We start from the raw sequence: 461,373 nt of genomic DNA on the forward strand, positions 1-461,373 counted from the left end.
TACCTAAATACATAACTCCTACTCTATCACTTATATGTCTAACAACACTTAAGTCATGTGAGATAAAAATATACGTTAGGCCAAATTCTTCTTGTAGATCTTCCATTAAGTTTATTACTTGTGCTTGAATCGACACGTCAAGTGCTGAAACGGGTTCATCAGCGATAATCAATTCAGGATTTAATGCGAGTGCTCTTGCTATCCCAATCCTTTGACGCTGCCCTCCCGAGAATTCATGTGGATATCTATTGATATATGACGCGTTCAGTCCAACAGTCTCCATTAATTCTTTTACTTTTTCTTCTCGTTCTTTTGCCGTGTATAATTTATGAGTAATTAGTGGTTCTTTAATAATAGAACGTAATGTTTTTCTAGGATTAAGGGTAGCGAAAGGATCCTGGAATACCATTTGAATGTCTCTTCTAACGGATTTTCTTAGCTCACTTTCAGACATATGTGTGATGTCTTTTCCCTTAAAAATAATTTTTCCATCAGTTGGTTCGTACAATCTGATAATGGTTCTTCCAGTTGTAGATTTCCCACAGCCAGACTCCCCAACTAGTCCAATTGTTTCCCCTTTTTTAATTTGTAAGCTAATGCCGTCAACCGCTTTAACATTACCTACATTTCGCTGTAGAAGACCAGCCTTGATTGGAAAATATTTTTTTACATCTTGAAGCTCAAGAATGATATTACTATTTTCCTGTGATGAATCAACTTTCTTATCTATATTTGTTGTAGTCATGCTTTAGCCCCCTCGTCTTCATATAGGAAACAGCGAACTGCTCGTTCTTTACCCATTTGTTTTAGCTGAGGAGCTTCTGCAAAACAGCGATCAAAAGCTTTGGAACAGCGCGGAGCAAACCTGCATCCTTTAGGCATATTTTCAGGTGATGGTACGTTACCTTCGATAGATTGAAGGCGTTCAATTTCACCTTCTATTGCAGGTATTGAGTTCATCAGTCCAACTGTGTATGGATGTAATGGTTCATCAAATAATTCATCTACTGGTGATTGCTCAACAACTTGGCCCCCGTACATAACTACGATATTATCAGCTACTTCCGACACAACGCCCAAATCGTGTGTTATTAAAAGAATTGAAGTATCAAATTTACGACTAAGATCCTTCATTAAGTCAAGAATTTGAGCTTGGATGGTAACATCAAGGGCTGTTGTAGGCTCATCCGCAATTAGAAGCTTTGGATTACAACTCATCGCAATAGCTATCATAACCCTTTGGCGCATACCACCCGAAAGGCGATGCGGGTAATCATTAATTAATTCAGCTGCCCTTGAGAATCCAACCAATTCTAACATTTCAATTGCTTTTTTAGTTGCTTCTACTTTGGACAATTTTTGGTGATACATCAGTACCTCAATTATTTGCTCACCAACAGTAAGAACTGGATTAAGAGACGTCATTGGCTCTTGGAAAATCATTGATATTTCATTTCCACGAACCTTACACATTTCAGCTTCAGATAAATCAACAAGGTCTCTACCATCAAGGACGATTTCACCTTCAACGATTTTTCCAGCTGGACTAGGTACGAGCTTCATAATTGAAAGTGAGGTAATACTCTTCCCTGATCCAGACTCACCTACTATAGCCAAGGTTTCACCTTTATTTATTTTCAAATCAACGCCATCTACGGCAGGTATTACTGTTTTCTTTTTGTAGAAATATGTTTTAAGATTTTTTACCTCTAGTAATGTAGACATAAATTAGGTTCACCTTCCTTATCGGAACTCAAAACAAGTTCACTCATTATTCAAAATATAATATATTTATTGAAATATCAACCAAAAGTTTCTAGCATTCTCTTATTTTACCAGAGTAAAGCTTTAAAGTAAAAAACGTACTAAATTATCTGACAAAAGAATCACCTAAATTTTATTACAGAAAGATTACAAATACAAGTCAATTTTTAAAATTGAATTAATTTGCTTTAAAGAGTGAAAACTCTATTTTCTCTTAATCTATTTAAAATTCTATTAAAACTATGTCGAAATTGCAAGATAATTTTTATTATTGTCATTATTATTTCTTGAATCAATTGATATAATCGGGTTTACAAAAGAAATATTCGTAATATATCTTGGTTAAAAAGTGGTTTTTTTGTTTTTTCGATATAATACTTTATCGCAAAAAAGCGTTGAATCGATAAAATTTACAACCAAAAAAAAGATCCATCACACATTGTGATAGATCTGCTAACGGTTTGATTTTGGATTTAGTGCATCCTTTAACCCTTCACCTATGAAATTAATAGATAATATTGTTAATGTAATCGCTATTGCAGGAGGAGCCCACATCCAAGTAATATTACGTAAAACATCAGCATCCCTAGCTTCCGCTAACATATTTCCCCAGCTTGGTGTATTCGTTGGTACCCCAAAGCCTAGAAAACTTAGACCTGATTCAGCAACAATCATAACAGCCAAAATTAATGTCGATTGTACAATGATCGTGGAAGAAACATTAGGTAATAGATGCTTAATAATAATCTTTGATGGTCTTGTCCCAATCGATTTCGCAGCAAGAATATATTCATTTTCTTTTTCTGCTAAAACTTTACTTCGAACAATACGAGCAACTCCACCCCAGCTTAATAAGCTCATCACAATAATTAGAGTCCATGTTCCAGTTACCTTGCCAGTAAGAATACTGTTTAAAACAATTACAAAGATCATAAATGGGAAAACTAAAACAAAATCTGTAAAACGCATTAACATTTGGTCTATTTTCCCACCATTATAGCCTGCAACAGAACCAACAATTGTTCCGATTAACGTAATAAAGATTGTACACGAAAATCCAATCATCAATGATGTTCTCGCACCGTGCAACATTCTTGCAAATACGTCCCGACCATTTGTATCTGTACCGAGCCAATTTACTGATGAAGGCTCTTTCCTCATGTTCATGAAATCAACACGAACAATATCTTGCTTATTAAAAATAGGTCCAAAAATAGCTATTAAAACAATACAGATTAGAAAAACTAAACTGACCATAGCTAGTTTGTTTTTCATAAATTTCCTTCTGGCTATCGCCCAAGGAGAAAGGCTTTTTGTTTCTTTTTTTGATGAATCTACATTTGTATTAGTAACTACTTCCATTTATTCTCCTCCTTAATCCAATCGAATGCGCGGATCCACAATTCCATACAGTAAATCTGCGATAAGATTTCCGAAAAGTGTTAAAAATGAAAGTAACATTGTGATCGTCATCATAACAGCATAATCCCTTGTATTAACGGATTCTAAGAAAAGTTGTCCGATTCCTGGGTATGTGAATATCGTTTCAGTTATAACCGCACCACCTATTAAGGTAGCAATATCGAATCCTAAAAATGTTACTAACGGAATAATAGAATTTCGTAAAATGTGCTTATTATAGATAGTTGATTCTTTCGTACCTTTTGCTCTTGCTGTTCTTACAAAGTCTTTACGACTGTTTTCAATAATATCATTTCGTAAAAATTGAGTGTATGATGCAGTACCCATTAATCCTAAAACGAGTGCTGGTAACATAACATGGTGAAATTTACTTACATAATATTGAAAAGTTCCTTCATCAAGTCCAACTTCAACCGACCCACTGAATGGGAACCAATTAAGCTGAAACGCAAAGAAATAGATTGCCACAATACCCGCAACAAACGATGGAACTGCTAATCCTATATAGTTATAACTTGCAATAAGATTATCACCAAGTTTATACGGTCTTCGGCCTGAATACATTCCCATTAAGAATGAAAAAATGTACGTAAAAAATAAGGATACAATTGCTAAAAATAAGGTATTGGGAATTTTTTGAGCAATTAACTTTGAAACATCCATTTTATGTGTAGTAGATTTACCAAAATCACCCTGAACGAAATCAGTTACCCATCTCCAATACTGTACATATATCGGGTCATTGTAGCCCAATTTTTCTCGCATTTCTTCAATGTATTTAGGGTCAGTATTGGATGGATCAATTTCTCCTCCAAATGGGTCACCCGGCATCACTTTCGCCAAGGAAAAAACCACAATTGAGGCAAGGAGTAATAATGGAATCATGCCTAGTATTCTTCGAATTGAGTATTGGAGCATGTTAATTTCTCCTTATTCTAAAAAATTCATACTTAAAATTGAAGTTCAAAAGCCACAAATCGTGACTTTTGAACTCTACCAACCTACGATCAGTCAGTTACATACCACTTATGAACATTGTCTTGGAATCCAACAGCATTTACATGTACGCCTTGTAGACGGTCATTAATTCCATAAAGGTCCATGTTCTCCCATAATGGAAGTGCTGGTAATTCTTCATTGAATAGCTTTTGCCAATCAACATAAACTTGTCCACGGTATTCTTTATCAAATGCTTTTTCACTTAAGCCTTCATCAAGAAGTCTTTGGCTATCTTCATTTACCCAACGGCCATAGTTCCACTCAGCATCATTAGCCCATAGACCAGATGGATCTGGGTCAGAACCTGTTCCCCAAGAACCGAAGAATGCTTCTAAGTCTTTATCGTCGTTGTCTTTCATTTCGTTGTAAAGGTTGAACTCAATTAGACTTCCAGTTGCTAATTCAGTTTTCACACCGATATCATTCCAGCTTTGGATGATTGCTTGTGAACGACCTTCAAATGTTGCATTACCTGCATAGTGACCAAATTTGATAGAGAATGGCTTACCTTCTGGATCTTCTACAAATCCGTCACCATCTACATCTTTATAACCAGCTGAAGCTAATAGTTCTTTTGCTTTATCTTGATTGAATTCATATTGGTTTAGTTCAGAATCATCAGCAGCCATCCAGAAAGCAGAAGGAATAACTGTGTTGAATACTTTACCTTTACCAGATAAGAAACCATTAATCATTGCTTGACGATCGATTGCATGTAGTAACGCTTGACGTAATTCTTTAGACTTAAACTTATCAAAATCTGCTACGTTCGTACGTGTAGCTTGGTCACGATGACCAAAACGTAGACCGATATAAGAATAAACAGTACCAGTAGCTTCCTCTACGCGAACATGATCCATTTTTTCTAATTCTTTAACAGAAGCAGGAGCAATGTTCATAATATCAATTTCGCCATTTTGGAACGCACCGTTTGCTAATGAAGGATCAATAACTTTGATAACTACTCCATCTAGAAGTGGTTTTCCTTCCCAATAATCATCAAAACGTTCTAATTCAACATATTCACCAGGTACAACTTTTTTCACTTTGAATGGTCCAAGACCTACTGGGTTTAGACGAACTTGATCAGATTCTCCTAGTTCAGCAACAGGAACACCTTCATAATGTTTCTTAGGCATTGGATCTGACCATAGATTTTCTAAGTTGTTGATTTTTACTTCTTTAAAAGTGACTGCAACTGTGTATTTATCAATTACATTAACACCTTCAATATGGTCTGCTTTACCTTCTTTTTTCTCAACAGCACCTTTGATTCCTTCAACATAGTTGAAACGAGAACCATCATAATCAGGGTCTGCGATTGTTTCTAGAGCAAACGCATAGTCATCAGCTGTTAACTCTTCACCATTGTGCCATTTAACGCCTTCTTTAAATTTAAAAGTATACGTTAATTTGTCATCGCTGATTGTCCATTCAGCAAGATTTGGTACATATTCTAGATCGTCATTTACTTTGTAAATACTTCCGCCAGTAAAACCTAGAATTTGTGCATCAATAACACTTCTATAATATGCAGATTCAAAAACACCTTCAGGAGCTTGGTCAACTGCTAAAGTGATTTTTCCGCCTTCTTTTGGTTCAGATGTTTCTGAGCCAGTCTTTTCATTGTCTTTTCCAGCTTTTTCTTCGTTACCACCGCAAGCTGCTAGGAATAATGACATAACTAGCAAAAGTACGATTGTCCACAATGCTGACTTTTTCATGTAGGTTTTCCCCCTTTAAGTATGTGTTAAAAATTTTCTGCCATTTATTTGTGTAAATGACAAGCCACCTTATGTCCTGGCTTCACCTCCTTCAATTGTGGTTTAACTTTCGAACATTCCTCCATTGCCATTGGACATCTTGGATGGAATGGGCAACCACTTGGTGGATTTGCTGGACTTGGTACATCACCTTGAAGAACAATTCTTTCCTTTTTCTTTCTTGGATCGGGCTCCGGAATTGCAGAAATCAATGCCTGTGTATATGGATGAAGTGGTTCAGCATATAAGTCATCCTTCTCTGAAATTTCTACAATACCGCCCAGATACATAACTCCAATTCTGTCACTCATATGTTTTACAACACTTAAGTCATGAGCGATGAATAAAAAAGTCAATCCGAACTCTTCTTGTAATTCTTTTAATAAGTTTAATACTTGAGATTGAACCGAAACATCGAGCGCCGAAACTGGTTCATCCGCGATAATCAATTTTGGCTTAAGCGCTAAAGCACGCGCGATTCCGATTCTTTGACGTTGTCCTCCTGAGAATTCATGAGCATATTTATAAAAAGCATCCTCAGGAAGGCCAACTCTTTTTAATAAATCTATTACTTCATCTTTCAACGCATTTAATGATTTTCCAGTGTAATTCATGATTGGTTCCGCTACGATATCCCCAACCATCTGCATTGGATTTAGTGAAGCATATGGGTCCTGGAACACCATTTGGAAATCCTTTCTGATATCCCTCAAGCGTTTCCCCTTTAAGTTCGTAATATCTTCACCATCTAAAAGAATTTGACCATCTGTTGGTTCAAGTAAACGAAGAATGGTTCTTCCCGTTGTAGATTTACCACATCCTGATTCACCAACAAGCCCTAATGTTTCACCTTGTTTAATTTCAAATGAAACACCATCAACCGCTTTTACATTTCCAATGGTCTTTCTCATAAACCCACCCTTGATCGGATAGTAGGTTTTTAGATTTTTAACTTCTAATATAAGATTGTCTTTTTTCTCTAGTGTTGGATTAGCCATTCTTATTTCACCTCTTCTACAGGTCGACTACTCTTATACAATAGACAGGAAACATCATGTCCATCTTCAACTTCCGCCAATACAGGTGTCATTGTTTTACATTCTGGCATTGCTGCTGGACAGCGGTCAGCAAAACGACAACCCACTTTCGGCATATTTTTTAAGGATGGTACAATTCCTTCAATCGAACCTAATGTTTCAACTTCCTCATGAAGCTTTGGTATAGATTCCATTAAGAGTTTTGTATATGGATGTTTTGGATTGTAGAAAAGTGTATCAACATCCGTTCTTTCAACAATTTTACCTGCATACATTACAATTACTTCATCACACATCTCGGCTACAACACCTAGGTCATGCGTGATCAAAATGACTGACATGTCATTTTTTTCTTGAATCGTTTTTAAGAGTTCTAGTATTTGCGCCTGAACTGTAACATCAAGAGCGGTTGTAGGTTCGTCAGCGATTAATAGTTTTGGTTGACATGCAATAGCCATTGCAATCATTACACGCTGTCTCATCCCACCTGAAAGTTGGTGAGGATATTCATCTACAATGCTATCAGGACGAGATATACCCACTTGAGTTAAAAGTTCAATACTAATTTCTCTCGCTCTTTGCTTTGAGATATTTTGATGGTTTAATAGAACCTCATCTAATTGAAATCCAATTGTGAAAACAGGATTAAGAGCTGTCATTGGTTCCTGGAATATCATTGAAATGTCTTTTCCACGAATTTTATTCATTTCAGTTTCTGATAGTTTTTCAATATTATTTCCTTGGAAAACCACTTCTCCGTCCGTAATCTCTCCGATCCCTACCGGTAGTAGTTTCATAACAGACATTGACATTACACTTTTTCCACACCCGGATTCACCAACAATTCCGACAATTTGACGTGGATTAACTGTAAATGAAACATCATCCACTGCATGATAGATTTCTCCATCTATGTTAAAACCTGTTTTTAAACCCTTTACCTCTAGCAAAGGTGCTCCATTATTTGGCTGTAGCATAAAAACACCCCAAATTCTTCTAGATTAGCCACATTTATTTCGTAAATAAAATAATATTACTATAATGTTAAAATTGCAAGACAATTTTATATATTTAAAGCAAAAGATGGGAGAAATGTTGTAATATCAAGGTTTCAAACAAGTTTTCTATTTACTCTAATTATTTTAATATATTATAAATATATAATATATTGGAATTTTCCAATAAGTTGTCTATACATCTTTCAAAGAATACGAATTGTAAGTTTGGGAGTTAGGATTTACAATATTCTTGAATCTATGGAAGGATGTGTTGTTTTGATTATTAAAAATCGTACCGTTCCGGATGAATTGATCCTTTTACGATTTATCCGAACGCGAATCAAAGTTTCCGAGAAAACGGAGAATCAAATCATTTCACTTAAAAAGGGTTATGATGGAGAAAAGAGGTTTGACAAACGCATGATCAATCTCTCCCTCGATTGCCTCATGATCAATGACTTGCTTCTAGAAACAAACCATACCCATTATCAAATTGATTCGCTCCTTATTACTCAACCCAAAATTCATATTTTTGAAGTGAAAAATTATGAAGGGGATTACTTGCTTGATGACGATTGTTTGCGGCTCCTATCTGGAAAGGAGATAAAAAACCCGCTTATTCAACTATCTCGGAGTGTATCTCTCTTTCGGCAATTACTTCAACAGCACCGTATGAACTTTTCAGTCGAGGGCCACCTCGTATTCATTAACCCTGAATGTTACCTCTACCAAGCTTCACCCGACCTACCGATTATTTTTCCTACTCAACTTGAGCGCTTTATTAAACAACTAAATACACAGTCTTCAAAATTGAACGGAAAACATCAAGGACTTGCAAATAAGCTTTTGGCTTCGCATATTAAAGACTCGCCTTATTCATTGTTGCCAGAGTATAGCTACGATGAGATGGAAAAGGGGATTGTGTGTGTAAGGTGTGGAAACTTAGATATGTCCGATTCAGGGCAAACTAAGACAATAATATGTAAAACTTGTGGTTTTGTAGAGGATAAGGAAGTAGCAATTTTAAGGAGTGTACAAGAGTTTTCGCTATTGTTTCCAGACCAAAAAATTACTACCAATACACTTTATGACTGGTGTAAGATTATAAAATCAAAGAAAACAATCAGAAAAATACTTCAAAAAAATTATAAACATGTGCGTTTGGGAAATTCGTCTTATTTTGAGTGATATTAATAGTTATTGTATATTATCGATTTGTAATTAACGAATATAGCTAGCGATTTGATTTGTGGTGTAGTGAGTTTTCCCATTTTTAGTTTGTTGGGGATACCAGGTCCTCTTGAAGGACATCAGTTCCCTGTTTCTAGGAGGTTGAAGGTAATCCAGGACTTCCGGAGTGACGTCAGTTTCCTGTTTCTAGGAGGTTGGGGGCGCTCTAGGTCTATTCGAGTGACGCCACTTTCCTGTTTCTAGGAGGTTGGGGGCGCTCCAGGTCTTCTCGAGTGACGCCACTTTCCTGTTTCTAGGAGGTTAGGGGCGCTCTAGGTCTATTCGAGTGACGCCACTTTCCTGTTTCTAGGAGGTTAGGAGCGCTCCAGGTCTTCTCGAGTGACGCCAGTTCCCTGTTTCTAGGAGGTTGAGTCTACTCCAACCTTTTTGGATAAACAATGCTTTGCTGTTTTTAACAGGTTGATAGTAATCAAACCTAAAACCGCTGTAAATCCAAAAAAACCCCAGGTCCCCCTTCCCTGCGGTTAAAAGATCACAGATATTCCTTCACAAACTCCATTGAATCCATCGCAAAGATGTCCTTAATCCGTAGTTTGTTAGATTCCAAATGGTTTCGGACGAGATAATAGCCCGCGCAATACCCGGCCATTTTTGGGTAAAATCCCTTTCCGTACAAGAGGTCGTTATGTTTTCTTTCATTTCTTTTCATATTTCGATTCGGGATGATGAGTTGCTTGACTATTTTTCGGAGTTCCTCATCTGAGTGATACTTCGTCCAGCCCACTAGATTTGCGCTTCCACATTGTTCACGGACCGCATTCTCTGCAATCCCCTCTAATATCACTGTATCCAAAAGCGTAAAGTCAGCTTCATTTTTTTTGAGTTTTTTCAAACGACATACATGATTGTATTCATGGGTTAAAACGGCTTTTATTTCTGATTGGGTATTATGTGGTGAGAAAAATAGAAATAATTTGTCCTTAAAGGCAAGACCAGATTTCCCATTAAACTCGCGTTTGATTTTAGAGTTTCCTGCGTCAGCTGGGAAAATGAAAATCGGAACGTCTGGACCGTTCCATTGTTTTTGTAAGTCAGCATATTCCTTTTCCACCAAACCCCATACGTTTTTCGGAAGTCTTCCAAGTATATTAGCAGAAGATGACCTATACATACCGTGCATCATAAGATATTCGTAAATATCACGTGCAGTAGCCCCTCTTGGAAAAAAACTTGTTAGTTTTTTACAAACTTCAACTGGATTTGCTTTTGATTCCTTTAGCCATTGATCGGTACGTATTACTCCCACATCATCACATCCTTTCACAGACACTTTATTGTATTCAAATTCATGAAAAAAGAGCCAGACCATTTGAGTCTGACTCTTATCTATACATTATTGATATTTTTTAAATAGAATGGTTGCGTTGTGTCCACCGAAGCCTAGAGAATTACTTAGTGCAACATTTACTTCTTGCTCTCTTGCTTTATTTGGAACATAATCTAAGTCACATTCTGGATCTGGTGTTTCATAGTTAATCGTTGGTGGGATGATTCCTTCTTTAATTGCTAGAACCGAGAAGATTGCTTCCACACCGCCCGCAGCTCCAAGTAAATGTCCTGTCATTGATTTTGTTGAACTGATTGCTACTTTATGGGCATGTTCAGCAAATACTTCTTTGATAGCTGCTGTTTCGAACTTATCATTGTAATCTGTGCTTGTTCCGTGAGCATTGATATAATCAACATCACTTGGATTAAGTCCTGCATCTGCAATAGCTTGACGCATTGCGCGAGCTCCACCTTCTCCACCTGGTGCTGGAGCCGTAATATGGTGTGCATCACCAGTAGCTCCATAGCCAATGATTTCTGCGTAAATATGGGCACCACGTGCTAATGCATGTTCTAGATCTTCAAGAACAAGAATTCCAGCGCCCTCACCCATTACAAACCCATCCCGGTTTTTATCAAATGGACGGCTTGCTGTTTTTGGATCTGGGTTTAACGATAAGGCTCTTGCCGAAACGAAACCTGCAAATGACATATTCGTTAATGGTGCTTCTGTTCCACCTGTGATCATAACGTCCGCGTCTCCGCGCTGGATGACTTTAAACGCATCTCCAATTGAGTTTGTACCTGTCGCACATGCTGTAACGGTACATGTGTTAATACCTTTTGCCCCAATTGCAATTGATACCTGGCCTGCTGCCATATCTGGAATCATCATTGGTACATAAAATGGGCTTACACGACGATAGCCTTTTTCCAAGAAAATCTTGTGCTGTTCTTCATGTGTTTCCATTCCACCAATTCCTGAACCGATCCATACTCCAACGCGTGGAGCGATTTCATCAGTGATGGTTAATTTAGCATCCTCAACAGCCATTAAAGAAGCGGCCATTGCATATTGAGTAAAGCGGTCCATACGACGTGCTTCTCTTTTGTCCATATAATTTTCAGGATTAAAATCCTTTAATTCCGCTGCTACCTTTGCGGGTAAGCCTTCGATTTGTACTCTTGTTAATGGACCAATCCCTGAGACTCCGTTTTTTGCGTTTTCCCACGTTGTTTTCACATCATTACCTAAAGGTGATACTGTGCCTAATCCAGTAACTACTACACGTTTCTTTTGCATACCTTTTCTCCTTCCAACCTATTTCAAAGTTTCTATCATTTATTACAATAATTGGTGTTTTCCTAGTAAAGGTACTTGCTTAGCGACCCCATTTAATGCAGATGGCACCCCAAGTTAAACCTCCACCAAATCCTACCATTACTATTACGTCATCGTCTTTAATTTTTCCTGCTTGGATGTCCTCCACAATTGAAATTGGGATTGAGGCTGCGGATGTATTTCCAAACTGATCCACAGTTTTTGACATTTTTTCAACTGGTAGTTCAAGTCTTTCCCTTGAAGCTTCCATGATTCGAATATTGGCTTGGTGTGGGATTAAGTAATCTACATCTTCTCGTCTTAATCCAGCTTTTTCAAGTACATTTACACTTGATTCACCCATTTGTCTTACGGCAAATTTGAAAACCTCGCGACCATTCATAATGATGTGTTCGTCTTGGTAAAGATGTTTTCCACCTGTACCGTCCGCACCTAATTCAAATGAAAGGATTCCTCTACCTTCTGAAACTTCACCAAGGACAGCTGCACCTGCTCCATCTCCGAATAATACGGCTGTATTACGGTCGCTCCAGTCAACGATTTTTGATAGTTTTTCAACACCTACTACTAACACGTGCTTATAGGTACCTGTTTCAATGAATTGTTTACCTGTAATGATTCCGTACATAAAACCAGCACATGCTGCACTAATATCCATTGCAGCTGCGTTTTTTGCACCCAAACGTTCTTGAATCATACATGCTACAGATGGGAATGGATGGTCAGGCGTAACTGTAGCTACGATGATCAAGTCCAAATCCAGTGCGGTAATTCCTGCATCATCAATTGCTTTCCGTGCTGCCTCATAGGCCATATCAGATGTATTTGTATCATCATCTGCAATTCGACGTTCTTCTATTCCTGTTCTTGTTCGAATCCATTCATCTGAAGTGTCAAGTATTTTTTCAAGATCCTTATTTGTTACCACTCTTTCTGGTACGAATCGATTGATTCCGATTATTCCTACACCCATACAAACATCTCCCTTTTTTTATGAGAAAACTTAAGTTTATAGCATTAGCATGTTAAATTCTGTTTTTATTATCAAATCTTATGACTTGGTACTAATTTTAATTCATTTTTTTCTTGATATCAACTATTTGGTTTTATTTTTTGTAAGATTCCACGTTTGCCTAGTGTTATGCAAGATACAGGCCTATTTCTTTTTTAATCGTTCAACATATGAATAAAGTAATAAAATTTAAAATGTAAGTTGGTGATAAAAAATGGATAAAGAGAATGAGGATTTGGATGTAAAGCAAGAGGAAACCCAGGTGAAGCAAGAAAGTGAACGTGAGGTTCCCAAGAGGGAGCGGTTTGATCGTCTAATGTTTGGCCCTCGTACAAGGAGAGATGAAAACAGAGCACCATTAAAAAATTCAAAAGCAAACGATTCAGATGAAGTTGATTTTAATCAACTAATGGGGCAACTAGATGATATTATGACATCTATTGGTAAAATTAAACCTGTAATCAAAGACCTTTCCCCACTTTTAGATTTTTTTCGAAAAAAATAAGAAGAAGCTATCACCTGATGTGATAGCTTCTTCTATTTTGAAGGAAGATCCCCTGTTTTTTTATATTCTTCAATATACCCTGTTAATTCCTCTATAAACTTTTTATCAACCTTTGGACTAAAGGTACCCATGGAGATCACATCATCCTGAAAATCAAAATAAAGAGTTCCGGATGCGAGCTCGCCTTCATTAAATTTATTTGCGACTAATAGATAGAGTTGATCTATATGCTGAACCGTACTAGTGTATACCGTCTCTTTACCTAAGTCAGATTGGTCTGACACATAGCCAATTGCATATAGGCCTTCTTCTTTAATCCTTTCTATTACAGGAACATTGTACCCATCTCCGGCAGGATAAATAATATCTACACCATCAGCTATCATTCTTTCTGCTATCGCAATTGCCTTCTCATCGTCATCCCAATTTTGAACATAGCCAATATCTACATTAACTTCATCATTTTGGAATAAAACACCTTCATAAAATCCATTGATCTCTGGTTGCCATTCATAAGCGGCAATTATACCAACATTGTTGTTGTTCGTCATTTTCCCAGCGACCATTCCACCGAAAAAGCCCATTGCGTGTCCCTCAAAATTTAAGCTCGTGACATTTTCTTTTCTTGTATCGCCATTAAAAAAAATGAAATGGACGTTAGGGTAATTACCTGCAATCTCATTAAAAATTTCAGCATATTCACTTCCATGACCAAATATTAAATTGACGCCGTTATCGACAAATTCATTCACTGCTGTTCGAGTCGCAGTTTCCGTCGTAATTCCTTCTTTGTAAAAGACATCAACCTGAAATTTTGATTTTATTTGCAATAATCCCTTATATCCTTCCGTACCCCATACTTGATCATCAATTGTATCCGGTACAAGTAAGCCTACTTTTTTTACCCCTGTAGTAGCATCTGTTTGTCCACAAGAGACAAGGATGGTTAATAGGAACAAGAGTGTTATCCACCTGAACGGCTTTTTCATTATTACAACTCCTTCAAAAACCCCAACAACAAAATCATTCAATTATATTTTATTGTACTTATGAGGAATTGGAAAGGAAAAAAAGGGCTAGACATAAAAGTTTTGGAAAATCCACTCTTCGTGATCATTCTTTTTCATGATTGCTTCCCCTAAATCTTTATTCGAAAAATCAATGAACGTAAACAAAAACTCAATATGTTTTGTTCGAACCTTTTGATGATCACACAAACTATTATCAATATGAATTTTGGCATACCAGCTATCATCAAGTTCGTCTTCTAAATCAGCTATTGTATTCCTGCCTAACGTATGTGCCGAAATTAGGATTAGCTTTGTGTTTGTTTCTTTACAGTATTCAAGCACCGATTGAAGGCTTTTCTTTTTTTCTTCATTACGTTCCGATGAGTTTATGTTATACCATGGGTAAATCACGGCATCAGATTGGATGAACATCCTTTCGTTAATTGCTTTTGGAAACTCAATAAATTCAAAAAAAGCATTACGCCCAATTCGAAGCATTTTTTCCTCTTCTGGGCTATTTTCCTTTGGGTTCGCATCTACTCCAATCACATGGATTTCCTTGTCTATCATTCTGCAGCAGAGTCCGTACCCTACAAACGAGAAAGCGTCGAATAAGATGACCTTCTTCACTTGTAACATCTCCTATTCATTTTGTTACAGTATCGTATGCTTGCTGATAAATAAAAAGTCCCCATCCTAACAAAAAGAAACAGGGACTTTTTTATAATTCCTTTTCATTTTCTTTGAAGAAGCTACCAATTGAGCGGCTAAATGCATAGGTATTTTCACTAATATGATAGCTTAATGTAACCATCTCATTTACGCCTTGGTATTTTTTACTGTGTATTTCCGGAGTGTATGTTCTTTCATTTGTACTACGCCAAATTTTGATCGGGATATTTGTGTGAAGTAATTTATTATTTGGTGCTAATTTTTCAATATTCGATTCGACTTCCTTTTCGTCAAGTTGATAAGCTTGAGCAATTTCTTTTATTAATTTTTTATAAAAAAATTTATTTTTTCTTTCATTATCGATATGTGCCACTAGGTCAATGCAGGGATTAAGGAATGCCATAGAGCGAATTTCTTCATTTAGCTTTTGGCTTAATTGCATGGCTGTTAATGCACCCATACCTTCCGCCAGAATATGAATACGGGTGTTAAGAATTTCTCGTTTCATAATGATGTGATAGAGCTGTGTGGCTAATTTAACGGAAGCTGGATTTCCCCAGTTTGCACCGTATAAGTTTGAATAAAATACTGTATATCCTTCATCCTTGAGATATTCGAGAATTTGAGACCTTGCATAGTTTTGAATCCAATAGCTTGAGTTCTCTTCTACAAAATTTGTTTTATCCCCGATGATTAAAACAGCGAAGCCATTTGGACGTTTTGGCAAATGAAGAGCAGACCACTCCGTGTCGAGTTTGAAAAAAAGTTTGTTTGGTACCATTGTTTCCTTCTCCTACTCCTGATTTTCGTCCTTCATTATTAGTGTATGTTGTGGTTATAAAGATGAAAGGGGGAAATGCCTACAAATATCTTTTCTATCAGATGTCAATTGTGGTAAACTAATTACAGATATATCTTAATGAGGTGAAAATCTTGCGTTATTTTTGGACATTTTTTTGGACATTCCTTTTAATCCAAATGGCTTCATATGTAATTGGCTCAATGCAGGCAGCTACATATTCATTTTCAACAGCTTCAATCGTAGCTGTTATTGTGACAGCCTTAATCATTATTTTAGGTTCTGTTATTCCAAATGAGCCTGTCGAGGAACCACATCATTAATTTAGGCGACAAGCATAAGACAAACGCTGACGGAAGGTGCTTTTTTACCTTCCGAAGCGATTGGCTAGACCAGAGAACCGATGGCGCCTGAACTAGACAATGCAAAAAAGACCCAACAGGGGTCTTTTTTTGGTTATCACGGCTTTCTTTTATATGTCCATTTGCGATTGTGGTTAGAGTTTTCTGGAAATGGGTCACCAGCATTTAATTTTACGCTTTTTGGATTTTTAACCATATCTCCTTGCTCGCCGATTTCTACATATATCCCATTATTCGGTGCTTTATGCCCTGCACGAAATTCATGACTTTGCCCCATCTTAATCCTCCTTTGAATAGTATTACAAGATTACTATTCCCACTCATACTTAAATTCATGTTAAAAAGCACAAGTGTAGGATGAAAGGCCAGTTACCGAGCTTATCGTATCATTAAATGTGGGTCAAGCGACCTGTCCCCTTGACCCACATAAGGTATTTATTCCATAATTGCTTTTAAAACTGCTTTTTGAGCGTGTAGACGATTCCCAGCTTGTTCAAATATGACAGAGTTTGGGCCATCAATCACTTCAGCGGTTACTTCTTCTCCGCGATGAGCCGGCAGACAGTGCAAGAAAAGATAATCTTCATTTGCTGCACTTACGAGTTCAGAATTAACTTGATAAGGCATGAACACTTGCATTCTTTCTTCCTGTTCCTGTTCCTGGCCCATACTTGCCCAAACATCCGTATAGATGTAATCCGCACCCTTTACACCCTCGACTGGATCATGACTAACTTCAATGATGGCATTTGTCTCTTTTGCAATTTCTTTTGCTTTCTCTACAATAAATGCTTTCGGCTCATATTGAGGCGGACAAACAACCGTACAGTCTAATCCAACCTTTGCTGCAGCAATCATTAAAGAATGCGCTACATTGTTTCCGTCTCCAACATAGACGAGTTTGCTTCCTTTAAAGGATTTATTTCGTTCATATATCGTCAGTAAATCAGCTAACGCTTGGCATGGATGAAAATCTTCTGTTAAGCCATTAATGACCGGAATACTTGCGAACTCAGCAAGTTCTTCAATTTTTTCATGCTCAAATGTACGAATCATGATTGCATCCACATACTCAGATAAAACCATTGCGGTATCCGCAATTGATTCCCCTCTACCTAGCTGCATATCATTACTATTGAGGTAGATTGCATTTCCACCTAACTGAAGCATTCCGGCTTCAAAAGAAACTCTTGTCCGGGTTGAATGCTTTTCAAATATCATTGCCAAGGTTTTCCCTTTTAAATAAGCTGTTTCTTCCCCATTTTTATGCTTTTGCTTGATTTCAATGGCTGAATCTAATAATGCGATGATATCTTCCTGCGTTAGATCAAGGAGAGTGAGCAAATCCTTTCCTTTTAACGACTTACTTAGATTATGTTTTAAAGTAGTAGTCATTTGATAATCACTTCTTTCTCATTTTTGAATATTCCTCTTCGTTCTTGAATCGACATAACTGTAAAGCGGGAATCTTGAAATCCTTTTAAAAATGCCTGTAATGTCTCTATTTCAGTAAATACATGAATTCGCTGTTGACTTGCCTTTATTTTATTCTTTTTTGAATTTTCATCTTTATTTAGACTTACAAATGCTAAAGCTTTTTCGCTCTTGACCCACTCTGAAATGTCATTTGCAGCATAAACGTTTAAACCTATTTTTTCAGCAATTTGCACGATTTCTGCTGGAATAAGGTCTGTATCGAAGACAATTTCGTCTGCATCTTTTTTCGATAAAATATAGCTATGGAACACTTTTGTTAAGGCCTCATCAATCGTATCTGCAATACTGATTCCTTCCCCTGTTGATTTCATTTCCGGGCCAACCGTTGGATCTCCGAGCAGTTTATAAGTTGAGAAGACTGGATACTTCACAGTGTAGTAAGGTAATTCAGGTAATAAGCCAACTTGCGAAGAAACCTCTTGTAGTGACTTTCCAAGTACAAGTTTTGAAGCTAGCTGAGCCATTGGTATTCCTGTTATTTTACTTATAACCGGAACTGTACGACTAGCGCGTGGGTTCACTTCAAGGACGTATATTTGATTGTCATTCACAACAAATTGGATATTCATAATCCCTTTAAACTGTAGTTCACGAACAATTTTTCCTGCATAGTCTGCAACAATTTTCTTGTTTTCTTCAGATAATGAAACGGCTGGTATAATCGCATGACTATCGCCTGAGTGAACACCCGCTTTTTCAATATGCTCAACAATGGTAGGGATTAGAATCTCGTTCCCATCAGCAAGTAAGTCAACTTCGATCTCTAAACCAGGGACATATGCATCAATAAGGAGTGGAAATGATTCATTTGAGGTTTCTATTACAAAGGATTCAAGCTCATCCTCGTCATTGATGACAACCATTCCTTGCCCACCAATTACATATGATGGTCGAATTAACACAGGATAACCGATTTCAGACGATTTTTCTAGTAATTCTTGTGAATCGTCAGCGATCTCCCCAGGGATATGTTTGATATTTACCTTTTCTAACAGCTTATAAAAACGGTCGCGGTCTTCAAGCTGGTCAATGACGTCGTGGGTAATTCCCACAATTGATACACCTGCTGCCTCTAATCTTTGTGCAAGATTAATGGCTGTTTGACCACCAAATTGTACAATCACTTGATCCACTTTTTCAGCTTCAATGACATTTAACACATGTTCATATGTTAATGGTTCAAAGAATAATTTGTCGGCAATTTCATAATCAGTACTGACTGTTTCAGGATTATTATTCAGTAAAATGGTCTCATACCCTTCGTCTTGTAAGGCGAAAATTCCATGAACAGAACTGTAGTCAAATTCAATTCCCTGACCAATTCGAATCGGTCCTGAGCCGAGAATTAATACCTTTTGTTTCGAAGAACCTTGAGTTTCATTTTCTCCAAAATAGCTTGAATAATAATAAGAAGACTTAGATGCGAATTTACCCGCACATGTATCGACACTTTTATAGCTAGGGAGAATGCCAAATTCCTTACGTTTAGCCCGAATCGTATTTTCATCCTCACCACTGAGGTAGGCAATATATTGGTCAGTAAACCCTTTTTCCTTTATTTCTTGCATGAATTCACTTGAAAATTCATGGACTGATGTTCGGCTAATTTGATCCTCATACTCCACTAAATTTTTGAAAATGTATAGGAAGAATGCATCGATTTTTGAGATTTTATGAATTTCCTCTACAGTAGTTCCTCTTCTAAATAGTTCTAGTACTGCAAAAAAGCGATTTTCACTCCCCGTTTCAACGAGATGATTGAGCTCTGCAGCTGAAAGGCCTCCTAGTTTAGGTAAACGTAAGCTTTCGTTTTCCCCCTCTAAGGAATGAACCGCCTTTTGGATGGCACCTTCTAGGTTCACGTCAAGTGACATGACCTCTCCTGTTGCTTTCATTTGTGTTCCGAGTACATTTGGAACATCCATGAACTTATCAAATGGGAAGCGCGGGAATTTTACGACCACATAATCTAATGCAGGTTCGACGCTTGCAAATGAATTACCTGTAATAGGGTTGATTAATTCATCTAATGTATAACCAACTGCAAGCTTTGCTGTTATTTTTGCAATCGGATAGCCGGTTGCTTTTGATGCGAGTGCTGATGAACGACTTACGCGAGGATTTACCTCGATCAGATAATAGTTTTTGCTATACGGGTCCAATGCAAATTGAATATTACATCCACCAACAATGCCTAAAGCAGTGATAATTTTTGCCGATGATGTTTGAAGCATTTTGAATTCATCATCTGTTAAGGTTTGTGAGGGTGCTACAACAATCGAATCCCCCGTATGAATGCCAACCGGGTCAATGTTCTCCATATTACAAATCGTAATACAAGTTCCATTTTGGTCACGCATAACCTCATATTCAATTTCTTTATATCCAGCAATGCTTTTTTCAATCAAACATTGAGTAATTGGGCTTTCGGACAAGCCATTTTTAGAAAGCTGAATCAATTGTTGCTGATCGTGCGCAATGCCTCCTCCTGTTCCCCCCAATGTGTATGCTGGACGAATAATGACCGGAAAACCTACCTTTTCAACAAAAGAAATAGCTTCCTCAACTGTTGTGACAATTTCACTGTCAGGGACTGGCTCATTTAATTCATTCATTAAGCTTCGGAAAGCCTCTCGGTCCTCACCCTTTTTAATGGAATCAATCGATGTCCCTAGAACTTTTACATTATATTTATCTAAAATTCCATGTTCATTTAAGCTAAAAGCTAAATTTAAGCCTGTTTGACCACCCAGGGTTGCAAGTAATCCATCTGGACGTTCTTTTGCAATGATTTTCTCGATGCTTTCAACTGTAAGTGGCTCAAAATACACAACATCCGCATTGACTTCATCGGTCATAATGGTTGCAGGATTGTTATTCACCAAAATAACTTTGTAACCTTCTTCCCGCAATGCCCTACAGCCTTGTGTACCAGAATAATCAAATTCTGCAGCCTGCCCGATAACAATAGGACCTGAGCCAATTACCAAAATTGATTGAATTGAATGATCTTTAGGCATAAACTTTTCTCCCCTAACCTTCTGTTTATATAAAATTCTGTACCTTTCACCTTTAATAACTTAATTCAATACTCCCGCTAAAACGGATTGCTTACTAATGACTGCCTTTTCTGCCTTATTGTCTCGTATCCTTTTCACAACTGCTCGTGTATCGACATGTGAGAGCAATGGAATATTCCACTTCTGTAAATACTGAGTAAGCGAGTATTTCCCATTATAATGGGAATGGGTATCCTTCGTTTCATAAACTATGACCCCTGCTACTTCGGGCTTCGTGTTAAATTCAAGCTCATTAATTCCGCAATTACCGATGAGGGGGTATGTGAAAACAATGATTTGATCTTTATTGGAAGGATCGGTGATAACGTCCTGATAGCCGGTCATTCCTGTATAGAATCCGATACCACTTTCAGCCGCTGTATTTGAGCAATTCTCGAAAATATTACCTTCAAAGCTTTCACCATTCGCTAAGTGCAGATATCCCTTCATCTGTTTCACCTCGTATTTTTATTTGAGTAGTCGTATTTTTATACAATTTTATTCAAAAAAATGCATAGTATGACCAGGTTAATAGAACAATCTTAACTTCCAAGGGAAGATTAAGAAATATACTCCGCAACTAGACTATCTTTTATCAACTTAACTGCATTATCAATTTCTTCGTAAGTTACTGTTAATGGTGGCAATAACCGAATCACGTTTGGTCCCGCTTGAAGAACTAACAATCCATTTTCGCGAAGTTTTGTAATGTAAGTTGCGACTTCAACTTGACAAGCAATTCCTAGCATTAATCCACTTCCGCGAATCTCAGTTACTACATCTTGATCGGGCAGAGCTTTTGTAAGTTCATCTTTTAAATAAGTTCCTTTTTTCTCGACCTCTGCTAAAAATTCATCTTGAAAAATAATGGATAATGTTGCTTTGGCTGCTGCTAATGAAAGTGGATTACCGCCAAAGGTAGAACCGTGTGAGCCTGGTCCAAATGCTTCCTTCAGCATTTCCTTTCCTAGCATTGCACCAACAGGAAGACCGCTTCCTAAACCTTTTGCTAATGTGATAATATCAGGGGATAGATTGAAATGCTGATGAGCAAAGGCTCTTCCTGTTCGACCAATCCCAGTTTGAACTTCATCAATTATGAAAAGGGAACCACACTTCTCGCAAAGTTCTTCAATCTTTTTCAAAAACGTTTCTGTGCCAGGAACGACTCCACCTTCTCCTTGAATAACTTCAACCATAACAGCCGCGACCGAATCATCCATTGCTTCTTCTAATGCTTCACAATCATTGAAAGGAAGATAGTTAAATTCCTGTAAAAGTGGTCCAAATCCTGAATGAATTTTATCTTGCCCAGTTGCTGCCATCGTTCCGAATGTTCTACCATGGAAAGATTGGAGAAACGTAATGACCTTTGACTTTTGTGTATATTTTCGTGCAAGCTTTAATGCTGCTTCATTTGCCTCGGCACCACTGTTACAGAAGAAAACGGCATCCAGTTCTGAATTCTCTACAAGCTTCCCTGCTACTTCTTGTTGAATATCGGATTTAAATAAATTTGAAACATGCCAATATTTTTTTAATTGTTCTTCCACGGCTTCGATTACAGCTGGGTGGCGATGTCCGAGATTACAAACTGCGATTCCAGAGACAAAATCTAAATATTTTTTTCCAGTATTATCTACAATGATTGCACCCTCTGCTGATTCAACTGTCAAATCCCATCTCGCATAGGTTGGAAATAGTGCATCCATTAAACCACCTCTAGTTCTTTTACAATTTTTGTTCCTTTTAGAGTTCCGTCAATTGTTAACAATGAACCTTTTCCATTGATGATAATGATTTCGTTTATTCCCCCATCATGAAGAGCGGAGAGAGCGGCCTTAACCTTTGGAATCATTCCACCATAGATGGTTCCCTCTTCGATCAGTGAACGTACGGAATCGGTTGAGAGTGAAGGTAGAACTTCACCATCCTTTTTAATTCCATCTACGTCTGTAACAAATAATAAATGCTCTGCTTTTAATGCTGTAGCAACACTTGCTGCTGCAGTATCTGCATTGATATTGTATTTCGTAAACTTCTCATCAATCCCGATTGGTGAGATGACGGGAACATAACTTTGAGATAAAAGAAATTCCAGGAATGACACATTGACTTGTTCAACCTCACCGACATACCCTAATTGCTCAAGGTCTACAGGTTTGGCTTTTATTAGTTGTGCATCACAACCAGATAAACCTACTGCAGGGATCCCTGCTTTCTCTAGTTCAATGACTACTTTTTTATTTACTGTCCCTGATAATACCATTTCAACAACATCAAGGACTTCTTTAGTGGTCTTCCTCAACCCATTCACAAATTCACTTTCTATTTTCAAAGAGTTGAGTGTCTGACCAATCTCCGGTCCGCCCCCATGAACAACTACGACTCTATAACCACTTGCCTTTAATTCTTTAAAGCTATTAAAAAAGGAGTCTGATAGCTGTGCTAAAATGCTACCTCCACATTTGATAACAATTGTCTCCATTTTTAGTCTCCTCACGTGCGATAGCTTGCATTGATTTTGACATAATCATAGGTTAAGTCACAGCCCCAAGCCGTTCCATTACCGTTTCCTAGATGGAGGTCAACATGAATGACAATATCGGTCCCTTCAAGATACTGTTTTGCAAGTTCTTCTGAGAAAGCCACTGGTTGGCTTCCTTTTAGCATTTGAATGGAGCCAATTGAGATATCTACAACATCTGGATTCACAGTTGCTACACTATGACCAATCGCTCCGATAATTCTTCCCCAATTCGCATCTGCTCCGTAGACTGCTGTTTTAACAAGGTTTGAACCTACAATCTTTTTTGCCACAATACGGGCATCGACATCAGATAAAGCACCTGATACATTGACCTCTACAAGTTTTGTAGCGCCTTCTCCATCCTTTGCTATTTGCTTTGCAAGGTCTTCGAAAGTAGACTGAAGGGCCGACACAAACGAGTCCCATTCAGGGTGTTCTGGTGAAAGTTGATTATTTTCTGCTAACCCACTTGCCATTACCAATACCATGTCATTTGTTGAAGTTTCACCATCTACTGTGATTTGATTAAATGTCACATCAGTCACAGCTTTCATCGCTGCTTGGAGGGAATGTGAATCAATGCTTGCATCTGTTGTTACAAAGCCGAGCATCGTAGCCATGTTTGGATGGATCATCCCTGACCCCTTTGCTGCTCCACCAATTGTAATCGTCTTTCCATCAATAGTTGTTTGATAACATGCTTTTTTCATCACTAAATCTGTTGTTAAAATCGCTGTTTGAAAGTCACTAGCAGCTTCTGCTGTATTTGTCGGCTCAAGTTGTTTGATACCTGCTTTAATTTTATCCATCTGTAGGAGCTCACCAATTACACCCGTTGAAGCAACCGCGACTAAGTGATCTTTGATTCCAAAATGAGCAGCAGTTTCGGCTCTCATTTCGTATGCATCTAGTAAACCCTGTTCACCTGTACATGCATTTGCACAAGCGCTATTAATGACAACTGCTTGTAGTTTATTTTCTACAGCGATACTTTCTTTTGTAACCTTTAATGGAGGAGCTTGAAAATGACTTTGCGTATATACGGCTGCACAGTTCGCCGGAACTTCACAAACAATTGCCCCTAAATCCTTCTTTGAATAACGTAATCCGGCATGAACACCTGCTGATTTAAATCCTTTAGGAGTTACAACAGACCCCTCTTCTACTTTTAAAACTTGAATTTCCTTTATTTCTATCATGCAAAGTCACTCCTTTTCTATGGAAATAATGGGACGTAGTTTAAACCTGTTTTTTCATCTAAACCAAACATGATATTCGCGTTTTGGATTGCCTGACCAGCAGCTCCCTTAACTAAGTTATCGATTACTGAAACCACGGTAATCCGGTTTGTTCTTTTATCAAATGCAAGGCCTATATCACAATAATTTGTGCCATACACTTCCTTTGTAGCAGGGAAGGTACCCTTTTCTCTGATTCTTACAAATGGTGAATCCTGATAACTTTCCTTATATAATTCATATAGCTGCTCCAATGAAAGTGAATCTACTGTACTATTTATGTACATCGTTGACATGATTCCTCTTGTCATTGGGACCAAATGAGTACTAAATGTTATATATGGAATTGAATCGTCCAAGCCTTGAATCACTTGTTCAATTTCAGGAATATGTTGATGCTGATTCACTTTATAGATTGAAAAATTATCATTGCTTTCAGCAAAATGAGTGGTTCTTGAAGGACTTTTTCCAGCTCCAGAAATACCAGATTTTGCGTCGATTATAATTGATTTTTCATCAATTAATTCATGTTTAACGATCGGTGCTAACCCTAGTACAGTTGCCGTTGGATAGCAGCCTGGATTTGAAATAAACCTACTATTCTGAATCTCTTTCTTATACCATTCTGGTAAACCATATGTAGCTTTGTTTAAATCCTCTTGTGAAGCAGCTGGCTTTTTATACCACTGTTCATATACACTTGGATTTTTTAAACGATAATCCCCCGAAAGATCAATAATTTTTACATTTTCATTCAGCAACTCAGGCACAATGGTTGTAGAAACTCCTGATGGTGTTGAAAGAAAAACAACGTCCACTTCATTTGCTATCTTCGGAATATCAATTTCTTCTAATGAATGATTTACAAGATTCGTAACATGTGGGTAGACCTCTGAAAGCCTCATCCCTGTCTGTGACGAAGTATGAATGGAGTGCACGTCTATAGATGGGTGGTTAGCCAATAATCGTAGTAATTCGATTCCGCCATAACCAGTAACCCCTATAATTGCCGCTTTCAAAATATCCACCTCATTGTTTTTATTAATATTTGAATAAGTATCATTATAAAGCTGTATAAAAATTAAATCAATTGTATTTTTATAAAATATCTGATTTTTTTGCACAAAAAAAAACAGTAAGTGAAGTTGATTTAAAATCAACCTCCACTTACTGGTGGTATCAAAGCTACAGTATCTCCTGCTTTTACAATATCTTCATCTATTGCATACTCTTCATTTATGGCAAACATGATTTGATCAAGATTTTTTATACCATTTTCATTAGCAAGCTTCTCTTTAAGAGATGAAATGGTTAGCTGATCTGCATGAATCGAGAGCCTTTCAGTTCCCGCCATTTCCTGTAAATGGGCAAAAAATAATATCGTAATCATTTTAAATCCTCCTCTTCAGGTCGGCCAGTTGCATATTGTTTCGTTTCTAACTGATCTCCAATCCACATTTCCCCGTCTTCCCAATGTTCTTTTTTCCAGATAGGGACGATTTGTTTTATACGTTCGATTGCATATTCATTTGCTGCATAGGCATCCTTACGATGTGGTGTGGAAACTGCAATGACGACTGCTGCTTCAGAAATATCCAAGCGCCCAATTCGGTGGGTAATCGCCGTTTTCGCTTCAGGCCATCTTACCGAAATTTCTTCACCAATTTGAGCCAGCTTTTTTTCTGCCATTGGAATATACGCATCATATTCTAAATAAAGGGTTCTTCTCCCCCTCGTAAATTCGCGAACTGTTCCAATAAAGGTCGTAACTGCGCCAGCTTCACGTCGAATGACCTTATTTGTCACCTCTTCAACCTGAATCGGCTCATTCGTTATTTTAAATAAATCATTATTATTCATTGATGTACCTCACTAAAAATCCAGTTTAAATAATTCTCTTCTTCGTTGATAAGAAAAAGAGGAAACTTAATTTGAATCGGTATCCAGCTTATAACCGCAACAATATTTGTTAACGAATTTAAGAGTTCGATATCCTCTTCTCTTTTAATTAAGACGATTTTGGGATATTCTGCGTGTTTATATCCTTCAATTACTATCATATCATTTTCAAAAAAAGCGTAAAGTTGAATTAGCTTCTCGAGCGGCCATTTGGAAGTCTTCGCTTCAAGCTGCAGGCTCCCTCCACCCTCTACAATGGTTGCAGACGCTCCTGCTCTAAAGTGGCGGGAAGAATCTTTTTCTTGATGAAGACTTTGTAAGCTACTTTGATGCCCATGATGCTTAATGGTAGCAATTTGATAACCTAAATCAGTACCTTTTTTTACGATTTTTTCAACAAGTGTCGTTTTCCCACTATTTTGATAACCGACGACTTGGAGAAGTGGAAATCTTATTTCCAAGGCCATATACTTCCTTCCTGGTCCTCTAGGTACAATACGTCTACTTCATCACCTTTTCCAAATCCTCGCGTTCCACCTGGTAAAACCATAAATGCATTTGCTCCAGCTAGTGAGGAAACGACATTTGATTTATCTAGACCACTTGGTGTCACTACAAGTTTTCCATCCGAAAAACTGATTTTACTCCTTACAAATCTCGTAAATGGATTTGGTTTTGGAAAGTCGGCATCGAGCTCAGCTTTTAGTTTTAAAAGATGCGGGTTGGTAGAAAATAATCTTGTTCGGACTACCGGTCTAACGTATAATTCGAAGCCAACATAACAAGCAGAAGGATTTCCAGATAATCCAAACAATAACTTACCATGTAGTTGAGCAACTGTAGTGACACTTCCCGGTCTCATTGCAATTTTATTAAATAAGACTTCCGCACCTAATTTTTCATAAATCGCAGGAAGGTAATCATAATCCCCGACAGAAACTCCGCCAGTCGTAATTAAGATATCCACTTCATCGATTGCATTTTTGATTGCCTCAAAGCAAAGCTCAAAATCATCGGGGAGTTTTCCGAAATACTTTGGCTCCGCACCCGCTCTTTCAATTTGTGCACTTATCATATAAGCATTGCTATTTCGAATTTTTCCAGGTACAAGTTCCTCATGGACATCAAGCAGTTCTGTTCCAGTCGCATAAATACCGATGACTGGTTTCTTAGCAACTTCAACTTCATGGTAGCCAAAGGTGGCTAAAAGTGCTTTAACGCCAGGATTAATAAAGACGCCTTTTTCGACTAAGACGGAGCCTTTTTTGGTATCTTCACCTTGAAACGATACATTATCGCCAGATTTAAATGGTCGCTTTATCGACATGAACTTCCTACCATCACGTTCATATTCAGTTGTTAATTCAAGCATGACAACTGCATCACATTCTGTAGGCATTGCTGCACCCGTCATGATTCGAACAGCTTGAAAAGCCTCTACCTTTTTCGTTGCAACAGACCCAGCTCCAATTTCTTCAATTACTTCAAATTCTATCGGATTTTCTAGTCCCGCATTTGTTGTATCCATTGCCCGAACAGCAAAGCCATCATATGGTGACCGATCAAAATGTGGAACATCATGATCAGCGATTACGTCCTCCGCTAAAAATCGTCCATAACTAGCTTCTATTGATACTTTTTCCTTTGTCCCTGTACCTGCAAATTCCATTACTCGCGACACTGCTTCTGGAACGGGTATGGGTGTTCTTCTTTCGACCATCATTTTCACTCACTTTTTATCTACTTTTTTCCTATTGTAGTATATATTAGAAAAAACCACTACTTTCTTGCTGTCATTTCATTAAGATGAACGATTCCTTCTTCAAGTTTATCATCGACAACTTTGGCGTCCGTAATATGTTGGGTAATTAAATCATTGGCATTATCAAACAACTCTTTTGTTGTTGAAATTTCTTGCATAACATCCTGTGAATATACCTTTTGTTCCTCAATCGTATCTAAAACAGAATGTACCTCTTTTTGGACAGACTGAATGACAGACATAATATAATTAAATTTTTCAGTTGTATAAATACTTGCATCAACCCCTGAATGTACAAGGATTGTACTATTCGTTGTTGATAGTAAGGTTTCGTCAATCTCTTTTTGGATTGCTTTTGTAAGGGCACTAATATGCTCAGTACTTGAAGCGGTACTCTCTGCAAGCTTTCTTACCTCAGCCGCAACGACTGAAAATCCTTTTCCTTGCTCTCCCGCTCTTGCCGCTTCAATTGATGCATTCAATGCTAATAAATTCGTTTGGTCAGCTATCTCCTTAATGACTTGTACGATATTTTCAATTTCCTTTGATCGATTATTTAAATGGTTCATTTTTTCAGATGTATCTTTTAATTGGGAACCAAGTTCTTTCATAATAGATTCCACTTCTAATACTTGGTTTTTTCCTTCACTTGATTTTGCAACCATGTCTTCAGCAGCTAAAAGTAATGTTTGTCCATTTTCATATAATTTAGCAGAGTTATGATAGGATAATAGACTAAGCTCATCAACTCGGTCGAATTTAGACTTGATTTTACCAACCAACTCTCCGAGAACATGATGCTGACCATTTACATGCTCGTGCTGTTCAATTGTTGCTACAAGCTCTTCGTAAAAATTTTTAAAAAACAAAGATGTATTTTCTTTCTGTTGTTCTGTTTCCTCTTTTAATACTTTCATATCCTGTTTAAGTTGTTTATTTTCTTTCTCAAGCCCTACAATATATTGTTTACGAAAAAACATCGTTATGACATCTCCTAAGTTGCAATCTCTATTTGGCTTTATCGTACCAAACTTACTCCCTTTTAACCTATGATGCTCATCACATTTATCATCATTTATGACGTTTTTCTACATATGTGTGATACGTATCACCTCATTCTTCCTTTTTAACAGCTATTCTAAAAGTAGTTTACTAAATAGGAGGTAAGATCATGGAACAAACTTTTACAGAACAACATATCATTGGAGAAATTGTAACTGAGTTTCCGAAGGCTGGAGACCTATTCAAAAAACTTCGAATTGATTTTTGCTGTGGTGGTAACAGACCACTTATAGATGCCATAGAAGAAAGAAACCTTTCAAAAGATGAGGTTTTGTCAAAATTAAATACTCTTTATCAAGAAATGAAAGAATTAAATGAAAAAACAGTGGATTGGAAGGCTGCAAGCTTTTCAGAATTGATTGACCATATCGTAAATAAACATCACCGGTATTTAAATGAAGAGCTTCCGCAACTTAGCCCATATGTAACAAAGGTTTTGAGAGTACATGGCGGAAATCATCCACATCTTGCTAAAGTACATTCACTGTTTAATCAATTAAAGGTCGAGCTTGAACAACATACCATTAAGGAGGAAGCAGAGTCATTCCCTCTTATTCTTAAATTTGAAAACGAACCAACACCTGAAAATCATGAATTAGTGAAAAAACATGTAGCTGATCTAGAAGGTGATCATGACGAGGCTGGAACTATTATTAAAGAAATCCGTGACATTACAAATGACTTTCAACCACCAATTGGTGCATGTGGAACATATCGCCTAGTCTACCAGCGTCTTGAAGCACTTGAAGCAGACCTATTTCAGCACATACATCTAGAAAATAATATCTTATTTCCAAGAGCAGAAGCTGGGAATTAATTCTTACAAAAAAATTAAAAAAACCGCGATATTTCATACTTTGAAAATCGTGGTTTTTTTATGTTTATTTAAAGCTTGGAACAGAAGATGACTTTGATCTATTTGACTTTAATTGAATGAGTGGCTGATTTCTCTTTTTTACTTTTAGGGCGACAGGCTTCCCGATAAATACGCGTACCATAAATAATAGACAAATAACCATTCCTAGAACAAACATTGATTTTCCAAGCTGTTGTTGGGCTGTAAGTAAGTAATTATTACATAGTCTTGCTGGCGATACTGTATAAAGCCAACTCATCACAAAAATCATCGAAATGAGATTAGCCCAAATAAAGCCTTTACTAATGGGTCCAAGCAGTTTCCAGCTATAATTCAATAAAACCCCTGCAACAAATGATAAACTAATATATTTTGTAATCTCCATTACTGGTTCGTTCAGTGAAGCATCGATTGACCTTGGCAAAATCCAAAATCCGATAACACATATTGTAAGTAACATCCCTGCAATCCCATTTTCATTGAAGTAAAGGAAAAACTTTCGCCATTTCCTAGGAAACCCTTTTGCAAGGAAATAACCACCCCCTATTAATAATGGATATTGAATGAGCATCGTTCCCACCATGCTCTTTTCTAGCAATACCCTTACGTAAGGGAAAGAAACGAATAGAAGTAAAAGTAGTCCAATCAATAAATAACGTAAACGGTACATATTTTCACCTCTAAAATAAAAAAGTATCTAAGTATTCCACAACAGTTTGCGGTGTTTGGTAATCAAAGATATTAGTTAATTTTCCATCTGGGTTGATAACATAAAATGCTGAATTATGCTCATACCCTCCGTATTCATTCGGAATAACAATTACTTCAAGTGTTTTTAACACATCCTGTAATTCCTGCTCGTCCTGAATCGTTGCCATTTTCCACTGTTCCCCATCTGCTCCAAAATGGTTTGAATAGGATTTTAAAACCGATGGAGAATCATTCTCAGGGTCAAAACTTATACTTACCAGAACAACTTCTTTGCCAAGAACCTCTTTAGGAATGTTTTCGTAAATTTCAGCAAAATTCTGTTCCAAAACTGGACAAACATCCCCACAACTTGTATACATGAAGGTCATAAGTATGTATTTTCCCTCTAATTCCCGTAAGTGGAAAGTCTCTGAATCAGAATCGATTAATGTTGCAGAAGGGAGCTTTGGCTGCTCCCTTTCTAATTCAATAATTCTTGCTTTCTCAGCTGTAAAAGCCTGCAATCCATCTGTACTAACCCATAGCAAAGTGAGTCCCGCTACTAGTGCAAATAGAATTCCAACGCTTTTACGCAACATGGCGATCTGGTCCTACCTTTTCTTGAAACTTATAATCTATTGATCTTGAAAAATGCCAAAAACGAATTACAAATGTCAAGACAGCAAGAACAATAAAGATACCAAATATTACTCCCATACGGTCATATGGAATCCATTCTGGGAAGTGCTCAGCCCATCTTCTCGGCGCTCCTACTTTTCCTGAGAAAAGGAACGATCCACATAATCCAATGAAGAACATTGTGTATACCCAAAAACTAATCGTATCTAGCGAAGTTTCTTTCTCTTTTCCATTCACTTTCGCTAAGTAATACATAAATCCAAAAACAATAGCTGTTGCACCTAATCCCATATACATATGGAAATGCCCTGGTACCCATTTTGTGTTATGCATCACATGGTTTACAACAATCGTTGCATCGACAATTGCAGGTACGACACCAATAACCCAACCAAACATGGATAAAAACATAAACGATGAAGCAATGTCCCACTTAATACCTGAACGATATACAATCATTAACGCACCATAAGCTGTGACGACTAATACTGGTAATCCATTTGCATATGAAAGCACTTGACCGATAATGATCATCCACTTTGGCATTGCAAAATCCATTAACAAGTGGTGAGAATAAATCGTAATTGTAAATAATGTTGAAAAGTTCCACGCAATTAGAAATGGACGATTTGCTTTCCAAGGACGATTTGTATAGGCTGCTAAAATCTCATAAACCGCAATAACACCCATGTAGATAATCGAGTTTGCAAAGATGTGTCCAAACGCATATGTTAGATTTTTCGCAAGCATTGGATCAATTGTGATACTTGGAATAAATAGATTTATAAGGTTCATAATTAGAACAGTTGCTCCCGCAATTAATGCAGTGGTGTTTACAATTGAAACCATTGTACTAGCTACGACAGCCGCTGGCGGACCATAGCCTTTTTCCTTTCCAAATACAATTGACCAGCCTAACCCTCCGCCTAAGCTTCCATATTGTTTAATAATTGCTCTAGCTACATCTAAGTTTAGTAATAAAAATCCTACACCGAGAATAAGCATACCGCCCAAATAAAGTGCTGCTCCCGTAACTGCCCATCCACCAGCAGAGATAGATGGTAGCGGATATAAGAATGTCCAAGCACCTGCAAAGTCAAACACGAATATTCCTACTAACACCATGACGACTCCGATGATAAAGGTTATGAAATTCGTGATTAGAATACTTTTGCTTAATTGTACATATTTACTAAGGAAGTACCACATAACAGCAGCTGCAGCTAATGCAGCTGCACCAATCATACCTGTTCCATGGACAGTCATGATTTCATAAAAAAATCCTGGGTCTACATCAATCATTTTTCCTTGTGCAAGAAGCATCAAAACTCCAAATACCATCATTGATAAAATGATTAACCCACCTGCAAATAGATACAGAGCAATCGTTTTGTTTCGGTAGTTATTTGTCGCTCCCATTGCAATATTAGTAGACATTGTTAACCCCCTCCTTAATTTGTTACGACAATTTCACCAATCATGAGATGGTGACCAAGTCCACAGTATTCCATACATAAAATTTGATACGTACCAGGCTCCGTGAATGTGTAGAAAACAGTGTTTGTATAATCTGGCATTGCCTGGGTTTGTGCTAATAAATTCATGTCTTTGTCGTAGATTCCAAAGCCGTGGTTAACATCTGTGCTGGTGATATCAAATTCGATTGGTTCCCCCACTTCGAATTCAGTTTGGCTCATTTTCCAGCCGAATTGAACAGCTTCCACATCAACAATAACTGGATTTTCTTCTTGTCCATATACTGGTCTTTCAAACGGAAGATCTTGCAGTGTAAAATAAGTTGCAGTTCCAAATACAACAAGTAAAGCAATGAAATAAATCGTTCTAAAGCGGTACCATTTTTTCTGGATTGAATCATACTCTCTTCGTCTATTTGTTTTTAAGACAACGGTAATAAAAATAACGGTAATTAAGGTCATTAAAATAATAGAAAGATACCAAGCAGCTGTTTGGTACAAAAGAACCCCCTCCTAAATTCTCTGTTCAGCATGATTCTCACATAATGTTCAACCTTAAATCTGTTAAGTTTGTCACAAAATGGGTGGAAAACGGAAAAAGACACATTCTTGTCAAGAATGCATCTTTTTTTTGGCTCTTTTCTATAAGATTGTTGTAATTAACTTAAAGTTTATTGGTGGAACTAGAGGGATTTCCGCTTCTGACACTTGCTTTCCGCGGGCGATCCGCAAGCCTCCTCGCTCGTGCCTCGCTGTGGGGTCTCGCTTGGCTCGCTATTCCCGCAGGACGTTGAGTTTGCTTCCTTGAAACTGCACCGCACGAAGAAAATGCCTGCATTTCCGAGGATTCGTGCCATCCGCTCCAATCCCTAGAGGGTGCACCTATGTGTCAATAACACTTGTTAACGCCCATATCAAAATCAACATAGCTGCAAGAACAGCCTTTTTTATTTTTATTTAATTAAATAGGTTGACGCGAGCATTAGAAAGGAAATAAAGATAGTCGTTAGGACCCACAACCAAGCTAGTTCCATATTCCCACTATCAATTGCAACATAGATTGCTGTTGGCAATGTTTGTGTTTTACCTGGTATATTTCCAGCAAACATGAGGGTTGCACCAAATTCACCAAGTGCACGAGTAAAGCTTAAGATCCCACCTGTGACAATTGCTTTTATTGATAATGGTATGGAAACGAAAAGGAATATCCGAAATTCATCTGCACCATCTGTCCTAGCAGCATCCTCAATATCTGGGTTTACGGATTGAAAGCCTGTTTTCACAGATTGATACATAAGCGGGAACGCCACGACAGTAGAAGCAATAACTGCTGCCCACCAAGTGAACATAATTGGTTGACCCGTTACTTTTTCAATAAATGTTCCAACAAAACTATTTCTTCCAAATATCACAATTAATAAAAAGCCTACTACTGACGGGGGAAGAACAAGCGGCAGCATGAATAATGTTTCAATAATGAGTTTTCCTTTAAATTTCCTACGGGACATCCATTTCCCTGTGACCAAACCAAGCAGTAAGACAATACAGCCCGCGGTAATAGCAATGGATATTGAAAGTTTAATAGGTGACCAAAATAGCTGTTCCATGACTTTGACCTCAATTGTTAAAAATTGTTCATAATTGATATATTCCTTATTTTACAAGCATTTTGAAGCAATTTTACACTAAGTGTGATTTATTATACATCGCAGTAATAACTAACATTATATTATTTTATTAAAAGTAATTGTTCAAAAGGAGGATGAAAAGGACCAAGAATTTCAAGGCGGTGCAGCTTTGAGTACCGGAGCGTATGCAGTTAATACGTGAGGAACGGAAAAGCAAGCCAACGCAGAAATTCGATGTGTCATTTTCACCGGACTTTTTGAACATCCTCTTAACCAAGTATAGCATTCCTGCTTAGGAAGGTGGTACCTATGAGTCAATTGACATTACAAAAAGCAAAAATATCAGATGAATTAACAGAGCTTATGAAATCAGCTAATCACGTCATCCAAATAGAAAAAGGAACGTATTTATTTCGGGAAGGTATGAAGGCTTCCGAACTTTACCTCATTCTTTCTGGGCGTGTAAGGGTTAGCAAAGGAACGTCTGATGGAAGTGAATTATCCCTTCGAGTTTGTAGCCAAAATGAAATCGTTGGAGAGTTGACATTATTCACCGATCAGCCGAAATATTTATTTGATTGTCTAGTTTTAGAAGATAGCGATATTGCTGTTATTCAAAAGGATGACTTAGAACGAAAACTTTTTGAAAATACGAATCTTGCATTTGAATTTATGAAATGGATGAGTGATCATTTCCGAAAAACACAAACGAAGTTTAGAGATCTTGTTTTATTAGGTAAAAAAGGAGCTTTATATTCCACCTTAGTTCGCATGACCAATAGTTATGGTGTTCACAAACAGAATGGAATCTTAATAGACTTACACTTAACGAATCAGGAGCTTGCCAATTTTTGCGCTACCACAAGAGAAAGTGTAAACCGCATGCTGCATGAATTGCGTGTACTAGGGGTCATTTCTGTCACCAAAGGCTATATTACGATTCACGATCTGGCATTTATTAAAAAGGAAATCCAATGTGAGGATTGTCCAGCAAAGTATTGTAGCATTGAATAAAGGCGCTACAAAGACCCATGGGGATCCCATGGGTCTTTTGGGTTCTAGGACAGGTGCTAACCGTCCTCAAATACAAAAGCCAATCACTTTTGAAGGATTGACTTTTTTCTGCATGTTCCTATTTACCAAACCTTTATTGAAGTGTTTTTTCTTTTTTACGAAGTGCTTCTGGGATATATACACAGAATGGTTCGCTCTCCATGTAATCTCCAGTCATCGCATATGCACGAGAACGTGATCCACCACAGACATGTCTGAATTCACATACCCCACACTTCCCTTTATACTTATCTGGATTACGCAGATCTTTAAATATTGGAGATTCACGATAAATTTCAGCTAGTGGTGTCACACGCACATTTCCGGCTTTTACAGGAAGTAATCCACTCGGATATACATCTCCTATGTGAGAAATAAAGACAAATCCATTACCATCGTTTACACCTTGAGGCGCTCTTCCTAGTCCATCAATTTGGCCAGTTTTCCCCTTCATAAGTGCATCTTCATAGCGAATTTGTTTATCCGTATCCTTCGTCTCACGCAGTTTTGATTGAATCACAACCCGACGATAATGCTGCGCTGCTGTTGTCTTTATATCGAATTTAACACGTTTACTTAAATCATACAACCAACGGAAAACCTTTTCGTGTTCAACTGGAGAGATCATATCGGTTTCTTTACCACGACCTGTAGGTACAAGGAAAAAGACGCTCCATAACACACAATCAAGGTCCTCAACCAATTTTGCCATTTCATCTAAGGCATGGACATTATATCTTGAGATGACCGTGTTGATTTGTATTGGTATTTCAAGTTCGTGTAAATATTTGATGGCTCTCATTGTTAAATCAAAAGAACCTTTTGTTCCGCGAAAATGGTCATGAATTTCGTCAGTTGGTCCATCTAAGCTAAAAGCCCAACGTGCTAAGCCTACTTCTTTTGCCTTTTGAATGGCCTCCTTTGTAACATTTGGTGTTGCACTTGGTGTCATTGAAACACGGACACCTTTTTTAACCGCATAATCAGCAATATCATATACATCGGGGCGCATTAATGGGTCCCCACCTGTGAACACTAGCATTGGATTATTCATCTCATATATTTGGTCGATTAACTTTTTACCCTCTTCAAAGGAAAGTTCTCGAGGGTCTCTCGTATATTGTGCTTCTGCACGGCAATGTAAACATTTTAATTGGCAAGCTCTTGTAAGTTCCCAAATCACAATAAATGGGTCTTTATTATAGTCTCTTTCAAACATGAGGCAAACCTCCTTTGTTAATGTCCACATTTTAACACTATAAAAAAGTGAATAATGTGAGGTACATCACAGGTTAAGGAGGTGTTTGAAAATGTTCACAAATTAGGAAAAGCGCAAGCGCCTTGGTCAGCCCCGACAAGCATAAGAAAAGCCGGCGAGAAGGATGCCTTTTATCCTTCTTGACGGATTGGCTTATGACCTCGAGGGGCTAGGCGCTGGAGCTAGACATCAAAACTATATGAATAGTAAATTGAAGAAATATTATGTGAAGAAATGTTACATGTAATTGAGGGTTAAAACAATGGCTACAAGTAAATTTGGAGCCCCCAAGAGGAAAAATAGATAGGAATATCGAATTCTTTTTTTGCGGTCTCGTTTGGTTTCGGTGTAGTAATTTGCTCTTGCCCGATCTCCACTGATAAAAGAATCAGAAACGATTCCCGCAAGCAGGAAACAAATAATCCCTAGTGTCCCAGAAATAACTGAATATGTTTCAAATTGTTGAGTAGACAAACCAATGATTAGTAGAAGTCCAGAGGTTAAAATACCTAAAATTAAGCCTACTCTCAAACATGATCCCTCCTTTTCAAAATATCTAGTTTTATTCCTATTTTATCGTACTTTTCCGATAATTATGATTGTGTAAAGTAAAATTAATAATGAAAGCCAATTTACTGTGGATGTTAAATTGGCTTTTGCTGTACTTTTTTATATTCATTTTGGTCATTGATATTTTCAAATTCCATTCCTTTCAGTTGAAGGTCATGGTTGGTTACGAATTTAACATGGGAAACGTCTAATAAATCGCTCATTTTAAAATGTTGAATTTTTAGCAACTTCTCTATTCTCTTTGCAACCCTACTATGGTAAACAGCGATTAAGGGCTGTTGGCGATCATTGATAACCGGAACGACAGCATCAATCCTTGGGTCATTTGTATAAGTGATTAGTTGCTTTACAAGTTCATCAGTCACAAAAGGGGTGTCACAAGGTAAAACTACAAACCAATCTGATGGTACTTTTTGCATGGCGGTGAGCATACCAGCAAGCGGTCCATTCCCTTTATATTCAGGTAAATCCTGAATTACTTCTACTGAGGTTTGATGTTGAAATTGCTCTACTAATGTGGGATGACTTACAATGATAAGCTTTCTCACATTCTCCTCCAACGCCTCGATAGCATATTCATAAAAGAATTTACGATGAAATTTGGCAAACGCTTTATGGCTCCCAAATCTTCTTGACTCTCCACCGGCTAAAAGAATACCTGTGATTTTTGATTTATCCATCATGAAACTTCCTTTTACTTTTTTCATCATAGTAGCACGAAAGGAACAGTCTTCCAAATAAAACTTTTCCAATTATAAAAAAAGATGTAGACTACGTCGAAAATTGACATTGCCTACACCTTTCTCGATATTAGAATCTTGATTAATTTTTATTTTTTACCGATTGCAACGCGCCATACATCCGGGCCTTGTTCAAGGTATTCCCAAGTGAATTCATTACCGCGTTCCATCATGAATTGATATTGGAGTGGTCGTGGATCATGGTCATTTGTTAGCTCCATGATTTCACCTGGTTGTAAACTATCAAATGTTCTAAAAATTGTAGGGTGCTTATCCTTCGGTGCGTAATCTGGTGCATTTACTTTTGCTGCAAATACCATATTTACATTCCTCCTTTTGTTTTATGGGTCCATTGTATCTAGTCTCTTCAGTAATTGTAGTGAAACTTATCACTATGTACGTATGTTTTTAATCATATGTCTAAAAAAATATGCGATAATGATAGGATAGAGAATCTTTAAACGCCACGTAAACATCTTGCTATACCTCATGAATTGTGGAGTCAAAAAGAATAAACGAGGTGAAAGATGAAAGAATTTGTTGGTACATGTAAGGAATGTGAGAAAGAAATTTATTGTTTAGATGGATTTATTAATGGTGTTGTTTTAGATGATAAAAATGGCATACTTTGCTTTGATTGTGCCGAAGAAAAACAAGTTGACTAAGTTAGGAGAATTTCTCCTAGCTTTTTTTGTGTCGATTTTTTGAACATTGATTTTGTTTTTCACTACCTATGATGTATATCACAGTTTTAAAAACGAGGATTGCTACACTAAATACAGAGTTGCCTTAGGTAATGTAAATCAAAAAAGGAGTGAGCAAGATGGGGACAACATCCATTCGTGAACAATTGAAAGGAGTTCCCTTGTTTCGGGAATTAACCTCTGAAGAACTTAATCCAATTGTTGAAATTTCACAGTCACGTTTATATAAACAAAAAATGTTTATTTTTATGCAAGACGATCCACTTGATCGTGTGTTTTTCATTAAATCCGGAAAGGTAAAAATTTATAAATCTGATATGCACGGGAAGGAACAGATTGTATCCGTACTTGAAGCAGGAGAAATGTTTCCACATGCTGGATTTTTTCGAAAAGGCCGATATCCAGCACATGCCGAAGTAATCGAGGAATCGAACATTATCTTCACCCCCATTGATCGATTTGAAGAAATATTATTAAAAAATCCTGAGCTTTGCATCAAAATTTTTAAAGTGTTAGGTGAAAAAATCATCGACCTTCAAAAGCGACTGGAGGAACAAATCCTACTAAATACACAAGAACAAATTATCATGCTTTTACTTCGTTTATGTAGAAGCAATGGAGAAAAGATCGACAATCGCTTTAAGCTAACTACTCAATTTACAAATCGTGAACTTGCTAACATGATTGGTACAACACGTGAATCAGTAAGCAGGACAATTTCAGTATTGAAGAAGAAACATATCGTAGACATGACTCCTGATGGATATTACCTATTAGATCATATGAAGCTACATGATGAGATTTTTTAGCCCTAAAGGAAATGGTTCCTAGTCTTTGATTTCACTTCATTTTTTCTGACACTTGTGATTCAGGTCACATCGTTTCTCATTGAAAATGATTATCATTAAGTTATAACCGTTATATAAGGGGGATTTCAATCATGGATTCAAAAGTTGTAGAGGTAGATGTTAGGGAAGATCTTAAAAATAAAATTGAGCCTTTCCAAAAGATTATGGAGGCGGTTAAACCTTTACAGGATGGAGATATTTTCATTTTGCACGCACCTTTTAAACCGACTCCTTTATTTCCAATTTTAAAAGCAAAAGGATTTTCAAATGAGGCAGAGCAAATTGATAAAAAACATTGGAAGGTTACCTTTACAAAAAGAGGTGACAAGTAATGCATTTAGATAATCGAGGTCTTGAGCCTCCCACTCCAATGATGAGGACATTGAAAGCTCTCGAAAAATTAAATAAAGGCGACACCTTGACGATTATCAATGATCGCCGACCTATGTTCTTGTATGAACAGCTGGATGAATTAGGCTACAAACATACGACAGAACCATATCCTGATGGCGGCTTTCAAATTGAGATTACGAAGTAAGGAGCTGGTTGCCAATGATGCCTCAATTATCAAATGAAACCGATATAAGGCTGCCACTCTCCTTTATTATCTTTAGTGTTGTAGCCTTAATCACATCCCAGGTAATCCTCTTGTTTAATGGACATGTGGTCATTGATGGGAATTTTCGCACCTTTCCCCTTCTATCGTCTGCCCATTTATTGATACTAGGCTGGGCCTTAATGGTTGCGATGGGAGCCATGTATCAACTTGTGCCAGTAGCCTTTTTAACGCCGATTTGGAGTGTAAAATTTGGGTTTATTCAATTTTGGGTAACAGCAATTGGATTTGGTGGTTTTGGAATCACCCTTTCCTTCTCACCTACTTTGTCTATTTTTACAGGGTCACTTGCTGTTACTGGTATATTGCTATTTCTCGTACAAATGTTTATGACGATGAAAAAGCAAGCCAAGAAGAATATTTTAACTTTATTTGTTGGTAGTGCTCTCATTTGCTTACTACTCACAATCACACTGGGAATTCTGTTAATCGTCAATCTTGGAGCTGGAATCACAAATCTAAATCATCTTGCTGTATTAAAAAGTCATATTTTACTTGGAATTGCAGGTTGGTTTACCTTCTTAATTTTTGGTTTTTCTTATAAAATGGTCCCCATGTTTTCGTTAGCACATGGCTTTTCAATGAAATCCGCAAGATGGGTCTATATCGTGTATGGCATTGGCCTTATTGTTACTATTAGCAGCTTTATTACTGAGAAAAACATGTTATTACAGGCAGGGATGAGCATACTGTTTGCAGGATTCGCTCTTTTTTCTTACCACATTTCAACGATTATTAAGGCAAGATTGAAGAAAAAGCTGGATAAACCATTTACATTTTCATTAATTGCAATTGGATTTGGCTTAGTGATTCACTTGTTCGGAGCGATCCTCTCATTCCTACCAGGTTATTATGAGATGTATGGTGTACTTATTTTTCTTTACCTCTTCTTGTGGATTGCAAACAGCATTCTTGGCTATTTATATAAAATTATTCCTTTTCTTTGGTGGACACACAGGTACAGTAAGCTAATTGGAAAAAGAGATGTACCGACTTTAAAACAAATGATAGATGAAAAATTGGCAATTCCGATTTTTTCTGGCTTTGTTTCAGGTTGTCTCATCTTCGTTTTATCGATTGCAACCGGACAATTGCTTATTTTCTCGATCGGCCAAAGCCTTGTACTCGCTTCAACTTTATTTTTCAGTTATAGCATTTTGAAGGTACTTTTTAAATAAAGGGGAGAAAAATGATGGAATTAAGAGAGCAAATAATCGAACAGTTAAAACAAGTAATTGATCCTGAATTAAATATTAATGTTGTCGATTTAGGACTTATATATAAAATTGATATTAAAGAAAATAACAATGTCTATATTGAAATGACACTAACTACACCTGGCTGTCCCCTTCATGACAGCATTACAAGCGGTGTAAAGCATGCAGTTGCTTATCTTGAAGAGGTAAATGATGTTGAGGTATTAATGGTTTGGCATCCAGCTTGGTCACCTGAACGCATGTCAGAAGCTGCTATGAAGCAATTACGTCGTTAGGAAGTCGTTCAATTTCACATTCTGCGTTTGTTTCGTTATACTTTAAATAAGCTATTTCTCGAAAGGAGAGTTAACAAATGGATGAAGCTTTAAAAGAAAATATAATGGGGGCACTTGAACAAGTCGTGGACCCTGAACTAGGGATTGACATAGTAAACTTAGGACTTGTTTATGATGTAGATATGAATGACGCAGAAGTAGCGCAAGTTACAATGACTTTAACATCAATGGGTTGCCCACTTGCTGGAACAATTGCAATGGACGTTAAACGTGTCCTCACAGAATTACCAGAAGTAAAAGACGTTGATGTGAACATCGTTTGGAATCCGCCTTGGAACAAAGATATGATGAGCCGTTACGCAAAAATTGCATTAGGAATTAGGTAAGTTGATAAAAAAAGAACGTGTCGATCAGCCTCGACACGTTTTTCTCTTTTCATAAATGTTTTTTAAACCAGTCTACTGATGCGAGAAGACCTTCTCTTGTGACTTTGTGATCAGCACGTGTATCGGCAATAAAGGATAGGTCTTCATCTTTCCCTTTATATAGCGGTTGAATTTCTTGGTAAAATTCATACGTATATTTGAATGGAACCATCTTGTCTTTTTCACCATGCCAGAAAAACAATGGTCTTCCATTTAATTTTTCCGGTTGCAAGCTTAAATCATATTTCTTTAATTCAGCATATTTTTCTTCTAATTCTGTATCTGTGAAAGGAAGTTCAATGTCATGTCGCTTCAATTCCTCAATTTGCCCACGACAAAATTCCTCGTAATATGGGCTCCCCATGAGGCTTACCGCAGTCTTAATCCATGGATATTGGGTCAATGCTCCAAGGGTTACGATTCCTCCCATTGAAGTTCCCGCAACACCAATTCTCGTCTCATCAACTAAACCTTTTCCGACTAGTTCATCCTTGATCCTTTGAAGTTCTTTGATCTCATTGATGACTATATCCCAGAATTTAAAATTCATTTCAAGTTCTTCAAGACCCTTGTATCTTTCTCCATGATAGTCTGCTTCAGGCAAAACCACACGAAATCCTTCTTCTGCATAAAGATATGCATAGTGTAAATTATGTTCCTTTGCACTACCAAATCCGTGAACGAACAGAATGAGCGGAGCTTTTTCGTCTTTTATCTGATTTTTTGCAATATGTAATGCCGGAATATCTGCTATTTTAGTCTTTTCAACAATAACCATTCTTTATGTACTCCTTTAATAAAAACTTTGAGACATCTTCTAGTGTACCACTAATTGGTAGTTAACTTAAAAAGTTTAGCTTTTTCAATTGACGATTTTTTTAATATCTGTTTAAGTAGAAGAAAGAGAGCAGAGGAGATATTTATGACAAAACAACATTTAATTGCACTAGACTTAGATGGTACTTTACTAAAAGATGATAAAACGATATCAAAAAGAACAAAAGAGGCTATCATAAAAGCAAAAAAGGCCGGTCATCAGGTTATGATTGCGACAGGAAGACCTTTCCGTTCGAGTTCCATGTACTATCAAGAACTAGGTCTTACAACACCCATCGTTAATTTCAACGGAGCTTTTGTCCATCACCCTCTTGATCAAAGTTGGGGTGTCTATCACGACACACTTGAATTAAAAACCGTAAAAGAAATTGTTGAGGTTGCCGATACCTTTCGCATCAAGAATATCCTAGCAGAAGTGATTGATGACGTGTATTTTCATTATCACGATGATACGATGTTAGATATTTTTGGTATGGGTAAACCGAATATCGAAACAGGCGATTTACGGAAAATTTTAAAACGTGACCCTACTTCACTTTTGATACATCCTGACGAAGAAATTGCAGATAAGATTCGAGAGTATCTTTCTGAAATGCATGCAGAAGTGGTCGATCACCGCAAATGGGCTGCACCTTGGCATGTCATTGAGATTGTTAAATCAGGTTTAAATAAAGCGGTTGGTATTCAAAAGGTAGCAAATTATTTTCAAATTCCAAAAGACCGAATTATTGCCTTTGGTGATGAAGATAATGATTTAGAAATGATTGAATATGCTGGACATGGAATTGCAATGGGTAACGGGATTGATGAATTAAAAAATATTGCAAACCATGTGACAATGACTAATGAAGAGGACGGAATTGCTCTTTATTTAGAGGAAGTATTAAAATTAGAAAAATAAGAAGGAACCGGTATGAAGATCCGGTTTCTTTTTTGATTAATTCTAACCAAAACATCCAGAAATAATTACCTTATATATTCCACTTCAAAACTTCAAACAATATGATTAGCGCCTTTTAAAAGCGCACTTCTTTTAAAGCTGTTAAAGGGGGAATTTACGGATGGGTAGTAATAAATCAAAACGATTTGTTCATCAAGGTGCAGAAGCTGTTCAACAACATGCTCAGCGCTTTCCTTACCGTTCAACTCTAGCTGAGGCAGAAGCAAAGAAAAAGCAAAATGTCGAAAATTCATCACTTGGAGGAATCTAAAATGGGGAACCGTTTATTCCAGAAGGCTCGTGAAACTGTAGAAGTTGCAAAATTAGCAAGCGCGGGTCAAAGTGATACTTCCTTACAGGATGCGATTTCAGTCGCAAAAAATGCACTTTCTTCTGCTTATGCTAACTCTACAACAGCCGAAAAAGAACAACTCCGCGAATTACAAAATGAATTAGACCAACTTCAATAAGTGCTAATTCAAAAAATGGGTCAGACATATCGTCTGACCCTTCCCCTTTTTATTGGAACTGTTGAAGTTTTGCATGATATAGGTTTGTGATCGAGCCATCTTTTGCACTTCTTTCATATAAGTGAAGGATCAATGCTCCATTTGTAGGGATTTTATCCTTTGGAATGGAAATTTTGATTTCAAATGGTGCCCACGCTGGTGCACCTTCAGATGCCATTTGAACCGTTTCAGGAACCACATAATCATGCCCATCCTCGACAGCATAGAAGAATGTTGCTTCAAACACTCGTACTTCTCCAGTTACTGTGTATTCCCCATTTTCTCCAAGTACTTGAACATTGCGGAATGCCGTATTCCCTTCTTCAGGTATTGTCAAACTTTGTTCTGACTGTAATGCATTTGCTTCGATTTTTTGTCCATTTACTTGTGAAACAGTAAGGAAAGTAGTTGCTTTATATTCACCAGGAGCAAGTCTAGTTCCATCGTTTGATGTGTAATCCCATGGTTCTTCCCAGACTTTTTCTTCACCTGGTTTTAACTCCATCTCTTCAATCATTTGAATAAACATTTTATCAATCGAATAGCGGTAAACTTCCTTTCCATTTGGATCCGTCACAACAATTTCATATTTTTGACCACTTGGAATGGTCACTTTCACGGAATTGTCGCTCGTATTTTTCAATGAAATTTTAAAAGTTGCTTGGTTTTCCTCAGTTTGAATAGATAGGTTTGTTTGAAGTTTTTCAACCACGTTCGCATCACCTCCAGGTTCTTCACCCTCTTGTTCTGGTGGTGTTTCTGATTCTACTTTTTCATCGCCCCCTGCATTTACAGGAAGAGCATCTTCTTTTGATGTTGTACCACATCCTGATATGATAAATAAACTCATTACAAATAGTAAGACTACTAGAAGGCATTTTCTCATGTTTGTCACCCCTTTACCTTATATGTCGATAGATTCCTTAAAAAAGTTACTACTCTTTACGAAATAATCCATAGACTCCTACCGTTTGTACAATATTAGTAAAGGCATGAGGGTCAACTTCCTTTATAATACGCTCCAAGTCATATAATTCATACCTTGTTAAAACAATCATTAGCATATCCTTTGGTTCGCTCGAAAATGCTCCTTTTGCTGGAATCACCGTAATTCCTCTCACTAACTTAGAATGAATCGCTTTTTTCAATTCATCTGCTTTTTTCGTTACTATCATCGCCGATACCTTTACATGACTCGTATGGACTGTATCAATCACCCTTGTTAGCACATATAAGGCAACAAGGGTATATAAGGCTTTTTCCCAACCAAATAAGAAGCCTGCTGTAATGATAATTAGTCCGTTTAATGTAAAAATATAAGTACCAATCGGCTTATCTTTTGACTTTGATAACACAAGCGCGATGATATCAAGACCACCAGTTGAGGCCCCCCACTTCAAGGTTAAGCCGATTCCTATTGCTTGAATGACAGCACCAAATACAGCATTAAGTAAAATATCATCTGAAATTCGTTCAAGTGGTATTATCGATAAAAATAAAGTCGTTAAAGCAACAGATACAAAGCTATATAGGGTAAAGGCCTTTCCTACCTTTTTCCAACCTAAAATCGCGACTGGAATGTTTAATAGCAGTAAAATGACCCCTGTTGAAACATGTAAAGGGGTATAATCTCCCAGAATTCTAAACAATAGCTGGGATATACCGGTAAATCCTGAAGAGTATACGTCAGCTGGAATTAAAAATAGATTTAAGGCAGCTGCATTTAGCAATGCACCGATTATCACAATAATTACTTTTTTCATTTCTCTATAAACCATGCTAATAGTCCTCCTGGAACAACATTCTTCAATCGAATTGGCAATTTAGTTGTCATACAAAATTTTCCCACACTTGTTGTATTTTTATCCAATTCTCGCTACACTTACAATAGGCAAGTTTGTCTTTCAAACTTGACCACGAAAAAAGAAGGTGAGACTTTTGACCGTTAGAATTCTTACTGATAGCGGTAGTGACCTACCTCTTCAATTTTTTGAAGAAAACAATGTAACCTTATTCTCCTTAGGAGTTCATCTAGATGGGCAAGATTACGAAGATATTGCGACAATTAATCCTGTAAAAGTATTTGAAGCGATGCGAAATGGGAGTGCTCCAAAAACATCTCAAGTTCCGCCACACCGTTTTAAAGAGGTTTTTACTGAAATTGCAAAAGAAAAGCAATCTGCTGTGTACATCGCCTTTTCATCACAATTGTCAGGAACCTATCAAACAGCCGTCATGATGAGTGAAGAAGTAAAAGAAGAATACCCAGACCTTGATTTAACGATTATTGACACGAAATGTGCATCACTTGGACAAGGTCTTGTTGTGAGAGCAGCCGCGGAGTTAGCGACCAAGGGGGCTTCAAAGGAAGAAGTCGTAAACCTTGCTAATTTTTACAGCACCCATATGGAGCATCTTTTCACGGTTGATGATCTTGAATATTTGGCACGCGGAGGACGAATTAGTAAAGCATCTGCCTTTGTCGGAGGACTTTTAAATATTAAGCCTCTATTAAATGTCGAAGATGGAAAGCTTATCCCGCTTGAAAAAATCCGTGGAAAAAAGAAAGTGTATAAACGAATTGTTGAGCTTATGGAAGAACGCGGAGTGGATTTTTCAAACCAGACAATTGGGATTAGCCACGGCGATGTGGAAAATGAAGCACTTGAATTACAAAAACTTTTTGAAGAAAAATTAGGGTGTAAATCTTTTTATATGAATGTGATTGGTGCTGCAATTGGTTCACATGCAGGACCAGGAACAATCGCGATTTTCTTTTTAAATGAGCTGCCAAATCGCTAATTTTACATAGTTTGAAAAACGACTGGATATCCTAATTTCGAAGTAAAGTTCAAAAGGAGGATAAAAAGGACCAAGAAGTTCGAGGCGGCGCAGTTTTGAGTAGCGGAACGTATGCTGTTAATACGTGAGCAACGGATAAGCAAGCCAACGAAGAAATTCGATGTGTCATTTTTACCGGACTTTTTGAACATCCTCTTGAAAGGATTGAAGGGAGTGTACATGTATGCCAAAAACTAGTGATAATGATAAAAAGGCACAAGATAATAATGCGTTACGCCATGAAAAAAATATGATGAGAGAAAAAAATCGTCAGGCAGGCAAACATCAATATTCAAAGAAGACAGATCATCTCTAAAAAGCAAAAACTGTTGCGCCTTGGTCAGAAACTAGAAAACTGGAGACACCTACAAAGAGGCGTCTTTTGCCGCTGAAGGAGGAGTTGAAGTTTCTCGAGTTTCTAGGCGCTTAAGCTGGACGTAAAAAACGCATCGGTCATTACAATGAACTGCCCCCTGTCAAGTAGACAGTGGAAATAATAAAAAATGACCTAAGCGGCTTTAGCTCTATATTCCATAGGGCTAAGGCCGTTTAGCCGTTTTTGATATCTATTGTGATTATAGAAATATATATACTCGTCTATCGCTTTAGATAGTTCTTCAAATGTAGCGTACTTATGCAAATAAAACTTCTCGCATTTGAGTGTTCCCCAAAAGGATTCCATTGGTCCATTATCTATACATCGTCCTACTCTAGACATGCTTTGAACCATCTTCGCCTTGTTTATTCTCCGTTTGAAGCCATGAGATGTGTATTGAAAACCACGGTCACTATGAATAAGAGGATGGGCTCCATCCAACAACTTGGTAGCTTGGTCAAGAGTATTGAACACAAGTTTATTGTTATTTGAATGTCCTAATACATAACTTACAATCGATCCATCATATAGATCACGAATAGCGCTTAAATAGGCCTTCTTTGATGTTCCATATTTAAATTCCGTGACATCAGTTACCCATTTTTCATTTGGTTTTTCAGCCGCGAACTCCCGATTTAACACATTCTCCGCAATATGTTGAGGGGTAGAGTGCTTATAACGTTTCTTCTTTTGACGGATGACAGACTGTATATCAGCAACTTTCATCAGTCTATAAAAACGTTTGTGGTTGAAGTTTTGCCCAAGTTTTCGATTAATGGTCATCATCATTCTACGATATCCATAGATGCCTTCTACTTCTTCATGAAGAGCTTTCATCTCTTTAATAATTTCTTCATTCTGAAGTTCCCGATCAGAAGGAGTACGCTTTAGCCACTTATAGTAAGCAGCCCGTGTAATACCAGCGACATCACAAAGTAACAAGATGCTTAGATTTTCTTTCTTATGAAGTTCCTGAATCGCGATATACTTGTCCTCAAATCGAACTTGGCTTACTTTCGCCTCCTTTCGATCTCCTCTAACTTTTTTAAAAATAAATTCTCTGCACGTAAACGTTCATTTTCTCTTTCTAACTTTTTCATCTGAAGCTTTATTTTCTCTTCTGAAGTTAATTCAGCTTCTTCTTTTTTCCTCCCACGCTTATCTTTAAGCGCTTCATCTCCACCCTCTTCATACTTCCTAACCCACTGGTACACTTGTTGATAAGAGACCCCATGAGTCTCAGCTGTACTTTGATAATCTTTTCCGTTCTCTAAGCAATCAAATACAATTTGAATCCGTTCATCCCAAGTAGTTTTTCTACCTTTGGTCATAGAGCTCGTCCTTCCCTTCGACGTATCGTTTAAATCTCTATGACTATTATACTTGTTAATCCACTGCCTGAGGACGGAATCATTTGATATTTCATACTTTCTAACAACTTCACGTAATGAAAAATTACCTGATAGATAATCATTTATTGCTGAAAGTTTTAATTCCTTTGTATATGGTTTCCAAGTTGCTGATTCTTCGAGACCTTCGGTACCGTATTTATCGAATTTATATTTCCATTCATAAATAGAAACCACATTCACTTTATACTTCTTAGCAAGTTCACTTATTGAATATGTCCCGGCCTCCCACGCTTTTAAGATCTCAAACTTATACTCCATAGTTAAAGCTCTTTTGGACATAAAAATACTCCCCTTTAGTAGCCAGATTTTTATTTTTTAACCTGTCTACCTAAAGGGGAGCATATCACAACCGATGCGTTTTTTCGTTCCTATTCTTTTTTGAAATAGGTCCAGCCGTCTTCTTGGTATACTTTTCCTTCTTTCATTAGCTTACCAAGTGCACGTTTAAAAGCTGCTTTACTCATATCAAATCTGGCTGAAATATCATCAGGACTGCTTTTATCCCAAAATGGCATCGCTCCTCCACGACTTTCCATATACTGATAAATCTTATCCGCATCGTCTCCCATGATTTCATGACCTCTACCAAGCAAGGATACATTTACAGTACCGTCTTCCTTTACATCAATAATTCGACCTTGTACCTTTTCTCCCATTCTCGGCTCTCTTGTCCGTTGACTTTCATGAATAAAGCCTAGAAACCCTTCCTCTGAAATCATAAATGAACCAACCATTAATAATCGATACACTGTCCCTGTTATGTTTTTATTAAAATCCTTTCTTGTTGCCGGCTTTGATATCGAACGAATAACATCTTCAGTTGCGGGCTTTCCAAAGAGTCTACCATTTTTATCTGTTCGCAGGGTTACATACAGTTTGTCTCCTGGCGTTGGCCAAAGGTCCCATACTTCATGTAAATCGTCCTTCGAGACAAGAATATCCTTATTAATCCCGATATTAACAAAAGCCCCAAGTTCATGTTTGATTTCAACTACTTCAACCCAATCATATGAACCGATTTGAACAGTCGGTATTTTCATGGAAGCAGCTAGTCTCCCCTGATGATCTTGAAATAGAAAGACCGTTACATCTTCATCTGGGTCAAACTCGTCTATTATTTCATTAGTATGTAGTAAAACATCTTCTTCACCGTTTGTTAAAAAATAGCCAAATGGGGCATCTCTATCAACACGTAATGTAACTACCGTACCTGGTTCTAATGTATTCATTTATTAAACCTCTTTCTTCTGTACTTTCTTTGTCATTACATAGTATAGACGTTTGGGACCACAATTTACTAGTATAGTTTTGGAAAAAGTTGTTCAAATTGCTAAGATTGTCTATAATCAAGGCAAATATACTTTTTTTGGAGGTTGGCAATGGCAAAGGATAGCTCATTCGATATTGTGTCAAAGGTGGATTTGCCTGAAGTAACAAATGCAATTAGTATTGCAAAAAAAGAGATTCAAACCCGGTATGATTTCAAAGGTAGTAAAAGTGACATAACACTTGATAAGGAAGAACTTGTCTTGGTATCTGACGATGAGTACAAACTTGAGCAATTGAAGGATGTCCTTATCAGTAAGATGATTAAGCGCGGAGTTGCAACTCGTAATATCGATTACGGGAAAATTGAAAATGCATCTGGCGGAACTGTTCGTCAACGCGCGAAACTCATTCAAGGCATCGACAAGGAGAACGCGAAAAAAATTAATACAATTATTAAAAACAGCGGTCTTAAGGTGAAGAGTCAGGTTCAGGATGATCAAGTTCGTGTGACAGGTAAAAGTAGAGATGATCTTCAACAAATTATCAATTTAATTCGTGAAGCAGATTTGCCGATTGATGTACAATTTATCAATTATCGGTAAGAAGAATGCAGCGGACTATTTGGCCCGCTGCATTTTTCTATTCAAAAATATAGCTTAGCACGTCTAATGCTTGATCAACCGTTTCGACGGTTACGTTTGCTTTATTCGATAACTCTTTTAATGGATGAATGAGTGAGGTTGGTCTCACGATTATTGTGGGCTTATTCATTGTAATCGCAGCACTTGCGTCCATTGCTGTATTCCATTGTTTGTATTTTTCCCCGAATAACGCAATAACAACATCTGATTTTTGCATCAAAACCTGTGTTCTGAAATTATTAATATCTGAAGCCGCATCATCTTTATACAAGTTTCCAGGTTGTTCACCTAAAATTTGTTCTCCGATGTTATCCGATTTATCATGGTTCGGTTGTGGTCCTACAAATGTTAAAGGTAGTTTTTTAGATTTTGCCTTGTCCTTAATTTCTTCCCGCCAATTGTCATGAATTTGTCCAGCTAAATAAACAGTTAACTGCATTTTCCACCCTCCTATTGCCTCTTTCTATTATCGTAACATACAAGGATTATTTTACAAATTTATACATGATGATTTCATCTTCATAATGTCTATCACTGAATTTAACATATTTAACTTTTCTACCTTCTTCTTTAAAGCCAAATTTTTTATATAAGTGGATTGCCCTTTTATTATGAGAGAATACTTCAAGACATACTTTTTCAAGTTTAGGCTCTTTCAGTGCCCACTCAAGTAAATATTCCAATAGTTTACTTCCAATCCCATGATTGCAGTATGCTTCTTGAATACTTATCCCAAAGTATCCTAAATGTGAGAGTCGCTTCCTTTTCGAGGTTTGAAAATTTAAATTCCCAATAATTTTACCTTCGATGTCTGCTACTATGATTAAATTCCCAGGCTTTGTATGGCCCTCTATCCATTTTTCCTCTTCCTCAACGGTGAGTGTAAATTCCTCTGGTGTGGTAAGCATGAAGGTAGACTCGGTAAGAACAATTTTGGTATGTTCAATAAGTTGAGAAGCATCCTCTTTTCTCACAGGTCTAATATTTATCTCCATAGTTTCCTCCAAATATAATTTATTTTCTATGAAACGGAAAATTTCCTTTTTAGTGGCGGCAGCTTTTGATCAATGTGTTCGAATATACGTTAACGTTCCAAGAACGATCTGACCTTTTGAAAAATATGAAAAAAATATACCAGATCCCTTTTATCGCAAGGCTTTTGGAATATAATAGAAATTCTCATAGCATAAACATCTTTTATATCAAGTCTTTTGGGACAATATGGAAAAACTCACATCATAAACATATTTTATATCAAGACTTATGGGATAGTATGGAAAACGCCATATTATAAACATATTTTATTTCAATGCTTCTGGATTAATGTGGAAAAACTCTTTAGATAATCGAATAACATCACTCATTAAATAAACCTAGATAAACGAAAGAAGACTCTCCCTCTCAAGGACAGTCTCCTGCATATAAACTCAGTAAAACTCAACAACCTTCAATATAATCACACCGACGATCGATACGATACTACCGGTAATAAGCACAATAAGAAGTGTTTAAATTTTCCTTGTATCCAACCAAACGACCACCCCAACCACAATCGTAAACAACAATCCAAAAAAGAGCGATGCATACGGATTAGTCGGTGTGATCCAATCATTCACACTCAAGAAGTCCATTTCCTCCAACTCCTTTATCTATGATTGTATAGCAGGAGTACTTAAGAAAACTGTTAGTCCGCCCAGAATTGCTAATACCACACCAACTGGGCTGTATGACGATAGATAGATACCTAACGGAAAAACAACTGCTCCAAGAACAAATAATACCTTCGCGATTTTCACAATTTCACTCCTTTTTAACCCAATACTGATTCCTTTACTCTGTCAATCATCCAACGATTTCGAATCTTACTCCCCCAGCCTTCTTCATTTTCTTTTAAGGTTTGGACTCTCCAATACATCGGAGGATGAGGCATGAACTGAAATTCAATGAACCTCCATATGAGGGAATCCCGCTCAATCGACGACTTTGTTTTCTCTTCCTCGTCTTTTAGAACTGTACTATATGAAAGTGATTTATTTATCGCTTCATCCTGTTTTTCTGACAACGCTATTAAACTATTTGACATTTGGTTGCTTCCGCCATTAAGAAGGGATGCGCCAAGATGATCCGCACGAACCTCCATCCATTGTGAACAAAAAGACTGAAAAACAGAATAAAAGAACGTTAAGAAAAATACGACTAAAAAGATTGATATCTTATGATCTTCTATATTTGTTATATTTTCTTGAAGCAATAAGACGATTACAATCAAAATCAATAGATAGCCTAGCCTACAAAGTTGGCCCCACAGCACATCTCGCTTTTTCACATGGATTGCCTCGTGAGCAAGGATTCCTTCTATCGCTTCAGTCGGTAACTTTAAAGTAGCAGTAGTTAGGGTCACCATTGACTTACCGATATTCATACCTGTCGCTAGACCGTTATATTCGGAACTTTCCGTCTCATATACACGTACATTCCGAACGCCAGCCTTTTCAAAAATCCGTTGAGATAATTGAATCAATTGTGGATTTTGCGTTTCCTTTGCATCCATTGCTACTTTTAAAACTCTGTCAGAAATATATAGATTGAAAGCCCAGTAGGCCAATCCTACAGCAACCATAATCCAAGGCGCTACGTCTAAATAAAAGAGAATTAAAAGCAAACCCGTATAGGCAGAAACTCCTTTTACCGTTGATGCGAAATAGAGTTTTCCGAATAATCTCTTGATATTTTTCCGATGCCAAAACGGTAGAACCTGCTGTAGTTCCATCACTTTTGTTTCGTCCTTCATCATTTCCTCAAATGTTTTTTTCCATTTTTCTGGTTCACAAATAGTTATATAGAGCGTCTCACCTGGTACAGATAACCGCAGTACCTTCTGAAAGCTTGTTGTAAAATCTGCATTTGACGAAAACATCGTTAATAGTGGATGAAGTTTTAACAGGTCAACATTTGTTTCAATCTTCACTTCCTCTAGATCTTCAATTGGAATTTTCCGAGATTCAAAACGTGATGTGAGATATAAATACCTTTCATCATTGTCATAAAATGCTTTTACAGTCGTATAAGTACCGATTCTCTTTATAACTTCTGTTGCTGTGCTTACAAGTCCAAAGACAATCATATATTTTAATAGGCTATACTCTGGGCCAAAAATATAAAACAGAATGGCACCAATCACAACAAAACCTGTTATGAATAAATCAGATGCAATCCGTTTCAAATCACGTTCTAAAGGGATTTTTTCTACTTTAATTTGATGAATTTCCTTTTCAATCTCCATTCGTTTTTCGTTACCGGTAGTTAAGGAGATTGCAAGGAAATATCCACTTGAGATAAACGCAATATAGATAAAACCATCCATAAACGGAAGTTGATAAAACACAAATCCTACTGCAAGTAAGGCAAGGATGATTTCAATTGTGGTTCCTACTTTTTTATTGATCTTCTCAACGATCAAACCTATTAATTGGATCCCCGCACCTACAAAAATATACCAGACGATTTCATACCAGTTTGGTAGCAAAACTTCCACCTACATTTCATTATTCAGTATCATATTCTCCGTCATTTCGAGAACTACTTTCATTTCAAGATCTGGATTTTGAATAATGATCGTATAGCGCAGACCATTCTCATCCCAACTTAAAGCATCAATAAAGTCATCATATTCTGCATTTTGACCTCGAACTTGCCATTCTCCAGGTTTAATTTCCGTTCCAGCATCTTCTGGAGTTGGAAAAACTGAAACTAATACGGAGGGAATCCCTTCATGAACATAATAAACAGTAATTTCTGGACGATTGACTATCCCTTGAAGATTTACAATTTCAACATTCTCGACAGTCATGTCATCTCCTGAGAAAACAAGGAATGGTTGTTCTAATTCGGTTTGGGCATCTTCAAGTGTCCCAAAGTCTGGCTCAAGATTTGTTTCAATTGGGGTAATCGTCACATTTTCTGGTATATCTAAAATGAAGGTATCTTCCTTAAAATCTGGTGAAAAATCGAGCAACTTGTATTCGAACTCAGATTTCGTTTCTTCAACAACAGAGATTGATTTCACGACAAACCATGTTTTTTGATCGATCCAAAGTTCAACTTCACCAAATAAATTGGAATCTGTATTTGGCGTTGCCTTTATATGATAAACATTTAAATCCAATATTTTTTCTTCACCAACAATTTCATAGTTATGTGTTTTTTTTATAGCTTCTAGCATTGTCATGAGTTGTTCTTTAGGTGAGGAATCTAATAACGGCATACTATCCTTTGTTAGATCGATACTAAATGCCGTTTCACTTCCCGCTTCATAAGAAATCACTTGTTTTCCGTCGTTTAACACATATGATTCAAGACCATTTGTATCTCCTGTTGTAATGATTTTTCGTTTACCGTCTTCTGCCGCGTATTCTTTGAAACTCGCATTTTCAGTGACATCTCCATCTGTCGTAAACTTTATGACACCCTCACCATAATAAGATAGCTTACTTTCTTTTGCTGATAAAACCTTTGTTACAATTTCTTCAGACGACACAGCGATATCCCCCTTACAGGCCGATAACATGCCAGTTAGTAAAATCGCAATTAGTAAGACTAATTTTTTCCTCATTTTATTTCCTTCCTTCCTTAATCCAGCAAGCAAGTAATGTTCCTTCTTTCTCGGTTGACCAGATTCCAATTTTGCCATTTTGTTGTTCCATTAACATCTTTGAAATACTTAATCCTAGCCCAGAACTACCCCCATTATTTCTAGCACCTTCTGCCTGATAAAAGGGTTGAAAGACTTTCTCCAGTTGTTCTTTTGGGATTCCTTTTCCTTCATTTTGTATCAATATAACTGTACCGTTCTTTCTCCAAACTTCGACGTCATCATAGAATTCTTTAAACACCCAGTCTGGCAATTTGACATCACTTGAAATCGCAGCAAGCCAAATCTGATTCCCTTTTTTCGTATGGCGAATGGCATTCCCCATAATGTTATCTACAACTCTCACCAATTGCTTTGGATCCAACTCATAGGTTTCTTTTACAGATTGTGTAACAACAAGTGAAATGTCTCTTTGATTACAAGGTTCGTCATATCCAGATAACAGCATGTCAAAATACTCTTCCCCATCAACCTCTACAAGCGCAGCCCGTTGTTTCGAGGATTGTAATGCGGTGTACATGGTCAAGTCATCAAGCATTCGTTTCATGTACTCGAGCTTCTCAAATAATATTTCCTTATATTCGAGCCTTTCTTGTTCGGCAAGAGTTTCATCGTTCTGTAATGCCTCGGTATAAGCACGAATGACCGTTAATGGTGTTTTTAAATCATGCGATAAGGAGGCTACAATAAATTCTTTTTCCTTTTGTTGAACAGCTAAAGCCTCTTGTGTTTGTTCAATCTGAGATTTCATTTTCCAAAAATGTTTGATTAAATCTCCTATTTCATTATTTGATTCCCGTGTTTGATTTGACAGCTTCTCTCCATTTGCAAAAGCCGTCATTTGCGCCTGCAAATAGCTTAATGGTCGATTCAATTTTCGATTTAATAGAATCACTACAATGATATAGAGTAGGATAATGAAAATACTGAAGGACACACCAAAAAGTATGTAGCGATTCGTTACCCCTTCTATCCAATCTTCTCTCGCAATCGAAATTTCAAAAACCCCAACAACATCACCGTCACCAACGACTGGCTTTTTTAATGTATAGGTACGAGAATTCTTTTGAAGGTCATTTAGATTTCTGTATACTTGTTCAATATTTATCGTTGAAAACCCATATGAACCAACACTAGGCAAACTGGAAAATACAACAACACCATCCGATCGATATAATGTTATTTTAATAGATTCGTTAGTTAGTGCTTGAACAGACTCAAACTTTTCTTTTGGTTGAAGTTGATATAAATCTGGATTTAAAAGATGTGTTTCAATCTCCTCCATTTTATGGGTCATCTCAACGTATTCAACAAATGCCTGCTTTTCATCGAGATTACTTAAACTGACATAAAGGATGTAAAGTGCCACAACTGGAAGCAGCATCACGATAAAAAAACTGACCATTAACCATTGTTTAATTTTCATACGCTTTGCTCTCCAATAAAGCGATAACCAACACCCCAAACGGTTTGAATAAACTTTGCAGAGCGCGTTTCATCACCTAGCTTGGACCTCAGACTTTTAATATGAACCGTGACCGTATTATTGCCATCCACATCCTCCTGCTGCCAAATATGCTCATAGATCTCTTTTTTCGAAAAAGTTTGTAATGGATTTTTTGCTAACAAAAACAATAATTCTCTTTCCTTGGAGCTCATTTGGACAGCGCTGCTGTTTAAATAAACAAGGTTATTCGTAAAATCAATTGTCAATCCATTCATATAGTTGACTCTATTTTCATTTGATGTCTTTTTGTTATATCTTCTGAATCTTCTTAAATGAGAGCTGATTCTTGCACTCAATTCCTCAAGACTAAATGGCTTAGTGACATAGTCATCTGCTCCAAGATTTAATCCTTTGACCTTGCTTTCATCCTCATTTCGTGCACTTAAAATGAGGAGTGGAATTTCACTTTCTAATCGGATGGTTTTACATAATGTATATCCATCCATTTCTGGGAGCATTAAATCAATTAAGGCAAGGTCGTATTGCTCCTCCTTAAAATCCTCCCAGCCTTCTTTTCCTGTAGAAGCCCATGTCACGGTATATCCTTCTTTCCGTAAATGATCACAAACAATACGGGCAATTTCCTTATCATCTTCAACAAGTAGAATTTTTTCAGGTTTTTCCATGGATAACCCCTCTTTCTATCTAGTTTCATTATAAAGGAAGTTTTGGTGTGTTCATGGAATTTTTATTTTTACTTAATAATTAGCGAAAAAGGTATATTCAAAGCTCTTTTATAAAACAGTAAGTAAGGTACATGAATACATAAAAGAGGTGTTTAGTTTTGTCTAATACTCAAGGGAAAAACATTTTGCCACCGCAGCATCAAACACATCAGCCTGGAACCGAGACGGAAATGGTGCCTAGACCCGTTTCCGAGGATCAATCCTATCAGGGCAGTAATAAGTTAAAAAATAAGGTTGCGATTATCACTGGTGGGGATAGTGGTATTGGAAAGGCCGTTTCGATTCATTACGCGAAAGAAGGAGCAAATGTTGTCATCGTTTATTTGGAAGAGCATGAGGATGCTAAGGAAACAAAGAGGCAGATTGAAGAAGAAGGTCAAAAATGCTTACTTTTATCTGGAGATATCGGAAATGAGGATTTCTGTAAAGAAATAGTGAAAAAAACTATTGATACGTTTGGACAGCTAGATATTTTAGTCAATAATGCAGCCGAACAGCATCCACAAAAAAGCATCTCCAACATTACAGCTGAGCAGCTTGAAAAGACATTCCGAACCAATATTTTTTCATATTTTTATTTAACGAAGGCCGCTCTTCCGCATTTAAAACAAGGGAGTAGCATCATCAATACAGCTTCTGTTACAGCATACAAAGGTAATGAGCAACTCGTTGATTATTCATCAACAAAAGGGGCTGTCGTTTCTTTTACCAGGTCACTTTCCTTGCAATTAGTTGGCAAAGGAATTCGTGTAAATGGAGTGGCTCCAGGTCCGATTTGGACACCACTTATTCCATCAACCTTTACAAGCGACCAAGTTGCAAAATTTGGCTCGACAACACCCATGAAACGTCCTGGACAACCTGAAGAGGTCGCACCAAGCTATGTATTCCTTGCAAGTGATGACTCTTCATATATGTCTGGCCAAATCCTCCACATTAACGGTGGAGAAATCGTAAATGGGTAAAGAAAAAGCATCATCCAAGCAGGATGATGCTTTTTCTATTCAGGCTTCTTATTACCACTTCTTTTTTTATTCAGATAAATGAATCCAATCATTAATACGGGTACAATAAATACGGCAACGAATAAAGCATAATTAATGTTTGTTGTGTCTCGAACCACAAACACTTCCGAGATATCACGATTTACAACAAGATGAAATTCATCGTCTGTTGAACGAACAAGGTCCTCGGTAATAAGTCCAGTTAATTCCTTATCTTCTCCAACCTGGTCAGTAGTTAGGGTAAAGCTCTGTGTTTTCGTTGTATTATTAATTGCCACAAAAGCTATTTCCCCTTCATATTCTCGCTTAAACACAAGCAGGCCTTCATCATTTTTGACTAGTTCAATTGAGCCTTTTGTTAAAGCTGGTACACCTGACCTAATTTTAGAGAGCAAGGTAATATAATCAACTAGCTCTTTGTCTGTTCGGAAGTCCATTAAACCGAGGTTGTCCGGTGCCTCACTTCCATTTAACGCAATTTCTGTTCCATAGAAAACGACTGGAATACCTGGTGTTGTATACAAATACGTCAATGCTGACTTAAGGCGTGGTGCTGGATGTTCATTAGCCTCGGTAGCCATATAGGTGAATCGAACCGTATTTGTGTTATCGAAGAAATTAAGTAACGAATGCGGATTTTCAAATCCTTGCCATGTTTTTTCAACATCGTTAAAGGTTTGGTCTGGAACACTAAAACTAGTGATCCCTTCATAAGGGAACATATTAAAAACGGAATCTAGTCCCTTCGTTTCAAGCTCACTTGGGTAATCTACGCCTACAGGTTGTCCAATCAAACGAAAATCTGCTTTTACCGCTTTCAGTTCTGTTGATAATGTAGCGACAAAATTAGCAGAAACACCATCAATAAGGTCCAGTTTATACCCATCAATATTTGCCTCTTGAACCCATAGCTTTGCCACTTCAATAAATTCATCACTTAAACTTTCATTTGAACTGATTCCAAGGTCAAGAATAATTTTTAATCCCTTGTCATGCGCCGCTTTAACTAGCTGTTTTAAATCATCAGATGTGCCATAATGTTTATTGATTACAGTTCTGTCTTTAACCACATACGGATAAAAAGTATCGGTTTCATTTTCAAATATAGGTGATAATAAGATCGTCGTAAAACCCATATCCTTCACGTAATCAAGCCGACTCATTACTCCTTGGATGTCTCCCCCATGATACGATGTAGGATTCGATAGGTCCACTGCGAAATCATTTGCACTTTCCGCATTATTAAAACGATCAACCACTATGTAATAAATGCTTTCTTCCTCTATTGTTTGATTATCAGCAGCAAAAGCAGGCACGGCTGACAACAGTAGCAACGGAATCAGTATAGCCACCATATATATCTTTTTCTTCATCACGTAACTCCAATCCTCTTAGTAATCTCACACTTTAAAGTAACCTTATCCCTTCTTAAAAGTCAAATAGTACAAGAGTTTGTTCATATTTTGTACATATTTATACCGTTTTCTTTTTCGTGAAAAATGACTATTCTTTCTTTCCACATTCTGTGATAAACTAATATAGTTTTTCATTACGGAATTAGAGGGGTTGACAGCTTGGATACTTCTATAAATACAAAAAAATTAACATTGTTTGCGCTCACATGGCCCATTTTTATTGAATTGCTGTTACATATGCTAATGGGGAATGCAGATACCTTAATGCTGAGTATGTATTCCGATAATTCAGTTGCAGCTGTCGGTGTCTCAAACCAAATCTTGTCATTAATCATTGTCATGTTTGGTTTTATCGCAACCGGTACCGCCGTTCTTGTTGCCCAGCATTTTGGTGCTAATAATGAAAAAAGTGCCGCTGAAGTTGCGGTCGTTTCTATATTTGCCAACCTTGTGTTTGGTCTTGTTTTAAGCCTTGTTGTTTTTGTTTGGAGCAAGGATCTCCTACTGTTAATGGATTTGCCAGCTGAATTATTAGACGAAGCGGATAGTTACCTTAGAATCGTAGGTTTATTCTCGTTTCTCCAAGCTTTGATCATGACAATTGGGGCGGTCATCAGAAGCTACGGTTTTACCCGTGACACGATGTACGTCACTATCGGTATGAACATCCTGAATGTCATAGGGAATTACATTTTTATCTTTGGACCATTTGGTTTGCCAGTTCTCGGTGTTGAAGGAGTTGCGATATCTACCTCTTTTAGTAGATTAGTAGGCTTACTGGTCATCGCCTATCTATTAATAAAACGAGTAAAACATGGTCTCCATTTCAAAAAGATTTTTCGTTTACCGAGAGTTCATCTACAAAATCTGCTTAAAATTGGAATACCTTCTGCTGGGGAACAGCTTTCCTACAATTCCTCCCAGATGATTATTACGTATTTTGTTACAATCATGGGAACACAAGCCCTTACGACAAAGGTATACGCACAAAATTTAATGATGTTCATCTTCCTTTTTAGTATTGCCATAAGTCAAGGAACACAAATTTTAATAGGGCAAATGATTGGAGCCCGTCAAATAAATGATGCTTATAAAAGAGCGTTAAAAAGCTTAAAGCTCGCCATTTTTATTTCAGCGGCAATGGCGATTGTTTTTTCATTCTTTAAGGAACCACTTTTATCGATCTTTACGGATAATCAAGATATCATAAAAACAGGTGGTGTCCTTATCCTTTTAACCATCATTCTTGAACCTGGGCGAGCATTTAACCTTGTCCTTATAAATGCATTAAGAGCGGCTGGAGATGTAAAATTGCCGGTATACATGGGAATCCTCTCAATGTGGGGAATTTGTGTACCCATTGCATATGTACTTGGTATTCACTTTGAACTCGGATTAGTTGGAGTTTGGATTTCTTTTATTGTCGATGAATGGGTTCGTGGCATCGTCATGCTGTGGCGCTGGCGTTCTCGGGCATGGGAGAAAAAATCATTCGTTGCACCAGTTGATCATGTAAACGTAACAGCCTGAAATCGTTCAGGCTGTTTTTTCGTTTCAATATTTTTCCTAAACTCAGGGTAAAATCTCACTAAAAAGTCTTTGTTATAAATTTCCCTACTTTTGTCTAAAAAAGAGGATACAAACTACTTTCAAATTTACAGCTATGGATGGAGGATTTACTTTGGATTTACAACAACGTCTCGGCAGCATAACTGAACAAAAACGCTCTTTTATTACAGGTACGACAGAATGCATCAATGACCAATGGATCTTTTTTGATGCCCAAACAGACGAAGCATCAATGCTTGAAGAAATGATTGGGAAGGAAGTAGAAGTTTTCACTCTAAATAAATGGGAAAAAGGCATTTTTGTGGAGGACGGTTTAATCCAGATGAATGGATATTTTTATAAACTTGATAATGGAGATTGCCTCCGTTTTCGGAAAAAATTAACCTTTGCGTATAGAGAATGGCTAGAAGGGTTTACCGAGGACCAATTTATCCGTTTTACGGCTACTTTAAATAAACTATCGTTCTCATTATATGATTGTATCCATTGTCATAATCAACTCATGTATCAGGAAGAGAATGGAGAACATGAAGGTGTCAATTTTATCATGTTTGATAATACGGAACTGCTTTTATCTGTTCACCATCATTTTTCCCGTGGAAAACTAAAGAAGGATCGATTTGAATTTACACTAGCAAATGGAAAAAGGGCAATCCTTTCAACATTATGCAAATAAAATAGGGGGCGTTCACACGTGAACAGCCCCCTAACTTTTACAATGCTTTAAGCTTTGCTAATCCTTTTTCAAATTCTTCACTTTTCATCGGCCGGTCAATGTAGAAACCTTGAGCATAATGGCATTGAAGTTCCTTAAGTAACTCGATTTGCTCATCTGTTTCAACTCCTTCGGCAACCACCTTCACAGCCAGTCCGTGCCCCATCGTAATGATTGCCTTCACAATCGCGATATCAGTGGTATTCACCTTGAGATTATTAATAAATGACCGGTCAATTTTTAAGGTATTGATTGGCAAATCCTTTAGATAACTTAATGATGAATAGCCTGTACCAAAGTCATCAATGGATACCTTAACACCAAGCTTTTGCAGTTCCTTCATAACAATGACACTATGGGAAATGTTTCTTAGCATTACGCCTTCGGTAAGCTCGAGTGTTAAAAATTGCGGCGGAAGTCCTGTTGCCTCTAAAACCTCCTTGACCACATCAATAAAACTAATTTGCTGGAACTGGTCTGCTGATACATTAACAGAAATTGTCAAATAATCATAGCCCATATCATGCCATTTCTTATTCTCTTGGCAAGCCTCTTTCAAGACCCATTTGCCAATCTCATGGATGAGCCCCGTTTCCTCTGCAAGAGGTATAAATTCACCTGGTGATACAAGTCCAAGCTTTGGATGCTCCCATCTAATTAATGCTTCACTGCCATATACTTCTCCAGACGATAAATCAATCAACGGTTGGAAGCATATATGAAATTCATTTTTTTCAAGCGCTTTTCGTAAATAGCCTTCAAGCTCCAACCTATATAATACTTGCTGATTCATTTCTGTTGAGTAAAATTTCATTTTGTTGCCCCCCTGCTGTTTTGCAAGGTTCATAGCTGTATCGGCATGCTTAAATAATAACTCAGTGGTAATCCCATCATTCGGATAGAAACTAACTCCAATACTTCCGGTTAAAAAGAATTCACGTGCTTCATACATAATGGGTCTAGCAATATCATGTAATAATGTCTGTCCAAGATCAGCAATCTTTTCAACTTCAACATCCTCGGTTATCAGGATTGTAAATTTATCCCCACTAAATCTTGCAAGAAAACTCTTTTTTGGGAGCAGCCCTTGGATTCGTTTAGCAAGTTGCTTTAGAATAATATCTCCCGCATAATGGCCAACTGTATCATTAATCATTTTAAAACGGTCAAGATCGATAAACAACACAGCTAATTTATGATACTTCTTTTTCTTTGAAAAACGCTGAACAAAATCCTCTACTTGATTTGTAAAATGCAATCGATTCGGCAAACCAGTTTCTGCATCAAAATAAGCTAAGCATGCAATTTTTTCCTCAGCTTTTTTTTCATAAAAAGCCTCAATATCTTGTAAGGATTTGTAGATTGAATTAGATAATGTCAAAAATGGATTCATCTCATCCTTTTCAGATAATGATAAAATCGTAGAAATCTGGCTTACATCAGAAAATACAGTACAGGTGATCATAACATTGTTTGCTATCACAGCTTCATTTTTTTGCACCTTATCAATTGGTGTGTTCATAATAATTGCTTGTGGTATCTGTTCTATTATTATATTCCTTATATTTTGAATGAATTGTTCATCTGCAAAACATGTAAACAATTGAATGAGTACATGTTTTTCAGCTGTAAGATGGTGTTGCTCCACAAATTCATTTATTTCATTCAAATTCCCACAAATTAGGCTATAGGTTCTCAATACGAGATTCACCACTCTTTTTTTCTCTCATGAAGTATGTATATATTCATAAAGATAGCATAATTTCTTGTCGAAAAACACAGAAAAAAGAGAAAAAGCCACCTTAAATGGTAGCTTTTTCACAAAACGTTTAGAATCTCCATATTCCTAATGGAAGTTTCATTCCTAATGCAATTGTTAAGATCAAGACAACAATAAACAATCCCCAGAATAATCCAGTTGGTTTTTGTTTACTAGAACGTACTAAAATCATTTCCATAAATCCGATTGTTAGTACCCCTAGTATTGCTTTACCTATGTATTCACCGTTGATTTCTACTCCACCAAATAAAAGTAGTAAACCTGTCGCTAAGATGAATAAATAAAATAAACGTAAGATCATTTTAACAATTTTTTGGGATTTTTCTTTGCCGGCCTTGTTCAGGAATGTTGCTGCTATAACAAATAGAATAATAGCAACTGCCCAAGAAGTAATATGTGCATGAGTATTAACTGTCATGTACTACTTCCTCCTTTTTCTTTTTCATTCATGGATAATCATAGCATGTTTATAATGAAAATAAAAAGATTCAATCAGCCTTTTTTCACTATTTACATAGTAAATATGTCGTTTTTGTGACGTGTTAACCTTTTTATTCTTCAATCTTATTTCTCAACGTCCCTAGCCCATCAATGGTAATTTCAATCACGTCTCCAGCCTTTAGAAAGCGAGGTGGATTAAAGCCTTTCCCTACTCCCGCTGGAGTACCTGTCGCGATAATATCACCGGGCTCTAAAGTCATTCCTTGTGAAATCACTGAAATAATGTTTTCAATCGGGAAAATAAACTGGCTTGTGTTACCTGATTGACGTGTTTCCCCATTAACTTTGGTTGTTACGGATAAATGACTAGGATTTGGAATCAACGATTTATGCACCAACATTGGACCCATTGGACAACTGGTGTCTAAGCTTTTGCCAAGGAAAAATTGTTTATGTCTTGATTGGATGTCGCGAGCAGTAATATCGTTAACGATCGTATACCCAAACACATACTCCAATGCTTCACTTTCTTTAATACCACGACCTTCTTTACCGATTACAACTGCTAATTCCCCTTCGTAATCCAGCTGCTCTGTGATATTTTTATGATTCATGACGAGCTCATCTGTTCCGACAACTGTCGTGGGTGCCTTTGTGAACAACATGACATGCTCAGGGATATCCTTTGCGCTTCCCATTTCTATTACATGATCCGCATAATTTTTACCAACACAAAAAATATTCTTACTAGGTTTGGGAATTGGTGCCTTTAATGTAATATCCTCAATGGGCAATATGCCGTCTGCATCAGGATGTTGAAGTGCCCACTCCCTAATATGAGACACTCTCTCGAGAAACAGCTCACCTTGTGAAATAGCCTCAATCATTGTTTCAGGAACAATTGATGAACTGTTCATTTGAGCTTCCACAGCTTGTAGATTGAGTACTTGATTAAGGTTTTCGATTACCATACCAATAAATTGTTTTCCATTCTTTTCAGCAGTTACAAACCTCATTAACATCACCTCTTATTTAATCTTTTACTTAATTCTACTTAAGCTGTCCTTTTTCCTCTTTTAACAATTTGTCAAACTTTGTATTATTTTGTAACATTTTAAGATGTTTTAGCGAACTTGTTTTATTCTTTGTAAAGGCAGGTATAATAATAGTACAAGCCTGTATATACTACTTTAGTCTAATGAATGGTAAAGAAAATGTACTAAAAAAATGGAGAAATGAAAATGTTCATGTTGAAAATTGCTATTGAATTAAAGCGCCGTAAAATGACAGTTTTAGCTGATCGGCACGGCTTTACTGCTTGGGAGACAGTAAAGTGTAGTCAAGAGTTAGACCAATTATTGAATATTTATCAAAAAACCAAAGAGAAAAAATTAAAAATGGTGAACTAATAGTAAGTGTTTAAAAAGGCGGATGAAAAGGACCACGCCGCCTAAAATGCCAGTCCTCATGTCTTGCCGGCACTAGCATTCCTGTGCGTCGAAAATTTCGAGGTGGCGTAGTTTTGAGTAGCGGAACGTATGTAGTGGATACGTGGAAATGGGCGCTTCTTTGAATCCGCTTCGCACGCAGGAAAGGTGTTTTTCCTTTCCAAGGAACGGAAAAACAGCCAACGAGCTTCCACAGGATGTGGTGACTTCGACGTTCAACACAGGACCTGTCGGCGTTTAGTCGAAGTTCCTCCTGTGATGTGTCATTTTCACCGGACTTTTTGAACAACCTCTAAAAAGGCTATTCGCTTTATTCGCGAATAGCCTTTTTCCTTATATCCACTTTTTGTGCATAAGTTAATGTTCTCCAAATCCATTCGATTGGACCAAATCTGAATTTTTTTAACCATAGATAGCTTAACACGATTTGGATAATGAAAATAGCAATCGTGAGAAGGAATCCCGTATACAGTTCCATTTTTCCATACAATCCAAAACCATAACCATAAAACAAGAGCGTACACACAATTGATTGGAATAAATAATTACTCAGAGAAAGCCGTCCAACAAATGCGAGCGGTGAGAGTATTCTCTTCCAAACTGGTAACCTCATCAACAGGACAATCGATGTTGCATAGAATACAGCTGTGCCCGGTCCACCTATCGTATCCTGTAAATATTCGGTTGCAGCATTTTTAGACGTATAGTATGGAAGCAATTTCATCGGAACCCCAATTGTTAGTGATATCAGCCATAAAATCTTTACTTTCTTTATATCCTCATCACGGCCTTCCAGCCACTTTTTCTTTGCAATAAAAGCTCCTAAAAGGAACATCGGTAGCAATGTAATGACCAGTACAAAAATGCTCCCTACATTATTCACATAGTACCAATCTTGGAATCTTTGAATCGTAATTTCCCAGAATCCTCCTGTAGTATAAATTTCTGCAGATTTTTGAGCAAGTTGTTCATTAAACATAATGGCACTTAGTCCTGGTTCGAACATGACAGCTAGAAACATCATACCGCCAAGTAATAGATTTGGTACGAAAATAAGTACTAAAGCCCAAATCAGTAACGTAATTGGTTTTGCCTTATGAAACAATAGAAAAATGGCCCCAACAATGGCATATGTAATTAAAATATCTCCATGCCATACAAAAAACGCGTGTAAACATCCAAACAGCAAAAGCACAATTAATCTTCTTGTAATCAATGGATAAAAAGAATAACCTTTTGCTAGTGCTCTTTCCTTAAAAAGAATCATGCCAAACCCGAAAAGAAACGAAAACAGGGTATAAAAGCTTGCTTGTGCGAAAATGTCAACAAAACTATTTGTCCATTGATTCCATTCCCCACTCCACCAGTCTTTAGGGTTTAAATACAAAACCGGTGAAAAAAACGAAGGCATATTCACGAAAAAAATACCGAATATTGCTAGCCCCCTTATCACATCGAGCGACTGAATTCGCTCCGCTCCCATTACAGGTGTTAATCGTTCATTGTTCATTCGTGTAGCTCCTTTAATTTTCCTCTATTTGATTATAAAAGAAGCCTCTAGAAATCTCTAGAATAATATTCCAAAAGTCGAATTAACACGTTATTCCCTCATCCTCGAAATCACACCTTCTGGGTGTTTATCATAGAATATCGTAATCGCATCTACATGTAGCAACTTACAATTTCGTATATTTTTTAATTTGATTTTTAAAAGGGTGTTCAATATGCCAGCAATTGTTGGAGCAATAAAAATAAATAGCATTGGGAATAGCAGTGTAATGAATGTAGGGGATGTTTTTCAAATTGCACCTATTACTACTGCCAAAACATTCGCTGGAGCTGGCTCATTTAATACCGGGAATGGAACTCGTATCTTTAATAATCAGAGTGTAACCAACTCATATGATGTAGATACAATTGATAGTGTCAATATCGGAAACGCCTAAGGGGGGGTATACGCAAATGAATTTTTATATAAATCAAAGTATTTGTATACAAACGCTAAGAGTCGGAAGTGTTGCAAATTCATCTGTCTTACAAATTGGCAGTGCGGGAATTATTCGGCCATCTGCACATTTGTATAATACAGGTGGTTTTACTGAACCAGCTCCACAAATTACAGGAAAGCCACAAAGTATGTTAGAGGCACCAGCTGTACCTTTAGCAGGCTCTTCAGGAACAGCAGGAGTAGCACCTATAACCGGTGCAACAGGTGTAAGATAATGGGCATTCACCCAATCGTTCTTCTCTGCATAGAGTAATCTATAACAGAGTTTTAGAAAGGGTGAATGCTATGTATCCTTATTATCATTGTGTGTCCTCCTCAGATATTCAGAATCTTTACCAGTATATCCAACAACAAAACCTTCGGATAAACCAATTAGAGCAAACACTTCAGCAACTTCAAACGGAAATAGGGGAATTAAAGAAGCAACCATCCACCCATATAGAAAGAGTTGAATATAAATTTGATCAACTGAAGGTTGAAACTCTTGAAGGAACTTTAAACATTGGTTTAAATCCATTAAATGGGGAACCAATTGAAGACTTCTCCGTAGCTCAAGGAAAAATGAACATTCCAGATATTCGGCATGTTCATAAAGAACTACTTAATGAGATACAAGACAATATAGACGAGTATTTATCAAATGAAGGACCGGTACTTATTGAAGGAATTGCTAATCAGGAAAGAACGGCTTTAGAAGAAGGACACTCAGGCTTTATCATTGAGGATATTCAGAAACAAATTCCTGACCGAATTGTCCATTATTTAGGCCAATATCATGGAGAGTTACAAAATCCCTCAAGAGAAACGCAAGTCTACCAGAACATTATCAGCCATATTAAAAACGACATCAAAAATTCGGTTACAGGATATATTCAAAATTTGCCCAAAAACACGAAAAGGGAGAATGAGACGTGAACTTTACCGTTGTAAATAAGGAATTACAAGTTGGATATATTGATATTGTCGGTGTTTCAACATCTGCTGTTTTTATTATTGGAGATGCACAAACCATTTCTATGGCTTCAGCATTTGACACTCCCCCTGAATCTTTAATCATTGGACCATTTGTTCCGCTTGCTCCAGAGAGTTGACGTACATTGAAAAGACTATCGGTAGTAGACTATGTTCGGATAAATGCCGTTCTGTTTAGTAGTATAGTGGAAGTTGGTGACACCCGAAGAATCGCTCCTTTTACGCAAGCACTTGCTTTTCAAAAAGAAGTCCCATTATTTTTTTCAAATGAAGGAAGTCTTGATGCATTTCCTTTTTTTAAAAGGGAGCTGCCAAAAGTAACAATCGAAGATGAAATAACCATCAATACCTTCCATCAAAATCCTGTTATTAAAGTAAATACTGTTAGAATACTTGCTATCTCCTCTTCGTCTGTACTACAGATTGGATCAACTGTTGAGATAGAGTCAAAATCTAAAGTAAAACATATTCGAAAATTATTAGAGAAACAGCCCACTGAAAGATAGTTCCGAATTATGTATTTTCACATAAAGTAATAGCATGAAAATGTTTTTTAAAGGATGACGCTATATGCCCTCTATTGTTGGACCAATAAAAATTGTTAATGTCGGTGGCGGAGTCGTTAATTTTGGTGACTCCTTCTATGTTTCACCTAAGGATACAGCGAAGACTTACTCAGGGTCAGGATCATTTAATACTGGAGATTTTATTAATACGAATAATGGATTAAATTCCACAAATACAAATGATGAAGATTTTGCAGATCAACTCTTAAAAAATAATGCGTAAAAATAAAAAGGCCGAAGCACGGCCTTTTTACGTATTATAATGTTTCTAATCTAACAATCGTACCTCTGCCAGATGGTTCAGCTGGTTCAACAATTAAACGTTTAGGCAATCTAGCCCTTAGTTCCTGGACGTGACTAATAACACCTACTGCCAATTGTTTTGAATGTAATTTTTCGAGAGCTGATACAACCGTATCCAAAAGGTCTGCATCCAATGTACCAAATCCCTCGTCTAAGAAGAAGAATTGTAACGGGTATTCACCCCTTAACTGGATTTGAGCGGACAGAGAAAGTGCCAACGCCAATGATGTTAAGAAAGTTTCACCACCAGAAAGCGTTGTAACAGGACGTCTAACCCCTCCATTTGCATCATCTCTCATAATAAATCCACCCTGTGAATCTACCTCAACAGCGTAGCGCTGTCTAGTAAGAATTCCAAGTCGCTCTGTTGCGTCAAGACTAACTTGAACAAGCTGTTCCTCTGCAATAAACTCTACGAAACTATTCCCTTTAAAAACGGATTGCAGCTTGTTATATTGCTCTACCATCTGTTCAAGCTCGTTACGTCGTTCTTCAAGTTCGTTGAAACGTTCATGTTTTTCTAAAAGTACTTGAAGGGCCTTTACAGCTGCTCCCTTTGCTTCAACCGCTTGATTAAGCATCTCTATCATTTCCGTACGAACCCTTTGGATTTCGTCCCATTTTTCTTGAGTTAGTTCTTCACCTTTTAGGAGATCATTTAATTTTTGCAACTCAGTTTGTACTTGCTTGTGGCGATCCCAATAACGCTCAATTTGTGAACCAAGCTCTTCTTGCTCATGTTTTGAAAGTACCGATTCCTTTACATCGGAACTTTGTAAAAAGCTTGTTGTTTCAAGTACCTCAGCCCATTTACTTGTTGCTTTTTCACTTCTACTTTTCCCGTCCTGAAATGCTTGCAAGGCAGCATGGGTTTCATTTTCGAGTTTCTGACATTCCGCTTGAACCTTTTGCCACGCTTCGTAAGCTGTTGATTCGTTGTCTTCAAGCTGTTTTATCATCTGTTCCGTTTCAACTAATAACTGAGGGATGTTATTCTCTCCGATTTCTCTTGAGAGTTTTTCACGTGCCTCAGATAAAGCTTCGAGTTTACCTTTTAATGTAGAATTGACTTCAACAATTTGACGTTCAAGCTCATTGCTTTCATGTTGATACTTTTGCTTTTCTTGCTCTTTTTGTTCAAGTAAAGTGGTGCTATTTTCAATTTCAACAGATAGACTTTGCGCCAATTTGTCATTCTTTGAGATGTCCTCGAGCTTCAATTCGATTGTTTCAAATTCAAGCTGTGGATATGATTGCTTCCAGTTCAAGTACTGTTCTTTCGTTTTTTCCTGTAAGTTTAAAACTCGAGCCTGAAGTTCATTAAAGGATTTTGTATTAATTTCCTTTGTCTGCTCAAGCTGGTTCACTTGTTTTAAAGATGCACGAAGGTCTTGAATGGCTTTTCTACCCATTTCTTGAAGCTTTAAATAATCCTGTTGCAATGATCTTTGTTCAACAACAAGCGCTTGAAGTTTTCCATCCACATCTTCAAACTCATCATCACTAACCGTCTTCTTTGCTTGGATAGGGGCATTCATTTCCCCAGGGTACTCCCCGATTAGTCCGCCGGAGATTTGTTCGAGCTTGAGTTTAAGCGTGGAAAATTCTTGTTTTAGCTCCCTTACATTTGATAAATCATTGTTGAGTTTTTCAATTTGTGCTGCGATTTCATCTCCATGATCTTCAGGACTAGATACAGGATTCGGATGATGGGTAGAACCACAAACTGGACATGGCTCCCCAGATTGAAGCTGGTCCGCGATTTGAATAGCAAGATTCTTTTTCCGATTATCCTCCAGTGCTTGCTTAAGTGTAGCAAGCTTAGCCTCAGCAAAACCAATAAGCTTTTCACTATCTCTTTCACGATCACAAACCGCTTCATATGTGGATGCATTCTCTAAAAAGATAACTTCCATTCTATGTTTAGCCTGATTGAACACCTCATTTTGTGAGTTCAGCATTTTCTCCAATTGTTCAAGCTGCCTTTGACTATTTTCAAGATCTTTTTTTTGCTCGTTTACACTTGTCTTAGAAAACAGGATCGTCTGCTTCTGTTGATTGGCTTTCTGGAGCTCGTCCCGAACTTCTGCTGTAACAGTTAATTTCGAAAGCTTTTCTCTTCGCTCCTTTTGTTTCTCTGTATCTTCCGTAATGGATGTAGTAATGGCTTCAATTTGCTTTTGTTTTTCACGTACTAGTGATTGTAAGCTATTCAGCTTGGCTTGGAGATCATTAGCTTCTCCTTCTAGAACAATTGCTTTTTCCTGTACGATCTTAGCATCCGTCAGCTGCTGTTTTTTTGTTAAATAAAACGGTAATTTCTCCGTCTTTTCCTGACGGGCATGATGATAATCATTTGCCTTTGCTTCATTGTCTTGTTTTTTGGTCTTTAATTGATTTTGTAAAGTTTGATAGCGAATAGTTGCTTTGTCTAATGCTTCTTTTGCAGATTCATACTCCTCAATATATGGAAGGATAAGAGCAGCTGTTTCCGCATTCTTCACTTTTTGCTCAAGCTGAAGGATATGTGGTTTCTTATGTTCGATTTCAACCATTTTTTTGGATAGTAAGCTCTTATCCAACTGCCATTGCCAAATACTCTTACTTTTTTCAAAATCAGCTTCAATCTTATTGACCTCGTTTTTCCGCTTTTCCAAAAGTATCTCTGTATCTTTTAGTTCTTGCTCCGCATTTTTGATTGCTTCTGTTGAAGCATCCCCTAGCCCAGCTTGTTCAGCTGCTACTTCGTTTAACTCACTTTTCGCTGTGGTTAGCTTATTCTTTAATTTTTTATTTAGCTTGTCTCCATATTGTTCGAGATTAAATAAGCGTTGCAGCATTTGTCTGCGGTCTGCACCCTTTAGTGACAAGAACTCAGCGAACTTTCCTTGTGGCAATACGACTGCTCTCGTAAAGTCATCAATGGTTAACCCTAAGAGATCCTGAACACATTGATTGACTTCACCAATTTTATCAGCAAGAACTACCGATTCCTCACCAACTTCAATAATTCGACTTACTGATGATTTAAGCTTTAATTCATCCTGGCGTTTGAAGCTACGCTCAATGGTGTAACGCTTTGCTCCTTTGGCGTTTTCAAGCTCAAATGTAAAAGAAACGTGAAGCAGATTTTCTGCATGATTCAATATTCCGTGCGTATTATTGGATGCGCGCTCGACTTTTCCATATAAAGCAAGTGTCATCGCATCAAGAATGGACGATTTCCCACTTCCTGTCGGTCCAAAAATCCCAAAGACTCCACCTTCACAAAGGGATCCAAAATCAACTGTTTGTTTTTCGCGGAAGCTATGAAGTCCCGCTACTGTTAATGTAATTGGTTTCATGCTTCGTCACCATCCTCGTCTACATCATCAGAAATCAGCTCTAAAAATAATTTCGTAAGTTCAGGTTCTGGTTTCGCACCGCCTGTTTGTTTTTCATAAAAGCGCACAAATAGTTCATCAATAGGGGTATTTGTATTCACTATCCCCTCTGCTCTTTCTTTTTCAAGCTCTTCAAAAACAGGTCGAATATGAATGAGACCACTATGATGCTTTCGTAATCGATGAATTTCTTCGATTGAAAGGGCATTTGCAACGTGAATTTCAAGGTCAATCCATGCATTCGCATCCTTACCTTCATCCAGCCAAGTATAAACTTGAGCTAACCCCTCTTTCGCTTTCCATCTTACAAGCGGTTTTCCACTTGATAATAACACCTCGGACATTTCAATTGGCTGGTTAGGTTTCGCGTCTAAAATCGTTACAGACTTCGCGTACCCTGCCTCAGAAAAACTGTAGGCTAATGGAGAACCAGAATATCTCGCCATCGTTTTTGCTCTTGACACCATTTGTGGACGGTGTAAATGACCTAACGCTACGTATTGTGCTGCTTCCGGAAGACTAGTAGCAGCAACCGTGTATGCTCCCCCAACTTCAATTGGTCGCTCAGAATCAGAGCTACTTCCACCTGTTACATAAATATGGCTCATTGCAATATTAATAGTTTCAGGCGTAAAAGCTTTACTCATTTCTTCAAAGATTCCTTGAATGCGTTGATCATATTTATCGCGGAGCATTAATTCTTCATGAGAATCTGATAACACTTCGGCTAAACGTGACTCAGATGGATATGGTAAAGCTGCTAGTTTAAGAGTTTCATTTGTTGTAGGAACATAGATGGTTTGGACATCAATTGTCGGCAAGCCAAGTAGTTGAATTCCTTGTTTTTGAGCGAGTGGTGAGGCTGCAGACAGGCGGTCTGGATTATCATGGTTTCCTGCGATAATCGATACAGGTCGTTTGCCACCATTAGCTAAACGGGCTATACTTTCATAAAATAAGCTTTCAGCTGCTGCCGGTGGATTCACTGTATCAAATGCATCACCTGCCATTAAGATAACATCGATTTTTTCTTCTTCGACAATTTTTACAAGCTCGTCTAAAAATTGTGCTTGTTCTTCTAATCTACTTCTTCCCTCTAGGGAACGACCTAAATGCCAATCCGCAGTATGAAGAATTCTCATTTGAAATTCCACTTCCTTTACCGAAATCTAGTACTATTATTTTAACATAGGAAGTTGTTTGAGATTTATAGTGTTAACTGGAAATTAATAAGAAAAGCGCAAGGCGCCTGTCTATCGGCGACAAGCATATGACGAGCGCTGGCAGAAGGCTCTTTTTGCCTTCCGAAGCGATTGGCTTAGACCAGAGAGCCGATGGCGCCTGGAGCTAGACATCGAAAACTAGGTAAAAAAATTTATACTTTCTATTCATTCGAAAAAAGTACTGCCCTATTATAAGAGCAGTACTTCCTTATTTACACCTCTAACAAATGTCCACCATCGAAAAAGTATAAATATCTTTCATTTAGTGGTTTTCTCCAAATATGTTCGATTGCCTTACTGTATAATTCAAGCTGGACGCGGTAGCGGTCTTCCAGTTCGGACTTTGCATCTTCAAAGCTTCTAAATTTACCAGTAATGGTGTCCGTTTTATAATCTATCAGAACAATTCCTTTTTCATCCTCAAAGATACAGTCAATAACCCCTTGGATGAGGACATGTTCCTGTTGTTCATCAGACCAGTCCGCATAGGCTTCATCCGCAGGAATTGCAACACTAAAAGGAACCTCTCGTCTGACACTTTTAGCAGCTAACATACGCTGTGCAATACCTGATTCAAAAAACCCGAGAATACTTGCTATATCGATAACATCTGCTTGTTCTTCCGTTAATAATTCATGATAAACCATTTTTTGAATTTGCTCGCGAAGAGAGTCTTCGTTTATGGGTTCACTGAAATTAACATGCTGCATCACCATATGCATCGCGGTACCACGTTCTGCAGGTGTTAATGATTTTTGCTGCATAAATCGTGGACGATCTGCACTTGCAGCTCTGAACCGAGGTAGAAAAGCCACATCGCTATGTTCATCCATACTCTCTCGCTGTCTTTTTATCTCTGAGACAGACTGTTTTGAACGCTTATTTGCCGCAGATTTATAAGGATATTGCCATGTTAATTGGTTTTCAATTTGCTCAGATGCATCACTACTTACTGGAATTGGTTTCCCTTCCTTTAGCGCCGCCTCCATTTGTTTATGTTTGCTTTCTTCTCCAACCTCAATTTTTTGTAATTCTACAGCTGGGATTGTCCAAATCTCCCATTTTGCTGGGTGGTTCACAATGTCGGCAGGGAGTTGTTCCACGGATTCATCTCCACGTAGTAATTCGGCATCCTTATGTCTAATTAAGCCAGGTCCAATCCAGTCCAAATATGATTTCGCGCCAGCTCTTGTATGGTCTGCAATTAACCATTCTTTATTTTGAAGAGTAGCTTGCCATTTGCCCAGCTGCTTTTCTAAATCCTTTATAGTACCTACTAAATAAAGCTTTTCTTTTGCTCTCGTCAGTGCAACATATAGTACACGCATTTCTTCAGAAATCAGTTCAAGGTGCATTTTTTTCTTAATGGCAAGCATTGGAAGAGTTGGATACGTTACCCGAAGTCTTGGATTTACATATTTCGTTCCAAATCCAAGCTCTTTGTCTAACAAATACTTTTTATTTAAATCCATCATATTAAATTGCTTTGAAAGCCCCGCAACAAACACAACTGGGAATTCAAGTCCTTTACTTTTATGAATGGTCATGAGGCGGACAACATCCTCTTGTTCCCCAAGTGCCCTTGCCGTACCTAAATCATCACCACGATCCTGCATTCTTTCGATGAAACGCAAGAAACGGAATAAACCTCTAAAGGAAGTCGCTTCATACTGTCTGGCACGGTCATAGAGTGCACGAAGGTTTGCTTGTCGTTGCTTTCCACCTGGCATGCCCCCAACAAAATCATAAAAATAGGTCTCTCGGTATAGTTGCCAAATCAAATCAGATAGAGAACCTGTTCTCGCTCGAGTACGCCAGCTTTCTAACTTATGATAAAATTCAGCTACCTTATCGTGTGTAGCATCATCTGAAGATGCTTCCTCCAAAAATACCTTCAATGCCTCATAGTAAGGGCTATTTTTTTCATAGGTTCGTATTTTAGCCAACTCATCCGCTTCAAGTCCAACAATCGGTGAACGTAAAACAGATGCGAGCGGAATATCCTGGAATGGATTATCAATCACCTTCAACAAGGACATCATAATTGCGACTTCAGTTGCATCAAAATAGCCTGTTGAAAGATCCGCATAAATTGGAATTCCTTGCTGTTTAAACTCCTCCATAAGTTGCGGAGCCCATGGCATCGAGCGCATCAGAATGACAATATCACGATACGTGATGCTTCTCATTCGATTTTCTTTACGGTCAAACACTTGGAATCCTGAAGAAATCATGTCCTTGATTTGCTTTGCCATCGCTCGAGCTTCAAGCTGGGCTGTTTCTAGTTCCGCCTCATCAAAAAGGACGATGCTCTCCTCATCTTCTGAATCTTCATCTGCTTTATAGCTTTCGGTCTCCTGGCCATTTTTATCAATTAACACTAATTCTGCAGCCATTTGATTACTTTCGGGATAATCCGCTCCTAGCTTTAATTCCGCATCATCGTCATATTCAATCTCGCCAACTGCTTCTCCCATTATTTGTTTAAACAAATAATTCGTTCCATCCAAGACCTCAGCACGACTCCGGAAGTTCTTCGATAAATCAATTCTTAAACCTGTATGATCCCTCTCTGGGGTAAACCGTTTGTATTTACTTAAAAATAACATCGGTTCAGCAAGACGGAAGCGATAAATCGACTGCTTCACATCTCCAACCATGAACATATTTCCGGTCGCTTCTCCGTCTTTTGTTACTAACTTTAAGATCGATTCCTGTACCATATTCGTATCCTGATACTCATCTACAAAAGCTTCTTCAAACTGAAGTCGATATTGAAGAGCTGCTTCGGATGGCACAAGCTCGTCAGAAGAGTTTTCTTTACGAAGAATTTCTAGACAATAATGCTCTAAATCTGAAAAGTCAACAAGTCCTTTTTCTTCTTTCACCGTCTGGAATCTCTCGCCAAATTCAATCACAAGCTGAACCAGCATTTCGATTGAAGGCTGCATTTCTTTAATATTGTCTAAATAGCTTTCTGGAGTTCGACTGAACAAATCTTCCTTTATTTTTTCAACCAGCTTTTTCGCGTCATCCCTTAACTTTGACACCTGGTCCTTTAGATTTTCATCATACTCATCACCCTTAACAGGCTTCGCCCTACCAAAAACAAGAGTTTGCATTTCATGGTAGAGGGCTGTCCATGAGTGATTTTTCGCATGTAAAAGTCGGTTAATTTGTTCCAAATCTGCTTCAATATTTTCTGCTCGCGGTGCTGGTCCTCCTGGCAGTCGAATTAAATCCATCGCCTGCTCTAAATTAGCTTTTGCGCCTTCAAGCTGAAGTGAAATATCGGCTAATAAATATGGAATATAGGGTGTTTGATCCAATGTTTGATCATCCACTCGATAATCTTCTACAATTTGTTTCAACCATTCACTAGGTGTTGGATGAGCTCGTGAAAACTCATATAGTTTCCGAATCATATTTTGTAATTCAACATCGGTTCGATCGTTGGTAAAACGGTCAACTAAATCAAAAAACTTTGTGTTTTCAAGATTGCTGTAATGCTCTTCAAATAACTCTTCCATTACTTCATCACGTAAAAGTTCAGCCTCTGTAGAATCAGCAATTCGAAAGCCCGGGTCAATATCGATTAAATAATAAAATTTTCGAATGACTTCTAAACAGAAAGAGTGAATGGTAGAAATAGAAGCTCGGTTAAGCAAGCTAAGTTGACGTCTAATATGAAGTGAAGCTGGATCTTCCTTTAACGCTTTTTCCAATGCTTCTCCAATTCGATTGCGCATTTCTGCTGCAGACGCATTTGTAAACGTCACAACTAGCAAACGGTCAACATCGACAGGATGTTGATCCGATAAAATTTTACGGATAATCCGTTCAACAAGTACCGCTGTTTTACCTGACCCAGCCGCTGCTGCAACTAAAATATCTTGTCCGCTTGAGACAATGGCTTTCCACTGATCATCTGTCCATTGACTTCCTTCTGGCTTTGGTATGAGATTAGTCATGAATTTTCACACCTCCATTCCGAATTTTCTCGAGGATTGCATCTTTACTTTCATTTGCTAGAACACGATAGTTATTTTCTTCTAAACTTTGGTCAAACTGACAAACAGATTTGAACGGACAGAACGTACATGGTGTTTTATCCTTAAGTTTATATGGAGCAATATCAATTTCACCATTTGTAATCCGATTTCCAGTGTTTTTAAAGACGCCACGTACATGATTTCGAAGGTAACCAAGTTCTTCTTCGCTTGCCACCTGTGAATTTGAATAAAAGCTTCCGTCTTTCTTGATTGCGGCTGAGACAATTTGAGAGTACCCTGTTCCAAGCGATTGGTCCATTAGACGAACGGATTCCTCGTCTTCTAACAAGAGTCCCTTCATTTTAAATTTCTTAAAGATTTCCTCTTCAATTTTATCTTCAGGAAGTACTTTATTTGAATGAATTAATGGGTCATGGATATGGAAATAAAGAACACCTGCTGGCTTTGCGGTCGTTCCAATCCAATCCTTGGAATGTGTAATAATGACATCTAAATACGTCAACATTTGCAAAGCGAGCCCATAGTATACTTCTGAAAGATTGAGTGCCTTTTGACTTGATTTATAGTCGATAACACGTAACAGTACACCCTTCGAGCTTTCTGCTTTATCAACCCGGTCAATTCGACCTACAAGCTCCATTGTGCTTCCATTATCTAAATCAAATCGAATAGGTGGAAGTGGCCCCTTCTTACCAAAGCCTAGCTCAATCCCTACTGGAGCAAAGCCACTTGCTTTCGCATGGTCACTTAAGATCTTCGATGCACGACTAATAATTTTTTGAAGCTTATGCATGATATAGTGATAGCGATTTGAGCTCAATAAGATTTCTTTCTGCAGTCGTGGTGCTAATTCCTCGACCGCTTGTGCAGCAAGCTTATCACATTGCTCTTTTGTTAGATCACGCCAGTCGATCCCATTGATTCGTAAAGAATCAGCAATTTTCTTAAGGGCTGCATGGAATAAATCGCCGATGTCTGGTGATTCCAAGCGAAATACTTTACGCTCTTTTAGCTGCAGTCCATAACTAGCAAAGTGAGAGAAAGGACAGCCTTGGAACACTTCCATCCGTGATACACTACCCTGAATATGGTCGCCATATAGCGCCTCTGTTATTTCTTTTGATAGTTTTTTCGGTTTGTTTTTATAAAATAAACTGCTTAATACTAGCTGACTCTTGTATTTCATTTCATCGTGAATGGCGAAATAGTTATAAACATCCCACCATAAATCCTGAATGGGATACTGTTTTTTCCACGCCTGTAATTGTGTAGCCAACGAAGATAAGGCGACATCAGGATTAACGATATATTCTAACTGCTCGTTCGCTGAGAGCTCTGATGGCTCATTCATGTAGAATTTTTCATCTATATTTGGGAAAAGGTCCTTTAGGCGCTTAATAATTGGTGATGGAAGAAGTGATTTTCCTTCTTCATTTGCCAATGGATAGCTAATATATAAAGCTTCTTCGGAGCTTGTTAGCGCACAATAAATAAGGAAATTTTCATCTAATAATGTTTCCCTACTTCCGGGTGCTAATTGTAATCCAACATCACCTAGGGCTTCACGGTCTGATTCCGAAAATACACCTTCTTCATTCGGGCGGGAAGGTAGGACACCATCATTCGCTCCGATAATAAAGGTACATTTGATATTTGAGAATCGAGAACGTTCCAAGCTTGCCACAAGCACCTGATCAATCGCAGGTGGTACAAGCGCAAATCGCATGCTTTCTAGTCCTGTTTCAATCATATTGCTGAACATGGTTAGCGATACTTTTTCGTCACCGATGATTTCAACATATTGATCGAGCAGTTCTAAAACTGCTTTCCACACTTGGTCGTTTTCCCTTGCTTCTGAAAGCCTTCCGGCAAGTTCAGCATTCAGTTTCATCTCTTCCATTTTCGCTGGGATTTCAAGCTCCTCTAAATATAAGAAGAGTGCCTCACACATTGTTCTACCATCCTTCGCCTTTTGAAGTCGTTTCCCGAGAACAAATAATGGCTCCACTATCATCGTACGAAGCTCGTTTAGCATGTCCTCGTATTCACGTTCTTTATCTGTTTGTGGTAGGTCTGAATCTTCTAATCCCCTTATGCGCTTATACTTCCAACGCTCGCCATTTGTCCATTTATAGCCCTGAATCCCGTATTCAAGCACATAGTTTTCAAGCTTGTCCATGTCTTCTCGGAGTGCGGAAATCTTTTCACCAAACGGATATAAAAGATCTGTTTTGACACAACGAAATACAGATTCATAGCGCCAATTGCTGTTAACAACCTCAAGACTTGAACGAATCAGTTCAATTAACGGATGATTTAACATCGAACGCTTTTGGTCAATGAAAAATGGAATATGATAATCTTGAAAAATAGTTTCAATGATTTCATGATAATCGCTAGCATTACGTATCATGATCGCGATATCACGATATCGATAATTTTTATCTCTTGCTAATTTTTGAATCTCACGCGCTATTCCTTCAATTTCAGCACGTCGATTCACCGCTTGACTTAATGTAATCGCAGTTGAATCATGGTATGGAACAGTTGGCCTTTCATCAAAATAACGTTCTAAATGGGCTAACGAAGGTTCTGAGCCATACCGATACTGCTTAGTTAACAAAATCGGCTCTTCGACCTTAATACCATTTTCATTCGCATAATGACTAATAGATTGATAGGTTTTACCAGTCATTCGGAATAAACTTAAATCATGCGGTGGAACATCGTAAGCTTGATCAACCGTTAAAGCAATTGTTACTTTTTTTGAGACCTTCATAAGTTGACCTAATACTTCAAGCTCCTGTGGAGTAAAGCTATGGAACCCATCAATGAAAATTTCCGCCTCTTTTATATAGGTAGATTGAGGAATTTTTTCTGCTAAAAGTCGTAAATAATCCTCGGAATCGACATATTTCTCAAATAGATGTTTTTCTAATTCATCATATAAAAGCTGTAAGTCATGTAATTTATCGGATAGAGCTTTGTTTTCAGGTGCAATGGTTTGTTTTTGTTCTTCTAGGATTTCAGGAGTGACGCAATATCGTTTAAACTCTGCAACCATTTCTTCCATTTGGGTAATAAATCCATTTTTATCAGCAGCACGTGAGAAAATCTTTAAATCCTGCTTTTTAGAATCAATGATTTTGCGAAGAAGCATATTCACCCCAACATTATTGACATGATAACGGCTCATTCCCCCTGTTTCCTGCAGAACCCGCCATGCCAAACGAGTAAAACTGAATACTTGAGCTCTCATCATTCCGCCTATTCCAGGGGTACTGATTAAATCGTATTCAGATTGAAATGTCATTTGGTCCGGAACTAAATACACAATCGGAGATCCTGTTGGATCGTCAAGAAGCTTTGACCGAATATCTTCAAGACATGTGTATGATTTCCCAGTACCAGCACGTCCCAGTATAAATTGTAGAGACATATTTTAACCTCCTAAAGAGAGCATAAATTCGTTTCATTCTTATCCTCTAATTGTATCAAAAAATTTGTCGAACAGGTGAATCGTATCCTATCCATATTTTAGGAATGTCGAAGAACGCTCACAATCTTTTATTTTTTTGGATGATATAATTTTTGTAAGGACTTACCATCAATGATTGGCTCTTCATTCCCGGGCTATCCATTATACCGATTATAGGAAATGAATTTGCAAAGGCTTGGAAACGTATCTTTTGAGAATGCGACATTCTTATTATTTCGACATTTTAGTTAACTTTATAACAAACTCTTAATATAGACTTATGATTAAAGTAGGGATTGATGTCATATTGTACAATGATTGTTTATCTCAATCCCGTCAATTTGAAGGGGGTAATTATTATGCCTAGATTACTAGTGCCTGTTGATGGTTCTGAGCATTCTATTAAAGCATTGCATTTCGCATTAAATCAAGCTGTTGAAACCGATTCAGAAATCATTCTCCTCAATGTTCAACCAAGTTATAACACTCCAAATGTAAAGCGCTTTGTTCGGCAAGATCAAATTCAGGCTTATCAAAATGAAGAAAGCAAAGTTGCGTTTGATAAAGCTTTAGCTGAAAAGAAGAACTTTTCAGTTCCAGTGAAAACCAAATTTAGAATTGGAGAACCTGGCGTCGAAATCTGTGCGGAGGCAAGAGAAAGTCAGGTAACTCAAATTATAATGGGCTATAGGGGATTAGGTGCAATTAAACGAACAGTTCTCGGAAGTGTTAGTTATAAGGTTTTACACGAACCTCCCTGCCCAGTAACAATTGTTCCATAAAACAAAGATTTTTCAGATGAAGGTCTGGCTAAAGTAGAAAAAAGCGAAAAGATAACCAAGTTATTTTCTCGCTTTTTTGTTATTAAAGTTCTTTCTTATAATCGCTTTCGATATCCGGTTTAAATTTCCTAATTTCAGTAGGAATATTCTCATAAAATAGCAGCATACATATGATTTGTATGGTACTAAAGTATTATTTTACAAGCTATAAGTAGGAGGTGAGTTTGTGAAATTTTTAATCCTTGTTCATGTTTTGTCAGCCATAATCGGTGTGGGTCCAACCTTTTTTGCCCATGTCCTTCTTCGCAAAAATCAAAATGCGGTTCAATTGAGACAATCGATGGCATTAAGTCAAACGCTTAACTTCTTTCCTAAAATCGGAGGCTCAATTGCCGTATTAACAGGAATACTTCTTGTAATCATTGGAAATTATGGCTCTTTCTTAAATCTTTGGCTTATCGGCTCTCTTATTATTTATATCCTTATTCAGATCGTTGTTATTGGAATCATTGATCCAAACGCAAAAAAATTAGCAGGCTGGGTTTTTGATGAAAATAACAAAGAAGCTGTTGATTTGCCTAAGGAGCAAAGCCAGCTTCTCTCGAAAATCAGTAATCAATTTTATTTCGCTACCGCATTCGGTGTTCTTCTGTTCATTTTAATGATATGGAAACCTTTGTAAGAGTAAAAAGGGTAACACTACACAGTGATACCCTTTTTACTCTTTACCCTCTCCATGACAACCTCAACAAAGCGCTCAAAGCGATGTTCATCAATATGCTGAGGCATTAATTCAATTTTTAAAGTTGCTGCTAAGTTTGAATGCACATAAAGCATATCGCGAAACTCATCAACTGCCCCACAAAAATGGGGATAGCATTGGTCACCGGTGCCAAATACACCTGTTACCATATCCTTGCTTGTACTGTTCTCAAATGAACGATAAAGAGGAATCATTTCGTGCGGAACATCCCCATTTCCCCAAGTATAGGTACCTATGATAATCGCATCATATGTTTCCAATTCATAAAAAGGGAAATGTTCTACCTCATAGACATAGCATTTGCTAGTGTAACTACTCATATACTTCCAAATGATATTCATCGCTTCCTCTGTATTCCCAGTAATCGATGTATACACAATCGCAACCTTCATATTTATAGCTCATCAAACCCATTGGATTGGGAAACCTTGGTATAGGTTCGTGATTTTTGTTCGAAGAAATCCGATTTGGTATCATTCATCATCTCATCACTAAACACCTGAATCCACGGCATCGGGTTCTCCCTCTCTTCATATAAATTCGGGAACCCAAGCTGGCGAAGCCTTTTATTAGCAAGATATTCAACATATCCTTCAAATTCTTTTAAATCAATTCCATCAATATCTTTCAAAATATAGCGTGCCCATTCTTTTTCTAGCTCCACTGCCTGTCCAATTGCCTTAAACACATAATCCTTGTTTTCCTCGGTGTTTAGTTCCGGGTTTTCTGATAAAAGAATTCGTACAAATTGTGCAATGAAATAAGCATGCTGCATTTCATCCCTCTGAATATAGCTAATCATTGTACTCGTTTTTAGCATCTTTTGTTGTCTCGCAAGATTATAGAAAAAGGCAAAGCCCGCATAAAAATAGATTCCTTCTAGGTTAATTGAATTGATCGCCAGTTTAAACAAATTTTCTGGGGTCGAATGCTCCCTGAATCCTTCGTAAGCCTCAAGAATTACTTGATTTCTTTTTCGAACAATCGGATCTTCCTTCGCCTGATTAAAGCGTTCCTTTTGTTCTTGTAATGGCACCAGTGAACTCAGAATATACGAATAGGATTCATTATGAACAGCTTCCTGCTGTGATATCACCGCGAAAATAGCTTTAAAACTGGAATCCGTTACATAGTCCATGACCTGGTTCATTGTAGGTGTTTGCAAACTATCTAGTGAAGCGAGCTGAGTGTTTATTCGTAAAAATACATCCTTTTCAGTAAGGCTTAATTGGTCCCATTGCTTGATATCATCCTGCATATTAATTTCTTGCGCTTTCCAAAAATTCGAAAGCAAGGTTTGATACAGAGTATACATTTGTGGATAGGCAATATCATTCCAATTCAATAAACCCGAGGTTTCTCCGTTAATGATTCCTGTTGATTTATTCGGAAAATCCGGATTAAATAATTTTATTTTTGTTAATGGCTGATTGATTGTCATTAGTTTGTCCCCCTTAACTGTGGCATAGTTCACATTCTTCAATTTCTGCTTGCGACGTACTTCTGACATAATAAGTCGTTTTTAACCCTTGTCTCCATGCCTCTAAATGGAGCTGTAAGAGGTCCTTTGCTTTAATATCATGTCTGACATACAGATTAAAGCTAATCCCCTGGTCAATATGACGCTGACGTGCTGCGTTTTGTTTGATGCTCCAAATTTGATCCACTTCATGACGTGCTTTTCGGTAAAATTCATAGGTTCTATGGTTAATATCTGGTGCAGTGACTTTAAACTTAAAATTCTTTTTCTCCTCTGCATACTCGACTGCATAAATTGGATCAATCCCATCAGTAGAGCCACCAATTTTAGCTGTCGATGAATTGGGAGCAACCGCCATCAGCCAGCCATTCCTTAACCCAATCTGAGAAACATTTTCTTTAAGCTTGTTCCATCGTTCAGATGTGTACTTTCTGCGGGTAAAATAGGCTCCCGTTTCCCACTCGGATCCTTTAAATTTCGGGTAGGCACCTTTTTCCTTTGCAAGCTCCATCGAAGATTGAATGGCATTATAGGCTATGTCCTCATATAACTTATCCGCGAGTTGCACAGCTTCTTCCGATTCCCAGTAAATCCCCTTTTGTGCTAAAAGGTGATGCCAGCCAAATGTCCCTAATCCAACCGCGCGAAACTTTTTATTAGTGATATATGCTTGTTTGACTGAAATGGTATTTAAATCTACTACATTATCAAGCATTCTGACTTGAATGCGAATTAATCGTTCAAGTACATTTTCCTGAACAGCCCTTGGTAGATTAATAGATGAAAGATTACAAACCACAAAATCACCCGGTTTTCGAATGATCACAATATTCCCTTCTTCATCTACATACTCTTTAGTAATTGCTGTTGCTGACATATTTTGAGCAATCTCTGTACATAAATTACTGCAGAAAATCGCTGTTCGACCTTTTCCTAACAGATGTTTGTTCGGATTTTGACGATTGACTTCATCACGGTAGAACATATACGGTGTTCCTGTTTCTAGCTGCGCAATCATGATTCGAGCCATGATATCCATCGCTCGATAGGATTTACGTGGTAAAAGTGGATGGTTAACAGCTTCCATATATTTTAATGAGAAGTATTTATCATCTTCTTCATCATAAAAATCTTCAAGTCCTAATGGGTTTCCGTTTTCATCCTTCCAGCCCATGATTTGCTTTACTTCATGTGGACAAAAGGTGTGCCACTCTCCTATGCTTCTTCCATTTTCATCATTCTCTTGTAGCTTTTTCATAAATAGATCTGGGACGGAGACTCCCGTAAAAATATCATGAGCCTTACGGCGCTCGTCCCCATTATTCGTTTTTAAATCTAGGAAACCATTCATAATGTCCTTATGGAATAAATCAAGATAGATAGCAATTGCTCCTTGGCGTTGTCCTAATTGGTCAACACTTACTGCTGTATCATTTATTAGACGAATCCACGGCACAATCCCAGAAGAATTCCCTTTGAATTTTTTTATATCGGAACCTAGCGCACGAACCTTCCCGTAATAGACACCGATTCCACCTCCATCTTTTGATAATCTAGCAATATCCCAGTTATTTAAATAAATGCCATCAAGTGAGTCCTCAACTGTATCAATAAAACAAGAGGACAACTGACCAAAGCTTTTTCCTGCATTTGATAATGTTGGGGTCGCAACAGTCATATACAAATTACTTAATGCCCAGTAGGCTTCCTTGACGTACTCGATCCGAACATCCCTTTTTTCATGTTGCATTAATGTCATCGCAATGATCATGAATCGCTCCTGTGGAAGTTCGTAAATATTCCGTTCATAGTCTCTGGCAAGGTATCGGTCCGCCAATAAAAATAACCCGATGTATGTAAATAGATGATCTTTAGTAGGATCTATTACCTTTTCTAGTTCACAAATCTCATCTTTTGAATAAGAATTTACTATTTCATGAGAATAGATCCCTTTGTTCGTCAATTCTTCAATCAATTCATGAAAGCTCCCGTATTTTAGGGCACTTTTGTACTTTCGACTCGTTGCAGCTTTTTCATAGAGCTCATTTAAATATAGATTGGCCGCTAAATAAGTCCAGTTTGGTTGATCCATGGCGATGCGATTTAGGGAATAAAAAAGTGCATGTTGATTTGCTTCATAATTTATTTCTTGCAGTTTATTTCTTAGCTCGGTTGTATCAAGCTGATAGGTCCTTTCAGCATAATCAAGCGAGTGTAGAACTGTATCCAATTCTCCTAGTGTTGTGATTTTCAATTTATTTCTCTCCCTTATCTATTTTCTCGTTAAACAGAAAAAATCCGCTCAGGTCAAATTGAGCGGATGAAACGATAACATCAAGAGAGCATAAATATAAAGCCCACCTGTCGCCACCGTTTCATCTTCCCAATCCCCGAAGAAGGTGAAACATCTTAAGAAAAGACAGGTCTCCTGACTTATGCATCCCTCTACTTTGAACCCTTCCCATATAAGTACCTCCTTTGAAGCTATCTTATACAGTGGCCTGTCCATTTCGTCAGCATTTACAGTTGCGGGGGCAGTTCTGGATTTTCACCATATTCCCTATTAAGCCTACACGGCATCTTTCTCTCAAGGCAAAACACAATATGTAGTTATTAAAGCTGAAATTCTATCAATATATGCTATAAAATTAATAATAAGTGAATACTACACTTTTAGCAAGACAAATTTTGACAAATTATTTCTCGAGAAATAATACCATATGTTCTTCGCCACGATATTGTCCATTGTATTTCATTGCTTTTTTATCAACAGCAAAAGTTTCAAATCCTAATTTTTTGTACAGTTCCTTTGCTGGTTTATTTTCAGCATCCACAGTTAAATAAAGTTGCTCAATTTCAGAGATATTTTCAGCCACCTTAATCGCTTCAGTTAGCAAAGCTTTTGCAATTCCCTTCCCTCTTTTTTCATCATCAACAAACATTGCTACAATATTAGCCCTGTGCCTGATTTTTTGACGTGTTTCCCTTACTAGCGTTACCATACCGACTATTTGGGCTTCTTCAAATGCACCAATCGTTATGATATCTTCAGATAGAAAGCTTTTCTTGTATTCTCCTATTGGATCTTCCTTTTTTATTGCCTCATCATATGTGACTAAAAAGGCATCCGGATTAGTTGTTAATGCTTTTAATCGTAGTTTCCAATAGTCCTCTGCATCCTCTGGTATAAGTTTTCTAATATTCACATTACCCCTCCTAAGAACATTTGTTCTTGTGTTTTTTATTTTACTTAATTATAATGATACTTAAGGAAAAAATATACAAAAACGTATGACTTCTTTAGGAAATAGAAAACATAGTGTAGCGCATACGAAATTTTAAAAGGAGTGTTTTGTGTATGAAAGGACAAGCAACACCTTATTTAATGTTTAACGGAAATGCAAGAGAAGCTTTGGACTACTACAAGGAAATATTTGAAGGGGAAATTTTGGATGTTCAAACATATGCTAAAGCAGGTTATGAAAACCAAGATTGGGCGAACGATCGACTCATCCATGGTAAATTTAAAAAGAATGACTTCTTATTAATGGTTTCGGACGATTCTCCAGACCAAACAGTTCATTTCGGAAACAACATCTCGCTTGTAATCGAATTCGAAAGTGAAGAAGAAATTTCGAAAACGTTTAATGATTTGAAGGAAAAAGGAACAGTATTTATGGAGTTGCAGGATACCTTCTGGGGAGCCAAATATGCAAAAGTAAAAGATCCATTCGGGATTATTTGGGATTTAAACTTTGAAAAACAGTAAATGTGAAAGTCCCCCCAAACTTCAGGGGGATTTCCATTTATTTTTTCCATTCGTGTTTTAACAGACCATAAAAGTACATATCAAAACGTTTGCCGTCTCGCTCTAGGAACTCCCTAGATGTTCCTTCCCTGACAAAGCCCAGTTTTTCATATAAGGCGATGGCTCTTTCATTGTATTGAAATACGGTTAATTGGACTCTGTGCAGATTTAATTCCTGAAATGCAAAATCTAACACAAGCTGCATTGCTTCATGTCCTAGCCCTCGATTCCGGTTACCATCTCCACCAATTGCAATGGCGAGCCATGCATTTCGATGTGGCCAAATAATACTATCAATGTCGACAAAGCCCACTAATTTTTCTGTATCTAGCTCTTTAATTCCAAACACGAATGCTTTTTCATTTTTCTGCTCGACCCACTCCTTGAAATCAGAAGGATGTTTTGGAAAAGATGGTAATGTATCTAAATTTCTAAGAAACTCCTGATCTTCATACCAACTCACAATTGTTGGAACATCATCATCCTTAAATCTTACAAGTTCAACCTTTTTTCCTTTTAGTAGATTATATGTAATCATATGAAATACCCCTTAATTATCGACTACTTTAGTAATTCAACATTTCTCATCGATTTCCTTTTTCAAACATTCTTTCGGATATATATGTTTCCGAGTAGTTCCCATTATAAAAGCCATAGAAACAAGTTCTATGGCTTCATCAATAGTTTTTATTTGATCGTTTGAAATCCTTTACCTTTGGATTTCAATGCGAAATCATAAGCATCTAATGCACCCTTACGATTGTTTTTTTGCACTTTAATTTCTATTTCACCATCAGGCAATTCAGCTGCAGGAACTTGAAGTTCAACAGCAGTATTAGAAATTACTAATGTTGCATTTGCTTCTTTAAGCTTTGTAACAGCTTCAGAACTCAATGATACAAAAATGGTATTTTTCTTTTCAGGTACTTCTACTCTAACAGTAGCTCCATCTGTTAAATCACCTAAATCATTTGCTGTTACAACATACTTGTTCCCTCGCTCAACCTCTGGAGTAACAACAACAACTTGAGGTTCTTCTGGTTCTTCACCTGGTGTTGTAAGAATATCAACAATTCTACCTTCAATTTCAGTTGGAATTCCTTGACTACCAATGTTTATTAAATGGTCACGGAAGTTTTCCCAATCGGAAAGTCCAAGATCCGTTACACGACCTTCTTCATAAGCCTTTGCAAATACATCATAGCCATCTCCACCTTTAGCTGTGAATGCATTTGTTGCAATGATGTACGTTGTACCATCATTAACTGCAACAAGCTTATTATTGGAATCTTTAATGTAAACTTCAACTACACGTTCCCCAGCTGGTTTGGAAGAATCGAATTCTACCTTACCTCCTGCCACATGTAAGAAGCCACCATTCTCTCCTGGATATTTACCCAAAGAAATTTCAAACGCTTCTTTTAGCTCAGCTCCTGTTAATTCCATCGTTGCCAATGTATTCCCAAAAGGAAGAACTGAGATAACCTCACCAACAGTGATTGGGCCGGCATTAATAGCTGAACGGATACCACCACCGTTTTGTAGCGCCATTACGACATTTTCACCAGTGAATTCTCTTGCTTTTGTCAGCATACCATCTGTAATCAAGTTACCAAGAATTGTTTCGTTTTTACGTACGCTTGGTTTTGTATTATCACCATTTGTACGAGGGTTTTCTAATTCAATCGGAGCTTCTACACCAATTTCCTCTTGAGCTACCTCATCAACGCGCGCTTTAAATGGTGCTAATATCTCGGCAGCTTCAGGATCATCCACTTGATTGCCAATAGCAACTAAACCACCATCATGGGCTACTACTACACCATTTTCATCAAATTCAACATTTAGAACCCCCAGGTTACTGTTCGCATTACCTGTTTGAACGATTACTGTTGGTGTTTCGTCTTTTGCAACAACCACAGGCTTAGATAATGTTGTATGGCTGTGCCCACCAACAATTACGTCAATACCTTCTACTTCTTCAGCAAGGATTAAATCGTTGTCTACCGCTGCATTATCGTCATATCCAATGTGGGTTAATGCAATAATCTTGTTAACACCTTGTGCTTCAAAAGCTGCTACAGCATTTTCAGCTTCCTCAAGATAGTTTTCAAATTCAATCGAACCTGGACTTGAGATATCGGCTGTTTCCTCTGTTGTTAAACCAAAGATACCCACTTTTTCACCGTTTATCTCTTTGATAATACCATTGTAAATTTGGCCATTATTAAATTCTGCTTCGATAGAATCATTGAAAATTCCAGCGAATTTAGCATCCTTCGAGAAGTCAGCATTGGCACTCACAAATGGGAATGTGGCACCTTGGATAAATTCGACTAATTTTTGATGACCTTCAGCTGAAGATCCTAAATCAAATTCATGGTTACCAAAGGTCATCGCATCAAAGCCCATCAAGTTCATCATGGCTAAGTCTGCTGCACCTTGGAATTCGTTGAAATACAAAGTTCCTGTAAATGCATCTCCTGCATGTAAAAGAAGTGCATTTGGATCTTTGGCTCTTTCTTCTTTCACCGCAGTGACTGTTTTAGGCATATTATCTAGGGCTGCGTGTGTATCATTTGTATGCATAACAGTTAGGTCGTAATTGTCTTTCTTGTCTTTTAAATCTACTTGTACCATTACTGGGTCATGGTCACTTGCACGTCCGGCCATATCGGTAAAGTCCGCATTGATGTGTAAAATATCAATCTTAGTTCTTGGTACTAAGTTATTTGATACCACAATATGATCTAAAACTTGTGAGTTACCCTGGAACAAGTATGTGTAACGGTCACTTTGTTCAACATGGTTAATCATGTTGGTCATCAATTCGCCCTCAAATATTTTCATAGAATCAGAGAATTGAAAATCATTATAGTCACCAACAGATACGATATTTGCATCCGGATTTTCAGCTTTTATTTCTTCAACAAAGTTATAAACTACATTTGCGATTTGTTTACGCTGATCCTCACTACCATATACAGGTGGTTGTGTTGAACCGAATAAAGGAGTGTCTCCGGATTTAGAGTTCCAATGGTTTGCGATCACAACAACATCTTCACCTTGGAAGGTAAATTGTGCTGCTAATGGTTTTCGGCTGTTATCAAATGCAGGATTTGTAGGATCAATACGTCCAGGGTTATGTGTTAATTTACCATTTTCATATCCAACTGCAGTTGTAGCATCACCGGCTGGAATTCCTTCTGGTAAAGAAACTCGTTCTGGATTATATAAGAATCCAACACGGATATTGGCATTTGGTGCTCCACCATCTGCATTATAAATAGGATCAATGTTTAAATATTCATAAACAGGACCGCCTGCATCAACAATTGCTTGAATTAGACGTTCATAACTTTCATTTGCAGCTGAATTACCTGCATCTTGACCATTATTATCTTGAACTTCAGTTACCCCGATTATATCGGGACTTTCCATATCTTGAACAAATGCTCTTGCTAGTTTCTGTGCTTTATCATTTGATGTTTCTTTTATATTATTTGAAAAGTTTTCCAGATTATAAGACGCAATCGTTAGCTTATCTTCTTCTTTAACAATTGTTGTTGTCTCAGGTTTTGTATTCCCTTCAACATGTTTTGATTGCATATCTGCTAAATCAACATAAATCTTATAATTTTGGAAACCGTAGTTTACGACACCTGTAATAGGGCCAGTAAATTTGTCTCCTGTTGCTACTTTGAAATCTCGTGCAGCATTGTTATCGTACATTTTAAATTGAATACGATCCGCATTAGCATTGTCTTTAGTAAATAAAACGCCACCATGGATTGTATCAGTTTGTCTATTTTCAAGAACAGTAATTAAATCTCCATGTTCCTGAGGGGCAACAGCCTTCACGGTTCCTACTTCAACAAGCATACCTTCAATGCTTTCCCAGAAATCAATTGCATCTTCTTCTGGATCAAACTCAGCAAAGCTATCATTATCGATTACTTCGTTTGGTAAGTTTTCGCTTGTAATTTCAATTGGTTGAGGTAATTCAACTGTTTCCTCAATGAGTGTTACTACACCGCCACGATCATCTCTTGCATTAATTTGAGTGACTGGTAGGTCAGTATCACTTTTTGTATTACTGTAGCCGTCGATATGGTACTCATCAACTGTACCTGTTACACTTACTAGATTACCAACTTTTACATTTGCTTTGTTCCCTGTATAAACGACAATCCCTTCAGACGTCTTTGGATTATCATCCTTTTGGTCATCTGGAGTTTGCATATGAAAGTAGTTTCCGCTTCCGATTTTGTAGGTATACGTAACGATACCTTTAACATTTTCAACAGTTTGACCTTTAAGTGGAGATTCGTGAGCTTCTCCTTGGATATCATGGATATTGATATTTTCAAGTTCGTATACTTTATAAGTAAATTCTTTAACTTCACTAGCTGTTAGGCCTTCTTTAACAGCAATAGCTTTGATTGTTAAATCTTGGTCAATAGTAATCGGTTCGCTGTACTTTCGACCATTCTCAACTGTTGGTTCAGTTCCATCGGTTGTATAGTAAATGTCTGCACCTTCAGTTGTAGTAAATAATGTTATTTGCGTTCCTGTAGGAATGGTACCTGAAGGATGAGATGCATTTACTGATTGAACTTTTGATGCATCCTCAATTATATCTGCTTGTCCACGAGGAATGATCTGATAATCTTGGTCGAATTGTTGAACGATACCAGTTATCGAATCGTATGTGGTTCCAACAGAAAGTAACAATGTACCTTTTTCATCACGTACTAAGAACTCTGTACCATCTTCAGCTTTAGCAGTGTAATTTGCCCAACCACTGCCTTCATTAACTTTTACAAGTTCAACATTTTTGACAACTGCTAATTTAGATTCGTTTTCTTCATTAACATTTGCCCCTGCCAATTCAATCGGTGCAGGTTCGCCTTTACCTTCCGTTTTTTCAATTAGTGTTGCTGAATCTAGTTGTAATAGCCCTCGATAATCTTGTAATGAACCACTTACAGTGATTTCATCGCCAAGTTGAGCATCTAAGGACGTTGGACGAACAGCAATTGCCGCCGTGTCATCTTGAATGTGAATCGTATTTTTTAATGTTGCTGTTACAATTCCTTTAACTGTTGCTGAACCCGTACCTTGAGCACGTGCTTCAGCAATGCTGATTACGGTTGGTTGTTCTGGGTCTGGATCTACATTTCCTCCAGCTTTGTGAGAACCTAAAAATGAAAATGTATCCTTAGGATGTATGTCCCATTCAATAGAAGGATCAAAAGCATCATCATGTACCTTATCCCCAGTGAGGATTGAATCTTTTCTTACGAGAGTGTTATCTGAAGTCACACCGCCCCAATTAGTACCCGGGTCATGTCCTACTTGTCCAAATGAATCAATAATTTCACCATTTTTCTTTAAAACAAGAGCGTCATCTCCATTGAAATTTGCGACACCATGTTTTATATCCGTAACTGCAATTATTTCCGGAGCTGCACTTGGATTTGCAATTACATAGACATCTCCACTTACTAGAGTTCCTGAAAGTTTCAAAGTTGTACCAGCTACACTGGCTCCATTTGAATATAGTTCTAGTGTGTATGCTGATAAAGCAACATCAGAGCCTGTCCCATTATAAAGCTCAATCGCTTTATTAAAACTACTCCCCTCAATATACTCTGAAATAAATAGATCTTCGGCTGTTGCTTCTGCCGCACTTACAGCAGGTGCAAAGTTTAATAGTGTAGTAGGTACTATTAAACTAAACACAAATAAGATCGATAGTAATTTTTTCACTATGACTTTTTTCACAGCGTTCTCCCCTCACTTATTAATTAGTAGAAATTGGTTCGCCTACAGGATAATAGCAAAGTAAATATAGGTCAATATAATTTACGAAAAATAAACAAAACTTTAACCTATTTTACCTATAAAACACGAACAATAGGTAAAAAGTCACTATTTAATGTTAGTATTTTTTTACTATTTATTTTATATTAGTATATAAATTGATTAACACAAAAAAACGACTACTAATTTAACTAGTAGTCGTTTTTTGCATTTCATTTTTTCATCCAACTAAATTTTCATATGTTTTTTGTAAATGGTTCTTATCTATCTTTCCAACATGTGTTTTTGGTATTTCTTCTACAAAGATAAACTCTTTCGGAACTTTGTATTTACCTATTTTTGCTTGACAAAACTCCTTTAATTCCAGATTAGACACATGTTGGTCTGGCATTAACGAAACTACAGCAATTACCATTTCTCCCCATTTATGATGCGGAACACCAATCACAGCAACTTCGTTGATGGCTGGATGCTTACTAATGCATTGTTCTACCTCTAAAGGATAGACATTTTCCCCACCAGTAATGATCATTTCTTTCTTTCGACCAACAATATAGTGATAGCCTTCCTCATCACATTTTGCTAAATCACCAGTAAGGAGCCATCCATCATGATACGCTTCTTTAGTAGCGTCTTGATTATTCCAGTATTGATGGAATACATGCTTTCCACGAATTAAAAGCTCTCCTACTTCTCCAGCCTTAGCTTCTCTTCCATCTGAAGTCATGATTTTCACATCATTATAAAACATCGCCTTCCCAACAGATCCCCTTCGAAATCTTGAAATTTTAGGGTCAATAAAGAAATTGTTAGGACCAGCCTCTGTAAGGCCATATCCTTCTTTAAAGGATAATCCCTTTTCTTCAAAAGCCTGATAAATTTCTAGCGGGCACGGAGCTCCACCCGATAAGAAAGTATGCATGGTTGGGAATTTTACATCCTTGAAGGATGGTGTGTTAACCATCATATGATACATCGTTGGAACAAGTAACACGACCGTGCAGCCCTCTTGATTGATTATCTGAATCGCTCGGTTAGGCTCAAAATTATTCGCTAGTACAACCTTGCCACCCATCATTAAAATCGGAATGGATAAGGCATTGAGTCCACCCGTATGGAACATCGGCATATACGTTAATGTCACATCTTCTGCTGATAAATTCCAGCTCACGATTGTATTTAATCCATTCCACATGATCGATCGATGGGATAGAACCACTCCCTTTGGTTTACCTGTTGTTCCACCAGTATAAATAATCGCTAAGGCATCATCTTCTTGAACCATTTCCTCTTGCACATATGAAATACTTGTTTCACTCGCAATTTGATGATACTTCTCTGAATTAATGTTTATGATTTCTTTAGATGATTTGTCCCGTAATAAGCCCTCCAAATTACTAGAAAATGCTATTAATTCTGGTGATGAATTTGAAAGGATATAATCTATTTCTTCACTTGATAAACGCCAATTTAGCGGTACAAAAATTGCCCCGATTTTTCCACATGCAAACAACAAATCGAAATAACAAATATCATTCGGGGATAGGAGTGCAATCCGATCTCCCTTTTTAATTCCAATTGTTTTGAAATAATAGGCGATGTTTTCCGCTCGTTTATTTAATTCTTGAAATGTAAAGCGGCTCCCCGTCTCTCCATCTACAACAGCAATCGAATCAGGTGATAGTCGAGCCCGATTTGCGATCCAATCCAGTTCCCACCTCACAACTATCTCTCCTTACGTCTACTTAATTCTATTCTTACTATAGAAGTTAGTAGTTACATAGAAGTTACATTAGGTTATGGGTGTGGGAATAGTATTTACGGTTTTCTTTGAAGTGGGCCATTCAGAGACAATTCATTCATTTTTTTACTTCGGTTTGTCTCTGAGATAGCCTATCAAAGACAGTTCATTCCATTTTTCATGTCAGATTGTCTTCGAGATAGGCTATCAGAGACAGTTCATTCATTTTTTTACTTCGATTTGTCTTCGAGATGGGCTATCAGAGACAGTTCATTCCATTTTTCACTTTGGTTTGTCTTCGAGATGGACTATCAGAGACAGTTCATTCATTTTTTTACGTCGGTTTGTCTTCGAGATGGGCTGTCAGAGACAGTTCATTCATTTTTTACGTCGATTTGTCTTCGAGATGGGCTATCAGAGACAATTCATTCATTTTTTTACGTCGGTTTGTCTTCGAGATTAGCAATCAGGGACAGTTCGTTTAAAAAGTCCTTACACTTGGTCTTTGAGATAGATTATCAAAGATGTTTCACCACAGAGACTCGCTTGTTTTTGTCTCTCATCTAATCCCTCAAAGACATTTCCCCTATGCATCTTTCTAATTATGTCCTTGAACAAAAAACTTCTTTAGGCAAAAAAATAGGAGCCTTAATCAGCTCCTAGTTGAATCACATCATTATTCCACCATCAACATGTAGGGTTGTTCCGTTTACGTAATCTGATTCATCGGAAGATAAAAATAAATATGCATTGGCAATATCTGAAGGCTTTCCGAGCCTTTGCAGAGGAATCATCATTTTCATTTGATTGATGACCTTTTCAGGAACGGATGCAACCATCCCTGTTTCGATAAATCCTGGCACAACTGCATTGACATTAATCCCTTTTCTTCCAAGTTCTTTCGCCCATGTTTTCGTCATTCCGACTACTGCCGCCTTTGATGCCGCATAATTGGTTTGACCAACATTCCCGTACACACCCGTTACAGAAGAGGTACTGACAATTTTCCCTTTTCCGTTTGCAATCATATGGGGAACGACAGCTTGAGTGCAATTAAAAACACCTGTTAAATTTACGTCAATAACCTTTTGAAAATCCTCCTGAGAAAGCTTTGTCAGCATTGCATCCCGAGTAATCCCTGCATTATTTATTAAAATATCAATCTTGCCAAATCGCTCCATTACAGCGGAAACCATTTCATCAACGCTTTCTCTGTTTGCTACATCGACCTGAAAAAATTCAACATCTGCACCTTGTTCTTTCAGTTCTTTTGCTCTCTCTGCTCCCGTTGTGTCATAGTCTGTTAAAGCAACCTTCGCACCTTCACGTACAAATGTGATAGCGGCTTCTAGTCCTAACCCATTTGCTGCTCCAGTAATGATTGCCACCTTATCCTTTAATCTCATTTTGCTGGCTCCTTTTTTCCGATAAATTCATGCATATGTTTTAACAATAGCTCTAAGTTATCAATTAATGGAGAATGTCCACAATCTTCAAGTTCAATAAATGTAGCGTTATCTCCTAAATCCTCCATAATTTCCTTTGCCATACTTTCAACTACCACATAATCTCGATCCCCACGTAATACTAAGACTGGGATTGTGATATCATCAACCTGTCCTGTTCCTTCTGTTAACCCATTGTGGTGATGGCTGATGTTGAACGTATTTAGTGAATAATAGACATCAGCAAGATTCCGTTGAGTCATCATATCCTCTAAGTACTCATCGTAATGAGCCTCTTCAGGCTGAATTTTAGTGTATATAGCAGCATTCCAGATTGCTTTCAGGACTTCTTTATCTCGATTGTCGTAGGCTGTTTGAATTGGGATTGTTCGTGCTAGATCACAATGAATATCTTCCATTGTCTTCAAACGGTTTGAAAAGTCCAATTGTCCGTCGGCACCTAAGCCAAAGATTGGAAAACCTCTTGTTGATGCGGATGCAAGTAACACTAATTTTGAACAAAGTCCTGGATGGTCAGCTACAAACTGCATTCCTACGGCTCCACCTGTTGACCAACCAGCAATAACAAAATCTGATAATCCTAATTCATCAACAAATAGTTTAATATCATCTGAGAAATCCTTAATCGATTGTACCGGTTTATGGTAGGTTGAAATACCAAAGCCTCTCATATCCACCGCATAAACCTTGTAATCGCTATCAAGATTTTCGATGACAACATCCCAATGTTTAGATGACGACATGTTCCCATGAATAAGTAGAACTTTTTTTTCTCCTCCTTCACGTTCCCTGTAGCCCAATGTTTCCCCATTTGCGAGATTAACAGTTTTCAGTTCAATTACAGACATTCACAGTCCCCCCATTTAATTGTCGTGGCACCCCATGCATATCCAATACCGGCACTTACTAGAACAACAAGATCTCCTTCTTTTATTTTACCTTTTTTTTCCGCCAATTCCATAGAAAGTATCTGATCAATCTGACCTATATGTCCGAATTCATTCAGATAAATGGATTGGTCCTGGGTAAGACCTAACTCATTTAACACATAATCATGAGCTGACTTTTTCATGTGAAGAATGCCTAAGTAGTCAATATCTGCTTCGGTATACCCGCTTTTTTGTACAGCTGTTCGAATTACCTGAAGAAAGTTTTGCATCGACTTTTCTTCAAGTCGCTGTTTCATCCCTTCTGGATCAAGAACATCAAGCATATTTAATTTTTGTTCTAGCGCTTCCTTTGTCATCGGGTTCTTTGTACCACCTGCAACTACTACGACATCCTCAGAAAATGCACCATCTGTTATAACATGACTTTCAAGTACATTGTTCGTGGCTATACCTTTTCGTAGCAGGATGGCACCGCCACCCGCTCCCAAATTATACATAAAGCGAGTTCTAGGATTCTCGTAATCAATAAAATCGACATTTCGGTAGCCACCCGCTAGTAATACCGTTTTTATGGAGTCATCTGCTTTCATCAAATCCTTTGCTACCTTTATCGCCATTATTGTCGTTCCACATCTCATTGCCACATCAAAGCCCCACGCATTCGAGGCGCCGAGCTCCTGTTGCATCTTAATGGCTGCTGTCCACAAAGGATATTCCTTGTGCTCTTCCCCGATATAGATGATTAAATCAATTTCCATTGGGTCGATGTTTGCCTTCTTGATGGCTTTTCTTGCTGCTTTTATCCCCATTTCACATGTATGGTCATCTGGTCCAGGAATCGGTTTCTTCAAAATACCTAGCTTGGTTTCTACGATTTCCTTGGGTATCCCACTTTTTTTTGAAATGTCTTCCGATGTTAAAAAGTCTTTCGGAATGTATATTCCTGTACTTAATATTCCAACTGTTTGCAAAGTAGGTCACTCCTCTATTACACGTTTCATAAACTCTACGGCATCATCTAAATCTGTCACAACTACCTCATCTTCCCCCTGGACATGACTAACCTTTATACGCCATTGCTTTTTCATTGTCTTGTAATCCACATCAATTAGCGCACAACGGACAACGAATGAAGTAATGGTTTGATGATCATTCATGGACCTCTCTCCTTAGCCGGCTATTTTTTCCTTTTCATAGTCTTTCGTTTTATTCGTCCCTTTTCTTCTATAAAACCATGACTTAACAGTTCCCACGATTCCCATTGGGAAGAACATAACAGCTAATATATATAAAATGCCAAAGAAGATCATCCATCTTTCAAAAATCCAGTGTACCTTTGCGAGTCCAGTTAGCCAATGGTGGGCAAATTCGATAAGTCCCGCTCCTATGATGGCCCCAACTAGTGTTCCAACCCCTCCAATAATCGTCATTAGAAGAGCATCGAGGGTTACATCGAGTGCAAATACCGATGTATTGACAAACCTTAGTGTGACAACGTACATGGAGCCGGAAACACTTGCGATTACCCCCGCGACAATACTTGCAATAATTTTATAATGAATCACATTGTAGCCTAGTGACTCTGTGCGGGGTTCATTTTCACGAATGGCTTGGAGAACCCTGCCAAGAGGAGATTCTGTGAATCTCTTTAACATTAAAAATACGAGAATCATTAGAAGCAGTGTGACAAAATAGAGGGTCATACGGTCTTTTAATACATCTGGAATCCGAAACGTAAATCCATCATTCCCTCGCGTTAATGATCGCCATTTTTCAGCGGCTACTAAAAACAAGCCCGAAAACGCCAACGTCAGCATGGCATAAAAGTGACTCTTTAACCGAAGTGAGAGCAAACCCACAATATAACTTAAAATGGCTGACAGAATCATTCCAACTATGATTGATAGTAGAAAAATGGGAACTGTTGGCTCAAATCGATGTAAAAGAACACCTGTTGCATAAGCACCAATTCCGAAAAACATCGCATGGCCGAATGAAACAATCCCTGTAAAACCTAGTAAAATATCATAACTCATAGCAAAGACAGCAAAGATAAATATTTGTGTAAACAAAATCAATATGCTTCTAGTGTCGTTAATAAGTGGATAACATAGAAGAAATACCGCTGCCGCAATGTAAATGATGTTCGCTTTTGAAGAATTAGTTAGAAGCCTCATTTCCTCACCCCTTTGCCCCGAATAATCCTTGTGGTCTAAAAATTAATACAATGGCCATCAGCAGCATATTGACTGCTAATGATAATTCTGGGACATAGTATGCCATGTAAGCACCTGATAATCCTACTAAAATCGCTGCAAATAGAGACCCCGTAATACTTCCCATTCCTCCTATGACAACAACGATAAATGCGAGAATCGCAAATTCCATACCCATTTCTGCATATATTTGTCCGGAATAAGGTCCAAGTAACACACCCCCAAGTGCTGCCATTGCTGCACCTACCATAAAAACGAGCATAAAAATCTTTTTAATATTAATTCCAAGCGATTGGACCATTTCCTTGTTGATAACACCTGCACGAACGATTAAACCAATCTTTGTATTTTTTAAAATGTAATAAATAAGGAAGAAAATTAAGAACCCCACTAAAATAATAAATAATCGATATTTTATGAGGATAACTCCACCAAGCTCCCAGCTTCCACTCAACAATGCAGGAGTTTTCGCACTTAATTGATTGGGTCCCCAAACGACCTTTAACATTTCGGAAAGGACAATCATGACCCCAAGTGTTATCAAAATTTGTTGGACATGATTTCCGTAAACAGGTGTAACAATATATTTTTCAATCAACAAGCCCAAAATTAATCCGGCAATCAAAGCCGTAACGATTCCAACTATGAAACTCCCGGTTTGCCCATAAGACCAAACACCAGCATATGCTCCCCATGCAAATAAACCACCATGGGCAAAATTTAAGACATCCATAAGTCCAAAAATTAGGGTTAACCCTGCCGCAAGCAGGAAAATCAACATACCTGTAGCAAGTCCATTGATAGTTAAATTAATGATTGCATCCACAAATTCTCCTCCTCCCATAAGAAAAGCGCAAGGCGCCTGCCTATCGGTGACAAGCATAAGACGAGCGCTGACAGAAGGTGCACTTTACCTTCCGAAGCGATTGGCTTATGACCTCGAGCCGATGGCGCCTGGAGCTAGACACTGAAACTAAGTACAGAATGACGATGAACTTCCTTTAGGCAATTCCTAAATATTGTTTGCGGAGTTGTTCATTTTCCTTTAACTCCTTCATTTCGCCACGATGAACGGTTCTTCCATCGTCAATGATGAAAAATCGGTCTCCAATTGTACTTGCCATAATAAAATTTTGTTCAACAAGTACAATTGAAGTCTTTGACTTTATCTCTTGGATCGATTCCATCACTTTTTCTACCACAATAGGGGCTAAACCCTTACTTGGTTCATCTATTAGCAGTAAATCATTATTATTGACATAAGCCCTTGCGATCGAGAGCATCTGTTTTTGCCCACCGCTTAGGTTTCCCCCTTTTCTTTTCCAAAACTTCTTCAGGTCGGGGAATAAGTTCAACATATAATCGAGACGTTCCTTTGTTATGTCGTTTTCCTTTTTGATAGCGACTTTCATATTTTCTTCTACTGTTAACTCACCAAATATTCCTTGATCCTCTGGTACATAGCCGATCCCTTTTGCGGCAATATGATAGGTTGCAAGACCTGTAATGTTTTCTCCATTAAATTCAATTGTTCCTTTAGCAGGAGGATTGAGTCCCATAATTGACCTAAGGGTAGTTGTTTTGCCTGCACCATTTCTACCTAAAAGAACAGTTACTTCTCCTTTTTTTGCTTCAAATGAAACACCTTGTAAAATATGAAATTGGTCTATATATGTTTGAATTCCTTCTACCTTAAGATGCAGTGTCATCGTACAAACCTCCCAAATAGGCAGATTGGACTGTTTCATTGTTCATGATTTCTTCCGGTGTTCCATCCGCTAGTAATCTCCCATTAAATAAAACCATTACACTATCAGAAAGGTCGAGGATCATATCCATTTTATGTTCAATTAAAATGATCGTACGATTCCCTTCCGCTTTTATCTTTTTTATGACCTCAAGGATTGCCGGAACTTCCTCCAGTGACATTCCAGCCGTTGGTTCATCTAGTAATAGAACCTCCGTCTCCAATGCCAAAAGCATGGCAATTTCTAACTTTCGTTTTTCGCCATGTGCCAAATTTTTTGCAATTGCATTTGCTTTATTATCAAGAAGAACAAGCGATAGAATGTGTAAAGCTTTTTCTTCGAATTGTCGATATTTACGGAAGTGCTTAATCATTTGATACCTTACACCTGCCACGGATTGAACAGCTAATCGAACATTTTCTAATACTGTCAGATTTGGAAAAACATTTGTAATTTGAAAGGAACGGCCGATTCCTTTCCTTGTACGTGCGGTTTGAGATAGCTTTGTAATATCTTCACCTTTTAAGAAAACCTGGCCATTTGTTGGTGAAAGCTGGCCACTTAGTAAATTGAAAAAAGTTGTTTTACCTGCACCATTTGGTCCGATGATGGATTTGAAGTGGTTAGGAGGAACGGTAAAATTAACCTTATCAACTGCAACATGTCCTCCAAATGCAATTGTCAGATCCTTCGTTTCAATAATATTTTTCACGTCATCTCACCTCTTTTTTCTTGGGTCATTTCTACAAGATTGTTGTTTTTAAAACATAGGGTGATTTACGCTCCTGGTACTCGCTTTCCGCGGGCGATCCGCAAGCCTCCTCAGGCCTACACGATGTAGGTCACGAAGCCGTTGCCACAGGACGTGGCGCTCTTAGGCTTCGAACATTAATTGGTCTCGCTTGGCTCGCTATTCCCGCTGGACGTTGAGTTTGCTTCCTTGAGACTACACCGCACGAAGAAAATGCTAGCATTTTCGAGGATCTCGTACCATCCGCGGAAATCACAGGAAGGTCAATAATTACCATTACCTTCGCACAATCATATCCAAAAACAACAAAGTTTTCGAAAACAGCCTTTTTCTAAAAGGAAACTTCGGTAGAAAAATACTACCGAAGCCTATAAATTTCATTAGTTGCGAACTGGTGGAGCTGTTTCCTCAGGGCTTAGCTCTCTTATTAAGACTGGTACTGGATAATCCACACCATCAACCTTTTCTAAGCGAATCGCATAAAGAGTTTGAAGGGCTTGGTGGTCATCTTCACGGAATGTCATTTTTCCTTTAGGCGTATCAAAACTCATGCCTTCCATCGCTTCGATGAGCTTATCTGCATTTGTATCTCCATCCGTCTTTTTAATTGCTTCCACAATTGCTAATGCCGCTGTCATACCACCTGGAGTAAATAGGTCAGGTACCTCTCCATTGAACTTTTCTTTATGTTTTTCAACTAACCAATCGTTAATATCATTTTTTGGAAGTTGATGATAGTAAACTGTGAATCCTTCCATACCAATTAAAGCATCCATGGTCGCAAGTGCCGGAATATCTGGAGCACCTGTCGAGATTTTAATACCATTTTCTTGGACCTTCATATCTGCGATTTGGTTCCAAGGTGTGTTTGCACCAGCCCATACAACATATAAATAATCAGGCTTTGCTTCAATAATCTTTTGAACATTTGAAGTAAAGTCAGTTGCTGCAGGGTCTGCATATTCCTCATGAATAATCTCAGCACCAAGTTTTTCTGCCGCTTCCTTAAAGGCTGCTATTCCATCACGACCGAAGGCATAATCCGGAGCAAGCGTTGCAATTTTAACTCCTTTTTTTGCTATTGCTGCTGCACCTGCAACGGCATCCTGTGAAGAGTTACGAGCTGTTCTAAAAATGTACTCGTTCCAGTCCGCACCTGTAATACTGTCAGCTGCAGCAGGTTCAACAATCATGATTTTTTCGTATTCCTCTGCTAGTGGAAGAACGGCTAATGTATCCGCTGAGCTTGAAGAACCGACTAGGAAATCGACTCCGTCTTCCTCAATTAATTTAGTAGCTTTTTGAATCGCAACTTCAGGTTTTGTTTCAGTATCCTCTACAATAAATTGAATTTTTTGTCCATTGACTTCCATTGTTCCGTCTGTTGCGTATTCAAGGCCAAGTTCGAATCCTTGTGTTGTTTGTTTTCCATATGATTCAAGTCCACCACTTAATGAAGCAAGCACACCGATTTTAATCGGATCCTTCGCTTTTGTTTCTTCTGCTGATTTGCCTGAATCACCTGAGCTTGGTTTTTCTTCTTCTGTAGTTGAAGATCCAGAACTACAAGCTGCTGCAACTACCATAAGCATGGCAAGCAAACTTAAGAAAAGCATTTTACGAAATGAGAATTTCTTCATTTTTCCTTCCCCCTTTTTCATCATAAAAACTGTAAAACCTCCTGCGACAATCGTACTTGGTAATAGTTACATTTTAGTTACAGTATCATTTGTATAGATTCAGCTAGTTTTCCATTTTAAAGCAGTGGCAGCCCATGTGTAACCTGTTCCAGCACTTACCGCTACAGCAATATCCCCATTTTTTAATTTTCCTAGTTCCTGCGCAAAGTGGAGACCAATACAAGGGTCAAGTGCTGACATATGGCCATGATGATCTAAATAGACTGTGTTTTCTTCTGGTATTTGTAATGTTTGAAGTAGTTCTCTAAACATGGAGCGTTTCGTATGAAGTGGGAGAAGAACTTTTATGTCTTGAGGTGAATATCCGCTATTTTGTACTGCTTGTCGAATAACTCTTTCGAAATTTGGAATCGATACAGGGTCAAGCCGTTCTTTCATGCTAGACGGATCAAGAACGTCGATATAATGCTGTCTATTTTTTACTGTTTCCAAGCTTGGAAACAATTTGGAACCACCAGCTGGTACACGAACATCTTCATAGAATGAACCATCCGTGATGATTGAGCTTTCCAGAATTTCACTTGTAGTAGAATTTTTCGTGATTAATGCCGCCGCCCCGCCATCTCCAAAATTAAACATAAACCTAGAGCGAGGATTATCATAATCGATAATTTGAGATTCTTTACAGCCTCCAACGAGTAAAATATTTTTGATTTTTTCATCAGATCGAAGCATATCCTTTGCTACTTTTAAAGCAATTGGAAAACAGGAACTCACATTCATTAATTCAAAAGCATATGCATTTTTTGTCCCCAGCTCATATTGAAGTTTAGGTGCACATGACCAAACTAAGTAATCCTTATGAGGACTTCCAAAATAGATTACGACATCAATCGATAAAGGATCTATCTTTGATAGGATTGGTCTGGCGGCCTCGATTCCGAGGTCTGTTGCTTGCATCGAATCATCCGACACATGCTTTTGATGCAAGCCGAACTTCTCAATAATAACCTGTTCAGGAATTCCAGTTTTTTTAGACAAGTCCGCAGCTGTTTCAATTCCTTTTGGAAAATATACACTTGTCGCTTCAATTCCAATATTTATCATACAAATACTCCTTCTGATGGAACCATCATAACTGCTGTCCCAGTTAGTACAAGTTCGCCTTTTTGATTGTGACATTCCGTTAGTAATTTAACCCTATTCTTTTCTCTGTTATATTCTTGAATAGTAACCATAGCTGTGATTGTGTCCCCAATAAAAACAGGTGCCGTAAACCGGATTGTTTGTTCCATGTAGACCGACCCTTTTCCAGGTAAATGTACTCCTAACAGCTGAGATAATAAACTAGATGTCAATAGTCCATGTGCAATTCTTTTATTAAACCTCGTTTTCTTGGCATATTCATCATCGATATGAATGGGATTAAAATCCCCACTTAATTCTGCAAATAAATGAATATCCGTTTCTGTTATTGTTTTACTGCATGATGCAGTTTGACCTACAAAATAGCCCTGCATTTTTATTTCTCCTCCTTTTTATGTATTCACTAGAAGGTTCTTTTGGATTTTCCCAGTCGCATTCCTAGGGAGTTGATCAATAAATTCTATTTTTTTCGGAATCTTGTATTTTGCTAAAAACTGATTACAATATTGAATGATTTCTTCTTCTGTTACTAAACTCTCTTTCGTTTTTACAACAAAAGCTACCGGGACTTCTCCCCATTTCTGATCGACAACTCCAACAACAGCTACTTCCTCAACATCTGCTAGCTTCCCTATGATTTGTTCGACTTCTAATGGATATATATTTTCTCCGCCAGAAATAATCATTTCTTTTTTTCTTCCAACAATATACAAAAATCCCTCTTCATCAACCCTTGCTAAATCTCCTGTATATAACCATCCATCGCGAAGAGCCTCAGCTGTTGCTTCCGGTCTATTCCAATATTCCTTCATTACATTTGGTCCACGAACTATAAGCTCTCCAACTTCGCCGTCTTTTACAACATCTCCCTCAGAATCTATTAATTTGTACTCACAAAACATAGCAGGCTTTCCAATCGAACCCATTTTTCGTTCGGCATCCTCTTTCAAAAGCATAAAGAGGGTAGGTGATGTTTCGGTCATCCCAAAACCTTGGCCAAATAATAACCCCTTATCAAAAAACGCCTTGATAATTTCAAGTGGGCATGGGGCACCGCCATTGTAAAACCAGCGAACCGATTTCAAATTTGTTTTATCAAATGAAGGATTATGTAAAATCGCCTGATGAATTGTAGGAACCCCCATTACAATTGATGCTTGGTGCTGTTCAATCATCATTAAAGCTCTCTCGGAATCAAACTTCCCCTCAGGTAGAATAATGGTCCCACCAGCATACAAAGTTGGAAATGCAAATAATCCTATACCACCTATATGAAAGAGCGGAAGTAATAAAAGGGAACGATCACTAGATGTGATATCAATTGCGAGCGAATTATTAATCGCATTCCAAAACATATTATTCTGTGTCAAAACTGCTCCCTTCGGTTTTCCAGTTGTTCCGGAAGTATAACAAATTAAATAGGGAGCGCTTTCATTTGTTTCAACTGAAACATTCTCATTTCCTCCTTTTAGATATCTAACTGTGTCAATGGATATGATTTCTTTCAGGCAAGTTTCCTCTTTCAACGCATTGGATGTTTGTTGATAGATGTCTTCTATAAAAAGCGTCTCTGTCTCACTATCATTTATCTGATAAACAAGTTCATTTACTGTTAAACGAATATTAAGTGGGACTGCAATACATTCCAGCTTTGCGATCGCAAATAGTAATACAATGTATTCATATCTATTTTGTGACAAGATTGCGATACGGTCTCCTCTTTTTATACCCAACTTAAGTTTTAAGTATGAAGCTAAATTGTTTACATCTTGACTTAGCGTTTTATAGGTGATTTGTTCCTTATCTGTGATAATGGCAATACGCTTCGGATGTAATTCAGCTCTTTTTTCAATCCAATAAGTAATGCCCTGCATAATGTACTCTCCCTTCTATCCTTTTTTTAGCCCTTCAAAAACAAGTGTCATTGCAGCCTCAAAAGCCTCTTCTGGAACGTCCTGCTGTTCCCAATACACCCATCTCATACCAAGAAACTGACCAATTGACATTAAGCAATAGGCAACCGTCTCCTGATCAATCTCTTTAAATTCTCCTACGCCAATTCCAGCGGACAAACTTTTTAAGAATCCATTAGCAAGTTTATCGTAATACCAGCGATAAAGATTTCTATCCACAACTACGGCTTGTTGAACGATACTATATAAATTTCTACGGTTTTTGACCCAGGTAAAGAAGGCTTTAAATCCTTGCCGTTGTGCTTCCTCGAAGGTTTTAGCTTTCCCCATTTCTTCTTTAATGGCCAAACGAAGCTCCCGGCTATATTGACGAATGAGTTCATCAAAAATATCTTTTTTTGATGGGAAATAATTATAGAAGGTCCCCTGTGCTACATTTGCTTCTTGTGAAATATTTACAATGGAAGTTTCATAATATCCCTTTTGTCCAAATACCTCCTCTGCTGCTCGTAGTAGTTTCTCTCTTGTCTCTAAACCTTTAGGGGTCAATACTTTTTGATCTGAGTTTGTTATTTCTGACACCTGAATCACCTCTCAACTTTTATTATATACATAATAACTGACTTTTCAATATGTTTTTAAAAATAAAAAAATAAACCGTCCCCTGAGGGAAATGGTTTATCAAACAAATCATATTAAACTAGGTTTGATGCTGGAGAATCATGTCGTACATTTGTTTTGTTGGTTGCATTGGCTCGACTCCTAGTTCGTCCTCCAATGCTGATACACATTTTTTATACCACTTGATGGCTTGAGGTCGGTTATTTTTATGATAGTAGCAGAACATCAGTAAGCGGTATGCTTCCTCCCATGTTCGATCCTTGGAGATAATTTGTTCACACCAATAAATGGCTTCGTCAAACTCTTTTGTTTGAACAAAGCTTTGTGCAATCCGTTCAGCTCCACGTAAAAATAATACTTGAAGCCGTTCTCTTTCACTTATACACCAATCTTCATATCTACGATTCGGTAAATAATCTCCCTCGTATAACTCCAATGCCCGTCTTAAGCATTTAATGACCTGTTCGGTATCCTTTTCATGAAGACCTGCATGTATCCATTCTTCAAACTCAATAATATCAAGCTGATAGCCTGCTTGTTGATTTAATCCATAGGATGAGCCAACCCGCCCTATAAAAAATGGTGTTGATCTTGCCACTCGATTTGGTTCTAATGCATTATTTAATGCATTTAAAGCCACCTTAAAGTCTCTTGCTGCAGCTGCCTCGTCATGATCCGGCCAAAGGGTTGCAAATATTTCTTCCCTCGCAATCATTGTATTTCGCATTGTCACAAATAACTCAAGCAATTCTTTTGCTTTTCCACGCTGCCAATCAGATTCCTCCACTTCTTGGCTCCCAAGCCATACTCGGAATCTACCTAATGTTTGAATACGTAAGGTATAGCCAGGATGGGACGTTATATTTGAATAGCCTAAATTATTTAAGAGTTGATTTACGTATGGAAGATGAATGCCTTCCTTCTGTGCAACGAGTAACAATGGTACAACATTATATAAATCTTGAGGTCCGAAAGTTGTGCGTTTCGTTAAGATAAAATCGTATCCACCAACCTGCACTTTATTAAGAAAACTAGTAATAACTCCGTTAAATGCATCTTTATCTTTCTGGTGATAATAAAGAAATGCAAACCAAAGCTGTGTTAGAGCAAGCCCATATTGATCACCACAATTTCCATACAAGGCTTCACATCTTGTTAAATATTTGTTTGCATCCTCCCATTTTTCATTGTGGACAGAAGAAATGCCCATACAAAGTAAAATAAGTGCGGAAAGCCATGCATCCTTTACCTTTTCTGTTTCCTCCAAAGCCTTATTCCCAAATTCAATGGCACGATCATAGATGCCTCGATTTCCAAATAAAATACATAACCCCATTAACGGTTCTGCTTTACCCCTAGCAATATTTAATTCATCCATGATTTCAAGCGCCGTTTCATAACATTGGATTGCAAGTGAAGTGTCATATTGATCAAGCAATTGGACCGCATGTCCCATGCGCATCCAGCCACATGCTTCAACAAATGGTGCTTGGAATTGCACTCCCTGTTTAATACCTGATTCCGCCAGTTCCTTGGCGTCTTGCCCATTACCCATAAAGGACTCAATTAAGGATAATAACAAATCAGTTTCACGGTGCGACTGCTGTAAATGCACCGTTTTCTGGTCCTGTTCCACTACTTTCTTTTGGGACAGAATTTTTTTCGCTTCAACGAGTTTTCCAGTCCGTAAGAATAATCTAGATTCTAAGTTTCCGTCTAATAATGGAATATTGAGTTCTCGTCCTTTTTCATACCACTTTTTCGCTTTTTTAGCATGACCAGCATTTGCCAGATTTTCAGCCATTAATTGATAGACCCTACTTTTATCTTCACTTGAGGAAGCTTCATTTTCTTCAAGTGCTTCAATTGCCTGTAATAAATACCGCTCAGCTTTCCCAGGTTGAATTGTATCTAGATAAATTTTCGCTTGTCCTTCATACGCTTTACTTAACCCCTCTAGGTCATTAGCAGAATGAGCAAAGTGAATGGCTTTTAAGTAACAATCCTCAGCCTCCTTATAGGAACAGCGATATCTTAACGCTTCTCCCTTATAGAGCCATAATAGATAATAATGGTTCATAAGTAATTCCGGAATCTTTTTCATCCGATCAAGAAGACCTTCAAGTTGTCCATTTTGAATCATCTTTTCTCCATAATGGTGGAGGATTTCTGCAATTCTTTCAAAATCCCCGTTTGCCTCAAGATGATAGATTGCTTGATTAAAATCTCCTATTCTTTGAAAATAGCGAGCGGTTTGAATATGAAGATTATGAAAATGCCGTTCATTCGTCGTATAAAGGCGCTGTTCCAGAAACTCCTTAAACAATGCATGGTAGCGATATTGCCCTTCTCCAATGGAAAGTAAAAAAAGATTATGGTCGGAAAGTTCCTTTAACATCTCACCTGAGCTTCTGATTCCTAAAACTTCATCACATACTTTTCCGTTTAATTCATCAAAAATACAGGTATTCTCAAGAAACTGTTGAACCATCGGTGGCTGTTTCATGAACACTTCCATTGCAAGAAAGCGAAACAATTCATCAAGTGTTTTCGATTTATTATTGAGAATTGCCTCCAATCCTCCATCAGAAGCAAGCTGTCCTCGAATCATTCCAATCGCTATGATCCACCCTTCTGTTAAAGAAAAAATTTTCTTTATATCCTGATCATTCAAATCTCCCTCATATAAATCACTTAATAGAACCTCAACTTCATCAAACGAAAACACGAGGTCGCTCTGTTTAAGCTCAAGGAGTTCTCCCTTTACTGTCATCGAGGTTAGGAAATCCCAGCTTGGTTTTATCCGACTTGAGATGACAAGATTTAAATTCATTGGAAGATGTTGTATCAACCATGTCATCCAATGGTCTATTGATGAAGAGTGTTGTATCAAATGATAATCATCAATGATAAGCATGACGTTCTTATCTAGTACAATTATCTCATTGATAAACAGCGAACAAAGTGTTCTTATTTCTTCATCCCGTACATATCTTTCAATATTCTCAACATAAAGAAGAAGTTCCGTCCCAAATCCTTGGTGATTTTTTCGAATGGCATAGACCACATATGTTAGAAAAGGAATAATATCGTCATCATTCGTCCCCACACTATACCAGCATGGCGTATTTTTTTGATCATGAATAAAGGATGCAAGTGCAGTTGTTTTTCCGTAACCTGCTCCCGAGTGTAGAATGGTAAGCGGATACCTTAGAATCGTTTTCATTTTCTTCATTAAAGAAGGCCTTTGTAAAATGATGTCCTTTAAATTGGGTGGAGTAATTTTTGTTTGCAAAACCTGTATCTTAATCCCCATTGTATAACCTCCCTTCGTATCAAATGCACCCCGGTATATTTACGCCAAAATCAATTCATAATTTTGGTACTATTTTAACATATCCAAGCCAAAAAAGAACTCGAAATTCGGTTGAGTTCTTTGACATGGTTTATTATGTTGATCAATTTTTCCTTAATTCAATAATTCCATCTTGTCGAATGGCCAGTATTTTATGTTTACCTTGCCAACAACTTGTTCCATTTTAACGAATCCAAAATGGCGGCTATCCCAACTGTCTAAGCGATTATCGCCAATAACGAAAATATGATTTTCTGGTACAATTGATTCCCCTGTCACTTCTTCAAGGGTGAAGTCGCCTGTTAATTGACCTGCGACTATGTCTTCTTTAAATTTGTCTAAGAATGGTTCGGAAACACTTTCCCCATTTATATAAAGCACATCATCCCGGTATTCAAGTGTGTCGCCCGGCAAACCGATCACCCGTTTTACAAAATCCTCTTCTTTATTTTTATGAAATACAACGATATCAAAGTGGTCAAGCTCCCCTATTTTCATGCCGATCTTGTTAACCATTAAAAGGTTACCATCTTCAAGAGTTGGCATCATTGATTCGCCGTCGACTATGTAGTTCGTAAAAAAAAAGGTTCGTAAAAATACAACGATGATAAGACTGATTCCTAAAGATTTCACAAAAGAAAAATGATGTTTCTTCTTCGCTGGGGTTTCCTCCATTGCAACTCCACCCTTCGTTTTATCGTGTCAAGCCTCATCCTCCTTAAGAAGATTTGGATTTGGCTTTACCTTTAACCATGCTTCCACTCTTTTTCCGACAATCCAAAGCACAAATATTATGATGACCACAATAATTGTTCGGACGGGTTGTTGAAAAAGAGCTCGTATATCATAGCCTATGAAGCTAATGGTAAATATCATGACTAATTTTCCACATAAAACGGCTAAAACAAATTGAGGGATACTTACCCTTGATAGCCCTGCTACTAAATTTATTGCTGCAGATGGGGTGAAAGGAAAGCATAATAGGAGAAATAAAGGTCCAAATCCGTGCTTTTCTACCCAAGTTATAAGTCTCTTTATTTTTTTATGGCGACTGACAAATGAAAAGAATCGTTTTTGACCATATTTACGAACTAGGAAAAAGACAAGCAAAGAACCACCTATAGCTCCTATCCATGAATATAAAAATCCAAGCCAAAGTCCAAATGCATTTGCATTGGCGACAACAAATGCGACCAGAGGCAGAAACGGAAGAAACGCTTCTAGCATCGGAAGAACAATTCCAGGCAATGGACCAAACGACCGGTATTCACTTAACAAGTCTTCAATATTTTTCAATGTAATAAGTTCTTTAAGTGTTTCAATATCCATAGGTCTCTCCTTGCAAAAATCAATTCCAACTTAGCGGATACAAAAATATTTTCTTACTTCATATTGTACACCCATTTGGGCATTCCTACCAAAAAAAATTCACTTTAATTACAAGAACAAAAGCGCAAGCGCCTTGAAATAGAACATCGACTAACTACTGCCACGTCCTGTGGCAAACGTCGATGTCAGCACTTCCTCAAAAAATGCTATGTATTTTCTTCGTGCGATGATTATGCTCTCGAAGTTTTCCTTGTCCTGTGCAAGTCCGACAAGCATAAGACGAGCGCTGACAGAAGGCGCTTCTTGCCTTCCGAAGCGATTAATTAGACCAGAGAGGGGCTAGGTGCTGGAGCTGGACTTGGATACACCCACTAAAAGTTTTCCACAATGATAAATTTTATAATTTCCTAGATCCCAAAAAAAGACACTAGCAAGCACTAGTGCCTTTCATTCCTATCCTAAATAATCAACAAACCAGTCTTTAATATGGTTGAGTCGTGATAATCGTAATTTTGGGTTTCCGCTTCGTGACAATTCATGGTTGGCACCAGGGAAACGAACAAATTTCGTTGGTTTCTTTTGGTGCTTTAATGCCACGTAAAACTGCTCTGCTTGTTCGATTGGACAACGAAAATCACGCTCACCATGGATAATTAATAGTGGAGTCTCCACATTTCCCACATATTTTAATGGTGAATGATCCCATAATTTTTCAGCATCTTCAAGGAGATTACCTTTGAGTTCCCATTCAGTAAAGAAGTATCCAATATCACTTACCCCATAAAAGCTAAGCCAATTTGAGATGGAGCGTTGTGTAACCGCTGCTTTAAATCGATTTGTATGTCCAACAATCCAATTTGTCATGAAACCACCATAGCTTCCACCTGTTACTCCAAGCTTTGTTTCATCAACAAAATCAAAATGGTCGACAGCATAATCAGTTGCTGCCATGACATCTAAGTAGTCTTTTCCTCCATAGTCGCCTCGGACAGCATCCACAAACTGCTGACCATATCCATGACTACCACGAGGATTCGTGAAGACAACCACAAAACCCTTCCCTGTTAAAACCTGAAACTCATGGAAATATGTATTTGCATACATCGCATGAGGACCACCATGCACTTCGACAATAGTCGGATATTTTTTGCCTACTTCATAACCAAATGGCTTCATGACCCATCCATTAATTTCCCAACCGTCTGGAGCATTGAATGTAAAAGGCTCTGCATTGGACAATTCAACCTCTTGTAAAAACGCTTCATTCACATGTGTAAGTCGATTCAATTCACCTGTACTCAAATCTAAGTAATAAAGATCGCCAGGCTCTGTTGGTTTACTGATTCCTACCACTGCCTTATGATTATTTACGGTTAAGGCAAACACGTGTTGATTTTCAAATAATGACGGATACACTTCTCCTTCAATGGAACCGTAATAGACTCCCGTATTGCCATGGTTAGTTAAGAGAAAATAAAAACTTCTGCTATCGTCGTTCCATATTACACCAGGGTTTGAACCGCCTAATTGGAAGTCGGCAGCAACACAATCGCCAACATATGCATCGAGTTCACTTGTTAAACAAGTGAATTCTGAGCTATCAACTGTGTAAAGCCAGATTTTCGGCAATGTTGCACCTGCAAACTCTTGTTCATGTCCAATGATTGCAATATATTTGCCATCTGGTGACCAAGACGGCAAGCCAAAGTTACCAGTACTACCCGTAATTTTATGGTAGCTTTTATCTTCTACTGACATTACATATACATCAGAGATTAAATTATAATCTGAATCCTCACTTATATCGCCAACGAATGTGATTTTCGTTCCATCTGGAGACCAACCACCTGCAGCATAATCATATTCTCCTGCTGTCAATTGCTCTATTTCACCAGAAGCGATATCAACTAATGCAAGATGTTGATTTTTATTATCTAAAAAGCCTGCAGCATCAGATTTGTAACGAATACGTTCGACAACCATTGGTTCAAGCTTCTTCTCATCTTCATCATTTTTCTGCTTTTCCTTATCTGTGATGCTTTCATCCGGAGCTAAAGAAGTTGTAAATAAGATTTTTGAACCATCTGGAGACCAGATCGGATTTCTGGCACCATTCACGCAATATGTAAGTTGTTTCGGTTCACCACCGTTCACACTCATAACAAAGATTTGCTGTTTGCCTGGACGATTGGATACGAACGCGACTGTTTCTCCATCAGGAGACCAACGTGGCGACCCATCTCGAACATCCCCAAACGTCCACTGTGTAACATTCCCGTCTACAGTTCCAACATATAAATGTGAGTTATATTCATGCTTTTCCTTATTAATCTCTGTTTCCACAAACGCATAGCGCTTCCCATCTGGAGAAAACTGTGGATCATTCACTGATTTTAATTCATATAAATCTTCCGCAACGATTCCTCTGCGTTTTTTCTCTGTCATCCTTCTCCCGTCCTTTATTACAGAATTGTCAAAGTAGTTAAGTACTTTCTCTTCCATTATGCACTACAAATTAAATTATTTCGACACTAGAAATAATTTTTCCTTCATGTTTATTGATTCTTTTAAAAAAATGTTCTATTATAAATACAAACATACGTTCTAGAAAGAGGGATAATCATGACAAGAATTCCTGAGGATGACCGTGATATTTTTGAAAAAGCCATCTTCTTACCAATGGTTCTCACCATCCTTAATCGTGATCTTTCAGCAATAGAAACAGCTGGCTTTAAATTAAAAAAGCCTTATCTCCATTTACTTGAACATACCATGAAGAAAGTTCAAAAAGACCTCTATACAATTAAACTGCAAATGAAAAAGAAAAATATGAAGGTATGGGAAAAACAAAGAGATGAGGCATTTACCCTATTTTCATTCATGTATCGAGGCTATGAAGAGGAACATAACTACTTTAACCCACGGATTCGAAATGAGGTTCAACAGCTGCTCGAATCTTATTTGGTCGAAAATAATACCAGTGAGTAGCAAATGGCAATATAGGCAGAAAGTTTTTTAGATCAGATATCAGATTTATTGGGTAAGCAATCGTTGATTTGAGGATTTATGACGAAATTAATGCGTTTATTCGATTTATCCATTCGATTTGTGACGATAGTCCGCAGTTGTGCAGTTCTATGGAGTTGGTTTTGGAAGGAGCCCTTCGAGATTTGTAGTTGAATGGCTTGCTTATTTGTAAAAATAACAGTCGTTTCCTCATGTAAACTAAACTTGCAATCTGAGACATAATGATGAGACAGCCATGCACATTCCTGCTTTGTTGGAGAAGCGGTTGGAAATAGAAAAATCTTATTGGAAGCTTCTACAATGATTGGAGCCTTATGAGTCACCCCCATAATTTCACGCGTTCCTTCTTGCCGACCTTTAAGTGAGCTTCCAAAATAACGGCAGCTTCGGTCGACAATCTCAGTAGGCTTCATGGCTACTACATATTCACCTTCTACTTCAAGCACTCTTGAACAGGTATGATTTCCCATTTCAATTGGAAGTACTGCCATTGTGTCAGGGTTGATCTCATATTCCACTAAATAATTGCTATTCTTAACTTCCATTCATTCATCCCCTTTCAAATTGTTTTAATTTTTAAACTAATGTAAGCATTTCCATAATATCACTTCTAGGTATTTATAACTATACCGTTCACAAAAAGTTCACAAAAAAAAGTGGACTTCTTTTTAAAATGCTCTTTTCACAACGAAAGAATATTTTTAAAAGAATTCCACAAAGCCTTTTAATTGTCTAGCTCAAGGCGTCATCAACTCTGGTCTAACCAATCGCTTCTAAATGTAAAAACACCTTCTGCCAGTGCTTGTCTTATGCTTGTCATCGATGGGCGGACGCGTATGCGCTTTTCTCATGAATTCTCATTTATTTGACCAAGTTCCTTTTCAGCAAGATATGCATTTGCTTGTTCTAATGTCGTATGCTCATCAACCGAATTACCCGCATAGACTGATTCCGAAAGAAAAGGATTATTTGTATCAAGTGAGTTTGACATCCCGAAAACTGGATTTAAGGGGGTATTCATTGGGATATCGTGATTTGTATGCTCATTTGGATTTTTCATTTTTTTCCACCTCCATTATTATGATGCATGAAAATTTAACAAATCATACTCCCATTTTGAGTATTCCAAATAAATTTTTAAAAAGTCCAAAAATTCAGTTGATTTTACATCACTACCTAAATATACTATTAAAAAGGATTTAGGGGTGAGATTTCATGAAGAATAGAAAAACATACTCTGAGATCATGAGGTCACGAGATACTAAAAAGTTTAAAACACCTAGGGAATCGATATTAGACATATATATTCAAATGATTATTGATGAGAGCCTATTCAAACGAAAAAAAGAGCTTTTGGAAACGAAGGTTAACGAAGCGATTGACACCAGAAATGAAGGTTTGTTTATGAAAGCATCGGCTGAATACCGAAAACTATTTAGTAAAACATTGTAGAATTTTTCTTAAAATCACATAAAAACTGACTAACAAAGATGTTAGCCAGTTTTTTCATGAATCTTACTTCGTGAATTGCGCTTCTTCTGTAGATCCCTTTAAAGCAGTTGTTGAAGATGTTCCACCTGTGATAACCTGGGCAACTTCATCAAAGTACCCTGTGCCTACTTCACGTTGATGCCTTGTTGCTGTGTAACCATACTTTTCACTTGCAAATTCAGCTTGCTGAAGCTCTGAATATGCCCCCATTCCTCTTTCTTTATAGCCTCTTGCCAATTCAAACATGCTATGGTTTAAAGCATGGAATCCTGCTAACGTGACAAATTGGAATTTGTACCCCATTTTTCCGATTTCCTTTTGGAAATTCTCAATTGTATCTTCATCAAGTTTTTTCTTCCAGTTAAATGATGGAGAACAATTATATGCTAACATCTTGCCAGGGAACCTCTCATGAATGGCATCTGCAAAGCGCTTGGCCTGTTCTAAGTCTGGCTCAGATGTTTCACACCAAATCAAATCAGCATATGGTGCATACGCTAAACCGCGTGCAATGGCTTGATCAAGTCCCGCTTTTGTCCGGAAGAAGCCTTCTGGTGTTCGTTCACCTGTAATAAATGCCTGATCAACAGGGTCAACATCGCTTGTAATAAGGTCTGCTGCGTCAGCATCTGTTCTTGCCACTAAAATCGTTGGAACCCCCATAACGTCCGCTGCAAGTCGTGCAGAAATTAAATTTCGAACGGCAGTTTGCGTTGGCAATAATACCTTTCCACCTAAATGACCACATTTCTTTTCTGATGAGAGCTGGTCTTCAAAATGTACGCCAGCAGCTCCTGCTTCAATCATGCCTTTCATAAGTTCAAATACATTCAACTGACCCCCAAAGCCGGCCTCAGCATCGGCCACAATTGGAGCAAGCCAATCAATATCCCCTTCATCCTCTAAATACTGAATTTGATCAGCACGCTGTAAAGCTTGGTTAATCCGCTTTACAACACTTGGCACACTGTTAGCTGGGTATAAGCTTTGGTCAGGATACATGTGGCCAGATAAATTCGCATCTGCCGCAACCTGCCAGCCACTTAAATAGATGGCCTTAAGACCCGCTTTAACTTGCTGAACAGCTTGATTCCCGGTTAATGCACCTAGAGCATGAATATAATCCTCTGTATGAAGAAGATTCCATAATTTTTCTGCCCCTCTACGCGCTAACGTATGCTCAATATCGATTGAACCGCGTAAGCGAATAACATCCTCAGCATGATAGGGTCTTTCAATTCCTTTCCATCTTGAATCCATTTCCCAGCTTTCCTGCAATTTTTGAATTCTTTCGTTTGTCATTTTAAATTCCTCCTTTTATTTATAAAATTTCATATCCAGGAATAGTCAAAAATTCTACGAACTCATCATTTGTAATTAATTCCTCAAAAAGATTTATTGCTTCCGCGAAACGCCCTGCTTCAAATGCTTCACTACCAATTTCTTGTTTTATTTTTTCAAGTTCTTCTTCTTGTAGCTGTTGAACAAGCTCAAATGTGACCTTTCTTCCATCCTCTAAAATCCCCTTTGGATGGCGTATCCACTGCCATAATTGTGCTCTAGAAATTTCTGCCGTAGCCGCATCCTCCATGAGATTATGAATTGGCGCTGCACCATATCCGCGAAGCCATGATTCGATATATTGAATCCCAACATTGATATTCGTACGTACACCTTGCTCTGTTATGCTGCCTTTGGGAACAGCAATAAGATTCTCGGCGGTCACTTGAACATCCTCACGTTTTTTATCAATTTGGTTAGGTCCTAGCATAATCGTATTAAAAACCTGCCTAGCAACAGGTACTAGCCCTGGGTGAGCAACCCATGTACCGTCATGGCCATTATTTGCTTCACGTTCTTTATCCGCACGTACTTTATTAAAGGCTTCCTCGTTTGCTTGTGGATTGTTTTTTACTGGTATCTGGGCTGCCATTCCACCAATCGCATGGCACTCTCGCTTATGACAAGTCTTAATGACATGCTGTGAATACGCACTCATAAATGGAACTGTCATCGTGACTTCTGATCGGTTTGGTAAAATCACATTCTCTATATTTCGAAATCTCTTTAAATAGCTAAAAATATAATCCCATCTCCCACAATTGAGACCTGCGGAGTGTTCTTTTAGTTCATATAAAATTTCATCCACTTCAAATGTTGCAAGAATTGTTTCAATTAGAACAGTAGCTTTAATTGTTCCTTGGGGAATTCCTAGCTCCTTTTGCGAAAAGGTAAATACATCATTCCACAGTCTTGCTTCTAGGTGGCTTTCCATCTTCGGTAGATAGAAATAAGGCCCGCTTCCATTCTCGATTAACACACTCGCATTATGATAAAAATAAAGTCCAAAATCTAGTAAACTCGCAGAGATTCTCTTCCCTTCAAGTTCAATATGCTTCTCTTCTAAATGCCAGCCTCGTGGTCGAACAACTAGTGTTGCAATGTCATCGTTTAATTGATACGTTTTTCCGTTTGGATTTTCAAATGTAATCGTCTTTCTTACAGCATCCCGTAAATGAATCTGCCCCTCAATCACGTTATTCCAAGTAGGTGCATTAGCATCCTCAAAATCTGCCATGAATACTTTAGCTCCTGAGTTCAATGCATTAATGATCATTTTTCGGTCGACAGGTCCAGTAATCTCAACGCGGCGATCTTGTAGGTCTTTCGGAACCGGAGCAACTGTCCAATCCCCATTCCGAATATGTTCTGTTTCGGATAAAAATGTGGGCATGATTCCTTTGTCGATTTCGCACTGTCTTTGCTGTCTCTTTTCTAACAATTGTTTTCTTCTTTCTCCGAAGTTCCGTTCTAGTTTTTCAATGAAGTTTAATGCCTGAGGTGTCAAAATTTCTTCATACTGCTCATTCATTTTTCCTGTAATCTGAAGCCCTGAGGTTTGTATCGTCATTTTGTCCCAAACACACCTTCCTCGTATTGTTATAATACAGTTTTTTAATACTAAAAGTATTATATAACAGACTTTCCAGAAATGGAACATTTTTCTGTATATTTTATATAACAATTTTCAAAATAGTAATTCTGTACTATAACAACACAGCAGTAAAAAAACCTTGTTTACAGAAATAGATCCGTAAGCAAGGCTCTTTCGTTTATTTTTCACCCTTTTCAAATTCGTTTGTATACGTAATTCTTTCAAGCATCGTCGGGTGTCCATATCGGAAAATTTTAACTAGGAATGGTGGGTTCACTTGACTTAGACCCGCTTTTGATAATTCCTGGAATGACGAGACTGCTGCCTTATTATCCTCGGTCATTTCAAGTGCATATAAATCAGCTGACTTTTCCTGGTGTCTTGAAACTGCGTTCGAAACTGGATCGGATAAAAAGCTTAATACCGAAATTAATAATAAAAACACAGGCAAAACCGCAATATCTTTGACACTTGAAATTTTAAATATATGACCCCATTTACGAATCATAAAGGTCATGAGTTTACTGATAATAAAGAGTCCCACTAAGGTTAACAGCAAATAACCCGCAATTCCGACGTAAATATGTTTCATCACGTAATGTCCCATCTCATGGGCCATAATGAATAAAATTTCATCTTCATTTAGTCGCTGAAGAGTCGTATCCCAAAGCACAATTCGAGAATTAGAGCCAATTCCTGTTACATATGCATTCAACGCATTTGTCTTTTCAGACATATTCACTTCAAATACGTGGTCTGCCGGGATATCTGCACGATCAGCCATCTCAAGAATTTTCGTTTCCAATTCTTTATTTGTTAATGGGAAAAAGTCGTTATACAATGGGTCGATAATAACTGGCTGTACAAACATGAGAAACATTGAAAATGGAATCGACAGCAGCCATGCATGAAACCACCATCTTTTTTCATTTCTGCGAATTAGCCAGAATAAGACGCCCACAATTACAATCATTAATGCATAATTCACCCAAAAATCAATCAGGAGATCCTTCATCCAGCTTTGTGTGGATTGAACGGTAATATTATACGTTTTTGAAACATTGTAGCTAATCCAAGAAAGTGGAAAGGATAATACTTCGACAAGCAAGGATAACCAAAATAGATAAATCGCCGTTTGTAGAATCGAAAATTTAGCTGACACTTTTGACCAATCACGAAACTTTGCAGAAATACCGATCACAAGTACCAGTATATAAATCAACCATTCGAATGGTATGTTCAGGAAAAACAACAGGTTCCTGATTTGTGAATACTCTTCACTTAACAATAGTTCACGTTCATTCATAAATGTCTGTGGATCTGCCGGACTTCCTTTCAGCTGAGCAGGTATGTCCGTATTTGCCCCGAAAAATAAATACCATGCTATAAATAAGCCAAAAACAAGATAAACTCCAAGTGACCAACCGATTACTTTTTTCACTAAGCTGTCCCCCTTTATGTACAACCCTCTTACTGTATTTTAGTTTAATTTAGTGCTAGTTAGAACATTGACTTTTACTATCATCCATTTTTGCCAAAGATAAGTTTTGAAAAACGAGTTGATTTTTTTAAGAGAATTAGATATTCTATTTAAAATATATCTGAAATTCATTGATGAAGAGAGTAGTCATGATGTAGGCCAATAGCGAGTTGGGGACGGTGGAAGCCCAATGGTGAAATCAAGATGAACCGCACTTCTGAGAAGTTCACCTGAATATGATGTAGGGTGTGCCGGGGGAACCCGTTACTTATTAAGCTTGGTTCATCATGAACAAATGGAGTGGTACCGCGGGTAAATCTCGTCTCTTTTTTTAGAGACGGGATTTTTTTTATTTTAGATTGGGGGGGGTAAATATGAATGTCATAAAAACGTATGCCAAAGAAATATCAAATCAACTTAAGGGTGCCTTAACATACGAAGAAGTTTTAAAGCTGATTGAAAAACCTAAATTCCAAGAACAAGGCGATCTTGCTTTTCCATGCTTTACACTCGCAAAGCAATATAGAAAAGCCCCAGCGGTTATCGCACAGGAAATCTCCGCTGCGATACAAGGACCACTTTTTCAAAAGATTGTTGCCGAAGGCCCTTATGTCAACTGTTTTCTTAACAAACAAGAAGTGAGTAAACACGTCATACAAACCATTCTAACTAAAGGATCTCAGTATGGAAGCCATAATCTTGGGGAAGGTGGTACTGTTACGATTGATTTTTCCTCCCCTAATATTGCGAAGCCCTTTTCGATGGGACATTTGCGCTCAACCGTGATAGGGAATGCTCTTGCCAATATTGTGGAGAAATGTGGCTATCAGCCAGTTCGAATCAACCATCTTGGTGATTGGGGCACTCAATTTGGAAAACTCATTGTGGCATATAAGCTTTGGGGCAATGAGAAAGCGGTTCAAGCGAAGCCCATTACTGAACTACTCCAGCTTTATGTACGCTTTCACTCTGAAGCTGAGACGAAGCCGGCCCTTGAAGATGAGGCCAGATTATGGTTCAAAAAACTTGAGGATGGCGACGAGGAGGCCTTATCTCTTTGGCGTTGGTTTAGAAAGGAATCGTTAAAGGAATTTTCTCGGATTTATTCCTTACTTGATGTTGATTTTGACTCCTATAATGGTGAAGCATTTTACAATGATAAAATGGATGCTACGATCGAAAGGCTGAATAATAAAAAGTTGTTATCTGAATCAGATGGTGCAGAGGTCGTTGATTTATCAAAAGAGAACCTTCCTCCTTGCTTGATTAAGAAATCAGATGGAGCCACTCTTTATGCAACACGAGATGTAACAGCAGCCATTTATCGGCAAGACAGCTACCATTTTAAGAAGGCAATCTATGTGGTTGGTCATGAACAAAGCTTGCATTTTAAACAAATCTTTCTTGTATTAGAAAAGATGGGATATGAGTGGGCTAACAATATGGTTCATGTTCCATTCGGCTTTATTTTAAAGGACGGAAAGAAAATGTCCACTCGTAAAGGAAAAATTGTTCTTTTGGAAGAGGTCATTCAAGAAGCCATTAGACTTGCGAAGGAAAATATTGAACAAAAAAATCCATCCCTAGAAAACAAAGAAGAAATTGCGCAAATGGTGGGTGTTGGCGCAATCATTTTTCATGATTTAAAAAATGAACGACTCAACAATATCGAATTCTCACTAGAGGAAATGCTGAAATTCGAGGGTACGACTGGTCCATATGTTCAGTATACACATGCGAGAGCTTGCTCAATTTTACGAAAAGCAGCACTTTCAAGTACACCAATTGCAGGGCTTTCCGATTCTCATAGCTGGGCTGTTGTAAAGCTTCTCACCGAATTCCCAGCTATCATCAAAAGAAGTATGCAGCTTTATGAGCCATCTGTTATAGCAAAATATATCATTGAACTTGCTCAAGAGTTTAATAAATATTACAGCCATGTAAAGGTTCTTCATGAAGACGACGAAATGAACGCTCGAATCGCATTGGTCCGTTCTGTTACAATTGTTCTAAAAGAAGGCCTCCGGTTACTTGGAGTAAAAGCTCCGGAGGAAATGTAAAAAGCCTAGGATTTAGTCCTAGGCTTTTATTCTGGATGATATTGATATTTTGTAAGATCAATTGAACGGTTCACAACTTCTATCCCTTCATCCTCAAGAAAGATCATTTGGGCAGCGTGAGTTTCTTCGTCACGGATTGTGAGTTCACCTCTAGAGTTAATCACCCGGAACCAGGGGAGATTGTATTTTTTACTCATTGAGTGGAGAACTCGCACAACCTGTCTTGCGCCCCGCGGACTTCCTGCAAGTTTTGCTATCTGCCCATACGTCATGACCTTTCCTGGGGGGATCTGCTTAATAAGCCTAATAACATTTTCGGTAAATGGTTTCATATTGTTTATTCCTTACATAAAAAATGAATAAATACTTAGTGCAAGAATGGAGCTTAATACGACGACAATGACATTAGCCCCTAAATAAGCGACAATAAAAGCGACTCCTGCACCAATGATTCCAAACCAAATATCTTCATTAATCGTAAAAACCCCTGGAATAATCAGTGCGCCAAGAATTGCGAACGGAACATTTTTTAACACATTTTGTAGGAATGGAGGTAATTTAACCGAGTTAAATACAACAAGAGGCAACATCCTTGGGATATATGTAACAAGCCCCATTCCGATAATCATAAATAGAATTGTCTTATCCATGCTGCTCATCCTCCTCCCTCTTGTTCCCGAGTAAACTATTGACCACTTCAACGCCTATTGCTGCCACGAGGGATGCTGCGACAATCGACCAACCAGGCTCTAAGAAAAATGAAAAAATGGCATTCAAAATCGCTGCACTTCCTGCTAGTACAATTACTTTTCTCTGTTTTTTTAACGATGGTACAAGTAACCCGATAAACATCGCATATAAGGCGACTGACATGCTTTGCTGCAACACATAAGGAAGATTTGCACCAATGACATGTCCAATCCCTGAAAAAACAACCCAACTTCCATAGGATATGGAAATTACACCAAATAAATAACCAGTAGTAACTGTACCTTCCTTTACCGCAGCAACAGAAAACGTTTCATCTGTAATCCCAAAGGAATAAAATGCTTTTTTAATTGGATGGTCCTCCTCTACCTTTTCATTAAGAGAAGCACACATTAAAAAATGACGAATATTTAAAATGAAAGTCGTAAGTATAATTTCAAAAACGCCAGTTCCTACGGCAATTAATTGTAATGCTATGTATTGTGAAGCCCCAGCAAATACGATTATGCTCATCATCACTGTTTCAGCTACCGTAAGCCCTGTCGATTTTGCCAATAAACCAAATGTCAAAGCAACTGGTGCATAGCCAAGTGCAATACTGATGCCTGCTTGAAAACCACTACGGAATTCCGAATGTTTTTTTGTTAGTACTGTAGTTGTCATTCCCCCGTTATTCTCCTTTAAATCGATTTTTATTACTAATTGTCTTAAATTCGGAATACTTTTTCAATGTTTTTGTCTGAAAAATTTATAGAAATGTGGGCTTTCGGTTTTTATTTATGGTCTATCAGTTTTATTTTGATTCTATCGTTTTTATTTTCATTCTATCGATTTTATTCCGTTTCTATCGACTTTAGTAAAATCCCCGCATATAAAAAAAGCGCCTACCACGGGCGCCCTCGCAAAATCTATTTCCCTTTAAAATTAGGTTTCCGTTTTTCATTAAAAGCAGCCAGTGCTTCCACTCGGTCCTCAGTTGGAATGATCACTTCATATGCTTTACGTTCAATTTTAAAGCCAGTATGTAAATCTGTATTCATCCCCTGCTTAATTGCAAATTTGGCTTGCTGTAAAGCAAGTGGACCATTTTTAAGCATCTCATTTGCAAGCTTCATGGAACTTTCCATTAATTCTTCACGAGACACCACACTTGAAACAATGCCATACTCCTTCGCTTCTGTTGCACTAATTCGTTTTGCCGTTAAAATAAGCTCCATTGCCTTTGTTTCACCAATGAGTCGTGGAAGTCGTTGGGTTCCCCCTGCTCCAGGAATAATGGCTAGACTCGTTTCCGTTAGTCCCATTTGAGTATTTTCAACTGAAATTCTGAAATCACAGGCTAGTGCAAGTTCCATTCCGCCACCAAATGCATAGCCGTTTATTGCCGCTATCGTCGGCTGTGGCAAATCTCCAATACTCGCAAAAACCTGGCCAATTTTATACACATTTCTTCTGACCTGTGTTTCATTTAATGTCTTTCGCTCTTTTAAATCGGCACCCACACTAAATGCTTTTTCACCTGACCCAGTAATAATGACAACACGAACATCAGCATTCGTACGGATTTCCTCGACGATTTCATCAAGTGTCTTAAGCATTTCGTAATTAAAACAGTTTAATGCATCTGGGCGATTCAATGTGACAGTTGCTACATGGTTTTCAATTTGGTATAAAACTGTGGTCATGGATACACCTCTTCAATAAAATTTGATATCGCTTACATCCTATTTCGCTTTAAACTGAAAAATTCCTCTAAATTATTTAAAAACAATCTAAAAAAGAACAGGCCAAATTGACCTGTTCTTCCCCTCATTTTGTCACTAAATCCTTTAAAGCACGACGAAGAATTTTTCCGGTTGTATTTTTAGGAAGCTCTTCTATGAATTCTATCTTACTAGGAAGTTTATATTTAGCTAAATGCTCACGACAATAAGCTAGAAGATCATCTTCTGTTAAGGTAGGATTCTTTTTCACAACATAACAGTTGACTGCTTCTCCCTGTTCTGGGTCTGGCACACCCAAAACAGCGGCTTCAACTACGTCAGGGTGGTTATAAAGAACTTCTTCAACCTCTCTTGGATAAACATTATATCCACCAACAATAATCATGTCCTTTTTACGGTCAACGATATAAAAATATCCTTCATCGTCCATTCGTGCTAAATCACCTGTATAGAGCCAACCATTTCGCAATGCCGCATTACTTTCTTCAGGCATTTTATAATAGCCCTTCATCACATTTGGTCCTCGAACAATCAACTCTCCAACTTGACCTACCGGAACTTCATCGCCATTTTCATCGACAATCTTGTTCTCAACGTTTACTATGTTTGTTCCAATTGAGCCTGGCTTACGTGGACGATCTAATGGATTAAAGCATGTGACAGGTGATGCTTCAGATAGACCATACCCCTCTGATACAAGAACATTAAACTTCTGTTCAAAGCCTTTTAATAGGGCAACCGGCATTGCTGCCCCGCCAGAAATACATAAGCGCAACGAGCTTAAGTCGTCTGGATTTCCTTCCGGATACTGAAGAAGGAAATTGTACATTGTTGGAACACCAGCAAAAACCGTAGCTTCATAATCCCTGGCAAGGTTAAAAATTTCTTTCGGACTAAACTTTGGTACAATTAACATTGTTCCACCACTCATTAATGGGGCATTTAACGCTACTGTTAAGCAGAAGACATGGAACATCGGCAACGTAGTGATGACTCGGTCTTCCTCGGAAATTTTCAAGTAATCCGCAACGTCTCTTGCATTACTATATAAGTTCAGGTGGGTTAACATTGCACCTTTAGGTTTACCGGTCGTTCCTGATGTATATAGAATAACGGCAACATCATCATCTTCAAGATCTGGACCAGAAAAAGGAAGATTACCCGAACCTACCACCCCTGTAAACGATTTCAATTTAGGGTAGATTGAAAGTTTTGATACATCTACTTCACTATTTGCTCCCTGTGGAGTTTCGCACACAATTAGGTGTTCTACTTTCGGAAGGTGTTGATTCATCTTTTCAAAAAGTGGAACAAGCAAGTCTAACGTTATGACAGCCCTTACATCTCCGTTATTCACAATATAGCCAATTTCGTCTGGTGTATAGATTGGATTTATCGGAATTACCGTTGCCCCTAAACGGAGTGCACCGTAAAAACCAATCACAAAATGTGGTGTATTTCCCAAAACGAGAGCAATGTGATCTCCCTTCTTTATTCCGAGCTTTGCTAAACCACTTGCAAACTTTGAAACTGCACCATCTAATTCAGCATATGTACTACTATTCTCTTGAAAAATATACGCTGGTTTGTCGAAGTATTTCTTAGCTGTTTCCCCAAGTTGAGTTGATAGATTCAAATTTCTCCCTCCCATGGTCAACGTAATGAATGAATAATCATTCATTATATGACAAAAAATAATATTCTAAATATATTATATTGAAAGAAAGTTTTTCTATCAAGACGTAAAATGTATTTTTAAATGATGGCGGGTAAGAAATCTTACCCGCCAACAGCCTAATTTAGTAAATTAAATTAATAAAATCATCTTTGGTAATTTTACCGAAATAATGCTGAATGTCGATACCTTCTAATGCCTTCTCTAACTCGGCTTTTTCATACTTTGTTCCAATTAATCGTTTTTCGATTTCCTCAACATCCCCAACACCAAAGAAATCACCATAAATTTTACAGTTTTCAATCGTTCCTTTTTGAACTTCAAGACGCACATCTATCGAGCCAACTGGGAATCGATGTGTATGTTGGTAATTAAACTTTGGTGATTTTCCGTAATTCCAATCCCAATTTTGATAACGTTCCTTTGAAATTTCGTGAATTTTTTCCCAATCCTTCTCCGTTAATTTATATTCTGGAATTTCCCCTTCTGTGTTAAAAATGTATTGAAGCAGCATTTGCCTAAATTCTTCAATTGTAATTTTTTCCGTTAGGAATTCACTGATATTAGCAACCCTACTTCTTACAGATTTAATTCCTTTTGATTCAATTTTGTCTTTTTTCACTTTTAAAGCTGAAACGACGTGATCTATTTCTGAATCAAACATAAGGGTTCCATGGCTGAACATTCTTCCTCTTGTTGAAAATTGAGCATTTCCGGAGATCTTTCTTCCTTCAACCTCGATATCGTTTCGACCACTTAATTGTGCATTAACCCCAAGCTTATGAAGGGCTTCTATTACAGGTTCAGTGAATTTCTTATAATTGTGGAAGCTTTCCCCATCGTCTTTTGTGATAAAACTAAAATTCAAGTTTCCTAAATCATGATATACAGCTCCACCGCCTGATAAACGGCGTACCACTTTTATTCCATTTTCTTCTACATATTGAGTATTGATTTCCTCAATTGTGTTTTGGTTTTTTCCAATAATGATTGATGGTGCATTAATATAGAACAATAAATACGTTTCATTGATGTCTAAATTTTTGAGTGCGTATTCTTCAATCGCTAAGTTAATTTGCGGATCATTAATTCCTTTATTGTCAATAAACAACATCGTGATTTCACTCCCATGTTAGTCCTGATTTTGCTAATTTGATATTGCCTTTAAATTGTTCTGAAGCCTGCTTAACAAGGTCTGCACGATTTCCGTAATGAGGCAGATGAGTAATCCACAGTTCTTTAACATCAGAAGCAGCCGCAATTTTTCCAACCTCTGTGCTATTCATATGCCCCATATTGGAACCATCTTGATCCGCATAGAGGTTACATTCACTTATAAACAGGTCTGCATCCTTCGTAAACGGAATAAACTCATCTATGTAGCTAGAATCCGCTGAAAATACAATAGTTTGTCCACCAGCTATAATTCTCATCGCATAACACACAACCGGATGCTTTGTTTTCATAAAGGATATCGAAAACGGACCAATTTTGATCGTTTCATCGGGATTATAAGCTATCGCTTTTGTATGACCTTTGTGCTCCAATCTTGAAAAGCCTTCTTTGTCAGCTGTATGTCCATAAATTGGCAGTTCCTTTGGTTGATTATGTATCGCACTCGTCACTAGTCTTGCATACTGCATTGGACCGATATCCGCTACATGGTCATGATGATAGTGAGATAAAATAATCGCATCCAGTTCATCAATTGTTAAATAGTTTTGAAGCTGTGCTAGTACACCACTTCCGCAGTCAACAAGAAGTCGAAAACCTTCGTGTTCAAATAAATATCCTGTTGTGGCTTCATTTGCTGCTGGAAAACCGCCCCAAAAACCTACCACCGTTACTTTCATAGGATCACCTTTCTCGTCTTCTCTTTTTCGTTATACATTACACATCCTCAATGGTTTACCCTATCCAATACCACTATAATCGATACGAAAAAAAATTTCACTTTTTAATGCTTTTGTTACAAAACAGTTATTGACATATTTTTATCTGTTATAGTACACTATAAACAATATAAGAAACGGAGGGGTTCAAATGTTAGTAAAAAGTACAGAATTTTTCAAAAACCTACCACCTAAAAAATGTGTTGAGTGTGGCCATGATATCGAGGAGCAGCATGAGTGCTACGGTAACAAATGTGACCACTGTAATGAAATAAAATGAAAAAGGAAGGCTACTGCCTTCCTTTTTCTGTTTACACCAATACAGGAGTATTTATTTTTAAGTATTCCAGAACCTTTTTAACCGCTTCTTCACCTTGATCAATACAATCAGGCAGCCCTAGACCCTCGTATGAGCTTCCTGCTAAAAAGACGCCTGGTAAATGTTCAGTAACATTCTTCTTTACATACTCTACCCGGTCTTTATGACCAACCGTATATTGTGGCATTGCATCTTTCCATCTTGTTACGATTGAAAATTCAGGTTGATCTGTAATGTTCATGGTTTTGTTTAAATCATCGAGTACCACTTTGATAATTTCCTCGTCTGATTGATCTACAATGGCTTCGTCTCCTGCTTTTCCAACATAGCAGCGGAGTAACACTTTTCCTTTAGGTGTTGTATGTGGCCACTTTTTATGTGTCCAAGTAACTGCAGTAATAATATAATCATTATTTCGGGATACAACAAAGCCAGTTCCATCAATGTCCTTTTTAATCGCTTCTTCAGGGAAAGCCATTGCTACGGTTGCAACTGATGTTGATGGCATATCCTTAAAGCTATCGAAAAAGGAATATTGATTAAAAATCGATTGCGTCACATGGTGTGGAGTCGCAACAACTACACTATCAGCTGTCATTTCTTCACCATTACTGAGCTTTATCAGATACTGATGGTTATGTTTTTCAATACCTTCGACTTTAATTCCTTTAAACACGGTACCTGGCTCTAACTTCGCTTCAATTGCATCAATAAATGACTGTAATCCAGTAGTTACCGTTAAGAATTGTCCTTTTGGTGCCGATTTTGCCTCCCCATTAGGCTTTGGTTTTGGTGGTGTTGTTTGTTTCATTCCTAAGATTAGGCTTCGGTATTTTTGCTCAACTTGATAAAATTGAGGGAAAGTCGACATCAAGCTTAATTGGTCAATGTCCCCGGCATAAATTCCAGAAAGTAATGGTTCAATGAGGTTCTCAACGACCTCATCACCAAGTCTTCTTCTAAAAAATTGCCCAAGTGACTGATCGCCCTTACCAGGTGTTCGTGGCAATACAAAATCCATTGCCGCTCTCAATTTTCCAATCGGAGTGAACAAACCTGTTGTTATGAACGGACCGATTTGGGTTGGGATCCCCATAATCGATCCACCAGGCATTGGATGGAGCTTTCCATTTACAAGAACATATGATTTACCAGCAGTATTATTGACCAATTTATCCCCTAGACCAACCTCATTGACAAGTCGTGAGGCACTTTTTTTCCTTGCTAAAAAGGAATCAGGACCTCTTTCAATCACAAAGCCATCACGTTCAACGGTCTGTACTTTTCCACCTAATCGATGGCTTGCTTCCAAAAGCGTACAATTGATATCTAAGCCCTTCTCCTTTGCTTCTTTTTGGAGATAATAAGCTACTGTTAAACCAGTAATCCCACCACCTATTACGACTACTTTTTGATTACTCACTTAACATCGCCTTCTTTGCTTTATTAATTCATTTTTACATTATTTGTTTAGTTCTTTTAAAACGACAGTTGCCAAACAATCGATAAATTCAGGTTTCGCATTTGGCATTTCTGGGCGGTAATAGCTTACACCTAGCTCCTCTGTTACAACCTTACACTCGTAGTCATTGTCATATAGAACTTCTAAGTGATCTGCAACGAAACCTACTGGGATGTAAACAAACGCCTTGTAGTCTTTTTCATTATACAGGTCTCTCGTTAAATCTTGAACATCAGGACCTAACCATGGCTCAGGAGTATTTCCAGCACTTTGCCAGCCGATTTCAACATTTTTCACACCAGCAGCTTCTGCAATTAAATCAGCCGTTTCTTGTAATTGGCTTGGATATGGGTCGCCCGCTGCTATGATTTTTTCAGGAAGGCTATGGGCTGAAACAATTAACACTGCATGTTCACGTTCTTCTTCAGTCATTGAAGCAAAAGTTTGTTTCACCTGGTTTGCCCAGTACTCAATAAACTTAGGCTCTTTATACCAGCTTTCTACGGATGTAATTGTCGGTCCACCAAGACTTTCTGCTTCTTCTTTGGCACGACCATTATATGCCTTCACACTAAAGGTTGAAAAATGAGGTGCAAGGACAAGACTTACCGCTTCCTCCATTCCATCTTCATGCATTTGAGCAACAGCATCCTCGATGAAAGGCTCGATATGTTTCAAGCCTTGGTACATTTTAAACTCAATGTCGTCTTGAATGTGATTTAAATGCTCTTCAAGTGCTTTAGCTTGTTCAGTTGTAATTTTTGCAAGCGGTGAAATTCCACCAATCGCTTCATAACGACTGCGCAAGTCTTCAAGCATTTCTGGTGACGGCTTGCGGCCATGACGAATATGCGTATAATACCGTTCAATATCTTCTTCTTTATATGGAGTCCCGTATGCCATCACAAGTAAACCCATTTTCTTTTTTGTCATAAAATACACCTCAAAAGACTAGATTAATTTTGTTTTGAATATTCGTGGATGAATGTAGTTAGACGCTTTAGAGTCTCAGGTTTCACATCAGGGAATACACCATGTCCAAGATTGAAGATGTAACCCGGTTTCTGCATGCCTTGGTCTAAAATTTCTTTTGCTTTTTCTTCAATAACTTCCCACGGAGCTAATAGAATAGCTGGATCAAGGTTTCCTTGAACTGGTTTTGTGACGCCAAGATCCCTTGCTTTCATTATTGGGAGTCTCCAATCAAGTCCTACAACATCTAAAGGTAGGTCATTCCATTCTAATGCTAAATGGCTAGCACCTACTCCAAACATAATGAGTGGCACGTTTTCCTCACGAAGTGCCGAGAATATACGATGCATGACAGGCTTAATGAAGTGACGGTAATCTTCAACATTTAATGCCCCTACCCAAGAGTCAAAAATTTGTACAGCTTTTACACCTGCAGCTATTTGTGACTTCACATATGTAATCGTCATTTCAGCTAATTTATCCATTAGAGCAAACCAAGCTTCTGGCTCTGCGTACATGAAAGCCTTCGTTTTATTATAATTTTTTGAAGGTCCGCCTTCAATCATATAGCTTGCTAGCGTAAATGGTGCTCCAGCAAATCCGATCAATGGTACTGAAAGCTGTTCGGTTGTTAAAAGCTTAATTGTATCAAGTACATATGGAACATCCTCTTCTGGATGAATTTCTCCAAGCTTTTCAACGTCCTTTACCGAACGAATTGGGTTACTGATAACTGGACCAACACCAGCTTTGATCTCAACATCTACTCCAAGTGCTGGAAGTGGAGACATGATGTCTTTATAAAGAATTGCAGCATCTACATCATATTGTTCAACTGGAAGTCTAGTGACATAAGCACATAATTCTGGCTGATGAGTAATTTCAAATAAGCCATATTTTTCTTTAATTTTTCGGTATTCAGGTTGGGAGCGCCCAGCCTGGCGCATATACCAGACAGGTACATGTTCAGTCTTTTCTCCTCTAGCCGCCCTTAATAATGTATCATTAAAACCCTTTTGCATATGTATTTACCTACCTTTCAACATCTTCCCACAATAGTTACCATCATAGCATAAGTAAGTTTTACTTAATCAAATGGCGCCCTTGGCGTATTTGCGCTCAGTTTTTTTAGGTCCACACGAGGTGGGTCACAAAGACGTTGCCACAGGATGCGGCGTTCTTAGTCTTTGATCTTATACTCGAAGATTTCCCTTTGAAAATCTGTGGCATCCGCCGAAGGCTGAACTTTATTCTTAATAAAATTCAAGATATGTTTCATTTATCCTCACTCTATCACTATAATTGTTTCTACTATCCTTGTATACAAAACCGCGTCAAATGTCAAAAATTTGACGAACATTAAGGGTGGTTAACGGAATTACCACCCTTTTAGTTTTATTTATTCGAAAAAAAGGTAGGCTTAACAGATTTCGAATGTGTACCTTCTTCCTTTGTTTGTGAATTATAGGGAACAATAAAGTAGGATGACATTGAAAAAATGTTTACATTTTCAATTTCATACCCCCCTATTCCCCTTACAGAACCCACATATTTTACCGATTTCGAATTCTCCTCATAGATCCGATATTCAATCCGTTCGTCTTCTGAAGGAGTCCAATTTAATGAAACCGTAAATAGCCCTAGCGGCTTAAACGTTAAATTAGCTTTCACATCATCGATTTCGGAAAGTCTTATTGGTGGCTCTAGTTCTTCCACATCCTTCGGCGTAGAAAAAGCTGTCGCTTTTTTCAGCTCTGATTGATCAAGTATTTTCTTGAACAATTTCGTTGGCGAAGAACTTCCCCCTTTTAAATAGTGAGAAGCATCTGTCGAGTCATAGCCCATCCATATAGCCCCCACAACAGACGGAGTAAAACCGACAAACCAAGCATCCTTTATCCCGTTTTCAACACCAGGTAAATTGGTTGTCCCGGTTTTACCAGCAAGTGCACCTGAATAGCTTCCGACTCTAGCTGTTCCGTTATCAACAACCCCTTCAAGCATTCTCGTCATATACCATGCCGTTTGTTTTGAAAATGCTTCGGTCTCGTGCGTGGACGCCTCCCCGATTACTTTACCGTCTCGAGTTTCGATTTTACTTATAACATGTGGTTCGATGACTTTTCCGTCCCGGGCAAAAGCACGATATGCCTTTGCCATTGCAATTGGGGATATTCCCTCTTTCAATCCACCTAATGCAATCGATAGACCTTGATCTGGAATGGTGATTCCTATTTTTGTTAAATATTCTTTAGCCGTATCAATTCCAAGTCTGTCCAACATCCAAACAGCAGGTGCATTTGCTGATTCAATTAATGCATCATACATGGAGATTTTCCCTTTATAAATACCTGATATATTACTTGGTTCATATTCACCATAGGATAGCTTTTTATCGACAAGCATCGAATATGGTTCAAACTCATCTTCTTCCAATGCAGGACCATATACTGCAAGTGGTTTAATTGTCGAGCCTGGCTGCCGTTTAATCAGGACTCGATTAATTCCCCTGCTAACATAGTGCCTTCCTCCGATACTTGCTAAGACACCACCTGTATCATTATCAAGTAATACGAAAGCCCCTTCGACTTGATCATCGACTCCCGGAAAATACTTTTTCTCTTTAAAAAGCTCGTATGCTGTTTTTTGAACTTCTAAATGAAGAGGAACTGTGATGGTATAACCACCTCTGAGTAATTCTTCATTTGATAATTTATAGCGAGTCTTCGCCTCTTCAAACACCATGTCAATATAGGTTAATAACGCTGGATCTCTTTCTACCTCATGAATATCAAGAGCAAGTGTCTTTCCTTGGACCCTTACAGCTTCCTCGGGTTGCAAATATCCTTTTTTTTCCATTAAATTAATAACCAAATCCCGTCTTTGTTTGCTTTTTTCAGGATTAAGAATGGGAGAATAAGTTGATGGCGCCTTTGGAATTGCTGCGAGTAGCGCCCCTTCTTCAACGGTTAAATCACTTGCATTTTTATTAAAATAAAACCTCGATGCAGACTGAATGCCATATGCACCATGTCCAAAGTAAATTTGATTTAAATACATCTCAAGAAGTTCCTGCTTGCTGTATTCCTCTTCTAAATTAATGGCGATGATTAATTCCTTCGTTTTTCGAAGAAACGTTTTTTCGTTTGTAAGAAACACATTCTTTGCTAGCTGTTGTGTAATGGTACTGCCACCTTCTACCTTTCCACCAGCCACAATATCCTTATAAATAGCCCTTCCAATCGCCTGAACGTCTATACCGTGATGCTTATAGAAACGAGTGTCTTCCACCGCGATAAACGCCTGTTGGACATATTCCGGAATATCTTTTATTGGTACAATGTCACGATTCTCATAATATAGTTTCGTAATGAATTGGCCATCTTCATCGACTAGCTTTGTTGCCGAATTCATCACCAGCTTTTTGTCATCAATGACATAGTCACCTGCATATATGATAAGCAAATACCCACACAATCCAAGGACAAATGAACCGACAATAACTAAAGATGAGAGAAATAATTTCTTTTTCAACTAAATCACTCCTTGGAAAAAGTAAAAGCGGAAGCGCCTAGTATAGAACGTCTACTAACTACTGCCACGTCCTGTGGCAAACGCAGACGTCAGCACGTCCTCGAAAATGCAATGCATTTTCTTCGTGCGATGATTATGCTTTCGAAGCTTTCCTTGTCCTATGCAAGTCCGACAAGTATAAGAAAAGCCTGCGAGAAGGATGCAGTTTATCCTTCTTGACGGATTGGCTAGACTAGAGAGAGGCTAGGCTGCTTGCGCTAGCTATAATAAATTAGCAATGATATCAGATTCTTTTATTTGGTTATGTTATCTTTTAGTATAACTGTAAAAGTTTCCTACTATGTATTACGTAAAAATAAAGGAGTGGTTACGTGAATTTTTATATTGCGCTTGGAACGGTTGATTTTTTAGATAAGCTCCGTGTAAAGCATAAAAACGAAAACATGGCCTTGATTTATAACAACGAAACAGCCATCCTACTTCATGAAACGACTAGGAAATCGATTTTTGCTGCACCAAGAAAATATGAAGTCCTCTTTGGTTTTGGGAACATACAGGATGCAGGTTTTGCTGCATTTACATATGTACCTGTAACCGATGAAGGCAAGCCACTTTTTGAATACAATATCACCCAAAAGAGTTCACTATTAAAAGACACATTGGGATTGCTCGCTTTTCGCATACTTCGGCCTATAAAAAGTGATACCTATGTGATTGCAAGCTTTTGGTTGAAGGAATCTTATTATTTGGATTGGACCCGCTCTCCAGCTTTCGAGGAGCTGGAACAAGTGATTGAAAAAACAAAAGCTGGGATAAGCAAAACCGTCTTTTCCGGACCGGCTTATACAAAAACGTTTCACTCCTTACAAGAAGATTAAAAATTCATTCACACTTCTCACACCTAATCCCCATCAACATATTCTGTATTACAAACATAGGTAAATGTGTAGTTACCTTTGCTTGAATTCGGAATAGTTGAATGGGGGTTTTACAATGGTAGTGGAATTAACCGCCCTGCATTGGATATATGTTTCGTTTATCCTCTTAATCATCGGTTTTATGGTGATGAGGAGAGACACGTCACTGATTTGTATCATTGGCATCTTTTTACTAGCCATTACTGCAACTGGATCGATAAGTGCTTCAATAAGTGGGGTCTTCAATAGCTTTATTTATGCAATTACCGAATTACTCTCAACCATTCTTGTCATAGCCATTATTGTTTCGATGAGTAAGGCGTTAACTGTTACGGGTATCAATGATATCATGATTGCTCCGTTTGCAAAACTGATTCGTTCCCCCGCACTTGCTTATTGGACGATTGGAATCGTAATGATGGTCATTTCATGGTTTTTCTGGCCTTCCCCAGCAGTTGCCTTAATCGGTGCAGTTCTTTTGCCAGTTGCCATGCGGGTTGGTCTACCTGCATTAGGAGTTGCGATGGCAATGAACTTATTTGGCCACGGTATTGCATTGTCCAGTGATTTTATCATTCAGGCAGCTCCAAAGCTTACTGCAGATGCAGCAGGTCTCGAAGTACTGGAAGTTGTAAAGGCAAGTATTCCATTAGTATTTGTAATGGGGATTGTGACAACAGTCACAGCCTATATCTTCCTTCGTCGCGATATGCGAAAAGGTACCCTTTCAGTAAGTGGAGAATCAAATTATACAAACCCATTAACAAAAGACCTCTCAAAACAGGAAGAACAACAACTAAGAACATTGCTATCTCCAACATCAAAACGCTTCTTCGCAATTTTAATTCCAATTCTATTTGCCTTAGATGTAGCGGCCATGTCTGCATTGAATCTTTCTGGTGGAGATGCAACAGCACTTGTCGGAGGCACATCCATTTTTATTCTTCTTCTCATATCACTTGTTGCCCACAAAAGTGCTGGGTTAGAAAAAACGACAACCTATTTAATTGAAGGTTTCCAATTTGGATTTAAAGTATTTGGTCCAGTCATTCCAATCGCTGCCTTTTTCTATCTTGGGGACTCGGGTTTTGTGAAGATTATTGGTGATTTCTTACCTGACCACTCACAGGGCATCGTGAACGATCTAGGAGTCAGTCTTGCTTCTGTCGTACCATTAAATGCACCAACTGGAGCCATTACATTAACGATCGTAGGTGCTATTACCGGGTTAGATGGATCAGGTTTTTCTGGGATTTCGTTAGCTGGATCGCTTGCTGCCTTATTCTCGACCGCAATTGGGGCAGGTGCAGCAACATTAACAGCACTGGGGCAAATTGCCGGCATATGGGTCGGAGGTGGAACCCTTGTACCATGGGCGCTAATCCCTGCAGCAGCAATATGTGGGGTTGACCCATTTGAGCTTGCCAGGAAGAACTTACTTCCAGTCACCATAGGGCTCGTTGTGACGACGATTGTCGCAATGTTTTTGATATAATCCATCCCTTAAAAGAAGCTCTTGTTTTAGGAGAGCTTCTTTTTCTATGTAATCGTTTTAACTTTTATTCATTTCAATTCATTTAATATTATGAATCTATGACATTTTTCGATATAATAATATATATTCTACAATTCTTCCTATATTTATATAATCGGAGAGAGACATGTTAAAACTATTTAACATTACCTTGCAAACTAAAATTATTACATTAATTCTTACTTTAATCGTTTTTGTCATTTCGGTACTCACAGGGATGTTTCTTTATTATGAAGCAAAAGACACGAATGAAGAAATGCAAAAGCTAGCTATACAGGCGTCACGCACACTGTCTTTAATACCAATTATGAAAGATGTTTCCCATGAAGACGTACAATCAGGGTCAATGCAAGCTATTACTCAACAAATAGGAAACCAGGCCGGAGCAAATTATGTTCTCATTGAATATAAGGATGGATTAAATATTTCGTATCCTTCTTACGAAGTTGGTCACTCTGCCTTTGATCCAGAAAACTATAAAGCAATTGTTTTTGGTGGTTATTACACAATAGAAACAAAAAATGAGCTTGGCCATATTTTATGGGGAAAGGCACCTATTTTTGCCGAAAATAACGGACAACAAATCATCGGTGTTGCAAGTGTTGGCTTTTTAAAAAACGAGATTCAACAAAGTATGAATCATAAATTACTTAAAACTCTTATTATAGCAATTATTGTCTTAATAGTTGGTATATTCGGTGGAGTTCTCTTAGCAAAAAGTATTCGAAATGACATCATGGGACTTGAACCACATGAAATCGCTTCCTTATACAGAGAAAGGAATGCAATCTTAAAATCTGTAAAAGAAGGAATTATCGCAATTGATAACAAGGGATTCATTACCTTACTTAATAATTCTGCAAAACAAATGCTTGGAATCTCGAATGAAAGCATTAACAAACCAATAGCAGAGATTCTACCAAATACAAGAATGCTTCGGGTATTGGATTCAAATATGGTCGAATCCGATGATGAAATGATCATTAACAACCGAGTATTAATCGTAAACCGTATGCCTATCATCGAAAACGGTAAAACAGTAGGAGTGGTTTCAAGCTTCAGGGATAAAACAGAAATTAAGAAAATGGTTGATACCCTAACAGAGATAAAAAATTATTCCGAAGATTTAAGGGCGCAAACTCATGAATTTACGAATAAATTATATGTTTTATCTGGATTACTCCAACTACAACAATACGAACAGGCTATTGCCATGATCCAACAAGAAACAAATCAACTAAACTTTCAAAACGATATTTTGTTTAATCAAATAAAAGACCCCAAACTCCAAGCTATTTTACTTGGAAAGATTGGAAGGGCTTCAGAAAAAAAAGTAAGTTTAGAAATTGATGAAAATAGCTATCTAACAGAATTGCCGGGCCATATTTCAATTACAGATTGCATCATTATTATTGGAAACCTAATTGACAACGCAATTGACGAGGTTATGCAAGATGAAGGGATTGTAACCTTTTTTGTAACCGATATCGGGAACGACATCGTTTTCGAGGTGAGTGATAACGGTAAAGGAATCCCAAATGATAAAATTTCTAAACTCTTTGAAAAAGGAGTATCCTCCAAAGCTGAAAAAAACAGAGGCTTTGGGCTTTGGAACGTTAAAACCGTTGTGGATAAGTTAAGTGGTTCAATTGAAGTAACAAATGGAAAAAATAACGGAGCGATTTTTACGGTTTTTCTACCGATAAAAAATCAGATTGATAAGGAGGTAGACTGATGATAAATGTACTTATTGCTGAGGATGATTTTCGGGTGGCGTCGATTCATGAACAATTCCTTCAAAAAATCGATAATGTAAACTTAATAGGGAAATCATCAAACGCAAAAGAAACTCTTGAATTACTAAAAAAACATGACAATATCGATCTACTCTTATTGGATGTTTATATGCCTGATAAAATGGGAACTGAAATTTTACCAATCATTCGTAATTTGTATCCAGAAGTAGATATCATAATGATTACTGCTGCTACTGAAAAGAAACATTTGGAGGAATCGCTCAGAAGTGGTGTTTTTCATTACCTTATAAAACCGGTTACAGTCGAAAAGTTTACAGAAACAATAAAAAAGTATATTGAAAAGAAAGAATTGCTTCTAAGCATGAATGAAGTTGATCAGTCTTTTGCAGACCATTATTTCGGGGGCAAGTTAATGCAATCTGTTGAAAAGAAAATTCACTACCCAAAAGGTATAGACCCCCTTTCCCTTGAAAAGGTGAGAGAAATAATCAGCCAATTGGAGTCAGGAATTACGGCTGAAGAAATGGGTGAACGCATGGGAGCATCAAGGACAACAGCAAGACGTTACCTAGAGTACCTTACATCAAATAATGAGGTAACTGCAGAACTTGAATATGGAATTGTAGGTAGACCGGAACGAAAATATTTAAAACTTAAGTAGTTGTAAAGGCATCTTGAAGTGGATTCAAGATGCTTTCTTATGAACAAAATGAACAAAAAGATTTTATAGGTTTTTATATAACTTATTTTGAAAACGGTTACAAATTTGTGTCTGAATTTTAAAATAAACACATTGGCATAACTAGCAATTTTATTTCATTTAAGGGGTGTATAAAAAAGAAAGAAAAGTTTTCAACCATAAAATGTTTACAGAAAGGAAGGTTTTAAAATGGGGGCAACTAGATTAATTCTACCGATTATTTCAATTCTAATTAGCATTATTTACTTTATATCAACTATTAATCTACCAAAGGCCAAATTGGGAGATCCTAATGGTCCTCTCTATTTTCCATTAATAGTTAGTATTTTTCTTTTTATAGTAAGTGTCATTTATTTCATTAAAGAATTAAGAAATCACTATCCAAAAAATGATGAAGTAAAGTTATTGTTCAAGGGTAGAGTTCCCTTTTTAATTATTTCTACATTGGTAATATCATTGATTTATACTCTCATTTTTGAAAGATTAGGATTCTTAATCTCCACAATACTCTTTATGGCGGCAATTTTATTTATTGTGAATGGGAAAGAAAAATGGAAGGTTAACATTAGTGTAGCTGTTTTATTTAGTTTGGGATCATGGTACGCCTTTTCTCAACTTCTAGACGTAAGCTTACCGTAGATCAAGGGGGGATAACATGGATATACAAGGAATTCTTGAAGGATTTGCAACGGTACTTAGACCAGAAAATATACTTTTTGTTGTATTTGGTGGATTTTTAGGAACAATTGTTGGTATGCTTCCAGGCTTAGGACCAGCAACAGCAATTGCGGTTTTAATCCCGGTTACTTTCGGTATGGATCCGACAAGTGCGTTGATTTTAATGGCAACTATTTATTATGGTGCCATGTATGGCGGATCATTAAGTTCCATCTTAATTAACACACCTGGTGACGGATCAGCTGTTGCTGCAACATTTGATGGCTATCAGATGGCAAAAGCAGGTCGTGCAGGCCCAGCGATTGCCATTACTGCAATCGGATCACTTATTGGTGGTTTTGTCGCTGTTATAGGTTTTATGTTTTTAGCAAAGCCTTTATCAAATTTCGCCTTACAGTTTGGACCGGCTGAATACTTTTTATTAATGCTTTTCACATTATCTGCTGTCGTTTCATTATCGATTGGAAATATGACTAAAGGGTTTATTTCAATGGGAATTGGACTAGTATTAGCAACTGTTGGTATTGACCTTCAGACAGGAGTACACCGTTTTACATTTGGCAATGTTCATTTAAGTGATGGGATTGACTTCTTAGTTATCATTATTGGTATTTATGCTATTGGGGAAATCCTATACAACTACTTAACGATTGATAATCCACTTGGCAAGAAAAATACATTAGGACGAGTGTGGATTACTAAAGATGACTGGAAACGTTCAAAGTGGCCAATGTTTCGTAGTTCCCCACTAGGCTTTATCGTTGGTATTCTACCTGGTGCTGGAGGAGCGATTGCTTCATTAATGGCCTACAGTACGGAAAAACAACTATCAAAACGCCCTGAAGAATTCGGGAAAGGGGCAATTGAAGGATTAGCTGCCCCTGAAACAGCAAACAACGCCGCAGCGGTCGGTGCGTTCGTTCCATTATTAACCATGGGTATCCCAGGTTCTGGAACAACTGCTGTAATGCTAGGAGCACTTGTCATGCTCGGTGTTAAACCAGGGCCTCTTCTCTTCGAAAGTGATCCAAATATGGTATGGAGCTTAATCGATAGTATGTTTTTAGGTAATATTTTCTTATTTCTTATCAACATATTTATGGTTGGTGTGTTTATAAAAATCTTAGATGTACCTGCAAAGGTTCTTTATCCAATTATTTTAGTCCTAGCATTTATTGGGGCTTACACAATGAACTACACAATAATAGACTTCTATATCTTAATTATTTTTGGAATCATCGGTTTATTCTTGAAGCTATACGACTTCCCAATCGCTCCAATGATTCTAGCTTTAATTGTTGGAACAGATATGGAACAAAACTTCAGAAAAAGTATTGTAGCTGGTCATGGTAATCTAGATATTTTTGTTAGCTCACCTATCTCGATTACACTATTAATCTTAACAATTTTATCACTTACTTATCCATTATTCATGAACAGCAGGAGAAAGAAAAAGGCAGAGTTAAACGAAAATAGCTCCCTTTAGGATTATAAGTCATTGTAAAACCCTTAGCAATTGTGCTAAGGGTTTTCTTATTTTATAGTAGATTTTCAAGAACCGTTTGTAAAATACCACCTTTTTGATAATATTCAATTTCAACTATACTATCTAACCTCACGATTACCGTAAACTCGACTGGTTCAAGTTGGTTATGTTTCGTTGCGATTACTTGGATCTTTTGACCTGGTGACATTCTTTCGTTTAAACCTCGTAATTCAAAATCTTCCGTTCCGTCTAATTGTATGGTTTCCGCATTCTCTCCTTCACAGAATTGAAGCGGTAATACACCCATACCTACTAGATTGCTACGATGGATCCGCTCAAAACTTTCAGCAAGAACCACTTTAACCCCCAATAACGCCGTTCCTTTTGCCGCCCAATCGCGTGAACTTCCTGTTCCATATTCTTTCCCCGCGATGATAAGAAGGCTTTGTTTGTCGTCTCTATATTTCATTGCAGCATCATAAACTGGCATGATTTCACCTGTAGGTAGGTATTTTGTATATCCACCTTCTTTTCCATCAGCTAGTTTATTTCGAATGCGAATATTCGCAAATGTACCACGAACCATGACGTGATGGTTCCCGCGTCTTGAGCCATATGAATTAAATTGTCGAACTGGAATGCCTTTTTCCGTTAAAAAGATCCCTGCGGGGCTATTTACTGGAATTTGTCCTACTGGAGAAATATGGTCAGTTGTAATAGAATCCCCCAACATCAATAAAGTCTTCATCTTTTTAAAATTTTCTTCCGCTTTAGCATCTGAATTCTCTTCAAGAAAATAAGGTGCTTCCTGGATGTATGTTGACTTATCATCCCAACTATAAAGGTGTCCTTTTGATGAATCAATCGATGACCAAACTTCATTTTCAAAAATCCGGTCGTATTCTTCCTTAAAGAGTTCCTTATTAATGGTAGATGTAAGGACCTTTTTTATTTCGTCTGTTGAAGGCCAAATATCTTTTAAATAAACAGGGGATCCGTCTCTACCACTACCAATTGATTCAGAATATAAATCAATATTTACTGATCCAGCTAACGCATATGCAACAACCAATGGAGGAGAACATAAGTAATTGGCTTTTATAAGCGGGTGGACACGACCTTCAAAATTACGATTTCCACTCAAAACAGAAGTGACTAGAAGATTGCTATCCGTAATTGCTTCCTCGACAGATTCTATAAGAGCCCCACTATTGCCACAGCAAGTTGCACAGCCATAACCATCGATATAAAAGCCACTCTCTTCTAAAGCCTGTAGAAGGCCAGATGCTTCAAGATATTTTGTAACTACACGTGAACCTGGTGTTAAACTTGTTTTTACATAGTCTGGCTTCTGTAGCCCTAGTTCTAATGCCTTTTTGGCAACTAGACCTGCTGCTACCATCACGCTCGGATTTGAAGTATTTGTACAACTGGTAATTGCAGCGAGTACGAGCGAGCCAGTACCGATGCTACCACCCTCTTTTAATTCGACATGTTTATTTAGCTCTGCTTCATCCAGTCCATATCCTCCACTTGTGATTGGCTTAGTTACGATACTAATAAACTCACTCTTCATCGAACGCAAGTCAATACTGTCTTGTGGTCTTTTTGGTCCTGCAATCGTTGGCTTGATTAAGTCTAAATCCACTACAAGGGTTTCGGTAAACTTTGGATCAGGAGTCTCATCCGTTCTAAATAATCCTTGGGCTTCATAATATGCCTTAATTAATGATTTGTTATCTCCCCTACCTGTAAGTTCAAGATAATCTAATGTCACTTTATCAACCGGGAAGTAGCCCATAGTCGCTCCATATTCTGGCGCCATATTCGCAATCGTTGCCCTGTCCGTTAGGGATATATTTGTTAATCCTTTCCCAAAGAATTCAACGAACTTCCCGACTACCCCCTTTTTACGTAGAAGGCTTGTTATTGTTAAGGCAAGATCTGTGGCAGTTACACCCTCCTGTAGTTTTCCAATTAGTTTAATTCCAATTACCTCTGGAATAACAAAATATAAAGGTTGTCCAAGCATCGCTGCCTCTGCTTCAATACCGCCTACTCCCCATCCAATTGTTCCAAGACCATTAATCATTGGTGTATGGGAATCTGTTCCTACCAGAGAGTCCGGGTAGACAATGGTTTCTCCATTCTCATTTTTTGTGACAATAGAAGTAGCCAAATACTCTAAATTAACCTGGTGAACAATTCCGTTTGAAGGTGGTACAGCTCTAAAATTTGAAAAGCTATTTTGTGCCCATTTTACAAAGCGGTATCTTTCTAAATTTCTCTCATATTCTAGCTTAAGGTTATCTGATAAGGATTCATTATGACCAAAATGGTCGACAATCATGGAATGATCAATGACTAAATCAACAGGAATTTGTGGATTAATGCGGGAGATATCTCCGCCTTTTCGTTCCACAGCATTCCTCATGGCGGCTAAATCAACGATTGCAGGGATCCCCGTAAAGTCTTGAAAAACAATTCTAGCTGGCTTGAATGGAACTTCATTTTTCTCCCATTGCATATGTTCCCAGTCTGCTAATTGTTCAATATGGGTAGTCGTGATATGTTTTCCGTCTAAATGCCGAATCGCAGCCTCGAGGAGCATCTTTATTGAAAATGGAAGTGAAGAAACTGGGTAGCCATTCGTTTCCAATTCATTTATTCGAAAATAACGGTATTCTTTCCCATCAACATGTAAAGTTCTTTTTAACGTTGATGAAACTTCTGATACACTCATTTAGTTGCCTCCCTTGTTGTACTAATAAGTGAAAAAATAGTCTAGTAGATGTCAAACTAGACTATTTAGTACGTACTATCCTTCAGGAATATATAAATCACCTTTTACTATTCTTCGTGCTGTTCTGTCTAAACCAACTGAAGCTACATCTCGTAGTTCCTCTGTTAAATTCACACGTACCTCTGCAATTCCTTCCGGATGCCCAATCCGAATGATTTGTTCGATGCTTCCATCTTTCTTTCTTGAAAAATGATTCGGAATTGTGCCTTCAAGCAGTGCAGATGCAGCCAAATTATATAAACCACTACCTGCAAATGTTCGATGGAACCGTTTCATTGAAATCATTTTTGCTACAATATCAATGTCATCAGCCTTTATCTTTTTTCCTGTAGAAGTTACATAATCATGTGGACTTGCTACAAGTGCTATTTTTGGAATAGAAGGAATACTTTTCGCTTCGTACTCGTTTTTTGCCACGCCACTTGCAACTGCCATCTTCAAACGAATTTCTTCAAGTTCAGATAATAGTTCTTGGTCTGCCCCTACTACACTATTGTTCTCAGAACCTGATAATCCAAAATCTTTTGCAGCTACATATACAAAAGGATTAACAATATCAACAAATGATGTGGCATAATTTCTTTTTTGAGTAGCTACGTTAGTTTTTAGACCAATCGGTATTGTTTTTCCCGTCTTTCCTCCACCGGGTGAGAGGATGTTGACAATAATTTTCGCTCCATGTGTTACGATTCCTGGCATCAAATATTCACCGGAAACCTTTGCATTACCGTTAGACAATGGTACTTGCATCTCAATCAATTTATTTATGTTTTTATTAAAAGCAGAAACCGTAATAAAATCATCATTCGGATTTGTTTGAACTAGTCCTTCATCAACTGCAAATGCTCCGACGGCAGCCATTAGATTTCCACATGTTCCTTCATCATCGACTACTGCCTCTCCAATCCCAATCTGATAGAACGTATAATCAAGGTCTGCACCTTTCACAGTTGGTTCTGAAATGACCATCACCTTGCTTGAGTGCGATGTACCGCTTCCTAAGCCATTTATTTGTGAGGGATTATATGCATCAATTCCTTCTAAAAATATTCTGTGCTGTAATTCTTTATTTATTGGTAGATCCTTTTCATGAAAAAAGAGACCTCTACTTGTACCACCTCTATACACAACACACCGAACAGAGAATTGTGACATTTTTCTACCTCCTTACTTCATTTCAGGAACAATGGTCTTGGCGATTTCTTGATCTAAATCCTCATAATCATGAAGTTTAATTGTTTCATAAAGTTCTTTTCGTGTTTGCATCTTGCCTAATACATCACGCTGCGTTCCTTTTTCAAATATTTCCGAGAACACAATTTCATATGCTTTCGCTGCTGCTCGTAAAGAAGTAACTGGGTAAATGACCATGGAGTAACCAAATGATTCAAATTCATCTGCTGAAAAGTATGGTGTTTTTCCGAACTCCGTCATATTTGCTAATAAAGGAACATCAAATTCTTTACTGAAAGCTCTAAAGTCTTCCTCTGTAATTAGGGCTTCCGGGAATAACGCATCGGCACCCGCTTCCACGTATTTTCTTAGTCTTTCAACTGCAGCTTCTCGACCTTCGACAGCAAGTGCATCGGTTCTAGCGACAACAACTAATGATGGTGCAACTTCTTTAATGATCTTAATTTTTTGCGCCATTTCATCTGCAGAAACTAATTTTTTCCCATTCAAATGACCACATTTCTTCGGTAAATCTTGATCTTCAATCTGTACGGCCGCAACACCTGCTTCAACCATTTCCTTTGCTGTTCGAGCAACATTTAAGATTCCACCGAAACCTGTGTCAATGTCCGCTAATAGTGGCAAATTGGATGCACGAATAATGTCGCGTGCTCTCTCTGCAACTTCTTGAGAGTGTAAAACACCTAAGTCTGGTAAACCTCTACTAGCTGTGTAAGCCCCACCAGATAAATACAATGCCTTAAACCCAACCTTTTTTGCCATTAAAGCAGCCATTCCATCATGGGCACCCATAATTTTTAAGATTGGCCCCGCTGATAGATAACTTTTAAATTCTTCTGCTAATTCTTTTTGACTTTTTTGCTGTTCAACAAGCCATGTCATGATATTCCCTCTCTTCTTTGAATTAATGAAAGAACGAAGGACCCTATCGAAATAGGGCCCCTAGCATTAGTCAACTAATCCAGATTCGTTAATTAATGTTTCATACATCTTAGTTTGTTCCTCTAAGAATTTAGCTGTTTCACTGCTATCTTTATAGAATGAAGACCATTCATTATTTTTCACAAGGTCTTTCCAAGCATCGGTTTCAACCATTTCTCCGATTACTTTATCCCAGTAAGCAATTTCTTCTTCACTCATATCAGGAGGTCCCATGATTCCTCTCCAGTGTGGGAATACCATATCTACTCCTTGTTCCTTCCAAGTAGGAACATCCTCTAAGCCTTCAATTCTTTCATCAGAAGAAACACTAATTACTCTGAAGTTACCAGCAATATGCTGATCCTTAGATTCAGAAACTGCCATTGTAGCTACATCTACGTGACCACCTAGAAGAGCTGTTACTACATCTCCGCCACTCTCATAAATCATGAAGTTTAATTTTGATACGTCAACACCGTATGTCTTCGCTGCTTGTACAAATGATAGGTGATCATTGTTACCTAATCCTGGTGCAACTGCGATTGTTAAAGATGTAGGATCCTTTTTCAATTGTTCCATAACATCTTTTGCAGTTTTAAATTCTGAGTCATTTCCTACTGCAATTGAAATCCACTCAGTTGTTAGGATTGCTAGTGGAGTAAAGTCTTTATACGTTAATTCACTTTGTCCTAGTAAATTGTTTGTAATCACAAGACTTGAGTTAATTGCAAGGTGATGTGCATCCTTTGTGGATAGATATTGCCAACCTACTTCTCCGCTTCCCCCTGGCTTGTTAACAACATTAATGTTTTGGTCTACAATCCCTTCATCCTTTAAAATCTTTTGGATTGCTCTAGCAGTTGCATCCCAACCTCCCCCTGGAGTTGCTGGAGCTATAAGCTCGATATTTCCTGTTGGAAACGAATCTTTTTTCCCTGAAGCACCTGAAGAACATGCTGTTGCAACAAACACTAATGCTAAAATTGCTAGTAATGAAAATAGTTTTTTCATTGTTCCACCCCTTTTATCTTTCTTAATTTTCACAACCTTATATTACTTTTAATCAAGATAAATGTAATCGTTTTCAATTTAAAGGAATTTAACAATAATAACATCATTTTGTTCATAAAGTTCACGAGAGTTACAAATCATGCAAATCGAATGATTCAATAAATGTGACAAATGCATTAATTACATTTACCTCTAATGATTCATTATGATAGAGCATCCATGTATTACGTATTAACGGGTTATTTTCTTTATCCTTGATAAACACTTTATGGATATCTTCATTTCCTTTTAAAATCATACTTGGCATTATTGCATATCCAAGTCCATTTACGACCATTTCTTTACAAGTATCGACTTGGTCTACCTCCATTGTAATCATCGAGGGTTTTGTATAATTCTCCATCCACCAGTGGTCAATAATAGATTTTAAGAAATTGTCAGTTTTATAATTGATTCTAGGCAAATCTGGTAAATTTTTTAAGTCAATTTCTTCTTTTGAGGCAACACAAAGTTGGTCTTCAAATAATAATCGCTTTTGCTCCATCCATGTATATTCACCGCGAACAAATGCAATATGAATATCCTTTTTATATAAAGAATGGAAAAGATCTCGGCTCCATCCAGTTGTTACTTTGAATTCTACATTCGGATATTTGTCCTTAAAAGCCCTTAATAATTGCGGAAGTTTATATTTAGTGAAAAAGCTTGAAACACCTAAATTAATGGTTCCGACCACTTTGCTTTCCATATTGGTCAAATTATCTTTTATTTGTCTTAATTTTAAAATCATTTCTTCAGCACTTTTAGCAAGGTATTCTCCCTGTGGTGTAAATTTGACACCGCGTCTATCCCTATTAATTATTTTAATCCCAAATTCTTTTTCAATTTGTTTAATTCGATTTGTTAAGGCCGGTTGTGAAATAAATAATTGTTTACCCGTTTTTGTTATATTTTTATTTTCATAAAGGACTTTAAGGATTTCCCAATCCTGACTCCGCATTCCATTCCCCCCTTTAGATATTCAGAAATTTTATGACAGCCAATACAAATACGATATTTTACTTATATCTATCAATATACTATATTTATCAGTACATAAGAAAGATTGAGTTAATGGGTGAGGGGAAAAACATGATTCTTTGGATAGTCATCATCATCTGTACTGGTTTTCAAACGATATTAAACACAACTAGACCCATCATCACGTTATATGCTTCCGAAATGGGAGCGAATACATTTGATATTGGAATTTTAACAGCAGCATATGCTTTCTTTCCTTTAATTTTTGCCATTCATGCAGGGAGAATTGCCGATAAGATCGGGGACCGATTACCTGTGTTTTTTGGATTAATCGGGATTTCAATTGGGATGGTCATTCCTTATTATTTTCCTTCCATGCTGAGTTTGATTATTTCACAATTAATTGTAGGAACAGCAGCCGTCTTTATTACGGTATCTTTACAAAACATCCTTGGAAATATTGCGACAGAGGAAAAGCGTGATCAGTATTACAGTTTGTTTGGGATTGCTACCGCGATGGGGGCAATGATTGGTCCCATCATCGGAGGTTATTTAGGAGAACACATTTCTTATTCTTCTGTATTCCTTGCTTCGATTTTTATTAATATTGTTCCTATTTTAATTTCGTTTTTTATTCCGGTTCTTCGGAAGCAAGAAACTAAGCAAAAAATGAGCATCACTGCTTCTGTCGGATTATTAAAAATGCCGTTATTACGAAAAGCATTAATATCAAGTGCACTTGTTCTTTATTCAAAGGATATATTCATCGCTTATTTTCCGCTATTTGCTAAACAGTATGGGATTTCGACATCTACGATTGGTTGGATTATTTCAATTCAGGGACTTGCGATTATTCTCGTTCGATTCTTATTACCAGCTTTAACAGGAAGGCTAGGAAGAGACATTGTATTAATTGCATCCGTTTTTATGGCTGGAATATCATTTTTATTAGTTCCGTTTACAGGAAATGTGATTATATTAGGTGCGTTAAGCGCCATGATGGGACTTGGGTTGGGATGTGGTCAACCTCTTTCGATGACAACCACCTATAATGCTTCACCAAAATCAAGGACTGGTGAAGTACTGGGATTGCGACTTGCCTCAAATCGGCTGTCTCAGTTAATTGCCCCAGTCTTCTTTGGTTTGGTGGGTTCATGGGCTGGAATTTTCTCCGTTTTTTTTATCAGTGGCACGTTTTTACTTGGCGGTTTATTTGCCATTAAGCCAGAAAGGAAAAGCAAACTAGCTTCATAGAATACGTAAGCCTACAGCATGAAGGATAGCTGCAGGCTTTATTAATGACAACATAAAATCCTCATTTTTCATCTATTAACCTCTCTCCTACAACTACAGTTTAATAAATATACAACCTATTAAAAATGCCATTAACTATACAAAGTCATATTTTATTTCTCATATCCGTATAACTGTTATAAAATATAAGTTCAAGCATCCTAACGATTGGAGAAACAAATATGAGAGGTATATTTGAAAAAATAATGCCATATATAAAACGTGTCAGGGAATCTATTAAACGATTTTGGCGTGAAAAGCATCTGACAAAGATTTTGTTGCTGATTATGTTAGTTTTTATTTTAGTGACCATGCTTTTCTTTGCTTTCATGGCAACCCAAGCGAACGTCCAGTCATTGAAGGACGGTTTGCGCCAAGCCACTGTTATTTATGATAAAGACGGTGAGGTTGCCACCAATATTGTCACAAATCGAACGGAAGGTATTCAGGTTGAAGAACTACCCGCCCATGTAAAAAATGCAGTCATTGCAATTGAAGATGAACGCTTTTATAGCCATAATGGCTTTGATATTAAAGGAATCATGCGTGCTTTTTTTAATAATCTATTTGCAGGAAGAATTACTGGTGGAGGAAGTACGATTAGTCAGCAATTGACAAAAAATGCACTTCTCTCTCCTGAACAGACCTATAAACGGAAAATCGAGGAGCTCTTTTTAGCGTTAGAAATTGAAAAACATTATTCTAAAGATGAAATTTTGCAAATGTATTTGAATCAGGTATTCTTTGGAAATGGCTCATGGGGAATAAGTCAAGCTTCTAAAAAGTACTTTAATAAAGATATTGAACATGTATCGATTAGTGAGGCGGCAATGTTAGCTGGACTTCTCCAAGCTCCTTCTGCATTAGATCCTTATCGAAATTACGATGGAGCAATCAAGAGAAGAAATACTGTACTTTTGAAAATGCATGAATTAAAGATGATATCTGACGATGAATATGCACAAGCTAAAAAGGAAGAAATTAAGCTTGAGGACGGCGGCGGTAGTTATATTCAAAGAAACTATCCCTATTATGTAGATGCTGTTCTTGATGAAGCCATTAAAAAATACGGCCTAACTCAAGAGGAAATCCTTACTCGTGGGTACCGAATTTATACGGAAATGGATCAACAGATTCAAGCATCACTTGAAGCTGTTTATAAAAATGACTACCTCTTCCCAAAAGGTAGAGATGTGCTCGTCCAAAGTGGAGCCGTTATGTTACATCCTGAAACAGGTGGAGTACTCGGATTAGTCGGAGGCCGTGGTGACTATGTATTCCGTGGTTTCAATCGTGCCACCCATTTGCAGGCACAGCCAGGGTCAACGATAAAGCCACTAGCTGTCTATACTCCTGCACTTGAAGAAGGATATGAGGTAACTTCCGTGCTCAAGGATGAGTTAAAAACATATGGCGATTACACACCCGAGAATTTCTCAAGAACCTACCAAGGTGAGGTTAAGATGTATGATGCATTAGAGAATTCCCTGAATGCACCGACCGTGTGGCTGTTAGACCAAATTGGAATTGATAAAGGACTTGATGCTTTAAAAAGGTTTGGCATTCCTTATACCGATGAAGATAAATACCTCGGAATTGGACTTGGTGGTATGCATAAAGGGACTTCACCATTACAACTTGCAGAGGCCTATTCCGTTTTTGCAAATGATGGAAAACGACCAGATGGACATCTCATTTCTAAAATAGTAGGACCAACCGGAAATGTGATGGCTGAACATAAACATAAGACAACTCGAGTTACTTCCAAAAAAGTAGCCGATGATATGACGTCCATGCTTCTAAACGTAGTAGAAACAGGTTCAGGTAAGGGAACAAAAATCCCCGGAGTTGAGTTAGCCGGAAAAACGGGTTCAACACAGCTTCCTTATAAAGGTATAAATGGTACAAAGGATCAATGGTTTGTCGGATATACACCTAATTTCGTTGGTGCTGTTTGGTTAGGCTATGACAAAACAGATAAAACTCATTATATTCAAGGAAGCAGCTCAGATTATATCGTTCCTATTTTTAAAGCAATGATGGAGGAAATGCTCCCATCGATGGAAGTGGATTCGTTTGATGTCGTCTCGGTTAATGCGAAGCTATCCGGACAAGAGGATCGAAAACCAATTTCAAAAGAAGAAATCAAAGAAAAGGCTGAAAAAGTAGAAGAAGCCTTAAAAGAAGAAAGTGCAAAATGGAAGCTGGTTCTGGAAGAAGCTAAAAAAGACTTGAAGGATGTTAGTCAAAAAGTGAAAGAAAAAGTACAGGGATTACTTGGAAACTAGATTTGCTAAGAGTATTGTTCAATCGAGCAATACTCTTTTTAATTGATCCAATAGTGGCATTTGGAGTGACGTTAACATCCAAGTATTTGGTATTCTATGCACTCCACTGACATTAGGGAGACAGCATCATCCTAATATCTGGTACTTCGTGCAGCACCACGATGATTCAGGGGACGCAATCCCCCTAATATTTGGTATAACCATGTGCCTCTACGGACATTTGAGGGGTACCATCCTCCTATTTTCTAGTCAAGTCCTTAATGTTGTGTAAAAGTGTCAACAACGATAATCGGCCAATTAAAAATTTGTATAGAGACACTACATTTATTTCGAATTTACTTTGAGGGGCGGGTATGATAGCCTGGAGGGCAAGCCAGGTGTTGTTAAACTCCTGGCTTCCTGGCTTTACATCATGCCCGCCGGAGGCTCAATGTCAATTCGAAATTAGGCGTTCCGACGTTATTTGGCAGGTGACTTTTTTCTAATCCCCTCATTACTTCTTGTGTTTTTTTTCATTTCAAGTTCTTCATTTACTTGCATAAGGATAGCTCCAATCATTCTAAATGCAGATTGAGTATTTGGAAATATTCGGATGACTTGTTCTCTTCTTCTAACCTCTTGATTTAGGCGTTCCAGTGAATTTGTACTACGAATATATTGTTGAAATCTTACCGGTTCATTTAGGTATTGGATTGCATCTTCGAAGCCATCTTCTAAAGTTTGAATTGCTTTCTCCAGTTTTGGATTTTCTCCAAAACGTTCAAGAAACTCATCTTTAAACTTTCGGGCATCCTCTACACTTACAGCTTCAAAAATTCTTTTTAAACCAAGTTTTTCTTCATCTATCCCTTTTTTGGGAAGTACATTAAAGATATTTCGCTTGAGATGTACTGTACAACGTTGCCAAACCGTTCCAACAAAGACCTCTTTTAGAGCCTTTTTTAAGCCAGGATGTGCATCTGTAATAAATAGTTTTGGCGATTGTACTCCCCTAGATTGTAAGTGGTGTAAAAAGGCTTTCCATGCATCATAGCTCTCTACGTGATCTACTCTTACTCCAAGGATTTCTCGGCGGTTTTCTTCCGTAATGGCAGTAGCAATATAAACAGCTTTTGATACAACACGATTATGTTCGCGCACTTTAATATACATAGCGTCAGCAAAAATATAAGGATAGTATGTCGTATTCAACGGTCGATTTGCCCATGCGTTGACAATTGGATCGAGTTTTTCAGTAAGGGAAGAAACAAAAGACTTTGAAACACTTTCACCACATAATTGTTGAACTATATTTTTGACTTTTCGAGTAGACACACCGTTTACAACCATTTCTAGCATTGAAAGTACAAATGCTTGATCACACCGTGCATATTTTTCAAACAAGGAAGGTGAAAATCCTCCGTTGCGAGTACGAGGAACCTTTAGATTCACCCTACCAATACTCATAATGAGCTCGCGCTCATAGTACCCATTACGAGAATCAAATCGGTCATTAGTACGTTCATAAGCTCCAACTTGTAGATATTCGTCACGTTCTTTCTCCATCACAGAATTTAATACAAGAACAATCGAAGCTTTAATTACAGAGTCAATATCAGAATTCATTACTGATTCTTTTAAAAGATCGAGATCTAGGTTAAACTGTATTTGAGTCATTATTATTCCTCTTTTCTATGTTTTTCTTGGTCGTTAAACATTGTTGACAAAAAGGAATAAAATGACTCATTTTCTTTTTACACAATTATACGGACTTAATCTATTTTCTGGTATATCGTACATCTCCATGGCCATCCGATGGACACCAGCTTCCTAATATCTGGTACCTCATGTACCTCTACAGCCATTCGAGGGACACCACCCTCCTAATATCTGGTATACCGGGTACCTCCACGGCCTTTCGGGTAACGTCAACCTCCTAATATCTGGTATACCGAGTACCTCCACGGCCTTTCGGGTAACGTCAACCTCCTAATATCTGGTATACCGAGTACCTCCACGGCCTTTCGGGTAACGTCAACCTCCTAATATCTGGTATACCGGGTACCTCCACGGTCTTTCGGGTAACGCAAACCTCCTAATATCTGGGATATCATGGAACTGTATGAATGATAAAGCAGTTAACCTAACACTAATTCACTCAATAATGAACAAAAAGCCCTCTATTTAGGGCTTTTTTCAACAACTTCCAAAAAGTGTTTTAAGATACCGGCTGTTAAGCCCCATATGACACGATCTTCATAATAATAAAAGCATTCGTCCATTCCTCTTACCTGCCACTTATAATTCTCGCCGCCAATGATATCGTTAAATGGGAAGTTTTCTTCGGGTTCAACATGAAATTTCACTTTGAAAATTTGCGGCGGATTAGCCTGAAAAAATGACAATGGTACCGTAAACACCTCGCCAACTTCTGCTGGATTCGGGCGAATCTCATCAGGATTGGTTATCACACCGACAAATGGATAAATAATCGTACCAAATGGTGATACAAAATAATCTAATGGACTTACATCTGTAATCGAACTCTCTTTTATTCCTAGTTCCTCCATTGTTTCCCTAATCGCTGTATGTCTTTCATCTTTATCAGTTGAATCCATTTTCCCACCTGGAAAACAAATCTCACCTGGCTGCCTTCTTAGTTGGCTTGAACGAACCTCAAATAGGATATGGACTTCATTCTCTTTTTTTATCAAAGGAAGAAGAATGGAAAAGCGTTTGAATTCACCAAGACCTAATAGGGATGGAGTTCGATTTTTGACGACATTGACAATATTATCGATTTCCATAGTTCACCTCGAATATTTATTGTTTTAAGCCTTTAAAAGCTTGAATAAATTCAATTGGATCTTCTTTTATAAGATAGGAGAATACCCCTTGATTGGTATGGAGGTATAAAAAGCTTGTTCGGAAGGATACATCATACACATGCTCAAGTTGAAATTCATTTGCAGAAGAAAGGATTCTGTCTTCGAATAATCGTAGTTGATGATGTGTTTCGATATATTTTTGTTCATTCCACTCAATTTTTCTTTGTATAATAATATACGAATGAGATGCAATAAATTTCACAGATTCTCTCCTTTCTATTCCTATATTGTACCAGAAAATGATGTGTGAGGACTCCCATAACCAATATAGAAAAACCACAGTGAAATATTATCACTGTGGTCATCATTCTTATTGTTGTACTAATTCTTTTTCAAGGGCTTGTAAACGTTCCGCTACTTCTTCCTCAGATAAACCGTTCTCTTCTACATAACGGTTACGTGGATGAACACGACATTCATGAGTACAGCCTCTTAAATATTTATGCTCATTTTCTTCTGAACTTAGAATTTGTTTATTACATTCTGGATTTGCACAGTTTACATATCGTTCACATGGTTCACCAGTAAAATGGTCTTTACCAACAATAACGTGTTCCTTTTGATTTACTGGAACAGCAATTCTTTCATCAAAAACATAGAGTTGACCATCCCAAAGGTCACCTTGTACCTCAGGATCTTTTCCATAAGTTGCAATACCACCATGAAGTTGACCAACTTCCTCGAAGCCTTCTCTCACTAACCAACCAGAGAATTTTTCACAACGAATACCGCCTGTGCAGTAAGTTAAAATCTTTTTGCCTTCAAGCATATCTTTATTTTCACGTACCCATTGTGGTAAATCGCGGAATGTTTCAACGTCAGGTCTGATTGCACCCCTGAAATGTCCTAAATCATATTCATAGGTGTTTCGTGCATCTAGAATAATAGTATTCTGATCTTGCATTTTTTCATAAAATTCTTTTGGACTTAAGTATTTACCAGTTAATTCATGTGGATTAATATCATCCTCGAGGCTTAAGTTCACAAGCTCGGGACGTGGTCTAACGTGCATTTTCTTAAATGCATGTCCATCTGCTTCATCAATTTTAAATACAATGCTAGCGAAGCGTGGATCTTTTCTCATTTCTTCCATATACTTGTCAGTTTGTTCAATTGTACCGGAAACTGTTCCGTTAATCCCTTCAGTCGCGACTAAAATACGACCTTTTAAACCAATTTCCTTACAGAAAGCAAGATGTTCTTTAGCAAATTCGGCTGGATTTTCAATTGTCACATACTGGTAATAAAGTAATACTCGATAAGGTTTTGTTTCTGTCATTATTTTTCGACCGCCTATCATTAATATTTGCAAGATATGAATGTGTTTAGGATCGAATTACACTTTTTCTCTTACATCAGTGTATTGTATCAAATTCTTTAATACTAAATCAACGTTTTATACCTTCCTTATATTGTAAAGTTGTAATTTCGGTTTTTTTCTACAATAATATATCTATTCTTGACAATTGATATATAATAATCATGTCAAACTTTTTGGATGGGGGTTTCAAATATGAGTTTACCAAAAGCATTAACAATTGCAGGTTCCGATAGCAGTGGTGGAGCTGGCCTTCAAGCCGACTTAAAGACTTTCCAAGAAAATGGGGTTTATGGCATGTCCGCCTTAACTGTAATTGTTGCAATGGACCCAAATAATCGTTGGAATCACCAAGTGTTTCCCGTTGACCATGATATCATTAAGGCACAATTAGCAACAATCCTTGATGGCATTGGTGTTGATGCGGCAAAGACTGGAATGCTTCCTACTGTTGATATTATTGAAATTGCTGCAGACGCGGTAAAAAAACATAATCTTCAAAAATTTGTGGTTGACCCTGTAATGGTTTGTAAGGGCGAAGACGAAGTTCTATTCCCAGACCATGCCGTTGCTCTTAGAGAAATACTTACTCCTCTTGCAACCGTCATTACTCCAAATTTATTTGAAGCTGGCCAATTAAGTGGAATTGGTTCTATTACAACGATCGACCAGATGAAAGAAGCTGCAGTTAAGATACATGACCTTGGTGCAAAATATGTACTTGTAAAAGGTGGCGGAAAGCTAAAACACGATAAAGCAGTAGATGTTTTATATGATGGAAAGAAAATAGAGGTCCTTGAAGGCGACCGTTTTGAAACAACATTTACACACGGCGCAGGCTGCACTTCTTCCGCTGCGATTGCAGCAGGACTTGCAAAAGGATTAGATGTAAAGGTAGCCATATATGAAGCTAAGAAATTCATTACAGCTGCCATTCGTCATTCCTTCCAGCTAAATGAGTATGTTGGTCCAACAAATCATGCTGCACGTCGACTTTACGGTGATAACTAAGCTGTAGAAAAACTCTACAGCTTTTCTAATCTAAGGCAAAGGATAAAGCGCAAAACGCGGAGTCTTAGGGGATAAGTATGACAGAAGGTGTTTGTTACCTTCCGTAGCGATTGGTTAGACCTAAGAGCCGATACGCCCGGAACTGTACATTCCAAAAACCTGCCTAGACGAATTTTAAAGATGATGGTAATATTGTGAATATCATAGAATAATAGATTGTTCAGTCCATGTATTCACTTGTAAAAAGCCATAGGTAAGGAGTGTGTAAATATGCCTGGGATTAACAAAGAGATCGTAAAATTTTTACGCAAAAGAAACAACATGACTCAACGGGATTTTGCTAAAGCAGTAAATTGCAGCTTTGCGTTAATTGCTCTTGTCGAAGTTGGCAAACGCAGAATTACAAACAACCTTGAAACGAAAATCAAAGAGTCTTTTAATTTAGATGATCAACAAATATCATCCCTTGCATCCATCGTTCAAGAAGTAGCAAAGGGCGTACATCCTTATATGTAATATAATAAGGCTCTTTTCTAAGAGATTGTTGTTCTTAACCTAAAGTTTATTAGTGGAACTAGGGTGATTTCCGCTTCTGGCACTCGCTTTCCGCGGGCGATTCGCAAGCCTCCTCGCTCGTGCCTCACTGCGGGGTCTCGCTTGGCTCGCTATTCCCGCAGGACGTTGAGTTTGCTTCCTTGAATCTACACCGCACGAAGAAAATGCTTGCATTTTCGAGGATCTCGCGCCATACGCTCCAATCACTAGAGGGAACACTCTATGTGTCTGATAATACTTATTTATGGCTATATCCAAAACAACAAAGCTTGCAAAACAGCCTATAATAAAAAAGCAATTGGACATGCGCGCCAATTGCTTTTTTATTGGATTCTTGTAAAACCATATTCCTCGAATAAGGTTATGGCTTCCTCACTTGATAAGTATTCATAAAGTAGTGTTGCTTCTTCTACATGCTTCGAAGATTTTATAACCCCGATTGGATAGATAATGGGTGAATGGAATTTAGAGTCCACACTCGTGATAACTTGAATCTGATCTGACGTTTGCGTATCTGTTTTATAAACAAATCCCGCATCAACATTTTCTGTTTCTACATATGTAAGTACTTGCCGAACATCCTTAGCAAGAACAAGCTGATTTTCAATTGTATTCCACAGCCCCATATTGTTTAATGCTTCTTTTGCATATGCTCCTGCAGGTACAATTTCTGGTATACCGATTGAAATTCGCTCTGCCTTTTTCAAATCCTCCATCGATTTAATATTGTTATTATTTTCCTTCGGAGTAATTAAGACAATTTCATTACCGATTAAGTTTTGTTCAAATTTATTATGAATTAGGCCGTCGTCCCTTAAAGCATTAAATTTCTCCAGTGACGCGGATAAAAATAAATCTACTGGTGCACCTTGTGAAATTTGCTGAGCAAGTGCACCTGATGCCCCAAAATTAAAGGAAATATCTATTTTTGAATGTTTCTCTTCAAAATTTTTCTTTAATTCTTCGAGAACATTTTGCATGCTCGCTGCAGCAGAAACAGTTATTTCAATACTCTCAACATCATCATTTACCTCAGGAGACCCACATCCATGTAAAAATAAGCCAAGTATGAGTAAAAACATGAATCTATACATAAAACACCTTCCCCTAGTTAGTATAACTAAAAGGAAGGTGTTTTTGAACAATTATAGGTTTAATAATTCAACGTGCTTGCCAATGTGTTTTACAAGGCCATGTCGATACTCTTCTTCTCTTTCATTTAACGTGTTGAAGAATTCATCCTTGAAAATAAAGTTACCATCTTCATCTTTTGCTGTCAGTAATAATCCGTATGTCACGTGAATAACCTGTCTTGCTGCATCATTATTCATATATTCAGGAAGGTCGGCATCCGCAACCGTATCAAGTGGAACAATTGTACTCATATCTGGTGTAATATGATAATACTTAAGTGCTTCATCTAAATATTCTAGTGCATATGCATGCATTCTTCGGTAAAGATCTGGATTTACCTTTGCAATAACACGAACGGCTTCAAGCCAGTTTGTACCAGCAGTTTTGACGTGAAGAACACCGTTTGTATATTTCGCGATAATTGGAAACGCTGTAAATTTATCACTACCAGAGTGGATACTTAATTTATAGCCAAAGTATTCTGCAATTAGCGCATGTTCGCGCAATTCTTTTTCAAATTGTTCGATATTCCCTATATAATCGATTCCCTTTTGGAACTCACCACAGAATCTTGGAGCAAGGCTTGTAACGCTTACACCACGTTTTTGAAGTTCATTTGCTACAAAGAAATGTGCTGCCGGTGAAGTAACGGTTTCCGTTTCATCAATCGAAATTTCAAAATCAATATCACGACCAGCATTTACAATATATGTGTTATGAATATGAACCATATAATCTAAAGCGTTTCCATATAACAATACAAATTTCTTGACGATTTTTTCGTCAAACGCAATATCTAGACCATTAACTTCAAATCCTTTATTTACATACAGATCATGATAATGATTCTTTGTTTCTTCTGGAAGGTTATCAAATTCAGCACTGATTTCGTCTTCTGTCAAACCTTCTACACGGTTTTGAATATGGTCTGAGCAGTCTAATGTAAGCATTGACATTCCAAGCGACAACGCCATTTTAATATCTTCTTCTTCCTTTAAATGGTCGCCATCTGCACCAAATCCGCCTGTATAGCCTTCTTGAAATACAGCAAAGCTAGCAGCATCAATCACATCATTCATTGTTCGGTTGGTCAATGTTAATTCACGAATACTTTGTTGAGCTAGAATTGGCTTTACGCTATGGTTGCGAACGGTTTCAATATGTCCTGGAGAAGCGAGCCCTAGACGGTCACCAAGTCCCATAGTTGCCATTTTTGTACCGAAAGCTCTTGGTACTGTATATTCAAAATAACGGTTTAATACGAGACGGTTTTCATGTGTTAATGGACATGCTTTGCCATATTCAGCAATTACTGTCCCCTCTAATTCATCATATAAAGCACCTTCGCCAGTTGCAAGAATCCATTTTTGTTGTGAATCTCTCGCCATGATAAGGCTTACATTATCGAGGTGTGTTAGAGACTTTTCATATACCTTAACGTCACCCACATACTCGAAAACGCTTTCGTTTTTTAAAGCTTCAACTAGTTGTTTTAATTGCTCCATGGATATAGCCCCCTAAAATTAATGCCATTCTATTAAGATAATATCGTAATATACTAGAATTGTTAATAAAAAATTGGTTAATTCATAAATAAAAATTTAAAAAGTTTCTTCGTTTTTTCTATTTTTTGAGAATTCACAAGCACTCCCATTACCATATCAGAATCATCAATTGCTTCTTTAAATAGTGGTACTGCTGAACTATCAATTCCGGTTATTTGATTCTTGTTATCAAAATATAAAAATTCTTCATCAACTTGAAGACTATTATCTACCAATTCATTTTGGCTATAAAAATATTGATCATGATTCATCATCTCAAATTGTTTTTTATCAATGAACAGAACATCGAGGTCTCCTGTGGAAATTTCCGCGGAAACCTTTTGCAAAGCAGCCATTACAATATTAAAATCTGCTGCATCTGGTGCATACGGGATAACTTGAATCGATACTTCATGTGTTTTTCTTTCTTCATCCAAAAGAATTTCTTCATTTAGCTTTTGGGCGATTTTATTGATCTCATTCGAATCTACTAAATCCCCTAAAACGAAAATGGAAAGTGCAGGCTCCTTTTTTTGAGAATGGTTATTTACTAGAAAGACAGTAACAACGACTATTAATAAAAATGCAAACAAATAATATCTATAGTACTCCCAAATATACTTAGCCTTTTCTGCAGTACTCATTGCAGCAAATAATTCTTTGACCTTTCCTTTTTCCCCCAAATTCCTTACGTCCCTTCAAGCAAGATGTGTATGCTAGGAAAATTTACCTGTTATTATGCATTTTCATATTTTTCTTGTAAAAATGCAATACTGTCATCAATAAATGGTTCCGTTGTACTTTCAAGGAGAAATTGGATGTAAGGTTTTTTCGGCTTGATTAATTTCATAACTAAATCATAGTTTAAAAGGCCTTTTCCCGGAGGTGCAAATTTAAGCCTACCTTCTTCGACCACAAAATCTTTACAATGAACAATAATGATTCGATCCCCAAAAAGTTCAATTGCTTCCTCGAAGATTTCATTCTGAAGATGATAATTTTCGACTGTTAATAAATTGACCGGATCAAAGATGACTTGAAGATTATGTGAATTCACTTCATCCAATAATCGTTTTAAACGACTTGGATTATAAACAGGATGATTAACTCCCGCCTCTATCCCGACGATGACACCAAATTCCCTCGCTTCTTTAACAAGCTCTTTCACACTTTCTACTACATCTGAGAAAGGTTTTTCTTGAAAATTATCTACCGTAAATCCCATTTTCGCATGAACATTACCTGTTTCCGTTCCGACGACACTACAACCAAAATCTCTCGCAAAACGGATATGTTCCTTAAAACGGTCTAATGCTTTTTGTCGTTCCTTAAGGTCGGGATGAATCATATTAATATAACAGCCAAGGACAGCAATTTCGATGTTTTTTTGTTGAAAAGCCTTCCCTATATATCTACCATAGCCCGGAGAAAGACTCCCCAAGCTCGTGTTAAGGTCTGGAAACGATTTCGCCAATGCCAATTGCACAGATGATAACCCCTTATTGGCAATCGTTTGAACAAGTTCATCCAAGGAGCTTGCCTTTACATCATGAGCTCGAATACCTAGATTGATCATATGAGCACCTTCTTTACTTTACATATTTTGCCAGACCCAGAATTCCTTCTTTTACTTTTTTGGCAATAATACTGGCAAACTTATATGCCCCCTCCACGCGAAAATGCGTGTCATCACTGATTCCATCTGGATAGTTGGGATGTTCACCAGGTTCAAACCAAATAAAAAGGTCTTTACACTTTTCAGGTCCAAGTGATTCATATAGTTGTTTAGACTCATTCCATAAATCAATGAGATCTACTTGTTGCTCCTTCGCCAAAGCCATCATCGCCCTTGGATACTCTCCTAAACTGTTGGTAATTTTTCCATTTTCATCAAAAGTTCTTCGATGCATGGAGGTAATTAAAACTGGAATTGCTTTTTTCTCCCTTGCTCCACGAATATATTGCGTAAGATAAGACTGGTACGATGAATATGGCTCCGTTCTTCGCTGATCCTGTTTTTGATCGTTATGTCCGAATTGAATAAAGAGGTAGTCGTTCGGTTGAATTTCATTCAGGATTGTTTCAAGTCTTTTTTCATCAATATAACTTTTTGAGCTTCTTCCTCCTATGGCTAGGTTGTGGACGATGACATTGTCAAGAAAATAATGATGAAGCACCTGTCCCCAACCAGCTCTTGGTTCTTCGTTCGGAGGACAATCGGATACAGTTGAATCACCTGCAATATAGATATGAATGTTTTTCATCCTGTCACCTTCATCTACCGAAAACTAGGTTCGCTCTTGTCTGATTTGACTTCGGTTTTTCCGTTTACTTTTTCTTCTATTCTTGCAAATACCTTGATAGACAGCCACATGATCAGATAGGCTAGGAGACTTGCGCTCAAGAAAGGAATGAGCGATGGAACATAGGAAAAGCCGACATAAAGTATAATTATTCCGATTACCATTGAAAACGTAACAAGAGGATATGATAAGCCATACATGACGGCGTGTTTCAAATAGGTTTTTATCGTTCCTTTAAAGTGTACATAAATTGGAAAAATATAAAGTAGAATGACGATAAAAACCGAACTAATCGCGATTAATGCGTACCGAATCACAATGTATATAGCACTCGTGGTCGGAAGAAACACAAGATCAACATATAAAATATATCCAACGATGAATAGGGTCAGTCCTAGGAGGTTGGATTTTAAAAATTCCTTTTTGTATACACTCCAAAATGTTGAGAAAACAGGGATATCCTCTTCTCCCATAATCCATTTTCTAGTTACTGCAAAAAGGGCTACTGTAGCAGGTACAAAGCCAGCAATAACAAGTCCTACTACTGTAAATAGAAGCCATAGCAAATTTAAATAGACTAAACGGGAGATGGCCCCGCACCATTTATAAAATGGACTATCCAATCCTCCTAGCATACGTCTGTCCCCTCTCTTATTTCTTATATTTGACCTTGATAGCTTTTTAATAATTGATTAATAGAGATAGGTTTATGTTCCTGTACGGATTTCCAAACCGCTTCTCCAAGTGCAATCGAATAGGCACCTGCCTCAGCACCTGCTAAAATTTCATAATGGCGTCGTGGATCAATTCCCTGATACAAATCGTGAATTAATATGGGGTCACCACCACCATGACCACCAGCTGTTTTAACAACGTGAATGATTTCCTTTGAGCCAAATAACGGGTAAAAATCAATTGTTTGTTCAGGAACTTCAAATGGAACCCTACTTGGGGCATGGAATTCTTGCGTTTCAATTCTCCCCTTTGTTCCATTGATAGCTAAACGATAGCCTTCGAATGGAGTTGAGAAATTTATAGAATAGCTTAATAAAGCACCTTTATTATATTTTACTGTCGCTGTATATGTATCCTCAATGTTAATCTCTGAATCAAAAATACAAGCATCAGGACGATAATTGGTATAGGTATTATCCTTATGTTCCCCCATGTTTAAGTGATCATCTTCTACAACCTCTGAAAATTCACGAGGATTCCATCTAACATAATAATCACATTTGTCTCTCACATCACAGGTACCACAAAATCGATTATCTGTAGTTGGATCTGGGTTTAGTTCTCCATTTGGTCCATAATAATGTAAGGCACCATGAGCAAAAACTTCTTCTGGATATTGGTCTATCCACCAATTTACCAAGTCAAAATGATGTGTTGATTTATGAATGGAAAGCCCACCAGAAAACTCACGCTTTCGATTCCAACGCTTAAAGTAACTTGCTCCATGATAAGTGTCGATATACCAATTCAAATCAACTGAAGTTACTCTTCCAATTTTGCCTTCTAAAACAAGCTCTTTAATTTTTCGGTGGTATGGACTGTAGCGATAATTAAACGCTACTGTCACTTTACCTTTACTTATCTTTTCTGCCTCCATCACTTTTGCTGCATCGTTAGCCGTTGTAACCATCGGCTTTTCTGTGATTACATCCACATCATGTTCGAGCGCTTTTAAAATATAATCGATATGTGTGTTGTCGCGACTTACAACGATGATACAGTCCGGCTTCGTTTCTTTAATCATTTGTTCGACTTGGTCTGGATGGTATGAAGGAGTTTGGGCTAAGACTGGAAATTTTTCCTTACATAATTCAATACGGTACTCATCACTATCTAGCAATCCAACAATCTCACTTTGCTTTGCGAATTTTTCTAGTAATGGTGGAATAAACATTTTTAATGCTCTGTTACTTAATCCACAAACAGCATATCTCTTCATTTATAAAGAAACCCCCGCATGTTGAGTTAGTAATTTTTCCATTTCCATACTAGCCATGATAAATGCACCTGCGCCATGTAAATCATTATGACTTCGCTCTCGATTGATATAATAATCATATACCCCGATCGAAGTACCGATTACAATATCATCAATGATTAAGTTTCCATCTTCTGTTTCTTTGATTTTATGTTTGAGTAACCCATCGTAAGCCTTTGCGGCATGTGCAGCAAATTCTTCTCCCATATATTTTTTCGAAACAGCTTTTGCAATTACATAAACAAATAGACTAGAAGCAGAAGTTTCGAGCCAATTGTCTTCAAGGTTACCTTTATCAATGACTTGGTACCATAGACCTGTTTTTTCATCCTGATATTTCACGATATCGCGAACATAATCTTGAATAAATACAATCCACTCTTCTTTATGTGGATGGTCTTCAGGTAAAAGGTCAATCATGTCAATAACAGCTAATCCATACCAACCAAGTGCACGCCCCCAAATTTCTGGAGCTTTTCCATCTGTACGAGCCCATGGTTGAATGCATTTTTCATCCCAGCCGTGATGATATAAGCCAGTCGCTTCACTCTTTGTATACTTACGCATTAATTTTTCTTGATGAATAACCATATCGATTAATTCAGGCTCATTGAAATTTTGTGCAAAGTGTAGAGCAAATGGTCCACCCATATATAAACCATCCAACCACATTTGATATGGATACTTGTCCTTATGCCAAAATCCACCTTCATTCGTGAGATTTAATGTCGAAAAAATATGACGTAAACGACGAGCTGCAAGTTCATATTTTTTTAGACCAGTAGCTTTATATAATGGGAACAATAGGAGTCCTGCTTGAATAGAATCTAGTTCATCTCTCGCAAATAATAAATTCCCATTGTCATCGATATTGTGATCAACATATGCCTTTAAATAATCATAATATTTCTGTTCACCTGTTTTGTTATAAACTAAGTCCATCCCACATAAAAATACACCTTGGTGATAATGCCAACGTCCACCAGGCGGAAGCTCCTCAGGAGTGAATTTTTTCATCAGTGTATCACATGTTTTTTTCGCAAAATATAAAGGTGATTTTTCAATTTTTGTGTTATTCAAGAATCAACACCCTTTCTCATCATAATCATTTGTAAAATTTGTAAACGGTAACAAACCTCCTGATTTCATGATAGGATATTTATAAAATAATAACTATAATCATTTAATTTACTTTTAAATAAGACCATAATCCCATGAGTTTAGTAGAAACATTCTAATATTATGAACACAATGTGACATAATGATTATTCAATTTATTTAAAAGTACATCTATAATAAAAGGACATTCAAATATTACAGGGATGTTACAATTCTATTAATTGCCCTCTCATTTGAATAGTTTGGAGTGATTACATGAAATTTAAGTTACCCGGAAGTTTCTTCCATAGGATGATTTTATTTGCTAGCATATTAGCCATTATACCTGTCGTCGTTGTTGGAATATTTTCTTTCATTCGTTCTACCTCTGTTGTAGAAAATTATGTTGCAAAAGAAAAAGAGCATAGCGTGTACCAAATTCAAACAAATGTTGAGCAAGTAATTAAGTCAGTGGATCAGTCCTTAACTCAATTAGCATCCTCATCTAAAATAATTGAATCATTAAGGGAGCCACTTACAACTAGACAGTTCCAACTTTATAACCAGCTCAGAGACGACCTTAGTCATCAACAAACATTCGATACTCGTTTAACAGATGTTGCGCTAATTAGTCTCGAAAACGACTGGCTTGTAAACAACTATGGGTTACAACGACTTTCTGAACCCCAACTTCAGGAAATTTCAGATCGGTATCTTTCCCTTAGGACAAGCTCTGTCTGGCTTTTAGAAGAGAATTCAAAAGAGCCGCTGTACAAAAAGGTTGCTTCTCGTGCCTGCGGTTACAATTTAAATTTAATAAAAAAAATCCCGATTATCTCATCTAATACAACAGGGATGATAATCGCCAATATTCCAACATGTAGTTTTCGTGATATTTTACAGAAGGACAATTCCTTAGAAAAATTCTACATCCTAGATGAAAATGAAAGCGTTGTCCTTCATAATGATCTGCAAAAAATTGGACAAGCCTTCGAATATAGTGATGTCATAACTGAAAACACAACTCTTGAAAATGATTCTGGTCAATTTACGATTACATCAAACAATACGGATTATCTATTTACCTATCGAAAATCGTTTTACAATGGCTGGATTTATGTTTCCATTGTTGAGCTTAATGAATTAGCAGCGCAATCAAGATCAATTGGATGGTTGACTTTAGCCATCACATTATTGATTGCGGGTATATCTTTATTATTAGCGTTATTTGGAAGTAAACTAATCTATCAACCTATTAAACAATTACAAAATGTCATTTTACATTCACTCACAAATAAAGAAGAAAGCAAAGACAGAAATGAATTCGTCTTTATCGAGAATCATGTGAAAGACATGCTAAAGCAAAACGATTTCTTGGAAAAATCATTACAAAACCAAATTAGTCAGCTAAAGCAATTTTTCATGCACCGGCTTTTAACCGGTAAAGTTAGTGAAGAAGAACTTGAGGGTAGAATGCAATATTATGGGTATAATTTGGATTTTAAATGGCTTAGTGTTTTAACAGTTCAAATTGACAGCCTTGAGGGTACTTCCTACAAATCAAAGGAAGAAGATGTATTATTATTTGTAATCAATGGGCTTGTGGAGGAACTAATCCCAAGCGATGAGCGAATGTCACCAACTGTTAATAAACAAACCCAAGTCACCCTATTACTCAGCAATATTGAATCAAAAATTGAGTTTAATCAGTATGTAAATGATATTGCAGAAAGAATTCAGAAAAGGGTAAGAAAAGAATACAGTATTCCAATTAGTATCGGAGTAAGTGAACCTTTTAAAGATGTGTTAGAGACAAGAACAGCCTATAAAGAATGTCTAGAGGCTCTTAAATACACACTTAAATATGGCACGGAATCGATTATCTTTTTTGAAAATCTTGAAATTGGAAAAGGGCTACACACCTATTTCCCTAAACGGATTGAAAATGAACTATTCGATTCAATTAAGGTAAATGATAAAGAAAAAGTATATAGCTTACTAAACGAGTTAATTGATGAAATCTTTTCCGAGGATTTAAATCATGTTCAATACCAAATTTCTTTAGTTCGATTTTTAAGTGATTTAATAGAGTTAATGCATACTTTAGCAATCAATGTTCTTGATTTAGAAGACAACCGTTCTATTTTTGAAAAGATCTATGAATTGAAATCAAGGGAAGATGTAAAGGAATGGTTTATTAACGTAATAATCGACCCTCTTCTTCAAAAAATTGAGGATCGTGCTGAATCACAATATAAATCTATTTCAGAAAACATTGTTCATATTATCCATGAAGAATTTGAATCTAACATTACACTGGATATGATTGCAAATCGACTTCACTATAACCCGAACTATTTAAGTAGTATTTTTAGAAAGGAAATGAACATTTCGTTTAGTGAATATTTATCCATGTATCGAATTAATATGGCGAAAAAATGGCTCGCTGAAACGGACATCTCTGTCAAAGATATTTCAGATAAACTAAACTTTAATAACTCCCAGAACTTTATTCGCTCGTTTAAGAAAATCGAAGGAACAACACCTGGTAAATACCGTGAAACCGTAAGAGCAAATTAGCTTTGACCAGCCAGCACTTGTGACCTCGAGCTACTCAAAGCGAAGCTTCTTGCAAGATACTCGCAAAAGCCTATTCAAAGTAAAATCTGGCTAGGCACTGGAGCTAGACATTAGAAAAGGAGATACACTCATGCAAAAAATAGTAGTCTCTCAAAATGGTGATGGGGATTTTACAACCATTCAAGCCGCAATTGATTCCGTTCGGGTCTTTCCATTGGAACCAGTGTGGATTTATGTAAAAGAAGGTATATATGAAGAAATCATTACCGTTCCAGAAAACAAACCTAATATCACGATCGTTGGTGCAGGAGAAAACAAAACCATCATCTCGGGAAGTAAATATGCCCGTATGAAAAATAAAAATGGTGTGGAAATCGGTACATTTGAAACAGCTGTTTTCCATGCCTTTGCAGACCTCTTCCACTTGGAGCAGCTAACGATTCAAAACGTCGCTGGTTTCGGTGATGAGATCGGTCAAGCACTTGCATTATATGTAGCTGGCGATAAATGTAGCTTTAACCAAGTGAGACTTTTAGCAAACCAAGATACCCTATATACCTCGAATGGTAGGCATTATTTTTCTAATTGTTATATTGAAGGTCATGTTGATTTTATCTTTGGGTCAAGCGTTGCTGTTTTTGAAGATTGTACGATTCATAGTTTGCGGAACGGCTATATTACTGCTGCTTCCACTTCAGAGGAAACGGATTTTGGCTTTTGCTTTAAAAACTGTAAGCTAACAGGTGAAAAGGAAGCCACTGGAGTATTTTTAGGCCGTCCATGGCGACCATATGCTCATACAGTATTTATTAATACTTGGATGGGTGAGCATATCCATCCTGATGGTTGGGATAATTGGCGAAATGAAGAAAATGAAAAAACCGCTCGTTATTTTGAATTTGGCAGCACTGGACCTGGAAGTGACTCCTCTGGAAGGGTTCGTTGGGCTAAACAATTAACAGAAGAGCAAGCTGCTAAATACACAGTGGAAAATATTTTCTTTTCAAAAGATAAATGGTTACCTAAATAAGCTCCCGATTTGGGAGCTTACAGTCTGTTGACAAACGCTCACATGACTTTAGTTGCTTGCCTAGCTTGTCCGCTCATGAAGGTAACTTCTATTCGCATCTTCGCTCGGATGCGTGCCTTGTCTGACAAGCGATTTCAAGACAGTCTGGGGAATCTAGATATCCTGTAAAAAATAAGCTCCCAATCTGGGAGCTTATTTTTTTGTTTTAATCTAAACCGAAGTATTCGAAATAGTCAAAGTCAGCATAGTTGGATGAATCTGTTCCATTGGAACTTGCATACATTCCCATATATGCACCAGTAAATCCTCCAGCAACATCTGTACTTAAAATTCTCCCATTAACACCTTCCATAAGGACTTTCCACTTTTCTTGTTCTTCTGCAAAATAAAAATGATAGGACTGTCCATATGCCTCTACTTTTAAAAAGACCTTTTGATGTTGATACGGTTGAACAGCGAGGATTTCTTCCTCTCCCGCTTCTCTCTTCACTAATCGAATCTCCGATTGAGTGTATTCAACACGATACTGAAAATCAATATTTTGCAGTAAAACTAATCCTGCCACCTCACTTCTAGTGATTGGAGAAAATTCCATTTTTGTTCGAGCAGCAAAGTTGATATGACATTGTCTCCTTCCAATAAAAGCCGGGTTAACATCTTCTGTTATCCTTTCAGACTTTAAGTGTAATCGTAAATAGCCAGGACGATCGTCTAAAGACCAAAAATCCCCTCTTGGTGTGCGGATAAAATTCCATTGCATCCGTATTTCCGGAAGATCAAAATGATCACAAGCAGGCTCTGTTGACCATCTTTTTTCTTTTAAATTGGGTTTGCCCCCTTCCATTTCAACAATCCCTTTTCCTGGATTGACAACGGGCCACCCCTCTTCCCATTTAAGCGGAACAAGAAATGTTTCCCTGCCTAGGTTGCGATACATGCCTCCGTATGGACGTGACCCCAAACAAACCATCCACCATTCACCATTGGTTGTTTCAACTAAATCTCCATGCCCTACATTCGCGATTGGGTATTCTCTTCCTAAATGACGATGTGTCAAGATCGGATTTGTTTTGGCGCCTTCATAGGGTCCTGTTATTGATTCACTTCGGGCAACCGTTACTGAATGGGTAAAACCTGTACCACCTTCTGCAATTAATAAATAGTACATGCCATCCACTTTATAAATGTGTGGGGCTTCCTGGGCATGAATATACTTCAACGCCCCGTCCCAAAGACTATATTTCTCTCCGGTTAATTGCTTCGTTTCTAGGTCTAATTCCTGCAGCCAAATTTCCATATGTTTTGGGTACAACTGACCACCTGGTGGGCGTCGATTTGCTGTAACATATACTTTTCCATCATCATCAAAAAATAAAGAGGTATCAATACCAGGACAGTCATCTAACCAATACGGATCAGACCATGGCCCTTCAGGGTTCTCAGCTGTAACAAAGAAATTTCTTCTTGCACCCGTTTGGCTTTCCACAAAAGTAGTAATGACATAAAATATACTTTTGTGATATCGAACCGTTGCTGCATAAATGCCTTTTGAATTCGGTGTTCCATCCAAATTTAGCTGGCTTGGTCGGGTTAGAACATGCCCAATTTGACTCCAATTTACTAAATCCTTACTTTTGAAAATGGGAATCCCGGGAAAATATTCAAAAGTGGATGTAACGAGATAATACACATCTCCTACTCGACAAATCGAAGGGTCCGGGTAAAATCCTGGAATAACTGGGTTTTTGAACGTAGACATAAAAATTCTCCCCTTTATTTGTGAACAGTAAAATAATCGAAATCTACGTACCCTTTGCTAAATTCATGTTCGCTGTTACAACAGTAGATTCCAATTTGAGCACCTACCCATTTTCCTGGAGTGGCCTCAAATCCATCCTCTATCTTCTTATAGGTGACTCCATCCTCACTATAACTAAAGCTGCACATCGCACCTTCTTTTACTTCTACATGTAGATATAGTTCATTCCCACCTAATTTCCCAACATAGACTTCACTTTGAAGCTTCTCCTCATCTCCAGTCAAATAAAAAACGCCTAACTGTTCGCCGGTCTGTTTTATGGCAATCGAAGCATATTGTCTTCCTAAAATAAGTAGGCCACCTTGGTCTTGCTCTGATTCGGGAGCAACTCTTAGTTTTGTTGTTACTTTAAAGGTTTCAGCAGGAAATTTCTGTGTCATGATATTTGGGAAATTGTAAAGATTTGTTTCACCAGGATGTCCGATTGCGTGTAATCGCAGCAAACCATCCTTTAATTCATACCCATGAGATTTAAGATTTGCTTGCCATTGCCATTGAAGTCCTAATTGATTCGCACTAAAATCATCACTCATGTCAGGAACATTTATCTCTGAATCTACTAGAGTTCCTGGCTTTTTCCATTGAAGAACAGGTTCACCGACACCATCCTTGTTTTGATTTTGTCCCATCACTGGCCAATCATTTTCCCAATCCATTGGCTGGAGATGAACAATTCGACCGTAAGCTCCCTTATCCTGAAAATGAAGAAACCATGATTCTCCTGTTTCTGTTTCAACCCACCCGCCTTGATGGGGGCCATTTATATTCGTATTTCCTTGATGTAACACGATTTTATCTTCATAAGGACCGAATATATTTTTAGAGCGAAGAATAGTTTGCCAACCCGTTGCAACTCCGCCAGCAGGTGCAAAAATATAGTAATAGCCATTTCGTTTGTACAATTTGGGGCCTTCTATCGTCGGATGATTTTCATGACCATCAAACACATGGACTCCATCGTCCAGCAGCGCTGTTCCTTCCGGCTTCATTCGACTTATATGAAGAATACTTTTAAACCCAATTCTACTTTTTGCAAAAGCACTTACTAGATAAGCCTGACCATCATCATCCCAAAATGGACAAGTATCAATCCACCCCTTTACTTTCTTAACTAAATGTAGGGGCGTCCATTCCCCAGCTGGATCATCTGCCGTACTCATAAAAATCCCTTCATCTGGCGCACCAAAAAACACCCAAAACTTTTCATTGTGATATCGAAGACTGGGTGCCCAAACCCCTTCGCCATGACGTGGTTTATCATAGCTTTCAAAAGGTAATGTTTCCGCAACATGATTGATAATTTTCCAGTTCACAAGATCAGTTGAATGCAAAATGGGTAAACAAGGCGACATATGAAAGCTGGATGAAACCATATAATAATCTTTACCAACACGAATAACGTCTGGGTCTGAGTAATCTGCATGTAAAATTGGGTTTTGAAACATTCCATTTTCTAAATCGGCTTGCCACACTCTTTGAACAGCAAGACTCTTCTTAGTTTCTGTCATGTATGATTCAACTCCACACAAGTTATTTAAATGTACGTTTACTGTTCTTCTGCATTCAAAGTTGAACATAACCATTCAAAAGATTGATTTCCACAAATTTCGTGACCACCTTCAAATAGATGCCATTTTACAAGGTGGTCAACATTACGTTCAGAGTAAATGCTTTTAATTTCTTTAATAGCCTTTTCTGTTTCTTTTACAGGAAATAGGTGATCCACTTTTCCTGACTCAATATATAACGGACGAGGTACCGTTAAGGCAATTAATTCAGGCATCTCTGCGTACTGCAGGATTCCCGGTATATAATTGTCCAAACAATGCCTTCTATTCATGATGCTTCCTTTGAAAGTGTTGGTATAGCCGGATATGGCAATTGCCTGTATCCGTTTATCAAGAATGGTTGTGAAGGCTGCAATAAGTCCCCCTCCGGATATTCCCATACAGCCGATGCGGGTAGAATCTATCTCCTCAAAAGCTTCCATAAAATCTAATACTCTTTGACATTCAAAAACACGGAGTCCTGCAAGCGTCTTACCAAAAAGGAGCAATTGGCTTGCCAATGAATAACAGGAATTATCAGAAGGAGATTGGCGCTTATCAATCGAATAAGTTCGTTCTCCAAAACCGATTAGTTCTGGTGCCATCACAACAAATCCACGCTTGACAAGTTGGATTGCAAAATCCTTATGTAACCCTGGATCACCATTTCGATCATTACCGGAAGGATCAAGACCGACAATATCTTTGTTCCCATATCCATGACCATGCAAAGCAAGGACCGCCGGGGCTTTTATCCCTTTCAGATTGTTTGGAACTAGGACAAACATCTGTAACCTAACACTTGGTAGTGTCGTAATTTCTATACTGTATCTTGTATATTGGTCATAAACCTTTTGTTCGATTATTGTGGGTTGAAGTGATACATCACTCGTAAAAGACCCAAGTAACTCTTGAAATTTTAAAGTTAATGACGATTGCCAATCTTCATCATAGGTTTTTCGATTCCTTTTTACTGTATCTTGATATAATTCATCCAAAAATTGATGGATTACCCACATGTTAATCCCTCCAATTCCTTTAAAACACAACTATAAAAAATTATAAATCTTGTTTTAAAACACTATTTGACTCGTAAACTTTCAGATAATTCTTGCTTGCCATTTGCGCTGCGGTACCATTAATATTTTTGTTTTCAACTTGGTTTAAAACGATTACTGGTGTGGACTCATGTTGGTTTCTCATTGAAAAATGATCAATCGTAACATGCTCACTTTCCTCCACTTGCAGTCCTGCACCTTGACGGGTTTCTACACGTACATGATGAATATCTAGATTTGAAATATACTTGCCGAAGATTCCCGCTCCTGCCATGACTAATTCTTCTTGAACCATGTCTGGCTCTCCACCTTTTTCATTACGGTCAAGAGTCATTTCAATTGTAGAATGATGGATGGATATATCTTTAACTGGTCGTTCTGGGAGGCCATAAATAAATCCTGCAGCTGCTCGACAGTTTTTAGCTGTAATATGACTAATTTGGATATGTTCAATTTCAGGTGTTTTTTCAGTGATTGGCTGCTTCTGAAGACTATTCACTGTCGGGTCGTTCTCATTCACACCATGGCGATAAAATGAATTGATTGCAATAGGACATAATACATCTTCCATATAAATATTATTCACGAGAATGTTTTTCACATAGCCGCCACGTTCACGATTTGTTTTAATCCGTACCCCCCGGTCTGTTCCAATAAATGTGCAGTTCGATATGGTTACATTCTTAATTCCACCGGACATTTCACTTCCAAGAACGATTCCGCCATGTCCATGGTGCATTGTGCAGTTCGTTACAACCACATTTTCTGTTGGCTTTCCTACTCTTCTTCCGTCTTTATTTATACCTGATTTTAAAACGAGGCAGTCATCGCCCACAGCAAAGTGGCAGTCTGAAACACGTACATTCGAACAAGAGTCAATGTCAAATCCGTCACCATTTGGTGTGTCTGCGGGATTTTCAAACGTTACATTATGAACAGTGACATGGTCGCAATAAACGAGATGTGTATTCCAAAATGGTGAATTTTTTAAAGTGACACCTTCTATTGTGACATGCTTACTGTTCATCAATTGTAATAATGGTGGACGTAAGAATTGTGAATCCCATTCGACTAAATTCGTATCAATCGGTTCCATTAAATCTTGATTAAGTCCGGCAATTCGTTCTGTTGTTACTGAGGAGTACGCTCTACTATTCTTACGAAGCTGTCTATTAATCAACCACCAAGCTTTCCCTTGCCCATCAAAGGCACCTTCCCCTTTAATTGTGACATTGTGAAGATGATCTCCATAAATTAATGGAGAATATCCATAGCACTCATAGCCTGACCAACGTGTTTTAACAGGTTGGTAACGATCAAAATCATCATAAAAACGGATTGTGGCACCTGCTTCTAAGTAAAGAGTGATATTACTTTTAAGTACGATTGGCCCTGTTAAATAAGTTCCAGCTGGCACATATACAGTTCCTCCACCATTTTTGACAGCCTGATTAATGGCTTGCGCAAAAATTTCTGTATGGTCCGTATGATTATCCCCAATCGCTCCTAGTTGTGTGATGTCTAAAAAAGCCATTCTATTCCCTCCAACAATGATTTGCTATTTCTCTTGTAATCTATTTTCAACGAGTTCATAAAACCTTCTAGATCCTTTTATTGGGATTACCTTTTTCCCAGCTAGCTTGTGTAACTGCAATCGGATCAAGGTAGTTTGAGTCCCGGCATTCATATCTCCTTCATATAAGCCCTTACCCAAATGAACAGCAACAGGCATATCTGGATAGAACTCGTCCGCTTTAACCTGTGCAACATTTGGTGCAGATGGTGAATGGTCAATCTCTCTTGAGAAACCACCATCAGGACGCTTTAGTTTTTCGATGTTATTAACTGTAATTTGGACAATTTCTTCAAGTTCGTGACTTGGAATCTCTACATTGATATAGGACAACAAATCGATAGGATTCCTGATGTAGCACATATCTTTTACTGTTTCCGTACGTAAACAGTGAAGGATGCTTTGGTACATTTTCTCAACCCTTGGCATTGGTAATCCGAATTTATGATAGAATGTATGAAGCTTAAACGTCCCAGAAATACGAACGTACATGCTACCTTCTCCCCAAAGACCTGTTTGTGGATCTTGAATGCTTTCTAAGTACTTTGCCGCAATTTGAATCATTTTTTCCTGTTTTTCTTGCTCCATCTGCCCGATGTACATGCATGATGAAGCTAATAAATCGCAGCCACGCCAACTATTTACTAAACTAATACTCTTCCACTTTTTTAGATATTCTTCTTCTGATTTTACATAATGGGGGGCTTGATTAAGTTCAACAGGTGATGGATATAAAGGTGAACCACCTAAACGATCTAATGAGTTAACAGAATAATTGAAGGCTCTGCTCACCATTACTTCATCATCTTTCATATGTGGGTTTTCATCTAGAAAATAACCTGTTTCAGGGTCTTGTTTATTTTGAAAAAAAGAAACAAATTTTGCCCGTAATTCTACGGGCATTTTAGTCAATAATTCATTTCTCGATAAAATGTTTAAGGCTTGGGCAGTTGATTCGATATCAGGAGTAAAGGAGCTATCAGATATAGAGCTTTTTGCATAATAAAACCCTCCTGTAATCGGATCATATTGGCCTGCCAACCATTCAAAAAATCCTTCAAATAGAGAATCTAATTTCTCAAAAGAATCGGTTAAATTCATTTACAGCTCACCTTCATATTAAATTTTTATATTGGCTGTTTTCGAAACTTTGTTGTTTTTAAGCCTGATTGCGCGAAGGGACATAATAAATATTGGCCTTCCTGTGATTTCAGCGGATGGTACGAGACTCCTTCGGAATAGCGAGCCAAGCGAGACCCCGCAGTGAAGCGAGGAGGCTTGCGGATCACCCTCGGAAAGTGAGTGCCAGGAGCGGAAATCACCCTATGTTTTAAAATCAACAATCTTTTAGAATTTATATTAATACTTCTACCAAACTACTCCTTCATTGAGCCAAGCATAGCTCCCTTTGTGAAGTATTTTTGTAGGAACGGATAAACCATTAATACCGGGATTGTCGCTACAACAATAACGGCCATCTTGATTGTAATATCTGGCGGTGGGATATTTGTAAATTCGGAGCTATCATAGCTGAGTCCACTCGCGAGAACAACGATCTGTCTTAGTAAGACTTGAATTGGCCATTTGGCTGCATCATTGATATATAGGATTGCATGCATATACGTGTTCCAGTATGCAACGGCATAGAATAAAGACACAGTTGCAAGGGCCGGCTTTGAGATTGGCATAACAATTCTAAATAGGACCCCAAAGTCGTTACAGCCATCAATTTTAGCTGACTCGATTAAACCTTCTGGTAATCCCATGATAAAGCTTCGTAAAATAATCATGTTAAAAACGTTGATGGTGACCGGTACGATTAATGCTGCATAGCTATCTAGTAAACCCGTGTTTTTAACAATTAAGAAAGTCGGAATCATACCACCACTAAATAACATAGTGAATACGAATAAGAACAAGATTTGTCTTCTACCGATTAGGTCCTTACGAGATAACCCATAAGCTGTTAATAATGAAATGAACATACTCCATAATGTACCTATGAGTGTCACTCCAATTGAAACGAATAATGCCTTAAAGATTGTATTTGTTGAGAAAATATACTTATAGGCATCTAAACTAAATACAGTTGGAAACAAGACAAAACGCTTATCTGCTAACTCTGCACTAGTAGTAAACGAAGCTGCAATAACATGTATAAATGGTAGAACCATTGTAAGTGCAATCAATACAAGTAATAAATGATTTCCTAAACGGAAAATGCGGCTGCCGAGTTGTTTTTCTCCGACCATTCTCTCACTCCCTTTCCTCTTTCTAATAGATACCTTCTTCCCCAAATTTCTTTGCCATTCTGTTTGCAAAGACAACAAGGATTAAACCAACTAGCCCTTTAAATAAACCGACAGCTGTACTGTAGCTATATTGGCCCTGTAATAATCCAGTTACATATACATACGTATCAAAAATCTCAGCAACGTTTCGGTTTGAAGCATTTAATAATAGATAGACATGCTCAAATCCAAGCTCTAACACATCTCCGATTTTTAGGATAAGAAGCACAATGATAACTGGTCGAATTGCCGGTAATGTAATATGCCAGATTTGACGTAATTTACTTGCTCCGTCCATTTTCGCAGCTTCATATAATCCAGGATCTACCCCGGAGATAGCAGCTAAATAGATGATTGTTCCCCATCCAGCACTTTGCCATACAACTTGAGTAATATAAATAGGTCTGAACCAATCCGAGTTCATTAAGAAGTTAATTTTATTCATCCCTAGACTCACTAATAATTCATTGATTAATCCACCGTCCATTGTTAATAGAACAAAGCTGATTGAAACAATAATGACCCAACTCATAAAGTGGGGAATATAGATTAGTGACTGAATCGTTCTTTTAAAGAAAAGATTTTTTACCTCATTAAGCATTAAAGCTAGAATAATCGGAATTGGAAACGCTATAAAAATATGCAATCCAAAAAGGACAAGTGTATTTCTTAATATCATCCAAAAATCCGAATCTGAGAACAAACGAATAAAGTGTTCAAACCCTACCCATTCACTTCCCAAAATTCCTTGATATGGTTTGTAATTCTGAAATGAGATCACAAGGCCTAACATAGGAACATATTTGTAAATAAGTAAATACAGCAAACCTGGTAGAATCATCAAATATAATAGTTTATTTTTAAATATGCGCCTTTTTATTTCGGCTTTAAAACTTCGTTGCAAATCAGATCTAACAGTTGTCTTTTGTGTCGTTAGTTCGGTTTGACTGCTTTGTTCAATAACTATTTCTGATTTCACCCTCATCTTCCTTTCATCTTTAATTTGTAATCTTTTACGTATTTGCTATAAAGGTTTGTGAAGCAAATACAATAGGAGTTTTTGATGTTACCGATATGAAAAAAACCTTATACTTTTATTTTGTAAATCTTTTTATATATCGTAAATAATCAAAGTTTCATATACTCAGTACATTGTGGTAGTTTAGAAGACTTTGACGGTTTATCTTAGATTATGATTATATCTACCACTACTGTTTTTCGTAATAAAAGAGTGTTTATTTGCTACCAAATACGGGATGAGCCACTGCACTACCGCTATTGCAAAAAGCACGAATGGAATACTTTCAGCTTCAATGCCATTTACAAAAGTTAAGAAAATGATTATCCCAAAACCTCTCCCTAAATTAATAATGGTTTCTCGTAATACTACGGCCTCTGTCCTGAAATTCGATTTTAACGGAAGCTGTCCGATCATGTTATAGTAAAAAGCTTCATATGCATTCCCCTGCAAAGGCTTAAAAATGGAATAAATGGACATAAACAAAATAACCGTTAATGCAGATAAATCAGCTAGTAAAAAAACGCAAGACAATGTAAAACCAGCGGCTGAAAGGAGCAAATACTTTACAGTCCCTTCCGACTGTGCGAATCTTGAAATAAAATAGCTTGAAATAATTGACAACGACAGGAATAAAATATTTAAATTAGCCACTGTCTGTTCTTTTAGAAAGATTTCATATAATAAAATGGATGGAATAAACGATAAAATTCCGTGTGGAAACCCTAAAATAAACCAACCAACCATTGACTTCTTAAACACTGGTTCCCTTTTTAAGATTAAGGGGAGGTACTTCATATAATAGGATGTATGATGGTTCTCTTCTTTTTTCAACTTCATGCTTCCAATTGCTGCAATTGCAAACATCACGAAAGCAGCACCGAAAACGATCATATACCCTTGGAATCCTGAGTATAAGCCAATGATAAATCCAGCAATCGCTGGTCCTGATAGATTTGTACCATTCATTACAATTGTATTTAACCCTAACACCCGAAGACGATTTTGATCTGTTGACACTTCATGGACGATTGTGAAATAACCTAACCAATATAAGGCTTGCGAAATTCCTTTCATGATGGCAAATCCAATATAAAATGTCACGATTTCTTCTTGGGCAAGTAAAATAAAAAGATAGAAGAGGGCCGTAATAAAAATCCCTAATCGATATGCAAGCAGTTTTCCTTTCCGCTTTGCGAATTTACCAATCGAAAATGTTGTAATAGCCTGGGCAAGAAGAGCTACCAAATTGAAAACAGCATTTATAAACAAGCTATTGGTTAATCTCCATAGATAAATATTGAGAAAGATAAGTGACATCGAATTTCCAAATTGGTAAATAGCATGGTTTACAAGAGAAATGACTGCTTGCTGATTTAATCTTTTTTCCTTTTCAATACGTAACATACGTACACTTCCCTGAGATACAATTTCGTTATTTTCGATTGATATGAATAAATAAAAGGCTGTAAAGCACAGCCTTTTATTTGTTAAAGTCAAAGATTAATAGATTATTTAGACTTCTTATAGGACTCGTTAAATTCCTTAATTACATCGTCTCCACCAGACTTTTTCCAATCATTAATTATTTTTTCAAAGCCTGCTTTATCAAGATCGCCTAAGATATATTGATAGGTAGCGTCTGTAATTTTTTGGTTAAGAAGTTCACCTTTTTCTGCAAATGTCGCAGAGTCAAGTGCAACTGTTGGGTCATGAATTAAGTAATTTTCATTATCAAGGATTAATTTTTCTGCCTTTTCCTTGGCAGGTAATGTAAATACTCCATCATATCTACCGTTTGTTTTGATTTCACCAATTTCAAGTGCCTGATATGGCTTCACATCACGATTCGTTAAATCTTGATCCTCAGATGCTAATGCTCTGCCATCTTGTACTTCATAGTGCTCGCCTTCTATTCCCCAGAAAATAAGGTTAGACAGTTCAGGAGTCATTAATTTATCAAAGAAACCAAGAATGCCTTTTAACTGTTCTTCCGTTTTTACAGCCGATTTCGGGAATAACACAACGTTACCGTAACCTGGGATTGCCCACACTCCAAAGTCATTATTTGGTCCATGAATGTTATTCTGCACATCATATTCAATATCAGGGTTTAATTGAACCGCATCCTTATGAAGGCTTACAACGTCAGCCATTGAACCAATATACATTCCAGCAGTACCATTCTTGAAGAACGCTTGTTGATCTTCTTTACTTGTTACTGGGAAGTCTTGGTTAATATACCCATTGTCACGAAGTTCTTTAAAGAAATCCATTGTGTCGTAAAACTCGTCAAACATAAATCTTGGTTGTAATTCACCATTTTTTTCACCCCATTGATTTGGAGTTCCAAACCATGATGCTACTGTATCAAATGCACCATAAGCTAAATCAGCGCGATCAGTAAGACCAAATGTATCATTTTTCCCGTTTCCATCTGGATCCTGTTCAGTAAAGGCTTTAGCCATTTCATAGATATCTTCAGTTGTTTCAGGAGTTCCTAACCCCAATTTATCTGCCCAGTCTTTTCTATAAATTAACCCTTGACGAGATAATGGTCTACCTTGGTATAAGGAATAGATTTTGCCATCAACCGCTGTGTTTGCTAAGATTTGCTCATTCAATTTGCTTAGATTAGGAAACTCATCTAAATAAGGTCCGATTTCCCAGAACTGTTCATCACGAATGGCTTCTTTAAATTGAATAAAAGTTGTTTGGTTTTTCAAGAATACCGCTTCTGGTAATGTTTCTGTTGCAAAAGCTGTATTCAGCTTTTCCTCATAGCTTGTATCTGGTGTCCACTGAATGGTTAGATCAACACCTGTTTTTTCCTCTAACAGCTTTTCAATCTTGTCAGATGGAACTTCAGGTGTGTGAAGGTTAGCCATAATCGTAAAGCTAACTTTCTCTTCCTTTTGTTCTTTTGGCTTGTCTGAATTTTTATTTCCTGAAGCGCTTTCATTCGAACAAGCAGCAAGTCCACCTACCCCTATCATTAAGGCAAGGGATAAGCCTAAAAACTTTTTACTTTTCTTCAATGTTATTCCCCCTATTTATTTAATTTTGGTGCATCTTAAATTTATCTCCACGATATGATGATGTGAATAATCAAATTCTCACATATCCTTTTAATTCAACTGTTTAAAAGCGCTTTCAATAGCACTTATAAGAAAATGATTATTATATTTACAAAAGCTTTATAAGCTTCAGTTAAACAAACGGTGAAAGCAAGCAAGTTGCCCTCACCGTTATCATTTGATTTTACTTATTTAGTTTTTGATAAGCATCATTAAACTCTTTAATGACGTCATCCCCACCAGACTTCTTCCAATCTTCAATTGCATTTTTAAATCCAGCTTTATCTAAATCTCCAAGAATGTATTGATAAGTTGCATCATTAATTTTCTGGTTCAAGAGTTCTCCTCTTTCCGCAAATGTTGCAGAATCCAGCGGAACAGTTGGGTCATGTATTAAGTAGTTTTCATTATCTTCAATTAATTTTTCAGCCTTTTCCTTAGCAGGCAATGTAAATAAACCTTCATATCTACCATTTGTCTTAGGTTCTCCGATTTCTAGTGACTGATAGGGTTTTACTTCTCTCGTTGTCAAATCAGTATCTTCTGAAGTAAGTGCTCTACCCTCTTGAACCGTATAATGTTCCCCTTCAATTCCCCAGAAAATTAAGTTCGCAATTTCTGGAGTTGCTAGTTTATCAAAGAAACTAAGGATTTCTTTTAATTGTTCTTCGGATTTAACAGCTGACTTTGGGAATAATACGACATTCCCATAACCAGGAATCGCCCAAATACCATATTCACCATTAGGTCCTTTGATTTTATTTTGTACATCAAACTCAATATCTGGATTAAGGGTTACCGCATCCTTATGAAGACTTACTACATCGGCCATTGAGCCAATATACATACCAGCCGTTCCGTTCTTGAAGAATGCTTGTTGATCTTCCTTACTTGTTACAGGGAAGTCCTGGTTGATATATCCTTTATCGCGCAACTTTTTAAGATAATCCATGGAGTCCATATACTCTTCAAACATAAACTCTGGAAGAAGTTGTCCATCTTTTTCACCCCAACCATTTGGAGTTCCGAACCATGATGCTACCGTTTTGAATGCACCATAGGAAAGGTCTGCACGGTCGGTAATTCCAAAAGTATCATCCTTGCCGTTACCATCGGGATCATCTTCTGTAAATGCTCTAGCCATTTCATACACATCATCAATTGATGTCGGAGCCTCTAACCCCAAATTTTCCGCCCAATCTTTACGATATATGAGACCTTGCCTTGATAATGGTCTACCTTGGTATAACGAATAAATTTTGCCATCGACTGCTGTGTTTTCAATAATTTGTTCATTTAACTTGCTCAGATTCGGGTATTCGCTTAAATAAGGTCCAATTTCCCAGAACTGGTCATCGCGAATGGCTTCTTTAAATTGAATAAAAGTTGTTTGGTTCTTTAAAAATACTGCTTCTGGTAGGGTTTCTGTAGCAAATGCTGTGTTTAATTTTTCCTCATAGCTCGTATCTGGTGTCCATTGAATTGTAAGATCCACACCTGTCTTTTCTTCAAGTAGCTTTTCAATTTTATCAGATGGAATTTCCGGAGTATAAAGATTTGCCATAATCGTAAAACTTGGCTTCCCATTTGAATCTACTTTGGTAGAAGCATTAAAGCCTGAGCAGCCAGCAAGTCCACTAACTCCAAGCAATAATGCAAGGGATATCCCTAAAAGTTTCTTTTTACTATTCCTCAAAACTAATACCTCCAATAATTATTCTTTATTACCTCCTAATCTAGTTGACTTTCAAAGTTTCGTAAATAATCAAAATCTTAGCTACCCTCATTATACAAGGGTTTATTAATGTTTACGAGATTGGATTGTAAGATAGTGATTACTTATTTATCGTATAAAAATATTATTCCAGTCTAAAAATTTCATTTTTAAAAAATAAAAAAGTAGCCACAAGTTGTTCATTTGTGGCTACTTTTTATGCATTATTCCATTTCTTTAAAAGCCAAATCTGCTAGCTTAGCAATTGTCATATCGTCCATTGGTGGGTTATGAAGCCCAGCCCTCACATCGCGATAGTACCGTTGTAGTGGATTTGATTTTTGCAGACTTTTTGCACCGACAATTCGCATCGCTTTATCAACTACAGAAAGTGCACTATTTGTAGCAATATATTTGGCAAGACCTAATTCCGGTCCAAGTTGACTGCGGTCAACAGTGCGATCCCATTTGTCAGCAATTGAGTATAGTACATGACGAGCCTGCAACAGCTCAGCTTCCATTTCCCCAACGACTCGCCCGACATTAGGTATCGTTCTTATTGGTCCCTTTATACTATTTGGTGAGTATTCATTTGCAAATTTTACAGCATAATTTCTGGCTGCTATTGCAATTCCCAGGTAACATGCTGGGATGTGTAGCATCCATCCACTTGGCATTGCTTTTATTTCAGGCGTTAAAATTTCAACTAAATCATTTTCTTCTAGTTCTACATTCGTAAGAACCAAATCATGGCTTCCTGTTCCTCTCATTGAAATGGTATTCCATGTTTCTTCTATCGTAACTCCAGCTTTTGAGCGTTCGACCAAAAACTCACCTACTTGATCTGTCTCTTCTATCGAAGCAATGACACCGATATAATCAAGTACAGGAACCATGGTAGTAAAGGTTTTTCTTCCGGATAGAATCCACTTTTCCCCTTCTTTTTTGGCAGTTGTTTGAGGTTTTCCTCCTCTAGTAGGGCTGCCCGTTTGGGGTTCTGTTGCAGCACGATTGTATAAGGCACCTTCTAAAACCTTGTTTGCATAAGATGAAAGTTTTTCTTCGTTCCATCGGTGCTTCTCAAATAAATCCATGGTTGCACCAAGATGCCATCCGATTGACAAAGCGGTTGAGCCATCCCCAACAGCAAGTGTTTCTTGCAGCAATACAAGGTCATACAAGGACAGCCCCTCTTTCCCACCATATTCCTTTGGTACAGAAAGACTTGTATATCCTGATCTTTTTAAATCCTCTATATTTAATATAGGAAATTCTCCTGTTTCATCATACTCCTGTGCTCTCTCATTAAATCTCTCCGCTAATTCGCTAGCCATCTTATATAAATGCTTTTGTTTCTCTGTTTTTATAAATGATATAGGCATTTTCACCTCTCCTTTTTCGAATACTCCTAACTAATTCAATACGTATATTATACTATTCCTATTTGAATAATTAAAAATAAATGCGCAAACCTGAGGATGTGACACTTCATGGGTTCATGATTATTCAATGTTAAAAGAAAAAAACTAGACAAAACAGGTACTGTTTTATCTAGTTCTTCGATTAATCATTATCGTTCGTATCCTCATCACGATGCTTTTTATGATGATGCATTGGGATATATCCATGTTCTTTTATCTTTTGGTAATGATCTTCCAACCAATTCAGCTTTTTATCGGCTTTCTCTTTTGAAAGAACACCATATTCAACGTATTTGTTAATAATCGCTTTCTTTGTTTCGAGGAGTTCAAGATACAGTTTATCGAGCTCTTGTTTCTGTTGATCTGTAAGCTCTACTTTTGGCCTTTCTTCATTCTTCTCCATTTCAGCATTTGCTTGGATTCCTCCTAAAAGAAAGAAACTTAAAAGTAATACTAAACCAGTCATTCTTTTCATGTAAATACTTCCTTTCCATGTTATGACAACTTGTTGTTAGTATCCATTAATATCCAATTTTTATACATTCGCTAAAAAGGTGACCATAATGGCCACCTTTGTCTAAGATGCTTTTTGCTTTTCTTGTATCGATTGTGCTTTTGTTTTCTTCATCTTTGATCCAATAAACACAACAGCAATAATGACTAGTGCTTCAAATGCATATCTGAACCACGGATTATCAAAGAAATCCTGTAGAAATGGTTCTCCTACAATCATTTTTGATGCTGTCCAGGCAAGTATTGCTGCACCGATTGTAACAATGATTGGAAAACGATCTATTAATTTAATAAACAGCGTACTTCCCCAAACCATGATTGGGACAGATATGATTAGCCCTGTAATGACCAAAACAAAACTTCCATGGGCAGCACCTGCAACTCCAAGAACGTTATCAAGTCCCATTAAGGCATCGGCTACAATAATCGTACGAACCGCGGCACCAAAAGAGCCTTTGGCCTCTATTTCATGATCCTCTTGTTCATCTGTGAGGAGCTTAAAAGCTATCCAAATGAGGAGAATTCCTCCAACAAGGTGTAATCCAGGTATCTCGAGAAGCCATACTACAGCTAAGGTAGCAGCAGCACGAATGATAATGGCTCCTAACGTTCCCCAGATAATGGCTCGTTTTTGTTGGTTCTTCGGTAAATTTCTTGCGGCTAATCCAATGACTATCGCATTATCGCCCGCTAAGACGAGATCAATTACTACAATTGCAAGTAGAGCTGAAAAAAACTCTCCTGAAAACAATTCCATAAGTAATTCACCTCAAAAATAGGTTTCCCCAAATTACATTTATCTTTTAAGATATTGTTCATTAAATATTGGTATCATAATTGGAAATATATATTATAATCGTTACAACGATTCTTTATTACAACATATAGTACTAGTAGAAAAGTTTTATTTTTCCTAGAAGAAACGGGGAGTATAAATGAAGAAGTTAATTCCATTTGGTTACTTTGCTTCGATTGTTTTAATTTTATCTGGTGTCCTTTACTTTTTTGCTGCAAATTGGCCAGAATTTACTCGTTTTGAAAAAGTGGGTCTTGCAGTGGCTGCGATTGTTTTGTTTTATCTGTTATCAGTACTTTCCTCAAAACTCATTTCACATCAAGTATTTTTAGGAAAATGGTTATTGGTTGCAGGTGCAATTTCCTTTGGTTTATGTGTTGCATTAATTGGTCAAATTTATAACTCTCATGCAGATAGTTATGTACTATTTCTTATTTGGCTAATACCTGCGTTTTTGCTTGCAATTTGCACACGGTATGCACCTTTGTCTATTTTAAGCTTTGTGCTTTTTCACCTTGCTTATTGGTTCTATATGAATCCCTCATCATACTTCGTCGTCCGCACAGATTTTCAAGAGTGGCTCATATATCTCATCATTGCTGTTATTAATTTCATCTTATTTTTGCTAACCTTTACGCGATTTTTAGCTAATCATTCAATTCGTTATATGTCCTATACAATGACACATGCGATGTTAATTGGAATGAGTATTTTTGAACTTTATGAACCATATAGTGGTTGGACGAATGTATTGTATCTGGCATTTGCCTCCATATCTTATTTCTATCTGGTTACAAAAAAAATTGATAAGTATATTTCAATCATCTTATTCACAATGGTTAGTATATACGTATGTACGAAAATCATTGAAATCCCATTTTTATTTGAAGATGCAATTGGCTATCTTGGATTACAAATAATCGGATCCATAGTATCAATTGCCTTGATAATTGGTGGGGTTCTGCTCGCAAGACATTTATCGGCGAAACACACAGAGACTCCAGTGAGTCAGGCAATTAAAGGTATCTTAATTGTAATTGTCACACTTATAGGGTCCTTTATGTTTTCGATAAGTTTTGGAGGAGTCCTTTTCCTGTTATTTTCTAGTTTTTATCCAACTGTCATTCTGAGTGTACTATTCATTAGTGTAGGTTTATTTGTAAAAAAGCTGGGACCCTATGTCCGGAACACATTGCTATTTATCGGTTTTTTCTCTGGTTTACTTGAGGCATTTTTCCTCTCAACATCCATTACGATTTTCTTTTTAATCGTATCGGCCGTGGTCACCATCATCGTGAAGGATGGAATCATTCGATTTTTAAGCTATACAACAATCATTGGTTGTTCCTTGAATCTATGCTTAGATGCATGGGGCCAATGGGTCCACTTAGAGTATGTGTTGATAGGTTTTGCTCTGTTTAACGGAATGATCCATTATTTCGTTCGCTCAAATCCTAATTTAAAAAGAATTAGTTCATTCTATACTTTGCTGTTCTTCTATTCACTAACCTTTTTGGATAATTTGTTATGGCAGGAGATTTTATATAGTCTGGTGTTCTTCGTCATTACGACAACACTCGTTCTTTTCTATTCACGCAATGTTGATGTATTTATGTTTCGAATGACACTTGTATTCTGGATTGCGTTATTTATTTCAACTTATTATGATTTGGTTTGGTCACTTGTCCACAAATCACTTTCACTTCTGGTTATCGGATTTGTCTTCTTTGCAATCACTCAAATCTTTGATCGAAGGTCTGGTGTAAAAGGCATTCATAATGAAATAGTCTTTACGAAGAAGCAGTGGGGGCTGATTGGACTTATACTCCTTCTCCAATTAAGTTTTGTCGGTTACCAAATAGGAAGCAATGAATCACTTTTGAAGAATGGAAAAGAAATCACACTCAAATTGGCACCAGTTGACCCACGCTCCATGCTTCAGGGGGATTATGTAATCTTACGTTATGATATTGCCCAAGTTCCTGAACTAACAAATGTCCATTCTGGAAATCGGGTTTACATCCTGGCTAAAAAAGATCAGGATGGCGTTTATCAACGTGAGAAAATACTTACCTCCATTGACCCTAACAACTATCAACTTGCTGAAGATGAGGTTCTGATTGCGGGTAAATATAATGGTTATGACGGGGTCATCCTTGGGATTGAAAGCTATTTTGTAAAAGAAGGAACTGGGTTAGACCTTCAGCGTGATGCCAAACATGCAAAAGTAAGAGTTTCGAAAAACGGAAATGCATTGTTAGAAACCATTTATTAAGGAGGGCTACTTGCCTCCTTTTTTTATGAAATGCAAAAAAAATCTAAATAGTCATGATATAATTTATTCGTACTACAAAGAGGGGAGAATCGAAAAATGTTACATAACCTATATAATGCTTTAGAAAATAAGTACACTGAAATGGTTGATATTCGCCGTTATTTACATCAACACCCAGAAGTTTCTTTTAAGGAATATAAAACAGCTGAATACATTGCAAATTACTATAAAAACCTGGGTGTAGAGGTTCGCACAAATGTTGGAGGCAATGGAGTTGTTGCAAAGATTCACGGTAACAAGCCAGGTCCAACTGTTGCACTACGCGCCGATTTTGATGCACTTCCAATTCAAGATGAAAAGGATGTACCATACAAATCGACAGTTCCTGGCGTTATGCATGCGTGTGGCCATGATGGGCATACCTCTACATTGCTTGTGTTGGCGAAAACACTTCATGAAATGAAGGATCAACTTGCAGGAAATGTTGTTCTCATTCACCAACATGCGGAAGAATTCGCTCCAGGCGGCGCGATAGCGATGATTGAGGATGGCTGTCTTGAAGGTGTAGACGTCATTTTTGGAACCCATTTATGGGCAACTACCCCTACAGGTTCAATTGAATACCGTGTAGGTCCAATTATGGCTGCAGCAGACCGGTTTGAAATTAAGGTTCAAGGGTCAGGTGGACACGGTGCGCATCCACATACAACAAAGGATGCAATTGTGATTGGATCCCAACTTGTCATGAATTTACAGCAAATTGTGAGTAGACGTGTTGATCCGATTGAATCTGCAGTTGTAACCCTTGGTTCATTCGTAGCAGAAAATCCTTTTAACGTGATTGCAGACTCCGCAAAACTTGAGGGTACTGTACGAACATTTAGTGAGGATGTACGAAGTCAAATTGAGACAGAAATTGAACGAATTGTAAAAGGAACTTGTATCGCATCTGATTGTTCTTACACATATGCCTATCACCGAGGCTATCCTGCTGTCGTTAATCATAAAGAACAAACGGATTTCCTTGTGGAAGTAGCGGAGAATGTGCCAGGTGTTGTGCAAGTAATTGAAACTGCACCTCAAATGGGTGGTGAGGACTTCGCCTATTATTTACAGCATGTTCCAGGAAGCTTTTTCTTTACAGGGGCAATGCCAGTAAATGAATCTAAAGCCTATCCACATCACCATCCTAAATTTGATATAGATGAAAAGGCAATGCTGATTGCTGCAAAAACATTGGGTACTGCAACCTTAAAATACTTATCAATAGAAAAATCTAAGGAAGCTAAGGTTTAAAAAGGGCTTGCAGAACAATGCTGGCGACTTTTGCCTGAAGGCATGTACCGCTAATCGCTTCTTGCGTACATTCTTACTGTTTTTCGAATCATGCATGTACTGCTTATACAATCTTGTCAAAAGTCTAAAAACAAAACGCAAGAATGTTGTTGTTACAGCATTCTTGCGTTTTCATTTAGTTGCTCTCTTTTAATATTCGCAATCGATAACAATTTTTCGAGGTTTCACCTAAATGATCCAGAAGATTGTAGTTGGCATAAGCTCCAACGACAGCACCGATACCTGGTAGGAGTTGAAGCATTTTTACAAAATCAATATACTCCCGATACTCTTGTTGAAAAACTCGCCAATCCAATTCCACGAATCGCTGCTTTTCGTCCTCCCAATTCTCAATCACTTGTAAGGTTTTCTTTTTATGCTCATCACTTGAAAAAGCGAGCTGAAACACCTGCAACAAGAAAAGGCGTTCCTCATAGTTTTTTGTATCAAATCCATGAATAGCTGCCACTTCAAACAAGAATTTCATTTTTATTGATAATAGTAATGGGAAATCAGCTAACGATAATAGAAATCCTCCTGCACCAGTACCAGCTCCCTCTGCTGCGGCAGTACGTCGATAAACGGTTAGCTTATCTTCAATCAGTTTCTCTTTAACCTGTAATGTCATCCCTTGAGGATAGTTTCCCTTCGTTGTATATTCGGAACCAACCAATGTTGCCTGAACCATTTTTTTAATACTTTCCGTAATGATCGTATGAGCTTTTTCAGGTATCATTTCATTTACTTTTGCTTGTGCTTTTTTCGATACACGCTGGAGCATATTTGACTTTTTAATTAGCTTTTTGCGCCATTGAAATAATTCCTCTTCTACCGTTACCATATACGAATCGTTCATGCACCTCTACCCTTCTTTTCGTTTAGTATTTCTACGTGAACCCAAAGGAAAAGGTTTCATTTATCCATACATGCGATCAAGCTTACGTACTTTCCCTTTTGTATAAACAAACACAAATAGATAAACAAACAGTAAACCTACTACTAAGAAAGTGAACGCTGTTGTGATTTCAGCAGTTAGAAACAAAAGTATGGTAAATAAAATAGACTGAACAACAAGTAGCTGGAATAATAGCTGTAAATAGGAGGCAAACTTTGCAGCTTCACTTACAGGGTATAATCGCACCCAAATCTTCAAGCTATGATGTCTCCATAAAGTGATAAGCTGATAGCCTGTTAAATAAAGAAATAAAATCATAGCAAATGCTTTTCCATATTGAAATGGAACGAAATAAATGATCAATCCACCAATAATCGTCAGCCTCACATAAATTCCTAAATAGTCACTTGTACGCAAAAAGGTACGTGTATAAAGGTAACGAAACGTATTTTTCTTGGAGTACGAAATAAACCCTGTCACCCAGTTAAGCCATGGTCTCTTTTTCACTCGTTCCTTTAACTTAGGAACATCAGTGAATAAATTTGCAATTCGGTAAAAGGACAGCATTCGTTTCGATTCTAATTCGATTAAAGTATTCCATTTTACCGCTTTATTTTCAACTGACTTATGAAAATAAAGGATTAATCCAATCATGATGACCGCAACACCTGCGATAACAAGGATCGACGCACCGGAAAAGAGAAAATACATCAATACGATATTTAAAATAAGGCGAATCACGATATCGGTATAATAGGTTGAGCTTTCCGTGTAATATTGCGTAAACCACGTCATTAGAAGATTCCATGCTTTACATAACAAGACAATCACGAAAATCCCTGCTAAAGACGAAAAGGTTTTATCCGTAACAGCAAGATACAATGGGGCTGCAACCGCAAATACAATTAACAATAAATAAATTTGAGAAAACAGACTATACCAAAATGCCTTCTGAAAATAAGGAGTTAGCTTCTTTTCAATGGGCAATAAAAACACAAGGTCAGGCTCTTTAACCAAGGTTTGGATACGACTATTTGTTAAAATGAACCCTAGAAGAAGCGCAATAATGATGGCATATGGAAAATCCTTTGGAACACCCTGCAGCCAATAATTATAATAATACGCTCCTCCCCCACCTAAAAATAGAAGGGCAATTAATAAATGGTCATTTAACATATAGCGTAAGTAACGGCTTATTTCTTTAAAATGTTGGGTTTGACGCTTACTCCATAATTCTTTGATATCAATCATGTTCTTCTTCCTTTGTTAGGCTGATATAAATATCATCAAGTGTGGCGTTCTCCATTTTAAATTGCTGTCTAAGGTCCTCTAAGGTTCCAGAGGCCTTTACCTTCCCGTTATGTAAAATAATAAAAGAATCACAGTACCTTTCAGCCGTCGCGAGAATATGGGTTGACATTAAAATACCTGCACCTTGATTTTTCATTTTGTTCATTAATTCTAATAATGATTGGATACCTAGTGGATCCAATCCAACAAATGGTTCATCAATGATGTAAAGGTCCGGTTCCACCAGAAAGGCACACATAATCATCACCTTTTGCTTCATTCCCTTTGAGAAATGAGATGGGAAGAATTTTACCTTTTTTTCCATTCGAAATTCTTTTAATAAAGGTTGTACCCTTTCTTCGAACACTTTCTTGTCAATCCCATAGGCCATTGCGGTTAATTCTAAATGTTCGTAAAGGGTTAATTCATCATAAAGAATCGGTGTTTCAGGAATAAAACTAAGCATGGAACGATAAGCTTCCATATCCTCTTGGATTGTGTTTCCGTTGATTTGGATGGATCCTTTTTTCGGCTCCATCAGACCAATAATATGTTTGATGGTCGTACTTTTCCCCGCACCGTTTAATCCGATTAATCCCACAATCTCATTTTGTTTGACTTGGAAGGAAACATCTTTTAAAACTGGATTTTGCGTATATCCACCTGTTAGATTTTTTATCTCTAATAGTGCCATGGAAAGCTCCCTTCTTACCCGTATTACGTATTTTTCGTTGTCTAGCTCCAGGCGCCATTGGCTTGAGGTCTTAAGCCAATCGCTTCGGAAGGCATAAAAGCACCTTCTGTCAGCGCTCGATTTAAGCTTGACTTGGACAGGAAGTGCTGACATCGACGTTCGCTACAAGACGTGGCGGCAGTTAGTCGATGTTCCGCTATTCAGGCGCCTTGCACTTTTCTTTTAATCATATCAAAAATTGCCTTTTTTACATAGTTAAAAAGTTTGTATATATAACCATGAAAAAGCCATACTAATTTTTGAAGAGGGCAAGAAAAAAAGCCTTGATGTTAATCATCTACCTGGAATGAGGTGTTTGTTAAAGACAATATCCTTGTTTTAGACGACAGCTTTTTAAACCTGTTATAAGGGGATGGTTACTTTGGGAAATGTGAGAGAAAGTGAGTTCGAAACAAATTACCACTAATAACAAAATAACAATATTTTGTAAATGAGGTGTTTGTTAAAGGCTACCTAGTCGAAATATAAGTCGTAAAAAAACTTATATACAAAAGACAAGGGGATGGTCCGCTTGAACCACGAAATTGACTCACTCCATTAGATAAAGACTTTCATTCCTAAAAAAATGAGGTGTTTATCAAAGATACCGTAAACCTTTTAACTTAAGCCTTCTTCAAGAACAGGATGCATCCGTTGCGATCGCATCCTGTTTCTTTTTTGAAATTGGGTATGAAAATTTTTACATCTATAGAACCTGTGATAAAATATGAGGTATTAAGTGAAATTTGAAAGGAATGGACATAAATGAGTGATTGTATTTTTTGTAAGATTATTAATGGGGATATTCCAAGTGCAAAAGTATTTGAAAACGAACATGTATATGCATTCTTAGATATCAGCCAAGTTTCAAAAGGACATACACTTGTCGTCCCAAAAGTACATAAGGAAAACGTTTTTGAACTAACGCCTGAAATCGCCCAACACATTTTTGAAGCCGTACCATCCATTGCAAATGCAATCAAAACAGAATTCAATCCGATCGGAATGAATCTTTTACAAAATAATGGTGAACAAGCTGGACAATCTGTTTTCCACTTTCACCTCCACCTCATTCCACGTTACGGAAAAGGCGATGGATTTGGCATCGTATGGAAGTCACATGAAAATCAATATACAGGTGAGGATTTACAGAATATCGCTTCAACTATATCAAAAGCAATCCAAAATTAATCTTTACAGACAGGACTTTTTAGGTCTTGTCTTTTTTATTGCTATGTTAGCGTTTTCTTCATTTTTTCAAAAAATTTCACTTTTTTTTTCATGAAAACGTGATAAGATAGCTTTATTCAACTAAAGCGATAAAATAGGAGGAATCAACCATGGAACGAGCTTACAATTTTAATGCCGGTCCTTCTGCTCTGCCACTCGAAGTTTTAAATCGTGCACAAGGCGAGCTGCTTAATTTCAAAGGAACGGGCATGTCTGTGATGGAATTAAGCCATCGTAGCAAAGAATATGATCAAGTTCACCAACAAGCTATTTCTGATTTACGTGCCCTTTTACGCATTCCAGATGACTACCAGGTGTTGTTTTTACAAGGAGGCGCTAGTCTTCAATTTTCAATGATTCCAATGAATTTCCTAACACCGGGTAAAACAGCAGACTACATTTTAACTGGTTCTTGGTCTCAAAAAGCACTTGATGAAGCAAATAAGCTTGGAAAAACGAATGTCATTGCATCAAGCAAAGACGAAAAATATAACTATATCCCTGAAGTAAATGGGGACAACCATTCGGCTGACTCAGCATATGTACACATTACCTCTAACAACACAATCTATGGAACACAATGGGAGAAATACCCAACCTACACAGATGTCCCATTAATTGCAGATATGTCTAGTGATATTTTATGCAGAGAAACCAATGTGGAGCAGTTCGGGATGATTTATGCCGGTGCGCAAAAAAATCTTGGTCCTTCTGGGGTAACTGTTGCAATCATTAAGGATTCCCTTTTAACACAAAGTAACAGCAATCTGCCAACGATGTTGGATTACCATACACATGTGAAATCAAATTCCCTTTATAATACACCACCAACTTTTTCAATTTATATGCTATCACTTGTCCTGGATTGGGTGAAGGAACAAGGTGGAGTGCCTGCGATTGAAGCAAAAAACAAGGAAAAAGCAGCACTTTTATATACTACAATTGACGAATCAGATGGTTTCTATAAAGCACACGCAAAGGTTGGCAGCCGTTCCATTATGAACGTGTCATACACACTTCCAAGTGAAGATTTAACGAAAAAGTTCTTAGCACAAGCAAAAGAAAAAGGTTTTGTTGGGTTGAATGGACATCGTTCCATTGGTGGCTGCCGTGCATCCATCTATAATGCGGTTCCATTTGAGTCTGTTGAGGCACTTGCTTCATTTATGAAAACCTTTAAATCAGAAAATTAGAACTTTCAAGTAGGATTATAGTCTGATATAATAAAAGGTAAGATTTTTGCAATAGGCAATGAGTGCACTATTGGAGAATCCCAAAAAATATAGCTTAGAAAAGCTGAGGAGAGATGAGAAATGAATACAAAGGTTTTAGTATTTTTATCATTATTAGTTGGAATGGGTGCTGTTCTGCATACAGTTATGCCTCCGATCTACCTAGGTATGAAACCTGACTTAATGTTAGTCATGATGTTTTTAGGAATTATGTTGTTTCCTGAAAAAAAATACGTTCTGCTTGTTGCGATTGTCGCTGGTGTTATTTCAGCATTAACAACGAATTTCCCAGGTGGTCAAATTGCGAACCCAGTTGATAAGCTAGTATCAGCATTCGTATTCTACGGCATTTTCATGGCTGCAAGAAAGCACACACAATCACTTGTAATGATATGTACTGTTACCGCAGTAGGAATTTTAGTTTCTGGAACTGTTTTCTTGACTACTGCACTGTTTATTGCTGGTCTACCTGGAACATTCATCGGATTGTTCATTAGTGTAGTACTCCCAGCAACTGTAATGGGTACAATTGCAATGGCGATTATTCACCCAGTTGCACAACAAATTATAAAACGTACAAACTTTACAGTAAGTGCATAATCAGACTTTCACAGGGTGTCCGACTAGGTTGTCGGGCACCCTTTTTCTGTCTGTGAATTTTGCTAAAATCGATAGAAATGAATTAAAACCGATAGAACACAAATAAAATCGATAGAAACGAATTAAAACCGATAGAATCAAATTATCGTCGATAGAATTCAAATAATCGCCGTTAAGCTCTCCTATCTTCATCAAAAATCTATGAATTTTAGTGATATCTAGTGAATTTTCATCATATAGTAGAAGTAAAATGTGGGACAAGGAGTGGATGACAATGTTATCAGTACCATGGTTTGTATATGTAGCATTATTTGGAGTCCTTTTTAGTGCATATATGGTGATTCGAACAACAAGAGAAGAAAAGCAGATTGAAGACTCCTATATTGAGCAGGAAGGCAATGTTTACATCGAACGAATGAATGATGAAAAAGAACGACGTTCAAAACGTATCAATAAACCAGAAGCCATGTAAAACGGAAAAGCACTTAACCTACCCTCTCATCGACTTGTAACCTGGATCCGATGGCACCGAGAGGGACAACAAAAAAAGGACCGTTTTGTCATAAAACGGTCCTTTTCCTATGTTTGCCCACTACTTATTCTGCTGCTTCAGTTTTAAATAAATCTTTAAATTCTTTATCCTTTACTTTCACATCTGCACCTTTAATTGCTTTGTCTAAAGCTTTTTGAAGAGTAGCACCGCTTTGATCTGTTTGAAGTAAAGCTCGGCGGATTTCATCTTTCTTTTCCTGATCCATCTTATCGAAACCTTCAGTAGTTCCTGTTACTTTAATAATATGGTAACCATACTGTGATTCAATAATATCGCTTGTTTCGCCTTCTTTAAGAGTAAACGCAGCTTCTTCAAATTCAGGAACCATTCGACCTTTTCCGAACCAGCCTAGGTCTCCACCATTTTGAGCTGTACTATCATCAGAGTATTCCTTTGCTACATCCTCGAATTTTTCACCGCTGTCAAGCTTAGCCTTAACTTCTTCGATCTTCTTTTTTGCTGCTGCCTTTTGTTCGTCAGTTACTTCCGCAGTTGGATTATCAGAGAATTTTGCTAAGATATGGCTAGCCTTAACCACTTCGCCTTCTTTTACTTCAACTTCGTCCAATGCAGCTTTTTCTTTTAGCATGTCAGACTTTAGAAGCTCGCGTACAAAATCTTCCCCGTTTTGCTCAACGATTGCATCAAATTGAGCACCTAGTGCAGCTTGCATTTCCTCATATTTTGCATCCAATTCTTTATCGGTTACTTCATATTTCTCAGATAATACTTTTGTATAAACTAAATCTTTAAGGATAACAGCACCTGCTTGGTCCTTCATAGCATTATATAGTTCATCCTTTGTTACGTTCCCTGCCTTAGTTTCGACAAGCACTGCTGAATCGTCGGCATTGTTACATGCACTTAATCCAAAAATACCTACTGCTGCCGTTAGAGCAATTATTGATTTCTTCATCACACACACTCCTACTATGTACAATTTTTATATACGATTTGTCCAATGGTACAAAAATTACTATAACATACTTTTAAAAAAGAAAGAAAACATTTTCTAAAAAGATATCCAAAAATATGGGACATTCGCACAATCGGATAGGCTTTTGAGGAATAGGATATAGAGAACTGAGTAAAGGCGAGAGCCTTCAAGGTTCAAAACTATAGGTAATTGTGAAAAAGAATTATTAAAGGCGAGACAACCGCCTATTCGTTCACAAATAATTTCGCATAAAATACCGTACTATGGAAAATGGAGGTGTTACTATGGGTTATGCTGGTGGATTCGGTGGTGGATTTGCGCTAATCGTCGTTTTATTCATCCTATTAGTTATCATTGGCGCTTCTTGGGTTTACTAAGAGCTCCTCTGCAATAGGAGATTTTAAAATTTACAAAAAGAAAAGGATGGCCCCAGTAATAAGCCATCCTTTTTCCATTTTCACGTAAATAAGACCTCTACATAAGATGAGATCAACAAAATGGTAATTAAAATATTGATTGTTCGATAAACTTTTGGCTGGCGGTCATCAGGAATTTCTTTTTGCTCACAAAGCCGGTAAGTCATTTGATTAATATAGAACAAAATAAAAGCAGCAAATGGAATATAAAATAAGATCACTCCTAATCCCCCCATCTTCGAATGCGCCTTAGCTTATAAAATCTTAGTTCACTCTAAGTTTCTATTCGTATTTAGTATTTAGCACCCCTGTGAATAGAAAACTTAATTGTGTATTAAGATATCATAGCCGTCCTCTATTTCTTCAACCGTACAAGATCTTGGCGCCTTAACAAACTGTCCTAAATAGATAAAGTCAGGAACACATAATCCAAAATTGATCGCTGCAATAATGGAAAAATAATGAATAAAGCCTGGAAATACTACACATGCACCAAGCATAAGTGCAGTAATAAATAAAAATGGTGTACCCATTACGCAAATAATAAACGGTTTAGAAAGTGAATGTTTTGAACGTGTCGAAACAATTGGAATAATTCCGTACATCCATTTAAACGTTACTGTAAGCTTCTTACCAGATATCCAGAATGGTAAAACATGCAAAGTCACATGTATTGGATAAATCAATAATAAAGCTAATAAAAAATAAATTGCTCCATCTTCTCTAAGTTCAACAGAAGAATACATAAGATTCAATGGCAAATAAAAAAGAATAAATGCTATGAACATTGATATCAAGGATATCAAGATAATTCGATGGAATCCATAATCCTTTGAAAGATTAATGGTTTTCCAGCAAGTCATACTAAATCACCATCCGCAATCATAAGAAGTAAAATAAATAAAAATCATTATGCTAGTTAGATACTCTAAACTTACTAAATTACTTTACTTTGTTTCTCACAAAAATGCAATAGGTATCCAAAAGAACGATAAAATACGAGTTTTTTCGACTTTTTTCGCGTTTTTTGGGTACATTATATATGATAGTTAGGTGATTGATATAACTGGAGTGTGGAATATGGAGACCATTGAAGAACGATTAGCTCGTCTTGAGTATTATCAGTCATTAATCCTACCCCTTTTAGGTGAAAAGTTACCCACTTTTTACAAAATGATTATGGAGGCTGGATTATCGCAAACAGACGTGGAATCCCTGTTACAAACTTGTGAAGAAATGAGCATAGAATATAAAAAACAAAAAGCGGAGGGATTTATTGGTTTCACACCGCTTTTAACTCAATTTGTCGGGATGCTTCATCCGCATTTAGATCCAGAAGCCACAATCAACATCCTAGCACAAGAAAGAAAATATGCCCCGTTGATGCAGGAGTTTAAAGGAATAATCGATACAATCAAATAGCCTTTACATTTCTAATTTCTCTTCAACTCGTTTATAAAGCTTACCATCTACCTCAATAAAGTCATCTTCGAAATTTTTGAAAGACTTTTCAAAGATTTCCATATAATCATCACCGTAAATATTGCGTACAATGCTCATTACTTCAACGATTTCTGGAAACTTCCCGTAAAGTTTTTTAAGTGGTATTGCGCCTTCAAGTACCCCATTTTTACTAGGATTATAGGCTTCCACAATTTTCAAGAAGATTTCTTCTCCTTTTGGAGTTAACTCTATATAAGTGTTACGCTTATCATTTTCCTTCTTTGAAAATTGTAGCAGTCCACGTTCCTCTAACTTTTTAGAAAAGTTAAATGCAGTCGAAACATGCATAACTCCAAATTTAGCAATCTCTGAAATAGAAGCACCTCTTAAATGATACGCTATCCAAATAATATGATGTTCGTTAATATTTAGGTCATAAGGCTTAATCCATTGTTGCCAGTCCTTTTCAATAGACTTCCATAATGCCTTACTAAGTTGTGCGATTCTCTGACTAAAAAGGAGCGCTTCTTTGATGGAGGCCATTTTTTCTTCATGTTTCATAGATCCACCCACTTTTCTATTTTCTCTTATTACTATTATGCCAATAAAATAAAAATTAATAAAGATGTAAATTTACAAAATTTTTAAATTAAGTGAAAAAAATTAGAGTTCACTTGGTTGTAACCGTTTTTTCAAGCTTTTCTAAAGCGCTCTCTATTTCTAAAAGCTCTTTTTGAATATTTTTTTGATTACCTTCAATTTCTCTTTTCCAATGTTCAAATGAGTTTTTAACATCAGCAGAAATTTGGGTTATCGCGCTTACAGCCTGTTTAGTTGATTTTGAAACCTGTTCAGTAAGAGACTTCCCTTCCGAAACTACCTGAGACAGTGATTCAGAAAGATGTCTTTGATTATTTTTTAAAGTCCTTCTAACTTCCTTTCCAGAAGATGGCTTACTTAAAAGGACAGAAACACCACCGATTACACTTCCAATTAACAATCCATAAAAAAGAGATTTGGTTGACGTCATTTTAATCACTCCTTAAAAAACCCATCATTTACAGAATTCCACAAAAAATGCAAAAATCCTTTTTCATTTTCATATTTTTTACAAAATCAGACTTCTCTTTGTAATATCTTTTGTTGGATATACCAACGATCAACTATACTATTGCGAACTAAGACGAAAACAATCTGTTTTCGCTCTTTCCCTTGGTTATCACGATATATTTCAACCTCCACAGGAATCTCGATGCTTAGCCGTCCTTCTAAATCACTTAATGGTAGATAGGACATATTTGTTATTGAAAAGATAGTAATTTCATTCAATTTCTTATATAGCTTCTTATTATTTGAATGAGGGAGTAATGTTTGCTTAATAATTTTCCGGTCTGTTTGATTGATTCCCGCAGCAAATATTTCAATGAGATGATATGGGTCTGCATTGTTGATGTATTCATGAAGCTTTCCACCCGCCTTTAGTAACATAAGCTTGTGAGCTAAATCCGGCTCTTTTGAACCATGGGTGGTACTTCCTAAAAAATGCACACAAAAATGCCCAGGAAAACCGTTTTTTAATGCACCTGCCCCATGTGGCATTCCGTGCATTGAAGCCGCAATCATTTGGTCACCATATTTTACAATAATCGCTCTTCGCTTCCAGCTCCATTTCCCACTATAGATTTTTTTCATGATCTTCGTGTCCTCAAATGTAAGGGGTTGAACATCAGCATGCCTGCTTCCTGCCCTTCTTTGCACACGAAATTGGAGACCGGTTTCTACATCAATAATTGTAAAAAAGGATTTTCTGGGAAGTATTTCATTCACCAAATCCCAAGGAACCATTTCAACTTTAAAGCTCAATGGGCTGTCTTTTTCATCAAACTTTGTTTTTGCCTCGACTGCAAAATATTGGTTTGAAAAAGTTAGCAGAAAAAATAGAAGAATCACCTTTACCATTTTCAGTACCTCTTTTTTTTCATAGCTTTCCATTAAAAATTAGATTCTATTTATAAAAAAACTCGACTCTTTTAAAAAATTGAGTCGAGTTTATCATTTATTTATGGAAGGTTGGTTTATAAAAACTTCTATTATCTAATGCAAAGACGCGTTCTGTAAATTCCCCTGGCTTCACTCGTTCTAATGCACGCTCTAACATGTTCATTTTTGCATCCAAATTGTCTATATAATGAAGAATTTCTGCTTCCTTAATCATCGGAGGCTTTGGACTTCCCCATTCTGCTTTTCCATGATGGCTGAGAATGACATGTTGAAGTACGGTCACTTCTTCTCCTTCGATACCAAGCTCTTTTGCTGCCTGTCCAACTTCGTTAACCATAATGGATATATGTCCTAATAAATTTCCTTCCATTGTATATGTTGTTGAAATAGGACCTGATAGCTCTGTTACCTTACCTAGGTCATGTAAAATAATTCCTGCATATAATAAGTCTGTATCAAGCGAAGGATATAGGGTGGCAATTGCCTTCGCTAAGTCAAGCATTGAGACAACATGATAGGCTAAACCAGACACGAATTCATGATGATTTTTAGTTGCAGCTGGATATTCATAAAAGGCAGCTTGATGTTTTTTTAATAGATGTCTTGTAATTCTCTGGATATTTGAATTCTTCATTTCAAAAATATATTGTGTAATTTTTGAAGCCATTTCATCCTGTGGTACTGGTGCAACTTCAAGGAAATCTGAAATCGCAACTCCATCTAAATCTGTTACAGGGCGAATATTTCGGATTTTCAACTGGTTACGTCCACGATAACTATTGATTTCCCCTGCGAGTCTTACCATATTTTGTGCTGCATAGTTAACCTCATCTTCGGGAGTTGCATCCCAAAGCTTTGCCTCAATCTCCCCGCTTTTATCTTGAAATATTAGCGTTAAAAAGGGTTTTCCGTTACTTGCAATTCCTTTAGTAGACGATTTGATAAATAAAAATACATCAACCTGCTGTCCAACATCATAATGAACAATGCCTTTTACCATAGGTTCTCCCCCTGCTTGTCATTTTTATCTTAAAATTCCCTAATGAAATTTCTCTGTTTCTATCAAAATTATAGCACACTTTTGTGGTTAACCCTGAGTTCTTCGGTACCTAATTTGATAGGTTCAACTCCTTTAAATTCTTCCATAACATGTTGATGGCATGTAAATAAAAGAACCTGATTGTCCTTTGATAGCTCATTGATTAAGAGAACAGCACTTGAAAGTCGGTTTGAATCAAAATTAACAAAACTATCATCAATTATAAAAGGATAGGATTGATTTGGATGCATCGTATTAGCAAGTGAAAATCGAAGAGCCATATATAATTGTTCTGATGTCGCCTGGCTAAGTTCATTTGGTTTATATCGAAGTCCATTTTCATCCTCAACAATAAAACCATCTATTTCATTATCTAGATAGATTTTTTTGTATCTTTTCTCTGTTAATATTGAAAAATAATGCTCAGCCTTTTCAATAACCTTCGGAAGTCGTAGTTTTCGATACTGATCTACTGTTTTAGATAGTATATCCTTTGCAATGGCAAGTGTTGCCCATTTTTTCGCATGTTCCTTGACCATTGATTTACTTGCCTCATAGGAATGAAGAAACTCTGCATAGGTTCCACCTTCCTCAAGTTCTTGCACTCGATGAAGAATAACAGACAACTGTCGTTGCCCCTCTTTTTCACGGCCATGAAGTTGATTGAGTTCGGCTGACATTTCTTCAATCCAATTTTGATAATTAGTTTCTACGTTACAATTGTCCACTAACTCTCCAAACCGTTCGAGCTGAGATTTAAGAATATTCATTCGTTCCTTAATTTCTTTAGCGTGTTCATTTGCTTGTCCTTTTGACCGAAACTTTTCTTCGTTGGACACCTCTGCCATATCCCACAAAACGCGGCATTCCTTTTGAAGGTGATCAATTTCTAAAGTAAGCTCAGAAATCTGGTCAGTTGTATCCTTTAATTTCGCTTCAATCTGCAAAAGCTGTTCATACTTCCTTTTTTCTTCCTGTAATTGAATTGCCAATTGATCGATTTTGATAGAATCCTGGTCTAGAATATTTAACTGCTTTGCCACTTCATTTATTTTTTGATGAAAGATAGAAAGTTCTTTTTGCAGTTCATCTTTTTGTTTTAATAGCTTTCCTTTACTTAAAACCTTGTCACGTATTGCCTCGAGGATTTGAAAAGCATCCATTAATCGTTCACTTGATATTTGGTGTGGAAGTCCGTATGTATTCTTTATGTTTGTAGCTTTTTCGTCAATAGAAAAGCCTACTTTCTCCCATTCTTCAAACTCTGTAAGTACCTTTTCATATGCACGTTCATTTTGATGTAGAGTAACCTTTTCAATTTCAATTTGCTGTTTAACCTGTTGATCGTGCAGAAGTCTTGCCGTATTATCCTCATGATCTAATGGATTGTAGTTTTTAAGTTTTTCTTGGACAGCATCTAGCTTTTTCATTAGATTTTCTCTATCATCCTTAAGCGCATGAACAATAGAGGACGACAACTGTGAGGTGACCATTTTTCCGATTGGTAGCATAAGAAGAGCTAAAACCGTTAAAATTCCACCCGTTAGCCATTCTTGTGAGATATAAAAATAGACCGCTGCTAGAAGCATCGCGAAACCAATTCCGTAGAATATACGGGTTAGCTTCGTCTTATTCTCCTTTTCTTTTACTGTCACTCTTTGGATTTGTTGATTGATTCTATTTACTTCGTCTTCAATTAAGTCTTTTTCTTTTCCTAGGCTTTCAATCTCTGTAAATTGTTTTTTCTTTTTCTCAAGGACTTCTTTTTCCTCACCAGATAGAATTTGCTTATTAAGTTCCTTAAGCTTATGTTCACTATTTTCTAAAGCATCCTTTGCTTTAGAAAAGTGATCATCTAGGAAATGCTTCTGCTGTTTATGGCGCGCTGTTTCGGAAACAATGTCTGAAAACAAATCCTTTGCTGCAATACTTAGGTCAAGTTCCTGTACCCTTTCTTCTGATATCTCTAGATTGAGTCTACTATTTAATTGTTTCGTTTCTTCCTTAATTTGTAGGAGTTCTTTCGTTACTAACTGTAGCCTGTTTTGTTTTTCAGCAAACAAGCTCTTATTTTCAACCAATTCCACAATTTGCTGTTCATTTTCAAGATATCGCAAGGAAAGTTGGATTGAGCTCTTTTCCTTTTCCAATTCAATTAATTTGGTTTGTAGCGTTTTTAGTTGTGCTTCATAAGGCTTAATCAGTGCCTGTAGTTGTTCAAAACGCTTCAATCCATCCTCTGGGTAGGGCTCATATACAGGTAAACCTGTCAATTGATATTCTAAGGTTTGATATTCTTCTACAATTGGCTGAATCGATTGTAGTTTTTCCGACTCCTGAATTTTGTCTCTTAGGAAGTGTTTTCTAGCTTCTAGGTTTCTTAATTCATTTTCAACTCGCTGCTGTTCTTCTAGCAATCCCTCATATTCATTGTTTTTTTCTTGCCACTTCGAAACTTTTACATGTTCATCCTTTAGCCGATTCAATTCCATATTAAGGGGAGGATTCTTCCCTTTGGGTTTATATAAAAGATCCATTTCCTTTGTTAGTTTATTTTGTAATTCAAGCAAGGCGTCTGTTCCAACTGTTCCAGCGGAAAATAGAAATCTACCGACATCCTCACTTTTTAAGCTATGTACACCTTGAAGCCCATGGATATTGAAAGAATATACATTTTGGTAAAGGCCTTTATCCATTCCCTGGAAGAGCTCAGAAATAAAGTCCTCTCCTCTAACCGTTCCATCGGGTAAATAAACGGATACATCCCCTGCCGCTTTTCCAGGCAGTCTTTCAACCATAACCGCTCCATATTCATCAGTTTGGAGCAACAGCTTTCCACCGTATTTTGATCCTGTTTTCGGAATATAGCGTTGTTCATTTTGTTGCTTCGTTGGAAATCCAAATAAAATGCTATGAATAAAAGACATAAGCGTGGATTTTCCAGCTTCATTTTGGCCATAAAAAACTTGAAGAGCAGGTGATAGATTTCCGATTTCCACATTTTCCAGTTTTCCATATCCATAAATCTGAATGCCAATAATTCTCATATCATCACCTCCTATTTGAGTGGTATAGTTCCCGAAGAATTACATTTTCGGCATCCTGAAGAATTTCCTGCAATTCTTCACTCGTAAAAGCGTCGATATACCTGCGAAAGCTTTGGTGGTTCCTCAATGGAAGTAGCGCTTGATTAAAATCCTCATAGGTTTCCATGTTTTCTAACAAATCGCCAATAAAATGAGAATCCTGCCTTAGTTTTTCTCTATTAAATTCCAATTGAGTGTGTTGTTTTATTTCTACTACATAAACAACGTTCTTTCCTGTTATGTCATCGTTTAAAAGGGATACTAGATCTTCTTGCATTCCTTTTTCTTGAAGTTGATCATGGAGTGGCCCTACTCCTGTAAATTCAATCGTTAAAAATAAGCCTTGATCTTCTTTCCGAAGAGTATCTATATGGGCAAATGTTTGATCCACAAGTTGGTCAAAACTAGCAACCTCTGAAATATCGATGGTTGTATTTTCCCAGGTAATGTCTGAGGTTGGGAAAAATAAGTACTCTGCTCCGGTTTTCGAAAGGTTTACAAGATAACCGCCTTTTTCACCTGTTTCTTTTTTATGTCTTCCTTGAATATTGCCGGGGTAGATAATAGGTGGATCCTCGGAAAGAATCTCCCGAGTGTGAATATGTCCAAGAGCCCAATAATCAAATCCTTTTTGCTGGAGATCCGAAAGTAAGAATGGCGCATAGCGGCTATGAGCACTTTCCCCTTCCCTACTTCCGTGTAAGATGCCTATATGAAATGGCGCGTTTTCTCGTTTTTCATAGGAAGAGGTTTTGTTTTCAAGCACGGCTCTCTTTGTATAACTAAAACCGTAGATGTTCGCAAGTGTTTCCCCATTTTTTATATAAGGCTTCACTTCGACATTTTCATTTTGAAACACATGGACATTACTTGGCCATTCAAAATGTGGCCAGTTTCCGCCAAGATGGTCGTGATTCCCATGGGTGGCAAAAACTTCAATATGATGTTCCTGTAGACGCTCCATTTCCTTTCGAAATCGGGACTGCGCACGAAGGCTTCGGTCTTCTCCATCGAATAAATCTCCAGCAATCACTACGAAATCTACCTTTTTCTCAATGGCGATATTGATTAACCGCGTCAAGGAAGTAAAGGTACTTTCTTGTACACGTTTAAATAGTTCTGATGGTGTGTTTGCTAAACCTGAAAACGGACTGTCCAAATGCAAATCCGCAATATGTAAAAAAGTGATCGTATTCATTTCAACGCTCCCTTTATCCTGTTACCTTTATTCTACCACCACCAAGATGCGAATGCACGTTCTTATTCCATGAATTTTTCACATAAAAAAACGAAGGGAAGGATCCCCTCGTTTTAGTTGGAGCCAAAAGAACCGTACCTCTGGTCCTTATTTATCATTCTTTGTTAGTTGCAGGGCTTTCTTAATGTCTTTGTAGGAGGATGATTTGCCGTACATTAGGACTCCTCCACGGTAAACTCGTGCTCCGAAAATCGCTAGTAGTGTAATGGTTAGTACTAGAATTCCGATTGATAATGCGATTTCCCATGCTGGTAGTGTAAGCATTCCAACACGTAGGAACATGATCATTGGTGCAAAAAACGGAATAAATGAGGTAATCGTAATCACGGATGATTCCGGTTTTGTTAGACCAAACATCGCAATCATAAAAGCCGCAACAATTAATAAGGTCATTGGAGTTATCATTTGTTGAACATCTTCAATACGACTTACCAATGAACCTAAAAAGGCTGCAAGTGTTGCAAATAGGAAATAGCCTAAAATAAAGAAGACTCCAGCGTAAACAAAGGGTGAAATTGGCAGGTCACCGAAGCCAAACACTTCAAAAAATCCGCCATCCATTCCACCCATGCTTTGCTTTAAGGAACCGTACCCAACTGCCAAAATGACTGCGAATTGAGTTAAACTTAGGAGGGCAATACCAAGAATTTTCCCGAACATTTGTTTAATCGGAGAAACACTTGAAATGAGAATTTCCATCACACGGGATGATTTTTCGGTCGCAACCTCCATCGCAATCATATTTGCATACATGATGACTGCAAAATAGATGACAAATAAAAGGACATAAACTAATCCGCGTGCTTGATTAAGCTCTTCCTCAGATTTTGCATTTTCTTCTAGTGCTTGTTTTTCAAATTGAACAGGTGCATATAGCTCATTAATCTGCTCTGCAGATAATCCCGCTTTTGTCGTTGCAATTGTCACCTTCAATTGCTGAAGAGCCTGTTCAAGCTGCCCAGTTATTTCTGAGTCAGTAATCGATGGAGCTTTATAAATCCCTTGGGGAAGCCCATCAGGCGTCTCTGTTAATAGGAGATAACCTGTAATTTCTTCAGCTACAACCCGTTCTTTTGCTTCCGCTTCAGTTCCATCCATTTTTTCTATAATAATGTCACTCGCCATAGGTGTTAAAGTCTGTTCATATGCCTGATAAAGTTCGTTTGACTCCGTTAGAACCGCAACATGGCTTGTTTCATCTTTATCAAATTTTTCAATGATGGTTTGAATGTTTGCAAGACCAAAAATAATCAGTGCAGTTATCAATGTGGTGATGATAAAAGATTTCGTCTTTAATTTACTCACATATGTGTGCAAGAGAATAATCCAAAACTTACTCATAGGAAGCACCTACCTTTTCGATAAAAATATCATTTAAGGAAGGTTCTTCTAATACAAACTTTCGAACAAAACCTTTTCCTGCAATTGAATCGAGGATTTTTTGTGAAATTTCTTCACTTTCAACCTGTAAATGAAGTCCCTCCGCTGTTTCCTTAGCCTTTGTAACGCCTGCTAATGTTTTTAAATGACTAATATCAAAGTCAGCGTGCACAATGACATTTTTCTTTCCAAACGAGCGCTTAATTTCCTTTAATGACCCATGGACAACAGGTCTTCCGCGGTGCATGATACATAAATGCTCGCATAATTCCTCAACATGCTCCATTCGGTGGCTGGAAAACACAATTGATGTTCCAGCATTTTTCAAATCCACAACCGCTTCCTTTAGAAGCTCAACATTCACAGGATCGAGTCCACTGAATGGCTCATCAAGAATTAGAAGCTTTGGATTATGAATCACAGATGCGATAAATTGTATTTTTTGCTGGTTTCCTTTTGAAAGTTCCTCAACTTTTTTTGTTGCATATTCAGGAACCTTAAACCGCTCTAGCCAGTAATCAATTTGTTTTAATATATCTTGCTTCTGCATACCACGCAGTCGTGCTAGATAGACAAGCTGATCACGTACTTTCATTTTCGGATACAGACCTCTTTCTTCTGGCAGGTAACCAATCATATGGCTTGTATCATAATTAATTTTCTTCCCATCCCAACTGATTCGTCCTTCACTGACATCTAATAATCCTAAAATCATCCGGAATGTTGTCGTCTTTCCAGCACCATTTGCGCCTAAAAATCCGAACATTTCGCTCTCTGGTATTTCTATTGACAGATCATCGACGGCAGTGAAGCTACCGAATCGTTTCGTCACATGTTCTAGTTGTAATGCCATTTGTTCTCCTCCTTTTCCAGTAGTATCTACGTTTATGTAGGAAAAAAGTTTCACCAAATGATCATACCATAGTCGTTCACTTGATTTTTGTTGCGGGAAAATTCGCAATCTACTACACTTTAAGTAACAGCAGACTTTTTACTTTGGGGAAGGGGAATCTAACATGAATTATGTGTTAACTGTGTTTGATAAAACGGGAGAAAAATTACTTGAAGAAACTTTTGAAGCGGCTACTGAAAAAGAAGCGAAGGAAATGGGAGAGAATATCCTTAAAGAAAAAAAATATTTAGAGACGACTCACCGGTGCACAAGTTCTTCTGGGAAATTAGTGTTGTTCCATCGTTAATCAGGTATTTCAGGTGGGTTGCTTTTTTAATGAGAAAGCCCCGCTGATCTTTCAGCGGGACTCTTCATTATTCACCAGTAAACATTGGTTTTCTTTTTTCTAAAAAGGCTTGAATACCTTCGCGGTGGTCCTTTGTATTTCTCATTGCTTGTTGGCCTTGTTTCTCTAATTCTAGTATTCTTTCAAGCTCTTGCAAGTGCATTTGATTGTAGATGGATTTGGTTTGAATCATGGCTAGGATTGGTCTCTTTTTCCACTTTTTCAACTTGTGAAGGACAGCTGTTTGCAGTTCTTCCTCTGCAACCTCATCAATTAACCCAATATGCAAAGCTTCCCCAGGTGACAATTGCTTTCCTTCCCATATCACATGTTTAGCTTTTGCTTCACCAAGTCTTTTTTCAAGGAAGAAATGTGCACCTCCATCTGGGATCAGACCAATACGGATAAAATTCATGGCTATACTTGAAAGCCGATCAGCAATAACATAGTCAGCTCCTAATGCAAAGCTTAACCCAAGTCCTGCCGCTGGTCCATGGATTGCACTGATTACGAGTTTAGGTAATAAATAAAGTGTTTTCATGATTTCAGAAATAAGTCCCATCACATGCTCAAAAGCATGATCATCCGTAGAACTTAACATTGTTTTTATATCCCCACCAGCCGAAAATGCGCGTCCGCTTCCTGCTAATACTAGGATATCGACTTCATCATTGGCAGCAACAGCCTTTAAACTATGTAAAATCTCATTTAACATATCAAAATCCATTGAATTTAGTGAATCTGGGCGATTAAGAGTAAGGTATGCTACTCGCTCTTCCATGTGTAGAAATACTTTTTCAACTTGTTCGGTTGTCATTGATATGCCCCCTTAGGTGGTGTTTCTCTTATTATACAATTATAACAATATAAAAGAAACCGTTTTCAAAAATTAAACCATCCAACTAAATATTGGATGGTTCATTACGGGTTTGATATCCTCTGAATGTATCCAGTTGCGCACCTCTTTACAAACCTTGCGTGCTCACTTTTCCTAAGACGAACTTCTTTACTGCATTTACCCTCTCATCCAAATAATAATCCTGCATGATTATTTCACTTGTGATAAATGCTCCTTCAGTTGGTCCCTAAGTGCTCTCTTTAAAAACTTCCCTACCGATGTTTTCGGAATCTCATCCATGAAGATGATATCATCCGGTAACCACCATTTTGCAAATTGTGGCTTTAGAAACTCATACAACTCTTCCTTTGTCGTTTGCTCCTTTGCAGCATCCTTTAACACAACACATGCCACTGGCCGTTCTTGCCATCTTTCATGGGGAACTGCGATAACTGCCGCTTCAAATACAGCCTTATGGGCCATAAGTGCATTTTCAATATCGACAGAGGAGATCCATTCCCCACCGCTCTTGATTAAATCTTTTGTTCTATCAACAATCTTTACAACGCCTTCTTCATCGATTGTAACAACATCCCCAGTATAGAGCCATCCATCACGAAACGCTTCGTTTGTTCGCTCATCCTTGTAATACTCATCGGCAATCCAATTTCCTCTTAACAAAAGCTCTCCCATTTCTTTTCCGTCATTGGCAACCTCCCCGTTTGCTCCAACGATTTTCATTTCCACTAACGGTACGAGAGACCCTTGTTTTGAACGGATTTCTAATTTTTCTTCTTCAGGCAAATCATTTTGGTAGCTTTTTAGACGGGATAAAACAACAAGTGGTGTCGTTTCTGTCATCCCATATGCATGGATAAACGGGATTTTATATTTTGATTCAAATGCTTTAATAAGTCCTTTTGGTGCTGCCGAACCACCACATAGGATGCGGGTCAAACTACTCGTATCGTAATTTCCTTGCTCTAATTCATTAAGAAGTCCAAGCCAGATTGTAGGGACCCCAGCAGTCATAGTTACCTTCTGGGAATCGATTAATTCAGCTAAGATTTTCGGGGTGAAATATGGTCCTGGCATCACAAGTGTTGTTCCAAACCACACCGATGCAAATGGCAAGCCCCAGGCATTTACATGGAACATCGGTACAACCGGCATTGCGATATCACTTTCCGATAAACCAGCGTTATCTGCAAGGCCCAGCGCCATACTATGCAACACGACTCCACGGTGGGAATAAACAACCCCTTTCGGATTTCCTGTTGTTGCAGATGTATAACACATTCCAACCGGATCATTTTCATCTAAATCTTTCTTAAATTCGAATGACGGGTCTCCTTCACTAATAAGTTTTTCATAATGAAAGAGTGGCTCCAGGCTCGATTCTGGTAATTCGTCCTTATCCGTCATGACGACATAAGCTTCAACTGATTTTAATTGGTCCTTTACTTTTTCTAATAGAGGAAGTAAGTCTTCGTCAAAAAGTAAAACCTTATCCTCAGAATGATTGATAATATAGACAATATGCGCAGGTGAAAGACGAATATTAATGGTATGCAAGACTGCTCCAATGCCAGGGATGGCAAAATAAGCTTCAAGATGTCGATGATGATTCCATGCTAATGTTCCAACACGCTCTCCTTTCTTTACACCTATTTTTTCTAGGGCACTTGATAATCTACGTGTTCGCTCACCTATTTCCTTATACGTATGGGTTACAATTCCAGATGCAGTTCTCGATACAACTGTTTTCTTTGGAAAATACCTTTCCGCGCGCTCGAGCATTGAAGAAACTAGCAATGGTATATTCATCATCATACATTCCCCCACTTCTATATTTTTAAAAGTTAAAGCCCCATATTTTTCACGATGATGGTTTTCATAATTTCATTTGTACCTGCATAAATGGCCGATACCGGAGTGTCACGATACCTTCTAGCAATCTCGTATTCCTCCATATATCCATAGCCACCATGAAGATGCATACATTCAGCTGCTACCTTTTTTGCCATATCGGTTAACCACCATTTTGCCATTGAAACCTTTGTCACCACATCCTTTCCAGCAATATGTTGTTCAATTAAATCATCTAAAAATGTTCTGCCAATCTCAATTTCTGTCGCCATTTCGGCGAGCCTAAATTGAATATGTTGAAATTTACTAATCGACTTTCCAAATGCCTCGCGATCTTTTACATATTTCAAGGTTAGATTTAGCATTGTTTCCGCTGCGATTTGGGCTGATATCCCAACTATCAGACGTTCCTGCTGGAGTTGCTCCATTAAATAATAAAAACCCTTTCCTTCCATTCCAATAAGGTTTTCAACAGGAACTTTTACATCCTCAAAAATAAGTTCTGCTGTATCTTGGGCATGAAGCCCAACCTTATCAAGCTTTCTCCCTCTAGAAAATCCAGGAGTATCCCTTTCAACTACTAACAAACTAATCCCTTTGTGTTTTGCACTTGGATCTGTTTTACAAACCACTACAACCAAATCGGCGTGAATGCCATTGGTGATAAATGTTTTCTGACCATTGATAATATAATGATCACCTTTCTTTACAGCAGTTGTTTTAATCCCCGCTAAATCAGAGCCAGCACCCGGTTCTGTCATGGCAATCGCTGTGATGATTTCACCTGAAATACATTTTGAAATCCATTTTTGTTTTTGGTCTTCTGTTCCATATTCATTCAAATAAGGAACCACAATGTCACTATGAAGACCTATTCCAATCATACTTGCTCCGACTCGTTCAAGCTCTTCATTTATAACGACTGAATAGGCAAAATCAGCGTTAAAGCCCCCATACTTTTCATCGACCCATGGGCAAAGGAACCCATTCTCTCCCATTTTTGTCCAAAAGGACCGTGGAATCATCCTGTCCTTTTCCCAATCGTCATAAAAGGGGTAGGCTTCTTTATCAAGGAACTTCCGAAAAGCATCTCGAAAAATGTGGTGCTCTTCTTGCAAATAACGTGCAGTCATCGCTATCCCTCCTTATTTAAGGGTTTAGTCATAATGGTGGGTAAAAATATTGGTAGGTACTCGAAGTCTAATAAGCTAGTGAAATTTAAGTAAACGTTTACATTTTGTAAAAAGGAGTTTGTTAATCTTTATGAGGTCCAATACTTGAATAATTCCTCATTAAAGAGAAAAATCCTCTTTTTCATCAAAAAAAGTAGGGGTATATTTTCCTATACCCCTTCTGCCACTCCAAATAACTCATTTAGAATAATGATTTTCTTATTCGTATATTCCATAAAATTTTCGTTGTAGGATTTTGGATCCTTTGGGTTTGCAAACTGCGTAATTTTTCCTGTTACTGGGTCCACAAATTTACTTGCTGCACCACAGCCTAGGCCAATAATTGTTTGCATTTCTTCCATAATCATAATATTGTAGATGCTCTCTTGACCCGGAAGTGAATAGCCAACATTTTCTAGGTTTCCTAGAATGTTTTTCATTCGATATAAATAATAAGGTACATAACCATGTTCCTTCGTCCATGTAGAAGCATTGTTCATCATATCTGTAATTTCTTCACGACCTGCAACCTTATATTTTTTCTTATTCCGTGTCATTTCGGAAGCACGCTTAAAAGATAAGGTATGAACAGTTAATGATTCAGGCATCAGCTTTTCTGTTTCTGCAAGTGTATAGTTGAACTCTTCCACTCCTTCACCAGGCAGACCAATAATTAAGTCCATATTGATATTGTTCATTCCCATGTTTCTTGCGAGATGGAACTTTTCAATAGTTTCTTCTACTGTGTGATGGCGGCCAATCGCTTTTAATGTTTCTTGAATATAGGACTGGGGATTAATACTGATTCTGTCAATATTCCACTTTTTAAGAACGTCGAGTTTTTCCGGTGTAATCGTGTCAGGTCTTCCCGCTTCAACCGTGATTTCTCGAATATGTTGAACATCTGGGAAAGACTGATACATTTCTTCATAAAGCATGTCCATCTCTTCAGCTGTAATGCTTGTTGGGGTTCCACCACCGTAATAGACAGTGGTTATTTTAATATTGTTCTCTTTTAACCAACGACCTATCTCGCGCATCTCATAATGAAGACCTCCAAGGAATGAATCCACTGAGCCTTGTCTTCCATTGATTGCATACGCAGGGAATGTGCAATATGCACATTTTGTTGGACAGAAAGGAATCCCAATATAAATACTCACTTCATTTTGTAGTTGATATAAATCTGGAACCATTGTGAGTTGACGGTCGACAATTTGCCGCATTAAATCAAGTTTTTCATCGGTAATTAAATAATCTTCTTTTAATTGTTTGTGAGCCGTTTCTGGTGATACACCTTCTTGGATCTTTTTGTGCAACAGCTTTGTCGGACGCACACCTGTAAGCATTCCCCACGGCTGAGTTATACCTGTGAATTCTTGCATAACCATGACATAGACATGTGAAACCGCATTTTTAATCTTTTTAAATCGCTCTTTTTCATTCTCAAACGGAGGAAATTCCTTATTATAGCTTCCCACGTATTCATTACCAGACTTCAATTCAATTAGTTTCGCAGTTGAGGTAATGAAAGGATTAGGATATTCATATTGAAATTCTATTATTAGTTCAGGATTTTCTAATTCTGTAATGGAAAGCTCACTTTCCTCAAAAAATAGATTTGTGATGAGCTGAAGTGGACGAATAAATCGCTCATCCTCAAGCCCTTTGAACAAAATACGCATAGTTTGCCTCACCTTTTCAAAAATTTAGCTTATTCAAGTGTACAGAATGTACGTTTTTAAATCAATATGAGAAATTTGGGTTGGATTTTGAGTTGGGCGAAGATGATCTATCGGCGTTATTCGGATTCTATCGGCGTTATTTCATTTCTATCAACGATAATCCATATCTATCGACGTCAGCAACTTTGCCCATATAAAAACCTCCACAAACTGTGGAGGTACTCTAAAGCAGCTTTATTTTTCAACCTTAATCTGTTTTAAAAACTCAATTCTCTGCTGCTTTCGGAAATGCTCTTTGATCATGTAGGAGACCCCATTCATATTGTTAGAACGCGTTACCCAGTCGGCTGCAAATTTAACTTCCTTCGGTGCGTTCCACATCGCAACCCCTAACCCAGCGGATTTTATCATTTCAATATCATCTGTTGAATCACCAATGACGACTGTTTCATGTAATGGAATATCTAAATGATTAGCTAGCTCTTGTAAGCCATTGAGTTTAGAAACTCCTAATGGTGTAATTTCTAGCTTATGTGGTTCAGTTAAATCGACTTGGGTATCCCGGAAGTGCTCATTAATAGTTTCCTTAATCGTTACCAGTTCATCTTCGCTTTGTGAATACACCTCTATTTTAGGTGGGGCAACAGGAGTATCTGTTAAATAATCACCTAGTGAATCGACGAACTGCATTGGATAAAAAAGTGGGTCGCCTGAGCCAAACATTGCCTTTGCGATAAGGTTACCAGGGAACCTCATCCGATTACCAATTGAAAACTTTTCATGCTGGAGGCGAATACTACACTTAAAGTTTTCTAAAACTTGGACAATGTTAAAAGTTTTCTCTTCAGATATTCGCTTTACAAAAATGGGATCATCTAGATTTGTGCTAATGAAACCTCCATTATGCGTAATTAAAAATGAGTCTAACTTTAAAGCCTTGGCTATTTTTTTCGTCGATGCGAAGTGACGCCTTGTTACGAGAGTCACATAAACTTCCTTTGCTCGTACGTAATCAATAGCTTCCTTTGTTCCACTTTGAAGCCGACCATTCGGACGGAGTAATGTCCCATCAACATTTATTGCAAGTAACCTATACATATGCAGGTCCTCCTTCTCGGTGTTGCTGTCCCTATATTTATGGTTATGAAAAAATAAAGTTGATTAGAACATTAGGTTTTACATGAATGAACGAAAACAAAAAGAACCCCCGCCAATTCGCGTAGGGTTCCTCAAACCTTATTGTTGCATGCTGCCATATAGTTCTTCAAGTGGCTTTAACATGATTTGATTTAGTTCACCGATGACAACGCTCATGCGTTGCTCAGCTTCCATAAGTCTTGCAATAGTAGGATGCTGTTGAACAAGCGCTACTTGTCGTTGAGCCTGCTCTACTTCTGCTTGTGAAATATCTTCACCCATCATTTGTTTTTGCTGAAGGGATAATTGTATGTTTCGGAAGCTTTCAAATAATTTCTTTGCACCTGGGTCATTGTTGACTTGATCGTATAGTTGCTTTAACTGTTTAAACTCATCACTTTCACGAATTGCCTTTTCAACTCCATACGCAACATCATATAAATTCACACCCATTTTACCTACCTCCTTTTCCAGATTTAATGCGAGGAAAAATGGTTCTTTTCCACTATAACAAACATTCCCATGTAATTCATCTCTATCTGTAAAATCTGGGTTCTCTTTAACATATTCTTCACATCAGATTTTGCCAATACTTATTGTTAAAAAAACTGGGCTATAATTCCTTGAAATATACCAATGATTCCACCAAGCAGTGCTCCTAAATACGTAATCATTTTGAATTCACGTTTGGATATACCTAACACCATTTCCTCCAAACGCTCCACAGAAAACGTTCCAACTTGGTCTTTAACAATTTCCTCCAGCTTGAGGCTTTTCATCATTTTATCAATGCGGTTTGCCACAAATTCGCCCGCCATTTCAATTCCCTTAGGAACGAAAGTCTCGAGGATTCTGTCTTTATATGGTAGTAATACCACATTTGCAGGGGTTGCAAGATATTTCTTAACAGGGAAGACATGTAAAGTCTGTTCCTTTAAGAAGGTAAGAATTTTTTCTGAACCCACCTGTTCGATCACTCTATTAACCTCCCAGGCCTTGACCTTATTCCACTCTTTTTCAATTAATGAATGTAAAAGTTCATTTGTTCCTGTGCTTCTTAGAAATTTTATGATTTCTGGTTGAATTTTATCAATTAAGCTTGTGTTTCCTAAAAACATTTGCACCATATTCCCAAGCATGCCTCGGGTGGATAGGAAATCATCCATCATTCTTTTTAGGCGATGTTTTCCTTCTTCACTCTCAAAATACTCAACGCCTTTTTCCGTGATATATTCCACTACTTCTGGAAACTTTAGTTCTATTTTTGAAAGAAGTTCTTCAGGAATGATATGACCGATTTCCTTCGTACCCATTTCATCTAAAAGACTCACATATTTCTTTTCAATCACGTTAATTAGTTTTTGCTCTGCTACTTCATCAAGATTATGTATGCCTAGATGTTCCGAAAGCTCGTTGAAGTTTTTATCTGTGTCAAGTAGTTTGGCAACCTCTTCCTTCGCCCAGCCTTCGATTGTACGAACGAAGCTTTCATCTCGTAGTTTATTCTTTAGGCTTTCAGGTGTTAAAAGATGTTCTACTACAGTTCTTCCCATCTGTCTTGCTAGCTCATCCCTACGTTTTGGGATTAATCCAGGAGTAAATGGAAGTCGCTTTCCACCAATGTAGATGGCTTTATAGGGCCGAAACAGCATTTTAATTGCCAGAGAATTCGTGACTCCCCCAATGATGGCTCCAATCACCATCATAAATACGATCATTAAAAATACATTCATGCAATCACCTTCTAAAATTGAACTTTATTAAGTAACAGTTTTACTTATTTTCTCATACGATACGTTATCAGACATTCGCCTATTTTTATGGCTGAACCGTTTTCTCGATTGAAGTACCACCTTATCAATTATAGTGTTTGAACGTCAAGTTACGCAAATGGGGTTTTCATGATGACGGAAAAAATTCTTATTGAGGTGATTCCTGTTTCTAACAAGCAGGTGTCCCCTTTGCAAATACAAATGAGTGACAAGATCTTTAAAGAGTTTGGACTACAAAACCAACAGAAAGTTGAATTATCGTGCAACAGGAATAGTGTCATCGTCGAAATCGTATCTTTAAATGAAAGCGATCTTGTAATCCAATGTTGTGACTTTATATTGCAAGAATTGCAGCTCCCTCAAGAAAATTTTTCAATTACTCTTTTAAAAAAATCAAATGAAAGACTTGAAATCGGTCCAGTCGTAGGACTTTTAACAGAGGTAACCGAAAAAAACAATCAAATATCACTTGGTTCCATTGAAGAGTTTTGCGAGGAAATATCGCTTTATGCAAACGAAATCGGGGTATTTTTTTATGTATTCTCGTTAAATACCTTTTATAAGCATAGTGGGTATATCTATTTAGATGGAACGTGGAAAAAGTCAATTGTTCCGTACCCTCAGGTAGTCCACAATCGAATTCACTCCCGTAAACGGGAACAATCCCGAAGGTTTATCGACTTTACAAATGAATTGCAGATGAACAATGTTCCATATTTTAATGATCACTTTTTAAATAAGTGGGAAGTGCATGAAATATTGAAGGAATATGAGCATCTCCATTCATATATCCCAGATACTGAACTATTAACAGGTAGAGATGTTCTCTTTGAAATGCTTGAGAAATATAAATGTGTTTTTGTAAAACCGGTGCATGGCAGTCAAGGTAGAAATATTTTTCGAATTCATAAAACAGACGAAGGTAAATATTTATTAGATTATACAACCTTCTCAGGTGACATTGAGACTGTGCATTATAGCTTTGTATCCCTGTTTCAATCCTTATTTTCACGTTTAAAACAACAAACATTCATTGTTCAGGAATGCATTTCACTTCTATTATATAAGGAACAACCATTGGATTTTCGTGTGTTATGCCAAAAGCAATCAAGTGACAAATGGCAGCTAACATCTATAATTGCACGGGTATCGTCAAAGGACCAATTCGTTTCCAACCTTGCAAGAGGCGGAGAAATTCAAAAGGTCCATAACGTTCTTATCGAAAATTTTGAAGAAAAACAAATTCCTCATATTAAAAAATTAATGAAAGAGTTAGCATTAGAGGTTGCCACCCTTATTGATGGAAGGGACGACGGAATATTTGCAGAGTTAGGAATTGACCTTGCGCTTGATGAAAATGGGAAACCAACGATTATTGAGGTCAACACAAAGCCATCAAAAAACCAAGAACAGGATCAAATATCAACCAAAATTCGCCCAAGTGCAAAAGCGATTTTACAGCATTGTGTCTATCTCGTCCAACATCGATTCATAAACGATATGTAAGAAAGGAGAGGGTTTTATGATTTCACTGGGGTTTGTAACGCTTTATCCGAACCAGGAACTCGGGCTTGCCACGGAACTCGCAAAACGAGCTCCTAAATTTGGGATACAACTGTACCGATTTACTCCAACATCGATTGAACCTACCTCTGAATTAGTTCGTGGAGAAACATTTAATCACAAGACTACTAAGTGGGAACAAAGCACGTTTGAAATACCAATGTTTTTATATGACCGTTGTTTCTATTCAAGGGATGAAATATCCAAAAAAAGTCAGCCGATTATGAACTGGTTAAAGTTGCGTCCAGCAAATGTTTTTCTAGGGCATGGTTTACCAAACAAATGGGAAATTTACAACACCTTACGTCAAGATAAGGAATTATCACCCTATGTCCCTTCTACTGAGAAAGCTCTCTCCTCTTCTACCATCCTACGAGCTTTAACGAAAAAGCATCAAATTATCCTAAAACCAGAGAGAGGGTCAATGGGAAAAGGAATTATTGGCCTTTTTCTTCATCGTAATTATGTAGAGGTTCTCTATAAAGATGAAAAACTTCTAAAAAAGAACCAATTTACAACAAGAAGGGATTTAAAAAAGTGGCTAGACTCCATAATTAGCAATCAACCGTACTTATTACAACCATATTTGCCGCTACACAATGAAGAAAATCGTCCTTTTGATATTCGAATTTTACTTCAAAAAGACGGCCAAGGAAAATGGATTGAACAAGGTCGAGGGATTCGCCTTGGAATGCCGGATCACCTCATTTCAAATTTAGGGGGTGGCGGAGAAACTCGCTCTTATGAAAGTTGGACTGAAAATATGTCTTTTCATCAAAAGCAATTACTTTCGGATAATATTCATACAATTATTAATAGGCTACCAGAATTGTTAGAAAAGCAATTTGAACCTCTGTTTGAAATTGGCATTGATTTAGGTCTTACAAGTGAGGGCGCCATATGGATATTAGACACCAATTCAAAGCCAGGTAGAAAGGTTATTTTAGAAACCAGTCCAGAAAAAGAAGATGCCCTATACAATACACTATTACAGTATTGCCTTCATCTTCATTCAAAACAAACTACCTAAAAAGGAGCTGAGAAAAATGCGAACACCGCTACCGCTTAAAATAGTACAGGAAGAACAAGGAAAAGTGTATATTCCTACTACTATTCAATTAAAAACACCCATTAAGCATATTTTGTTTGGAACGTCCTCCTGTGATTGTGAGGTTATCCAAGTAGATAAGCAGGAAATCAAATTGTCAGAAGATATATTTGTAGCCTTAAAGATTCCATACAGTAGTACGACACAGGTTTTTATTCATGAAGACCATCTCTACATTGGGCCTCTTGTCGGAATTTTTACAGCAGGTTTTAGCGAGTCAATGATTCGACCAATTGGAGAGAGAACCTTATTCTTTGCAAAGCTTTTGGCTCAAGAAAAAGCAGTTGGGGCTTATGTATTTATTTTTGGAGCAAAGCATATTGATTGGGAAAAAGGTACCATTCTTGGTCTATTTCATAACCATAATGGCTGGGAAACAGTTGAAGTTCCATTTCCTAATGTGGTCTATGACCGCCTTCCAAACCGCCGAACTGAAAAACATAAGGCCTTACGTGAAATTAAACAACGAATGCAACATGAGTACTTAATTCCCTGGTTTAATCCTGGATTTTTCGATAAATGGGAAATTCACCAGTTGTTAGAGGGAGATCATCGGGTTTCAATCTATTTACCTGAAACCCATAAAAGCCCTACCTTCACTTTAATCGAGCGTATGCTATCGAAATATCAGCATGTTTACATTAAACCAGCAAACGGCAGTCTTGGTTTAGGTATATATCAAGTTTTATTTGACCGAGAAACCGGTAATTATTATTGTCGATATCGTGATCAAGATGGAAAAAATCGTCTTCAGCGTTTTTCTTCCGTTGAGTCTTTTATCAACACGCACTTCCGCCACAAACAATTGGAGCACTATATCGTCCAACAAGGAATTCATTTGCTCCGAAGCGATCATAAAACAATTGATTTTAGGATCCATACAAATAAGGATGAAAAAGGCAATTGGCAGGTCAGTGTGATGGCAGGAAAAATTGCTGGACGTGGCAGTGTGACAACACATCTAAACAACGGTGGTGTCGTTCGTACACTCACTGAAATTTTTCCAGATGTAGAAGAATGCAAGAACGTAACGGATTCTCTAAAACAGGCAGCGCTATCTCTAAGCGAAGCCATTGATTCTAGACAAAAAGGACATATTGGGGAACTTGGATTTGATTTAGGAATCGATAAAAATGGCAGTGTGTGGCTGTTCGAGGCAAATTCCAAGCCAGGTCGTTCGATTTTTTCACATCCAAAACTAAGAAAATATGATAAACTCTCAAGCAGGCTTCCACTGCAATATGCCGTCTATTTAACAGAAACAACGATTAAGAAGCCAGAGGAAGTTTACAAATGAGTACCATTTATTATCATATTGAAAAAAAGAAATGGTATCAATGTGAAGAAACAAATGGACTTATTTTTGGAAAGACAAACACCATGATTTCTTATGTAGGGAGCTGCCCAGAGCAATCGCTCCCTTTTTTTGTTAATAAAGCTGGAAATATGGTTGGCCCTCTCATTGGCATTCTAACTGGTAGCTCAAAAGACAACACTTTTATTGGTAATCTTAAGGTACTAAAAAGAATTTTAACCTCCTTACAGGATCATGGTGCATTAGGAATCGTGATTACGCCAAAGTCAATAAAGGGACATTTAGTGGAAGCTTTTACCTTTTACCAACCATTACAAAAATGGATCAAATTACAAACTCCTCTTCCGAATGCTGTGTATAACCGTATTCCTTATCGTCACATGGAGGAATCGAAGGATTTTAATGACATTATTTCTTTCTTTAAAAAAGAGAATATCTCTTTTTTTAATCCACACTTTTTTTCTAAATGGGAGGTACAGCGGATTTTAAAGAAGAATGATTTTGTTCAACGATTTCTTCCTGAGACCACCCTTCTCAAACATATAAGCGACCTCAAAAAAATGGTGGCCAAACATCAAATCCTCTATATAAAAAGTTCAACAGGCCATAAAGGTATTGATCTTTACAGACTGAAAACATCTCAAAATGGAATAATTGTAGAAACACCCCACGGAAAACAAAGCTACCCAACCCTCACCTCATTTTGGGAGGAATATAAGGATGTCTTTGAAACAAACAACTATTTATTACAGGAAGCAATTCAGGCAGACACACATGGTGGGAAACGTTATGATCTGAGAATTTTATGTCATTATCGTGATAACGGACATTTTATAAGCGGTATTGGGGTAAGAGTTGCTGGTGAAAATGGTGTGACGACACATGTCCCAAATGGTGGCTCAATAATCCCCTATCAATTCGTCCGTGATCGATTTGATGAAGCCCTTTTGCAAAAGCTTGTGTTTGAGATTGGAAGAACGCTCATGGACGAAACAGGAGAGTTTATTGGAGAGTTCTCCATTGACCTCGGTCGTTCGAAGAATGGTGCCATTTTTATTTATGAAATCAATTCAAAGCCAATGGTGTTTGATGAAGTAGATATTCATCAAAAAGGACTTGAAAATTTAACCAGACTCCTTATAATGGAAGCAAATAAGACCGCAAATAAAACCTAAGGAGAACTTACGATGATCTCACATTTTCAATATAAGCCTTTATATAAAAGCAGCAAAATTCCCGGTTGGAGCTTTTCTTTTTACTTTCAAGGAACAAAATATCATGGCATTTATAATAAGGATGGAAGCATTGATTGGCAAGGCAGCCACCCGGATTTGAAAGTCATTAATGACATTACTAAACAAATTCATGAATTAATGCTCTTCCATGTTTACGAATAACGAATCTTTTTTCACCTCCTTCACATACTAAGATAAAAAGGAGGGTTTTTTTATGGATAAAAACGGAAAAGAGCGTGAAGACCTTCAATACGAGGGGAAAGATGAAGTATTCATGGATGTGGACCGCTTCATAAATGAAGGAATGGCTGGGGGGAGCGTCTACCGTTATCATGATAAAACAAATATAGAGGAAGCACGCGAATTTGAGAAAGAAGAACCACCGAATGTAATTGAATAACAAGTTAGCGACACAGTCTCCTTCTGTTATAATAGAAGGAGACTTTTTTTGATTGAATTGAAGGAGTATTTTACATGATTGAAAATTTGATGAAGCATTATAAGGATGCTTTTATAACAGCAGAATCACCATATAAGACAGATTTATATTCATGGTTTTTAACAGACACAGGAACTTTTTTTGGAATTAAAAAGGACCGTCTTTCTACAAAAGAGACCTCCCTTTTATCTTCCCTTTTCACACCATATGGCACTCATGTTAATGATATGAACGATACACAGGCATTTTGGTATAACCTTTTGTTTTTACAACAAGGGACCGTATCACCTGAACAATTTTCTTTTTCGCAGTGTAGGTTTATTCAGTTTTATGCCGACCAACCGATTACTGACCATCTTGAATTCCAGGAGGCCATTCAGGCACTGTTACCAAGAGATACGATCTTTCTATGGGAAAATGATTCAAGCGGCGTTCTCATCGAAACAAGAAACGAGGAAATCATTGAGGATGTCTTTTATGATGAAATCACCGTGACGTTAACGAGTGATTTTTACACAGACATGCGTTTATTTATTGGACAAACCCACCCCCTTTCTGACAATCTTGGCTCTCTTTTTCATACTGAAAAAGAATGGTTTCAAAAGGGTATACAATTTTTACATAAACAGAAGGTTTATCGATTACATGATATTCTGCCATTTTTATTACTTGAAGGAATGGATGTAGATTTTCGGAACCAACTGAAAAATGTGATTCCGGAAGAACTACAAGCTGATCATGAATTACTAGAAACGATAAAAGTTTTCTTTGAAAGTGATTTGAATGTTTCAAATGCAGCGAAACGATTATATATGCACCGGAATAGTCTGCAGTACCGAATCGAAAAATTCATTGAAAAGACAGGAATTGATATTAAACATTTCCACGGTGCTGTAACAACATATCTAGCCATTTTGGACCTTGAACATTTTTAGAATTGGTAGACATGCACGAAAACCCTTTCAACGTTTTGTGCACTTTACACATTTACGCATTTTTCTCTTTAAAGTAAACTTTAGCTATAGAAAACGTTTACACTAGGAGGAGAAAAAATGGCTGAATTAGTTTTAGATCATATTTACAAAGTATACGACAATAAAGTAACGGCAGTTGAAGACTTTAACCTTCATATTAAAGATAAAGAATTTATCGTATTCGTAGGTCCATCTGGTTGTGGTAAATCAACTACATTACGTATGATTGCTGGATTAGAAGAGATTTCTCAAGGGGATTTCTACATTGATGATAAACGTGTAAATGATGTTGCTCCGAAAGATCGTGACATCGCGATGGTATTCCAAAACTATGCGCTATACCCACATATGAGTGTATATGATAACATGGCATTCGGTTTAAAGCTTCGTAAATTCCCGAAAGATGAAATTGATCGTCGTGTGAAAGAAGCTGCAAAAATTCTTGGTCTAGAAGAATATTTAACTCGTAAGCCTAAGGCATTATCAGGTGGTCAACGTCAGCGTGTTGCATTAGGACGTGCAATCGTTCGTGACGCTAAGGTATTCTTAATGGACGAACCTTTATCAAACCTTGATGCAAAGCTTCGTGTACAAATGCGTGCTGAAATTTCTAAGCTTCACCAACGCCTTCAAACAACGACTATTTATGTAACTCATGACCAAACAGAAGCGATGACAATGGCTACACGTCTTGTTGTTATGAAAGATGGCATTATCCAACAGGTTGGTGCGCCTAAAGATGTTTACGACAATCCAGAAAACGTATTCGTTGCTGGTTTCATCGGTTCTCCAGCGATGAACTTCTTCCCTGGTACATTACAGGATGGTACCTTCACTATTGGTGATGTAAAAGTTACTGTACCAGAAGGAAAAATGAAGGTTCTTCGTGAACAAGGCTATGTAAACAAAGATATCATCCTTGGTATTCGTCCAGAAGATATTCATGACGAGCCTGTGTTCATTGAATCTGCTCAAGGTTCTAAAATCAATGCACTTATTGAAGTGTCTGAATTAACTGGTGCTGAAACAATGCTTTATTCACAGCTTGCTGATACTGACTTTGTTGCGCGTGTTGATTCACGTACTCAAGCAAAACCAGGTGAGACAGTAGAACTTGCATTTGACATGAACAAATGCCATTTCTTCGACGCAGAAACTGAAAAGAGAATTCGCTAATTATCAAAGACAAAGTCACCCGCTTGCTGGGTGACTTTTTTATTGGGACCTGTGACTCCATCCTCATTCTTTGATTAATTTTATTTCTTGGCTATGGCAGTTAGTACAATAGAATAGATGGGCACATTCATTGTTTTGTAAGGTTGTTTGGATGCCATCTATTTTTTTCATGTCATCTATTTGCATATATGCACTGTAGTCATCAAAGTAATCAATAATACGTCCTGAATCCTCTAAAGAATCCCCACATTGTGCACATGAGAAGCTAGCTTTGTTAAAACCATTACATAATGGACAAATCGGCATGATCTCTTCTCCTACTCATTTTCATATTTAGTTAACACTAGTTTTTCGATGAAACAATGCAGTTATGCTTTCTTTTCCGTAGGAATTAATTGGCAAAGTTAATTTCGAATATAAACTTCATTTCGTTACATAATACTTAGTACAAACACAGCAACACACAACTCACCAAGCAACACATAAAACTTAAAAACACACGGGTTAGCCTAGAGGCTAAGGAAACCCTTATATCTGGTGCAATTCCGGAGTAACCCACCAAAAAAAATCAGTTTAAGGAGATGAAGGAAAAATGGCAAACAACAACAACAGTAACCAATTATTAGTACCAGGTGCAGAACAAGCTATCGACCAAATGAAGTATGAAATTGCTCAAGAATTTGGTGTTAACTTAGGTGCTGACACTACATCTCGCGCAAACGGATCAGTTGGTGGAGAAATTACAAAGCGTTTAGTATCTTTTGCTCAACAATCTATGGGTGGAAGAGCTTAATAACAATTAAATATTTTTGGCTAGAGAGGCACCCTTAAACGGGTGTCTCTTATTTTTCTCTTGATTATACTCTTCCCAACTTTTGACTTGATTTTTTACAGAATATTATTGGGATACTAAACTAGAAGATATGATTATAGGAGGCGTTTGCTTTGAAGGATAAACTTGAAAACAGTACAGAGGAATTAGCTGCAAGACATTACCAGCCTGGAGATTACGAAAAGGACGATCAATTATCCTCAGGACTTGCTACAACCCATGAACAAGTAAGTGATTCATACATGGAAGGCGAAATTGCAGCCCCTTTCAATAATAAGACGAAAACGAAAAATGTAGAATCCTCAAATGAAGGTTACCAGGATTACTATTCATAAGATTTGAAATCCCTTTTAGGAGAGATCCGAATTGAGTGAAGTACAGCAATTTATTCGGGATATAACAACGAAAGCTAAAGACACATTTTCAAATACATCCCAACTTGTAAAAGAAAAAATTAATACTGTTTTGCAAAGACCAATGGCAACGATAGATGACCTTGCCCAATATATTTCAGCCCATCCAGATACGAGTTTCGATACAAAAGAATTTCTTGGGTTTCAGTATCATTTTTACCATCTTAAAGTTTCGGATTTTGTCTTTTATCTCGAAACCAAGGGTGATCATGGTGATTATATTCTAGACTTGTCTGTGTGTTCACCTGAAGGGACACTTTTTGAATACCATTCTTTCGAAAAGAAATATGGAGCAGACGAAAAAGTGCCCATCCCGGCAGCTTTGGCTAGCATCATTCAGTAAATATAAAGGGGGACGGTTCTCACAGTTTTCCATTTTTTTGAAAACCATGAGAACCGTCCCCCTGAATCACTTTGGACCCTTATTTTTCAATTTCTAATATTTGTTGGTTTACTTCTACATTTACTTTTCGGATGCGGCGGTTTTCCACTTCTGTAACTGTTAAGGTGAGATGCAAGTAATCAAAGGTGTCCCCGGTAACTGGAATTTTCTCAAATGATTCAAATATCCAACCCCCAACAGAATGATGGGAGCTTTCCGGTTCTTCAATTCCAATGATTTCTGCAAAATCGTCAAGTGGCATATCCGCATTTATTTCATATGTATTTTCATCTAATTGTGTAATATATTTGATCTTTTCATCATGTTCATCCCAAATCTCACCGACAATCTCTTCGATGATATCTTCTAATGTAATCAAACCTGAAGTTCCGCCAAATTCATCAACAACGATTGCCAAATGTGTTTTGCTCTTTTGAAGCTCTGGCAGCAAGGTTGAGATTTTCATCGATTCCACTACAAAAAATGGTTTGCGGATGATTGAACGAACATTTATTTTCTTTTGTTGAACAAGAAGACTTAAAAATTCACGTTCTGATAGAATGCCAATGATATTGTCGGTATTGTCTTCGTACACTGGCACACGTGAATAACGTTCCTCTAAGAACATATCTCGTATCTTTTCTATCGGATCATTCACCTCAACAGCAACCATATCAATGCGTGGTGTTAATATTTCCCCCACTAAAATATCGTTGAAATCAAGGGAACGGTGTACTAATTCTTTTTCTTTATTATCAATAACTCCTTCTTCTTCACTCAAATCAACCATTACTTTGATTTCTTCTTCGGTGAAGGATGGAGTATCATTATTACTTTTAATAAGCTTGGCTGCTAATGCTTTTAACAATCCAAATAGATAGGTAACTGGTGTGAGTATCTTCATTAATATAAATAATACCCCAGAGACCCGTAATGAGAAATTTTCTGCATTTTCTTTTGCAAATGATTTTGGAAGGACCTCTCCGAAAATTAAAATGAGTAACGTCATAACAAACGTACTAATAACAAGCCCGGTATTTCCCCCAAGAAGATCTGAAGCTAACTTCGATGCAATTGATGCTGCAGCGATATTTACAATATTGTTCCCAACAAGAATAGTCGAAAGGGCGTTATCAAAATGCTCCGTAATATAAAATGCCTTCTTACTTCCACGTCGCTTTTCATCCACATAATTCTTTAGCCGTATTCGATTAACACTTGAATAGGCTGTTTCACTTGCAGAAAAAAACGCTGATAACATGATTAAAACGACTAACAAAATGATGGTACTCAGTGGCAAATCGTCCACGTAAATTTCACACTCCTAAATTGTAATTGACTTTATTTTTGTTTATGATGAATAGAGATAAAGTCAAAATCTTAATACGAGAATATCGATTATTTTTATAATAGCAAACATTCTCTTATATGGGAATGATTATCTATGAATGTGATTTAAATCACACCATGCTATTTTTAGTCTTGATATAGTACTTATAAGAAAAATTAAGCGGCGGTGATAATATGGACTTTAAACTCAATACCTTATATGAAGAAATCGGTGGTGCAGATGCCATTCAAAATTTAGTGGACACCTTTTATCCAAAGGTATATGCCGATCCTGATTTAGCTCCTTTATTCGAAGGAGATATAGAAGAAATTAAAAGAAAACAATATATGTTTTTAACACAATTTACTGGCGGCCAGACATTATATAGCAATGAATTTGGACCTCCGGCAATGCGATATCGTCATATGCCTTTTGAGGTTACACCTACACGTGCTAGAGCTTGGCTTCGTTGTATGAAAGAAGCATTCGAAGAAACAGGTCTTGCTGGTGATGCAGCCGAAGCCTTTTATGCTCGTTTACAACAAGTGGCAGGAATCATGGTAAATACGCCAGATTAACAATAAAGGTGCCATTCTATCGACTCGGCGCCTGAAGGACATCAAAAAAATCCACGAAAACTTCGTGGATTTTTTTATGATTCGATGATTATGGTCCCAATAAAGAATATTAAAACTAACGCTGCCGCAATATTAAATGTAATTGATAATTCGTCCACAGTTACTCCCCCATTATCTTTTATATGGTTTAAGAGTATCATCAAATGTGGAAAAATCAGGTTCGTTTTTAAGGCAGTTTTTTGTCAAAGTGATGAACATTTTGTGAATCGATTTTCGGAGAAACTTGGGTTCATCCTAAATACCGATGATACAGACTCTTTGCTTCTGAAATGTCTTTTGTTCCATGAATGAGAACACGACCATCCCTGAAAACAACCATTCTGTTTGAGCCTTGTGTAAATGATAATAAGAATGGATTTGTTTCTACTATGCCACCTTGAGTAATTAAACGTTTTGCAAGAGAATCTAAGTCTCTTTCCATTCGTTTACTTGGTCGTATTTGAACGGAATCCCTTCCACATAAAACGGCAGATTTTGTCTGATTCTCATAGGATAAAAAAGGATAGGTTGGATTTGTTCCACAAGAAAGACAACCTTCTCTTTTTACACGATCAACTTTTATCGCTGTATGTTGATTTTTCCATAAATCAAATGAAACTAATTTATTTCGTAGTGCATTGAAATCTTCAACCAATATTTTAAGTGCTTCCGTTACCTGATAGGCAACTACCATTTGAACGGCTGGACTTATGATTCCTACCGTATCACATGTCAGTCCTCCCATCGGTATGGTTTCTAGGAGACAATGTAGGCATGGTGTCTTTCCTGGCAAGATGACATAACTAATTCCATAGCTCCCAACACATGCCCCATAAATCCATGGGATGCTGTATTTTTGTGATGCATCATTTAAAAGCATTCTTATGTCAAAATTGTCGGTTGCATCGATGATCAAATCTACTCCATCAATTATTTGTTCAATCTCCTGAACCGATACATCCATAACATGTACTTCGATATCAACATCTGAATTTATTTTTTCTAAGCGTTCTTTTGCTGCAATCGCTTTTGGCAAACGATTGGCTGCATCATGTTCGCTATATAATTGCTGCCTTTGTAAGTTCGTCCACTCCACATAATCGCGATCGACAATTGTTAGCTTTCCGATCCCTGCACGGACAAGCCCCTCGGCACTTCCTGTACCAAGCGCACCAGCACCTACTATGAGAACATGTTTATTTCTAATTTTCCTTTGCCCACTGGTTCCAATTGGAGTAAATAACTCTTGCCGAGAGTAGCGTTCGTTCAACTCAAATTCCTTCCTTCCAATGTAGTTCTGTTGCTATAGTACCATAGGAAAGACCTTTAGATAATAGAAAAAGCCAGAATAGAGAGACTATCCTAGCTAAAAAGTGATTATTCTACATATACTGCTGTTCCGTATGCAATAATTTCAGATGCATTTTGCATGACAGATGAAGTTTGTAGACGCAGCCCGATAACTGCATTTGCTCCTTTTGCCTTCGCATCATCTACCAGTCGACCAATTGCTTTTTGTCGTGCTTCTTCTAGCATTTCCGTGTAATCAGAAATTTCTCCACCTACAATTGTTTTCAACCCTGCCATAATATCTTTACCGATATGCTTTGACTGAACCGTACCTCCTCTTACAAATCCCTTTAGTTCTTTCACTTCTTTACCAGGTACAAAATCAGTAGTCACGATAATCATTCTCGTCATCCTCCTCTTTCTCACGTTTTCGTTCCCATACTAATAAAGCAAATAATAAAACAATGGCAACCATATAAAATGCATAAAACGTCAGCGCCTTTGAAATATCAATAAACAAAAAGACAATTCCTACGATTTGTCCAATAACGGCTATCAACAATACAATATATTTCGCAATAGTCCCCATCATTCCCTACCTGCTTTACGTCGATAAATTTTCCTAGCAAAAATCAGATAAAATACAATTGGCATGGGTATTTGGATCAATCCCCATATTCCCCAAAACCAATAATTATGCCCCCGCTTTCTTGCGTCTAAAAACAACCAAAAGCTTTGAATGAGTAGGATGATGACGATTAATATCCAGAACTTGATGTCATACGTTTTCATGTACGCATCACCCGTTTTCGATACCGATAAAAGCTATAAACTGGGAAGCTAATAGTTGCGATACCTTGAATTAGAATATAAGCAAGTGGCAATTGGAAAAACGCTGTGATTAAAGCCGTCGTCATGAATAATGCGATTAAAATAAAAGCGATTAAATCTCGTCTGAATTTTTTCTTTTGTTTCTGTTGTTCGGCGGCGACTAATTGTTCAAACACTTGAAGATCAGGAGTGAAAACCGAATATTGTTGATCTATTTTAGTGAGTGCTTCATTGATTTCTTGAATCGTTTCTACATCTTCTTCATGTTGTGGTTCGTTCTTTAGTAGGACTAGCTTGTTTTTCTTCATTGGGTCTCAACTCCCTTCTTACTGTTTGAATTCCGTTATGTATTCTTGATTTAACAGTTCCGATGGCGATATGAAGCATATCCGCTATTTCCTCATATGAATACCCATAGTAATGTTTGAGAACAATTGGAATCCGAATTTCATCAGAAAGCCTACCTAATGCAGTAAGAACATCATTCCAATCTTCCGACTGATTATCAAATTGCCACTTCATTTTGCGTAATGCTTGTTCCTGCAGCTGATAGTTATGCTCTCGTTTCTTTTTTCGAAGATCGTCAATGTATAAGTTCGTCGCAATTGTGATGAGCCATGAGGAGAATTTTGCTTTGCCATTATACAATTTAATTTTTTCCATACTTTTCATCATTGCTTCCTGTGCCAGGTCTTCGGCAATATCAGGCTTCATTGTAACTTTTATTAAATATTTTACTAAAAAGGGATAATGCTCCTTAAAAAGCATAGCAAACGCGAGTGTATCACCACGCTTTGCACTGCGAATTAGTTCCTTTTCATCCATGCAATGAATTCTCCCCCAAGAATATTTGGTTATCTTTATTTATCGTTAATAATACGAATGAGGTTATTAAAAAGTTCACTTCATCAAAAAAACTTTTATTTTTTTCTAGTTTAACCAATAAAAGAAGCCAGAACCCCAGCTAGGTTTGGCTTCTCCTTAATCAATTATTCATTTTCTGGTGATGCAGTTTTTCTTGATTGAGCTAATTCATCAGTTAAATTGTCGATGCTGTTTCTGACATTCCCTTTTCCTGACAGGTTTTCAATGATTTCCTTTACATCGATACCAGAGGATGCCTTCAATGATTCCTGCAGGGTGGACATTAAGTTCGTTGCATAGCCAGTAACCTTATTGGCACCGCTATTTTCTCCATTACTGCCTGTGTCGACGACCGTAATTTTATCAATATTGGATAATGGTGCAGCCACTTCTTTCGCATATTGTGGAAGCATTTTAATAACCATATCGAGGATAGCTGCTTTTCCATACTGCTCGAATGCTTCTGCAATTTTTTGTTTTGCTTCGGCTTCTGCAAGACCTGTTAAGCGAATAATTTCTGCTTCTGCTTCCCCTTGTGCACGCTGGGCTTCTGCTTTCGCTAGACCATCGATGCGGATTTTCTCAGCTTCCGCTTTTGCCATTGCTTCGATTCGATATTTATTTGCATCCGCTTCAGCCAATTGCTTTGCTTTTTCTGCCTCTGCCGCTTGAACAACCGCATAACGGTCAGCATCCGCCTTCTTCTTAACCTCTGAATCGTATTGCTTTTCACGACGTAAAATTTCTTTTTCTTCGAGCTCAATTTGCTTTTGTCTTTCAATGATCTGAATTTGCATTTGCTGCTCGGTAACTTCTTGTTTTGCTCTCGCCTCTTCTAGGTGGTAAGCTTGGTCAGCACGCGCTTTCGCAATGTCTTGTTCTCTACGGAATTCCGCAATTTTTAACTGATTAATCTTTTCTGCTTCTGCAACCTCAGTAGCGCGCTCTAGCTCAGACTTCTGCGCTTCTTTCTCAGCTTCAGCACGTTTAATTCTTGTTTCTTTTTCTGCCTCTGCCGTTGCAATATCAGCATCGCGCTTTACTTGAGCAATTCTAGGTTTACCCAAAGAATCGAGGTAACCATTCTTATCTCGGACATCCTTGATTGTGAACGATACAATCATGAGACCCATTTTTGCTAAATCCTGTGAAGCTACCCTTTGCACCTCTTGCGAGAACTTATCACGATTTTTATAGATTTCTTCAACAGTCATTGAACCGAGGATTGAACGAAGATGACCCTCTAATACTTCTCGTGCTTCATTTTCTCTGTCTTCTTTTCGTTTACCTAAAAACTGTTCGGCTGCAGTCGCGATTTCTGAAATAGAGCCTCCGATTTTAATAATAGCAGTACCATCTGCCATAACAGGTACACCTTGCTCTGTATATACTTCAGGTGTTTGAACATCCAGTTTACTCGATAAGAGACTTAATGGTTCAGCCTGTTGGAAGACTGGAAGTACAAATGTACCGCCTCCACGAACAATTTTAATGCGGTTTCCTGCCTCATCCACATGAACGTTTTTTCCACCTAAATAGCTACCAGTTACTATTAGGGCTTCGTCAGGACCCGCTGTTTTGTACTTTGAAACAAATACACCAATAAGTGCAAGTAGTAAAAATGCGACAACTCCGATTACAATCCAAATTCCTGCTGTCATAGTTCATTTCCCCCTTTTATCTTCATATTTTGGTAGGGTAAGACGTATACAACGCCTTCCTTTATATCTATAATAAGAACCTTTTCATCATATGGGATAGGTTCATTATTAAAGCTTTTAGCCGATTTAGCGATGGTTCCACTGATTCCTTCTATAACTACTTCTCCAAAGCCATCTACTGGAATTGAAGTGATGACCTTGCCAATTCGTCCTTTCAAATCCTCTTCTCTGTAGACCATCGATTCTTCTGCAGAAGACAATGGGATCAACACGAAAACATTCAATAATGTGACTAAAATAAGTGCTAATACGAGTGAAATAACAAGAATTAAGAAACTATGAAAGGAAAGCAATTTTTCAAAAATGTAACCTGATGCGCTTAAAAATGTGAGGAATGAAAAAATGAGTGTTGGGCTTAAAAAACTGTCTGGAAAGATCCCCTCTAGAAAGTCACCAAATAGGATAAAAGTGAGGGTACCAATTCCACTTATGACTAAGCCGATTAGATAGATGGTTTGAATATCATATCCAAATAGTTCCATAGCTTCACCTCCAAAAATTTACGAATACTTTTGTAATTTTCTTTACATTCTCATTTACGAATTACGTTTATAAAAGGTTTCATTTTTTTATGAATTTTTTTCAAACATTTGTAAAAGTTTGTCGATATGATATGGTTACATGAGCTCTTTTGTAATCCAAACTTTTAGTAAGAATCCAAGTACAATATAGGCAACCACATATCTCCAGTAGATCACCAATTTTTCGTTCTTTTTTTGGACAATTCCTAACCCTATGATCCACCAAAAGATAGCGTAATCCGTGATTCGCTTTTCACGAAGTTGAGTTTCGTTCCCTTCGAATTTCCTTTTTTTATTTTCATGACGTGCCCAGAGAATCACAATCACTATATCAGCAATTGCCCCAATAGAGATGGCAACCAAAACAAAGATTGGAGATGGCTTCCATCTATTGTCTTTTTGGACCTCTATTTTCTTTTCAACTCTCTCCTTGTCCGCTTTAAGGGCTTCCTCAAAACTTTGAGTAATCTTCGTTTGCCTTACATCGCTGACGATTTTATTACTTGGTACATCAAAAGTGGAATAATATAGACCAATTCCAACTGCCAAAAGGATAAACAAGCCATAAGCTAGTCCAAATAATAATCCTTTTTTCATTCGCACCAACTCTTTCATAGAATAATAGGAATAAAGACATACAAATTATCCTATTCTTACAATACTCTACAAAAGGTCCTAAATAAATGTTTTTTTATAGGATTTGAGAAGTATTTGTAATGACATAAAAAAAAGCAAGCCCCCCTTTTATTAGTAGGGAACTTGCTTGATCTCTAATCTTTATCTTTATCTTTGTCTTTCTTTTTTTCATCCTTTTTCCGTTTCTTCTCCTCTTCTTTACGCTTCTTCTCTTCGTCCTTCCTCTTCTTTTTTTCCTCTTTCCACTGATCGTTTTTCTTTTCCTGCCCGTTGTTTTCCTTCCACTCGCTCTCCTTCTTTTTAACTGGAGGCTGGTAGGCTGGAAGATTGAAAGAACTTGGTGGTACATTACTTAATGACTGCTGGATGATTTCTCTAAAGATCGTGGCTGCCGTAGCACTTGAATTCGTTAAATAATGCTTCTCATCCGTTTTGTCATATCCAAGCCAGACTGCACCAACAAGCTCCGGTGTGTAACCGACCATCCAAATGTCCTTTACCCCATCGATGCCCTCAATGGGTAACTGGGTAGAACCGGTCTTTCCTGCTACTTCTCTTCCTTCAATGGTAGCATGACGTCCAGACCCGCTTTCAACAACGCCCTTCAGCATAAAGGTCATTCGCTTGGCAACTTCAGGGGTCGTAATTTGTACAGGCTCTTCCTTCCACTCGGCAATGATTTCACCATTGGCATCGACAATTTTGGAAATGGCATGTGCTTTCGTCTTTTTTCCTTCATTCGGAAAAGTTGTAAAGGCCTCAGCCATATGAATTGGAGCAACCCCTTTATCAAGTCCACCAAGAGCCAAACTTAAATTTTGATCATTTTCGGTGATTGGAAGTCCAAATTTCTTTACAGAATCAATACCTGTTTTTAATCCAATTTTGTTTAAAAGCCATACCGCTGGTACATTATCAGAATCCCTCACCGCATCGTACATGGTCACACTACCTTTAAATTTTCCGGAAACATTTGATGGTTGATAGCCGTTGAAACTCATCGGTTTATCCGGTAATACATCATAAATGCTGTAGCCATGCTCGAGCGCTGGCGTATATACGGCAAGTGGTTTAATCGTTGAACCTGGTTGTCTTCTTAATTGGGTCGCATGATTGAAACCTCGAAACACATGCTCACCGCGCCCACCCACTAATGCGCTGATACCACCAGTCTTTGGATCTACTAATATAGCACCACTTTGAAGCAATTGGTCTTCAGGGCTCGCAGGAAATAAGCTGTCATTTTTATAGACATTTTCTATGGATGCCTGCATGTGGGGATCAAGCTCAGTATAGATTTCTAAGCCCCCTGACATGACTTCATTTTGGGTGAGTCCATATTTTTCAATCGCTTCTTCGATAATATGATCGATATAATATGGATACTTTCCTTCATATGGATCAAGTTGGCGTCCCTTAAACACCATCTCTTGCGCTTTCGCTTCGTTGACTTGATTGGAGGTAAGGTATCCCTGCTCCTCCATTAATGAAAGGACCAGATCTCTTCTGTTTAATGATTTTTCTTGATCAATTAACGGATTCATCGTAGAAGGTGATTTGATTAAACCTGCAAGAATCGCACCTTCACTCGCCGTTAAGTCCTTAACCTCTTTGCCAAAATAAGTTCTTGCGGCGTTTTTGATTCCCCATGCCCCTTCACCGAAATAAATTTGATTTAAGTACATTTCTATGATTTTCTCTTTTGAAAAAGTACGTTCAATTTTTTGGGCAAGGAAGAATTCTTCTATTTTTCGCTTCAATGTTTGTTCATGAGTTAAAAATACATTCTTCGTTAATTGCTGGGTAATCGTACTCCCACCTTCAACGATCTCACCCGCTTTTAAATTCCGGAAAAGTGCACGAAATATCCCGACATAATCGACACCAGGATGTTTATAAAATCTACGGTCTTCTGTGGCGATAACAGCATGAATCACATGTGGCGGGATATTTTCATATCTAACACCTTCAATTTTAGGTCCGGGTACCTTGCTTGCAATCTCACCATTTTTGTCATAAATTATGGTCGGTTCCGGTAACGGATTATTTAAAGCACTAACATCCCGAGAATTGATATACATGTTAAGTCCAATAGCAACGAAAAGAATAAAAAGCAGCCCGACAAGTAGAGTGATTTTTACTCTTCCCACCTCAGACAACGTCTTGATGAAATTTTTTCCCATTCAAATGCCCTCCAAAAAAGAAATGCGCAAGCGCCTTGAAAGTGGAACATCGACTAACTACTGCCACGTCCTGTGGCAAACGTCGATGTCAGCACTTCCTCGAAAATGCGGTGCATTTTCTTCGTGCGATGCTTATGCTGTCGAAGCCTTCCTTGTCCTGTGCAAGTCCGACAAGCATAAGAAAATCCGGCGAGAAGGATGCCTTTTATCCTTCTTGACGGATTGGCTTATGACCTCGAGGGGCTAGGCTGCTTGCGCTAGACACGATAAATATATTAAAAATAGCGCTACATATATTAATACGAACAAGAAAAAATTTTATGAGCATACAAACGGATTTTTATTCACCAATGGGGAACAGGGAAAAGCACTTGGTCGACTTAGTTTTTTAAGAATTCATTGATTCGGTTTGTTAATTCGGTTCTGTCATAGGTGCGGTATAGATTACTTGCAAGACGAATGGGGTCACCGAAGAAAAATCGCTCGTATAAGGTTTGTCTAGAACCGAATGCACTGATACAAAGTTCCCATGCAAGTCTAAAAAGCTTTACTCTATCATATGCATTCGCGTTAGCAGCCTGTAAATATTGATCAAGGTCAGCTCTTCTCTCACTTGCAAAGTCTTTTTCAGTTGGAATGGAAACGAGGCCACTTGCACCTAGTAGCTGTAAAATTTCAGTAAAACGCGGGTATAGACGAGGGTATAAATTAATTGCACTGTATAGAGGATTAATTGCAGGGGCCATTGTACCCCATTTATCCATTTTTGCTTGAATTTCCGATGTTAACAATAATGCTTTCAGCGTCTCTAGCCCGATGATAATTTCACTGATTTTTTCTTGAACATGCTGATATCCACCAATGTCAATTGTATCAACCAAAGCTTGAGCAACCCCTAGCAGACTTTCCGTTTTTACAACCTGTCTAGAAATTACCTGATGTAGGACCAATGGAAAAAAGCTAGTTTCAGAATACATTTTATTCGCACAATCAATACATCCATTCATAAAGATCCGTTCTCGAGGAACATGAACATGATCGAAAACGATAATCGTATCCATTTCTTCAAACCTTGAGCTAAGGGGATGATCAAAGGTCGACTCTCGATATGCAAATGATTCTCTGCAAAGAAAAGTTAGTCCCTTCGTGTTACTCGGAATCGAAAAAGCAAAAGCATAGTCTTCATTAAATAAATGACCACCTGATGGAAAGACGATTAATTCATCCGTAATACCACCTTGAGTAGCTAGCAATCTTGCGCCATGTATAACAATCCCATCTTCTTTTTTATCAATAACCTTTGCTGCTATAATATTATCTTCGTCATCCGTATGGTATAGAGAACGGTTTGTTTGTGGATTTATAAATGTGTGTGTAAATGAATAATCCTTCTCACTCGCTTCCTCATAAAACCTGCGGAGATTTTTCACAAACTCGGGATTATTAGCAGAAAATAAATCCGCAGCAGCACTAATCGCCATTAAAGAGGTATTCATATAATCAGGGGAACGTCCCATCATTCCAAGTGTGCTTTTTGCCCACGTTTGAATCATCAGACGTCTTTTTTCTAAATCTTCTTTCGTCTTTGGTTCTAAATAGGAAGTACCAATTTGGCTACCTGTTTTAGGAGAGGTAAAAGTCATGATGTCTTGGATTGATGGATCACATTGCAGGTCATAAAGCTTTGCTTGACTCTCCATGACTCCACGGAAAGCAGGATGTTCAGAAATATTCCCCTTCACCTTCTCCCCCTCAATCCATATATCAGACTGAAGTTGATTAATTCTATCAATATACTCTTTACCAGACATTGCCATATATTCCGACACCTCCACAGGATACTAACCTAAAATATGCTCATTCCTGTTGTCATGTGAGACCATTTTTTTCAGTAAACTGTGGAAGTTTGGGGCGTCGGATAAATAGGGTGCAATGGCTAGAGTGAATGTATTGAACTACAGCGGATTAGCGAACGTATTCTAGGATGTCGGTGTACATTCTTGAATGATAGTACATACCAAATTGTAAACCATGTTCAATCATTTTCTTTTGGTCTCCTTCATAGCTTAAAGCAACGACTTCATAAATTTCGTTCGCATGCTGAACATCAAGCACCTCATGGTCAGTAAAATGAATAAGCGATTTGTTTTCACTTCCATAATTACTTTTGGCAAATTGACCAACCAATGGAGACACTCGAGCAACAATTTCTTCAATCACACCTAATGCGGCTAGACCTTCTAAATAGTGGTAATGTAAACATAAGTCGGTCATTCCACGATTATAGGCAATGACTGGAATGCTTGGTTCACTGTGTTTTATTTCTTCCTCTGACACACCAATCCCTTTTAAAAACTCCTTATACGTCTGGCTATGAACATATTTTTCATTCATTTTCCCATGCTCTTCAAACAAGTTTTCAACCAGCGGCATCCTCATTCGGTAATCTGACATATTTGTTAATATAGCGGATAAAAAACGCGGAAAATAAAGAACAACGTGGTAAATTTGAAGGGCAATTTCTTTTCGTTGTTCGTCAGAGAACTCACCGTTTTTTAAAGCCACAAACAACGGATGCTCTTCAATTTTCTTTTCTTGAAACATACGATCTGTCACTTTCTTTAACTCTACAAATTTCTCCATGATCAAATCCCCCTAAATAAGTGTTAATTCATGAAAATCCATTGAAAGGTTTGCTGGAATATCTCCATACGCAAACGTCGTTGATGTAAGTTTTATATAAAATGGATTGTTTCTAAAATACTGAGCTTCTTCAATCGATATTCCAAAAAACAAATAGCTGTACTCTTGCTTAAACTTGTTTTGAATATAGGAAATAAACTCCCTTTGATAGTCTTGTGGTTTTTCCTTCGCAGCGAAAAACGCCATATAACCATGCCGAAATGCCTCATCTTGATTTGGGAGTGGTGGACAATTTGCGATCCTACAAAACAAATTTACGATTCTGAACGAAAAAGGAAGTTTACTAGACAGCCTAAGCTTCCGTGCATTGGATTGGTCCACGAGCTTGCAAATGGCTAGGCACTCCTTGTTGTTATCATCCTTAATCACTAAAAACACTCCGTTTTCCCTTAGAAACATTTGTTTTCCACAAGGTGCAAAAGATTGCGTCCTTGCCAATTTTTTATAAACACCCCATGCTTCTTGCCCGTCAATTTCGCTTATATGAAGTCGGCTATTGCGATATTTCAGAAACATCGGTACGCCAATATGAATGGTCCTAGCTATTTCCACTCCACCCGGAAGGAGGCCGCCTCCTTTTGTCATTGAAACTTTGTTTGTGTTGCTATCAAGTACGGTGGAAAACATCCATTTCACGGTTCCTTCGCTACGATAAAAGGACAATAAATGTTCTGCTAAGCGATAAAAAGCAAAGGTACGATGATAGTCAGGATGAATCCTTAGATCATTTACGTAATACACTTTTTCACACCTTTGATTGAGTACCCGCTTTTGCTCACTCACCGCGACACAACCGATTAACTCTTTTTCCCGAAACAATCCAAAATGTCTTGTCACTCCAAATTCCTCTGATAAGCTAAAAAAATGGGGTGACCGATCAACGTAGAAGCGATCACTTCCCGTATTTGTCTCTTTCGATAATTGGAGTAATTGATGGTGATGGGAATCATCTAACTCCCTAAATTCATAGGTCATACACATTGCCCCACTGTTATTTTTTGATATAGCATTGAACGCTCTAACCCTTCACAACGCTCCGATAGTTCCTCATCACAAATAAATTGCTTCATAAAGTCTTCCGGCAATTGACTCGTACTGAGCATATTTCGGAACAAAACGATAGCCTTAGCTGATTTCGCCTGTAAAATTCCGTTGCAAATCAAATCCTTCCCCTTTTCATCCGCCCAATCAAATACATTGGACAAATAAAAAGCGTCGATGGATCCTTCGTTACTTAAAAGCTCTTTGATACTTTCAGGATGTATGGCAAGTTTATCAATATTTCTTTTTGCTGCTTCATATCCATCTTCAGTTAAATAAAATGGAACTCCCTCGACTTCCTTATAGAGATAGGAAGAAAACAAAATCTGAGATAAAAAGTAATTATTATGAATGGGCTTCGTTTTCACTTCTTTTTCAAACTGCCTCAAAAAGAATTTGGCAAAATCATTTTCACTTGCATTGGCAAACATATAGCCCGGAAAAAATTGTAGATGGGTTGTTTTACTTAATAGTATTTTCGCTGCAATCTTCCATTCAGATGTAGTCAAATACTTTTCATAAAACGCTTGCTGTTCCTCAAGATTTTTTGCAGTAAACAATTCTCTCCAAACAGATTCGTCATAGATGTTCCGACAAATATTCTCTCCTATGAATCTATAAAAGCGTTCATTTACACCACAATGATTGATTCCTATTTCAATTTTTTGAGAATGCTGCTGCCAATATTCCTTTGCATAATCAGGTAAATCATTGGCTATTGCTTCAAACATTTGAATTCGGTTTTGGCAAGGGGCTTCTCCAATAAAAGCGAGAAACTCCTTCAACGGAAAATTGTTTATGGCAGCTTTTTTGAGCTCAATTAACGCACACTGTGCTGGATTTATATCGACACAAATCACCTGATCAACCGAATCATTTAGGATGGAAAATGCCGTGCATCCTCCTGAACCTATCACTAGTATTTTCTTCGGTTTCGCTATTTTAGAAATCTCCCTTTCTACTAAATTATCCTCTCTAATTTGCGAAAAAAAGAGTTTAGACACCGTTTACAATCCCTCCTTCAAAAAAATTGAGCATTTCTTTTTTTCCTTCCTTCCAATTGGCCATCCGTTTTATTCCATGTTCTAGTTGAAGTTTAAACTCATCGCGTGGATTTGGTTCTGCCGGTACGTAAGAATATAAAACAATATTCATTCCATGCGAAAAATCAATTTTTCTTGAATGGAGCCACTTCTCTAGTGTGGAATGAGTAGGACGATATTGATACAGTGATTCCTTTGAGTAAGTAGTCATTCTATCAACATCAAGGTTATGAATATGAGAAAGCCTTTTGTGATAAATTCGAACAATATCCTTGATCTCATCCGGAACCTGTGCATTGTGAAATTTTGGATAAGCATAATCTTCAAACAAGGCTTTAAAAAGGAACAGCACCTCCGGATTCTCGATTTCAGCAAGCAGATGGATCTTTCGTCCTTGATTCTCTTCCATGATCACTTGAAGATAAGTCAAAAAAAGGTCACGAAAACAACTCATTCTCGAAAATAAAGGCCCAAAGTATATAAACTTTTCATCATTCTGTTCGAAGGTTTGAATAAGTTGAAACCCGAAGAGCTTCTGACTACGTCTTAAACAAATGACTTGCTCATATATCTGAAATCTTGAAAGAAGGTATTCTTCCTTGACTTTACACACTCGCTTTGAGAGCGATATCATTTCTTCTTTCTGTTCTATAAGTAAGTCCTTTGTAAAAATCCTTTCCATAGTAAATGCTTGTGCCATACATCTTCACCAGCCAATCTATAACGTGTAATTTTACACTTTTTATACTTAGTGTAATTTTACACTATTTAAGATTAATTTCAAGTATATTTCCTTAATTTTCTATAGATAATAAGATAATCGAGTTTATTTTTGTACCACATAAATACAGTTGTATTTTTCAGAGAAACACCTAGTAAACTTTTTATTACATTTTTGTAAAGTTTGTAAATTTATTATTGTAAATTCGACAAAATTAGATAAAAATATTCTTTGTGTGCTTATCAATTCATTATTGGAGGAACAATCTCATGTTCGGAAACAAGAAAAAAGATGTATTTTTTGATGCACTTACATCAATCTCGGCTAATGTTAAGGAAGCCGCGGACTATTTTGTACAATTTAAAATTAAAAATGTGAGTGATCTTAAAGAGTTTTCCATTGAAATGAAAAATTACGAAAGAAAAGGCGATGATGTCATTCACGGATTAATTACGGAACTCAATAAATCATTCATCACTCCGATTGAGCGTGAGGACATTCTTCAGTTAGCAATGAAAATGGATGATGTGTTAGATGGAATGGAGCAATGTGCTGCACGTTTTGAAATGTATTCATTAACGGATACGGACGAATATATGACTTCTTACGCTGATTTCATTCATAAAAGCACAATTGAAATTTATCATGCAATCGAACTTCTTTCGAATAAGAAACTATTAGATATGCGTAAACATGCCATTAAAATTAATGATTATGAATCACATTGTGATGAAATCTTACGAGTTTCAATCAAACAGCTTTTCCAAACGGAAAAAGATCCAATTAAGATTATCCAGGTAAAGGAGATTTATGAGATTCTTGAAGGCATTTCTGACTTCTGTGAGGATGTTGCGGATACGCTAGAAACCATCATTATGAGAAATGCATAAAGGAGAATCTTATTAACATGGATAGCTTACTTTTACTCACAATATTAATTGTTTTCTTTGCATTAGCATTTGATTTTATTAATGGATTCCATGATACAGCTAATGCCATTGCTACAAGTGTATCAACGAAGGCACTCCCACCCAAGATAGCCATTGCAATGGCGGCATTAATGAACTTTCTTGGTGCTATTACTTTTACTGGTGTGGCCAAAACCATCACGAAAGATATTGTCGATCCATTTGCCATTGAAAATGGATCAATTGTCATTCTTGCAGCACTTCTCTCGGCAATTGCATGGAATTTAATTACTTGGTATTACGGAATTCCAAGTAGCTCATCACATGCGTTAATTGGTTCGATTGCAGGTGCAGCCATTTCTGCTGCTGGTTTTGGAATTTTAAACTACAGTGGTTTTATAAAAATACTAGAAGCACTCATTCTTTCGCCATTTATTGCATTAGCGGTTGGTTTTCTAATGATGAGCCTTTTTAAAGTCCTTTTTCGAAATTCGAATCTTTATAAAACTAATAAAGGTTTTCGAACCTTTCAAATTTTCACAGCCGCCCTTCAATCCTTTACCCATGGAACAAATGATGCCCAAAAGGCGATGGGGATTATCACGATGGCATTGATTGCTGGGGGCTTTACGACCTCAACCGATATTCCACTATGGGTAAGAATTGCAGCAGCGACAGCAATGGGGATTGGTACATCGATTGGTGGCTGGAAAATCATTAAAACCGTTGGCGGAAAAATTATGAAAATACGCCCAATCAATGGGGCTGCAGCAGATTTATCTTCTGCCTTGATTATTTTTGGCGCAACGTATATTCATTTACCAGTTAGTACGACCCACGTTATTTCATCTGCGATTATGGGTGTTGGTTCGGCCCAACGTGTAAAAGGTGTGAAATGGGGAGTAGCTCGAAAAATTGTCCTTACATGGGTTATTACACTACCCATTTCAGCAGCTTTGGCAGCCCTTATTTATCAAATTATTAACTTGTTTTTTTAAAAGGCGGCAAAAGCTGCCTTTTTTATTGTCAAAATAAATGATTAAGTTTATAATATATTTAAGGTTTCTTAAATATAAATTTATATTAAATTTAAAGGAGGATTAACCATGGATATTAAAGCATATATGAAGGAAACTTTTAATCTACTGGATGAGGTTAACTCCCTCTTACTTAAGGAATTTGAATCGATTTTTCATTATGACATCACCACCAAACAATCCATCGTTCTTCATCATGTTCATCAAACTGGAACCATTACAGTAAATGAATTAGCACAGCTTATGAATATATCAGCAAGTGCGGTCAGTCAATTGCTTAACAAATTAGAAAATGAACATTACATTAAAAGGGAAATTAACCCGAGCAATCGACGTGAAATTCTCATTTCTCTCGGTTCTAAGGGAATTGAATTATATGAGGAAAGCGAAAAGATTGATCAGAAAATTATGGAGAAATATTACTCAAAGCTTACAGAAGAAGAAATGATACAATTTCAAGCAATCGTAAAAAAGCTTCATACGATTATTACAACCTCGGATCACGATTAATAGGATTAAGGGGGACTTTATATGGGATATTTATTAAAAAAGAACAGGTCGATTTATATTTTTCTTATCCTTGCTCTTTTAGTTCTTGGTTCAAACTACACAGTTATGGTCATTCAACCTTTTGAGCCTGTTACGGATACATTGATACTTGCATCCCTGTTTGATTTGACAATTGTATTACCGCTCTTTTTTTATTTATTTGTAGTTCGAAACCGTCTTTCTATCATTACACTTCTCCCAGTTGTGATTGCTGGATTTTGGTTTGCATACTTCATTGTCCCCCATCATGATTTAGTCATTTTTGAATATGTGAAATACGGAATATTTGCACTTGAAGGCCTTTTTATAGCCATTGAGCTGTTTCTTGCAGCATTTTTATTACGTAAAATTCCTACTCTATACAAAAATTATAAAAAGCAAAAAGAAATCAATTATTATTATCCTCCTGTAATGCGTATGGCAATGAACAAAACGTTTGGACCGAGAAAATTAATCTATATTCTCGTATATGATTTTTCAATCTTCTATTATGGCTTCTTTTCTTGGAAGAAAAAATGGGAAGATAGAAAACATCTTCATTCATTTACGATCCACACCAATTCAGGTTATTTTGGTCTGTTTATCATGCTCGTCCATGCAATGGTAATAGAGGTGATTGGGGTTCATTTCTTAATTGCACACTTCTGGAGTCCAACTGCCGCTTGGATATTTACCGCATTAGATTTATACGCGTTGCTGTGGATTATTGCCGACTATCAGGCTGTGCGCCTTTCACCAATTGTCATCAACGATCATAAACTTTTTGCCCAGGTTGGAATTAGACGTGAAATAGTCGTTGATTTAAAAACCATTAAATCGATACAACCAACGATTACCGATAAAAAGGAAAGGGCTCGTGAAAAACATAGCTTTGCCATTACATTGCCAAACTTTTTTGAAGAGGATCCACAATTCGAAATTGAATTAACAGAATCTACTTTAGCCAACCTCCCTTTTGGATTAAAAAAGGAAATGACGAAACTTTATGTAACGGTTGATGATAAAGAGGCATTTTTACAGGCTATTAATCGCTATCTTGAAAAGACAAAAACGGACCGTGAATAGAAATACCAAAACCCGACTCGGCTTATTTTGTCGAGTTTTATTTTTTGACAGGGACGTTTCTTGGGGGGCTAGTCTATTCTACTATTTTTTTAATATACATATAGAAAGGCTGTCTTTAAGGATGTGAGTAGGATGAAGTCGTTTATTCATCGACGGAAGACCTTGTATCGAGCGTTGATCTTTATTGTTGTGTATCTTAATACATTATTAACATTTGCCATTCTATATATTTTGTTGGACTTACTTGATCTTGGTAAGGTGCATGACCATTACGCATCTGTTTCTCATCAGGAGCAATCACTTGATATCGTAACTCGTTCCTTGTATTTTAGTGCCATAACCCTTTTATCGGTTGGGTATGGCGATGTCACCCCATTTGGAATTTCACGGGCTGTCGCCATTGTTGAGGCATTGATCGGATATTTGTTACCTGTAGTTATTGTCATTCAATTTCTTCCTCCATTCCAAAATACCGAAGGGGAAAATTTTCCGTATGATTAAAAATGAGCTAGCCTATTTTAGGTTAGCTCATTTTACTTTAGAATGGTTGTTCATCTTGAGCCATTTCAACTAGGTGTCCAGCTTTTTCTATTTTCGTCCTCAAATATTTTCGATTATAATCAGAGACATCTCCCCAGATTGGCATTCGCTCAGAAACATTCATTCCGGCATCTTTTAAGGCGTTCATTTTTTTCGGGTTATTGGTTATTAATGAAACGGGTTTGCTCCTTAATGTTTTCAGAACGCGAATGGCATCATCATAATTTCTGGCATCGTCCTTGAACCCTAGTTGAATATTGGCTTCAACTGTATCCAAGCCATTCTCCTGAAGAATATAGGCCATCGCCTTACTAAATAACCCAATCCCACGCCCCTCATGATTTGCTAGGTAAAACAAAGCCCCTACCCCGTGATCAACTATGATTCTCATCGATTGTTTTAATTGATATCCACAATCACAACGTTTACTACCAAAAATATCACCTGTGTGGCATATACTGTGCATCCGAATTAAAGCTTCATCCGCATGTTCGAAATCTCCATATACTAAAACACTGGATTGCTGCCTCTCAGCCAGATTTGTAGATGACAGTTTTTCAATGATTCGATTTGCATCAAGTGTTACTTCATCACATAGCAGCCAACAATACCAGTTGAAAAGAACAGTCTCTCCATCTAAATTTACAGGAAGCTTGATGGGTCCAACTAAATATATGGCTTTATCCTCTCTTTCAATAAGCTGTATTTTCTCTTGTAAAATGGAAACAATTTTTTTAGATATCACGTTTTAGTCCCCCTACTTCAATTCGTTACGATTAGTTTTTGATTTTTATATGTGAAATATCCTATTCAATAAAATTGTTTCAAGCTACCCACTTGCTTTTTTAATAAAAAAGATGATATAGTTACCTAGGTAACTAATTTGTGAAAGTATATGCATTGAGGTGATTTTATGCAGACAGGTCATGAGCTGTTTCACGCAGTGCATCAGTTGTCACGTCAGCTAACAAAACATGTAAATGAAACGTTGGAACCTTTCGGACTATTTAGCGCACAATGGTCCGTTTTATTTGTTTTAAAAACAAAAGGGACCTCAACACAATCTGAGCTATGTGATTATTTAACTGTGGAAGCACCACCAATGACAAGAAACATTCAAAAGCTTGTTAAGCTTGGATATGTAAGGCAAATCCAAGGAATAGACAAACGCACAAAACAAATTGAACTAACTGAAAAGGCATTAACTGAGTTTCCAGAGTGGGAGCAAGCCATGATTGAAATGAATGAAAGGTTAGTTAATAACTTCCCAAAAGAATTACAGGACCAGCTCCGGGAGCTTTTAAACCAATGGTTCCATCAGATTACCAAATAACAACAGGAGGAGACAGTATGGGGAAACAAAAGCTTTGGACGAAAGATTTTCTTAATCTTTCTTTAAGTAATTTCTTTGTTTTTTTGACGTTTTATTATTTATTGGTTACATTACCGGTTTACACATTAAATGATCTAAGTGGAAATGAGTTAGAGGCAGGACTCATGATTACAGTCTTTTTATTCTCCGCCATCATCATCCGTCCATTTGCGGGACAATGGCTTAATACCATCGGAAGAAAGAAAGTCCTTTCTCTTTCCTTACTTATTTTCATGATTTCATCACTTTTTTACTTTTTCACTCCATCCATTTATTCCGTTTTACTTTTACGCTTGTTTCATGGAATTGGATTTGGAATGGCAACAACAGCTGCTGGAGGAATCATCGCAGACATTATCCCAGATACACGTAAAGGTGAAGGTATGGGATACTTTATCATGTCAAACAACCTAGCTATGGTCATTGGTCCATTTTTAGGCTTAACACTTATGAACCAATCAGGAATGGATAGCGTATTTATCGTTGGTGCGATTTGTGCCATCCTTGCATTAGTGACAGGTTATTTTGTTAAAGTACCTGCAAGAGAACAAGAAAAAGCAACACAACCAAAAGCAGTGAAAACAAAATTATCTTTCGGAGATCTTTTCGAGGTTCCTGCCATAAAAATCTCAATTGTCGGTGGATTATTAGGGCTTGTGTATTCCTCCCTTTTATCTTTCGTTTCTGTATATGCACAGGAAATTGGATTGTTAGAAGTTTCAAGTTTCTTTTTCATGGTGTATGCGGTTGTACTTATCTTATCTAGACCATTCACTGGAAAATGGTTTGACCAATATGGCGCAAATAAAATAGTGTATCCTTCGATTTTGTTATTTGCAATTGGAATGCTATTCCTTGGAACTTCATCAACTTCCTTTACGTTTTTAGTAGCAGCTGCCTTAATCGGCTTAGGCTGGGGAACGTTATTTCCAAGCTTCCAAACAATTGCAGTTCAAGCTGCGGCTCCAAGACGAAGAGGTACAGCGACAGCTACTTTCTTATCCATTTATGACACAGGTATCGGTTTAGGATCATCCGTTGTTGGCCTTCTTAGTGCGAAAATCGGGCTTGGGACGTTTTATTTCTTTAGCGGCTTTTATGTGCTATTAGGTATTGTGCTTTATTATTTTCTTCATGATCGAAGCACAAAGGCAGTTGTTCAAACAAAGCAAACTTATAACCAAACATCAGAAACAATGTAGGATAAAAAGGGATTCCTTTTTATCCCTTTTTTAAGCAAAAAATTAGATTGGCATGCAGCTAAAGGGTATAATTATCATTGAATACTATTTTACATAAAGGAGTGCTTGTACAATGTTTGATGTTGTGATTGTCGGAGCTGGCCCTGCTGGTGCGAGTGCAGCTTTATTTACTGCAAAAGCTGGAAAGAAAACATTACTTTTAGATAGTGATAAAGGCATGACTAAACGTGCATGGGTTGAAAACCATTATGGCGTGATGGAAATTGAAGGTCCAGATTTAGTGGAAACTGGACAAAAACAAGCAGCAAAATTTGGTGCTGAAGTTGTTCAACAAGCTGTTACTTCTGTTGAAAAAACTGAAAACGGTTTTAAGGTTGTCACTGAAAATGGTGAACACGAAGGAAAATACGTTATTTTTGCAACAGGCGCTTTAACTGATGTTGCTGCAGCAGCAGGTGTTGCGACTAAAGAAGGTACTGAGCCTCGTATTAAAACTGTTCTTGATGTGGATGCATCTGGTAAAACAAATATCGATGGCATTTGGGCTGCAGGTACATGTGCAGGTGTAAGTGTTCATACCATTATTACAGCTGGTGACGGTGCTAAGGTAGCAATTAATATTATCAGTGAAATGAATGGTGAACGTTATGTTGACCATGACGTATTAAAAAAATAAGCTGTTTTCGTAACTTTGTTGTTTTTTGGATAAGATTGATTGTGCGATGGGACATAGTAATTATTGGTCTTCTCGTGATTTCAGCGGATGGTACGAGATCCTCGAAAATGCAGGCATTTTCTTCGTGCGGTGAAGTTTCAAGGAAGCAAACTCAACGTCCTGCGGGAATAGCGAGCCAGGCGAGACCCCGCAGTGAAGCGAGGAGGCTTGCGGATCGCCCGCGGAAAGCGAGTACCAGGAGCGGAAATCACCCTATGTTTTAAAAGCAACAATCTTTTAGATATGAGCCAAAAAATAAGGTTCTAAGTCAAATGTTGGGGTTTTAGGCTACCGCGCTTCGCTTGGTGGCCTCAATAAAAAATGATGGATGGTACCATTCATCATTTTTTATTGAGGAGAATGCCCCCAATTTGGTTAACCAATATGTACCCCTATTCTTTTATACTTGTGTGTTAATAAAATTTTAGCCCTAAAGCGTTCAAACACTCTAAATCCATAAGCATTTCGCTTTAAAACTTTGGTGGAATTATTAATTCCCTCTAGAAATCCATTTGAATATTCATAGGCAAAGCTATTTAATACTTCAACTTGCCAATTTTGTATGGTCTTTATGGCTTTAATCATCTCAGGTATCTTTGAATCCTCAATAAACTTATATAATTCTTCTAATTCTTTTTTAACCAAACTAATCTGGCTTTTTCCATTTACTTTGGCCCGTAAAAACCAAGAACGATAAGCCTCTTTGATTTCATATGCTCTTCTGAGTTCATTAGACATTTCCAAGTATCGCTCTAAATGCCAACGTTCATCCCTAGTTAAGCGCTGGCTATCTTTATGAAATACATGTTTCATACGTTTACACTTTTTTCGGTCGTATCCATGAAACTCATTTTGTATTCGGCGTCTTACTCCATCAAGCCCCCAATAAATGTAACGACAAAAATGAAACCTATCAGCTACAATAACGGGTTTACCCAATGCCTCTTGAACGGCTGCTTTAAAGGAATGATTCATATCCATTATGACTATTTGAACCCCAGATCCATGCTTTCTCAAGTAGTCCTTAATCGTACGTTTATAGCGATTTGGTAAAATATCAATCGGTTCTTTTGTAATCCCATCCGCAATGATTAACTGATATTTCCCTTCCCGGGTATCACCTTTGTATTCATCAATGGCTATAACATTTGGTAGCTCTTCCACAGGACGAATTTCGCTTCGGGATATTTGATCGAATCTACGTATGATGGTTGAAGGAGAACATCCATAGATCTCGGCCGTTTCCTTGAACGTTTTTCCTTTAATCGCTTTTATCGATATTGCTTGATTCCACTCTATTGAAGTACGCTGATAACGCATGACAAAAGGGTTTTTCTCCGAAAAACGTTTTCCACACTCACAGACATAACGTCTACGCTTATAAAAGATTTGAGTTTTTCTTTCAAACCACTTTAAGTGTTGAATTTTTTGTACACGATAGTCATGAACCCTATTCGTTCTTTGATTACATTTGGGGCACCGGTTTACTTTTCGTTCCATTTCAACATACAGTCGCACTACTTCACCGACTTCTTCAACATTGGTTAGGATAGACCCTTTTAATCCAGGAATAATCATGGTAAAATCCATATTGCACGCAACTCCATTCTTTACACTTGTTTCTAGTCAATTCAAGTATAAAAGAATGAAGAGTTTGCGTGTTTTTTTATGCACACAAATTTTTTCTAAACCCCAACAAATATTATAGAGCCAAAAATAAAAGCAACCATAAAAAAGCCAGGTTTCGCATATGAAACCTGGCTTTTTATGTTGTAAGTAGAATTCCGATAAAGGCAGAAATGGTACATATAATGGTTGATGCCGCTATGTATAGATAAGCTTTCTTTAATTGTTTATTTAGAAATAATTGAATGGCCTCATATCCAAATGTCGAAAACGTCGTAAAAGCCCCACAAAAACCTACTCCCAACAATAACCAACACCACTGAGGAAGGATTTGGATTTGGTTCATCCCTGTTAGTATTCCTAATAAAAATGATCCCATGATATTTATGAATAAGGTAGGATATGGGAACGCGTTTCCGGTCTTTTTTCCAATCCATATTCCCGCCAAATATCTACTTGCAGCCCCCACTGCCCCTCCGATGCCAACTAGTATTATCAAGATTCCTCACCCATTTTTCGAAATTTAGCCAATCGATAGCCAACAAATGAAAGGAATAGTCCTACAAACAGGCTTAATATAACATATAATAAGGCTATCGCGATATTTCCCTTTTCCAATAAGTGAACCAATTCAACTGAAAAAGTAGAAAAGGTGGTGAATGATCCAATAAATCCTGTCCCGAACAACAGAGATATTTTCGGATTTACATTTTTACGAGTAGCAACAAAGGTTAATAACCATCCTAAACATAAACAACCAATTAAATTGACGGTTAAGGTGCCCATCGGAAAATCATTTGGAACAGGGATCAATTCACCCAGTAAATAACGGCAAATCGCCCCGAGAAATCCACCGATCATGACAAAAAATACATTCATCCAATCACAGCCCTTATTATGGTAAAAAATATTATACCATTATTAATGAAAGTATTGTATTTGATTTGGGTTGGATGTTTTGAGGTGGCAGCAGTTTCTTGTTTTTGGGAGATTGACGGTGCTCCAATCCGCCTGGAGCGTTACCTAATTCCGTTTTATAGAAGGTTAAGGGTAATCTAGACATTTAATCAAGTTCTATTTAAACTTTGAAACTATTTTTACATAAACACGTAATACACAATAGGGATTAAAAAAGAAAGAGGTATGTAAATGGAATCTAAACAACTGCTTGAAGATGAATTAACGAAGATAGAAGCTTGGGAAAAAAGCCAAAGCGGATTATGGTTTTGGGAACGAATCGGTCGAATTCCTTTTAAAATACTTGATAAACTAACCCCAAAGTTTATCCACGAAAAAATAGGTCTACTCCTCGATGAAATTGGCAGCTATATTCAAACCGGTGGTAAATATCTCATTCAAGAAAAAGCGATTTTAAATCTTGTGGAAAAGAAAGCAAATTCTCAGGTTGAAAGTATCTCAGATATTGAGAAACTTCCGCTTCAAGCCATGATCGAAGCGAGTCAAGAGCATGCCGAAAAATGGACAAAGGTGGCAACACTTCAAGGAGCAACTACAGGAATCGGAGGAATTTTTACACTTGCAGTCGATATCCCCGCCTTGCTTGGGATGTCATTAAAAACACTTCAAGAAATCGCCATCATTCACGGATATGATCCTAACGAAAAAAATGAACGGATCTTTATTATAAAATGTTTACAATTTTCTTCTGCAGATGTTGTTGGAAAGCAGGCAATCTTAAAGGAACTTTCCACTTTTTATCACGGCAGAAGTTCTTCAAATGAAATGATGTCGCAACTACAAGGATGGCGTGAAGTTGTGTATACGTATCGCGACCAATTTGGTTGGAAGAAACTTCTTCAAATGATACCAATCGCAGGGATTATTTTCGGTGCCATCTCTAATCGGTCAATGATCCAGGATTTAACCGAGACTGGTAATATGTTATACCGCAAACGAAGAATCCTAGAGAGATTACAAAACGATGCCGCAACTGTGGCGCCCCATTTATAGGGGCGTCTTTTTGTTAACAGTACAACCAAATCCTCAGTGTGCACATTTTTAAAAAAATCCGAATAAGATACAAGGAGACTACTAAAAGGAGTTATCAGCTTATGAAATGGAAAAATTACGGATTATGGGTCTCTCTTGCATCAATTTTATATATGGTGTTAAAAGATTTAGGTATGCAAATAGATTTAACGACATGGGAAACATATGTGACAGCCATTATCGGTTTTCTTGCCGCATTAGGGATTATATCCAATCCCGATAAAGGTAGAGGATTTTTCGATAAGATTCCTGATACACCAACAGAAGCCCTTACCCAAGTTGCGGAACAACTCCAAAATCAAAATGAACCACCTACAAGCCAACAAAGTATGCCACAACAAAATCAATATCCAAGTCATGTTCAGCAATCACAAGGGTCCCTTCAGCCACAAATGAGCGTCAACCAACCACAACAATATCAAAATGTGCAGCAAAATGACTCGAACCCTGCAAATATTGAACAAAATGAGTATCAACGTTATCAGGCTCAGCAGTATGAACAGCAAGACTATTCCAATCAAAACGGTGGCACCTATTCGCAAGAATTTGAACCAACACAGGTTCAACCTGAAGTGAATGAACAAGTTAATCAACACGTAGAACCATCATTTCAAGGGCAATCACCTGAAAACAATTCCTTTGACAGAACGAATATTCATGGGATGCCAGCACCCCCAAATGAACATATGTAAAGAGCAAAAAAGCACCTGCACTTTTCAGGTGCTTTTTCTTGAGGAAAATTCGATGAATAATTAACTGGGAATTATAAGAAAATATGTATATAGAAACTGAAGTGTGGTGGATAAAACGAATGTGAAGGCAGTAGAACGTATTTTTTGGAGTATTGCATTACCGGGGTTCGGACAATTATTAAATAAACAATATGTGAAAGGACTTACCTTTATTTTCTTAGAGTTCTTGGTCAATTCCTGTGCGAATTTTAATGAAGCTATCATGCTTAGCTTCTTAGGTGAAACCCAACAAGCACTAGGATCTATTGATTATGGGTGGCTCATGTTTTACCCCTGTCTTTACTTCTTCGCCATGTGGGATGCTTTTAAGGAAGCTGGTGGTGGAAAAGCACCCTATTCCTTTTTACCATTTGCCTTCTGTGCTTATTGTGTGACAGTCGGATTAATGGTATCACCGAAAGCAATCTTTTTTGGGATCACATTTGGGCCAGTCTTTTTCCCAATGATGTGTGTTATACCGGGGATTGTGCTTGGATTACTCATAAGAAAGATTATCCTAACCTTAGGTAAAGAAGACGCTTTGGCGTAAATACATAAACAAAGGTTGCTTCGTGTAAAAGCAACCTTTATCATTTATTTTACCTTTTGTGCAATTTTTGTTTTTTACTCTTATTGATTTACCACTTTTTCAAGAGCGCCTGGCGTCTTATAGACAGCGAGTTTCTCAACCAATTTGTTACTTTCTTTATTTAAACCTTTAATGTTTACTTTTACACCATTTTGATGGTATTTAATAACGATCTTATCAATTGCACCAACCGCTGAGTTATCCCAAAGGTGGGCATTTGAAAGGTCTAATTCAATTTCCTTCACATCTTCTTTATAATCAAAGTTGTTTACAAAATCGGTAACAGAGGCAAAGAACAATTGACCTGAAACGTGGTACACCTTTTTATGTGAATCCTTTGCGGACAGACTTGTAACTCTTACTTTTGAAATTTTAGAGGCAAAGAAAATAGCACTTAAAATAACTCCAGCTAAAACACCCTTTGAAAGGTCGTGAGTTTGTAACACAGTTATAACTGTTACAATCATTACGATTGTATCCGTAATAGGAACTTTATGAATGGTCCGTAATGAAGACCAATCAAATGTTCCAATACAAACCATGAACATAACCCCAACCAGGGCTGCCATTGGAATTTGGACTAAGAAGTCCTTTAATACTAAGATTAAGACCATCAAGAACGTACCGGCAACAAACGCGGAAAGTCTTCCGCGACCACCTGATTTTACGTTGATTACAGATTGCCCAATCATCGCACAACCAGCCATTCCTCCAAAGAAACCAGAGACAATATTCGCAATTCCTTGCCCACGTGCTTCTTTATTTTTATTACTTTCCGTATCTGTCATATCGTCAACAATGGAAGCCGTTAATAAAGATTCAACTAATCCAACAATGGCGATGGATAGTGAATAAGGAAAAATAATTTTCAATGTTTCAAAATTCAACGGAATATCAGGGAGTAAAAAGATAGGTAATGTTGATGGGAGTTCACCCATATCCCCAATTGTACGTACTCCACTATTTGTCATGACTGCAACAATCGTCATGACTACAATCGCAACTAAAGGCGATGGAACAGCTTTTGTAAAACGCGGGAAGATATAAATAATCGCTAGTGCTCCTGCTACCATTGCATACATTTGCCATGATTCACCTGCAAAATGCGGCAATTGAGCAGCAAAAATAAGGATCGCAAGTGAATTCACGAAACCTGTCATAACAGATCGTGGAACAAATTTCATGAGTCTTCCCAGCTTTAGCACTCCCATGATAATTTGAATAATCCCCGTTAAAATCGTTGCAGCCAGTAAATATTGAAGGCCATGGTCAGCGACCAAGGTTACCATTAACAAAGCAGTTGCTCCGGTTGCTGCAGAAATCATACCAGGTCTTCCCCCAACGAACGCAATTGTAACTGCAATACAGAACGACGCATATAACCCAATCATTGGGTCAACTCCTGCAATCAGTGAAAAGGCAATTGCCTCTGGGATGAGTGCAAGCGCAACAACGATCCCTGCTAGGATATCTCCTCGTATATTCCCAAACCATTCAGTTTTAAATGTTGATTTATTCAAATCAGCACCTCTTTCTATGTTTTGTTGACTTTCAACTCTTATGAAAGTCGGGTCCGTCGTGAACAAATCTTAGTATAACTGATTGGTGCTATTCTGTGAAACATCGATGTAAACGCGAACAAGTTTTATTATCTTCTCAATCCTCTTTGTTTCTTTTATTTTCAACATAGCATTATGATTAACGTAAATCTTTTATGGAAGTTTTTAGATTCCTGCTCAAAACAAAAGGCAGTCAGTCCTTTTCCTTGAAAAGGCTAACTGCCACAATGACTTAAAATTATAGTGTTAGTTCCAAAATCTGGTTATATGTACGTAGCGTAAGCTGAGGGTCTGGATCTTCATGTTGTCTTTTTGGAACATCAAAATTCGTAAGTACGAAATGATGCTTCGCTTCAATATGATGTCTTGCTAAAATATGTTTACAGCATGCGAGTGGACAACCATCAATCGCTATAATATCACGTCCTGATTTTGCCGTTCTAACCAGCGGTTTGACATCACCACCAACACCCGCAATGCAGGACATTTCAGCAACATTGTCGCGGTCCATTTTTATTGCTATTGTATTTGCAGTTTGTGCAGCCGATGAACAACCTGAGCATGAGTACACTAAAGGTAAATTTTCTCTATCCAATTTTATTCCCCTCCTGATTTTCATTCTATTGTAGTTTAAATTTTCCTTTAATTCTGTGAAGAAGGTCACCTTTTGCAAAATTTCCACATACAAAAAAGCCACCTAAAGGCAGCTTCATCGATTTAGATATATTTCCTATGAACCGTTTTTCCATCATACGTAAACACCACTGTTTTATTCTCCAAAACGGTTTCCATGTGGACGGGTCTGCCCCAAAGCTGGTGAATGTAAGGCAGTACTTTTTCAAGATATTTCAAGTCCAACTCAATGTCTTCATACCAGTGTTTTAGGTAGAGCTCTCCACTTTTTAAATAATCGCCATCATTGACGGTGATATATGGAAAACCTCCATTTACCCTCATGTTTACAAGCTGATCGCGGACCTGCTCCCACTGCTTATCAATAATTTTATAATCGCGACCTTGTTTTTGGAACAGATACATATCTTCGCGAAACACTAAATCCTTCGTTAAATAATTCCGTATGAATGAAATATCGGACTCAACTTCGCGGACTTCGAAGATTTTTTCACGCCCTGATCCAGGTTTGACACCGCGCTCCAACATCTCTTTTGTTGGATTATTATAGCGTTCTTCAATATCCTCAAAAATTTTCAAACCTAAATAATATGGATTAATACTAGTTTTTGATGGCTGCACAACACCTGCATTTAGCTTGGCAAACTCGATCGCTTCATCAGACGTTAAATCCATTTCTCGAATAATCCGTTGGTGCCAATACGAAGCCCAGCCTTCGTTCATGATCTTCGTTTCGAGTTGTGGCCAGAAATAAAGCATTTCCTCACGCATCATCGTTAAAATATCGCGTTGCCAATCCTCAAGCTCTCGGCTGTACTGTTCAATGAATAAAAGAAGATCCTTTTCAGGCTGCGGTGGGAATTTCTTTTTCTTTCGAGTAATCTGCTTCTCATCTGTTGGCTTTTTATCCAAGTTCCATAAATCATCGTAAGGAGACGACTTTCGTTTCACTTCTTCCTCTTCCTCATCCTCGAGACTCCATGCAAGCTTTGGTCTCATAAGAGATGGGTCGATATGCTCTTGGATCGCCAATACAGCATCTAAAAAGTTCTCCACCTCAAGCTTACCGTATAGATGCTCATAATGTTTTACCCGCTCAGCTGTCGCAGCCATGCTTTCGACCATATCTCGTTTTGTATTGCTAAAACGAAAATTATTTTTAAAGAAATCACAGTGAGCTAGTACGTGAGCGACTATTAATTTGTTTTGGATGAGGGAATTGGAGTCAAGTAAAAACGCATAACAAGGGTCAGAATTGATGACGAGCTCGTAAATTTTACTTAAACCTAAATCATACTGTAGCTTCATTCGATAAAATTGCTTTCCAAAACTCCAATGGGAAAAACGCGTTGGCATTCCGTAAGCCCCAAATGTGTAAATGATATCAGCAGGACAAATTTCGTATCTCATTGGATAAAAGTCAAGCCCAAATCCTTTTGCAATTTCTGTAATTTCATCAATTGCATACTCGAGCGCCTGACGGTCCGAATCTCTCACAGTTGATCTCCCCCTTTTCGTCCTTATCACAATTTATGAGGAATCTGTCAAAATGATGAATGGGGGATTTCAATGTTAGATGTTTTTAACGGAAAATGGCCACGAAACCCGTGGCCATTTCTCCTATTTCACTTCCTCAATACTTAAGGATAAAAGGGATTCTGTTTGCGGATTAAACAGGATCATGACCTTCGCTGTAAACGTACGATCTTTTGTTTGGATTCTTAATTCAAACGTATCCTTTGATTGCCTATCCGTGATTTCTTCTCTTCCTTTATATTGGTAATCACTAATCCTACTGTCCGGATAATTTAATTTTGCCAATTCAACTGCAATCTTACCCCATTTTTCATAGTCTGTTGGCATTGGTTGTTCTTGTTGTGGTGGTTTTTGAGGTGGTTTCTGTTGTGCACTTACGAAACCGCCACCTACAAAAAGGAACATACTACAGAAAATAGGTATCCATACTTTTTTTATCACTGACATTACCTCCTATGCAAAAATCAGTTGTATTTTGCGCTTTTCTAGGAGAAATTAATCATTTTATTTTTATCCATGATAAAAAGGTTTCACATTTATGTATTCATAATTGTTTTGGCTTCTTGTCCAAGATTTACACCGAGAAAAATCTTGTTTTCTCCACAAACTATAATCAACTCCTAAAGAGGAGGGAAAATCAGTGAATACCGTAGACTACGACAAAGCACTTTACTACACGCATCGTTCTCAGTGGGATAACCTTCTTATCTTAATGGTTCGTACAAAGGATGATTTCCTTTCAAAAAAAATCGAACACTTTTTACATGCTTATAATTTTGAAAAAGACTATTCGATCATCGAACGACAGTTATATTCTTTACTCCGCTATATCGACCATGCATCTTCAGAAAGCATGGAAGAATTAGCTGCTCATATGTAAGTGGGGAAGCATTATTCCCCGCTTATTACATAAAAAAACAAGACCCTTGGGGCCTTGTTTTTATTTTAAGGTATTATGAACTTGTTCCATAACATCAGAAGAAATGTCTTTTAACACATTTTGGCTATCTGTTAATGAATTTCCTTTAACTCCGAAGTAAAATTTCACTTTTGGCTCAGTACCAGATGGACGTAAGCAGAACCAAGAACCATCTTCGAGGAAGTATTTTAACACATTTGATTTAGGAAGCTTAATTTCCTCTTTTTGACCTTCTTCCACATTTGTGCGTACACTTTCCTTATAGTCCTCAATGCGAATGACCTTACGACCAGCAACAACGGTTGGTGGCTGATTACGGAAGCTAGCAAGAAGACTGTTGATTTGCTCTGCACCTTCTTTTCCTTTTAATGTTAAGGATTCAAGGCCTTCGCGATAATAGCCATATTTCTCAAAAATCTCCATTAAGCCTTCATACATCGTCATGCCTTTGTTTTTAAAATACGCACAAACTTCAATCGCTAATAAAGCAGCTTGGACAGCGTCCTTATCACGAACAAAGTCCCCAATTAAGTAGCCATAGCTTTCTTCATAGCCAAATTGGAATTTGTATTCACCTGTTTTTTCATATTCCTTGATTTTTTCACCGATAAATTTAAAGCCTGTAAGTGTATCAATTGTATTTAGACCAAATGATTTAGCGATTTCACGTCCAATTTCAGACGTTACGATGGTTTTAAGAACGACTCCATTTTCAGGAAGGATTCCTTGCTTTTTCTTTTCAGACAATACGTAGTGAAGTAAAATAGCGCCTGTTTGGTTCCCAGTTAAGACGACATATTCACCTTTGTCATCTTTCACAGCAACCCCTAAACGATCCGCATCTGGGTCCGTTCCGATCAAAATGTCAGCATCTATTTTATTCCCTTCTTTAATCGCTAGTTCGAATGCTGCATGCTCTTCAGGATTAGGTGATTTAACTGTCGAGAAATTTGGATCTGGTAGTTCTTGTTCTTTCACAACTGTTACGTTCTCGTAGCCAAATGCTTTTAGACCGTTTCGAACTGGTTTGTTAGCTGTTCCATGAAGTGGTGTAAACACAACTTTTACGCCAACATGTGAAAGCTCAGGGTTAAGCGAAATTGTTTTTAGTTTTTCAGTATAGGCATTATCGATTTCTGTACCAATGATTTGAATGAGTCCAGAAGCCTTTAATTCTTCCTCACTGCCGACCTTTAACTCCAGCTCATTTTCAATAGCATTTACTTTTTCAATCACCATATCAGCTGCTTCAGGTGGTAGTTGTCCACCATCTGAACCGTAGACCTTATAGCCATTATATTCTGGAGGATTATGGCTCGCTGTCACTACAATTCCTGAAAATGCATTTAGATGACGAACAGCATATGATAGTTCTGGTGTTGGTTTAAGTTCATCAAAGACATACGTTTGAATTCCTTGTGAAGCTAGAGTTTTCGCTGCCTCCATTGCAAATTCAGGTGATTTATGACGAGAGTCAAATGCAATTGCAACCCCACGACGCTTTGCTTCTTCCCCGTAAGATTCGATAAAAGCAGCTAGCCCTGCAGAAGCTTTCCTTACTGTATATATGTTCATACGGTTTGTCCCTGGTCCGATTTCTCCACGCATTCCACCAGTTCCAAACTCGAGATTTTTATAAAAGCAATCTTCAAGTTCTTTTTGATTGTCCTTCTTTTCAAGTAATGCATTCTTGATTTCTTGATCTAACCCCGGCATGTTCAGCCATTGGTTATATTTTTCCATCCAGCTCATGTAAATGAACCTCCCGTTTTCAGTTGTAAACTTAATGTTGATTTTATCTTCTACCTATTCTATATAAAATCCTGTTCATTTCCAATTAATTTTACCATAGAATGTACAATTTCAATTAAAAATGAGGAAAAAGACTTGTTTTTAACGAGATATTTACAATAAGTTGCAGTCTACCGCCAACTTCGTTTTCCTCAACTGATATACTAAGAAACCCTTTTACAGTCTACCACCAATTGATTTTCACTCATTTAAGAATCCGATTCACTAGCACATCCCATAAAAAAACAGACGGATTACTCCGTCTGTTACATATCTTCGCCACTTGGCTCGGTTGCGTCTTTAATATATGACTCGACCTCAGCTTCGTATCCTTCTTTTTCATCTTCAGTCCAGTTAAAACGTTCCGCCATGTATGCCACAATCTGTTTTTTCCAGTGGTTCACCCACTCAATATTGAAGAACATGGCACCGGTTCGACGAATGAGGAAATCGATTGGTTTAGTAACCATTTCATACTGCAGTCCATATTCAAGGGATGCAAGGATTGAAAGTGGAAGACCTGTTTCGTTTGCTTTTTCCTTAGATTCCTCCATAATCTCTTTCATAATATCAATGTTTGAACCATATAATCGTGTTAGTTTTTCGGCTTCCTCTTGGGAGAGCTGGAATTCATTTACTAACTGTTCTATCTTCTCAGAGACAAAACCAGGGTATTTTTTTGAGCCTCCAACATTTCCACCAGATATCGCAATATCCTTTGTTTGACAAGGTTTTAAATCAGCCTTAAAACCTTCTTCCGCTAAAAGCTTACCTACTTTATCTACCACCGTTTCAGCCATTTTTCGGTAGCCGGTTAATTTTCCACCAGCGATCGTAATTAAACCAGAATCAGAAACCCAGATTTCATCCTTACGTGAGATTTCAGAAGGATCCTTTCCTTCTTCATAAATCAGTGGACGTACTCCAGCCCAACTTGATTCGATATCAGCATCCTTTGCTTTTACAGTTGGAAACATGTAGTTAATAGTATTAATCAAATAGGTACGGTCCTCAGCGGTTACTGTGGGATGAGCCGTATCTTTGTCATAAAATGTATCTGTTGTTCCGACGTACGTCTTTCCGTCACGAGGGATTGCGAACACCATCCGTCCGTCTGGAGTATCATAGTAAACCGCTTGTTTTAATGGGAACTTCGATTGGTCAATGACGATATGGACACCCTTCGTAAGCCTTAATACTTTACCTTTTTTTGAATTGTCCGCTTCACGCATTTTATCTACCCATGGTCCTGTTGCATTTACAATCTTCTTTGCAAAAATTTTATATTCTTTACCATTCAATTGGTCAACTACGTTAACACCTTTTACTTTTTCATTTTCATATATAAAAGATTCTACCTTGGCATAGTTGACTGCTTTTGCTCCTTTTTCAATGGCCTTTTTCATAACCTCGATTGTTAGGCGCGCATCATCTGTACGATACTCAACATAGTATCCGCCGCCTTTCAGACCTTCCTTCTTAATGAGAGGTTCCTTAGCTAGTGTTTCCTCAGCATTTAACATCGATCTTCTTTCTGACCTCTTTACTCCCGCTAAAAAGTCGTAAACAAGAAGCCCGATGGATGTTGAAAATTTTCCAAATGTACCTCCCTTATGGAGTGGCAAGAGCATCCACTCAGGGATTGTTACATGTGGACCATTCTCATATACAATCGCTCTTTCTTTTCCTACCTCAGCTACTAAACCGACTTCAAATTGTTTTAAATAGCGAAGACCGCCATGCACAAGCTTTGTAGAACGGCTTGATGTCCCGGCTGCAAAGTCCTGCATTTCAACAAGTCCCGTTTTAAGTCCGCGAGTTGAAGCATCAAGTGCAATTCCAGCACCCGTGATTCCTCCACCAATAATAAATAAGTCTTGAACCTCATTTTCCATGTCCGCTAAAATAGAACTTCTATCTAAACCTGAGAACTTCGTCATACTCTCCACTCCTTAAAAGAGGTAGAAAAAAAGAGACCACAAAAGACATTGCACAATCGTGACAATGCTTCTGCGGTCTCTCCCAATCTCCTACCGAATGATTAACTTATTTTTATTATAGCATAACTTTATTTAAAGACAACAGCAGCATGTACTGCTTTTTTCCAGCCGCTATATAATTCTTGACGCTGATTTTCACTCATTTTTGGTTCAAAGGTCTGGTCAATTGCCCACTGACTTGAAATTTCAGATTGATCCTTCCAATAGCCGACTGCTAGACCTGCTAAATAAGCAGCACCCAATGCAGTTGTTTCATTAATGACGGGTCGTTCCACCGGTACTCCTAGAATGCCACATTGGAATTCCATGAGGAAGTTGTTTTTAACGGCCCCACCATCAACACGTAGTTTCTTCAAAGAAATACCTGAATCGGCTTCCATCGCTGTTAAGACATCCTTTGTTTGGTATGCCAAGGATTCTAAGGTTGCACGAATAAAATGCTCCTTCGAGGTCCCTCGTGTGAGACCAAATACAGCTCCGCGTACATCACTATCCCAATAAGGAGCCCCAAGTCCTACAAATGCTGGTACAACATAGACCCCATCGGTTGATTCGACCTTCTCGGCATAGCGTTCACTCTCTTTTGCATCTTTAAACATGCGGAGTCCATCACGAAGCCACTGAATCGCAGAACCTGCGACAAATATACTTCCTTCTAAAGCGTATTCAACTTTTCCGTTAATTCCCCATGCGATTGTTGTCAACAATCCATGTTTAGAAGGAACTGCTTTTTCACCCGTATTCATCAACATAAAGCAGCCTGTACCATATGTGTTTTTTACCATGCCTTTTTCATAGCATGCTTGCCCGAAAAGAGCAGCCTGCTGATCTCCGGCTGCGCCGGCAATCGGAACCTCTTGACCAAAGAAGTGGTAGGGCGCTGTCGACGCATACACTTCGGATGATGGACGAACTTCAGGTAGCATCGACTTTGGAACGTTTAAGTGCTCTAATAACTCATCGTCCCATCTTAATTCATAAATGTTGTACATCAATGTCCTGGAAGCATTTGAATAGTCCGTAACATGAGCTTTTCCGCCGGAGAGCTTCCAAATTAACCATGTGTCGATCGTTCCAAATAACAACTTGCCTGCTTCAGCTTTTTCTCGTGCACCTTCTACGTTATCTAATATCCATTTTACTTTAGTACCTGAAAAATACGCATCAATTAATAGACCTGTCTTATTTTGAAATGTATCACTTAATCCTTTTGTTTTTAGCTCTTCACAAATTTCAGCTGTTTGACGGGATTGCCAAACGATAGCATTGTAAACAGGCTGACCTGTTTCTTTATCCCAAACTACCGTGGTTTCACGTTGGTTTGTGATCCCAATTCCAGCTATTTGCTCTGGTTTTACATTTGCTTCTGATAAAACAGAGGCCACAACTGATAAAATCGATCCCCAAATTTCATTTGCATTATGCTCCACCCAGCCTGGCATTGGGAAAATCTGTGTAAACTCTCTTTGTGCCACATGCACGATTTCTCCTTTTTGATTAAACAAAATGGCCCGTGAACTTGTGGTACCTTGGTCTAATGAAAGTATGTATTGTTCCAACTGATTCGCCTCCCTAAAACTTTTCCTAAGATAAAATTAACACGCTTACATACATTTGGCTACCTAGGTAGGCAGGATTTTTTAGGTCTAAAATTAGTTTCCCAGAATAAATGTAGTAATGGTCGTTTCAAAATTACTCTTGTAAGGAGTGGAATTGCATTGATTGAAAAAGAAGTTACCGTAACCATTAAGGAAGGACTACATGCGAAGCCAGCCGGAGAATTGGTACAGAATTTAAGCAGATTCACAAGTGATGTAGAATTTCTTTTGAAAAATAGATCCTATAATGCTAAAAGTCTGTTAGGGCTAATGGGAGCTGCTATCAGAGAAGGGCAGGTCATTACGGTTCGCGTTGACGGCCCGGATGAAGAGGAAGCGTTTGAGTGGATTGAGACATTCATCTAACACTAATAGAAAAACCACGATCGATATCAGTTGTAGATAGTGATCGTGGTTTTTAGGTTTTACTTTATAATTTTTTCAATAAGTTCATAAATTGAACCGCAGCCATCGACTCCAAGCGATGATCAACTTCACAGAAGTCCAAATCCTTCGTTACTTCGTTCGGTACAATCACACAGTACATTCCGGCACGTTTCGCTGCTAATGCTCCATTTGCGGAGTCTTCAAAGACTAAACACTCCTCTGGTTTCACACCCAAGCATTTAGCTGCCTCTAGATAAAGAGTTGGATCTGGCTTTACCTTTTCAACGTCGTCTGAGGTTCGGATGCACTCAAAATAATCAAACAAGCAAAGATTTTTTAAATGCGTAGATACCCACTCATAATCAGAGCTTGATGCTAGACCAATTTTTAAGCCCGCTTTCTTAGCAGCTGATAAATACTCCTCGACACCTGGCAAGGGGCCTTCGTTCTTCATTCGTTCATCAAACCGGTCCCGTCTTAGCTTGGTTAATTCTTCATGGTCAATCTTCTTTCCAATTTGCTCTTCTAAATATGTAAGCGCATTGAATCCTGCTTGCGTTCCAATCACCTTCCCCCATACGGACATAGGAAGCTCTGAACCATGCTCTTGAAAGATTTCATTTAACACATTGTATTCATTTGTTTCTGTATCATATATCAGTCCGTCAAAATCAAAAATAACAGCTTTTATCAAAAAATCATCTCCTGTCCTTATAATCCATCTTCTATTATAAGGAAAGATAGAGTAAAGTCCATTTTCTCCCTTGTCACATATTGTTCACAATAACATCTTAACTTCAAGATTTTACATTTTACAATCACTAGCTGTAATACTATAATTTTGAGTATACTTATGTGGAATGAGGGATTCGATGAACTCTAAAATAAACGAAAAGATGCTGGAGACGTATTTATTTATTGCCTTTGCCGCCGCATTAATATCCACGCTTGGTAGTCTCTATTTTTCAGAAATCCAAAAATTCGTCCCATGTGAATTATGCTGGTACCAGCGAATTTTTATGTACCCTCTCGTTATCATTTTGGGAATTGCTATTGGTAAAAAGAACTACTCCATCGCACTCTATACATTTATTCTTTCTCTTATTGGTGGTTCTATCTCAATCTACCATTACCTTGTTCAGAAGGTTCCTGCTGTTGGTGAAAACTCACTTGCTTGTGGAGTAGTACCATGTACAGGCCAGTATATAAACTGGTTTGGTTTTGTCACAATTCCTTTTTTAGCCTTAATCGGTTTTACCATCATTGCAATTACTAGCTTTATCACATTAAAAACGTTGAAAGAAGGGAAATAGATTTGAAAAAAATTATCATTTTTACAGCCGTTATCGTTGTTCTGTTTGGCGGACTTGCCTTTATTACAACTACTCAAAACAAGCAAAAAACTGAAGGGAATCCATTTGGTAAAGAAAAATTAGAGCCTGCGACAGTTGCTCAGCTAGATGATCCAAACTATGGAAATCAAATTCTTCCTGACGAATTAGAAACAAAGTTAAAAAATGGGGAAACAATGACTGTGTACTTTTATGCAGCTGACTGTGTGCACTGTCAAAATACAACTCCAGTCATCGTTCCAATGGTAGAAGAAATGGGACTTGATTTAAAAAAATTAAATCTACTTGAATTTAAAGATCAATGGAACAAATATGGCATAGATTCTACACCTACCCTTATCCACTTTGAAAATGGTGAGGAAGTTTCACGCCTTGTCGGGTATCATCCTGACCACAATGATTATAAAATTTGGTTCGAAAGTGCAATGGCAAGCTCAAAATAAAAGAATTCCCACTCAGCATATTTAACATGAGCTTGAACGAAAAAATGTTAATAAATTTAAGGACATAACATATTATATAACTATAATATGTTATGTCCTTTTTTTCTTAACCTAAAGCCCTCGTTAGCCATTCAATCAACAGAAAAAGATTCAAGCAACCAATCCATAGGATTCCTAACAAACCTATCATAAAATTAGCAAACAAAAAGACTAAGCTCCTGTTGCAACACTTTTGGTTACACTGAGCTTAGCCAATGAACAAACTACATTCATAATATAGTGTTTTTCTTTTGCAAACAAATTTTGTTTATCCTAATTATCTTCAATCGTTATTTCTGTGTCTATCTCGAATTCATCTATTTCTTCAAGGATACGCTTGGCCATTCGTTTGTAACCAAGTGTGTTTGGATGAAAGCGATCATCAGCTAGTAGTTCGGTATCGGAAGGAACAAAAAGGTCTGCTGTTGGAATATAGCTAACATTTTCAAATTCTTCAGTAACCGCTTTTCCAGCCTCGTTCCAAGTTGTCATAATCATTCCTAATTCCTCAATGTTACCAAAATATTGTTCAAATGGATTATAAAACCCAATTAAATAAATATGGACATCCGGGTTTAGTTCATTCATTTTATAAAAAATAGATCTTAATCTATCCTCAAACTCATCTATTTCCCTATTAAAAGGTTCCATTGTAAGGCTCAAAAAGTTGTCCTTTACCACCTTCATGACATCGTTTGCGCCAATAGTTATTAAAATAATGTCCGCCTTCTTAATTGCAGAGGTAATGTCGTCTTGGTCCAATCGTTTTAGTAACTGATCTGTACGATTTCCTTTTTTACCATAGTTTTCAATACTTATATTTAATTGATTATCTTCAAAAGTATGGTTGAGAATACCGACATAACCGCCGCTTTCTGTTTGATCCCCGATCCCTTCCGTTAATGAATCACCGATGGCGACAATCCTGAGATCCTTTTTAAACAAATTTATGGTTCCTTTAATAGCTTCCCTAACCTTTTCTTTTATTTCTTCCGTGATAGTTTGGCTATTATTTTCCTCAACTTCTGTTTGCTGTATCTCTTCTTCTGCTTCAGGAACGATCTCAACCACGGGTTTAGTAATGGTACTCACTTGCTTCGTTTGAGTGAAATCTGAAAAATATAAAATAGGAAGGAGGCTCACAATAAGCAGACAAGCAAGAATCATGATCATTTTTTGTCGCTTCACGTTGATACCACCTATCATTAAACGAAATTAATATTCTATGAAAAAACTGAACTATAGTTCTTTCATTTTAGCATGGATAGCATTGCAGCAAAAGCGTTTAAAACTTTTCAAAAGGAAAAAGTCAGCTACAAGCATTCTTTGAAAAAAAGCAACCTTATCGTAAGATTTTTGGATTCCTTATACTGTAGAGGGACTTTCACTTGTTTCGTTTCTTAAAGTATGAAAAAAAGATTCTGATAAGAAGCCGGCAATTATTTTAGAAGCTACGGGGCATTATCAAAGTCTGTAGGCCATGTCACGCGCTCTTATTTGTTATATATTTATTAGACTATATTTTTAACATCTACTTAATAATTCTAATATATATGAAAAAACAGGATATATGCTCTTAGACAGAACATATTATCCTCTTATTAGTTTAGCCTATTTAATTTGAGCAGGGATTTTTTCGTACTTATTCTAGCTTTAGATACCGCAGGCCCTCTTATTTTATGCTTGTCACCAATAAGCCGGTGCTTTCACTTTTCTAGTAAAGGCTTACCATTGCCTTTATGTATTAAGCCAAATATTTATTTGCTGGCTTTGAATATTTACTTACACCTTGCGGATTGTTCACACTTTGAAATTCTTCAATCGTAAACGGAAATAAATAACCGTACTCATTTAAAATTTGCACATTCTTTGCAAATAATTCCCCATAGTATTCTTGGTAGCCCTCTTCTTGAATCGTTTCAAGTACTGCAATAAGCGCTTGAAGGCTTGATATAACTTTAAAAGCCTTATCCAATGTTCGGTTATAGTAGACGTCTTCCTCTTTCGGTTCTAACACATTCCATTTTTCAAACTTTCCAATGTACTCATCTTCGAAATAGATTGGAAAGATGGAAGAATACATGTAATCGATTAGCTCCGTAATGTGATGTTCCTGCTCCGGAGTTGATGCTACTACAATTTTCAATGTAAAACCCACCCTTATATCTCCATAGTAATAAAGATAGAATAACACAGGATTCCTTGCTTTTGGTACGGTAAGTCTTTCCTCCATATCCACTTTCTCTTTCATTCATTTCGTGGATTGGATATACTTTTTAACATGAACCTTTTATGAAGGGGATAACTTGCTCGGTTCTTGCTCAAATTTATCTTCATACTCGCTGTGAAGATGATTTGGCGCACGATTTTCATTCAGAATACCTTTCATTCTCGCTATGAAGAGGATTTCGCGGACGATTTTCATTCAATTTCCTTTTCATTGAAACACCCTATACAATATTTTTAGTAAAAGAGGTTATCATATGTTAACAAAAAGAGTAGGAGAATGGTTTGAAATCCAGGTTTCAAAAGACTGGGAGGGCATGACAATCGAGGATGTGTTAAAAAACGTTTGGTCGATGCCAAAGCAAATGCTTCATCAATTACGTATGGAGAAAGGCGTGAAGCTTAAAGGTGAGGCCAAGCCATGGAACACGACCCTCACACATAATGACAAACTACAAGTCCATCTTTTTTTAGAAGAAGAATTTGGCGTTAAGCCGGAATATGTTCCAGACCTACACATTCTATTTGAGGATGACCATCTTTTAATTGTCAACAAACCTCCTGGCATGGATACACATCCGAACGAAGATGGACAAATTGGTACACTTGCTAATGCGGTTGCCTACCATTTTCAAATGAACGGTATTCAAACAAAGGTCCGCCATATTCACCGACTCGATCATGATACAACCGGGGCCGTCATATTTGCTAAGCATAAACTTGCTTCGGCCATTTTAGACCGTCGACTCGAAAAACGTGAAATCAAACGGACCTATCTCGCTTTGGTACACGGAATCATCAAACAAAAAAAGGGAACAATCGAGGATTCCATTGGTCGAGATCGTCATCATCCAACACGCAGAAGAGTGTCACCAACAGGGCAAAAGGCGATTACGAAATTTCAAGTCCTTCAAACAGTTGTGAATAAAAAAATGACCTTAGTAGAACTTGAATTGTTAACTGGTCGTACGCACCAAATTCGTGTACATATGAGCCATTTAGGTTATCCGCTTGTGGGGGATACTTTATATGGTGGACAACCAATTGTTCAAAGACAGGCACTCCATGCCGCACGGATACAATTAGAACATCCGTTGACAAATGAAAAAATCTTGTGTGAAGCGCCTTTCTTAGATAGCCCGCCTATTTTCGAAAAGATAGTAGACTAATTTTACAAATACTGGGTCTGTACACATGCGGAAAATGCATTTTTCCTATATACTTAGAAAGTAGAAGTGAATAAGGAAAGGAGTTTGCCATTGCAGGACTTGCTTATTTACGTCATATTAGGTCTTTGTATTGGAGTAATGTCCGGCTTTTTTGGAATTGGCGGTGGTTTTATTCTTACACCTACGCTAATCCTTATGGGATTTTCTCCAGTGATCGCAATTGCTACAAGCTTGTTGTATACCGTTGCTACCTCCCTTTCCGGTGTAGCAGCACATTTTCGACTCAAACATATTAAATGGGAGACTTCCATTATTATTGGAATAAGTGGAGTTATCGCCACCCAGTTTGCACACCCATTTGTTATATTCCTTGAAAAATATCAATTAGAAAACACTGTTATTCCATTGATGTATTTAGTACTGATCTTGTATTTTTCAATATCCATACTTGTTAGTAAATCTCCTAGCAAGGAACAAGTAGCTGGAAAAACGAAATTTGCTTATGGGAAAATTGTCTTAATCGGGCTATTCGCTGGCTTTATTTCAACAGCATTAGGGGTGGGCGGCGGCTTTATTATCGTACCATTGTTAATGAGCGTGTTAGCGTTCCAACCAAAATATGCGGTGGGTACAAGCCTGCTTAGTGTATTCATGATTGTTGTCGCTGGTTTTGCAACCTATGCGTCAACCGTTGAGCTTGATTATGGGGTAATCGTAAGCCTGATTATAGGTGCACTTATTGGTGGTCAGCTTGGCGCAATGGTTACGAATGTATATGAAGATAAACAGGTACGTTATTTCCTAGCTGGTCTATATATCGCAACCGGTGTGAGTCTCGTATTTAAACTGTTTCAATTAGACTTTGTTGGTTTGCTCTTTCTATTGATCTACTGCCTATATATGCTTATACATTTTGTACTCCATACTCTTAAACTTCGTCTTAAGGAAAAAGAAGTTGGTTAACAACACCATCCCTACTATGTCAAGGATGGTGTTTTTTAGTATATAATTAAACTAATGAAAATCTGTTTGAGGTGACATGATGAACTTTTATGATGAAGTATTGAAAAGAAAAGATGATCTAACTAGGGATTTAGAATCGATTTTACGGATCGAAAGTGTAAAGGATCTTGAAAGCGCAACTAAAAAACGTCCAATGGGAGATAAAATTGGTGAGGCATTGGAAACCATGCTTTCCATTACAGAGTTTGCTGGATTCAAAACAACCAATATTGAGGGAATGGTAGGATATTCGGAATATAGTCCTGCTCAAAGTGATGATTACATCGGAATCCTTTGTCACTTAGATGTTGTCCCTGCAACTGGGGATTGGGTATCCCCACCATTTGAGCCTACGATTCGTGATGGAAAACTATATGCAAGAGGTGCCATTGATGATAAAGGACCAACGATTGCTGCGTATTATGGACTCAAAATTGTAAAAGAACTTGGGCTTCCTTTAAAACATAATATTCGCTTGATCTTTGGAACCGATGAAGAAAGTGGCATGAGCTGCATGAAAAAATATGTTGAAGTTGAAAAAGCACCATTAGCTGGTTTTGCACCTGATGCGGATTTTCCAATCATTCACGCTGAAAAAGGACAAATCAACGTTAAACTTGGGCTTCAGAATGTATCATCTGGTGTAACGGGAGATTTATCTCTTCTTTCCTTTGTTGCTGGTGAAAAAGGAAATATGGTGCCAGATGTAGCAGAAGCTAAAATGATCGGACAGAACGATACACTTGTTCCGAACTTTTTGAAGTATTGTAAGGAAAAAGGGGTCGTATATTCCTATTCACAGGATGGAGACCAAACAACGCTTAAGTTAGTTGGAACTTCAGCTCATGGGATGGAACCTCATAAAGGGGTTAATGCTGCATTACTTCTAGCTTCATTCCTACTGCAGTATTCGTTTGAAGAAAGCGCCAATACATACATAAAATTCATATACGAAACGCTCTATAACCAATTCAAAGGTGAAGGTTTAGGGATTGATTTTTCAGATGAGATTACCGGTACACTGACTGTGAATGCAGGTGTTTTTACATTCAAGAAGGACGAAATTGCTGAGATACACTTAAATATTCGATGCCCGGTAGAGACGAATTATGAGGACACAATCGAAAAATTAACGAAAACAGTAGAATCTTATCAGTTTAAAATCACAGCCCTTGCTTCAAAGGAACCCCATCATGTTCCTAAGGATTCACCATTGATCAAAGTCCTTCAAGAGGTTTACGAAGCAGAAACAGGTGACGAACCTACCCTTTTAACAACTGGTGGCGCTACATATGCACGTTTTATGAAAAATGGAGTTGCCTTTGGGGCTGTATTCCCAGGTAAACCAATGACCGCTCACCAAAAGAACGAATACATCGAAATCGATGACCTGTTAAAAGCAACCGCTATTTACGCACACGCAATCTATCGTTTAGGAAATTTATGATTCATAAAAAGAGGTCTTTACCCTATTTTATATAGGTTGAAACCTCTTTTTCGTTTTTCTCCATGTTTGTCCATTTCACATTTGCTGCTCCCTCATAGTATATATTGACTCTGAGAAAAGGAGGTGCTGTATATGAGCTATGGCGGAGGATATAACAACAGCTTTACGTTAATTGTAGTTCTATTTATCCTATTAGTCATTGTAGGAGCTTCTTTTATGAGCTACTAGTCTAAGGTTTTAAGCGTATCCACCACGCGTATCCCATAATATCTCCTCATTTAGGTGTTCCAGAGGCAGTCCTTTGGGGCACCTTTTTTTAGATGTGCATATTTAACCAATTGATCACATCTTTGTAAACTTCCTCTTTATTGATTTCATTTAAGATTTCATGTCGGCTATTCTCATATAGTTGGACCGTTACATCCTTCATTTCTAAGTTTTTATACATATTTGCTGCTTGGAGAACTCCTTTTGAATAGTTTCCCACAGGGTCCTTATCTCCAGCTATAAAGTACATCGGTAATCCTTTCGGTATATGTTGATTTGCGCTGTGGTTATTTACTTTTGCTACACCACTAACAAGATCATAGAAGAAGCCTGCCGTGAAAATTCCACCACAAAGAGAATCAGCGATATACTTATCTACTTCTTTATCATCCCTTGAAAGCCAATCAAATTCTGTTCGATTCGGACGAAAATGCTTGTTGTAGCTTCCGAACGTAAGCTTTTTCATAAGCGGACTCTTGGTTTTCTTTCCTTTTCTCTTCATCTCAAACTTGGCTATTCCAAGTCCAACTTTACCAATAAGACCTGGGTCTCCTCCTGTTCCTGAAAGAATAACGCCTGCTAATTCGTCACCATGTGTTTGTATGTATCTCCGTGATAAAAAGGAACCCATGCTATGTCCTAATAGAAAAGTGGGGATGTTTGGATGATTCTTTATAATGATTTCTGTTAGCTGAATCATGTCCTCGACCACACGATCAAACCCATTTTCGTCTGCGAAAAAACCAATTAGTTCTGCATTCGTACCGGTTTTTCCATGTCCTCGATGATCATTTCCATATACAATATAACCTTCTTTAGCAAGTGTATTTGCAAATAAATCATAGCGTTCAATGTGCTCTGCCATCCCATGGGCAATTTGAACGATTCCTTTTGAAGTTACTTCGGGACTTTCCCACTTTTTACAGTAAATCGTGACACCATCATCAGTTAAAAAGGTAAAATCTATACACGTCATCACCATATCCTCCTTTTACGTCTATTATATTCTGGAAATTAGATGATAGATATAAGGTAGGTATTCTTTATTTTCAGATAAATCCCTTTCGTGTTTCCATTTTTTGTGCATATAATAGAAGTAGGTTGCTAGAAAAAAGATGAGGGGAATGAACATAATGAGTTCTTTTATCGTAAAAGGTATTTGGAACGGAGATCGAAATGGCGAAGGCACGATTACGACAGATGGCTTTCAAACTGCCGTCTCTGCGCCAAAACAGCTTGATGGACCTGGAATTGGCGCAAATCCTGAGGAATTACTAATTGCCGCCGCTACAAATTGCTATATGCTTACTCTTGCTGCTATCCTGTCAAATCGTGATATCGAATACACTCATCTTGAGGTTGAAACAGAAGGAATAGTCGGCAAGGATGGAAAGCGATTAGTCTTTGAAAAAATTGTTCATAAACCACTTATTTTTGTAAAACAAGCCGATGATGAACTACAAGAAAAATTGATTCAACTTGCTCATCGTGCAGAAAAAGCTTGCTTCATCTCACAAACACTAAAAGGGAATGTTGACGTTAGTGTTGAACCTGTTGTGAAAGTGGTTGGGTAATATTTTTGTACACCTCTAGTGGAGGTGTTTTTTTCCAGAACTTTGCTAACGACCATAGAATAAGAATAACGGCCATAGCTAGCCCCCTAATGACCATAAACACCCGGTTAATGACCATACAATAAAAGGCAGTGCATCCGTACACTGCCTTCGTCTCGCATTATCCTCTTTGTGCTTGATATACCCTTAAGTTAGAATAAATAACCTCTAATAACGGCGTTTCAATCCCTTTTTCCTGGGCAATTTTATATAAATAGCCTTGTAATTGATCACCCTCAATATCCAAACCTTTTTCCATATCGCGCTGCATCGACGACTTCATTTCGAATGTCATTTGATTCGTTGTTTTTACATGTTTTTCCTCAGTATCAGCATCAATTGGTGCACCGATCGCTCGCATCACAGAACCAATTTCTTTAAATAGGTTTAAAATCAGTTTTTGACCATTTTGCTCTTCACGAATCGGACCGATCGGTGATCTCATTAAAGTTGTAACACCTGAAAATCCAGTAATAAACATGTATTTATGCCACATTTCCCGAATGATATTGTCACTTAATTCAATATTGGTTTTTGTTCCAGACATAACATCCGCTAATTTCGAAATACGTTCAGTTCGTTCCCCGGAAAATTCTCCAAATAACGCGCGATGGTTCGGGCTTGTCTGAACGATTTTTCCTTCAGAATCCAAAGTTGACTCGATAAAACATAATCCACCTAATACATTTTCTGAATTAAACGTAGACTTCAAAACATCCACATGGCTGTAGCCATTTAATAGTGGTAGAATCATCGTGTCTTCACCCACATATGGTTCGATACTATGTAATGCACCTTCAAGGTGATATTGTTTTGTTGATAGAATGATCACATCGAATATGCCCGCTTCATCACCTGACTGGATTGTCTTCGGTTGAAGTGTCACATTTCCATGGATGCTCTCAATTTGTAGTCCATGATCTTGTAATTGTTTTTGTCTTTTTTCACGGACTAAGAAGGTTACGTCTTCCCCTTTTTCAAGTAGTCTACCTCCGAAATAACCGCCAATTGCCCCTGCTCCTACAACTAGTATTCTCAAAACCTGCAACCCCTTTCAATATGAAACTATCAATATTATAATCGAGTAGAGGGGAAAGTTAAATAGCTTTCCTCCCCTCTCACACCACCGTACGTACGGTTCCGTATACGGCGGTTCAATTTATATTACAGTGTGTACTTTTAGATAATAATCTAGGGTAAAGGGAATACCCCTTTGCTTTAGACGTTTATTGGATAATGCTCTATGGACTACCTTCGATAGTCCAATGAAACGATAGCCTTTTCGGCAATATGTTAAGCCTTTTGCCTCCTCTTTGGGTATACCCAGCCGAACAAGAGATTTAATTCGCTTCCTGCTGTTCTTCCATTGCTTCCAAATGATTACTCGTAACCTAGAACGAAGTTTTGCGTCTATTACTCTAAGCACTTTCTTCATGTTGGCTATCTTAAAGTAGTTGACCCAGCCAAAGATAACTTGTTTCAGTTTAACGATTCTTATATCTAATGAAATGCTCCAGCTCCGTTTCGTTAGTTGTCTCAGTTTCCTTTGGAATTTCTGAATCGATTTCCCATGTGGTCTTGGTTGAAATTTCTTCATATTGAAATCATAATAAAAGCCGAACCCTAGAAACTTCGTTTCAGTGGGACGAGAGATTCTACTCTTTTCTACGTTCACTTTCAGCCCCAATTTCTTCTCGATAAATGTTTTAATGGAAGTTAGCACTCTGTTCGCTGCTTTTTCGCTTCTTACAAAAATGAGACTATCATCTGCGTATCTAACGAAACGCAGTCCTCTTGCTTCCAGTTCCTTATCCAGTTCGTTTAACATAATGTTGCTTAGAAGAGGGCTGAGATTCCCTCCCTGCGGTGTTCCAACTGGCGTATCCTCATATTTACCATTGACCCTCACACCACTTACGAGATATTTCCTTATGAGGGAAATTACATCCCCATCTTTTATCGTATGGGATATGATTCTCATCAATTTGTCGTGGTGCACTGTATCAAAGAATTGCTCCAGGTCAATATCTACTAACCACTCATATCCATCATTTAAATATTCAAGAGCCCGAATAATTGCCATTTCGCAACTTCTTCCTGGTCGGAAACCGTAGCTGTATTCGCTGAATTGCTTTTCAAATATGGGACTCAGTTTTTGGCTAATTGCTTGTTGTACCACTCTGTCAACAACTGTTGGGATACCTAATTTGCGCATTTTTCCATTCTCTTTTGGAATCTCTACTCGCAGTGCTGGAGCTGGTTGGTATTTCCTTTTTCGGATTTGAGAACGAAGTTCATCCTTATGTTCTTTCAGGTATTCCTTCAATTCATCTATACTCACACCATCTACTCCACTTGCACCTTTCTTGCGGTATACACGCTTATAGGCTTGGTTCATATTTTGGTTGCTTAAAATTTCTTCTAAAAGTTCCACACTCGTTTCTTCCTTTCCTCTCATGTGACGAAAAGACACTTCACTTTTGAGTATCCTCTGAGATACGCTCATACTTTCCTCATTAACACATTCTGAAGTATATCTTCCGTGCATTCATGGTGTAGAAACACTATAAATTGTTCAGCCCTTCATGTTTTCATCACTACTATGGCTTCGGCTGACTTCTCACGGTAAACCTTTTTCGACCAGCTTTCTTTATAGGGGACTCCTCAGCTGTCCGTGAGACCTCCCAGGGTAAGACAAACTATCTTTCCTCTTTTACTCGCCTGATTTACTCGATAGGATTACGCACATCTTTTTGGACTTTGACTTGTTGTGGAGCCTTATCCTCCTATAGAGCCTTGGTATCAGATTTCTGTTCGTCGAGCCAAGATTTTGATACACGCTTCCTTCAGCACTTACCTCGCGGTAAGCACCTTGCGCTTCTCTAGTGGTTGGTCGATGTGTACCCCCACAGTGGACTTTCACCACCTAGATAGTCGCCATGCCTGGCGCACACAGAAAAAAGGCCAGCCACGCTGACCTCCTTCACTACTTTTTAGTTAGATACATAATTTGCTGCAGAGCGAACTTCAACAGTTATTGAACTAGCGTTTACAGTTGTTTTCAAAACAACTGGATATGGACGGTTATTAGCAAACTTAAAGTCTAAATATGGATAAGCAACGGTTGCGTCATGCCCAAGTGGAACATAGCCTACGGGTTTTGAGTGGTGGTGAAGTTCAATGATTTCAAGACCCGATTTTGCAACGGCATTATAAAGAGTACTTGACGTTTGGCATATGCCTCCCCCATACCCCGGGACAAATTCCTTATTAATAATGACGGTGGCAAGCGCATATCCATTTTCCTTTGATCCATTTCCGACCACATAGTTAAAGGAAAAACGATCGCCAGGTCCTAACACAACATCGTTCACTTCGTCTGCTGACTTTTTAATATTAAAGTTTCTTCCAGTTACAGATGGATTGAAATACGTTGTAAAGCTTCCAAGGACAACTTCATTAATGCCTTGTACCTGATCCTGTGTAACATTTGGATTGGTTTCTTCAATCGGAAGAACGACTTGTTTATTAAAAATGGAATTATCTAGTATTCTAGTGACAAGCTCAGCTTCTTTTAAAATCATCTGGCTTTGCCCACCCTGCAATTCCCCGCCAGCACTAAGTTTAACTGGCTTCATAGGGCGGTCAATCGTAGCAGCTAAATCACTTGCGAGTTGTTCTGCTTTCGCTTTTAATTCTTCTTCAGTTTGGTACTCACCTTTGTTAAGTACTTCAACGACACTATTATCACGTGGATCGATGATGGAAATTTCATGTGTGTTGATGACTTGTTTTGTTTCGATTGTTTCTACAGGTGAAACATGATGTAGTACCACACTAACTGGTTCTTTTTTCTCGATGAGACTACATCCACTCATCAATAAAACACCTAATAATAATGGCAATGTAGTTTTCTTCAAATTACTCTCTCCCATTTTTTTCTTTTTGTGGACAATGTTACAAATATTAAAAATCATTAACAAAAGGCTCACATAGGAATTTTATTAATGAAAAAAGAATATATTCCTATTTGCTGCAAGTTCTTCATTGCCTTCTTACGTATGGGAAATAGACTAGGTTGATTGGAGAATACGAAGCGAAACTGTAGTGAAAGTAGATGTTTTACAAATAGAAGAAGGTAACTTTTTCACCTTATTAGACGTTGGAACACTTGAATTTGTTACAAAAAATTGTAATATTTGTCATATTTTTATTATACATTCTTTATAAAGAACAAATCAACTAAAAAATCTGCAATCGAGAATTTGATTGCAGATTTTCACGTTAATTAGAGCCACAAGAACCGTCCCTGTGGTCCCTTGATTTCTGGGTGCAGCTTTCCATGGCTGCGATTATGCTTGCGCGGAAGCCGTGTTTTTCTAGGGTTGCGACTGCTTGAATGGTTGAGCCTCCTGGAGTGCAGACATCGTCTTTTAATTCGCCGGGATGTCTTTCTGTTTCTAGGACCATTTTGGCTGCACCTAGTAGAGCTTGTGCAGCAAGCTTGTACGCTTGTTCCCTAGGAATCCCTTGCATAACTGCTCCGTCAGCTAAAGCCTCGATAAACATATATGCATACGCAGGTGAAGAACCACTCACTGCTGGGATGGCATCCATGTGTTGTTCTTCGATAACCTCAGCCTTTCCAAACCCTTCAAAGAGACGAACAATTTCAGTCAAATCTTCATTGGTAGTATAAGTGTTAACACAAAGTGCACTCATCCCCTCTCCAACTAACGAAGGGGTATTTGGCATTGAGCGAACAGCCTTCATCGGCCGTTCAAATTGCTTTTCGATAAAATCAAGGGTTATACCAGCGGCAATTGTAATAATGATGGTTTCATCTTTCACAGCTGCTTTAACCTCGTTGATTACTTCCGCGTACAAATTTGGTTGAACTGCTAAAAATAAATAATCAGCATTTTCCGCTACTTCTTTGTTATTACGTGTTGTTCGAATTCCATATGTTTTCTCCACAAATTGTAGGGTCTCTGCTGTTTTGGCACTCACGATCATTTTCTGTGGAGTTGTGACCTTGGAAGCAATCATCCCCTGAATCATTGCTTGAGCCATTTTGCCGCAGCCAATAAAGCCTATCGATTTATTCATGTAAAACCTCCTCCACGTTTATTATAGAGAAATAATAGTGATAAAGCGAAACTCCAAGATAGAATACATACTATTTAAAAGAACGGACAAACTAATCCAAAAAAGAGGTGAAAAGCAATGCATCGATTTGAAAGACTTCTTGACACAGTTTTTGGATATACGGGCTGGCATGACCTAACCAACACGTTGCCATCTAGAGAACAAGAACTGGGATATTTGTATGATGAGGAAGTTGATGACGAACCGATCCTCTAAGTAGTATGGGGCTTCCAATTAGGAAGCCCCCTTTTATTCACGGGTATAGCAATGACAACTAACAATATGGTCATTAACCATTCCGGTTGCCTGCATAAATGCGTAGCAAATCGTCGAACCTACGAATTTAAATCCACGTTTTTTTAAATCTTTGCTTAACCGATCACTAATATCCGTTGTCGCTGGTACTTCATCTAAGGTGGTAAAATGATTTTTAATTGGTTTTCCATCTACAAATGACCAGATGTATGTATGAAAGCTTCCAAATTCCTCTACGACACGAAAGTATGCTTTTGCATTCGTGACAACGGCGTTGACTTTTAGTCGATTTCGAACAATTCCTGGATTTGATAAAAGTTCTTCGATTTTTTTCTCATCATATGTAATGATTTTTGCTGGATCAAAATGATCAAAGGCCTTGCGATAATTTTCTCGCTTTTTCAGGATGGTGTACCAGCTTAGACCAGCCTGCGCACCCTCTAAATTTAGATATTCAAAGAGCAAACGGTCATCGTATACAGGTAAGCCCCATTCATGATCATGATAGTTAATATATAGAGGGTCCTCATTCACCCACCCACATCGTTTCAAAACTCTCCCACCTTTTTAAAAACTAGATAAGAAAATTATAACAAAGGACGGAGAATAAAGGAGCCTCTATCTTTATTCAGGTTTATTCTTTAATTCCTGCAAGCCAATTCTGATAGCAGTCCTTACATAAAGTTTCTTCTCGCTCACCTTCAATATTTACAAACGCGACATAGTGAAATCGCTCATTTTCAAAAGTATCTTGGCAATAAAAGCAATTTGTCGTCATTTTTTTACCTCCCAAAATGAATATTGTTTTTTCTTATTTTTATCTATCCGCAGGGAGTTTTTTCACGTTAATAATATCCAAAAAAAGAGCCAGCATTTGCTGACTCTTTTTTTACACTTCAATATATTTATCCTTCTCAATTCCGTTAAAGAAGAAGCTTCGTTGCCCAATTGAATAAAGCTGGAGTTCATGCATCGCGCGTGTACATGCCGTATAAAAAAGTTTTCTTTCATATTCTCTTCCGTACACTTCATTTGAGGCATTATAAATAATAACAGCATCAAATTCAATTCCTTTTGCTAAATAGGTTGGCAACACGAGAATTCCTTTATCAAAATGATACGTTTCCTGATTCATTAAACGAACAGTCACTTCATTCTTCAACGCGGCAAAAGCTTCCTTACTTTCTGCTTCTGTTTTACAAATGACGGCAATCGTTTCATGTCCCTTATCTTGAAGATCCTTTATTTTCATTAGAATTTCCTTGTGAAGATCTTCTTTCGTCACCACTTCTTTGAATAGTGGAAGTGCCCCAGAACGGTTAAAGGCTTCAATTTCATGACCACCTGCCACAATTCCTTTTGAAAATTCAACAATCTCCATTGTAGAACGATAGCTTTTCTTCAGTTCAATGACTTCATAATTTTCTTCCTCATAAAGCTCAGGCGATAACAATGTTGGTGCATTCATGGAGTGTGCATAGATGGCTTGATTAAAGTCCCCGAGTATGGTCATTCGACAATTCGGGAACAACTGCTTCAAATATTCAAATTGGAATGGTGAATAATCCTGAGCCTCATCGATGAACAAATGACGAATACCTGTATTTGATTTTTTTCCCTCAATTAAATCCTGTAAATATAGAAATGGTGTAGCATCCTCATAGTTCAAATGATTTTGTTCAAGTTTTTCAATGGTATATGAACAGATTTCACTCCAATTTTGCGTTACTTTTTGCTCTTTCGTATGTGCAAATAATTGCTTATAGATTGCTCTTCGATTCAAATATTCAAGCTTTTTAATAGCAACCTTTATTGGTTTAAAATACTTCCTGACAATTTCCTTCGCAATTAGTTTTTCCTCTCGTTCATAATCGTCAAAGGTCTCCTCCGAGAACTCCTGTTTTTTCTGTAATTGTTTATAGATTTCAAGATGGTCCTCCTTATCCATCAATTCAGCTTCCTGAAGAACCCAGTCTTTTTTCCGTTCTTTTCGCTCGAATTTAATGACTTCTTTCATCAACCATTCTGTGACGATTACAAGTCGATTTGGAATCGAAATAGACGGATCCAATGAATAGAAATACTGCCCGATCGATTCCTTTGAAATGATTATTTTCTTTCTAAACTTTATGTCTTTAAAAGGAAGACCTTGTTTTTCAAGTTCTTTTACATATGATTCAATGAGTGCTTTAAATCTTAAGTTCGCTTTGTAGGATATCGCTTGGAGTCTTACATCATAATCGGGTTGATCCATCTCAGTTAGTATATATTCCATTTGTGAAAATGGATCCTCCACATCAAAAAGACTACCTAATCGATGTTCGACATATTCCTGAAAAGTTGATTGTTGCATATTTTCTTCGCCAAGCTCAGGAAGAACGGTCGCAACATAGCTGTTAAACAAGGGATTCGGTGAAAAGAGCATAATATTATTTGAGCTGAGCTGTTCACGGTAGCGATATAGTAGATAAGCAACACGCTGTAGGGCAGCTGACGTTTTCCCCGAACCAGCCACACCCTGTACAATTAAATAACGACTTTTTTCATTGCGGATGATTTTATTCTGCTCCAATTGAATCGTTGCAACAATGCTCTTCATTTGTGTGTTAGCCTTATTGCCAAGTACCTCTTGTAGCATTTCATCCCCGATTGTAACTCCTGTATCAAACATCGTTTTGAATTTGCCATTTTTTATAATAAATTGACGTTTTAAGGTCATTTCCCCTTCAATCGTTTCATATTGAGTTTCATACCTTGCCTCGCCAGGATAATAATCATAGTACATACTGGAAATAGGTGCTCGCCAGTCAAAAATTAAAAAATCATCTTCGTCTTCATCTAATAATGAGGCAATTCCAATGTAAATCGTTTGTTCATTTGTCTCACCATTTTCAGCAAAATCGAATCGACCAAAATAAGGCGAATCCTTTAATCTTTCAAGAATTTTTATCTGCTTATAAATCTGCCGATGATTTCTTTCACGTTCACCTAATAGTTCGGACTGCTGTTTAATACTTTGAAATGTTTCAATGACGTCATCAGGTTCATCAAGATTGACAGTTACATCTTCCCAAAACGCGTTTCGAAGATCGATAATTTCACTTTTTACGTTTCCTACCTTCGATTCGATGGCGGCTTTTTTACTCTCAATGACCTTCAACACATCTTCAAGTCTATCTTGTTCCTGAATCCAGTCTGCATTTTGCTTCTCCATGAACACCACTCCTCGTATACGTGAACTTTTCGTCTTCTTCCCTTGAAATTCAATAGTTGACAACCACAAAATTTCATTATATAATTATAATAGGGATTATTGAACGCATTTATTAACACATTCAAAAAAAGACAGAACAATGACATCTTACCATGTCGTTCTGTCTTTTTCAATGTTTTTTAGCTTTTTTTCACCATATGGTCCAAAGTTCTTTTAATTCCTTCTTCATAAGGTGTTGCTGGTAGTGGACCTATTTCCCGCTCATATTTTGCCCCATCTAGTACCACAGGATCTTCTGTTAAATACAGCATTTCTACAACTTCTCTCATTTGCTTATCAAATATGCCCAAAAATCGGATCATCCCCTTTGTTACAGTTGAAACGGACTTTTGATACTGTAAATGACTGCGTACTATGTTTATAACTTTTTCACCGGAGATTACACCTGCCGCTGGGATATTCCAACTTTGTCCATATGCCTTATCATGTAAGGAAAGCTCTACAATTGCTTTCGCCCCATCTGGTGTATAAATATATTCCCTGGCATTTTGTTGATTTCCTACGAACATCGCCTTTTTGTTTTGAATAACCTTATCAAATGTATACGTTAGCATAGCATTTGCTGCATTAGGTCCATAAAAATCTGGGAAATGTGCAATAAGGACTGGGATATTTGCTTGGAAAGCGATATTCCCTAGCTCTACTCGAATTTTTCCCTTCTTCGTATGTGGATTTTTTGGATACATTTCATTTACTTTGCTCCCATTTCCCCGACCATACGCATAAATATTATCAACAATCGCCAACTTACAGTTGGCTGATTCAGCCGCTTGCACGACATTTCTCATTAAGTTTGGCTGTTTTTCATACCATTCACTATACGGAATATTAATCGCATGAAAAATTACATCCATTCCGCTGGCAGCATGTATTAAATCTTCCTGATCAAATACATCTCCAGCGACAATTTGGACTTTATCTCTGTTTCTATACAGTTGCTCTAATTTATCTTTGGTTCTCGCAAAAGCAGTTACCTCAATCCCTCTTTCCACTAATTCCTCAACAATCGCATACCCCATCCCACCTGAAGCACCTAATACTAAAGCTTTTTTCATAATATCCTCTCCCCATTATATTTTTATTAACCAGCGGTCAATATAATACAAAAAAATAATTCAGCACTTTGGGAAAGTATGTTACACTTTCCCGTTTAATATTGGTTTTAAGATATATTCAACATGAGATCGGGCCAAATTTTTCACATCGTCATAGGTTTGATTGCTCCTGCAATAATGTGTAACAAAACCATGTATCGATAAGAAAATGGACCAGATATCCTGAATACTTGCTTTTTGGTTACTTAAATTCGAAATGACATTTGCAAACATTCCGTAGCTTTCCATTGGCTCCTGTTGAATACAGCTCTTTACCTCTTCATCATTGATTAAGAACATTAATTCATATTGGCTTTTGTGTGTAAGCCCGAATTCAATATACCCTAACAAAATCTTTTTTAATTTTTCATCTGGCGGTATGTCCTGATTGATGATCTGCTGTAAAACCTGGTTTAGCAGTTCAAAATCTTGAACAACCATGGCATAAAATAAATCAGCTTTATTGTTAAAATGATAATAAATTGCACCATGGCTATAATTTAATTCCTTTGCGATTTGACGCATTGAAACATGTTGATAGCCTTTCTGAACAAAGAGTTCATGGGCAACATCCATTATTTTTTCTCGTGACAATTCCTCTTGAACCTGTTTTCTTGGTGACATTTAAGCTCTCCTTTTATTAACCACTGTTCAATAATAAATATATTCCAAATAAAACCAGAAGTCAAACGATTTTATGCACATTTTATAAAATAAACAATACAATATAAAAGCGGACCCTAACATGAGTCCGCCTTGTTTTCATTATTATTCAGCTTTGCTTAATACTTGTTGTTCTTGTTGCTCTTCAGCCACATTAGCTGCTTTCTTTTGCTTCATGTAGCCAATTCCTACAATGGCAGCAACGACAAGGATCTCAAAACCATATTTCACAAATCCATTACTAAATACAGTGCTTAGGAATGGTTCTGCAACGATCATCTTCGACGCAGTCCAAGCTAAAATCGCTGCACCAATTGTAATGATGATTGGGAAACGTTCAACTAACTTAATGAACAATGTACTTCCCCAAATCATAATCGGAACTGAAATAATAAGTCCTAATACAACGAGTAAGAAATTACCTTGCGCAGCACCAGCAACCGCTAATACATTATCTAGACCCATCAATGCGTCCGCAATAATAATGGTTCGAATTGCTGCCCAGAAGCTTCCGACTGCTTTTATTTCACGACCTTTATCATCAGCTAATAGATTATAGGCAATCCATATTAGCAGGATACCACCGATAAGTCGTAGTCCTGTGATTTCGAGAAGCCATACAACTGCTAAGGTTGCTGCAATCCTGATCACAATTGCCCCTACAGTCCCCCAGATAATTGCTTTCTTTTGTTGTTCCTTCGGTAATTTTCTTGCTGCTAAACCGATAACGATGGCATTATCACCTGCTAGCACCAAATCAATTCCAATAATAACTAAGAGTGCGGTAAAAAACTCTACGCTTAAGAATTCCATCAAAGATCTCCCTTCAATTCTTTTATTCTATTAAATTAGGAAAAAACAATAATGCCTTTCACTAGAATAAACTACTTCAATGATGCCAAATACTTTTCATCTAATCGTTTTTCTATCTTTTCAAGCTCTTCTTTATCTTTTAAAATCTCTTCTTTATTCTTTTTAATTAATTCCTCAAATGATGATGTTTCAACTTTTCTTTTAAGCATACCTCTTCTCACCTCTTTCTAAAAAACAAAAATGACCCTTACCTTAAGTGGTAAAGGTCATAAATAAAGACCTCTACCGTAAACTGGTAAAGGTCTTGCTAACAACGAATAAGTTGCCAACAAAGCCGAGAGTGGTTCACACTCTGAAATGACGACTTTGCTGTAAAAGCTACTCCCCTTTAGGAGAACAATATTCACAATATTTATTATAAAATCAATTTTACATAGGATTTGTGCGATTGTCAACCTTTTTTCAAATAATATTTTTCCCGTAAAAAATTTCATCCATTTCTGTAATCAATTTTTCAGCAATCATTAGTTCCTCTTCGGGTGTTAGTTTCTCTTTTGTATTGCTAAAAAACAAATAATGCTCTAGATCAAATTCCTTGAGTTTACATTTTGTATGGAAAATATTTTCCTGGTATACGTTCACATCAATCATGTGATACATCTCCTGAATATCATCAGGTATGTAATTTTGGATCGAATTTATTTCATGGTCAATAAACAGCTTATGCCCTGTTACGTCTCTTGTGAATCCACGCACACGATAATCAATGGTCATCACATCGGTCTCAAACGATTGGATCAAGTAATTTAACGCTTTTAAAGGAGATATTTCCCCGCACGTTGACACATCAATGTCTGCTCGAAACGTGCTAATTCCATCATCTGGGTGGGATTCTGGATAAGTATGAACAGTGATATGACTTTTATCCATTTGAGCAACAACAGATCCTGGAATTGGTCCTGGGGACTCTTCAAATGCTTCATCAGGAGATTCATCCACAGGTCCCTCTGATACTAAAATCGTAACACTTGCACCTTGGGGAATATAGTCTTGCTTGGCGACATTCAAAATATTTGCCCCGATAATATCCGCCACATTGGTTAAGATTTCAGTTAAACGATCTGCATTATACACATCATCTATATATTCTAAATACGCATCACGTTCCTCTTGAGATCTTGTATAACAGATATCGTACATGTTAAAGCTTAAGGATTTCGTTAAATTATTGAAACCATGTAGTTCTGTTATCTGATTTGGAGAAAGCTCCATGTGTTTCATGTAATTGTCCCCTTTTTTATATTTTTTCCATATTTTTATGTTGGTTGAATCGGCGGATTCTATTCATTTTAATTGGATTTTACTAATGGTCAAAAAAAATATCCGGCTATAGAGCCGGATACTAATGATATGATCATTTAAAAGGGGGGTATGAAAAAGCTTATCTTTTCCATGTCTTTATAATACCCACTAAATATGAACAAACTATGAATAAAGAATTAAGTTTCTATTAATACGTCGATTTTTTTCACATAACACATATAATCATTTGATTAGATTCTACCAAATAGGAAAATTGGAACCTTTCTAGAGCAATATATATACATTTATGATTATCCCTACTATGGTAGACTTTTTTTGCAGACATCATAGACTGAATATTCAGATAGTTCTTTAGTCCTATTAGGAAGGGGGATAAATTTTCATAGTTTTAAAAGCTTTATATGAATTAAATTTGGAAAGGAGTTCAATTGAATGAATGTATTCAAGCGTTTTGGATATCTTACATTGGTAGTCATGCTAACTTTAACTAGTTTATTTTCTACCGCTACCAACACTCTAGTTAATGCCGATGAAACTGATGCATCTACCTTCCTTTTTGAAGCAGATTTTAATAATGAAATGACTGGGGAGCATCCTGCAGAATTTGATGTATCTGAAGGTGGTGGAACGATCCTAGTAACAGAGGTGCCAGATGCTACGAACAAAAGTGTATTTTTAAATGATACTAGTGAATCAGCGGATGTGAATCTAAGCAAATCATTCAGTGAGTTAGTTGGTATTGTCACCGTTCAAATGAAGTTTATGCAACCAAAGTACACTAGCTCTACTAAAGTCATGAGATTAAAAGGAGACGGGACTCCTGTTATTATTGAAACAAAAGATAATAGCATTACATATCGTACTGGAAGCAGCTATGATTCATTGGTTACACTCGAAGAAAATGTGTGGTATGACATCAAGGTTGTAGTTGATTTATCCAACCAAACAGCAAATGTGTATATTGATGGAGAATTAAAATTAGAAGCTGCCCCATTAAATCAACCAACCACAAAAATTAAGCATTTTGAAACATTCACACCTGGAAGTAAAGCGCTTGGTCATTATGTTGATGATATTAAAATCTCAGGTTCTTTACCAGATGTTGAACCGGAAGAACCAGGCGAACCGACTCCTCCTACTGAACCAGGTACAAATGGAGTTTATGAGGCTGAAGACGGTAAATTAACCAATGCTATCATCGACAACAAACATCCAGGGTTTACAGGTACTGGTTTTGTAGATATGGTACCGAATGCACCAGGTGGGGTAATTGAATGGACAATAGATGTTCCTGCAGCTGGAGAGTATACTTTAGATTTTCGTTATGCACATGGCGGGACCGATGATCGTCCCTCCGAAATAAAAGTGAATGGAGAAATCGTTGAGCCGAAGCTTGCCTTCAACCCGACAGGTGGTTGGGCGAATTGGTTTTACACTTCAACGAAAGCCACATTAACAGCTGGTGAGAATATTATTGTTGCTACAGGTGTTGGGGATAGTGGTGGAGCGAATATTGATCATCTAAAAATTTATATGGATGTTGATCAAATCTATGAAGCAGAAGATGCCCTACTAGATGAAAATGGCGTTATCATCGATAACCAGCATTCTGGGTTTACGGGAACAGGATTTATTGATTTTAAACCAAATCAACCTGGTAGTTGGGTCGAGTGGACAGTAAATGTACCAACGGATGGGCAATACTTCCTTGACTTCAGGTATGCTTCTGGTGGAACTGATGCCAGACCAGCAGAGATTAAAGTAAACGATAAAGTTGTAGAAGAATCCCTTGCTTTTGACCCAACCGGCGCATGGACCACATGGGTTTATACTTCTACGAAAGCAACCCTAAAAGCTGGTGAGAATAAAATTCGTGCAACCGGAGTTGGGGATAGTGGTGGAGCGAATATTGACCACTTGCGAATCCATAATAAAGATACAGGATCTGATGAAGGTCGAATCGATATTGAGGATACGAAATTAACGGATGTTGTCAGCGGACTTTATCTGAAAAAATTAAATGAATTGGGTATCATTGTTGACAAACAACCAGCAGACACCGATTCGATTACACGGCTTGAATTCATGGCTTTAGTTAATAGCAAACTGGGACTAGTAAAGGAAGAGCAATTTAAAGGATTAAATTCTGAATCAAGCGTTTGGGAAGTCTCCCTAAATGAGTGGTATTCCTATGTTCTGGCTGCATCTAAGCAAGCGGGATATATGGATGAACTAGTAAAAAACGGAAAGGTTCATCCTGAAAAAACACTTAAGAAAAAAGAAGCTGTAAAAATTATTGAAAAACTAAAAGGTTCCTCCACATTAGCAAATAATAATAAAGATCTCACTTGGGGAGAAGCAAGGACATTAGTCGATTCCCTCCCTGCTGAAGGACAAAGCAATACCGTTCAAATCGCAGATGTTCATGCAATATCTAGTAATCTAATCGCTGTAACGTTGAATAGCACATTCGAGGAATTTAATTTTTCGGATATAAGTGTGGTTTACCCCACTGGTAATTGGTCAACTTTAAGCCCTAATTTTAAAAACCTTATAATTGATAAAGGCGCTAAAGGGACAAACAAATTTGGACAGACTGTTCTGGTTTTAAATAGCTTGGATGAGTTGGATCAAAACGGTCAGTATATTGTCGAACCTGAGAAGGTTGTGTTTAAAGGTGATCTTAAAGATGCCATTCGAAAAGCGAACAATCTATTAACCTGGCAAATGGATCATGGTGGTTGGACAAAAAACTGGCCCTACATCTACGAACGTCCTTGGAATGGTACAGAGCCACGCTCAGAATGGATTGCAAATGGAGTTGAACTTGGAACAATTGACAATGATGCAACCATCAAGGAAATTCTTTTCTTAGCTGAGGTATACCGTGAAACTGGTGACGTGAGGTATAAAGAAAGCATTGAAAAAGGCTTTGAATTCTTGTTCAAATTACAATATGATACAGGTGGTTTTGCCCAGGTTTTTCCAAGACGTGGAAACTATTCAGACTATGTAACATTTAACGATGAAGCGATGATTAATGTGCTAGAAATGATAGATGATGTGTTAGCAAAGAGATATCCATTTGATTCCGATGTAATCGATGATTCCTATACTCAAAAAATCAAACAATCGATTGATAGTGGTATAGATTACATCTTAAAAGCACAAATAAAAGTAGATGGAAAATTGACTGCTTGGTGTGCCCAACACGATCCATACACGTTTGAACCACGTGAAGCACGTGCCTATGAACACCCTTCTATTTCTGGATCAGAATCTATTGGCATCATAAGATTTCTTATGTCACGTCCACAAACAGAGGAAATCAAACAATCTGTTCGAGCTGCTTTAGAATGGGTAGATTCAGTAAAGCTAGAAAACACCCGTTATGTGAGTGGTGATCCGAATAATGTGTATTTTGTGGAAGATCCAAACTCAACAGCATGGTACAGATTTTATGAAATAGGTACAAACAAAGGTATTTTCTCAGGGCGTGATGGAGTCATCAAATATGACATCATGGAAATTGAAGAAGAGCGGCGAAATGGTTATTCTTGGGGCGGCCATTGGGGTACAAAATTACTAACTATTGCTAAAGAAACGGGTTATTTTACAAACAATGTATATGTACAGGTCGTTGGTACGAACTCTAGGGACATTAACGGTAGAACACTAAAAGAAAGTGATATAAAAGTAGCGAAAAGTGTAAATGAAAAAATGGACCATATCGAAAATGAAATCGTGGTCGCTAAAGATGGAACTGGTGACTATGAAACCGTTCAAGCAGCAATTGATGCTATCCCAGCAAACAACGAGACTCCGGTTACTATCTTTATTAAGAATGGTGTATACAAAGAAGTGATTACTGTTCCAAATAACAAACCATTTATTACAATGATTGGGGAAGATCCAGAAAAAACAATCCTTACTTACGATAACTACGCAGGCAGAGACAATGGCGTCGGCGGTACTCTTGGTACAAGCGGAAGTGCAAGTGTATACTTGCGTGCAAATGATTTCAGAGTAGCCAATGTTACATTCGAAAACTCTTTTGATGAAAGCTCAACTGATGTAAGTGGGAAACAAGCGGTTGCCGTATATGCAGCAGGTGACCGTCAATATTTTAACAATGTAAGATTCATAGGCAATCAGGATACTTTATATGTCCACTCTGGTAGCCAGTACTTTACTCATGTGTATGTGGAGGGAGACGTTGACTTCATCTTTGGTGCTGCACGTGCTGTTTTTGAACATTCAGTGATTCATTCACTTGACCGTGGTTCAGGCTCAAATAATGGATATATTACTGCAGCGAGCACCTTAATCACTGCCCCCTATGGGATCTTGATTAAAGATAGTAAGCTAACAAGTGATGCTCCTGCTAGAACTGTGTATTTGGGCAGACCTTGGCCTGCTGGTGGAAACCCTAATGCAATTGGTAGTGTGGTCATCATGAATAGCGAACTTGGTGATCACATTAAAGAAGAAGGCTGGACGTCCATGAGTGGCTTGAACCCAGAAGATGCTCGTTTGTTTGAATATAAAAACTTCGGACCTGGTGCTGCAATCAACGAATCACGAAGACAACTTACTGATGAAGAAGCTGCGAACTGGACCGTTCAAAACATTCTTAAGGGCTGGGAACCGACTGAAGTCGAAGTATGTGAAAAACCAGGTAATGGTCCAAAAACAAAAATAGATCAAAAACCAGGAATTTACCCAGTACCAGGATATTGCAAAAGATAAATAACTAAACTTTACTTCATAGGAAAAGAGAGGGTCCACCCTCTCTTTTTTCATGCATACATCTTTTTCTCTTCATCCTTCTTAAAGAAGCTCTTCATCGCATGGAATACGTCTGCTTTTTGTTTTAAAATATAGTACTTGAAGCGCTCATCCTCAATATTCTTATAGGCTGACATAAGGGTCGAATGACGATTGTACTGATTGACTTCACCGTAGCCGAACATATTGGAAACCTTCATTAACTCGCTCACTAATTTCACACATCTTGCATTATCAGATGTTAAATTATCTCCATCTGAAAAATGGAATGGATAAATATTATAGCGTGTCTCTGGGTACTTTTCATCGATGATTTCCAACGCTTTTCGATAAACCGATGAACAAATTGTACCTCCACTTTCACCTTTGGAGAAGAAGTCTTCTTCGGATACAACCTTTGCTTCTGTGTGGTGAGCAATGAATTCAATTTCAACAGTTTCATATTTTGTACGTAGGAATCGAGTCATCCAGAAGAAGAAGCTTCTTGCCATATACTTTTCCCAAATTCCCATACTGCCGCTTGTATCCATCATCGCAAGCACTACAGCTTTTGAATCGGGTTTTACAACTTCATTCCACGTTTTAAATTTCAGATCCTCACGATAGATTGGATGGAAGCTCGGCTTCCCTGCCATCGCATTTCGTTTATAAGCTGACATCATGGTCCGTTTTTTATCAATATTCCCCATTAAACCTGTACGACGGATATCATTAAATTCAATATTTTCTACAACGTTTTGATCCTGTTCTTTCCGTTTCAGATTTGGAAGTTCCAACTCTTTAAACAATGCTTCTTCAAGCTCCATGAGGGATACTTCAGCCTCATAATAGTCTTCCCCTGCTTGATCGCCTGCACCTTTCCCTTTTCCAGGACCAGACTGTCCCCCGCTTTGCCCTGAGCCATCTCTTGCAATAACGTCACCTACCTGGCTATCTCCATCCCCTTGGCCAACGTGTTTATTTTTGTCATAGTTATAACGGATTTTATATTCGTCCAATGATCGAATTGGGATCTTAACAACATCTTTTCCGTTTGACATAATGATACTTTCTTCCGTTATTAAATCTGGCAAATTATTCTTTATGGCATCCTGAACCTTTTCCTGGTGTCTTGTTTGGTCATCATGGCCTTTGCGATGGAGGGACCAATCTTCTTGGGAAATGACAAAATTCTTTGAGTTACTTTTCGACATAATCTTTCCCCTCCCTAATTTTTTTGAAAACCATTCACATTTTTACACGGACTTTCATACATTATCTTGACGGTTTGCGAAAGAATTTCGATAAACGAAAAAAACTGTATGAAACAATAACCTGTTTGGAAATAAAAAAAGAGACCAACTTCTACCGCTCTTGAACCAAAATGGAGCAATAGTAGATTACTCTATACTATGCAAAAATATCGTATTATTGACAAAAGATTTCGCAAATTAGGCATTATGTCTTAAAAATAGACAAGTTCCCACCATTTTTTCATATAATGAATTTTTTTATAATGGACAACCATTGCCACGAAGGCCCTATGGAAAAACAAGGGATTAGACCAATTCATCTGGTCTAACCCCTTATTCTCATTTATCGATTCAATAAGCTACCAACATAACGAAGCAGTTCATTAGCTGATGTTGAATTATAGCCATATTCATCAATCAATCTTGCAACAACCTCGTTTACCTTCTTAAGCTGTTGTTCATCCGGTGTTTTTGAAGAAGTAGTGATTTTGACGACGTCTTTTAGGTCAGCAAATAATTTCTTTTGTATCGCTTCACGTAGACGTTCGTGTGAATTGTAATCAAATCTTCTTCCTTTTCGTGCATATGCCGAGATGCGGATAAGGATCTCCTCTCTGAATGCCTTCTTTGCATTTTCTGAGATTCCGATTTGCTCCTCAATTGAACGCATGAGCTTTTCATCTGGATTCATCTCTTCACCTGTCAATGGATCTCGAAGCTTGTTTTTATTACAATATGCTTCAACATTATCTAGATAGTTATCCATTAATGTCTTCGCAGACTCTTCGTACGAATAAACAAACGCTTTTTGAACTTCTTTTTTCGCAATATCATCATACTCACGTCTAGCTATTGAGATGAAGTTTAAATAACGCTCACGGTCTTCATTTGAAATCGATGGATGATGTTCAAGGCCATCCTTTAATGATCGTAATACATCTAAGGCATTGATGGATGGGTTTTCCTTTCGAATAATGGTTGAAGAAATCCGGTTAATCACATAACGCGGGTCAATTCCACTCATACCCTCATCCTGATATTCTTTGCGAAGCTCCTCCACATCAACTGCATTGAAACCTTCCACACTTTCTCCATCATACAATCTCATCTTTTTAATAATATCGACATCGCCCTTTTTAGGCGCTTTTAATCTTGTTAAAATCGTAAACATTGCTGCCACTCTAAACGTATGTGGTGCAATATGCACATCGCGGACGTCACTTTCTTTGATCATTTTTTCATAGATACGCTCTTCCTCAGAAACGCGAAGATTATAAGGAACAGGCATCACGATAATACGTGAGTGTAACGCTTCATTTTTCTTATTTGATATAAAAGAACGATATTCCGTTTCGTTCGTGTGCGCAACAATGAGTTCATCGGCACTGATTAAAGCAAACCTCCCTGCTTTAAAATTCCCCTCTTGTGTTAAGGAGAGTAAATGCCAAAGGAATTTTTCGTCACACTTTAACATCTCCTGGAATTCCATCATTCCACGGTTCGCTTTGTTTAGTTCTCCATCGAAGCGGTACGCACGCGGGTCTGATTCTGAGCCAAATTCAGCAATCGTTGAAAAATCAATACTACCTGTTAAATCAGCAATGTCCTGGGATTTTGGATCAGATGGGCTAAAGGTTCCAATTCCGACACGTCTATCTTCAGAGAAGAAGACTCTTTCGACCCGAACATCCTCAATTCGGCCACCGTATTCTTCCTGTAATCTCATCATATTTAAAGGCGACAAATTGCCTTCAATTCGAATGCCATACTCATCAAAAAAGTCCTCTCTTAAATGATGAGGAATTAGGTGCAGTGGATCTTCATGCATCGGACAGCCTTTAATTGCATACACCGCCCCCCGCTCTGTATGTGAGTACGCTTCTAATCCTCTTTTTAACATGGAAACGAGTGTTGATTTACCACCACTAACAGGACCCATTAATAATAAAATTCGCTTTCGTACATCGAGTCGTTTCGCGGCTGGATGAAAATATTCTTCTACTAAGCGCTCAAGGGCCTCCTCAAGACCAAACAATTGATGATCAAAAAATTTATACTTACGCTTTCCATCTACCTCTTCAACACCTGCATCTTTGATCATATTATAAACTCTTGAATGAGCAGACTGAGCAACCCATGGCTTTTCCTTTAAGATCTCCAAATATTCAGCGAAGGTACCTTCCCACTTTAAGCGTTGTTCTTCTTCACGAAACCTCTCTATTTTCTTTAGAATATCCATTAAGGGGCCTCCTCCATCTTTGATGTCTCTTGCACGGTTTATTAAAATGTATGCGAGGATGTCCTTTAACATGCTTTAATCTTACAAAATTCAACATGTCCTATTCAGAATAGTAAAAAAATAAATTTCGAATTTTCGATTGGACAAATTGAGTTTTTCAGTAAGTGAAAGCATAAATGTTAAAGGGTTCCTTCTAATGTATGTGCCTACTGATGAAAGGTTCGAAAATGTTTACAATTTGTCCATAGATAACATTCACACAAAATTGAAATTAGGTTATAATACACGTAGATGTGTTTTTTAGGAAGATACTTGAAGGTTCATTACTTTTTGAGCTTTATACATAAAGGAGGAAAAAGCACATGAAATTAGCCCTAATTTTAGGTGTATGCGTTACCTTTTTAGCTGCTATCTTTACTTCTGGGTATGAAGATAAGCCAAGCATTAACAAAAAATAAAACGAAAAGTGGAAGTGCCTTGAAAGAGGATCATCGACTAACTACTGCCACGTCCTGTGGCAAACGTCGATCTCAGCACTTCCTGTGCAAGTCCGACAAGCATAAGAAAAGCCGGCGAGAAGAATGCCTTTTATTCTTCTTGACGGATTGGCTTATGACCTCGAGTGGCTAGGCTACTTGCGCTAGACAAGAATAAAAATGACCCCTACCAATGGTAGGGGTCATTTTTATTTTACGTAAGTCCAGGGTAATTTTGTTGCCTTAATACCTCGTATATGAGTATAGCTGCAGTATTGGATAGGTTTAGGGCGCCGACTTTTTCTGTCATCGGAAGACGCAAAGTTCGGTCCAGGTTGTTTTGAATAAGATCCTGAGGTAGCCCGGTAGTCTCCCTTCCAAATATAAGGAAGTAGTCTTTTTCTATATCACTATAATCTATGGATGAATGTGTTTTTTTCCCAAACTTCGTAATGAAATAAAATTCGCCATCCCGATATGTTGAAAAAAGCTCCTCTAAAGATTCATAATCATGAATCTTTACAAACTCCCAATAATCTAATCCCGCACGCTTTAGCCTTTTGTCATCTGTTGAAAAGCCAAGCGGCCGAATTAAATGTAAGGTTGTATCTGTTGCCGCACAAGTCCTTGCGATATTCCCAGTATTGGCAGGCAATTCTGGCTGGTATAATACGACATGAAGTCCCACTTTCTTTCACCTCAATCGTTATTATACCAAAAAGGAAAAGTTAGTTATTAATGATATGAAAAAACTTGTATTTTATATTTGGTGTATACGCTGTTGAATCATAGTATGACCAAAACCTCATCCGGCTATTTTGCGTCTGAGCATTGACCAATGGATAGCCTTCGTAGTCCTTTGCTACAACAATCGTGTTGTGATTAAATCGGCCATCCCCCTCAAAGTCATAGCAGATGATGTCCCCCAATAGTAGTTGCTTTGGAGAGGATACTTCTTTTGCTTGAAGGCCTCTTCGTGATCCAGTTAAATACCATCTCAATGAATTTGCGACAGTCCAGCTATAGCTCCAATTATTGTTTTGCATCCACCAGCCTTTACTGCGATTTGGATACCCATACATCGGCGCTTCGCCGGCGTGGAGACATTGCGAAATAAAGTTTGTACAATTGTCGGTGAATTTTTTATATTTCGGGTTGTAGTCATTCCACCATCGCTCTGCGTACTGGACCGCAGCAAGTCGATTATATTTAAAATCTCTAGTATTTTCTTCTAAAGCTTCCCGATCCATCGTTTCATAATGGGTTTCTATGTCTTTTGGAACCTCATCATCGCTTATTAATTTATTCGAGGTAAAAATGGCTTTTCTTTCTTCACACTGCTCCTCGATGTACAGATTTTTATTTTGCCGAATTAAATATTGGTAATGCACGTGATAATTCAAGTGTATTTTTCCATCCAATTCGTTTTTGTTGATGATTTGAGCATTTGTTTTACATTTAACAATTTCTGCTGAACGTTTTCCAAGCAGCTCTTTTTTTCTCTGAATCAACTCAAGGTCCTTTTCCGACAAGTTTACAGAAGATGCACTTCGTGTATTTCCAACGAGTAATTGGGCTTTTGCCTCAATTACCTTCGCTAACGTCGACTTCATCAACACACCCCACCTTCAAGCTGTGATATTACACAATATGAAAGCGGAAAGGAAAATATTTTAATTGTTAGTAATTGCCCTAAAGGAATATCTTGTTTTTTCTAGGTTGTTGTGGGTATTTCGTGTTCATCCAAAATCATGTGCTCATTTGGACACTGGCATCGGGTTTCTCTAGACTTCTGTCAGAATGAACAGCTCATTTGGACACAGACGAAGATTATCTACTTACCTCTATCAGAATCACAGGCTCATTTGGACACAGACGAAGATTTTCTACTTACCTCTGTCAGAATCATGCTACAATCCCTACGATTGTATGGAACTAAAAAAGAATGCACATCGCATCCTTTTTAGTTCCCCAACATATTTAATCCTTTTTCGATTTCGACTAGGACCTGCTCGTCCTTTTCTTTTAAACTTGCTTCTTTTAAAATTTCAATTGCGTTCTCGTCGCCAATTCTACCAAGCGCCCATGCAGCCGTTCCCCGTAGGACTGGTCTAGGATCCTCTTTTAACACTTGTTTCAACTCAGGAATCGCACTGCTATCTTTAAAATGGGCAAGAGCAATAATTGCGTTTCGCTGAATTGGCTTCTTGCCTCTCCAAGAGCCAGATAACGATCCAAATGTTTCTTTAAAATCACGATTGCTTATCGATAAAATCGGTTTAAGCAGTGGCTTCACAACCTCTGGATCGGGCTCCATTTCTGCATGGAAATGAAAATCGATTCCTTTGTTTTTCGGACACGCAGTCTGACAGGAATCACAACCATACAGTCTGTTACCAATTTTCGTTCTGAATTCGTCAGGTATAAAATCCTTTGTTTGCGTTAAAAAGCTGACACATCGTTGTGCATTAATTTGTCCACCCTGCACTAACGCTCCCGTTGGGCATGCATCCAGACACGCTCGGCAAGAACCACATTGATCCTCAATTGGTGTATCTGGTGCAAATGGGATGTTGGTGATCATTTCTCCTAAATATACATATGAACCAAACTCCGGCGTAATGATTGCGCAGTTCTTTCCACTCCAGCCAATTCCTGCACGTTCTGCTACCGCACGGTCAGACAATTCACCGGTATCTACCATAGATTGAAGTTTTGCATCTGGCAGTTTTTCTAAAATAAACGACTCAAGCTTTTGGAGCCGATCCCGCAAAACATGGTGGTAGTCCTCTCCCCAAGAGGCACGTGCAAACATCCCTCGACGCTCAATTCGTGTACTTCTCGGTGCATCCTTAAGCTTTGCCGGGTAGGCTAAGGCAATCGCAATAATTGATTTTGCACCAGGCAATAAGAGCTCCGGATTAGTTCTTTTTTCAATATCCTTTGGTTCAAATCCTGACTGGTAGCCTAACTCCTGTTGTCGTAGGAGTCGTGATTTCAACTCGTCAAATGGAGAAGCACTTGCAAAACCAATTTTATCGATTCCAATTGTTTTACTATAGTCAATTAACTCTTGTTGAAACTCTAAAATATCCACGTCTTGGAACCTCCTTCCTTCAAATTTGTAAGCCGTTCTTTTATTGAATCACTAGGATTTATGGTACACTATTTACAATAATTTTTGGAGGGATAAATGATGGAAATTCAAATTTCGCCACAATTAAAGGAACTTGTCCCTGATTTAAAGGTAGGCATTATTCAATACGATCTTATCGAAGTGGGCGATTCTCCGCAAATGATTCGTGGTAGATTGCAAACCTTTCAGGAGTCCCTCTTTTTTGACCTAGAGGACAAACCTGTTACAGATGTAGATGGAATAGCTGAGTGGAGAGACATTTTTAAAAGGGTGGGAACAGACCCAAATCGCTATCGTCCATCCGTTGAAGCCATCTATCGTCGGATTAAAAAGCAAAATTTTTTAAATTCTATTCATTCGGCTGCGGACCTTAATAATTTCTTTTCGATTCAATATGAGATTCCAGTTGGAATTTATGACGCTTATAAAATCAACGGAGATATTGAGATTCGAATAGGTCAACAAGAAGATGAATATATGGGGATAAACGGAAGAAACATTGCGATGAAGGATAAAATACTTTCCAGTGATCATACGGGAGCATTTGGCAGCCCATACGTGGATTCCGAGAGAACGGCCGTGACAGTTGAAACAAAAAATGCCATTCAGATCGTCTATTTGAAGCCTTCTTTACAAAAAGAGAGCTGTGAAAAATTAATTACGTCACTTGGTGCCATGTTTACGCAGGTTCATGGTGGATCAGTACAGTCTTTTATCGTGGAGTAAAAGGCTGTATAAAATGGAAAAAACGCAACACCTCGTTTATCTAAGAAACGAAACACTGCGTTATATATGTATGGAGCGGGTGATGAGAATCGAACTCACGACATCAGCTTGGAAGGCTGAGGTTTTACCATTAAACTACACCCGCATATTGATATTAAGTTTATAAGGATTAAATTACGCTTATGGGCCTTACATGCCTCTTCCTCTGCCAGTTAAATCAAGAAGTAAATGCGTCGAGGCAACTCGCAGCAAATTCATTGAAGCATTGCTCGTGGCTGAGGTTTTACCATTAAACTACACCCGCATAATAAAATTTATTAAATCCGAAGAAGAATTATGTTAATATTATAACAAGTTTGTAAATGTAATGCAAGAGGTTTTGTAACTTTTTGTCGATAATTATTTCATCTGACTACTTCGGTTATTATACACACATAAATGCTATATTGCAATAGTAATTTTAAAAACATCTACACGTTTTTTACATATTTAATAAACCACATATCTCTTTTAAAATAATAATATTTTGTAGGACTTCCTGTTTTCACAGGGAGTCCCTTTTTAATTTTCATAAATTTTTTTTGACTTTATTAGATTAAAGGAGTAGATTTTATATATGTATATTCAAATAATCAGATATTCTATTATTCAGAAGGAAGGATAAAAATGCTACAAAAGTGGGCTTTTTCAGGGAGATTTAAAGGGTATTCGTTTCAGTCTTTTCAAAAGGATCTTATTTCTGGCGTCGTTGTTGGAATCATTGCGATTCCTCTGGGAATGGCATTCGCGATTGCTTCAGGCGTTAAACCTGAATATGGGATCTACACCACCATCATCGCGGGTATTCTTATTTCACTCTTTGGAGGCTCTAAGTTTCAAATTGGGGGACCAACTGGTGCCTTTATACCGATTCTGTTTGGAATTGTTGCAACCTATGGATTTGAAAATCTATTAATTGCGGGTTTTATGGCAGGTATCATTCTATTTTTAATGGGAATTTTCAAGCTGGGCTCTTTAATCAAATTTATTCCACGTCCAGTTACAATTGGTTTTACATCCGGTATCGCAATCATTATTTTTGTCGGGCAAGTACCCAATTTTCTTGGACTCGATCAAATAGAGAAGCATGAATTATTTTTAGATAATATGAGAGAAATTGTTCTGCATATTAGCGAAATTAATATTTATAGTCTTTTAACTGCTTCCATTTGTTTAATAATACTGCTGTTAACGCCTAAGTTCTTCCCAAAAGTACCGGGCTCATTAATTGCCCTACTAATCTCCACTGGTATTGCAACTATTTTTTATCCAACCCAGGTAGCGACAATTGGGTCAACGTTTGGTGACATACCTAGTAAACTACCAAACTTTCAATTTCCTGACATCACATTTGAGCGAATTAAACAACTGATTCAACCAGCGTTTGTGATTGCAATGTTAGGAGCAATTGAGTCCCTTCTTTCAGCCGTTGTTGCTGACGGAATGACAAATAGCAAGCATAATTCGAACCGAGAATTAGTCGGCCAAGGTCTTGCGAATATGGTAACCCCTTTGTTCGGAGGTATTCCTGCAACCGGAGCAATTGCAAGAACGGCAACTAATATTAAAACAGGAGCCGTTTCACCATTTTCCGGTGTGATACACGGGGTAGTCGTTCTACTAGTCTTACTTTTATTTGCTCCATATGCTTCAAAAATTCCGTTAGCAAGTATGGCACCGATTATTATGCTTGTTGCCTGGAACATGAGTGAGCGTCGCGTGTTTTATCATGTCTTAAAAACAAAAACAGAAGACTCACTTGTATTGGTTGTCACCTTTTTATTAACAGTCTTTATGAATTTAACCGTTGCCGTTGAAGTTGGGCTCATTTTAGCTGTTGTTCTTTTTACAAAGCGAATGAGTGATATAATAGTGACAGAAAAAGCGTTACCGAACCCGGAAACAAAGCATGAAAAAATGGATACTCATATTGTGACAGATTCACATGATTGTCCACAAATAAGTATTTATAATGTAGAAGGCCCCTTGTTTTTCGGAGCCGCCCAGGCTTTTGAACAACAAATTATGAAATCAATCAATTACAGACCAAAGGTTCTACTGTTGCGGTTAAGCAGAGTTCCGTTTATGGATACAACAGGAGAAGCGCGTCTAGCTAGTATTTTTAAGGATTTTTCAAAGCATGGAATTGTGTTAATATCAGGAATAAAACCACAGCCTAAAAGTGTGCTTCAAAAGACTGGTTTATATGAGTTAATAGGAGAGGAAAACTTTTTTGAGCATACTGGTGATGCGATTGATTATGCACTAAGCCAGGTTAATCGCCATAAATGTTTGGGCTGTAGACATTTTGCGTTTAAAGAGTGCCAGGTTCTTTCCGGAGTTGAGAAAAAAGTGGTTAAAAAGAGAAGTGTTTCCTTAAGTTAAGGTAGAAAGTGAGGTAAGGTAGTGAATTTAGAAATGCAGAAATTTAAGGCTGACTTTTTTAAAGCTCTCGCACATCCATTAAGGATTCGGATCTTAGAGCTTTTAGCTGAGGGCGATAAAAATGTGAATGAGATTCAAACCCTGATTGGCAGCGAAGGGTCAGCCGTGTCCCAGCAACTAACTGTACTACGTGCTAAAAATATTGTATATGGAACAAAGGATGGTAATCGGGTTATCTACTCACTCAGAGATCCTATGATTGTTGAGCTTCTCTCAGTGGCAAAGCAAATTTTTAACAACCATCTTGTTGATACGATTTCTCTTCTTGATAAATTTGGGGAAGAAGAAAAGGATAGTTCCCATTGAACTATCCTTTGTTACTCCGGTAAAAATTCTTTTCCAAAATTATTTAAAATAAATCTTTTTTCTTCGGCTTCGCTCATGATACCATATGCTGCTCCAACGGTTCCGTTTTGATAATCCCAAAAATAATTATGGTCATCATCAGCTTGACTGAAATCTCCATTTTTCCAGCGTTCCAAAATGGCCAAAAGATCTTCTTTTCTAGCAAAATCACTTTTTGAAACGACCTCATAAATTTCGTTGATGGTTTCCGGAATCATTGGTTTTGCTCCCCATTTTTTGTCGGCCTTTACCTTTTGATGGGTCATATGATGCATCACCTCAATGACCTCACTCTCCTCAGGTGTTTGACTTAACTTCAAATCATATGTGACTCCACCGATTTTCTTTGTTTGCTCCTTAAATTCATCCACTTTAGTAGCAGCCTGGTTTGACGAAGAGACAGATTTTTGACCACCATCACTGTCAAACATTTTATATACACTAAACACAAGTCCAGTCGTGGCACCTATTAGAATCACAAAAACACTAATCCAAATCCATTTTTTCATAACTTCCTCCCTACATAATTCCCCATATTCTTACTATTTAGTATTATGTATCCATTTTTAATCTTAGCATAAAATATAACTTTATATGGTCTCTTTCGTTTTAGACAAGTATTGAACGAACAAAAATAGGCGAAAATACCTATAAATAATATGGAGGTATATTTGATTGAGTCTTAGTGCGTGGGCTTATCTAATTTTAATGATAGTAGGTCTAGTCGTTTTATGTTTTTCCTATTGGAAAATTCGGTCATTCCGAATCTTTATCCTGTATTTTACGGTAACAGGGGTAACCCTTTTATTCGATTATTTCATCTATCTTTGGGCTAATTCTTACGTTTATAAGCTTAATGTGTTACACAATGAATTAGATTCACATTTAGGTGCAATGGTGAATGGTCTTGTTCTTCCTTCGTTTGCTGTTTTATTTGTAGTGATGAGGTGCAGGTGGTACTGGAGTATCCCGTTGGCTATATTTTTCACACTCATTGAACTCATTTTTACAAAATGGGGGATTTTTGAAACCAATTGGTGGAAACCCGGCTATACAACAATTGGTTTAATGATTTACTTTCCAGTAGCAAGATTATGGTGGAATCATTTGAAAAAGAAGTGGATTCACTTCGGTTCGTTACTTTTATCGTTTTACGGTATTTTTATCCCCATCCATTTTTTGCACCATGCCGTTTTTAAAATGAGAACCTACCATGTAGCGTGGATAGAGCAATTACAAAGTGGCAGTTCAGCGTTCACAACGATTACTGGTCTTATTTTTGCTATTGTTCTTGCCTATTTAAGTATCGTGAATGCAAGGAGTCGCTGGTTTCTTTTTATCATTGTTTGTTATATAGCTTATGAAATCGTACTGAAATATATCGGTATTGTACAAGCAGAGCATTCTGTGCTTGATTCGATAGGAAGCTTCCTTACCTTCTACCTTGGCTATCTCTTTGTCAGGTATGCCGACCGAACAATCAAAGTCCTTGTAAATAAGACATGATCTATTACAATAGAAAGAAAAGGACTTGGAGAGATGAGAATGGACCCATTCATGAAAAGAGCGGTTGAATTAGCCCTGCAAAACGTAAATGAAGGCGGGCAACCATTTGGTGCTGTGCTGGTAAAAGACAACCAAATTGTTTCTGAAGGTGTAAACGAATTACATAAAAAACATGATGTCAGTGGACATGCCGAATTGCTTGCGATTCGAAGAGCACAGGAAAAATTCGAAACGAATGAATTATCGGGCTATACGATGTATGCCAGTGGCGAGCCTTGCTCCATGTGTTTGACAGCCATGTATTTTGCTGGGATTGATACGTTGTATTATTGCCAGTCCACCGAGGATGCTGCAGCCGTAGGTTTAGGAAAATCTACCTTTATTTATCATGAACTAAAAAAGAACAGAGACGATCGTACTCTTCAAATGACCCAAATGAAAGTAGATGAAGGGCAAGAAGATCCGATGCAAGTATGGAAACGAAAACAATAACTTGATGCGCCTGTCCCCTTATTTTAATTTAAGGAGGACATGGCTATTTTTTAGAGTTTTTTAGTTAAACAAATAATTCGATTCGCCTCTTGAAATCCATTTTTCAAATGAAAGTTCAAGCTTTTATCATTCTCAAGTTCAACATCGCTTGCAAATTCTAAACAATCTTTATGTTTTGCCCACTTTTCGCATGAGGATAAAAGCTGTTTAGCCACACCTTTTCTCCTGTGCTCTTCTTTTACAAATATCCCTTCAAGGTATCCCACTGGACTACTTTCAGTTCCTTCAACATAGTCTACACGTAGCTGACACTGGGCAAAACCAATAGCTTCATTCTCTTCTTTTGCTAGGAAGATTACCGCTTTTTTATCATGAATTAATTCAGTAAACTCCATTGTAAATACACTTTCAACATTCTCAGGCCATAACTGCAATGCTAAACTCACAATGTCATGTACGTCCTCAACGGTAGCTTTTACTATTTCCATAAAACCCTCCTAAATTATTTTGAACGTCGATTATAGTCCTGCTCGATTTCTTCTTTCCAGCTTCGGTCAATTTTCTTTCCACTGCGCAGGTTAGTGACAGCCTCACTGACCATTTGATAGTTTAATTGTGTTCCTTGTTCGTCAGCATGGAAATCCACGGCGAAGTCCTCGTCAATTCCAAATTCGGCAGCAGTTGCAACGGCATCAATATTTGCACCTAGAAACATAAATTCCCAACCGTATTTCTCTTTTTGGTATTGCACCATCTTTTTAATTTTTGCTGCAGTAAATTCACGACTCGCATTTTCCATTCCATCTGTTGTAATCACAAACAGCACTTTTTCAGCTCGTTCAGCTTTACTTGTATGTTTTTGGACATTGTTTATTTTTTGAATCGTAAAACCGATTGCGTCTAATAATGCAGTTGTTCCACTAACCTCATAATCTTCTTCAGTAATGGGTGAAATCCCTATTACATTGATTCGATCATGTAAAATTTCATAATGGTGATTGAATAAAACTGTGGTAACACGTGCTTCCCCTTCTGCCTTCTGTTGTTTTTTGAGCATTGAATTGAAGCCACCAATCGTGTCTGTTTCAAGCCCAGCCATTGAGCCGCTTTTATCTAAAATAAACACTAATTCTGTATTCATCTTGTTATCCTCCGTTCGGGTTTTATTTACAAGATTAGAATAACAAGATTTAGAATAGGTTGGGTCGCTTTAAAAGCGACATTTTTAAGCACCTAATAATGGCTGGTCAAACATAAATAAAGCTTCATTGATTTCATGAATATTGTAATTCTGTTTATTGATGAAAAATTCAATGATGACATCAAATTTGCTGCTATGGGTCAATGTGTACCCAGCAGCAGATAATAGATGAATCGTTTCATCGACATTTAATCGTAATGCAATTGCAAAAGCGATTGCCGTTTTCTTTTTCGGAGTATAACCCGCTTCATTGCGGATTTTTGAAAACAAACGACGGTCAATATTTGCTCGTTTATAGGTCTCTACATCGGTCATTCCTCTTTCATCGATTAACCGGATTAATCTATCAGAAAACGATTCATCCAGCTGGTTGACTAGCTCGACTAAATTGTTTTTGACCTGTTGGTTTTCTTCAATTTCGTACAGTTCTTCCTGGGCGTCCAGTAAAGGTTCAGCATGATTAAATTCTATGTTTCTGACACGCCTAAATGTCGATTCAAATTCTTCTACGTAATGTTCGTCTATATATTGATGAATCGAGGTAAACAACTTCTTGCTGACACCAAAGGATGCTTTATCAAAAACAACCAAATAGACAAGCATATCGTGCTCCATTAGAAATGAGCTAATCGTAGAAACCGCAATTTGTAGGGCTTCCTCTTTTGGATAGCCATAGATTCCAGTTGAAATGAGCGGAAAGGCAATAGACTCGCATTTATGGAGCCTTGCTAGTTCTAAAGAATGATAGTAGGAGGATTGTAAAAGATTAGCTTCATCCTTTGAGCCACCCTGCCAAATTGGACCGGGAGTATGTATGATGTATTTTGCAGGGAGGTTAAAAGCATCCGTGATTACGGCGTGACCGACCAAACAGCTACCAATCTCATCACATGCAGCTTGGAGCTCTTCAGCACCTGCAGCCCTAAAAATCGCGCCACACACCCCGCCCCCCATCTTTAACTCCGTGTTCGCCGCATTCACAACTGCATCCACCTTCATCTGTGTAATATCATTCCGAACAATCTCTAATGGCATAACTTATTTTCTCCTTTCAAGGTATCACGGGACCGCAGGGACGGTTCTTGTGGTCCCAAGAAGTTAAGCAACAAGGTCACGCGATTCCTTTCGCAAATTGGCACGGCTTCCCTCTTTTTTCTGGTGATACCCTTTTAAATTTAATTTTCAGGAATCTCCAAAGGAACCAATGGAACCGTCCCCCCGGTTCCCAGAAGGGTAATAAATTCTTGGAGTGCTTTGGTTTGGAATGGGGAGTTTGTAATAAATGAGAATTTCCTTATGTAAGGTAGTCCAGGAAAGTCCACGATTTTTAGGTTCCCATGTTTAATTTCCTTTTTAACAACAAGTTGAGACAATATGCTTATTCCTAGACCTGCCTCAACGGCTTCCTTTATTGCCTGTGTACTTCCAAAAGTCATGATGTTTTTAGGCGAAATATGCAATTGTTTAAAAACACTTTCCCCTGCTTCCCGAGTGCCAGATCCTTCTTCTCGCAATATCCATGCCTCGTCTTCAAGGTCCGTTATGGTAACCTCTCCATTTTTTCGTACCAATGGATGGTTTAATGAGGCAATGATCACCATATGGTCCTCGGCAAAATCTCTGATTTCTATTTGTTTTTCTTTTTTTAATGGCCCCTCAATAATTCCAATATCTATTTGATGACTTTTCACTAATTCTGCTATTTTTACTGTATTTCCTATCGTCACTTTTGGCTCGATGTCGGGGTATTGTTTTTTCATCTTTGCAATTAAATGGGGAAGAACATATTCACCATATGTATAGCTTGCTCCAATCGAAAGCGGACCTTTTACTTGATTTGTTAAGTCATCAAGCAGGCTCCCCATTTTAGTATATAAACCGACAATTTCCTTCGAATGGTGGTAAACAATCTCGCCAGCTTTGGTCACACGTACATATTTGTTAGTTCGGTCTAAAAGTCTGACTCCTAGTTTTTCTTCTAATGTTCGGATATATTGGCTTACTGCGGGTTGTGTCATATGTAACTCATCTGCTGCCCGTGAGAAATTCTTGTTATCCACAACTGAAAGAAAAACCTCTAACTGCTGATCCATCCTTCAATTCCTCCTTTATTTTATTATAACACTTCACTTATCATGAGCATTACATATAATTATTTTTCTTATACTTCTATTCCCCTTAAAGTAAAAGTAGGAGGTGTTTTCATATGGAATTAAAAAGATTCAACATACAAGATATGCTAACCACGAAAAACAGATGGAGTGCCGGGATTGCTTTTACATTTCTTATCGCCCTTCTTGGATATCTGTTGGCATTGTTACCAGGATTTAATCATGTCGGACAATTAGCATGCGCAATTATTATCGCAGTGGTATATCGACAATTCTTTGGCTATCCCGAAGCTTTAAAATCTGGGATTTCTTTTTCGTCGAAACGATTACTGCGGGTAGCGATTATTTTATATGGATTAAAATTAAACATTGGGATTGTCTTACAAGATGGATTCTGGCTCTTACTTCGTGATGCCGGAGTTATTACTTTTGCTATTTTAACTACGATTGGACTTGCGAAATTATTTAAAGCTGATAAAACGATATCTTTATTATTAGGAGTTGGAACTGGAGTTTGTGGTGCCGCAGCCATTGCTGCAGTTGCCCCAATTGTAAAATCAAAAGACGAGGATACAGCAATTAGTGTCGGGATCATAGCATTAATGGGGACTGTATTTTCTATCATTTATATAATTCTTCGCCCATTCTTACCGTTAGACGCACTTCAATATGGGGTGTGGTCAGGAACTAGCCTTCACGAAGTCGCTCATGTGGCACTAGCAACGGCCCCAGCAGGAAACGATGCAATCGCAATCGGAATGTTAGCGAAATTAGGGCGTGTCTTTTTATTAATTCCATTATGCTTTATTTTAATCGGTATCATGAGATACAAAAACAAAAATGCTACAGGCTCAAAAATTGAATTCCCTTGGTTTTTAATAGGATTTATTCTATTTAGTATTTTAGGAAGCTATGTATTCGGCCATTCAATTCCTGTACCGGATTATATAATGGATGGACTCTTCTCATTAACAACTTGGCTGTTAACAGCAGCGATGGTCGGACTTGGGTTGAATGTTAGCTTAAAAGAATTGCGAACAAAAGCATTACGGCCTCTTGTAGCAATGACATTAACCTCTATAGCACTATCTATTATTGTTTTCTTGATTGTTTAGGAGGAGGAAAAAAAGCTTGCGGGACCTCAAGGACGGTTCTTGTGGCTCCATGCGGTTAAGCATCAAGACCACGCGATTCCCTTTGCAAATTGATGCGACTCCACTCTCCCTCTCCTGTGGTAACCTTTTTGAATGTCCGGAAATCTCCGAAAGGAGCCAGTGGAACCGTCCCTCTGGTTCTCCAAAAATCCCTAAATGGAACCAACAGAGCCGTCCCTCTGGTTCCTCAATAGATTTCTTTTTCAAATGTTTCGCCGTTGTTGTATTCGACTTTCATCACGAGTCTGATATTTTCGTATTTATCGACTTGATTGAGATGGAAGAAATGCTCTGCAGAATCTGGGGAATTTTCTTTAACCCGTTGAAGCTCTTCCTCCCCAATTAATATATTTCCTTTATATTTTAAAAGGGTTGCTTTTTCAACGTACTTCGATTCTCCATCCATTAGATAGTTGATCAGCGTAATATCTAATTTTGAGTTAAAAACATGAACATCTGTCTGGATAACTCCATAAAGGCCGGACTTCAAATCCCCTAAAGATTCTTGTTGGATTTCACTGCTTTTCACCATATGATCATAAGAAACAGTTACATAAAAGTTAACTGTATCTTGAAGTCCATCGATTGCTTCTTTTTCAGAAACCTCTTGGCTGTGGTAGGAGTCAGAAGTAATAAGGCCAACCTGCCATTGAGGCTCTTTTTTAAATTCAAATGGCACATTTACCTGAAACAGGCCATTCTGAAGTTCCTCCGCAGAAACAGATGTAAATTCTTGATTTTCACCAAACGAATAATGAAACTCTACTTCTGAATTATTCTGAAGCTCCTTTACCTGCCACTTAAAATTCGCACTCGCTTCACCCTTATTAAATCCTTTGTTATCAATCTCCATGCTAACAGGACTCATCCAACTTTGTTCATTTTTAAATTCTTCTAATGCACTGTACACTTGACTTGCTTGATCATCGATCCTATTCGTAATGTCTTGTTGTGAACCTGCAACAAACCCAAATTGTTCCTCTAAATCGTTCACCTTTGATAATAAAGTAAAATTCAAAACTAAACTCCCCGCCAAAGCCAGCACCACAATCATCCTAAAGTACTTTTCGATCCCCACCATCTCCCCATAAAAAGTCTGTATAATAACAGCTTATTCTCCTTACATTAAATATAACAAAACTATGGGTCAGAGGGACAGGTACAATGTCCCACAACAAGTGAAAAATGAGACGGAGATACCCATGCCTAAAGAGGTCTAAAATGAAAATTCGTTTTGGTTATGTAGCTAATGCATTGGGTTTGTGGGATGCAAGCCCATCTAAATCTTTAACATTTACAAGGTATGCCGCACTTCCTAAGGACGAACGGATGGAAAAGCTTAAATTCGTGACAGCACAAAATTTACATCATACAAAAAGGATTCTTAACTATAATATTGCACATGAAATTGAGGTCTATCGGCTTTCAAGCTCACTCGTCCCCTTAGCCACCCATCCTGAAGTGATGTGGGACTTTATAACCCCCTTCAAAAAAGAATGGGACGAGCTTAGCCAACTTATAAATCAATATAAAATGAGGGTTAGCTTTCATCCTAATCAGTTCACCCTTTTCACAAGTCCCAGGGATGAAGTCACGGCCAATGCGGTAATCGACATGGAATTTCATTATAAAATGCTGAAAGCACTGAATTCCCTTGAAAAAGGAATCCTAAATATACATATTGGCGGCGCCTATGGCGATAAAGAAAAATCGATCATACGCTTCCATCAAAACCTAAAAAAACTTCCAGTCGCAATCAAAAACCAAATGACACTAGAAAATGATGATAAGACCTACAATGTGGAAGAAACACTGCTTGCCTGTGAAAAAGAAAACATCCCGATGATACTTGATTATCACCACCATATGGCAAATAAAGAAGGAGTCGATCTAACACTCTATGCAGAGCGTATTTTTCAAACATGGGACGACAAACCGACCGTACCCAAAGTACATATATCATCACCAAAATCAGATAAAGCCTTCCGATCACATGCCGATTTTGTATCGTTAGACTTTATCATGCCTTTTTTAAAACTGGCCAAAGACCACAATCAGGACTTCGATATCATGATCGAAGCAAAACAAAAGAATCTTGCCATGCACAAACTTGTGGAAGACATTTCGTCAATAAGAGGAGTAAAACGAATATCTAGTTCAACAGTCGAATGGTAGGGACAAATAGACAGGTTCACTGTCCCAGAATTGAATGAAAAATAAGTGAGGTGAACTGCGGTGACAAAGGTACGTCTTGGCTATGTAGCAATGAGTATGGAATTAAAGAATGCTTCACCTTCAAAAACAATGACATTTGCCCAATTTCAAAAAATTGAAGACCGTGAAGCAGCGATTCGGAAATTGGAGCGTATTGCTTTAACCAATCTACACAATACCCTAAGGCTGTTAAAGCATAATGCAGCGTCTGAGATTCATTTTTACCGGCTAACCTCACGTCTCATCCCTTTAGCCAACCATGAAGAGCTTCTTGATTGGAATTATATGAAACCATTAAAACCGAGTCTTCGTGAAATTGGTGATTTTGCAAAGGAGCATGGTATTCGGATCGATTTTCATCCGGATCACTTTGTTCTAATCAATTCTCCGCAAGTGGAAATTTTAAAAAACTCAATTCGTACCCTAAAGCTCCATTATCTCCTATTAAAGGGCATGGGGATTAAGCCCATCCACCGCTGCGTGATGCATGTTGGGGGCAATTATAAAGAAACCGATGTCTCACTTGAACGCTTTGTAACCAATTGGATGGACGTCCCGTCAAAAATTCAAAACATGATTATGCTTGAAAATGACGATACATCCTTCACTCTAGAAGATACACTGTACCTATCTGAAAAATTAAATATTCCCCTCGTCTTTGATTATCACCACCACTTAGCCCACCATCAAAACCCGAATTGGGAAAATCACTGGGACAGAGTGGTCCAGACATGGAAGGATTCCCCACTCCCGATCAAAATGCATATTTCTAGCCCAAAGAGTGCGGAATCCTTCAGACATCATTCGGATTATGTTGACATTGAGATGTTTTTTACATTTTTAAAAGAAATAAAAGGAAGTGTTCCACAAATCGACTGCATGATTGAAGCAAAGAAAAAAGATGCTGCACTCTTTAAACTTATGGAAGAAATCAAATTGAGGGATGATGTGGAAATGATTGATGGCTCTTCTTTTTACATGAAGTAATTGGCCCATCACAGAAAAAGGGACGAAGAGTCATTGTCCCAAAGACAGCCCTTCGTCCTTTTTACGATACTAAATCTCTCATAGAGTTGTAAATACGTTCTACTACTTCTACACCCGCTTGTTCCCACCGGCTTTTATCTGATATTTGTCCGTCTTTATCAAGTGGTGTTTGGAATTGATCGAGCCCAGTCGTTGCTGTAACAAAAGAGTTTTGGTCATAGTCTAACCCATAATTCACGATATGTTTAATGACATACGGCGTCCCAAATTGTATGAGAGCACTCGAATGGTCCAGCATTCCTTCCACTACAAAAAAAGGGACCCGTAAATAAATCGTTTCTCCATTTTCACGATTTAACACGGCATCAAATTTTCCTTGATCATATTCAAAATTACTGCAAAAGCTACATCCGTGAGAATCAAAAATATCTCGAACAGCACCAAAATTAGCCTTTTTCCCATCAATTACCGAATTTAACGTAATCACACTATTCACCTCATATAACATAGTTACTATTGGTATTATTTTCAAAAAAACGCTCTAACATACATGAAACCCAATTTTCCATAAACAAGTAGACATAACTTCAAAGCCGAATTGAAAAAATGAGTAATAAGGAGTTTAACGCTTTTATTAATAATGGAAGAGGTGATGTCATGGAACAAATGTATCAGGCTGGAGATGTTGTCTATGTATTTTATCGAAATCCCCATACTCAGGACGTAGCCAATATACAGGCAGCAGCTGTTGTCAATCACCCTGAGAAACCAAATGAGTTAGCCCTGTTTCTTTATGAAACGTATTATCCACTATCAGATGAGGTTGCCGTTTATTCCTCAGAGGAAGAAGCAAACCAAGCCTATCAGTATTACTATGGCGAAGTAACTGAGGGGACAATGGAATGAAGCCGTTTAATCCAAAGCTCATCTATTTTGAACCACAAGCGTTAGATTATCCGCTAGGAAAACAGCTCCTCGAAAAATTTGAAAAAATGGATGTTGAAATACGCTATACCACTTCACACAACCAGGTTAGAAATTTGCCTGGTGATAATGATTTCCAAAAATATCGAGTCGCTAAATCAACACTTGTTGTGGGGGTAAGAAAAACGCTTAAATTTGACACCTCTAAACCTTCAGCAGAGTACGCCATTCCCTTTGCCACGGGGTGTATGGGTCATTGTCATTATTGTTATTTACAAACCACAATGGGATCGAAACCATATATTCGTACATATGTGAATGTCGATGAAATTCTTGAAGCAGCTGATAAGTATATGGCGGAACGTGCCCCAGAAATCACAAGGTTTGAGGCATCCTGTACATCAGATATTGTCGGAATCGATCATTTAACACACACGCTTAAACGAGCGATTGAGCACTTTGGAAAATCAGAATACGGGAAATTACGATTTGTGACGAAATTTCATCATGTCGATCACTTGCTAGACGCTGAGCATAATGGAAAAACAAGATTTCGCTTTAGTGTGAATGCAGATTATATTGTGAAAAATTTTGAGCCTGGGACGTCTCCTTTAGAAAAACGAATTGAAGCTGCAGGGAAAGTTGCGAGGGCCGGATATCCTCTTGGTTTTATCGTAGCTCCTATCTATCTTCATGAAGGATGGGAAGAGGGATACTATCACATGTTTGAACGTTTGGATGCAGAGCTACCCGAAGAGGCAAAAAAGGACCTCACCTTTGAATTCATTCAACACCGGTTTACAAAACCAGCAAAGCGAGTAATCGAAAAAAACTACCCAATGACCAAACTAGAATTGGATGAAGAAAAAAGAAGATACAAATGGGGTAAATATGGCATTGGAAAGTATATTTATCAAAAAGATGAAGAAGAGGATATCAAAAAACACCTGTACGCGTACATGGAAAAATTCTTCCCACACGCAAAACTAGAATACTTCACTTAAATCAAGGTAACAATACGGTGGGACTAGGTTCTTGCCAGGGACGCTGGGACAGGTTCCTTGTCCTAAACAAAATAGTAGAGGTGAAAAAAATGGCAAAGCAAAAAAAGAACAATAAACGAAACAGCGAAGTGGGCTCAGGTTCAAGATACCATGAAGAACATGCGAGCCATGTACCAGATTACGGAGCTAATAGCATGGATCCGAACGCCAAAAATGCTAAATAGAAAAATGAGGTGACATCATAATGGAATATGAAGCTAGAAATGCAACAGAAGCCGCGCTTCTTGATTATAAAACCGGTATAGGTACTTTTACTAAAAAAATGCCAAAATTAGCTGAACTCTATAATGCGTTCACTGAAGAATGCTTTAAAGAGGGCGTCTTATCTCAAAAGCAAAAACAACTTATTGCTTTAGGGATTAGTTTATATTCACAGGATGAATATTGCATTATCTACCACACAAAAGGCTGTTTAGATCAAGGTTGTTCTGAAGAAGAAATCCTAGAAGCCATCGGTGTAACGGCAGCGTTTGGCGGAGGAGCAGCTATGAGTCAAGCCGTTACTCTTGTTCAAGATAGTATTGATGAATTGAAACAAATGAAACAGTAATACAATTGACCATAAGACAGTCTTTGAGTAGACTGTCTTTTTTATTAAAAAAACACACTAATCATTAGTGTGTTTTCGCTCTAATAAATATCTAATCTCATCAGCATGCCGACGACTTGTATCAATTACATCTTCCGCAACCTTTTTACTATCCGGATCGAGGTCACCCTTCACAAGCTCCTCTGAATATTCCACACCATATTTTTCTAATCCTTTTAATGCATCTTTCAAAATTTCTTCTGGTTGATCTGGAAGCATAACCTTGTGCATGAATCCGTGCATCGTGCCAGAAACACCTTCACTGTCCGCAGGTATACCATTTAAATTTTGAATTCGCTCCGCAAGCTTTTGCGCGTTCATCTTGGTCTCCTGTTGAATCGTTTGAAATTTTTGCTTTAATTCAGGCTCGTCCAGACTTTGGATATGATGCTCAAAAGCACGAATCCCCATGTATGTTCCTCTTAATAGGGTATTTAGTTCTTCAACTACAATCTCTTTGTCCTTCAAAGACCCACATCCTTTCAAAGGTAACGAACGATTTAGGCTTACCTATTTTGTTATCTCCTTACTGGTACATCTGGTCACTCGAACCTTGGGTTGGACTTTGATATTGTTTCATAAACTGTTGAATCATTTCTTGATTCTCAGCAACAACCTGATACATGGCCCCTAAAAATACTTTTAAATTCCGAACATTGCACATGCTGTAGCATATACGCCATATTCGTAATGGAATTCACACAACTCATTGTTAACTCGTTTAATTCATGTAGCTCATGAGCCGCTAATCTCACTATGTATTCCTCCTTTTAACTCATTATCCTTAATAGATTGCATTGAAGATGTGTTTATTATTCTGAAAAAAGAATGGATGTCCGAGAAAAAGAGAAGTCCGGTTGGGCACGGGATCTCTCCCTTCATCCCAAATAAAGAAGCGCCAGCCCATTTTTTATCTTCATAGGGCAGACGCTTCTATCATTTTATAATAATTCCTTGGCCAACAATCGATATACGTTCAAGCGTTTTTCCTGTGAATGCGGGATACTACAAATCATCGCTTCATCAAATCCATATTCGTCCTGCTCCTGCTTTAGTCTTTCGGCAATTGCTTTAGCAGCTCCGACTAGGTGAAGCTTTTTCCGATTTTCCTGGATATTCATTCGTTCCACTTCGGTTAATGGATAATTTTGTGCTTCCTCTGGAGTTAATACCTGTCCCAGCTTTCCTGTCATGAGCCATAGGCGCGCAATGTCATGTGGCAATGCTTCAAACTCTGCTTCCTCCTCTGTCTCTGCAACGGTAACCATGTAGGAAACAGTAATCACCGGTTTTTCCATAAAGACAGTTGGTTTAAATTGCTCTTTATATAAATCTAAAATTTCCTTCGTCATTTCGCCGTTGAAAAACTGGGCAAAGGAGTAGCCTACACCCATTCGCCCCGCCATTACAGCACTATTACCAGTTGAACCGAGCAACCATGCTTCTGGTAAAACCACTTGAGACGGTGTTGCGATTGTATGTTTATAGAGTGGATGATCGGGGATTTCGTCCTTCAACATTTGTAAGGCAAGATCGAATTTCTCATACATATTATTTACCATGGGTTGGCGCCCTTCAGATAAAGCATAAATTGCATATTGGTCTCCACCAGGTGCACGGCCAACTCCGAAATCAATTCTTCCTGGAGAATATGAACTTAGTGTTTTAAACACTTCTGCAAGCTTTAGTGGAGAGTAATGCATCATCATGACTCCACCTGTACCGATTCGAATCCGCTTCGTTTTCGCAGCCAAATGGGCTACTGAGATTTCAGGAGCTGAACTTGCATAAGAACCAGTCCCATGATGCTCGGCCATCCACATGCGGTGATAGCCTAATTCATCTGCCAAGATTGCAAGTTCCTCCGCTTTTTTTAATGCATCCGCAGGAGAATTTCCTTTCGTAATTGGCGCTTGATCCAGTACACCTAATCTCATATTCCACCATACTCCTTTCGCATTGGGACACAGGGACAGGTACAGTGTCACTGTAAAAAAATGAGGGGACAGTGAACCTGTCCCACTGTCCCTACTTTGTCTTCACAAAATCAATAAATGCATCAACTTTACTATCTAAAAAGTTTAGTGTTGTTTCATCAACCAATTGACCTGTTTGTTCATCGATTTTTTGACTTGCAAAGTTTATCAATATCTCATTTGCACCTGGAGGTAGAACTTTCGCCTGAATACCTGGTGCCACTAAAATCTCACGTAAATGAAGTTGCGCACGAATCGTTCCCATCATCCCAGGAGTTGCACCAAGTGTCATAACAGGTTTGCCGATGAACACTTGCTCTACGCGTGATGTCCAATCTAGTGCATTTTTTAATACACCTGGAACCGACCAGTTGTATTCAGGTGTAATAATGATTACACCGTCCGCATTGGCAATCGCTGCTTTGAAATCCTTCACAACCTGTGGCGGATCCAATTCATCGTCTTGATTAAAATGAGGTAAAGCACCGATATCAGGGATTTCCATGTTGAGTTTATCACTGTATCTTTCCTGCATAGTCTTAGCCACTTGCATATTAAATGAATTTTTTCTTAAACTGCCTACGAGTGTTACGATGTTCATACTTTTGCCTCCCATGTGAGTTAAAAATTCTTAATACCTACACATTATAGGAAATTGTTTTATTTTTCAAACAGGTTGCTTGAAGACTACCAAATATAAAATAAAAAATCGGCAAGCATTGTCACTTGCCGATTTTGTAGAAAGAGTCCTTTTATAAATCTAGTGGGACGAGGAACCCCTATCCCAGATTTTCTCCCCTTGCACCCAAACTTGTCGTATGTTTTCTGGTCGTGCCAGGTAGATGATTTTTTGGAAAATATCATGTGATTTTTCTTCTGGATCATAAAGTGGAAGCTTTGCAGTTTTGATAGTTGTGTCTATTATTTGTGCATCCCACACATAATTTTCTGCTAGGCGTCCGATTGGTAGACTTAAGCTTTCCCCTCCTCCAGCAGTGGCAAAATAGAATGCTTCATCAAGTGTTATTCTTGAATTGGGAACACCGCGCTCACTTGCTGGTAATGTCGAATCCACTCCATCCTCGAGCATTCTAGAAGAGATCACAGTCTGTTTTACATTATCAAATAAGCTTGGTGAAAAACCTCCTGAGATATCAGAGCCTAAGCCTATTTCGACCTCTTTTGATTGAAGGCGTGCAATTGGAATGACACTATTGGCAAAATACGCATTGGAGATGGGACAATGACAAACCGCAGTCCCTTTTTCAGCAAATAAAGCTGCGTCATTGTCTGATAAAAAATTGCAATGCGCCATGACCGATTTTTCACGTAATAATCCGAAATCATTAAGGGCAAACGCATCATTCTTTCCGAAGCGTTCCTTGACATAACCATGTTCCCAATCACTTTCGCTACAATGGGATTGTATATGAGTATCATATTTCGCTGCTAATTCCCCTAACCCTTGCAGTGCTTCATTCGTACAGCTCGGGATGAATCGAGGGGTTACCACTGGATATACTCCCTGTTTTGTTGATTTTGCTAATTCCCTAACAGCTAAAATAAACTCTTCCGTTTCAGTTAGTGCTGTCTTTGTATCATGGTCACGATAAAAATCCTCCGTTTGGTCAGGATTATCCATCACCACTTTTCCTACTAACCCACGCTGACCTTTTTCCGCACAGATTTGAGCCAAGAGAAAACTAGCTTCCTTATGTACGGTAGCAAAATAAAGGGCCGTTGTCGTACCATTCGCGAGCAGCGTTTGAACCACCTCGTTATACACCTTTTTCGCAAATTCGATATCCTCAAATTTGGCTTCAATCGGAAATGTATATGTATTCAACCAATCATAAAGGGGAATATCCAATGCCGTTCCCGCTTGTGCCCATTGTGGTGCATGAACATGCAAATCAATAAACCCGGGTAAAAAATACTGTCCTTGGGTTAACCGGTGATAGTTGCTTGTATGTTGATACGCATCTATAAGTGGTTGATACTCAATATGTTCTGGACCTATCACCTTTTCAATCATCCCATCTTCATTCACACAAAAAAGATGGTCCTTCAAAACCTCAACTTCCTTAGGCGAACGGCTTGTAAAAGCTGTTCCATGAAACACACTTGTATATTCACTCATTTTCGTCACCTGTATCTCGCTTTTTTATCGTATATTATAGCATACGTGTTTTGAATAGTTGCTCCGGTAATGGCTGTTTATTAAACGTGGTGGCATATGTTCCTATCAAAGACCAAGAAAAAAGGAGGCGGAAGTCTATCTCTCCGCCCCTCATTTTTTCATTATCCAGATTGCCTTCATCTTGTTAATTAACGAAACAACTGCTCACGAAAGTTTTGATAGTTTTTCATAGATGTTTAGTAATTGGTTTCTTTCTTCATCCGTTAGACTTTCGAAAAGCTTCCTGCGAAGTTTTTTTCCTTCTTCATTTGCTTCATTTAAAACTTCATATCCTTTTTCCGTAATTTCCAAATAAATGACTCTACGGTTGGACTCGTCTTGTTTTCGAACCACTAATTCTCTTTTTACAAGTTTATTTGATAGATGTGTTAAAGTAGGCGGGGTGAGTCCCAATGCTTTCGCAATATCGGAAGGTCGGCTTTTTCCATGCGTTTTCAAGTGGCCAAGCACTAGAATATGGGAGACTCCTAAATCTCCCTCAAAAAGCTTATTCCATTGAATGATTAACTGATTGGTTACCTTATCCATATTATGTAAGATTTCAAAAATCGTTTGCTCTTTCATAAATTGTAATCCCCGCTTTCAAATATAAGAGCCCTTAAACAAGGTAAGGGCTCTTTTTAGCATACACATTATTGGGCAGAGAATCCACCATCAATCACGATTTCTGCACCTGTAATATAAGATGATTCTTCTGAAGCAAGGAATAATGCTGCATTTGCAATGTCACTAGGTTTTCCTAATCGTTTAAGTGGTGTTGCCTGGATTAAATGACCTAAAAGTTCCTTTGAAGCACTTAAAGCTTGAGTCATTGGTGTTTCAATGATCCCAGGGAATAGGGCATTCACACGAACTCCATTACGGCCAAAGGTTGTAGCTGCAGCTTTAGATATTGCACGAACTGCTCCCTTAGAAGCTGAATAATGGTTAAAGCCTTGGCCAATCTGTGCTGTGTAAGAAGATATATTGATAATAGAACCTTGCCCTTGAGCTTCCATATAGGGAGCAACATGTTTCATCCCAGCAAATGGTCCGAAACCATTGATGGAAAGCATTTTTTGCCAATCATCTATATTGATATCAGTATATGGTTTTTCTGATGATATTCCAGCGTTATTTACGAGAATATCGATTTTACCAAATCGTTCATTCACTTCTTTTGCTAAAGCTGCCCAATCCTCATCGGAAGCAACGTTTAGCTTCATCCCGTATACATTTTCAAGTTGACTAATTTTTTCAAGCGCAACCTCGTTTATATCTGCTGCGATAACGGTAGCACCTTCTTGGCTGAATAGTTTGACCATCCCTTCACCAATTCCAGAGGCTCCACCTGTAATAATAGCTACCTTATTATCCAATCTTCTCATCTTCATTCACTCCTTATCGTAATTTTATTGAACCGCCATCAACCATTATTGTTTGGCCAGTAATATAATCTGAATCACTACTTGCCAAGAACACTGCCACTCGGCCAATATCTTGTTCTGGATCTCCAAGTTTACGCAATGGAATCTTGTTTACCATTGCTTCATACATTTCAGGTGCACTGTCGCGCCATTGTTCAACACCTGCTGTTAATGCGATGGGTGAAATTAGATTAACGTTAATGCCTTCAGGTCCCCACTCATTTGCTGCAACACGAGAAATTGCGCGAATAGCCTCCTTTGCAGCTGCATAAGAAGTCTGTGTCATTTGTCCATCTATTCCTGCACCAGAAGCAAAGTTAATCACTTTCCCTCTACATTTCTTTAATTCTGGATACGCTGCTTGCATAAAGTGAAAAGTAGGATAAAAGCCCGTCCCAAACGATAAATCGAGCATCTCCTGTGTGGTTTCACTAAATAATGCTTGTCTTGATGCATGTGCATTATTAACTAAAATGTCCAACTTTCCATACTTTTTTACAACTTCATTTACAATCTCATTTACATTTTCTTTAATGGAAATATCTTTTATAAAAAGTAAACCTTCTGTGTATTGATTGATCTCAGCGAGTGTTTCTCTCCCTTTTTCTTCATTCACATCAACTATTGCGATGTGAGCACCTTCTTTTGCCATAGCAAGAGCCATTCCTCTACCAATACCTGAAGCACTACCAGTAATGATCCCAACTTTACCTTGTAACTTCATTATCATAACCTCTTTTCGTTATACATTTAGATATCTAAATGTTTTACATCTAAAATTATATCAAACTCATATACAACTCGCAAATAATAAAACCTATATTCAAAAAGTGTATTTAAAGGCACTAGTATTTTTTCGTTGCAAATCTTTAGTCACGATCATTCCTTAGTTCCACAAACCATCTTGCTCCATTTTCTTTTTACCTCTGAAAGCTACAATTACACAAATAATATTAGTGATTAACATAAAAATAATTGCATATAAAACCGGAGTGTAGGTTCCAGTAAAGTCATACACATACCCATAAGCTGGTAAAGCAAGAATTGATGCCACAGCTAACCCTAGTGATGCGGTTGAATAGATTTGACTATATTCTTTATTTCCAAATAAACTAGATGCGAGCGCAGGTCCTAATGTTCCAATTGAAGATGAGATAAAGCCAAATAGGACAACTGCCAACGAAATGATACCTGTGCTCGTTCCTGAGAATAATAGCAAACATATTGCGACTAGACCCACGGTCATCGCAAATACTGCTGTTTTTTTAGAACCTATTCTATCTGTTAAGAATCCAATAATTAGTGAACCTATTAATACACCTATCATATAGGTCCCCATTACATTTCCAGCAAATGTTACATCAAATCCCTTATTCATTAAATATGTTGGGATATGCATAGAAAAACTCGCAATGGATGTAATGAGAAAGAAAAATACGATTAATGCATAGAATGCAGAAGATTTTTTTGCAACCTTTAATTCTACGCCCTTTTCACTTGTTTCCCCTTCGTTTACAGGACCACTCTGGTTTGTTTCACCCATACCAAAAGGAAGTACCCCTTTGTCTTGAGGTGACTTGTTAATTAATAACATGATAATAGGAACAACAATAATAATTACTGCAATACCAACAATGATATAGGAAGATCTCCAACCATGTCCGGCAATCAAACTACCGACAATTGGTTGTGCTATTGCACCGAGTAATCCACCAGCCGCACTAAGAATGCCAAGTGCAAGCCCATTACTCTTTTTAAACCATTGATTAATTAAAACTGGTCCAGCAATTACTGTGATAAACACGCCACCTACTGCCAATGGAATCGCAAATAGATACCATCCCCAAACCGATTTCATTAAACCGAACATGGCAAATGCTCCAGCTTGCAAAACAATCGCAATCGTTAATAGGAGCCGAGTATCGTATTTCGCCATCATTTTTCCGCCAATTGGTAAGAAAACCATTGTGACCACAGCTGAAACACTAAAATATAAAGATAAACTCCCCATCCCAATTCCAAGATCTTTTGTGATTGGGGATAAAAATAGACCAGCTGAATTATTTAGCCCACCTTTTCCAAGCCCCACAATGATACATAATGCAACTAGTATCCACCATGCATAGTGGATTCGTTTTTTATTTTTTCCCATGAGCTCCCATACTCCCTTTATCTCAACTTTCTTAACAAGTAATCATCATTTAGCTTTGTGCCTTCTTCATAAATTCCTCAAAATCAGCAATACTTGGGTTTGCGATATAATGTCCACCTTCAACCTGAATGGTTTGTCCAGTAATAAACTTTGCTTCATCTGAAGCTAAGAATACAACTGTGTTCCCGATATCTTCCGGCTCTCCGTGATATGGCAACGCATTAAATTTCGCAAAAATATCCAACACCTCAGGTGACATGTTATTTCTAGCAGCAGGTGTTAAAATTAAGCCTGGCGCAACCGCGTTACAGCGAATTTTGTTTTTTCCATATTGCGTAGCAATATATTTTGTAAGATTTACTACACCCGCTTTTGATGCTCCATATGCAGAACGGATGGAGTCGCTAAAAAACCCAGCCATCGATGCTGTATTAATAATAGAGCCACCACCAGCTTTAATCATGTGTGGAACTGCAAATCTTGTTCCAAGCAATACGCTCTTTAAGTTCAAGTTCATGAGACGATCCCACTCATCAAGATCCATGTTCACAATATCCAAATCTTTTCTTAGATTAGTAGAACCCACATTGTTGTAAAGAACATTGATAGTACCATATTCCTTGACGGTAAATTCAACAGCCTCCATGATTGAGATTTCATCACCGGCGTCAAGAAAGATCCCAACAGCCTCACCACCATTAGACTTTATTTCTTGGGCTGCTTCCCTTGCTCCATCTACATTAAAATCGGCAATAACAACTTTGGCACCTTCTTTTGCTAATAATGTCGCAGATGATAATCCAATACCTGAAGCGCCACCCGTTACTAACGCAACTTTATCCGTTACTCTCCCCATATTCGAAACCCCTTTCAAAATAATGTTCATTGTTAAATATTTAGATATCTAACAATTAAGCAACTAAATACTAGCAGAATCGTTTCTACATTGCAACCACAAAGTTTAGTATTTTTGGTATACTTTGGCGCCATTCAAATCATAAAATACTCCTCAAGATGGACATCTTTTGCAATCAGCTAACAGCTCCCATTGCCAAGCCTGTAGCGGACTTTTACCACAGTTATAGCCCAAGCGGACGCACCAAAAAGAACTCACCTTCTGTTTATAAGGTGAGTTCCATATTGTTAAAGCCAATTTTCCTCATTGCAAATCATAGCAGTTTTTTCCTGAAGACTATTTAAATTTATTTCTAAATCAAGTGGTTGGCTAGACGATAAAAACAGTCTTCTTTTTTTGTTTTCTCTCCACAATGAAGCTAACTGAGTAAGATCCAAATTTTCTTCCCATATTGAAGTTGATAATGCAATTCCTTTTATTTTCATAGAAGTGGCATTTGTAATAAATCTTTCTGAACCTAATACAATTTCTGAAAAATAACTTGTTGATTCAAAGACTTCAACCTCTGGTGGTAGCCGGAAAATACCAAAAATATTATAATATTTAATTACGTTGAACAAAGTTTTATAAACGCTTTTACATTCTTCCCATAAAGCCGTATCTAACAAATCTTCATTAATGAGGATGCCATCTACCTTAGCATCGCCAAAAGCTTGACAGAGTCCTATCAAAGCTTTTGTTATTTCCTCAATTTGCTTCCTCATTAATCCTAAATCCGAATTGCATTTTGTTCTATAAAGAGTTTTTAGAATAGTGACTGGTCCAGTTATAGTTGCAATTATTGGTAGATCCTTACCTCGAACCTTTACCAATCGTTGGGTAACCTCTTTTACAATTGGCACTCTACCTCTTTCCAAAAAATCCGATGATAATAATTCCTGAGTAATTGGTATTTCTTTTACACTAGGCATTTCTTGATCCTTCCATTCGACAATTCCACCGAGGGCCTCTGCCTCTAAAGAAGGGTCCAATGGTAAAATAACAGCATCATAGCCTAGAAGTTTTTGAGTATTTAATAAAGCCGAATAAAAAGTATTCGCATCTTGTAAAATCGAAGGAATTGAAACTTGATCCACTTTTGTTAAATAAGTACCTACCAATGGGAGAAAAGGCGGTCGAGTGACAGCCCGACCTTTAAAAAATTTTTGAACTAATTCTTTTTTATCCATAAAACAACTCCTTATTATGAAAAGTTACATACGGACAATTTGTCGTAATGGCTCTGCGTTCGGCCAGCTGCCATAGTAGACAAGTGCTTCTTCAGCTGGTTGCTTTTTAGACCACTCCACAATAAATTCATCGTAGCTTTTTCCTCGTCCTAATCGGTCCTTTCTTTCCAACTCTCTTAGCTTTTCGGTTTTTTCCTCATCTAAAGTTAGCGTTTCAGGGTCATAGGACACTTTGTAGATATTTTGGGCTACCCAATCTGAAATGAGTTCATCCTTTAAGTCTTTGATGACATTTTCTGGTTCACGATCAAGCACATCACCGTAGCCACCACCACCGGTTGAATTCGCTACATAAATATCACCATCCATAACAGGTGCGGCTGGACGTGGTGCACGCTCGACTACGTAGTCTCCTTCAATTGAGCGTTTTTTTACAAGTTCTGCCGTGTCGACAGGAATATCTGCATCCCCATTTTTCATTTTCTCAAAGTAATTGGCATTTACAATCTTAATACCAGGATGTGACGGTGGAGGGTATCCACCAAATAATCCTTGAGTGATTGGAACTTTATGATGCTTAATAATAGATTGGTAAACTAAGAATGGAACACCTTTTACTGCCCATGCGACATTTGTTCCTGCACCACCACGATATTTTCCAAATCCTCCTGAATCCTTCCAATGCTTAAAATATAAATGGACATGAGGCTGTTCATTCTCCATATCTTCTACATCAGGAGCTTTCCCCCACCAGCCCCAAGGAAAACCAAAAGAATTATCTCCATCACGATGTGTTCTGGCCCCACTACCTTCACTATTTAGTACGTTTGCAAGCATATCAGCAAAAGGAACACCCCATTGGTTTTGACCAGCGATGACAACTGCACAACCACCTGCCCCGTAACCACTTGTTGAAAGCTCTTTTACTCCACTTGCATATAGCATTTTTGCAAATGCATTAGAAGTTGTAGATAGTACACAACTATTTGTTATCGGTGAGTTAGCTACTGAAGCATCGACATTTGCGTTTAAAAATGTACCTTGTGGAACAATTACCTTGATTGAAGAAAAGATACCAGATGATGTTGGCAAATCTGCAAAAGGGACACCAAATAAATAGATTGCGATATGTGCGCGAACGATGTGCATAAAACTATTAAATGAACCATCATTTTCAGGGGAAGAACCTGTGAAATCAAATGTGAGTGTGTCTCCCTCTTTTGTTAATGTTAATTGACACCGCATCAATGAATCGTTTGTTCCCATTGTATCCATGAAAGAAACTGAACGGTATACTCCATCTTGCCAGCTAGAAATACGCTTTCGGGCTCCCTCCTCTGCTACTATTAACATTTTCCTCATCACACCAACAACAAGATCTACTCCTTTTTTCTCAATGAGTTGTTGGACACGAACACGCAAACGGTCACATGCAGCAACACGTGCTTTGGTATCAATGATCTGCATTCTTGGCGCCCTAGAAACCATGTTTGCCATCATATTTAACATGTCGTTTCTAATTTGATAGTTTTCTCCAATTTTAATTGGTGGCAATTTCATCCCTTCATCAGCACGAGACTTTGCTGTTAGTGGCATACCACCTGGTTCTATTGCACCTGTTTCAGGCTGATGTACTGCTGCTGCAGCCCATGCAACAAGCTCACCTTCATGGAAAATTGGCATAACCGCGACTTGGTCTGGATTATGAACCCCACCATAAAGGGCCTCATTCGCATAGAATATATCGCCTTCATTTATCCCAATTGTAGGATCATCCTTATAATGCTTAAGAATGTATTTAATTCCAATTTGAGTAGTAACAGCATGTAGATAAACGCCACAATAAGCTGCAACAAGGTCACCTTTTGCTGTATACAAGCCCACGACAATATCCCCTGAGTGAAGCATGGAGGAAACTCCTATTTTCGTTAAGACTTCTTTTGCCTCTAGCACTAATTGGTTTAACTTTTCACTATAAATCTCATATTCCCCAGGCTTTAAACTATCAAGGGCCGTTTGTTCAAATTCATCAATTGGTTCTGGATGGATTCGTTCATTAATACCGAAATCAATCATGCCGTTACCCCCTCAACTGTTTTCTTTTCGATTAAACCATTTAAATATTGATCAACTGTATAAACAACATCAGGTGGTAATACAACCGTTGTATGTGGTGATTCTATTAAGGCTGGACCTTCAATTTTATTACCGCTGCTTAAATCCTCTAGCTGATAGATGTTAGTATCTACAAACCCACCAAGTTCCGGCCAGTATGCTTTCCGAGATCCTTTAATGGCATGTCTTGCGTCTTCACCTGAAGCTTCATTTTGAATAAAATGAAATTTCTCCTGTGGAACGGTTGCTTTTAATACAACATTTTCGATTTCGACTCCACCTTCAGGGTAAACTGCGATTGAGCTATATGCATTTGAATATTCTTCTGTAAAACTATCCCATAGATTTTGAACATCCTCAGGACTGTTTATAAAAAGGGTAGGCGATACAGCCCTCTTAATATTGAGTTGACCACCATATTTCATATCGAGTTCTAATTGATATTGAATATCCTCTGGATGGAACCCTTCACCCGTTATATCTCGGATGGCTTTTTCTTGAAGATTACGTACGACTGAATTAAGGGATTCATAGTCTGTTAAAAACTTCTTTGTTCCAGGTTCTAATAGAATGATGTGTTTGGATTGTTCATAAATGTGCATGATGTCCATCATAGAAGATGAAAAGGCACAGAACACAGGTGACTGTTGTAAAACGATTGTTTTGGGAATATCTGCTTCAAACCCAAAACCAGCACCATGTACAGGACCGCCTCCTCCTAAAGCAAACAGCACGAAATCTTTAGGGTCATTTCCTTGAAGAGAGGTTTCTTTCTGGATAATATTTGCCATATTTCCATCACAAACTTTTTTAATGAGATAAGCAGCTTCATAGACATCTACACCTAATGGCTTTGCAATTTTTTCTTCAATCACTTGTTTTGCTTTTTCAATATTTAACATTAAGTTCCCGCCATGAAAATAATCTGGATTTAGATAACCTAATACAAGATCTGCGTCTGTCACTGTTGGCTCCGTTCCACCTTGGTCATAGGCTACTGGGCCTGGAAAACTTCCTGCACTTCGAGGACCAACCTCTAGTCGCCCACCCAGTACATCGTTAATCCATGCTATTGAGCCTCCACCTGTTCCAATTGATTTACTTTCTAACATTGTCATATCAACTAGCCAGCGATCAATAACTGGTTTAAATTGATAATTGTTTGTCTCTCCGTCCACTACAAGCCCAATATCAAAGCTCGTGCCACCCATATCCGTCACAACGATATTAGGGTAATCATATAACTTACCAATTTGATTACTGCCAATGATTCCAGCAACTGGCCCGCCATTATACGTATTAACTGCCGATGTACGGAAAACTTCTGCCATTCCTCCTGTATTATGAACCATCAGAAGTGGATTCCTGTATCCTAGATCGCGTAATTCATCTCCAATATTCGATAATTCTTCTGCCATCGCCTGGTGGAGATAAGCGTTTAAAATCGCCATATTCGACCGAGTATACTCATATCTCTTAGGCATAACCTCGCTTGAAAGAACAACTGGCATATTCCCGAGGTAATACTCTGGATATTCCTCTTCAATGAGATCCTTAATTCTTTTTTCATGAACAGGATTTTTAAACGACCATAAAGTAGATACAACAAAGCCCATTACTCCTTGATCGACTAAATACTGCAGTTTATCTTTAAAATCTTCTTCATCAAGTGGACGAATTACTTCCCCTGTATAATCAATTCGCTCTTTTACACCCACTACGTTTTCTCTCGGAATTAACGGAATCGGCTTGCTTACCTCAGCAATTTTCCTACTATCTAATGAACTAATTCCATCTTGCCATTGGCTTCCCTTTCCTATATAGAGCATATCTTCATATCCCTCGGTTGTAATAAATCCAAGCTTTGGCCCTTTTCGTTCGATAAGTTTATTCATCGCAACTGTAGTAGAATAACGAATCATGTCCGTTTCTTCCAATAGTTCGTCAAGATCTAAGTCAAGAAGTTCCGCTCCGTTTTCAATAGCTTTAATAAAACCGACTGATAAATCATATCCAGTAGTTGGACTCTTAGAAATAACAGATTGGTCTCCGTATCTAATAAAGCAATCTGTAAAAGTTCCACCTATATCAATATCGATTGTCGCCCTAATTTTTGTTGTCATTTATTTTTCCTCCCTTACACATTCTTAAATACTTGCTTCTGTTGTCTTTCCTCTTCGATAGTTCTTTGTTTTAATGATTCTAGGTCTATATGAATGTCGTGTGTAATTGGATGTCCAGGTGCTAAAACTTCTGTTTCGACCAACGTTCCACAGCCAGGACAATAAAATTCAACTAAACGAACCCAATTCGCATCAGGAGAAAATGTGTATTTCCCTTCCACATGGGGTTGATGTATTTCACTTGGATCACGATCATAGATGAGGCAACCTTTCTTATAATTCTCATGTGCTGAATTCAATTCATGATCACATTTATTACATACCCAAACTTCCTTCTGTAAATCTAAAGATATATACTCAGTTATTCTTCTTCTCATCCCTACACCTCCATAATCCCGTTTAAATGTTGGTCCATTCTAAACTTTGCACCAAGTGGAACAACGATCGTAGTATTTGAGCTTTCTAAAACCGCAGGTCCATCAATTTTATGATTGGGCTTTAACTCCTCAATGTCATAAATATTTGTATTGATTACATTTCCTTTCCAGTAAATTGGTCTTATCGATTTCGGTTCTGGAATAAAATTAACCAACTCTAAGGATGGTAGCGCAAAATGAGAAGCGCTTACATAACTATTTAATCGAATAAATTCGATTACGATTTTGTCTGAACCTAATTGCTTAGAAATAGATTGCAATTCCTCTCTCAAATACTGTTCATTTGTGCTATGAAAAACATCACTAGGTAAAAAGAAAATATCTCGAACCTTTTCATCATTTGAAGCAACCTCTATGGAAACTTCATATCGTATAGATTCTGGAGAAAATCCTTCTCCACGCATATCACGATGAGATAGTTTTTTCATATTTTCAATACTGACATTTGCATTAATAAGAAATTCACCAATCTCTTCTTGTGGCCCAAATTGGAAATCGACTCGTTCTTGATACGTATGGGAAATATCGGCTGTTGAAAGACCGAATGCGCTAAACACAGAGCTAAAAGGGAAAGTGAAAATTTTACTGATTCCACTTTTCTTAGCCATCCCAGCAGAAAATAGTCCTCCGCCTCCCCCAAATGAGAAGAGTTGGAAATCCTTTATATTTTTTCCTCTTTCGTTCGAAAGCTGTTTTAGTGTGTCAGCACCAATTTGTTCAATTTTATCAACAATAAGTGCTGCCGCCTCTTCATTTGAAATATTTAACGGTGTGGCGATCCATTTTTGAATAGCCTCGATTGCTTTTTCCATTGATATTTTCTTTGTTCCACCTAAGAAGTAATCAGGGTCAACGATACCAAGAACGACACAAGCATCCGTTACTGTTGGTTTTATTCCTCCAAGTCCAAAACATGCTGGTCCGGGTACTGCCCCTGCACTTTCCGGTCCTAATTGAAGCTCTCCATTTGGAGTTACTTTAGCAATGGTTCCACCGCCACCGCCAACTGATAAAACATGAATTAAAGGAGCATGTACTGGAATTTCCGCAATACTTGATTCTGTATCGAATGTAAGCTCTCCATTAGAAATTAATCCTACATCTGTACTAGTGCCTCCCACGTCAACAGACATGATATTATCGAGACCATACATTTCACCGATGTATCTCGTTCCCATTAACCCTGCTGCAGGACCGGAATTGTACGTATCCAATGCCTTTGTTTTTGCGACACGCGCAACACCACCATTGGCATGAGCTATTAACAATGGCTTTGTATATCCCTTTTGTCTTAATCCTTCATCCGCTTTATATAAATACTTAACCATATCACGATGAAGATAAGCATTAACCACAGCTGCATTTGTTCGTACCCCATTATCGGATCTTGAACTAATATCACTGCCGAGTTGAATTGGTTTTGTACCTAGATAATGCTTTGGAAAATCTTCTTGGATAATCTTTCGAACTAGTTTCTCATTTTGATTGTTCGCATGAGCATTTTTTAAACTAACAACAATTACTCTTGTTCCTAGTTCTAATAATTTTTTTGTTACTCGTCTTATTTCAACTTCATCCACTGATTTAAGAACTTCCCCACCTTCAGATACTTCTTCATCAATAGAAACTATTAAATCTTCCTGAATTAAAAAATTCAAAATCGGGTTTTTACCTTCTTGGTACAATGAATCTTCGTATCCTCTTGTCACTATTAACCCTAGCTTTGGTCCAGTTCTTTGGATAATAGAGTTTGTTCCTACAGTTGTAGAAAGTCTTATTGTCTTCGTATCCTTAAGGAAATCGCTTACATTTTCATGACCGAATCTCTTCGCACCTTCCGTAATGCAATTATTAAAACAAACAGTTAAATCATGCGGTGTCGTTTCTACTTTTACCACTTCAAAGCGATCACCATAGGAAAAGAACCCATCCGTAAAAGTTCCTCCTGTATCAATATCAACAGTGTACTGCGCCATGTAAAAACCTCCTTAATACATTTTTAAAGTTTAGTAGATTTCCTTTACATACTTTGTTTTCATTTCAAAGCGAGGCAAGGTACCCTCAGGAACTAATTCAACATTTGCCCGAAACATGAGTTTGGATCTTAATGTTTCTTCTAGCTCTTTTTTCAACAATGGTAAATCTTTTTCTTGGCTCATACCATGCTCCACTTTAATTTGCAATGGTGGTTCCATCGCTGGGCCTGGTTTTTCTAATAGAATTTGGATATCACCTGTTGTTCTTGGATAGAAACTACTTACTACATCTTTTATAGCCGATGGAAAAACGTTCACGCCACGTATAATTAACATATCGTCTGTTCGACCAATGCATCGAATACGAAAACTCGTGCTGCCACATAAGCACTTACCAGTTTTAACCGAAATCAAATCTCTTGTGCGAAATCTTAAAAGCGGTACACATTCTCTATCAATAGCGGTATAAACTAATTCTCCTTCATTTCCATTCTCAAAAGGCTTAACCTTACCAGTATCTGGATCAATTAGTTCGCAAATTACATAGTCTGGAGCTACAAAATGCATACCATCTCCTGCTGGGCATTCTGAGAAAAGAACGGGTGCCATATCAGCATTTCCCATTGCTTCAAAAACCCTTGCACCCCAATCCTGTTCAATCCTCTGCTTAACCTCTGGTAAACCACCTCCTGGTTCACCACCTGTACCAATTAACTTAAATCCTAACTCTCTTGGATTCATACCAATTGAACGAATATAGTCAGCTAGATAATTAGCGTAAGATGGAGTACATAAAAGCACATCCGGTTTTAGATGCAGGGAAGTTGTAACGATTCTCTCAGAAGCTCCAGTTCCAATAGGAATAAAAGTAGCTCCCAAATTCTCAATCCCATCTTTTAACGGGAGTCCCCCCACAAAGAATGACAACCCCATTGCAAAAATAACTTTATGATGTGGTCTTACACCTGCTGTGTAATACACTCTAGATACAATATCTGTCCACACTGCACTATCCTTTTTTGTGATTCCTACATATGTCGGCCTTCCTGTTGTACCAGATGATGAGTGTATTCTTATAATCCTATCTGAATCAATACATTGATGTGAACCTAAATCAGAGGTATCTTCTTGGCTTTTACGAATTTCGAATTTCTCCGTAAAAGGGAGCTTTTGTAAATCATCAAGTGTTTCAATCTCCATAGGATGAATTCCTGCTTGATCCAATTTTTTAGCATACAAGGGGGAATTTAAATACATATACTGGACTTGTTTTCTTAACTTTTCTTCCTGTAAGTGCTTAAGTTTCTCTGGTGGTATTTGTTCCTCAACTGACTTTTTATATGTGAACAAGATTAGCCTCCTCTCTCTTCTATTCGAATTTTTAATAATTTCGAATATTATGTTTTAATTGTAAAGGATACAAAACACTATAACCACGTTGTTTATCTACAAAAATAACAAACTTTTTTTTCTAAACTTTGTCTTTTAGTAACAAAAAAAATGACCATTTTTAAAATAGTCATTTTTCTATACCTTACTATACATTAAATGCTCTAACCGTAATGCTAAAGATAGACTAAGTCTTACTTCAGAATCCCCTAAATCAAACCCAGTCATATCCGTTATTTTTTCGATTCGGTACTTCAATGTATTTTGATGGACAAATAATTCCTCTGCAGCTTTCTTAATTTGACCATTATGCTTTAAATAGACCTCTAAAGTTTCTTTAATTTCTCTAGAGTTTTTCAATTGATTTATTTTTTTTAAGTATAGATTTGTGTATGCGCTTACGTTTGTTTCATCAAACAGGATCATACTCGAAAGTAATGTCCAGCTTCCACACGCTGGATAATAACCAACATTCCCAAGATGTCTAATTTTAGGAAGAGCATTTAAAATTTGACTTGCTTGTTGATAGGAATGGTCGATTAATTCGATTGTCCCAACAGATTCACCCACTCCAATGAAAGTCTCTAGTTTTTGATTCTTAGCATATTCATTCATTTTTTTATGTAACATATCATGAAGCTTGTAGCTTAAATTCAGAATCTCACTTTCTGAGTCATGTGAAACAAGAGCAATCATCGCTCCATCCTTGTAGATCATACATGGAGTCCCAAATAATTCTTCCATTTTCAAGCGAATTCCTTTAGGTACATTTTTAGAATTTAAGTTGAACCACTCGCCATTATCATAAACACCAATTCGCAAAATAGAAATCCGAGGTTTTAAGGTAATTTCTAAAGTTTTCAGGATGCTGTAGGCTTCATCTACTTTTTCCCTATTACTAAAAAGTAAACAATCAAAAAGCTGATGAATAAGGTATCTTTCAATTTCTAAACGTTTATTGTTAGCAGTTTTTGTATGAGACATCTCAAGAGCTGCATTAATCGTAAGTCCTAATTGCTCAGAAAGATCCATGAGTAAATGTAAATCATCTTGTGTAAAATATCCGTCATTTTTATTGATGGCATGAAGAATCCCAATTCTGTTGTTATCGACCAACAAAGGTACGGTAATGATAGATGTAGCTTTAAATAGTTTCACGTAATTTTGGTTAAAACGTTCATCTGACTGTGCATCAGATGTGATATACGGAATTCCTGTTAAAAAGACATCTCGTGCATTGCTTTTTTCGGTTAAAGTAACACGGTACTGTTCAATTATTGTATCTTGCCATGATCCAAAAGCTGGTTTTTGCAATCTCAATTCATTATGGATAGGATCATACAACATGATACCTGCCATTTCTGAATTCAAAAGTTCTCCCACCTTTTGAACAATTTCCGCCAAAATTTCTTGAAAAGAATATTGGTTAACAAGTCTTTGTAATTGAGTCATAAAGTTGAGACTTTCTGATTTCCTTTGCATAATCAAAAATAGGCGAGAGTTTTCAAGGATAATTGGAACTGATTGCATAAAGAAATTGACAATATTTATCTGTTTCTCTGATAGTTCCTCTTCTTGTTGTGGAATAATGACTAAGACTCCGGTAAAAGCCTTTTGTCTAGTAAGGGGGAAAAAATAGGTAGCATCTTCATGTAAGTATCTTTGAGTTTGAAGCTCAATTTGCTGAAATTTGTGTTGTGTTCGTTCAATTAGTTCTTTTTTCTCCGATTTCTCCAGATTCTGACTTGATTGAGGGATTAATTGTTTTAAACTTTGATCAAAAACAAAGAAGATCCCCTGTCCACCACCAACTAATTTGATTCCCTCCAACACTATGGCTTCAGTTAATGGCTTCCATTCTTGTATACTGTGAAGGCTTTCGATTCCTTTTTGAAGTAATTCAATCTGATTTTCATTTAGAGAGCTATTTTTCATTGAATAAAAAACCACCTCCGGCATTTATTTTTCTGCCTAAAAAATATGTACGAGGCGTCATTTAAAAATTATGTTAATTATTAATATAAACATAATTCTAAAAACTTGTCAAGATGCTATTGGTTAGTACAGAGGGTAGGTTCTCGCTCTAACCCTCATTTAAACCAATCCGCCTTTTCCATATTTACAAATGGGATATCCGTGTCCACTTCCCCTTCGATTTTTGCAATCGGGAAGTCAGTCCCATTTACCCATTCACCAAAGTTAAAAATAGTAGGATCCTGATCTCCGCCAAGCGCACACCAAGCTTCTAGCTTATCAGGAAAATAGGCAGATGTATGAATGGTTCCTGCCCAGCTCCCATAGAGCTTAGAAAAAACGCCTTTATCTGTATCATTTAGCAGTCGAAACGCCTCAAGCCCATTTAGATGCATTTTTTCTTCAATCGCCTGCAGTCTTTTATTCGAATCATCAAGGACGCGACGATTTTCTTCGGTTAAGATTTTAAAATGATTGGTGCAGGTGTATCCTTGCCTTACCTCGACTCTTCTTGGCGAAGTTTCCACGATAAAAGGCATCTCACAACTTGCATCAAATAAAACATAGCTAAAAGAACCCCGATGTGGAATGTCCTTCAACAACTGAACAGCTTCCTCAACATTTGTGCATAATTCGAGAATTAGTCTTCCAATCATATGACAAATGAATCCGTTCCCCGGGCGCTTTCGGTTCATAAAGGTATATCCCATCGATAACCCCTTAGCGTTCATTCCATCCGATCGTCCGGTAATCTTTTGAGTTAAAACTAGGGTTGCATTCCCTCCGTCTGACGGTTGAAAAACAACAAGGCGCCCATCATAGGTCTTTGGATGATAATCATAATTCCGGATCATGAAATTTTCGCCGACTAAAATCGAACACCCTGAAGGCTTAACGTTAACCCTATACCCTCCAAATTCCATCAACACCTTTTCCATCGACCATCCCAAAGCATCCTGTAGCCCCAAAAACTCATCCCACATAAACGGAGCCAAACGTTCAAATACCTTTTTCGTCTCATCAGGATCGATTCGAAATAAAGGTCTCCTTACCTTCCATTGCTGCTCCCGATTCTTCACCAAAAAAGAATCCTTCAGAAGCGTTCCCTGCATATGACCAAAATCATAATGACTTCCCCGAAACTGAATCACATCAGCAAATATCCTCTTCATAAAATCCTCCTCGGGACTTAGTGACAGGTTCCTGTCCCTTCAATGCCATTTATGTACCATAGATATTTTCTCATTTATCTCTCTTAACGTAAAATAGACCAAACCATAAGGCTTGGTCTATTCTTGGAAATGCTTTTTATGTTCTGCTTGTTTCAGGAACAACTTCTCGATCAGGCTTGAATAGAAGACTTAGGCAGTATAAACCACTTAAGCCCACTAAACTATAAATAATCCTGGACAAGATTGAATCCTGACCTCCAAAGATTGCGGCTACCAGATCAAATTGAAAGAATCCGATAAGCCCCCAATTAATTGCCCCAATAATTACTAAAGCAAGCGCAAAACGTTGTAATCCACTCATTATTATCGCTCCTCTTATATTTAGTAATTTTAGGTTTTACAATTAAAATTTAAAATATACATGCAAGAGGTCAGATTTGTTCCTTTATCCCAAAATTAATTCCATTTTTTATAAAAGGAATGGCTGATTTTATCATTTCCTCCGGACTAATCGAATCCGGATTTCTTCTCCATTCGGCGGAAGCCCCGTACATTCCCCAACTCAGCATGATAGCCGTTATTTTTAGAGAGCTTTCATCATCTGTAGGATGCTGTTCTTTTAACATTTTATAAAAAATAACTTCAAGCTGGTCCCGAATAATTCGGGCAATTGTATCCTCATACCCTCGATGGCATCGATTTGATAAGGAAAGCTGAAAGTTCGTGATTGCTTTAAAGATGCCAATAAAAGTTTCTTCATTTAATGCGCTTTGTTGGAAGGACCCGCTATCCAAATTGATTAACAAAACCTCGGATAAAACTTTATCGAGCAGATCATAAATATCTTCAAAGTGATAATAAAATGTGGCCCGATTGATCATTGCTTCGGTCGTAATGTCTTTAATCGTAATGTCCTTGAATTCTTTTTTACTGGAAAGTTCAATAAAAGAATCCATAATAAGTTTTCGTGTTCGCAGTACTCGGGGGTCAGTTTTTTCTTCTGTCATTTCGCTCGTCCCTCCTACTTTTTCAACAATTTCGCAAATGTGTTGGATATCCAACATATCAACTAATCTATTGGTATGTATGATTCCCATTATCCACTAAAATGAAAGTACAAAGCAAACAGAATGCTTATGGGACGAAGGGAAAGGCTCCTGTCCCAGCACAAAAAAATAAAAAGTGAGGGATTTTAAATGACAAACAACAATTTAATGTGTGATTTAGAAACAGGTGTATGTGGAGTAGCAGGAGATGAAGAAATGGAGATAATTGATTTGAACGAACCAACAAAGACAATCGATCTTTACTATGTAACTGACCCAATCTGCTCACATTGCTGGGCACTTGAACCTACTTTCCGCCGGTTCAAAGAACAATATGGACATTATTTCAATTTCCACACTGTTTTAGGTGGTTTACTTGAGAAATGGCATGGTGGACCGGTTGATCCAGCAAATGGGATCTTTGGACCTGCGGACGTAGCTGGGCACTGGAGAGAAGTTGGCGAATATTCACGTATGCCAATTGATGGCTCGTTAATGATTGACAATCCTGTTCAATCTTCCTTCCCACCATCTCGAGTATACAAGGTGATTCAAAAAAATCATGGTGATGACAAGGCAAATGAATATTTACGCCATGCTAGAGAGGAGCTATTCGCTTTTAATAAGAACATCGCAGAAAAATCCGTGATGATTGAAAATGTAAATAGCTTAGGACTAGACGGAGAAGCAATCGTAAATGAAGCAGAATCTGAAGTTGGTCAACAATTATTAAACGAAGACTTCGCTCTCGCAGCAAAACTTGGCGCTAGAGGCTTTCCAACCATTATTATGGTAAACGAAGAAAATAAAGGCGTTAAAATTGTGGGTAGCCGATCATTGGACTACTATGTATCTGGACTATCTAAAATGATAGGTGAAGAAGAACCACAAGCAAAGCAGCAACCTGCGTTATCTAAGTTACTTGAAAAGGAACTTCTTTTTGCTAAAGAAATTGAAGTTATGTACGACTTAGAACCATCTGAACTTCAGGCTTTTGTAGATGAGCAATTAAAAACAGATACTTTTGACGAAAAAGAACTTCTTGGTGAAAAATACTTTGTGAAAAAATAGAATGGGACAGGGACAGGTACACTGTCCCTCAATCTTATTAGAATGTTGGAACGCGGGACCTGTCCCCGCGTTCCACTAATATGCCCTTTTCCCACTAATGGTTCCCTCCATCGACACTGGTGCATTCATGTCAGCAAAGAATAAAACAACAGTTGTATCCGCTACTGCTGTTATAGGAGGTAATGGCGCTTCTATATCCGTAACAGCTTCCATTTTTTGAATCTGAACGTCCCCAACAGTTAACTCACCATCCAGGACATATAAGAATGGTTGCAACCCTTGATAAACAGGGACATCTAATTGATCTCCTTGCTTGGGATGTGCATCAAGAATATAGACTTCTTGTCTAACTTTCAGTGGCGCCTGACTTCCTTCAGGTCCTACCATCAGATACCAGTTCCGATTTCGAATTGGCTTTTCATGAAATTGAATAGTTGGTTCAAGATTGGTTGCATGAGGTCGAACAAAAATTTGGAGCATCTCGACTTGATCATTTTTCACTTTTTCCTCATGCCAAAAGCTTTGACCCGCGTTCATCATCATTAAGTGACCTGGCGTAATCGGTGCTTCTAAACCTGCTGAATCCTTGTGATGCATCTTACCATGCCATACATAACTCAGAATCTCATCGTTTACATGCTCATGCATCTTTATCGTTAATCCTTTTTTCATCACAGCATGGTCGATAATACTTAATGGACCGAATGCAAAATCTTCATTCTCCTCTAAAATATCACCCGGCTGTATTCGTGTGATTGTAAATGGTCCCTTGTATGGTTGCCAGTGCTTTTGTGTAGAAAGTTTTTGTAACATGGTTGGCCACCTTTTGTTTTGTTTTTTATACTATAACACTTGGATAAAATAACAATCTACGTATCAATAGTTTTTAAATACATTATGTTATTGAATCCTTAGCACTATATGTCAATTTTCAATCAAAAAAATCCAAAAATACTTACATTAGTTCAGAAGAAGTGAAGTCAAAGAGATTGTATAGTTTATAAGCCATTAAGAGCTCAAAACGTACATCTGCATCGTTTAAATCAACATTTAATAGCTCTGCGATGCGATCAATCCGATATTCGAGCGTGCTTCGGTGAATAAATAATGCATTAGAGGCTTCTCTTACGTTTCCATTATGAAGTAGAAAAGCCTTTAATGTCCCGAATAGATCAACATTATTTTTTTCTGAATACTGTATTAATGTGCCTAGGTTTTTCTTGATAAATAATCTGGCTGATTGCGCATCACTTGTATTACTTAAAATGGTATAGGCCCCAAGGTTATCATATATGGCATAGCCACCATTCGGATTGCGGTTTATAATGACATTCTTTGCTTTTGAGGCTTTCATATAGCTATCGTAGTAGTCTTCTAGTTTTGATATATTGCCGCCAATTCCAACATAAAGATTGAGCGTAGGTTCTACTTTATTTGTAACTTCAGACATACTTGCATAGAGTCGTTGCCAAAAGTTTTGCTCGTTCGGTGTTTGAACAATGATGATAAAATCATCACCCTTACGGCTAAAAATGATGTTCTTATAATGAAAGGATAATTCCGACTTTATTTGTTCCCAAACTCTTGATTTTTTAGCTTCAATCAGCACGATATTATCATCATCTTCTGTTAAGTAGGAGAATACTACAACTGTATGGGGTTCAAGTATATCCCAATTGGTTAGTGTCGCATATTGTATAATTTTCTCTGGATTTTCAATCGTCTCAGTGAACAATTGATTGATGAAACCTTCCTGAATTTGTTCTTTTGTATCCAGAACAAGTTTTTGTTTAATAAATTCAATTGCGTACACATTTAAAACATAGTCAATCGTTAAGCGAATGAGACGGTGCATTTTTTTCTGGTATAGACTAACGATCATATACCCCAGAGCCTGATTTCCCTGCAGAATGGGGAGTACATGCAAGTCTGTGTCATTCACTGTAATTGTCAAATCCTCGGCACGAAGCTTTGTAATTTCGTTTTTCATCCGCTTAATTTCTTGTTGGTATTCGTTTTGAAGATGCCTTTCTTCCCCTTTTACCTTCGAGGTAATCAGATTCATAAACCTGTCATATAAAAATACGGTACTATCAATCATGGCGCTGATAGTATTTGTAATCTCAACCAAATCCGCACCCTTTACTGTCTTTTTCACTAATTCCTGTTGATGTTCTAAAATGGTTTCAAGACTATTTTTACTTTCATATTCAAACTTATAAAGTCTTGCGTTTTCAATCTGCATTGAAACGAAGTCCGAAACAAATTTCAGAAACTCCAGATCTTCTTCTGTAAAATTGCCTTGCCCACCCGAAGTGACATAAATAACTCCAATTGCCTTTAAATTTACAAGTAAGGGAACCGTTAATTCAGATCCTCCCGATACATCCACAAAAGGAAAATAAGAATCTAATGATTTATTTGAGTTAATTTTTATTTTATTGGGATGTCCAACTGCCCCATACCACGGAGTGTGGAGATCGAAGCAAGTATTCTCCTCATCATATAAGTAAACACAAGCACCACTTGCTTGTGTTCCTTTACAGGCTCGTTCGACGACCTTTTCGATGATATGCTCAATTGAAGAGTTCGGGAGGATATTTTCTTTAATCCACTCAATCCCCTTCATTTTTCTTTTTTGACTTTCCTTTTCTCTAGCAAGGATCAACGACGATGCAACATCATGCCCAAACTCTGTAAATATTTGCTCTGCTTCAATAATTAAGGGAATAAATTCACGGAAGCCTATTACGCAAAGTCCAAAGCTCTCGTTAAGATTATGTAGGGGGACTGTAAACCATGTTGATAGATTTTCATTCTTAATGGCAGCATGAAAAGCACAGTTCGTTTCTTCACGTTTATCCTTTTGCCACCAAATTGCGTTTTTCAGGAGTTTTGGAGAGCAGTCCCTGACATCTAAGTGGAGTGTTTGATCGATTGTGAACTGTTCTCCCTTCCAAACCTTTGGGACGAGTCTTCCTTTTTCATAAAGGACAACTCCTACTAAATCACATGCATATTCCTTATAAAATCCTTCTAATAAGTAATCTAGTGTCTCTTCTATTGTGTCAAATGTAACAAGGTGGCGTGCCATCGTACGTAAATGATTATCTATTTTTTTCATTAACTTCTCTCGTTTTTGAGTTAATTCCAAATATATCGCCACCTTATACCCTGTTTTCTATATTAATTCCACTCTATGCTTTAAATTCCTTCTTCACCATACATAAAAACATTATTTAAGGATTTCTTTGGCTATTACAACTCGTTGTATTTGATTGGTTCCTTCATAAATTTGCATGATTTTTGCGTCTCTAAAATACTTCTCTACCGGATAATCACGAATAAATCCATAGCCTCCAAAGATTTGCACGGCATCGGTTGCTACCTTCATCGCCGTATCAGATGCAAAGCATTTGGCAAAGGCTGCATGCTTGATGGATGGTGTATTCGATTGTAATAAATGAACGGCTTGATGAACAAGGAGTCTTGCAGCTTCAATATTCATTGCCATATCGGCAAGCATGAATTGGATTGCCTGAAGATTGGATATCGGTTTTCCAAATTGGGTTCTTTCTTTTGAGTAAGCAAGCGCATCCTCATAGGCAGCTTGGGCGATTCCTACAGCCTGTGCGCCTACCATAGGTCTAGCATTCATAAGTCCTTGTAGAAAGATTTTTAACCCTGCCCCCTCCTCACCGATTCGATTCAAAGAAGGGACTCGAACATCTTCAAAAATGACAGATGCTGTATTTGAGGCACGTAAGCCTAGCTTTTTCTCCTTAACACCAACTTGCAGCCCATCTGATTCTCGCTCAACAACGAAGGCAGTGAACCCACTTTCTTTTACATTGGCTAACACAACAAAAAAGTCTGCATAGCTTGCGTTTGTAATAAAGCATTTTTCCCCGTTTAAAATATACTCGTCACCACTTCTAATGGCTGTTGTTTTCAATGAACTAACATCACTACCAGCTCCTGGTTCGGTGAGAGCAAACGAAGCTAGCTTTCCTTCTCTTGTCAGTTGGGGGAGATATTTTTTCTTAAGCTCTTCACTCCCGCCAACAAGGATTGGATATGCAGAAAGAGAGTTCGCCTCAATACTTGTTGCAACACTTGCGCAAGCCTTCGCTATTTCCTCAATAATGAGAGAATGAGAAAGCTTGTCGATGCCGGGTCCTCCATATTCTTCTGGTATTGCTAGGTTTGATAAGCCGACCTCATGTAGCTTATTAATAATCTTCTGGGGAAATTCTTCTTCCTCATCATATTGCCTTGCAAAAGGTGTAATTTCATTCTTTGCAATGTCACGTGCAAAGCTTCTTATTGTTTGCTGTTCGTCTGTTACGATAAAGCTCACTTTTATCACCCTCCTAAACTACATTTTCCGTATATCCTAAATATGTGGATTGAACTAATGGATTTTGGATGAGTTCATCTGCCCTGCCCTCAAGCACAAATTTGCCACGATCCATGACATAAGCACGATCAGCAACACTAAGGGCTGCTTTCACATTTTGCTCAACTAAGATAACCATTGCCCCGAACTCATCTCTTATTTGTTTCATAATATCAAGGATCTCTTTTACTATTAACGGGGCAAGCCCCATCGATGGCTCATCTAGTAGGATCACTTTGGGATCAGACATCAATGCCCTGGCAATGGCTAGCATCTGTTGCTCTCCTCCACTCAATGTTCCTGCAACACTATTCATATGCTTTTGTAAACCGGGAAACATCTCCATCATTCTGTCTATTTTTTTTGCAACTAATTGTTTTTCCTTCCCGTATTTGAAATACATTCCTAGAATTAGATTTTCCTTAACTGTTAAATTTGAAAAGATTTGACGCCCTTCAGGCACGAGAGATATTCCTTGTTCAACTACTTTATGTGACTTTACTTTAGTTATCGATGTTTCATTATAAAAGACTTCACCTTCTGTTGGATTGTAAATACCAGAAATCGTTCCAAGCAATGTGCTTTTTCCTGCTCCATTCGCTCCGATGATCGAAATGATTTCACCAGGATTCACAACTAGATTAATTCCATCGATTCCTTTAACCCTTCCATGATAAGTTGTAAGATTTGTTGTGCGGAGTGTCATAGAACTTCCTCCCCTAAATATGCAGCAATCACCTTTGGATTTTTCTTGATTTCATCTGGTGTCCCTTCTGCAATCTTGTTTCCAAAGTCGATTACAACAATCTTATCTGCTATCTTCATGACTGTATTCATATCATGTTCCACAAATAGAAATGAATAGCCTTCTTGTTTCATATCAAGTAGGATATTTGCAACCTTTGCAGCTTCTCCATCATTAAGCCCAGCCATTGGCTCATCAAGTAAAACAATCTTTGGTTTCGAAACGATTGCACGTGCAATTTCTAAAAGCTTCTGGAGTCCATATGGTAGGTTTCCTGCAATTTGGTTTGCTTGATCAAGGATTCCTACCTTTTCCAAAGCTTCTTCAGCAAGAAGTTTTGCCATTTTATCATCCTTTTCTACTGCCTTGGTTCTAAATGCAGCAAGAAAAACATTCGTTTTCATTTGTGGATGAACACCGAGCATGACATTCTCAAGAACGGTCATATTATCAAAAATTTGAAGGTTTTGAAACGTACGAGTAATCCCTTTAGGAGCTAAACTATGAACCGGTGTCCCATTTAGCTTTTCCCCCATAAACCAAACGTCACCACTAGTGCTTGGTAGAACGGAGGAGATCATATTAAATAACGTTGTCTTCCCAGCACCATTCGGACCAATAACGGCTAGTATTTCTCCTTGATTCATTGTGAAGGAGACATCGTTTACTGCCACAATTCCCCCAAATCGTTTGGTTAAATGATTAATCTGCAGGATGGTTGTTTTCATTTACGACAATATCCTCCTTTCTTGTTCCCGGACGAACTTTATCTTTGATCCGTTCATAAAGAATGGCGCCTGTTGGGATAATTCCTTTTGGCATAAACATAACGACAAGGATTAAGACGAGACCATACACAATGATTTCTACTTCTCCACTTACATCGAATAGCAGTGGTAGGTAATCCTTCACCCATTCACCAAGCATCGTCATTAAAAAGGCGCCTGCTATTGCTCCCCAAATTGATTGTGATCCACCTACTACTACCATTACTAAAAATTGAATCGAGACTAAAATGTGAAAGGTAGAAGGAGTAATAAAGTTCATAAAATGTGCGTACATACTTCCTGCAACTGCGGCAAAAATTGCACTTAATACAAAAATATGAAGTTTAAACTTTGCAACATTAATTCCTAAAGACCTTGTTGCAATCTCACTATCATGAATGCCTCTTAATACCCTTCCAACATGTGAATGTACTATATTAAGGGAAAGTATTACGATTAAAAAGACAATTCCCCAAATAAAATAATAGAAGCTTAACTCTTGCTGTAAAACAAACCCAAACAGATTTAATTTTGGAATTCCTGATAGGCCGGCAGCACCTTTGGTAATGTCGGTAAGTCCTAGTAATAAAATAAATACAATGACATTGACACCAATAGTTGCGAATGCTAAAAAGTGCTCTTTCAATTTTAATATAGGAATCCCGATTATAAAGGCTAGAAGGGCGGTTACTAGTACCCCAACAATGAGGGCGAGCCATGAAGACATTTGATAACCTGTCGTTAATACTCCTGTAAAATAAGCACCTAATCCAAAAAAAGCAGCATGCCCAAGTGATATTTGGCCTGCATACCCCATAAGAAGGCTTAATCCAATTGTGACCATGCTATAAATTCCAATTAGGATAAATAGACTTAGCATATAAGAATTATTGAATAATAATGGAAGAACGATTATCGTGATAAGCATGACAATCAGTGGTTTCGTTCGACTAGGATACAACATGTTCAATCCCCCTCTCCTCACACGCGATTCCCAATAACTTTTGACATAATTCCATTCGGTGCAACAAATAAAACAATTAATAGAATTCCAAAACTTATCGCATCGCTGTATGAAGTGGAAATATATCCCGCTGAAAAAGATTCAATGATTCCAATTAAAAAGCCAGCAACTACTACAGCAGGAACCTTCGTCATTCCTCCGATAATCATGGCCATAAAGCCTTTTAATCCAAGCATTAATCCCATATCATAGGTTGCACCTGTTACAGGCGCAATCACAATCCCAGCAATAGCTCCTACAGCTGCACTTAAAACGAATGCCAATGTAGACATGGATGAGGTATTGATGCCCATTAGCCTAGCAGCTACTGGATTTACAACACATGCTTTTAACGCAGATCCTATAATTGTTTTTTCAAAGAAGAAATAAAGAAGTGCGAGTAAGAAAAATAGAGTACATAGGACCCAAATGCTCTGTGGCATTAATACAGCTCCCATAATTTGAATCGGGTTATTGGCTGAAAAAGCAGGAAGAGACTTAGGATAGGTCCCCCAGGCAAATAATCCAATTGCTTTAAGAACCATGGATATACCTACTGTAATGATTATTAAGTTGATAAAACTTGCATTTTTCGTTGGTGCGATTGCGAGTTTCTCCACACCAAATCCAATCAATGCAGTACATAACACGGCTAGTAAAATAGCGACATATATTGGTAACCCAAGACTTGAAAAAGTGATGCAAAACATCGCGCCAAGCATCGCGAATTCACCTTGCGCGAAGTTAATTATGCCTGTCACATTGTAAATTGTAACGAACCCTATCGCGATTAATGCATAGATACTTCCAGTTGTTAAGCCTGTAATCAAATATTGAATAACAGCATCCATTGTAACCCTCCTTTATCGAAAAACTGGAAAGCATGCATGACTCACATCATACATGCTTCAATTATTTATCGATGAAACTATTCTAATTCCCAGCCGTTCTCTCCAACCTTAAGGATGGCCATACCATCACCTTCAACACCATTACGATTATCTGGTGATAGATTATACGTTCCTGTAACACCTTTATAAGAGATGGTTTCTAAATATTTCTTAATGGAATCCGAATCCGTATTACCTTCGGTTATCGCTTGTAGCACCATTTGTATACCATCATACGCATAGCCGCCGAATGGACCTGGGTTATAATCGTACTCTGCCATAAATGGTTCCGCAAAGTCTTTAAAGAGCTGAGTTTGTTCGTTGTCTTCTAATGAATCAAGAACATTTAATTTACTTCCAAGAACCAATACTCCTACCCCATCTGCTCCAACTTGATCTAAAAAGCCTTGATTACTTACAGCATGGCTTTGGATCATTGGAACATCAATGCCTAACTGTGAGTAGTTTTTCGCAATAATTCCGGCTCCTGGAGGGCGTGACCAAATAATGATGGCACCTGGATTTTTAGGCTTGATTTTAGTTAACTGGACAGTCATATCAGTAGCTTCAGCATCAAAGTCTTCTTTTGCTACAATATCAATACCATTTTCTTTTGCCATTCCTTCAAAAACGGGAAGTCCAGTCTGACCGAAACCATCTCTTGCATTGATCCAGGCAACACTATCAATATTGTTATCTTTTAAATAATTAATAACATTTTGAAGAACTGTTTTGTTGCTTTGAGGCGCTTGAACAGTGTATTCATTAAATTGATCATCATTCAGTACACCTAACGCAACGAGTGGAATTTTATTTTCTGCTGCCACACCCATAAGTGCCACACTCGTACTTGTTTGAGTTCCACCAACAACAGCCGCAACATTATGTTCTGATATCATTTTTTTCAAAAGTACAACTGCATTTGTGTCGTCTGTTTCATAATCCTCTATGATAAGCTCTACCTTTTTCCCATTAAAATCTTTGTCTTTAAGTTGTTTATTTAGTAATCTAGCAACGTCGGCTTCGGGTTTACCTAACGCAGATGCCGGACCAGTATCTGCAACGATGACACCGATTTTAATTGTAGCTGAAGATTCACCACTCGCCTTAGAATCGCCTCCACTGTTTTTTCCATCTGTTTGTTGTGAACCACCACTACATCCTGCAATAAGAAATACACTTAAACAAATGACAAGAAATGACCATACCCAAGATTTTTTCCTCATCGTAATTCGGCCCCCAATTTTTCTTTTAATTGTTCCTGAAGTGATATTTTTCTAATTTTTCCGCTGGCTGTCATTGGAAATTCATCCATGATCAGTAATTTATCCGGTACTTTATAGTCAGCGACTTTTGGCCTTACGAACTCCAAAAGTTCTTCGACACTTGGTGAGGTATTTGGCTTGATTTTTACGCAAGCACAAGAGATTTCACCTAAAACGGTGTCAGGCAGTCCAACTATTGCCACTTCCATAACATCCGGGTGTGTATAGAAAACTTCTTCTATTTCTCTTGGGTAGATATTATATCCACCTCGAATGATCATTTCTTTTTTACGGCCAACAATTCTTAGGTTTCCTTGCTCGTCTAATGTGCCTAGGTCACCGGAATAAAACCAGCCATCTTCATCTAGTGCTTCCCTCGTTTTTTCAGGCATATTGTAGTAGCCCTTCATGATTCCGAAACCACGACAGGCAATTTCTCCAACTTTATTAAGGCCAATATCTTCTTTAAATTCATTGACAATTTTTACTTCGGCACCTGGAAGTACCTTTCCAACTGTTTCGGCACGAATTTGGTCGTCATCATCAAAAGCTGTCATTGTAAGGGTTGGTGACGTCTCGCTTAATCCATAGCAAACGACGATATCACACCCCATATCTGTACGGATTCGCTTCACAATTTCAACTGGACATGGGGCCGCGGCGATGATGCCAGTTCGAAGGGAAGACAGGTCATAATTTTGGAATTCAGCATGATTCAGCTCTAAAATAAACATCGTTGGTACACCATGCTTAACCGTGATTCTTTCATTTTGTGTGGTTTCCAATGCTTCTTTGGCATTATATTTTTCTGCCAACACCATCCGAGCCCCTACAGCAATCGTACTTAGGATGCTTGGTACCATACCAAATACGTGAAAAAGTGGTACAGCTACATAAAAGACATCATCTTCGGTACACTTCATTTCTTCAGCAGTAATGATTGCGGTGTTTACGAAATTACTATGGGTAAGCATCGCCCCTTTTGGTGCACCTGTAGAACCTGAAGTATATAAGATACAGAAAATATCAATTTCAGAATCGATTGGGACAGGGGAGAATGGATGATTGTCAACTCTTTCAAGTAATTGTTCATAACTCATATGGCCATCTTTCAGGCACCGAACTGTTATAAGTCTTTCAAGATTTTCAACACGCTCAATTGCTACCGAGAATTGTTCATAATGCTTAACTCCACCAAATTCCTGGGTAAAAAAGGCAATTTTAGCTTCAGAATTACGTAAAATGTACTCAACTTCATCTTGTCGGTAACGAGTATTGAAAGGAACGATGACGCCTCCAAGATGAGAGACAGCCATATAAATGACGACAAATTCATTCCAATTTGGTAGACATACTGCAACTTTATCTCCCTTTGTTATGCCGATTTCTTGTAGTGAGGCTGCGAGATTAAGAGATTTATCCCATAATTCCTGATAGGACAGCCGTGTGTAACCATCGTATGAAACTTCGTGATGAGGATCCTTTTTGCAAACGCTTTCCAAAAGCTTTGAAATACTAAGTTTGCTTAATTTTTTTTTCAAGTAATTCACCCCAATAACTAAAATTTCCTTAATCAGTCAGGGCTGAAGCCCCGACTGATTAAATCTACAAGACTTCCCAAATCGCCGCGATTCCTTGACCTCCGCCTATACATAATGCAGATGCGCCGTATTTTTTATTCCTTCTCTTAAGCTCGTAAATGAGAGATAAACTGATTCTAGCACCACTTGCTCCGAGAGGGTGACCTAATGCTACCGCACCACCATTGACATTCCCAATACTAGGGTCAAAACCTAGTTCTTTTTGACAAGCAAGATATTGAGCAGCAAAGGCTTCATTGATTTCGATTAAATCTAAATCCTCTACTTTCAAATTGGCTCGCTCTAATGCCTGGCGAATGGCTGGGGCAGGTCCAATTCCCATGTACTTTGGATCAACGCCAACAATTCCCCATGAAACCAATCTTGCTAATGGTTTTAGATTTCTTTTTTGAGCATACTCACTAGAAGTAACAACCATGGTTGCCGCACCATCATTAATACCACTAGCATTACCAGCCGTAACTACACCATCTTCTTTAAATCTAGCTGGTAATCTATTTAAAACATCTACTGGGGTATCACGTGGATGTTCATCTTGATTAATTATTTTCTCGCTTTTTCTTACCTTCACGGTGATCGGTACAATTTCCTTTGCAAAAATCCCGTTTTCTTGTGCTGCTAATGCACGCTTGTGACTTTGTGAGGCGAACTCATCAATTTGTTCTCTTGATATCTCATATTTTTCTGCAAGGTTTTCGGCTGTAATCGCCATTGAGCATTTCCCATATGGGTCATAGAGAGCTTCCCACAAATAATCCTCCATCGGTGCTTTTCCAAGCGGTAAACCCCATCTAGCACCACGAACAACATGTGGTACCTGACTCATACTTTCTGTCCCGCCCGCAACACTAACATTAGATTCTCCTAGTTTAATAGATTGTGCGGCATTCACGATGGCCTGTAGGCCTGAACCACAAAGTCGATTTACGGTTAATCCAGGCACATGTTCAGGAATTCCTGATTTTAACCCGACATGCCTTGCCATATAGATCGCGTCAGTACTGGATTGAATCACATTTCCGATTACTACCTGATCCACTTCTTCCGGCTGGATAGATGACCTAAGCATTGCTTCCTTTGTTGTATGCACGGCAAGGTCTATTGCTGATACATCACGAAAAGATCCCCCGAATTCTGTAAAAGCAGTACGTGCACCATCAATGACAACAATTTCTTTACTCAATGTACTTCACCTTACCTTCCAACAAATTGTGGTTTTCTTTTTTCCACAAAAGACTTCATTCCTTCAACACGATCCTTACTTGCAAAAGCATTCCCAAAACAAGCCGTTTCAAGATCCAAGCCCGACTGTAAATCTACCTCTGTCCCACGGTTGATAGAGTTTTTTAACATTTTCATTGCAACCCGTGGCTTTTGTGCTAGTTTTTCAGCCCAAGCAATTGCTTCTTCAAGTACTTTATCCGATTCAACTACTTTATTGACCAATCCTACTTCCAATGCTTTTTCTGCATCAATCATTTCGCCAAAATAGAGTAATTCCTTTGCTTTAGCTTGACCGATTAAACGTGGAAGGCGCTGCGTCCCTCCACCACCAGGAATAATACCTAAATTGATTTCAGGTAATCCGAACTTTGTTGTTGGGGAGCCAATTCGAAAATCACATGCAATTGCTAACTCACACCCGCCACCTAGGGCAAGCCCGTTTACTGCGGCAATTACCGGCTTCGAGATGGATGCAATTTTGTCATAGGCAAGACGAGATATTCTCGACATTTCCATCATGTCAACACTATCTAGGTTGACCATTTCATTAATATCAGCACCTGCAGCAAAAGCGCGATCTCCTTTTCCAGTAATAATGATGGCGCGAACCTCTGTATCTTTTTCAAGTTCATCAAATAAAGTGAATAATTCTTTATATACTTGTGTACTTAACGGGTTATATGGAGGTCGATTTAAATAGACGATTCCGATATGTTGGTCATTTGTATGATATTGGATTGTATCCATTTTTTTATGCACAACCTTTCTCTTTTTTTAAGAATTGTAGTCGTACCAGCCTGCTCCTGCTTTCTTTCCAACACGGCCTGCGCGAACTAAATTACGTAGGGTGAGTGGTGCTGCAAATCGTTGATCTTTAAATTCCTCGTAAAAATAATCCATCACATGCAAGCCAATATCCACTCCTGCATAATCTTGTAGTGTGAATGGACCCATTGGATAGTTAAGCCCCAAGGTAACCGCTTTATCAATATCTTCTGGTGTAGCAACTCCTTCTTCTACTAAACGGATAGCCTCGATAAACTGAGGAATCATAATTCGATTTACAATAAATCCTGGTACGTCTTTCTTTACTTCAATTGGCTCTTTTTTCATTGCGATTGCCAACTCTTTGAATACGCTTACAGTTTCATCACTCGTTTTGTATCCCCTAATGACTTCTACTAATCTCATTACCTGTGGGGGGTTGAAAAAATGCATCCCCGCAACCTGTTCAGGTCTATTGGTTGCACTTGCAAGTACAGTAATCGACATTGATGAAGTATTGGATGCAATTAATGCACTCGGTTTTAATATTTCATCTAATTGCTGAAAAATTTCCTTTTTCGCATCTAAATCTTCAATGATTGCTTCGATGACAGCCTCACAATCTCCCACATCGGCCATGTTGGTTGTTAGTTTTATTCTTGAAAGAATCGCTGATTTTTCATCTTGGGTTAGTTTTCCTTTGCTAATTGATCTATCCATTAATTTTTCCATACGTGCTTGTGCATGATCTAGGAATCTTTGGTCGACGTCTACGAGTACGACATCAAATCCACATATTGCAGCTTGATGGGCAATTGCACCACCCATCGTTCCTGAACCAATAACACCAATTTGGTTAAGTTCCATGGTATAACCTCCATTATGTATATTTTTCATATAAAAATCATAATTTTTACAATTTTCATATTAATTATAGTGTTTTTATTGTAAAGTTTTTACCTGAAATTTGAGGAATCGAAAGACACCAATTTCGTAAATTTGAGGAAAGGAAGGCTTTTCTACGGCTCTTTTGATAAGGATGTTTTCGCAAACTTTCTTGTTTTTGACACAATTGATTTCCGCTGCATTTTGAAAATTCTCCCTTGAATTTGCACCGCACGAAGAAAATGAAAATTCATTTTCGAGGAGGTGGACGCTTTCCGCGGGCGTGGCTTGAGCCCCTCAGGCCTACACGATGTAGGTCACGAAGCCGTTGCCACAGGACGTGGCGCTTTTAGGCTTCGTTCTACTGGTCGCTCCTGTGGGGTCTCAAGTCTCACGCTTTTCCCGCTGGACTTTGAATTTCTTCCTTGAAATAACCCACGCACGAAGAAAATGCGAAAGCATTTTCGAGGAGTCGCCACCCTCCGCTTCAATCAATAGTTTTGTTTTATCCAATGGCAACAATCTTTTAGAAAAGAGCCTTTGATAATATTTACAAAATCAATTAATCGTTACTTGTTCAAGACTTTTATCATACATATACTAAAAATAAATAATAATTTTTTTACCCCGTATCTTTTCATACCCTTTTATTCGTTTATAAAGTAGAGACGCACTGAAGGAGTGATTGTTTTGCATAGTAAGCTTTGGAATGGATCAGAGGATATTAAAGAACATCAGGAATTTTTTACGGAGGAGCAGCTTCAAGAACTCTATCCGATGCTTCGACGATATTGCCAATTTATATCCCAAAACAGTTGGGATGGGGAAGATCTCGTGCAGGAATCCTTGATTAAGGCTTGGAAGCATTATAGGCACCACCCTACAATCTCTACAGCCTTATTGAATAAAATTGCCCGAAATGAATGGATAGACACGGTGCGAAAACGAAGCAAAGAGTCTCTTGATGATATTCCTGATGATGGATATGATGAGTCCGTACCAATTGAAGAGCGCTTTGAGGCTGTACAACAGCTTATTAATAAATTGACACCGAAGCAAGCTGTTATCTTTGTTTTAAAAGAAGGGTTTCAGTTTCAACTATCTGAAATAGCTGAACTATTAAATACAAATGAAACTGCCGTTAAAGCCGCGATTTATCGTGCAAAACAGAAAATGGAGAAGAAAGAAGAAATTCCACTTATCAAACAATATTGGACAGAGGAAGATCGAGAACAAATTCAAAAAGTACTGCATGAATCTTTAAACACTCAAGATCCATCCATATTAATCAGGACGTTACCTTCTATCCGTTCTTTATCGAAACATACAAATCCGACTTGTACTATGCAAAAATCACGTCTCTTCATATCTCCTTCAAGCGCTGTCTCTATGGCTGCATAATAAGATGCAAGCGAATAAGGAGGAAAACAATATGAGTACGATACCTTATGTAATTGAACAATCCAGTCGTGGGGAACGATCGTATGATATTTACTCGAGGTTATTAAAAGATCGCATTATTTTGATTGGCGATGAAATAAATGATGCTGTTGCTAATAGTATAGTTGCACAACTATTATTTTTAGCAGCGGATGATCCAGAAAAAGATATCTCTCTTTATATCAACAGTCCCGGAGGCTCAACATCTGCTGGTTTTGCCATTTTTGATACGATGCAATATATCAAACCAGATATTAGGACCATTTGTACGGGTATGGCTGCATCCTTTGGTGCCATGCTTTTGCTAGCCGGAACAAAAGGGAAAAGATTTGCGCTCCCAAATAGTGAAATCATGATCCATCAACCCTTAGGCGGGGTGCGCGGCCAGGCAACTGAGATTGAAATTTCCGCAAAACGAATCTTGAAGCTCAGAGAACATACCAATCAAATCATTGCGGAACGTACCGGTCAACCTGTTGAGAAAGTAGCAAAAGATACCGATCGAGACTATTATATGAGTGCAGAAGAAGCAAAGGAATACGGGATTATTGATGAAATAATTAAATAACCGTCTTTCTGTTTTCGCAACGGAAAGGAATGCAAGTAGCGAAAACCACCCCTTTTTACACGAATAAATTTTCCTTAAATAAATTAAAAAAGCGAATAACCATTTCAAATGGTTTTCGCTTTTCCCCTTAAAACTTAGTAATTATACTACTTTTTTCGTTTTTAGATTTAGTATGGTTGAACCTTGGAAACCCGATTAATATTGCAATAATCCCACATACGAATAGAGCGATTGGATAATAGGAATATGGAAGAATGCTAATTGGTGAAATGGATGCTAACCCTGATGCTACAAGCATTTGACCTCCATAGGGAACAAGTCCCTGCCAGCTACTAGAAAATATATCAAGGATACTTGCAGATTTTCGTGGATCAATTTGATATTCATCCGCAATATTCTTAGCTAACGGACCCGTAATAATAATAGAGATCGTGTTGTTTGCAGTAGCTAGATCTGTTGCACTAACCAAACCTGCAATTCCGAGCTCAGCACCTTTTTTCGTTTTAATTTTACTCGTTACAAAATTTAGAAGCCATTGTATACCACCATTATGCTGGATGATCCCAATCATCCCACCAATTAATACTGCAACAACCGCCAAATCCTCCATACCTATGATGCCTTGGGAAACAGCTTTAATAAACCCGGTCATTGTATACGAACCATCAATAGCACCTACGATTCCTGCAAAAATGGTCCCACCTAATAAGACAATTAGTACATTAACCCCTATTAATGCTGCTAGTAGGACGGCAACATATGGAACTACTTTAATAAAATCAAAGGAGTAATTTCCCAAAGCATCGGCATTGTTCCCAGAAGTAACGAACCAAAGAATAATAGCAGTAACGATAACTCCAGGTAAAACAATTAAAAAATTCGTTTTAAATTTGTCACTCATTTTCGTATGTTGAGTTCGAACAGCTGCAATTGTCGTATCGGAAATCATTGAGAGGTTGTCGCCAAACATTGCTCCACCTATCACTGTTCCCATCGCTAACGCCATTGGTATTCCTGTTTGCTCTGCAATACCAATCCCAATTGGAGCAAGCGCAGCAACCGTTCCCATTGATGTTCCCATTGATATGGAAATGAAACAACCCACTATAAATAGCCCAACCATTAATAAATTACTAGGTATGAAGGTTAATCCCATATTCACCGTAGACTCTACAGCCCCCATGCCTTTGGCAGTTTCAGCAAATGCCCCAGCTAAAATAAAGATAACCACCATTAGCATAATATTGGGGTGTCCAGCACCTTTCGTAAAAATATCAATTTTCGTTGATAATTTTTCATTCCTATTCATCACCAATGCAATAACAGAACTTATAATAATGGCAACATTTAATGGCATATTTGAAAAATCGCCGGAAATAACTCCTGTTCCAACAAACAATAAAACAAAAATGAGTAATGGAAACAAAGCAGAGAGGCTTCCTTTTTTAACATCCGTCAATTCTAACACTTCCTTTCATATATCAGTGCATCGTCATTCCACCCGTAACATTAATCCCTTGACCTGTCATATAATCCGAGTATGTTGAGGCTAGAAATACGACCACATTGGCGATATCTTGAGGTTCTGCCGTTCTGCCTAGCGGAACCTGAGAATAGTCCTCCTTCCTGATTAACTCGGCCGTAAGTCCTCTTAATTCACCGCCTATTACTCTTTCTTTATGCTTCATGGCGGTTTCTACAATACCAGGACAAACCGCGTTCACATTGATTCCATCCTGAGCCAATTCAATGGCCATTGTTTTGGTAAGACCTAGAACAGCATGTTTGGAAGCAACATAGCTACCCATTAAGCGGTACCCATTTTTACCCGCTTGCGAGGATATATTGATAATCTTTCCACCTTGCCCTTGTTCTTTCAGAGTTCTTGCTACAGCTTTACTAAACAGGTATACTCCTTTTGCGTTAACGTCCATCACTTGGTCCCAGTCTTCTTCTTTTATATCAATCGCATAATCCATTTTAGAAATTCCTGCGTTATTCACTAAAATATCTAAGCGTCCAAAATGCTTTGCTACCTCTTGAACCGCTTTTTCAACCTGTTCACTTTTTGTAACGTCTGCCTGAAAGTAAACTATCTGATCATTGGGATTTTCCGAGTTGATTTCCCTATCCACTACAGCTACTTTTGCTCCACAGTCCAAAAAAGCGTCCACAATTGCCTTTCCGATTCCTTGAGCACCACCAGTTACAATCGCTACTTTTCCTGTTAAATCCATACAATACATTCTGTATTCCCCCATACTTGCATCTAAAAGTATTCCAATATAATTACTTGGTTTTATTCTCAAAAAGGGATGTAGGGACAGGTACACTGTCCCTACACCTTCAATCAATTGGTCGAGGATTCTTCGTTCCTTATCCCCAAATCTCTTTTGAAATGTCTACGATATACTTTAATTTTGCCCACTGCTCTTCTTCCGTTAAAATATTGCCATGGTGAGTGGATGCAAAACCACATTGTGGGCTGATACATAAGTTTTCAAGTGGTACAAATTGTGATGCTTCTTTTACGCGCGCGATGATATTTTCTTTCGATTCTAATTCTCCACGCTTTGATGTAAATACACCTAGAACCACGCGAGGACCATCATTTGGGATATACTCTAATGGAGTGAAGTCCCCAGAACGATCGTCATCGTACTCTAGGAAAAAGCCATCTACTTTTTCTTTCGCAAACAGAGTAGGAGCAATTTTTGCATAGCTACCTTCGAATGCCCAGTTAGAGCGGTAATTTCCACGACAAAGGTGAGTTGTAATTGTTAAATCTTCCGGCTTGCCTTCTAGTACGCCATTTGCTACTTTTAACGCTAATTCAATTAATTCTTCACGAGTAGAGCCACTATCATTAAAAGGAATTTCCGGTGCATTCAGGCCTGCTATGTACACATCATCTAGCTGTAGGTAACGGCAGCCAGCCTCGTAAAATGCTTTAATTGCATCACGATAAGTTTGAATAATATCATTTGCGTATTCTTCAAGGTTCGGATAGATTTCCTTGTTGCGAATCCCAGCGTTGAAAAGTTGATTTGGACTTGGAATCGTTTGTTTTGCAATCGCACGGTCACCCACGATTTCCTTGAATTCAATAAAGTCTTTCACATGTGGGTGGTCAGGGTTAAATGAAATTTTCCCGATCACACGCACGTCATAGGCTTCTGTTTCTTCCCCTTTGAATTTAAATCCATGTTCCGGAACATAGCCCTCTACTCCGTTTAAGTGCTCTAAGAAATCTGTATGCCAAAATCTGCGGCGATATTCCCCATCTGTAACGGCTTGTAAGCCAATTTCGATTTGTTTATCAACACTCTTTTTAATTTCTTCTGTTTCAATTTCATGAAGTTCCTGTGCTGTAATGGTTCCTACTTGAAAATCCTTTCTAGCCTGATGAATTCTTTCTGGACGTAATAAACTTCCTACATGATCTGCGCGGAATGGTGCTTTTACTAATGTTGTTGTCATTTTATTTTTCTCTCCTTTTATTAATCTGTCATTATCTTAGGGACGCGGGCAGTTTCCTTATTCAAAGAACCCTCTGTCCACCTATGGCAAAATAGCAAATGAACGTACCGGAAACCCAGTTCCTTTTTCCGGCTTAGGACAAATATTAAATATTACTGCCCCCTTTGCCGGTACCTTATCTAGGTTAGTTAATAATTCTATTTGAAATGTATCTTGCTCAAGAACATAATATTCACCAATTAGTGAACCATTTTTCCTATAATCAATAGCTGCATCTGTATCAAACGTTTCATGGCCAACAGCTTTGATATTTCTTTCTTCAAATAAAAACTTTAGTGCCTCTATTCCCCAACCTGGAGCGTGACTATTGCCATCAGAATCTTTATTTTCAAATGCCTCTTTGTTTGGCCAGCGCTTGCTCCAGTCCGTTCTCAATGCAACAAAGGTACCTGCTTCAATTTCCCCATGTTCTTCTTCAAACTTCAGGATGTCATCAACACTTAAATTAAAATCATGATTCTCTTCTGCTTCCTTTGACTTATCAATTACAACAAGGGGGAGAACAAGTTCCTTTAACTCTAATTCCTCTAAATAACGTTGATTAGGAACAAAATGAATGGGTGCATCAATATGCGTTCCGTACTGTCCTGGAAAAGTAAAACTTTGTGCAAAAAAGCCATCCTCATGTGTAAAAAGTGTTTTAAATTCAGCATCATTAAAAGCTGAGAAATGGGGAGAATCCGGACCAAACGTATGTGTGAGATCAACCCATTCTTTACTTTTTAGGATCTCAAATGCCTTTAATAATTCATTTTCAGTTCTTACCGTCGACATACAATCACCTCAATTTATAATGGATATGCAAAAACCCTCTTCTTGAAAATAAGAAGAGGGTTGAAAAGACAAATGAAAGTGCCGCTCTTCTTATCTTCAAGCTTCTTGCTACTGGAATTGGCACAGTACTTTACCTAGTCTGTTGCCGAGGCTTCAAAGGGCCAGTCCCTCCACCTCTCTGGATAAGAAAATTTCGAATATATTTAATTATGTATTAAACATTAGACCAAAAAAAGTTCATTGTCAACTACAATGTTTTTTATAAAGTTCTATGACCTTCTTAATCTCTTCCAATTAATCTCACTAATGAAAGTTGACCCCAATATTAAGACTCCACCCACCATTTGAACAAAGCCCATATTCTCATTCAAAATGATAGCCGCCATGATCACAGCGGAAATGGGATCAATATAACTCATTACCGCGATTGTTTGCCCCTTTAATTTTTTCAACACTGAAAAATATAAAAGGTACGCAACCCCAGTATGAATAATTCCTACAATCAGTAATAGACTAATAGATTGCAGTCCCAAACCGGAGTAATTCAAGTTTTGAGTTCCGAGGATATATGGAAACAATACAATTGAGGCAGTTAATAGCTGCATAATTGTCGTTTCAAAATCTGATAGATCTTTAATAAATTTATTCATGAGAATCACACTTGTGTAGAAAGCCGCAGCCAATAATCCATACATAATACCAACAGAATGGGTATAAGCCCCAACGGCCACTCCACCTCCAGGATTAACGACCAAAAGCAATCCCAAAAATGCGAGAATAATACTGAGTCCCTTCATCCATGTCCATTTTTCCTTCAGTAAAAAAGGTGCCAAAATCATCACAAACACCGGGGCAAAATAATAACTAAGAGTGGCGTTGGCAATCGTTGTATACCGATATGACTCAAATAAAAAAATCCAATTAAAGCCTAATGCTGCCCCCGATAAAAGGAGTAAGATTAGGTTCTTCTTTGACGTTTTGAATGAAAACTTCTGCTTGACTAGAAAACTAGCACCAATTAAAAATAAACTACCAAATGCTCCCCTGAACAAAGCAACTTCGCTAGAGGACAAATCAATATTCTTCACAAACAAACCAATGCTACCAAAAATCAGCATCACAATAATAAAAATAAACTTTGCCTTCATAATCCTTCTCCTAATAGGTCATGGGAACACCTTGTCCCAATAAAAATTCGGGACAAGGTACCTGTCCCTCCGTCCCATTTTAATGTAAAAAACAGAAGACCTCAATAACGAGGTCTTCTGTTTTCATCATGTTAGATTGCTTTTTTTACATTGTCAGCTTTTTTATCTTCTTTTCCTGTATCTAAGAAGTTTAATAGCTCCTCAACTTCAGGTGAAACGGTAACACCTCTACGTTTATTGATGTAACCTCCCGCAAAGAATACAATTGTTGTTACGATTAATGGGAAAGCAGTTTCCACATCCGTAGGGATAATGTCGGTTAATTGTGTGATAGCAAAACCAACGATACCCGCTACGATAGAATAAATGGCTACTTTTCCATTGCTGTATTTAAACTTAGAGAATAAACCAAATAGTAAAGGTACTGCCATTGGACCAACTAATGCTGAGAACCAAGTTATTACGAGACCAAGTACACCACCAAAATGTTGTTGGTTAATACCAACAATCATGGTAATAACGGTAAACATAATTGTTAAACCACGTGCAACCCAAAGAGACTTTTTATCTACATTTTCTTTCATTTCTTTAAATTTCTTATTTAGAACTGGTAAGATATCACGTTGAACAACTGCTGTTAAAGCGTTAATATCAGATACAGTCATACCCATTGTACTTGCAAACATAGATGCTAAAACTAATCCAACTAGACCAGCTGGCAAGAATGTTTGAGTTAACATTGGATATAATTGTTGAGCTGGATCACTTAAATCACTAAAAATTAATGGTGCTGCAACCATTGGTAAGAAAATTAACAATGGCCATACAAAGTATAGGACAGCTGAAAGTCTTGCTGCTTTCTTTGAATTTTCACCATCTGGTGTTGAGATAAATCTTGCTGCAAGGTTCCAGTTACCACCGTTGTAGTCAAAGAATTTAACGAATAAGAACAAGAATACCCATAGTGGAGTATAAGAACCATTAAATGGACTTGCATGACCATCTGGTAGTTCTCCCCACATTGTAAATACGGAGCCAAGTCCACCAAGTTGGCTGAAAACGCCCACAAAAATAACGATACCAGCGATTAACTGTACAAGGAATTGAACAAAGTCAGTAATTAAGTCGGCCCATAGTCCGCCAATTGTAACATAAATTAAAGAAACTGAACCTGATAAAAGAATACCTAACCAAATTGGAAGACCAGTAAAACCTGCCAATAAAATACCCATAGATGCCCATTTTGCACCAATATCAAGAAGCTTAATTAATACCCCAGTCCAAGCTGTTACTTGTTGAGCGGGTAATCCAAAACGAATAGCCATGTATTCAGTTGGTGATTGGATTCCTAATTTTTCACGAAGTCTAGGCCATCTTGGTGCGATAAATTTTGCCCCAACAATTAACCCAATTCCGATTGTAACTGCCCACCAGAAATAAATCGTAATCCCATATGAATAGGCAATTGCTGCATATGCTACGAACACTACCCCACTGTGACCAGATACGTGGTGAGAAACCCCAGAAAGCCACCAAGGAACCTTCCCTCCACCCACGAAGAAGTCACTTGAACTATTATTTGCTTTATAACTAAATATCCCGATTCCGATCATTACTAGGAAAAACGCACCTAAAACAATCCAATCTAATGTTGCCATAATTATCTCATCTCCTATTTCTACTAGACTTTAGGTCCAAATATTCTTAATGCATTTAAAGGTTTATTTCCTTCATTCCGAAGCGTAAAACCGCTTACTTTTGCAGGTATGAAAAATTGATCACCGATGTTTAATGCTTGATTAAATCCTTCTGAAACAATTGAACCGCTTCCAGAAAGAAGATAAAGACCAGAAAATACACCATCATTGGTTATATCGATTTCACTTTCGACTTCAACTAGTGTCATCTTAAAATAAGGTGTTTGTTGATAACCAATTAATTCAATTTCGCGGTTATTCCTGACTTCTGTTCTAACGAAAGGCTTCACATACCATTTTTCAAGAGTTTCCTCTCGTGTATAGGTATCATAATTGAAGCAATCAAACATTTTTTTAAAGCCAATGCCTTGATGACACATAAGATCATCAATTTCAAATCCTGATGGGGACACCTTTTCGATGCGAATTGTAAGATCAGTCGGCTCTTGAATTTCGACTAATAGACATCCTGAACCAATTGCATGTGGTGTACCACCTTCAATTAAAAATGTATCTCCGGGTTTGACATCGTATTTGTGCAGACAATTTAGCATTCCTTCTATATCCTGGTTTTCAAATAAGTTTTCCCAAAGCTCTCTTGTAACACCAGGTTTAAACCCAAGGTATACATATGGAGGTTCACCATTAATTTCTCTTCCTCCTAAGATGTGCCAGCACTCTGTTTTTCCATAAGCAGAATTAAATAATTCCTTTGCCATCTCCCGGTTCGGATGTACCTGAACCGTTAACCTTTCAGCAGAATCAATAATTTTTGCGAGAACTCCTGTATTGTTTCCGAATTTCTCAAAGTGACTTTTTCCCAAAAACTCGGCAGCGTTTTCATTAATGAGACTTTTTAAGGATACATCTATATCTGGAAGATCCACTTTGCTTAAGCCTTCATCAACGATATGTTCACGTCCGACATTTCTGGCAGAAACGATTGACATCAGCCATTCTTCGGGAAAGTGGTTATCATCTTGATCTGCAACCCCATGTAACTCTTCTATCAATTTCCCTCCCACATAAGTCCGCCATGCCCTAGCCGGTGCTAATTTCAAAGGAAAATCTTCGTTTAATGTTGGTAAAGACTTATTCATAAGCAATACCTTCTTTACTAAATTTACTTTTAAGAATTCTTATTTTTACTAGCTTGCAATCGTTAACATACTAGTATATTAGAATACTAGCATCATTAATTTTATTTTGCAATACCTTTTTTAAGCGATTTCAAAAATTATTTTATTATAACAAAATCAGAGTTAGCTTGTTAATTTTTGGAGATAATAAAGCTGAATAGTATAAGGAGGGCCACAATGATTTACATCTATAATGATTATGCTGGGACACATAGTACTGCATTAGCGGCAGCCTATCATTTAAATAAGCTACCTACAGACCGGAAGCTAACAAAAGATGAAATTTTGCATGTAGATTATTTTAATAAACTAACCCAGAAGGATTTCGGGAAATTTTTCCTTCACGGCATTGATGAGGATGGTCATCCCGTCTATTCAATTGGTCGTAAAAGGAGTAAATTTTTCGTACCCGCTCTTAAACAATTAAGTGCAATCCTTCAAGAAAGATACGGACAAAAAGAAAAAATCATTTTTTCGAATACATCCCCAACGGTTCCGCTTGCCATGACAATGGGTGGATTTTTCTCTAGAGGGATTCATATTGATTTTATCGGTGTCCCTCTTCTTGTGATAGGCGCAAAGCAAGCTTGTGGTACGATCCAGAATTTAGTTGAATATACAAAGCAAACTGCAAAGTCCTCTAGTGAGGATATTTTGATATTGGATAATAAAAATTTCAAATAAAAACACTCACAAAGCTTTAGTTAAAAAACTTTGTGAGTGTTCTACTTTCATTAATGTTCAAGCTCTCGAACCGTTCCTTCTTGTTTGCCTTCGAGCATCATCGTTTTCAAATCATGTCCAGATGGATTTTGGAATAAGCGAAGCCCGAATTCCTGCGCAACCGCAAAAAGATGGTCAAAAATATCAGCCTGATTGGTTTCATACACGGCCCATCTTACGTCGTTTGTAAATGCATATATTTCAAGTGGCAACCCGTGCTCTGTTGGGGCTAGTTGCCTAACCATCAATGTCATTTCCTGATTTATTCCATGATGCTGTTTAAGGTAATTGCCTACATAGGCTCGAAATACTCCGATATTTGTAAGAGCTCTTCCATTAACCGGATTGTTCCGGTTAATTTCATGCTTGATATTGTATTCCTCAATTTCGTGTTCCCTGTTCGTGATGTAATCAGAAAGTAGTTGGATTTGTTTAAATTTCTCAATCATTTCTTCCGTACAAAATGAAATACTAGCTGTGTCGATAAATAAGGAGCGCTTTATTCTTCGCCCTCCTGAGGACTGCATTCCTCTCCAATTGATAAATGAATCGGAAATCATGGCATAGCTTGGAATTGTCGTTATCGTTTTATCAAAATTTTGCACTTTAACTGTGACTAATGAGATATCAATTACATCCCCATCTGCCCCATATTTAGGCATTTCAATCCAGTCACCAACTCGAACCATATCATTGGATGTCAACTGTACACCTGCAACAAGACCCAATAAGGAATCTTTAAATATCAACATAAGAACAGCCGATAAAGCACCAATTCCACTTAACAAAAGAAGTGGACTCTTCCCCATTAGATTCGCGATAATCAAAATAATCCCAAAGGTGATGACAATAATTTTAACTACCTGAATATATCCTTTTATCGGGCGAGTCTTCGACACCTCATAGGTTTGATACATATCATTAATGGCATTTAATATGCTACTAAGAACCATTAATCCAACGATGATGATATATGTATTGGCACCCATTTGAATCAAATGCTCATAATTTGGAAAGGTTGTAGAAAAGCGGTGAATGATAATCGCCGGAACAATATGGGATAGTCTACGAAAAACCTTTCTCTCCAAAAGCATATTATCCCATTGATATTTGGTTTTGGATACGATTCGTGTGATGATATTAATGATCACTTTTTTTGTGATAAAATTGGCCACTATACAGATGAGCGCAATAAAAAGAATCATCAATACACCCGATAGATAATGCGCCCATGCTGGGTCCAATCCATAATCTATAAGTTGCCTATTAATAAACTTCATATTTCCCCTCCATGGTATGTTTTTTGGCTGTCTCCATACGCGTGTAGTGAGATATTTACTATTATAACAGATTGTTGTGGCGGTCTTCTTTACTAATATATTACGTTTGTCCAAAAAAATCGCGTATTAGTTTGGGGATTTACTTCGTTTCTCTTGGATTTGTATCTTCTCACGAATTTTTTCGTTATCTGCTACGGATTTGCGTCTTCATACGAATATTTGCGTCGTATCCAAAGGATTTGCATCTACACCTACAGTTATGCTTCGAAGTTAAAAAGAGACCTAACCACAGTAGTGATCAGGTCCAATTTGTTGGGAGAGTGGTATCTAGCCTTTATATACTCTCCTGTTTCAATCCATCTATGATATTTTCTTTTTTAATTTTTTGAATGGAATACAGCATAGCTGCACCCACAATCACAAAGATAATGATAACAACAAATAAGATGCTCACCCAAGGAAGATTAAATCCATATTCAAAGGTATTTCGAAGTGACCAATAGATTAGATACATAACTGCCAGACTAATCGGAAGTCCGTATAGTAAAGCCTTCACACCATAAAATATACTCTCATAATTGATCATTTTGTTGAACCCTTTTGGGGTCATCCCCACTGAACGCAGCATCGCAAATTCACGTTTACGAAGTGAGATGCTTGTTGAGATGGTATTAAAGATATTTGCAATCGAAATTAATGAAATCAAGGCGATAAACCCATACGTAAAGATTGATATCATGACAACCATTTGCTCTTGTTCTTGTCTTCTTTGATAGACGTTATACACATGTGTGCCGGAGTCTGTCATTTTATCCAGTTCTTCTTGTGTCGCCATTGGATTTGAGCTATTCATGTATAATTCAGCTTGGATTTCATTTTTTGTCGTCTCACTATCTGATACAATTTTAGTTAATACATCCTCTGAAACAATTATATCTAATCCACCTGGTCCACTCGAAGATATCCCCATCGGAAGCTGCGTAGTTAATGCACCAATTTCAATGGTATTTACATACTGTTCCTCATCATTTTCATAATTAAGCCTAACCAAATCAATTGTATTTCCAACCTTAGTCTCGATCGATTTCGTCTCAACAAATTTACCTGACTCGTAATCCTGGTAGGAAATATGATCAACAATGATGGCTGTAGGTGTTTCTGTATTTGCAAATTGTGATGAATCCGTCCCCACTTTAACAGCGTATTTCTCGAAACTTTCCTTATCTAGACCATGTAATCTTACATAATAGAAGTATTTACCATCCTTTAACATGGAAGGATCATTTTCGACTTGCTTTTTCAGTTCATGTGGAAGTTGATCCTCCTCTATCCATGCCATTAAACCTGCTGTTTGGACAATTGTTGATTCTGTTACATAGTCAAGATTTGTAAACTCCAGTAAATCATCTTTGTCCATTTGATCATTAATCACTTGAATATCAAAATTTATGTTCTCTTGGGATAGTTCAAGGGACTTTTTAAGATTCTCTGTAAAAAACGAAACTGTTAAAAAGAGGACAATACTTATCACGAGTGAGAAAACAGTAGCTTGGTATCTTTTTTTATTTCGTTTCAGGTTCTTTAAACCAATTTCAGCTTCTATTCCAAACAACTTGCGAACCATTTTTGAGGTCTTTACAGATTTTCGAGATAACTTGATATCCTGCGTTTGCCGAATGGCATCAATAGCTGATACTTTGGATGCCCTCTTTGCAGGTATATAGGTTGAAATAAAAATCGTAATAATTGAAATTAAACATGCCACTATGAGTGAGGCGGGTGTAACGATTACCTTTAGTTTTTCAGAGACATTAAGTGCACCTTCAAGATAAGAATTAATAAATGAGAAGGTTACTCCAATTCCAGCTAAGCCAGACAGGATACCTATTGGAATACTAATTGCACCAATCACTGCTCCTTCAAAAAAGACAGAGTTACGCTTTTGCTTTCTGGTTGCCCCTACACTTGATAGCATGCCTAAGTGTCTAGAACGTTCAGAAACACTAATTGCAAAAGCATTGTAGATTAACGCTACTGATCCAATAATAACAACTGCCATAATAATTCCTGCCAACGAAAATAAAGTCATTCGTAGATTATCATTATTTGTTACCCCATAAAAACGTAATAAATCATCATTATAAGAAACAGAGTTAATACCATTTTCTTTAGCAATGGTTTCGGAATGCTTGTATAATGAGCCTTTCACATCTTCTAACACAACAACTGCGTCTACTGTACGAGTTGAATTCAAAGCATTTTTGTCTACGTATTTAATAACGGTATATCCTGGGGACCATGCTTGCTCCCATGTTGGACGTTTGATCGTTCCTACAATCGTAAAGGTTTCTGTAGCCTGAATTTTTAGTTCCTCTGTGGTCCCATTTTCATCTGTTTGCAAGGGGTAATTCTGGCCAAGTGGATTCTCTTCCCCTGCTAGCATCCTTTTCCCGATATCTAATGTTAGCTTGTCACCAATGTTATACGCCACTTTCGCATTGTTAGCAATGTCTTCGGATATGACAATTTCATTTTCAGTGAATGGTAGTCGTCCCTCTGCTAACTCTATTGGAAATTGCTGAAAACCAGCTGAGTTGTATTCTTTAAAAAACAAATAGGGTTTCCCTTTATTTTCTGACCTTTCAAGCTTGGCATAGCCAAGATCATTTGAGAGAATCAACTTTTTGGTTTGATCATCATTTTCAATTGCCTGTATTTGTTCTTCATTAACGGCATTATATTTAACATGCCATTCTCCATTTGTAGCAATATGATCTCGAATCATTAAGTTTAAAAACGAAACTCCGAGTGTGGCAACCGCTGATATCATCGCTACTGAGATGATTACACCAATGATCGTAACTAGTGTTCTTCGTTTATTTTCTTTCAAATGACGAATCGTCAATTTGTTGATGATATTCATGGACGAATCACCTCATCCTTTGCAATCCTACCATCCTCAATTGATATAACGCGGTCGGCTTGAAGGGCGATTCGCTCATCATGTGTAATCACAAGTAGAGTTTGATTGTAGGTTTTATTGAACATTTTTAAAAGCTCAATGATTTCGCTACTATTCTTACTATCTAAATTACCAGTAGGTTCATCGGCTAGCATAATAGCTGGGTTACTAATTAGGGCACGACCAATTGAAACCCGTTGCTGTTGACCACCTGATAGCTGATTGGGAAGATGATTTAAACGATTCTCTAGTCCAAGTATTTTTACTACATCTGATAATTGCTTCGGATCCACTTTATGTTCATCCAGCAACATTGGCAGTGTGATGTTTTCTTCAACCGTTAAAATCGGGATTAAGTTATAAAACTGATAGATTAATCCGATTTGTCTTCTTCTAAAAATTGCTAATTGAGTTTCATTTAAGTCATAAATATCAGTGTTATCAATTAGAACCTTTCCACTAGTTGGACGATCCACTCCACCAAGCAGATGTAAAAGTGTTGATTTTCCTGAACCCGACGGTCCGATGATTGCCACAAATTCTCCCTTTTTCACTGTAAACGACACATTATCAAGGGCCTTAACCGCTGTTTCACCTTTTCCGTATACCTTAGACAGATTTTCGATTTGTAATATATTCATTTTGAAACCTCCATATTTTCGATCTTGGGTTCAGTATATCTGCCTAAGATGACTATTAAGTGACTCTAATGTGACTATTTATTCACTTTAGATAATCTGTTTATAAAATTTAATAAAAAACTGTGTCCCTTTTCCCTCTGCACTTTTCACTTCAATATCTCCTTGTTGATTTTTAATGATACTATAGGCCATCGCAAGCCCTATGCCCACACTGCCCTCACTTGCATTTTTCCCCTTATAAAAACGTTTAAAAATATAGGGGAGATCCTCTTTGGCAATCCCCTTCCCGTTATCCGAAACGATAATCTCGGTATACATCGCATTTTCTGAAAATGAGATCGAAATCTCTCCATTATTTTGTGTATGCTCAACACAGTTTTTTAAAATATTGATAAGTGCCTCTGCTGTCCAGTTAAAATCTCCCACAAGAGAAACCTCTTTTTCTCCATGCACTTTAAGGTTTTGCTGTTTAATATCGATTGGTACAAGAATAGGATGAATCGCCCGCTCAACCAATTCTGACACATATACAGTTTCTTTTTTAAACAGAACGGTACCTGCATCAATTTTCGAAAGCTTTAATAATGACGATACGAGCCACTCAATTCTTTCTAATTGAACACGAATGTTATTTGTAAATTCAGCACGCTTTGAATCGTCTAATTTTGCATCCCCTAATAAATCGGCCATAACCATCATCGAGGTTAGTGGTGTTTTTAATTGATGAGAGATATCCGAAATCGCATTCGTTAATTTAACCTTATCCTGCTGTAATAACGCACTATGCTCAGACAGCATTAATGTCACTTTATAGATTTCACTTTTTAAAATACTAAGTTCACCTTCATGGTTATCTCTTACATCTAAACTATAAGTCCCACTTGCAATTTTGCGTAAATAACCAGAGAGTTTTTCGATTTCACGATATCTCCATTTTGTAAACAGCATGCTACATCCTATTAATAGAAAGGATACGACAAAAACAAAGAATGCAACTTCTCCAGAAAACAGAAAATATGCTACTCCTATCGCAAGTAGCGAAACGATGATTTGCATAAACAGGTAGAATTGAACTTCTCGGTTACGCAGCATGTCACTCACCAACCTTATAGCCCATGCCACGTATCGTCTTAATGATTTTTGGGCTCTGTGGTTCTTCCTCAAGCTTCTCTCGTAATCTTTTGATATAAACGGTCAATGTATTATCATTCACGAAATCACCTGCTACATCCCATATCCGTTCAAGCAACTGTGTTCTCGTTAGAACTTGACCAATATGATTTGCAAAAATCAATAATAGCCGGTATTCCAACGAGGTTAGAATGACTTCCTCGCCATTTTTATATACCTTCCCTTCTAACGTGTTAATCCGTATCTTGTCGATATCAATGATGGTTTTTGGTTGAGTTGTTGTTTGCTTGTTATACCTACGAAGAACAGACTTAATCCGTGACAGAAGTTCACGAATCCGAAATGGCTTTGTAATATAATCATCGGCGCCCATATCCAGACCCATTACAACATTCACTTCATCATCAAGGGCCGTTAAGAAAATAACTGGTTTATCACTTTGCTTTTTAACTAACTCACATAATTCATAGCCGCTTCCGTCTGGCAATGATAAGTCAAAGAGGCAAAGGTCAATTCCATTTATTTTTTCCGCGATTACCTTCTTGGCATCCATCGCATGATGACAAACAACCGTCTCGTACCCATCCTGCTTTAACGAATAATCCAAGCCAGATGCTATGGTTTTATCATCTTCAACAAGTAATATTTTCATAGTGACTCAGGCAAAGGGACAGGTCCCTTGTCCCAACACCTCCCAGTGTTTTTATTAAAAACGTTACTAGAATATTTTAACAAAAACAAAAGCCCCTGGATATGTGGTAAGACATTTCCAGGGACTCAAATTTTACAGATAGATAAAATAAGCAATGAATGTAACAAATAAAACATACATAATCGGATGTACTTCTTTATGTCTTCCCAAAGCAAGCATCGTAACAGGATACATGATGAATCCTAGTGCAATCCCTGTTGCGACACTGAATGTTAATGGCATCATAATAATCGTTGTAAACGCCGGAATCGCAATATCGAGCTTCGTCCAATCGATATGTCGAACTTCCGCCACCATCATTGCACCCACGATAATGAGGGCCGGAGCTGTTATTTCAGACGTAACAACTGACAACAATGGCGAGAAAAAGAGAGCTAAAAAGAAAAACCCTGAGATGACAATCGACGAAAAACCAGTACGTGCACCTGCGGCAATACCTGCCGTTGATTCAATCAAGGATGCAGTTGGAGACGTCCCCAAAACAGAACCGATAACAGTAGCGGAAGCATCCGATAGTAAGGCAGGTCCCGCGTTTGGAATTTTATTGTCCTTTAAAATACCAGCCTGACTCGCAACAGCAATCAATGTACCTGCTGTATCGAAAAATCCAACAAATAAAAATGTAAAAATGACAATAATTAAATCGGGTGTAAATACATTTGGAAGCTGAGAAAAAACAACACCAAATGTTGGTTCAAGACTTGGTATGCTACCAATGATAGCTGTCGGCTTGTCAATGATCCCAAAGATCATCCCTACAATTGAAGAAACAACCATTCCGTAGAAAATTCCACCACGAATTCCTCTTACTAACATTACGGAGGTAATGATGAATCCGAATAAAGCAAGTACAGTTGCACCAGATGTGAAATCTCCGAGTGAAACAAATGTAGCTTCGTTCCCAACAATGATTTTTGCATTTTTTAATCCAATAAAAGCGACAAAGAACCCAATCCCACCCGCAATCGCATACTTCAAATCCTGTGGAATTACATTAATAATTTTTTCCCGCACTTTTAACACACTTAAAATCACAAATAAAATACCTGCGACGAAAACGCCTGTTAATGCTGTCTGCCACGGAATTCCCATCCCGATGACAACTGAATACGTAAAAAATGAATTGAGACCCATACTAGGAGCAATCCCAATTGGATAATTAGAAAGGATACCGATAAGCAATGAGCCAAGAATAATGGTTATTGCGGTTGCTGTAAAGACGGCACCTTTGTCCATCCCTGACTCACCTAGGACGATAGGATTGACCACAAGGATGTAGGCCATCGATAGAAATGTTGTGAGTCCACCAATAAATTCCTGTTTATATGTAGTTTGACGTGTACTGAAATCAAAATAATTTTTCATACTTCTATATTCCCCATTTTGATGTGAATTATTTTTATAAAAAATAAAGGCTCTTTTCTAAAAGATTGTTGTTATTAACCTAAAGTTTATTGGTGGAACTAGGGTGATTTCCGCTTCTGGCACTCGCTTTCCGCGGGCGATCCGCAAGCCTCCTCAGGCTTACACGATGTAGGTCACGAAGCCGTTGCCACAGGACGTGGCGCTCTTAGGCTTCGAACATTAATGCTTCACTGCGGGTTCTCGCTTGGCACGCTATTCCCGCAGGACGTTGACTTTGCTTCCTTGAAACTACACCGCACGAAGAAAATGCCTGCATTTTCGAGGATCTCACGCCATACGCTCCAATCACTAGAGGGAGCACTTATGTGTCTAATAATACTTATTAATGGCTATATCAATAACTACAAAATTTGCGAAAACAGCCAAAATAAAAAAGCCTTGATAGTTTAATCCTACCAAAGCACATACAAATGTAAGCCAAAAAGGACATTTTTATATCCTTATCGACCATTTGTAGTCAAGCTTTTTACGGTAGCTTGGTAGAAACAATCGGGCCATATCCCCGAATATATACAAATTACTATATTAATATAATTAAGAAAGTTTAACAGTGATATTCTATTGCGTCAAGCATTTTTAAGTTGTTCTATACATGATAGAACAGATGTGTTATAATAAGTATAGAACAGATTGGAGGGGTCAAAATTGATTATTCGAATTGAACCTGAATCCGAAATTCCCATTTACCAACAGATTACGAATCAAATCATCGAAGGTATCGCAAGAGGTTCCATTCAGAGAGGTGATTCCCTACCGTCCGTGAGAACTTTTGCTGCAGACCTTGGCATCAACATGCACACAGTCAACAAAAGTTATCACCAGTTAGAGAAAAAGGGAATCATACGAATCATGCCCAAGTCTGGTGCAGTGATCTCTTCCCCTCAAGATTTTAATGCATCTTCTTTTGAACGACTAAAAAGTGATTATAAATTACTCATCGCGGAATCACTTGTTGTCGGTATGTCTAATGAACAAATTCAAGAGTTAGTTTCTTCAATTATCCAGAGTTTTAAAAGTCCGATAAATAAGGAGGTTTAATTATGACTTTAGCTATCTTTCTTGTGATTGCGGTCATTCTTGCAGGAATTCAAACCGCTGTTCCTTTTATTGTGAAGCGCACGGTTATCTTTGGGGTTACGGTGCCAGAAAAACATATCAAAGATGAAAAACTTTCTTCTTATAAAAAGAAATATGCCCTATTGGTTTCCCTTTTATCAGTTGTAGCTTTGGCCAGTTATGTTGCATGGGTGCTTGGGAGCAGTCCTTCTGAGGAACATACGGTTCTGATCGGAACCATTATTCAATTTGCGATAATCCTGTTTAGTTTTACTCTCTATTTTTATTTTCATGGAAAAACACTTCAGTTAAAAAAGGAAAAGAAATGGGGAGAAAATGCGACGCAGGTACAAATCGCAGACTTGTCAGCTCGTGCTAGGGATGAAATGCTGCCATGGTATGTCTTTTTAGTACCAATGGTTATTACAGTTGGTTTGATTGGTTACACCATTGCACAATACGATCTTCTTCCAAACCAGATTCCTACTCACTGGGGAGTTAACGGGGAAGCTGATGCCTTTACAGAAAAAACACCAGTTTCAGCGATTTCATCACTACTCATGCTGTTAGTGATGCAGGCTATGTTCTTAACAATCATTGTAAGTACAAAAAAATCAGGCATTAAACTAAGTGCAACAGCAACCAACGCATCACGAGTTAGACAACTCACGTTACGTAAATATACAAGCTGGCTCATGTTCTTAACAACTATTTTATTAACAGGAATGTTTAGCTTCTTTCAATTAAGAACTATTCACCCTGATATCGTCGATGGGACAGTTGTTATGGCAGTTCCACTCATTTTTCTAATTGTAACTTTAGGCGCTACTATTGCTTTTGCGATAAAAGTGGGGCGTTCCGATAAAATAAACATTGGTGAGACGAATGCAGGAATTAGAGATTATGATGACGATGCACATTGGGTTGGCGGGCTCTTTTATGTCAACAGACAGGATCCATCCATCTTTGTTGAAAAACGCTTTGGCGTTGGGTGGACCATCAACTTCGGGAACCCAATCGGATATTTTATTATCTTAATCCCACTTGCACTCATCTTCCTGTTCAGTACTCTTTAAAACACGACAAGCTCGAGCTTGTCGTTTTTTTAGTTTGATGAAGGATTTAGTTTCATTTTTGTATCATAAGCGCTGAATAATTTACCGTAAAAATAAGCAAAACTGCCTTGTAAACCTGCTGCTAGATAAAAAGGTAAGGCTAACGCACCCAATCCAAAAAGGTATCCTGCTAGGTATGGACCTATAGACATGGGAAGACGCATTGAAAGAAGATGGATGCTTGATGCAAAGCCAATGCGGTGACCTCGAGTTAGGCTCACACTGAGTGCCTGCTGAGCTCCTTGCGACCCACGATTTAAAGCTGTGCGGAAGAGATAAAGTATTGATACTAACGCGTAGGAAGATAACAATGGCATTAATAGTAAAAGGAGACATGCAATGTAACGGACCATTACAATCGAATGAACGGTTCCATACTTGTGTGAAATTCTTGCCTGATAGATCGATGTCATCCCAGTTGCAAAAAAAGTAAGGGCTAACGTGCTGCCAATTTGGCCACTGCTCACTCCAAATTTCACAGAAAACCAATATGCCATCATTGGTCCTGTCAATCCAATCGCAATTCCATTTAAGACATTAATCCCAGCTAATTTTAAAATGGCCGTATTTTCTTCTTTTGTCATTTGTGTATCTTGGATGGTTTGTTTTGGGTTAGGTGCTTTTTTCTGCTGGACCCGCGTCTCACCTTTTGTCGTTAAAATAATCGAAGCCGTCACAAGTGAGAAGGCAAACGTAACATAAAAAGCAAGTTGGTAGGAAGAAGTTCCGGAACTAATGCTCATTGTGCCAACGAGCATCGCACCTGCCGCCATTCCGAAAAAACTAAGCGCATTGTTCAAGCTGTAGATTTTCCCACGCTCCGACGGTTTAATAAAGGCTGCCAGCCAAGCCTGTTCCGCCGGAGCAAACGGACTTGCAGAACCTGCATCAGCTTTTCCAAAACCAGAAAATGTAAGGGCGATGAATAATAGAATCGGGTTGGTTGTCGTGATTCCAATTAATGCACACGCGGCTGTTAATAGCTCCGAAAAAAGAACGAACGGTTTCCTGCCGATTCGGTCACTATAAATTCCGATGGGTGGTGCAAGGAAAACTCCAAGTAGCCCACCTGCCGCTAGCACAGCTCCGATTTGTATAGCGCTCCATCCTATGGTGTCAAGGTATAAAGCGAGAACTACAACCATCATGCCTTGTCCAATGCTTCGTATCGTGTTGACCAACATCAGCTTTTTAACCACTGGATGTATTTGAGTTTTGTTGTCTTCTTTGATAAGCATGTTTTCACCACTTTAAGTATGGGACTTGATAGTAAAAGCGTTCCAATTAGCGGTGGTAATTATTCACAGGGGATTTGGGGAGCATTTTTGAGTGAAGGACTTTTGAGGAGGGGCTGGTGTGTTTGGGACTTCATCAACACGATGAAGGACTTGACTGGTACTTGATGCGTTCGGGACTTCATCACATCGATGAAGAGGTTTTGGCCGGGAGCCACTGCTCGGTTTCCCCTTCATACCACCGATGATGACATGTTTACCTACTGCTATGATTCATTTCGGTTTTCATACCAACGATGAAGACATGTTTACCTACCGCTATGGTTCGTTTTGGTTTTCATACCCGCGATGATGACATGTTTGTCCACATCTACGATTCATTTCGGTCTTCATAAATCCGATGATGACATGTTTGCCTACACCTATGATTCATTTTGGTTTTCATACCACCGATGATGACATGTTTACCTACTCCTATGATTCATTTCGGTTTTCATACCAACGATGAAGACATGTTTACCTACCGCTATGGTTCGTTTTGGTTTTCATACCCGCGATGATGACATGTTTGTCCACATCTACGATTCATTTTGGTTTTCATACTACCGATGATGACATGTTTGCCTACACCTATGATTCATTTTGGTCGTCATACCCCCGATGATGTCATTTTTATCAACTCCTATGATTCATTTTGGTCGTCATACCACCGATGATGACATGTTTGTCCACATCTACGATTCATTTCGGTCTTCATAAACCCGATGAAGACATGTTCCCCTACACCTATGATTCATTTTGGTGTTCATACCACCGATGAAGACATGTTCCCCTACACCTATGATTCATTTTGGTGTTCATACCACCGATGATAACATTTTTACCTACACCTATGATTCAATTCGGTCTTCAAACCCCAAACACACACTTAATAAAAAAAGATACTAAAGGCAATTTTTAAAATTACCCCTAGCATCTTCCTCAGAACTTCATTTTCCGATAAATCAGTGGTTCCCGTTCCTCTACCGTTTTACGATTCGCCGCCTGTACTGCTTTTTCAACGATATGATGATCTGGTGCCAAATGACAGACAGGGTCTGTTGCTTCCGCGTCCCCAGTCAGAGCAAACGCCTGGCAGCGACACCCGCCGCCGTCTTGGTGCAACAAATCACATGACAGACATGTTTCTGGCAACCATACATCCCCACGAAATCGATTAAACGAGTCCGATTCATACCAAATATCATTCAACGATTGCTCACGTACATTTTCAAAAGAGATACCTTCAATCATCCCAGCCGTTGGGCATGGCAACACATCCCCATTCGGGGCGACAGTAAGAGCAATGGCTCCCCAACCGCCCATACATGGCTTGGGCGTAGACTCATAATAATCAGGTATAACCCAAATGATTTCCATTTCTTTGCCGAGGCGCTCCCTTGCAACCTCGTAAGCCTCACTTGCCCGCTCTATCTGCTCTTTACTTGGCAGGAGCCGCTCTCTGTTAAGCAATGCCCAATTATAAAACTGGGTATTTGCTAATTCCAGACGTTCTGCTCCCACTTCGTGAGCAAACGTAATGATTTCTTCCAATGTATCAATATTTAACCGGTGCAACACAACATTCAATGATAAATGCATCCCCGTACGTTTTACAGCTTCAACGGCCTTTCGTTTCTTTTCAAACGCCTTAAAGCCGCCAATTTGATCGGATATCTCCTCCGCCCCTGCTTGAAAGCTGATCTGAACATTGGCTAATCCGGCTTCCTTCAGCATCATAGCTTTTTCCTCAGTCAATCCAATCCCACTTGTAATCAGATTTGTGTACATTTCTAATGAATTTGCATGTTCGATCAACTCATCTAAATCGTGCAACAAAAGCGGCTCACCGCCCGAAAAATGAACCTCAACCACACCTAGTTCTGCCGCTTCCGATAACACCCGACACCAATCATTCGTGGATAATTCCATTTCTTTCAATGTCATTTCAATAGGGTTGGAGCAATATGGACAATGCAATGGACAACGATGCGTAAGCTCTGCTAGTAACGAAAATGGGGGCTGTACTCTATGTTTCTTTGACTCTAGCATCTTGCATCACCACCCATCCTTCGTCCACCATTTTTAAAATAAACTTCGTGATATCTGCCTTCATAATTTCAAAATCCGGCAATTTCTCTGACTCTAGTGAACTTCTCATTTTTTCGGTGATGGTGTGAATGGATTCATTTCCGTCACAAAAAGCAAGAATAGATGCGGCAGTTTCATTCAAAACCACCACCTTTTCTGGTAACAAAAGGAGATGCTTTTCTCTCACCTTATCAAATTTGAGTCGCCCCTTTTGTGCGAGTTTTGGAAATCCACTAGTCAAAATCCCCACCACCAATCCTTTTGATCTTAATTAGGGAACGCTTTTTCGATCGCATCAAGCTGAGCCCAGAGTACATCACATTTAAACTGTAATGCCTCCACGGCAAGCTGTTGTTCCCTTAATGTCTCGCAATGATCCAGTACGACATGTAAAGCAAATTTCGTATCACGCGGTGCTTGTGTTAATCGATTTCTGAAATACCCGAGTCCGGAATGGTCAATCCACGGATACAGCCGTTCAAGGATTTTAATCCGCTCCGAAATCAATATCGGGGAGAACAGTTCTGTCAAAGAAGAAGCAACAGCCTCGAGCCACGGTTTTTCCTTCGCAAAGTTCACATAGGCATCTACTGAAAAACGAACAGCTGGAACCACATGTTCTTCACTCAATACCTCTTCGCGCGATAGCCCAACAACTTCTCCGAGCCTTAGCCATGCCTCAATTCCGCCCTCTTGCTCATCGTTCCCGTCATGGTCAATAATGCGCTGAATCCATTCTCGTCTGAACTCTCTTGTCGGAAGTTTGGATAAAATAACCGCATCCTTGATTGGGACCGACTTTTGATAGTAATACCGATTGGCTACCCAGCCTCGGATTTGCTCCCGACTTAATGTTCCTTCATGCATCGCCACATGAAAGGGATGTTTGTCATGATAAGAAGAGCGCCCAACAGCTATTAATCTTTCTTTAAATTCCTCACGAGACCATGGTTTTCCAGCTTCATGAGATACTCTCGCTATCCCTCCTTGTTGCGGCATACTCAAACCTCCAATTCCATACCTTCATAGGCAATCTCAATACCATGTTGTTTTAAGATTTCTGCTTCCTTTGAACCTTTTTTCAAGATCGGATTACTATTGTTTATATGGATTAAAATTTTTCGTTCCGCTGAAAAAGAGGCTAATTTCTCAACAATGCCTGACGGACCACTGACTGGCAGGTGCCCCATATCTCTTGCATTTCGCTTCGTCGCTCCTAATGAAACCAATTCATCCTCTGACCAAAACGTGCCGTCTACTAATAAAATATCTGCTTTATGTAAAGCAGACTCAATTTCCGGGGTCATCGTATCCAATGTCGGAAAATAAGCCACACATTTTCCAGACCTTTCATTTTGTAAAAGTAAACCAACCTCCCAAATCTCTTCATGACCATCATGATTTGATTGGGCATAGAGTGGTGGCTTCGTAGAAACAGGAATGGTTTCAATGAGGACACTTTCACCAATTCGTTCCTTACCTTCTGGAGTAAGTAACTGCCATTCCCATGAACAATAGTTTTTCAGCATGGGGATAACCGGAAATGAGGAGTTTAAACATTTTCTCACTGTTTCCGTCCCAAAAATCGTTAAATGGGAACCTTCCCTTAACGACAATAAACCGATTGAGTGATCAAGCTCTGCATCGGTTAAAATCACACCAGCAAGTGGTGTTTCTCTAATTCCAGGACCCGCATGAAGGGCAGTGAAGGTTTCAATCTGTCTACTTACATCCGGGCCCGCATTGATAAGATACCAGTCCCTTTCATTCGCAGTTATGGCAAGGGAAGATTGTAACATCGGTTTTAATGCAGCATCCCCTGCTCGAACACCGCAGCAATTGGGACATGCACAATTCCATTGTGGAAAACCTCCACCCGCTGCTACTCCTAAGACCCTGATTCGAATTTTGCTTCCATCCCTTCTATTCAACTTAATTGAACATACCTATTCGCGGATATAAGAATACATGGTTACCTCCGCAGCGGTATTTATCACTTCATACTCAGGAATGATCCACACGCTCTTCACCCCCTTTAGTAACATTGGAAAATTTTTTATGCCCTTTCAAGCTATTCTTATGTTGATAAGCCTCGCAAAATAACCATGAATTTCGACAGAAAGTTGTCCAATTTGGCAAAATAAAAAACAATGCCCATAAAAATGATCGAGCATTGTTTAATGTCCTAAACTCGTTCCAGAACGAAACAAGTCCTTTTTCTGCCATCCTCCCCATTTATAATAAGAAAAGGCAAAGATGCTACTGATGATAAAACTAATTCCGATTCCTAGTGCAATTCCGTTCTGACCAATTAAACTCGAGCAGAAGTAGGTAAGAGGATACCGAAGTAGCCAAAAAGATAGGATATTCAGGACCAATACTTGATACATGGCACCTGCTCCTCTTACGATTCCATTCAAGATAAAATTAATGCCGATGAATGGATAAAAGAACGCGACCATTTTTAAATAATCTGCACCAAAGGTGACCGCTTCTTTTTCCTGAATAAACATTTTCGTAAATCCTTCGGCAAACAAAAATACAATGGATGCAATTGACAGCATGATGACAACATTAAAAATAGTACCGTACATCGCAATCTGATGAACCCGCTCCCATTGGTTGGCTCCAATATTTTGACCTGCCATACTATTCACAGCCGTGCCTAGTGCCATCGCAGGAATGGTTATTAAACTATCAATTCGTTGTGAAGCACCAAAGCCCGCTACAACAGCGCCATCAAATGAATTAACCACCGATAAAATCGCCGTAACCCCTGCGAAAATCACCATCATTTGCAGCCCGGCAGGAATTCCTAATTTTAAAATTAACCAAATATCCTCTTTGCTTGGTAAATAGGGAATTGAATATGGAACAAGCTTACGTCGAAATGTATATGCCAATGCAAATAAAAATGAAATACCTTGTGCTAACACAGTTGCCCATGCGGCTCCATGAATACCCCACTCTAAAATAGAAATGAATATTGGGTCCAAAATGGCATTCAACACAACGGCTATAAACACAAATCGCAATGGCGTTTTACTATCGCCTAATGCCCTAAGCACAGTACCGATAAAGTTATATCCCATGATAAATAAAATGCCGATGAAATTTATTTCTAAATAAGCTTCTGCCTCATTCAACATTTCTACAGGTGTATTCAAAAAGAGTAATAGTGGCTTTGCAAAAAAGTAACCAAACAAACCGACCAAAATGGAAAGCACAGATAATAACACGACAAAGGCATTCACATATCTTTTTAATCCTGCTTCATCATGCATCCCTTTTTGTTGGGAAAGAATCGTCAATGTGGCGTTGTTAATTCCAATGATGAACGCCAATACCGTGACCACAACTGTCGAAGAAATTGTAACCGCCCCGAGAGCATTTGCACCTAGTAAATTTCCTACCCACAAACTATCAATAAATTGATAGGATACTTGAAGTAGATTGGTTAACATAATTGGACCTGCAAAGATTATCAATTGTTTTCGGATTGACCCTTGCGTGAAATCCTGTTGTGTCAAAACAGAAACACTCCTTATTTTTTCCATTCTTATGCTTTTTAGGATATCATACCTTTTTTAAGCTGTCTGATTTCCTTTACCCCCGGAGTTCTTCAAAACAAAAAAAACAATAAAGGAGTTTTCCTCTATTGTTTTTCCTAGAATTGATTAACTGGTGGAACGAAATATAAAAATGTCAAACATACTTCTTCATCTCAATTGCACGGCCTGGTCGACATGGTGTAAGATCCAGATCAATCTCTTCATCCTGAATCAACGAGGCTGCCAAACGACCAACATATGGCCCCATTGTAAGCCCGGATGGCCCTAATCCAGTAGCAAGTAAAACTCCTTCGAGAGTATCTACCGTTCCTAGAATTGGCAATATATCTGGTGCCATTGGGCGAAATCCGATTCGAACCTCTTCCAAAGTTCCTTCTTCTAGACCGGGTGCAACTTCCAGAGCTTCCGTAAGTACCTCATTTACCCCACCGGCAGTTAATCGATAATCAAAACCTGACCCAGTTTCTCTAGTCGCCCCTGCTACAATTTTACCTTCATCAAATGGGACAATATAATGAGTGGATTGTGGTATAATAATTGGCCAATCAGAAGTGTCCTGTTCAGATAATTTTATGTGAGCAATCTGACCACGCTGTGGATTTACGTTTAAATAGATACCAAACGGCTCCAATAATTTTGGAGCCCATGCCCCTGTAGTAATGAGGACTCTGTCTGCCAAAATCGTTTTATTATCGACCGTAACACCTATGACCTTCCTGTTCTCATGAACTAATTCTGCCTCACCTTCCACAAACTCAGCACCGTTACGTACTGCTGCACGTTTTAGAGCATCACGTAGTAAAGAGCCATCGACCCTTGCCCCTCCTGAAACATACAAAGCTTCCAAGTTTTTGTTAAGTGGTGGAAAGAACTCTCGAGCCTGTTCTCCATTGAGACGAAGAATATCTCCTATTTCAGGTGCATCAACCCGTTTGTTTTTCACTCTCTCTTCAATTTCATCCAACTTAACAGGATCCGAGGATACACATAATGCCCCTACTTTTTTATAGCCAACTTCATTTTCGTCTTCTTCTTGCAAGGCAGAGATTAAAGTTTGGTAGAAACCAAAACTATTCTTAGCAAGGCTATACCAAGTCTCATTTTCAATCTCTTTCATCCAGGGACAGACAATCCCCGCTCCAGCAGAAGTTGCCTTTCCTTCTTGCTTTTTATCAATCATGATGACATCTAGATTATTTTTGGCCAAGTGATAGGCTGCGCTTGCACCAACTATTCCTGTTCCTACTACAATAACTTTCATTTACTCACTCCCTCAACCTAATTAATACTATGAAAAAATATTTTAATTACTGTCTGAATTGAAAAAGGAAATAGAGTAGTAACTCAACTCTATTCCCTTTTTAGACTTTAGGATTCGTTCAACACATATTAAGTTACAGGTATTTTAAGAAAACGATCGTAACGTAATGGATCTATTGGAATGATTGTATCCTCTTTTTCCAAAATTAACTCCTCTACCAACTTTCCAGTGACGGTGGCTAAACTGATCCCATCCCCTTCATGTCCCGCAGCAATAAAAAAACCAGGTACTTTTTCAACTGCTGAGATAATTGGTAAATGGTCTTCTGTCCAAGGTCTAAAACCAGTATATGTTCGAATCATTTTAAAATCGTTTATTTTCGGGAAAAATCGGAGCGCTCTCTTGGCCATGGTTTCCACAACATGAATATCAACACTGCCATCATACCCCACAAATTGACGACTACTACCAAGTAAGAAGTTTTGACTTTCAGTTGGTTCTAACACTAATGCGACTCCATGTTCCTTTGTTTGTGGGTCTACTTGGCGTTCACGTCCAAATTTATTCATTAGATAGCCGAACTCCATCACATTTCTCATCATAATTGGTTGCTGCCTAGCTCCTACTAGAATATGTCCTTTTCTTGGAATAATCGGAATCTCAATATCTAGCATTTTACCGATAAAAGGAGCCCATACACCAGCAGCATTTACTACTTTTTTTGCGACAATTGTTCCGTTCGTTGTTTCGATCTTAAAATCTTCTTGTTTTGAAATAGCCTTAACTTCTGAATGCGTGCGCAATTTCAGTCCAAATTGCTTAGCTTTTTCAATTAAGGAATAGCAAAATAAATATGGGTTAATCAGTGAATCGGTTTCGCATTCCAATCCTCCTGGAATATCATCAGCAAAAAAAGGGGATTCGTGCCGTATATCAGACGAATCTAGAACATTAAACTTCAATCCCGCTTTTCGTTGTGTTTCTACCCATTTCTTTGCAGCTTCCATTTCTTCTTCATTATCACAAACGAGTATACTTCCAAGTGCACGGAATTCAAATGGTATATCGAGATCCCTATTCAGATCAACAATTAGCTCCTGACTCACCCATGACATTTGGCTATCAAAACCCGGATCCTTATCAACGATTGTGACATTTCCATCACACCTAGAAGATGTGCCACTTACGAGATCCCCTTTTTCGATTAAGGTACAATCTATTCCAGCTTTTGAAACATAATACGCAATCGCGCAACCAACAATTCCGCCACCGATTATGGCTACCTCTGTACGATTACTCATATTCATATCTAGGATCCCTCCTGTAGTTATTCACCCAAGACAAACACCCTGGACAAAGTTTACATTACCTGCTCGTAGTCCTGAAAAGCTCTTTCTATTTTAGCTCGTCCCTCATTGATTCCTGGATGGAATTGAATAGCTGCATCTCTCCGAGTCGATTTTACCTTGTCCATTGCTTGGACCACTTTATCGCTTATGTCGGCAACGTCCTTCAATTTTCGCTTCGCGATAGAGAGTCCCGCGAGTGCACCTTGTGCTGCAGCAACTTTTGCACCTTCGATTCCTGTAATATTTCCAGCGACAAATAATCCTTCAATCGGAGTTTCCATTTGTTCATTATGAACAGGAACATGTCCACCAAGTTCTTCAATATATTGGAATGGGCAACCGATGACAGAAGCAAGTTCTGCAAGTGGATAAAGTCCACCAGCAATACAAACAAAATCAACATCAATGGTTTCTTCACTGCCTTGTATGCGATCCCCATGTGGTGTAAGATTGCATATCGTTACGGATTCCACTTGGTCAGTACCATTTATTTGAACGATTGCTTTACGTATGTGAATGGGCATTCCCCACATCTTCATACCATGTCTTGGATAAAATTTCACAGCTATATCGCGTACCCAAGCAGCTTTTGCAAATTTACTTCCAAAGCGAAGAAAGGCAGAAGGAGCAAGATGTGCTACACGGATTAATCCATCCATTACATGTTTCGGATTTCCAGCTTGCTTCGTAACCGAATTTACAGCGGGTAATACCATACTATGAAGATCAATTCCTGCTAATTGAAGTTCTCGTGCGATGGCTACTGACAAAACATTAATCCCCGCGATAATCCCTTTCTTTCCCACACGAACCCGCTGTACATTTGTCATAACTTGTGCTGCACCGATTGACATAACACCAGGTAGAGTCCACCCTGGTATTGGAGCAGGTGTTTCTGCGGCACCAGTTGCAAGTAGAAGGTTTGCTGCAATAAATCTACCTTTGTTTGTATGTACACAAAAGCCATTACTTATTTTTTCAATATGGTGAACGGAAATGCTACATCTAATATCAGTTCCCAATTCAGTAGCCCTTTGTAGCATTTTTTTTGCCTCTTCCAGTCCATTCCACCATTCTCCATTGGACTCTTGATAAAGTTGGCCAAGTAATCTGCCACCTGGTTTTGGGTATTCATCAATTACTAGAACGTGTAAATCCCATTCACGGCATGCGATAGCTGCTGACAAGCCTGCCGGACCCGCACCAATGACAATAGCATCATACATGTGTACCTTCCTCCTTATGACTTTGGCATTTTGTAGTGAACTCTGCATATGTTCGAGGCAATTCGTCTACACTTGTTGTTTTCGAAAATGGGAGCGGTTGTATTTTTCCGCTTTCGATAATCATATCTTCCTTTAACTCCGTCAAGCATGCGCGCACCCCTGACATTTCATTAACAGTCATACGACATTCAAAGCAATGGCCGATATTACAATAAATCCCACGTGGTGCCCCACTTTGTTCATGCACACGCAGAAGACGAATACCGTTCGCAAGAAGTGCCGATGCGATCGTATCTCCTTCATATCCTTGGAGAACTTTTTGATCATATGTAAAAGTGATTGGTTTTTTGTTTTCTAAATTACCTAAAACGGGATGCTCTATGATACGGTTTTGATTCATGATTGACCTCCTAATGCTGAAAGAGATACTGGTCGGACTGGTGGTTTAATATTTAATGGAATTTCATTACCAGGCTTTTCCCCTTTTATCTCATGTAAAACGGCATCGACTGCAGTTCGGCATACGCGACCACCGCAATACCCCATTCCGGCTCTCGTACGCAGTTTCACTTCACGGGCAGAGCATTCATACTTCATAACTGTATTGTTGATATCTTCTAAAGTCACTTCTTCACACCTGCAAATAATCAGGTTATTCATTGGCTTGAAATCCTCCTTTTTCCCAGTAGTGGTATGTTAGAAAATCATCTAGGGTTCGTTATCCAAATCCATAATCCCCTATAAAATAATCCGTAAAACAAGAATAAGCAGAAGAAAGGTAAGCGCTTTCTTCTACTCTATCATACTATGATTTAATTAAAATTAAACCCCTATATTTTTATGATCTTGATTGTCCCCAGCTAACGATAGGGATTTAATTGGTTCTCCGTCACTCCCCACATAAGTCCTACCCCAACCAGTTATTACAGAGAAGAACATAACAGCCAACAAAGCCCAACAATATATAATCCAAATCCCTAGTTGTCCGGTCGATAAGACAGGGACGATATCACCATAAACACTGTTAGCTTCAGCCGTTAATGAGACAACTAAAAATAAAGCAGGTGACCAAGGTAAAACAAAGCACAACGTATTTGCAAAAGCGTCTAGTATATTGGCAATTCGATATTTATGAATCTTATATTTATCTCCAATAGGCTTTGCGTAGGAAATTCCGATTGCAAGTATTGGCGGCGCATTAAGGCCCATCACAGAAGTCAAACCTAATGTAAGTCCTGCAATCGAAGCCTCCGCTCCCCTAACAGTGGATATAAACCTTTCTGCAATACTCATTAATGCTTTATCACCATTTCCTACTCTCATAATATTGACACATGCCATGATTAATAAAGCAAAAATACATATATCAACCATCCCGCCGATTCCATTTACAAACACTCCTTGTGCAGCCCCATCCTCAATATATATTAAATTTGAAAAGCTATTTAAATTAAATAGTTGGGCAATAATAATTCCCACAACCGTTCCAATTGTCGTTGCACTAATTAAATGCGCACCTTTAACTGCAAAGATAATGGTTATGATGGCAGGAATAAGCATCACTAAACCAATTGGGTTCATATGTTGACTTAATTGCTCGTAGGGGAGTGTTTCCTGTGCTGAACCACCTCCACCAAAAATAGCAAGTAGAATGATTGTGATAATACTTGCAGGAATTACATAACGAATCCTTGATTTCACTACACCACCTACATCTGCACCTTGACTTGCTGCAGACGAAATGGTTGTATCTGAAATAGGTGCAATATTGTCTCCAAAGGCAGCTCCACCTACAATGGCTCCTGCTAATACAATCGGATCGGCGCCTAATAGTATACCTGCGGGATATAAAACGGATATCCCCGCAATAATGGTTCCAAACGAGGTACCTGTTGCAGTTGCAAAAAGCGCACTGGCTACAAATGCTATAATTACAAATAATGTACCAGTAGCACCTACATGATAGGCAGCCCAAAGAATACCGTCTACTAATCCTGAGTCTTTTAATACTTGGGCAAATACTCCAGCAAAAATCCAACAAACGACTGGAATAACCGCTATCTTATCAGCCATCCCTTCAATAACTGCCTGAGAATATTTTTCTTTATCCTTACTTAAAAAATAGGTGACCATAATTCCAATTAAGGCTGCAGCCCACATGCCTCTTAGATCTGGCGCTTTAAGGACAGAAATTAAGATTGCTATAATTATAAATAGACCAAAAGGTATTAAGGAAACCAACCGACCACCATAAAATTGCACATTCGAAATTTCATTATTCATTTTTTTGCTCCCCCGATTTTTTATATAAATGATTCAAGTCTGTCTCTTCAAGATGTGAGCTCTACTCATATTTTAATTTGGAATAAACAGTGATATTGTCTTTATAGAGAAGCAGTCCCGCTTTTATGTGTAAGTTGGTATAATTCATCTTGGATTTTCTTCGTGATTTCACCTATTTCAATTGTTGTTTCATCGACTTTCTGGATGGGTATAATGCCTAAAAAGGTTACAGATAAAAATGCCTCATCTGCTTGTAATAAAAACTCCTTAGTAAAAGTCTTTTCAATCACTTCAATAGCATTTTTTTCACATATTTCTAGCACAGTTTGTCTAGTAATACCGTTTAAAATAAAGTTATCTGCCGGATGAGTGTACAGTTTATTCCCTTTTCTCACAAACACATTGGATGAACTACCTTCTGTTATCGTTTCACCTCTATGCAATATAGCTTCAAAACAATCGTTTTTAATGGCTGTTTCTTTTGCTAACACATTAGGTAACAAATTTAAACTCTTAATGTTGCACCTAAGCCATCTAATATCTTCTACGAGCATTGTTTTTACACCATTTGTATAAAAGTCTTCTGGTAATCTAGTTGTTTCTGTCGTAAACGCGATTAGTTTAGGTGATACCTCTATTTGCGGGAAGTGATGTGTTCTTGGTGCAACACCTCGGCTTATTTGTAAATAAATAAAGCCCGTACATAGCTGATTCTTTTCAATTAGTTCCAGTAACTTTTTATTTAATTCCTCTAATCCGTAAGGAATGTCTAGTTCAATCTGATCAGCACTGTACTGAAGTCTCGCTAAATGTTTCTCCAATTTAAAGGGTGCTCCATTATAGACCCCAATCACTTCATAAACGCCGTCGCCAAATACATAAGCTCTGTCTAAGAAATCAATTTTCACAATTTCCCTTAAAACAATCTGGTCATTATCCAGAACATAACTCATCCCATAACAACTCCTTCAATCAAATACTTTCATCCACTTTAAAAAATCCGTAATTAAACTATCGTCAATATCCAGAATATTAAAATTTTTCATTTTACACTTATACTATTTACTTAGAAGGCATAGAGACTATAAAAAAATTTAGGCATCCATTTCATATGTGCTGCTGGTAGAAAGTTTATTTTTTAGAATAAATACAACCAAAACAAGGATTAATATTGTAGATAATAGACCAATGATTACACTGTTAGTGAAGCCAAGAATCATGTAACCAAAAATAGATACAACTCCACAAATTAATGCATAAGGCAATTGCGACATGATGTGATCAATAGCGTGTACACCGCTTCCAATAGAAGAGAGAATAGATGTGTCTGACAACGGAGAGCTATGTTCACCAAATATACAACCTGCAAGAACAGCGCCGAATACTGGTATAACAAAGGTAGGGTCTATGATGGCAATGATCTCAGCACCGATAGGTAACATTAAAATTAAGGTACCAAATGTACTTCCCGTAGAAAAAGACATAATAGCTGCTAATACAAAGAAAATAACAGAGAACCATGAAATCGACGTTGAATCACTAAATAATGTTGCTAAATATGTCCCTACACCTAATTCCCCAATAATTTCAGCTGTAATAAGTGCTAGAAATAATATAAGTACACTTGGTAAAGTGGTTTTCAAACCTGAAAAGATTGCATTTGTAATATCCTTTGACTCTGTCTTCTTAAAAAATAATTTTATTAAAGAAACAAGACAAGCTAGTAAACTTCCATACACCAGACCAGTCGTAACATCCATGTTTGTTAAAATCCCACTACCTGTGATTGGCCCATCAATATTCGAGATACCGATCCAAAGGGCAATCGCGATCGTTGCAACAACAAGAGTTACCACAGGAAGCATTAAATCATTAACCTTCCCATCCTTTCTAGCTGGTAATTTATTATCACTTTGTCCTGGTACGACACCTCTTGAAGTATCAAATAATACTCCCTCTTCGAATGCACGCTTTTCGTCACGACGCATCTGTCCAAGATTAATTCCAAAATAAGCGACCATAAATGCCATTAGAAGACATGTAATTGCGTAATAATTGGACGGTATTGTTAGGACAAAAGCTTCAAAAGCTCCATAGCTACTTATCCCATTGTCGGATAATAACCCACCCATAATAGCAGCTACTGCGGCAGCCATACCTGATAATGGTATAATTAGGATAATAGGTGCAGAAGTTGAGTGAACTAAATACGATAATTTAGAGCGAGAAATTCGATAATTATCAGTGATTGGTCTTACAACGTTTCCACGAAGCAAACAACTACATGCATCATCGAAAAATATGACAAAGCCTAATAAAAGAGTAACCATTTTCGCCTGGACTTTCGTTTTGACTTTATTAATGGCCCATTCTGAAAAAGCTAGTATTCCACCTGAAAGATAGATAAGTGATGTCATCATTCCGATTAATAAAACAAAGATAAGTATTTTGCTATCTCCTAGAAGTACACCCTTCATAATCTCTAAAATAGTAACAACACTTGCAAAAACGTTCCACTGCTCAATGAGTATTGCACCTAAAAGGATACCTGTTCCCAACGATAAGAAAATTCTACGGGTGAATATAATCAAAGCGATTGTGATAACCGATGGTAGCAGAGAAATGATTGTTCCTTCCATAAATTAACCTCCGTTTCTGTACTTATAAAATTCACAAACTCTACTTTATTCACAATCTACATCTAGGAGCAATTTTATTCTGGCATCCCCCCTCACTCGAAAACGATTACATTCTATTGAACTTACAGTTTAAAAAAAGATATACAATCTTACAAATTTTACATTTAAAAAGAATGTGCGGAAACCCTCACTTATGTTAAGCCTATCCACACATTCTAGTTGTTTTTCTTCTTTGATGGAGTCAGTTCTCTTAATTATTCAAGCACATTCGTAAGAGTTCCTAGACTTTCTATAGAAATTGTGATTTCATCACCTGATTTTAACCAGACTTGTTCTTCTTCAGGATAACCAACAATAACCCCAGATGGAGTACCAGTGTAAATAAGGTCACCAGGCTTTAGTGTCATATATTGCGAAGCATAGCTTACAATCTCAGCACAATTAAAAACCATGTCCCTTGTATTCTCTGATTGGCGGGTAACGCCGTTTACTTTACATTCAACCTTCAAATTTTGCACATCCTCGATTTCGTCAGATGTAACAACATAAGGACCTACAGGGGCGTACTTATCACCTGTTTTTCCTAATAACCACTGACTCGTACGAAATTGAAAACTACGTTCGCTAAAATCATTTCCAACACTGTAGCCAAACACATAATCATGTGCCTCTTCCTCACTTACATTCTTCGCTGTTTTGCCTATCACAATTACTAGTTCCGCTTCATAATCGAATTTCTCCCCATTTTTTGGAAGCTCAATGATCTCTTGGTGTGCAGCAAGTGCATTATTAAATTTACTAAATAACACAGGAGAAGTAGGAATTGGCAGATTCGCCTCAGCTGCATGTTTTGCATAGTTTAAACCTACGCAAATAATCTTCTCAGGATTTGTAACAACTGGCGCATAAGTAAGATTGGATTCATCCAGGTATGAAACAGAAGCATTTTGTATAGCATCTTGAAGCTCTGCTAATCCTTCAGTTCCTTGAGAAATAACTTCTTCCATCGTAATAAGGCTGTCAAATACAGTGGTAGTATCAATGATCCCTTCTTCCGTTTTAATTCCTAAGCGAATTTCTCCATCTTGTTTAAAATTTAATAGTTTCATATTCTCTCTCCTTATCTGTAAATTTTTATAGCTTTCCAGCTACAAGGTTTTTATTTAAATATCATTAATATGTTTGTCGAAATCTTTCCCATATCGTTTCTCTAATTCTTCCTTAAATTCAAACGTCATTCGATTAACTAGAATGTCGTGGCGAATATAGTTGCTTGTGGTCATCACAGTGGATGGATGACTTGAGATTACAGCATGGGCACCGTCTCCTTCAATTAACGTTTTGAATATAATGGATTTTTCATTGTCAATAACTATACAAAGTTCGCCTGTATGACGGCGTAACGCATTATTAATTTGATAGTGGGTAAAATTTTTCCATGGTACTTTCAAATCTTCTTGATCGAATGTTAAAGTAACAATGTCAACATCTCGGTTAAACGCAGCAAGTAAAGGCTCCATCAGAATTTTTAATTCTTTCATCCAACCATTCAAAAGAATTTGGGTTTTGGAACTTTCTATTGCAGATTGGATCGCATCTATGGATGCTGAGTAACCATGTATCGTAAACAGCTCTGTCCAATTCGTATCACTTGTGGTGGAGATTTCTTCAAGAGCATTTTCTAGAAAGTTCACATTTTCTGAAAATGCTTTCTTTTTTTGTTCAAGTAAATCTTGATATGAGGTTGGTATGTATCCGATTTTATTTCCTTTATCTCCACCTGAAACACTACTAACAATTTCACGTTCCTGCATTTTTCTAAGTGTCTCATACACCTTTGGAGCAGGCACACCTGATAATGTAGCAATGATATTTCCGTTTGATGGGTGAGAACGCAAAAGGGCGATATAAACTTTTGCCTCGTACTCCGTAAATCCAAGTTCTTTTAAACTACTTACAATTTCATTAATTTTCAATCTATTCACTCCTTGAGTAGATTTTACTACCTCGGTAGTAATATTGTCAATATGTATTATTATTACTTTTAAAGTGTTCGAAAAGCCACTTTTGTAAGGATCTATTCCAACTTGATTTTTTCGCGCTTTAACAAAGATGACGCCCATCTCAGGAATTTGTCTTGATCAGACGTTTCTCCATTAACCAAGATAAAAAGTAAAAAATCCTCACTCACTGTGAGGATCATTGTTTATTCTTCATTTTGGGACGACGTAGCTGTCCCCTTGTCCCTGTTAATTAACCTCTTCTAAAACTTTTTTATATCCATGGTATTGATCGATATACTTATAATCCTTGTCTGTTCGATTTTCGAGAATCTTGTTTCGGAGCAAGGTTGTGATTGGGTTCGTGGTATGGATAATTTCTCCCCAGTTTCTCGCACTTGTTTGTACATAGGCAGTACGCGGTAAACGCTCTTTTTGATAGTCTAAAAAGGCTTGATGATAGTTATCACCGTGTTTTCTGACCATATCGGCTAGGTATCCTGCATCTTCTAATGCTTGACAAGCCCCTTGTGCCAAGTATTGAAGCATTGGATGGGCAGCATCCCCCATCAGGGTAATGTTGCCTTGCGTCCAGTTTTCAATTGGATTACGATCATACATTGGCCATCTTCTTTGTCTTGAAATATACGAAATCGCTGTCTTCACTCGGTCACATGTATCCTTAAAGACCTCGTCCATTTCTTCTGGAGTACCCCATTGGTCAGTATGTTCAATTTCTTTTCGATACTGGCTACTCTTAAACACAACGACCTGGTTGTATAGTTCTCCACGTCTTACCGGATATTGGACAACGTGCATGTTTGGTCCAATAAACATATACACGTCTTCTGGATCTCCTACATTTGCACTCGCGACTTCTTCCATAGGAATCGCTCCACGATACGCTACATATTCGGAGCAAATTGGCTCATCATCAACAAATAATTTACGTGTCTTCGACCAAATCCCATCCGCACCAATTACAGCAGAACCTGTAAAAGATTCCCCATCAGCCGTAAATACTTCTACAGCATCTCCATTATCAGCTGCCGTTTTGATTTCTTGATTTGTAAGAAGTTCTACCTTTGGATGTGCAATACATGCGTCAAGGAGAGCCTTTTGAAGGTCCGTCCTATGCAAGACAATGTAAGGTGCACCATATCTTTCACGATAGACTTGATCAATGTCAAGTGCAGATAATTCTTTACCTGTAAACGCATCCATTAATACCAAGCGTTTTGGAAAAACAGCATTTTCACTGATTTTGTCCATTACACCTAGCTTTTGTAATACATTCGTTGCATTTGCAGCAAGCTGAATGCCAGCCCCTACTTCCCCAAATTCCGGAGCTTGTTCTAATACCTTTACATATTTATTGGCTTGGGCAAGTCCAAGTGCTGTTGCTAAGCCACCTATTCCGCCACCAACGACGATTATTGGATTTTGTTTGCTGTTTGTCATATTTGTCCTCTCCTCTCAAGTGAAATAGCTAGGGAAACAACAAGGCGTTTCCCATCAATAACGTTCTATCTAAAATCCGGCTTAAATTCTCCTGTAACTGTTTGGTGCCCATTGTTTTTCTCATATTGTTCTTCTCTTTCCAATTCAAAGCGGTCCATAATTGGAAGATCATTAACTGAGAAGAGGTAAGAATCCTCCGCAGAAACATGTTCATACCATGCCCAGTTTGGAACAACGAAATAGTCGCCTGCTTTCCAATCAAAGCGGACACCATTAATAATCGTATATCCAGATCCTTTATACGCATGATAAATGGTTGAATGTGTATGACGAAGTGATTTTGTGTTGAATCCTTTTGGCAAGAACTGCATTCGTGTACCCATCGTTGGATTAGCCGATTTTCCAGTGGTTGGATTAATATAATCGACAGCAAAGCCATGGTTTGGATTTGGATCAAATTCCATTAACCCTTTTATTGCATCAACCGTCCGACTCCATTTATAGTTTGCGAGTGGTGCAACATCATATTTTTCATCGCCCACTGGACGTACCATTCCGCCTCTATATCGTTTCTCTGAGAAATTGTCAGGAACATTCGGCTGTTGTAAACCATCTGCATATGGTTCAAAGAATGTACCACCTAAATTGTAAATCGTCGGAATATCTAACGCATCCATCCATATCATACGTTTACTACCGAGATGACCGTGCCCATGCCATAGATTTTTTGGCGTGATTAGGAAGTCTCCTTCTTCCATAAAAATTCGTTCACCTTGAACAATCGTATAAGCACCTTCCCCTTCTGTAATAAAACGAAGCGCACTTTGTGTATGACGATGAGACGGTGCTTGTTCCCCAGGTAAAAGAAGCTGAACAGCAGCATATAAAGTTTGAGTCGTTGAAACATGTCCCCAAGGCTGGCGGTAGGTTAACCCAGGATTTTGAAAATAGATCGCTCGACGTTCCCCACCACGTTCTGGTGTAAAGATTTCTGCAGCTTCCATTAGCTTGTTTTCTAGCAATTCCCCTGTCCATAAGTAAGCTTGCGCATGAGGTTCTGGAGTTTTATTCATTACTTCGGGAATTGCTTCCCATAATGGTCCAAGATTGTACTGCTGAATATCTTTCGTAAAGTCCTTTACATCCTGATCCTTCAGATAACTTGCTTTTTCAGCCATATTAAACCTCTCCTCGATTCATTTTTATTTTGAACTTTTACTACTTAACTTGGATAGATTACGGTTAATTTGACCTTCGTGTTTGTTCACATGCTGGTCAATTAAATGTTCAATAATAAATGACAGCGGTTTCGTTCCGAAGTTTGGATTTACGCTTGTTGCTTCTGCCGAGAGCTGTTCTTCTGTTAAATTTTCAATTCCGGCCTGAACTGTTCGTTTAACCTTTTCAAGCTCCTTCACCATTTCGACTACAGAAATGGCCTCCACTGTTTCAGGCTTTACCGCTTCTAATCGTCCCTCATGAAGATGGTTTCTACCCCATTCTTTACCTGGCGTTTCAACTAGCAACTCAATTTCCTCTATCCAATAAGGTAATGCTTCAACAATATGGGCCATGATTTGCATAATCGACCATTCATCATTTGATGGCTGCCAACGAATGGCTTCTTCCGGTAAACCATTCACTGTTTCTACGATTCTATCAATCGATTCATTCACAGAAGTAATATTTTTTTGCGTCATGTTCTTACTCCTCCCTCGTTTTCCTTACTGTGTTTTCTAACACACCGACTTGCTCAATTTCGACGCGGACAACATCGCCGTCCTTTAACCAAATTTGAGGCTCCATTGCTTGAACGACACCACCAGGAGTTCCCGTAATCACAAGATCACCCGGCTCTAATGTTACTAATTGTGATAAAAAGGAGACTAGCCGTTTTACTGTAAAGACTTGGTTTGCTGTGTTTGTTCGTTGTCGCTCTTCCCCATTAACGGTTAAAACCATTTCCAAACGTTGTGGATCTTTGATTTCATCTGCCGTCACTAGCCATGGGCCAAGTGGTAAACTACCATCCACTGTTTTACCTTGAAGCCATTGAAGGGTGCGTCGTTGAATATCGCGATACGTCACATCATTTGCAACGGTATACCCTGCTACATAATCGAGAGCATCTTCTTCCGAAACATTTTTCGCACGCTTTCCGATTACAAATGCGAATTCCGCTTCATAATCCAGTTGTTCTGAAACCGGCTGGAATGGGATATCATCTTGTGGGCCAATAATGGTATTTGCAAACTTGGCAAACAAAACAGGATGTGTTGGAATTTGACGCCCCATCTCTAAAATATGTTCACGGTAGTTATGTCCAACCGCAAAGATTTTCCCAGGTCTATTCAATGGTGCCTCGATTTTAATGTCTTCCTTATTAAAAATCAGTTGATGTCTATATGTAGTGGGATTCTCTAATGCGTAGGTAACGGCTTTCTTTGCAATTTCAACGCTTTCTTTACCGCCTTGTAAAAACGCTTCCATTTCAGACGGAACATACGCCTCTGCAATTTCCTTAAAGCGATACTTTCCTTCACTTTGTAATTGTGCCTGATAAGCGTAATTTAGATCGATAACTTTATTGTCGTCTGTCAGTGCTCCGATTCTTGTAAAACCATTTGCCGTAAAAGTGATTAGTTTCATTGTATTCTCCCTTTTCATTGGAATTTTCGTTGTACGGATACTATCGAATAAACATTTCCACGCTATTTATATTGAAAAATATGCACCGTGTTTTACAGTAAAACCACCTACCTCAAAATTACTATTTCCACCATTGTGATAATCAGTTATACTATATATAATAATTATATGTCAGAATTTTTTATAAAGTCAATGTCTAAATTATTTAAATTAACTAATTTTACAGATAATTAAAGGGGAATAAAATATGGAAACAACAAAGAAAAGTAGAGACACCATCCAATCCTTAAGCATTGGAATTTCAATTTTAGATACAATAGCGAAAGCGAGGAGGCCGTTGAAGATTACCGAAATCCAAGCAGAGACAAACATCACGAAAAGCAATTTATATAAATACATCAATACCCTTGTCCAAGATGATCTAATTTTTCGCGATCAGAATAGCGGATTGTACCACTTAGGTTCAAAATTAATCCAGTACGGAATGACAGCTATGGGCAATCAAGACGTCCTCGCGATCATTTCGCCTTATTTACAATCGATCAGTGAACATACAAACAATACGGCATTATTTTCTGTACCAACCTTTAATGGACCTGTGATTGCAAAAATCACCCGCTCCAATCAAATCTTAAATATTGGTGCAGAGATTGGAACGTTACTTCCACCCTATTCTGCAGCCGGAAAGATTTTCAACCTTTTTGCCGAGCAGCAAAAGACAAAGAAATGGAAAGAAAATTACCAATCTACCATCATGGAAGATCTAGATGAGGCACAAATCATACGGAAGGAAAAAATCGCTTTTGCAAAGGAACCTTTGATCTCTGAAGTGTCTTCCGTCGCTCTACCCATTCTGAACTATCTAAATGAATTAATCGGAATCATTACACTTGTTGGTTTTTCATCCGATATACCAGGAACCATTGATGATCCACAGAGTAAATTCTTACAAAAAATGCGGGTAGAAATATCAAAGAATTTTTAAAAGGTAAGTAGACTGGCTTAATGAGTATTAGAGATTAGGTGATTTTGTTTACCGATGGAAAAACTTTTTCGAATCTCGAAGAAAATATTTGGCATATAGAACAGTTTCTATTATTATTAGTATTATCAAAAAAATCATAAAAAGAGCGACCCGAAAAAGTGGGAACTTTAGGTTTGAACGTATTTTTTTGAAAGTAATTGAAGTAAAGGAGAAATGTATATGAGCAACAAAATTAGACTAGGTATCGTAGGTTACGGTAATCTTGGAAAAGGCGCAATTAAAGCTATTAAACAATCTCCTGATATGGAATTAGTTGCAGTTTTTACTAGAAGAGACCCAGAAAGCTTAAACCTTGAGGATGCAAACGTAAAAGCTGAACATATTTCAAATGCAAGTGATTATCAAGGTAAAATTGATGTTATGCTACTTTGTGGTGGTTCTGCGACTGATCTACCTGAACAAACTCCACAATTCGCTAGCATGTTCAATACTGTAGATAGTTTTGATACACACGCAAAAATTCCTGAGTTTTACCAATCTGTAAATGAAGCTGCAAAAAATACAACAGCTATTATCTCAGTAGGTTGGGATCCAGGTCTATTCTCAATCAACCGTGTGATGGCGGATGCCATTTTACCAAATGGTGAAAATTATACCTTCTGGGGCAAAGGTCTAAGCCAAGGTCACTCTGATGCAATTAGACGTGTCGAAGGTGTTAAAAACGGTGTCCAATATACGATTCCGTCTGAGGATGCAATGGATAAAGTTCGCAGTGGTTCAAACCCAAAACTAACAACTGCTGAAAAACACCGTCGTGTGTGCTATGTGGTTGCAGAAGAAGGTGCAGACAAAGCTGCTATTGAAAATGAAATTAAAACAATGCCAAACTACTTTGCGGATTATGAGACAGAAGTGAACTTTATTTCTGAAGAAGAATTAAACCGAGACCACTCTAAAGCTCCACATGGTGGGTTTGTGATTCGCGGTGGACAAACAAGTGAAGGCACTAAACAAATTTACGAATTCTCTTTAAAACTAGATAGTAATCCAGAGTTTACTTCGGCTGTTTTGGTTGCATATGCAAGAGCTGCATACCGCTTAAGCCAAGAAAAGCAATTTGGTGCGAAAACAGTATTCGATGTAGCGCCAAGCTATATTTCTCCTAAATCACCTGAGCAATTACGTAAAGGTTACTTATAAGCAAACAAAAAAATCACTCACACATTTGTGAGTGATTTTTGAATTTTAGCTACTCATCACTACCTCTGTATCGTTTATATGGCAGTGGGTTCCAAATTCGGTATTGAAGATCTTCGGATCGAAGCGGTGCCGGAATATCATCAAAGATTTTCCTTGCCACTTCTAGTTCACGCTCCGCTTCTGACTTATCCTGGTACATAAATTCGTCTGAAGCTTGATCTAGTGCTTTATCTACTTTTTCTTCTAAATACTCAACCACCATCTCTTGTTGTCGATGAATGGATTCCCTTGCTGATGCCACCCAATCAGGCTGTGCGGAACGAAGGTTGTCTGAAACATAGCTGAACTCTTTGAAAATATCTTTATAAATCTTATCCGCATTTTCACGGGCATCCATGATAGCGCTCTCTAAATCTTCAATCGTAAGCTCCTCAACCTCAAGGGGCGTTCTACGTTTTGGACCACCAATTCCTGACCTCGTTAAATAATAAGGGAAAATACTTTTTATCGTTTTCCCGACTGGTGAGATCGCCATATGATTCTCATCTACACCCTTTGGCTGCACGCCCTGCATCGCAATTCGCGCTGATTCTGGTCTTACAATTTCCTTTGGAGGTAACACACCATAACGCAACAGCTCGCGAATCCCTGTCCCCGAAATATTAATCCGATATTGCTCATCATGTGGACATGTTTGTTCGGTTGCTTGTGCACTACAACGTGTACAATAAAACACTTCATGGAACAGACGAATATCAATTCCTAATTCATCTGGTGTAAATTCGTCAAAAATGGTATGGCTCGCATATTTGTCATAATAATCACCAATACCGGCGTGGTCTCGTCCGATTAGGGCATGTGTACATCCGTAGTTTTTCATAATCAATGCATGAAGGACAGCCTCACGTGGTCCCGCAAAAATATAAGTAACACGCAATGGTGCTAGAATCGTTCTTTCCTTTGGATAATATGTATCCAGCACACTGCGATAGGACAATACCCGGAACTCATGTCGAGTATATTCACGTTTTGCCATTTCTACCAGTGGCTGAACAAATAAACCTTCCAACTCTTCTAATGCATTTCGATGAATATACTCGTGTCCGCGGTGTAAAGGATTGGCCCCTGTAATAAATCCTCCAACCGACTTAAACTTCTTTGTCTCGTAAAATAGCTTCCAAGTATCCTTTGGCTCCATACGAATCTCTTCAAATGGTCCCCAGTGGGCTCGACGGAGCAATGTGATTGGTCCAGCTAAGGCTGTATCACCCATTCGACGATAGATTGAATCTACACCTGGGTGGTTTCGATCAGTTGTGCCGAACACATGATTTGCACGGAACTCACGATCATAGTGAAAAATATCCGTCAATTTAAGAATGGCGACAGGCACTCTTGTTTCATCAGCAAGAGCAACCTCATCCCCTACGGACAATGTCTTAATAATCTGCGCGTTCCGGTCACCTATAGGTGCAAAACTAAGAGGCACCGGCCAAACGACCCCATTTTTCAAGCGGCCTTTCGTCAACACAGACTTATAATCTTCCTCATCCATAAAGCCTTCGTTAGGAGACAATACCCCAGTTGCAATCATTTCAAGTGTTATGACAGCCTCCAAATCCACCATAATCATAGGTAACTGCTTGGCCCTTTCCATCGCTTCCTCCTGCTCTTTCCCGGCAAGAACACGATTCACCAATTTGCCACCATGTGGTTGCTGTGGATAACCTGCAAATGTTTTTTCATTCAATACATCTGTATATTGATTCATCATATCACCCTCCCCTTACCACATATATTCTATTGATATCCTTTATATCCTTCTTAAACTTAATATCTTTTTAGAAAATTCAGGTAATTATACATTAAACAACAAAAAATGACAAAGGATAAATCGACAAACATATTTTTCGATGTAAGCGTTATACTTCAGAATTAACTCTTGTTCCACAATAATTTTAAATTTATGATTATTATGTAATTGAATTCGCATAGGGGGATTGACATGGAGTTAAAGTACACAGGTAAAACAAAAGATGTCTATAAATTACCGGACGGAAATTACTTACTACAATTTAAAGACGATGTCACAGGCGTTGATGGCGTTTTTGATCCAGGTGCAAATACTGTTGGTTTAACCATTGAGGGTGCAGGACGTGCTGGATTAAAACTAACAAAATACTTTTTCGAACGGTTAAATGAAAAAGGGATTCCTACTCACTATATGGACGCTGATATCGAACTAGCAACCATGACAGTCAAACCGGCTGAAGTATTCGGTAAAGGGCTTGAAGTCATTTGCAGATACCGTGCTGTCGGTAGCTTTCTACGCCGATATGGCTTATATGCTGAAGAAGGACAAGCCTTGGATGCTTTTGTGGAAGTGACCTTAAAAGATGACGGTCGTGGAGATCCTCCAATCAGTGAAGACGCTTTGGACATGCTTGGCATCTTATCTAAAGAAGAATATCAAGTATTAAAAGAACTTACCCAACAAATTGCAGGGATCGTCAAGGATGAGCTTGCGAAGAAGGGTATAGAGCTATATGATATCAAATTCGAATTTGGACGTACTGGCGAGAACAGACAAATCTTCCTCATTGATGAAATCTCTGGCGGAAACATGCGCGCCTACAAAGACGGCGAATACGTGGAACCACTTGAATTAGAGAAAATGTTTTTATAATCGAAAAAAGAAGCTAATGCAATATGCTTGGCTTCTTTTATTATGTGGGACAGTGATTAACCTGGCCCGTTGCGTTGAAAAAGCTAAAAGAGGCATGGAATTGGATAAAACTAGGGGTTGCCGAATCTGTTAGGCTATGAAACCGACACTAAATTGGATAATATTAGGTAATTATAAACCTATTAGGCTATGAAACCGACATTCAACTGGATAATATTAGGTGATTATAAACCTATTAGGCTATGAAACCGACACCAAATTGGATAATATTAGGTAATTATAAACCTATTAAGCTATGAAACCGACATTCAACTGGATAATATTAGGTGATTATAAACCTATTAGGCTATAAAACCGACATTCAATTGGATAATATTAGGTAATTACAATCCTATTAGGCTATGGAACCGACATTCAATTGGATAATATTAGGAGTTACCAAACCTATTAAGAAATGAAACCGTCACTCAGTTGGATGATATTAGGCGACACCAAACCTATTTAGGTATGAAACCACATTAAGTTGGATAGAACCAGGAGATTGGGAACCTAAAATGAACCTGGCATCGACTAAATAAAACTAGAAGAAAGCTTACTAGTACCTATACTAGAAGCTCCGTTGAGAAAACTATAAATCACACTTATTTCTTCTCCTTTTCAACATAATAAGATCCCCTACCCAACAAAACTAAATCATAATTCTTAGATAGAATCTTTTGGATTGTCCTTTTAGATTTAATCACCTTACACCATGTATATATAACATCCAACGTTATTCGTTTTTCAGGAAAAAGAAAACTAAACTCCCCTACACTCCTTAAAATTGCTGACTCTTTGTCCTCAATAAATTTACATTTTTTACAAATCAAAGTATGTCTATTTGTATCTTCAAGATCTAGGCATCCACACCCGCGTCCACATGCAATCCCCTTCTCCAACTCCTCAAATGTGTATATAGGTAAGCGTGAATATGGATTTTCCGTAATATGCATTGAAGCTAACTTTTCCGCAAATCGAATATGATCCGCAGAAACCTTAGAAGCTGCTGTTATCTCTAACTTTTTTAAAAACCGACCAAGTTGCGCATGAAAAACAAATTGTGTTTTAACTGGTGCTTCATATAGAAAAAACTCCGGGTTTATAAATACAACCTGAGATTCAACTATACTATTAAATCTCAAATCTTGGAGGAGTTGTCTAAATAATGATTCACTACGAGAAATTTGGTTGAGAGGATTTTTGATTTCTTTTCCAGTAAACATGTACAAGCGATCATTTTTGAAGAAATAATCGCCTTCGTTATTTTTAATCTCAAAGATATAAATTTTCTTTTGTGTGATTAGCAGGGAGTCGATTTGGAATAAGGAGTTATTCACTTTAAGGAGAAGGTTGTTTAAAATGAGGCATTCATTTGGAAGACCTAAAAGCAATAGATCGAACTGTTTTTCGCCGAGCCACCCTTTTTCAAGGTAAGCAAAATTGTTTTCATCTTCTACTTCAAGTTTCTTGTGAACCCGTAATGAGTGAAAAAGCTCTAGTTCTATGTTTTCACCACGTGGTTTAATAATCAAACCATCACATCCTTTCAACATTATTTTACAAAACAATCAGTATTTTTACAATATTTTAGTCTAAAATTTGCCAATGAGTAATTGATATTGACTATCTTTTAATTATTCTTTGTTTCATATACTTTTTCCGGCTCTGCTCTGCCTCCGATAAGTGATGCTTCCCCCTACCAAGAGGCAGGCACAAAAATGGAAAAGTGTGGTATTAGTGTATGTCTCTTTTCTTAAAGTTGCCCCCCTTAACTTCTGCAACGTCATACACAACAACAAAGGCCTGTTTGTCAATTTCATAAATGATTTCTTTCATTTTACTGTCCTCTAAACGGTTAATAATACAAGTAATTTCTTTAAATTGCTCATTTGAATAACCGCCTTCAACAATATTGTATGTTGCACTTCGACCTAAACGATCACGTATCGTTTCTACCATTAATTCGGGTTGACTTGTTATAACTTTATAGGTTTTAGAACCACTTAAACCTTCCTCCACAGTATGAATCACCTTAGACGCTATAAAATAAGCAATGCCTGATAAGAAGGCCCCTTGTAGTCCAAAAACGGTTGAAACTACAATAAAAACAAATAAGTTTAAGAATAAAATCAGATCACTTGTTCCAAAAGGTAATCTCCGAGATAGTAATACGGCTAACATATCAATGCCATCTAATGCACCACCATTTCGTAATGCGACTCCCATACCGAATCCGATAATAATCCCACCAACAACGGTTACTAACAGTGTATCTCCTTGGATAATGGTTGGAATGTGGTGCATAATGCTTGTCCCATAAGCTAATGAAGCAATGCCGATAACAGAATAAATAGCAAAACTTTTCCCGATTTGTTTATATCCTAAAAATATGAAAGGGATATTTAGAACTGCAATTAAAACTCCTAGAGGTATTCCCATTAATTCTGAACCAACAATACTCAGACCAGTCACACCACCATCTGAGACGTTGTTTGGAATTAAGATTGCCTCCAGTCCATATGCTGTTATAAATGCCCCGATTATAACTGCTATTGCGCGTGTTACTTTTTTAAGTCCAGTCATTCTTCTTTGCTTGACCATTGTACTCATTTTTGAGTCCTCTTTCCCAACTAATCTCTTTTTTCATTTAACGTACATTATTTGTTATTTCTATAAATCATATACAATGCGTAATTCCCTGTTCAACAACATGACACAGTGTCACATCATGATGAAATATTATATGACAGCGTGTCATTTGTCAATCGAAATATGACATCGTGTCATACCAAAGAAAATATATTTATACCTTGCTTTTTCAAATAGAAAGGGTACATTTTTAACCATTTTCTCAATGCGATAATACTTTACCGTACCAAGGGTCAGACACCTGAATTATAGAATTTGATTACAAAACTATTATGCAGAAAGGGTTAGTCTTTCATATGCAAAAGCATCGTGAGACTAACCCTTGGACAATGACTAAGAACCATTTTTAGCCACGTTAGTTTAAAAACATCATCATAAATGGACCAAATAGCCTAGCAAGTAATAGTAGAACTAAACCAGTAAACATATATGTAACATATTTTTTCCGATCTACACCTACTCTTAGTTCCCACAACCCGATTGTAATGAAAAAAAAACTTATCATTAAAACGATTTCGGGTAGCATTATAAAAATATTCATCTAGTTATCCCCCTCTTTTTCCCCTCTCAATACACAATCCACATTAACATAATATTCCAGATACCTAAACGAATTTCCTGCTCAATCACACAAAAAAACGACTGCCTTGATCAGCAATCGTACCCATTAAAGAAATTGATATACTTAACCTTACTCAGTAAATTCCCAGGCTGGATTCCAAACTACTTCCCACAAATGTCTGTCTGGGTCTTGGAAGTATCCAGAGTATCCTCCCCAAAAGGTATCGTGTGCTGGAACTGTAATAGTTGCACCAGCCTTCCTTGCCTGTTCCATTACCGTATCAACCTCTGCTTTACTCCCCACGTTATGACCAATCGTGAATTCAGTTGGACTTTTTGGAGTCTGTTCTATACTTGTATCATGAGCTATATCCTTACGATTCCAAATGGCAAGTTTCAATCCTGATTGTAAATCGAAAAATGCAACAGCACCGTGCTCAAATTCCTGACCGACTATTCCTTTTGTTGGTAGTCCAAGTCCTTCCTTGTAGAACTTCAATGATCTTTCCAAATCATCTACACCCAATGTAATAACTGAAATTCGTGGTTTCATCTCATATCTCCTAATTATTTTATTCGTAAAATTAATAAGATCGGCTATCAAAACATTAAATCAAAAACCAAATACCTACACCCACCACCAAAAATATAGTTCCAAAAATGAATAACGTAATTCTTAAAGCTATAGTATGATGAGTCCGAAATGTTATTTTATATAGTTTGTGAAGCCCCATTAAAATCCATCCAACGATTAAAAAAAAGCCTGTTGCATCTGGACTTTCATTGGTTTCCTCGTAAAACCCTTCTGCTTTCTTAGAAAACGAAAAGTAGAAAGCCATAATACTTAATACTCCCGTGATTACCGTTACGCCTAATAAAGTCATAATGTCCATACTCAATACCCCGCTGTAAAATAAATATACTTTTCATTTTTTCTTTATCTAGTAACCTAGCTTTGTTTTGAAACGGCAGACACTATAAATTTTTTCATCTATTCTGTACCAACATATATAAATTCATCTTTCTTACCAAAACGAAAATGGATATCATACTTTGTTTCACTTCCATATTGGTTGTAACCATAAAGAAAATAACCGACCTCAGTAAAATCATTTTGTGGATTATAAAAGCTAAAATACATGGGTAATCCGGCAAGTTCGGTTGGAAAGTATTGTTCGATTGGAGCATCAGCAAGTTCATCAAAATAAATTTTGCCATTAATAACTTCAAGTTCAACATCGAAATCACTTCTTATTTTGTCGAATTCGTTATTCGCTATATAGTTCATAATGTTTCTTGCTTTATGGTCAAAGATTTGTAATTTCTCTCGGTTCTTCTTTTCTTGCTCCAATTCGTAATTAACAAGGATCAGTTCATCTTTTAACATATTTATCTCTACATTTTTCTTTTCAATCTGAGTTTCGTATTCCAAAGTTAAAGATTTCTTGTCATATTTATCATCAGAGCATGCCGATATGAAACTTACCATCAATACAATTCCTGGATTAAGGATAGACCGTTTCATTTTATCAACCCCAACTATATCATTTCCCCTTATACCCTCTTAGTAGTAACTTCAACACTAATAAGTGATAATCCTTCCTGGAACCTGATATAGACAAATATCCTAAGAAAATAGCTCCCTATTAATTGATAAATCTTGAAAAAAGGTTTCGTTTATACCTCAATTCCATTAGAGGTATGTTATTATAAAAAGTAAAATATACCCATTTTTTCAATGTTTTTACGAATATATAATGGAAGGTATGGTTGCATGTTAAAAAAGCTTTTCGCCAAGAAGAAACCTTCAGAAGATGAATACCGACTAATTTACGATTTATTTTATGACCGTGTCTACCACGATGCTTATTTTATTACTCGGGATCCATATTTAGCTCAGGACGTTGTTCAAGATACTTTTATGAAAGCATTTAGAGATTTAGATAGTTTAAGAGATCGATCAAAAATGGGTGCTTGGTTATCTACCATTGCATCCAGAACAGCTATAGACTTAATTCGCAAACAAAAAGTATGGAACGGAATCCCTACAGAAGACGTCTATTTAGAAAAGGATAAAAATAACCATTCAAATCCCGTTGAAATGGAAGTTGAAGTTAAGCTTATGTTAAAAGAAGTAGGTGAAGTTCTTTCTGAGATTAGTGTAGAGCATAGAGAGATTCTGCTATTAAAATACATCCATGAATTAAAAGAGAAGGAAATAGCAGAGTTACTTAATCTTAAAGAAGGTACGGTGAAATCTAGAATATTTCGCGCTAAAAAAGAGCTGAGAAATTTATTAATAGGTAAGAATTTTACCCAACATAGGGATGGTGAAGTATTATGAAAAACCACGCTTCTCTAAAGCACGATGTTCTTAGGGATTCAATGAAATCCGAATATAAAAATGCACCTTTATCGCCTTCTTCGAAAGAGGAAACATGGTTAAACATACAGCAGGGATTAAAAGAAAATAAAAAGAAAAAGGTGATTTTTAAACCTGGCCTAGTTGCTGCCTCCATCTTAATAGCATTTATTATTGGAACATTAGCTTTGGATAATAGTCAAGGTGATGCCTTTGGTTGGATTACGAAATATTTTCAACAAGATAATGGGACTATTACCCAAATAGGAGATTCAATTAGTACAGGAGAGTCAAATAGTCTCCCACTCCCTTCTACTGATTCTTTACAAGAAATAGGTACTATAACGAAAGAAGAGGTCATGAGTTTATCTGAAGCACAAAAAGTTGCCAAATTCCACATATTAACCCCCACTTTTTTACCTGATGGATACGAACTTTTAGATGTCAATGTTGTTTATGGGGAGAATGAAACGAGTAATGATATTATAATAAATTACAGCAACCAGCTCATGATTCAACAAATTGGAGGAGCTGAGAACATGGGGAATACTTTACTAATTGATAATGAAGATACCAAGGTAGAAACGATTACAATTAAAGGCGAAAAAGCCACCCTTTTAACATTTAAGGATCATACAAGTAGGCTAATCTTTAATCAATTGAAGACCAGAGTAATAATTAGCGGAAGTCTACCCGGAGAAGAGTTAATCTCGATAGCCGAATCTATGAAATAAGAAAAAGCTAACTTTAATAGTCACATGGAACTATTAGAGTTAGCTTTTATTATTCTATATTAAAAATAATAAATTGAGCTTGAAACACTACTAAATGTTTCCGTTTTACTACCCATTGTAACCTTATGCACTCCCCTAGTACGATAATAATATCCCTTTGGGGCAATATATTCTACAAAATTATACAAATAATTGGTACCATATTTCACAAATTCTTTTCCACCACTATAATCAACCCATCTCGATCTTGAGGAATCCCACACTTGCAAATACAATGTTGTTGTAATTTTATCAGCATTCATGTAGCTATCGGTATGTCCGGAAATTTTAAGTGAACTCCCGTTATTATAAATGGACACTTGTGCTGATTTGATATAGTCTGTTGCTTGTATGATTATTTCTCCTGCTGCACCATCATTAGGGACTAATGGTTCACTGATAGGCGGTACCTTCGGCATATGTTCAAGCTCTTGTAGATTGGTTTTATCAAAGGCTATAACTCCTCCTTCTGCCCGCGCCCTATCAACGTTCAAAAGAAAGACAATCGTAAAAATAAAAAGGAATGTTAACAAGTACAACCATTTTTTCATAGTTCTATTTACTCCTTTATTATGTTATATAATAAAGGCGTATCAGAATCTAAAAATGTTCCTTAAAACTATGAATTTATTAAATCACATTTACTTTCCTGTAAACCCATACTCAACCACCGTTTTTTAAAAAAATAAATTTGGGGCTTTATAATTAAATGTCTCATTGTAATGTGATTACGTTCTTTCATGGTAGTTTAAAAAGATTATTGGTTTGCTTTCTTGCTTCTTACAACAAAAACAGCCCCTAAAATAAATCCAATCCCCAGAATATGCATAATAAAGTTACCTGTCTTGCCAAAGCTATCTACTGTTAATCCAATTAAAAAACTCCCAAACAAAATAAGTAAAACAGCAAAAAATAACCTCAATTTTTTTCAACCTCCCAGCCGATTATCTTCGTAACAATTTAATATTTGTACAAACGTAATATAGCGAGATTGAAGAAATTGTATCCTCTTTTCCCTAAGCTCTCGAAAAACGTCAAGCACTAAGCTTGCTACAAGTGCTTCAAAAGTGCTTCAAAGCAAAAGTTCAAGTAAAACAGCGAAAAGTCTGGCGGGCTCAGTATTAGCTCAGGCTAAAGCCAAATAACCTGCTTCTGTACTTGAAGAAGAAAAACCATTACTACTTTTCAAGTAATGCCCTATTATCGCCATGCTTCACCAAATAAAGTGTAAGAAAATATCGTTCTTGCACGGTAGATTAAGACCCATTCTTCCAGCGATTCTTCAATAATTTTTTAAGTAGTGGTAAATAGGAATGTGTGATACTCCTAATCAAGGAAATCGATAAACAAATCCCGATTCATCCTTGTATAACAGGATATATTGGGATTTGTTTTGCTAACTATTTTTTCAGTAGTTCTACTTCACCAATTCCCTCTACAATTAGTTTTAGCTTTTTAGAATTATTATAAGAAGTTATTGGGAAATTTGTTGAAATAATCGTTTCGTTATTTTTTGTGCTCATACTAAAACCCTCTGCTCGATATTCGTTACCATCTTCATCTATGATTTTCATACGATGTGCAAAGGTATTTTCATTATCGAAAATACCATCTAACGAAAATGTTAGATTTAATGATGTTGGCTTTGCGCTAGCTTCAGTAACTTGGATGATAGATGCTTGATCCCTCATGGTATACTGAACAATTAAATCTGATTTTTCCATATCTTTGTTTGCTAATGACAGTACCCACTTTCCATCAATTTTTTTTAGTTCCTCTGTACCGTAGAAGACATTGACACTTTCTACTTCTATTACAGCATCTTTTAAATTTGGTATAATCCCCTGATTAGAATTCAATAATACATCATACTGAATTCTCCCAGTTTTTACATCCAATATTGGGTTTTGATGTTCTAAGCCTGAAATATATCTATTTTCACTCTTCAAGGTTTTTGTATCTGGAATAAATTCCACGATGTAATCGCCATCTCCATTTTTCAATCGATAATCCATCGAGACCTCTCTTGCGTTATTTAAAATTGAGGGATCTTCAAATACTAACTGAAAACTTATCCCCAATTTATTCGCGTCCGAAAAATGTTTGTCTAGTGTTATTTTAATACCCTGATCGGCAATTTCACTATTATTTTCTTGTGTAAACCCATTATTTACGGCTTGTTCTATGCCTTTATCTCCGAAGTTAAAGAATTCGTTAATACCAGCCATTACCTGTTCATTTGCAAATACAACACCAATTACGATAAGAGCGCAAGCAGCAGTAGTTACTCTTTTCCAAATGAAATGGACTTTTTTCTTCTTTGATTTAGCTCGAATAATATCGTAGGATTGATCTAGAGATTTCCTTACCTTGACAGGTATCTCTTTCTCTTCACTCATAATCTGATTAAACTCTTTTTCAAAGTTATTTTTCATATACCATCACTCCTTCATTTTTATAATAGTTGTTTCTCAATATCGACTTGGCCCTAGAAAGTCTAGATTTAATAGTTCCTTCGGGCTCTTTTAAAAATTCACTAATTTCTTTAATATTCAATCCGACAATATAGTATAAAATAAGTGCTAACCTGTAGACTTCATTTAAACTATTGAGCGCATCCTCTAATTCTATTTTTTGAAATTCATCATCTTTCTTTTGAAGAAGTAAATTTTCATCAATCAGCAAAACATTCCTATTCTTGTTGAGCAAACTATTACATTTATTGATTAGGATTTTACAAATCCAAGTATTGAAGTACTCATCATTTTTTAGAGTGTGTAATTTTTCATAAGCCGAGATAATTGCATCCTGCATAGCATCAGCTACATCTTCATCATTGTTTAGTAATCTATTTGCTGTTCGGTACAACACATTTTCATATTGCTTTATAAGTAAAACAAACGATTCACCATCGCCTTTTTTTGCCTGTTTGACTAAGACCTTTATTGATCTCATTCAGACACCTCCTTCCTAGCTGTTTTGTTTTTCAATATATTAGATATGGGGGAGTATCATTTGGTTGCATTGAAAGTAATGATTTAATAAATTTCAAAGAGTATAAGCTGTTTGACATACTGGCTACTTCAATTGATGGTGGCAAAGGTTTCTCGAATTCTTTTTCCCAAAAGTGAATAGTCTTCATAGGAATATACACATTCGCACGGTCGGGATCCCCTTGATAACGTAAGTCCGTAACTTCATCACATATTTTCAATATAAATTATTTATTCCAAGCTACCTATAGTAAATAAAAAATCATGTAGTCTTTTACTGTACGGCATAATAATTATAGTCTAAAAAAACAAATTAATTTCGTGTTAAAAGGAGTGGGTTAACCTAAACACATATAGGACAATTAATTACCGATAGATAAAGCCTGTATCATAGATTACAAAGTAACCATTGATACAGGCTTTTTCAAAATTTCTTCTTCCACTACGTTACTTTAAGTGTACTAATTTACAAACTATAACTTTTTACCTTTTCTTATCCATATTTCCGCCTTTAACTAGTTTAGCTCTTCTGAAGTTTGAGCACATTATTCAACTATAGGTATTCCGTTTATTTAAGGGATATTTCTGTATCATTAACATTGATAGTTTTAACCTTAGATAGCTCTAAAGGCAGAGGAGAAGCAAATTTAATCGTAATCCCTTTATTGTCACTATAATTAAACATAGAATCGAATGTTTGCACACTACCATCGGTCATTTTAGCACTAACTGCAATATTGCTCGAATCGTTAAATTTACCCGTCCCATATATCGTTATTCCTAATGGTGAAATAGAAACTCTATTCGAACTCCATGTACCAAAGTTCTTATTCAATTCACTATTAATTTCGTCTTGAACAGCTTCCATTTTAAAGGTAGTATTCCAATTCCCTGTTGTATATTTTCCGTTTGAAACAAAATGTCCCAGTAATTCTGTTTTTTCAAAATCAACACTATCTATATCAAAAATATATTCAGTATATTCATTACCATAGTTGGTTTGACCTTCCTCATCTATTCCAAAACTGATACTTGTAGGATGTATTGTATTACCTAAATCATCAGCAATATAAAAATAACCATGATTATCAATATTTTCTTTATTCCATCTTGTTTGAACATGAAGGCGATTATCAATGATACCTATATTTGAAACATGCATAAACTCTATTTCTGGAAGAATAATTTCAGTTTCATTTGGCTTTAAAACCTGTATTACTCCTTGTTCTTCTAGTTTTTGATACAAATTTCCACCACCGCCTGGAATGTTATTCATATCAAGTCGAACCGTTTGAGGTGGTTTACTTGTTATTTCTGAAAGATTTGCATCAACTGCGATTTCATATGTTTGTTTATCGCTAAGAAAGGAAGTAATACGGAAATTCACTTTTCTCTCGTTAAGGCTCTCCCCACCATTTGCTTGGATTCTTAATGTTGCAGTATTTGTTTTTTCATCGTAATCTACAATTCGACTATTAAACATTTGAGCACCAGTTAAAGAATAATCGTAAAGGTCAAGAGTTTCATCAATCCTGTTACTCGTGAAGTCTTGTAACGTCACATAAATAACTGCCATTTCATGATCATTCATCGCAGCAACCACTTCCATTTTAATTCCTTCACTTTCGCTGCTGATTTCAATAGGTTGAAGCATTATTGCAATTTGAGGACTGACAGTAGCTACTAAATTATTAAAACTTGGTATACGAGCTGCTCCCACCCCAGCCGAAAATACTACAAATACAGAAGCTACCAAAGGTATCGCTAACTTTTTAAATCTGCTTTTGGTTTTTTCTGATTTCGCATTCATTACACCTAATTTTGATCTCTCATGTAATTCTTTTGGAATTTCAATTCTTTCTAATTCCTGATTTATTTTATTACTCACAAATATCAGCCTCCTTAAACTCTTTTCGAAGTTTATCTAATGCTCGATATAATACCGATTTTGCCGTACCAAGTGGGATATCTAATACCTCTGATATTTCTTTAAAAGTGAAATTTTGATAAAACCTTAATAGAACAATGCTCTTTTCATCCTTTTCTAACGTGTCTATCAAATTTTCTAATGTTAAAGAAAGGGGAATGTCTTCATCATCTGAGCCAACGAATCCTTTAAACTCTGGTATTAATTGAATCACTTTTATATTTTTTTTAACTATGTTAACAGCACTGTTTATCGTAATTTTCATCAACCACGTTTTGAAATACTCTGGTTTTTTCAATGTATGTATCTTTTTAAATGATTGGTATGCTACTTCTTGAACAACATCTAAAGCATCTTCTTGATTTTTCACATATAAAAAAGCCATTCGATAAATCTCTTCCTCATATTGTTGAAAAATCTTTAAAAAGGCTTTATCATTCCCTTTTTGAGCTTTTTTCACTAATCGTATAATCGTAATTCACCCTCTCTTTTTTCATCCTACATCTATTAGACAATTGAAAGTTCTATTTGGCTTAAAATTTATAAAAGTTTTTCAATAAAAATAAAAAATCGCCTAAAAAGACGATTAAATGAGATTACTTTATGATTCTTGTTGTACTAACCTGCCCCGTTAGTAAAAAAGCGACTGCATCTTTTTCAGCAATCGCACCCGTTACTTTAAGTGCAATACTTCACAATCCTTTTTTACTCATCAATGAACTCAATCCCTAATATGTGTTGTCTCTGCAAATAGACGCTTTCTTATTAAAGAAAAGCGCCCTTTATTGGAATAACTAGAACATGATCTCATGTCTAAAAAATAATTAACTTGAATACCATAACTTCTAAATGTATAAGTATTATTTTAAAATTCGATATCTAAGATGCGTTACATAAGAGACATCGATTTAACATTTAGTCCAACAGTATATATAAGAACTCCACCGTAAATTGTGTAGGATCAACATCCTGAAAAATTGATTCAAAGTTTACTTCTCTTTTTCAATCAATGATTTTTGCAAGAACCACTACCACACTTTCATGCATATTAGCTTTACATCAAAATATGAAAATCGTTGCCTCTTGCATCATACCCAGTGGAGTTGACTTGATTTTAGCCAATACAATTAGCCCACTTAGAACGCTTTTCGCTGGTAAATGATATTGGTAATCCCCCAAGAAATAACATAGACTACCATGATACCAAGTGTGGCTCCTGTATATAAAGCCGGGACGGATAAATTATCAATAAAATCAGTTATTACGGTTAAATGTTCAGCTAAAAACAACACAATAGACGGTCCTATACCTGCTAAAATGAGAAAGCTAATCATTACAACCGGAAAAATATAACCTGGTTTAAATATATAAAATAATGGAAAGGTAAACGCAGCAAATAATAAGAATAAGCTACAGCCAATCGCAATGTCAGTCATCGTAAAAGGTTTATTGAAAGCAAATAATGTTAAACTTGTCACCACGATTGCTAAAACCATATAAATTATAGCACCAAGATAGCGTGATGCGATAATTTCTGTACGTGTGTAAGGTAAGGAATTTAATAATATGTTTGTCTCTGCTTTTTCATCGTAAACATAAGTGTTAAAGGGAATAATAAGACTGGCAACGAGAAAAATCAAAGTTGGATTTGCATCCATCATGATAAAGAATAAGATAAAAGGAATAAAGAGTAATAGTTGCCTTTTCTGTAGTATGACATCACGTCTGATTAAATTAAACATGGTGTATCCCTCCTTTCAAGTAATACATAATATCTTCCAGAGAGGCGCGATCAATGGCAACCGAGTCTCCGAAAATATTTTTCACTGCTTTAATATTATCCGTTAATGCTTCAAATCCTGTTGATGCACGATGAACATGAATAAATGCCTTTTCAGTGTCTCTATCCAGAAGATCCAATCCTCCTTTAACGAGCGCATAGTTTTCAGCTACGTCGTGAATGGACTGATTAAATACTAATTCCCCCCCCTGAATAAAAGCTATATAATCTGCGATACGGTCTAAATCTGTTGTAATATGCGTAGAGAAGAAAATGGTACGATTTCCATCAATCATTAATTCCTGTAAAAGATCCAACAGCTCTCGTCTAAAAATGGGGTCTAAGCCTGCTGTTGGCTCGTCCATAATAATCAGCTCAGCATGATGTGATAGTGCTACCGCCAATGACGCCTTCATTTGCATCCCTTTCGAGAAAGTTTTCATTGCTTTATTAAGCGGTAACTCGAATTTTTCAATAAATTGATAAAATAGTGTATCATCCCAATGTTTGTAAGCAGGTGCTACAATGCGTTTTATATCTTTTAAGTTCAGCCCTTCAAAAAACACATTGCCATCGTACACAAACCCAATGCGCTCCTTAATCGCCTTCTCATGATTCATGTAATCCAAACCGAAAAGCTTAATTTCCCCAGCATCTGGTCTTAATAGATTCATCATCATTTTTATCGTTGTCGACTTTCCAGCACCATTTGCTCCGATGAACCCCGTTACAAAGCCTTGCTTCACTTGTAAATCAAAATTTTTAACGGAAAAATCTTTAAATTTTTTCGTTACATTTGTAAATTCAACCACATTCTCCATTCATTTCACTCCTCATATAAAATCTTTAATAATTGCTGCAGTTCATCAAGTGACAAGCCAATTTCTCTGCTATTCGTTATGACCGCACTCAGTTGCTCCTCAATGACCTTCAGCTTCTTCTCTCTTATAACCTCTAAATTTTGCTCTGCAACAAAAGACCCCTTACCGACAATGGAATAGATAAAGCCCGCCTTCTCCAATTCCTCATAGGCACGCTTCGTCGTTATAACACTAATTTGCAGTTCCTTTGCGAGGTTACGCATGGAAGGTATTGCTGCCCCCTCCTGTAGTTCACCTGCTAAAATAGACGATTTAATTTGACTCGTAATTTGTTCATAAATCGGTTCCTTTGAACTATTGGAAATAATTATTTGCATGCCAATCCCTCTTCTTTACTTTTTTGTATACATATTTGAAATAACGTCCTGTACCCCTTGTTTAAAACAATAGCAATAACATGAATTGTCATCGAAGACCAATTTACAAATAATCATTCATAACATTATATATTGTATATATACTATAATTACATTATATACACACACTATTCCTTGTGCAACCATTTTATTTGAAACTAATGAAAATATTTTATATACCAGCCATAAAACAAAAAACAGAAGCCTGAACAAGTATATGTACAATAAAGTTTCAGCTATCTAATAGATGATATATTATTCATTTCTAACTATTTGATTAAATTAGCACCATCAACTTTGAAATAACCAATAGAAAGGGCATATTTTGATAAAAGATTTATCAAAATATGCCCTTATTAGATTTGAAAGATAATAAAATACTTGATTGCTTTTGAAATTCTAGTTGTACTAACTTGGATTAATTTAAGAACAATCTTTACAAACTTTATTTACAAGACTCTCAAAATAGACATTTTCGTATTCAGGAATCTTGCCCGATTGTTGAACACAAGTTAAACATCCATCTTCAACTAGCCTGCTCCGTTAGTACAGCAAGAAAAAGCTGCCCCTAGTGACAGCTCTGATCTTCAACTCTTACACCCAATAGTTTAAGTACATTATTTCACAAACTTTAACACGTTTTTTCATTATTTGCTTTTCCAGTGAGTTAAATATAAACAGGAGAGGTTTAAATTGAAAAAAATTATGCAGTGATGGGCTAATTTTATCCACCAGTCTATATTTTTTTAGAAAGGGTGGTCTAAAGAATTAACAGTAATAGGCATATAAGTAGGCGATAAAATCATAATAATCCACTTGTAAAATAATTGGAAAGAAAGGAAGATTTAGGTTATAGTAAAAATAGTTTTTGAATTTGGTGGTGATTAAAATTAATAGACTAATTCCTATTTTCATATTTTCCGTTATTGCTGTATTACTTATCGGTTGTACTAATAAAACAATTGAAGTTGAACCACCTAAAGATCTAAATATTAAGAACCCCATCATTGTGAAGAATGGCAATCAGGAATTTAAAATTATACCCTTTTATACTCAAGTATTAGATTACATAGAAAGCGTTTCAGAAATTGAACAACACGAGAAGATGGAAGAACATTACTATCAAAAAGTTGTCGAACCATTTCAATTAGATACTTTAGGTAAAGGAGAGGGGCATTGGATAAAGGACCATTGGGCTTTTGCAACTCCTAAAGACATTAAAACTTTGGAGGAATTTGTATATTCTCTAATTAATAATCAGGATGAAATAAATAAAATAATAGAACAAGCCTTGATTAAATCATCTAATACCCTTCCAGGCGTGAATAAGAGAGTGTATTTATTTCCTCCTAATCCGGATAACATGGATGGTATCAATTTAATGGGTGGCGTTTCTGGGGTAGCAGTTAGTAAGGATGCATTTATAATACGGATTGATCCATCTTCATTTAAAGAGGATTTGTTGGAGTATATTGTTGCACATGAATATAATCATACTATTTATATGGAGGGCGGAAATGTAAACTGGAAAAACACTTTATTAGATTCAATTATTCTCGAAGGAAAAGCTGACACTTTTGCCAAAAGTCTTTACCCCGATATTAATATACCGTGGATAGAACCTCTATCAAATCAAAAAGAGGAGGAAGTGTGGGAGCACTTAAAAGAGAATTTAATGTCAAAGGACCGAACAATAAAAGGCGATTATTTTGAAAATCCAAACAAAGGAATCCCCCGTTGGACCAACTACAAGATTGGATACCAAATAGTGAATTCCTTTTTAGAAAAGAATCCCACCACCCCGGTCAGAGACTGGACACTATTATCTGCGGAGGAGATTTTATCAAATAGTAAATATGGAGATAGGATTTCAAAATAAAAGTTTATTTAGATTCTTGCAAAGGAAAAGAATTTCTTCCTTTGCTTTTTTGTTTTGCATTTTCTGTCTACTTAATTATAAAGCTGTTTTTTCTTCTTTTACTATCCTGCTTCGTTACTTGAAGAAGAAAAAAGCGACCTTCGTTATTATTGAAGTATCGCTACCCTTTAACTTAAGTACATTACTTCACAATCTTTTTTACATCTCGAAAACTCAATCCCTTAAATGTTTTTTCCATGCAAAAAAGCGACTTCTTATTAAACTGTTCGCCAACGCAGCTTATCATTTTATGGTCTTAATAAGATTTTCCCCGTGCTTTTGCGGCTTTCTAAAAAACGATGCGCTTTACAGCCATCTCGCAGTGCAAATACCATAGGCTCAGATACCGTTACTTTCCCCTCTTCTATCCAGCGGAACAACTCTGCTGAACGGGTTGCCCTTTCCTCACGGGAAGTAAGGAAATTCCAAAGATCCCCTCCAGTCAAAGTCTTTGAAGTATCCATTAACATTCTTGGGTCAACTGGAGTAGGGTCTCCCCCTGCCATTCCAAAAAATACAACCGTTCCCCCAATGCGAGTTGCTGCAAAACTGTCTTCGAGCGTGGAGCCTACTGAGTCATAGACTACATCCACACCTTTTCCGTTTGTTTCCTCTAAAACCTTCCTCTTCCAATCATCCGAGTACAAGAAAACCTGATTCACTCCAGCTTTCTTAGCTGCGGACGCCTTCTCTATAGAGGAGGTTAAACCAATGACCCTTCCACCGAGAAGCTTTGCAATTTGGACTAGCAGCTGTCCCACGCCCCCTGCTGCCGCATGAACCAGAATAATATCATTCTCCTTAACGGCATAACTATCTTTTGTTAAATATTGGGCAGTCAGGCCTTGCAGCAAAACTGAAGCCGCTTCTTCAAATGAAATTGTCTCTGGAAGAGGAATTGCCTTTTCCACCGGAACAGCCACTTTTTCCGCGTTAGCATATGGGACATCGGCAAATGCAACACGATCTCCAACGCTGATTCCTTGGACATTAACTCCCTTCTTTTCAACGACTCCCGCCCCTTCATATCCTAAAATAAACGGGGGATTGCCAGCAAGGTGATAGTTCCCTTTTCTTCTATAAATATCTGCAAAATTCAATCCAATTGCTTTCATCCTTACTAATATTTCATCAGCCCCGATAACCGGATCCGCAATTTCAAGATATTCTAGTACTTCCGGTCCTCCAAATTTATTAAACACAAGTGCTTTCAAATGAACGACCTCCTCTTATATATTTTTTCGGTACATTTTAGTTTAATTAAATTGCGATTGAAAATGCAAATTAGTTTCTCTCCTTTTGGAAGGATAGGGTGATCGATGAAAACCTCATTTACTTATGATACGGTTCATCGTGATCAATTTTATATTTGTTGATAGTAATGGTACAATCCATTCTTCAATAATCTGGCCAGGTTGTTGAACAGAAGTTAAACATCCATCTTCCACTAACCTGCAACGTTACTTCAATAAGAAAGAGTGACCTTCGTTATTGAAGCATTGCACCCGTTCGCATTTTACTTTCAAAGCTCCATTAATGTCCGTATCAACAAAAATATTCTTGAATAATATGTTATTGCAGTCACTGCAACATGATCATCATGAAATTCCTGACAAGTTATCTCACTATCTGTACCTCTTTCATTAAGACTATGCCTTAACGGTATAGTCTTTTATTTCGCTTTTTCATTCTACTTCGACATAAGAGCAAATTTTTTTCTTATTCTTACCAGCAAAGATAACCGTCCAAACAATCCCCAAAGTAATAAACACATAGTTGTTGCTCAACATAGAAACACTTCTCAGTTTCGTTTTTATGCTTAACATACAGAAATAACTTCAGAGTATTACAGTTGCCCAAAGGTTATATAACATAAGATATCAGTAATTTAGTTGGTTCCTATCATTTTACTCATGCTTTCTTCAACTAAGTACAAGAAACATTTATGCTTCTTAAACACTCGCACCGCTAACTCAATCACTTTCATTCCAAATATCAGGATTGTCAATTGTTAGATTTTCTCCACGAACCATGAAATCATAACTGTCTTTTGCGCCTGTATACCAATCAACAATGACTAACTTCCCGCTTACATTACGTATGAGAAATTCAGTGACTTCACCATAACTGCCTATAGCTTTTTTTATTTCCACAGGCAATTTCAAGTAGAGAAAACCCCCGTCCACATCATCAGTATATTTCACTTCCCAGGCACCAATTTCAATATTTTGTACCTTATCATTTAAATTGCCTTTTACATCATATTGGGATTGAATTTTCTTTCGCGTATACTGTTTAAGGTTATCGTTCTCGATAAATGTATCCAATTCAATATCTGAGCCGTTCCAGACGGCTTTATAATAGTCCGTTAGCACTCTCTCACATAATTCATAAGCCGTTTCAAAATCAAGTTCAGATAGTTCACCTTCATTTTCAGCTAAGTATTCTAGGTCATTTTGTAATGCAGTCCGTTCAGTGCTTGGTGAAATCTCCGTGTTTATAAATCTATCTGATGTTTTATCTCCTGAAACTACAGGCGTATTCTTTGCGTACTCATTAGGAGTATCCTTAATACAGGAACTCAGAGTAAATAAGACTACTAATAAAAATATAAATTTCATTGTAACCCTCCAATTCGTTTTTTAATTTCAAAGCCTACTCCTTTAATTTTTAGACGATGTTGTTGTATATTTCGTTACCAAACTCTTGAACTATCCTGCCCCTTCAGTGGAATATCCTCAACAAAAAGGTGCATTAACCCTTCTTGGATCAACGCACCCGTTACTTAATAACTCTTAAATTCCCTTTAATATTCCTCCAAACTTTTCCAAGTTTTAAGTAGCCAATCTTTAAAAACAATCTTTTCTTCAAATTGCGGATAATGTGAAGAGTTTTCGAAGACGATAAAATCCTTAATAGGAGCATTTACGTTATCATAATATGCTTTTGCTGCATTCGTAGATGTCATATAATCATATTTTCCCATGACAAAATAGAAAGGGATATCTAAGCTACTAACAATTGTTGTAATATCATTCTCCTTTTCTTCAGAAAGTAATAGATCCTGCGTGGCTGAAATCCCTTTAATATAACGAATGACATCAACTAAATTATATTCAGGATTCGTTAGAAATCCTATGTAATAATCCATATTATCATTAATTAACCTTGCTGCCCCTCCATACTTCCGAACCATATCTCGAGGGGTATGTGCTTCCCCTTTTTTAATGGAATCTTCAAGAAGCATGAGTTCATTTACATCCTTTCGATTTCCTGCTTGTTGTGCTTGATTTACTGTATAGTTTAAACTATCAACTTCACTATTAATATAATTTGAAACTTGACCAATTCCGATATATGCAGCATATTTTTCAGGAGCTTTATTTGCAGCCTTCATCCCAATGTATGTACCGAAAGAATGACCTATTAATAATACCTTTTCGTTAGGAAACTCATTTTTTACATAGTCTGTTAGTGCCAATAGATCCTCGACATGTTGATCTGTGGAAATAGTAGAATAATCCTCAAAGAACTGATATGATTTTCCACTTCCTCTTTGGTCATAATGAACAATAGTAAAATGCTCTTCAAGTAAATCTTGATACTTTCTAACATAAGGAATTTCAGAGCATCCCGGTCCACCATGTACGAAAATGATAATTGGATTATTTCTATCCACACCTCTGATCATGACTTCGAGCTCTGTTCCATTTATTTCTATGCTATCTAATAAAGCGATGCTGTTTTCCCCATTTATCTTTGGTGTCCAAGTAGGAAACAATAGAATAAGAAGTAAGAACAGAGTTATTGAAATCAAAATAATAATTAGCTTTCTTTTACTTTTCACATAGAAAACTCCTTTTCTACTTTTAGCTTAATGCTGAATTTGGGCAACTTAACAAAAATGGCGTTGAAGTTTCTTCATTGAACCTTCTGGTAAACTGCACCAACAGTTTAATATTCAACAAAGCATGCATTAATCCCTCTTGGATCAACACACCTGTTGTTAAGTCACTCTATATTTATTACGTTGCAATTTTCGAAAAAGTTTGATGTAAGAACTAGGAATCTATAATATAATGAAAGATAGACTATAAAAGGGTAGGTGAGTTATCCATGACAAAAGATTTACGTCATACATATTATAAAGAATTAATTGATCTACAAGATGTAGAAACGGTAGAAACCCAGATTCAAAGTTTACTGAATGTTCCAATTGAATCCGTTTCCGACCTAGAAAAGTGGTTAATAGATGAAAAGAATTTAATGATTCAAATCACAGAGGCGATGACAGGTCACCAGGTTGACTTCTATCGGAATACAGAGGATGCAGAAATCAAGTCGACGTATCTTCATGATCAGCAGGTTATTCAACCACTATTAATGAAATATGAAGCAAAACTGAATGAGAAATTCTGTGAGTCTCCTTATTTACATCAATTAGATGAAAAACGGTACGGCTTAATGCGACAAGTTCGCGAGTCCAAAGTGAAACTGTTCAGAGAAGAAAACATTCCTTTAATGGTAAAAGAACAAGAACTATGCACGAAGTATAGTGAAATTATGGGAGGATTAACAGTTGAATGGGATGGGGAGGAAAAACCTTTTCCGTTTATCCAATCCCAACTCGATAATCTGGACAGAAGCGTGCGAGAAAAAGCGTATAAAAAGATGGGCTCCGCCTTTCGTAAAATTAAGTCTGATATGGATGCCATTATGGATGAACTGGTTCAACTACGCCATCAAATCGCTTTAAATGCAGGCTTTGAAAATTATCGTGATTATATGTTTGTGGTCAAAAATCGCGAGTATAGTGTCCAAGACTGTTATGACTTTCATGAAAATGTAGAGAAACATATTATTCCAGCTTGGAATCGACTAGCGGCTGTTTTTAAATCTAAACTTGGTGTTGATACCTATCGCCCTTGGGATAACACCGCTAAATTGATGAAAAACCCACCATACTCCGAGGTGTCTACTCTTATGGATGGCGTTTCTGAGATGTTAGGGAAAACCGACCCATACTTTGCAGACCGTTTCGATTACATGAGAGAGAACGGGTTACTAGATCTTGGGGATCGTAAAGGAAAAAGCCCGGGTGGTTTCTGTACCGGCTTACCTGTTTCAGGGGATACCTTTGTTTTTGCAAACTTTAGTCCATCCTTTTTCTCTCTGATCGCATTGATTCATGAAATGGGCCATGCGGTAAATGGATACCTCCAGTTTTCCGAGCACGGTCCTACTGAAGATTACCAGCACCGAATGGAAGTTGCTGAACTGTATTCTCATGGGATGGAATTACTATTGTTAGATAAGCTGGATCGTTTTTATCCAGATGAAGAAGATTTTAAGAGCGCACAGCGTGAAGAGTTAAGAAGGGCATTTACAATGTTATACGGACCATTGTCAGGAGATCTCTTCCAGCATTGGATGTATACAAATCCTCATCACACTGCCAAAGAACGTGATGAAAAATTCTTTGAAATCTCAAAACGTTATGGCTTAAACCCTGTTGATACTTCTGGGCTTGAGGAAGAAATTGGAATGAGTTGGGCGGGAACCCTTCATTTCTTCGAAGTTCCTTTCTATAATATTGAATACTCAATCTCGATGCTCGGTGCTTTACAATTGCTTGAGAATTATAAGAAAGACCCAGAGCAAGCTATCGAATCCTTTAAAAAAGGGGCAAGTGCGGACTACAATCAAACCATCGCAGAAATTTATAAAGAAACTGGCGTCAGTTTTGATTTTTCAGAGCCAGCCGTTAAGCGAATGGGTGAATTCTTAGAAAAAGTTATTCAAGAGATTCATTAATAAAATTAGGCATTTGACCACAATCGACGTTCAAAAAGGCACCACTAGTTAAATTAAGCTAGTGGTGCCTTTTGCTTTACTAGTCATAAGATTTTCGATTGCACGTGATGAATGAAGTTGCAGCCCTAGCCTATGAGTTTTAATAAATTTTGTCTCTTAACTGAACAATATCACCATTAAAACTTACCAGAGCTACTTTAAAAAGGTAATGATCCCATTAGTGAATCCCAAACTTCAAATCCTTGTTTCGCACACACACCCGATTATTCAAAAAAATATGAATTATTACGACCCATTATTTCTCCCATAGCTCAATCAGTCTACCTTCTGGATCCTTTATCCAAATAAATTTACCAAAATCACTAACCTCTTTTTCCTTTACAAGAGGTACACCAATTTGATCAAGATGATGTATTGTCTCGTCTATATTATTAACTTGGAAATTTAACATCACTTGCTGTTCTTTTGGGAAGTAACTGTCATTTTCAGCAAAGAAAGAAAAGATAGTTTCATTTTCTGAATCGGGTTTAATAATAGTCCCATTCCAATTTTCTATTTCAATCTTCAAGACTTCACTGTACCATTTTTTTACGGCATTCAGATTTTTAGTCCTCCAAAATATTCCCCCAAAACCTTTTATCATCATAATAAACTCGTTCCCTTCTTTATCATTATTCAATTTTTGATTAAATTAGAAACTTAACAAAAAAGCGGTTAATCCTTCCAGCGTAAAACAACCCCTCCTCATTTAACTTCCTATTTAGATCCTGCTTAATAGGTTAAGTGTAAACCTTTACAATCCCATTTTCATTAAATTATCGAATTATGGTTAAAAAAAACTATTAAAACATCGTAAAAGTTAGTTCCTTCCTCCATACCATATGGTAATATATAGAAAAAACCAGGTGGATCATACTGAAACTCATCCAGTCGTTTTTTTCTGATGTTTTTTTCAATCTTAACCATTATTTTGTGGTGATGAAGGAACCAGTAACTTGCAAAACTTGCGGAAGTGCTTCATTTACGAAAGGACTAGTGAAAAATAGTCATGCAAAAGTCTATCCAGTAGACAAAACATTTAGTTTGGGTTCTTCCCTTATTTATACTTTTTGCAAGTATTGTGGGGAAGTATCATCAATAAAAGTTGAAAATCCTAGCAAATTTTAGTGAGTGAATATTCAGTTATATAAAAAATGAGTACCCTATTCTCGGAAAATTCGGCACTCATTTTAAGCTACATTTTTAATTTTTATGATTGGAAGCGATACCCGTTACAATAGGGTCGCTTCATTTCTTTTTAAACAGAAAAATCCTCATTTCATTTTAGTTAGGATGCACGTTGACGTAAATTTGGTTGAACACTCAGCTTGTTTTCTTTTTTCCGGAACCTTACAAACAGATTATTTGCCACAAGTGAAAGAATGATAAAGGCAGTGCCTAAAATATCAAACATTGTCACATGGTAGCCTTGAAAAACCGAAACTAAAAGGGTCGTAACAGGAACAAAGTTAATGAATAACAAGGCATTGATTGGTGATAAAACACTGACACCAATATTCCAGCCAAGTAGTGCAATCAATCCTGGAAAAAGGATCATAAACAGCAAATGCGGAGCTGTTGCCGAAATCTCTTCTTCTGTTGGAACCGATACATATCCAATAAGGGTCGCTATAACTACAACCACACCCGCTGTTATCGTTCCAAGTAAACAACTTAATGTTGAATACCGCAAAACTGACCAACTGCTAAACTTACTTCCCCCCATTGTGTAAATAACCCATCCAACAACTGCAAGGAATATAAGAATAGAAGGAATCAAATTGTCCGTTGCACTTAAAAATGATTGAATATCCCCTTTTGTAATTACGAATACCGCGCCAATTAATGCCACGATTACACATGCCAGAGTAAATGAATGAGGACGTTTTTTATATAACATCCAGACGATCACAATCGAAATCATCGGCATGAGCGATTCATTTATGGATGCAACCATTACCCCTGGTTCCCCCAATAAATCCTCTCCCCAAAAAATAAACAGATTATAGACCGTAAAGGCCATTGTCCCAAAAAACCATAATTGCAGACCTTTTCCTTCAAATCGAAAAGCCTGTTTTCCTTCTTTCCATAAAAGCATCGCTACCAAAAGAATGGTAACTGCTCCATACCGTATAATTGTAAAATAAAAAGGATCAATATGCTTAAAGGCTGCATGTGCTACTGGAAACATGGCACCCCAAGAAACCGCAGCAACAAAGCATAAAACAGCTCCCCATAACACATTATTTCTCACTTTCCCTCATGCCTCCCTTATATGATTAGCAACCTTGATTATCTCTCCTATTTGATATCTTGTAAAATGAATAATAATGATTAACTACTATCATTTTTCGTGATATCATAGAACTATAGAATAATAGCGATCGGAGGCTAGAAAATGGAATTTAAAGACCTAGAGATTTTCCAACTAGTTGCAGAAAAAGGGACCATTACAGAAGCGGCAAAAGACTTGAAATACGTGCAATCGAATATTACATCCCGAATTCGAAAACTAGAGGCTGAACTGAACACTCCGTTATTTAATCGCCATCGACGCGGGATGAGCTTAACACCCGAAGGGAAAAAACTCTTAACCTATAGTAAAAAGATAATTGCATTGACAGAAGAAATGAAAAGATCCGTTCAAACCAATGAGGAACCATCAGGAAAATTAGAAATCGGGACAGTGGAAACCGTTATTCATTTACCTAAAATCCTTTCAAGCTATGTAAAAAAATATAAGGATGTCGATTTGTCTGTATTTACGGGGGTAACTAGTACACTTGTGAAGGAAGTATTACATCATAAGCTAGATGGTGCGTTTATTACGGAATCGGATTTGCATCCCGAGCTTGTATCCCATGAAGTGTTTCAAGAAGAACTCGTCCTCATTTCAGATAATCGAGTGTCCAGTCTAGATGAGTTAGTCGAAGAACCAATCTTATGCTTTAGTAAAGGCTGTGGATACCGGGCACGTCTAGCCGAATGGTATCGGGACAAAGACATAACACCTAAAAAAATAATGGAATTCGGCACATTAGAAACCATCTTACGCAGCACGGCCATGGGACTAGGCATTGCATTCGTTCCGAAATCAGAAGTGAAACAATTAGAAAAAGAAGGACTTATCCAATTCCACAAACTTCCAGACCGATATAGTAAAATAAAAACGGTATTTATCAGAAGAGCCGATAGGTACTTAACACCCACCATCGAAAAATTTATCGAAACAATCGAATCTAGTAAACAGGAGAATCTTTACTCCGAATAAAAGAAAAAGCCCTCACAAACATTGGTTTACCAACATTTGTGAGGACTCTTTGTTTATACAACTCATTTAAAATCAAAATACTCAGCCATTCATTTTCCCATAATAAGCAAGAACCTATTTCTTTTGTTGTCGGTATAAATCTAGCGTTTTATAGCCTTGTGATAAGATATCAATCATTTGTTCCTGACGCTTTTCACGTGTCTTTTGTTGTTTTGCAGAAAAAATATAACGAGCCCAATCTTTTTGGTAACCTGGTGTTAACTTTTGATAAAATACCAGTTCACTTGGATGGTCAGCTAATATTTTTTCGATATCTCCTACATTGTTTTCATAGTCTCCAACACTCTGGCTTGCAGCTGATGACTTTTTTGATCTCTTCTTCTCACGTTTTAAGCCGACAACTGTAAACACATCATCCATACTCACCATACGCGAAAATTTCAAATCACTCCCCTGTACATAACCATCTTCGCCAACATTCAACGTTGGAAATATTTCATCCCGATGTACAAAAGTAGGATATCTCTTATTCCCTTTCTTTGGATAAGCAAAAAATAAGTATCCTTTTTCAAGCAAGTGATTTTCCTGAATGATATGCTGAGTATGCTGGACCATATCTTCAATCGTTTCAACAAAAATAAAAATAGCATCATGTTCCCCTGTTAATGACGTCTTAAAATCAGCAAATACGTCATAATCGCTCGGCTGATTGATAACAACCATGTTTTTATACTTTGTTAAGTTTAATTTATCAATAATCGTCATGAGATACTCCTTTATATATAACTGTAAAAATGATTCAACCACATATTAACGGGATTCTATGAATTTGATTCTACTTTTACTATATCTTCTATAGTTTAACCGTCAACTCGAAAATTCCAAAAAACCGTCGAATTCACCATATGAAAAAGCACCTGCAATATGTTGAACTTCAACATCTGCAGGTGCTCAAGTGGTGTGCGGTTAAAATAATAACTACTCGTTACACCCACCACATATTCCCTGGTAGTTCTTCAAGTAAGACTGATTTTAAATTACGGACAGCACGGGTAAATCCTTCTTCAATGGACATGATTGGGTCCTCATGCTCAATACTTACGACATAGTCGTATCCATAGGTTCGTAGAGCACTCATCATATCTGACCATTCTTGTAAACTATGACCACAGCCTACAGAACGGAATGTCCAGGCTCTCGTTTGAACCTCGCCATATGGCTGCATGTCTGTTAGTCCATACATGTTGACGTTATCTTGATCAATATATGTATCCTTCGCATGGAAATGGTGAAGCGCATTTGCCTTACCTAAGATCTTGATCGCCGCTATTGGATCAATTCCTTGCCACCATAAATGACTTGGGTCGAGGTTTGCACCAATGGCATCACATGTTTCCTCACGCAATTTTAGAAGTGTATAAGGAGTGTGAACCAGAAATCCTCCATGAAGCTCTAGCCCGATCTTTACGTTATGATCTTTTGCAAACTGGCCCCATTCCTTCCAATAGGGGATTAATTTTTCTTCCCATTGCCATTTTAAAATATCACCATACTCATTTGGCCATGGAACAACCGGCCAGTTTGGAAATTTCGCACCTTCATGGTCTCCTGCCGTTCCTGAAAAACAATTCACAATAGGAACACCTAGTAAACTAGCAAGCTTGATCGTTTTTACTAAAGCCTGGTGAGACTCCTCGGCAAACTTTTTATCAGGCGAAATCGGATTTCCATGACAGCTAAACGCACTTATTTGGAGTCCACGCGATGTCACTTTTTCCATATATTCTTGTCGTTTTTCTTCACTCTCTAATAAAGCATCAAGATCACAATGGGCATTTCCTGGATATCCACCAGTCCCAATTTCAACTGCGTGTAATCCAGAAGCTGCTACATAATCGAGCATGTCTTCAAAGCTTTTTTCTGCAAATAAAACAGTAAATACACCTAGTTTCATTCTTTGTTCCCTCCCGCTACATTTTAATGCTGTTTCCTGTTTCACTACTCTTATATATGGCATCAATGATTTTGGAGACTTGTAAAGCTTGCTCTGGTTTCACGATTAGTTCATCGATTCCTAAACAACTATCCACAAAGTTTTTCGCTTGTGGAATATCTGGAGAGTCTTCACCTGGTACCCATTCCGCAACTGTATTTAAGAGCATACCATGTTTCGCTTGATTCAATTGAAGTGGGAATAACTCAATCCCACCCTTTACCCCTGAAATACTAACTCCTTCCTCATCCTTCGGAATATTGGCTGACCATGACGTTTCAAAAAGCATCGAAGCCCCGTTTTGAAATTTTATATAGGCCGTTACATGATCATCCACATCAAAGGATTCCGAATCGAAGTTTCCCCATTGATTGACTTGGTTCGGCATCTTACTTAGGCGGTTATAGGCTGTTCCGAGTACCTCTATAGGCTCTGGATTTCCTAATAACCATAAGGATAGGTCTAAGAAATGACAGCCCCAATCGATAAGGGTTCCTCCACCTTGCAGGTCTTTTTTAGTAAACACGCCCCACCCCGGCACCTTACGTCTTCTTAATGCTTTTACCCTAGCAACGATGGGTTCTCCAATTTCATCTTCTAAAACTAACTTTTTTGCAGCCTGTGAGTCTTTTAAAAAACGATAATGATAGGCAATCGCCAATACTTTTCCTGCTCTATCGGCAGCCTCAATCATTGCCTGACATTCTTCTGTTGACATCGCCATTGGCTTTTCGCATAACACATGAACGCCCGCATCAAGTGCTGCGATTGATATCTCTGCATGAAATTTATTCGGCGTACATACAACAACAGCGTCCACTTCAGCAAACATATCTTGATAGTTCTTATGGACTTTTGAGATCTGGAATTTCTCTGCAACAGTCTTTGCGATTTCTTCATTCACATCACAAATGGCTTCAATTGTGACTTGCTCGGCTAATTGCTGGAATGCAGGTATATGTCGTGCTTGTGCAATTCCACCAGCTCCTATTATTCCAATCCGCAGTTTGCTCACGTTTTACACCTCAATTGATCGTGATAATCTTGTTCGTCTCTTTTGATTCAAGTGCTGCTAATATGACCTGTAGTGATTTCATTCCTTCTTCCCCTGGTACAGGTGGCATCGTATCGGAAATGATTGATTGTACAAAATGGGAAATAACGTGAGAAGTTGTTTGCCCACCATCTTCATTTGTTTGAATACCGCCTAATTCACATTTCACAACCTCACCATTTTTATATTGAATAATAAGATTATGAACAGGATCATCCTCTAAGCGTAAAATCGCATTTTCTCCATAAATAATCGTTGAATTATCCTCCTTTGACACATAGGACCAGCTCGCAGCCAATGTTCCGATAATGCCAGATTCTGTTCGTAAAATACAAACGGCTGTATCATCTACATCCGCGTTTTCCTTGGCACTTGTTTCAATGAATGCCCCCACCTCGACAAACTCTTCCCCTAACAAATACCGGAGCAGGTCTGTTTTATGGACCCCAAGATCACCCATTGCTCCAATAAAAGCCTCGTTCTTCTTAAAAAACCAGCTTTCCTTTCCGTCCACACTCCATCCTTCCGGACCACCATGTCCAAATGCGGTACGGAAACTATAAATTTTTCCTAGTTCACCTGCTTCAATCAGCTTTCTGGCCCTTTGATGGGAAGCGACAAAACGCTGATTATGCCCTATCATCAGCTTCTTGTTTGATTTCTTCGCCGCTTCAATCATATTCATCGCTTCTTCACTTGACGTAGCCATTGGCTTCTCACAAAGTACATGCTTTCCTGCTTCTAATGCTGCAATCGAGATCGGTGCATGCAAATAGTTCGGTGTACAAACACTTACTGCTTCCACTTCAGGATTTGCAAGAAGTTCTTCATAGTTTGTATAGGCTCTTACACCATACTCACTTGCAACCTTGTTGACACGTTCCTCGACAATATCACACACTGCCACAATCTCTACCTCTTCGTTCATCGCATATTCAGGCAGGTGACGGTGCTGGGCAATACTCCCACAGCCAATCACAGCAATTTTTACCTTACTCATCCTTCATTCCTCCCCTATGTAACTAATTTTTTGCTTTAATATCTTCAAGCGGTTTAGCATTCCCATAAATAGGCTTTGGCAGCTTTGTAGGCGTTGCCCATTTGACGGCATTGCGAATCACTCGTTGAATGTCCTTATGATAGTAAGTTGGGTATGTTTCATGACCTGGTCGGAAGTAAAAAATTTTCCCTTTCCCTCTTTGATATGTACAGCCGCTTCTAAATACCTCTCCACCTTCAAACCAACTCACCATTAACAGCTGGTCAGGTGCTGGAATATCAAAATGCTCCCCATACATTTCTTCTTTTTCAAGCTCGATATATTCACCAAGTCCTTCTACAATCGGATGACTTGGATCGACAATCCAAATTCGTTCTTTTTCATCCGCTTCTCGCCATTTTAAATCACAGGAGGTTCCCATTAAGACTTTAAAGATTTTCGAGAAGTGACCTGAGTGAAGAACAATAAGACCCATCCCATCTAGTACTCTCTGCTTCACCTTCTCAACAATCTCATCACTTACCTCATGATGGGCAAGATGGCCCCACCATACTAAAACATCTGTCTGGGCAAGAACATCATCTGTTAAGCCATGCTCTGGCTCATCCAGGGTGGCTGTTCGAACCTGGAATGGCTCTTCCTTTAAAAAGCCAACAATCGCCCCATGAATACCTTCTGGGTAAACCTCCCGTACAATCGGATCCTTCTGCTCATGACGATTTTCATTCCAAACTGTTACTTGTAGCATGATATGTCCTCCAGTCTACTCATTTTACCTTCACGTTCCTATTTCGATATTCATTCGGTCTTACCCCAATTAACTTCTTAAACAGTTTGCTAAAGTATTTCTCATTCTGATAGCCCACCAGATTTGCAACTTCATAGATTTTCAAATGTGGGTTTTCCAATAATTCTTTTGCTTTTTCCATCCGAATCTTCATTACATAATCGGTAATGGTATCGTCAAACTCTTGCTTGAATTTCCTTGAAATATATTCCCGACTAAAAAAGAAACGGTCCGCTATTTCTTGTAGATTGATTTCATTCTGATAATTTTGTCTTACGAATTCTTCAATCAAATGGATTCCTGTTTTCTCATTTTGATAGTTTTGAGTCGGAATTAATGTTTTTTGTTGAAGAGCTTCCTCCTTCCATTCGACAATCGCTTTTTCTAATGTTTCATTAAGCACGTCCGGCTCAATAGGCTTTAATAAATAATCAAAGCTTTTATAAAAAATAGCATTCCTCATGTACTCAAAGTCATCGTAACCGCTTACGACAATGGTTTTACTCAAAATTCCGGATGCATGTATCCACTTCAAAAGACTGATTCCATCCCTTTTTGGCATTCTCATATCTGTAAAAATAATCGCGGGCTGATGTTCCGTAATAAGGTGCATTGCCTCTTCCCCATCTTTTGCCTCAAGAATCGTATCGATTCCGAATCTTTTCCAGTCGGCTAGTAAAAGAAGTCCGTCACGCACATGCTTTTCATCATCAATAATGATTGCTTTCATAATCAGCACCTTTCACATCAATCGGAAGTCTCATCGTCACTAAAAGACCGCCTTCCTCATTATTTTGAAGTTGTAAAGTAGCTTGGTCATGATAATAAAGTTTCAATCTGGCATATACATTCTTGAGTCCAATATTGGTTCCCTCACCCATACTTGTTCCACTATGAAAATACGAATCAATTTCTCGAAGCCTTTGTTCAGATACACCCGTTCCATTGTCATTTACGGCAATAAATAATTCATTTTGTTCGATTGAACATGTTAGCGTAAGCATACCAACTTCAGTCCGATCATCAAATCCATGCTTGAAATAGTTCTCAATGATCGGCTGCAGAATCATTTTTGGAACCTTCACATCTTGTGCATTTTCATCAACATCAATGTTGAATTCGAATTGTTCTCCAAATCTTTCTTTCTGTAAAAGCAGAAACGCTTTTATATAATTTATTTCTTTAATCAGTGGAATTATGTCTTCTTCCATATTCATTCCGTATCTCATAATCTTCGAAAGCTGAGTAATCAACGAATAAATTTGTGGGACATTGTTTTTTAACGCAAGTGTACCTATCGATTGAAGTGCATTGTACAAAAAATGTGGATTTATTTGCGATTGAAGTACACGCAATTGATTGGTTTTGTTTTCTATTTCAAGCTTGTATTCCTTATTAATAAGATGATTGATTTTTTCTATCATTTGTTTAAAGCGATTCCCTAAAACCCCAATTTCATCCTCACCCAATGGTTGAAAATTCACATCCATGTTTCCTTCCTCCACCTGACGGATATTATGGAGAAGGATTCGAATGGGAGACGTTATTTTAAATGAGACAAAAAGGGTTGCAAGCACAACTAAGATTAATCCAATCACCCCAAACAAGATGTTGATAATCGCAACGTTATTCACACTTTCATAGAGAGTTGTATATGGAATTCTTTTGACTAATACCCAGTCCCCAGCAATCTCTGGAAGCTTATTATAGACCATGACACCATGAAAGGAATCATCACTCCATTCCATCGTCCCCTGCTCATCATTAGTATGAACGATTGTGTTGATCCACGCTTTGTGATCCGCCTTTTCCCCTTGTGTAGATTGATAGATAAAATCTCCATCAGCTGAAACGATATAAAATTCCTCATTTTCTTTGTTATAAAGATTTTCACTTAATTCAATGATTTTATCTGGTGTAATTTCCAATGTGATGAAGGCAAGAACGTTATTAGATGGTGAATTAATAAAAGAACGGTGAATCGATAATACGGTCTTTGGCCGTTTAACATTTACAATATCGTCCAAATCATTTTGGATATGAATCGGTTCAATATACATATTCCCTATGCTATTTTTTGCCTTTTCGAAGGCTTCTTCGTTACCATTCTCTACTTTATTTGCAAATACGACTGCTGACTGCTTTGAAATGGAGATGATTCGGTCATCATTTTCAAACGTAATATAGACCCGTTCAATATTTTCTTCCGCGTATAAAATCGTTTGCAGAACATCCTTCACAGTATCCAAGATCTGATAATGTTTTTCCTTATGTGGTGACCTTAAAAAACTCACAATATCTGGATTATTATAGAGTGAAAGCGATAATCCATTTAGCTCTCGGATATAGCTCGAAAGATTTTCCTTCCCTTGATATAAGAGACTCTTATTCTCTTGAACGACTTGATCCTTCAACGATTCTTTAATATGAAAATATGTAATCGCAATAGACGTTCCAAACGGCACGATTGTAGTGAGTAGTAATAAAACAATTAGCCTATTTCGAATACTCTTTTTGAACAAAGGGCTCTCCCTCCTAAATATATACATTCTTAGTATAAAATAGAAAGCATATCAAGTATAGACATGCTTTCTATCAAGAAGGGAGTTATCACTGAATGACTGCTTTAGAATTTGATTACTTCAGGTTATCCCATGTCTCTTGGAAACGAGTTAGTAATTCATCGTAATCAATTTTTCCTGCTGCATATTCTTGGATGGCTGCTGCTTTCTCCATGTTTGCCCCATCTGGCCATCTGAACCAAGTCCAAGGAATGGTTTTGTCATCCTTGGAATATTCCAGGATTGAGAGGCCAAGATCACCTAATCCTGTCGGTTCGATGTTATCAAATGCAGGGATAAACGCGAATTCTTCTGTAATATATCGTTTACCAGTTTCGGATGACACCATCCAATTTAAGAAATCTTTAGCTTCTTGCAGATGCTTTGAATTTTTATTTAATACCCAGTTGTTCGGAACCCCTACTGGTAGACGATTTGCTGTCGCTTCATCATCCGTCATTGCAATCGGAAGGAAGCCCATATTGATGTCAGAATTAATTTCATAAATCATGTTTTCTGTCCAGTTTCCTTGTTGAAGCATAGCCGTTTCACCAGAAGCAAATAAGGTAACCTGAGTATTATAATCGGTTGTTAGTGGATTATCATTTGCATATTTTAACTCTAAATCTAATACATTCTTAAAATCTTTAAAATGCTGATTACCCACAATTTTTTCTGTTCCAGCATAAAGTCCTTCGATAAATTTCACCGGATCATCCTGTTGTGCAAACGGAATATTAAGTAAATGCTGCCCAATGACCCACCATTCTCCATAACCAGCTGAGAAAGGTGTAATTCCTGCTGCTTCAAGTTTTTCTGCGGCTTCTTGTAGCTCTGAGAATGTTTTTGGAGCTTCTTTAATGCCGGCTTTTTCAAATAAATCCTTGTTATATACAAATCCATACCCTTCTAAGTTAACAGGCATCCCATATAGCTTACCATCTGTATCTGTCATTGGAACTTTACCTATTGGCAACACATGGTCTACCCATGGCTCACCTGAAAGATCGGCTAAGCGTTCTTTCCAAAGCTCTAATTCCTTAAATCCACCATTGTTAAAAATATCTGGCTCGTCACCTGAAGCAAATTTCGCTTTTAATGCTGCGCCGTAATCTGCTCCACCACCAACTGTTTCAAGTTTAATCTTGATGTTTGGATGTTCTTCCTCATACTCATCAATCATCGCTTGAAGCTGATCGGCAATCTCAACCTTGAACTGCATCAAGTTTAGCGTAACGGTTTCCCCATCGGATCCTCCTTTGCCCTTATCAGTACCTTCACTAGATGTTTTCTCCTTATCCGAACAAGCGCCAAGGATAGTTAAAAACAAAACCATTGTGAACAAAAGCAATTTGCGTTTCATTACCTTGTTTCCCCCTTTATCATTTGCATTTTTATATTATACAAAAACGTATAACCACTTTTTAATAGCTGTTTTCGCTAACTCAATTATTTTGAACATTGATTTCCGCTGTAGGCGGACGCTTCCTCAGGCGTGGCTTGAGCCTCCTCAGGCCTACACGATGTAGGTCACGAAGCCGTTGCCACAGGACGTGGCACTTTTAGGCTTCGTTCTACTTGTCGCTCCCTGCGGGGTCTCAAGGCTCACGCTTATCCCGTAGGACTTTGAATTTCTTCCTTGAAATAACCCACGCACGAAGAAAATGCGAATGCATTTTCGAGGAGTGACGCCTTCCGCTTCAATCACATTGTTTATACGATATTTTAAAGCAACAACACTTTAGAAATAAGCCTATTTAATTGATCCTGAAGCAATTCCTTTGATAATATGTCTTTGTAAAAACAGGAAGAAGATGATGATGGGTGTGATCCCAAGAACGAGCGCTGCTAATCCCATATCCCATTGTTTTGTATACTGAGCAAAGAATGAGCTTGTCGCTAAAGGAATCGTCCGTAGCTCTGCATCTGTTAAAACAAGCAAAGGCAATAAGTAGTCATTCCAAATCCATAAGCTGTTTAAAATAATGACCGTCACGGTAATGGGTTTTAATAACGGAAATACAATTCTCCAAAACACACCAAACTGCGAACAGCCATCAATTCGTGCAGATTCCTCAATTTCAATTGGCACCGTCTTCACAAATCCATGAAAAAGGAATAAGGACAATGGAACACCAAACCCAAAATACATGATCACCAAACCTGGAATGCTATTGACGATTCCCAACATCCCACCAAGCTTCATCAACGGGATCATAACCGACTGGAAAGGAATCACCATTGCGGCTACAAAAAAGATAAACAAGAAATTACTTAGCTTTCCACCCGTTCTGACCAACTTCCATGCGGCCATCGAACTAATCACGACAATTCCAATATTACTAGTTACCGTAATAATCAATGAATTCCAAAACGCTCGTGGAAAATGAATGATGTCCCATACCTTCACAAAATTCGTAAATAGAAATTCCTTAGGCCAGGCAGCCGCATCTATTAAAATCTCAGAAAAAGCTTTCATCGAATTAATGAAGACAAAGTAAAATGGGATGAGAAAAATGAGCCCTAGCACAATTCCAACGATCTCAAGAAGAAAGGTTTTCTTAGTGTACCTTTGGTTCATTATGCCTCAACCTCCTTTTTCTTCGTCATCACGACTTGAATAGTCGTAAAGACCGCTACAATCACAAAGAACAAGACCGCTTTAGCAGTACCTAGACCGAAGTTGTTATACTGAAAGGCTTCCCGATATATATTAATGGCGACAGATTCTGTTGAGTTAAACGGTCCCCCGTTCGTCAACGAGATATTAATATCGAAAATCTTAAAGGCCATCGAGATTGTCAAAAAGAAACAAATTGTAAACGCAGGCAGAATTAACGGCATCATAATCTTTGTTAAGACATTCCAACTCGAAGCCCCATCAATTCTAGCAGCCTCTACTAAGGATTGATCCACTCCCTGCAAAGCAGCGATATAAATCACCATCATATACCCTGCCGTTTGCCAAGCGAATACAATCACAATTCCCCAAAAGGCAGTAGCCTCATCACCTAACCATGCGAGCTTAAAAATACCAATATCAGTATATTTTCCTACCGATGCGAACCCCTTCACAAAGATGAACTGCCAGATAAACCCGAGCAAGAGTCCACCAATGACATTCGGCATAAAAAAGACGGTTCGTAGAATATTTCTTGTCTTTAAGGCCCCATTTAGCAATAACGCCAATCCGAATCCTAACAAATTACTGATGATAACAGCTGCAAACATAAACCTTGTTGTAAACCAGAAGGAATTGAAAAACTTCGAATCGTTGGTAAAAATCTTTTTATAGTTCTCAAATCCAACCCATTCCACCGCTGCGCTAATTCCATTCCAGGATGTAAATGAATAATAGATCCCCATCAAAAACGGGATAATTTGAATCACCACAAAAAACAGTAATGCAGGTCCAACAAAAGCAGCATAGGTTAACACGTTTTTCCATTTGATTTTTCGTTTTGGCTTGAGTTCTGGTTTTCGGCTCAGTTGACCTTCATTTACTGCTGTCTTCGCCTCCATTTACACCACCCCCTCACTTTTTTTGAAACCGTTTTCTTTTATTATAGCTGGTCGAAAATCAGAATACAGGAAACAATATTGACGGATAGGGGGTACTGAATTGACCTTGTTATGTCTTTTGGACTATTTTCTTTTCCGTGAAAGTGAATCATTTGTGAGTCAAAACGAAAGAAGACCTGGGAAATTCCCAGGTCTCCTGTAAAAGTAATTCTAATCTTCTTCTATAAAAATCTCAGTCCCCTCCTCGTTCATGTCGACTTTCATTCCACTGTTTTCCTCATCGTTTGTGTCAGCCTGTTCCGTTGGCTCATTACTCTTCTGTTCCTCGTTCTTTCCTTTTTTAAAATCATTCATGGTCGATAAAAAATCCTCCGCTAATTCTGACGGGATGATTCCCGTTCCATATGTAGCTCCAACATTTAAGCTCCCACTTAAATCCCTTACGCCAAGGTGAGCGATATTATTATTCAGTTCATATTTATCAATTAGCATTCGTTCAACCTTTATATCCTGATAAACAATGGGGAGATCGTTTGATTTGGTTTGACTACCCAATGCTTTCTTGATTTCATGAAATTCCTTAAGGATCTGTTTATTTTCAGATTCACATTGTTGGATTCTTTCCTTTAGGCTAGCCATGTCATGGGCAAGGATATATAACTGTTCCTTTAGTTTGTCCATTTCGTGAAACCACTGGGCCCTCACTCTTTTTTCCACAGTGGCAATGATTTTCGCTTCAAAGTCATCAGGTATGCTCTGAACCTGCTTTTCCTTCTTCTCCTTTAATGCAGAGTCTTCTAACGCATTCATGGTGGAAATGGCAAGAAAGTTGCTTTCCAATTTCAAGAATCGCTTCATTGTCACTTCAAGCGTGTTGATTCTTTTAAACTCCACTTCAAGCTTTGCAATCCTCTTTTCTAAAGCGTCTCGATCATTTTCATTATGAGAATTTCGTTTAAAAGGCAACTTTATCATCACCACCCTCTACCATTTTTTCAACAAACAATAATCGTCTATTCGATTATGACGAACTCCTCTGGCTCTATTTTTTTGTGATAGGTAATTACGAGAAGTCCATGATTAAATCTGGCTCGTATCGGATTGCCATCTGTTGGTTCTGGAAGCTCAATCGTGCGCTCGAATTCGCCATATACCCGCTCGTTTTTCAAGGCTGTTTCTGGTTTAAATGGCAATCTTGAAATTCCTTTTATGGTTAGTTTTGACCCAATGACTTTTAACTGAATGTCTCGTTTATCAATGCCAGGGATTTCGATTAAGATGACAATTTGAGAGTCTAGCATGAAGATATCTATTGGGGGATATTCCATTGATTCTGCCGAACGACTTGTTTGATGTTCATTTTGTTCTGCCTTCATGTCCTGCATAAATTTCCTTGCCGATTCCTTATCAAATACCTGATTCCAAAAATCACCCGCTTGATATTTCTGGGCAACCTCCATCCACTGCTTGAGCTTTTCAAAATCCACGATGCTTCCCTCCCCTCGTAATCCAATTGACATGCTAAATAGGCATTGCCTGCTACTACTAATCATATTGTTCGATTAGCGTTTCATTCCTGTGAATTCGTTACAGCAACCCTGTATTGCCGATAATCTAAGGAACAAGACGCCCATCCGTTCATTCAACGGGAGGGACGTCTATTTGTGTATATTGCATATCGGTTGCCTTAGGTAGTTTGATTTGAAGATATTCATCTTTATAGGTGGTAATTGCTCCTTTTTTCTTGACGATCTCAGGCAGGGCAAACACATGATAACTTTCTTCATTCGGGTACCCCTCAATGATGATTTGGTTGGATGTATGGAAAATTTTAAAATTCGATAATTTTGACGGATCCTTTAATCTAAACTTCACATACACGTGATCAAGAGAATCAAATATCGAAGGGGTTAGTTCACTCTGTTCTTTTTGTTCGGGTACAGACATTTCTCTGTCATCACTAACCTGATTCTCATGAATGGCACGATGTAATTCAGAAGCATTTTTTTGAAAATATTCCATGGAAGTTGACATTGATTTCGAGATTGACTCTTGAACAAATTTCTCTATACCTGAAGATTGTCCTGACTGCTTCATCAACTGCTGCATGATATCCTTAAATGGAAAGAGAGATTGAAAAGGGAACATCTGAAAACCTCCTTATACTCAAGCTAAAATTGATTCGAAACAGGGAAAGATGGATTGAAGATTTGATCTTGATCTGTCACATCGGTATCTAAATAACCTTCCGCAATCAAAGATGAATTGGGTGAGATATCACCTAAAGAAAAACTTAAACCTACATTTTTTGAATTGGCCGTGTGGCTATTATGAACCGTTCCGCCAATATCAAAGTTCGCATTTTGACTCATATTGTTGGTCTTTATATTAAAAATATTTATCATAAAAGGCATCTTATTTATTCCTTTCTCTCTGACATTTTTCTGTATCAATATCGACTTGATCTATTCAGGCAATCAATCCTGAGTTGCATTTACAACCGCAGGGTTTCCGATATCGCCTTGATCGTTTAAATCTGGATCAATAAACACATTCTCCATTCCTGCTGTAGTTGGTGAAAGATCGCCATAGGATGAATTTTCCCCTTGGGACTTAGAATTTGCTGTATGTGCATTATGAAAGGATTCACCAATATTCACAGAACCGTTATTCGAGATGCTATTTACTTTCATGCTATAAATATTGATATGAGTTGGCATATTGATTACCTCCCCCTTCATGTACTTTTATCTTATGCAATAGGCATGCAGGCTGTTATCCTAATTTTGAAGTTGTTACTTTTGATGAAAAAAAATAAGCACATTTCCATAACATAGAAATGTGCTTACATGACATATTTTTTATGAAGCTTCAGCTTCTCTTAAGGTTTCAACTTCAGCAGGTGGGTTAAATTTTCCTTCCCATTTTGCCACAACAAGGGCTGCTAATGAATTTCCTACCACGTTAACCGCAGTACGTCCCATATCTAGAATACGGTCAATACCCGCAATAAATGCTAAACCTTCAGCGGGTAAACCAATTGTACTAAATGTGGCTAATAGCACCACAAAGGAAACACCTGGTACCCCCGCCATCCCTTTAGATGTTACCATTAACACCAACATGAGTGTAATTTGATGACCAATGCTTAAGTCAATTCCGTACATTTGAGCAATAAATAAAGAAGCTATCGCTTGGTATAACACAGATCCATCGAGATTAAAGGAATAACCTGTTGGAATAACAAAAGTCGCAATATGTTTTGGACTACCTGCTTTTTCCATCTTGTCCATTATTTTTGGAAGGACAGTTTCCGAGCTTGCTGTTGAAAAGGCTAAAATTAACTCTTCCTTGATCAACTTCAGTAATTTAAAAATACTGAACCCAACGAACTTGGCAAGTAAGCCTAAAACAACAATCACAAAGAAAATCATCGTTCCATATACAGTAAGGGCAAGCTTACCTAATGGAATAAGGGATGAAAAACCGTATTTCGAAATTGTTACACCGATTAATGCAAATACACCGATTGGGGCATACTTCATAAATAAGTTCGTCACATAAAACATGGCATTTGCCATACCTTCAAAGAAACGTAATACTGGTTTTCCTTTTTCACCAATCGCAGCAATCCCTAGTCCAAAAACGACTGCAAAGAAGATAATCGCGAGCATATCGCCTTCAACCATTGCTTGAATTGGATTAGTCGGAACAATGTGAAGTAGCGTATCGGTAATCGATTTTCCTTCTTGTTCCTCTGAAGTGTGGACATAACCAGAAATGTCACTTTGCTCTAACTTGTCCATATTTAGACCAGCACCGGGCTGAAAAATATTGGCAGCAATCAGGCCGACCGCAATCGCGACTAATGTCATACCAATAAAATAAGTAAGTGATTTAGCACCTAACTTCCCAACCGATTTTAAATCACCGACACCTGCAATCGCAACGATGATACTCGAAAGGACAATTGGCACTACAATCATTTTAATTAAACGGATAAAAAGATCACCGAACGGCTGTAACACACTCTGTGCTGTTGGACTTCCATAGAAAATCCCACCGACGATAATCCCTAATACAAGACCGATAAAAATTTGAGTGGCTAAACTTAATTTAAACTTTTTCATAAATTACCTCACCTTCTTGATGTTTTTTTAATCTGTACTGCTTAGGCAAGGGAAACAAATGAATACGATAATTTACCTAAATAACGGCTATTGCCGACTTATGATGCTATCGTTCTCGTTCCCACTAAATTGCTTACGAGGTTAGCTTTCAGGTTAGGACTATCGGAAACACTGAGCCCCTTCTTTATAAGAATTCACCTATAACGGAAATATCCGTGTAAATCATTGGGTCCCCCGCTCTTAAAAATAAGATTAAGCACATATGAACTAATAGAATTTTATCATTAAAATACTATATTAGTAAACTATTGATTATTTCCAGTAAGGTGTGGATTCCACCTTTCATTAGACTTTACACCATTTTTTCAGTTTCATCATGTAAGTAATCACATTATTCTTAAATAATTAATTTTACAAAACTAAAAAGGGAGCAGTCTCTATAAAAGATAAAGACTACTCCCCATCGGCGGGACGCTTCTTATTTAATATTTCCTATCAAACTGGTCCTATATGCTTCATTTTAGATGTGAAGTTATAAATGTTTCTACCTTTTGGTTTAATGTCTTATCCTCAACAAATGCAGGTGGAAGATTCGCTGTTTTGTAACCAAGGATTTTTTGGTTTACCGTTTCTTTGATTGCCAGGAAGAGTGGATCGCTAAGTTCATAAATGGACATAAGGGAATTTATCTTTTGATGATGAGTAAGCGCTTCTTGTAATTTCCCAGATTGAAAACAATTATATAGGTTAACAGAATGTTCTGGGGCAAACACGGAGGTACCGTTAACCGACCCTGCTGCTCCTATTTGTAGTGCTGGGAGGACTAAATCATCGAAAGCTGCGAATACAGCAAAATCCTCTCTCTTCTTTTTAGTCTCAAAAATAAGCTTTCTAATATGCCCAAGGCTATCAATCGTGTCTTTCATACCAACAATATTCTCACAGCTTTCAGCAAGTCTAGCAATGAGCTGTGGTGACAGACTCTGGCCTGTTAACATCGGAATATTATAAATCAAGACAGATATATTAACACTTTTAGACACAGTAGTAAAATAGTCAAAAAGTTGATCCTCTGTAAATTTCCAATAGTACGGATTTACGACAAGCACCCCATCGGCCCCGCATTCCTGGGCATGACGTGACAAGTCAATTGTATCCGCTAAAGAAGAAGACCCTGTACCAATAAGAACAGGTACCCTGTTATTCACATACGGAATCATTTCAGCAATGAATCGTTTACGCATATCCATGGATAGAGAAGAAAACTCTCCAGTACTTCCCATATATAAGATCCCGTTTACCCCTTTATTAATGAGAAAATCTGTTAACTGTTTGTTGGCTTCCCAGTTAAAGTCTCCATCCTCATTAAATAACGTGACAACCGGAGAGATTATCCCATGAAACTTACCTGATTCTCGTTCCACTTATTCATCACCCTTTTTGCGAAGTTTAAAACTCTCCCCCATCGCTTGATGGAGGAGAACGCGAATCCGGTTACATCACTTTCTCACTAGGTACCTGAACTTTTACAGGATTCGCCAATACACCAATTGTGGAAATCTCAATTTCAATATGGTCGTTCTCTTTAAGAGTAAATTCGTTTGGCGGTACAATCGAGGTACCCGTTAACAGGACCGTACCTTCAAAAATTTCATTGTCTCGAATCAAGAACGAGACAAGTTCTTCAAATCGTCGTTTTAACTGTGCTGTATTAGCGGTTCCCTCAACGACTAGTTGGCCATCTCTGAAAATACGGCAGGTAAGTTGGAAATTATACGGGTCTTCTACCGTTTCCGCAAGGCGAATAGCTGGTCCAATCGCACATGAATGTTTCCACACCTTTGCTTGTGGTAAATAAAGGGGGTTCTCTCCCTCGATGTCCCTGCAACTCATATCATTTCCGATTGTATAGCCAACAATCCGACCATCTTTTGTGATGACAAGCCCAACCTCTGGCTCAGGAATTTGCCAGTTGGAATCATTTCGTAAGTAAACGGGAGTATTCGGACCAATGGTTCTGGCAGCCGTTGATTTTAAAAATAGCTCAGGCCGCTCAGCATCATAGACTTTGTCATAACATGTTTGGTCATCGTTTTTTCCATTTGTAGTTTCATAGTTTCTTGCATCCCTACTTTTCTCATAGGTCACTCCAGATGCCCATACCTCTGGGGCAACGATGGGAACAAGCAATTCCAATTCGTCTAGACTCTCTCTAATAGGTTCCGTCCCTGCTATAGAGTTTTCAACCAATTTAAGAGCTGTAACCCCAGCAACTTCAGCTTGATTCACCAATTCCATAAAATCCGAATAAGGCAAAGAATAAATATCTCCTTGATCTGTTAACGCTCCAAGTACAACTGCTGAATGATTATTTACAAAACGAATGATTCTCATGTAAACTCCTCCTGTTTTATAATATAAAACTTAGTTTTGTAATCTAAACAAAAATTAACTACACAAGATGGTGCAACATATTGAATAGCGACCGAGGATTTTTATGTCCTACGCCATAAAAATCCTTGACGTTACTTGATCGATAAATGCATTTCGTATCCCAATTCTCTAGATATTTTCATGGAAGCTTCTTTGAGCATCTCAACCGTCCGCTGTAGTTTTTCTTGGTCGATACCTGCTGAATGCTGAGACATACTCATCGCTGCTGCAACTGTTCCAGTATGATCCCAAATCGGAACTGCAACGCAGGTGATACCTGGTTCATTTTCTTCCTTATCCATTGAATAGCCTTTTTCCCTTACGTTTTCAAGTTCAGCCAAAAACAATGTTTCATCTGTGATTGTATTAGGAGTCTGCTGAACGTACTCATAGTCTTTAAGGATTTCTTGTAGCTCTTTACCGGATTTATGTGCAATAAGCGATTTTCCAACCGCACTGCTATGCAACGGTATTCTTCTTCCAATCCTTGAGTACAGTACTGTCGCAGAAGGACCTTCCACCTTATCAATATAAATTCCTTCTTTGCCATCGCGAATAACAAGATGGACAGTATTTCCCGACTTTACCGACAACTCAATTAAATACTTCTTGGCAACCGTGCGAAGGTCGAGTCTTCGAATGACAACATTGCCACGTTCAAATAGTTTCATTCCAAGACGGTATTTACCGTTTTCAGGATTTTGCTCAATATATCCTCTTTGCCTCAAAGTCTGCAATAAGGAGTGTACTGTACTTTTATGGAGTTGCATTTTCTCACTAATTTCAGTGATTTTCATTTCCTGTTCGTATTCATCGAATAAATCGAGGATACGGAGGGCACGATCTACTGATTGAATGATAAGCATTATTCTCACCCTTCTAAAGTCCTAAATATGAATACATTTTACCATAATAAGTAGATTAGTAATATGTATTCTTGCTGTTAACGAAGCACTTCCGTATCTCTTCCATCCTGACGAATTTGAGACCAAAACGGGTACCCTTCCACATCACCTGCAGTGGTGAGGGCGAAGGCCCCTACCCGGTTTCCAAGACGGACCGCTTTTTCCAATGACCACCCTCTTAACACCCCAGATAGGAAGCCAGCAGCGAACCCATCGCCTGCACCGATTGGATCAACGACTTGGGTTACGGTATAACCTGGAACAAATCCTTCAGCTGTTTTCGTTGCGTAATAAGCACCGTTGTCCCCCAGCTTTACCACAACTGTTTCTACACCTTTCTCCAAAAAAGAGGAAGCGATTTCGGCTGGTTGTTTCTTTCCCGTTAAAATCATCCCTTCTTCCAGACCAGGAAGAACGATATCAGATTGGGCGGCGATGTCGTTCAAAATTTCGTACGCCTCTTCTTTGCTCCAAAGCTTCAGACGTATATTCGGGTCAAAGACTACCTTCACTCCATTCTTTTTTGCCAAGGAAATGGCATGCATGACGGTTTCTCTGCAAGAAGGGCTTAACGCAGGAGTAATGCCGGTTACATGCAGGAACGTTGCTGTTTTGATTTGCTCTTCGTTTAGATCATCTGGAACCATCCTACTAGCAGCAGAACCTTTCCGGTAATATAAAATATTCGGTTCCTGCATCGGCCGCATTTCCTTAAAAAATACTGCGGTAGGGTTATTTTCGTCAAAAATGACACCCGAAGTATCAACGCCTTCTCCTCTAATAAAGTTGCGAATGTAAATGCCAAACTCATCCTTTCCAAGTCTTCCGGTCCATCCCACTTGATGACCAAGTCTCGAAAGGGCGATTGCGACATTGGATTCTGCTCCCCCGATTGTCTTTTGAAAACTGCTGCTAAACCTTAAGGGGCCAGGTGTTATTGGGGTAAACAAAACCATTGTTTCACCAAATGTGATGACATCCATAAATTAGCCCCCTATTTTTCCATTTGTTAATGTGATTTTTCTGAAAGGTTGGTTGAGTAAGCAGCCAAATCCTCCCTATAGTCATAAACAGCATCTTCTGCCACCTCGAACGGAACAACACCATTGGCTGCATCCGTATGTCCCGCCATCCGGTTGCTAGCGGCTACCAGACGCTGGCGCTGACGAATCGTTTTTAGTCTTGTTTCCCCCAGCTTTTTCCTATCCTCTTTAGCAGTTTCAAACTGAAACACAAGATTTCCATTTTGGAATTCGCCTTCATCTAAATAGTCGATTCTTTTGTTTCGAAGCTGTAGATAAAGCACATCCCCTGTCTTTAAGTAAAGAATTCCTCCACCATTCTTCGCTTCTGGAGTCATGTGCCCAATCGCAGCACCGTAGGTTACTCCAGAATAGCGGCCATCACTGATTAACGTTGCTAATCTTTTCAGCTTTCGGTTCGCGTTGATATGTTGCATTGGAGTAAACATTTCTGGCATTCCGAATGCTTCCGGCCCCTGACCAGACACAATCACGGAAATTTTCAAAGCACCTTCGGCAACCATAAAGTCAAATAGCTCTTCATACTCCAAATTCATACCGTTTTCAAACAAATCCGGTGCATTGTGTTTGAGCATCGCCTTCATCGTTGAATAGTTAAAACTTCGATTCTGCTTTAATTTTTCTAATAAATTTTCTTCCAACAATCCTTCATTGGCACTATGTTCATTATCATAGAAAAGGACAAATGACGCCTTGTGATCAAAATTATCGAGTTGTGCTGTCGTCATTCCGCTAATCTTAACCACAGCACTTTCAAAAAAGTTCCCTGTTAACACGTCTACCCCGCTGAATGACCTTCTTGGTTTTGAGAGAATAATAGGATTATCCTTTACTCCCGTTGCCGGTAAACCTTGTTTTTTCGAAAGCCGCTCTCTCCATGTTGTCCCGGTCACTGTCGGTGCATCTATATCCATTGGAACTCCATTTTCAATCAACTCATAGATAAGTGTTTCCATCCCTTTAATCTGACCACTACAGCATTGCATCGCAAGTGCAAAAATGTCTCTGCCCTCTGTCAGGCTATAGTTAAACAAATCTGGAATAGGAACCTCATGATGGATTTGGTCATAATCCCACAGATTAAATTTATAACCGCCGTACACCATCGCAGCAACGATGTGCATCATCAAATTGGTGGAGCCCCCTGATGCGCTGTGAATTCTGATTGCATTTCTGATATTGGCAGCCATAATGCTAGAAGTTCCAAATGCTGGATCATTTATCATACCCGCAAGTGAATCCACTGCTTCATTGACCTCAACCTGTGTTGGTGGAGCTGTCAGTTGTTCAACTGCCGGATGTACGAGCCCCATCCCAGCTACCAGGTGGCGTGAGCTGTTTCCTGTTCCGTTAAAGGCACAGACACCCCCCTGACCATCACAAGTTGCAACAGCCAATTTCTTTTCGTAAAGCTCATGCTGACTTTTCGTGATGATGCCCCGCTCCCGAGCGCGCTCAAGTACCCCTTGAAACGCTGTATTTGAGGAGCATTGTAAAATGTACGAAAGAGCGTCACGCAGGTCAAAGGCAATATCCTCTGCCCCTTTCGCTTCTGCGAGGAGAGCTACCTCTTCAAGTTCGGTAAAGAGTGCACTTGGGATTGTTCCTCCTTTTAGAACATGTGCAGGAGCAAATGTGGCAAAAAACGGCGCTTCATTTCGGTATTTGCGAACACGATCTAAATGCGCCAAGGCACTTACAACACCAAGGGGCTGTTTGTCGCAGCCTTGAATCACAAATGCCCCGTGATAGCTATGGGCTTCCAACTGGTTCACAACCATTTGTGCTACTGCATTCCGACTTTGCAAAGAATAGCTCATGCCTTGGTTACTCTGAGCGGTACCATCACACATGACCGGAGTTGCAAATTGAAAAGGGACTCCTCCGTTCTGCCAAATGCGGATGGCAGCCCTTGCAATCGTTTGAAAGTCCATGATATGTGCTGGATGATCCTGCGAACCTCCAATAATTGCAATTCTTGGCGCATTATGATGAAGCCTGTCATAAATCTCTTCTAACGACCAATCGGGCTGGAACCCTTTTAATTCCGTTTGGAGGATTTGTTTGGAACGGTCCAACAATCCTGCGACACAGATTGGTTCATTTGCTTTACCCTGAACATTATCACGATAAGGATTTACCGTATTCTCTATATAGGGGAATTTCACTGACATCAAACCTACCTCCTTATTACCATTCGGCTACACTGCCATCTTCGTTTCTCCAAATTGGATTTTTCCAATCATGCCCCTTTTCAGCTGCAGCCAAAACGGCCTCTTCATTCACATCAATACCCAATCCTGGACCTTCGGGAATCTCGACAAACCCATTTGTATATTTAAAGACGGATGGATCTGTTAAATAGTCAAGCAAATCACTGCCTTGATTGTAGTGAATACCTAGACTTTGTTCTTGAATCACCACATTTGGTGTACAGGCATCCAGTTGAAAAGAGGAGGCTAGTGCAATCGGTCCTAGTGGACAGTGCGGGGCAATCGAAACGTCAAAAGCCTCTGCCATAGCGGCAATCTTTTTGCATTCAAGGATACCACCGGCGTGAGAAAGATCCGGCTGAATAATATCCACATACCCATCCATTAAAAGCTGCTTAAAGCCCCAACGGCTATATTGCCGTTCTCCTGTAGCAATCGGGCAGACAGTATGCCGGGCAATTTCCCTTAATGCCTCATTATTTTCCGGTAAAACAGGTTCCTCGATAAACATCGGGCGGAAAGGTTCTAATTCCTTTACGAGAATTTTTGCCATGCTCTTATGAACCCTGCCGTGAAAGTCGAGGGCAATTCCAAACTCTTTACCCACCGCTTCTCTTACGGCAGCGATACGTTGAACGGCCGCCTCTACCTTTGAATGAGTATCAATATAATCCATTTCTTCTGTGGCATTCATTTTGACTGCTGTAAAACCGGCATCCGCCTTTTCCTTGGCTGCATGTGCCACATCTGTTGGCCGGTCTCCGCCAATCCAGGAATAGACCCTGATTTTTTCCCGGGCCTTTCCACCTAGCATTTCGTACACCGGAATGTGAAAATACTTCCCTTTTATATCCCAAAGTGCCTGTTCAATTCCGGAAATTGCACTCATCAAAATCGGACCGCCTCTGTAAAATCCTCCTCTGTAAAGAACCTGCCAGTGATCCTCAATCCTCAATGGATCTTTTCCGACAAGATAGTCGCTGACTTCTTGCACACAGGCTCTTACTGTATCTGCTCGCCCTTCAACAATTGGTTCTCCCCATCCTGAAATCCCTTCGTCTGTCTCAATCTTCAGGAATAGCCAACGGGGAGGCACTTTATAAAGTGTCAATGATGTGATTTTTATAAAAATCCCTCCCAAATAAACTACTTAAGTTACGAAAGGCAAAAATCCTAAGCCTAAAAAGGAATTGTTTTTCTAGTAAACTACCTAAACACCAACGTTTGAACTAGAAAAATCCATGGGAGCTGGATCAGATACTACTTCGATAGAATCTAAGCTTCTCGCTTCCTCCAACATCGATTCTGATATCCATATCTCCTGGATTTCCAATGTATTTTTAATCCTGACGATCCTTACTTTGCTTAAATCAAAAGCATTACAGGTTTTAATCGCTGCTTTTACTGCCAATTCCTCATTTTCTAATATCATCGGCAGCTTGACGACCTGTGTGACTGTGCTAGTTAACGCGTTTGCATACCCTTTTTCCAATATGGTTTGATCCATCACCTTTTGAGTAGACACATCGGCCATGCCAATTCCATTTGCGTTCCCATGCGTTTTCTGAGTTAATCCCAAAACTGCAATTCTAGTTACCTGAGGACCGCCACTAGCGTAGGGTGTTGCATATCGTCCAGTTATATTTGGATCCATTCCGTCTCCGGAAATGTCCTTCCCAAGTTCATCAACGACAAGAACATCGATTGGATCAAACATGATTCTCGGCATTAACGATTTTGCTTCTATTAAAAGCTGCGGCTCACGGTGGATAAGATCCTCTGCCGGAATCGCAACAATTTTAGCAGGCCGATCATAGGCATTTTCTAACGAACCTAGACCAAAAATAATCGGCGTTCGCTCAATAGCTATTTTCGCCATTTCCACTACATGCTCGGCCATGTATTTGAAGCTGAAGGCATGTGCAGCCTCCGCTCCTTTTTGCTTGCCAAGTCCAATCGTAATCATTTTCATCAGTCCACTTTCAACTGGTCCCCGAAAAGCTGTATGAGGTTTAATCCTGTTGATCACAATGATTTTATCTGCTTTGTAAGCATGAAGATCCATATATATTGGAAGACCGTTTGGTAGTCTTCCAATTTCTACAACTTCCATGGTAGCTAGGATGGGGGCACCAATTGCATCTTCCGTTACCCCCAACTGCTCGAGAACATCCACTTGACCAACGGCGGTTGCTCCTCCATGGCTGCCCATCGCTGGCACGATGAATGGATGTCCTCCGACACTTTTCACCGCATTCACAGTCTCCCTAACCAGTTCAGGCAAATTGGAGACTCCTCTTGAGCCAACAGCGATAGCCACTCTATCTCCAGCGTCAACTCTATTAAGTACCCCGGCCGTCTGAATCGCTTCATGAACGGCCTCTTTAACATTTTCAACTTCTGGGGCATGAAATTTTTGCCTTATCTTAATCATTCGTGGAATCTCTATGTCACGCAGGAGTTCTTTTATGATTTCCATGTTCTTTCATCTCCCGGGAATCTCTATCCTATTTACGTACTTTTTCAATTTCCTTCATCATCTCGTCTACTAGGTCCTGACCAAACTTTTTAGAGTAGTCATCAATAACAGGCTGAATAACCTCTTTCATTTTTTGCTTTTCTTCAGCGGATACTTCGTTTACATTTGTTCCTGCAGCCTTTAGTTCTTCAATCGCTTTGGCATCTTCTTCCCGACTTATCTGGCGCTGATATTTGCCTGCTTCAACAGCTGCATCTTTTAAAATTGTTTGCTCTTCCTCAGAAAGACCATCCCAGAATTTCTTACTTACCAAGAATACAAATGGCGTATATACATGCCCAGTCAAACTTAAATAATCCTGAACTTCATTAAATTTATTTGACTTAATAGTTGCAAGCGGATTTTCCTGACCATCTACTGTTTTACTCTCAAGTGCGGTGAACACTTCTGAAAAAGCCATTGGTGTTGGATTTGCCCCAAGCTCTTTAAATGCATCAAGATGGACTTCATTTTGCATAGTTCTGATCTTAAGCCCTTGGAAATCTTCCGCCTTTTCAACAGGATGTTTACTGTTTGTCAATTGGCGGAACCCATTTTCCCAATAGCCTAGTCCAATAAGACCGTGTTCTGGGAGTTTTTCCAGTAGTTTTTGACCAACTGGACCGTCAAGGACCGCATCAGCCTCTTCAGGCGTATTGAACAGGAATGGGAAATCAAATATTCCAAATTCCTTAATCATTCCTACTAACGGCGATGTGGACGGGATGGTAATCTCCTGAAGTCCTCCCTGAAGAGCCTCAGTCATTTTTTGGTCATCACCTAGTGTCGCACTGTAAAATGGCTTTACTGTTAACTTCCCACCACTCTTTTCCGCCACAATTTCACTAAACTTTTTTAATCCTAGACCTTCTGGATGGTCTTCATTCAGCCCAATTCCTGCTTTGATTGTTCTCTCCTGAATCCCGTCTGCCTTATTTTCCCCATCACTGTTGCCGGTGGATGCAGAACCACATGCACTAAGGAGCAGCATTCCTGGAATAATAATTCCTACACCCAATTTTTTTAGCCAACTTTTCATTTACACTTCCCCCTTATCTCGTTCCTTTAATATTTGGAATGGTCTCTTGACCTACTTGTTCCCTCAAGCTCTTATGATTCTTTACTTCTTTGTTAACCAGGTATTTCGGGTATTTTTTTTCAATCAGCACATCCATAACCCCTACCGCTGCCTTTGTCCTCATTTCCGCCTCTGCTTCTTCTGAATACCAGGCAACATGTGGTGTTAAAATCACTTGATCCATCGAAAGAAATGGGTGTTGTGCATCAATCGGCTCTTCTTCAACTACATCTAGTGCTGCTCCCGCTACCTGTTCTCGCTCAAGCGCTTCAACTAGAGCACTTTCATCAATAACAGGACCCCTTGAAGTATTAATAATCAAAGGTTTCTTTTTCATCCTCGCAAATTGTTCTTTTCCAAGCATCCCTTTTGTAGCCGGAGTCAATGGAGCATGGACAGAAATGATATCCGACTCTTCTACAAGCGTTTCAAGAGAGACGAGGGTAACACCCTTTCTCTTTGCCTCATCTGCTGGAAAGTAAGGATCCGAAGCGATGATGGTCAGCCCAAGTGGCTTTGCCTTCTCGGCAAGTGATTGAGGAATCCTTCCAAAACCCACGAGACCCAGTGTTTGATTACGCAGTCGATGAATCGGTCGTGTCACCTTAAAGTCCCAATTTTTGTTTTTCACCTGTTGATTTGCAACCACCACTTTACGTACCCATGATAAAATCAAGGCTAAGGCATGATCTGAAACTTCATCCATACAGTAATCAGGCACATTTGCGACACAGATTCCTCTTTCTGTAGCCGCTTCCAAATCAATCGTATTGACTCCAACTCCATATCGTGTGATCACCTGACAATTTGTTAACGATTCAAGCACTCGCCTACTTAGCGGTGCATACTGATTGATAATACCGTCTGCATCATGGCAAGCTTGAATGACTTCATCTTCTGTACGACATTGGGCAGCAATTACTTCAATTTCCTGCGTTTGGTATAATACTGCTTCCTCAAAGCGAAGATCTTCAAACTCCCAGTCTGTTACCACTACTTTGAACTTATCCAAAACTCCACCTCCAATAAAATTACGTTAATAAATCAAGCGGAACCATAATAATAGAAGGAAATAGTATTAAAAGAATAAGGACAATAATATGAACTAGAACAAACGGCCATATCCCTTTTGTCAATTCAATGATATTGATTTTACTGATTCCGCATCCGACATATAGGACCGTTCCGACTGGCGGAGTAATTAAGCCAATACACAAGTTAATTACCATAATAATTCCGAAATACACAGGGTCAATTCCGGCCATCTTTACAAGCGGCAGAAATACCGGTGTAAAGATTAAAATAGCTGGTGTAAGATCCATGACAAGCCCAATAGCCAATAAAATTAAGTTAATCAATAATAGCAACATTAAAGGATGTTCAATCAGCCCACCAAGAGCTTCTGCCATTTGTCCAGGAACGTCCGCAACGGTGATCATCCAAGCAGATACCATTGCCGCTGCTGCAACGAACATAACCACCGCAGTCGTCTTTGCTGCCGCAACAAGGACATTATGTAGATCCTTCAATTGCAATTCACGGTAAATAAAAAGCCCGACAAATAAGGCATAGAATGCAGCTACCACAGCCGCTTCTGTAGGTGTAAAAATTCCTCCCCTTAAACCGCCAATGATGATAACTGGAAGAAACAAAGCCCAAATTGCTTTTGTAGTAGACTGTAAAATCTCTTTCGATGATTGTCGTTTTGGAAGTTCACTTTTATCTTTTCGAGCAATAAAAGTCCATGCGGTAATGAGTCCAGCACCCATCATGATGCCCGGAACAATTCCACCCATAAATAATTGAGTGATTGAAACACCTGCGGTTACCCCAAAAATAATCATTGGAATACTAGGAGGAATAACAGGTGCAATAATTCCTGAAGCACAAATTAATCCCGTAGAGCGATTAACATCGTAACCCCTAGCAATCATCATCGGTATTAAAATGGCGCCAAGCGCAGCCGTATCAGCTACTGCTGAGCCGGACAGCCCTGCAAACAAAATACTTGCAATGATGGCTACATACCCAAGCCCTCCTCTAATATGGCCGACCAAGGACATGGCAAATTCGACAATCCGCTTAGAAATACCTCCCGCGTTCATCAATTCCCCTGCTAGCACAAAAAACGGGATCGCCATAAGTGAAAAGTTATTTGCTCCATTGATGAGGTTCTGCGCTACAATTTGTGCATCCAGCATATTTAAAGTAAACATAATAGCAACGCCACAAAGAATTAATGCAAAGGCGATAGGCACCCCAAGTGCAAGTGTCCCAAACAACGAGCCAAGAAAAACAGCAACCATACATTTGCCTCCTTTCGGAAATATGTTTCTATTCGTTTAGTAGTTTTATGGTTTTATAACTTCCTCAGTGGTAGAAATGATGCTAAATTGTGAATTGGACTTTGAAGTAAATGCCTGAATCATTCTGATGATAATAATCAAGGCCATTGCAATACTGGTAATAACCCCTATTCCATAAAGAAATGAAAGCGGAAGTCCTGTTGCTGGGGCGGTGCTGTTCATATTTAACAATGTCATTTTCCAGCTGCCGACAAGTAATAGCCATAAAACATATAACACTAATAAATTACTAATAACAAATGCTATTTTCTTTAATTTTATCGGCAGCGCATTGACAACAACATCGACACCAAGATGCATATTATCCTTCAGGCAGGCAATCGCACCAAGGAACACCATCCACACAAACAGAAATCTAGACATTTCCTCCGACCATGTAATGCCTGAATTGAAAATGTAACGAAGAATAACATTTCCAAAAACGAGAATTGACATCGTAGCTAGGGATAAAGAAATACTCACATTGAGGATTTTTATACAGACTTTGCTGAGTTTTTGTAACATGCATAATTCCCTCCTTTAGTCGGCTTCAGCTTTGACCCTTTCAACCAAATCTTTGGCCCAATCGTATTTTTTATAGATTTCATCGTATAAAGGCTCGGCTGCCTTTTCCATATCTTGTGAGAACTCTTCAGATGGAGTCGTAAAGTTGACACCGTGTTCTTCGAGAAATTTCTTGTCTTCTTCATAGCTCTTTTCCAGTAGTTCGAATTCATATTCTGCAGCAGTCTTTGAAGCTTTTTCTATAATCTGTTGCTGTTCTTCGGATAAACTGTTCCAGAATTGAGTATTAATGATATAGACATTCGGACTGAACATATGCTTAGATTCCAGAACGTCGCTCTGTACTTCATACCATCCTGATGCTCGAAGTGTTGCAATCGGATTGTCTTGGCCATCCACAACATTTTGTTCTAATGCAGAAAATATTTCTGAAATAGGTAGTGGTGTTACATTTGCTCCAAGTAATTTCCCAAGAGTAATGTAGTTTGGAATATTTGGCATCCTTAAGCGAAGTCCATCAAATTCCTCCAAGTTTTTAATCGGTTTATTTGATGAAAACATTCGGAAGCCGTTGGCACTCCAAGCCAATGGTCTTACACCATGTTCTTTTTCAAGGTCGGCTGTTAATTCTTCACCTATCGGACCATTTAATACAGCTTTCACGTGTTCAAAGTCTTTAAAAAGGAATGGCCATTCAGGGACAGCCATTTTTGGAATATCCGCTTGCATGATTAAACCAGGAATCCCCATTTCAATCGTGCCGTTTCGGACTCCGTCATAGAACTCCTTTTCAGCACCAAGCGTACTATTCGGGAATATTTGAACCTTTAAGCTTCCTTTTGATTCTTCTTCAACAATCTTCTTGAATTTTTCTTTGAGGGCTAAGTTCTGTGGATGATCTTCTGCAAAATAATGTGCGACTTTAATCGTTTTTTGAGATTCATTGCCGGTTCCTTGTTCAGAATTGGATTTTTCTGTACCTCCACAAGCGGTGAGGAACAATGATGTAATGAGGATTAAAATCCCTAAAAATGAAAATTTCTTATTCATCTTACCAACTCCTTTTTTTCATTGAGGATAAAATGTAAGCGATAACAAAATGTTCAATAACTAAGAACTCGGATAAGCACCTCCCTAACATTTGTTTTACATTATAAAACTAAGTTATGAGAAATCGTTAAAAAATAAAGAGGATATCTTTTTTTGTTTTATATTATAAAACTTAATTCCAATATATAAAACTAACCTAAACGTAATATAATGTAAATTTTCTGACTTGTCAATAATTTTTACGGGTTTTTTATCCACTTTTTTCTATAACTACTTCTTCACTTCTTGCATCCTTAACTTTTTGAACAAACTGCTGTGCAAGTGAGGTTAATGATTCCCACTCATTCTTGTCTATAAGGTCTTTCCTTAGTAGAGCACCGCCAACCCCCACAGCAACAGATCCCGCTGAGATAAAATCCTTCGTATTCTCAAGGGTAATCCCTCCAGTTGGCATCATCGGTATGTGACCTAAAGGTCCGCGAATTTGTTTAATAAAATCAGGCCCCAATGTACTCGCCGGGAAAACTTTTACAATATCTGCTCCCCACTCATATGCCTGCAGAATCTCAGTTGGTGTGAAAACACCAGGGATTACTATTTTCTTGTATCCCTTGGCTAGCTCAATCGTTCCCCTATTTAAGGTTGGCGCAAAAATAAATTCTGCCCCCGCCTCAATCGCCATTTCAGCTGACTGGGAGTTGAGTACAGTGCCTGCTCCAATTACTGCCTTTTCCCCAAATGTGTTTTTTACCTCCTGAATAGCCCCCAATGCGTCATCTGAATCAATTGTGATTTCAATGCCGGTAATTCCTCCTGCAATGAGAGAGGACACAACCTGAAGCACTTTTTCCCGACTGACTTTACGAACAACAGCAATAACACCTGATTCTAATAGGTAAGCCAGGTTATGATGAGTCATGGATTTCCTCCGTTTCATATTTACGTTTTTAATAGATTCTCTTCAGAATCAAATCTATTGATAAAAATGATAAAATGATTGCAAGATGGTCGAATTTTGCTATTCATAGAAGAGTGTTTGCTAGTTAATAGTGTGTTTTACTAAGAGGATAAAATAGAGTAATTCATTGGTAGAATTATGTGTATTAACATCATTTAGAAGGGTTCCGATATCTTCAATAGATAATTGGACCCCTTCTTTTAACCATACGTAAGGATTTCTTCCTATACTGACACCGTCTTGTGGAGTACCTGTGGGAATCAGATTGCCAGGATTTGAAATCATAGGCTACGAGAGGACTTATTACTGAATCTTTTATATCGGCGCAGACTCAGAAATCATTTTCGGAATGCCCAGTCCTTCAGCACCAAGCTTGGATGTTACAGCATCAGGGTAATAGCGCTCGATCATTTGGATTCCCAACGCAGCACGGCGCACACGCTCTTTGACTAGTGAGACGTTGGTGCTTTCCCATTGCTTACCAGATGGATAGACATCAGGATGATTACGCAAACCAAATTTGATATATACAGGGGCCAATACACGAATGATTTCTGGAATTTCATAATAGCGGAGAAAACCTCCGAAATTATCTGGTACCTCAACATACAAATCAATGGGAATATCAATGGCCTGGCGGATGGAAGCTAACTTATGTAGCGTTAGCGCAGTTGGTACATTATACGTTCCTGCCCCAAGGTCCTGCATCAATTTTACAGAGACTGGGTTGGCGGCGCCCATTTGCACTGACACTTTTACAACAAAATCCTCTGGTAGCTGACCGGATTTTTTCATTTCCTTCGTCAGTAGTAAAAGACCTTCATCAGCAATTAATGCACTTCTGAGTCCAAGTTTAGCTCCTCTTTTTAAATCTTCCATCGCATAGACAAGCTGATCGGCTCCTTCATGACGCAAACCTATGGATTTCCCGCCGCTCGTGAATGGCTGTGCACTAATATCCCATGTACCCCTCGGGCCGACAAACAGGCTAAGTTCCATTCCTCTTTCAGCAGTCATTCGGCACATTTCCTTAATTTCCTCGTCCGTTTGCAACATGATGCCGCTTCCTTGTGAAACGCGGTGAATCGTTAACCCATAATGATCGATTTCCTTTAACGTTTCTTCTAACGCCACAGGCCCTTCAACACTTGGCAGTTCAATTCGGTATTGAGCCCCGTCTGGAAATCTTTTATTGGAGGTAGGGAGTTCTGTTAAATCAGTGGATGGATAACCTAGTTTTTCTAATAACTCTCTGGATTCATTCATCTGAAATTCCCTCTTTTCCTATTTCGATTATTTAAAGTCAAGGCAGCATCATAGGGGGGTTCTAAATTCAGAATCCCCCTTCAATTCGTTTAGATTACCCCTTAATAAATACAGTTTTAATAGAAGTATAGAATTCTTTCGCCGCTTCTCCTTGTTCACGTGATCCGGTGCTAGATGCCTTCATGCCTCCAAATGGCGCCTGAAGTTCTACACCAGCACTTTCAGCATTAATTCGGACAAGGCCCGCTTCGATTTCATCGATAAACTCAAGGAGTGAACCAATATTCGTGGTGAAAATTGACGCACTTAATCCGTACTTTGTTTCGTTTGCAAGGTCAATCGCTTCTTCTAAATCAGTTACTTTAAACAGAGCGATGACCGGACCGAAAATTTCCTCCTGCGCAATGCTCATTTCTGGTGTTACGTTTTCAAAAATTGTTGGAGTGACATAATATCCGTTCGCATGCTCACCGCTTGTCAATGGTTCTCCACCACATATAAGAGAAGCTCCCTCTTCTTTTCCCTGTTCGATATACTTGATTACGGTACGGAACTGGCTTTCACTTGCACAAGGTCCCATCCATATTCCCTCTTTTAAACCAGATCCAACTGTTATTTTTTCTGTTTCTTGAATCAACTTTTCTTTAAATGCCTCGTAAACCTCTGACTCAACAATGACGCGGCTTGAAGCCGTACATTTTTGACCAGTAGATCGAAAAGCCCCACTAATAACGGCCTCAACGGCACTATCTAAATTGGCATCCTTCGTAACAATGACCGGATTCTTTCCTCCCATCTCTAACTGAAACTTGATTCCTCGGCTTGCTGCAGATTTAGCGACAGATTCACCCACAGTTTCAGAACCAGTAAAGGTAATCGCATTTAAGAGCGGATGATCAATCAGTTTCTGGCCAATGACAGAACCAGACCCTGTTACAAAATTAATGACCCCCTCAGGAAGCCCTGCTTTAGCAAAGCAGTCAACTACTTTTGCAGCAGTTACTGCTGCTTCTGTTGCCGGTTTAAATACAACTGTGTTTCCATATACAAGGGCAGGTGCTATCTTCCAAATGGGAATGGCGACTGGAAAATTCCAAGGAGTAATGACCCCAACCACCCCAAGAGGCGTTCGCTTGGTAAACATAAGCGCATCCTTATCAGATGATGGAATAACATCTCCGTCCTTCCGCATACCTTCCCCTGCATAATAGCGAAGAATCGCAACGCCACGGGCCGTTTCACCTTTTGCCTCAGGGAGAGTTTTACCCATTTCTCTAGTCATCGTTTCAGCAATATCTTCCAGGTTTTCTTCAAGGATATTTGCCACTTTGTATAGAATTTGACCCCTAGCTGCCTGCCCTAGCTTGCGCCATATCTTTTTTGCCTTATGTGCAGCCTGCACAGCTTGATCAAGATCCTCAACCGTGGAACTTTGAACATATCCGACAATTTCTTCTTTATTTGCTGGGTTTATACTTTTGATGGTTTCCTCTGATGCAGACTCAACCCACTGATTGTTAATAAAGTTTTTGTACGTTTTTTCCTTCATTTCAGTTTTCATGAAAGCGCACTCCTTTTATTTTTAAATTTTTTCATAACACTTGGTTTTTGCTTTTCTAATGCTTGCGGGAACTTCCTTGAGCTTGATCTTTGAGTATGGTTTAACAAGGAGAATCAGAAGATTTTGTTTTACATTATAAAACTCAGTTTATGTATTCTAAACTAAGGCCATTTTATCACACTTGTTTAAATTTTCAAACACATTTTCATAAAAAAATTGGATAAGCGCGGAGATGCTTTTATTGAAGACGATTAGAGGGATTTGGGGTAAGATGCAAAAATATTTCACTTTAACTACTAACGTTCTTTTTAAGCTTAAATATTAAAAAACCAGCGTTCAATCCGCTGGCTTTACCTAACAAGTATCTTGATTTTTTATTACTTCACGCTTTCCAATTCCAACTTAGCCTTTTCAATCGCTTTTAATCGAATCGCTTCTGAGACTCGTTCATGCAAGTCATTTGCAACTTCAATCGTGAACTCTTGGTTTGAAATAACATCCTTTAATTCCTTGACCGTTGAACATGTTTTTTCAAGCTCCGTATAAACGGCACCAAACTGTTTAAAATGATGCGTGTCACTTCCACCAACAACTGGTTTACCAAGATCCAA

Annotated in this window: 436 protein-coding genes, 1 tRNA gene, 2 pseudogenes, 4 riboswitches and 1 other annotated feature (2 of these 444 running past the window's edge); of the genes and pseudogenes, 117 read left to right on the forward strand and 322 right to left on the reverse strand. The window is 37.8% G+C overall.

Translation table 11 applies throughout. The features are described from left to right. From RGU12_RS05575 to RGU12_RS05605, 7 genes are all read right to left on the reverse strand, one after another. Positions 1 to 745: the 5' portion of an ABC transporter ATP-binding protein gene (locus tag RGU12_RS05575; protein WP_309535175.1), read on the reverse strand. Its footprint begins 278 nt before the window's first position; only the first 745 of its 1,023 coding nucleotides appear in the window; it begins with the start codon at positions 743 to 745; its stop codon lies off the left edge, out of view. Further along, the gene (locus tag RGU12_RS05580; protein ID WP_309535176.1) at positions 742 to 1,725 is read right to left on the reverse strand and encodes an ABC transporter ATP-binding protein; all 984 of its coding nucleotides are present in this window, start codon (positions 1,723 to 1,725) and stop codon (positions 742 to 744) included. The genes RGU12_RS05575 and RGU12_RS05580 overlap by 4 nt, the downstream gene beginning before the upstream one ends. Positions 1,726 to 2,217: 492 nt before the next feature. Continuing rightward, a complete protein-coding gene (gene opp4C / locus RGU12_RS05585; RefSeq protein WP_309535177.1) occupies positions 2,218 to 3,126 on the reverse strand; it encodes an oligopeptide ABC transporter permease in 909 nt (302 codons plus the stop codon). Between the two features lie 12 nt (positions 3,127 to 3,138). Beyond that, positions 3,139 to 4,104: an oligopeptide ABC transporter permease gene (gene opp4B, locus RGU12_RS05590; protein ID WP_309535178.1), complete on the reverse strand. Its 966-nt coding sequence runs from the start codon at positions 4,102 to 4,104 to the stop codon at positions 3,139 to 3,141. Between the two features lie 89 nt (positions 4,105 to 4,193). Further along, positions 4,194 to 5,909 carry an oligopeptide ABC transporter substrate-binding protein gene (gene opp4A / locus RGU12_RS05595; RefSeq protein ID WP_309535179.1) on the reverse strand — a complete coding sequence of 572 codons (1,716 nt, stop codon included), beginning with the start codon at positions 5,907 to 5,909 and terminating at the stop codon, positions 4,194 to 4,196. A 44-nt stretch (positions 5,910 to 5,953) separates the two neighbouring features. Then, a complete protein-coding gene (locus RGU12_RS05600; protein WP_309535180.1) occupies positions 5,954 to 6,946 on the reverse strand; it encodes an ABC transporter ATP-binding protein in 993 nt (330 codons plus the stop codon). A gap of 2 nt (positions 6,947 to 6,948) precedes the next feature. Then, on the reverse strand, positions 6,949 to 7,962 hold the full coding sequence (locus RGU12_RS05605; protein ID WP_309535181.1) for an ABC transporter ATP-binding protein: 1,014 nt from the start codon (positions 7,960 to 7,962) through the stop codon (positions 6,949 to 6,951). A 297-nt stretch (positions 7,963 to 8,259) separates the two neighbouring features. On the opposite strand from RGU12_RS05605, the gene RGU12_RS05610 reads away from it, so the two are divergent. Then, positions 8,260 to 9,171, forward strand: coding sequence for a nuclease-related domain-containing protein (locus RGU12_RS05610; RefSeq protein ID WP_309535182.1), 912 nt, complete (start codon positions 8,260 to 8,262; stop codon positions 9,169 to 9,171). A gap of 535 nt (positions 9,172 to 9,706) precedes the next feature. On the opposite strand, the gene RGU12_RS05615 is transcribed toward RGU12_RS05610, so the two are convergent. The 3 genes from RGU12_RS05615 to RGU12_RS05625 all read right to left on the reverse strand — a co-directional run bounded on the left by RGU12_RS05615 (position 9,707) and on the right by RGU12_RS05625 (position 12,818). Beyond that, on the reverse strand, positions 9,707 to 10,480 hold the full coding sequence (locus tag RGU12_RS05615) for a DUF2268 domain-containing putative Zn-dependent protease (RefSeq protein ID WP_309535183.1): 774 nt from the start codon (positions 10,478 to 10,480) through the stop codon (positions 9,707 to 9,709). A gap of 87 nt (positions 10,481 to 10,567) precedes the next feature. Continuing rightward, positions 10,568 to 11,806, reverse strand: coding sequence for a beta-ketoacyl-ACP synthase II (gene fabF, locus RGU12_RS05620; RefSeq protein ID WP_309535184.1), 1,239 nt, complete (start codon positions 11,804 to 11,806; stop codon positions 10,568 to 10,570). 79 nt (positions 11,807 to 11,885) lie between these two features. After that, positions 11,886 to 12,818: a beta-ketoacyl-ACP synthase III gene (locus RGU12_RS05625; RefSeq protein ID WP_309535185.1), complete on the reverse strand. Its 933-nt coding sequence runs from the start codon at positions 12,816 to 12,818 to the stop codon at positions 11,886 to 11,888. A 253-nt stretch (positions 12,819 to 13,071) separates the two neighbouring features. Here RGU12_RS05625 and RGU12_RS05630 point away from each other — a divergent pair, with 253 nt between their 5' ends. Further along, positions 13,072 to 13,362, forward strand: a complete 291-nt coding sequence (locus RGU12_RS05630; protein WP_309535186.1) for a hypothetical protein — start codon at positions 13,072 to 13,074, stop codon at positions 13,360 to 13,362. 32 nt (positions 13,363 to 13,394) lie between these two features. Here RGU12_RS05630 and RGU12_RS05635 read toward each other — a convergent pair whose 3' ends face one another. The 3 genes from RGU12_RS05635 to RGU12_RS05645 all read right to left on the reverse strand — a co-directional run bounded on the left by RGU12_RS05635 (position 13,395) and on the right by RGU12_RS05645 (position 15,825). Next, positions 13,395 to 14,351, reverse strand: a complete 957-nt coding sequence (locus RGU12_RS05635) for a BMP family ABC transporter substrate-binding protein (RefSeq protein WP_309535187.1) — start codon at positions 14,349 to 14,351, stop codon at positions 13,395 to 13,397. An 87-nt stretch (positions 14,352 to 14,438) separates the two neighbouring features. Continuing rightward, positions 14,439 to 15,002 (reverse strand): hypothetical protein, encoded by a 564-nt coding sequence (locus tag RGU12_RS05640; protein ID WP_309535188.1) that lies wholly within the window; start codon positions 15,000 to 15,002, stop codon positions 14,439 to 14,441. Positions 15,003 to 15,093: 91 nt separating this feature from the next. Continuing rightward, positions 15,094 to 15,825, reverse strand: coding sequence for an alpha/beta hydrolase (locus tag RGU12_RS05645; protein ID WP_309535189.1), 732 nt, complete (start codon positions 15,823 to 15,825; stop codon positions 15,094 to 15,096). A gap of 152 nt (positions 15,826 to 15,977) precedes the next feature. On the opposite strand from RGU12_RS05645, the gene RGU12_RS05650 reads away from it, so the two are divergent. After that, positions 15,978 to 16,166: a YjzD family protein gene (locus RGU12_RS05650; RefSeq protein WP_116351141.1), complete on the forward strand. Its 189-nt coding sequence runs from the start codon at positions 15,978 to 15,980 to the stop codon at positions 16,164 to 16,166. A 136-nt stretch (positions 16,167 to 16,302) separates the two neighbouring features. Here RGU12_RS05650 and RGU12_RS05655 read toward each other — a convergent pair whose 3' ends face one another. The 13 genes and pseudogenes from RGU12_RS05655 to RGU12_RS05715 form a co-directional block, all read right to left on the reverse strand. After that, entirely contained in the window at positions 16,303 to 16,482 is a 180-nt protein-coding gene (locus RGU12_RS05655) for a YjzC family protein (protein WP_136380521.1), read from the reverse strand. Between the two features lie 158 nt (positions 16,483 to 16,640). Next, the gene (argF, locus tag RGU12_RS05660) at positions 16,641 to 17,600 is read right to left on the reverse strand and encodes an ornithine carbamoyltransferase (protein ID WP_309535190.1); all 960 of its coding nucleotides are present in this window, start codon (positions 17,598 to 17,600) and stop codon (positions 16,641 to 16,643) included. After that, the gene (carB, locus tag RGU12_RS05665; protein WP_309535191.1) at positions 17,597 to 20,722 is read right to left on the reverse strand and encodes a carbamoyl-phosphate synthase (glutamine-hydrolyzing) large subunit; all 3,126 of its coding nucleotides are present in this window, start codon (positions 20,720 to 20,722) and stop codon (positions 17,597 to 17,599) included. Before carB ends, argF begins: the two co-directional genes overlap by 4 nt. A gap of 93 nt (positions 20,723 to 20,815) precedes the next feature. Beyond that, positions 20,816 to 21,211: pseudogene (locus RGU12_RS05670) on the reverse strand (carbamoyl-phosphate synthase domain-containing protein); the annotation flags it as partial. A 110-nt stretch (positions 21,212 to 21,321) separates the two neighbouring features. Continuing rightward, positions 21,322 to 22,473: an acetylornithine transaminase gene (gene argD / locus RGU12_RS05675; protein ID WP_309535192.1), complete on the reverse strand. Its 1,152-nt coding sequence runs from the start codon at positions 22,471 to 22,473 to the stop codon at positions 21,322 to 21,324. Next, positions 22,473 to 23,249 (reverse strand): acetylglutamate kinase, encoded by a 777-nt coding sequence (gene argB, locus RGU12_RS05680; RefSeq protein ID WP_309535193.1) that lies wholly within the window; start codon positions 23,247 to 23,249, stop codon positions 22,473 to 22,475. Before argB ends, argD begins: the two co-directional genes overlap by 1 nt. A gap of 11 nt (positions 23,250 to 23,260) precedes the next feature. Beyond that, a complete protein-coding gene (gene argJ, locus RGU12_RS05685; RefSeq protein WP_309535194.1) occupies positions 23,261 to 24,490 on the reverse strand; it encodes a bifunctional ornithine acetyltransferase/N-acetylglutamate synthase in 1,230 nt (409 codons plus the stop codon). Between the two features lie 17 nt (positions 24,491 to 24,507). After that, positions 24,508 to 25,548: an N-acetyl-gamma-glutamyl-phosphate reductase gene (gene argC, locus RGU12_RS05690; RefSeq protein ID WP_309535195.1), complete on the reverse strand. Its 1,041-nt coding sequence runs from the start codon at positions 25,546 to 25,548 to the stop codon at positions 24,508 to 24,510. 137 nt (positions 25,549 to 25,685) lie between these two features. Next, positions 25,686 to 25,919 (reverse strand): molybdopterin converting factor subunit 1, encoded by a 234-nt coding sequence (gene moaD, locus RGU12_RS05695; protein WP_116351149.1) that lies wholly within the window; start codon positions 25,917 to 25,919, stop codon positions 25,686 to 25,688. Further along, positions 25,916 to 26,389: a molybdenum cofactor biosynthesis protein MoaE gene (locus RGU12_RS05700; RefSeq protein WP_309535196.1), complete on the reverse strand. Its 474-nt coding sequence runs from the start codon at positions 26,387 to 26,389 to the stop codon at positions 25,916 to 25,918. The genes moaD and RGU12_RS05700 overlap by 4 nt, the downstream gene beginning before the upstream one ends. After that, positions 26,386 to 26,895, reverse strand: a complete 510-nt coding sequence (mobB, locus tag RGU12_RS05705) for a molybdopterin-guanine dinucleotide biosynthesis protein B (protein ID WP_309535197.1) — start codon at positions 26,893 to 26,895, stop codon at positions 26,386 to 26,388. Before mobB ends, RGU12_RS05700 begins: the two co-directional genes overlap by 4 nt. Beyond that, positions 26,880 to 28,148, reverse strand: a complete 1,269-nt coding sequence (locus RGU12_RS05710; RefSeq protein ID WP_309535198.1) for a molybdopterin molybdotransferase MoeA — start codon at positions 28,146 to 28,148, stop codon at positions 26,880 to 26,882. Before RGU12_RS05710 ends, mobB begins: the two co-directional genes overlap by 16 nt. Before the next feature lie 59 nt (positions 28,149 to 28,207). Further along, a complete protein-coding gene (locus RGU12_RS05715; RefSeq protein ID WP_309535199.1) occupies positions 28,208 to 29,170 on the reverse strand; it encodes a methyl-accepting chemotaxis protein in 963 nt (320 codons plus the stop codon). A gap of 191 nt (positions 29,171 to 29,361) precedes the next feature. On the opposite strand from RGU12_RS05715, the gene ric reads away from it, so the two are divergent. Further along, positions 29,362 to 30,069 (forward strand): iron-sulfur cluster repair di-iron protein, encoded by a 708-nt coding sequence (gene ric / locus RGU12_RS05720; RefSeq protein ID WP_309535200.1) that lies wholly within the window; start codon positions 29,362 to 29,364, stop codon positions 30,067 to 30,069. Between the two features lie 64 nt (positions 30,070 to 30,133). Here ric and RGU12_RS05725 read toward each other — a convergent pair whose 3' ends face one another. The 5 genes from RGU12_RS05725 to modB form a co-directional block, all read right to left on the reverse strand. Next, positions 30,134 to 30,778, reverse strand: coding sequence for a DUF1404 family protein (locus tag RGU12_RS05725; RefSeq protein ID WP_309535201.1), 645 nt, complete (start codon positions 30,776 to 30,778; stop codon positions 30,134 to 30,136). Between the two features lie 10 nt (positions 30,779 to 30,788). Further along, positions 30,789 to 31,397 carry an SCO family protein gene (locus RGU12_RS05730; RefSeq protein ID WP_309535202.1) on the reverse strand — a complete coding sequence of 203 codons (609 nt, stop codon included), beginning with the start codon at positions 31,395 to 31,397 and terminating at the stop codon, positions 30,789 to 30,791. Beyond that, entirely contained in the window at positions 31,387 to 32,874 is a 1,488-nt protein-coding gene (locus RGU12_RS05735) for a cbb3-type cytochrome c oxidase subunit I (RefSeq protein WP_309535203.1), read from the reverse strand. The genes RGU12_RS05730 and RGU12_RS05735 overlap by 11 nt, the downstream gene beginning before the upstream one ends. 14 nt (positions 32,875 to 32,888) lie before the next feature. Further along, positions 32,889 to 33,413: a cupredoxin domain-containing protein gene (locus RGU12_RS05740; RefSeq protein ID WP_309535204.1), complete on the reverse strand. Its 525-nt coding sequence runs from the start codon at positions 33,411 to 33,413 to the stop codon at positions 32,889 to 32,891. A gap of 452 nt (positions 33,414 to 33,865) precedes the next feature. Further along, on the reverse strand, positions 33,866 to 34,519 hold the full coding sequence (modB, locus tag RGU12_RS05745) for a molybdate ABC transporter permease subunit (RefSeq protein ID WP_309535205.1): 654 nt from the start codon (positions 34,517 to 34,519) through the stop codon (positions 33,866 to 33,868). Between the two features lie 330 nt (positions 34,520 to 34,849). Between modB and RGU12_RS05750 the strand changes: the two genes are divergently transcribed. Continuing rightward, complete coding sequence (locus tag RGU12_RS05750) at positions 34,850 to 35,554, forward strand: Crp/Fnr family transcriptional regulator (RefSeq protein WP_309535206.1); 705 nt, start codon at positions 34,850 to 34,852, stop codon at positions 35,552 to 35,554. A gap of 133 nt (positions 35,555 to 35,687) precedes the next feature. Here the strand turns inward: RGU12_RS05750 and RGU12_RS05755 are convergent, their stop codons facing one another. From RGU12_RS05755 to RGU12_RS05770, 4 genes are all read right to left on the reverse strand, one after another. Next, complete coding sequence (locus RGU12_RS05755; protein WP_309535207.1) at positions 35,688 to 36,812, reverse strand: TIGR04053 family radical SAM/SPASM domain-containing protein; 1,125 nt, start codon at positions 36,810 to 36,812, stop codon at positions 35,688 to 35,690. Between the two features lie 276 nt (positions 36,813 to 37,088). Further along, on the reverse strand, positions 37,089 to 37,382 hold the full coding sequence (locus RGU12_RS05760; protein WP_309535208.1) for a DUF5316 domain-containing protein: 294 nt from the start codon (positions 37,380 to 37,382) through the stop codon (positions 37,089 to 37,091). Positions 37,383 to 37,495: 113 nt separating this feature from the next. Further along, positions 37,496 to 38,101, reverse strand: coding sequence for a molybdenum cofactor guanylyltransferase (locus tag RGU12_RS05765; RefSeq protein WP_309535209.1), 606 nt, complete (start codon positions 38,099 to 38,101; stop codon positions 37,496 to 37,498). A gap of 149 nt (positions 38,102 to 38,250) precedes the next feature. Continuing rightward, positions 38,251 to 38,481, reverse strand: coding sequence for a DUF2249 domain-containing protein (locus tag RGU12_RS05770; RefSeq protein ID WP_309535210.1), 231 nt, complete (start codon positions 38,479 to 38,481; stop codon positions 38,251 to 38,253). A 207-nt stretch (positions 38,482 to 38,688) separates the two neighbouring features. Here RGU12_RS05770 and RGU12_RS05775 point away from each other — a divergent pair, with 207 nt between their 5' ends. The 7 genes from RGU12_RS05775 (at position 38,689) to RGU12_RS05805 (ending at position 42,207) form a co-directional block, all read left to right on the forward strand. Further along, the gene (locus RGU12_RS05775; RefSeq protein WP_189655149.1) at positions 38,689 to 38,826 is read left to right on the forward strand and encodes a hypothetical protein; all 138 of its coding nucleotides are present in this window, start codon (positions 38,689 to 38,691) and stop codon (positions 38,824 to 38,826) included. A gap of 158 nt (positions 38,827 to 38,984) precedes the next feature. Further along, on the forward strand, positions 38,985 to 39,674 hold the full coding sequence (locus RGU12_RS05780) for a Crp/Fnr family transcriptional regulator (RefSeq protein ID WP_309535211.1): 690 nt from the start codon (positions 38,985 to 38,987) through the stop codon (positions 39,672 to 39,674). Positions 39,675 to 39,805: 131 nt separating this feature from the next. Continuing rightward, complete coding sequence (locus tag RGU12_RS05785) at positions 39,806 to 40,045, forward strand: DUF2249 domain-containing protein (protein ID WP_309535212.1); 240 nt, start codon at positions 39,806 to 39,808, stop codon at positions 40,043 to 40,045. Further along, a complete protein-coding gene (locus tag RGU12_RS05790) occupies positions 40,045 to 40,251 on the forward strand; it encodes a DUF2249 domain-containing protein (RefSeq protein WP_309535213.1) in 207 nt (68 codons plus the stop codon). The genes RGU12_RS05785 and RGU12_RS05790 overlap by 1 nt, the downstream gene beginning before the upstream one ends. A gap of 14 nt (positions 40,252 to 40,265) precedes the next feature. After that, complete coding sequence (locus RGU12_RS05795) at positions 40,266 to 41,507, forward strand: hypothetical protein (RefSeq protein ID WP_309535214.1); 1,242 nt, start codon at positions 40,266 to 40,268, stop codon at positions 41,505 to 41,507. Positions 41,508 to 41,521: 14 nt separating this feature from the next. After that, complete coding sequence (locus RGU12_RS05800; protein WP_309536276.1) at positions 41,522 to 41,821, forward strand: metal-sulfur cluster assembly factor; 300 nt, start codon at positions 41,522 to 41,524, stop codon at positions 41,819 to 41,821. A 77-nt stretch (positions 41,822 to 41,898) separates the two neighbouring features. Continuing rightward, the gene (locus RGU12_RS05805) at positions 41,899 to 42,207 is read left to right on the forward strand and encodes a metal-sulfur cluster assembly factor (RefSeq protein ID WP_309535215.1); all 309 of its coding nucleotides are present in this window, start codon (positions 41,899 to 41,901) and stop codon (positions 42,205 to 42,207) included. A gap of 49 nt (positions 42,208 to 42,256) precedes the next feature. Here RGU12_RS05805 and yjfP read toward each other — a convergent pair whose 3' ends face one another. Then, positions 42,257 to 43,024 (reverse strand): esterase, encoded by a 768-nt coding sequence (gene yjfP / locus RGU12_RS05810; protein WP_309535216.1) that lies wholly within the window; start codon positions 43,022 to 43,024, stop codon positions 42,257 to 42,259. A 144-nt stretch (positions 43,025 to 43,168) separates the two neighbouring features. Between yjfP and RGU12_RS05815 the strand changes: the two genes are divergently transcribed. From RGU12_RS05815 to RGU12_RS05825, 3 genes are all read left to right on the forward strand, one after another. Then, the gene (locus RGU12_RS05815; RefSeq protein ID WP_309535217.1) at positions 43,169 to 43,984 is read left to right on the forward strand and encodes a Cof-type HAD-IIB family hydrolase; all 816 of its coding nucleotides are present in this window, start codon (positions 43,169 to 43,171) and stop codon (positions 43,982 to 43,984) included. Between the two features lie 160 nt (positions 43,985 to 44,144). Beyond that, positions 44,145 to 44,294 (forward strand): competence protein, encoded by a 150-nt coding sequence (locus RGU12_RS05820; protein WP_309535218.1) that lies wholly within the window; start codon positions 44,145 to 44,147, stop codon positions 44,292 to 44,294. 1 nt (position 44,295) lies between these two features. After that, a complete protein-coding gene (locus tag RGU12_RS05825; protein WP_309535219.1) occupies positions 44,296 to 44,493 on the forward strand; it encodes a DUF3813 domain-containing protein in 198 nt (65 codons plus the stop codon). 49 nt (positions 44,494 to 44,542) lie between these two features. Here the strand turns inward: RGU12_RS05825 and RGU12_RS05830 are convergent, their stop codons facing one another. Continuing rightward, positions 44,543 to 45,418 (reverse strand): BsuPI-related putative proteinase inhibitor, encoded by an 876-nt coding sequence (locus tag RGU12_RS05830; protein WP_309535220.1) that lies wholly within the window; start codon positions 45,416 to 45,418, stop codon positions 44,543 to 44,545. 49 nt (positions 45,419 to 45,467) lie between these two features. Beyond that, positions 45,468 to 46,310 (reverse strand): YitT family protein, encoded by an 843-nt coding sequence (locus RGU12_RS05835; protein WP_116351176.1) that lies wholly within the window; start codon positions 46,308 to 46,310, stop codon positions 45,468 to 45,470. A gap of 160 nt (positions 46,311 to 46,470) precedes the next feature. Between RGU12_RS05835 and RGU12_RS05840 the strand changes: the two genes are divergently transcribed. Together RGU12_RS05840 and RGU12_RS05845 are read left to right on the forward strand one after the other, a co-directional pair. Continuing rightward, positions 46,471 to 47,334, forward strand: a complete 864-nt coding sequence (locus RGU12_RS05840) for a DegV family protein (RefSeq protein ID WP_116351177.1) — start codon at positions 46,471 to 46,473, stop codon at positions 47,332 to 47,334. Positions 47,335 to 47,557: 223 nt separating this feature from the next. Then, positions 47,558 to 47,689 (forward strand): DUF3941 domain-containing protein, encoded by a 132-nt coding sequence (locus RGU12_RS05845; protein WP_010283423.1) that lies wholly within the window; start codon positions 47,558 to 47,560, stop codon positions 47,687 to 47,689. A 192-nt stretch (positions 47,690 to 47,881) separates the two neighbouring features. Here RGU12_RS05845 and RGU12_RS05850 read toward each other — a convergent pair. After that, a protein-coding gene (locus tag RGU12_RS05850) for an IS3 family transposase (protein WP_309535221.1) occupies positions 47,882 to 49,440 on the reverse strand; the annotation gives its coding sequence in 2 pieces (ribosomal slippage) (positions 47,882 to 48,798 and positions 48,798 to 49,440; 1,560 coding nt in all). A gap of 89 nt (positions 49,441 to 49,529) precedes the next feature. After that, a complete protein-coding gene (locus RGU12_RS05855) occupies positions 49,530 to 50,390 on the reverse strand; it encodes a CvfB family protein (protein ID WP_309535222.1) in 861 nt (286 codons plus the stop codon). 150 nt (positions 50,391 to 50,540) lie between these two features. Between RGU12_RS05855 and RGU12_RS05860 the strand changes: the two genes are divergently transcribed. Further along, positions 50,541 to 51,032 (forward strand): YajQ family cyclic di-GMP-binding protein, encoded by a 492-nt coding sequence (locus RGU12_RS05860; protein WP_116351179.1) that lies wholly within the window; start codon positions 50,541 to 50,543, stop codon positions 51,030 to 51,032. Between the two features lie 37 nt (positions 51,033 to 51,069). On the opposite strand, the gene RGU12_RS05865 is transcribed toward RGU12_RS05860, so the two are convergent. From RGU12_RS05865 to RGU12_RS05900, 8 genes are all read right to left on the reverse strand, one after another. Further along, on the reverse strand, positions 51,070 to 51,510 hold the full coding sequence (locus tag RGU12_RS05865) for a YtoQ family protein (RefSeq protein ID WP_309535223.1): 441 nt from the start codon (positions 51,508 to 51,510) through the stop codon (positions 51,070 to 51,072). 46 nt (positions 51,511 to 51,556) lie between these two features. Further along, on the reverse strand, positions 51,557 to 52,066 hold the full coding sequence (locus RGU12_RS05870; RefSeq protein WP_309535224.1) for a GNAT family N-acetyltransferase: 510 nt from the start codon (positions 52,064 to 52,066) through the stop codon (positions 51,557 to 51,559). Positions 52,067 to 52,579: 513 nt separating this feature from the next. Further along, a complete protein-coding gene (locus tag RGU12_RS05875) occupies positions 52,580 to 52,702 on the reverse strand; it encodes a hypothetical protein (protein WP_309535225.1) in 123 nt (40 codons plus the stop codon). An 18-nt stretch (positions 52,703 to 52,720) separates the two neighbouring features. Further along, entirely contained in the window at positions 52,721 to 52,867 is a 147-nt protein-coding gene (locus RGU12_RS05880) for a hypothetical protein (protein WP_189655151.1), read from the reverse strand. A 14-nt stretch (positions 52,868 to 52,881) separates the two neighbouring features. Continuing rightward, positions 52,882 to 54,597 carry a M56 family metallopeptidase gene (locus RGU12_RS05885; protein WP_309535226.1) on the reverse strand — a complete coding sequence of 572 codons (1,716 nt, stop codon included), beginning with the start codon at positions 54,595 to 54,597 and terminating at the stop codon, positions 52,882 to 52,884. A 9-nt stretch (positions 54,598 to 54,606) separates the two neighbouring features. Then, complete coding sequence (locus tag RGU12_RS05890; protein ID WP_309535227.1) at positions 54,607 to 55,683, reverse strand: LolA family protein; 1,077 nt, start codon at positions 55,681 to 55,683, stop codon at positions 54,607 to 54,609. Between the two features lies 1 nt (position 55,684). Continuing rightward, entirely contained in the window at positions 55,685 to 57,148 is a 1,464-nt protein-coding gene (locus RGU12_RS05895) for a sensor histidine kinase (protein WP_309535228.1), read from the reverse strand. Then, positions 57,145 to 57,855, reverse strand: coding sequence for a response regulator transcription factor (locus RGU12_RS05900; protein WP_309535229.1), 711 nt, complete (start codon positions 57,853 to 57,855; stop codon positions 57,145 to 57,147). Before RGU12_RS05900 ends, RGU12_RS05895 begins: the two co-directional genes overlap by 4 nt. 158 nt (positions 57,856 to 58,013) lie before the next feature. Here RGU12_RS05900 and RGU12_RS05905 point away from each other — a divergent pair, with 158 nt between their 5' ends. Further along, positions 58,014 to 58,880 carry an SDR family oxidoreductase gene (locus RGU12_RS05905; protein ID WP_309535230.1) on the forward strand — a complete coding sequence of 289 codons (867 nt, stop codon included), beginning with the start codon at positions 58,014 to 58,016 and terminating at the stop codon, positions 58,878 to 58,880. 35 nt (positions 58,881 to 58,915) lie between these two features. Here the strand turns inward: RGU12_RS05905 and RGU12_RS05910 are convergent, their stop codons facing one another. Next, complete coding sequence (locus RGU12_RS05910; RefSeq protein WP_309535231.1) at positions 58,916 to 60,292, reverse strand: alpha-amylase family glycosyl hydrolase; 1,377 nt, start codon at positions 60,290 to 60,292, stop codon at positions 58,916 to 58,918. 201 nt (positions 60,293 to 60,493) lie between these two features. Here RGU12_RS05910 and RGU12_RS05915 point away from each other — a divergent pair, with 201 nt between their 5' ends. Together RGU12_RS05915 and RGU12_RS05920 are read left to right on the forward strand one after the other, a co-directional pair. Beyond that, positions 60,494 to 61,864, forward strand: coding sequence for an MATE family efflux transporter (locus tag RGU12_RS05915; protein ID WP_309535232.1), 1,371 nt, complete (start codon positions 60,494 to 60,496; stop codon positions 61,862 to 61,864). 151 nt (positions 61,865 to 62,015) lie between these two features. After that, positions 62,016 to 62,579, forward strand: a complete 564-nt coding sequence (locus RGU12_RS05920; protein WP_309535233.1) for a DUF2777 family protein — start codon at positions 62,016 to 62,018, stop codon at positions 62,577 to 62,579. A gap of 37 nt (positions 62,580 to 62,616) precedes the next feature. On the opposite strand, the gene RGU12_RS05925 is transcribed toward RGU12_RS05920, so the two are convergent. The 3 genes from RGU12_RS05925 to RGU12_RS05935 all read right to left on the reverse strand — a co-directional run bounded on the left by RGU12_RS05925 (position 62,617) and on the right by RGU12_RS05935 (position 65,855). Further along, positions 62,617 to 64,317 carry a putative bifunctional diguanylate cyclase/phosphodiesterase gene (locus RGU12_RS05925; protein ID WP_309535234.1) on the reverse strand — a complete coding sequence of 567 codons (1,701 nt, stop codon included), beginning with the start codon at positions 64,315 to 64,317 and terminating at the stop codon, positions 62,617 to 62,619. 130 nt (positions 64,318 to 64,447) lie between these two features. Continuing rightward, complete coding sequence (locus tag RGU12_RS05930) at positions 64,448 to 64,816, reverse strand: YisL family protein (RefSeq protein WP_309535235.1); 369 nt, start codon at positions 64,814 to 64,816, stop codon at positions 64,448 to 64,450. 133 nt (positions 64,817 to 64,949) lie between these two features. After that, positions 64,950 to 65,855, reverse strand: coding sequence for a fumarylacetoacetate hydrolase family protein (locus RGU12_RS05935; protein WP_309535236.1), 906 nt, complete (start codon positions 65,853 to 65,855; stop codon positions 64,950 to 64,952). Between the two features lie 225 nt (positions 65,856 to 66,080). Here RGU12_RS05935 and RGU12_RS05940 point away from each other — a divergent pair, with 225 nt between their 5' ends. Beyond that, complete coding sequence (locus RGU12_RS05940) at positions 66,081 to 66,248, forward strand: aspartyl-phosphate phosphatase Spo0E family protein (protein WP_116351193.1); 168 nt, start codon at positions 66,081 to 66,083, stop codon at positions 66,246 to 66,248. 349 nt (positions 66,249 to 66,597) lie between these two features. Here RGU12_RS05940 and RGU12_RS05945 read toward each other — a convergent pair whose 3' ends face one another. After that, positions 66,598 to 67,797, reverse strand: coding sequence for a DUF418 domain-containing protein (locus tag RGU12_RS05945; RefSeq protein ID WP_309535237.1), 1,200 nt, complete (start codon positions 67,795 to 67,797; stop codon positions 66,598 to 66,600). A gap of 214 nt (positions 67,798 to 68,011) precedes the next feature. Between RGU12_RS05945 and RGU12_RS05950 the strand changes: the two genes are divergently transcribed. The 6 genes from RGU12_RS05950 (at position 68,012) to RGU12_RS05975 (ending at position 70,056) form a co-directional block, all read left to right on the forward strand. Beyond that, entirely contained in the window at positions 68,012 to 68,233 is a 222-nt protein-coding gene (locus RGU12_RS05950) for a spore germination protein (protein WP_309535238.1), read from the forward strand. A gap of 16 nt (positions 68,234 to 68,249) precedes the next feature. After that, a complete protein-coding gene (locus tag RGU12_RS05955) occupies positions 68,250 to 68,510 on the forward strand; it encodes a spore germination protein GerPB (RefSeq protein WP_116351196.1) in 261 nt (86 codons plus the stop codon). Between the two features lie 70 nt (positions 68,511 to 68,580). After that, positions 68,581 to 69,210 carry a spore germination protein GerPC gene (gene gerPC, locus RGU12_RS05960; protein WP_309535239.1) on the forward strand — a complete coding sequence of 210 codons (630 nt, stop codon included), beginning with the start codon at positions 68,581 to 68,583 and terminating at the stop codon, positions 69,208 to 69,210. After that, positions 69,207 to 69,386, forward strand: coding sequence for a spore germination protein GerPD (locus tag RGU12_RS05965; protein WP_309535240.1), 180 nt, complete (start codon positions 69,207 to 69,209; stop codon positions 69,384 to 69,386). Before gerPC ends, RGU12_RS05965 begins: the two co-directional genes overlap by 4 nt. A gap of 6 nt (positions 69,387 to 69,392) precedes the next feature. Further along, entirely contained in the window at positions 69,393 to 69,773 is a 381-nt protein-coding gene (locus tag RGU12_RS05970; RefSeq protein ID WP_309535241.1) for a spore germination protein GerPE, read from the forward strand. A 64-nt stretch (positions 69,774 to 69,837) separates the two neighbouring features. Beyond that, entirely contained in the window at positions 69,838 to 70,056 is a 219-nt protein-coding gene (locus RGU12_RS05975) for a spore germination protein (protein WP_309535242.1), read from the forward strand. Positions 70,057 to 70,090: 34 nt separating this feature from the next. On the opposite strand, the gene RGU12_RS05980 is transcribed toward RGU12_RS05975, so the two are convergent. The 4 genes from RGU12_RS05980 to addB all read right to left on the reverse strand — a co-directional run bounded on the left by RGU12_RS05980 (position 70,091) and on the right by addB (position 82,194). After that, positions 70,091 to 73,480: an SbcC/MukB-like Walker B domain-containing protein gene (locus RGU12_RS05980; protein WP_309535243.1), complete on the reverse strand. Its 3,390-nt coding sequence runs from the start codon at positions 73,478 to 73,480 to the stop codon at positions 70,091 to 70,093. After that, positions 73,477 to 74,661 (reverse strand): exonuclease SbcCD subunit D, encoded by a 1,185-nt coding sequence (locus RGU12_RS05985; protein WP_309535244.1) that lies wholly within the window; start codon positions 74,659 to 74,661, stop codon positions 73,477 to 73,479. The genes RGU12_RS05980 and RGU12_RS05985 overlap by 4 nt, the downstream gene beginning before the upstream one ends. Positions 74,662 to 74,954: 293 nt before the next feature. After that, positions 74,955 to 78,713, reverse strand: coding sequence for a helicase-exonuclease AddAB subunit AddA (addA, locus tag RGU12_RS05990; protein ID WP_309535245.1), 3,759 nt, complete (start codon positions 78,711 to 78,713; stop codon positions 74,955 to 74,957). After that, entirely contained in the window at positions 78,706 to 82,194 is a 3,489-nt protein-coding gene (gene addB, locus RGU12_RS05995) for a helicase-exonuclease AddAB subunit AddB (RefSeq protein WP_309535246.1), read from the reverse strand. Before addB ends, addA begins: the two co-directional genes overlap by 8 nt. Before the next feature lie 398 nt (positions 82,195 to 82,592). On the opposite strand from addB, the gene RGU12_RS06000 reads away from it, so the two are divergent. Further along, entirely contained in the window at positions 82,593 to 83,015 is a 423-nt protein-coding gene (locus RGU12_RS06000) for a universal stress protein (RefSeq protein ID WP_309535247.1), read from the forward strand. A gap of 226 nt (positions 83,016 to 83,241) precedes the next feature. Next, the gene (locus RGU12_RS06005) at positions 83,242 to 83,697 is read left to right on the forward strand and encodes a DUF2269 family protein (RefSeq protein ID WP_309535248.1); all 456 of its coding nucleotides are present in this window, start codon (positions 83,242 to 83,244) and stop codon (positions 83,695 to 83,697) included. Between the two features lie 17 nt (positions 83,698 to 83,714). Here RGU12_RS06005 and RGU12_RS06010 read toward each other — a convergent pair whose 3' ends face one another. The 4 genes from RGU12_RS06010 to RGU12_RS06025 all read right to left on the reverse strand — a co-directional run bounded on the left by RGU12_RS06010 (position 83,715) and on the right by RGU12_RS06025 (position 88,464). After that, complete coding sequence (locus tag RGU12_RS06010; protein WP_309535249.1) at positions 83,715 to 84,170, reverse strand: flavodoxin domain-containing protein; 456 nt, start codon at positions 84,168 to 84,170, stop codon at positions 83,715 to 83,717. Positions 84,171 to 84,172: 2 nt separating this feature from the next. After that, on the reverse strand, positions 84,173 to 85,219 hold the full coding sequence (locus tag RGU12_RS06015) for a ribonucleotide-diphosphate reductase subunit beta (RefSeq protein WP_309535250.1): 1,047 nt from the start codon (positions 85,217 to 85,219) through the stop codon (positions 84,173 to 84,175). Between the two features lie 13 nt (positions 85,220 to 85,232). Next, positions 85,233 to 87,512 (reverse strand): ribonucleoside-diphosphate reductase subunit alpha, encoded by a 2,280-nt coding sequence (locus RGU12_RS06020; protein WP_309535251.1) that lies wholly within the window; start codon positions 87,510 to 87,512, stop codon positions 85,233 to 85,235. Positions 87,513 to 87,659: 147 nt separating this feature from the next. Beyond that, positions 87,660 to 87,857: riboswitch (cobalamin riboswitch) on the reverse strand. A gap of 97 nt (positions 87,858 to 87,954) precedes the next feature. Beyond that, entirely contained in the window at positions 87,955 to 88,464 is a 510-nt protein-coding gene (locus tag RGU12_RS06025) for a GNAT family N-acetyltransferase (RefSeq protein WP_309535252.1), read from the reverse strand. A gap of 152 nt (positions 88,465 to 88,616) precedes the next feature. Here RGU12_RS06025 and RGU12_RS06030 point away from each other — a divergent pair, with 152 nt between their 5' ends. Beyond that, positions 88,617 to 89,027 (forward strand): VOC family protein, encoded by a 411-nt coding sequence (locus RGU12_RS06030; protein ID WP_309535253.1) that lies wholly within the window; start codon positions 88,617 to 88,619, stop codon positions 89,025 to 89,027. Between the two features lie 37 nt (positions 89,028 to 89,064). Here the strand turns inward: RGU12_RS06030 and RGU12_RS06035 are convergent, their stop codons facing one another. The 20 genes from RGU12_RS06035 to RGU12_RS06130 form a co-directional block, all read right to left on the reverse strand. After that, positions 89,065 to 89,604 (reverse strand): GNAT family N-acetyltransferase, encoded by a 540-nt coding sequence (locus RGU12_RS06035; RefSeq protein WP_116351212.1) that lies wholly within the window; start codon positions 89,602 to 89,604, stop codon positions 89,065 to 89,067. Positions 89,605 to 89,753: 149 nt separating this feature from the next. After that, positions 89,754 to 94,853 (reverse strand): 5'-nucleotidase C-terminal domain-containing protein, encoded by a 5,100-nt coding sequence (locus tag RGU12_RS06040; protein ID WP_309535254.1) that lies wholly within the window; start codon positions 94,851 to 94,853, stop codon positions 89,754 to 89,756. Between the two features lie 259 nt (positions 94,854 to 95,112). Beyond that, on the reverse strand, positions 95,113 to 96,615 hold the full coding sequence (locus RGU12_RS06045) for an acyl-CoA synthetase (RefSeq protein WP_309535255.1): 1,503 nt from the start codon (positions 96,613 to 96,615) through the stop codon (positions 95,113 to 95,115). 686 nt (positions 96,616 to 97,301) lie between these two features. After that, positions 97,302 to 98,039: a 3-oxoacyl-ACP reductase FabG gene (gene fabG / locus RGU12_RS06050; RefSeq protein ID WP_309535256.1), complete on the reverse strand. Its 738-nt coding sequence runs from the start codon at positions 98,037 to 98,039 to the stop codon at positions 97,302 to 97,304. Beyond that, complete coding sequence (gene phaZ / locus RGU12_RS06055; RefSeq protein WP_309535257.1) at positions 98,036 to 98,947, reverse strand: intracellular short-chain-length polyhydroxyalkanoate depolymerase; 912 nt, start codon at positions 98,945 to 98,947, stop codon at positions 98,036 to 98,038. Before phaZ ends, fabG begins: the two co-directional genes overlap by 4 nt. Then, positions 98,938 to 99,960 carry a 3-oxoacyl-ACP synthase gene (locus RGU12_RS06060; RefSeq protein ID WP_309535258.1) on the reverse strand — a complete coding sequence of 341 codons (1,023 nt, stop codon included), beginning with the start codon at positions 99,958 to 99,960 and terminating at the stop codon, positions 98,938 to 98,940. The genes phaZ and RGU12_RS06060 overlap by 10 nt, the downstream gene beginning before the upstream one ends. 6 nt (positions 99,961 to 99,966) lie before the next feature. Then, a complete protein-coding gene (locus RGU12_RS06065) occupies positions 99,967 to 100,146 on the reverse strand; it encodes a hypothetical protein (RefSeq protein ID WP_309535259.1) in 180 nt (59 codons plus the stop codon). A gap of 12 nt (positions 100,147 to 100,158) precedes the next feature. Next, the gene (locus RGU12_RS06070) at positions 100,159 to 101,166 is read right to left on the reverse strand and encodes a branched-chain amino acid ABC transporter permease (RefSeq protein WP_309535260.1); all 1,008 of its coding nucleotides are present in this window, start codon (positions 101,164 to 101,166) and stop codon (positions 100,159 to 100,161) included. A gap of 4 nt (positions 101,167 to 101,170) precedes the next feature. Further along, positions 101,171 to 102,031: a branched-chain amino acid ABC transporter permease gene (locus tag RGU12_RS06075; protein ID WP_309535261.1), complete on the reverse strand. Its 861-nt coding sequence runs from the start codon at positions 102,029 to 102,031 to the stop codon at positions 101,171 to 101,173. A gap of 175 nt (positions 102,032 to 102,206) precedes the next feature. Further along, on the reverse strand, positions 102,207 to 102,914 hold the full coding sequence (locus RGU12_RS06080) for an ABC transporter ATP-binding protein (protein WP_309535262.1): 708 nt from the start codon (positions 102,912 to 102,914) through the stop codon (positions 102,207 to 102,209). Continuing rightward, positions 102,898 to 103,665, reverse strand: a complete 768-nt coding sequence (locus RGU12_RS06085; protein WP_309535263.1) for an ABC transporter ATP-binding protein — start codon at positions 103,663 to 103,665, stop codon at positions 102,898 to 102,900. Before RGU12_RS06085 ends, RGU12_RS06080 begins: the two co-directional genes overlap by 17 nt. Before the next feature lie 419 nt (positions 103,666 to 104,084). After that, positions 104,085 to 105,344, reverse strand: a complete 1,260-nt coding sequence (locus tag RGU12_RS06090) for a substrate-binding domain-containing protein (RefSeq protein ID WP_309535264.1) — start codon at positions 105,342 to 105,344, stop codon at positions 104,085 to 104,087. Between the two features lie 99 nt (positions 105,345 to 105,443). Beyond that, positions 105,444 to 106,448: a 3-oxoacyl-ACP synthase gene (locus tag RGU12_RS06095; RefSeq protein WP_309536277.1), complete on the reverse strand. Its 1,005-nt coding sequence runs from the start codon at positions 106,446 to 106,448 to the stop codon at positions 105,444 to 105,446. After that, the gene (locus RGU12_RS06100) at positions 106,448 to 106,864 is read right to left on the reverse strand and encodes a MaoC family dehydratase (protein WP_309535265.1); all 417 of its coding nucleotides are present in this window, start codon (positions 106,862 to 106,864) and stop codon (positions 106,448 to 106,450) included. Before RGU12_RS06100 ends, RGU12_RS06095 begins: the two co-directional genes overlap by 1 nt. An 18-nt stretch (positions 106,865 to 106,882) precedes the next feature. Next, complete coding sequence (locus RGU12_RS06105) at positions 106,883 to 108,364, reverse strand: o-succinylbenzoate--CoA ligase (RefSeq protein WP_309535266.1); 1,482 nt, start codon at positions 108,362 to 108,364, stop codon at positions 106,883 to 106,885. Positions 108,365 to 108,379: 15 nt separating this feature from the next. Then, positions 108,380 to 108,985: a TetR/AcrR family transcriptional regulator gene (locus RGU12_RS06110; protein ID WP_309535267.1), complete on the reverse strand. Its 606-nt coding sequence runs from the start codon at positions 108,983 to 108,985 to the stop codon at positions 108,380 to 108,382. Positions 108,986 to 109,103: 118 nt separating this feature from the next. After that, positions 109,104 to 112,340 carry an AfsR/SARP family transcriptional regulator gene (locus RGU12_RS06115; RefSeq protein ID WP_309535268.1) on the reverse strand — a complete coding sequence of 1,079 codons (3,237 nt, stop codon included), beginning with the start codon at positions 112,338 to 112,340 and terminating at the stop codon, positions 109,104 to 109,106. A 153-nt stretch (positions 112,341 to 112,493) separates the two neighbouring features. Next, complete coding sequence (lepB, locus tag RGU12_RS06120) at positions 112,494 to 113,054, reverse strand: signal peptidase I (protein WP_309535269.1); 561 nt, start codon at positions 113,052 to 113,054, stop codon at positions 112,494 to 112,496. 27 nt (positions 113,055 to 113,081) lie between these two features. Beyond that, positions 113,082 to 113,708 carry a TVP38/TMEM64 family protein gene (locus RGU12_RS06125; protein ID WP_309535270.1) on the reverse strand — a complete coding sequence of 209 codons (627 nt, stop codon included), beginning with the start codon at positions 113,706 to 113,708 and terminating at the stop codon, positions 113,082 to 113,084. Between the two features lie 453 nt (positions 113,709 to 114,161). Next, positions 114,162 to 116,153, reverse strand: coding sequence for a S9 family peptidase (locus RGU12_RS06130; protein ID WP_309535271.1), 1,992 nt, complete (start codon positions 116,151 to 116,153; stop codon positions 114,162 to 114,164). Positions 116,154 to 116,330: 177 nt separating this feature from the next. Here RGU12_RS06130 and RGU12_RS06135 point away from each other — a divergent pair, with 177 nt between their 5' ends. Further along, a complete protein-coding gene (locus RGU12_RS06135; protein WP_309535272.1) occupies positions 116,331 to 116,696 on the forward strand; it encodes a YhjD family protein in 366 nt (121 codons plus the stop codon). A 32-nt stretch (positions 116,697 to 116,728) separates the two neighbouring features. Here the strand turns inward: RGU12_RS06135 and RGU12_RS06140 are convergent, their stop codons facing one another. Together RGU12_RS06140 and RGU12_RS06145 are read right to left on the reverse strand one after the other, a co-directional pair. Next, complete coding sequence (locus RGU12_RS06140; RefSeq protein ID WP_309535273.1) at positions 116,729 to 117,280, reverse strand: competence protein ComK; 552 nt, start codon at positions 117,278 to 117,280, stop codon at positions 116,729 to 116,731. A 302-nt stretch (positions 117,281 to 117,582) separates the two neighbouring features. Beyond that, positions 117,583 to 117,795, reverse strand: coding sequence for a hypothetical protein (locus tag RGU12_RS06145; RefSeq protein WP_309536310.1), 213 nt, complete (start codon positions 117,793 to 117,795; stop codon positions 117,583 to 117,585). A gap of 155 nt (positions 117,796 to 117,950) precedes the next feature. Here RGU12_RS06145 and RGU12_RS06150 point away from each other — a divergent pair, with 155 nt between their 5' ends. Continuing rightward, entirely contained in the window at positions 117,951 to 118,187 is a 237-nt protein-coding gene (locus RGU12_RS06150) for an IDEAL domain-containing protein (RefSeq protein WP_309535274.1), read from the forward strand. 63 nt (positions 118,188 to 118,250) lie between these two features. Here the strand turns inward: RGU12_RS06150 and aceA are convergent, their stop codons facing one another. From aceA to RGU12_RS06165, 3 genes are all read right to left on the reverse strand, one after another. Continuing rightward, on the reverse strand, positions 118,251 to 119,528 hold the full coding sequence (aceA, locus tag RGU12_RS06155) for an isocitrate lyase (RefSeq protein WP_309535275.1): 1,278 nt from the start codon (positions 119,526 to 119,528) through the stop codon (positions 118,251 to 118,253). Between the two features lie 19 nt (positions 119,529 to 119,547). After that, entirely contained in the window at positions 119,548 to 121,137 is a 1,590-nt protein-coding gene (gene aceB, locus RGU12_RS06160; protein WP_309535276.1) for a malate synthase A, read from the reverse strand. 202 nt (positions 121,138 to 121,339) lie between these two features. Next, complete coding sequence (locus tag RGU12_RS06165; RefSeq protein WP_309535277.1) at positions 121,340 to 122,602, reverse strand: M48 family metallopeptidase; 1,263 nt, start codon at positions 122,600 to 122,602, stop codon at positions 121,340 to 121,342. A 161-nt stretch (positions 122,603 to 122,763) separates the two neighbouring features. Continuing rightward, positions 122,764 to 122,971 (forward strand) — a binding site (T-box leader). 44 nt (positions 122,972 to 123,015) lie between these two features. Here RGU12_RS06165 and argS point away from each other — a divergent pair. Continuing rightward, the gene (argS, locus tag RGU12_RS06170) at positions 123,016 to 124,701 is read left to right on the forward strand and encodes an arginine--tRNA ligase (protein WP_309535278.1); all 1,686 of its coding nucleotides are present in this window, start codon (positions 123,016 to 123,018) and stop codon (positions 124,699 to 124,701) included. Positions 124,702 to 124,727: 26 nt separating this feature from the next. On the opposite strand, the gene RGU12_RS06175 is transcribed toward argS, so the two are convergent. The 7 genes from RGU12_RS06175 to RGU12_RS06205 all read right to left on the reverse strand — a co-directional run bounded on the left by RGU12_RS06175 (position 124,728) and on the right by RGU12_RS06205 (position 130,661). Further along, complete coding sequence (locus RGU12_RS06175; RefSeq protein ID WP_309535279.1) at positions 124,728 to 125,033, reverse strand: MGMT family protein; 306 nt, start codon at positions 125,031 to 125,033, stop codon at positions 124,728 to 124,730. 12 nt (positions 125,034 to 125,045) lie between these two features. After that, positions 125,046 to 125,351, reverse strand: a complete 306-nt coding sequence (locus RGU12_RS06180; protein ID WP_116351238.1) for an AzlD domain-containing protein — start codon at positions 125,349 to 125,351, stop codon at positions 125,046 to 125,048. Then, positions 125,344 to 126,072, reverse strand: coding sequence for an AzlC family ABC transporter permease (locus RGU12_RS06185; protein ID WP_309535280.1), 729 nt, complete (start codon positions 126,070 to 126,072; stop codon positions 125,344 to 125,346). Before RGU12_RS06185 ends, RGU12_RS06180 begins: the two co-directional genes overlap by 8 nt. 245 nt (positions 126,073 to 126,317) lie before the next feature. Continuing rightward, positions 126,318 to 127,094, reverse strand: coding sequence for an enoyl-CoA hydratase (locus RGU12_RS06190; RefSeq protein WP_309535281.1), 777 nt, complete (start codon positions 127,092 to 127,094; stop codon positions 126,318 to 126,320). 124 nt (positions 127,095 to 127,218) lie between these two features. Beyond that, positions 127,219 to 128,769 (reverse strand): fatty acid--CoA ligase family protein, encoded by a 1,551-nt coding sequence (locus RGU12_RS06195; RefSeq protein ID WP_309535282.1) that lies wholly within the window; start codon positions 128,767 to 128,769, stop codon positions 127,219 to 127,221. Between the two features lie 163 nt (positions 128,770 to 128,932). Then, entirely contained in the window at positions 128,933 to 129,922 is a 990-nt protein-coding gene (lplA, locus tag RGU12_RS06200) for a lipoate--protein ligase (protein WP_309535283.1), read from the reverse strand. Between the two features lie 7 nt (positions 129,923 to 129,929). Beyond that, positions 129,930 to 130,661, reverse strand: a complete 732-nt coding sequence (locus RGU12_RS06205) for an MBL fold metallo-hydrolase (RefSeq protein WP_309535284.1) — start codon at positions 130,659 to 130,661, stop codon at positions 129,930 to 129,932. 190 nt (positions 130,662 to 130,851) lie between these two features. On the opposite strand from RGU12_RS06205, the gene yhfH reads away from it, so the two are divergent. Further along, positions 130,852 to 130,980 (forward strand): protein YhfH, encoded by a 129-nt coding sequence (gene yhfH / locus RGU12_RS06210; RefSeq protein ID WP_116351244.1) that lies wholly within the window; start codon positions 130,852 to 130,854, stop codon positions 130,978 to 130,980. A gap of 31 nt (positions 130,981 to 131,011) precedes the next feature. Here the strand turns inward: yhfH and hemY are convergent, their stop codons facing one another. From hemY to RGU12_RS06230, 4 genes are all read right to left on the reverse strand, one after another. Beyond that, positions 131,012 to 132,442 (reverse strand): protoporphyrinogen oxidase, encoded by a 1,431-nt coding sequence (gene hemY / locus RGU12_RS06215; protein ID WP_309535285.1) that lies wholly within the window; start codon positions 132,440 to 132,442, stop codon positions 131,012 to 131,014. Positions 132,443 to 132,481: 39 nt separating this feature from the next. Next, positions 132,482 to 133,414, reverse strand: a complete 933-nt coding sequence (hemH, locus tag RGU12_RS06220; RefSeq protein ID WP_309535286.1) for a ferrochelatase — start codon at positions 133,412 to 133,414, stop codon at positions 132,482 to 132,484. 23 nt (positions 133,415 to 133,437) lie between these two features. After that, the gene (hemE, locus tag RGU12_RS06225) at positions 133,438 to 134,475 is read right to left on the reverse strand and encodes a uroporphyrinogen decarboxylase (RefSeq protein WP_309535287.1); all 1,038 of its coding nucleotides are present in this window, start codon (positions 134,473 to 134,475) and stop codon (positions 133,438 to 133,440) included. Positions 134,476 to 134,848: 373 nt separating this feature from the next. Next, positions 134,849 to 136,987 carry a transglycosylase domain-containing protein gene (locus RGU12_RS06230; protein WP_309535288.1) on the reverse strand — a complete coding sequence of 713 codons (2,139 nt, stop codon included), beginning with the start codon at positions 136,985 to 136,987 and terminating at the stop codon, positions 134,849 to 134,851. A 371-nt stretch (positions 136,988 to 137,358) separates the two neighbouring features. On the opposite strand from RGU12_RS06230, the gene RGU12_RS06235 reads away from it, so the two are divergent. The 6 genes from RGU12_RS06235 to RGU12_RS06260 all read left to right on the forward strand — a co-directional run bounded on the left by RGU12_RS06235 (position 137,359) and on the right by RGU12_RS06260 (position 144,059). Next, complete coding sequence (locus RGU12_RS06235; RefSeq protein ID WP_309535289.1) at positions 137,359 to 137,865, forward strand: antibiotic biosynthesis monooxygenase; 507 nt, start codon at positions 137,359 to 137,361, stop codon at positions 137,863 to 137,865. Between the two features lie 115 nt (positions 137,866 to 137,980). Further along, complete coding sequence (locus RGU12_RS06240) at positions 137,981 to 139,399, forward strand: hypothetical protein (protein ID WP_309535290.1); 1,419 nt, start codon at positions 137,981 to 137,983, stop codon at positions 139,397 to 139,399. A 166-nt stretch (positions 139,400 to 139,565) separates the two neighbouring features. Then, entirely contained in the window at positions 139,566 to 141,173 is a 1,608-nt protein-coding gene (locus RGU12_RS06245) for an ATP-binding protein (RefSeq protein ID WP_309535291.1), read from the forward strand. Continuing rightward, positions 141,173 to 141,856: a response regulator gene (locus RGU12_RS06250; protein WP_309535292.1), complete on the forward strand. Its 684-nt coding sequence runs from the start codon at positions 141,173 to 141,175 to the stop codon at positions 141,854 to 141,856. The genes RGU12_RS06245 and RGU12_RS06250 overlap by 1 nt, the downstream gene beginning before the upstream one ends. Before the next feature lie 228 nt (positions 141,857 to 142,084). Beyond that, positions 142,085 to 142,534, forward strand: coding sequence for a tripartite tricarboxylate transporter TctB family protein (locus RGU12_RS06255; RefSeq protein ID WP_309535293.1), 450 nt, complete (start codon positions 142,085 to 142,087; stop codon positions 142,532 to 142,534). Positions 142,535 to 142,550: 16 nt separating this feature from the next. Beyond that, complete coding sequence (locus RGU12_RS06260; protein ID WP_309535294.1) at positions 142,551 to 144,059, forward strand: tripartite tricarboxylate transporter permease; 1,509 nt, start codon at positions 142,551 to 142,553, stop codon at positions 144,057 to 144,059. Positions 144,060 to 144,111: 52 nt separating this feature from the next. On the opposite strand, the gene acnA is transcribed toward RGU12_RS06260, so the two are convergent. The 5 genes from acnA to RGU12_RS06285 all read right to left on the reverse strand — a co-directional run bounded on the left by acnA (position 144,112) and on the right by RGU12_RS06285 (position 150,988). After that, entirely contained in the window at positions 144,112 to 146,802 is a 2,691-nt protein-coding gene (acnA, locus tag RGU12_RS06265) for an aconitate hydratase AcnA (RefSeq protein ID WP_309535295.1), read from the reverse strand. Positions 146,803 to 146,877: 75 nt separating this feature from the next. Continuing rightward, entirely contained in the window at positions 146,878 to 148,017 is a 1,140-nt protein-coding gene (locus RGU12_RS06270; RefSeq protein WP_309535296.1) for a PrpF domain-containing protein, read from the reverse strand. Between the two features lie 12 nt (positions 148,018 to 148,029). After that, positions 148,030 to 148,938, reverse strand: coding sequence for a methylisocitrate lyase (prpB, locus tag RGU12_RS06275; protein WP_309535297.1), 909 nt, complete (start codon positions 148,936 to 148,938; stop codon positions 148,030 to 148,032). 66 nt (positions 148,939 to 149,004) lie between these two features. Beyond that, on the reverse strand, positions 149,005 to 149,988 hold the full coding sequence (locus RGU12_RS06280; protein ID WP_309535298.1) for a tripartite tricarboxylate transporter substrate binding protein: 984 nt from the start codon (positions 149,986 to 149,988) through the stop codon (positions 149,005 to 149,007). A gap of 130 nt (positions 149,989 to 150,118) precedes the next feature. After that, a complete protein-coding gene (locus RGU12_RS06285; protein WP_309535299.1) occupies positions 150,119 to 150,988 on the reverse strand; it encodes a LysR family transcriptional regulator in 870 nt (289 codons plus the stop codon). A 131-nt stretch (positions 150,989 to 151,119) separates the two neighbouring features. Here RGU12_RS06285 and RGU12_RS06290 point away from each other — a divergent pair, with 131 nt between their 5' ends. Both RGU12_RS06290 and RGU12_RS06295 read left to right on the forward strand, forming a co-directional pair. Continuing rightward, positions 151,120 to 152,262, forward strand: coding sequence for an MFS transporter (locus RGU12_RS06290; RefSeq protein WP_309535300.1), 1,143 nt, complete (start codon positions 151,120 to 151,122; stop codon positions 152,260 to 152,262). Between the two features lie 245 nt (positions 152,263 to 152,507). After that, positions 152,508 to 154,589, forward strand: a complete 2,082-nt coding sequence (locus tag RGU12_RS06295; RefSeq protein ID WP_309536278.1) for a transglycosylase domain-containing protein — start codon at positions 152,508 to 152,510, stop codon at positions 154,587 to 154,589. A gap of 459 nt (positions 154,590 to 155,048) precedes the next feature. Here the strand turns inward: RGU12_RS06295 and RGU12_RS06300 are convergent, their stop codons facing one another. From RGU12_RS06300 to trhO, 4 genes are all read right to left on the reverse strand, one after another. Beyond that, positions 155,049 to 156,245: an IS256 family transposase gene (locus RGU12_RS06300; protein ID WP_309535301.1), complete on the reverse strand. Its 1,197-nt coding sequence runs from the start codon at positions 156,243 to 156,245 to the stop codon at positions 155,049 to 155,051. A 503-nt stretch (positions 156,246 to 156,748) separates the two neighbouring features. Beyond that, entirely contained in the window at positions 156,749 to 157,375 is a 627-nt protein-coding gene (locus RGU12_RS06305; protein WP_309535302.1) for an NUDIX hydrolase, read from the reverse strand. A 16-nt stretch (positions 157,376 to 157,391) separates the two neighbouring features. Next, positions 157,392 to 157,658: a hypothetical protein gene (locus RGU12_RS06310; protein ID WP_309535303.1), complete on the reverse strand. Its 267-nt coding sequence runs from the start codon at positions 157,656 to 157,658 to the stop codon at positions 157,392 to 157,394. Between the two features lie 108 nt (positions 157,659 to 157,766). Next, on the reverse strand, positions 157,767 to 158,735 hold the full coding sequence (gene trhO / locus RGU12_RS06315) for an oxygen-dependent tRNA uridine(34) hydroxylase TrhO (protein WP_309535304.1): 969 nt from the start codon (positions 158,733 to 158,735) through the stop codon (positions 157,767 to 157,769). Between the two features lie 234 nt (positions 158,736 to 158,969). Between trhO and RGU12_RS06320 the strand changes: the two genes are divergently transcribed. Both RGU12_RS06320 and RGU12_RS06325 read left to right on the forward strand, forming a co-directional pair. Continuing rightward, complete coding sequence (locus RGU12_RS06320; protein WP_309535305.1) at positions 158,970 to 159,785, forward strand: bifunctional hydroxymethylpyrimidine kinase/phosphomethylpyrimidine kinase; 816 nt, start codon at positions 158,970 to 158,972, stop codon at positions 159,783 to 159,785. A gap of 270 nt (positions 159,786 to 160,055) precedes the next feature. Beyond that, positions 160,056 to 160,301 carry a helix-turn-helix transcriptional regulator gene (locus RGU12_RS06325; protein ID WP_223254384.1) on the forward strand — a complete coding sequence of 82 codons (246 nt, stop codon included), beginning with the start codon at positions 160,056 to 160,058 and terminating at the stop codon, positions 160,299 to 160,301. Positions 160,302 to 160,663: 362 nt separating this feature from the next. Here RGU12_RS06325 and modA read toward each other — a convergent pair whose 3' ends face one another. From modA to RGU12_RS06365, 8 genes are all read right to left on the reverse strand, one after another. Beyond that, the gene (modA, locus tag RGU12_RS06330; protein WP_309535306.1) at positions 160,664 to 161,434 is read right to left on the reverse strand and encodes a molybdate ABC transporter substrate-binding protein; all 771 of its coding nucleotides are present in this window, start codon (positions 161,432 to 161,434) and stop codon (positions 160,664 to 160,666) included. 51 nt (positions 161,435 to 161,485) lie between these two features. Then, the gene (locus tag RGU12_RS06335) at positions 161,486 to 162,979 is read right to left on the reverse strand and encodes a tagaturonate epimerase family protein (protein WP_309535307.1); all 1,494 of its coding nucleotides are present in this window, start codon (positions 162,977 to 162,979) and stop codon (positions 161,486 to 161,488) included. A gap of 77 nt (positions 162,980 to 163,056) precedes the next feature. Next, positions 163,057 to 163,701, reverse strand: a complete 645-nt coding sequence (locus RGU12_RS06340; protein ID WP_309535308.1) for a hypothetical protein — start codon at positions 163,699 to 163,701, stop codon at positions 163,057 to 163,059. Positions 163,702 to 163,754: 53 nt separating this feature from the next. Next, complete coding sequence (locus RGU12_RS06345; protein WP_309535309.1) at positions 163,755 to 164,594, reverse strand: sugar phosphate isomerase/epimerase family protein; 840 nt, start codon at positions 164,592 to 164,594, stop codon at positions 163,755 to 163,757. A gap of 13 nt (positions 164,595 to 164,607) precedes the next feature. Further along, positions 164,608 to 165,282 (reverse strand): rhamnogalacturonan acetylesterase, encoded by a 675-nt coding sequence (locus RGU12_RS06350; protein ID WP_309535310.1) that lies wholly within the window; start codon positions 165,280 to 165,282, stop codon positions 164,608 to 164,610. Positions 165,283 to 165,296: 14 nt separating this feature from the next. Further along, positions 165,297 to 165,956, reverse strand: a complete 660-nt coding sequence (locus RGU12_RS06355; protein WP_309535311.1) for a YesL family protein — start codon at positions 165,954 to 165,956, stop codon at positions 165,297 to 165,299. A gap of 23 nt (positions 165,957 to 165,979) precedes the next feature. Then, complete coding sequence (locus RGU12_RS06360) at positions 165,980 to 167,275, reverse strand: Gfo/Idh/MocA family protein (RefSeq protein ID WP_309535312.1); 1,296 nt, start codon at positions 167,273 to 167,275, stop codon at positions 165,980 to 165,982. Further along, positions 167,276 to 168,394, reverse strand: a complete 1,119-nt coding sequence (locus RGU12_RS06365) for a glycoside hydrolase family 88/105 protein (protein WP_309535313.1) — start codon at positions 168,392 to 168,394, stop codon at positions 167,276 to 167,278. A gap of 294 nt (positions 168,395 to 168,688) precedes the next feature. On the opposite strand from RGU12_RS06365, the gene RGU12_RS06370 reads away from it, so the two are divergent. Beyond that, complete coding sequence (locus RGU12_RS06370) at positions 168,689 to 170,992, forward strand: helix-turn-helix domain-containing protein (protein ID WP_309535314.1); 2,304 nt, start codon at positions 168,689 to 168,691, stop codon at positions 170,990 to 170,992. Between the two features lie 130 nt (positions 170,993 to 171,122). Next, complete coding sequence (locus RGU12_RS06375) at positions 171,123 to 172,022, forward strand: pectinesterase family protein (protein WP_309535315.1); 900 nt, start codon at positions 171,123 to 171,125, stop codon at positions 172,020 to 172,022. 205 nt (positions 172,023 to 172,227) lie between these two features. Here RGU12_RS06375 and RGU12_RS06380 read toward each other — a convergent pair whose 3' ends face one another. From RGU12_RS06380 to RGU12_RS06440, 13 genes are all read right to left on the reverse strand, one after another. Further along, the gene (locus tag RGU12_RS06380; RefSeq protein ID WP_309535316.1) at positions 172,228 to 173,781 is read right to left on the reverse strand and encodes a glycoside hydrolase family 43 protein; all 1,554 of its coding nucleotides are present in this window, start codon (positions 173,779 to 173,781) and stop codon (positions 172,228 to 172,230) included. Positions 173,782 to 173,795: 14 nt separating this feature from the next. Then, positions 173,796 to 175,349, reverse strand: a complete 1,554-nt coding sequence (locus tag RGU12_RS06385) for a glycoside hydrolase family 43 protein (RefSeq protein WP_309535317.1) — start codon at positions 175,347 to 175,349, stop codon at positions 173,796 to 173,798. A 38-nt stretch (positions 175,350 to 175,387) separates the two neighbouring features. After that, positions 175,388 to 176,407, reverse strand: a complete 1,020-nt coding sequence (locus RGU12_RS06390) for an alpha/beta hydrolase family protein (RefSeq protein ID WP_309535318.1) — start codon at positions 176,405 to 176,407, stop codon at positions 175,388 to 175,390. 40 nt (positions 176,408 to 176,447) lie between these two features. Then, positions 176,448 to 177,980 (reverse strand): glycoside hydrolase family 28 protein, encoded by a 1,533-nt coding sequence (locus RGU12_RS06395; protein WP_309535320.1) that lies wholly within the window; start codon positions 177,978 to 177,980, stop codon positions 176,448 to 176,450. A 24-nt stretch (positions 177,981 to 178,004) separates the two neighbouring features. Beyond that, a complete protein-coding gene (locus tag RGU12_RS06400) occupies positions 178,005 to 179,120 on the reverse strand; it encodes a prenyltransferase/squalene oxidase repeat-containing protein (RefSeq protein ID WP_309535321.1) in 1,116 nt (371 codons plus the stop codon). A gap of 275 nt (positions 179,121 to 179,395) precedes the next feature. Continuing rightward, the gene (locus RGU12_RS06405) at positions 179,396 to 180,271 is read right to left on the reverse strand and encodes a carbohydrate ABC transporter permease (RefSeq protein ID WP_309535322.1); all 876 of its coding nucleotides are present in this window, start codon (positions 180,269 to 180,271) and stop codon (positions 179,396 to 179,398) included. 22 nt (positions 180,272 to 180,293) lie between these two features. Then, positions 180,294 to 181,295: an ABC transporter permease gene (locus tag RGU12_RS06410; protein ID WP_396232307.1), complete on the reverse strand. Its 1,002-nt coding sequence runs from the start codon at positions 181,293 to 181,295 to the stop codon at positions 180,294 to 180,296. A 195-nt stretch (positions 181,296 to 181,490) separates the two neighbouring features. Then, positions 181,491 to 182,735, reverse strand: coding sequence for an MFS transporter (locus RGU12_RS06415; protein ID WP_309535323.1), 1,245 nt, complete (start codon positions 182,733 to 182,735; stop codon positions 181,491 to 181,493). A gap of 104 nt (positions 182,736 to 182,839) precedes the next feature. Further along, positions 182,840 to 184,324: an extracellular solute-binding protein gene (locus RGU12_RS06420; protein WP_309536280.1), complete on the reverse strand. Its 1,485-nt coding sequence runs from the start codon at positions 184,322 to 184,324 to the stop codon at positions 182,840 to 182,842. Between the two features lie 265 nt (positions 184,325 to 184,589). Further along, positions 184,590 to 186,101, reverse strand: a complete 1,512-nt coding sequence (locus tag RGU12_RS06425) for an extracellular solute-binding protein (RefSeq protein ID WP_309535324.1) — start codon at positions 186,099 to 186,101, stop codon at positions 184,590 to 184,592. A 242-nt stretch (positions 186,102 to 186,343) separates the two neighbouring features. After that, a complete protein-coding gene (locus RGU12_RS06430; protein WP_309535325.1) occupies positions 186,344 to 187,501 on the reverse strand; it encodes an acyl-CoA dehydrogenase family protein in 1,158 nt (385 codons plus the stop codon). A gap of 181 nt (positions 187,502 to 187,682) precedes the next feature. Beyond that, positions 187,683 to 188,015, reverse strand: a complete 333-nt coding sequence (locus RGU12_RS06435; RefSeq protein WP_309535326.1) for a DUF2680 domain-containing protein — start codon at positions 188,013 to 188,015, stop codon at positions 187,683 to 187,685. 102 nt (positions 188,016 to 188,117) lie between these two features. After that, on the reverse strand, positions 188,118 to 188,810 hold the full coding sequence (locus RGU12_RS06440; protein ID WP_309535327.1) for a TerC family protein: 693 nt from the start codon (positions 188,808 to 188,810) through the stop codon (positions 188,118 to 188,120). Between the two features lie 178 nt (positions 188,811 to 188,988). On the opposite strand from RGU12_RS06440, the gene RGU12_RS06445 reads away from it, so the two are divergent. Further along, the gene (locus RGU12_RS06445; RefSeq protein WP_309535328.1) at positions 188,989 to 191,124 is read left to right on the forward strand and encodes a GDYXXLXY domain-containing protein; all 2,136 of its coding nucleotides are present in this window, start codon (positions 188,989 to 188,991) and stop codon (positions 191,122 to 191,124) included. A 96-nt stretch (positions 191,125 to 191,220) separates the two neighbouring features. After that, complete coding sequence (locus RGU12_RS06450; protein ID WP_309535329.1) at positions 191,221 to 192,420, forward strand: M20 family metallopeptidase; 1,200 nt, start codon at positions 191,221 to 191,223, stop codon at positions 192,418 to 192,420. A 175-nt stretch (positions 192,421 to 192,595) separates the two neighbouring features. Here RGU12_RS06450 and RGU12_RS06455 read toward each other — a convergent pair whose 3' ends face one another. Genes RGU12_RS06455 through RGU12_RS06465 form a run of 3 tightly spaced genes read right to left on the reverse strand, consistent with a single transcriptional unit; the run spans position 192,596 to position 195,338 of the window. Further along, a complete protein-coding gene (locus tag RGU12_RS06455) occupies positions 192,596 to 193,315 on the reverse strand; it encodes an EcsC family protein (RefSeq protein WP_309535330.1) in 720 nt (239 codons plus the stop codon). A 60-nt stretch (positions 193,316 to 193,375) separates the two neighbouring features. Further along, positions 193,376 to 194,605 carry an ABC transporter permease gene (locus tag RGU12_RS06460; RefSeq protein ID WP_309535331.1) on the reverse strand — a complete coding sequence of 410 codons (1,230 nt, stop codon included), beginning with the start codon at positions 194,603 to 194,605 and terminating at the stop codon, positions 193,376 to 193,378. Further along, a complete protein-coding gene (locus RGU12_RS06465; protein ID WP_309535332.1) occupies positions 194,598 to 195,338 on the reverse strand; it encodes an ABC transporter ATP-binding protein in 741 nt (246 codons plus the stop codon). Before RGU12_RS06465 ends, RGU12_RS06460 begins: the two co-directional genes overlap by 8 nt. An 804-nt stretch (positions 195,339 to 196,142) precedes the next feature. Here RGU12_RS06465 and RGU12_RS06470 point away from each other — a divergent pair. From RGU12_RS06470 to RGU12_RS06485, 4 genes are all read left to right on the forward strand, one after another. Then, entirely contained in the window at positions 196,143 to 196,568 is a 426-nt protein-coding gene (locus RGU12_RS06470; protein ID WP_309535333.1) for an HIT family protein, read from the forward strand. A gap of 149 nt (positions 196,569 to 196,717) precedes the next feature. Beyond that, positions 196,718 to 197,800, forward strand: a complete 1,083-nt coding sequence (gene serC, locus RGU12_RS06475) for a 3-phosphoserine/phosphohydroxythreonine transaminase (protein ID WP_309535334.1) — start codon at positions 196,718 to 196,720, stop codon at positions 197,798 to 197,800. A 120-nt stretch (positions 197,801 to 197,920) separates the two neighbouring features. Continuing rightward, positions 197,921 to 198,439: a tryptophan transporter gene (locus RGU12_RS06480; RefSeq protein ID WP_309535335.1), complete on the forward strand. Its 519-nt coding sequence runs from the start codon at positions 197,921 to 197,923 to the stop codon at positions 198,437 to 198,439. A gap of 274 nt (positions 198,440 to 198,713) precedes the next feature. Continuing rightward, positions 198,714 to 198,911, forward strand: a complete 198-nt coding sequence (locus RGU12_RS06485; protein ID WP_116351293.1) for a sporulation YhaL family protein — start codon at positions 198,714 to 198,716, stop codon at positions 198,909 to 198,911. A 124-nt stretch (positions 198,912 to 199,035) separates the two neighbouring features. On the opposite strand, the gene RGU12_RS06490 is transcribed toward RGU12_RS06485, so the two are convergent. Beyond that, positions 199,036 to 199,908, reverse strand: a complete 873-nt coding sequence (locus RGU12_RS06490; RefSeq protein ID WP_309535336.1) for a peptidylprolyl isomerase — start codon at positions 199,906 to 199,908, stop codon at positions 199,036 to 199,038. A gap of 305 nt (positions 199,909 to 200,213) precedes the next feature. Here RGU12_RS06490 and RGU12_RS06495 point away from each other — a divergent pair, with 305 nt between their 5' ends. Further along, complete coding sequence (locus tag RGU12_RS06495) at positions 200,214 to 200,306, forward strand: YjcZ family sporulation protein (RefSeq protein WP_116351295.1); 93 nt, start codon at positions 200,214 to 200,216, stop codon at positions 200,304 to 200,306. An 80-nt stretch (positions 200,307 to 200,386) separates the two neighbouring features. Here RGU12_RS06495 and RGU12_RS06500 read toward each other — a convergent pair whose 3' ends face one another. Together RGU12_RS06500 and RGU12_RS06505 are read right to left on the reverse strand one after the other, a co-directional pair. Continuing rightward, positions 200,387 to 200,581 carry a hypothetical protein gene (locus tag RGU12_RS06500; protein ID WP_396232308.1) on the reverse strand — a complete coding sequence of 65 codons (195 nt, stop codon included), beginning with the start codon at positions 200,579 to 200,581 and terminating at the stop codon, positions 200,387 to 200,389. Positions 200,582 to 200,668: 87 nt separating this feature from the next. After that, positions 200,669 to 201,208: a DUF3267 domain-containing protein gene (locus RGU12_RS06505; RefSeq protein WP_309535337.1), complete on the reverse strand. Its 540-nt coding sequence runs from the start codon at positions 201,206 to 201,208 to the stop codon at positions 200,669 to 200,671. 217 nt (positions 201,209 to 201,425) lie between these two features. Between RGU12_RS06505 and RGU12_RS06510 the strand changes: the two genes are divergently transcribed. Beyond that, complete coding sequence (locus tag RGU12_RS06510) at positions 201,426 to 201,767, forward strand: DUF1878 family protein (protein WP_309535338.1); 342 nt, start codon at positions 201,426 to 201,428, stop codon at positions 201,765 to 201,767. Between the two features lie 3 nt (positions 201,768 to 201,770). Here RGU12_RS06510 and RGU12_RS06515 read toward each other — a convergent pair whose 3' ends face one another. The 8 genes from RGU12_RS06515 to RGU12_RS06550 form a co-directional block, all read right to left on the reverse strand. Beyond that, positions 201,771 to 202,349, reverse strand: a complete 579-nt coding sequence (locus RGU12_RS06515) for an HTH-type transcriptional regulator Hpr (RefSeq protein WP_189655158.1) — start codon at positions 202,347 to 202,349, stop codon at positions 201,771 to 201,773. Positions 202,350 to 202,458: 109 nt separating this feature from the next. Further along, entirely contained in the window at positions 202,459 to 202,818 is a 360-nt protein-coding gene (locus tag RGU12_RS06520) for a YtxH domain-containing protein (protein WP_309535339.1), read from the reverse strand. Between the two features lie 86 nt (positions 202,819 to 202,904). Continuing rightward, the gene (locus tag RGU12_RS06525; RefSeq protein WP_309535340.1) at positions 202,905 to 203,747 is read right to left on the reverse strand and encodes a hypothetical protein; all 843 of its coding nucleotides are present in this window, start codon (positions 203,745 to 203,747) and stop codon (positions 202,905 to 202,907) included. Positions 203,748 to 203,844: 97 nt separating this feature from the next. Then, positions 203,845 to 204,789, reverse strand: coding sequence for a 3'-5' exoribonuclease YhaM (yhaM, locus tag RGU12_RS06530; RefSeq protein WP_309535341.1), 945 nt, complete (start codon positions 204,787 to 204,789; stop codon positions 203,845 to 203,847). A gap of 68 nt (positions 204,790 to 204,857) precedes the next feature. Then, positions 204,858 to 207,875 (reverse strand): ATP-binding protein, encoded by a 3,018-nt coding sequence (locus RGU12_RS06535; RefSeq protein ID WP_309535342.1) that lies wholly within the window; start codon positions 207,873 to 207,875, stop codon positions 204,858 to 204,860. Between the two features lie 4 nt (positions 207,876 to 207,879). Beyond that, positions 207,880 to 209,112, reverse strand: a complete 1,233-nt coding sequence (locus RGU12_RS06540; RefSeq protein WP_309535344.1) for a metallophosphoesterase family protein — start codon at positions 209,110 to 209,112, stop codon at positions 207,880 to 207,882. A gap of 147 nt (positions 209,113 to 209,259) precedes the next feature. Beyond that, on the reverse strand, positions 209,260 to 210,513 hold the full coding sequence (locus tag RGU12_RS06545; protein WP_309535345.1) for an ABC transporter permease: 1,254 nt from the start codon (positions 210,511 to 210,513) through the stop codon (positions 209,260 to 209,262). Then, positions 210,506 to 211,405 carry an ABC transporter ATP-binding protein gene (locus RGU12_RS06550; protein ID WP_309535346.1) on the reverse strand — a complete coding sequence of 300 codons (900 nt, stop codon included), beginning with the start codon at positions 211,403 to 211,405 and terminating at the stop codon, positions 210,506 to 210,508. The genes RGU12_RS06545 and RGU12_RS06550 overlap by 8 nt, the downstream gene beginning before the upstream one ends. 163 nt (positions 211,406 to 211,568) lie before the next feature. On the opposite strand from RGU12_RS06550, the gene RGU12_RS06555 reads away from it, so the two are divergent. Further along, the gene (locus RGU12_RS06555) at positions 211,569 to 211,751 is read left to right on the forward strand and encodes a YhzD family protein (RefSeq protein ID WP_309535347.1); all 183 of its coding nucleotides are present in this window, start codon (positions 211,569 to 211,571) and stop codon (positions 211,749 to 211,751) included. A gap of 67 nt (positions 211,752 to 211,818) precedes the next feature. Here the strand turns inward: RGU12_RS06555 and RGU12_RS06560 are convergent, their stop codons facing one another. The 7 genes from RGU12_RS06560 to RGU12_RS06590 all read right to left on the reverse strand — a co-directional run bounded on the left by RGU12_RS06560 (position 211,819) and on the right by RGU12_RS06590 (position 220,224). Beyond that, the gene (locus tag RGU12_RS06560; RefSeq protein ID WP_309535348.1) at positions 211,819 to 212,607 is read right to left on the reverse strand and encodes an enoyl-CoA hydratase; all 789 of its coding nucleotides are present in this window, start codon (positions 212,605 to 212,607) and stop codon (positions 211,819 to 211,821) included. 231 nt (positions 212,608 to 212,838) lie between these two features. Beyond that, on the reverse strand, positions 212,839 to 214,458 hold the full coding sequence (locus tag RGU12_RS06565; RefSeq protein ID WP_309535349.1) for a long-chain fatty acid--CoA ligase: 1,620 nt from the start codon (positions 214,456 to 214,458) through the stop codon (positions 212,839 to 212,841). A 32-nt stretch (positions 214,459 to 214,490) separates the two neighbouring features. Then, positions 214,491 to 215,630: an acyl-CoA dehydrogenase family protein gene (locus tag RGU12_RS06570; RefSeq protein ID WP_309535350.1), complete on the reverse strand. Its 1,140-nt coding sequence runs from the start codon at positions 215,628 to 215,630 to the stop codon at positions 214,491 to 214,493. A gap of 209 nt (positions 215,631 to 215,839) precedes the next feature. Then, the gene (locus RGU12_RS06575) at positions 215,840 to 217,354 is read right to left on the reverse strand and encodes a coproporphyrinogen III oxidase (RefSeq protein ID WP_309535351.1); all 1,515 of its coding nucleotides are present in this window, start codon (positions 217,352 to 217,354) and stop codon (positions 215,840 to 215,842) included. Positions 217,355 to 217,588: 234 nt separating this feature from the next. After that, positions 217,589 to 218,452: a Cof-type HAD-IIB family hydrolase gene (locus RGU12_RS06580; protein ID WP_309535352.1), complete on the reverse strand. Its 864-nt coding sequence runs from the start codon at positions 218,450 to 218,452 to the stop codon at positions 217,589 to 217,591. A gap of 138 nt (positions 218,453 to 218,590) precedes the next feature. Beyond that, complete coding sequence (locus tag RGU12_RS06585; protein WP_116351312.1) at positions 218,591 to 218,944, reverse strand: YlbF/YmcA family competence regulator; 354 nt, start codon at positions 218,942 to 218,944, stop codon at positions 218,591 to 218,593. Positions 218,945 to 219,090: 146 nt separating this feature from the next. Then, on the reverse strand, positions 219,091 to 220,224 hold the full coding sequence (locus RGU12_RS06590; protein ID WP_309535353.1) for a DUF445 domain-containing protein: 1,134 nt from the start codon (positions 220,222 to 220,224) through the stop codon (positions 219,091 to 219,093). A 171-nt stretch (positions 220,225 to 220,395) separates the two neighbouring features. Here RGU12_RS06590 and RGU12_RS06595 point away from each other — a divergent pair, with 171 nt between their 5' ends. The 8 genes from RGU12_RS06595 (at position 220,396) to RGU12_RS06630 (ending at position 228,073) form a co-directional block, all read left to right on the forward strand. Continuing rightward, positions 220,396 to 221,769, forward strand: a complete 1,374-nt coding sequence (locus RGU12_RS06595) for a YheC/YheD family endospore coat-associated protein (protein ID WP_309535354.1) — start codon at positions 220,396 to 220,398, stop codon at positions 221,767 to 221,769. Between the two features lie 16 nt (positions 221,770 to 221,785). Further along, a complete protein-coding gene (locus RGU12_RS06600) occupies positions 221,786 to 222,856 on the forward strand; it encodes a YheC/YheD family endospore coat-associated protein (protein ID WP_309535355.1) in 1,071 nt (356 codons plus the stop codon). 16 nt (positions 222,857 to 222,872) lie between these two features. Next, positions 222,873 to 224,231 carry a YheC/YheD family endospore coat-associated protein gene (locus RGU12_RS06605; RefSeq protein ID WP_309535356.1) on the forward strand — a complete coding sequence of 453 codons (1,359 nt, stop codon included), beginning with the start codon at positions 222,873 to 222,875 and terminating at the stop codon, positions 224,229 to 224,231. Beyond that, positions 224,228 to 225,424, forward strand: a complete 1,197-nt coding sequence (locus RGU12_RS06610; protein WP_309535357.1) for a YheC/YheD family endospore coat-associated protein — start codon at positions 224,228 to 224,230, stop codon at positions 225,422 to 225,424. The genes RGU12_RS06605 and RGU12_RS06610 overlap by 4 nt, the downstream gene beginning before the upstream one ends. 12 nt (positions 225,425 to 225,436) lie before the next feature. Further along, the gene (locus tag RGU12_RS06615) at positions 225,437 to 225,646 is read left to right on the forward strand and encodes a YheE family protein (protein ID WP_309535358.1); all 210 of its coding nucleotides are present in this window, start codon (positions 225,437 to 225,439) and stop codon (positions 225,644 to 225,646) included. A gap of 52 nt (positions 225,647 to 225,698) precedes the next feature. Continuing rightward, the gene (locus tag RGU12_RS06620; protein WP_309535359.1) at positions 225,699 to 225,884 is read left to right on the forward strand and encodes a hypothetical protein; all 186 of its coding nucleotides are present in this window, start codon (positions 225,699 to 225,701) and stop codon (positions 225,882 to 225,884) included. A 74-nt stretch (positions 225,885 to 225,958) separates the two neighbouring features. Next, entirely contained in the window at positions 225,959 to 226,858 is a 900-nt protein-coding gene (locus tag RGU12_RS06625; RefSeq protein ID WP_309535360.1) for a PucR family transcriptional regulator, read from the forward strand. A 117-nt stretch (positions 226,859 to 226,975) separates the two neighbouring features. Continuing rightward, positions 226,976 to 228,073 carry an ABC transporter ATP-binding protein gene (locus RGU12_RS06630; RefSeq protein WP_309535361.1) on the forward strand — a complete coding sequence of 366 codons (1,098 nt, stop codon included), beginning with the start codon at positions 226,976 to 226,978 and terminating at the stop codon, positions 228,071 to 228,073. 63 nt (positions 228,074 to 228,136) lie between these two features. On the opposite strand, the gene RGU12_RS06635 is transcribed toward RGU12_RS06630, so the two are convergent. After that, positions 228,137 to 228,379 (reverse strand): hypothetical protein, encoded by a 243-nt coding sequence (locus tag RGU12_RS06635; RefSeq protein WP_309535362.1) that lies wholly within the window; start codon positions 228,377 to 228,379, stop codon positions 228,137 to 228,139. A gap of 286 nt (positions 228,380 to 228,665) precedes the next feature. Between RGU12_RS06635 and RGU12_RS06640 the strand changes: the two genes are divergently transcribed. The 3 genes from RGU12_RS06640 (at position 228,666) to RGU12_RS06650 (ending at position 229,661) form a co-directional block, all read left to right on the forward strand. Beyond that, positions 228,666 to 228,866, forward strand: a complete 201-nt coding sequence (locus tag RGU12_RS06640; protein ID WP_116351323.1) for an alpha/beta-type small acid-soluble spore protein — start codon at positions 228,666 to 228,668, stop codon at positions 228,864 to 228,866. Between the two features lie 152 nt (positions 228,867 to 229,018). Continuing rightward, positions 229,019 to 229,240: a YozQ family protein gene (locus RGU12_RS06645; protein ID WP_309535363.1), complete on the forward strand. Its 222-nt coding sequence runs from the start codon at positions 229,019 to 229,021 to the stop codon at positions 229,238 to 229,240. A 31-nt stretch (positions 229,241 to 229,271) separates the two neighbouring features. Then, positions 229,272 to 229,661 (forward strand): hypothetical protein, encoded by a 390-nt coding sequence (locus RGU12_RS06650; protein ID WP_309535364.1) that lies wholly within the window; start codon positions 229,272 to 229,274, stop codon positions 229,659 to 229,661. A gap of 79 nt (positions 229,662 to 229,740) precedes the next feature. Here RGU12_RS06650 and RGU12_RS06655 read toward each other — a convergent pair whose 3' ends face one another. After that, a complete protein-coding gene (locus RGU12_RS06655) occupies positions 229,741 to 231,009 on the reverse strand; it encodes a hemolysin family protein (RefSeq protein WP_309535365.1) in 1,269 nt (422 codons plus the stop codon). Positions 231,010 to 231,224: 215 nt separating this feature from the next. Between RGU12_RS06655 and RGU12_RS06660 the strand changes: the two genes are divergently transcribed. Continuing rightward, complete coding sequence (locus tag RGU12_RS06660) at positions 231,225 to 231,608, forward strand: globin domain-containing protein (protein ID WP_309535366.1); 384 nt, start codon at positions 231,225 to 231,227, stop codon at positions 231,606 to 231,608. 289 nt (positions 231,609 to 231,897) lie between these two features. On the opposite strand, the gene RGU12_RS06665 is transcribed toward RGU12_RS06660, so the two are convergent. The 15 genes from RGU12_RS06665 to RGU12_RS06735 form a co-directional block, all read right to left on the reverse strand. After that, complete coding sequence (locus tag RGU12_RS06665; protein ID WP_309535368.1) at positions 231,898 to 232,917, reverse strand: thiazole biosynthesis adenylyltransferase ThiF; 1,020 nt, start codon at positions 232,915 to 232,917, stop codon at positions 231,898 to 231,900. A 107-nt stretch (positions 232,918 to 233,024) separates the two neighbouring features. Next, positions 233,025 to 233,339 carry a YbjQ family protein gene (locus tag RGU12_RS06670; protein WP_116351329.1) on the reverse strand — a complete coding sequence of 105 codons (315 nt, stop codon included), beginning with the start codon at positions 233,337 to 233,339 and terminating at the stop codon, positions 233,025 to 233,027. Further along, positions 233,320 to 233,529 carry a hypothetical protein gene (locus RGU12_RS06675; protein ID WP_223254386.1) on the reverse strand — a complete coding sequence of 70 codons (210 nt, stop codon included), beginning with the start codon at positions 233,527 to 233,529 and terminating at the stop codon, positions 233,320 to 233,322. The genes RGU12_RS06670 and RGU12_RS06675 overlap by 20 nt, the downstream gene beginning before the upstream one ends. Continuing rightward, positions 233,526 to 233,729 carry a sigmaY antisigma factor component gene (locus RGU12_RS06680; RefSeq protein ID WP_309535369.1) on the reverse strand — a complete coding sequence of 68 codons (204 nt, stop codon included), beginning with the start codon at positions 233,727 to 233,729 and terminating at the stop codon, positions 233,526 to 233,528. Before RGU12_RS06680 ends, RGU12_RS06675 begins: the two co-directional genes overlap by 4 nt. Then, a complete protein-coding gene (locus tag RGU12_RS06685; protein WP_309535370.1) occupies positions 233,726 to 234,076 on the reverse strand; it encodes a YxlC family protein in 351 nt (116 codons plus the stop codon). The genes RGU12_RS06680 and RGU12_RS06685 overlap by 4 nt, the downstream gene beginning before the upstream one ends. Continuing rightward, positions 234,030 to 234,593 (reverse strand): RNA polymerase sigma factor SigY, encoded by a 564-nt coding sequence (gene sigY / locus RGU12_RS06690; RefSeq protein WP_116351333.1) that lies wholly within the window; start codon positions 234,591 to 234,593, stop codon positions 234,030 to 234,032. The genes RGU12_RS06685 and sigY overlap by 47 nt, the downstream gene beginning before the upstream one ends. 164 nt (positions 234,594 to 234,757) lie before the next feature. Next, positions 234,758 to 236,293: a flotillin lipid rafts scaffold protein FloT gene (floT, locus tag RGU12_RS06695; RefSeq protein ID WP_309535371.1), complete on the reverse strand. Its 1,536-nt coding sequence runs from the start codon at positions 236,291 to 236,293 to the stop codon at positions 234,758 to 234,760. Next, the gene (locus tag RGU12_RS06700) at positions 236,290 to 236,835 is read right to left on the reverse strand and encodes an NfeD family protein (protein ID WP_116351335.1); all 546 of its coding nucleotides are present in this window, start codon (positions 236,833 to 236,835) and stop codon (positions 236,290 to 236,292) included. Before RGU12_RS06700 ends, floT begins: the two co-directional genes overlap by 4 nt. A gap of 135 nt (positions 236,836 to 236,970) precedes the next feature. Next, positions 236,971 to 237,471, reverse strand: a complete 501-nt coding sequence (locus RGU12_RS06705; RefSeq protein WP_309535372.1) for a hypothetical protein — start codon at positions 237,469 to 237,471, stop codon at positions 236,971 to 236,973. A 173-nt stretch (positions 237,472 to 237,644) separates the two neighbouring features. Then, entirely contained in the window at positions 237,645 to 239,693 is a 2,049-nt protein-coding gene (locus RGU12_RS06710; protein WP_309535373.1) for a transglycosylase domain-containing protein, read from the reverse strand. Positions 239,694 to 240,073: 380 nt separating this feature from the next. Continuing rightward, on the reverse strand, positions 240,074 to 241,510 hold the full coding sequence (gene hpaB, locus RGU12_RS06715; protein WP_309535374.1) for a 4-hydroxyphenylacetate 3-monooxygenase, oxygenase component: 1,437 nt from the start codon (positions 241,508 to 241,510) through the stop codon (positions 240,074 to 240,076). Positions 241,511 to 241,658: 148 nt separating this feature from the next. Then, positions 241,659 to 242,336: an iron-containing redox enzyme family protein gene (locus RGU12_RS06720; protein ID WP_309535375.1), complete on the reverse strand. Its 678-nt coding sequence runs from the start codon at positions 242,334 to 242,336 to the stop codon at positions 241,659 to 241,661. Positions 242,337 to 242,348: 12 nt separating this feature from the next. Beyond that, positions 242,349 to 243,371 (reverse strand): GNAT family N-acetyltransferase, encoded by a 1,023-nt coding sequence (locus RGU12_RS06725; RefSeq protein ID WP_309535376.1) that lies wholly within the window; start codon positions 243,369 to 243,371, stop codon positions 242,349 to 242,351. Next, positions 243,368 to 244,441: a DUF3419 family protein gene (locus tag RGU12_RS06730; RefSeq protein ID WP_309535377.1), complete on the reverse strand. Its 1,074-nt coding sequence runs from the start codon at positions 244,439 to 244,441 to the stop codon at positions 243,368 to 243,370. The genes RGU12_RS06725 and RGU12_RS06730 overlap by 4 nt, the downstream gene beginning before the upstream one ends. Continuing rightward, positions 244,434 to 245,180 carry a hypothetical protein gene (locus tag RGU12_RS06735; RefSeq protein WP_309535378.1) on the reverse strand — a complete coding sequence of 249 codons (747 nt, stop codon included), beginning with the start codon at positions 245,178 to 245,180 and terminating at the stop codon, positions 244,434 to 244,436. The genes RGU12_RS06730 and RGU12_RS06735 overlap by 8 nt, the downstream gene beginning before the upstream one ends. 290 nt (positions 245,181 to 245,470) lie before the next feature. Between RGU12_RS06735 and RGU12_RS06740 the strand changes: the two genes are divergently transcribed. The 5 genes from RGU12_RS06740 to RGU12_RS06760 all read left to right on the forward strand — a co-directional run bounded on the left by RGU12_RS06740 (position 245,471) and on the right by RGU12_RS06760 (position 249,261). Next, positions 245,471 to 246,091 carry a DUF47 domain-containing protein gene (locus RGU12_RS06740; RefSeq protein WP_309535379.1) on the forward strand — a complete coding sequence of 207 codons (621 nt, stop codon included), beginning with the start codon at positions 245,471 to 245,473 and terminating at the stop codon, positions 246,089 to 246,091. Between the two features lie 17 nt (positions 246,092 to 246,108). After that, entirely contained in the window at positions 246,109 to 247,107 is a 999-nt protein-coding gene (locus RGU12_RS06745; RefSeq protein ID WP_309535380.1) for an inorganic phosphate transporter, read from the forward strand. 108 nt (positions 247,108 to 247,215) lie between these two features. Next, on the forward strand, positions 247,216 to 247,656 hold the full coding sequence (locus RGU12_RS06750; protein ID WP_309535381.1) for a MarR family winged helix-turn-helix transcriptional regulator: 441 nt from the start codon (positions 247,216 to 247,218) through the stop codon (positions 247,654 to 247,656). A 21-nt stretch (positions 247,657 to 247,677) separates the two neighbouring features. After that, positions 247,678 to 248,760, forward strand: coding sequence for a hypothetical protein (locus tag RGU12_RS06755; protein ID WP_309535382.1), 1,083 nt, complete (start codon positions 247,678 to 247,680; stop codon positions 248,758 to 248,760). 132 nt (positions 248,761 to 248,892) lie between these two features. Continuing rightward, positions 248,893 to 249,261 (forward strand): ion channel, encoded by a 369-nt coding sequence (locus RGU12_RS06760; protein WP_309535383.1) that lies wholly within the window; start codon positions 248,893 to 248,895, stop codon positions 249,259 to 249,261. Positions 249,262 to 249,298: 37 nt separating this feature from the next. On the opposite strand, the gene RGU12_RS06765 is transcribed toward RGU12_RS06760, so the two are convergent. After that, a complete protein-coding gene (locus tag RGU12_RS06765) occupies positions 249,299 to 250,045 on the reverse strand; it encodes a GTP cyclohydrolase II (RefSeq protein WP_309535384.1) in 747 nt (248 codons plus the stop codon). Between the two features lie 168 nt (positions 250,046 to 250,213). Here RGU12_RS06765 and RGU12_RS06770 point away from each other — a divergent pair, with 168 nt between their 5' ends. The 3 genes from RGU12_RS06770 to RGU12_RS06780 all read left to right on the forward strand — a co-directional run bounded on the left by RGU12_RS06770 (position 250,214) and on the right by RGU12_RS06780 (position 252,550). Beyond that, complete coding sequence (locus RGU12_RS06770) at positions 250,214 to 250,633, forward strand: MarR family winged helix-turn-helix transcriptional regulator (protein ID WP_309535385.1); 420 nt, start codon at positions 250,214 to 250,216, stop codon at positions 250,631 to 250,633. Positions 250,634 to 250,650: 17 nt separating this feature from the next. Beyond that, positions 250,651 to 251,874 (forward strand): MFS transporter, encoded by a 1,224-nt coding sequence (locus RGU12_RS06775; RefSeq protein ID WP_309535386.1) that lies wholly within the window; start codon positions 250,651 to 250,653, stop codon positions 251,872 to 251,874. Positions 251,875 to 251,986: 112 nt separating this feature from the next. Next, entirely contained in the window at positions 251,987 to 252,550 is a 564-nt protein-coding gene (locus RGU12_RS06780; protein ID WP_116351351.1) for an FAD-dependent oxidoreductase, read from the forward strand. Between the two features lie 414 nt (positions 252,551 to 252,964). On the opposite strand, the gene RGU12_RS06785 is transcribed toward RGU12_RS06780, so the two are convergent. The 3 genes from RGU12_RS06785 to crcB (RGU12_RS06795) form a co-directional block, all read right to left on the reverse strand. After that, positions 252,965 to 254,179, reverse strand: a complete 1,215-nt coding sequence (locus tag RGU12_RS06785) for an ISL3 family transposase (RefSeq protein WP_309535387.1) — start codon at positions 254,177 to 254,179, stop codon at positions 252,965 to 252,967. Between the two features lie 175 nt (positions 254,180 to 254,354). After that, entirely contained in the window at positions 254,355 to 254,714 is a 360-nt protein-coding gene (gene crcB, locus RGU12_RS06790) for a fluoride efflux transporter CrcB (RefSeq protein WP_309535388.1), read from the reverse strand. Beyond that, positions 254,711 to 255,094, reverse strand: coding sequence for a fluoride efflux transporter CrcB (gene crcB / locus RGU12_RS06795; RefSeq protein ID WP_309535389.1), 384 nt, complete (start codon positions 255,092 to 255,094; stop codon positions 254,711 to 254,713). The genes crcB (RGU12_RS06790) and crcB (RGU12_RS06795) overlap by 4 nt, the downstream gene beginning before the upstream one ends. Before the next feature lie 270 nt (positions 255,095 to 255,364). On the opposite strand from crcB (RGU12_RS06795), the gene RGU12_RS06800 reads away from it, so the two are divergent. The 3 genes from RGU12_RS06800 (at position 255,365) to RGU12_RS06810 (ending at position 257,506) form a co-directional block, all read left to right on the forward strand. Continuing rightward, positions 255,365 to 256,186, forward strand: coding sequence for an EcsC family protein (locus RGU12_RS06800; protein ID WP_309535390.1), 822 nt, complete (start codon positions 255,365 to 255,367; stop codon positions 256,184 to 256,186). A gap of 101 nt (positions 256,187 to 256,287) precedes the next feature. Continuing rightward, on the forward strand, positions 256,288 to 256,917 hold the full coding sequence (locus RGU12_RS06805) for a hypothetical protein (RefSeq protein ID WP_309535391.1): 630 nt from the start codon (positions 256,288 to 256,290) through the stop codon (positions 256,915 to 256,917). A gap of 121 nt (positions 256,918 to 257,038) precedes the next feature. Further along, positions 257,039 to 257,506 carry a hypothetical protein gene (locus tag RGU12_RS06810; RefSeq protein WP_309535392.1) on the forward strand — a complete coding sequence of 156 codons (468 nt, stop codon included), beginning with the start codon at positions 257,039 to 257,041 and terminating at the stop codon, positions 257,504 to 257,506. 80 nt (positions 257,507 to 257,586) lie between these two features. On the opposite strand, the gene RGU12_RS06815 is transcribed toward RGU12_RS06810, so the two are convergent. The 4 genes from RGU12_RS06815 to RGU12_RS06830 all read right to left on the reverse strand — a co-directional run bounded on the left by RGU12_RS06815 (position 257,587) and on the right by RGU12_RS06830 (position 261,714). Continuing rightward, complete coding sequence (locus RGU12_RS06815) at positions 257,587 to 259,065, reverse strand: SulP family inorganic anion transporter (RefSeq protein ID WP_309535393.1); 1,479 nt, start codon at positions 259,063 to 259,065, stop codon at positions 257,587 to 257,589. Between the two features lie 277 nt (positions 259,066 to 259,342). Further along, complete coding sequence (locus RGU12_RS06820; RefSeq protein ID WP_309536281.1) at positions 259,343 to 259,699, reverse strand: putative zinc-binding protein; 357 nt, start codon at positions 259,697 to 259,699, stop codon at positions 259,343 to 259,345. Positions 259,700 to 259,821: 122 nt separating this feature from the next. Next, positions 259,822 to 261,234, reverse strand: coding sequence for a SpoVR family protein (locus tag RGU12_RS06825; protein ID WP_309535394.1), 1,413 nt, complete (start codon positions 261,232 to 261,234; stop codon positions 259,822 to 259,824). A 123-nt stretch (positions 261,235 to 261,357) separates the two neighbouring features. Next, positions 261,358 to 261,714 (reverse strand): DUF3889 domain-containing protein, encoded by a 357-nt coding sequence (locus RGU12_RS06830; RefSeq protein WP_189655161.1) that lies wholly within the window; start codon positions 261,712 to 261,714, stop codon positions 261,358 to 261,360. A gap of 199 nt (positions 261,715 to 261,913) precedes the next feature. Between RGU12_RS06830 and RGU12_RS06835 the strand changes: the two genes are divergently transcribed. Further along, positions 261,914 to 262,153, forward strand: coding sequence for a YhdB family protein (locus RGU12_RS06835; RefSeq protein ID WP_116351360.1), 240 nt, complete (start codon positions 261,914 to 261,916; stop codon positions 262,151 to 262,153). A gap of 60 nt (positions 262,154 to 262,213) precedes the next feature. On the opposite strand, the gene RGU12_RS06840 is transcribed toward RGU12_RS06835, so the two are convergent. The 3 genes from RGU12_RS06840 to glpK form a co-directional block, all read right to left on the reverse strand. Further along, entirely contained in the window at positions 262,214 to 263,944 is a 1,731-nt protein-coding gene (locus tag RGU12_RS06840) for a phospho-sugar mutase (protein WP_309535395.1), read from the reverse strand. Positions 263,945 to 264,249: 305 nt separating this feature from the next. Further along, complete coding sequence (locus tag RGU12_RS06845) at positions 264,250 to 265,923, reverse strand: glycerol-3-phosphate dehydrogenase/oxidase (protein ID WP_396232309.1); 1,674 nt, start codon at positions 265,921 to 265,923, stop codon at positions 264,250 to 264,252. Between the two features lie 128 nt (positions 265,924 to 266,051). Further along, on the reverse strand, positions 266,052 to 267,542 hold the full coding sequence (gene glpK / locus RGU12_RS06850; protein ID WP_309535396.1) for a glycerol kinase GlpK: 1,491 nt from the start codon (positions 267,540 to 267,542) through the stop codon (positions 266,052 to 266,054). A 159-nt stretch (positions 267,543 to 267,701) separates the two neighbouring features. On the opposite strand from glpK, the gene RGU12_RS06855 reads away from it, so the two are divergent. Further along, complete coding sequence (locus tag RGU12_RS06855) at positions 267,702 to 267,947, forward strand: HPr family phosphocarrier protein (RefSeq protein WP_116351364.1); 246 nt, start codon at positions 267,702 to 267,704, stop codon at positions 267,945 to 267,947. A 64-nt stretch (positions 267,948 to 268,011) separates the two neighbouring features. On the opposite strand, the gene RGU12_RS06860 is transcribed toward RGU12_RS06855, so the two are convergent. Then, positions 268,012 to 268,662, reverse strand: a complete 651-nt coding sequence (locus RGU12_RS06860) for an HAD family hydrolase (protein ID WP_309535397.1) — start codon at positions 268,660 to 268,662, stop codon at positions 268,012 to 268,014. A 178-nt stretch (positions 268,663 to 268,840) separates the two neighbouring features. Here RGU12_RS06860 and RGU12_RS06865 point away from each other — a divergent pair, with 178 nt between their 5' ends. Continuing rightward, complete coding sequence (locus tag RGU12_RS06865) at positions 268,841 to 269,281, forward strand: disulfide oxidoreductase (protein ID WP_309535398.1); 441 nt, start codon at positions 268,841 to 268,843, stop codon at positions 269,279 to 269,281. A gap of 2 nt (positions 269,282 to 269,283) precedes the next feature. Continuing rightward, a complete protein-coding gene (locus RGU12_RS06870; protein ID WP_309535399.1) occupies positions 269,284 to 269,763 on the forward strand; it encodes a thioredoxin family protein in 480 nt (159 codons plus the stop codon). A gap of 312 nt (positions 269,764 to 270,075) precedes the next feature. Here RGU12_RS06870 and RGU12_RS06875 read toward each other — a convergent pair whose 3' ends face one another. Both RGU12_RS06875 and RGU12_RS06880 read right to left on the reverse strand, forming a co-directional pair. Further along, entirely contained in the window at positions 270,076 to 270,990 is a 915-nt protein-coding gene (locus RGU12_RS06875) for an SGNH/GDSL hydrolase family protein (RefSeq protein WP_309535400.1), read from the reverse strand. Between the two features lie 556 nt (positions 270,991 to 271,546). Beyond that, the gene (locus RGU12_RS06880; RefSeq protein WP_309535401.1) at positions 271,547 to 271,948 is read right to left on the reverse strand and encodes a DUF5365 family protein; all 402 of its coding nucleotides are present in this window, start codon (positions 271,946 to 271,948) and stop codon (positions 271,547 to 271,549) included. Positions 271,949 to 272,285: 337 nt separating this feature from the next. Between RGU12_RS06880 and RGU12_RS06885 the strand changes: the two genes are divergently transcribed. The 4 genes from RGU12_RS06885 (at position 272,286) to RGU12_RS06900 (ending at position 275,874) form a co-directional block, all read left to right on the forward strand. Beyond that, the gene (locus RGU12_RS06885) at positions 272,286 to 273,197 is read left to right on the forward strand and encodes an RluA family pseudouridine synthase (protein WP_309535402.1); all 912 of its coding nucleotides are present in this window, start codon (positions 272,286 to 272,288) and stop codon (positions 273,195 to 273,197) included. A 90-nt stretch (positions 273,198 to 273,287) separates the two neighbouring features. Continuing rightward, on the forward strand, positions 273,288 to 274,160 hold the full coding sequence (locus RGU12_RS06890; protein WP_309535403.1) for a sulfite exporter TauE/SafE family protein: 873 nt from the start codon (positions 273,288 to 273,290) through the stop codon (positions 274,158 to 274,160). 79 nt (positions 274,161 to 274,239) lie between these two features. Next, positions 274,240 to 275,646, forward strand: a complete 1,407-nt coding sequence (pepV, locus tag RGU12_RS06895; protein ID WP_309535404.1) for a dipeptidase PepV — start codon at positions 274,240 to 274,242, stop codon at positions 275,644 to 275,646. A gap of 132 nt (positions 275,647 to 275,778) precedes the next feature. Then, positions 275,779 to 275,874, forward strand: a complete 96-nt coding sequence (locus tag RGU12_RS06900; RefSeq protein WP_309535405.1) for a YjcZ family sporulation protein — start codon at positions 275,779 to 275,781, stop codon at positions 275,872 to 275,874. Between the two features lie 88 nt (positions 275,875 to 275,962). Here RGU12_RS06900 and RGU12_RS06905 read toward each other — a convergent pair whose 3' ends face one another. After that, positions 275,963 to 276,889, reverse strand: coding sequence for an alpha/beta hydrolase (locus RGU12_RS06905; RefSeq protein ID WP_309535406.1), 927 nt, complete (start codon positions 276,887 to 276,889; stop codon positions 275,963 to 275,965). 157 nt (positions 276,890 to 277,046) lie between these two features. Between RGU12_RS06905 and RGU12_RS06910 the strand changes: the two genes are divergently transcribed. After that, positions 277,047 to 277,487, forward strand: a complete 441-nt coding sequence (locus RGU12_RS06910; protein ID WP_309535407.1) for an OsmC family protein — start codon at positions 277,047 to 277,049, stop codon at positions 277,485 to 277,487. 160 nt (positions 277,488 to 277,647) lie between these two features. Here the strand turns inward: RGU12_RS06910 and RGU12_RS06915 are convergent, their stop codons facing one another. The 4 genes from RGU12_RS06915 to proC all read right to left on the reverse strand — a co-directional run bounded on the left by RGU12_RS06915 (position 277,648) and on the right by proC (position 282,635). Next, the gene (locus RGU12_RS06915) at positions 277,648 to 278,565 is read right to left on the reverse strand and encodes a ketopantoate reductase family protein (protein ID WP_309535408.1); all 918 of its coding nucleotides are present in this window, start codon (positions 278,563 to 278,565) and stop codon (positions 277,648 to 277,650) included. A gap of 120 nt (positions 278,566 to 278,685) precedes the next feature. Beyond that, positions 278,686 to 279,960, reverse strand: a complete 1,275-nt coding sequence (gene ltrA / locus RGU12_RS06920) for a group II intron reverse transcriptase/maturase (RefSeq protein ID WP_309535409.1) — start codon at positions 279,958 to 279,960, stop codon at positions 278,686 to 278,688. Between the two features lie 559 nt (positions 279,961 to 280,519). After that, positions 280,520 to 281,446: a VanW family protein gene (locus RGU12_RS06925; RefSeq protein ID WP_309535410.1), complete on the reverse strand. Its 927-nt coding sequence runs from the start codon at positions 281,444 to 281,446 to the stop codon at positions 280,520 to 280,522. Positions 281,447 to 281,810: 364 nt separating this feature from the next. Next, a complete protein-coding gene (gene proC / locus RGU12_RS06930) occupies positions 281,811 to 282,635 on the reverse strand; it encodes a pyrroline-5-carboxylate reductase (protein ID WP_309535411.1) in 825 nt (274 codons plus the stop codon). 117 nt (positions 282,636 to 282,752) lie between these two features. On the opposite strand from proC, the gene RGU12_RS06935 reads away from it, so the two are divergent. Beyond that, positions 282,753 to 282,890, forward strand: coding sequence for a hypothetical protein (locus tag RGU12_RS06935; protein WP_309535412.1), 138 nt, complete (start codon positions 282,753 to 282,755; stop codon positions 282,888 to 282,890). A gap of 33 nt (positions 282,891 to 282,923) precedes the next feature. Here the strand turns inward: RGU12_RS06935 and RGU12_RS06940 are convergent, their stop codons facing one another. From RGU12_RS06940 to speD, 8 genes are all read right to left on the reverse strand, one after another. Next, positions 282,924 to 283,481 carry a DNA-3-methyladenine glycosylase I gene (locus tag RGU12_RS06940; RefSeq protein WP_309535413.1) on the reverse strand — a complete coding sequence of 186 codons (558 nt, stop codon included), beginning with the start codon at positions 283,479 to 283,481 and terminating at the stop codon, positions 282,924 to 282,926. Positions 283,482 to 283,563: 82 nt separating this feature from the next. After that, a complete protein-coding gene (locus RGU12_RS06945; RefSeq protein ID WP_189655165.1) occupies positions 283,564 to 283,707 on the reverse strand; it encodes a hypothetical protein in 144 nt (47 codons plus the stop codon). A 111-nt stretch (positions 283,708 to 283,818) separates the two neighbouring features. Further along, positions 283,819 to 286,143 (reverse strand): RNA polymerase recycling motor HelD, encoded by a 2,325-nt coding sequence (helD, locus tag RGU12_RS06950; RefSeq protein WP_309535414.1) that lies wholly within the window; start codon positions 286,141 to 286,143, stop codon positions 283,819 to 283,821. 179 nt (positions 286,144 to 286,322) lie between these two features. Next, on the reverse strand, positions 286,323 to 287,258 hold the full coding sequence (locus tag RGU12_RS06955) for an SDR family NAD(P)-dependent oxidoreductase (protein ID WP_309535415.1): 936 nt from the start codon (positions 287,256 to 287,258) through the stop codon (positions 286,323 to 286,325). 81 nt (positions 287,259 to 287,339) lie between these two features. Beyond that, on the reverse strand, positions 287,340 to 287,921 hold the full coding sequence (locus tag RGU12_RS06960; protein ID WP_309535416.1) for a TetR/AcrR family transcriptional regulator: 582 nt from the start codon (positions 287,919 to 287,921) through the stop codon (positions 287,340 to 287,342). 144 nt (positions 287,922 to 288,065) lie between these two features. Then, positions 288,066 to 288,773, reverse strand: a complete 708-nt coding sequence (locus RGU12_RS06965; RefSeq protein ID WP_309535417.1) for a TerC family protein — start codon at positions 288,771 to 288,773, stop codon at positions 288,066 to 288,068. A gap of 71 nt (positions 288,774 to 288,844) precedes the next feature. Beyond that, entirely contained in the window at positions 288,845 to 288,982 is a 138-nt protein-coding gene (locus tag RGU12_RS06970) for an FbpB family small basic protein (protein ID WP_116351382.1), read from the reverse strand. 253 nt (positions 288,983 to 289,235) lie between these two features. Then, positions 289,236 to 290,045: an adenosylmethionine decarboxylase gene (gene speD, locus RGU12_RS06975; RefSeq protein WP_116351488.1), complete on the reverse strand. Its 810-nt coding sequence runs from the start codon at positions 290,043 to 290,045 to the stop codon at positions 289,236 to 289,238. Positions 290,046 to 290,528: 483 nt separating this feature from the next. Here speD and pelA point away from each other — a divergent pair, with 483 nt between their 5' ends. Then, the gene (pelA, locus tag RGU12_RS06980; protein WP_309535418.1) at positions 290,529 to 294,845 is read left to right on the forward strand and encodes a pectate lyase; all 4,317 of its coding nucleotides are present in this window, start codon (positions 290,529 to 290,531) and stop codon (positions 294,843 to 294,845) included. A gap of 50 nt (positions 294,846 to 294,895) precedes the next feature. Here pelA and yhbH read toward each other — a convergent pair whose 3' ends face one another. The 5 genes from yhbH to queG form a co-directional block, all read right to left on the reverse strand. Beyond that, positions 294,896 to 296,077 (reverse strand): sporulation protein YhbH, encoded by a 1,182-nt coding sequence (gene yhbH / locus RGU12_RS06985; RefSeq protein WP_309535419.1) that lies wholly within the window; start codon positions 296,075 to 296,077, stop codon positions 294,896 to 294,898. 382 nt (positions 296,078 to 296,459) lie between these two features. Continuing rightward, positions 296,460 to 298,355: a PrkA family serine protein kinase gene (locus RGU12_RS06990; protein ID WP_309535420.1), complete on the reverse strand. Its 1,896-nt coding sequence runs from the start codon at positions 298,353 to 298,355 to the stop codon at positions 296,460 to 296,462. Between the two features lie 690 nt (positions 298,356 to 299,045). Beyond that, the gene (trmL, locus tag RGU12_RS06995) at positions 299,046 to 299,519 is read right to left on the reverse strand and encodes a tRNA (uridine(34)/cytosine(34)/5-carboxymethylaminomethyluridine(34)-2'-O)-methyltransferase TrmL (RefSeq protein WP_309535421.1); all 474 of its coding nucleotides are present in this window, start codon (positions 299,517 to 299,519) and stop codon (positions 299,046 to 299,048) included. Positions 299,520 to 299,559: 40 nt separating this feature from the next. Next, positions 299,560 to 300,444: an amidase domain-containing protein gene (locus tag RGU12_RS07000; RefSeq protein ID WP_309535422.1), complete on the reverse strand. Its 885-nt coding sequence runs from the start codon at positions 300,442 to 300,444 to the stop codon at positions 299,560 to 299,562. Between the two features lie 350 nt (positions 300,445 to 300,794). Beyond that, positions 300,795 to 301,928, reverse strand: a complete 1,134-nt coding sequence (gene queG / locus RGU12_RS07005) for a tRNA epoxyqueuosine(34) reductase QueG (RefSeq protein WP_309535423.1) — start codon at positions 301,926 to 301,928, stop codon at positions 300,795 to 300,797. 99 nt (positions 301,929 to 302,027) lie between these two features. Between queG and RGU12_RS07010 the strand changes: the two genes are divergently transcribed. Then, complete coding sequence (locus RGU12_RS07010; RefSeq protein ID WP_309535424.1) at positions 302,028 to 302,693, forward strand: B3/B4 domain-containing protein; 666 nt, start codon at positions 302,028 to 302,030, stop codon at positions 302,691 to 302,693. A gap of 71 nt (positions 302,694 to 302,764) precedes the next feature. Here RGU12_RS07010 and RGU12_RS07015 read toward each other — a convergent pair. Beyond that, a tRNA-Gly gene (locus RGU12_RS07015) sits at positions 302,765 to 302,838 on the reverse strand. A gap of 521 nt (positions 302,839 to 303,359) precedes the next feature. On the opposite strand from RGU12_RS07015, the gene RGU12_RS07020 reads away from it, so the two are divergent. Beyond that, positions 303,360 to 305,117: a SulP family inorganic anion transporter gene (locus RGU12_RS07020; protein WP_309535425.1), complete on the forward strand. Its 1,758-nt coding sequence runs from the start codon at positions 303,360 to 303,362 to the stop codon at positions 305,115 to 305,117. A 21-nt stretch (positions 305,118 to 305,138) separates the two neighbouring features. Further along, a complete protein-coding gene (locus RGU12_RS07025; protein ID WP_309535426.1) occupies positions 305,139 to 305,483 on the forward strand; it encodes an ArsR/SmtB family transcription factor in 345 nt (114 codons plus the stop codon). 11 nt (positions 305,484 to 305,494) lie between these two features. Here the strand turns inward: RGU12_RS07025 and RGU12_RS07030 are convergent, their stop codons facing one another. Further along, the gene (locus tag RGU12_RS07030) at positions 305,495 to 306,031 is read right to left on the reverse strand and encodes a DUF6241 domain-containing protein (protein ID WP_309535427.1); all 537 of its coding nucleotides are present in this window, start codon (positions 306,029 to 306,031) and stop codon (positions 305,495 to 305,497) included. A 166-nt stretch (positions 306,032 to 306,197) separates the two neighbouring features. Here RGU12_RS07030 and RGU12_RS07035 point away from each other — a divergent pair, with 166 nt between their 5' ends. Then, the gene (locus RGU12_RS07035) at positions 306,198 to 307,028 is read left to right on the forward strand and encodes a hypothetical protein (protein WP_309535428.1); all 831 of its coding nucleotides are present in this window, start codon (positions 306,198 to 306,200) and stop codon (positions 307,026 to 307,028) included. A gap of 39 nt (positions 307,029 to 307,067) precedes the next feature. Continuing rightward, positions 307,068 to 307,520 carry a nucleoside deaminase gene (locus RGU12_RS07040; RefSeq protein ID WP_309535429.1) on the forward strand — a complete coding sequence of 151 codons (453 nt, stop codon included), beginning with the start codon at positions 307,068 to 307,070 and terminating at the stop codon, positions 307,518 to 307,520. 50 nt (positions 307,521 to 307,570) lie between these two features. Here the strand turns inward: RGU12_RS07040 and aac(6') are convergent, their stop codons facing one another. The 4 genes from aac(6') to RGU12_RS07060 form a co-directional block, all read right to left on the reverse strand. Further along, positions 307,571 to 308,008, reverse strand: a complete 438-nt coding sequence (gene aac(6'), locus RGU12_RS07045) for an aminoglycoside 6'-N-acetyltransferase (protein WP_309535430.1) — start codon at positions 308,006 to 308,008, stop codon at positions 307,571 to 307,573. A gap of 14 nt (positions 308,009 to 308,022) precedes the next feature. Then, positions 308,023 to 308,661, reverse strand: coding sequence for a vWA domain-containing protein (locus tag RGU12_RS07050; protein WP_309535431.1), 639 nt, complete (start codon positions 308,659 to 308,661; stop codon positions 308,023 to 308,025). A gap of 84 nt (positions 308,662 to 308,745) precedes the next feature. Then, entirely contained in the window at positions 308,746 to 309,756 is a 1,011-nt protein-coding gene (locus RGU12_RS07055; RefSeq protein ID WP_309535432.1) for a macro domain-containing protein, read from the reverse strand. A 140-nt stretch (positions 309,757 to 309,896) separates the two neighbouring features. Continuing rightward, on the reverse strand, positions 309,897 to 310,814 hold the full coding sequence (locus RGU12_RS07060; protein ID WP_309535433.1) for a LysR family transcriptional regulator: 918 nt from the start codon (positions 310,812 to 310,814) through the stop codon (positions 309,897 to 309,899). A 113-nt stretch (positions 310,815 to 310,927) separates the two neighbouring features. Between RGU12_RS07060 and RGU12_RS07065 the strand changes: the two genes are divergently transcribed. Then, entirely contained in the window at positions 310,928 to 311,947 is a 1,020-nt protein-coding gene (locus RGU12_RS07065) for a YeiH family protein (protein WP_309535434.1), read from the forward strand. 226 nt (positions 311,948 to 312,173) lie between these two features. Here RGU12_RS07065 and RGU12_RS07070 read toward each other — a convergent pair whose 3' ends face one another. Then, positions 312,174 to 313,004, reverse strand: coding sequence for a hypothetical protein (locus RGU12_RS07070; RefSeq protein WP_309535435.1), 831 nt, complete (start codon positions 313,002 to 313,004; stop codon positions 312,174 to 312,176). Between the two features lie 203 nt (positions 313,005 to 313,207). Between RGU12_RS07070 and uvsE (RGU12_RS07075) the strand changes: the two genes are divergently transcribed. Both uvsE (RGU12_RS07075) and uvsE (RGU12_RS07080) read left to right on the forward strand, forming a co-directional pair. Then, on the forward strand, positions 313,208 to 314,161 hold the full coding sequence (gene uvsE / locus RGU12_RS07075; protein WP_309535436.1) for a UV DNA damage repair endonuclease UvsE: 954 nt from the start codon (positions 313,208 to 313,210) through the stop codon (positions 314,159 to 314,161). Between the two features lie 60 nt (positions 314,162 to 314,221). Beyond that, positions 314,222 to 315,187, forward strand: coding sequence for a UV DNA damage repair endonuclease UvsE (gene uvsE / locus RGU12_RS07080; RefSeq protein ID WP_309535437.1), 966 nt, complete (start codon positions 314,222 to 314,224; stop codon positions 315,185 to 315,187). 61 nt (positions 315,188 to 315,248) lie between these two features. Here the strand turns inward: uvsE (RGU12_RS07080) and RGU12_RS07085 are convergent, their stop codons facing one another. Further along, positions 315,249 to 315,674 carry a YugN family protein gene (locus RGU12_RS07085; protein ID WP_116351403.1) on the reverse strand — a complete coding sequence of 142 codons (426 nt, stop codon included), beginning with the start codon at positions 315,672 to 315,674 and terminating at the stop codon, positions 315,249 to 315,251. Positions 315,675 to 315,844: 170 nt separating this feature from the next. Between RGU12_RS07085 and RGU12_RS07090 the strand changes: the two genes are divergently transcribed. The 4 genes from RGU12_RS07090 (at position 315,845) to RGU12_RS07105 (ending at position 317,725) form a co-directional block, all read left to right on the forward strand. Next, positions 315,845 to 316,093: a transcriptional regulator SplA domain-containing protein gene (locus RGU12_RS07090; protein ID WP_116351404.1), complete on the forward strand. Its 249-nt coding sequence runs from the start codon at positions 315,845 to 315,847 to the stop codon at positions 316,091 to 316,093. After that, positions 316,090 to 317,115: a spore photoproduct lyase gene (splB, locus tag RGU12_RS07095; protein ID WP_309535438.1), complete on the forward strand. Its 1,026-nt coding sequence runs from the start codon at positions 316,090 to 316,092 to the stop codon at positions 317,113 to 317,115. The genes RGU12_RS07090 and splB overlap by 4 nt, the downstream gene beginning before the upstream one ends. Positions 317,116 to 317,204: 89 nt before the next feature. Continuing rightward, positions 317,205 to 317,339: a hypothetical protein gene (locus tag RGU12_RS07100; protein ID WP_309535439.1), complete on the forward strand. Its 135-nt coding sequence runs from the start codon at positions 317,205 to 317,207 to the stop codon at positions 317,337 to 317,339. 20 nt (positions 317,340 to 317,359) lie between these two features. Further along, entirely contained in the window at positions 317,360 to 317,725 is a 366-nt protein-coding gene (locus RGU12_RS07105) for a carboxymuconolactone decarboxylase family protein (protein WP_309535440.1), read from the forward strand. 57 nt (positions 317,726 to 317,782) lie between these two features. Here the strand turns inward: RGU12_RS07105 and RGU12_RS07110 are convergent, their stop codons facing one another. The 19 genes from RGU12_RS07110 to RGU12_RS07205 all read right to left on the reverse strand — a co-directional run bounded on the left by RGU12_RS07110 (position 317,783) and on the right by RGU12_RS07205 (position 339,776). Beyond that, on the reverse strand, positions 317,783 to 318,232 hold the full coding sequence (locus tag RGU12_RS07110; RefSeq protein WP_309535441.1) for a ferritin-like domain-containing protein: 450 nt from the start codon (positions 318,230 to 318,232) through the stop codon (positions 317,783 to 317,785). A 473-nt stretch (positions 318,233 to 318,705) separates the two neighbouring features. Next, positions 318,706 to 319,701, reverse strand: a complete 996-nt coding sequence (locus RGU12_RS07120) for an MsnO8 family LLM class oxidoreductase (protein WP_309535442.1) — start codon at positions 319,699 to 319,701, stop codon at positions 318,706 to 318,708. A 91-nt stretch (positions 319,702 to 319,792) separates the two neighbouring features. Next, positions 319,793 to 320,341 carry an NADPH-dependent FMN reductase gene (locus tag RGU12_RS07125; RefSeq protein ID WP_309535443.1) on the reverse strand — a complete coding sequence of 183 codons (549 nt, stop codon included), beginning with the start codon at positions 320,339 to 320,341 and terminating at the stop codon, positions 319,793 to 319,795. A 159-nt stretch (positions 320,342 to 320,500) separates the two neighbouring features. Further along, a complete protein-coding gene (gene guaD, locus RGU12_RS07130; protein ID WP_309535444.1) occupies positions 320,501 to 321,880 on the reverse strand; it encodes a guanine deaminase in 1,380 nt (459 codons plus the stop codon). Between the two features lie 204 nt (positions 321,881 to 322,084). Then, complete coding sequence (locus tag RGU12_RS07135; RefSeq protein ID WP_309535445.1) at positions 322,085 to 322,504, reverse strand: MarR family winged helix-turn-helix transcriptional regulator; 420 nt, start codon at positions 322,502 to 322,504, stop codon at positions 322,085 to 322,087. A 68-nt stretch (positions 322,505 to 322,572) separates the two neighbouring features. Then, positions 322,573 to 323,307 carry an SDR family NAD(P)-dependent oxidoreductase gene (locus tag RGU12_RS07140; RefSeq protein WP_309535446.1) on the reverse strand — a complete coding sequence of 245 codons (735 nt, stop codon included), beginning with the start codon at positions 323,305 to 323,307 and terminating at the stop codon, positions 322,573 to 322,575. Between the two features lie 13 nt (positions 323,308 to 323,320). Next, the gene (locus tag RGU12_RS07145; RefSeq protein ID WP_309535447.1) at positions 323,321 to 324,070 is read right to left on the reverse strand and encodes an SDR family NAD(P)-dependent oxidoreductase; all 750 of its coding nucleotides are present in this window, start codon (positions 324,068 to 324,070) and stop codon (positions 323,321 to 323,323) included. A 162-nt stretch (positions 324,071 to 324,232) separates the two neighbouring features. After that, a complete protein-coding gene (locus RGU12_RS07150; RefSeq protein ID WP_309535448.1) occupies positions 324,233 to 325,498 on the reverse strand; it encodes an MFS transporter in 1,266 nt (421 codons plus the stop codon). Positions 325,499 to 325,547: 49 nt separating this feature from the next. Continuing rightward, complete coding sequence (locus RGU12_RS07155; RefSeq protein WP_116351417.1) at positions 325,548 to 326,354, reverse strand: SDR family NAD(P)-dependent oxidoreductase; 807 nt, start codon at positions 326,352 to 326,354, stop codon at positions 325,548 to 325,550. A gap of 287 nt (positions 326,355 to 326,641) precedes the next feature. Beyond that, positions 326,642 to 327,583, reverse strand: coding sequence for a uroporphyrinogen decarboxylase family protein (locus RGU12_RS07160; protein WP_309535449.1), 942 nt, complete (start codon positions 327,581 to 327,583; stop codon positions 326,642 to 326,644). 24 nt (positions 327,584 to 327,607) lie between these two features. Next, the gene (locus RGU12_RS07165; protein ID WP_309535450.1) at positions 327,608 to 329,659 is read right to left on the reverse strand and encodes a hydantoinase B/oxoprolinase family protein; all 2,052 of its coding nucleotides are present in this window, start codon (positions 329,657 to 329,659) and stop codon (positions 327,608 to 327,610) included. Further along, on the reverse strand, positions 329,656 to 331,821 hold the full coding sequence (locus RGU12_RS07170) for a hydantoinase/oxoprolinase family protein (protein WP_309535451.1): 2,166 nt from the start codon (positions 331,819 to 331,821) through the stop codon (positions 329,656 to 329,658). The genes RGU12_RS07165 and RGU12_RS07170 overlap by 4 nt, the downstream gene beginning before the upstream one ends. A 14-nt stretch (positions 331,822 to 331,835) precedes the next feature. Then, entirely contained in the window at positions 331,836 to 332,198 is a 363-nt protein-coding gene (locus RGU12_RS07175) for an acetone carboxylase subunit gamma (protein WP_309535452.1), read from the reverse strand. Between the two features lie 2 nt (positions 332,199 to 332,200). Beyond that, complete coding sequence (locus RGU12_RS07180) at positions 332,201 to 334,234, reverse strand: hydantoinase/oxoprolinase family protein (RefSeq protein ID WP_309535453.1); 2,034 nt, start codon at positions 334,232 to 334,234, stop codon at positions 332,201 to 332,203. Between the two features lie 30 nt (positions 334,235 to 334,264). Beyond that, positions 334,265 to 335,584 carry a phenylacetate--CoA ligase family protein gene (locus tag RGU12_RS07185; protein ID WP_309535454.1) on the reverse strand — a complete coding sequence of 440 codons (1,320 nt, stop codon included), beginning with the start codon at positions 335,582 to 335,584 and terminating at the stop codon, positions 334,265 to 334,267. A 177-nt stretch (positions 335,585 to 335,761) separates the two neighbouring features. Further along, positions 335,762 to 337,558, reverse strand: a complete 1,797-nt coding sequence (locus RGU12_RS07190; protein ID WP_309535455.1) for a helix-turn-helix domain-containing protein — start codon at positions 337,556 to 337,558, stop codon at positions 335,762 to 335,764. A gap of 155 nt (positions 337,559 to 337,713) precedes the next feature. Then, complete coding sequence (locus RGU12_RS07195) at positions 337,714 to 338,769, reverse strand: C45 family autoproteolytic acyltransferase/hydrolase (RefSeq protein WP_309535456.1); 1,056 nt, start codon at positions 338,767 to 338,769, stop codon at positions 337,714 to 337,716. Between the two features lie 136 nt (positions 338,770 to 338,905). Further along, complete coding sequence (locus tag RGU12_RS07200) at positions 338,906 to 339,130, reverse strand: DUF378 domain-containing protein (RefSeq protein ID WP_309535457.1); 225 nt, start codon at positions 339,128 to 339,130, stop codon at positions 338,906 to 338,908. A gap of 70 nt (positions 339,131 to 339,200) precedes the next feature. Further along, the gene (locus tag RGU12_RS07205; RefSeq protein ID WP_309535458.1) at positions 339,201 to 339,776 is read right to left on the reverse strand and encodes a TetR/AcrR family transcriptional regulator; all 576 of its coding nucleotides are present in this window, start codon (positions 339,774 to 339,776) and stop codon (positions 339,201 to 339,203) included. A gap of 189 nt (positions 339,777 to 339,965) precedes the next feature. Between RGU12_RS07205 and RGU12_RS07210 the strand changes: the two genes are divergently transcribed. Then, the gene (locus RGU12_RS07210; protein WP_309535459.1) at positions 339,966 to 340,886 is read left to right on the forward strand and encodes a DsbA family protein; all 921 of its coding nucleotides are present in this window, start codon (positions 339,966 to 339,968) and stop codon (positions 340,884 to 340,886) included. 75 nt (positions 340,887 to 340,961) lie between these two features. On the opposite strand, the gene RGU12_RS07215 is transcribed toward RGU12_RS07210, so the two are convergent. From RGU12_RS07215 to RGU12_RS07270, 12 genes are all read right to left on the reverse strand, one after another. Next, positions 340,962 to 341,699: a pirin family protein gene (locus RGU12_RS07215; protein ID WP_309535460.1), complete on the reverse strand. Its 738-nt coding sequence runs from the start codon at positions 341,697 to 341,699 to the stop codon at positions 340,962 to 340,964. A 142-nt stretch (positions 341,700 to 341,841) separates the two neighbouring features. Further along, complete coding sequence (locus tag RGU12_RS07220; protein ID WP_309535461.1) at positions 341,842 to 344,040, reverse strand: helix-turn-helix domain-containing protein; 2,199 nt, start codon at positions 344,038 to 344,040, stop codon at positions 341,842 to 341,844. Between the two features lie 81 nt (positions 344,041 to 344,121). Next, positions 344,122 to 345,246, reverse strand: a complete 1,125-nt coding sequence (locus tag RGU12_RS07225) for an acyl-CoA dehydrogenase family protein (RefSeq protein WP_309535462.1) — start codon at positions 345,244 to 345,246, stop codon at positions 344,122 to 344,124. A gap of 13 nt (positions 345,247 to 345,259) precedes the next feature. Continuing rightward, positions 345,260 to 345,991: an ABC transporter ATP-binding protein gene (locus RGU12_RS07230; RefSeq protein ID WP_309535463.1), complete on the reverse strand. Its 732-nt coding sequence runs from the start codon at positions 345,989 to 345,991 to the stop codon at positions 345,260 to 345,262. Beyond that, positions 345,988 to 346,758, reverse strand: coding sequence for an ABC transporter ATP-binding protein (locus tag RGU12_RS07235; RefSeq protein ID WP_309535464.1), 771 nt, complete (start codon positions 346,756 to 346,758; stop codon positions 345,988 to 345,990). Before RGU12_RS07235 ends, RGU12_RS07230 begins: the two co-directional genes overlap by 4 nt. After that, positions 346,733 to 347,761 (reverse strand): branched-chain amino acid ABC transporter permease, encoded by a 1,029-nt coding sequence (locus tag RGU12_RS07240; protein WP_309535465.1) that lies wholly within the window; start codon positions 347,759 to 347,761, stop codon positions 346,733 to 346,735. Before RGU12_RS07240 ends, RGU12_RS07235 begins: the two co-directional genes overlap by 26 nt. Positions 347,762 to 347,778: 17 nt before the next feature. Then, a complete protein-coding gene (locus RGU12_RS07245; protein ID WP_309535466.1) occupies positions 347,779 to 348,651 on the reverse strand; it encodes a branched-chain amino acid ABC transporter permease in 873 nt (290 codons plus the stop codon). A gap of 77 nt (positions 348,652 to 348,728) precedes the next feature. Continuing rightward, complete coding sequence (locus RGU12_RS07250; RefSeq protein WP_309535467.1) at positions 348,729 to 349,916, reverse strand: ABC transporter substrate-binding protein; 1,188 nt, start codon at positions 349,914 to 349,916, stop codon at positions 348,729 to 348,731. Further along, on the reverse strand, positions 349,913 to 351,496 hold the full coding sequence (locus RGU12_RS07255) for an AMP-binding protein (RefSeq protein WP_309535468.1): 1,584 nt from the start codon (positions 351,494 to 351,496) through the stop codon (positions 349,913 to 349,915). The genes RGU12_RS07250 and RGU12_RS07255 overlap by 4 nt, the downstream gene beginning before the upstream one ends. 64 nt (positions 351,497 to 351,560) lie before the next feature. Further along, positions 351,561 to 352,739, reverse strand: a complete 1,179-nt coding sequence (locus RGU12_RS07260) for an acetyl-CoA C-acetyltransferase (RefSeq protein WP_309535469.1) — start codon at positions 352,737 to 352,739, stop codon at positions 351,561 to 351,563. An 11-nt stretch (positions 352,740 to 352,750) separates the two neighbouring features. Then, positions 352,751 to 353,527, reverse strand: a complete 777-nt coding sequence (locus RGU12_RS07265; RefSeq protein ID WP_309535470.1) for an enoyl-CoA hydratase/isomerase family protein — start codon at positions 353,525 to 353,527, stop codon at positions 352,751 to 352,753. 27 nt (positions 353,528 to 353,554) lie between these two features. Next, a complete protein-coding gene (locus RGU12_RS07270) occupies positions 353,555 to 354,412 on the reverse strand; it encodes a 3-hydroxyacyl-CoA dehydrogenase family protein (RefSeq protein WP_309535471.1) in 858 nt (285 codons plus the stop codon). Between the two features lie 708 nt (positions 354,413 to 355,120). On the opposite strand from RGU12_RS07270, the gene RGU12_RS07275 reads away from it, so the two are divergent. After that, positions 355,121 to 355,831: an RNA polymerase sigma factor gene (locus RGU12_RS07275; protein ID WP_309535472.1), complete on the forward strand. Its 711-nt coding sequence runs from the start codon at positions 355,121 to 355,123 to the stop codon at positions 355,829 to 355,831. Positions 355,832 to 355,835: 4 nt separating this feature from the next. Continuing rightward, positions 355,836 to 356,438 (forward strand): ATP-dependent Clp endopeptidase proteolytic subunit ClpP, encoded by a 603-nt coding sequence (gene clpP, locus RGU12_RS07280; RefSeq protein WP_309535473.1) that lies wholly within the window; start codon positions 355,836 to 355,838, stop codon positions 356,436 to 356,438. Positions 356,439 to 356,565: 127 nt separating this feature from the next. Here clpP and RGU12_RS07285 read toward each other — a convergent pair whose 3' ends face one another. The 7 genes from RGU12_RS07285 to RGU12_RS07315 form a co-directional block, all read right to left on the reverse strand. Next, the gene (locus RGU12_RS07285; protein ID WP_309535474.1) at positions 356,566 to 357,897 is read right to left on the reverse strand and encodes a Na+/H+ antiporter NhaC family protein; all 1,332 of its coding nucleotides are present in this window, start codon (positions 357,895 to 357,897) and stop codon (positions 356,566 to 356,568) included. Between the two features lie 22 nt (positions 357,898 to 357,919). Next, complete coding sequence (locus tag RGU12_RS07290; protein ID WP_309535475.1) at positions 357,920 to 358,684, reverse strand: SDR family NAD(P)-dependent oxidoreductase; 765 nt, start codon at positions 358,682 to 358,684, stop codon at positions 357,920 to 357,922. Positions 358,685 to 358,814: 130 nt separating this feature from the next. Then, positions 358,815 to 359,918: a 5-methyltetrahydropteroyltriglutamate--homocysteine S-methyltransferase gene (locus RGU12_RS07295; protein WP_309535476.1), complete on the reverse strand. Its 1,104-nt coding sequence runs from the start codon at positions 359,916 to 359,918 to the stop codon at positions 358,815 to 358,817. Between the two features lie 81 nt (positions 359,919 to 359,999). Further along, positions 360,000 to 360,752 carry a cyclase family protein gene (locus tag RGU12_RS07300; RefSeq protein WP_309535477.1) on the reverse strand — a complete coding sequence of 251 codons (753 nt, stop codon included), beginning with the start codon at positions 360,750 to 360,752 and terminating at the stop codon, positions 360,000 to 360,002. Between the two features lie 87 nt (positions 360,753 to 360,839). After that, positions 360,840 to 360,941, reverse strand: a riboswitch (SAM riboswitch). Between the two features lie 80 nt (positions 360,942 to 361,021). Further along, the gene (locus RGU12_RS07305; protein ID WP_309535478.1) at positions 361,022 to 361,900 is read right to left on the reverse strand and encodes a DMT family transporter; all 879 of its coding nucleotides are present in this window, start codon (positions 361,898 to 361,900) and stop codon (positions 361,022 to 361,024) included. Between the two features lie 131 nt (positions 361,901 to 362,031). Continuing rightward, positions 362,032 to 363,558, reverse strand: coding sequence for a sodium:solute symporter family protein (locus RGU12_RS07310; protein ID WP_309535479.1), 1,527 nt, complete (start codon positions 363,556 to 363,558; stop codon positions 362,032 to 362,034). Between the two features lie 23 nt (positions 363,559 to 363,581). Further along, positions 363,582 to 364,697: a type I phosphomannose isomerase catalytic subunit gene (locus tag RGU12_RS07315; protein ID WP_309535480.1), complete on the reverse strand. Its 1,116-nt coding sequence runs from the start codon at positions 364,695 to 364,697 to the stop codon at positions 363,582 to 363,584. Between the two features lie 216 nt (positions 364,698 to 364,913). On the opposite strand from RGU12_RS07315, the gene RGU12_RS07320 reads away from it, so the two are divergent. Further along, positions 364,914 to 365,420: a DUF3189 family protein gene (locus tag RGU12_RS07320; protein ID WP_309535481.1), complete on the forward strand. Its 507-nt coding sequence runs from the start codon at positions 364,914 to 364,916 to the stop codon at positions 365,418 to 365,420. A 50-nt stretch (positions 365,421 to 365,470) separates the two neighbouring features. On the opposite strand, the gene RGU12_RS07325 is transcribed toward RGU12_RS07320, so the two are convergent. The 6 genes from RGU12_RS07325 to RGU12_RS07350 all read right to left on the reverse strand — a co-directional run bounded on the left by RGU12_RS07325 (position 365,471) and on the right by RGU12_RS07350 (position 373,550). Next, a complete protein-coding gene (locus RGU12_RS07325) occupies positions 365,471 to 366,739 on the reverse strand; it encodes a mechanosensitive ion channel family protein (protein WP_309535482.1) in 1,269 nt (422 codons plus the stop codon). Positions 366,740 to 367,073: 334 nt separating this feature from the next. Beyond that, complete coding sequence (locus tag RGU12_RS07330) at positions 367,074 to 369,662, reverse strand: ABC transporter permease (protein WP_309535483.1); 2,589 nt, start codon at positions 369,660 to 369,662, stop codon at positions 367,074 to 367,076. Continuing rightward, positions 369,659 to 370,342: an ABC transporter ATP-binding protein gene (locus RGU12_RS07335; protein WP_116351434.1), complete on the reverse strand. Its 684-nt coding sequence runs from the start codon at positions 370,340 to 370,342 to the stop codon at positions 369,659 to 369,661. Before RGU12_RS07335 ends, RGU12_RS07330 begins: the two co-directional genes overlap by 4 nt. Positions 370,343 to 370,429: 87 nt before the next feature. After that, a complete protein-coding gene (locus tag RGU12_RS07340; protein WP_309535484.1) occupies positions 370,430 to 371,434 on the reverse strand; it encodes a sensor histidine kinase in 1,005 nt (334 codons plus the stop codon). Between the two features lies 1 nt (position 371,435). Then, positions 371,436 to 372,125 (reverse strand): response regulator transcription factor, encoded by a 690-nt coding sequence (locus RGU12_RS07345; protein WP_309535485.1) that lies wholly within the window; start codon positions 372,123 to 372,125, stop codon positions 371,436 to 371,438. A gap of 132 nt (positions 372,126 to 372,257) precedes the next feature. Continuing rightward, on the reverse strand, positions 372,258 to 373,550 hold the full coding sequence (locus RGU12_RS07350) for an NCS2 family permease (protein ID WP_309535486.1): 1,293 nt from the start codon (positions 373,548 to 373,550) through the stop codon (positions 372,258 to 372,260). A 494-nt stretch (positions 373,551 to 374,044) separates the two neighbouring features. Beyond that, a riboswitch (purine riboswitch) is annotated at positions 374,045 to 374,146 on the reverse strand. 109 nt (positions 374,147 to 374,255) lie between these two features. Between RGU12_RS07350 and RGU12_RS07355 the strand changes: the two genes are divergently transcribed. After that, positions 374,256 to 374,648, forward strand: coding sequence for a GntR family transcriptional regulator (locus RGU12_RS07355; protein WP_309535487.1), 393 nt, complete (start codon positions 374,256 to 374,258; stop codon positions 374,646 to 374,648). A gap of 2 nt (positions 374,649 to 374,650) precedes the next feature. Next, a complete protein-coding gene (locus tag RGU12_RS07360) occupies positions 374,651 to 375,742 on the forward strand; it encodes a DUF1648 domain-containing protein (protein ID WP_309535488.1) in 1,092 nt (363 codons plus the stop codon). Between the two features lie 29 nt (positions 375,743 to 375,771). On the opposite strand, the gene RGU12_RS07365 is transcribed toward RGU12_RS07360, so the two are convergent. From RGU12_RS07365 to RGU12_RS07460, 20 genes and pseudogenes are all read right to left on the reverse strand, one after another. Further along, positions 375,772 to 377,019 carry an MFS transporter gene (locus RGU12_RS07365; RefSeq protein WP_309535489.1) on the reverse strand — a complete coding sequence of 416 codons (1,248 nt, stop codon included), beginning with the start codon at positions 377,017 to 377,019 and terminating at the stop codon, positions 375,772 to 375,774. Between the two features lie 978 nt (positions 377,020 to 377,997). Continuing rightward, entirely contained in the window at positions 377,998 to 379,107 is a 1,110-nt protein-coding gene (pqqE, locus tag RGU12_RS07370) for a pyrroloquinoline quinone biosynthesis protein PqqE (protein WP_309535490.1), read from the reverse strand. Further along, entirely contained in the window at positions 379,085 to 379,387 is a 303-nt protein-coding gene (pqqD, locus tag RGU12_RS07375) for a pyrroloquinoline quinone biosynthesis peptide chaperone PqqD (protein WP_309535491.1), read from the reverse strand. Before pqqD ends, pqqE begins: the two co-directional genes overlap by 23 nt. Before the next feature lie 26 nt (positions 379,388 to 379,413). Further along, on the reverse strand, positions 379,414 to 380,145 hold the full coding sequence (gene pqqC / locus RGU12_RS07380; protein WP_309535492.1) for a pyrroloquinoline-quinone synthase PqqC: 732 nt from the start codon (positions 380,143 to 380,145) through the stop codon (positions 379,414 to 379,416). Positions 380,146 to 380,147: 2 nt separating this feature from the next. Continuing rightward, positions 380,148 to 381,077 (reverse strand): pyrroloquinoline quinone biosynthesis protein PqqB, encoded by a 930-nt coding sequence (pqqB, locus tag RGU12_RS07385; protein ID WP_309535493.1) that lies wholly within the window; start codon positions 381,075 to 381,077, stop codon positions 380,148 to 380,150. Between the two features lie 246 nt (positions 381,078 to 381,323). Further along, positions 381,324 to 382,676, reverse strand: coding sequence for an MATE family efflux transporter (locus RGU12_RS07390; protein WP_309535494.1), 1,353 nt, complete (start codon positions 382,674 to 382,676; stop codon positions 381,324 to 381,326). 175 nt (positions 382,677 to 382,851) lie between these two features. Beyond that, positions 382,852 to 383,979 carry an NAD(P)/FAD-dependent oxidoreductase gene (locus RGU12_RS07395; protein ID WP_309535495.1) on the reverse strand — a complete coding sequence of 376 codons (1,128 nt, stop codon included), beginning with the start codon at positions 383,977 to 383,979 and terminating at the stop codon, positions 382,852 to 382,854. A 128-nt stretch (positions 383,980 to 384,107) separates the two neighbouring features. After that, on the reverse strand, positions 384,108 to 385,286 hold the full coding sequence (locus RGU12_RS07400) for an NAD(P)/FAD-dependent oxidoreductase (RefSeq protein WP_396232310.1): 1,179 nt from the start codon (positions 385,284 to 385,286) through the stop codon (positions 384,108 to 384,110). A gap of 53 nt (positions 385,287 to 385,339) precedes the next feature. Further along, positions 385,340 to 386,554: an NAD(P)/FAD-dependent oxidoreductase gene (locus RGU12_RS07405; protein ID WP_309535496.1), complete on the reverse strand. Its 1,215-nt coding sequence runs from the start codon at positions 386,552 to 386,554 to the stop codon at positions 385,340 to 385,342. A gap of 94 nt (positions 386,555 to 386,648) precedes the next feature. Beyond that, positions 386,649 to 386,954, reverse strand: a pseudogene (locus tag RGU12_RS07410) ((2Fe-2S)-binding protein); the annotation flags it as partial. Further along, positions 386,951 to 387,214 carry a (2Fe-2S)-binding protein gene (locus tag RGU12_RS07415; protein WP_309535497.1) on the reverse strand — a complete coding sequence of 88 codons (264 nt, stop codon included), beginning with the start codon at positions 387,212 to 387,214 and terminating at the stop codon, positions 386,951 to 386,953. The pseudogene RGU12_RS07410 and the gene RGU12_RS07415, both read right to left, overlap by 4 nt. A gap of 162 nt (positions 387,215 to 387,376) precedes the next feature. Beyond that, positions 387,377 to 388,837 carry a Na+/H+ antiporter NhaC family protein gene (locus tag RGU12_RS07420; RefSeq protein ID WP_309535498.1) on the reverse strand — a complete coding sequence of 487 codons (1,461 nt, stop codon included), beginning with the start codon at positions 388,835 to 388,837 and terminating at the stop codon, positions 387,377 to 387,379. Positions 388,838 to 388,938: 101 nt separating this feature from the next. After that, positions 388,939 to 389,790 (reverse strand): D-amino-acid transaminase, encoded by an 852-nt coding sequence (gene dat, locus RGU12_RS07425; RefSeq protein ID WP_309535499.1) that lies wholly within the window; start codon positions 389,788 to 389,790, stop codon positions 388,939 to 388,941. Between the two features lie 141 nt (positions 389,791 to 389,931). After that, positions 389,932 to 391,476 carry a Na+/H+ antiporter NhaC family protein gene (locus RGU12_RS07430; protein ID WP_309535500.1) on the reverse strand — a complete coding sequence of 515 codons (1,545 nt, stop codon included), beginning with the start codon at positions 391,474 to 391,476 and terminating at the stop codon, positions 389,932 to 389,934. Positions 391,477 to 391,730: 254 nt separating this feature from the next. Beyond that, positions 391,731 to 392,585 carry a fumarylacetoacetate hydrolase family protein gene (locus RGU12_RS07435; protein ID WP_309535501.1) on the reverse strand — a complete coding sequence of 285 codons (855 nt, stop codon included), beginning with the start codon at positions 392,583 to 392,585 and terminating at the stop codon, positions 391,731 to 391,733. Between the two features lie 54 nt (positions 392,586 to 392,639). Then, on the reverse strand, positions 392,640 to 393,452 hold the full coding sequence (locus tag RGU12_RS07440; protein ID WP_309535502.1) for a TrmB family transcriptional regulator: 813 nt from the start codon (positions 393,450 to 393,452) through the stop codon (positions 392,640 to 392,642). Positions 393,453 to 393,725: 273 nt separating this feature from the next. Further along, a complete protein-coding gene (locus tag RGU12_RS07445; RefSeq protein WP_309535503.1) occupies positions 393,726 to 394,937 on the reverse strand; it encodes an FAD-dependent monooxygenase in 1,212 nt (403 codons plus the stop codon). A gap of 65 nt (positions 394,938 to 395,002) precedes the next feature. After that, positions 395,003 to 396,115: a cupin domain-containing protein gene (locus RGU12_RS07450; RefSeq protein WP_309535504.1), complete on the reverse strand. Its 1,113-nt coding sequence runs from the start codon at positions 396,113 to 396,115 to the stop codon at positions 395,003 to 395,005. Between the two features lie 24 nt (positions 396,116 to 396,139). Continuing rightward, positions 396,140 to 396,637 (reverse strand): DinB family protein, encoded by a 498-nt coding sequence (locus RGU12_RS07455; protein WP_309535505.1) that lies wholly within the window; start codon positions 396,635 to 396,637, stop codon positions 396,140 to 396,142. A gap of 4 nt (positions 396,638 to 396,641) precedes the next feature. Next, on the reverse strand, positions 396,642 to 397,586 hold the full coding sequence (locus RGU12_RS07460) for a fumarylacetoacetate hydrolase family protein (protein WP_309535506.1): 945 nt from the start codon (positions 397,584 to 397,586) through the stop codon (positions 396,642 to 396,644). A 247-nt stretch (positions 397,587 to 397,833) separates the two neighbouring features. Between RGU12_RS07460 and RGU12_RS07465 the strand changes: the two genes are divergently transcribed. Then, positions 397,834 to 398,571, forward strand: a complete 738-nt coding sequence (locus RGU12_RS07465; protein ID WP_309535507.1) for an IclR family transcriptional regulator — start codon at positions 397,834 to 397,836, stop codon at positions 398,569 to 398,571. A gap of 219 nt (positions 398,572 to 398,790) precedes the next feature. Then, positions 398,791 to 399,771: a diaminopimelate dehydrogenase gene (locus RGU12_RS07470; RefSeq protein ID WP_309535508.1), complete on the forward strand. Its 981-nt coding sequence runs from the start codon at positions 398,791 to 398,793 to the stop codon at positions 399,769 to 399,771. Between the two features lie 49 nt (positions 399,772 to 399,820). Here RGU12_RS07470 and RGU12_RS07475 read toward each other — a convergent pair whose 3' ends face one another. Continuing rightward, positions 399,821 to 401,542, reverse strand: a complete 1,722-nt coding sequence (locus tag RGU12_RS07475) for a sulfate adenylyltransferase (protein WP_309535509.1) — start codon at positions 401,540 to 401,542, stop codon at positions 399,821 to 399,823. A gap of 234 nt (positions 401,543 to 401,776) precedes the next feature. On the opposite strand from RGU12_RS07475, the gene RGU12_RS07480 reads away from it, so the two are divergent. Further along, positions 401,777 to 402,457 (forward strand): phosphoribosylaminoimidazolesuccinocarboxamide synthase, encoded by a 681-nt coding sequence (locus RGU12_RS07480; protein WP_309535510.1) that lies wholly within the window; start codon positions 401,777 to 401,779, stop codon positions 402,455 to 402,457. Between the two features lie 641 nt (positions 402,458 to 403,098). Here the strand turns inward: RGU12_RS07480 and RGU12_RS07485 are convergent. From RGU12_RS07485 to RGU12_RS07510, 6 genes are all read right to left on the reverse strand, one after another. Then, complete coding sequence (locus tag RGU12_RS07485; protein WP_309535511.1) at positions 403,099 to 404,028, reverse strand: nuclease-related domain-containing protein; 930 nt, start codon at positions 404,026 to 404,028, stop codon at positions 403,099 to 403,101. A 202-nt stretch (positions 404,029 to 404,230) separates the two neighbouring features. Then, positions 404,231 to 405,106 carry a YitT family protein gene (locus RGU12_RS07490; RefSeq protein ID WP_309535512.1) on the reverse strand — a complete coding sequence of 292 codons (876 nt, stop codon included), beginning with the start codon at positions 405,104 to 405,106 and terminating at the stop codon, positions 404,231 to 404,233. Between the two features lie 394 nt (positions 405,107 to 405,500). Next, entirely contained in the window at positions 405,501 to 405,686 is a 186-nt protein-coding gene (locus RGU12_RS07495; protein WP_309535513.1) for a hypothetical protein, read from the reverse strand. Between the two features lie 150 nt (positions 405,687 to 405,836). Further along, positions 405,837 to 406,259 carry a VOC family protein gene (locus RGU12_RS07500; RefSeq protein WP_309535514.1) on the reverse strand — a complete coding sequence of 141 codons (423 nt, stop codon included), beginning with the start codon at positions 406,257 to 406,259 and terminating at the stop codon, positions 405,837 to 405,839. Between the two features lie 55 nt (positions 406,260 to 406,314). Then, positions 406,315 to 406,599: a hypothetical protein gene (locus RGU12_RS07505; RefSeq protein ID WP_309535515.1), complete on the reverse strand. Its 285-nt coding sequence runs from the start codon at positions 406,597 to 406,599 to the stop codon at positions 406,315 to 406,317. A 98-nt stretch (positions 406,600 to 406,697) separates the two neighbouring features. Further along, a complete protein-coding gene (locus tag RGU12_RS07510; protein ID WP_309535516.1) occupies positions 406,698 to 407,231 on the reverse strand; it encodes a hypothetical protein in 534 nt (177 codons plus the stop codon). Between the two features lie 249 nt (positions 407,232 to 407,480). On the opposite strand from RGU12_RS07510, the gene RGU12_RS07515 reads away from it, so the two are divergent. Together RGU12_RS07515 and RGU12_RS07520 are read left to right on the forward strand one after the other, a co-directional pair. Next, positions 407,481 to 408,050 (forward strand): RNA polymerase sigma factor, encoded by a 570-nt coding sequence (locus tag RGU12_RS07515; RefSeq protein WP_309535517.1) that lies wholly within the window; start codon positions 407,481 to 407,483, stop codon positions 408,048 to 408,050. Next, positions 408,047 to 408,802, forward strand: coding sequence for a DUF4367 domain-containing protein (locus RGU12_RS07520; protein WP_309535518.1), 756 nt, complete (start codon positions 408,047 to 408,049; stop codon positions 408,800 to 408,802). Before RGU12_RS07515 ends, RGU12_RS07520 begins: the two co-directional genes overlap by 4 nt. A gap of 59 nt (positions 408,803 to 408,861) precedes the next feature. Here the strand turns inward: RGU12_RS07520 and RGU12_RS07525 are convergent, their stop codons facing one another. The 6 genes from RGU12_RS07525 to RGU12_RS07550 all read right to left on the reverse strand — a co-directional run bounded on the left by RGU12_RS07525 (position 408,862) and on the right by RGU12_RS07550 (position 414,221). Further along, positions 408,862 to 409,392, reverse strand: a complete 531-nt coding sequence (locus RGU12_RS07525) for a hypothetical protein (protein ID WP_309535519.1) — start codon at positions 409,390 to 409,392, stop codon at positions 408,862 to 408,864. A gap of 206 nt (positions 409,393 to 409,598) precedes the next feature. Beyond that, entirely contained in the window at positions 409,599 to 409,763 is a 165-nt protein-coding gene (locus RGU12_RS07530) for a serine kinase (protein WP_309535520.1), read from the reverse strand. 478 nt (positions 409,764 to 410,241) lie between these two features. Next, on the reverse strand, positions 410,242 to 411,276 hold the full coding sequence (locus RGU12_RS07535; protein WP_309535521.1) for a DUF4179 domain-containing protein: 1,035 nt from the start codon (positions 411,274 to 411,276) through the stop codon (positions 410,242 to 410,244). Further along, a complete protein-coding gene (locus RGU12_RS07540) occupies positions 411,266 to 411,796 on the reverse strand; it encodes an RNA polymerase sigma factor (RefSeq protein ID WP_309535522.1) in 531 nt (176 codons plus the stop codon). The genes RGU12_RS07535 and RGU12_RS07540 overlap by 11 nt, the downstream gene beginning before the upstream one ends. Before the next feature lie 606 nt (positions 411,797 to 412,402). Continuing rightward, positions 412,403 to 413,722, reverse strand: a complete 1,320-nt coding sequence (locus RGU12_RS07545) for a hypothetical protein (RefSeq protein ID WP_309535523.1) — start codon at positions 413,720 to 413,722, stop codon at positions 412,403 to 412,405. Continuing rightward, positions 413,715 to 414,221, reverse strand: a complete 507-nt coding sequence (locus RGU12_RS07550; protein ID WP_309535524.1) for a sigma-70 family RNA polymerase sigma factor — start codon at positions 414,219 to 414,221, stop codon at positions 413,715 to 413,717. The genes RGU12_RS07545 and RGU12_RS07550 overlap by 8 nt, the downstream gene beginning before the upstream one ends. 143 nt (positions 414,222 to 414,364) lie before the next feature. On the opposite strand from RGU12_RS07550, the gene RGU12_RS07555 reads away from it, so the two are divergent. Further along, a complete protein-coding gene (locus RGU12_RS07555; RefSeq protein ID WP_309535525.1) occupies positions 414,365 to 414,493 on the forward strand; it encodes a hypothetical protein in 129 nt (42 codons plus the stop codon). Between the two features lie 404 nt (positions 414,494 to 414,897). On the opposite strand, the gene RGU12_RS07560 is transcribed toward RGU12_RS07555, so the two are convergent. The 3 genes from RGU12_RS07560 to RGU12_RS07570 are packed head-to-tail and all read right to left on the reverse strand — an operon-like array spanning position 414,898 to position 416,739. Then, the gene (locus RGU12_RS07560) at positions 414,898 to 415,503 is read right to left on the reverse strand and encodes an ABC-2 transporter permease (protein ID WP_309535526.1); all 606 of its coding nucleotides are present in this window, start codon (positions 415,501 to 415,503) and stop codon (positions 414,898 to 414,900) included. Further along, positions 415,496 to 416,362 (reverse strand): ABC transporter ATP-binding protein, encoded by an 867-nt coding sequence (locus tag RGU12_RS07565; protein WP_309535527.1) that lies wholly within the window; start codon positions 416,360 to 416,362, stop codon positions 415,496 to 415,498. The genes RGU12_RS07560 and RGU12_RS07565 overlap by 8 nt, the downstream gene beginning before the upstream one ends. Positions 416,363 to 416,367: 5 nt before the next feature. Further along, the gene (locus RGU12_RS07570; protein WP_058000548.1) at positions 416,368 to 416,739 is read right to left on the reverse strand and encodes a GntR family transcriptional regulator; all 372 of its coding nucleotides are present in this window, start codon (positions 416,737 to 416,739) and stop codon (positions 416,368 to 416,370) included. 919 nt (positions 416,740 to 417,658) lie between these two features. Here RGU12_RS07570 and RGU12_RS07575 point away from each other — a divergent pair. Next, positions 417,659 to 418,657 (forward strand): DUF2268 domain-containing putative Zn-dependent protease, encoded by a 999-nt coding sequence (locus RGU12_RS07575; RefSeq protein ID WP_309535528.1) that lies wholly within the window; start codon positions 417,659 to 417,661, stop codon positions 418,655 to 418,657. 287 nt (positions 418,658 to 418,944) lie between these two features. Here the strand turns inward: RGU12_RS07575 and RGU12_RS07580 are convergent, their stop codons facing one another. The 3 genes from RGU12_RS07580 to RGU12_RS07590 form a co-directional block, all read right to left on the reverse strand. Continuing rightward, the gene (locus tag RGU12_RS07580; protein WP_309535529.1) at positions 418,945 to 419,910 is read right to left on the reverse strand and encodes a quinone oxidoreductase family protein; all 966 of its coding nucleotides are present in this window, start codon (positions 419,908 to 419,910) and stop codon (positions 418,945 to 418,947) included. Positions 419,911 to 420,669: 759 nt separating this feature from the next. Further along, positions 420,670 to 421,317, reverse strand: coding sequence for a hypothetical protein (locus RGU12_RS07585; RefSeq protein WP_309535530.1), 648 nt, complete (start codon positions 421,315 to 421,317; stop codon positions 420,670 to 420,672). A gap of 185 nt (positions 421,318 to 421,502) precedes the next feature. Next, on the reverse strand, positions 421,503 to 422,543 hold the full coding sequence (locus tag RGU12_RS07590; RefSeq protein WP_309535531.1) for an alpha/beta fold hydrolase: 1,041 nt from the start codon (positions 422,541 to 422,543) through the stop codon (positions 421,503 to 421,505). 269 nt (positions 422,544 to 422,812) lie between these two features. Here RGU12_RS07590 and RGU12_RS07595 point away from each other — a divergent pair, with 269 nt between their 5' ends. After that, entirely contained in the window at positions 422,813 to 424,510 is a 1,698-nt protein-coding gene (locus RGU12_RS07595; protein ID WP_309535532.1) for a M3 family oligoendopeptidase, read from the forward strand. 295 nt (positions 424,511 to 424,805) lie between these two features. Here the strand turns inward: RGU12_RS07595 and RGU12_RS07600 are convergent, their stop codons facing one another. Together RGU12_RS07600 and RGU12_RS07605 are read right to left on the reverse strand one after the other, a co-directional pair. Next, positions 424,806 to 425,153, reverse strand: a complete 348-nt coding sequence (locus RGU12_RS07600; protein WP_309535533.1) for a VOC family protein — start codon at positions 425,151 to 425,153, stop codon at positions 424,806 to 424,808. Between the two features lie 684 nt (positions 425,154 to 425,837). Continuing rightward, on the reverse strand, positions 425,838 to 426,803 hold the full coding sequence (locus RGU12_RS07605) for a DMT family transporter (protein ID WP_309535534.1): 966 nt from the start codon (positions 426,801 to 426,803) through the stop codon (positions 425,838 to 425,840). Between the two features lie 144 nt (positions 426,804 to 426,947). Between RGU12_RS07605 and RGU12_RS07610 the strand changes: the two genes are divergently transcribed. Next, positions 426,948 to 427,820, forward strand: a complete 873-nt coding sequence (locus tag RGU12_RS07610) for a LysR family transcriptional regulator (RefSeq protein WP_309535535.1) — start codon at positions 426,948 to 426,950, stop codon at positions 427,818 to 427,820. Between the two features lie 114 nt (positions 427,821 to 427,934). Here the strand turns inward: RGU12_RS07610 and RGU12_RS07615 are convergent, their stop codons facing one another. The 32 genes from RGU12_RS07615 to RGU12_RS07770 all read right to left on the reverse strand — a co-directional run. Beyond that, on the reverse strand, positions 427,935 to 428,585 hold the full coding sequence (locus tag RGU12_RS07615) for a YdeI/OmpD-associated family protein (protein ID WP_309535536.1): 651 nt from the start codon (positions 428,583 to 428,585) through the stop codon (positions 427,935 to 427,937). A gap of 220 nt (positions 428,586 to 428,805) precedes the next feature. Beyond that, positions 428,806 to 429,774 carry a sugar phosphate isomerase/epimerase family protein gene (locus RGU12_RS07620; RefSeq protein WP_309535537.1) on the reverse strand — a complete coding sequence of 323 codons (969 nt, stop codon included), beginning with the start codon at positions 429,772 to 429,774 and terminating at the stop codon, positions 428,806 to 428,808. 16 nt (positions 429,775 to 429,790) lie between these two features. After that, complete coding sequence (locus RGU12_RS07625) at positions 429,791 to 430,828, reverse strand: Gfo/Idh/MocA family protein (protein ID WP_309535538.1); 1,038 nt, start codon at positions 430,826 to 430,828, stop codon at positions 429,791 to 429,793. A gap of 10 nt (positions 430,829 to 430,838) precedes the next feature. Further along, positions 430,839 to 431,867: a Gfo/Idh/MocA family protein gene (locus RGU12_RS07630; RefSeq protein WP_309535539.1), complete on the reverse strand. Its 1,029-nt coding sequence runs from the start codon at positions 431,865 to 431,867 to the stop codon at positions 430,839 to 430,841. A gap of 22 nt (positions 431,868 to 431,889) precedes the next feature. After that, entirely contained in the window at positions 431,890 to 432,615 is a 726-nt protein-coding gene (locus RGU12_RS07635) for a ThuA domain-containing protein (RefSeq protein ID WP_309535540.1), read from the reverse strand. 19 nt (positions 432,616 to 432,634) lie between these two features. Continuing rightward, complete coding sequence (locus RGU12_RS07640) at positions 432,635 to 433,384, reverse strand: response regulator transcription factor (RefSeq protein ID WP_309535541.1); 750 nt, start codon at positions 433,382 to 433,384, stop codon at positions 432,635 to 432,637. Beyond that, entirely contained in the window at positions 433,365 to 435,176 is a 1,812-nt protein-coding gene (locus RGU12_RS07645; RefSeq protein WP_309535542.1) for a sensor histidine kinase, read from the reverse strand. Before RGU12_RS07645 ends, RGU12_RS07640 begins: the two co-directional genes overlap by 20 nt. Before the next feature lie 115 nt (positions 435,177 to 435,291). Continuing rightward, positions 435,292 to 436,578, reverse strand: coding sequence for an ABC transporter substrate-binding protein (locus RGU12_RS07650; RefSeq protein WP_309535543.1), 1,287 nt, complete (start codon positions 436,576 to 436,578; stop codon positions 435,292 to 435,294). Between the two features lie 390 nt (positions 436,579 to 436,968). Further along, positions 436,969 to 437,796, reverse strand: coding sequence for a carbohydrate ABC transporter permease (locus tag RGU12_RS07655; RefSeq protein ID WP_309535544.1), 828 nt, complete (start codon positions 437,794 to 437,796; stop codon positions 436,969 to 436,971). Next, positions 437,796 to 438,737 (reverse strand): carbohydrate ABC transporter permease, encoded by a 942-nt coding sequence (locus RGU12_RS07660; RefSeq protein ID WP_309535545.1) that lies wholly within the window; start codon positions 438,735 to 438,737, stop codon positions 437,796 to 437,798. Before RGU12_RS07660 ends, RGU12_RS07655 begins: the two co-directional genes overlap by 1 nt. A gap of 210 nt (positions 438,738 to 438,947) precedes the next feature. Beyond that, positions 438,948 to 439,712 (reverse strand): hypothetical protein, encoded by a 765-nt coding sequence (locus RGU12_RS07665; RefSeq protein WP_309535546.1) that lies wholly within the window; start codon positions 439,710 to 439,712, stop codon positions 438,948 to 438,950. Positions 439,713 to 439,750: 38 nt separating this feature from the next. Next, a complete protein-coding gene (locus RGU12_RS07670; RefSeq protein WP_309535547.1) occupies positions 439,751 to 440,224 on the reverse strand; it encodes an Hsp20/alpha crystallin family protein in 474 nt (157 codons plus the stop codon). A 151-nt stretch (positions 440,225 to 440,375) separates the two neighbouring features. Then, positions 440,376 to 440,885 carry an Hsp20/alpha crystallin family protein gene (locus RGU12_RS07675; RefSeq protein WP_309535548.1) on the reverse strand — a complete coding sequence of 170 codons (510 nt, stop codon included), beginning with the start codon at positions 440,883 to 440,885 and terminating at the stop codon, positions 440,376 to 440,378. 23 nt (positions 440,886 to 440,908) lie between these two features. After that, positions 440,909 to 441,151, reverse strand: coding sequence for a spore germination protein (locus tag RGU12_RS07680; RefSeq protein ID WP_309535549.1), 243 nt, complete (start codon positions 441,149 to 441,151; stop codon positions 440,909 to 440,911). 63 nt (positions 441,152 to 441,214) lie between these two features. Further along, positions 441,215 to 441,457: a spore germination protein gene (locus RGU12_RS07685; protein ID WP_309535550.1), complete on the reverse strand. Its 243-nt coding sequence runs from the start codon at positions 441,455 to 441,457 to the stop codon at positions 441,215 to 441,217. Positions 441,458 to 441,598: 141 nt separating this feature from the next. Beyond that, positions 441,599 to 442,867, reverse strand: coding sequence for a cation:dicarboxylate symporter family transporter (locus RGU12_RS07690; protein ID WP_309535551.1), 1,269 nt, complete (start codon positions 442,865 to 442,867; stop codon positions 441,599 to 441,601). A 115-nt stretch (positions 442,868 to 442,982) separates the two neighbouring features. Then, positions 442,983 to 443,136, reverse strand: a riboswitch (cyclic di-AMP (ydaO/yuaA leader). Positions 443,137 to 443,382: 246 nt separating this feature from the next. Continuing rightward, positions 443,383 to 444,291 carry a dihydrodipicolinate synthase family protein gene (locus RGU12_RS07695; protein WP_309535552.1) on the reverse strand — a complete coding sequence of 303 codons (909 nt, stop codon included), beginning with the start codon at positions 444,289 to 444,291 and terminating at the stop codon, positions 443,383 to 443,385. 70 nt (positions 444,292 to 444,361) lie between these two features. Next, the gene (locus RGU12_RS07700) at positions 444,362 to 445,261 is read right to left on the reverse strand and encodes a fumarylacetoacetate hydrolase family protein (protein ID WP_309535553.1); all 900 of its coding nucleotides are present in this window, start codon (positions 445,259 to 445,261) and stop codon (positions 444,362 to 444,364) included. A gap of 131 nt (positions 445,262 to 445,392) precedes the next feature. Next, positions 445,393 to 446,166, reverse strand: a complete 774-nt coding sequence (locus RGU12_RS07705; protein ID WP_309535554.1) for an IclR family transcriptional regulator — start codon at positions 446,164 to 446,166, stop codon at positions 445,393 to 445,395. A gap of 77 nt (positions 446,167 to 446,243) precedes the next feature. Next, entirely contained in the window at positions 446,244 to 447,188 is a 945-nt protein-coding gene (locus RGU12_RS07710) for a sugar kinase (RefSeq protein WP_309535555.1), read from the reverse strand. Between the two features lie 26 nt (positions 447,189 to 447,214). Next, positions 447,215 to 449,422: a dihydroxy-acid dehydratase domain-containing protein gene (locus tag RGU12_RS07715; protein WP_309535556.1), complete on the reverse strand. Its 2,208-nt coding sequence runs from the start codon at positions 449,420 to 449,422 to the stop codon at positions 447,215 to 447,217. Positions 449,423 to 449,438: 16 nt separating this feature from the next. Then, entirely contained in the window at positions 449,439 to 450,587 is a 1,149-nt protein-coding gene (gene dgoD / locus RGU12_RS07720) for a galactonate dehydratase (RefSeq protein WP_309536284.1), read from the reverse strand. 84 nt (positions 450,588 to 450,671) lie between these two features. Continuing rightward, complete coding sequence (locus RGU12_RS07725) at positions 450,672 to 451,940, reverse strand: nickel pincer cofactor-dependent isomerase, group 22 (protein ID WP_309535557.1); 1,269 nt, start codon at positions 451,938 to 451,940, stop codon at positions 450,672 to 450,674. Positions 451,941 to 451,968: 28 nt separating this feature from the next. Beyond that, positions 451,969 to 453,018, reverse strand: coding sequence for a TRAP transporter substrate-binding protein (locus tag RGU12_RS07730; protein ID WP_309535558.1), 1,050 nt, complete (start codon positions 453,016 to 453,018; stop codon positions 451,969 to 451,971). 13 nt (positions 453,019 to 453,031) lie between these two features. Further along, a complete protein-coding gene (locus RGU12_RS07735; RefSeq protein ID WP_309535559.1) occupies positions 453,032 to 454,069 on the reverse strand; it encodes a C-terminal binding protein in 1,038 nt (345 codons plus the stop codon). Between the two features lie 19 nt (positions 454,070 to 454,088). Next, entirely contained in the window at positions 454,089 to 455,363 is a 1,275-nt protein-coding gene (locus tag RGU12_RS07740; RefSeq protein WP_309535560.1) for a TRAP transporter large permease, read from the reverse strand. Between the two features lie 45 nt (positions 455,364 to 455,408). After that, positions 455,409 to 455,927 carry a TRAP transporter small permease gene (locus RGU12_RS07745; RefSeq protein WP_309535561.1) on the reverse strand — a complete coding sequence of 173 codons (519 nt, stop codon included), beginning with the start codon at positions 455,925 to 455,927 and terminating at the stop codon, positions 455,409 to 455,411. 15 nt (positions 455,928 to 455,942) lie between these two features. Then, positions 455,943 to 456,977, reverse strand: coding sequence for a TRAP transporter substrate-binding protein (locus tag RGU12_RS07750; RefSeq protein WP_309535562.1), 1,035 nt, complete (start codon positions 456,975 to 456,977; stop codon positions 455,943 to 455,945). Positions 456,978 to 457,227: 250 nt separating this feature from the next. After that, on the reverse strand, positions 457,228 to 457,896 hold the full coding sequence (locus tag RGU12_RS07755; protein ID WP_309535563.1) for a bifunctional 4-hydroxy-2-oxoglutarate aldolase/2-dehydro-3-deoxy-phosphogluconate aldolase: 669 nt from the start codon (positions 457,894 to 457,896) through the stop codon (positions 457,228 to 457,230). 354 nt (positions 457,897 to 458,250) lie between these two features. Then, positions 458,251 to 459,201: a U32 family peptidase gene (locus RGU12_RS07760; protein ID WP_309535564.1), complete on the reverse strand. Its 951-nt coding sequence runs from the start codon at positions 459,199 to 459,201 to the stop codon at positions 458,251 to 458,253. A gap of 94 nt (positions 459,202 to 459,295) precedes the next feature. Then, positions 459,296 to 460,762: an alpha-ketoglutaric semialdehyde dehydrogenase GucD gene (gene gucD / locus RGU12_RS07765; RefSeq protein ID WP_309535565.1), complete on the reverse strand. Its 1,467-nt coding sequence runs from the start codon at positions 460,760 to 460,762 to the stop codon at positions 459,296 to 459,298. A gap of 377 nt (positions 460,763 to 461,139) precedes the next feature. Further along, positions 461,140 to 461,373: the final stretch of a PHP-associated domain-containing protein gene (locus RGU12_RS07770; protein WP_309535566.1), read on the reverse strand. Its footprint extends 534 nt past the window's final position; the window shows 234 of its 768 coding nt (coding positions 535–768); its start codon lies off the right edge, out of view; the stop codon is at positions 461,140 to 461,142.

The sequence above is a fragment of the Ferdinandcohnia sp. QZ13 genome, from assembly GCF_031324165.1.
GTDB lineage: Bacteria > Bacillota > Bacilli > Bacillales > Bacillaceae_L > Ferdinandcohnia.

Bases quoted from the DNA above. Each gene is read 5' to 3' on its own strand.
- RGU12_RS05580 (WP_309535176.1), bottom strand. From the start codon at position 1,725: ATGTCTACATTACTAGAGGTAAAAAATCTTAAAACATATTTCTACAAA.
- opp4C (WP_309535177.1), bottom strand. From the start codon at position 3,126: ATGGAAGTAGTTACTAATACAAATGTAGATTCATCAAAAAAAGAAACA.
- opp4B (WP_309535178.1), bottom strand. From the start codon at position 4,104: ATGCTCCAATACTCAATTCGAAGAATACTAGGCATGATTCCATTATTA.
- opp4A (WP_309535179.1), bottom strand. From the start codon at position 5,909: ATGAAAAAGTCAGCATTGTGGACAATCGTACTTTTGCTAGTTATGTCA.
- RGU12_RS05600 (WP_309535180.1), bottom strand. From the start codon at position 6,946: ATGGCTAATCCAACACTAGAGAAAAAAGACAATCTTATATTAGAAGTT.
- RGU12_RS05605 (WP_309535181.1), bottom strand. From the start codon at position 7,962: ATGCTACAGCCAAATAATGGAGCACCTTTGCTAGAGGTAAAGGGTTTA.
- fabF (WP_309535184.1), bottom strand. From the start codon at position 11,806: ATGCAAAAGAAACGTGTAGTAGTTACTGGATTAGGCACAGTATCACCT.
- RGU12_RS05625 (WP_309535185.1), bottom strand. From the start codon at position 12,818: ATGGGTGTAGGAATAATCGGAATCAATCGATTCGTACCAGAAAGAGTG.
- RGU12_RS05630 (WP_309535186.1), top strand. From the start codon at position 13,072: ATGGATAAAGAGAATGAGGATTTGGATGTAAAGCAAGAGGAAACCCAG.
- RGU12_RS05635 (WP_309535187.1), bottom strand. From the start codon at position 14,351: ATGAAAAAGCCGTTCAGGTGGATAACACTCTTGTTCCTATTAACCATC.
- RGU12_RS05645 (WP_309535189.1), bottom strand. From the start codon at position 15,825: ATGGTACCAAACAAACTTTTTTTCAAACTCGACACGGAGTGGTCTGCT.
- RGU12_RS05655 (WP_136380521.1), bottom strand. From the start codon at position 16,482: ATGGGGCAAAGTCATGAATTTCGTGCAGGGCATAAAGCACCGAATAAT.
- argF (WP_309535190.1), bottom strand. From the start codon at position 17,600: ATGACTACTACTTTAAAACATAATCTAAGTAAGTCGTTAAAAGGAAAG.
- carB (WP_309535191.1), bottom strand. From the start codon at position 20,722: ATGCCTAAAGATCATTCAATTCAATCAATTTTGGTAATTGGCTCAGGT.
- argD (WP_309535192.1), bottom strand. From the start codon at position 22,473: ATGGATGCACTATTTCCAACCTATGCGAGATGGGATTTGACAGTTGAA.
- argB (WP_309535193.1), bottom strand. From the start codon at position 23,249: ATGGAGACAATTGTTATCAAATGTGGAGGTAGCATTTTAGCACAGCTA.
- argJ (WP_309535194.1), bottom strand. From the start codon at position 24,490: ATGATAGAAATAAAGGAAATTCAAGTTTTAAAAGTAGAAGAGGGGTCT.
- moaD (WP_116351149.1), bottom strand. From the start codon at position 25,919: ATGATTACGATATTATTTTTTGCCCATTTACAGGAAATGGCGGGAACT.
- RGU12_RS05700 (WP_309535196.1), bottom strand. From the start codon at position 26,389: ATGAATAATAATGATTTATTTAAAATAACGAATGAGCCGATTCAGGTT.
- mobB (WP_309535197.1), bottom strand. From the start codon at position 26,895: ATGGCCTTGGAAATAAGATTTCCACTTCTCCAAGTCGTCGGTTATCAA.
- RGU12_RS05710 (WP_309535198.1), bottom strand. From the start codon at position 28,148: ATGGTCGAAAGAAGAACACCCATACCCGTTCCAGAAGCAGTGTCGCGA.
- RGU12_RS05715 (WP_309535199.1), bottom strand. From the start codon at position 29,170: ATGTTTTTTCGTAAACAATATATTGTAGGGCTTGAGAAAGAAAATAAA.
- ric (WP_309535200.1), top strand. From the start codon at position 29,362: ATGGAACAAACTTTTACAGAACAACATATCATTGGAGAAATTGTAACT.
- RGU12_RS05725 (WP_309535201.1), bottom strand. From the start codon at position 30,778: ATGTACCGTTTACGTTATTTATTGATTGGACTACTTTTACTTCTATTC.
- RGU12_RS05730 (WP_309535202.1), bottom strand. From the start codon at position 31,397: ATGTTGCGTAAAAGCGTTGGAATTCTATTTGCACTAGTAGCGGGACTC.
- RGU12_RS05735 (WP_309535203.1), bottom strand. From the start codon at position 32,874: ATGTCTACTAATATTGCAATGGGAGCGACAAATAACTACCGAAACAAA.
- modB (WP_309535205.1), bottom strand. From the start codon at position 34,519: ATGGAACAGCTATTTTGGTCACCTATTAAACTTTCAATATCCATTGCT.
- RGU12_RS05750 (WP_309535206.1), top strand. From the start codon at position 34,850: ATGAGTCAATTGACATTACAAAAAGCAAAAATATCAGATGAATTAACA.
- RGU12_RS05755 (WP_309535207.1), bottom strand. From the start codon at position 36,812: ATGTTTGAAAGAGACTATAATAAAGACCCATTTATTGTGATTTGGGAA.
- RGU12_RS05765 (WP_309535209.1), bottom strand. From the start codon at position 38,101: ATGGATAAATCAAAAATCACAGGTATTCTTTTAGCCGGTGGAGAGTCA.
- RGU12_RS05770 (WP_309535210.1), bottom strand. From the start codon at position 38,481: ATGGTATTTGCAGCAAAAGTAAATGCACCAGATTACGCACCGAAGGAT.
- RGU12_RS05775 (WP_189655149.1), top strand. From the start codon at position 38,689: ATGAAAGAATTTGTTGGTACATGTAAGGAATGTGAGAAAGAAATTTAT.
- RGU12_RS05780 (WP_309535211.1), top strand. From the start codon at position 38,985: ATGGGGACAACATCCATTCGTGAACAATTGAAAGGAGTTCCCTTGTTT.
- RGU12_RS05785 (WP_309535212.1), top strand. From the start codon at position 39,806: ATGGATTCAAAAGTTGTAGAGGTAGATGTTAGGGAAGATCTTAAAAAT.
- RGU12_RS05790 (WP_309535213.1), top strand. From the start codon at position 40,045: ATGCATTTAGATAATCGAGGTCTTGAGCCTCCCACTCCAATGATGAGG.
- RGU12_RS05795 (WP_309535214.1), top strand. From the start codon at position 40,266: ATGATGCCTCAATTATCAAATGAAACCGATATAAGGCTGCCACTCTCC.
- RGU12_RS05800 (WP_309536276.1), top strand. From the start codon at position 41,522: ATGGAATTAAGAGAGCAAATAATCGAACAGTTAAAACAAGTAATTGAT.
- RGU12_RS05805 (WP_309535215.1), top strand. From the start codon at position 41,899: ATGGATGAAGCTTTAAAAGAAAATATAATGGGGGCACTTGAACAAGTC.
- yjfP (WP_309535216.1), bottom strand. From the start codon at position 43,024: ATGGTTATTGTTGAAAAGACTAAAATAGCAGATATTCCGGCATTACAT.
- RGU12_RS05815 (WP_309535217.1), top strand. From the start codon at position 43,169: ATGACAAAACAACATTTAATTGCACTAGACTTAGATGGTACTTTACTA.
- RGU12_RS05820 (WP_309535218.1), top strand. From the start codon at position 44,145: ATGGGTAGTAATAAATCAAAACGATTTGTTCATCAAGGTGCAGAAGCT.
- RGU12_RS05825 (WP_309535219.1), top strand. From the start codon at position 44,296: ATGGGGAACCGTTTATTCCAGAAGGCTCGTGAAACTGTAGAAGTTGCA.
- RGU12_RS05830 (WP_309535220.1), bottom strand. From the start codon at position 45,418: ATGAGAAAATGCCTTCTAGTAGTCTTACTATTTGTAATGAGTTTATTT.
- RGU12_RS05835 (WP_116351176.1), bottom strand. From the start codon at position 46,310: ATGGTTTATAGAGAAATGAAAAAAGTAATTATTGTGATAATCGGTGCA.
- RGU12_RS05845 (WP_010283423.1), top strand. From the start codon at position 47,558: ATGCCAAAAACTAGTGATAATGATAAAAAGGCACAAGATAATAATGCG.
- RGU12_RS05855 (WP_309535222.1), bottom strand. From the start codon at position 50,390: ATGAATACATTAGAACCAGGTACGGTAGTTACATTACGTGTTGATAGA.
- RGU12_RS05860 (WP_116351179.1), top strand. From the start codon at position 50,541: ATGGCAAAGGATAGCTCATTCGATATTGTGTCAAAGGTGGATTTGCCT.
- RGU12_RS05865 (WP_309535223.1), bottom strand. From the start codon at position 51,510: ATGCAGTTAACTGTTTATTTAGCTGGACAAATTCATGACAATTGGCGG.
- RGU12_RS05870 (WP_309535224.1), bottom strand. From the start codon at position 52,066: ATGGAGATAAATATTAGACCTGTGAGAAAAGAGGATGCTTCTCAACTT.
- RGU12_RS05875 (WP_309535225.1), bottom strand. From the start codon at position 52,702: ATGGACTTCTTGAGTGTGAATGATTGGATCACACCGACTAATCCGTAT.
- RGU12_RS05890 (WP_309535227.1), bottom strand. From the start codon at position 55,683: ATGAGGAAAAAATTAGTCTTACTAATTGCGATTTTACTAACTGGCATG.
- RGU12_RS05895 (WP_309535228.1), bottom strand. From the start codon at position 57,148: ATGAAAATTAAACAATGGTTAATGGTCAGTTTTTTTATCGTGATGCTG.
- RGU12_RS05900 (WP_309535229.1), bottom strand. From the start codon at position 57,855: ATGGAAAAACCTGAAAAAATTCTACTTGTTGAAGATGATAAGGAAATT.
- RGU12_RS05910 (WP_309535231.1), bottom strand. From the start codon at position 60,292: ATGAAGAAAAAGATATATATGGTGGCTATACTGATTCCGTTGCTACTG.
- RGU12_RS05930 (WP_309535235.1), bottom strand. From the start codon at position 64,816: ATGACAGTTAATACTCATGCACATATTACTTCTTGGGCAGTTGCTATT.
- RGU12_RS05935 (WP_309535236.1), bottom strand. From the start codon at position 65,855: ATGAGGTTTGTAACTGCTGAAAAGAATGGAAAACAATTTATTGGTATG.
- RGU12_RS05940 (WP_116351193.1), top strand. From the start codon at position 66,081: ATGTTCATGTTGAAAATTGCTATTGAATTAAAGCGCCGTAAAATGACA.
- RGU12_RS05945 (WP_309535237.1), bottom strand. From the start codon at position 67,797: ATGAACAATGAACGATTAACACCTGTAATGGGAGCGGAGCGAATTCAG.
- RGU12_RS05950 (WP_309535238.1), top strand. From the start codon at position 68,012: ATGCCAGCAATTGTTGGAGCAATAAAAATAAATAGCATTGGGAATAGC.
- RGU12_RS05955 (WP_116351196.1), top strand. From the start codon at position 68,250: ATGAATTTTTATATAAATCAAAGTATTTGTATACAAACGCTAAGAGTC.
- gerPC (WP_309535239.1), top strand. From the start codon at position 68,581: ATGTATCCTTATTATCATTGTGTGTCCTCCTCAGATATTCAGAATCTT.
- RGU12_RS05975 (WP_309535242.1), top strand. From the start codon at position 69,838: ATGCCCTCTATTGTTGGACCAATAAAAATTGTTAATGTCGGTGGCGGA.
- RGU12_RS05980 (WP_309535243.1), bottom strand. From the start codon at position 73,480: ATGAAACCAATTACATTAACAGTAGCGGGACTTCATAGCTTCCGCGAA.
- RGU12_RS05985 (WP_309535244.1), bottom strand. From the start codon at position 74,661: ATGAGAATTCTTCATACTGCGGATTGGCATTTAGGTCGTTCCCTAGAG.
- addA (WP_309535245.1), bottom strand. From the start codon at position 78,713: ATGACTAATCTCATACCAAAGCCAGAAGGAAGTCAATGGACAGATGAT.
- addB (WP_309535246.1), bottom strand. From the start codon at position 82,194: ATGTCTCTACAATTTATACTGGGACGTGCTGGTACTGGGAAATCATAC.
- RGU12_RS06000 (WP_309535247.1), top strand. From the start codon at position 82,593: ATGCCTAGATTACTAGTGCCTGTTGATGGTTCTGAGCATTCTATTAAA.
- RGU12_RS06010 (WP_309535249.1), bottom strand. From the start codon at position 84,170: ATGAAGGTTGCGATTGTGTATACATCGATTACTGGGAATACAGAGGAA.
- RGU12_RS06015 (WP_309535250.1), bottom strand. From the start codon at position 85,219: ATGACAATCAATCAGCCATTAACAAAAATAAAATTATTTAATCCGGAT.
- RGU12_RS06030 (WP_309535253.1), top strand. From the start codon at position 88,617: ATGAAAGGACAAGCAACACCTTATTTAATGTTTAACGGAAATGCAAGA.
- RGU12_RS06035 (WP_116351212.1), bottom strand. From the start codon at position 89,604: ATGATTACATATAATCTACTAAAAGGAAAAAAGGTTGAACTTGTAAGA.
- fabG (WP_309535256.1), bottom strand. From the start codon at position 98,039: ATGAGATTAAAGGATAAGGTGGCAATCATTACTGGAGCAGCAAATGGG.
- phaZ (WP_309535257.1), bottom strand. From the start codon at position 98,947: ATGTCTGTAATTGAACTGAAAACTGTTAATCTCGCAAATGGGGAAACA.
- RGU12_RS06065 (WP_309535259.1), bottom strand. From the start codon at position 100,146: ATGAATGATCATCAAACCATTACTTCATTCGTTGTCCGTTGTGCGCTA.
- RGU12_RS06070 (WP_309535260.1), bottom strand. From the start codon at position 101,166: ATGAGGCTTCTAACTAATTCTTCAAAAGCGAACATCATTTACATTGCG.
- RGU12_RS06080 (WP_309535262.1), bottom strand. From the start codon at position 102,914: ATGACACTGCATCTTAAGGTAGAAGGAATTCAAACATATATAGACCAA.
- RGU12_RS06090 (WP_309535264.1), bottom strand. From the start codon at position 105,344: ATGAAGAAATTCTCATTTCGTAAAATGCTTTTCTTAAGTTTGCTTGCC.
- RGU12_RS06100 (WP_309535265.1), bottom strand. From the start codon at position 106,864: ATGCAGGGCTATTTTGTAGGTCAAACTGCATCATGCAGTAAAACAATA.
- RGU12_RS06105 (WP_309535266.1), bottom strand. From the start codon at position 108,364: ATGCAGGGCATTACTTATTGGATTGAAAAAAGAGCTGAATTACATCCG.
- RGU12_RS06115 (WP_309535268.1), bottom strand. From the start codon at position 112,340: ATGGGGATTAAGATACAGGTTTTGCAAACAAAAATTACTCCACCCAAT.
- lepB (WP_309535269.1), bottom strand. From the start codon at position 113,054: ATGGAGGAAACCCCAGCGAAGAAGAAACATCATTTTTCTTTTGTGAAA.
- RGU12_RS06125 (WP_309535270.1), bottom strand. From the start codon at position 113,708: ATGGATATTGAAACACTTAAAGAACTTATTACATTGAAAAATATTGAA.
- RGU12_RS06130 (WP_309535271.1), bottom strand. From the start codon at position 116,153: ATGACAGAGAAAAAACGCAGAGGAATCGTTGCGGAAGATTTATATGAA.
- RGU12_RS06135 (WP_309535272.1), top strand. From the start codon at position 116,331: ATGACAAGAATTCCTGAGGATGACCGTGATATTTTTGAAAAAGCCATC.
- RGU12_RS06140 (WP_309535273.1), bottom strand. From the start codon at position 117,280: ATGGAAGTTAAGAATAGCAATTATTTAGTGGAATATGAGATCAACCCT.
- RGU12_RS06145 (WP_309536310.1), bottom strand. From the start codon at position 117,795: ATGAAAAATCCAAATGAGCATACAAATCACGATATCCCAATGAATACC.
- RGU12_RS06150 (WP_309535274.1), top strand. From the start codon at position 117,951: ATGAAGAATAGAAAAACATACTCTGAGATCATGAGGTCACGAGATACT.
- aceA (WP_309535275.1), bottom strand. From the start codon at position 119,528: ATGACAAACGAAAGAATTCAAAAATTGCAGGAAAGCTGGGAAATGGAT.
- aceB (WP_309535276.1), bottom strand. From the start codon at position 121,137: ATGACGATACAAACCTCAGGGCTTCAGATTACAGGAAAAATGAATGAG.
- argS (WP_309535278.1), top strand. From the start codon at position 123,016: ATGAATGTCATAAAAACGTATGCCAAAGAAATATCAAATCAACTTAAG.
- RGU12_RS06175 (WP_309535279.1), bottom strand. From the start codon at position 125,033: ATGAAACCATTTACCGAAAATGTTATTAGGCTTATTAAGCAGATCCCC.
- RGU12_RS06180 (WP_116351238.1), bottom strand. From the start codon at position 125,351: ATGGATAAGACAATTCTATTTATGATTATCGGAATGGGGCTTGTTACA.
- RGU12_RS06185 (WP_309535280.1), bottom strand. From the start codon at position 126,072: ATGACAACTACAGTACTAACAAAAAAACATTCGGAATTCCGTAGTGGT.
- RGU12_RS06190 (WP_309535281.1), bottom strand. From the start codon at position 127,094: ATGACCACAGTTTTATACCAAATTGAAAACCATGTAGCAACTGTCACA.
- lplA (WP_309535283.1), bottom strand. From the start codon at position 129,922: ATGTTGTTTATTGACAATAAAGGAATTAATGATCCGCAAATTAACTTA.
- RGU12_RS06205 (WP_309535284.1), bottom strand. From the start codon at position 130,661: ATGAAAGTAACGGTGGTAGGTTTTTGGGGCGGTTTTCCAGCAGCAAAT.
- yhfH (WP_116351244.1), top strand. From the start codon at position 130,852: ATGTTAGTAAAAAGTACAGAATTTTTCAAAAACCTACCACCTAAAAAA.
- hemH (WP_309535286.1), bottom strand. From the start codon at position 133,414: ATGACAAAAAAGAAAATGGGTTTACTTGTGATGGCATACGGGACTCCA.
- hemE (WP_309535287.1), bottom strand. From the start codon at position 134,475: ATGCAAAAGGGTTTTAATGATACATTATTAAGGGCGGCTAGAGGAGAA.
- RGU12_RS06240 (WP_309535290.1), top strand. From the start codon at position 137,981: ATGGTAGTGGAATTAACCGCCCTGCATTGGATATATGTTTCGTTTATC.
- RGU12_RS06245 (WP_309535291.1), top strand. From the start codon at position 139,566: ATGTTAAAACTATTTAACATTACCTTGCAAACTAAAATTATTACATTA.
- RGU12_RS06250 (WP_309535292.1), top strand. From the start codon at position 141,173: ATGATAAATGTACTTATTGCTGAGGATGATTTTCGGGTGGCGTCGATT.
- RGU12_RS06255 (WP_309535293.1), top strand. From the start codon at position 142,085: ATGGGGGCAACTAGATTAATTCTACCGATTATTTCAATTCTAATTAGC.
- RGU12_RS06260 (WP_309535294.1), top strand. From the start codon at position 142,551: ATGGATATACAAGGAATTCTTGAAGGATTTGCAACGGTACTTAGACCA.
- acnA (WP_309535295.1), bottom strand. From the start codon at position 146,802: ATGAGTGTATCAGAAGTTTCATCAACGTTAAAAAGAACTTTACATGTT.
- RGU12_RS06270 (WP_309535296.1), bottom strand. From the start codon at position 148,017: ATGTCACAATTCTCTGTTCGGTGTGTTGTGTATAGAGGTGGTACAAGT.
- prpB (WP_309535297.1), bottom strand. From the start codon at position 148,938: ATGACATGGCTTGTTGAACAGCAAAAAAGTCAAAAAGAATTAGCAGAA.
- RGU12_RS06280 (WP_309535298.1), bottom strand. From the start codon at position 149,988: ATGAAAAAACTATTTTCATTACTAGCAATTTTAGCATTAGTGTTTGTT.
- RGU12_RS06285 (WP_309535299.1), bottom strand. From the start codon at position 150,988: ATGCGGAGTCAGGATTGGGAAATCCTTAAAGTCCTTTATGAAAATAAA.
- RGU12_RS06290 (WP_309535300.1), top strand. From the start codon at position 151,120: ATGATTCTTTGGATAGTCATCATCATCTGTACTGGTTTTCAAACGATA.
- RGU12_RS06295 (WP_309536278.1), top strand. From the start codon at position 152,508: ATGCCATATATAAAACGTGTCAGGGAATCTATTAAACGATTTTGGCGT.
- RGU12_RS06300 (WP_309535301.1), bottom strand. From the start codon at position 156,245: ATGACTCAAATACAGTTTAACCTAGATCTCGATCTTTTAAAAGAATCA.
- RGU12_RS06305 (WP_309535302.1), bottom strand. From the start codon at position 157,375: ATGGAAATCGATAATATTGTCAATGTCGTCAAAAATCGAACTCCATCC.
- trhO (WP_309535304.1), bottom strand. From the start codon at position 158,735: ATGACAGAAACAAAACCTTATCGAGTATTACTTTATTACCAGTATGTG.
- RGU12_RS06320 (WP_309535305.1), top strand. From the start codon at position 158,970: ATGAGTTTACCAAAAGCATTAACAATTGCAGGTTCCGATAGCAGTGGT.
- RGU12_RS06325 (WP_223254384.1), top strand. From the start codon at position 160,056: ATGCCTGGGATTAACAAAGAGATCGTAAAATTTTTACGCAAAAGAAAC.
- modA (WP_309535306.1), bottom strand. From the start codon at position 161,434: ATGTATAGATTCATGTTTTTACTCATACTTGGCTTATTTTTACATGGA.
- RGU12_RS06335 (WP_309535307.1), bottom strand. From the start codon at position 162,979: ATGGAGCAATTAAAACAACTAGTTGAAGCTTTAAAAAACGAAAGCGTT.
- RGU12_RS06345 (WP_309535309.1), bottom strand. From the start codon at position 164,594: ATGATCAATCTAGGTATTCGAGCTCATGATGTAAAGGCAAGCTCCTTG.
- RGU12_RS06350 (WP_309535310.1), bottom strand. From the start codon at position 165,282: ATGAAAAACATTCATATCTATATTGCAGGTGATTCAACTGTATCCGAT.
- RGU12_RS06355 (WP_309535311.1), bottom strand. From the start codon at position 165,956: ATGCTAGGAGGATTGGATAGTCCATTTTATAAATGGTGCGGGGCCATC.
- RGU12_RS06360 (WP_309535312.1), bottom strand. From the start codon at position 167,275: ATGAAGAGATATGCTGTTTGTGGATTAAGTAACAGAGCATTAAAAATG.
- RGU12_RS06370 (WP_309535314.1), top strand. From the start codon at position 168,689: ATGAAATTTAAGTTACCCGGAAGTTTCTTCCATAGGATGATTTTATTT.
- RGU12_RS06375 (WP_309535315.1), top strand. From the start codon at position 171,123: ATGCAAAAAATAGTAGTCTCTCAAAATGGTGATGGGGATTTTACAACC.
- RGU12_RS06380 (WP_309535316.1), bottom strand. From the start codon at position 173,781: ATGTCTACGTTCAAAAACCCAGTTATTCCAGGATTTTACCCGGACCCT.
- RGU12_RS06385 (WP_309535317.1), bottom strand. From the start codon at position 175,349: ATGACAGAAACTAAGAAGAGTCTTGCTGTTCAAAGAGTGTGGCAAGCC.
- RGU12_RS06390 (WP_309535318.1), bottom strand. From the start codon at position 176,407: ATGTGGGTAATCCATCAATTTTTGGATGAATTATATCAAGATACAGTA.
- RGU12_RS06395 (WP_309535320.1), bottom strand. From the start codon at position 177,980: ATGGCTTTTTTAGACATCACACAACTAGGAGCGATTGGGGATAATCAT.
- RGU12_RS06400 (WP_309535321.1), bottom strand. From the start codon at position 179,120: ATGAATTTAACCGATTCTTTTGAGAAATTAGATTCTCTATTTGAAGGA.
- RGU12_RS06405 (WP_309535322.1), bottom strand. From the start codon at position 180,271: ATGGTCGGAGAAAAACAACTCGGCAGCCGCATTTTCCGTTTAGGAAAT.
- RGU12_RS06410 (WP_396232307.1), bottom strand. From the start codon at position 181,295: ATGAGGGTGAAATCAGAAATAGTTATTGAACAAAGCAGTCAAACCGAA.
- RGU12_RS06415 (WP_309535323.1), bottom strand. From the start codon at position 182,735: ATGTTACGTATTGAAAAGGAAAAAAGATTAAATCAGCAAGCAGTCATT.
- RGU12_RS06420 (WP_309536280.1), bottom strand. From the start codon at position 184,324: ATGATAGGGGTAGGTGGACTTGCTGCTTGTTCGAATGAAAGCGCTTCA.
- RGU12_RS06430 (WP_309535325.1), bottom strand. From the start codon at position 187,501: ATGCCTATATCATTTATAAAAACAGAGAAACAAAAGCATTTATATAAG.
- RGU12_RS06435 (WP_309535326.1), bottom strand. From the start codon at position 188,015: ATGAAAAGAATGACTGGTTTAGTATTACTTTTAAGTTTCTTTCTTTTA.
- RGU12_RS06440 (WP_309535327.1), bottom strand. From the start codon at position 188,810: ATGGAATTGTTTTCAGGAGAGTTTTTTTCAGCTCTACTTGCAATTGTA.
- RGU12_RS06445 (WP_309535328.1), top strand. From the start codon at position 188,989: ATGAAGAAGTTAATTCCATTTGGTTACTTTGCTTCGATTGTTTTAATT.
- RGU12_RS06450 (WP_309535329.1), top strand. From the start codon at position 191,221: ATGTTACATAACCTATATAATGCTTTAGAAAATAAGTACACTGAAATG.
- RGU12_RS06455 (WP_309535330.1), bottom strand. From the start codon at position 193,315: ATGAACGATTCGTATATGGTAACGGTAGAAGAGGAATTATTTCAATGG.
- RGU12_RS06460 (WP_309535331.1), bottom strand. From the start codon at position 194,605: ATGATTGATATCAAAGAATTATGGAGTAAGCGTCAAACCCAACATTTT.
- RGU12_RS06465 (WP_309535332.1), bottom strand. From the start codon at position 195,338: ATGGCACTATTAGAGATAAAAAATCTAACAGGTGGATATACGCAAAAT.
- RGU12_RS06470 (WP_309535333.1), top strand. From the start codon at position 196,143: ATGAGTGATTGTATTTTTTGTAAGATTATTAATGGGGATATTCCAAGT.
- serC (WP_309535334.1), top strand. From the start codon at position 196,718: ATGGAACGAGCTTACAATTTTAATGCCGGTCCTTCTGCTCTGCCACTC.
- RGU12_RS06480 (WP_309535335.1), top strand. From the start codon at position 197,921: ATGAATACAAAGGTTTTAGTATTTTTATCATTATTAGTTGGAATGGGT.
- RGU12_RS06485 (WP_116351293.1), top strand. From the start codon at position 198,714: ATGTTATCAGTACCATGGTTTGTATATGTAGCATTATTTGGAGTCCTT.
- RGU12_RS06490 (WP_309535336.1), bottom strand. From the start codon at position 199,908: ATGAAGAAATCAATAATTGCTCTAACGGCAGCAGTAGGTATTTTTGGA.
- RGU12_RS06495 (WP_116351295.1), top strand. From the start codon at position 200,214: ATGGGTTATGCTGGTGGATTCGGTGGTGGATTTGCGCTAATCGTCGTT.
- RGU12_RS06500 (WP_396232308.1), bottom strand. From the start codon at position 200,581: ATGGGGGGATTAGGAGTGATCTTATTTTATATTCCATTTGCTGCTTTT.
- RGU12_RS06505 (WP_309535337.1), bottom strand. From the start codon at position 201,208: ATGACTTGCTGGAAAACCATTAATCTTTCAAAGGATTATGGATTCCAT.
- RGU12_RS06510 (WP_309535338.1), top strand. From the start codon at position 201,426: ATGGAGACCATTGAAGAACGATTAGCTCGTCTTGAGTATTATCAGTCA.
- RGU12_RS06515 (WP_189655158.1), bottom strand. From the start codon at position 202,349: ATGAAACATGAAGAAAAAATGGCCTCCATCAAAGAAGCGCTCCTTTTT.
- RGU12_RS06520 (WP_309535339.1), bottom strand. From the start codon at position 202,818: ATGACGTCAACCAAATCTCTTTTTTATGGATTGTTAATTGGAAGTGTA.
- RGU12_RS06525 (WP_309535340.1), bottom strand. From the start codon at position 203,747: ATGGTAAAGGTGATTCTTCTATTTTTTCTGCTAACTTTTTCAAACCAA.
- yhaM (WP_309535341.1), bottom strand. From the start codon at position 204,789: ATGGTAAAAGGCATTGTTCATTATGATGTTGGACAGCAGGTTGATGTA.
- RGU12_RS06535 (WP_309535342.1), bottom strand. From the start codon at position 207,875: ATGAGAATTATTGGCATTCAGATTTATGGATATGGAAAACTGGAAAAT.
- RGU12_RS06540 (WP_309535344.1), bottom strand. From the start codon at position 209,112: ATGAATACGATCACTTTTTTACATATTGCGGATTTGCATTTGGACAGT.
- RGU12_RS06545 (WP_309535345.1), bottom strand. From the start codon at position 210,513: ATGAGTAAGTTTTGGATTATTCTCTTGCACACATATGTGAGTAAATTA.
- RGU12_RS06550 (WP_309535346.1), bottom strand. From the start codon at position 211,405: ATGGCATTACAACTAGAACATGTGACGAAACGATTCGGTAGCTTCACT.
- RGU12_RS06555 (WP_309535347.1), top strand. From the start codon at position 211,569: ATGAATTATGTGTTAACTGTGTTTGATAAAACGGGAGAAAAATTACTT.
- RGU12_RS06560 (WP_309535348.1), bottom strand. From the start codon at position 212,607: ATGACAACCGAACAAGTTGAAAAAGTATTTCTACACATGGAAGAGCGA.
- RGU12_RS06565 (WP_309535349.1), bottom strand. From the start codon at position 214,458: ATGATGAATATACCATTGCTAGTTTCTTCAATGCTCGAGCGCGCGGAA.
- RGU12_RS06570 (WP_309535350.1), bottom strand. From the start codon at position 215,630: ATGACTGCACGTTATTTGCAAGAAGAGCACCACATTTTTCGAGATGCT.
- RGU12_RS06575 (WP_309535351.1), bottom strand. From the start codon at position 217,354: ATGCGTATTTTGTTCAAAGGGCTTGAGGATGAGCGATTTATTCGTCCA.
- RGU12_RS06580 (WP_309535352.1), bottom strand. From the start codon at position 218,452: ATGTATAGGTTACTTGCAATAAATGTTGATGGGACATTACTCCGTCCG.
- RGU12_RS06585 (WP_116351312.1), bottom strand. From the start codon at position 218,944: ATGGGTGTGAATTTATATGATGTTGCGTATGGAGTTGAAAAGGCAATT.
- RGU12_RS06590 (WP_309535353.1), bottom strand. From the start codon at position 220,224: ATGAATGTATTTTTAATGATCGTATTTATGATGGTGATTGGAGCCATC.
- RGU12_RS06595 (WP_309535354.1), top strand. From the start codon at position 220,396: ATGACGGAAAAAATTCTTATTGAGGTGATTCCTGTTTCTAACAAGCAG.
- RGU12_RS06600 (WP_309535355.1), top strand. From the start codon at position 221,786: ATGATTTCACTGGGGTTTGTAACGCTTTATCCGAACCAGGAACTCGGG.
- RGU12_RS06605 (WP_309535356.1), top strand. From the start codon at position 222,873: ATGCGAACACCGCTACCGCTTAAAATAGTACAGGAAGAACAAGGAAAA.
- RGU12_RS06610 (WP_309535357.1), top strand. From the start codon at position 224,228: ATGAGTACCATTTATTATCATATTGAAAAAAAGAAATGGTATCAATGT.
- RGU12_RS06615 (WP_309535358.1), top strand. From the start codon at position 225,437: ATGATCTCACATTTTCAATATAAGCCTTTATATAAAAGCAGCAAAATT.
- RGU12_RS06620 (WP_309535359.1), top strand. From the start codon at position 225,699: ATGGATAAAAACGGAAAAGAGCGTGAAGACCTTCAATACGAGGGGAAA.
- RGU12_RS06625 (WP_309535360.1), top strand. From the start codon at position 225,959: ATGATTGAAAATTTGATGAAGCATTATAAGGATGCTTTTATAACAGCA.
- RGU12_RS06630 (WP_309535361.1), top strand. From the start codon at position 226,976: ATGGCTGAATTAGTTTTAGATCATATTTACAAAGTATACGACAATAAA.
- RGU12_RS06635 (WP_309535362.1), bottom strand. From the start codon at position 228,379: ATGCCGATTTGTCCATTATGTAATGGTTTTAACAAAGCTAGCTTCTCA.
- RGU12_RS06640 (WP_116351323.1), top strand. From the start codon at position 228,666: ATGGCAAACAACAACAACAGTAACCAATTATTAGTACCAGGTGCAGAA.
- RGU12_RS06660 (WP_309535366.1), top strand. From the start codon at position 231,225: ATGGACTTTAAACTCAATACCTTATATGAAGAAATCGGTGGTGCAGAT.
- RGU12_RS06670 (WP_116351329.1), bottom strand. From the start codon at position 233,339: ATGATTATCGTGACTACTGATTTTGTACCTGGTAAAGAAGTGAAAGAA.
- RGU12_RS06675 (WP_223254386.1), bottom strand. From the start codon at position 233,529: ATGATGGGGACTATTGCGAAATATATTGTATTGTTGATAGCCGTTATT.
- RGU12_RS06680 (WP_309535369.1), bottom strand. From the start codon at position 233,729: ATGAAAACGTATGACATCAAGTTCTGGATATTAATCGTCATCATCCTA.
- RGU12_RS06685 (WP_309535370.1), bottom strand. From the start codon at position 234,076: ATGAAGAAAAACAAGCTAGTCCTACTAAAGAACGAACCACAACATGAA.
- sigY (WP_116351333.1), bottom strand. From the start codon at position 234,593: ATGGATGAAAAGGAACTAATTCGCAGTGCAAAGCGTGGTGATACACTC.
- floT (WP_309535371.1), bottom strand. From the start codon at position 236,293: ATGACAGCAGGAATTTGGATTGTAATCGGAGTTGTCGCATTTTTACTA.
- RGU12_RS06700 (WP_116351335.1), bottom strand. From the start codon at position 236,835: ATGGAACTATTTGGATATGATATTCAAACCATCTATCTAATCGGCTTA.
- RGU12_RS06705 (WP_309535372.1), bottom strand. From the start codon at position 237,471: ATGAAAAAAGGATTATTATTTGGACTAGCTTATGGCTTGTTTATCCTT.
- RGU12_RS06710 (WP_309535373.1), bottom strand. From the start codon at position 239,693: ATGGGAAAAAATTTCATCAAGACGTTGTCTGAGGTGGGAAGAGTAAAA.
- hpaB (WP_309535374.1), bottom strand. From the start codon at position 241,510: ATGGCAATGTCTGGTAAAGAGTATATTGATAGAATTAATCAACTTCAG.
- RGU12_RS06720 (WP_309535375.1), bottom strand. From the start codon at position 242,336: ATGGAGAAATTTGTAGAGTTAAAGAAAGTGACAGATCGTATGTTTCAA.
- RGU12_RS06725 (WP_309535376.1), bottom strand. From the start codon at position 243,371: ATGACCTATGAATTTAGGGAGTTAGATGATTCCCATCACCATCAATTA.
- RGU12_RS06735 (WP_309535378.1), bottom strand. From the start codon at position 245,180: ATGGCACAAGCATTTACTATGGAAAGGATTTTTACAAAGGACTTACTT.
- RGU12_RS06740 (WP_309535379.1), top strand. From the start codon at position 245,471: ATGTTCGGAAACAAGAAAAAAGATGTATTTTTTGATGCACTTACATCA.
- RGU12_RS06745 (WP_309535380.1), top strand. From the start codon at position 246,109: ATGGATAGCTTACTTTTACTCACAATATTAATTGTTTTCTTTGCATTA.
- RGU12_RS06750 (WP_309535381.1), top strand. From the start codon at position 247,216: ATGGATATTAAAGCATATATGAAGGAAACTTTTAATCTACTGGATGAG.
- RGU12_RS06755 (WP_309535382.1), top strand. From the start codon at position 247,678: ATGGGATATTTATTAAAAAAGAACAGGTCGATTTATATTTTTCTTATC.
- RGU12_RS06760 (WP_309535383.1), top strand. From the start codon at position 248,893: ATGAAGTCGTTTATTCATCGACGGAAGACCTTGTATCGAGCGTTGATC.
- RGU12_RS06770 (WP_309535385.1), top strand. From the start codon at position 250,214: ATGCAGACAGGTCATGAGCTGTTTCACGCAGTGCATCAGTTGTCACGT.
- RGU12_RS06775 (WP_309535386.1), top strand. From the start codon at position 250,651: ATGGGGAAACAAAAGCTTTGGACGAAAGATTTTCTTAATCTTTCTTTA.
- RGU12_RS06780 (WP_116351351.1), top strand. From the start codon at position 251,987: ATGTTTGATGTTGTGATTGTCGGAGCTGGCCCTGCTGGTGCGAGTGCA.
- RGU12_RS06785 (WP_309535387.1), bottom strand. From the start codon at position 254,179: ATGGATTTTACCATGATTATTCCTGGATTAAAAGGGTCTATCCTAACC.
- crcB (WP_309535389.1), bottom strand. From the start codon at position 255,094: ATGAATGTATTTTTTGTCATGATCGGTGGATTTCTCGGGGCGATTTGC.
- RGU12_RS06800 (WP_309535390.1), top strand. From the start codon at position 255,365: ATGGAATCTAAACAACTGCTTGAAGATGAATTAACGAAGATAGAAGCT.
- RGU12_RS06805 (WP_309535391.1), top strand. From the start codon at position 256,288: ATGAAATGGAAAAATTACGGATTATGGGTCTCTCTTGCATCAATTTTA.
- RGU12_RS06840 (WP_309535395.1), bottom strand. From the start codon at position 263,944: ATGAGCTGGATGGAAAAATATAACCAATGGCTGAACATGCCGGGGTTA.
- RGU12_RS06845 (WP_396232309.1), bottom strand. From the start codon at position 265,923: ATGACGAAGTTCTCAGGTTTAGATAGAAGTTCTATTTTAGCGGACATG.
- RGU12_RS06865 (WP_309535398.1), top strand. From the start codon at position 268,841: ATGAACTCTAAAATAAACGAAAAGATGCTGGAGACGTATTTATTTATT.
- RGU12_RS06885 (WP_309535402.1), top strand. From the start codon at position 272,286: ATGTTAACAAAAAGAGTAGGAGAATGGTTTGAAATCCAGGTTTCAAAA.
- pepV (WP_309535404.1), top strand. From the start codon at position 274,240: ATGAACTTTTATGATGAAGTATTGAAAAGAAAAGATGATCTAACTAGG.
- RGU12_RS06900 (WP_309535405.1), top strand. From the start codon at position 275,779: ATGAGCTATGGCGGAGGATATAACAACAGCTTTACGTTAATTGTAGTT.
- RGU12_RS06905 (WP_309535406.1), bottom strand. From the start codon at position 276,889: ATGACGTGTATAGATTTTACCTTTTTAACTGATGATGGTGTCACGATT.
- RGU12_RS06910 (WP_309535407.1), top strand. From the start codon at position 277,047: ATGAGTTCTTTTATCGTAAAAGGTATTTGGAACGGAGATCGAAATGGC.
- proC (WP_309535411.1), bottom strand. From the start codon at position 282,635: ATGAATAAATCGATAGGCTTTATTGGCTGCGGCAAAATGGCTCAAGCA.
- RGU12_RS06935 (WP_309535412.1), top strand. From the start codon at position 282,753: ATGCATCGATTTGAAAGACTTCTTGACACAGTTTTTGGATATACGGGC.
- RGU12_RS06945 (WP_189655165.1), bottom strand. From the start codon at position 283,707: ATGACGACAAATTGCTTTTATTGCCAAGATACTTTTGAAAATGAGCGA.
- helD (WP_309535414.1), bottom strand. From the start codon at position 286,143: ATGGAGAAGCAAAATGCAGACTGGATTCAGGAACAAGATAGACTTGAA.
- RGU12_RS06955 (WP_309535415.1), bottom strand. From the start codon at position 287,258: ATGAAAAAAGCTTTAGTATTAGGTGCTTCAGGTGGGATGGGGTATGCG.
- RGU12_RS06960 (WP_309535416.1), bottom strand. From the start codon at position 287,921: ATGTCACCAAGAAAACAGGTTCAAGAGGAATTGTCACGAGAAAAAATA.
- RGU12_RS06965 (WP_309535417.1), bottom strand. From the start codon at position 288,773: ATGGAATTCTTAAGCGTAGAGTTTTTTACCGCACTCTTAGTTATTATT.
- RGU12_RS06970 (WP_116351382.1), bottom strand. From the start codon at position 288,982: ATGCTTAAAAGAAAAGTTGAAACATCATCATTTGAGGAATTAATTAAA.
- speD (WP_116351488.1), bottom strand. From the start codon at position 290,045: ATGGAGCTTTCTCCAAATCAGATAACAGAACTACATGGTTTCAATAAT.
- pelA (WP_309535418.1), top strand. From the start codon at position 290,529: ATGAATGTATTCAAGCGTTTTGGATATCTTACATTGGTAGTCATGCTA.
- yhbH (WP_309535419.1), bottom strand. From the start codon at position 296,077: ATGTCGAAAAGTAACTCAAAGAATTTTGTCATTTCCCAAGAAGATTGG.
- RGU12_RS06990 (WP_309535420.1), bottom strand. From the start codon at position 298,355: ATGGATATTCTAAAGAAAATAGAGAGGTTTCGTGAAGAAGAACAACGC.
- RGU12_RS07000 (WP_309535422.1), bottom strand. From the start codon at position 300,444: ATGAAGTCGACGTTAGCGAAGGTAATTGAGGCAAAAGCCCAATTACTC.
- RGU12_RS07010 (WP_309535424.1), top strand. From the start codon at position 302,028: ATGGAAATTCAAATTTCGCCACAATTAAAGGAACTTGTCCCTGATTTA.
- RGU12_RS07020 (WP_309535425.1), top strand. From the start codon at position 303,360: ATGCTACAAAAGTGGGCTTTTTCAGGGAGATTTAAAGGGTATTCGTTT.
- RGU12_RS07030 (WP_309535427.1), bottom strand. From the start codon at position 306,031: ATGAAAAAATGGATTTGGATTAGTGTTTTTGTGATTCTAATAGGTGCC.
- RGU12_RS07040 (WP_309535429.1), top strand. From the start codon at position 307,068: ATGGACCCATTCATGAAAAGAGCGGTTGAATTAGCCCTGCAAAACGTA.
- RGU12_RS07050 (WP_309535431.1), bottom strand. From the start codon at position 308,661: ATGAATACAGAATTAGTGTTTATTTTAGATAAAAGCGGCTCAATGGCT.
- RGU12_RS07055 (WP_309535432.1), bottom strand. From the start codon at position 309,756: ATGCCATTAGAGATTGTTCGGAATGATATTACACAGATGAAGGTGGAT.
- RGU12_RS07060 (WP_309535433.1), bottom strand. From the start codon at position 310,814: ATGGATCAGCAGTTAGAGGTTTTTCTTTCAGTTGTGGATAACAAGAAT.
- RGU12_RS07065 (WP_309535434.1), top strand. From the start codon at position 310,928: ATGGAATTAAAAAGATTCAACATACAAGATATGCTAACCACGAAAAAC.
- uvsE (WP_309535436.1), top strand. From the start codon at position 313,208: ATGAAAATTCGTTTTGGTTATGTAGCTAATGCATTGGGTTTGTGGGAT.
- RGU12_RS07090 (WP_116351404.1), top strand. From the start codon at position 315,845: ATGGAACAAATGTATCAGGCTGGAGATGTTGTCTATGTATTTTATCGA.
- splB (WP_309535438.1), top strand. From the start codon at position 316,090: ATGAAGCCGTTTAATCCAAAGCTCATCTATTTTGAACCACAAGCGTTA.
- RGU12_RS07100 (WP_309535439.1), top strand. From the start codon at position 317,205: ATGGCAAAGCAAAAAAAGAACAATAAACGAAACAGCGAAGTGGGCTCA.
- RGU12_RS07105 (WP_309535440.1), top strand. From the start codon at position 317,360: ATGGAATATGAAGCTAGAAATGCAACAGAAGCCGCGCTTCTTGATTAT.
- RGU12_RS07120 (WP_309535442.1), bottom strand. From the start codon at position 319,701: ATGAGATTAGGTGTACTGGATCAAGCGCCAATTACGAAAGGAAATTCT.
- RGU12_RS07125 (WP_309535443.1), bottom strand. From the start codon at position 320,341: ATGAACATCGTAACACTCGTAGGCAGTTTAAGAAAAAATTCATTTAAT.
- guaD (WP_309535444.1), bottom strand. From the start codon at position 321,880: ATGAGTGAATATACAAGTGTGTTTCATGGAACAGCTTTTACAAGCCGT.
- RGU12_RS07135 (WP_309535445.1), bottom strand. From the start codon at position 322,504: ATGAAAGAGCAAACGATTTTTGAAATCTTACATAATATGGATAAGGTA.
- RGU12_RS07140 (WP_309535446.1), bottom strand. From the start codon at position 323,307: ATGAGAAGATTGGATAATAAGGTAGCTATTATTACAGGTGGAGCCTCT.
- RGU12_RS07145 (WP_309535447.1), bottom strand. From the start codon at position 324,070: ATGAAGTTACAAGGTAAAGTTGGGATCATTACTGGTAGTGCTTCAGGT.
- RGU12_RS07150 (WP_309535448.1), bottom strand. From the start codon at position 325,498: ATGGGAAAAAATAAAAAACGAATCCACTATGCATGGTGGATACTAGTT.
- RGU12_RS07155 (WP_116351417.1), bottom strand. From the start codon at position 326,354: ATGGGGAGAGTAACGGATAAAGTTGCGTTAGTAACGGGTGGCGCTTCA.
- RGU12_RS07160 (WP_309535449.1), bottom strand. From the start codon at position 327,583: ATGGATAAAAAAGAATTAGTTCAAAAATTTTTTAAAGGTCGGGCTGTC.
- RGU12_RS07165 (WP_309535450.1), bottom strand. From the start codon at position 329,659: ATGATTGATTTCGGTATTAATGAACGAATCCATCCAGAACCAATTGAT.
- RGU12_RS07170 (WP_309535451.1), bottom strand. From the start codon at position 331,821: ATGACAACAAAAATTAGGGCGACAATCGATATTGATATAGGTGGAACT.
- RGU12_RS07175 (WP_309535452.1), bottom strand. From the start codon at position 332,198: ATGAGAAGAAGAATAACTGAGTATATATCTTTAGATTTACAGAAGGAA.
- RGU12_RS07180 (WP_309535453.1), bottom strand. From the start codon at position 334,234: ATGGCGCAGTACACTGTTGATATTGATACAGGAGGAACTTTTACGGAT.
- RGU12_RS07190 (WP_309535455.1), bottom strand. From the start codon at position 337,558: ATGAAAAATAGCTCTCTAAATGAAAATCAGATTGAATTACTTCAAAAA.
- RGU12_RS07195 (WP_309535456.1), bottom strand. From the start codon at position 338,769: ATGAAGAGGATATTTGCTGATGTGATTCAGTTTCGGGGAAGTCATTAT.
- RGU12_RS07200 (WP_309535457.1), bottom strand. From the start codon at position 339,130: ATGAGTGGATTACAACGTTTTGCGCTTGCTTTAGTAATTATTGGGGCA.
- RGU12_RS07205 (WP_309535458.1), bottom strand. From the start codon at position 339,776: ATGACAGAAGAAAAAACTGACCCCCGAGTACTGCGAACACGAAAACTT.
- RGU12_RS07210 (WP_309535459.1), top strand. From the start codon at position 339,966: ATGACAAACAACAATTTAATGTGTGATTTAGAAACAGGTGTATGTGGA.
- RGU12_RS07215 (WP_309535460.1), bottom strand. From the start codon at position 341,699: ATGTTACAAAAACTTTCTACACAAAAGCACTGGCAACCATACAAGGGA.
- RGU12_RS07230 (WP_309535463.1), bottom strand. From the start codon at position 345,991: ATGACACTCCGCACAACAAATCTTACAACTTATCATGGAAGGGTTAAA.
- RGU12_RS07235 (WP_309535464.1), bottom strand. From the start codon at position 346,758: ATGAAAACAACCATCCTGCAGATTAATCATTTAACCAAACGATTTGGG.
- RGU12_RS07240 (WP_309535465.1), bottom strand. From the start codon at position 347,761: ATGTTGTATCCTAGTCGAACGAAACCACTGATTGTCATGCTTATCACG.
- RGU12_RS07245 (WP_309535466.1), bottom strand. From the start codon at position 348,651: ATGGATGCTGTTATTCAATATTTGATTACAGGCTTAACAACTGGAAGT.
- RGU12_RS07250 (WP_309535467.1), bottom strand. From the start codon at position 349,916: ATGAGGAAAAAATCTTGGGTATGGTCATTTCTTGTCATTTGTTTAAGT.
- RGU12_RS07265 (WP_309535470.1), bottom strand. From the start codon at position 353,527: ATGGATACAATCCAATATCATACAAATGACCAACATATCGGAATCGTC.
- RGU12_RS07270 (WP_309535471.1), bottom strand. From the start codon at position 354,412: ATGGAACTTAACCAAATTGGTGTTATTGGTTCAGGAACGATGGGTGGT.
- clpP (WP_309535473.1), top strand. From the start codon at position 355,836: ATGCAAGCGAATAAGGAGGAAAACAATATGAGTACGATACCTTATGTA.
- RGU12_RS07290 (WP_309535475.1), bottom strand. From the start codon at position 358,684: ATGTATTGTATGGATTTAACAGGAAAAGTAGCGATTGTAACTGGTGGT.
- RGU12_RS07295 (WP_309535476.1), bottom strand. From the start codon at position 359,918: ATGACAACAACATTAGTAAAAGCACCATTCCGCGCAGATCATGTAGGA.
- RGU12_RS07300 (WP_309535477.1), bottom strand. From the start codon at position 360,752: ATGTCGACGGTAAGAACTGAAAATGAATTATTAAAGGCATTTGAGATC.
- RGU12_RS07305 (WP_309535478.1), bottom strand. From the start codon at position 361,900: ATGAAGGCAAAGTTTATTTTTATTATTGTGATGCTGATTTTTGGTAGC.
- RGU12_RS07310 (WP_309535479.1), bottom strand. From the start codon at position 363,558: ATGGCAACATTAGATTGGATTGTTTTAGGTGCGTTTTTCCTAGTAATG.
- RGU12_RS07315 (WP_309535480.1), bottom strand. From the start codon at position 364,697: ATGAATAAGTCTTTACCAACATTAAACGAAGATTTTCCTTTGAAATTA.
- RGU12_RS07320 (WP_309535481.1), top strand. From the start codon at position 364,914: ATGATTTACATCTATAATGATTATGCTGGGACACATAGTACTGCATTA.
- RGU12_RS07325 (WP_309535482.1), bottom strand. From the start codon at position 366,739: ATGAAGTTTATTAATAGGCAACTTATAGATTATGGATTGGACCCAGCA.
- RGU12_RS07330 (WP_309535483.1), bottom strand. From the start codon at position 369,662: ATGAATATCATCAACAAATTGACGATTCGTCATTTGAAAGAAAATAAA.
- RGU12_RS07335 (WP_116351434.1), bottom strand. From the start codon at position 370,342: ATGAATATATTACAAATCGAAAATCTGTCTAAGGTATACGGAAAAGGT.
- RGU12_RS07340 (WP_309535484.1), bottom strand. From the start codon at position 371,434: ATGCTGCGTAACCGAGAAGTTCAATTCTACCTGTTTATGCAAATCATC.
- RGU12_RS07345 (WP_309535485.1), bottom strand. From the start codon at position 372,125: ATGAAAATATTACTTGTTGAAGATGATAAAACCATAGCATCTGGCTTG.
- RGU12_RS07350 (WP_309535486.1), bottom strand. From the start codon at position 373,550: ATGAAAAATTATTTTGATTTCAGTACACGTCAAACTACATATAAACAG.
- RGU12_RS07360 (WP_309535488.1), top strand. From the start codon at position 374,651: ATGACTTTAGCTATCTTTCTTGTGATTGCGGTCATTCTTGCAGGAATT.
- RGU12_RS07365 (WP_309535489.1), bottom strand. From the start codon at position 377,019: ATGCTTATCAAAGAAGACAACAAAACTCAAATACATCCAGTGGTTAAA.
- pqqE (WP_309535490.1), bottom strand. From the start codon at position 379,107: ATGCTAGAGTCAAAGAAACATAGAGTACAGCCCCCATTTTCGTTACTA.
- pqqC (WP_309535492.1), bottom strand. From the start codon at position 380,145: ATGCCGCAACAAGGAGGGATAGCGAGAGTATCTCATGAAGCTGGAAAA.
- RGU12_RS07395 (WP_309535495.1), bottom strand. From the start codon at position 383,979: ATGAAAGTTATTGTAGTAGGAACAGGAATAGTTGGTGCAAGCGCAGCC.
- RGU12_RS07400 (WP_396232310.1), bottom strand. From the start codon at position 385,286: ATGAATATGAGTAATCGTACAGAGGTAGCCATAATCGGTGGCGGAATT.
- RGU12_RS07405 (WP_309535496.1), bottom strand. From the start codon at position 386,554: ATGTATGATGCTATTGTCATTGGTGCGGGTCCGGCAGGCTTGTCAGCA.
- RGU12_RS07415 (WP_309535497.1), bottom strand. From the start codon at position 387,214: ATGAATAACCTGATTATTTGCAGGTGTGAAGAAGTGACTTTAGAAGAT.
- RGU12_RS07420 (WP_309535498.1), bottom strand. From the start codon at position 388,837: ATGAATAATGAAATTTCGAATGTGCAATTTTATGGTGGTCGGTTGGTT.
- dat (WP_309535499.1), bottom strand. From the start codon at position 389,790: ATGAGTTATGTTCTGGATAATGACCAGATTGTTTTAAGGGAAATTGTG.
- RGU12_RS07430 (WP_309535500.1), bottom strand. From the start codon at position 391,476: ATGGAAGGAACAATCATTTCTCTGCTACCATCGGTTATCACAATCGCT.
- RGU12_RS07435 (WP_309535501.1), bottom strand. From the start codon at position 392,585: ATGAAACTATTAAATTTTAAACAAGATGGAGAAATTCGCTTAGGAATT.
- RGU12_RS07445 (WP_309535503.1), bottom strand. From the start codon at position 394,937: ATGACAAACAGCAAACAAAATCCAATAATCGTCGTTGGTGGCGGAATA.
- RGU12_RS07450 (WP_309535504.1), bottom strand. From the start codon at position 396,115: ATGGCTGAAAAAGCAAGTTATCTGAAGGATCAGGATGTAAAGGACTTT.
- RGU12_RS07455 (WP_309535505.1), bottom strand. From the start codon at position 396,637: ATGACGCAAAAAAATATTACTTCTGTGAATGAATCGATTGATAGAATC.
- RGU12_RS07460 (WP_309535506.1), bottom strand. From the start codon at position 397,586: ATGAAACTAATCACTTTTACGGCAAATGGTTTTACAAGAATCGGAGCA.
- RGU12_RS07465 (WP_309535507.1), top strand. From the start codon at position 397,834: ATGGAAACAACAAAGAAAAGTAGAGACACCATCCAATCCTTAAGCATT.
- RGU12_RS07470 (WP_309535508.1), top strand. From the start codon at position 398,791: ATGAGCAACAAAATTAGACTAGGTATCGTAGGTTACGGTAATCTTGGA.
- RGU12_RS07475 (WP_309535509.1), bottom strand. From the start codon at position 401,542: ATGAATCAATATACAGATGTATTGAATGAAAAAACATTTGCAGGTTAT.
- RGU12_RS07480 (WP_309535510.1), top strand. From the start codon at position 401,777: ATGGAGTTAAAGTACACAGGTAAAACAAAAGATGTCTATAAATTACCG.
- RGU12_RS07490 (WP_309535512.1), bottom strand. From the start codon at position 405,106: ATGAGTACAATGGTCAAGCAAAGAAGAATGACTGGACTTAAAAAAGTA.
- RGU12_RS07495 (WP_309535513.1), bottom strand. From the start codon at position 405,686: ATGAATATTTTTATAATGCTACCCGAAATCGTTTTAATGATAAGTTTT.
- RGU12_RS07500 (WP_309535514.1), bottom strand. From the start codon at position 406,259: ATGAAACCACGAATTTCAGTTATTACATTGGGTGTAGATGATTTGGAA.
- RGU12_RS07505 (WP_309535515.1), bottom strand. From the start codon at position 406,599: ATGGACATTATGACTTTATTAGGCGTAACGGTAATCACGGGAGTATTA.
- RGU12_RS07510 (WP_309535516.1), bottom strand. From the start codon at position 407,231: ATGAAACGGTCTATCCTTAATCCAGGAATTGTATTGATGGTAAGTTTC.
- RGU12_RS07515 (WP_309535517.1), top strand. From the start codon at position 407,481: ATGTTAAAAAAGCTTTTCGCCAAGAAGAAACCTTCAGAAGATGAATAC.
- RGU12_RS07520 (WP_309535518.1), top strand. From the start codon at position 408,047: ATGAAAAACCACGCTTCTCTAAAGCACGATGTTCTTAGGGATTCAATG.
- RGU12_RS07525 (WP_309535519.1), bottom strand. From the start codon at position 409,392: ATGAAAAAATGGTTGTACTTGTTAACATTCCTTTTTATTTTTACGATT.
- RGU12_RS07535 (WP_309535521.1), bottom strand. From the start codon at position 411,276: ATGAAAAATAACTTTGAAAAAGAGTTTAATCAGATTATGAGTGAAGAG.
- RGU12_RS07540 (WP_309535522.1), bottom strand. From the start codon at position 411,796: ATGAGATCAATAAAGGTCTTAGTCAAACAGGCAAAAAAAGGCGATGGT.
- RGU12_RS07555 (WP_309535525.1), top strand. From the start codon at position 414,365: ATGATTCTTGTTGTACTAACCTGCCCCGTTAGTAAAAAAGCGACTGCA.
- RGU12_RS07560 (WP_309535526.1), bottom strand. From the start codon at position 415,503: ATGTTTAATTTAATCAGACGTGATGTCATACTACAGAAAAGGCAACTA.
- RGU12_RS07565 (WP_309535527.1), bottom strand. From the start codon at position 416,362: ATGGAGAATGTGGTTGAATTTACAAATGTAACGAAAAAATTTAAAGAT.
- RGU12_RS07570 (WP_058000548.1), bottom strand. From the start codon at position 416,739: ATGCAAATAATTATTTCCAATAGTTCAAAGGAACCGATTTATGAACAA.
- RGU12_RS07585 (WP_309535530.1), bottom strand. From the start codon at position 421,317: ATGAAATTTATATTTTTATTAGTAGTCTTATTTACTCTGAGTTCCTGT.
- RGU12_RS07595 (WP_309535532.1), top strand. From the start codon at position 422,813: ATGACAAAAGATTTACGTCATACATATTATAAAGAATTAATTGATCTA.
- RGU12_RS07600 (WP_309535533.1), bottom strand. From the start codon at position 425,153: ATGATAAAAGGTTTTGGGGGAATATTTTGGAGGACTAAAAATCTGAAT.
- RGU12_RS07610 (WP_309535535.1), top strand. From the start codon at position 426,948: ATGGAATTTAAAGACCTAGAGATTTTCCAACTAGTTGCAGAAAAAGGG.
- RGU12_RS07615 (WP_309535536.1), bottom strand. From the start codon at position 428,585: ATGACGATTATTGATAAATTAAACTTAACAAAGTATAAAAACATGGTT.
- RGU12_RS07620 (WP_309535537.1), bottom strand. From the start codon at position 429,774: ATGAAACTAGGTGTATTTACTGTTTTATTTGCAGAAAAAAGCTTTGAA.
- RGU12_RS07630 (WP_309535539.1), bottom strand. From the start codon at position 431,867: ATGAGTAAGGTAAAAATTGCTGTGATTGGCTGTGGGAGTATTGCCCAG.
- RGU12_RS07635 (WP_309535540.1), bottom strand. From the start codon at position 432,615: ATGCTACAAGTAACAGTTTGGAATGAAAATCGTCATGAGCAGAAGGAT.
- RGU12_RS07640 (WP_309535541.1), bottom strand. From the start codon at position 433,384: ATGAAAGCAATCATTATTGATGATGAAAAGCATGTGCGTGACGGACTT.
- RGU12_RS07650 (WP_309535543.1), bottom strand. From the start codon at position 436,578: ATGAAACGCAAATTGCTTTTGTTCACAATGGTTTTGTTTTTAACTATC.
- RGU12_RS07655 (WP_309535544.1), bottom strand. From the start codon at position 437,796: ATGAACCAAAGGTACACTAAGAAAACCTTTCTTCTTGAGATCGTTGGA.
- RGU12_RS07660 (WP_309535545.1), bottom strand. From the start codon at position 438,737: ATGGAGGCGAAGACAGCAGTAAATGAAGGTCAACTGAGCCGAAAACCA.
- RGU12_RS07665 (WP_309535546.1), bottom strand. From the start codon at position 439,712: ATGATAAAGTTGCCTTTTAAACGAAATTCTCATAATGAAAATGATCGA.
- RGU12_RS07675 (WP_309535548.1), bottom strand. From the start codon at position 440,885: ATGTTCCCTTTTCAATCTCTCTTTCCATTTAAGGATATCATGCAGCAG.
- RGU12_RS07680 (WP_309535549.1), bottom strand. From the start codon at position 441,151: ATGCCTTTTATGATAAATATTTTTAATATAAAGACCAACAATATGAGT.
- RGU12_RS07685 (WP_309535550.1), bottom strand. From the start codon at position 441,457: ATGCCAACTCATATCAATATTTATAGCATGAAAGTAAATAGCATCTCG.
- RGU12_RS07690 (WP_309535551.1), bottom strand. From the start codon at position 442,867: ATGAAAAAGTTTAAATTAAGTTTAGCCACTCAAATTTTTATCGGTCTT.
- RGU12_RS07700 (WP_309535553.1), bottom strand. From the start codon at position 445,261: ATGAGAATCATTCGTTTTGTAAATAATCATTCAGCAGTTGTACTTGGA.
- RGU12_RS07705 (WP_309535554.1), bottom strand. From the start codon at position 446,166: ATGCTTATCATTCAATCAGTAGATCGTGCCCTCCGTATCCTCGATTTA.
- RGU12_RS07710 (WP_309535555.1), bottom strand. From the start codon at position 447,188: ATGGATGTCATCACATTTGGTGAAACAATGGTTTTGTTTACCCCAATA.
- RGU12_RS07715 (WP_309535556.1), bottom strand. From the start codon at position 449,422: ATGTCAGTGAAATTCCCCTATATAGAGAATACGGTAAATCCTTATCGT.
- RGU12_RS07725 (WP_309535557.1), bottom strand. From the start codon at position 451,940: ATGGAAATCATAAAAGAACTCCTGCGTGACATAGAGATTCCACGAATG.
- RGU12_RS07730 (WP_309535558.1), bottom strand. From the start codon at position 453,018: ATGAAAAGTTGGCTAAAAAAATTGGGTGTAGGAATTATTATTCCAGGA.
- RGU12_RS07740 (WP_309535560.1), bottom strand. From the start codon at position 455,363: ATGGTTGCTGTTTTTCTTGGCTCGTTGTTTGGGACACTTGCACTTGGG.
- RGU12_RS07745 (WP_309535561.1), bottom strand. From the start codon at position 455,927: ATGTTACAAAAACTCAGCAAAGTCTGTATAAAAATCCTCAATGTGAGT.
- RGU12_RS07750 (WP_309535562.1), bottom strand. From the start codon at position 456,977: ATGAATAAGAAATTTTCATTTTTAGGGATTTTAATCCTCATTACATCA.
- RGU12_RS07755 (WP_309535563.1), bottom strand. From the start codon at position 457,896: ATGACTCATCATAACCTGGCTTACCTATTAGAATCAGGTGTTATTGCT.
- RGU12_RS07760 (WP_309535564.1), bottom strand. From the start codon at position 459,201: ATGAATGAATCCAGAGAGTTATTAGAAAAACTAGGTTATCCATCCACT.
- gucD (WP_309535565.1), bottom strand. From the start codon at position 460,762: ATGAAAACTGAAATGAAGGAAAAAACGTACAAAAACTTTATTAACAAT.